The 458,204-nt window shown below is 62.8% G+C and carries 424 protein-coding genes, 8 tRNA genes, 1 pseudogene and 1 riboswitch (2 of these 434 running past the window's edge); of the genes and pseudogenes, 201 read left to right on the plus strand and 232 right to left on the minus strand.

Translation table 11 applies throughout. The features are described from left to right. Positions 1-99, minus strand: the beginning of a protein-coding gene (locus tag ISG32_RS04360; RefSeq protein WP_194769829.1) for a gamma carbonic anhydrase family protein. Its footprint begins 426 nt before the window's first position; only the first 99 of its 525 coding nucleotides appear in the window; it begins with the start codon at positions 97-99; its stop codon lies beyond the left edge, outside the window. A 46-nt stretch (positions 100-145) separates the two neighbouring features. On the opposite strand from ISG32_RS04360, the gene ISG32_RS04365 reads away from it, so the two are divergent. After that, positions 146-946, plus strand: a complete 801-nt coding sequence (locus ISG32_RS04365; protein WP_194769830.1) for a ferritin-like domain-containing protein — start codon at positions 146-148, stop codon at positions 944-946. A gap of 345 nt (positions 947-1,291) precedes the next feature. Beyond that, on the plus strand, positions 1,292-2,386 hold the full coding sequence (locus ISG32_RS04370; protein ID WP_228529602.1) for an EAL and HDOD domain-containing protein: 1,095 nt from the start codon (positions 1,292-1,294) through the stop codon (positions 2,384-2,386). Between the two features lie 49 nt (positions 2,387-2,435). Here ISG32_RS04370 and ISG32_RS04375 read toward each other — a convergent pair whose 3' ends face one another. The 3 genes from ISG32_RS04375 to ISG32_RS04385 form a co-directional block, all read right to left on the minus strand. After that, positions 2,436-3,407, minus strand: a complete 972-nt coding sequence (locus tag ISG32_RS04375; RefSeq protein ID WP_194769832.1) for a Bug family tripartite tricarboxylate transporter substrate binding protein — start codon at positions 3,405-3,407, stop codon at positions 2,436-2,438. Positions 3,408-3,439: 32 nt separating this feature from the next. Next, on the minus strand, positions 3,440-4,336 hold the full coding sequence (gene xerD / locus ISG32_RS04380; protein WP_194769833.1) for a site-specific tyrosine recombinase XerD: 897 nt from the start codon (positions 4,334-4,336) through the stop codon (positions 3,440-3,442). A gap of 85 nt (positions 4,337-4,421) precedes the next feature. Continuing rightward, positions 4,422-5,384: a tripartite tricarboxylate transporter substrate binding protein BugE gene (locus ISG32_RS04385; protein ID WP_194769834.1), complete on the minus strand. Its 963-nt coding sequence runs from the start codon at positions 5,382-5,384 to the stop codon at positions 4,422-4,424. A gap of 158 nt (positions 5,385-5,542) precedes the next feature. Here ISG32_RS04385 and ISG32_RS04390 point away from each other — a divergent pair, with 158 nt between their 5' ends. Continuing rightward, positions 5,543-6,460, plus strand: a complete 918-nt coding sequence (locus tag ISG32_RS04390) for an AEC family transporter (RefSeq protein WP_194769835.1) — start codon at positions 5,543-5,545, stop codon at positions 6,458-6,460. 82 nt (positions 6,461-6,542) lie between these two features. On the opposite strand, the gene queG is transcribed toward ISG32_RS04390, so the two are convergent. After that, positions 6,543-7,610, minus strand: coding sequence for a tRNA epoxyqueuosine(34) reductase QueG (gene queG, locus ISG32_RS04395; RefSeq protein ID WP_194769836.1), 1,068 nt, complete (start codon positions 7,608-7,610; stop codon positions 6,543-6,545). Here queG and tsaE point away from each other — a divergent pair. The 3 genes from tsaE (at position 7,593) to ISG32_RS04410 (ending at position 10,143) form a co-directional block, all read left to right on the plus strand. After that, the gene (tsaE, locus tag ISG32_RS04400) at positions 7,593-8,138 is read left to right on the plus strand and encodes a tRNA (adenosine(37)-N6)-threonylcarbamoyltransferase complex ATPase subunit type 1 TsaE (RefSeq protein ID WP_194769837.1); all 546 of its coding nucleotides are present in this window, start codon (positions 7,593-7,595) and stop codon (positions 8,136-8,138) included. The genes queG and tsaE overlap by 18 nt on opposite strands. A gap of 61 nt (positions 8,139-8,199) precedes the next feature. Beyond that, a complete protein-coding gene (locus tag ISG32_RS04405) occupies positions 8,200-9,729 on the plus strand; it encodes an N-acetylmuramoyl-L-alanine amidase (protein ID WP_323745890.1) in 1,530 nt (509 codons plus the stop codon). Between the two features lie 168 nt (positions 9,730-9,897). Continuing rightward, positions 9,898-10,143 carry a glycine zipper 2TM domain-containing protein gene (locus ISG32_RS04410; protein ID WP_194769839.1) on the plus strand — a complete coding sequence of 82 codons (246 nt, stop codon included), beginning with the start codon at positions 9,898-9,900 and terminating at the stop codon, positions 10,141-10,143. 94 nt (positions 10,144-10,237) lie between these two features. On the opposite strand, the gene ISG32_RS04415 is transcribed toward ISG32_RS04410, so the two are convergent. Continuing rightward, a complete protein-coding gene (locus ISG32_RS04415; RefSeq protein WP_194769840.1) occupies positions 10,238-10,903 on the minus strand; it encodes a DedA family protein in 666 nt (221 codons plus the stop codon). A gap of 131 nt (positions 10,904-11,034) precedes the next feature. Between ISG32_RS04415 and ISG32_RS04420 the strand changes: the two genes are divergently transcribed. From ISG32_RS04420 to mutL, 4 genes are read left to right on the plus strand one after another with little or no spacing between them, the layout of a single operon-like run. Then, on the plus strand, positions 11,035-11,904 hold the full coding sequence (locus ISG32_RS04420; RefSeq protein ID WP_194770416.1) for an ATP-binding cassette domain-containing protein: 870 nt from the start codon (positions 11,035-11,037) through the stop codon (positions 11,902-11,904). Then, positions 11,901-12,770 carry a hypothetical protein gene (locus tag ISG32_RS04425; protein WP_194769841.1) on the plus strand — a complete coding sequence of 290 codons (870 nt, stop codon included), beginning with the start codon at positions 11,901-11,903 and terminating at the stop codon, positions 12,768-12,770. Before ISG32_RS04420 ends, ISG32_RS04425 begins: the two co-directional genes overlap by 4 nt. Beyond that, positions 12,767-13,690, plus strand: coding sequence for a hypothetical protein (locus ISG32_RS04430; protein WP_194769842.1), 924 nt, complete (start codon positions 12,767-12,769; stop codon positions 13,688-13,690). The genes ISG32_RS04425 and ISG32_RS04430 overlap by 4 nt, the downstream gene beginning before the upstream one ends. Before the next feature lie 52 nt (positions 13,691-13,742). Next, complete coding sequence (gene mutL / locus ISG32_RS04435; protein ID WP_194769843.1) at positions 13,743-15,743, plus strand: DNA mismatch repair endonuclease MutL; 2,001 nt, start codon at positions 13,743-13,745, stop codon at positions 15,741-15,743. A gap of 24 nt (positions 15,744-15,767) precedes the next feature. On the opposite strand, the gene ISG32_RS04440 is transcribed toward mutL, so the two are convergent. Next, positions 15,768-16,040 carry a hypothetical protein gene (locus ISG32_RS04440; RefSeq protein ID WP_194769844.1) on the minus strand — a complete coding sequence of 91 codons (273 nt, stop codon included), beginning with the start codon at positions 16,038-16,040 and terminating at the stop codon, positions 15,768-15,770. Positions 16,041-16,432: 392 nt separating this feature from the next. Here ISG32_RS04440 and gdhA point away from each other — a divergent pair, with 392 nt between their 5' ends. After that, complete coding sequence (gdhA, locus tag ISG32_RS04445) at positions 16,433-17,776, plus strand: NADP-specific glutamate dehydrogenase (RefSeq protein WP_194769845.1); 1,344 nt, start codon at positions 16,433-16,435, stop codon at positions 17,774-17,776. A gap of 282 nt (positions 17,777-18,058) precedes the next feature. On the opposite strand, the gene ISG32_RS04450 is transcribed toward gdhA, so the two are convergent. After that, positions 18,059-18,700, minus strand: coding sequence for a LysE family translocator (locus tag ISG32_RS04450; RefSeq protein ID WP_194769846.1), 642 nt, complete (start codon positions 18,698-18,700; stop codon positions 18,059-18,061). 110 nt (positions 18,701-18,810) lie between these two features. Here ISG32_RS04450 and ISG32_RS04455 point away from each other — a divergent pair, with 110 nt between their 5' ends. From ISG32_RS04455 to ISG32_RS04495, 9 genes are all read left to right on the plus strand, one after another. After that, entirely contained in the window at positions 18,811-19,611 is an 801-nt protein-coding gene (locus ISG32_RS04455; RefSeq protein ID WP_194769847.1) for a transporter substrate-binding domain-containing protein, read from the plus strand. 145 nt (positions 19,612-19,756) lie between these two features. Continuing rightward, positions 19,757-20,596 carry an ABC transporter permease gene (locus ISG32_RS04460; RefSeq protein WP_194769848.1) on the plus strand — a complete coding sequence of 280 codons (840 nt, stop codon included), beginning with the start codon at positions 19,757-19,759 and terminating at the stop codon, positions 20,594-20,596. 14 nt (positions 20,597-20,610) lie between these two features. Further along, positions 20,611-21,363, plus strand: a complete 753-nt coding sequence (locus tag ISG32_RS04465; RefSeq protein WP_194769849.1) for an ABC transporter ATP-binding protein — start codon at positions 20,611-20,613, stop codon at positions 21,361-21,363. Positions 21,364-21,549: 186 nt separating this feature from the next. After that, positions 21,550-22,806, plus strand: coding sequence for a glycosyltransferase (locus tag ISG32_RS04470; protein ID WP_194769850.1), 1,257 nt, complete (start codon positions 21,550-21,552; stop codon positions 22,804-22,806). A 48-nt stretch (positions 22,807-22,854) separates the two neighbouring features. After that, positions 22,855-23,625, plus strand: coding sequence for a hypothetical protein (locus ISG32_RS04475; RefSeq protein WP_194769851.1), 771 nt, complete (start codon positions 22,855-22,857; stop codon positions 23,623-23,625). A 1-nt stretch (position 23,626) separates the two neighbouring features. Next, positions 23,627-24,490, plus strand: coding sequence for a Gfo/Idh/MocA family protein (locus tag ISG32_RS04480; protein WP_194769852.1), 864 nt, complete (start codon positions 23,627-23,629; stop codon positions 24,488-24,490). Between the two features lie 62 nt (positions 24,491-24,552). Further along, on the plus strand, positions 24,553-25,608 hold the full coding sequence (locus ISG32_RS04485; RefSeq protein ID WP_194769853.1) for a DegT/DnrJ/EryC1/StrS family aminotransferase: 1,056 nt from the start codon (positions 24,553-24,555) through the stop codon (positions 25,606-25,608). 41 nt (positions 25,609-25,649) lie between these two features. Then, positions 25,650-26,219, plus strand: a complete 570-nt coding sequence (locus ISG32_RS04490) for a cupin domain-containing protein (RefSeq protein WP_194769854.1) — start codon at positions 25,650-25,652, stop codon at positions 26,217-26,219. A 20-nt stretch (positions 26,220-26,239) separates the two neighbouring features. Continuing rightward, the gene (locus tag ISG32_RS04495) at positions 26,240-27,589 is read left to right on the plus strand and encodes a glycosyltransferase family 2 protein (protein ID WP_194769855.1); all 1,350 of its coding nucleotides are present in this window, start codon (positions 26,240-26,242) and stop codon (positions 27,587-27,589) included. A 39-nt stretch (positions 27,590-27,628) separates the two neighbouring features. Here the strand turns inward: ISG32_RS04495 and ISG32_RS04500 are convergent, their stop codons facing one another. The 22 genes from ISG32_RS04500 to rpsO form a co-directional block, all read right to left on the minus strand. Next, positions 27,629-28,138 carry a DUF1178 family protein gene (locus ISG32_RS04500; protein WP_194769856.1) on the minus strand — a complete coding sequence of 170 codons (510 nt, stop codon included), beginning with the start codon at positions 28,136-28,138 and terminating at the stop codon, positions 27,629-27,631. 115 nt (positions 28,139-28,253) lie between these two features. After that, positions 28,254-28,568, minus strand: a complete 315-nt coding sequence (locus tag ISG32_RS04505) for a DUF2818 family protein (RefSeq protein WP_194769857.1) — start codon at positions 28,566-28,568, stop codon at positions 28,254-28,256. A 35-nt stretch (positions 28,569-28,603) separates the two neighbouring features. Then, on the minus strand, positions 28,604-30,097 hold the full coding sequence (nuoN, locus tag ISG32_RS04510) for an NADH-quinone oxidoreductase subunit NuoN (protein ID WP_194769858.1): 1,494 nt from the start codon (positions 30,095-30,097) through the stop codon (positions 28,604-28,606). Positions 30,098-30,121: 24 nt separating this feature from the next. Further along, positions 30,122-31,597, minus strand: coding sequence for an NADH-quinone oxidoreductase subunit M (locus ISG32_RS04515; RefSeq protein WP_194769859.1), 1,476 nt, complete (start codon positions 31,595-31,597; stop codon positions 30,122-30,124). A 16-nt stretch (positions 31,598-31,613) separates the two neighbouring features. Continuing rightward, positions 31,614-33,653, minus strand: a complete 2,040-nt coding sequence (gene nuoL / locus ISG32_RS04520) for an NADH-quinone oxidoreductase subunit L (RefSeq protein WP_194769860.1) — start codon at positions 33,651-33,653, stop codon at positions 31,614-31,616. Between the two features lie 24 nt (positions 33,654-33,677). After that, positions 33,678-33,986 carry an NADH-quinone oxidoreductase subunit NuoK gene (gene nuoK, locus ISG32_RS04525; protein WP_166067093.1) on the minus strand — a complete coding sequence of 103 codons (309 nt, stop codon included), beginning with the start codon at positions 33,984-33,986 and terminating at the stop codon, positions 33,678-33,680. Next, positions 33,983-34,657: an NADH-quinone oxidoreductase subunit J gene (locus ISG32_RS04530; protein WP_194769861.1), complete on the minus strand. Its 675-nt coding sequence runs from the start codon at positions 34,655-34,657 to the stop codon at positions 33,983-33,985. The genes nuoK and ISG32_RS04530 overlap by 4 nt, the downstream gene beginning before the upstream one ends. 35 nt (positions 34,658-34,692) lie before the next feature. Beyond that, positions 34,693-35,208: an NADH-quinone oxidoreductase subunit NuoI gene (gene nuoI, locus ISG32_RS04535; protein ID WP_166067095.1), complete on the minus strand. Its 516-nt coding sequence runs from the start codon at positions 35,206-35,208 to the stop codon at positions 34,693-34,695. A gap of 12 nt (positions 35,209-35,220) precedes the next feature. Continuing rightward, positions 35,221-36,297, minus strand: a complete 1,077-nt coding sequence (nuoH, locus tag ISG32_RS04540) for an NADH-quinone oxidoreductase subunit NuoH (protein WP_194769862.1) — start codon at positions 36,295-36,297, stop codon at positions 35,221-35,223. Then, positions 36,294-38,429 (minus strand): NADH-quinone oxidoreductase subunit NuoG, encoded by a 2,136-nt coding sequence (nuoG, locus tag ISG32_RS04545; RefSeq protein ID WP_194769863.1) that lies wholly within the window; start codon positions 38,427-38,429, stop codon positions 36,294-36,296. Before nuoG ends, nuoH begins: the two co-directional genes overlap by 4 nt. Before the next feature lie 23 nt (positions 38,430-38,452). Further along, positions 38,453-39,802, minus strand: a complete 1,350-nt coding sequence (gene nuoF, locus ISG32_RS04550; protein WP_194770417.1) for an NADH-quinone oxidoreductase subunit NuoF — start codon at positions 39,800-39,802, stop codon at positions 38,453-38,455. After that, complete coding sequence (gene nuoE / locus ISG32_RS04555; RefSeq protein ID WP_194769864.1) at positions 39,802-40,293, minus strand: NADH-quinone oxidoreductase subunit NuoE; 492 nt, start codon at positions 40,291-40,293, stop codon at positions 39,802-39,804. The genes nuoF and nuoE overlap by 1 nt, the downstream gene beginning before the upstream one ends. Further along, on the minus strand, positions 40,290-41,543 hold the full coding sequence (locus ISG32_RS04560; RefSeq protein WP_194769865.1) for an NADH-quinone oxidoreductase subunit D: 1,254 nt from the start codon (positions 41,541-41,543) through the stop codon (positions 40,290-40,292). The genes nuoE and ISG32_RS04560 overlap by 4 nt, the downstream gene beginning before the upstream one ends. A 33-nt stretch (positions 41,544-41,576) precedes the next feature. Beyond that, on the minus strand, positions 41,577-42,185 hold the full coding sequence (locus ISG32_RS04565; RefSeq protein WP_194769866.1) for an NADH-quinone oxidoreductase subunit C: 609 nt from the start codon (positions 42,183-42,185) through the stop codon (positions 41,577-41,579). Positions 42,186-42,195: 10 nt separating this feature from the next. Beyond that, complete coding sequence (locus ISG32_RS04570) at positions 42,196-42,675, minus strand: NuoB/complex I 20 kDa subunit family protein (RefSeq protein ID WP_166067101.1); 480 nt, start codon at positions 42,673-42,675, stop codon at positions 42,196-42,198. A gap of 24 nt (positions 42,676-42,699) precedes the next feature. After that, the gene (locus tag ISG32_RS04575; protein WP_194769867.1) at positions 42,700-43,059 is read right to left on the minus strand and encodes an NADH-quinone oxidoreductase subunit A; all 360 of its coding nucleotides are present in this window, start codon (positions 43,057-43,059) and stop codon (positions 42,700-42,702) included. Positions 43,060-43,136: 77 nt separating this feature from the next. Beyond that, positions 43,137-43,221 (minus strand) — tRNA-Leu (locus ISG32_RS04580). 125 nt (positions 43,222-43,346) lie between these two features. Continuing rightward, entirely contained in the window at positions 43,347-43,733 is a 387-nt protein-coding gene (gene secG / locus ISG32_RS04585) for a preprotein translocase subunit SecG (protein WP_194769868.1), read from the minus strand. Between the two features lie 46 nt (positions 43,734-43,779). Next, positions 43,780-44,529, minus strand: a complete 750-nt coding sequence (gene tpiA / locus ISG32_RS04590) for a triose-phosphate isomerase (RefSeq protein ID WP_194769869.1) — start codon at positions 44,527-44,529, stop codon at positions 43,780-43,782. Next, positions 44,526-45,530: an NAD(P)H-quinone oxidoreductase gene (locus tag ISG32_RS04595; RefSeq protein ID WP_228529603.1), complete on the minus strand. Its 1,005-nt coding sequence runs from the start codon at positions 45,528-45,530 to the stop codon at positions 44,526-44,528. The genes tpiA and ISG32_RS04595 overlap by 4 nt, the downstream gene beginning before the upstream one ends. A gap of 119 nt (positions 45,531-45,649) precedes the next feature. Next, complete coding sequence (pnp, locus tag ISG32_RS04600) at positions 45,650-47,890, minus strand: polyribonucleotide nucleotidyltransferase (protein ID WP_194769870.1); 2,241 nt, start codon at positions 47,888-47,890, stop codon at positions 45,650-45,652. Positions 47,891-48,105: 215 nt separating this feature from the next. After that, positions 48,106-48,372, minus strand: coding sequence for a 30S ribosomal protein S15 (gene rpsO, locus ISG32_RS04605; protein WP_194769871.1), 267 nt, complete (start codon positions 48,370-48,372; stop codon positions 48,106-48,108). Positions 48,373-49,004: 632 nt separating this feature from the next. Between rpsO and ISG32_RS04610 the strand changes: the two genes are divergently transcribed. Together ISG32_RS04610 and greB are read left to right on the plus strand one after the other, a co-directional pair. After that, positions 49,005-49,081, plus strand: a tRNA-Arg gene (locus ISG32_RS04610). Between the two features lie 103 nt (positions 49,082-49,184). Next, on the plus strand, positions 49,185-49,751 hold the full coding sequence (gene greB / locus ISG32_RS04615; protein ID WP_194769872.1) for a transcription elongation factor GreB: 567 nt from the start codon (positions 49,185-49,187) through the stop codon (positions 49,749-49,751). A 114-nt stretch (positions 49,752-49,865) separates the two neighbouring features. On the opposite strand, the gene ISG32_RS04620 is transcribed toward greB, so the two are convergent. From ISG32_RS04620 to ISG32_RS04635, 4 genes are all read right to left on the minus strand, one after another. Then, complete coding sequence (locus ISG32_RS04620) at positions 49,866-52,145, minus strand: RelA/SpoT family protein (RefSeq protein WP_194769873.1); 2,280 nt, start codon at positions 52,143-52,145, stop codon at positions 49,866-49,868. A 438-nt stretch (positions 52,146-52,583) separates the two neighbouring features. Next, positions 52,584-52,787 carry a DNA-directed RNA polymerase subunit omega gene (gene rpoZ / locus ISG32_RS04625; RefSeq protein WP_166067109.1) on the minus strand — a complete coding sequence of 68 codons (204 nt, stop codon included), beginning with the start codon at positions 52,785-52,787 and terminating at the stop codon, positions 52,584-52,586. Positions 52,788-52,808: 21 nt separating this feature from the next. After that, entirely contained in the window at positions 52,809-53,429 is a 621-nt protein-coding gene (gmk, locus tag ISG32_RS04630) for a guanylate kinase (RefSeq protein ID WP_194770419.1), read from the minus strand. Between the two features lie 37 nt (positions 53,430-53,466). Then, positions 53,467-54,363, minus strand: a complete 897-nt coding sequence (locus ISG32_RS04635) for a YicC/YloC family endoribonuclease (RefSeq protein ID WP_323745891.1) — start codon at positions 54,361-54,363, stop codon at positions 53,467-53,469. 94 nt (positions 54,364-54,457) lie between these two features. On the opposite strand from ISG32_RS04635, the gene ISG32_RS04640 reads away from it, so the two are divergent. From ISG32_RS04640 to hemW, 5 genes are all read left to right on the plus strand, one after another. After that, positions 54,458-55,465 carry a serine/threonine protein kinase gene (locus tag ISG32_RS04640; protein WP_194769875.1) on the plus strand — a complete coding sequence of 336 codons (1,008 nt, stop codon included), beginning with the start codon at positions 54,458-54,460 and terminating at the stop codon, positions 55,463-55,465. Continuing rightward, positions 55,462-56,382: a PP2C family protein-serine/threonine phosphatase gene (locus ISG32_RS04645; RefSeq protein ID WP_194769876.1), complete on the plus strand. Its 921-nt coding sequence runs from the start codon at positions 55,462-55,464 to the stop codon at positions 56,380-56,382. The genes ISG32_RS04640 and ISG32_RS04645 overlap by 4 nt, the downstream gene beginning before the upstream one ends. Positions 56,383-56,401: 19 nt before the next feature. Further along, positions 56,402-57,145: a ribonuclease PH gene (rph, locus tag ISG32_RS04650; protein ID WP_194769877.1), complete on the plus strand. Its 744-nt coding sequence runs from the start codon at positions 56,402-56,404 to the stop codon at positions 57,143-57,145. Positions 57,146-57,334: 189 nt separating this feature from the next. After that, the gene (gene rdgB / locus ISG32_RS04655; RefSeq protein WP_194769878.1) at positions 57,335-57,934 is read left to right on the plus strand and encodes an RdgB/HAM1 family non-canonical purine NTP pyrophosphatase; all 600 of its coding nucleotides are present in this window, start codon (positions 57,335-57,337) and stop codon (positions 57,932-57,934) included. Between the two features lie 27 nt (positions 57,935-57,961). Next, a complete protein-coding gene (gene hemW / locus ISG32_RS04660) occupies positions 57,962-59,215 on the plus strand; it encodes a radical SAM family heme chaperone HemW (RefSeq protein ID WP_194769879.1) in 1,254 nt (417 codons plus the stop codon). A gap of 36 nt (positions 59,216-59,251) precedes the next feature. Here hemW and ISG32_RS04665 read toward each other — a convergent pair whose 3' ends face one another. The 3 genes from ISG32_RS04665 to ISG32_RS04675 all read right to left on the minus strand — a co-directional run bounded on the left by ISG32_RS04665 (position 59,252) and on the right by ISG32_RS04675 (position 61,526). After that, the gene (locus ISG32_RS04665; RefSeq protein ID WP_194769880.1) at positions 59,252-59,617 is read right to left on the minus strand and encodes an I78 family peptidase inhibitor; all 366 of its coding nucleotides are present in this window, start codon (positions 59,615-59,617) and stop codon (positions 59,252-59,254) included. 115 nt (positions 59,618-59,732) lie between these two features. After that, entirely contained in the window at positions 59,733-61,145 is a 1,413-nt protein-coding gene (locus ISG32_RS04670) for a ferredoxin reductase family protein (protein WP_194769881.1), read from the minus strand. Positions 61,146-61,178: 33 nt separating this feature from the next. After that, positions 61,179-61,526 (minus strand): PepSY domain-containing protein, encoded by a 348-nt coding sequence (locus ISG32_RS04675; RefSeq protein WP_194769882.1) that lies wholly within the window; start codon positions 61,524-61,526, stop codon positions 61,179-61,181. 181 nt (positions 61,527-61,707) lie between these two features. Here ISG32_RS04675 and ISG32_RS04680 point away from each other — a divergent pair, with 181 nt between their 5' ends. The 3 genes from ISG32_RS04680 to ISG32_RS04690 are packed head-to-tail and all read left to right on the plus strand — an operon-like array spanning position 61,708 to position 64,174. Beyond that, positions 61,708-62,073: a PepSY domain-containing protein gene (locus tag ISG32_RS04680; protein WP_194769883.1), complete on the plus strand. Its 366-nt coding sequence runs from the start codon at positions 61,708-61,710 to the stop codon at positions 62,071-62,073. Further along, positions 62,073-62,744, plus strand: a complete 672-nt coding sequence (locus ISG32_RS04685; RefSeq protein ID WP_194769884.1) for a response regulator transcription factor — start codon at positions 62,073-62,075, stop codon at positions 62,742-62,744. Before ISG32_RS04680 ends, ISG32_RS04685 begins: the two co-directional genes overlap by 1 nt. Then, positions 62,741-64,174: a sensor histidine kinase gene (locus ISG32_RS04690; protein WP_194769885.1), complete on the plus strand. Its 1,434-nt coding sequence runs from the start codon at positions 62,741-62,743 to the stop codon at positions 64,172-64,174. The genes ISG32_RS04685 and ISG32_RS04690 overlap by 4 nt, the downstream gene beginning before the upstream one ends. 53 nt (positions 64,175-64,227) lie before the next feature. On the opposite strand, the gene ISG32_RS04695 is transcribed toward ISG32_RS04690, so the two are convergent. The 3 genes from ISG32_RS04695 to hrcA form a co-directional block, all read right to left on the minus strand. After that, positions 64,228-64,743: an MgtC/SapB family protein gene (locus tag ISG32_RS04695; RefSeq protein ID WP_323745892.1), complete on the minus strand. Its 516-nt coding sequence runs from the start codon at positions 64,741-64,743 to the stop codon at positions 64,228-64,230. Positions 64,744-64,945: 202 nt separating this feature from the next. Then, positions 64,946-65,024: transfer RNA gene (locus tag ISG32_RS04700), tRNA-Ile, on the minus strand. 60 nt (positions 65,025-65,084) lie between these two features. Next, positions 65,085-66,089, minus strand: coding sequence for a heat-inducible transcriptional repressor HrcA (gene hrcA / locus ISG32_RS04705; RefSeq protein WP_194769886.1), 1,005 nt, complete (start codon positions 66,087-66,089; stop codon positions 65,085-65,087). 253 nt (positions 66,090-66,342) lie between these two features. Here hrcA and ISG32_RS04710 point away from each other — a divergent pair, with 253 nt between their 5' ends. Genes ISG32_RS04710 through rapZ form a run of 3 tightly spaced genes read left to right on the plus strand, consistent with a single transcriptional unit; the run spans position 66,343 to position 69,827 of the window. Continuing rightward, positions 66,343-67,242, plus strand: coding sequence for an NAD kinase (locus ISG32_RS04710; RefSeq protein ID WP_194769887.1), 900 nt, complete (start codon positions 66,343-66,345; stop codon positions 67,240-67,242). Between the two features lies 1 nt (position 67,243). Continuing rightward, entirely contained in the window at positions 67,244-68,908 is a 1,665-nt protein-coding gene (recN, locus tag ISG32_RS04715; protein WP_194769888.1) for a DNA repair protein RecN, read from the plus strand. A 43-nt stretch (positions 68,909-68,951) separates the two neighbouring features. Further along, a complete protein-coding gene (gene rapZ, locus ISG32_RS04720; protein WP_194769889.1) occupies positions 68,952-69,827 on the plus strand; it encodes an RNase adapter RapZ in 876 nt (291 codons plus the stop codon). Between the two features lie 18 nt (positions 69,828-69,845). Here rapZ and mutY read toward each other — a convergent pair whose 3' ends face one another. From mutY to mutM, 3 genes are all read right to left on the minus strand, one after another. Continuing rightward, on the minus strand, positions 69,846-70,892 hold the full coding sequence (mutY, locus tag ISG32_RS04725; protein ID WP_228529604.1) for an A/G-specific adenine glycosylase: 1,047 nt from the start codon (positions 70,890-70,892) through the stop codon (positions 69,846-69,848). Positions 70,893-71,025: 133 nt separating this feature from the next. Beyond that, positions 71,026-72,999 carry a dynamin family protein gene (locus ISG32_RS04730; RefSeq protein ID WP_194769890.1) on the minus strand — a complete coding sequence of 658 codons (1,974 nt, stop codon included), beginning with the start codon at positions 72,997-72,999 and terminating at the stop codon, positions 71,026-71,028. Positions 73,000-73,160: 161 nt separating this feature from the next. Further along, positions 73,161-73,976, minus strand: coding sequence for a bifunctional DNA-formamidopyrimidine glycosylase/DNA-(apurinic or apyrimidinic site) lyase (mutM, locus tag ISG32_RS04735; RefSeq protein ID WP_194769891.1), 816 nt, complete (start codon positions 73,974-73,976; stop codon positions 73,161-73,163). A gap of 160 nt (positions 73,977-74,136) precedes the next feature. On the opposite strand from mutM, the gene ISG32_RS04740 reads away from it, so the two are divergent. From ISG32_RS04740 to pth, 7 genes are all read left to right on the plus strand, one after another. Then, complete coding sequence (locus ISG32_RS04740; RefSeq protein ID WP_323745893.1) at positions 74,137-75,879, plus strand: tetratricopeptide repeat protein; 1,743 nt, start codon at positions 74,137-74,139, stop codon at positions 75,877-75,879. Continuing rightward, on the plus strand, positions 75,876-76,373 hold the full coding sequence (locus ISG32_RS04745; RefSeq protein WP_194769893.1) for a lipoprotein insertase outer membrane protein LolB: 498 nt from the start codon (positions 75,876-75,878) through the stop codon (positions 76,371-76,373). The genes ISG32_RS04740 and ISG32_RS04745 overlap by 4 nt, the downstream gene beginning before the upstream one ends. Positions 76,374-76,423: 50 nt before the next feature. After that, entirely contained in the window at positions 76,424-77,287 is an 864-nt protein-coding gene (ispE, locus tag ISG32_RS04750; protein WP_194769894.1) for a 4-(cytidine 5'-diphospho)-2-C-methyl-D-erythritol kinase, read from the plus strand. Positions 77,288-77,311: 24 nt separating this feature from the next. Beyond that, positions 77,312-77,388 (plus strand) — tRNA-Gln (locus tag ISG32_RS04755). Between the two features lie 48 nt (positions 77,389-77,436). After that, a complete protein-coding gene (locus ISG32_RS04760) occupies positions 77,437-78,411 on the plus strand; it encodes a ribose-phosphate pyrophosphokinase (protein WP_194769895.1) in 975 nt (324 codons plus the stop codon). 167 nt (positions 78,412-78,578) lie between these two features. Continuing rightward, complete coding sequence (locus ISG32_RS04765; RefSeq protein ID WP_194769896.1) at positions 78,579-79,208, plus strand: 50S ribosomal protein L25/general stress protein Ctc; 630 nt, start codon at positions 78,579-78,581, stop codon at positions 79,206-79,208. A 127-nt stretch (positions 79,209-79,335) separates the two neighbouring features. After that, on the plus strand, positions 79,336-79,974 hold the full coding sequence (pth, locus tag ISG32_RS04770) for an aminoacyl-tRNA hydrolase (protein WP_194769897.1): 639 nt from the start codon (positions 79,336-79,338) through the stop codon (positions 79,972-79,974). Between the two features lie 635 nt (positions 79,975-80,609). On the opposite strand, the gene ISG32_RS04775 is transcribed toward pth, so the two are convergent. Further along, the gene (locus ISG32_RS04775) at positions 80,610-80,873 is read right to left on the minus strand and encodes a YfhL family 4Fe-4S dicluster ferredoxin (protein ID WP_194769898.1); all 264 of its coding nucleotides are present in this window, start codon (positions 80,871-80,873) and stop codon (positions 80,610-80,612) included. 162 nt (positions 80,874-81,035) lie between these two features. On the opposite strand from ISG32_RS04775, the gene ISG32_RS04780 reads away from it, so the two are divergent. The 6 genes from ISG32_RS04780 (at position 81,036) to ISG32_RS04805 (ending at position 87,913) form a co-directional block, all read left to right on the plus strand. Further along, positions 81,036-81,998, plus strand: coding sequence for an ABC transporter permease (locus ISG32_RS04780; protein WP_194769899.1), 963 nt, complete (start codon positions 81,036-81,038; stop codon positions 81,996-81,998). After that, entirely contained in the window at positions 81,998-82,879 is an 882-nt protein-coding gene (locus ISG32_RS04785; protein WP_194769900.1) for an ABC transporter permease, read from the plus strand. The genes ISG32_RS04780 and ISG32_RS04785 overlap by 1 nt, the downstream gene beginning before the upstream one ends. A gap of 10 nt (positions 82,880-82,889) precedes the next feature. After that, positions 82,890-83,915 carry an ABC transporter ATP-binding protein gene (locus ISG32_RS04790; RefSeq protein ID WP_194769901.1) on the plus strand — a complete coding sequence of 342 codons (1,026 nt, stop codon included), beginning with the start codon at positions 82,890-82,892 and terminating at the stop codon, positions 83,913-83,915. Then, positions 83,912-84,754: an ATP-binding cassette domain-containing protein gene (locus ISG32_RS04795; RefSeq protein WP_194769902.1), complete on the plus strand. Its 843-nt coding sequence runs from the start codon at positions 83,912-83,914 to the stop codon at positions 84,752-84,754. Before ISG32_RS04790 ends, ISG32_RS04795 begins: the two co-directional genes overlap by 4 nt. A gap of 130 nt (positions 84,755-84,884) precedes the next feature. Then, a complete protein-coding gene (locus ISG32_RS04800; protein WP_194769903.1) occupies positions 84,885-86,375 on the plus strand; it encodes an ABC transporter substrate-binding protein in 1,491 nt (496 codons plus the stop codon). A 116-nt stretch (positions 86,376-86,491) separates the two neighbouring features. Then, a complete protein-coding gene (locus ISG32_RS04805; RefSeq protein WP_194769904.1) occupies positions 86,492-87,913 on the plus strand; it encodes an amidase in 1,422 nt (473 codons plus the stop codon). Here ISG32_RS04805 and ISG32_RS04810 read toward each other — a convergent pair. After that, positions 87,902-88,558, minus strand: coding sequence for a LysE family translocator (locus ISG32_RS04810; RefSeq protein ID WP_194769905.1), 657 nt, complete (start codon positions 88,556-88,558; stop codon positions 87,902-87,904). The genes ISG32_RS04805 and ISG32_RS04810 overlap by 12 nt on opposite strands. A 138-nt stretch (positions 88,559-88,696) precedes the next feature. Here ISG32_RS04810 and ISG32_RS04815 point away from each other — a divergent pair, with 138 nt between their 5' ends. Both ISG32_RS04815 and ISG32_RS04820 read left to right on the plus strand, forming a co-directional pair. Next, a complete protein-coding gene (locus tag ISG32_RS04815; RefSeq protein WP_194769906.1) occupies positions 88,697-89,299 on the plus strand; it encodes a hypothetical protein in 603 nt (200 codons plus the stop codon). A 123-nt stretch (positions 89,300-89,422) separates the two neighbouring features. Beyond that, complete coding sequence (locus tag ISG32_RS04820) at positions 89,423-90,109, plus strand: hypothetical protein (RefSeq protein WP_194769907.1); 687 nt, start codon at positions 89,423-89,425, stop codon at positions 90,107-90,109. On the opposite strand, the gene ISG32_RS04825 is transcribed toward ISG32_RS04820, so the two are convergent. The 24 genes from ISG32_RS04825 to ssuE all read right to left on the minus strand — a co-directional run bounded on the left by ISG32_RS04825 (position 90,097) and on the right by ssuE (position 116,450). Next, complete coding sequence (locus tag ISG32_RS04825) at positions 90,097-90,963, minus strand: DUF429 domain-containing protein (protein ID WP_194769908.1); 867 nt, start codon at positions 90,961-90,963, stop codon at positions 90,097-90,099. The two genes, ISG32_RS04820 and ISG32_RS04825, sit on opposite strands and share 13 nt — an antisense overlap. Before the next feature lie 4 nt (positions 90,964-90,967). Beyond that, positions 90,968-91,852 carry an EamA family transporter gene (locus ISG32_RS04830; RefSeq protein WP_194769909.1) on the minus strand — a complete coding sequence of 295 codons (885 nt, stop codon included), beginning with the start codon at positions 91,850-91,852 and terminating at the stop codon, positions 90,968-90,970. A 108-nt stretch (positions 91,853-91,960) separates the two neighbouring features. Continuing rightward, positions 91,961-92,383: a BLUF domain-containing protein gene (locus ISG32_RS04835; RefSeq protein WP_166307853.1), complete on the minus strand. Its 423-nt coding sequence runs from the start codon at positions 92,381-92,383 to the stop codon at positions 91,961-91,963. A gap of 2 nt (positions 92,384-92,385) precedes the next feature. Beyond that, entirely contained in the window at positions 92,386-93,126 is a 741-nt protein-coding gene (folE, locus tag ISG32_RS04840) for a GTP cyclohydrolase I (RefSeq protein WP_194769910.1), read from the minus strand. A gap of 112 nt (positions 93,127-93,238) precedes the next feature. Next, a complete protein-coding gene (clsB, locus tag ISG32_RS04845) occupies positions 93,239-94,474 on the minus strand; it encodes a cardiolipin synthase ClsB (protein ID WP_228529605.1) in 1,236 nt (411 codons plus the stop codon). After that, on the minus strand, positions 94,471-95,229 hold the full coding sequence (locus ISG32_RS04850) for an endonuclease/exonuclease/phosphatase family protein (protein ID WP_228529606.1): 759 nt from the start codon (positions 95,227-95,229) through the stop codon (positions 94,471-94,473). The genes clsB and ISG32_RS04850 overlap by 4 nt, the downstream gene beginning before the upstream one ends. 8 nt (positions 95,230-95,237) lie before the next feature. After that, a complete protein-coding gene (nudB, locus tag ISG32_RS04855) occupies positions 95,238-95,750 on the minus strand; it encodes a dihydroneopterin triphosphate diphosphatase (protein WP_228529607.1) in 513 nt (170 codons plus the stop codon). Between the two features lie 51 nt (positions 95,751-95,801). Beyond that, a complete protein-coding gene (locus tag ISG32_RS04860; protein WP_194770424.1) occupies positions 95,802-96,650 on the minus strand; it encodes a CsgG/HfaB family protein in 849 nt (282 codons plus the stop codon). A gap of 180 nt (positions 96,651-96,830) precedes the next feature. Next, positions 96,831-98,630, minus strand: a complete 1,800-nt coding sequence (aspS, locus tag ISG32_RS04865; RefSeq protein ID WP_194769912.1) for an aspartate--tRNA ligase — start codon at positions 98,628-98,630, stop codon at positions 96,831-96,833. A gap of 47 nt (positions 98,631-98,677) precedes the next feature. Continuing rightward, positions 98,678-99,301 (minus strand): DUF502 domain-containing protein, encoded by a 624-nt coding sequence (locus ISG32_RS04870; RefSeq protein WP_194770425.1) that lies wholly within the window; start codon positions 99,299-99,301, stop codon positions 98,678-98,680. Between the two features lie 19 nt (positions 99,302-99,320). Then, positions 99,321-99,650 (minus strand): FmdB family zinc ribbon protein, encoded by a 330-nt coding sequence (locus ISG32_RS04875; protein WP_194769913.1) that lies wholly within the window; start codon positions 99,648-99,650, stop codon positions 99,321-99,323. A 60-nt stretch (positions 99,651-99,710) separates the two neighbouring features. Beyond that, complete coding sequence (locus ISG32_RS04880; protein WP_194769914.1) at positions 99,711-101,174, minus strand: sodium:solute symporter family protein; 1,464 nt, start codon at positions 101,172-101,174, stop codon at positions 99,711-99,713. Between the two features lie 51 nt (positions 101,175-101,225). After that, the gene (gene ubiB / locus ISG32_RS04885; protein ID WP_194769915.1) at positions 101,226-102,794 is read right to left on the minus strand and encodes a ubiquinone biosynthesis regulatory protein kinase UbiB; all 1,569 of its coding nucleotides are present in this window, start codon (positions 102,792-102,794) and stop codon (positions 101,226-101,228) included. A gap of 5 nt (positions 102,795-102,799) precedes the next feature. Next, on the minus strand, positions 102,800-103,339 hold the full coding sequence (locus tag ISG32_RS04890) for a hypothetical protein (protein ID WP_194769916.1): 540 nt from the start codon (positions 103,337-103,339) through the stop codon (positions 102,800-102,802). A 752-nt stretch (positions 103,340-104,091) separates the two neighbouring features. After that, entirely contained in the window at positions 104,092-105,132 is a 1,041-nt protein-coding gene (locus ISG32_RS04895; RefSeq protein WP_194769917.1) for a Tim44 domain-containing protein, read from the minus strand. A gap of 73 nt (positions 105,133-105,205) precedes the next feature. Then, positions 105,206-105,937, minus strand: coding sequence for a bifunctional demethylmenaquinone methyltransferase/2-methoxy-6-polyprenyl-1,4-benzoquinol methylase UbiE (gene ubiE / locus ISG32_RS04900; RefSeq protein WP_194769918.1), 732 nt, complete (start codon positions 105,935-105,937; stop codon positions 105,206-105,208). A 127-nt stretch (positions 105,938-106,064) separates the two neighbouring features. After that, entirely contained in the window at positions 106,065-106,490 is a 426-nt protein-coding gene (locus ISG32_RS04905) for a gamma-butyrobetaine hydroxylase-like domain-containing protein (protein WP_194769919.1), read from the minus strand. 75 nt (positions 106,491-106,565) lie between these two features. Beyond that, positions 106,566-107,003 (minus strand): HIT family protein, encoded by a 438-nt coding sequence (locus ISG32_RS04910; protein ID WP_194769920.1) that lies wholly within the window; start codon positions 107,001-107,003, stop codon positions 106,566-106,568. Continuing rightward, positions 107,000-110,926: a DUF3683 domain-containing protein gene (locus ISG32_RS04915; RefSeq protein WP_194769921.1), complete on the minus strand. Its 3,927-nt coding sequence runs from the start codon at positions 110,924-110,926 to the stop codon at positions 107,000-107,002. Before ISG32_RS04915 ends, ISG32_RS04910 begins: the two co-directional genes overlap by 4 nt. Before the next feature lie 201 nt (positions 110,927-111,127). Further along, positions 111,128-112,279 carry an acyl-CoA dehydrogenase family protein gene (locus ISG32_RS04920; protein WP_194769922.1) on the minus strand — a complete coding sequence of 384 codons (1,152 nt, stop codon included), beginning with the start codon at positions 112,277-112,279 and terminating at the stop codon, positions 111,128-111,130. A 2-nt stretch (positions 112,280-112,281) separates the two neighbouring features. Beyond that, positions 112,282-113,397 carry an LLM class flavin-dependent oxidoreductase gene (locus tag ISG32_RS04925; RefSeq protein WP_194769923.1) on the minus strand — a complete coding sequence of 372 codons (1,116 nt, stop codon included), beginning with the start codon at positions 113,395-113,397 and terminating at the stop codon, positions 112,282-112,284. Between the two features lie 103 nt (positions 113,398-113,500). Then, a complete protein-coding gene (locus ISG32_RS04930) occupies positions 113,501-114,703 on the minus strand; it encodes a c-type cytochrome (protein ID WP_194769924.1) in 1,203 nt (400 codons plus the stop codon). A 20-nt stretch (positions 114,704-114,723) separates the two neighbouring features. Further along, entirely contained in the window at positions 114,724-115,752 is a 1,029-nt protein-coding gene (locus ISG32_RS04935; protein WP_194769925.1) for an ABC transporter substrate-binding protein, read from the minus strand. Positions 115,753-115,868: 116 nt separating this feature from the next. Continuing rightward, entirely contained in the window at positions 115,869-116,450 is a 582-nt protein-coding gene (ssuE, locus tag ISG32_RS04940) for an NADPH-dependent FMN reductase (protein WP_194769926.1), read from the minus strand. A gap of 192 nt (positions 116,451-116,642) precedes the next feature. Between ssuE and ISG32_RS04945 the strand changes: the two genes are divergently transcribed. Further along, positions 116,643-117,692 carry a Bug family tripartite tricarboxylate transporter substrate binding protein gene (locus tag ISG32_RS04945; RefSeq protein ID WP_228529608.1) on the plus strand — a complete coding sequence of 350 codons (1,050 nt, stop codon included), beginning with the start codon at positions 116,643-116,645 and terminating at the stop codon, positions 117,690-117,692. Between the two features lie 230 nt (positions 117,693-117,922). Here the strand turns inward: ISG32_RS04945 and serA are convergent, their stop codons facing one another. Next, positions 117,923-119,155 (minus strand): phosphoglycerate dehydrogenase, encoded by a 1,233-nt coding sequence (gene serA / locus ISG32_RS04950; protein WP_194769927.1) that lies wholly within the window; start codon positions 119,153-119,155, stop codon positions 117,923-117,925. 296 nt (positions 119,156-119,451) lie between these two features. Here serA and ugpB point away from each other — a divergent pair, with 296 nt between their 5' ends. From ugpB to ISG32_RS04985, 7 genes are all read left to right on the plus strand, one after another. Further along, positions 119,452-120,768 carry a sn-glycerol-3-phosphate ABC transporter substrate-binding protein UgpB gene (gene ugpB / locus ISG32_RS04955; protein ID WP_194769928.1) on the plus strand — a complete coding sequence of 439 codons (1,317 nt, stop codon included), beginning with the start codon at positions 119,452-119,454 and terminating at the stop codon, positions 120,766-120,768. Positions 120,769-120,892: 124 nt separating this feature from the next. After that, complete coding sequence (ugpA, locus tag ISG32_RS04960; protein ID WP_194769929.1) at positions 120,893-121,774, plus strand: sn-glycerol-3-phosphate ABC transporter permease UgpA; 882 nt, start codon at positions 120,893-120,895, stop codon at positions 121,772-121,774. 2 nt (positions 121,775-121,776) lie between these two features. Next, positions 121,777-122,628 (plus strand): sn-glycerol-3-phosphate ABC transporter permease UgpE, encoded by an 852-nt coding sequence (gene ugpE / locus ISG32_RS04965; RefSeq protein WP_194769930.1) that lies wholly within the window; start codon positions 121,777-121,779, stop codon positions 122,626-122,628. 55 nt (positions 122,629-122,683) lie between these two features. Next, positions 122,684-123,703, plus strand: a complete 1,020-nt coding sequence (gene ugpC, locus ISG32_RS04970) for a sn-glycerol-3-phosphate ABC transporter ATP-binding protein UgpC (RefSeq protein ID WP_194769931.1) — start codon at positions 122,684-122,686, stop codon at positions 123,701-123,703. Between the two features lie 29 nt (positions 123,704-123,732). Next, positions 123,733-124,083, plus strand: coding sequence for a bleomycin resistance protein (locus ISG32_RS04975; RefSeq protein ID WP_194769932.1), 351 nt, complete (start codon positions 123,733-123,735; stop codon positions 124,081-124,083). Beyond that, entirely contained in the window at positions 124,080-124,838 is a 759-nt protein-coding gene (ugpQ, locus tag ISG32_RS04980; protein ID WP_194769933.1) for a glycerophosphodiester phosphodiesterase, read from the plus strand. Before ISG32_RS04975 ends, ugpQ begins: the two co-directional genes overlap by 4 nt. A 328-nt stretch (positions 124,839-125,166) precedes the next feature. Then, positions 125,167-127,689 carry a DUF3772 domain-containing protein gene (locus ISG32_RS04985; protein WP_407645028.1) on the plus strand — a complete coding sequence of 841 codons (2,523 nt, stop codon included), beginning with the start codon at positions 125,167-125,169 and terminating at the stop codon, positions 127,687-127,689. Between the two features lie 14 nt (positions 127,690-127,703). On the opposite strand, the gene ISG32_RS04990 is transcribed toward ISG32_RS04985, so the two are convergent. Further along, positions 127,704-128,525, minus strand: a complete 822-nt coding sequence (locus ISG32_RS04990; protein WP_194769934.1) for a siderophore-interacting protein — start codon at positions 128,523-128,525, stop codon at positions 127,704-127,706. Between the two features lie 94 nt (positions 128,526-128,619). Between ISG32_RS04990 and ISG32_RS04995 the strand changes: the two genes are divergently transcribed. Further along, positions 128,620-129,108: a MarR family winged helix-turn-helix transcriptional regulator gene (locus ISG32_RS04995; protein WP_194769935.1), complete on the plus strand. Its 489-nt coding sequence runs from the start codon at positions 128,620-128,622 to the stop codon at positions 129,106-129,108. Between the two features lie 171 nt (positions 129,109-129,279). Here ISG32_RS04995 and ISG32_RS05000 read toward each other — a convergent pair whose 3' ends face one another. Then, entirely contained in the window at positions 129,280-129,558 is a 279-nt protein-coding gene (locus tag ISG32_RS05000; RefSeq protein ID WP_194769936.1) for a hypothetical protein, read from the minus strand. Between the two features lie 72 nt (positions 129,559-129,630). On the opposite strand from ISG32_RS05000, the gene hemA reads away from it, so the two are divergent. The 5 genes from hemA (at position 129,631) to ISG32_RS05025 (ending at position 134,908) form a co-directional block, all read left to right on the plus strand. Beyond that, positions 129,631-130,920 (plus strand): glutamyl-tRNA reductase, encoded by a 1,290-nt coding sequence (hemA, locus tag ISG32_RS05005; protein WP_194769937.1) that lies wholly within the window; start codon positions 129,631-129,633, stop codon positions 130,918-130,920. 117 nt (positions 130,921-131,037) lie between these two features. Then, complete coding sequence (gene prfA / locus ISG32_RS05010) at positions 131,038-132,120, plus strand: peptide chain release factor 1 (protein WP_194769938.1); 1,083 nt, start codon at positions 131,038-131,040, stop codon at positions 132,118-132,120. A gap of 11 nt (positions 132,121-132,131) precedes the next feature. Beyond that, positions 132,132-133,001 (plus strand): peptide chain release factor N(5)-glutamine methyltransferase, encoded by an 870-nt coding sequence (prmC, locus tag ISG32_RS05015; protein WP_194769939.1) that lies wholly within the window; start codon positions 132,132-132,134, stop codon positions 132,999-133,001. A 56-nt stretch (positions 133,002-133,057) separates the two neighbouring features. Continuing rightward, positions 133,058-133,387: a Grx4 family monothiol glutaredoxin gene (gene grxD, locus ISG32_RS05020; protein WP_166067180.1), complete on the plus strand. Its 330-nt coding sequence runs from the start codon at positions 133,058-133,060 to the stop codon at positions 133,385-133,387. 189 nt (positions 133,388-133,576) lie between these two features. After that, positions 133,577-134,908, plus strand: coding sequence for a hemolysin family protein (locus ISG32_RS05025; RefSeq protein WP_194769940.1), 1,332 nt, complete (start codon positions 133,577-133,579; stop codon positions 134,906-134,908). Positions 134,909-134,920: 12 nt separating this feature from the next. Here ISG32_RS05025 and ISG32_RS05030 read toward each other — a convergent pair whose 3' ends face one another. After that, complete coding sequence (locus ISG32_RS05030; RefSeq protein WP_228529609.1) at positions 134,921-135,535, minus strand: lytic transglycosylase domain-containing protein; 615 nt, start codon at positions 135,533-135,535, stop codon at positions 134,921-134,923. Positions 135,536-135,600: 65 nt separating this feature from the next. Beyond that, a complete protein-coding gene (locus ISG32_RS05035) occupies positions 135,601-137,346 on the minus strand; it encodes a proline--tRNA ligase (RefSeq protein WP_194769942.1) in 1,746 nt (581 codons plus the stop codon). Between the two features lie 90 nt (positions 137,347-137,436). On the opposite strand from ISG32_RS05035, the gene ISG32_RS05040 reads away from it, so the two are divergent. Further along, on the plus strand, positions 137,437-138,156 hold the full coding sequence (locus ISG32_RS05040) for an RNA pyrophosphohydrolase (RefSeq protein ID WP_194769943.1): 720 nt from the start codon (positions 137,437-137,439) through the stop codon (positions 138,154-138,156). An 85-nt stretch (positions 138,157-138,241) separates the two neighbouring features. Here the strand turns inward: ISG32_RS05040 and proB are convergent, their stop codons facing one another. The 4 genes from proB to rplU all read right to left on the minus strand — a co-directional run bounded on the left by proB (position 138,242) and on the right by rplU (position 141,580). Then, positions 138,242-139,381: a glutamate 5-kinase gene (proB, locus tag ISG32_RS05045; protein WP_194769944.1), complete on the minus strand. Its 1,140-nt coding sequence runs from the start codon at positions 139,379-139,381 to the stop codon at positions 138,242-138,244. A gap of 122 nt (positions 139,382-139,503) precedes the next feature. Beyond that, positions 139,504-140,646: an Obg family GTPase CgtA gene (gene cgtA / locus ISG32_RS05050; protein WP_194769945.1), complete on the minus strand. Its 1,143-nt coding sequence runs from the start codon at positions 140,644-140,646 to the stop codon at positions 139,504-139,506. Positions 140,647-140,996: 350 nt separating this feature from the next. Beyond that, entirely contained in the window at positions 140,997-141,254 is a 258-nt protein-coding gene (gene rpmA, locus ISG32_RS05055; protein WP_166307967.1) for a 50S ribosomal protein L27, read from the minus strand. 14 nt (positions 141,255-141,268) lie between these two features. Beyond that, the gene (gene rplU / locus ISG32_RS05060) at positions 141,269-141,580 is read right to left on the minus strand and encodes a 50S ribosomal protein L21 (protein ID WP_166067187.1); all 312 of its coding nucleotides are present in this window, start codon (positions 141,578-141,580) and stop codon (positions 141,269-141,271) included. A gap of 322 nt (positions 141,581-141,902) precedes the next feature. Between rplU and ISG32_RS05065 the strand changes: the two genes are divergently transcribed. The 8 genes from ISG32_RS05065 (at position 141,903) to ISG32_RS05100 (ending at position 148,994) form a co-directional block, all read left to right on the plus strand. Further along, positions 141,903-142,832: a polyprenyl synthetase family protein gene (locus ISG32_RS05065; RefSeq protein ID WP_194770428.1), complete on the plus strand. Its 930-nt coding sequence runs from the start codon at positions 141,903-141,905 to the stop codon at positions 142,830-142,832. Positions 142,833-142,856: 24 nt separating this feature from the next. Continuing rightward, positions 142,857-142,933 (plus strand) — tRNA-Pro (locus ISG32_RS05070). 411 nt (positions 142,934-143,344) lie between these two features. Next, a complete protein-coding gene (pilB, locus tag ISG32_RS05075; protein WP_194769946.1) occupies positions 143,345-145,081 on the plus strand; it encodes a type IV-A pilus assembly ATPase PilB in 1,737 nt (578 codons plus the stop codon). A gap of 27 nt (positions 145,082-145,108) precedes the next feature. Next, positions 145,109-146,326 carry a type II secretion system F family protein gene (locus ISG32_RS05080; RefSeq protein WP_194769947.1) on the plus strand — a complete coding sequence of 406 codons (1,218 nt, stop codon included), beginning with the start codon at positions 145,109-145,111 and terminating at the stop codon, positions 146,324-146,326. After that, complete coding sequence (locus tag ISG32_RS05085) at positions 146,326-147,294, plus strand: prepilin peptidase (protein ID WP_194769948.1); 969 nt, start codon at positions 146,326-146,328, stop codon at positions 147,292-147,294. Before ISG32_RS05080 ends, ISG32_RS05085 begins: the two co-directional genes overlap by 1 nt. A gap of 7 nt (positions 147,295-147,301) precedes the next feature. Then, positions 147,302-147,922, plus strand: coding sequence for a dephospho-CoA kinase (gene coaE, locus ISG32_RS05090; protein ID WP_194769949.1), 621 nt, complete (start codon positions 147,302-147,304; stop codon positions 147,920-147,922). 72 nt (positions 147,923-147,994) lie between these two features. Beyond that, the gene (gene zapD / locus ISG32_RS05095) at positions 147,995-148,750 is read left to right on the plus strand and encodes a cell division protein ZapD (protein WP_194769950.1); all 756 of its coding nucleotides are present in this window, start codon (positions 147,995-147,997) and stop codon (positions 148,748-148,750) included. A gap of 22 nt (positions 148,751-148,772) precedes the next feature. Then, a complete protein-coding gene (locus tag ISG32_RS05100) occupies positions 148,773-148,994 on the plus strand; it encodes a DNA gyrase inhibitor YacG (protein WP_194769951.1) in 222 nt (73 codons plus the stop codon). An 11-nt stretch (positions 148,995-149,005) separates the two neighbouring features. On the opposite strand, the gene ISG32_RS05105 is transcribed toward ISG32_RS05100, so the two are convergent. From ISG32_RS05105 to secA, 4 genes are all read right to left on the minus strand, one after another. Beyond that, the gene (locus tag ISG32_RS05105; RefSeq protein ID WP_194769952.1) at positions 149,006-149,452 is read right to left on the minus strand and encodes an NUDIX domain-containing protein; all 447 of its coding nucleotides are present in this window, start codon (positions 149,450-149,452) and stop codon (positions 149,006-149,008) included. Then, positions 149,445-150,320, minus strand: coding sequence for an ATP-binding protein (locus tag ISG32_RS05110; RefSeq protein WP_194769953.1), 876 nt, complete (start codon positions 150,318-150,320; stop codon positions 149,445-149,447). The genes ISG32_RS05105 and ISG32_RS05110 overlap by 8 nt, the downstream gene beginning before the upstream one ends. 29 nt (positions 150,321-150,349) lie before the next feature. Then, the gene (gene argJ / locus ISG32_RS05115) at positions 150,350-151,579 is read right to left on the minus strand and encodes a bifunctional glutamate N-acetyltransferase/amino-acid acetyltransferase ArgJ (protein ID WP_194769954.1); all 1,230 of its coding nucleotides are present in this window, start codon (positions 151,577-151,579) and stop codon (positions 150,350-150,352) included. A 126-nt stretch (positions 151,580-151,705) separates the two neighbouring features. Beyond that, positions 151,706-154,456 carry a preprotein translocase subunit SecA gene (secA, locus tag ISG32_RS05120; protein WP_194769955.1) on the minus strand — a complete coding sequence of 917 codons (2,751 nt, stop codon included), beginning with the start codon at positions 154,454-154,456 and terminating at the stop codon, positions 151,706-151,708. A gap of 330 nt (positions 154,457-154,786) precedes the next feature. Here secA and ISG32_RS05125 point away from each other — a divergent pair, with 330 nt between their 5' ends. Further along, positions 154,787-155,098: a hypothetical protein gene (locus tag ISG32_RS05125; RefSeq protein WP_194769956.1), complete on the plus strand. Its 312-nt coding sequence runs from the start codon at positions 154,787-154,789 to the stop codon at positions 155,096-155,098. Between the two features lie 48 nt (positions 155,099-155,146). Here ISG32_RS05125 and ISG32_RS05130 read toward each other — a convergent pair. The 6 genes from ISG32_RS05130 to petA form a co-directional block, all read right to left on the minus strand. After that, positions 155,147-155,222 (minus strand) — tRNA-Thr (locus ISG32_RS05130). 67 nt (positions 155,223-155,289) lie between these two features. Further along, the gene (locus ISG32_RS05135) at positions 155,290-155,835 is read right to left on the minus strand and encodes a ClpXP protease specificity-enhancing factor (protein ID WP_194769957.1); all 546 of its coding nucleotides are present in this window, start codon (positions 155,833-155,835) and stop codon (positions 155,290-155,292) included. Positions 155,836-155,888: 53 nt separating this feature from the next. Continuing rightward, positions 155,889-156,500, minus strand: coding sequence for a glutathione S-transferase N-terminal domain-containing protein (locus ISG32_RS05140; protein WP_166308054.1), 612 nt, complete (start codon positions 156,498-156,500; stop codon positions 155,889-155,891). A gap of 105 nt (positions 156,501-156,605) precedes the next feature. Further along, positions 156,606-157,361 (minus strand): cytochrome c1, encoded by a 756-nt coding sequence (locus ISG32_RS05145; RefSeq protein WP_194770429.1) that lies wholly within the window; start codon positions 157,359-157,361, stop codon positions 156,606-156,608. A 19-nt stretch (positions 157,362-157,380) separates the two neighbouring features. After that, positions 157,381-158,802 (minus strand): cytochrome b, encoded by a 1,422-nt coding sequence (locus tag ISG32_RS05150; RefSeq protein WP_194769958.1) that lies wholly within the window; start codon positions 158,800-158,802, stop codon positions 157,381-157,383. A gap of 14 nt (positions 158,803-158,816) precedes the next feature. Continuing rightward, positions 158,817-159,416 (minus strand): ubiquinol-cytochrome c reductase iron-sulfur subunit, encoded by a 600-nt coding sequence (gene petA / locus ISG32_RS05155; RefSeq protein ID WP_194769959.1) that lies wholly within the window; start codon positions 159,414-159,416, stop codon positions 158,817-158,819. Between the two features lie 135 nt (positions 159,417-159,551). Between petA and mscL the strand changes: the two genes are divergently transcribed. Beyond that, complete coding sequence (gene mscL, locus ISG32_RS05160) at positions 159,552-159,980, plus strand: large conductance mechanosensitive channel protein MscL (RefSeq protein ID WP_194769960.1); 429 nt, start codon at positions 159,552-159,554, stop codon at positions 159,978-159,980. Between the two features lie 94 nt (positions 159,981-160,074). Here the strand turns inward: mscL and pdxA are convergent, their stop codons facing one another. Genes pdxA through ISG32_RS05175 form a run of 3 tightly spaced genes read right to left on the minus strand, consistent with a single transcriptional unit; the run spans position 160,075 to position 163,290 of the window. After that, positions 160,075-161,139, minus strand: coding sequence for a 4-hydroxythreonine-4-phosphate dehydrogenase PdxA (gene pdxA / locus ISG32_RS05165; protein ID WP_194769961.1), 1,065 nt, complete (start codon positions 161,137-161,139; stop codon positions 160,075-160,077). A gap of 36 nt (positions 161,140-161,175) precedes the next feature. Next, entirely contained in the window at positions 161,176-161,928 is a 753-nt protein-coding gene (locus tag ISG32_RS05170) for a Nif3-like dinuclear metal center hexameric protein (protein ID WP_194769962.1), read from the minus strand. A 39-nt stretch (positions 161,929-161,967) separates the two neighbouring features. Next, on the minus strand, positions 161,968-163,290 hold the full coding sequence (locus ISG32_RS05175) for an MFS transporter (protein WP_194769963.1): 1,323 nt from the start codon (positions 163,288-163,290) through the stop codon (positions 161,968-161,970). A gap of 313 nt (positions 163,291-163,603) precedes the next feature. Here ISG32_RS05175 and ISG32_RS05180 point away from each other — a divergent pair, with 313 nt between their 5' ends. Continuing rightward, the gene (locus ISG32_RS05180) at positions 163,604-164,752 is read left to right on the plus strand and encodes a trypsin-like peptidase domain-containing protein (protein WP_194769964.1); all 1,149 of its coding nucleotides are present in this window, start codon (positions 163,604-163,606) and stop codon (positions 164,750-164,752) included. Between the two features lie 91 nt (positions 164,753-164,843). On the opposite strand, the gene tatC is transcribed toward ISG32_RS05180, so the two are convergent. The 31 genes from tatC to ISG32_RS05335 all read right to left on the minus strand — a co-directional run bounded on the left by tatC (position 164,844) and on the right by ISG32_RS05335 (position 195,769). Beyond that, positions 164,844-165,662 (minus strand): twin-arginine translocase subunit TatC, encoded by an 819-nt coding sequence (gene tatC / locus ISG32_RS05185; protein ID WP_194769965.1) that lies wholly within the window; start codon positions 165,660-165,662, stop codon positions 164,844-164,846. A 136-nt stretch (positions 165,663-165,798) separates the two neighbouring features. Then, complete coding sequence (tatB, locus tag ISG32_RS05190; RefSeq protein WP_194769966.1) at positions 165,799-166,299, minus strand: Sec-independent protein translocase protein TatB; 501 nt, start codon at positions 166,297-166,299, stop codon at positions 165,799-165,801. A gap of 39 nt (positions 166,300-166,338) precedes the next feature. Then, a complete protein-coding gene (tatA, locus tag ISG32_RS05195; protein WP_194769967.1) occupies positions 166,339-166,593 on the minus strand; it encodes a Sec-independent protein translocase subunit TatA in 255 nt (84 codons plus the stop codon). A gap of 102 nt (positions 166,594-166,695) precedes the next feature. Beyond that, positions 166,696-167,052 carry a histidine triad nucleotide-binding protein gene (locus ISG32_RS05200; protein WP_194769968.1) on the minus strand — a complete coding sequence of 119 codons (357 nt, stop codon included), beginning with the start codon at positions 167,050-167,052 and terminating at the stop codon, positions 166,696-166,698. A gap of 81 nt (positions 167,053-167,133) precedes the next feature. Beyond that, complete coding sequence (locus tag ISG32_RS05205; protein ID WP_194769969.1) at positions 167,134-168,159, minus strand: patatin-like phospholipase family protein; 1,026 nt, start codon at positions 168,157-168,159, stop codon at positions 167,134-167,136. Next, complete coding sequence (locus tag ISG32_RS05210; protein ID WP_194769970.1) at positions 168,152-168,544, minus strand: DUF4870 family protein; 393 nt, start codon at positions 168,542-168,544, stop codon at positions 168,152-168,154. Before ISG32_RS05210 ends, ISG32_RS05205 begins: the two co-directional genes overlap by 8 nt. Beyond that, on the minus strand, positions 168,541-168,942 hold the full coding sequence (locus ISG32_RS05215) for a phosphoribosyl-ATP diphosphatase (RefSeq protein ID WP_194769971.1): 402 nt from the start codon (positions 168,940-168,942) through the stop codon (positions 168,541-168,543). Before ISG32_RS05215 ends, ISG32_RS05210 begins: the two co-directional genes overlap by 4 nt. A gap of 23 nt (positions 168,943-168,965) precedes the next feature. Further along, positions 168,966-169,355 (minus strand): phosphoribosyl-AMP cyclohydrolase, encoded by a 390-nt coding sequence (gene hisI / locus ISG32_RS05220; RefSeq protein WP_194769972.1) that lies wholly within the window; start codon positions 169,353-169,355, stop codon positions 168,966-168,968. Positions 169,356-169,467: 112 nt separating this feature from the next. Beyond that, positions 169,468-177,141 carry a FlgD immunoglobulin-like domain containing protein gene (locus ISG32_RS05225; protein WP_194769973.1) on the minus strand — a complete coding sequence of 2,558 codons (7,674 nt, stop codon included), beginning with the start codon at positions 177,139-177,141 and terminating at the stop codon, positions 169,468-169,470. Positions 177,142-178,243: 1,102 nt separating this feature from the next. After that, positions 178,244-179,023 (minus strand): imidazole glycerol phosphate synthase subunit HisF, encoded by a 780-nt coding sequence (gene hisF, locus ISG32_RS05230; protein WP_194769974.1) that lies wholly within the window; start codon positions 179,021-179,023, stop codon positions 178,244-178,246. A gap of 98 nt (positions 179,024-179,121) precedes the next feature. Then, positions 179,122-179,997 (minus strand): D-hexose-6-phosphate mutarotase, encoded by an 876-nt coding sequence (locus tag ISG32_RS05235; protein WP_194769975.1) that lies wholly within the window; start codon positions 179,995-179,997, stop codon positions 179,122-179,124. Continuing rightward, on the minus strand, positions 179,997-181,004 hold the full coding sequence (gene galE / locus ISG32_RS05240; protein ID WP_194769976.1) for a UDP-glucose 4-epimerase GalE: 1,008 nt from the start codon (positions 181,002-181,004) through the stop codon (positions 179,997-179,999). Before galE ends, ISG32_RS05235 begins: the two co-directional genes overlap by 1 nt. After that, a complete protein-coding gene (hisA, locus tag ISG32_RS05245; RefSeq protein ID WP_194769977.1) occupies positions 181,004-181,744 on the minus strand; it encodes a 1-(5-phosphoribosyl)-5-[(5-phosphoribosylamino)methylideneamino]imidazole-4-carboxamide isomerase in 741 nt (246 codons plus the stop codon). Before hisA ends, galE begins: the two co-directional genes overlap by 1 nt. 62 nt (positions 181,745-181,806) lie before the next feature. Then, a complete protein-coding gene (gene hisH / locus ISG32_RS05250; RefSeq protein WP_194769978.1) occupies positions 181,807-182,475 on the minus strand; it encodes an imidazole glycerol phosphate synthase subunit HisH in 669 nt (222 codons plus the stop codon). A 44-nt stretch (positions 182,476-182,519) separates the two neighbouring features. Next, positions 182,520-183,155, minus strand: coding sequence for an imidazoleglycerol-phosphate dehydratase HisB (gene hisB, locus ISG32_RS05255; RefSeq protein ID WP_194769979.1), 636 nt, complete (start codon positions 183,153-183,155; stop codon positions 182,520-182,522). Then, complete coding sequence (gene hisC, locus ISG32_RS05260) at positions 183,152-184,273, minus strand: histidinol-phosphate transaminase (protein ID WP_194769980.1); 1,122 nt, start codon at positions 184,271-184,273, stop codon at positions 183,152-183,154. The genes hisB and hisC overlap by 4 nt, the downstream gene beginning before the upstream one ends. A 118-nt stretch (positions 184,274-184,391) precedes the next feature. Then, positions 184,392-184,832: a PIN domain-containing protein gene (locus ISG32_RS05265; protein WP_194769981.1), complete on the minus strand. Its 441-nt coding sequence runs from the start codon at positions 184,830-184,832 to the stop codon at positions 184,392-184,394. After that, complete coding sequence (locus ISG32_RS05270) at positions 184,829-185,086, minus strand: DUF6364 family protein (protein ID WP_194769982.1); 258 nt, start codon at positions 185,084-185,086, stop codon at positions 184,829-184,831. Before ISG32_RS05270 ends, ISG32_RS05265 begins: the two co-directional genes overlap by 4 nt. A 131-nt stretch (positions 185,087-185,217) precedes the next feature. Continuing rightward, positions 185,218-186,120 carry a hypothetical protein gene (locus tag ISG32_RS05275; protein WP_194769983.1) on the minus strand — a complete coding sequence of 301 codons (903 nt, stop codon included), beginning with the start codon at positions 186,118-186,120 and terminating at the stop codon, positions 185,218-185,220. Between the two features lie 163 nt (positions 186,121-186,283). After that, on the minus strand, positions 186,284-187,606 hold the full coding sequence (gene hisD, locus ISG32_RS05280) for a histidinol dehydrogenase (RefSeq protein WP_194769984.1): 1,323 nt from the start codon (positions 187,604-187,606) through the stop codon (positions 186,284-186,286). 50 nt (positions 187,607-187,656) lie between these two features. Beyond that, the gene (gene hisG, locus ISG32_RS05285) at positions 187,657-188,298 is read right to left on the minus strand and encodes an ATP phosphoribosyltransferase (protein ID WP_407645035.1); all 642 of its coding nucleotides are present in this window, start codon (positions 188,296-188,298) and stop codon (positions 187,657-187,659) included. Between the two features lie 2 nt (positions 188,299-188,300). Continuing rightward, positions 188,301-189,602, minus strand: coding sequence for a UDP-N-acetylglucosamine 1-carboxyvinyltransferase (murA, locus tag ISG32_RS05290; RefSeq protein ID WP_194769986.1), 1,302 nt, complete (start codon positions 189,600-189,602; stop codon positions 188,301-188,303). 60 nt (positions 189,603-189,662) lie between these two features. Beyond that, positions 189,663-189,911 carry a BolA family protein gene (locus ISG32_RS05295; RefSeq protein WP_194769987.1) on the minus strand — a complete coding sequence of 83 codons (249 nt, stop codon included), beginning with the start codon at positions 189,909-189,911 and terminating at the stop codon, positions 189,663-189,665. Positions 189,912-189,963: 52 nt separating this feature from the next. Next, on the minus strand, positions 189,964-190,719 hold the full coding sequence (locus ISG32_RS05300; RefSeq protein ID WP_194769988.1) for an ABC transporter permease: 756 nt from the start codon (positions 190,717-190,719) through the stop codon (positions 189,964-189,966). After that, positions 190,716-191,633, minus strand: a complete 918-nt coding sequence (locus ISG32_RS05305) for an ABC transporter ATP-binding protein (RefSeq protein ID WP_194769989.1) — start codon at positions 191,631-191,633, stop codon at positions 190,716-190,718. The genes ISG32_RS05300 and ISG32_RS05305 overlap by 4 nt, the downstream gene beginning before the upstream one ends. Positions 191,634-191,717: 84 nt before the next feature. Continuing rightward, on the minus strand, positions 191,718-191,987 hold the full coding sequence (locus ISG32_RS05310; RefSeq protein WP_194770430.1) for an STAS domain-containing protein: 270 nt from the start codon (positions 191,985-191,987) through the stop codon (positions 191,718-191,720). 48 nt (positions 191,988-192,035) lie between these two features. Further along, positions 192,036-192,674: an MlaC/ttg2D family ABC transporter substrate-binding protein gene (locus ISG32_RS05315; protein WP_194769990.1), complete on the minus strand. Its 639-nt coding sequence runs from the start codon at positions 192,672-192,674 to the stop codon at positions 192,036-192,038. A gap of 164 nt (positions 192,675-192,838) precedes the next feature. Then, complete coding sequence (locus ISG32_RS05320; RefSeq protein ID WP_194769991.1) at positions 192,839-193,603, minus strand: MlaA family lipoprotein; 765 nt, start codon at positions 193,601-193,603, stop codon at positions 192,839-192,841. Further along, entirely contained in the window at positions 193,600-194,088 is a 489-nt protein-coding gene (gene mlaD / locus ISG32_RS05325) for an outer membrane lipid asymmetry maintenance protein MlaD (protein ID WP_194769992.1), read from the minus strand. The genes ISG32_RS05320 and mlaD overlap by 4 nt, the downstream gene beginning before the upstream one ends. Positions 194,089-194,147: 59 nt before the next feature. Then, complete coding sequence (gene mlaE / locus ISG32_RS05330; protein ID WP_194769993.1) at positions 194,148-194,930, minus strand: lipid asymmetry maintenance ABC transporter permease subunit MlaE; 783 nt, start codon at positions 194,928-194,930, stop codon at positions 194,148-194,150. Continuing rightward, positions 194,927-195,769, minus strand: coding sequence for an ABC transporter ATP-binding protein (locus tag ISG32_RS05335; protein WP_194769994.1), 843 nt, complete (start codon positions 195,767-195,769; stop codon positions 194,927-194,929). Before ISG32_RS05335 ends, mlaE begins: the two co-directional genes overlap by 4 nt. 323 nt (positions 195,770-196,092) lie before the next feature. Between ISG32_RS05335 and speD the strand changes: the two genes are divergently transcribed. Together speD and speE are read left to right on the plus strand one after the other, a co-directional pair. Beyond that, the gene (gene speD, locus ISG32_RS05340; protein ID WP_228529610.1) at positions 196,093-196,506 is read left to right on the plus strand and encodes an adenosylmethionine decarboxylase; all 414 of its coding nucleotides are present in this window, start codon (positions 196,093-196,095) and stop codon (positions 196,504-196,506) included. A gap of 1 nt (position 196,507) precedes the next feature. After that, the gene (speE, locus tag ISG32_RS05345) at positions 196,508-197,491 is read left to right on the plus strand and encodes a polyamine aminopropyltransferase (RefSeq protein WP_194769995.1); all 984 of its coding nucleotides are present in this window, start codon (positions 196,508-196,510) and stop codon (positions 197,489-197,491) included. A gap of 63 nt (positions 197,492-197,554) precedes the next feature. Here speE and ISG32_RS05350 read toward each other — a convergent pair whose 3' ends face one another. From ISG32_RS05350 to ISG32_RS05360, 3 genes are all read right to left on the minus strand, one after another. Continuing rightward, positions 197,555-198,346 (minus strand): amino acid ABC transporter ATP-binding protein, encoded by a 792-nt coding sequence (locus ISG32_RS05350; RefSeq protein WP_323745894.1) that lies wholly within the window; start codon positions 198,344-198,346, stop codon positions 197,555-197,557. After that, entirely contained in the window at positions 198,327-198,980 is a 654-nt protein-coding gene (locus ISG32_RS05355) for an amino acid ABC transporter permease (protein WP_194769996.1), read from the minus strand. The genes ISG32_RS05350 and ISG32_RS05355 overlap by 20 nt, the downstream gene beginning before the upstream one ends. A gap of 137 nt (positions 198,981-199,117) precedes the next feature. Then, entirely contained in the window at positions 199,118-199,918 is an 801-nt protein-coding gene (locus ISG32_RS05360; RefSeq protein ID WP_194769997.1) for an amino acid ABC transporter substrate-binding protein, read from the minus strand. 366 nt (positions 199,919-200,284) lie between these two features. Between ISG32_RS05360 and ISG32_RS05365 the strand changes: the two genes are divergently transcribed. Next, positions 200,285-200,764, plus strand: a complete 480-nt coding sequence (locus tag ISG32_RS05365; RefSeq protein WP_194769998.1) for a copper chaperone PCu(A)C — start codon at positions 200,285-200,287, stop codon at positions 200,762-200,764. 173 nt (positions 200,765-200,937) lie between these two features. Continuing rightward, positions 200,938-202,170, plus strand: coding sequence for a multidrug effflux MFS transporter (locus ISG32_RS05370; protein ID WP_194769999.1), 1,233 nt, complete (start codon positions 200,938-200,940; stop codon positions 202,168-202,170). Between the two features lie 662 nt (positions 202,171-202,832). Here ISG32_RS05370 and ISG32_RS05375 read toward each other — a convergent pair. Together ISG32_RS05375 and orn are read right to left on the minus strand one after the other, a co-directional pair. After that, positions 202,833-204,893 carry a DEAD/DEAH box helicase gene (locus ISG32_RS05375; protein WP_194770000.1) on the minus strand — a complete coding sequence of 687 codons (2,061 nt, stop codon included), beginning with the start codon at positions 204,891-204,893 and terminating at the stop codon, positions 202,833-202,835. 331 nt (positions 204,894-205,224) lie between these two features. Continuing rightward, a complete protein-coding gene (gene orn, locus ISG32_RS05380; RefSeq protein ID WP_194770001.1) occupies positions 205,225-205,803 on the minus strand; it encodes an oligoribonuclease in 579 nt (192 codons plus the stop codon). A 66-nt stretch (positions 205,804-205,869) separates the two neighbouring features. On the opposite strand from orn, the gene ISG32_RS05385 reads away from it, so the two are divergent. Genes ISG32_RS05385 through rsgA form a run of 3 tightly spaced genes read left to right on the plus strand, consistent with a single transcriptional unit; the run spans position 205,870 to position 208,480 of the window. Next, on the plus strand, positions 205,870-207,174 hold the full coding sequence (locus tag ISG32_RS05385) for a M48 family metallopeptidase (RefSeq protein WP_323745895.1): 1,305 nt from the start codon (positions 205,870-205,872) through the stop codon (positions 207,172-207,174). Beyond that, positions 207,171-207,512, plus strand: a complete 342-nt coding sequence (locus ISG32_RS05390) for a 4a-hydroxytetrahydrobiopterin dehydratase (RefSeq protein WP_194770002.1) — start codon at positions 207,171-207,173, stop codon at positions 207,510-207,512. The genes ISG32_RS05385 and ISG32_RS05390 overlap by 4 nt, the downstream gene beginning before the upstream one ends. Beyond that, entirely contained in the window at positions 207,509-208,480 is a 972-nt protein-coding gene (rsgA, locus tag ISG32_RS05395) for a ribosome small subunit-dependent GTPase A (protein ID WP_194770003.1), read from the plus strand. The genes ISG32_RS05390 and rsgA overlap by 4 nt, the downstream gene beginning before the upstream one ends. Positions 208,481-208,530: 50 nt before the next feature. Here rsgA and ISG32_RS05400 read toward each other — a convergent pair whose 3' ends face one another. The 9 genes from ISG32_RS05400 to rpsP form a co-directional block, all read right to left on the minus strand. Beyond that, complete coding sequence (locus ISG32_RS05400) at positions 208,531-210,612, minus strand: sensor histidine kinase (protein WP_228529611.1); 2,082 nt, start codon at positions 210,610-210,612, stop codon at positions 208,531-208,533. A 106-nt stretch (positions 210,613-210,718) separates the two neighbouring features. Then, complete coding sequence (locus ISG32_RS05405; RefSeq protein ID WP_194770004.1) at positions 210,719-213,046, minus strand: IPTL-CTERM sorting domain-containing protein; 2,328 nt, start codon at positions 213,044-213,046, stop codon at positions 210,719-210,721. 403 nt (positions 213,047-213,449) lie between these two features. Continuing rightward, positions 213,450-214,181: a response regulator transcription factor gene (locus ISG32_RS05410; protein WP_194770005.1), complete on the minus strand. Its 732-nt coding sequence runs from the start codon at positions 214,179-214,181 to the stop codon at positions 213,450-213,452. 137 nt (positions 214,182-214,318) lie between these two features. Next, the gene (locus tag ISG32_RS05415) at positions 214,319-215,308 is read right to left on the minus strand and encodes a CobD/CbiB family protein (RefSeq protein ID WP_194770006.1); all 990 of its coding nucleotides are present in this window, start codon (positions 215,306-215,308) and stop codon (positions 214,319-214,321) included. Between the two features lie 84 nt (positions 215,309-215,392). Beyond that, positions 215,393-216,166: a CoA pyrophosphatase gene (locus ISG32_RS05420; protein ID WP_194770007.1), complete on the minus strand. Its 774-nt coding sequence runs from the start codon at positions 216,164-216,166 to the stop codon at positions 215,393-215,395. Between the two features lie 68 nt (positions 216,167-216,234). After that, positions 216,235-216,615: a 50S ribosomal protein L19 gene (gene rplS, locus ISG32_RS05425; RefSeq protein WP_194770008.1), complete on the minus strand. Its 381-nt coding sequence runs from the start codon at positions 216,613-216,615 to the stop codon at positions 216,235-216,237. Positions 216,616-216,761: 146 nt separating this feature from the next. Then, positions 216,762-217,529 (minus strand): tRNA (guanosine(37)-N1)-methyltransferase TrmD, encoded by a 768-nt coding sequence (trmD, locus tag ISG32_RS05430; protein ID WP_194770009.1) that lies wholly within the window; start codon positions 217,527-217,529, stop codon positions 216,762-216,764. A 17-nt stretch (positions 217,530-217,546) separates the two neighbouring features. After that, positions 217,547-218,125 (minus strand): ribosome maturation factor RimM, encoded by a 579-nt coding sequence (gene rimM, locus ISG32_RS05435; protein ID WP_194770010.1) that lies wholly within the window; start codon positions 218,123-218,125, stop codon positions 217,547-217,549. A gap of 375 nt (positions 218,126-218,500) precedes the next feature. After that, on the minus strand, positions 218,501-218,752 hold the full coding sequence (rpsP, locus tag ISG32_RS05440; RefSeq protein WP_194770011.1) for a 30S ribosomal protein S16: 252 nt from the start codon (positions 218,750-218,752) through the stop codon (positions 218,501-218,503). 148 nt (positions 218,753-218,900) lie between these two features. On the opposite strand from rpsP, the gene ISG32_RS05445 reads away from it, so the two are divergent. Both ISG32_RS05445 and ISG32_RS05450 read left to right on the plus strand, forming a co-directional pair. Next, on the plus strand, positions 218,901-219,428 hold the full coding sequence (locus ISG32_RS05445) for a GNAT family N-acetyltransferase (protein ID WP_194770012.1): 528 nt from the start codon (positions 218,901-218,903) through the stop codon (positions 219,426-219,428). Positions 219,429-219,494: 66 nt separating this feature from the next. Beyond that, a complete protein-coding gene (locus tag ISG32_RS05450; protein ID WP_194770013.1) occupies positions 219,495-220,025 on the plus strand; it encodes a TM2 domain-containing protein in 531 nt (176 codons plus the stop codon). 76 nt (positions 220,026-220,101) lie between these two features. Here ISG32_RS05450 and ISG32_RS05455 read toward each other — a convergent pair whose 3' ends face one another. The 10 genes from ISG32_RS05455 to ISG32_RS05500 form a co-directional block, all read right to left on the minus strand. After that, positions 220,102-221,115, minus strand: a complete 1,014-nt coding sequence (locus ISG32_RS05455; protein WP_194770014.1) for an inorganic phosphate transporter — start codon at positions 221,113-221,115, stop codon at positions 220,102-220,104. A 49-nt stretch (positions 221,116-221,164) separates the two neighbouring features. Beyond that, positions 221,165-221,812: a DUF47 domain-containing protein gene (locus tag ISG32_RS05460; protein ID WP_194770015.1), complete on the minus strand. Its 648-nt coding sequence runs from the start codon at positions 221,810-221,812 to the stop codon at positions 221,165-221,167. 189 nt (positions 221,813-222,001) lie between these two features. Beyond that, positions 222,002-222,364, minus strand: coding sequence for a DMT family protein (locus ISG32_RS05465; RefSeq protein ID WP_194770016.1), 363 nt, complete (start codon positions 222,362-222,364; stop codon positions 222,002-222,004). Between the two features lie 137 nt (positions 222,365-222,501). Beyond that, complete coding sequence (locus ISG32_RS05470) at positions 222,502-223,218, minus strand: ABC transporter ATP-binding protein (protein ID WP_194770017.1); 717 nt, start codon at positions 223,216-223,218, stop codon at positions 222,502-222,504. A gap of 2 nt (positions 223,219-223,220) precedes the next feature. After that, positions 223,221-224,012, minus strand: coding sequence for an ABC transporter ATP-binding protein (locus tag ISG32_RS05475; RefSeq protein ID WP_194770018.1), 792 nt, complete (start codon positions 224,010-224,012; stop codon positions 223,221-223,223). 51 nt (positions 224,013-224,063) lie between these two features. Beyond that, positions 224,064-225,146, minus strand: coding sequence for an ABC transporter permease subunit (locus ISG32_RS05480; protein ID WP_194770019.1), 1,083 nt, complete (start codon positions 225,144-225,146; stop codon positions 224,064-224,066). A gap of 13 nt (positions 225,147-225,159) precedes the next feature. Next, positions 225,160-226,089: a branched-chain amino acid ABC transporter permease gene (locus ISG32_RS05485; RefSeq protein ID WP_194770020.1), complete on the minus strand. Its 930-nt coding sequence runs from the start codon at positions 226,087-226,089 to the stop codon at positions 225,160-225,162. A gap of 309 nt (positions 226,090-226,398) precedes the next feature. Then, entirely contained in the window at positions 226,399-227,703 is a 1,305-nt protein-coding gene (locus ISG32_RS05490; protein WP_407645029.1) for a replication-associated recombination protein A, read from the minus strand. Positions 227,704-227,764: 61 nt separating this feature from the next. After that, positions 227,765-228,400, minus strand: a complete 636-nt coding sequence (gene lolA / locus ISG32_RS05495) for an outer membrane lipoprotein chaperone LolA (RefSeq protein WP_228529654.1) — start codon at positions 228,398-228,400, stop codon at positions 227,765-227,767. 99 nt (positions 228,401-228,499) lie between these two features. Next, positions 228,500-230,839: a DNA translocase FtsK gene (locus ISG32_RS05500; protein WP_194770021.1), complete on the minus strand. Its 2,340-nt coding sequence runs from the start codon at positions 230,837-230,839 to the stop codon at positions 228,500-228,502. A 526-nt stretch (positions 230,840-231,365) separates the two neighbouring features. Here ISG32_RS05500 and trxB point away from each other — a divergent pair. The 11 genes and pseudogenes from trxB to ISG32_RS05555 all read left to right on the plus strand — a co-directional run bounded on the left by trxB (position 231,366) and on the right by ISG32_RS05555 (position 239,275). Continuing rightward, positions 231,366-232,322, plus strand: a complete 957-nt coding sequence (gene trxB / locus ISG32_RS05505) for a thioredoxin-disulfide reductase (RefSeq protein ID WP_194770022.1) — start codon at positions 231,366-231,368, stop codon at positions 232,320-232,322. A 418-nt stretch (positions 232,323-232,740) separates the two neighbouring features. Further along, on the plus strand, positions 232,741-232,974 hold the full coding sequence (gene rpmB / locus ISG32_RS05510) for a 50S ribosomal protein L28 (protein WP_066539714.1): 234 nt from the start codon (positions 232,741-232,743) through the stop codon (positions 232,972-232,974). 20 nt (positions 232,975-232,994) lie between these two features. Next, the gene (gene rpmG, locus ISG32_RS05515; RefSeq protein WP_187598336.1) at positions 232,995-233,165 is read left to right on the plus strand and encodes a 50S ribosomal protein L33; all 171 of its coding nucleotides are present in this window, start codon (positions 232,995-232,997) and stop codon (positions 233,163-233,165) included. 237 nt (positions 233,166-233,402) lie between these two features. Further along, a pseudogene (locus tag ISG32_RS05520) lies at positions 233,403-234,607 on the plus strand (tyrosine-type recombinase/integrase). Positions 234,608-234,746: 139 nt separating this feature from the next. Beyond that, complete coding sequence (locus tag ISG32_RS05525) at positions 234,747-235,130, plus strand: type II toxin-antitoxin system RelE/ParE family toxin (RefSeq protein ID WP_103018402.1); 384 nt, start codon at positions 234,747-234,749, stop codon at positions 235,128-235,130. After that, entirely contained in the window at positions 235,111-235,416 is a 306-nt protein-coding gene (locus tag ISG32_RS05530; protein WP_041104075.1) for a helix-turn-helix domain-containing protein, read from the plus strand. The genes ISG32_RS05525 and ISG32_RS05530 overlap by 20 nt, the downstream gene beginning before the upstream one ends. Positions 235,417-235,441: 25 nt before the next feature. Continuing rightward, positions 235,442-236,725, plus strand: coding sequence for a hypothetical protein (locus tag ISG32_RS05535; protein ID WP_194770023.1), 1,284 nt, complete (start codon positions 235,442-235,444; stop codon positions 236,723-236,725). Between the two features lie 7 nt (positions 236,726-236,732). Beyond that, complete coding sequence (locus ISG32_RS05540; RefSeq protein WP_103018401.1) at positions 236,733-237,443, plus strand: hypothetical protein; 711 nt, start codon at positions 236,733-236,735, stop codon at positions 237,441-237,443. A gap of 346 nt (positions 237,444-237,789) precedes the next feature. After that, a complete protein-coding gene (gene radC / locus ISG32_RS05545) occupies positions 237,790-238,299 on the plus strand; it encodes a RadC family protein (protein WP_103018400.1) in 510 nt (169 codons plus the stop codon). A gap of 281 nt (positions 238,300-238,580) precedes the next feature. Next, positions 238,581-238,931, plus strand: a complete 351-nt coding sequence (locus ISG32_RS05550; RefSeq protein WP_194770024.1) for a DUF2958 domain-containing protein — start codon at positions 238,581-238,583, stop codon at positions 238,929-238,931. Between the two features lie 65 nt (positions 238,932-238,996). Then, positions 238,997-239,275, plus strand: a complete 279-nt coding sequence (locus ISG32_RS05555) for a hypothetical protein (RefSeq protein ID WP_103018398.1) — start codon at positions 238,997-238,999, stop codon at positions 239,273-239,275. Positions 239,276-239,314: 39 nt separating this feature from the next. On the opposite strand, the gene chrA is transcribed toward ISG32_RS05555, so the two are convergent. From chrA to nhaA, 7 genes are all read right to left on the minus strand, one after another. After that, positions 239,315-240,517 (minus strand): chromate efflux transporter, encoded by a 1,203-nt coding sequence (gene chrA / locus ISG32_RS05560; RefSeq protein ID WP_194770025.1) that lies wholly within the window; start codon positions 240,515-240,517, stop codon positions 239,315-239,317. Continuing rightward, positions 240,517-241,239 (minus strand): arsenical resistance protein ArsH, encoded by a 723-nt coding sequence (gene arsH / locus ISG32_RS05565; RefSeq protein WP_194770026.1) that lies wholly within the window; start codon positions 241,237-241,239, stop codon positions 240,517-240,519. The genes chrA and arsH overlap by 1 nt, the downstream gene beginning before the upstream one ends. Then, the gene (gene arsC, locus ISG32_RS05570) at positions 241,232-241,654 is read right to left on the minus strand and encodes an arsenate reductase (glutaredoxin) (protein WP_103018394.1); all 423 of its coding nucleotides are present in this window, start codon (positions 241,652-241,654) and stop codon (positions 241,232-241,234) included. Before arsC ends, arsH begins: the two co-directional genes overlap by 8 nt. Next, positions 241,651-242,745 carry an ACR3 family arsenite efflux transporter gene (arsB, locus tag ISG32_RS05575; protein WP_103018393.1) on the minus strand — a complete coding sequence of 365 codons (1,095 nt, stop codon included), beginning with the start codon at positions 242,743-242,745 and terminating at the stop codon, positions 241,651-241,653. The genes arsC and arsB overlap by 4 nt, the downstream gene beginning before the upstream one ends. Before the next feature lie 7 nt (positions 242,746-242,752). After that, entirely contained in the window at positions 242,753-243,250 is a 498-nt protein-coding gene (locus tag ISG32_RS05580; protein WP_103018392.1) for an arsenate reductase ArsC, read from the minus strand. A gap of 4 nt (positions 243,251-243,254) precedes the next feature. Beyond that, complete coding sequence (locus tag ISG32_RS05585) at positions 243,255-243,578, minus strand: ArsR/SmtB family transcription factor (RefSeq protein ID WP_103018391.1); 324 nt, start codon at positions 243,576-243,578, stop codon at positions 243,255-243,257. Between the two features lie 223 nt (positions 243,579-243,801). Further along, positions 243,802-245,148, minus strand: a complete 1,347-nt coding sequence (gene nhaA, locus ISG32_RS05590; protein WP_103018390.1) for a Na+/H+ antiporter NhaA — start codon at positions 245,146-245,148, stop codon at positions 243,802-243,804. Positions 245,149-245,788: 640 nt separating this feature from the next. On the opposite strand from nhaA, the gene ISG32_RS05595 reads away from it, so the two are divergent. The 4 genes from ISG32_RS05595 (at position 245,789) to ISG32_RS05610 (ending at position 250,173) form a co-directional block, all read left to right on the plus strand. After that, complete coding sequence (locus ISG32_RS05595; protein WP_103018389.1) at positions 245,789-246,616, plus strand: DUF932 domain-containing protein; 828 nt, start codon at positions 245,789-245,791, stop codon at positions 246,614-246,616. A 65-nt stretch (positions 246,617-246,681) separates the two neighbouring features. Next, positions 246,682-248,739 carry a ParB/RepB/Spo0J family partition protein gene (locus ISG32_RS05600; RefSeq protein WP_103018388.1) on the plus strand — a complete coding sequence of 686 codons (2,058 nt, stop codon included), beginning with the start codon at positions 246,682-246,684 and terminating at the stop codon, positions 248,737-248,739. Between the two features lie 63 nt (positions 248,740-248,802). Continuing rightward, positions 248,803-249,012: a hypothetical protein gene (locus ISG32_RS05605; RefSeq protein WP_103018387.1), complete on the plus strand. Its 210-nt coding sequence runs from the start codon at positions 248,803-248,805 to the stop codon at positions 249,010-249,012. Positions 249,013-249,858: 846 nt separating this feature from the next. After that, positions 249,859-250,173: a DUF736 domain-containing protein gene (locus tag ISG32_RS05610; protein ID WP_103018385.1), complete on the plus strand. Its 315-nt coding sequence runs from the start codon at positions 249,859-249,861 to the stop codon at positions 250,171-250,173. A gap of 357 nt (positions 250,174-250,530) precedes the next feature. Here ISG32_RS05610 and ISG32_RS05615 read toward each other — a convergent pair whose 3' ends face one another. After that, positions 250,531-250,824 (minus strand): helix-turn-helix domain-containing protein, encoded by a 294-nt coding sequence (locus tag ISG32_RS05615; protein WP_046196319.1) that lies wholly within the window; start codon positions 250,822-250,824, stop codon positions 250,531-250,533. A 213-nt stretch (positions 250,825-251,037) separates the two neighbouring features. Here ISG32_RS05615 and ISG32_RS05620 point away from each other — a divergent pair, with 213 nt between their 5' ends. The 9 genes from ISG32_RS05620 (at position 251,038) to ISG32_RS05660 (ending at position 258,426) form a co-directional block, all read left to right on the plus strand. Beyond that, positions 251,038-251,385, plus strand: a complete 348-nt coding sequence (locus ISG32_RS05620) for a DUF2958 domain-containing protein (protein WP_194770027.1) — start codon at positions 251,038-251,040, stop codon at positions 251,383-251,385. Positions 251,386-251,727: 342 nt separating this feature from the next. After that, on the plus strand, positions 251,728-252,501 hold the full coding sequence (locus ISG32_RS05625) for a DUF2285 domain-containing protein (RefSeq protein ID WP_103018383.1): 774 nt from the start codon (positions 251,728-251,730) through the stop codon (positions 252,499-252,501). Between the two features lie 83 nt (positions 252,502-252,584). Further along, positions 252,585-252,866 (plus strand): helix-turn-helix transcriptional regulator, encoded by a 282-nt coding sequence (locus ISG32_RS05630; RefSeq protein ID WP_103018420.1) that lies wholly within the window; start codon positions 252,585-252,587, stop codon positions 252,864-252,866. A gap of 26 nt (positions 252,867-252,892) precedes the next feature. Beyond that, positions 252,893-253,735 (plus strand): replication initiator protein A, encoded by an 843-nt coding sequence (locus ISG32_RS05635; RefSeq protein WP_103018422.1) that lies wholly within the window; start codon positions 252,893-252,895, stop codon positions 253,733-253,735. Positions 253,736-253,988: 253 nt separating this feature from the next. Then, positions 253,989-254,627, plus strand: a complete 639-nt coding sequence (parA, locus tag ISG32_RS05640; RefSeq protein WP_103018381.1) for a ParA family partition ATPase — start codon at positions 253,989-253,991, stop codon at positions 254,625-254,627. Beyond that, positions 254,624-254,896 carry a chromosome partitioning protein ParB gene (locus tag ISG32_RS05645; protein ID WP_103018421.1) on the plus strand — a complete coding sequence of 91 codons (273 nt, stop codon included), beginning with the start codon at positions 254,624-254,626 and terminating at the stop codon, positions 254,894-254,896. The genes parA and ISG32_RS05645 overlap by 4 nt, the downstream gene beginning before the upstream one ends. After that, positions 254,893-255,417 carry a DUF2840 domain-containing protein gene (locus ISG32_RS05650; protein WP_103018380.1) on the plus strand — a complete coding sequence of 175 codons (525 nt, stop codon included), beginning with the start codon at positions 254,893-254,895 and terminating at the stop codon, positions 255,415-255,417. The genes ISG32_RS05645 and ISG32_RS05650 overlap by 4 nt, the downstream gene beginning before the upstream one ends. After that, complete coding sequence (locus tag ISG32_RS05655; protein WP_194770028.1) at positions 255,414-256,013, plus strand: S26 family signal peptidase; 600 nt, start codon at positions 255,414-255,416, stop codon at positions 256,011-256,013. The genes ISG32_RS05650 and ISG32_RS05655 overlap by 4 nt, the downstream gene beginning before the upstream one ends. Positions 256,014-256,449: 436 nt before the next feature. Continuing rightward, positions 256,450-258,426: a relaxase/mobilization nuclease domain-containing protein gene (locus tag ISG32_RS05660; protein WP_194770029.1), complete on the plus strand. Its 1,977-nt coding sequence runs from the start codon at positions 256,450-256,452 to the stop codon at positions 258,424-258,426. Between the two features lie 5 nt (positions 258,427-258,431). On the opposite strand, the gene hemH is transcribed toward ISG32_RS05660, so the two are convergent. From hemH to ISG32_RS05680, 4 genes are all read right to left on the minus strand, one after another. Continuing rightward, a complete protein-coding gene (gene hemH, locus ISG32_RS05665) occupies positions 258,432-259,445 on the minus strand; it encodes a ferrochelatase (RefSeq protein ID WP_194770030.1) in 1,014 nt (337 codons plus the stop codon). A 46-nt stretch (positions 259,446-259,491) separates the two neighbouring features. Further along, positions 259,492-260,394: a TIGR01777 family oxidoreductase gene (locus ISG32_RS05670; protein WP_194770031.1), complete on the minus strand. Its 903-nt coding sequence runs from the start codon at positions 260,392-260,394 to the stop codon at positions 259,492-259,494. A 61-nt stretch (positions 260,395-260,455) separates the two neighbouring features. Beyond that, positions 260,456-261,091: a lipocalin family protein gene (locus ISG32_RS05675; protein ID WP_194770032.1), complete on the minus strand. Its 636-nt coding sequence runs from the start codon at positions 261,089-261,091 to the stop codon at positions 260,456-260,458. A 22-nt stretch (positions 261,092-261,113) separates the two neighbouring features. Then, positions 261,114-262,085, minus strand: coding sequence for a MerR family transcriptional regulator (locus ISG32_RS05680; RefSeq protein WP_194770033.1), 972 nt, complete (start codon positions 262,083-262,085; stop codon positions 261,114-261,116). A 118-nt stretch (positions 262,086-262,203) separates the two neighbouring features. Between ISG32_RS05680 and ISG32_RS05685 the strand changes: the two genes are divergently transcribed. The 26 genes from ISG32_RS05685 to ISG32_RS05810 all read left to right on the plus strand — a co-directional run bounded on the left by ISG32_RS05685 (position 262,204) and on the right by ISG32_RS05810 (position 286,642). Beyond that, entirely contained in the window at positions 262,204-263,508 is a 1,305-nt protein-coding gene (locus ISG32_RS05685) for an NAD(P)/FAD-dependent oxidoreductase (RefSeq protein ID WP_194770034.1), read from the plus strand. After that, entirely contained in the window at positions 263,505-264,329 is an 825-nt protein-coding gene (locus tag ISG32_RS05690; protein WP_194770035.1) for a DUF1365 domain-containing protein, read from the plus strand. The genes ISG32_RS05685 and ISG32_RS05690 overlap by 4 nt, the downstream gene beginning before the upstream one ends. A 2-nt stretch (positions 264,330-264,331) precedes the next feature. After that, entirely contained in the window at positions 264,332-265,549 is a 1,218-nt protein-coding gene (locus ISG32_RS05695; RefSeq protein ID WP_194770036.1) for an SAM-dependent methyltransferase, read from the plus strand. Positions 265,550-265,578: 29 nt separating this feature from the next. Beyond that, the gene (locus ISG32_RS05700) at positions 265,579-266,163 is read left to right on the plus strand and encodes a chalcone isomerase family protein (protein WP_194770037.1); all 585 of its coding nucleotides are present in this window, start codon (positions 265,579-265,581) and stop codon (positions 266,161-266,163) included. Further along, positions 266,160-267,470 carry an MFS transporter gene (locus tag ISG32_RS05705; RefSeq protein WP_194770038.1) on the plus strand — a complete coding sequence of 437 codons (1,311 nt, stop codon included), beginning with the start codon at positions 266,160-266,162 and terminating at the stop codon, positions 267,468-267,470. The genes ISG32_RS05700 and ISG32_RS05705 overlap by 4 nt, the downstream gene beginning before the upstream one ends. After that, positions 267,467-268,006 carry a DUF3833 domain-containing protein gene (locus tag ISG32_RS05710; protein WP_194770039.1) on the plus strand — a complete coding sequence of 180 codons (540 nt, stop codon included), beginning with the start codon at positions 267,467-267,469 and terminating at the stop codon, positions 268,004-268,006. The genes ISG32_RS05705 and ISG32_RS05710 overlap by 4 nt, the downstream gene beginning before the upstream one ends. Before the next feature lie 4 nt (positions 268,007-268,010). Then, positions 268,011-268,793 carry an SDR family NAD(P)-dependent oxidoreductase gene (locus tag ISG32_RS05715; RefSeq protein WP_194770040.1) on the plus strand — a complete coding sequence of 261 codons (783 nt, stop codon included), beginning with the start codon at positions 268,011-268,013 and terminating at the stop codon, positions 268,791-268,793. A gap of 2 nt (positions 268,794-268,795) precedes the next feature. Further along, positions 268,796-269,308 carry a nuclear transport factor 2 family protein gene (locus tag ISG32_RS05720; protein ID WP_194770041.1) on the plus strand — a complete coding sequence of 171 codons (513 nt, stop codon included), beginning with the start codon at positions 268,796-268,798 and terminating at the stop codon, positions 269,306-269,308. Then, the gene (locus tag ISG32_RS05725) at positions 269,286-269,975 is read left to right on the plus strand and encodes a glutathione S-transferase family protein (RefSeq protein ID WP_194770042.1); all 690 of its coding nucleotides are present in this window, start codon (positions 269,286-269,288) and stop codon (positions 269,973-269,975) included. Before ISG32_RS05720 ends, ISG32_RS05725 begins: the two co-directional genes overlap by 23 nt. A gap of 17 nt (positions 269,976-269,992) precedes the next feature. Next, positions 269,993-271,486, plus strand: a complete 1,494-nt coding sequence (locus ISG32_RS05730) for a cryptochrome/photolyase family protein (RefSeq protein ID WP_194770043.1) — start codon at positions 269,993-269,995, stop codon at positions 271,484-271,486. Positions 271,487-271,498: 12 nt separating this feature from the next. Further along, on the plus strand, positions 271,499-272,443 hold the full coding sequence (locus ISG32_RS05735; protein WP_194770044.1) for a LysR family transcriptional regulator: 945 nt from the start codon (positions 271,499-271,501) through the stop codon (positions 272,441-272,443). Then, positions 272,440-272,718 (plus strand): EexN family lipoprotein, encoded by a 279-nt coding sequence (locus ISG32_RS05740; RefSeq protein WP_194770045.1) that lies wholly within the window; start codon positions 272,440-272,442, stop codon positions 272,716-272,718. Before ISG32_RS05735 ends, ISG32_RS05740 begins: the two co-directional genes overlap by 4 nt. A 235-nt stretch (positions 272,719-272,953) precedes the next feature. Continuing rightward, the gene (locus ISG32_RS05745) at positions 272,954-274,960 is read left to right on the plus strand and encodes a conjugal transfer protein TraG (protein ID WP_194770046.1); all 2,007 of its coding nucleotides are present in this window, start codon (positions 272,954-272,956) and stop codon (positions 274,958-274,960) included. Then, positions 274,957-275,418, plus strand: coding sequence for a CopG family transcriptional regulator (locus tag ISG32_RS05750; RefSeq protein ID WP_194770047.1), 462 nt, complete (start codon positions 274,957-274,959; stop codon positions 275,416-275,418). Before ISG32_RS05745 ends, ISG32_RS05750 begins: the two co-directional genes overlap by 4 nt. Further along, positions 275,415-276,467 (plus strand): P-type conjugative transfer ATPase TrbB, encoded by a 1,053-nt coding sequence (gene trbB, locus ISG32_RS05755; protein ID WP_194770048.1) that lies wholly within the window; start codon positions 275,415-275,417, stop codon positions 276,465-276,467. Before ISG32_RS05750 ends, trbB begins: the two co-directional genes overlap by 4 nt. Next, positions 276,464-276,847 (plus strand): TrbC/VirB2 family protein, encoded by a 384-nt coding sequence (locus tag ISG32_RS05760; RefSeq protein ID WP_194770049.1) that lies wholly within the window; start codon positions 276,464-276,466, stop codon positions 276,845-276,847. The genes trbB and ISG32_RS05760 overlap by 4 nt, the downstream gene beginning before the upstream one ends. Continuing rightward, positions 276,844-277,116 (plus strand): VirB3 family type IV secretion system protein, encoded by a 273-nt coding sequence (locus tag ISG32_RS05765; RefSeq protein WP_008786754.1) that lies wholly within the window; start codon positions 276,844-276,846, stop codon positions 277,114-277,116. Before ISG32_RS05760 ends, ISG32_RS05765 begins: the two co-directional genes overlap by 4 nt. A 12-nt stretch (positions 277,117-277,128) precedes the next feature. Then, complete coding sequence (gene trbE / locus ISG32_RS05770) at positions 277,129-279,594, plus strand: conjugal transfer protein TrbE (protein WP_194770050.1); 2,466 nt, start codon at positions 277,129-277,131, stop codon at positions 279,592-279,594. Continuing rightward, positions 279,591-280,316: a P-type conjugative transfer protein TrbJ gene (gene trbJ / locus ISG32_RS05775; protein WP_194770051.1), complete on the plus strand. Its 726-nt coding sequence runs from the start codon at positions 279,591-279,593 to the stop codon at positions 280,314-280,316. Before trbE ends, trbJ begins: the two co-directional genes overlap by 4 nt. Positions 280,317-280,326: 10 nt before the next feature. Further along, a complete protein-coding gene (locus ISG32_RS05780) occupies positions 280,327-280,656 on the plus strand; it encodes a hypothetical protein (RefSeq protein ID WP_194770052.1) in 330 nt (109 codons plus the stop codon). Continuing rightward, a complete protein-coding gene (gene trbL / locus ISG32_RS05785; protein ID WP_194770053.1) occupies positions 280,653-282,026 on the plus strand; it encodes a P-type conjugative transfer protein TrbL in 1,374 nt (457 codons plus the stop codon). The genes ISG32_RS05780 and trbL overlap by 4 nt, the downstream gene beginning before the upstream one ends. 12 nt (positions 282,027-282,038) lie before the next feature. Further along, complete coding sequence (gene trbF, locus ISG32_RS05790) at positions 282,039-282,743, plus strand: conjugal transfer protein TrbF (protein ID WP_194770054.1); 705 nt, start codon at positions 282,039-282,041, stop codon at positions 282,741-282,743. Then, positions 282,740-283,723, plus strand: a complete 984-nt coding sequence (gene trbG / locus ISG32_RS05795) for a P-type conjugative transfer protein TrbG (protein ID WP_194770055.1) — start codon at positions 282,740-282,742, stop codon at positions 283,721-283,723. The genes trbF and trbG overlap by 4 nt, the downstream gene beginning before the upstream one ends. Positions 283,724-283,725: 2 nt before the next feature. Further along, positions 283,726-284,997: a TrbI/VirB10 family protein gene (locus ISG32_RS05800; protein WP_194770056.1), complete on the plus strand. Its 1,272-nt coding sequence runs from the start codon at positions 283,726-283,728 to the stop codon at positions 284,995-284,997. Beyond that, on the plus strand, positions 284,994-285,239 hold the full coding sequence (locus tag ISG32_RS05805) for a DUF2274 domain-containing protein (RefSeq protein ID WP_194770057.1): 246 nt from the start codon (positions 284,994-284,996) through the stop codon (positions 285,237-285,239). The genes ISG32_RS05800 and ISG32_RS05805 overlap by 4 nt, the downstream gene beginning before the upstream one ends. A gap of 603 nt (positions 285,240-285,842) precedes the next feature. Further along, positions 285,843-286,014, plus strand: a riboswitch (FMN riboswitch). Positions 286,015-286,117: 103 nt separating this feature from the next. Beyond that, complete coding sequence (locus ISG32_RS05810; protein WP_194770058.1) at positions 286,118-286,642, plus strand: 6,7-dimethyl-8-ribityllumazine synthase; 525 nt, start codon at positions 286,118-286,120, stop codon at positions 286,640-286,642. Between the two features lie 84 nt (positions 286,643-286,726). On the opposite strand, the gene ISG32_RS05815 is transcribed toward ISG32_RS05810, so the two are convergent. From ISG32_RS05815 to ISG32_RS05825, 3 genes are all read right to left on the minus strand, one after another. Then, positions 286,727-287,941 (minus strand): DesA family fatty acid desaturase, encoded by a 1,215-nt coding sequence (locus ISG32_RS05815; protein WP_194770059.1) that lies wholly within the window; start codon positions 287,939-287,941, stop codon positions 286,727-286,729. Between the two features lie 214 nt (positions 287,942-288,155). Beyond that, entirely contained in the window at positions 288,156-289,430 is a 1,275-nt protein-coding gene (locus ISG32_RS05820; RefSeq protein ID WP_194770060.1) for an RsmB/NOP family class I SAM-dependent RNA methyltransferase, read from the minus strand. Positions 289,431-289,534: 104 nt separating this feature from the next. Beyond that, complete coding sequence (locus tag ISG32_RS05825; protein ID WP_194770061.1) at positions 289,535-291,406, minus strand: M48 family metallopeptidase; 1,872 nt, start codon at positions 291,404-291,406, stop codon at positions 289,535-289,537. A gap of 48 nt (positions 291,407-291,454) precedes the next feature. Here ISG32_RS05825 and ISG32_RS05830 point away from each other — a divergent pair, with 48 nt between their 5' ends. After that, the gene (locus ISG32_RS05830; RefSeq protein WP_194770062.1) at positions 291,455-291,706 is read left to right on the plus strand and encodes a DUF1653 domain-containing protein; all 252 of its coding nucleotides are present in this window, start codon (positions 291,455-291,457) and stop codon (positions 291,704-291,706) included. Between the two features lie 13 nt (positions 291,707-291,719). Here ISG32_RS05830 and purN read toward each other — a convergent pair whose 3' ends face one another. Next, positions 291,720-292,298, minus strand: coding sequence for a phosphoribosylglycinamide formyltransferase (purN, locus tag ISG32_RS05835; RefSeq protein WP_194770063.1), 579 nt, complete (start codon positions 292,296-292,298; stop codon positions 291,720-291,722). Positions 292,299-292,390: 92 nt separating this feature from the next. Here purN and ISG32_RS05840 point away from each other — a divergent pair, with 92 nt between their 5' ends. The 4 genes from ISG32_RS05840 to ISG32_RS05855 all read left to right on the plus strand — a co-directional run bounded on the left by ISG32_RS05840 (position 292,391) and on the right by ISG32_RS05855 (position 297,064). Continuing rightward, a complete protein-coding gene (locus tag ISG32_RS05840; protein WP_194770064.1) occupies positions 292,391-293,095 on the plus strand; it encodes a YceH family protein in 705 nt (234 codons plus the stop codon). Between the two features lie 102 nt (positions 293,096-293,197). Next, complete coding sequence (locus ISG32_RS05845; protein ID WP_194770065.1) at positions 293,198-294,379, plus strand: acyl-CoA dehydrogenase family protein; 1,182 nt, start codon at positions 293,198-293,200, stop codon at positions 294,377-294,379. A 16-nt stretch (positions 294,380-294,395) separates the two neighbouring features. Next, complete coding sequence (locus tag ISG32_RS05850) at positions 294,396-295,511, plus strand: acyl-CoA dehydrogenase family protein (protein WP_194770066.1); 1,116 nt, start codon at positions 294,396-294,398, stop codon at positions 295,509-295,511. Positions 295,512-295,744: 233 nt separating this feature from the next. Further along, a complete protein-coding gene (locus ISG32_RS05855) occupies positions 295,745-297,064 on the plus strand; it encodes a tetratricopeptide repeat protein (RefSeq protein ID WP_194770067.1) in 1,320 nt (439 codons plus the stop codon). Between the two features lie 73 nt (positions 297,065-297,137). On the opposite strand, the gene ISG32_RS05860 is transcribed toward ISG32_RS05855, so the two are convergent. The 7 genes from ISG32_RS05860 to ISG32_RS05890 all read right to left on the minus strand — a co-directional run bounded on the left by ISG32_RS05860 (position 297,138) and on the right by ISG32_RS05890 (position 303,929). Then, positions 297,138-297,794 (minus strand): methionine ABC transporter permease, encoded by a 657-nt coding sequence (locus tag ISG32_RS05860; protein WP_194770068.1) that lies wholly within the window; start codon positions 297,792-297,794, stop codon positions 297,138-297,140. Then, a complete protein-coding gene (locus ISG32_RS05865; RefSeq protein ID WP_194770069.1) occupies positions 297,778-298,875 on the minus strand; it encodes a methionine ABC transporter ATP-binding protein in 1,098 nt (365 codons plus the stop codon). Before ISG32_RS05865 ends, ISG32_RS05860 begins: the two co-directional genes overlap by 17 nt. A 10-nt stretch (positions 298,876-298,885) precedes the next feature. After that, positions 298,886-299,713 (minus strand): MetQ/NlpA family ABC transporter substrate-binding protein, encoded by an 828-nt coding sequence (locus tag ISG32_RS05870; protein WP_194770437.1) that lies wholly within the window; start codon positions 299,711-299,713, stop codon positions 298,886-298,888. A gap of 142 nt (positions 299,714-299,855) precedes the next feature. After that, positions 299,856-301,031: a c-type cytochrome gene (locus ISG32_RS05875; RefSeq protein WP_323745896.1), complete on the minus strand. Its 1,176-nt coding sequence runs from the start codon at positions 301,029-301,031 to the stop codon at positions 299,856-299,858. A gap of 5 nt (positions 301,032-301,036) precedes the next feature. Further along, on the minus strand, positions 301,037-301,849 hold the full coding sequence (locus ISG32_RS05880) for an ABC transporter ATP-binding protein (RefSeq protein ID WP_194770070.1): 813 nt from the start codon (positions 301,847-301,849) through the stop codon (positions 301,037-301,039). Continuing rightward, a complete protein-coding gene (locus tag ISG32_RS05885; protein ID WP_194770071.1) occupies positions 301,843-302,907 on the minus strand; it encodes an ABC transporter permease in 1,065 nt (354 codons plus the stop codon). Before ISG32_RS05885 ends, ISG32_RS05880 begins: the two co-directional genes overlap by 7 nt. Further along, positions 302,904-303,929: an ABC transporter substrate-binding protein gene (locus ISG32_RS05890; protein ID WP_194770072.1), complete on the minus strand. Its 1,026-nt coding sequence runs from the start codon at positions 303,927-303,929 to the stop codon at positions 302,904-302,906. The genes ISG32_RS05885 and ISG32_RS05890 overlap by 4 nt, the downstream gene beginning before the upstream one ends. A gap of 221 nt (positions 303,930-304,150) precedes the next feature. On the opposite strand from ISG32_RS05890, the gene ISG32_RS05895 reads away from it, so the two are divergent. Genes ISG32_RS05895 through ISG32_RS05905 form a run of 3 tightly spaced genes read left to right on the plus strand, consistent with a single transcriptional unit; the run spans position 304,151 to position 307,178 of the window. Continuing rightward, entirely contained in the window at positions 304,151-304,714 is a 564-nt protein-coding gene (locus ISG32_RS05895; RefSeq protein WP_194770073.1) for an OsmC family protein, read from the plus strand. Then, positions 304,711-306,072, plus strand: coding sequence for an O-acetylhomoserine aminocarboxypropyltransferase/cysteine synthase family protein (locus ISG32_RS05900; protein ID WP_194770074.1), 1,362 nt, complete (start codon positions 304,711-304,713; stop codon positions 306,070-306,072). The genes ISG32_RS05895 and ISG32_RS05900 overlap by 4 nt, the downstream gene beginning before the upstream one ends. Then, a complete protein-coding gene (locus ISG32_RS05905; RefSeq protein WP_194770075.1) occupies positions 306,069-307,178 on the plus strand; it encodes an isopenicillin N synthase family dioxygenase in 1,110 nt (369 codons plus the stop codon). The genes ISG32_RS05900 and ISG32_RS05905 overlap by 4 nt, the downstream gene beginning before the upstream one ends. A 4-nt stretch (positions 307,179-307,182) precedes the next feature. On the opposite strand, the gene ISG32_RS05910 is transcribed toward ISG32_RS05905, so the two are convergent. The 6 genes from ISG32_RS05910 to ISG32_RS05935 all read right to left on the minus strand — a co-directional run bounded on the left by ISG32_RS05910 (position 307,183) and on the right by ISG32_RS05935 (position 313,570). Next, positions 307,183-307,884 carry an ABC transporter ATP-binding protein gene (locus ISG32_RS05910; RefSeq protein ID WP_194770439.1) on the minus strand — a complete coding sequence of 234 codons (702 nt, stop codon included), beginning with the start codon at positions 307,882-307,884 and terminating at the stop codon, positions 307,183-307,185. A gap of 19 nt (positions 307,885-307,903) precedes the next feature. Beyond that, positions 307,904-308,671: an ABC transporter ATP-binding protein gene (locus tag ISG32_RS05915; protein WP_194770076.1), complete on the minus strand. Its 768-nt coding sequence runs from the start codon at positions 308,669-308,671 to the stop codon at positions 307,904-307,906. Beyond that, positions 308,668-309,729: a branched-chain amino acid ABC transporter permease gene (locus tag ISG32_RS05920; protein WP_228529613.1), complete on the minus strand. Its 1,062-nt coding sequence runs from the start codon at positions 309,727-309,729 to the stop codon at positions 308,668-308,670. Before ISG32_RS05920 ends, ISG32_RS05915 begins: the two co-directional genes overlap by 4 nt. Before the next feature lie 3 nt (positions 309,730-309,732). Then, complete coding sequence (locus ISG32_RS05925; protein WP_194770077.1) at positions 309,733-310,605, minus strand: branched-chain amino acid ABC transporter permease; 873 nt, start codon at positions 310,603-310,605, stop codon at positions 309,733-309,735. A gap of 67 nt (positions 310,606-310,672) precedes the next feature. Beyond that, positions 310,673-311,851, minus strand: a complete 1,179-nt coding sequence (locus ISG32_RS05930; protein WP_194770078.1) for an ABC transporter substrate-binding protein — start codon at positions 311,849-311,851, stop codon at positions 310,673-310,675. A gap of 141 nt (positions 311,852-311,992) precedes the next feature. Next, positions 311,993-313,570 carry a benzoate-CoA ligase family protein gene (locus ISG32_RS05935; RefSeq protein WP_194770441.1) on the minus strand — a complete coding sequence of 526 codons (1,578 nt, stop codon included), beginning with the start codon at positions 313,568-313,570 and terminating at the stop codon, positions 311,993-311,995. A 272-nt stretch (positions 313,571-313,842) separates the two neighbouring features. On the opposite strand from ISG32_RS05935, the gene ISG32_RS05940 reads away from it, so the two are divergent. From ISG32_RS05940 to boxA, 4 genes are all read left to right on the plus strand, one after another. Continuing rightward, positions 313,843-314,760 (plus strand): helix-turn-helix transcriptional regulator, encoded by a 918-nt coding sequence (locus ISG32_RS05940; protein WP_194770079.1) that lies wholly within the window; start codon positions 313,843-313,845, stop codon positions 314,758-314,760. Between the two features lie 234 nt (positions 314,761-314,994). After that, positions 314,995-316,659 carry a 2,3-epoxybenzoyl-CoA dihydrolase gene (gene boxC / locus ISG32_RS05945; RefSeq protein ID WP_194770080.1) on the plus strand — a complete coding sequence of 555 codons (1,665 nt, stop codon included), beginning with the start codon at positions 314,995-314,997 and terminating at the stop codon, positions 316,657-316,659. Positions 316,660-316,704: 45 nt separating this feature from the next. Then, positions 316,705-318,132, plus strand: coding sequence for a benzoyl-CoA 2,3-epoxidase subunit BoxB (gene boxB / locus ISG32_RS05950; protein WP_194770081.1), 1,428 nt, complete (start codon positions 316,705-316,707; stop codon positions 318,130-318,132). A gap of 72 nt (positions 318,133-318,204) precedes the next feature. Further along, complete coding sequence (gene boxA / locus ISG32_RS05955; protein ID WP_194770082.1) at positions 318,205-319,542, plus strand: benzoyl-CoA 2,3-epoxidase subunit BoxA; 1,338 nt, start codon at positions 318,205-318,207, stop codon at positions 319,540-319,542. On the opposite strand, the gene ISG32_RS05960 is transcribed toward boxA, so the two are convergent. The 6 genes from ISG32_RS05960 to ISG32_RS05985 form a co-directional block, all read right to left on the minus strand. After that, positions 319,536-321,377 (minus strand): family 2A encapsulin nanocompartment cargo protein cysteine desulfurase, encoded by a 1,842-nt coding sequence (locus ISG32_RS05960; RefSeq protein ID WP_407645030.1) that lies wholly within the window; start codon positions 321,375-321,377, stop codon positions 319,536-319,538. The genes boxA and ISG32_RS05960 overlap by 7 nt on opposite strands. An 18-nt stretch (positions 321,378-321,395) precedes the next feature. Beyond that, positions 321,396-322,334 (minus strand): family 2A encapsulin nanocompartment shell protein, encoded by a 939-nt coding sequence (locus ISG32_RS05965; protein ID WP_194770083.1) that lies wholly within the window; start codon positions 322,332-322,334, stop codon positions 321,396-321,398. A gap of 92 nt (positions 322,335-322,426) precedes the next feature. Beyond that, positions 322,427-322,702, minus strand: a complete 276-nt coding sequence (locus tag ISG32_RS05970; RefSeq protein ID WP_194770084.1) for a helix-turn-helix domain-containing protein — start codon at positions 322,700-322,702, stop codon at positions 322,427-322,429. 9 nt (positions 322,703-322,711) lie between these two features. Then, positions 322,712-323,653, minus strand: a complete 942-nt coding sequence (epsC, locus tag ISG32_RS05975; RefSeq protein ID WP_194770085.1) for a serine O-acetyltransferase EpsC — start codon at positions 323,651-323,653, stop codon at positions 322,712-322,714. 20 nt (positions 323,654-323,673) lie between these two features. After that, on the minus strand, positions 323,674-324,180 hold the full coding sequence (locus ISG32_RS05980) for a rhodanese-like domain-containing protein (RefSeq protein WP_194770086.1): 507 nt from the start codon (positions 324,178-324,180) through the stop codon (positions 323,674-323,676). Positions 324,181-324,433: 253 nt separating this feature from the next. Further along, the gene (locus tag ISG32_RS05985) at positions 324,434-324,994 is read right to left on the minus strand and encodes an HNH endonuclease (RefSeq protein WP_194770087.1); all 561 of its coding nucleotides are present in this window, start codon (positions 324,992-324,994) and stop codon (positions 324,434-324,436) included. 166 nt (positions 324,995-325,160) lie between these two features. On the opposite strand from ISG32_RS05985, the gene ISG32_RS05990 reads away from it, so the two are divergent. The 4 genes from ISG32_RS05990 (at position 325,161) to ISG32_RS06005 (ending at position 330,250) form a co-directional block, all read left to right on the plus strand. Continuing rightward, a complete protein-coding gene (locus ISG32_RS05990; protein ID WP_194770088.1) occupies positions 325,161-326,207 on the plus strand; it encodes a bifunctional riboflavin kinase/FAD synthetase in 1,047 nt (348 codons plus the stop codon). A gap of 90 nt (positions 326,208-326,297) precedes the next feature. Further along, positions 326,298-329,159, plus strand: coding sequence for an isoleucine--tRNA ligase (ileS, locus tag ISG32_RS05995; protein WP_194770089.1), 2,862 nt, complete (start codon positions 326,298-326,300; stop codon positions 329,157-329,159). A gap of 2 nt (positions 329,160-329,161) precedes the next feature. Continuing rightward, a complete protein-coding gene (lspA, locus tag ISG32_RS06000) occupies positions 329,162-329,659 on the plus strand; it encodes a signal peptidase II (protein WP_194770090.1) in 498 nt (165 codons plus the stop codon). A 312-nt stretch (positions 329,660-329,971) separates the two neighbouring features. After that, a complete protein-coding gene (locus ISG32_RS06005) occupies positions 329,972-330,250 on the plus strand; it encodes a hypothetical protein (protein WP_194770091.1) in 279 nt (92 codons plus the stop codon). Positions 330,251-330,461: 211 nt separating this feature from the next. Here the strand turns inward: ISG32_RS06005 and ISG32_RS06010 are convergent, their stop codons facing one another. Further along, positions 330,462-334,400, minus strand: a complete 3,939-nt coding sequence (locus ISG32_RS06010; protein WP_194770092.1) for a WG repeat-containing protein — start codon at positions 334,398-334,400, stop codon at positions 330,462-330,464. Between the two features lie 261 nt (positions 334,401-334,661). Here ISG32_RS06010 and ISG32_RS06015 point away from each other — a divergent pair, with 261 nt between their 5' ends. The 4 genes from ISG32_RS06015 to ISG32_RS06030 all read left to right on the plus strand — a co-directional run bounded on the left by ISG32_RS06015 (position 334,662) and on the right by ISG32_RS06030 (position 337,722). Further along, the gene (locus tag ISG32_RS06015; protein ID WP_194770093.1) at positions 334,662-335,684 is read left to right on the plus strand and encodes an SDH family Clp fold serine proteinase; all 1,023 of its coding nucleotides are present in this window, start codon (positions 334,662-334,664) and stop codon (positions 335,682-335,684) included. A gap of 70 nt (positions 335,685-335,754) precedes the next feature. After that, positions 335,755-336,078: a hypothetical protein gene (locus tag ISG32_RS06020; protein WP_194770094.1), complete on the plus strand. Its 324-nt coding sequence runs from the start codon at positions 335,755-335,757 to the stop codon at positions 336,076-336,078. Positions 336,079-336,100: 22 nt separating this feature from the next. Continuing rightward, entirely contained in the window at positions 336,101-336,652 is a 552-nt protein-coding gene (locus tag ISG32_RS06025; RefSeq protein ID WP_194770095.1) for a GNAT family N-acetyltransferase, read from the plus strand. A gap of 65 nt (positions 336,653-336,717) precedes the next feature. Further along, entirely contained in the window at positions 336,718-337,722 is a 1,005-nt protein-coding gene (locus ISG32_RS06030; protein ID WP_194770096.1) for a Bug family tripartite tricarboxylate transporter substrate binding protein, read from the plus strand. A 13-nt stretch (positions 337,723-337,735) separates the two neighbouring features. Here ISG32_RS06030 and ISG32_RS06035 read toward each other — a convergent pair whose 3' ends face one another. Further along, positions 337,736-338,215: a VOC family protein gene (locus tag ISG32_RS06035; RefSeq protein ID WP_194770097.1), complete on the minus strand. Its 480-nt coding sequence runs from the start codon at positions 338,213-338,215 to the stop codon at positions 337,736-337,738. A 272-nt stretch (positions 338,216-338,487) separates the two neighbouring features. Between ISG32_RS06035 and ISG32_RS06040 the strand changes: the two genes are divergently transcribed. From ISG32_RS06040 to ISG32_RS06065, 6 genes are read left to right on the plus strand one after another with little or no spacing between them, the layout of a single operon-like run. Beyond that, positions 338,488-339,507, plus strand: coding sequence for a LacI family DNA-binding transcriptional regulator (locus ISG32_RS06040; RefSeq protein WP_194770098.1), 1,020 nt, complete (start codon positions 338,488-338,490; stop codon positions 339,505-339,507). A gap of 52 nt (positions 339,508-339,559) precedes the next feature. Further along, positions 339,560-340,570, plus strand: a complete 1,011-nt coding sequence (locus ISG32_RS06045; protein ID WP_194770099.1) for an ABC transporter substrate-binding protein — start codon at positions 339,560-339,562, stop codon at positions 340,568-340,570. An 18-nt stretch (positions 340,571-340,588) separates the two neighbouring features. Next, positions 340,589-341,404, plus strand: a complete 816-nt coding sequence (locus ISG32_RS06050) for an ABC transporter permease (protein ID WP_194770100.1) — start codon at positions 340,589-340,591, stop codon at positions 341,402-341,404. A gap of 16 nt (positions 341,405-341,420) precedes the next feature. Further along, complete coding sequence (locus tag ISG32_RS06055; RefSeq protein ID WP_194770101.1) at positions 341,421-342,218, plus strand: ABC transporter permease; 798 nt, start codon at positions 341,421-341,423, stop codon at positions 342,216-342,218. Next, complete coding sequence (locus tag ISG32_RS06060; RefSeq protein WP_194770102.1) at positions 342,208-343,269, plus strand: ABC transporter ATP-binding protein; 1,062 nt, start codon at positions 342,208-342,210, stop codon at positions 343,267-343,269. The genes ISG32_RS06055 and ISG32_RS06060 overlap by 11 nt, the downstream gene beginning before the upstream one ends. After that, positions 343,266-344,114, plus strand: a complete 849-nt coding sequence (locus ISG32_RS06065) for a phosphodiesterase (protein WP_194770103.1) — start codon at positions 343,266-343,268, stop codon at positions 344,112-344,114. Before ISG32_RS06060 ends, ISG32_RS06065 begins: the two co-directional genes overlap by 4 nt. Positions 344,115-344,116: 2 nt before the next feature. On the opposite strand, the gene ISG32_RS06070 is transcribed toward ISG32_RS06065, so the two are convergent. From ISG32_RS06070 to ISG32_RS06085, 4 genes are all read right to left on the minus strand, one after another. Continuing rightward, positions 344,117-345,175 carry an ABC transporter substrate-binding protein gene (locus ISG32_RS06070; RefSeq protein ID WP_194770104.1) on the minus strand — a complete coding sequence of 353 codons (1,059 nt, stop codon included), beginning with the start codon at positions 345,173-345,175 and terminating at the stop codon, positions 344,117-344,119. Positions 345,176-345,210: 35 nt separating this feature from the next. Further along, positions 345,211-346,077, minus strand: a complete 867-nt coding sequence (locus ISG32_RS06075; RefSeq protein ID WP_194770105.1) for an ABC transporter permease — start codon at positions 346,075-346,077, stop codon at positions 345,211-345,213. After that, entirely contained in the window at positions 346,074-347,009 is a 936-nt protein-coding gene (locus ISG32_RS06080) for an ABC transporter ATP-binding protein (protein ID WP_194770106.1), read from the minus strand. The genes ISG32_RS06075 and ISG32_RS06080 overlap by 4 nt, the downstream gene beginning before the upstream one ends. A 272-nt stretch (positions 347,010-347,281) precedes the next feature. Then, positions 347,282-348,691 (minus strand): amidohydrolase, encoded by a 1,410-nt coding sequence (locus tag ISG32_RS06085; RefSeq protein WP_194770107.1) that lies wholly within the window; start codon positions 348,689-348,691, stop codon positions 347,282-347,284. A 275-nt stretch (positions 348,692-348,966) separates the two neighbouring features. Here ISG32_RS06085 and ISG32_RS06090 point away from each other — a divergent pair, with 275 nt between their 5' ends. After that, a complete protein-coding gene (locus tag ISG32_RS06090) occupies positions 348,967-350,685 on the plus strand; it encodes a Na/Pi cotransporter family protein (RefSeq protein ID WP_194770108.1) in 1,719 nt (572 codons plus the stop codon). Between the two features lie 587 nt (positions 350,686-351,272). Here the strand turns inward: ISG32_RS06090 and ISG32_RS06095 are convergent. After that, a complete protein-coding gene (locus tag ISG32_RS06095) occupies positions 351,273-352,292 on the minus strand; it encodes a bile acid:sodium symporter family protein (protein ID WP_194770109.1) in 1,020 nt (339 codons plus the stop codon). Between the two features lie 116 nt (positions 352,293-352,408). Between ISG32_RS06095 and ISG32_RS06100 the strand changes: the two genes are divergently transcribed. Then, positions 352,409-353,395, plus strand: coding sequence for a LysR family transcriptional regulator (locus tag ISG32_RS06100; protein WP_194770110.1), 987 nt, complete (start codon positions 352,409-352,411; stop codon positions 353,393-353,395). On the opposite strand, the gene ISG32_RS06105 is transcribed toward ISG32_RS06100, so the two are convergent. After that, positions 353,380-354,216, minus strand: a complete 837-nt coding sequence (locus ISG32_RS06105) for an NUDIX hydrolase (protein WP_194770111.1) — start codon at positions 354,214-354,216, stop codon at positions 353,380-353,382. The two genes, ISG32_RS06100 and ISG32_RS06105, sit on opposite strands and share 16 nt — an antisense overlap. Positions 354,217-354,231: 15 nt before the next feature. Beyond that, complete coding sequence (locus tag ISG32_RS06110) at positions 354,232-355,218, minus strand: quinone oxidoreductase family protein (RefSeq protein ID WP_194770112.1); 987 nt, start codon at positions 355,216-355,218, stop codon at positions 354,232-354,234. Positions 355,219-355,363: 145 nt separating this feature from the next. Here ISG32_RS06110 and ISG32_RS06115 point away from each other — a divergent pair, with 145 nt between their 5' ends. The 6 genes from ISG32_RS06115 (at position 355,364) to ISG32_RS06140 (ending at position 363,616) form a co-directional block, all read left to right on the plus strand. Beyond that, on the plus strand, positions 355,364-356,263 hold the full coding sequence (locus ISG32_RS06115) for a DMT family transporter (protein WP_194770113.1): 900 nt from the start codon (positions 355,364-355,366) through the stop codon (positions 356,261-356,263). A gap of 276 nt (positions 356,264-356,539) precedes the next feature. Continuing rightward, a complete protein-coding gene (locus ISG32_RS06120) occupies positions 356,540-358,489 on the plus strand; it encodes a PhoX family protein (protein ID WP_194770114.1) in 1,950 nt (649 codons plus the stop codon). A gap of 246 nt (positions 358,490-358,735) precedes the next feature. Further along, positions 358,736-359,554, plus strand: coding sequence for an IclR family transcriptional regulator (locus ISG32_RS06125; protein ID WP_194770115.1), 819 nt, complete (start codon positions 358,736-358,738; stop codon positions 359,552-359,554). Next, on the plus strand, positions 359,551-360,540 hold the full coding sequence (locus ISG32_RS06130; protein WP_194770116.1) for a tripartite tricarboxylate transporter substrate binding protein: 990 nt from the start codon (positions 359,551-359,553) through the stop codon (positions 360,538-360,540). Before ISG32_RS06125 ends, ISG32_RS06130 begins: the two co-directional genes overlap by 4 nt. Positions 360,541-360,596: 56 nt before the next feature. Continuing rightward, positions 360,597-362,048, plus strand: a complete 1,452-nt coding sequence (sauS, locus tag ISG32_RS06135; RefSeq protein WP_194770117.1) for an acylating sulfoacetaldehyde dehydrogenase — start codon at positions 360,597-360,599, stop codon at positions 362,046-362,048. Positions 362,049-362,068: 20 nt separating this feature from the next. Continuing rightward, a complete protein-coding gene (locus tag ISG32_RS06140) occupies positions 362,069-363,616 on the plus strand; it encodes an AMP-binding protein (protein WP_194770118.1) in 1,548 nt (515 codons plus the stop codon). A 58-nt stretch (positions 363,617-363,674) separates the two neighbouring features. On the opposite strand, the gene ISG32_RS06145 is transcribed toward ISG32_RS06140, so the two are convergent. Then, a complete protein-coding gene (locus ISG32_RS06145) occupies positions 363,675-366,140 on the minus strand; it encodes a UvrD-helicase domain-containing protein (RefSeq protein WP_194770119.1) in 2,466 nt (821 codons plus the stop codon). 238 nt (positions 366,141-366,378) lie between these two features. Between ISG32_RS06145 and ISG32_RS06150 the strand changes: the two genes are divergently transcribed. The 5 genes from ISG32_RS06150 to ISG32_RS06170 all read left to right on the plus strand — a co-directional run bounded on the left by ISG32_RS06150 (position 366,379) and on the right by ISG32_RS06170 (position 369,854). Then, a complete protein-coding gene (locus tag ISG32_RS06150) occupies positions 366,379-367,356 on the plus strand; it encodes a GMP reductase (RefSeq protein WP_194770120.1) in 978 nt (325 codons plus the stop codon). Between the two features lie 134 nt (positions 367,357-367,490). Then, positions 367,491-367,566 (plus strand) — tRNA-Lys (locus tag ISG32_RS06155). Positions 367,567-367,753: 187 nt separating this feature from the next. Further along, positions 367,754-367,829 (plus strand) — tRNA-Lys (locus ISG32_RS06160). A 170-nt stretch (positions 367,830-367,999) separates the two neighbouring features. Continuing rightward, positions 368,000-368,968, plus strand: coding sequence for a Bug family tripartite tricarboxylate transporter substrate binding protein (locus tag ISG32_RS06165; RefSeq protein ID WP_194770121.1), 969 nt, complete (start codon positions 368,000-368,002; stop codon positions 368,966-368,968). A 4-nt stretch (positions 368,969-368,972) separates the two neighbouring features. Continuing rightward, positions 368,973-369,854 carry an isocitrate lyase/PEP mutase family protein gene (locus ISG32_RS06170; protein ID WP_228529615.1) on the plus strand — a complete coding sequence of 294 codons (882 nt, stop codon included), beginning with the start codon at positions 368,973-368,975 and terminating at the stop codon, positions 369,852-369,854. A gap of 251 nt (positions 369,855-370,105) precedes the next feature. Here the strand turns inward: ISG32_RS06170 and ISG32_RS06175 are convergent, their stop codons facing one another. The 13 genes from ISG32_RS06175 to ISG32_RS06235 all read right to left on the minus strand — a co-directional run bounded on the left by ISG32_RS06175 (position 370,106) and on the right by ISG32_RS06235 (position 388,491). Beyond that, the gene (locus ISG32_RS06175) at positions 370,106-371,584 is read right to left on the minus strand and encodes a glutamate synthase subunit beta (protein ID WP_194770122.1); all 1,479 of its coding nucleotides are present in this window, start codon (positions 371,582-371,584) and stop codon (positions 370,106-370,108) included. A gap of 56 nt (positions 371,585-371,640) precedes the next feature. Then, positions 371,641-376,374 carry a glutamate synthase-related protein gene (locus ISG32_RS06180; protein WP_194770123.1) on the minus strand — a complete coding sequence of 1,578 codons (4,734 nt, stop codon included), beginning with the start codon at positions 376,372-376,374 and terminating at the stop codon, positions 371,641-371,643. 183 nt (positions 376,375-376,557) lie between these two features. Then, positions 376,558-377,256, minus strand: a complete 699-nt coding sequence (locus ISG32_RS06185) for a transposase (RefSeq protein ID WP_194770124.1) — start codon at positions 377,254-377,256, stop codon at positions 376,558-376,560. Positions 377,257-377,498: 242 nt separating this feature from the next. Beyond that, a complete protein-coding gene (locus ISG32_RS06190) occupies positions 377,499-378,416 on the minus strand; it encodes a class I SAM-dependent methyltransferase (RefSeq protein ID WP_194770125.1) in 918 nt (305 codons plus the stop codon). A gap of 5 nt (positions 378,417-378,421) precedes the next feature. Then, the gene (locus ISG32_RS06195; protein WP_194770126.1) at positions 378,422-379,048 is read right to left on the minus strand and encodes a DUF1415 domain-containing protein; all 627 of its coding nucleotides are present in this window, start codon (positions 379,046-379,048) and stop codon (positions 378,422-378,424) included. A gap of 85 nt (positions 379,049-379,133) precedes the next feature. After that, positions 379,134-380,306, minus strand: a complete 1,173-nt coding sequence (locus ISG32_RS06200) for a deoxyguanosinetriphosphate triphosphohydrolase (protein ID WP_194770444.1) — start codon at positions 380,304-380,306, stop codon at positions 379,134-379,136. 73 nt (positions 380,307-380,379) lie between these two features. Continuing rightward, positions 380,380-381,477 (minus strand): 3-dehydroquinate synthase, encoded by a 1,098-nt coding sequence (gene aroB / locus ISG32_RS06205; protein WP_194770127.1) that lies wholly within the window; start codon positions 381,475-381,477, stop codon positions 380,380-380,382. 336 nt (positions 381,478-381,813) lie between these two features. Then, positions 381,814-383,394: an Ig domain-containing protein gene (locus ISG32_RS06210; RefSeq protein ID WP_194770128.1), complete on the minus strand. Its 1,581-nt coding sequence runs from the start codon at positions 383,392-383,394 to the stop codon at positions 381,814-381,816. 17 nt (positions 383,395-383,411) lie between these two features. Further along, on the minus strand, positions 383,412-385,505 hold the full coding sequence (gene pilQ, locus ISG32_RS06215) for a type IV pilus secretin PilQ (protein WP_407645036.1): 2,094 nt from the start codon (positions 385,503-385,505) through the stop codon (positions 383,412-383,414). A gap of 62 nt (positions 385,506-385,567) precedes the next feature. After that, positions 385,568-386,122, minus strand: a complete 555-nt coding sequence (locus ISG32_RS06220) for a pilus assembly protein PilP (RefSeq protein WP_194770130.1) — start codon at positions 386,120-386,122, stop codon at positions 385,568-385,570. Further along, on the minus strand, positions 386,119-386,808 hold the full coding sequence (locus tag ISG32_RS06225; protein WP_194770131.1) for a type IV pilus inner membrane component PilO: 690 nt from the start codon (positions 386,806-386,808) through the stop codon (positions 386,119-386,121). Before ISG32_RS06225 ends, ISG32_RS06220 begins: the two co-directional genes overlap by 4 nt. Further along, positions 386,798-387,424, minus strand: a complete 627-nt coding sequence (locus ISG32_RS06230; protein ID WP_194770132.1) for a PilN domain-containing protein — start codon at positions 387,422-387,424, stop codon at positions 386,798-386,800. Before ISG32_RS06230 ends, ISG32_RS06225 begins: the two co-directional genes overlap by 11 nt. Further along, positions 387,421-388,491 (minus strand): pilus assembly protein PilM, encoded by a 1,071-nt coding sequence (locus ISG32_RS06235; protein ID WP_194770133.1) that lies wholly within the window; start codon positions 388,489-388,491, stop codon positions 387,421-387,423. Before ISG32_RS06235 ends, ISG32_RS06230 begins: the two co-directional genes overlap by 4 nt. 315 nt (positions 388,492-388,806) lie before the next feature. Between ISG32_RS06235 and ISG32_RS06240 the strand changes: the two genes are divergently transcribed. Then, a complete protein-coding gene (locus tag ISG32_RS06240) occupies positions 388,807-391,134 on the plus strand; it encodes a penicillin-binding protein 1A (RefSeq protein ID WP_407645037.1) in 2,328 nt (775 codons plus the stop codon). Between the two features lie 273 nt (positions 391,135-391,407). On the opposite strand, the gene cyaY is transcribed toward ISG32_RS06240, so the two are convergent. Next, entirely contained in the window at positions 391,408-391,734 is a 327-nt protein-coding gene (gene cyaY / locus ISG32_RS06245; RefSeq protein WP_194770135.1) for an iron donor protein CyaY, read from the minus strand. Between the two features lie 12 nt (positions 391,735-391,746). Between cyaY and lptM the strand changes: the two genes are divergently transcribed. Both lptM and ISG32_RS06250 read left to right on the plus strand, forming a co-directional pair. Continuing rightward, positions 391,747-391,992, plus strand: coding sequence for an LPS translocon maturation chaperone LptM (lptM, locus tag ISG32_RS27520; protein ID WP_228529617.1), 246 nt, complete (start codon positions 391,747-391,749; stop codon positions 391,990-391,992). A 75-nt stretch (positions 391,993-392,067) separates the two neighbouring features. Beyond that, on the plus strand, positions 392,068-392,886 hold the full coding sequence (locus ISG32_RS06250; RefSeq protein ID WP_194770136.1) for an oxygen-binding di-iron domain-containing protein: 819 nt from the start codon (positions 392,068-392,070) through the stop codon (positions 392,884-392,886). Between the two features lie 29 nt (positions 392,887-392,915). Here ISG32_RS06250 and ISG32_RS06255 read toward each other — a convergent pair whose 3' ends face one another. The 5 genes from ISG32_RS06255 to ISG32_RS06275 all read right to left on the minus strand — a co-directional run bounded on the left by ISG32_RS06255 (position 392,916) and on the right by ISG32_RS06275 (position 398,869). Continuing rightward, positions 392,916-393,533, minus strand: a complete 618-nt coding sequence (locus tag ISG32_RS06255) for a protein-methionine-sulfoxide reductase heme-binding subunit MsrQ (protein WP_228529665.1) — start codon at positions 393,531-393,533, stop codon at positions 392,916-392,918. A 41-nt stretch (positions 393,534-393,574) separates the two neighbouring features. Continuing rightward, on the minus strand, positions 393,575-394,567 hold the full coding sequence (msrP, locus tag ISG32_RS06260) for a protein-methionine-sulfoxide reductase catalytic subunit MsrP (RefSeq protein ID WP_194770137.1): 993 nt from the start codon (positions 394,565-394,567) through the stop codon (positions 393,575-393,577). A 69-nt stretch (positions 394,568-394,636) separates the two neighbouring features. Then, positions 394,637-395,968: a c-type cytochrome biogenesis protein CcsB gene (ccsB, locus tag ISG32_RS06265; RefSeq protein WP_194770138.1), complete on the minus strand. Its 1,332-nt coding sequence runs from the start codon at positions 395,966-395,968 to the stop codon at positions 394,637-394,639. Further along, entirely contained in the window at positions 395,965-398,112 is a 2,148-nt protein-coding gene (locus ISG32_RS06270; protein ID WP_194770139.1) for a cytochrome c biogenesis protein ResB, read from the minus strand. The genes ccsB and ISG32_RS06270 overlap by 4 nt, the downstream gene beginning before the upstream one ends. 127 nt (positions 398,113-398,239) lie before the next feature. Further along, positions 398,240-398,869 carry a c-type cytochrome gene (locus ISG32_RS06275; RefSeq protein ID WP_194770140.1) on the minus strand — a complete coding sequence of 210 codons (630 nt, stop codon included), beginning with the start codon at positions 398,867-398,869 and terminating at the stop codon, positions 398,240-398,242. A 150-nt stretch (positions 398,870-399,019) separates the two neighbouring features. On the opposite strand from ISG32_RS06275, the gene yihA reads away from it, so the two are divergent. Then, positions 399,020-399,700, plus strand: coding sequence for a ribosome biogenesis GTP-binding protein YihA/YsxC (gene yihA / locus ISG32_RS06280; RefSeq protein ID WP_194770141.1), 681 nt, complete (start codon positions 399,020-399,022; stop codon positions 399,698-399,700). 66 nt (positions 399,701-399,766) lie between these two features. On the opposite strand, the gene ISG32_RS06285 is transcribed toward yihA, so the two are convergent. Both ISG32_RS06285 and ISG32_RS06290 read right to left on the minus strand, forming a co-directional pair. After that, positions 399,767-400,639 carry a lysophospholipid acyltransferase family protein gene (locus ISG32_RS06285; RefSeq protein ID WP_194770142.1) on the minus strand — a complete coding sequence of 291 codons (873 nt, stop codon included), beginning with the start codon at positions 400,637-400,639 and terminating at the stop codon, positions 399,767-399,769. Beyond that, on the minus strand, positions 400,636-401,502 hold the full coding sequence (locus tag ISG32_RS06290; RefSeq protein ID WP_194770143.1) for a lysophospholipid acyltransferase family protein: 867 nt from the start codon (positions 401,500-401,502) through the stop codon (positions 400,636-400,638). The genes ISG32_RS06285 and ISG32_RS06290 overlap by 4 nt, the downstream gene beginning before the upstream one ends. Positions 401,503-401,634: 132 nt before the next feature. On the opposite strand from ISG32_RS06290, the gene metK reads away from it, so the two are divergent. Together metK and ISG32_RS06300 are read left to right on the plus strand one after the other, a co-directional pair. After that, on the plus strand, positions 401,635-402,819 hold the full coding sequence (gene metK / locus ISG32_RS06295) for a methionine adenosyltransferase (RefSeq protein WP_194770144.1): 1,185 nt from the start codon (positions 401,635-401,637) through the stop codon (positions 402,817-402,819). A 179-nt stretch (positions 402,820-402,998) separates the two neighbouring features. Continuing rightward, entirely contained in the window at positions 402,999-403,172 is a 174-nt protein-coding gene (locus ISG32_RS06300; RefSeq protein WP_194770145.1) for a DUF1328 domain-containing protein, read from the plus strand. A 163-nt stretch (positions 403,173-403,335) separates the two neighbouring features. Here the strand turns inward: ISG32_RS06300 and ISG32_RS06305 are convergent, their stop codons facing one another. Then, positions 403,336-404,067: an NUDIX hydrolase gene (locus tag ISG32_RS06305; protein ID WP_194770146.1), complete on the minus strand. Its 732-nt coding sequence runs from the start codon at positions 404,065-404,067 to the stop codon at positions 403,336-403,338. 218 nt (positions 404,068-404,285) lie between these two features. Here ISG32_RS06305 and ISG32_RS06310 point away from each other — a divergent pair, with 218 nt between their 5' ends. From ISG32_RS06310 to ISG32_RS06360, 11 genes are all read left to right on the plus strand, one after another. Beyond that, a complete protein-coding gene (locus tag ISG32_RS06310) occupies positions 404,286-405,152 on the plus strand; it encodes a cysteine hydrolase family protein (protein ID WP_194770147.1) in 867 nt (288 codons plus the stop codon). Positions 405,153-405,188: 36 nt separating this feature from the next. Continuing rightward, a complete protein-coding gene (gene pncB, locus ISG32_RS06315) occupies positions 405,189-406,412 on the plus strand; it encodes a nicotinate phosphoribosyltransferase (protein WP_194770148.1) in 1,224 nt (407 codons plus the stop codon). 6 nt (positions 406,413-406,418) lie between these two features. After that, positions 406,419-408,119 (plus strand): NAD+ synthase, encoded by a 1,701-nt coding sequence (locus ISG32_RS06320; protein WP_194770149.1) that lies wholly within the window; start codon positions 406,419-406,421, stop codon positions 408,117-408,119. 47 nt (positions 408,120-408,166) lie between these two features. Beyond that, positions 408,167-409,210 carry a bifunctional nicotinamide-nucleotide adenylyltransferase/Nudix hydroxylase gene (locus ISG32_RS06325; protein ID WP_194770150.1) on the plus strand — a complete coding sequence of 348 codons (1,044 nt, stop codon included), beginning with the start codon at positions 408,167-408,169 and terminating at the stop codon, positions 409,208-409,210. Between the two features lie 60 nt (positions 409,211-409,270). Then, positions 409,271-410,575: a hypothetical protein gene (locus ISG32_RS06330; protein WP_194770151.1), complete on the plus strand. Its 1,305-nt coding sequence runs from the start codon at positions 409,271-409,273 to the stop codon at positions 410,573-410,575. Positions 410,576-410,733: 158 nt separating this feature from the next. After that, a complete protein-coding gene (locus ISG32_RS06335) occupies positions 410,734-412,701 on the plus strand; it encodes a tetratricopeptide repeat protein (RefSeq protein ID WP_323745897.1) in 1,968 nt (655 codons plus the stop codon). Between the two features lie 69 nt (positions 412,702-412,770). Then, positions 412,771-414,567 (plus strand): glycosyltransferase, encoded by a 1,797-nt coding sequence (locus ISG32_RS06340; RefSeq protein ID WP_194770446.1) that lies wholly within the window; start codon positions 412,771-412,773, stop codon positions 414,565-414,567. A gap of 546 nt (positions 414,568-415,113) precedes the next feature. Next, a complete protein-coding gene (locus ISG32_RS06345; protein WP_194770153.1) occupies positions 415,114-415,824 on the plus strand; it encodes a class I SAM-dependent methyltransferase in 711 nt (236 codons plus the stop codon). Between the two features lie 86 nt (positions 415,825-415,910). Next, positions 415,911-416,225, plus strand: a complete 315-nt coding sequence (locus ISG32_RS27885) for a GtrA family protein (protein ID WP_407645038.1) — start codon at positions 415,911-415,913, stop codon at positions 416,223-416,225. After that, positions 416,173-417,219, plus strand: coding sequence for a glycosyltransferase family 2 protein (locus ISG32_RS06355; RefSeq protein ID WP_228529619.1), 1,047 nt, complete (start codon positions 416,173-416,175; stop codon positions 417,217-417,219). Before ISG32_RS27885 ends, ISG32_RS06355 begins: the two co-directional genes overlap by 53 nt. Positions 417,220-417,293: 74 nt before the next feature. Continuing rightward, a complete protein-coding gene (locus ISG32_RS06360; protein WP_194770156.1) occupies positions 417,294-419,240 on the plus strand; it encodes a leucine-rich repeat domain-containing protein in 1,947 nt (648 codons plus the stop codon). A 98-nt stretch (positions 419,241-419,338) separates the two neighbouring features. On the opposite strand, the gene ISG32_RS06365 is transcribed toward ISG32_RS06360, so the two are convergent. The 13 genes from ISG32_RS06365 to ISG32_RS06425 form a co-directional block, all read right to left on the minus strand. After that, positions 419,339-420,493, minus strand: a complete 1,155-nt coding sequence (locus ISG32_RS06365; RefSeq protein WP_194770157.1) for a glycosyltransferase family 4 protein — start codon at positions 420,491-420,493, stop codon at positions 419,339-419,341. A 1-nt stretch (position 420,494) separates the two neighbouring features. Then, the gene (locus ISG32_RS06370) at positions 420,495-421,397 is read right to left on the minus strand and encodes a GDP-mannose 4,6-dehydratase (protein ID WP_194770158.1); all 903 of its coding nucleotides are present in this window, start codon (positions 421,395-421,397) and stop codon (positions 420,495-420,497) included. Positions 421,398-421,409: 12 nt separating this feature from the next. Further along, positions 421,410-422,444: a GDP-mannose 4,6-dehydratase gene (gmd, locus tag ISG32_RS06375; protein ID WP_194770159.1), complete on the minus strand. Its 1,035-nt coding sequence runs from the start codon at positions 422,442-422,444 to the stop codon at positions 421,410-421,412. 128 nt (positions 422,445-422,572) lie between these two features. Next, positions 422,573-423,496 (minus strand): methyltransferase domain-containing protein, encoded by a 924-nt coding sequence (locus ISG32_RS06380; protein WP_323745898.1) that lies wholly within the window; start codon positions 423,494-423,496, stop codon positions 422,573-422,575. A gap of 16 nt (positions 423,497-423,512) precedes the next feature. Further along, positions 423,513-427,184: a glycosyltransferase family 4 protein gene (locus ISG32_RS06385; protein WP_194770161.1), complete on the minus strand. Its 3,672-nt coding sequence runs from the start codon at positions 427,182-427,184 to the stop codon at positions 423,513-423,515. Then, entirely contained in the window at positions 427,184-428,635 is a 1,452-nt protein-coding gene (locus tag ISG32_RS06390) for a class I SAM-dependent methyltransferase (RefSeq protein WP_194770162.1), read from the minus strand. Before ISG32_RS06390 ends, ISG32_RS06385 begins: the two co-directional genes overlap by 1 nt. Further along, a complete protein-coding gene (locus ISG32_RS06395) occupies positions 428,632-429,846 on the minus strand; it encodes an ABC transporter ATP-binding protein (protein WP_194770163.1) in 1,215 nt (404 codons plus the stop codon). Before ISG32_RS06395 ends, ISG32_RS06390 begins: the two co-directional genes overlap by 4 nt. Then, positions 429,846-430,649: an ABC transporter permease gene (locus ISG32_RS06400; protein WP_323745900.1), complete on the minus strand. Its 804-nt coding sequence runs from the start codon at positions 430,647-430,649 to the stop codon at positions 429,846-429,848. The genes ISG32_RS06395 and ISG32_RS06400 overlap by 1 nt, the downstream gene beginning before the upstream one ends. Before the next feature lie 6 nt (positions 430,650-430,655). Beyond that, a complete protein-coding gene (locus ISG32_RS06405) occupies positions 430,656-432,125 on the minus strand; it encodes a mannose-1-phosphate guanylyltransferase/mannose-6-phosphate isomerase (RefSeq protein ID WP_194770165.1) in 1,470 nt (489 codons plus the stop codon). Then, positions 432,118-432,504, minus strand: coding sequence for a DUF2304 domain-containing protein (locus tag ISG32_RS06410; protein WP_194770447.1), 387 nt, complete (start codon positions 432,502-432,504; stop codon positions 432,118-432,120). Before ISG32_RS06410 ends, ISG32_RS06405 begins: the two co-directional genes overlap by 8 nt. Before the next feature lie 533 nt (positions 432,505-433,037). Continuing rightward, positions 433,038-436,481, minus strand: a complete 3,444-nt coding sequence (locus tag ISG32_RS06415; protein WP_194770166.1) for an AAA family ATPase — start codon at positions 436,479-436,481, stop codon at positions 433,038-433,040. Beyond that, a complete protein-coding gene (sbcD, locus tag ISG32_RS06420) occupies positions 436,478-437,746 on the minus strand; it encodes an exonuclease subunit SbcD (RefSeq protein ID WP_194770167.1) in 1,269 nt (422 codons plus the stop codon). The genes ISG32_RS06415 and sbcD overlap by 4 nt, the downstream gene beginning before the upstream one ends. 175 nt (positions 437,747-437,921) lie before the next feature. Continuing rightward, positions 437,922-438,899, minus strand: coding sequence for a Bug family tripartite tricarboxylate transporter substrate binding protein (locus ISG32_RS06425; RefSeq protein WP_194770168.1), 978 nt, complete (start codon positions 438,897-438,899; stop codon positions 437,922-437,924). Positions 438,900-439,192: 293 nt separating this feature from the next. Here ISG32_RS06425 and ISG32_RS06430 point away from each other — a divergent pair, with 293 nt between their 5' ends. Genes ISG32_RS06430 through ISG32_RS06450 form a run of 5 tightly spaced genes read left to right on the plus strand, consistent with a single transcriptional unit; the run spans position 439,193 to position 443,173 of the window. Beyond that, a complete protein-coding gene (locus ISG32_RS06430; RefSeq protein ID WP_194770169.1) occupies positions 439,193-440,233 on the plus strand; it encodes a porin in 1,041 nt (346 codons plus the stop codon). A 17-nt stretch (positions 440,234-440,250) separates the two neighbouring features. Continuing rightward, complete coding sequence (locus ISG32_RS06435; RefSeq protein WP_194770170.1) at positions 440,251-440,799, plus strand: GlcG/HbpS family heme-binding protein; 549 nt, start codon at positions 440,251-440,253, stop codon at positions 440,797-440,799. Between the two features lie 42 nt (positions 440,800-440,841). Continuing rightward, complete coding sequence (locus ISG32_RS06440; RefSeq protein WP_228529620.1) at positions 440,842-442,146, plus strand: acetamidase/formamidase family protein; 1,305 nt, start codon at positions 440,842-440,844, stop codon at positions 442,144-442,146. Further along, positions 442,143-442,487 (plus strand): NIPSNAP family protein, encoded by a 345-nt coding sequence (locus ISG32_RS06445; RefSeq protein ID WP_194770171.1) that lies wholly within the window; start codon positions 442,143-442,145, stop codon positions 442,485-442,487. The genes ISG32_RS06440 and ISG32_RS06445 overlap by 4 nt, the downstream gene beginning before the upstream one ends. A gap of 20 nt (positions 442,488-442,507) precedes the next feature. Beyond that, positions 442,508-443,173, plus strand: a complete 666-nt coding sequence (locus tag ISG32_RS06450) for a c-type cytochrome (protein WP_194770172.1) — start codon at positions 442,508-442,510, stop codon at positions 443,171-443,173. Positions 443,174-443,191: 18 nt separating this feature from the next. Here ISG32_RS06450 and ISG32_RS06455 read toward each other — a convergent pair whose 3' ends face one another. Further along, complete coding sequence (locus ISG32_RS06455; RefSeq protein ID WP_194770173.1) at positions 443,192-444,037, minus strand: helix-turn-helix domain-containing protein; 846 nt, start codon at positions 444,035-444,037, stop codon at positions 443,192-443,194. 203 nt (positions 444,038-444,240) lie between these two features. Between ISG32_RS06455 and ISG32_RS06460 the strand changes: the two genes are divergently transcribed. The 5 genes from ISG32_RS06460 (at position 444,241) to groL (ending at position 449,276) form a co-directional block, all read left to right on the plus strand. After that, entirely contained in the window at positions 444,241-444,996 is a 756-nt protein-coding gene (locus tag ISG32_RS06460) for an alpha/beta fold hydrolase (protein ID WP_194770174.1), read from the plus strand. Between the two features lie 46 nt (positions 444,997-445,042). Beyond that, positions 445,043-445,933, plus strand: a complete 891-nt coding sequence (locus ISG32_RS06465) for an alpha/beta hydrolase (RefSeq protein ID WP_194770175.1) — start codon at positions 445,043-445,045, stop codon at positions 445,931-445,933. Beyond that, entirely contained in the window at positions 445,930-446,988 is a 1,059-nt protein-coding gene (locus ISG32_RS06470; protein WP_194770176.1) for an Ldh family oxidoreductase, read from the plus strand. Before ISG32_RS06465 ends, ISG32_RS06470 begins: the two co-directional genes overlap by 4 nt. A gap of 267 nt (positions 446,989-447,255) precedes the next feature. Beyond that, entirely contained in the window at positions 447,256-447,546 is a 291-nt protein-coding gene (locus ISG32_RS06475) for a co-chaperone GroES (protein WP_194770177.1), read from the plus strand. Between the two features lie 83 nt (positions 447,547-447,629). Next, a complete protein-coding gene (groL, locus tag ISG32_RS06480) occupies positions 447,630-449,276 on the plus strand; it encodes a chaperonin GroEL (RefSeq protein ID WP_194770178.1) in 1,647 nt (548 codons plus the stop codon). Positions 449,277-449,610: 334 nt separating this feature from the next. On the opposite strand, the gene ISG32_RS06485 is transcribed toward groL, so the two are convergent. The 3 genes from ISG32_RS06485 to tal form a co-directional block, all read right to left on the minus strand. After that, positions 449,611-450,504 (minus strand): amino acid ABC transporter substrate-binding protein, encoded by an 894-nt coding sequence (locus ISG32_RS06485; protein ID WP_194770179.1) that lies wholly within the window; start codon positions 450,502-450,504, stop codon positions 449,611-449,613. Positions 450,505-450,636: 132 nt separating this feature from the next. Next, positions 450,637-452,226, minus strand: a complete 1,590-nt coding sequence (gene pgi, locus ISG32_RS06490) for a glucose-6-phosphate isomerase (RefSeq protein WP_228529621.1) — start codon at positions 452,224-452,226, stop codon at positions 450,637-450,639. Next, positions 452,223-453,173, minus strand: a complete 951-nt coding sequence (gene tal, locus ISG32_RS06495; protein WP_194770180.1) for a transaldolase — start codon at positions 453,171-453,173, stop codon at positions 452,223-452,225. Before tal ends, pgi begins: the two co-directional genes overlap by 4 nt. A 178-nt stretch (positions 453,174-453,351) precedes the next feature. Between tal and zwf the strand changes: the two genes are divergently transcribed. Continuing rightward, positions 453,352-454,815: a glucose-6-phosphate dehydrogenase gene (gene zwf / locus ISG32_RS06500; RefSeq protein WP_194770181.1), complete on the plus strand. Its 1,464-nt coding sequence runs from the start codon at positions 453,352-453,354 to the stop codon at positions 454,813-454,815. Continuing rightward, positions 454,809-455,654: a MurR/RpiR family transcriptional regulator gene (locus ISG32_RS06505; protein WP_194770182.1), complete on the plus strand. Its 846-nt coding sequence runs from the start codon at positions 454,809-454,811 to the stop codon at positions 455,652-455,654. The genes zwf and ISG32_RS06505 overlap by 7 nt, the downstream gene beginning before the upstream one ends. Positions 455,655-455,681: 27 nt before the next feature. Here ISG32_RS06505 and ISG32_RS06510 read toward each other — a convergent pair whose 3' ends face one another. Beyond that, a complete protein-coding gene (locus ISG32_RS06510; RefSeq protein ID WP_194770183.1) occupies positions 455,682-456,182 on the minus strand; it encodes a type III secretion system chaperone in 501 nt (166 codons plus the stop codon). Between the two features lie 48 nt (positions 456,183-456,230). Beyond that, positions 456,231-458,204, minus strand: partial view of a hypothetical protein gene (locus ISG32_RS06515; RefSeq protein ID WP_194770184.1) — the 3' portion only. The gene runs 513 nt beyond the window's last position; 1,974 of the gene's 2,487 nt are visible here — the last part of the coding sequence; its start codon lies off the right edge, out of view; it ends in the stop codon at positions 456,231-456,233.

A 458,204-nucleotide genomic window follows, 5' to 3' on the forward strand; every position in this document is an offset into this window, starting at 1 on the left:
CTCGCCCAGCACCACGTCACCCAGCACCTGCGCGCTGTCGGCAATCCATGCCGATTCCGGCACGCTCGGTGTCAATCCATCCAACTCATAAACTGCCATGGCGCGATGTCTCCTTGATTTGTCTTGCGAAACTAGAATTGTAGGGATGGAGTTACGCCAACGAGCATTGCAGGTCTTGTGCATCACGGACCCCGAAGAGAAATCCGCCATCGCGCTGGATATGTATGCGCGGGCCGCGCAGTTTTCAATAGATGCGCATGCCGCGCTCGCAGCGCCCGCCGATGTCGCGCTTCCCGGCCACCCCGAGAAGCCAACGCTGTTGCGCCACACCGAAGTCGCGCGCCGCTCGCCCGCCACGCCCGAGGGCCGCGCGGTGCTGATGCATGCGATCGCTCACATCGAGTTCAACGCCATCAATCTGGCGCTCGATGCGATCTGGCGCTTTCCCGGCATGCCCGAGTCCTTCTATCTGGACTGGCTGAAGGTGGCCGGCGAGGAGGCCAAACACTTTCGCCTGCTGCGCGACCACCTGCGCACCATGGGGCACGACTACGGCGATTTTCCCGCGCACCAAGGCCTCTGGACGATGTGCGAGAAGACGGCGGACGACATCGTGGCGCGCATGGCGCTCGTGCCCCGGACGCTCGAAGCCCGTGGTCTCGACGCCACACCGCTCATCCAGAAAAAGCTGCGCCAATTCGGTACGGCAGACGCGCTGGCCGCCGTGGACATCCTCGACATCATCCTCAGCGAAGAGATTGGGCACGTGGCAATAGGTAACCATTGGTATCGTTGGTTATGCAAGCGTGACGGTTTGGACCCTCATTCCCACTTCATTGCGCTGACGACCCAGTACGAAGCACCCCGTCCCAAACCGCCGCTGAACGAGGCTGCGCGCCTGCAGGCGGGTTTTACCGAAGAAGAATTGCTATGGCTGAATCCATAAGTGCGCATTGACACACATCAATCAGCAAAAAGTTGTTGATAAATATCGCCAAAACATTCGCCACGATATCAGCGACAATCAAATCAATCGTTCCTACAATTTGAGTTGATTTAGCAATAGATTGCTTCGCCCGGATGCCGGCCGTTCCTTCGCGTACAGTGGTCCGCATCCGCCTCTCCAAGCATGTACACAGCCCCGATTTCTCCGCCCAACGTCACCAAAAGCAGTCAATCCCTTGGCGCTTTGATCGCACGTCAGGCTATCGTGAATGCCGAGGGCCGGGTTATCGGGTACGAGCTTTTCAATCGCTCTCGCAATCATTCTGCGCACACCGCCGCCAGCGACATGATGCTGGCGCTCACTGCGCTCTCGCATGCCGGTGTGGATGAACTGCTGGGCGACACGCTCATCTTCGTGAACTGCACGCATGAGAGTCTGGTGGAAGGCCATCTCTCGCTGCTGGACCCGAACAAGGTGATTCTTGAGGTTCCGCCGCTGGGCCACACCGCCGCCGAGGAAGTCAAGACCCGCCTGCCCACGCTGCAGACCCTGCACGAGCGCGGTTTCCGCCTCGCCTTCAGCCAGACCGTTCTGGAGTCGGCCTATGCCGCCTGGTTGCCGCTGGCGGACTTCATCAAGCTCGATCTCTCGGTGCTGCCTGCCGATCAGGTCACCGTGCTGGCCAAGTACGCCGCGCGACAGACCAAGGCCCAACTGATCGCGGAAAAGGTCGAAACCGCCGTCCAGCTCGAACTGCTGAGCAATCTGGGCGTCAAGCTGTTCCAGGGCTACTGGCTGTCCCGACCGCAGTTGGTCGAGGCCAAACTGCTCTTCCCCACCGCGAGCTCGGTCGCGCGGCTGCTGCAGCTGCTGCGCAACCAGGCCAGCCATTCCGAGATCGAAGCGCTCGTCAAGCATGACGCGGTGCTGAGCTTCAACCTGCTGCGTCTGGCCGTGACCTCCGGCCTGAGCCCGCGTGACGGGCTGCAATCCATGGAGCATGTGATCAGCCTGCTGGGCCACCACCGGCTGACCTGCTGGGCGACGCTGCTTCAGAACTTCCGCGTCACCACCGACGAACCACTGGCGACGGCCCGCAACGCCGTCGAGCATGGCCGTTTCATGGAGCTGCTGGCCAAGGCGCAGCAACTGCCGCCGTCGGTGAGCGATCAGGCCTTCCTCGTGGGCGTGATCGCACAGCTCGACAACCTGCTCGACATCCCCTCGGCCGCCATTGTCGACCTGCTCCAGATGCCGCAAAGCGTGCGCGACGCCGTGCTGCACCAATCCGGCTACCTGGGCGGGCTGCTCACGCTCGCCCAAGCCTCCGAAATCGGCGCTGTGGACGAGCTGCTGCAATCAGCCTCGAAACTCGGCCTTGCGCAAAAGCAGGTGATCGAAGCGCGCACCGCATCACAGGACTGGGCCGAGGACCTCTGAGAGCGGTGCCTGGCTGATTGCCGTCGACACCGACTCACAGGGTGTCGGTTCAATCCAGTTCCAGCTTGCGCTCGCGGATCAGGGCCGACCACTTGGCGTTGTCCTGCTTCACGAATTCCGCGAATTCCTTGGCTCCCAGTGGATGGACCTGCGAACCGGAGCTCGCGAACTTGGCCTGCAGATCGGGCTGCGCCAGCACCTTGGCGAGCGCGTCGGCGATTTTCTGGGTGATCTCGGGAGACAGCCCCGCCGGAGCGACCAGCCCCTGAAAGCCCACCGACTCCATGTCCTTGAGCCCCAGCTCGCGCACCGTCGGCACGTTGGGCAACTGCGGATCGCGCTGCGGTCCGGTGACGGCCAGCGCCTTGAGCTTGCCGCCCTTGATCTGCGGAAGCAGCACCGAGCCCGCATCGATCAGCAACTGCGTCTGCCCGCCGATCAGTTCCTGAATCGCTGGCGCGCTGCCTTTGTAGGGCACATGCGTCACATTCAGGCCGGTGACCTGGTTCATCAGCTCGCCGTTCAGATGCGTGGACGTTCCCGCACCGCCCGAGGCGAAATTGGCCTGCCCCGCATGCGCCTTGGCCCAGCTGACCCATTCCTTCATGTCCCGCGCGGGATGGTCCGGCCGCGTCACCGCCACGTAGCTGCCCTGACTGATCTGCCCGATGTAGCTGAACTGCTTGATCGGGTCATACGGCATCTTCTTTTGCAGATACGGTGCGATCGCGAACGGCCCGGTGTTGGCGAGCAGCAGCGTGTAGCCATCGGGTGCGGCGCGGGTCAGCTCGGTCGCGGCAATCGTGCCGCCCGCGCCCGGCTTGTAGTCGAGCACGATCTGCTGGCCGATGGCCTCCTGCAGCGGAATCTGCACCGTGCGCGCGGTGAAGTCGATGCCGCCGCCCGGCGGATAGCCGACGATCAGGCGGATCGGCTTGGCCGCCGGCCAGGCCTGCGCAAACGCCGCGCCCACCGATGCGCCCAGCGCCAATGCGACGAGCCATTTTTTGTGATTCTTCATTGTTGTCTCCTGGTTGAAATGCTTTTGCGCCGCTATCCGCGCGGATGGTGCTGCGCGTGCAGGGCCTTGAGCCGCTCGCGCGCCACATGGGTGTAGATCGTGGTCGTCGAAATGTCCGCATGGCCGAGCAGCAGCTGCACCACACGCAGGTCGGCGCCATGGTTGAGCAGGTGCGTCGCGAACGCGTGACGCAGCGTGTGCGGCGACAGCGGCGAGGTGATGCCCGCGATCTGCGCGTGCTTCTTGACGATCACCCAGAACATCACCCGCGTCATGCCCGCTCCACGCTGGGTGACGAACAGGTCATCGGTCTGCTGGCCGCCCAGGATCGCGCCCCGGCTCTCTGCCAGATAGCGCTCGAGCCAGCGCATCGCCTCTTCGCCGAAGGGCACGAGCCGCTCCTTGCCTCCCTTGCCCATGATGCGCAGCACGCCCTCGCGCAGGCCGAGGTGAAAAGTCTTGAGCGTCACCAGCTCGCTCACCCGCAGCCCGCTCGCGTACATCAGCTCGAGCATGGTGCGGTCGCGCAGGCCGAGCATCGAATCCACATCGGGCGCCTTGAGCAGTGCCTCGACCTGCTGCTGCGACAGCGTCTTGGGCACGCGCAGCGCCTGCTTGGCGGCCTGCATGCGCACGGTGGGATCGACGGTGATGCGCTTTTCGCGCAGCGCCCAGTGAAAGTAGCGCCTGAGGACCGTGAGCCGCCGGTTGGCCGAGGTGGCGCGCGTCTCGGCATGGCGTGCCGCGAAGTAGCCCTGCAGATGCGTTTCTCCGGCCTGGTTCAGCTCGATGGGCGGCTCCTGCGTGATCAGCCAGTCGGCGAATTTCGTCAGGTCGCGGCGATAGGCGTCCAGCGTGTTGCGCGCAAGGCCGTCCTCCAGCCAGAGGGCATCCATGAACTCGTCTATTGCAATCTGGCTTTCAGACATGCAGCGAACATAGCACGTAAAAACGCCACCTGCGGCGAGGTGGCGTCGGGTCGATTCAGTCTCGAATTCAGCCCCGGACCGGCGCTCAGTCGAGCGTCAGCTTCTGCTTCTTCACCACGTCCTTGTAGACGTCGAATTCGGCCTTGATCTGCTGGGCGAACTGCTCGGGCGTGTTCGCCACGATGATCGAGCCCGTGTCCTCGATGCGCTTGCGCACGGCCGGATCGTCAAGCGACTTGCGCGTGGCATCGTTGAGCTTGTCCACGATGTCCTTGGGCAGACCCTTGGGGCCGAGCAGACCGTAGTAGGCCAGGCGGTTCACCGGCTCGAGACCGACTTCCTTGAAGGTCGGCACGTTCGGCAGCTCCTTCAGACGCTGCGGCGCGGAGACCACGATGGGCACCAGTTTGCCCGCCTTGATGAACGGCAGCGCCGAAGGCAGGTTGTCGAACATGATCGGCACCTGTCCCGCCACCACGTCGTTGAGCGCGGGGCCCGCGCCACGATAGGGGATGTGCGTCACGAAGGTGCCGGTCAGGCTCTTGTAGAGCTCCATCAGCATGTGGCCGATGCCGCCCGTGCCGGACGAGCCGTAGGAATACTTGCCGGGATTCTTCTTGATCTCGGCGACAAAGCCCGCGTAGTCCTTGGCGGGGAAATTCGGGTTGACCGCGATGATGTTGGGCGTCGCGGCGATGTTGATGATCGGCGTGAAATCCGTGATCGGGTTGTACGGCGTCTTGGTGTTGATCGCGGGATTGGCCGCGGTCGTCGACACCGTCGCCACCCCCAGCGAATAGCCATCGGGTGCCGAGCGCGCGGTTTCGGTGGCACCGATCACGCCGCCGCCGCCGCCCTTGTTCTCGACGATCACGGGCTGGCCCAATGCCTTGCCCAATGGGTCCGAGATCACGCGCCCGATGATGTCGGTCGTTCCTCCAGGTGCAAATGGAACCACCAGACGAACGGGTTTGCTGGGATATCCATCTGCGAATGATGTGCCTGCGGCCATTGTGAGAGCCAGAGCCATCCAGTGTCGGCGTTGCATATAAGAAACTCCTCACATTCGAAAACATCGATCTGAAAAGGCATCCTAATCGCAGCAACGCACAACGGGGTTCCCTTTTTCTGCCCGATTCCTCGGGGATTTCCCGAAAAACCGTCGGCCCAATTTCGGACCGATGAATGCCGCCGGAGCACCTCGCTATGCTGCACGCGGTGAACTACGCCCAACTCCTGCTGCCCGACTTCTCGCTGATCCTGCTCGGCTATCTGATCTGCCGCCACACACTTCTCAACCGCTCCGTCTGGCAGTCGGTCGAAGTGCTGGTGTACTACCTGCTGTTTCCCACGCTGCTGTTCCAGTCGATCCTCAAGAGCCCCATCCACATTCAGGAGGCCTCGAGCCTGATCGGCGCCACCCTCACGCTGGGCGCGCTGGCCGTGGCGCTGTCGTACTGCCTGCCCTGGGTGCCGGTGCTCGGCAAGCACATCGAGCGGCGCGAACATGCCGCCGCCGCGCAGATCGGCTTTCGCTTCAACTCCTACATCATGCTGGCGCTGTCCGATCGCATTCTCGGGCCGCAAGGTCTGCTGATGATGGCCATGGTGATCGGCATCTGCGTGCCGCTGTTCAACATCGCCGCTGTCTGGCCGATGTCGCGCGGATCGAATCGCGGCTTCGTCGGCGAGGTGGTGCGCAATCCGCTGATCGTCGCCACCATCGCCGGCCTCGTCTGCAACTTTCTCGGCCTCTCCATCCCCACATTCATCGAGCCGGTCTTCACCCGCATCGGCGCGGCCTCGCTGGCGCTGGGCCTGATGGCCGCAGGCGCGGGCCTGCAATTGGGCGAACTGCAGCGCAACCGGGCGCTGACGGTCTCCATCCTCTCGATCCGCCACCTGATCCAGCCCCTCATCGCATTCCTTCTCGCGCGCGCCTTCCGGCTCGACGCCGCGCAGACCATCGTGCTGATCCTGCTTTCGGCATCGCCCACAGCGCCCTCCTCCTTCGTTCTGGCGGCGCGCATGGGCTACAACGGACCGTATGTCGCGGGGCTGGTGACGCTGTCAACGATGCTCGGCGTGCTCAGCCTGCCGTTCGCGCTGGGGCTTTTGCAGTAAGAGCGTGTTCACGATCTCATCGCGAGGATTTGCACTGCGGCAGACCGCCCGAGGCCGCACCTGCATGACCGTGTGGAGATCGTCAACACGCTCCAAGCGCCCAGGCCACATGCTCGCGCACGATCTCGCTGGGATGATCGGCGCGTGACTGCAGCGCCGCGCGCAGTTCCGCGTCCTCGGCCTTGGCCAGCGCGTTGCCCATCGCTACCGCGATGTTGCGCAGCCAGCGTTCGTGGCCAATGCGGCGGATCGGGCTGCCTTCGGTGCGGCGCAGGAACTCCGCCTCGTCCCACGCGAACAGGCGAGCGAGGGTGTTGCCTTCGAGCCCCGGCCGCACGTCAAAGTCGGGCAGCACGCCGCGCTGCGCGAACTTGTTCCACGGGCATGCCAACTGACAGTCATCGCAGCCGTAGATGCGGTTGGCGAGCAGCGGCCGCAGTTCTTCGGGAATGGAGCCCGCGTGCTCGATGGTCAGGTAAGAGATGCATCGGCGCGCGTCGACCGTGCGCTCGCCGACGATGGCCTGCGTCGGGCAGGCCGTCATGCAGGCCGTGCAGCTGCCGCAGTGCGACGTGGTCGGCTCGGTCGGCTCCAGCGCCAGATCGACGTAGATCTCGCCCAGAAAAAACATCGAGCCCGCCTCGCGGTTGAGCACCAGCGTGTGCTTGCCGCGCCAACCCTGACCGCTGCGGCTGGCCAGCTCGCACTCGAGCACCGGAGCCGAGTCGGTGAACACCCGATGGCCGAGCGGCCCCACGGCTTCGGCGATCCGCTCGGAGAGCTTCTGCAGGCGCGCGCGCAGCACCTTGTGATAGTCCCGCCCCCGCGCGTACATCGACACGATGCCCTCCTGCGGACGTGACAGACGTTCAAACTCGATGGCCTGCCAGCCTTCGGGGACGCTCTGCGGCAGATAGTCCATGCGCGCGGTGATCACACTCACCGTGCCCGGCACCAGTTCGGCCGGACGTGCGCGCTTGAGTCCATGCGCCTGCATGTAGTGCATCTCGCCGTGGAAGCCGCTTTCCAGCCAGCGCAGCAAACCTGCTTCAGAAGACGACAAATCCACTCCGGCCACGCCAATTTGGGAAAATCCCAGTTCGCGAGCCCAGAGCTGAATTTGAGGAACGAGTTGACTGCTGCACCACATCACCCGCAAATTGTAGAAACAAGTGCCCCTGCATCGGCCGAAAAAGGCCCGCAGGATGCGACTGCACGCGTTCAAATGCAATGGAGCAGCGAGGACGACACCGCCGTTTTCGCTCGCCAACTGGCCTCCCTGCCCGAAACCAGAAACGCCTTCATCACTCTGCACGGGGATCTCGGCGCGGGCAAAACCACCTTTGTGCGCCACCTGTTGAAGGCCCTCGGAGTAACAGGTCGTATCAAGAGCCCTACCTACGCCGTCGTCGAACCCCATCAGGCAAGCGGCCTCGACATCTGGCATTTCGACTTCTATCGCTTCAACGACCCGCGTGAACTGGAGGACGCGGGCTTTCGCGACATCTTCGCCAGCCCCGGTCTCAAGCTCGCGGAGTGGCCCGAAAAGGCTGGCTCTCTTACCCCGACTGCTGATATAGCTATTTACATTGAAGCATTGGACGATGAGATGCGGCGCGTTACGCTCGAGGCTCGAACGTTGTCGGGCAGAAATCTGCTCAAAGGTTTGAACATATGAAGAAGTCGAGACTCACACTCGCATGACACCATCGCCCAGTGCCACCCATAAAGGACCTCTCGTGAACGACGAGTCGCCCACCGACAAGGCCTCCCCTCCCTCCCGCCGGGCTCTGCTCAAGGCGGGCACTCTGGTGCTGCTGCTCGGCACTCAGCAGATCGCGCGCGGCGCCGCCATCGTGGCCGTGCGCGTCTGGCCCGCGCAGGACTATTCGCGCGTCACCATCGAGTCGGACACCAAGCTGGTCACCAAACACACCTTCGTCGAAACGCCGCCGCGCCTTGCCGTCGACATCGAGGGCATTGACCTGAATCCGCAGCTCAGGGAGCTGGTCGCCAAGGTGCGCGCCGACGACCCGAACATCGCGGGCATCCGCGTCGGTCAGAACGCGCCAGGCGTGGTGCGCATGGTGGTCGACCTCAAGCACGCCGCGCGCCCGCAGGTCTTCACGCTCACGCCCGTGGCGGCCTACAAGCACCGGCTGGTGTTCGACCTGTATCCCGCCCAGGAGCGTGATCCGCTCGAAGCGCTGATCGCCGAACGCCTCAACGACCCCAAGGCCACCGTCGCCCAGGCGCCCGCGCCCATCGACAAACCGGCGAATGCGCCTCAGGACCCTCTTGGCGACCTGATCGCGCAGCGCAGCGAGAAACCACTGCAGGACCGCCCCATGGTGGCGGTCGCGCCACCTCCGGCTCCGCTGCCGCCCGTGACCGCCGCGCCGGTGCCTGCACCTGCGCCCGTGGTGATCGCCACGGCACCACCACCACCGCCGCCTCCCCCTCCGGCCCCCGTACCAGCACCGCCGCCGCCACGCCCTCCGGCTCCGGCACGCGCCCCCTCCGCACCGGCGGTTGCGCGAGCCACCGACCGGCTGATCATCGTGGCGCTGGACCCCGGCCATGGCGGCGAAGACCCCGGCGCCATCGGCCCCAACGGCACGCGCGAGAAGGACGTGGTGCTGCGCATCGCGCATCTGCTGCGCGACCGCATCAACGCCACCACCGTCGGCGGCAATCCGATGCGTGCGTTTCTCACGCGCGACGCGGACTTCTTCGTGCCGCTTGGCACCCGCGTGGAAAAGGCCCGCCGCGTTCAGGCCGACCTGTTCGTGAGCATCCATGCCGACGCCTTCACGACGCCTGCAGCCAAGGGCGCGAGCGTGTTTGCTCTCAGCGAACGCGGCGCTTCAAGCTCGGCCGCGCGCTGGCTCGCGAACAAGGAAAACGAGTCCGACCTGATCGGCGGCATGAATGTCACCTCGCAGGACCAGCACGTGCAGCGCGCCCTGCTCGACATGAGCACCACGGCGCAGATCAACGACAGCCTGAAGCTCGGCAACGTGCTGCTCGGCGAGATCGGCGGCTTCGCCAAGCTGCACAAGCCGCGCGTGGAACAGGCGGGATTTGCGGTGCTCAAGGCCCCCGACATCCCAAGCGTGCTGGTGGAGACCGCGTTCATCAGCAACCCGGACGAAGAAGCCAAGCTGCGCTCCTCGGTCTATCAGAACCAGCTGGCCGATGCGCTGATGCGCGGCATCACCCGCTACTTCGCCAAGAACCCGCCGCTGGCGCGCAGCCGCTCCGTGTAAAGAAACTCGGGGTGCAGGTCATATTTGGTATCTCTTTCCCCGGTTTGTCCTCCTGACCGGGATCACGAACGTTGTAGTGACATGGGCAGGGTCGATCCGACTCTGGCCTCGTGAGGCGACGCCGACATCCGCGGCCCGCCTCCTGCTACCGAAGAAAGGGGTACACACATGAAAAACATCCGCATCATCACCGCCGCCATCGTCTGCGCGACCACACTGGGTCTCGTGGGCTGTGCATCGCACCCCACCAACCGCCAGGTCGGCACCGGAGTAGGTGCCGTGGCTGGTGGATTGGTCGGCAACGCGGTGTTCGGCGGCCCAGTGGGCACCATCGGCGGCGCTGCCGCAGGCGCGTTGATCGGCAACGAAATCGGCGGACGCCACGACTACGACCGCCGCGGCTATCGTCACTGATCGCGCAGTGGCCCACCGAGGCCACTCTCTCCATGCAAAAAGCCCCTGACGCCTTGCGGCATCAGGGGCTTTTTGCATGTGGTTCGGAGCGCTCTCAGCCCTGCGACGCGGCCTCGCGCTGCTTCTCCGCACGGCCTGCCTTCCAGGCACCGAAAATCGCGATCAGGCCCGGCACCAGGATCAGGCCCCAGATGATCTTTTCCAGATTGGCCTTCACCCATTCCATGTTGCCGAAGAAATAACCGGCCGAGACGATGCCCAGCACCCAGATCAGCGCGCCGACGACGTTGAACATGGTGAACTTCGCCCGCGTCATGTGGGCCACGCCCGCCACGAAGGGCGCGAAGGTGCGGATGAACGGCATGAAGCGCGCAAGAATGATGGTCACGCCGCCATAGCGCTCATAGAAAGCATGGGCCTGGTCGAAAGCCCGCTTGTTGAACCAGCGCGAATCCTCCCACTGGAACACCTTGGGCCCGAGATAGCGGCCGATCGTGTAATTGCACTGGTCACCCAGAATCGCTGCCGCCAGAAGCACCGGCACGGCAATCGAAAAATGCATCAGCCCCGCGCCGCACATCGCGCCGACGATGAACAGGAGCGAATCCCCCGGCAGGAACGGCATCACCACCACGCCCGTTTCCACGAACACGATGATGAACAGCAGGGCATATACCCAAGGCCCATAAGCCACCACAAACGCTTCAAGATGCTTGTCGATGTGCAAGATGAAGTCGATCAAAAAACTGACGATTTCCAAACCCGTTCCCCGGTGTTCAACGAAGGAATGGACTGTAGCGCATCGGCCTCAGCCGCTCGCGAAAATGGAGATTGCAGAGGAATCACCATAGAATAAAGCGAACGCATCTGTAAAGCAGAGAGGGATTGACAATGAAGGCAGACCTGCAGGTTCGCGATCTGCGCTTTGGCTACAAGGGCCCGCTGTTCGAGCATTTCCATGCGGCCATCGACACGCCCGGCGTCTATGGTCTGTTCGGGCGCAACGGGACGGGAAAATCAACGCTGCTCAAGCTGCTCGCTGGACTGCTCACGCCCGAAGACGGCGAGATCCGCGTGCTCGGGTTCAGGCCGCGCCAGCGCCATGCCGAATTTCTTGCGCAGGTCTATCTGCTGCCCGAGGAATTCCACCTGCCCGACCTCAAGCCCGAAGCGCTGGTGCGCAACCACGGCGTGTTCTACCCGCAGTTCAACGCAGCGCTGTTCCGCGAATATCTCGCCGAGCTTCAGGTGCCGCCCGGGCATCGCTTCTCGCAGATGAGCCTTGGCCAGAAGAAGAAGGCGACGATCGCCTTCGCGCTGGCCACCTGCACGCCCATCCTGCTGATGGACGAGCCGACCAACGGCCTCGACATCGAAAGCCGCATGCAGTTCAAGCGCCTGATGCAGCGGCCCGAACACGCCTCGCGCATCGTGCTGATCAGCACCCATCAGGCCCATGATCTGGAGAGCATCATCCGGCACATCTGGTTCATCGACGGCGGCATTCTGCGCCTGTCATCCGACATGCCGCGCCTCGCCGAACATCTTGCGATGGGCGTGGCGGCCTCCGCAGCCGAACTGCCCGATGCGACGGCGCTGCTCTACTCCGAGCCGCTCGGCGCACAGGTCGCCTGGGTCGCGCGCCGCGATGCGCTGCCTCCGGGATCACCCGCCACACCCGTGCAGCTCGAGCTGATCTACAAGGCGCTGAGCCTCGATCCGCAGCGCGTGCTGGCCGCAGTGCAGGAGCAGGCACCATGACGTCGACAAGCACACTCTCCGCCGCGTCCGGTTCAACCTTCCGCCGCTCCCGCTTTTCGGCACTCGTGCGCGTCGATCTGGCGGAACGCTGGAGAAGCTACGGCAGCGTGCTGCTGGTGGCGCTGGTCGTGCAGGTGATCGTGCTCGGATGGATTCAGTTCACGATCAACGACCCCAAGCCCATGGACATGGACGCGCAGATGGGTTGGCACGCCAGCTTTCTGTACATCTTCGGCATCGCCTTCTGTTTTGTGTTTTTCGCCCCGATGCAAAGGCAGGAGTCCAGCCTTCTGATACTGATGCGTCCCGCATCCATCTTTGAGAAATGGTTGCACACGGCGCTGTTGCTGCTGGTGCTTTTTCCGCTGGCCTACACGCTTGTCTACTTGCTGGCCACCGTGCCGCTCAACGGCATCGCAGCGATCATGGAGTCGGCCCGCCACGCACGCGCGGCGGCCTCCCCCTCGCCACTGCCTGCCGCATCGCAGGTCGGATTCCACGTGTTCATTCCCTATCTCTCGATGGGTGACAACGCCTTGGCAGAACGCGGGAAGCTGTTGCTGCTGCAGTGGTGGTACACGGTCATCTGTGGCTCCGCCGCGTTCGCGCTCGTGCGCTTTCGCCGCGCGGCGGTGTTCAAGAGCCTGGCGCTCGCGTTCTTCGTGGGCCTCTTCAGCGTGATGCTGCTGAGCGGCGGCGCCCGCATGGGCGGCGATCCGCGCGTGCTCACCAGTTGGCTGGAAGGCGATGGAGCCTTCCCCTTCAGCGTGTCCGCCGTGCTCGCCAATCTGCTGCTGTGGGTCTGCGCTCCGCTGCTCGTCTGGGGCTCGGCTTACCTGGCCTTGGGTGAAAGGGACCTCGCATGAAGCCGCGCTATGCCTCGATCATCTTTGGCGCGGCCGTGCTCTCTGGCTGGGCCGGCATCTGGATTGCGCAGATGGGCACACCGACCGTCGAGTCGAGGGCGCTGATCAGCAAACCCGCCTCCGAATTGCACGGCGTGAAGCGCGTCGTCTATGACGTTCCATCCCACCACCGATGGAGATACCCACGCGAGACGGTGGTGCTGGCCGGATGGAATGGTGACCTGCGCCTGCAAACCGATTCCCGGGGGGCGAACGACCAGCCCCTGCAACTGGTGCGCGAAGGCGATACGGTGTTCGTGCGCCTCAAAGAAACGCCCGCCGGAACTCCGCAGCCCACCGCCAAGGACAATACCCCGCCCGCAACCCACCACCCGGTGAGCCTGACCCTGCCCGCTTCGGTCTCGGAGCTCTCCTGGCCCAGCGTGCGACTGCGAATGGCCAGCTCCGCCAACACCCCGTCGCTCACGGTACGCACCTATGCGCTGAAGGTGGGGTATGAGCCATCCCAGCGCGAGCATCTGGGCGATCAGGTCGATGCCCAGATCGTCGCCGACCTTCAAAAAGACATCGTGCCCGGCAGACTCGATCATATGACGGCGATCCTGCTGCCTCGTGACGCCTGTGAAAGCCGCAACCGATTCAGCAAACGCTACGAGTCAGACTTCGAATACAAGGGCGGCTTCTTCCCGCAGATCACGCTGCTGGCCGACATCGGCAAGATCGACATCCAGACGATGGAGCCCGACATGCAGATCACGCTGCGCACCTCGCAGGACTCGATGCTCAATGTCGAGAAGATCGCCTATCTCAAGCAGCTGCGCCTCGAAACGATGAGCCCCGCCGAAGCTGGGGAGATCGCCAAGACCGAGCTGAACGACCCGTTCAGCGCCTGTCCATCCGCCCAGATGAAAAGGCGATGAGCGGCAAAAGAGCCCTCGGGCAGGCTCTTTTTCGCGCCACTAGAATGACCCGGTGAACGAAGCCAACACCCCCTCCCCCGCCGCAACATCCGCACAAGCCTCCCACCGCCGCCCGATCCGCGATCTGCCCGATGAACTGATCAGCCAGATCGCGGCCGGAGAGGTGGTCGAGCGCCCCGCCTCCGCCGTGCGCGAGCTGGTGGACAACGCGCTCGATGCGGGCGCCTCGCAGATCACCGTGCGCCTGCTGGCGGGTGGTGTGCGCCTGATTTCGGTGGAGGACGACGGCATCGGCATTCCGCCCGAGGAGCTGCCGGTGGCGCTGCGTCGCCACGCGACCAGCAAGATCACCAATCTGCACGACCTCGAGGCCGTCAACACGATGGGCTTTCGCGGCGAGGCGCTGGCCGCGATCGCCTCGGTGTCCGAAACCGCCCTGCTGTCCCGCACGCAGGACCAGCAGAGCGGCTTTCTGCTCGACGCGCGCAGTGGTGAGCTGCGCCCGGCGGCACGCAGCCGGGGCACGACGGTGGAGGTCAAGGAGCTGTTCTTCTCAACGCCCGCACGCCGCAAGTTCCTGAAGACCGACGCGACCGAGCTCGCGCACTGCGTGGAAGCCGTGCGCCGCCACGCTCTCGCCCGGCCCGATGTGGGCTTCGCGATCTGGCACGAGGGCAAGCTGGTCGAGCAATGGCGCGCCACCATGGACGTGGCCGACGTCGGCGACGGCGACAAGCTGCAGCAGGGCCTCGCGCGCCGCCTGAGCGACGTGCTGGGCTCCGATTTCATCGAAGAATCCGTTGCCGTGCAGCTCCAGCACGGCAACGTCACCGTCACCGGCCGCGCGGGCGTGCCCGACGCGGCGCGTTCGCGGGCCGATCAGCAGTTCTGCTACGTCAACGGCCGCTTCGTGCGCGACAAGGTGCTCACCCACGCGGCCCGCAGCGCTTACGAGGACGTACTGCACGGCCAGAAGCAGCCGGTCTACGCGCTGTTCATCGAGATCGATCCGCTGCGCGTCGACGTGAACGTGCACCCCACCAAGATCGAAGTGCGCTTTCGCGACAGCCGCGAGGTGCACCAGGCCGTTCGCCACGCCGTGGAAAACGCCCTCGCCGTGCCGCGCGCCCAGGCCCTCGCCGCAGCTGCGGCGGCCAACGAAGCCGGGCAAGCCGCGCCCTCCGCCGACAGCGCCGCGCCGACATCCTTCACGACACCCGCAGCGCCCTCCCCCTGGGCTCCTACCCCGAACTGGAAGGCCCAGTCCACCATGCCGTTCGAAGAGCGCGTGGGCCACAAGGTCGAGGACCTGCAGGCGCTTTGGGGCGCGCCCAAAACGGCTGCGCCCGGTCTGGAAGGCAATGCCCAGCCTTCTTCCTTCGCCGCGTCCGCACCGCAGGCACCGGCCGTTCAATGGCAAGCCGCCACCGCCCAGGCACCCGCCACGGAATCCGAGGCCGCGCCCTGGCCGCTGGGACGTGCCGTGGCGCAGATCCACGGCGTGTACATCCTCGCCGAAAACGCGCAGGGCATGATCATCGTGGACATGCATGCGGCGCACGAGCGCATCGTCTACGAGCGCCTCAAAACTCAGGTGATCGACGAGAACGCGCGCATCGCCAGCCAGCCGCTGCTGATTCCGGCGACCTTCGCGGCCACGCCGCACGAGGTCGCGGCGGCCGAGTCGAACACGGACACGCTGGCGCTGCTCGGCATGGAAATTTCGCCGTTCTCTCCGCGCACGCTGGCCGTGCGCGCCGTGCCCACCGCCCTCGCCCAAGGTGATCCGGTGGAGCTCGCGCGCAGCGTGCTCGCCGAACTGGCACAGCACGACGCAAGCACCGTCGTGCAACGCGCACGCAATGAAATTCTGGCGACCATGGCCTGTCACGGCGCCGTGCGTGCCAATCGCAAGCTCACGCTCGACGAAATGAACGCGCTGCTCAGGCAGATGGAGGTGACCGACCGCTCGGACCAGTGCAACCACGGTCGCCCCACCTGGCGTCAGCTCACGATGAAGGAACTGGACGGTCTGTTCCTGCGCGGACGCTGATCGTCACACGCGCACCGACGGACATCAGTCGACTCCGTCGTCTCCCGATGCCTGCTCCGTCGCGCCGGAGCGCCAGCCCCATTGCGTGGCGCGCTGGTGGATGAAGTCAGTCCCCAACTGCGCGGGCTGATGCAGGCTCGCGGCCACATGCTCGATGGCGAGGGTCGACCGCTTTCGAGTCAGCACCGCATCGTCCGCCGCTGCCACATTGCCCACCAGCAACACCGTGGCCGCAGCCGCCGTTGCGCTCAATGCACAGGCTCTGCTCATGGTCTTCATCGGATGGCCCCTTTCCATCTTCTTTTCCATTCCTGATTGAATCTCCGCCCCCATTCCAGAACACGGGGCGCGGAGCGCCACTGTCGGCCCCTGCGATGACAGGCAGGTGTCACCCTGCTCGCCTCGGATTCCCCCTTGGATAGAACGCTGGCCACTTGGTTCACGCTCCAATAGATAAGGGTTAACACCTAGATTATCACGCTGAACGTGAGGTCATCCCCAAACGCCGGAACGGAGCCTCGAGCTCACCAAAAGTGTGCAAAAACAAGGACTTCCTTGATGTGCAGTGCACAAAACCCGACTTTTGCAGATGCAAACTTACCAATTTGGTGCATGACACCATGTCTTTTTGACATAATGTCGGATTCACTCCAGAAACACGTTGTCACCAAGATAGAAGGTTCCGCTTTATGAAGCACGCATCGCTCGGGCAATTCCTCGAACAAGTCGCCCAACGCAATCCCGGTCAACCGGAATTCCTGCAAGCCGTCACGGAAGTGATGGAGAGCCTGTGGCCCTTCATCGAAAAGAACCCGCGCTATGCAGAGCAAGGCCTGCTCGAGCGCCTGGTCGAGCCCGAGCGCGTGGTGATGTTCCGTGTGTCCTGGACCGACGATCAAGGCAACGTGCAGGTCAACCGCGGCTTCCGCATCCAGCACAGCATGTCGATCGGCCCCTACAAGGGCGGCCTGCGCTTCCACCCCTCGGTGAACCTGTCGGTGCTGAAGTTCCTGGCGTTCGAGCAAACCTTCAAGAACGCGCTCACCACACTGCCAATGGGCGGTGGCAAGGGTGGCTCCGATTTCGACCCCAAGGGCAAGAGCCCCGCTGAAGTCATGCGCTTCTGCCAGGCCTTCGTGATGGAACTGTTCCGCCACGTCGGTCCCGACACCGATGTGCCCGCAGGCGACATCGGCGTGGGTGGCCGCGAAGTCGGCTTCATGGCCGGCATGTACAAGAAGCTGGCGAACAACGCCGCATCGGTGTTCACCGGCAAGGGCCTGACCTTCGGCGGCTCGCTGATCCGTCCCGAAGCCACGGGCTACGGCACGGTGTATTTCGCTGACGAAATGCTCAAGACCAAGGGCAAGAGTTTTGACGGCCTGCGCGTTTCCGTGTCCGGCTCGGGCAACGTGGCGCAATACGCGGTCGAGAAGGCCATGGAACTGGGCGCCAAGGTCGTGACCGTGTCCGACTCCTCCGGCACCGTGATCGACGAAGACGGCTTCACCGCCGAAAAGCTGGCCATCCTCATGGACGTGAAGAACCACCACTACGGCCGCGTGAACGATTACGCCGCCAAGGTCGGTGCCAAGTTCGAAGCCGGTGTGCGCCCATGGCACGTGAAGGTCGACGTGGCTCTGCCATGCGCAACCCAGAACGAACTGGACGAAAACGATGCCAAGCTGCTGATCGAAAACGGTGTGATCTGCGTGGCCGAAGGCGCGAACATGCCCTCGACCATCGAGGCTGCCAAGGCATTCGAAGCCGCCGGCGTGCTGTACGCACCGGGCAAGGCCTCCAACGCCGGTGGCGTGGCCACTTCCGGTCTGGAAATGAGCCAGAACGCGATGCGCCTGTCCTGGCCACGTGAAGAAGTGGATGCACGTCTGCTGCAGATCATGCAGAACATCCACGCCGCCTGCCTGAAGCATGGCAAGCGTGCTGATGGCACCGTGAGCTACATCGATGGCGCGAACATCGCTGGCTTCGTGAAGGTGGCGGATGCCATGATGGCACAGGGCGTGATCTGATCTTTTTCCTCTGATCTTTTCTGTGCTGTGTGGGAACCGCCTTCTGGGCGGTTTCTTCGTTTGGGGTGCTGTTTTTTGCGCCTGCTCGGTCATTGAGGGCGGAGGCCGGGAGTTCCGCCCGGCGGCGGAGTAACTTTTTGCTTGCGCGCAAAAAGTAACCCAAAACGCGCTGTCAATACCTCCGGCGGAACTCGACTGCGCGCTTTGCGCTCCGCTCGGACAACCGCCGGAAGTCAGTTGGAGAGAGGTGCTTTCGGCACTTCGCTTCGCTCGTGCCTCGTGCTAGCGCTGCGCAGCGAGCAGCAGGCCGCCTGCGCCCATGAAGAAGCCGCCGGTGGCCTTGTTGAGACGCACGACACCCTTGGGTGTGCGGATCCAGCGCCTGATCTGACGACCACAGGAGGCGTAGACCAGGGTCGACACATATTCGGCCATCAGGTAGATCGATCCGAGCACCAGAAACTGCATGGCCGCTGGCTTGGAGGGGTCGATGAACTGCGGGAAGATCGCGGCGAAGAGGATGATGGCCTTGGGATTGGTGATGCCGAGCAGGAACTCCTGCATCGCGAGCGTCTTGACCGAATAGTGCCGAGGCTCGGCGACCACCGCAGTGCCGTCACCGCTCTCGATCATCGCCGCCCCACCAAAGTCGCGGCTGCGCCAGGCTTTCCATCCGATCCAGAACAGGTAGGCCGCACCGATCCATTTCACGGTCAGGAAGGCCGACTCAGACGCGAGCAGCATCGCGCCCAGTCCAATCGCCGAGACCGTCAGAAAAATCGCGAACGCAGCGACCCGCCCCGTGGTGGCCAACAGCGCCGGAACGACGCCCGCCCGAATGCCGTTGTTGAGCCCGCAGAAATTGTTGGGACCGGGGGTGAGGGAGATGGCGATGGAGACCGGTATGAACAGGAGAGCATCCATGGCGGTCCCTGCCTTTGCATATTGAAGGAAATGAAGCCACCCAGTGTAATACTCGGCATGGTTTTTCGCTGGCACCGGGCCGGCCCCACCCTTCAGGAGACAACGTCAACATGCGCACCACCACCATCATCAACCGCCGGTTTTTCCACACCTCCCTGATCGCCGTCGCGGCCACGGCTGCCATGGCCGCGCCGCTATGTCATGCCGGCCAACGCCTTGATCAAATCATGCAGACCAAGACGCTGCGCGTGGGCACGCCCGGCGACTACCGTCCCTTTGCCATCAAGGCCGATGGCGGCTACAGCGGCCATGACGTCGACGTGATCGAAGCCATGGCCAAGGAGATGGGCGTGAAGATTGAGTGGGTGCCGACCACCTGGCCCAATCTGATGCCCGACCTCAAGGCCAACAAATACGACGTGGCCGTGGGCGGAATCACCCGCAACGTGGCGCGCCTGTCGCAGGCCGACATGCTCCCCGGATACGCGCCCTTCGGCAAGGTGGCGCTGGTCCGCAAGGCGGACAAGGACAAGTTCCAGACGCCCGAAAGCCTCAATCAGTCCGGCGTCCGCGTGATCAAGAATCCGGGCGGCACGAACGAGGCCTATGTGCTGCAGAATCTCACGTCCGCTCAGGTCAGCACGCATGACAAGAACGCAGAGATTCCCGCGCTGATCGCCGAGGGCAAGGGCGACGTGATGATCACCGAAACCTACGAAGCGCTGCATTACGCGCGTGTTGAGCCCCGCCTGCACGCCGCATTTCTGGAAAACCCACTCACCCCGGTGAACACATTGGGCTTCATGTTTCCCGCCGACGATGCGGACTACGCCCGCGTGCTGCGCTTCACATGGGAGCAGATCGACAATCGGGGTGGATTGAAGTCGGCTGCGGGCAAGTGGTTGAAGTGAAGCAAAAAGTTCAATCACGACACGCTGGCTGAAAGAGAACTTGTATGCACGGATGGCGCAACTGGCCCGTAAAATCGCGCGCAATCGCGCCGCCATGCACCAAAGATTCTCTTTCTGTGATCGGCAACGTTTGGCAGATCACCGCATGAACCCCAATCCCCAGATCGAACGTGAACGCCCCTCTCTGGGTAAAGCCTCGCAATGGCAACTGCTGCTGCAGGACATCGCGCTTTCGCTGCGTCAGTGGCCGCTGTGGATGCATCTGGGCTGGCAGGATCTGCTGCGGCAGTATCGACGCTCGTTTCTCGGTCCGGCATGGATCGCCATCAACATGGCGATCTTCACGGCAGCCTTCGGCTGGATTGGGGCACAGTTGTTCAATCAGGACACGAAGACCTACATACCCTACTTCTGTCTTGGAAACATCTTCTTTGGATTTCTGACGTCGACATTCAACGACGGCTGCAGAACCTACATCGATGCTGCCCCGTTTCTGAAGCAGGCGTCCTACCCCAAGTTCACCTTCGTCTTCCGGGTGGTGTGGCGCAACCTGCTGCTGGCGCACCAAATTCCGCTGATTCTCGTGGTACTGTGGTTTGGTGATCTGCTCGGTGGCGCGCTGTGGCATGTCTGGCTCGCAGGACTGGCCGCAAGTACCGTCTGCGCCACCTTGGTGCTCGCCATTCTGGCCGCCATCGCCACGCGATTCCGCGACGTTCCCATGGTGGTGGGCAGCATCCTTCAGATCGCGTTCTTCATGACGCCGGTGATGTGGCAGTCAAGCCAATTGAGCGCTTCCCGCGCACACTTGGTCACCGTGCTCAATCCGCTTGCCGCGTGGCTTGAACTCATGCGCGCTCCCTTGCTTGGAAAGATGCCGTCCGATACCGCGTGGCTCACTACAGGTGTGGCTTTCGGTCTCTTGCTCGTGCTTTGCACGGTGATCTATCTTGCGGCGCGCCGTCGCATCAACTACTGGCTGTGAACGAAGTACCTGCCATGAAGCCCTTCATTCAGCTCAGCCATGTCGACATCAGCTTTCCGGTCTTCGACGCTCAAAGCATCGGACTCATCAACACCCTGGTGCGCTTCACCGGCATGCCACGCAGCAGGTCTTCCACGCCAGCGCCGATTCGAACCGTCCATGCGTTGCATGACATCAACCTTGAACTCCGATCGGGTGATCGCATTGGTCTGATCGGACACAACGGCGCAGGCAAATCCACCTTGCTGCGCGTGCTCTCAGGCGTCTACGAACCCGTGCGGGGACACATCCGGCAGCACGGCAGCGTATCCGCACTCACCGACATCATGTTGGGGATAGACGCTGAAGCATCAGGAATGGATTTCATCATTACGCGCGGCATCGTGATGGGCCTGTCCAAACGCGAGGCATGCAATCTGATTGACGAAATCGGTGCATTCACAGAACTGACAGATCGACTGCACATGCCCGTTCGCACCTACTCCGCCGGCATGCTGCTCAAGCTTGCATTTGCGGTGGCCACCACGGTCACACCGGACATTCTGCTGATGGACGAGGTCGTCGGCGCGGGAGACGCCAAGTTTCAGGAACGCGCGCAGAAGCGTCTGCACGATCTCATGTCGCGCGTGAGCATTCTGGTGGTCGCAAGTCACAACGAGCAACTACTCAAGTCGTTCTGCTCGCACGCGTTGGTGCTCAGCCACGGACAAATCGCTCATCGAGGCAAAGTGGATGAGTGTCTTGCCTACTATCACGCGAACGGCTGAAAAATGTTTTTTACAGTGATGCGAAACGGTCCACCATTGGGTCTCGTGGAGTGCTAATCTTGCAAGCAAATGTCAAGACGCTGTGAGTTCCGGAAACCCCGTCGCCCACAGACTTTCTACCACGCACCCTGGCCACCCGTGCATGGCCGTTGATCAACCATGAGAATACTCATAGCGATGTGTTGCATGCAGTACCGGACTGGCGCCGAACTGTTTGTGCGCGACATCGCGCTGGCACTGAACCAGCGTGGTCACAGCATCATTGTCTTCTCGCCCATCATGGGTGACATGGTTGACGAATTGCGCACCGTCTGCATTGCCTGCGTCTCCGATCTGACGCAGATTGCCGAGGTGCCGGACATCATCATCGGCAACACGCGCGATGAGACCGTGGCATGTCTCGCCCTGTTTCTCGGCGTGCCGGCCATGTTCGTCTGCCATGACCGCACCGCGTCTCACGGACGTCCGCCACTCTTCAGCCGGATCCGTCAACATGTCGCCGTGGACGAAAACTGCGCTGAGCGTCTCTATCTGGAACACGGCATCCCCCGATCATCGATAGAGCTCATATCAAACGGCGTGGATCTCACACGCTTCAAGCCACGCGCACCATTGCCCGACAAGCCGCTGCGCGCAGCCATCTTCAGCAACGATTCAACCGAGCATCAGGACACCCGCGCGATTCGTGCGGCCTGTCTGGCCAGCGACATTTCGCTGGACGTGATCGGAGCAGGAGTAGGCCAACAGGCCTGCGCGCCCGAAGACATTCTTTCTCAATACGACCTCGTGTTTGCCAAGGCCCGTTGCGCCATGGAAGCGATGGCCGTAGGTTGCGCCGTCATCCTGTTCAACCAGAACATGGGATTGGCCGGCATGGTGAAAAGCAGCCATGTAAAGGCATGGCAGGCCTGGAATTTCGGTCGCAGGCTTCTTCGATGCGAGGTGTCCGAAACCCATGTTTCAGCAGCCATAAGTGAATATGACGCCACCGATGCTCAAATGGTCAGCGAGCACGTTCGCACCCACCTGTCGCTCGATGCCACTGCCTCAAAGCTTGAACACGTCGCGTGGCGCATCCTGCAGCAAGAGTCATCTCTCGCTCCAGTTTCTCCTGAAATTGAAATCCGCGAATTCACCCGTCACTGCATGGACAACCTGCTGCCATTTGGCGCAGCGTATCTGGCTGCACAGACGGGAATGGCGAGGGAACGTATCGAATCTCGCGACACCATCATCCGGCAGAGGCAGGAACAGATGGTCCTGCTGGAGCGAGTCCATGAAGCGAGTATCCAGGCGCTGCGCGAAGCCGGTTCACGCGAGCTGACGAACGCAATCAATCAGTTGTATGAACGCGAGCGCCACATCCAGGCACTGCTTGCCAGCAAGAGCTGGCGGGTGACCGCCCCACTACGCTGGCTTGCAGCAAGGTTGGGCATTCAATGAGCCTCACATTTTTTTGAACACGCTCTCCGCTGCGTCCGGGTCATCAACATGAAACCTCTTCTGCTCATCGCGCATCCTGGGCACGAATTGCGCATTTTTCAATGGGTTTGCAAAACCCGCCCGCATGTGATCGTGCTGACCAACGGAGACGGCTCCATCGGACAACCACGCCTGGAACATTCCCGTCAACTGCTGGAATCCATCGGCGTGCGGATTCGCGAAGACTGGCTCGCATCCGTGCCGGACTCCACCATCTACAACGCCTTGCTTGGTACGGCAGCATCGCCGTTTCAGGCATGGCTCCAGACGTTGATCGGCATCGGCATGCAGGGACACTTCGACACTGTGGTCGCAGACCAAGCCGAGGGCTACAACCCCAGTCACGATCTTTGTCGAGTGATGGCCAACTGTCTTGCAGACGCCTTGCGGCAATCAGGCCACCCCATTCGCGGTCTGGAGTTTCCGCTCATCAGCCACTCCTGCGACCCTGCCAGACAACATGATGTGGAAGTGGAGGTCACGCTGACGGATGCCGAGCTGGCGCACAAGCTCGGCACCATGCGTCAATATGCCAGCGGCACCAGCAAAACACTGGAGTACGAACTGCAGACTATGATCGACGCATTCGGGGAGACATCGTTCGCGCGGGAGTGTCTCTACCCAGCCGCACGCACAGCGTATGAATCCAATGAATTGCCTCCCACCATGCCCGAATTCGAGCGCATTGCCGAGGAGCGATATCAGGCAGGCGTCTACCGAGACGTGATCCGCGCAGAACACCTTCGGCGGTTGGTGCAGAACATGATCAACAAGGCCTGAGATGACGCACGACATGCTGCACAAGATTCGCATCGCCATCATCGGCTACGGCCGCTTTGGCCGCGTGCACGCGATGAGGGCTCGCACGCATCCCGGATTCGAGGTGGTGTGCGTCGTCGATCCTCAACCCCATGCAAGGCAGGCCGCACAGATGGCTGGTTTCATGGCCGTCGCACGTCTGCAGGATTTACCGCACGGAGTGGAGGCTGCCGCCGTGGTGACTCCCTACGATACCCATGCGGAGAGCGCGATCACGCTGATGCGCATGGGTATCGACGTACTCGTGGAAAAGCCGTTGGCGAGCACCGAACGAGACATCGACGCGCTGCTGGATGTCGAATGCGCAACTCAACGCAAACTTTGCACGGGACATATCGAGCGCTTCAACCGCCTTCTCGGAGCCCCACCGTGGAGCGAGACTCCGCAGAGCATCGCCTTCACTCGTTGCTCGAGCCTTGGATTGAAAAGCGGCTCCATCGTGCTAGATCTGATGGTCCATGATCTCGATACCGCCTCCTTTCTATTCGCCCGGCCGGCCGAGGAAACCTTCGAAATCATCGATGTGGAGAAACGAAGCCACGCAGTGAATGCACGCGTGCTGTTCTGCGGCACCCAACTCCATCTGAGCGCAAGCCATGGCGCTCCGAGCTCGGATGCACGTCTGAATTGGCAGGATTTTGAAAACCACAATGAGCTCTGTTTGAGATCAGCTGGCATCACTCCACCAGGCCTTGACGCGCTGACACTCCAATACACGGCGTTCCATGAGCGGCTTCTCGGTACGCCCTCGCAGCGGCCCATCGCGACGGCGGCCGAAGGTGCCATCGCTGCGCGCCGGGCCATCGCCATCGAGTCGTGGTCATGAGCGTCCCATTCTTTCGCAGTCCTTGGCAGACCCCGGAACTGGCTGAGCTCATGGGAGGTCGAATGACCGAGCTTCTGCGGAGCGGTCACTACATTCTGGGGCCGCAGGTGCAACGGTTCGAGCTGGCACTTGCGAGCCATCTTTCCAACGGCATGCAGACCGTCGCCGTCAATTCGGGCACTGATGCCCTGGTGCTCGCGCTGCAACTTCTCGACTTGAAAGCAGGCGACGAAATCATCGTGCCCGCAAGCACGTTCATTGCGTGCTACGAAGCCATCGTCCGTGCCGGGGCAACGCCTGTACTGGTCGATTCGCTCGACGATGATTTTCTCTGCAATGCAGACCAGATCGCACAACGCATCACACCACGCACACGTGGCGTAATCGCCGTGCCGTTGTTCGGTGACACGAGCGCCACGCCCGCCATCATGCGGCTTTGCCAGTCACGCGGTCTGGCACTCGTCGAAGACATTGCGCAGGCGCTGGGTGCTCAAACGCGTGATGCAAACGGGCATTTGCTGCAGGCGGGCACAATGGGCGATGTCAGTACAGCAAGCTTCTACCCCACCAAAACCTTGGGTGCTGCGGGCGACGCGGGAGCGCTGATCAGCGCACGATCAGATCTCATGGAACGGGCACGCGCGCTGCGCAACCATGGCCGAGCGGGAGCGCGCCACACCGAGGTGGGATTCAACAGCCGCATGGACGAGATGCAGGCATTGATGCTGATTGAAGGAATGGCACGGCTTGAATCATGGTTGCAGGAGCGGCGCACCATCGCCACGCAATACCTGCAAGGCCTGTCTGGCTTGGTCGACATCAGCTTGCCACGCAAACGGGAAGGACACGCTTGGAATTACTTTGTCCTGCGCTGTCCGCAACGTGATGCACTAAAGGAAGCCCTTGCATGCCACGGCATAGACACCCGCGTCTACTACGATCCACCCATTCATCAACAACCGAGCTATCTGCAACGCTTTGGCTCAGTAGTATTACCCAACGTCGAACGCCATTCAAGGCAGGCACTGGCCTTGCCGTTGTTTCCCGGCATGACTTCGTCAGAAACAGAGCAGGTGATCGACGCAGTGTGTACAGTCGCGCATCAGCTTCGCGAATGACGCGCCTCGCTACACCATAGAACCAATCAGAGGGAACGCATATGAACGATCCAAGTCTTGCTCCGCGAGACACTGCAGATGTTGACGAGTGGCTGTTTTCCGGATGCAAGGACTCGCAGACAACATACGCCGACTGGAGTCTGGCGCGTGGCGTGCAGATCCACGGAGTGCAGTCCAAACAGATCACCAATGTACTGACCGATGACGGCTCGCTCACCGAAATCTATCGCAAGGACTGGCAGTTGGATGATCTGCCGGTGGAGCAGATTTTCCAGAAGATCATGTCTCCCGGCAGCGTTTCGGCATGGCATGCACATCGCCGTGCCACGGATCGGTTGTTCTGCGGCTATGGACGCGTGAAAGTCGTGCTGTATGACGCACGCAAGCACTCCCCGACGCAAGGACTGCTGACGGTGCATCGCCTTGCACTCGAGCGCCCCACCCTGCTCGTTGTTCCGCCGGGCATCTGGCATGGCGTGCAAACCGTTTCCGATTCGCCAGCCATCGTCATCAACGCAGTCGACATTGCGTATTCATACGAGGATCCCGATCACTGGCGACTGCCACCAGACTCGCCGGAAATCCCCTACCAATTCAAGCGCCGCGCTTGAGCTTGTCGGTCAAATCGAACATGCCCCGCGTCTCCATCATCATGGCAGCCTATGGGCGTCCGCACCTTCTGAAATGGGCCATCGAGTCCATTCAGAAGCAGACCATCACGGACTGGGAATTGCTTGTGGTGTCGGATGCCTGCCCGCACGGGACGGCAGAAACCGCCCAGATTTTTGCAGATGCCGATGAACGCATCCGCGTCATCCAACTGGCGCGCAATTGGGGGGAACAATCTGGCCCCAACAACGTGGGGCTTGCACGATCGAGCGCCCCGCTGGTTGCATTTCTCAATCAGGACGATCTCTGGTTCCCCGATCATCTGGAACTCCTGATTGATGGGATTGACGCCGCTGGCGCGGACATTGCCTTTGGTGCCAGCGCACACATGGGGTTGCCTCCCAATGGCGACATGCGGTGCTGCCCGAGCAGTCTGGCGGGCATGGGCGACAACGGCAGATACTGCCCCGTGAAGACCTTCGCGCCCATGTCCGCTTGGTTGGTCAAGAGGCGCTGTTTGGAGCGTATCGGTACACTTCCACGTGCGGCGGACTGCATCGCCGAATCATCACAGACGTGGCTGTTCAAGGCATGGAAACACAAGCTGAAAATCACTGCAGTGCCGGAACTCACCTGCCTGATTTTCTCTTCGGGCAATCGCGCAAACTCCTATTTGAATGAAGAGAGTTCGGAGCAGGCGTACTTCGGGGAACAGATTCGCTGCAACCCGTATCTGCGCGCGCGCATTCTTGTCCACGCCAGTCCAAGCTACCGCCCAGAATCCAATCCGCGCAAGGAACTCTTTCAGTTCCATTTTAAAAAGCTGCAAGCGAAATTTGGCTTGTTTCCGCGCGCTGTGGAGTTCTGGTTCAAGCACGGTCGACGTAGCGGCGACTACATCCGTTACCTGCGATCGGTACGTGGACTGCCCAGCCAAACGAGTACACCTGCAAACCACCCACAGATCCTGCGACGTCGCTGGATCGAGCGTCACTGCACCTACGAACTTGGAACACGCATCGACTGCAGCGAAAGCGGCCAGGGAGAGCGTCATCTGCGCGACGGCTGGTGTCTCGCAGACGCTGCGGGCAGCCTCATGTTTGCACCCACAGTCAGTTTGCACTTTCGACTTCAATCACTCAACGCACAAGCATCACGCCTTGTCATGCATTGGCAACTTCCAACGGGCGCAATTCTTTATGCGAGTCTGAATGGAGCAGGGATTCCATTGGCGAGCGCCATTGAATCCGACGAACCTCCGAACGCAGCCGAATGGGTCTGGAATATTCCTCGCACTGCGACGCGCAGTCTCGACTTTGAGATTCATACGCCAACGCCGGGATGTCGACTGGTGCGCATGCGTCTGGATTGACGAGCCCGGAACAGCCAATGGCCAAGCTGACGAGCGAAACTACTGCAGCGTTTCCTTCGCCGACTCCGGCAGCACGAAGGGCATCACGTCGATGCCCTCTTCCAGCAGTTCCGCCGTCTCTTCGGCCGAGGCCTGACCGCGGATGCCGCGTTCGGGGGCGTCGCCGTAGTGGATGCGTCGGGCCTCTTGCGCAAAGCGTTCGCCGACGTTTTCGGTATTGGCGATCACATGGCGGGCGGCGCGCAGCCAGGCGTCCTGAAGTTGGGACTGCAGCTCGGCGGGCAAGGTCTGGGGGCGGTTGCTCACGTCCTGACGAGGTGCCTGCGCGGCCTCCTCTTCGTTCGCTTTGCCTTGTCTTGCCGAAGTGGGCGCAGCGGACGACGCGCGCAGGTTCAGGCGTGGAGCGCTCAGGCCCTTGCGGATATCGCCGCTGCCGCACATAGGGCATTGGACGAGGGCGCGCTCCATCTGGGACTGAAAGTCTTCCTCGGAGGCGAACCAGCCTTCAAAGCGGTGGTCGGCATCGCAAAGCAGATCAAGCACCTTCATGGCGGACGTTCAATCCTTCTACGGCTGTCAAAAACGAGGAAAAGGCGTGAGCTGACGCGGCTTCGTCATGCGATCGAAAGACGGCATCAGGAGGCGCATGGTAGCGCCAAATGCGTCAGCCGCGGCGGCGCATCAAATAGCGGTACACGAAGCCCGGGAATGCGAGCGTGAGAAACAGGGTGCCGGTGATCGCGTAGAACTCCCAGCCTTGAGGGGAGTTCTGACCGACGCGGCGCTCGAGCAGCATGGCCACGACGCCGACGATGAAGTAAAGCACCACCAGTTCGAGCAGTCGAAGGGCGAAGGGCTTGTTGGCGCCCTTGGGCTTGGGAAGCGGCCCCACGAGCATGAGGCGCTGAGAAAGGAAAGGCCAGTTGGCGGCGGCGAACGCCGCCAGAATCACGAGCCAGATCGCGGCGGTCTGTGACATGCGGCCTCTTCCTTCTCTTGGTTGACGTCAGTCGATCAGGTTGCCAGCGCGCGCACGATGGCGTCAGCGCACAGGCTCATCAGGCCACCGGGCAGCAGGCCCAGCACCAGCAGCGCCGCAGCGTTGAGCGTGAGCACGGTGCGCACGTCCATTGGCGCGGACACGCTGGTGGCGGTGAGCGGCTTGTCGAAGTACATGACCTTGACGACGCGCAGGTAGTAGAACGCACCGATCAGCGACATGATCACGGCGAACACGGCCAGCGCGATGTGCGAGGTGGCGCCCGACGAAATCAGCGCCTGCAGCACCGAGAGCTTGGCGTAGAAGCCGACCAGCGGAGGAATGCCGGCCATGGAGAACAGGCAGATGGCCATCACGCCTGCGTACAGCGGGCTGCGTTGGTTCAGGCCTGCGAGGTCGGAGATCTCTTCGCTTTCGAAGCCGTCACGCGCCAACAGCAGGATCACGCCGAAGGCGGCCAGCGTGGTGAGCACGTAGGTCACCACGTAGAACATGGCGGCGCTGTAGGCGTTCTCGACGGCATTGGCGTCCACGTTGCCGTGGATGACGCCGGACATCAGGCCAAGGAGCACGAAGCCCATCTGCGAGATGGTCGAGTAGGCCAGCATGCGCTTGATGTTGGTCTGCAGCAGACCGGCCAAGTTGCCGATGAGCAGCGAGCAGACCGCCATCACCATCAGCATCTGTTGCCAGTCAAAGGCGAGCGGCAGCAGGCCATCGACCAGCAGACGCATGGTCATGCCGAAGGCCGCGAGCTTGGGCGCACTGCCGATCATCAGCGTGATCGACGTTGGCGCGCCTTGGTAGACGTCGGGCACCCACATGTGGAAAGGCACGACACCGAGCTTGAAGCCCAGACCCGCCACCACGAACACCGTACCGAACACCAGCACCTGGTGACGGATCTGACCGCCGTTGATGGCCTGGAACACCTGGCCGATGTCGAGCGAGCCGGTGGCGCCGTAGATCATCGACAGACCGTAGAGCAGGAAGCCCGAAGCCATCGCGCCGAGCACGAAATACTTCATCGCGGCCTCGACCGATTGCGAGTGATCGCGGCGCAGTGCCACCAGCGCGTAGCTGGCGAGAGTCAGCAGTTCGAGGCCGAGGTAGATGACCAGGAAATTGTTGGCGCCGATCATCACGAACATGCCCAGCAGGGCGAGCAGCGACAGCGTGAACATTTCGCCGCCGCGCAGCATGTCGCGGTCGGATGCGTAAGGACGTCCGTAGACCATCGTGACCATCATCGCCACGGCGGCGAAGCACTTGAGCCAGCTGCCCATGGCGTCGGAGACGACCATGTTGCCCCAACCGTAGAACGTGGAGCCGTTGCGGGCGTACATGGCTTCGAGCACGGCCACGACGAGCAGCGTGAGCAGCGTGAGGATGTAGGTCGGAGTGCGGCCCTTGCTCTTGACGCCCAGGTCGACCAGCGCGATCACGCAGGCCATGACCAGGAGGACGATCTCCGGATAAATTGCCAGCCAGCTGATGTTGTCAATCATTTCTTATCTCTCAATCCAGTCTGGTCAGTTCAGTTTCGACTGCGCCACATGCTTGATCAGCTCGGCAACCGAAACATCCATCACATCGGTGAATGGCTTCGGATACAGACCCATGTAGAGCACTGCGACAGCGAGGATCGCCAGCACGAGGAACTCGCGGCAGCCGATGTCCTTGAGTTCGGCGACATGGTCGTTGCCGATGGGGCCCAGATACACGCGCTTGTACATCCACAGCGTGTAGGCGGCACCGAAGATCAGCGCCGTGGCGGCGCCGAGGCCGATCCAGAAGTTGTACTGCACGGCACCCAGAATCACCATCCATTCGCCCACGAAACCGGCGGTCGCGGGCAGACCGCAGTTGGCCATGGCGAACAGCAGCGCGAAGGCGGCGAACTTGGGCATGGTGTTGACCACGCCGCCGTAGGCCGAGATTTCACGCGAGTGAACGCGGTCATACAGCACGCCGATGCACAGGAACATCGCGCCGGACACGAAGCCGTGGGCGATCATCTGCACGATGCCGCCGGAGATGCCGAGGCTGTTGAACATGAAGAAGCCCAACGTCACGAAGCCCATGTGAGCGACGGACGAGTAAGCCACCAGCTTCTTCATGTCGCGCTGGACCAGCGCCACCACGCCGACGTAGATCACGGCGACCAGCGACAGAGCGATCATGAGCCAGGCCCATTCACGCGCAGCATCGGGAGCGATCGGCAGCGAGAAGCGCAGGAAGCCATAGGCACCGAGCTTCAGCATGATCGCGGCCAGCACGGCGGAGCCACCGGTAGGCGCTTCCACGTGCACGTCCGGCAGCCAAGTGTGCACCGGGAACATCGGCACCTTCACCGCGAAGGCGGCGAAGAACGCAAAGAACAGCAGCGTCTGGGCCTTGCCCGACAGCGGCAGTTGATGCCATGTCGCGATGTCGAAGCTGCCGCCCGAGGCGTTGTACAGGTAGATCAGCGCGATCAGCATCAACAGCGAGCCGAACAGCGTGTACAGGAAGAACTTGAACGCGGCGTAGATGCGGTTCGGACCGCCCCAGATGCCGATGATCAGGTACATCGGGATCAGCGTGGCTTCGAAGAACACGTAGAACAGAATGCCGTCCAGCGCCGTGAACACGCCGATCATGATGCCCGAGAGGATCAGGAACGAAGCGAAGTACTGGTTCACGCGCTCGGTGATGTTCTCCCACGATGCGATCACCACGATGACGGTGATGAAGGCGGTCAGCGGAACGAACCAGAAGCTCAGGCCGTCCACGCCGAGGTGGTAGTGCACATTGAAGCGCTCGATCCACATGGCTTTTTCGACGAACTGCGCGGCAGCGGTCGTGTTGTCGAAACCGGAGAACATGGGCAGCGTGACCGCCAGCCCGACCAGTGCACCGATCAGCGCGATCCAGCGCACCATCGGTGCCTGGGAATCACGCCCGAAGAAGAGCAGCAGAACGCCAAAGGCGATCGGTGCCCAGATTGCAAGACTCAACAAACCCATTTTTATATTTCTCCTACTACTTGTTGAGCCACACGAAGTACGTCATGAGCGCGAACACACCCAGGATCATGACCAACGCGTAGTGATAGAGATAACCCGTCTGCCAGCGACGTGCCAGCTGACCGAGCTTGGCCATCAGCTTCCAGGAACCGTTGACGATGGCGCCATCGATGATCGCCTGATCGCCGACCTTCCAGAACAACGTGCCGAATGCGCGAGCGCCACGGGCGAAGATGTTTTCATAGACCCAGTCCACGCCGTACTTGCCTTCCAGAACCTGGTACAGACCGATGCTCTTGGAAATCGACATGATCTTCGCGGGGATTGCGGGCCAGACCATGTAGAACAGGTAGGCCGTCACCACACCGGCCAGCGCCAGCCAGAACGGCGCCGCGGTGAAGCCGTGCAGAGCCATGGAGAGCCAGTCGTGGATCTCGTGGCGCAAGGTGGCCATCGCGGGATGCTTGCTTTCATCGACGAAGATCACGCCCTTGAAGAAGTCACCCAGCACCATCGGGGCCAGCGCGATCGCGCCGATCACCACCGAAGGAATGGCCAGCAGCATCAGCGGACCGGTCACCACGAGTGGCGACTCATGCGGCTTGGCATCGTGGCCATGGCCGTGGTGGTCGTCATGCGCGTGATGGTCGTCATGGTGCGCATCGGGGTTCTGGTCGTAGCGTTCCTTGCCGTGGAAGACGATGAAGTACAGACGGAACGAGTAGAACGCCGTGATGAACACGCCGGCCAGCACCGCGAAGTTGGCGAAGCCGGTGGCAGGCAGGTTCGAAGCGTGCACCGCTTCGATGATCGCGTCCTTCGAGTAGAAGCCCGAGAAGAACGGCGTGCCGATCAGCGCGAGATTGCCCAGCAGGAACGTGAACCAGGTGATCGGCATGTACTTGCGCACGCCGCCCATCCAACGGATGTCCTGGTTGTGGTGCATGCCCATGATGACGGAACCGGCGCCAAGGAACAGCAGTGCCTTGAAGAACGCGTGCGTCATCAGGTGGAACACGGAAACCGAGTAGGCCGACACGCCCAGAGCGATGGTCATGTAGCCCAGCTGCGAGAGCGTGGAGTACGCGATCACGCGCTTGATGTCGTTCTGGATGATGCCCAGGATACCCATGAACAGCGCCGTGATGGAGCCGATCACGACGATCAGGTTGAGCGCCACGTCCGACATCTCGTAGAGAGGCGACATGCGCGAGACCATGAAGATGCCGGCCGTCACCATGGTGGCGGCGTGGATCAGCGCGGAGATGGGGGTGGGACCTTCCATCGAGTCGGGCAGCCATGCGTGCAGCGGGAACTGGGCCGACTTGCCCATCGCGCCCACGAACAGGCAGATGGCGGTCACGGTCACCAGCAGCCAGCCGGTGCCGGGCAGCACTGTGTTCTGCAGCTCGGGCAGCTTGGCGAAGATTTCCGAGTAGTTCAGCGTGCCGGTGTAGGCAGCGATCAGGCCGATGCCCAGGATGAAGCCGAAGTCACCCACACGGTTGACCAGAAAGGCCTTCATGTTGGCGAAGATCGCGGATTCCTTCTTGTAGTAGAAACCGATCAGCAGATACGACACCAGACCCACCGCTTCCCAGCCGAAGAACAGCTGCAGCAGGTTGTTGGCCATCACCAGCATCAGCATGGAGAAGGTGAACAGCGAGATGTACGAGAAGAAGCGGTCGTAGCCGTCGTCTTCCGCCATGTAGCCCATGGTGTAGATGTGGACCATCAGCGACACGAAGGTCACGACGCACATCATCATCGCGGTGATGCTGTCGATCAGGAAGCCGACTTCCATCTTCAGACCACCCACCTGCATCCAGGTGTAGATGGTCTGGTTGAACGTGGCGCCTTCGAAGACGACCTGCTTGAACACGAAAGCGGACAGCAGGAACGACAGCAGCACGCCGAGAATCGTCAGCGAACTGCTGCCGGTACGGCCGATCTTGTTGCCGCCAAAAGCGGTGCCCCAGATCCCCGCCAAGGCTGAGCCGACCAGCGGTGCCAGGGGCACTGCCAGCAGCATTGATGCATTAAGGGTTTGACTCATTCTTCAGAACCTTTGTTATGCGCCTCAACCCTTGAGGGTGTCGAGCTCTTCAGCGTTGATGTTGCGGTTGTTGCGGAACAGCAGCACCAGAATCGCCAGACCGATGGCCGACTCCGCGGCAGCCACTGTCAGGATGAAGAACACGAATACCTGGCCATGCATGTCGCCAAGGTAATGGGAGAACGCGACGAAATTCATATTGACGGCCAGCAGCATCAGCTCGATGGCCATCAGCAGAACGATGAGGTTCTTGCGATTGAGGAAAATGCCCACCACCGACATGGCGAACAGCATGGCGCCCAGTGCCAGAAAGTGACCCAAAGTCAAAGTCATTGTTTCTTCTCCTCAGCTGCGGTTTCAGCCTCTGGCGCAGCCGGTGCGACAGGCTTTTGCACAGCGTCCATCTTCACGACCTTCAGGCGGTCGGAAGCACGCACGCGGATCTGTTCGGATGCGCTGGTGGCCTTGCTGTCCTTGCGCTGACGCAGCGTCAGTGCAATCGCGGCGATCATCGCAACCAGCAGAATCACGGCGGCGATTTCAATCGGGTACAGATACTCGGTGTAGAGGAGCTTGCCCAGTTCCTTGGTGTTCGAATAAGGAATCACCTTGCCCGCAGCATCCAGCACCACGGCGGCGGCCTTGGGCTCTTCCATGCCGCGGAAACCGGTCATCAGCACGGCACCCATTTCGAAGGCGACCAGCGCGCCGATGAAGGCGGCCAGCGGGAAGTGCCGCCAGAAGCCCTGACGCACGGTGTCGATGTTGATGTCCAGCATCATCACCACGAACAGGAACAGCACCATCACGGCGCCGAGGTACACGAGCACCAGAGCGATGCCGAGGAATTCAGCCTTGAGCAGCAGCCAGATGGCTGCCGCCTGCGAGAAGGCCAGAATCAGATTGAGCACGGCGTGCACGGGATTGCGCGCGGTGATCACCCGGAAGGCTGCAAACAGCAGCACTGCCGAGAACAGGTAGAAAAAGGCGGTTTTGGCGTCCATGAATCGAATCTTCTTTTCTAGATCAAGGAGCCGCTTCAGCGGTACTTGGCATCCGCCGCCTTGTTGGCGGCGATTTCGGCTTCATAACGATCGCCCACCGCCAGGAGCATGTCCTTGGTGTAGTACAGATCGCCACGCTTTTCGCCGTGGTATTCGAAGATGTGCGTCTCGACGATGGAGTCCACCGGGCAGCTTTCTTCGCAGAAACCGCAGAAGATGCACTTGGTCAGATCGATGTCGTAGCGTGTGGTGCGGCGTGAGCCGTCATCGCGGACATCCGATTCGATGGTGATGGCCATCGCCGGGCAGACGGCTTCGCAGAGCTTGCAGGCAATGCAGCGCTCTTCGCCATTGTCGTAACGGCGCAGGGCGTGCAGGCCACGGAAACGCGGCGAGAGAGGCGTCTTTTCCTCGGGGAACTGCACCGTGATCTTGCGACGGAAGGTGTAGCGGCCGGTCAGGGCCATGCCCTTGGCGAGTTCCCAGAGCATGAAGCTCTTGAAGAAATCCTTGATGGAGAAATTAGACGCAGGAGCGGTCACGGTAGTCATTCTTGTCCCCGCTTATTTCCAGATGTTCCATGGCGACAGCAGCCAGGCGGCAATCACGAGCAGCCAGATCAGCGTCACAGGAATGAAGATCTTCCAGCCCAGGCGCATGATCTGGTCATAGCGGAAGCGCGGGAAGGTTGCGCGGATCCAGATGAACATGGACACCACGAGGAAGGTCTTGATCGCCAGCCAGATCCAGCCGGGGATGAAGCCGAGGAAGTCGAACGGCGGCAACCAGCCGCCGAGGAACATGATCACGGCGAGGATCGACACGAGCCACATGCTGGCGTATTCAGCCAGGAAGAACACCGCGAAGCCCATGCCCGAGTACTCGACCATGTGACCGGCCACGATTTCCGCTTCGCCTTCGACCACGTCAAACGGGTGGCGGTTGGTTTCAGCGACCGAGGAGATCAGATAGACGATGAAGATCGGGAACAGCGGCAGCCAGTTCCACGACAGGAAGCTTGCGCCCATGCTGGCGAACTGACCTTGCGATTGACCGGCGACGATCTCGGTCAGGTTCATCGAACCCGACACCATGATCACCACCAGGAAGCAGAAGCCCATGGCGATTTCGTAGGACACCATCTGCGCCGACGCGCGCAGCGCACCGAGGAAAGCGTACTTGGAGTTTGACGACCAGCCGGCGATGATCACACCGTAGACTTCGATCGAGGTGATCGCCATGATCAGCAGCAGACCTGCGTTCACGTTGGCCAGAGCGACATCGGGAGCGAAGGGAATCGCCACCCATGCGGCCAGCGCCGGCATGATCGCCATCAGCGGGCCCAGATAGAACAGGCCCTTGGCGGCAGCGGTCGGCTGGATCAGCTCCTTGGTCATCAACTTCAGGCCGTCGGCCAGAGGTTGCAGCAGACCCATGGGGCCCACGCGGTTGGGACCAAAGCGGATCTGCATGAAGCCCAGCAGCTTGCGCTCCCACAGCGTGAGGTAGGCCACGGCGCCCATGAGCGGCGCGACGATGCAGACGATCTTCAGGAGAATCCAGAGCACCGGCCACACCACGGCCGTCCACCAGCTGGCGCTGATGGCGTTCAGGCCGCCGTTGTAGATTGCGTCGATCATTGCGCGGCTCCCTTCAGTGCTGCGCGACCGTCAGCAGTCAGTTGCAGCGAAGGCGCACGGCGCACCAGGCTGTCCAGTTGGTAGATGCTGGCAACGCAAGGCTCGCCTGCAGCGGCGCTGGCCGCCTTCAGAGGTGCGGACGTCGCGTTGTTCAGCAGTTCGGCGGGCACCTGCGTCACTTCACCGGCTTGCTTGCCGGTGATGCGGGTGAGCACGTCCTGCGAGGTTTCGTAGTTCATGTCGGCCAGGCCCATCAGATTGCCCAGCACGCGCAGCACCTTCCATGCGGGACGCGCATCGCCTGCGGGCTTGACCACGGCGTGGAAGCTCTGCACGCGGCCTTCCGCGTTCACGAACGTGCCGGCGGTTTCGCTGAACGGCGTGATCGGCAGCAGCACGTCGCTGAAGTCCATGTTGGTCTTGAACGGGCTCATGGTCACGACCATCTGCGCGTTGTTCAGACCGGCCTTGGCGGCGGCGCCAGCGGCGGAGTCGAACTCGGGCTCGGTGTTCAGCAGCAGCGCGGCCTTGAGGGCGCCCTGCAGCATCTGGCCTGCATTCAGACCACCTTGCTGCGGCTGGGCCTTGACCCATTGCGCACCGACGGTGTTGGCCGCTTCGGTCAGGTAACCGACGGACGCGCCGGTGTTCTCGCCGATCCATTGGGCCAGAGCCAGCAGGTTCGAAGCGTAGCCATGGTGCGCGGCGGCGTTGCCCAGCAGGATCGCCTTGCGTTCACCGGACAGCAACGAGGCCGCCACGGCACGCGCGCCTTCGCTCACGCTGTCCACGGCGATCGGTGTCGGCATCGACTTCTCGGCGGCGACGGCGGCGACCACCTGCGCCAGCGCATCGGTCCACATCGCGGCTGGAGCCACGATCGCCTGCGATACGGGCATGGCCCAGTCGTAGACCTTGGCGTTGATCGCGTTGACCGCGCAGCCCTTGCGGGTGGCCTGACGGATGCGCTGCGCGAACAGCGGATGGTCCTTGCGCAGATTGGAGCCGACGACCAGCACCGACTGCAGCGTCGACAGCGATGCGATCGATGTGCCCAGCCATTGCACGCCTTCGCCCTTGGCGAATTCGGCGTTGCGCAGACGGTGGTCGATGTTGTCGCTGCCCACACCGCGCACGAGCGCGCCGGCCAGATACAGTTCTTCCAGCGTGCTGTGCGGGCTCACCAGAGCGCCGATGCTGTCTGCACCGTGGTCGTTCTTGATGCCGCGCAGACCATTGGCCACGTATTCGAGAGCGGTCTGCCAGTCGACTTCCTTCCACTCGCCGCCCTGCTTGAGCATGGGCTTGGTGAGGCGGTCGTCGCTGTTCAGCGCTTCATAGGAGAAGCGGTCGCGGTCGGCGATCCAGCATTCGTTGACGTCTTCGTTCTCGAGCGGAACGACGCGCATGACCTTGTGGTTCTTGACCTGAACGATCAGGTTCGAGCCTGTCGAATCGTGCGGCGACACCGACTTGCGGCGCGACAGCTCCCAGGTGCGGGCGCTGTAGCGGAAAGGCTTGCTGGTGAGCGCGCCGACCGGGCAGATGTCGATCATGTTGCCCGAGAGTTCGGAGTCGACCGTATCGCCCACGACCGTGGTGATTTCGGAATGCTCGCCACGATGGATCATGCCCAGCTCCATCACGCCGGCCACTTCCTGACCGAAACGCACGCAGCGGGTGCAGTGGATGCAGCGGCTCATTTCCTGCATGGAAATCAGCGGACCGACGTCCTTGACGGGAACGACGCGCTTTTCTTCTTCATAGCGCGAACCGCTGCCGCCGTAGCCGACGGCCAGATCCTGCAGCTGGCACTCGCCGCCCTGATCGCAGATCGGGCAATCCAGCGGGTGATTGATCAGCAGGAATTCCATCACCGATTGCTGGGCCTTGATGGCCTTGTCGCTCTTGGTGCGGACAATCATGCCCTGCGTCACCGGCGTGGCGCAGGCGGGCATCGGCTTGGGAGCCTTTTCGACATCCACAAGGCACATGCGGCAGTTGGCCGCGATGGACAGCTTCTTGTGGTAGCAGAAGTGTGGAATGTAGGTACCGGCCTTCTCGGCGGCATGCATGACCATGCTGCCTTCCGATATCTCTACCTTCTTACCGTCCAGTTCAATTTCAACCATATTGTTTCTCGCGATCCGGCGGCTTATGCAGCCTGCTTGGAAGCGTTCTGGATCTTCGCTTCAAACTCGTGACGGAAGTGCTTGATCATGGCGCGCACCGGCATCGCTGCCGCATCGCCGAGCGCACAGATCGTGCGGCCCATGATGTTCAGTGACACCGAATCCAGCAATTCGATATCTTCCGGACGGCCTTCGCCGTGCTGAATGCGGTTGACCACGCGCCACAGCCAGCCCGTGCCTTCGCGGCAGGGGGTGCACTGTCCGCACGATTCGTGGGAATAGAAGTACGACAGACGCAGCAGGCTCTCGACCATGTCGCGCGAGTCGTCCATCACGATCACGGCGCCCGAGCCCAGCATCGAGCCGGCCTTGGAGATGGAGTCGTAGTCCATCGTGCATTGCATCATGATGTCGGCGGGCAGCACCGGCGACGAGGATCCACCGGGGATCACGGCCTTGAGCTTGCGGCCGGTGCGCACACCGCCCGCGAGCTCCAGCAAGGTGCTGAATGGCGTACCCATCGGCACTTCGAAGTTGCCGGGGTTGTTCACGTCACCGCTCACCGAGAAGATCTTGGTGCCGCCGTTGTTGGGCTTGCCGCATTCGAGGTAGGCCTGGCCACCGTTGCGGATGATCCAGGGCACGGCCGCGAACGTTTCCGTGTTGTTGATGGTCGTCGGCTTGCCGTACAGACCGAAGCTGGCCGGGAACGGTGGCTTGAAGCGCGGTTGGCCCTTCTTGCCTTCAAGCGATTCCAGCAGCGCGGTTTCTTCGCCGCAGATGTAGGCGCCGAAACCGTGGGCGGCATGCAGCTGGAAGCTGAAGCTGCTGCCCATGATGTTGTCGCCGAGGAATCCGGCCGCACGGGCTTCTTCCAGAGCCGCTTCGAAGCGGTCATACACTTGGAAAATTTCGCCGTGGATGTAGTTGTAGCCCACCGTGATGCCCATCGCATACGCGGCAATGATCATGCCTTCGATGACGATGTGGGGGTTGAACATCAGGATGTCGCGGTCCTTGCAGGTACCGGGCTCGCCCTCGTCCGAGTTGCAGACGAGGTGCTTCTGGCCGGGGAACTGGCGGGGCATGAAGCTCCACTTCAGACCCGTGGGGAAGCCTGCGCCGCCACGGCCACGCAAACCGCTTTCCTTCATGGTGGCGATCACCTGGTCCTGCGTCAGACCTTCGCCGCCGTCCTTGCCGAGGAGCTTGCGCAGCGCGACGTAGCCGCCGCGTGCCTCGTAGTCCTTGATGGACCAGTTGCTGCCGTTCAGACCTGCGTAGATCTGCGGATTGATGTGACGGTCGTGGAAGCAGGTCTCGACACCCGTGGATGCGAACTTGTCCAGAACCGCATTGGCTGCTGCGTTCATCATGCCTTGCCCTCCGCGGCCTTCAGGTCAGCGATCAACTCGTCGAGTTTTTCGTTGCTCATGAAGCTGCACATGTGGCGGTCATTCACCAGCATCACGGGCGAATCGGCGCAGGCGCCGAGACATTCCGACTGCTGCAGCGTGAACATGCCATCGGCCGTGGTCTCGCCCATCTTCACGCCGAGCCTGTGCTCGAGGTGGTGCAGCGCCTTGTAGCCGTCGCGCAGCTGGCATGGCAGGTTGGTGCACACGTTGAGCTTGTACTTGCCGACGGGCTGCTGGTTGTACATGTTGTAGAACGTGGTGACTTCGTGCACCGCGATCTCTGGCATGCCCAGCACTTCGGCGATCACCGCCTCGCTCTCGGCACTCACCCAGCCCTGTTCCTGCTGGACGATGGACAGGCACGCCATGACGGCGGACTGCTTCTGGTCAGCCGGGTACTTGGCCACCTCACGCGCAAAGCGTTCTTTGGTCGCTTCGGTAATCATCGGTCAACGTCTCCAAACACGATGTCCAGGGTGCTCAGCACCATCACAGCATCGGCCAGCATGTGGCCGCGGCACAGTTCGTCCATGGCGGACAGATGTGCGAATCCTGGTGGACGGATCTTCAGGCGATAAGGCTTGTTCGCACCATCGCTGATCAGGTAAATGCCGAACTCGCCCTTGGGGTGTTCGACGGATGCGTAGGCTTCGCCTTCCGGCACGTGGAAGCCTTCGGTGAAGAGCTTGAAATGGTGGATCAGATCCTCCATGTTGCTCTTCATGCCTTCACGGTCCGGCGGTGCGATCTTGTTGTTGTCGGTGATGACCGGGCCGGGGTTGGCCTTGAGCCAGTCCACGCACTGCTTGATGATGCGGTTGGACTCGCGCATTTCGGCCACGCGCACGAGATAGCGGTCGTAGCAGTCGCCCTTGGTGCCCACCGGCACGTCGAAGTCCATGCGGTCATAGACTTCGTAGGGCTGCGTCTTTCGCATGTCCCAGGCCACGCCGGATGCACGCAGCATCGGGCCGGTCAGGCCGAGGTTCATCGCGCGCTCTGCGGTCACCACGCCGATGTCCACGTTGCGCTGCTTCCAGATGCGGTTGTCGGTGAGCAGTGTTTCGTACTCGTCGCAATTCTTGGGGAAGCGGGCCGTGAAATCGTCGATGAAGTCGAGCAGCGTGCCCTGACGGTTCTTGTTGATTTCCTCGATGGCGCGGGCGTTGCGGATCTTGCTCGCCTTGTACTGCGGCATCGATTCCGGCAGATCGCGGTAGACACCGCCCGGACGGAAGTAAGCGGCGTGCATGCGCGCGCCAGAGACGGCCTCGTACATGTCCATCAGGTCTTCACGTTCGCGGAACGAGTAGATCAGGATGGTGGAACTGCCCGCGTCGTTGCCCGAGGAACCCAGCCACATCAGGTGATTCATGATGCGGGTGATTTCGGAATACATCACGCGGATGTACTGCGCGCGGATCGGCACCTCGATGCCGAGCAGCTTCTCAATCGCGAGGCAGTAGGCATGCTCATTGCACATCATCGAGCAGTAATCCAGTCGGTCCATGTAGGGCAGCGACTGGATGTAGGTCTTGCTCTCGGCGAGCTTCTCGGTTGCGCGGTGCAGCAGGCCGATGTGGGGGTCGGCACGCTGGACGACTTCGCCGTCCAGCTCCAGCACCAGACGCAGCACACCGTGCGCTGCCGGGTGCTGCGGACCAAAGTTCAGGGAATAGTTCTTGATTTCAGCCATGTTCTTCCGTCAAAAAGGCGCCATAGGCGCCTCTCAGTGCAGGCCTCCGTATTTGTCTTCCCGGATGATGCGCGGCGTGATCTCGCGGGGCTCGATGGTGACCGGCTGGTACACGACACGGGCAGCCTCGGCGTCGTAACGCATTTCGACATGACCGGAGAGCGGGAAGTCCTTGCGGAACGGGTGACCGATGAAGCCGTAGTCCGTGAGAATGCGGCGCAGATCGTCGTGGCCATCGAACACGATGCCATACAGGTCGAACGCCTCGCGCTCGAACCAGTTGGCAGCGCTCCAGATCTCGGACAGCGTGGGCAGCACGGGAAAGTCGTCGTCGGCGCAGAACACACGCACGCGCACGCGCTGGTTCAGGCTGATCGAGAGCAGGTGCGACACTGCGGCGAAGCGCGGGCCATCCGTGCCAACACCGGCATAGTCGGAATAGTCGACGCCACACAGATCCAGCAGGACCTCGAACTTGCAGCCCGGCGCATCGTGCAGCAGACGCATCGCATCCACATAGTGGGCCGGGGACACTTCGATCGTCACTTCGTCGAGCGCCACCGTCACCGAGCGAGCTTTGTCGCCCAGCACTGCAGCCAGATTGCTTTTCAGGACTTCAGGGTGAATTGCATTGACAGTCATGTTCACCTCTTCAGACACGAGCAATGGTGTGGGTGCGGCGAATCTTCTGCTGCAACTGGATGATGCCGTAGATCAGCGCTTCGGCCGTCGGAGGGCAGCCGGGCACATAGACGTCCACCGGCACGATGCGGTCGCAGCCGCGCACCACGGAGTAACTGTAGTGGTAGTAGCCGCCGCCATTGGCGCACGACCCCATGGAGATCACCCAGCGGGGCTCGGACATCTGGTCGTACACCTTGCGCATGGCGGGAGCCATCTTGTTGCACAGCGTGCCGGCCACGATCATCAGATCGGAGTGGCGTGGGCTGGCGCGGAACACTTCGGCGCCGAAGCGGCCGATGTCGTAACGCGCGGCGGCCGCATGCATCATCTCCACCGCACAACAGGCCAGACCGAAGGTCATGGGCCAAATCGATCCGGTCTTGGCCCAGTTCACCACCGAGTCGTAGCTCGTGGTGACGAAGCCCTTGCTCATCACACCTTCAATCATCGCGTTTGTCCTTGTTGCGAGCGGTTATTCCCAGTCCAGGGCGCCCTTTTTCCACTCGTAGGCGAAGCCCACGACCAGAATGGCCAGGAAGACCAGCACTGCCACAAATCCTGTCATGCCGACGTCTTGCAGAGTCACCGCCCACGGGAAGAGGAAGGCGATTTCCAGATCGAACAGGATGAAGAGAATGGCAACGAGGTAGTAACGCACATCGAACTTCATTCGAGCGTCATCAAATGCCTCAAAGCCGCATTCGTAAGGGGAGTTTTTTGCCGCGTCCGGGCGATTGGGGCCCAGAATGTACCCCAAAAGCAGAGGTACGACGCCTACGCCGATCCCCACCAGGATGAACAGGAGGACGGGGAGGTATTGATCGAGGTTCATCGGAGGCGCTCACCGCAGAAGGCCAGAACCCAGGCTTGTTGCTTGCTCGAACAAGCCTGGGATTGGTCTTTGTGTATTGGTGCCGTCGGCGAGACTCGAACTCGCACAGCTTTCGCCACTACCCCCTCAAGATAGCGTGTCTACCAATTTCACCACGACGGCTTTTGACTGTGTCCGGATGGCATGAGGAACCTGCTTCGCAGATTTGTTTGGCTTTCCAGACAGAACGAAATTCTACCCCGGAAAAACCCTGTCACAACCAAAGAACGGAAATATTTCTCAGCTTTTTAGTTTTTAGGAATTTCCGCAGCGCCAGATGCAGGCACGGCAGCGGGAACCGCCACGTCGGAAGCGGCTGCGGATGCATCGCCAGCAGGGGCCGCGGCAGGAATCGATGCCGCAGGGCCTTCAAGCACGCTGCCGGTGCTCGCGGGACGCGCATTGCCAAAGTAGGCCAGCGCCAGCGTCGTCACGAAAAACACCGTCGCCAGAGCGGCCGTGGTGCGCGACAGGAAGTTGGCGCTGCCCGATGCCCCGAACAGACTGCCCGAGCTGCCGCTGCCGAATGCCGCGCCCATGTCTGCACCCTTGCCGTGCTGCACCAGGATCAGACCGATCATGCCGAGGGCGGACAGGATCTGCACCGCCAGAATAATGTTGACAACCATACCCATGTTCAAACTCCTAAATTGCTCGTACCGTTGCTGCCACCAGCGTTGATCACTGGGCCGCAGAAATGATTTGCAGGAAATCGGCCGCCTTGAGCGACGCGCCCCCCACCAGCCCGCCATCAATGTCGGGCTGCGCAAGCAGCTCCGCCGCGTTGGCCGCGTTCATGCTGCCGCCGTAAAGCAGCTTGATGCCAGCGGCCTTCTGCGATGCCGCGGCCAACTGGGCACGCAGCACGGCGTGCACCTGCTGCGCCTGCTCGGGCGATGCCGTCTTGCCCGTGCCGATGGCCCATACCGGTTCATACGCCACGATGATTTCGCTCACGCAATGGCTCACCGAATGGATCGCGGCAGCCAGCTGGCGCTTGACCACAGCCTCGGTCTTGCCCTCTTCGCGCTCCGCAAGCGTCTCGCCCACGCAGACGATCGGCGTGATGCCGGCCGACAGTGCGCGCTGCGCCTTGGCACCGACGATGGCGTCGGTTTCACCGTGGTACTGGCGACGCTCCGAATGCCCGACCAGCACGTAACGCGCACCGAACTCCTTGAGCATGCCCGCCGACATCTCGCCAGTGTAGGCACCCGATTCGTGCGCCGACAGATCCTGCGCCGCCAGCGCGATGGGCGAATTGGCGACCAGTTGCTGCACCTGCGCAAGATAGGGAGCAGGCACGGCGACGGCGATGTCGCAGCGCGCACGCGCACCGACACCTTCGCGCAGCGCGCTCAGCAGCGCGGCATTGGCAGCCAGACTGCCATTCATCTTCCAGTTTCCGGCGATGAGTTTCTTGTTGTTCATGTGCCCCAAGTCAGAATGATCTTGCCTGTATGTTGATTGGATTCCATCAGTTCGTGGGCCCGCGCCGCCTCCGCCGCCGGGAACACGCTGTGAATGATGGGTCGCACCTTGCCGGATTCAAGCAGTGGCCAGACTCGCTCGCAGAGCGCCTGCGCAATCGCCGCCTTGAACGCCACGGGACGAGGACGCAGCGTCGAACCGGTGATCGTGATGCGACGACGCAGCACAAGCCCCGCGTTGAATTCCGATTTCACGCCGCCCTGCACCGCGATGATGACGATACGGCCATCTTCGGCGACGCACTCGACCTCGCGCGCGACATAGTCGCCCGCCACCATGTCGAGCACCACATCGGCACCCTTGCCATCCGTGATGCGCTTGACCTCGGCGACGAAGTCCTGCGTCTTGTAGTTGATCGCGTGATCCGCACCGAGCGACAGGCAGTTCGCGCACTTGTCGTCGCTGCCGGCCGTCACGATGACCGTGGCGCCGAAGGCCTTGGCCAGTTGAATCGCCGTCACGCCGATACCGCTGCTGCCACCCTGAATGAGCAGGGTCTCGCCCGCCTTCAGCTGGCCACGGTCAAACACATTGCTCCAGACCGTGAAGAAGGTCTCGGGCAATGACGCCGCTTCAACGTCACTCAGTCCCGCAGGCGCGGGCAGGCACTGCTCGACCGGCGCCACGCACCACTCGGCATAGCCGCCGCCGGCCACCAGAGCGCACACGCGGTCACCCACGCGGATGCCCGCCTTCGCCATCGCGTCGGCGTCGCCCGATTCCACCACGCCAGCGACCTCAAGCCCCGGAATGTCGGAGGCTCCGGGCGGCGGAGCATAGTGCCCTTTGCGCTGAATCACGTCCGGGCGGTTGACACCGCTGGCCAGCACACGAATCAACAACTCGCCCTTGCCCGCATTCGGCATGGGGCGCTCACTCAACTTCAGGCCCTCGGGCGGACCAAATGCCGTGATTTCCACGGCGCGCATGTTCGTCGTCATCCTGAGTCATCCGAGTTGCTGAGCCCATCCATTCCACGCGGAATCAAGACAGGCCCATCAATTCAAAAACGAAACTGCCGCAAGCCATTTCTGGCTTGCGGCATCCAGCCCTTCAGCGTTTATTGCTGCTGTTGCTGTTGTTGGTCGTCGCGGTTCTCACGACGCTCGCCACGGTCATCGCGACGCTCGCGGCGTTCGCCGCCACGGTCACCGCGATCACCCCGGTCACCACGCTCTTGCGGAGCGGGACGGCCGCTGTCGCCGGCAGGACGATCCAGCAGCGCCTTCATGGACAGCTTGACGCGGCCCTTTTCGTCGGTTTCCAGAACCTTGACCTTGACGATCTGGCCTTCCTTCAGATAGTCGGATACCTTCTCCACGCGCTCGTGAGCGATCTGGGAGATGTGCAGCAGACCATCCTTGCCTGGCAGCAGATTGATCAACGCGCCGAAGTCCAGAATCTTGGTGATCGGACCTTCGTAGATCTTGCCGATTTCGACTTCGGCGGTGATCTCTTCGATGCGGCGCTTGGCTTCGTCAGCCTTTGCACCGTCGGTTGCGGCGATGGTGATGGTGCCATCTTCCTCGATGTTGATCTGCGTGCCGGTTTCTTCGGTCAGCGCACGGATCGTCGCGCCGCCCTTGCCGATCACGTCACGGATCTTCTCGGGGTTGATCTTCATCGTGTAGAGCTTGGGAGCGAAGCTCGAGACTTCGGTCTTTGCCTCGCCCATGGCGTCCTGCATCTTGCCCAGAATGTGCATGCGCGCTTCCTTGGCCTGAGCCAGAGCGACCTGCATGATTTCCTTGGTGATACCCTGGATCTTGATGTCCATCTGCAGCGCAGTGATGCCGTTGGTGGTACCGGCCACCTTGAAGTCCATGTCACCCAGGTGATCTTCGTCACCCAGAATGTCGGTCAGCACGGCGAAGCGGTTGTCTTCCTTGATCAGGCCCATGGCGATACCAGCCACGTGCGCCTTCATCGGAACACCAGCGTCCATCATCGACAGGCAGCCGCCGCAGACCGAAGCCATCGACGAAGAACCGTTCGATTCGGTGATTTCAGACACCACACGGATCGTGTAGGGGAACTCTTCCTTGGTCGGCAGCACGGCAACCAGCGCGCGCTTGGCCAGACGACCATGACCGATTTCGCGGCGCTTGGTCGAACCCATGCGGCCCACTTCGCCGGTGGCAAAGGGAGGCATGTTGTAGTGGAAAATGAAGCGGTCTTCGAACTCACCGGCCAGCGCATCGATGCGCTGCGCGTCGCGCTCGGTGCCCAGAGTGGAGATCACCAGAGCCTGGGTTTCACCGCGTGTGAACAGCGCGGAGCCGTGGGTGCGTGGCAGCACGGAGTTGCGGATTTCGATGGGGCGCACGGTGCGTGTGTCGCGACCGTCGATACGTGGCTCGCCGGCCAGAATCTGGCTGCGAACGATCTTGGCTTCGATGTCGAACAGCAGTCCTTCAACCTTCACCGAATCAAACTCAACGCCTTCAGCCTTGAGCGAAGCCAGCACCGAAGCCGATGCTTCACGCAGAGCTTGCGTACGGGCCTGCTTGCTGCGGATCTGGTAGGCGGCGCGCAGCTTTTCTTCAGCCAGTTGCGAAACCTTGGCGATGAAGGCTTCGTCCTTGGCGGGAGCTTGCCAATCCCACACGGGCTTGCCAGCGTCGCGCACCAGTTCGTGAATCGCGTTGATGGCGATCTTGCCCTGTTCGTGACCGAACACCACGGCGCCCAGCATCACTTCTTCGGGCAGTTGCTGCGCTTCGGACTCGACCATCAGCACGGCCGCTTCAGTGCCGGCGACGACGAGATCCATCTGCGAATTCTTGCGCTCGGTCTGACCGGGATTCAGAACGTATTCACCGTTGATGTAACCCACGCGGGCCGCACCGATCGGGCCGTTGAACGGAATGCCGGAGATCGACAGAGCTGCGGACACGGCGATCATCGCGGCGATGTCGGCATCAACTTCAGGGTTCAGCGAAATGGTGTGGATGACCACGTGCACTTCGTTGTAGAAACCTTCGGGGAACAGCGGACGGATCGGGCGGTCGATCAGGCGGCTGGTCAGGGTTTCAAGTTCGCTGGGCTTGGCTTCACGCTTGAAGAAGCTGCCGGGGATCTTTCCTGCGGCGTATGTCTTCTCGATGTAGTCCACGGTCAGCGGGAAGAAATCCTGGCCGGCCTTGGCATTCTTGGAACCGACGACGGTGGCGAGCACCACGGTGTCATCGATGTTGACGAGCACGGCGCCGGAAGCCTGACGCGCGATTTCACCGGTTTCCATGACGACGGTCTTGTCGCCCCACTGGAAGCTCTTGGTCACTTTGTTGAACATGGTCATGTAATGAACTCCATTCATTGTTGTTGGTGACGGAAACGGCTGTTTCCGTGATGGGTGGAGAGCAATTCGGAACACGATGCCATTCCAGTGAACCTGCCCCGCTCGCCCTTCGGCAGGGTCATTGGAATGACACAGCTTCGCTCTTTATTGCTTCTCCGAAGTAAAAAACGCCTGAGCTAGCGTGCTAACCCAGGCGTTTTCTCATGCCGGTACGATTACTTGCGCAGGCCCAGCTTGGCGATCAGCGCGGTGTAACGCTCCGCGTCCTTGGACTTGAGGTAGTCCAGGAGCTTGCGACGACGGCTCACCATGCGCAGCAGGCCGCGACGACCGTGGTGGTCCTTGGCGTGTTGCTTGAAGTGAGGAGTCAGCTCGTTGATGCGGGCGGTCAGCAGTGCCACTTGCACTTCTGGGCTGCCAGTATCGGAAGCGGAACGAGCGTTAGCCTTTACGACTTCTGCCTTGATGGAAGATGCGATCATGATTTTTTCCTTGAGACAGGATCCAGGGAGCTATCAAAACTGAAGCACCAAAATCCCTTGATTACTTGCGCCACTGGCTGGAAGGGTCAGAAGCGTGCGTTCTGCACCATGCAAAACCCGACGATTATAACCGAGAGCGGTTTTCACCCCTTTTACAACCTGCGCACAGACCAAAGCGCCGACCGCTGACCTGGCTCATCCACGCAAGCGGGCGATGACTCAAAGATGACAAGCCCGTCCATACACCGGGAACAAGGAGTCACTCATGTCCATACACCCGCTTCGCATCTCGCTGTGCCTCGCCATCACCATGGCGAGCGCTTTCGGAACCGCCACGCTCGCCCACGCCGCCAAAAAGAGCAAGGACGCACAGACCTCGAGCCAGAGCATCAAGGTCAGCAAGAACAAGGCCGGAAAGAACGACTCCGGCGAATCACAGAGCGAAAGAGATAAAAGACTTTTCAGAGAATGTCAGGGTTTGCCCAATGCAGGCGCCTGTTCGGGTTACACTCGCAGGTAACGCAAGAATGAGCATCGAAGTTCGCGCCACAAACGAGAGAACTTCTGGCTTTTTGAGAAATTTGGGATTTTTTCCAAAGCACTGAAAAAGCCATGCTATAATTCAAAGCTTGGCGGCTGTAGCTCAGCTGGATAGAGTACTTGGCTACGAACCAAGGGGTCGTGGGTTCGATTCCTGCCAGCCGCACCAAAACGACAAGCCTCAGAGTGGAAACGCTCTGAGGCTTTTTCGTTTTCCGAGGCTGAGAAATGGATTCCTCCGACATGGGGCCGATCTGAGGCAAGATCAGCACATGAACAAGGCCTTCACCAAAGAAACCGACGGAGACGAGGACGACGACCTGCCGCAACCGGCAGGCATCCCCGCCGGCAGCAAGAACTACATCACCCCCGCAGGCTACGCGCGTCTGCGGGCGGAACTGATGCATCTGATCGACGTGGAGCGCCCGCAGATCGTCGACATCGTGCACTGGGCCGCGAGCAATGGCGATCGCTCGGAAAATGGGGACTATCTCTACGGAAAGAAGCGCCTGCGCGAGATCGATCGCCGCATCCGCTTTCTGACCAAGCGCCTTGAAATCGCCGAAGTGGTCGACGCATCCCTGCATCAGGGAAGTGATCAGGTGTTCTTCGGCGCGACCGTGACCTACATAGACGATCTCGACGACACCGAGCGCACCGTCACGATCATGGGCATCGACGAGGCCGACAATGCGCAGCAGCAGATCAGTTGGGTATCGCCCGTGGCGCGCGCCATCGTCAAGGCTCGCGAAGGCGATGAGGTGACCCTGCAGACGCCAGCCGGGGTGCGCACTCTGGAGATCATCGCGGTGCGCTACCCTGCTCCACCCAAGCCATAGCCATAGCCACTAGCGCAACCACAACTGCACCCGCAACCGAAAGATCACGGACCGCATGTCGACGAAAAAAATGCCAGCTCGAACGCTGGCATTTTTGTTTGACTTCTCCTGGAATCAGGAAACCAGAGGAATCTCGCGCAGAACCCGCAGCACCGAATGCGTGCGTCGAAGGTTGCGCAGCACGGCCTCGAGGTGAGCAAGATCCCGCACCTGGATCAGGAAGCGCAGATCGATGGTTTCCTCCATCGCCTCACCCTCCATCTCCACCCGCACGATGTCGGCTTCCGAACCGGCCAGCTCCGCAGCCACCCGCGCGAGCACGCCCTTGCCGTTGGTGACGGTGACGACGATGCCTGTCTCGAACAGACGCGAAGGCTCTTCGGCCCAGTCCACGGCGATGAAACGGTCCCCGTCCTTCGCCTGCAGCTTCATGGCCGTTGCGCAGCGCACGTTGTGCACCACCAGACCTTCACCGCGCCCCAGATAACCCGTGATCGGATCGCCCGGCACCGGACGGCAGCACTGCGCATACTGCACCGAAGCGCCCTCGCTTCCGTCGAGCGTGATGCCGCCCTGCGATATGGTTTCGTGCGAGCTGTAACGCTCGCGGGTCAGCAGCAGCGCATCGGGTCGCTGCCCATCTTCGGACATCAGCAGCGCCATGCGCTTGGCGACGATGCTGGCCACGCGCTTGCCGAGGCCAATGTCGGTCATGAGCTCGGAACGCGTACGGCTGCCGGTGAAGCGCAAAAGCTTGTCCCAGATGGACGTCTGCGAATCCTCGTCCGGCAGGTTTTCCATGCCCTCGGCACGCACCGCCTGGGTGAGCAGCTTCTCGCCAAGACTCGCCGACTCGGTCAGCTCCATCGACTTGAGATAGTGACGGATCTTGGAGCGCGCACGTCCAGTGCGCACGAAGGCAAGCCAAGCGGGATTCGGGTGCGAATCGGCCATGGAGATGATTTCCACCACGTCGCCGTTCTTGAGTTCGGTGCGCAGCGGCACCTGCTCGCCATTGATCTTGCCCGCGACCGCGTGGTCACCCACGTCGGTATGCACCGCGTAGGCGAAGTCGACCACGGTCGCGCCACGCGGCAGCGCCATGATCTGGCTCTTGGGCGTGAACACGTAGACGGCGTCGGGGAACAGGTCCACGCGGACATGATCCCAGAACTCGGCCGCGTCCCGGGTCTCGTTCTGGATGTCGAGCAGCGACTGCAGCCACTTGGTGCCCATGCGCTCGACCGACGACGCACCCGCGCCGCCCACTTCCTTGTAGAGCCAATGCGCGGCCACGCCCGCCTCGGCCACGATGTTCATTTCTTCGGTGCGGATCTGAAACTCGATGTTCACCCCGGCAGGCCCGACCAGCGTCGTGTGCAGTGACTGGTAGCCGTTGGCCTTGGCGATCGCGATGTGGTCCTTGAACTTGCCCGGCACCGGCTTGTACATCTGGTGCAGAACGCCGAGCGCCGTGTAGCAGTCGGTCACGCTCGGCACGATGACGCGGAAGCCATAGATGTCGGTCACCTTGGCGAAGCTCAGGTGCTTCTCCGTCATCTTCTCGTAGATCGAGAACATGGTCTTTTCGCGCCCCGCGACACGCACGCCCATGCCCATGCGGCTGAACGCGACGTCGATCTCGGTCTGCACCTTGCTGACCATGTCGCGGCGACGACCACGCGCCTTGTTGACCGCCTTGGAGAGCGTCGCGTAGCGCCATGGATGAAGATGGCGGAACGCCAGATCCTGCAGCTCGCGATAGGTCTGGTTCAGCCCCAGACGGTGCGCGATGGGAACGTAGATCTCGATGGTTTCGGAGGAAATCCGTCGCCACTTGGAGCGCGGCATGTCCGAGAGCGTACGCATGTTGTGCGTGCGGTCGGCCAGCTTGATGAGGATGACGCGCACGTCGCGCGCCATCGCCAGCAGCATCTTGCGAAACGATTCGGCCTGATTTTCTTCGCGCGTGTCGAACTGCAGCTTGTCCAGCTTGGTGAGTCCGTCCACCATCTCGGCCACCGACGCGCCGAAGCGATCCACCAGATCGGACTTGGTCACGCCGCAATCTTCCATCGCGTCGTGCAGCAAGGCCGCGCTCAGCGCCTGCGCATCGAGCTTCCAGCTGGCGCAGAGCGCCGCCACGGCAATCGGATGGGTGATGTAGGGCTCGCCGCTGTTGCGCATCTGGCCGAGATGCGCCTGATCGGCAAACCGATACGCCTGACGCACCTGCTCGATGCTGGCGTCGTCCAGATAGTCCAGTTTCTCCAGCAGTGCGGCAAAGCTCGCCGCTGCCGCATTGGCTGCGGCAGCACCAGAGCCACCCGGCGCCCTGACCGGGGGACTGATGTTCGACGACGTTGCTGTTGCCTGGTTAGACACTGCGTTCATGCCCCAAATGTAGCGATTGCAAAAGAGTATGACTATAAAGCGCTACAGAACTTGCGTTGCCGCGTAGGGGCTCCCAGCTTTCAGGAGAGCCGCCCGTTCCCAGCCCGTTTGCTGCGCCAAGCCGCTCGAAAGCGACGTTATTGCAGTGCAGCAAGCCAAATATTAAACAGCCTTCGCGCGAACGAGAAGCTTTTGGACGTTGCACCAACGCATCAATGATTGATTTTGATGCGAAAAACAGGCTTGCCGAAAGAAAAAATCTTAATCACTGTCTTAGCCAGATACAGGCAGTCTCACGGCATACCGAGCAGATCATGCCTTGCGTGTCTCTGACCGAGCATATTTCAGGCAAAAAAATAGCGCCGTCGGACGGCGCTATTTTTCATGTGAGGCATCGGCCTACGCGGGTTGCCCCGCATGGCCGCAGGCGATCAGAGATCAGCCCGGAACCTTCTTGAGCATTTCCAGACCGACCTTGCCGGCGGCGATTTCACGCAGCGCGGTCACGGCGGGCTTGTTGCGGCTCTCGATCTTGGGCGAGTGGCCCTGGCTCAGCATGCGGGCGCGATAGGTCGCTGCCAGAACCAGTTGAAAACGGTTGGGGATCTGCTCGAGGCAGTCTTCCACAGTGATGCGGGCCATATGATTCTCCGGGGATCCAGTTCAGGGAATGTGGAGCGATTCGAAAGTATCGGCCCGGGCTCTGCGCTGGGCGGCGTACTTCAGACGCTGCGCGTGAACAATGGTTTTCAGATCGAAAAGCGCATGTTCAAAAACTTCATTGATTATAACGAAGTCGAAATTGCATGCTTGCGCCATCTCTTCCGCGGCGTTCACGAGACGGTGCTCGATCACGTCCGGCTCGTCCTCTCCACGGCGCTCGAGGCGCGAGCGCAGCTCTTCCCAGCTCGGCGGCAGGATGAAGACCAGCACGGCGTTGGCAAAGGTCTTCTTGACCTGCATCGCGCCCTGAAAGTCGATCTCGAGGATCACATCCCCGCCCTTGCCCACGCGGTCCTCGATGGCCTTGCGCGAGGTGCCGTAGCGGCGCCCGTGCACATTGGCCCATTCGACGAAGCCATTGGCCGCGACCATGGCGTCAAATTCCTGATCGGAGGTGAAGAAATACTCCCGCCCGTGCTTTTCCTGACCGCGAGGAGCGCGCGTCGTGTGGGAAACCGAAGGCTGCACGCGCGAGTCGAGCTCGCGCAGCGCCTTCACGAGGCTGGATTTACCGGCCCCGCTCGGGGCCGACACTACAAATAAATTACCTGGATAGTCCATAGATTCGAGCACTTTGCGCGCTTCCAAAACGGAATTATCACTCGATGTTCTGAACCTGTTCACGCATCTGCTCAATCAGCACCTTCATGTCGACGCTGATTTTGGTCAATTCCATCGCGGCGGATTTGGAGCCGAGCGTGTTCGCTTCGCGGTGCAGTTCCTGGATCAGGAAATCGAGGCGCTTGCCCACTTCGCCGCCCTTTTTCAGCAGATGCTCGATCTCGTCGAGGTGCGAATCCAGGCGTGTGATTTCCTCGGCCACGTCGATGCGGATGGCGAACGCCGTGGCTTCGGTCAACGCGCGGTCCTGCGCCATCTCGGGCGCCACGCTGCCCTCGGCCAGACCCATGGCCTCCTTCCAGCGCTCCATGAAACGCTGGCGCTGCTGCTCGACCAGCTGAGGCACCAGCGGCACGGCCTGCTTGGCAAGCACGCGCAGTTGGCTCACGCGATCGATCAGCGTCGCCGCCAGCCGCTCGCCCTCGCGTTCGCGCGCGGTCGACAGATCCTTGAGCGTGCTCTGGGCCAGTTTCTTGAGCGGTTCAGTCCAGTCCTGTGCGGAGCCCGAACCGGTCGCGCACAGGCGCAGCGCGTCCGCCACGCTCAACGGAGCGGCATTGGGCAACCAGGCCTGAACGGTGTCCTGCAGCGAGTTCAGACGCTGCAGAATCTGCGGTGTGGGGTCAGGCAGCGAGGCGCTTTCGCTGGCCTCGACGAAGAATGCCCGCACCTCCACCTTGCCGCGCTTGAGCTTGGCCGTGAGCAGGCTGCGCAGCATGGGCTCCTGTGCACGCAGATCTTCCGTCAGGCGGAAAGAAAGGTCCAGAAAGCGGCTATTGACCGATCTGATCTCCAGTCCCAGTTGGCGATGCGGCGCGTTTTGTCGCTCTTCGCTCACTGGAGCCTCCAGCTGTGCGCTGGCGTACCCTGTCATGCTGTAAACTGCCATTGGACTTTTCGGTGATTGGTTGCTTGCAATCCGGCGATTATCCGGGTTCTGACCGACCCGTGATTGCATCCACTGCCATATGTCGAAAATCAAGCCATCTCCACTGCCCCCGGATACCGTCATCGGCGGATACCGAATCGTACGCCGCGTCGCCGCTGGCGGCTTCGGTGTCGTCTATCAGGCCGTTGGCGCAGACGACCAGACCGTCGCCGTCAAGGAATACCTGCCGTCGTCCCTCGCCTCGCGCGGGCCGGGAGAGCTGGCTCCGGTCGTCGCTCCCGAAAAGCTGTCGCTTTATCGCCTCGGTCTCAAGAGTTTTTTCGAAGAAGGCCGCTCGCTGGCCCAGATTTCGCACCCCTCCGTGGTGAGCGTGCTGAATTTCTTCCGTGAAAACGAGACCGTCTACATGGTGATGAACTACCTGGAAGGCGCAACGCTGCAGGACTTCATCATCACCGCGCGCGATCAGAAGGCGCAGAAGATCTTCCGTGAATCGACCATCCGCTCGCTGTTCGACGAGGTGCTGCGCGGCCTGCGCATCGTGCACCAGCACAAGATGCTGCACCTGGACATCAAGCCCGCCAATATCTTCATCACCGATGATGACCGTGCCGTGATGATCGACTTCGGCGCCGCGCGCGAGGTGCTGTCCAAGGAAGGCAACTTCATCCGCCCGATGTACACGCCCGGCTTCGCCGCGCCCGAGATGTACCGCCGCGACGCGCAGATGGGCCCGTGGACCGACATCTACGCCATCGGCGCCTGCATCTACGCCTGCATGCACGGCTACCCGCCCACCGAGGCGACCCAGCGCTCGGACAAGGACCGCCTCACCGCCGCGCTCGCCAAGATGCGCGGCCTCTACTCGGACAACCTCATCGAGGTCGTCGAGTGGTGCATGGCGCTCGATCCGCTGTCGCGCCCTCAATCCGTGTTTGCGCTGCAAAAGGAATTGAGCCGCGAAGGCGAGCGCCGCTATACCAAACTCACGGTTGCAGAGAAAATGCGCCTGCAAATCGACACACTCGTGGCTGATACACGCAACAACGTCCTCAAAGTAGGCAGCGGCCCAGGGAAAATCCAATGAAATTCTCCGTCTTCCAGATCAGCCGCAAGGGTGGCCGTGAAAAGAATGAAGACCGCATGGGCTATTGCTACACGCGGGAATCCGGCCTGTTCGTATTGGCCGACGGCATGGGCGGTCACCCCGATGGCGAAGTGGCCGCGCAGATCGCCATCCAGACCGTCTCCGCCCTCTTCCAGCGCGAGGCCAAGCCCGCCTTGGCCGACGTACCCACGTTTCTGACCGCCGCGCTGCTCGCCGCGCACCACCAGATCCTGCGCTACACCAGCGACAAGTCACTCGGCGACTCCCCGCGCACCACGCTCGTGGCCGCCGTGGTGCAGGACGGCCGCGCCCAGTGGATCCATTGCGGCGACTCGCGCCTGTACATGGTGCGCGACGGCCAGAAGGTCACCCGCACGCGGGACCATTCCTATCTCGAACTGCGCAACGCCTCGTTCCAGGGCCTCGAGAACATCAACCGCAACGTGCTGTTCACCTGCCTCGGCTCGCCGTCCAAGCCCGTGTACGACATCAGTGACCCGGTGAATCTGGAGCAGGGCGACCGTCTGCTGCTGTGCTCGGACGGTCTTTGGGGGGCTCTGGACGACGACAAGATCGCCAAGGAACTGGGCCGCAGCTCCGTTTCGGAAGCGGTGCCCAACCTCGTCGAGGAAGCCTTGCGCGAGGCCGGCAGCTCGAGCGACAACGTCACAGTGGTGGCGATGGAATGGGAGACGCCGGACCGGTTCGCTTCCACCATGGGCATCTCCACCGACAGCATCAGCGACGACGTGTTCGCCTCCACGATCCAGGCCGGGCTGATGGACAGCTCCGGCTTCCCCGACGAGATCGACGATCTCGACGACGAGGCCATCGAACGCTCGATTGCCGAGATCAACGAGGCCATTCGCCGCACCTCTGCGGCACGCAAAGCCTGAAAAGCGGACAATCGGAGGCATGACGACCACTGCCTCCTCCTCCAGCGATTTCGCCCGCATCGGCCGCGCCAACGACGCGCTGCGCCCCGTGCGCATCACCCGCAACTACACCATGCATGCGGAAGGCTCGGTGCTCATCGAGTTCGGCAACACCAAGGTGCTGTGCACCGCGTCGGTCGAAGAACGCGTGCCGCCGCACAAGCGCGGCAGCGGCGAAGGCTGGCTGACGGCCGAATACGGCATGCTGCCGCGCGCCACGCATTCGCGCTCCGACCGCGAAGCCGCCAAGGGCAAGCAGACCGGCCGCACGCAGGAAATCCAGCGCCTCATCGGCCGCAGCCTGCGCGCCGCATTTGACCTCGCCAAGCTTGGCGAGCGCACCATCCAGCTCGACTGCGACGTGATCCAGGCCGACGGCGGCACCCGCACGGCCGCCATCACCGGCGCATGGGTGGCGGCGCATGACGCGGTCACCCACCTGCTTGCATCCGGCAAGCTCACCGAATCTCCGATCATCGCGGAGATCGCAGCGATCTCGGTCGGCATCGTGGGCACCCAGCCCATGCTCGATCTCGAGTACCGCGAAGATGTCGCCTGCGACACCGACATGAACGTCGTGATGACCGGCGCAGGCCACTTCATCGAAGTGCAGGGCACAGCGGAAGGCGCAGCCTTCTCCCGCAAGGAGATGGACCAGTTGCTCAACCTTGCGGAAAAAGGCATCGGCGAGCTCATCGTGATGCAAAAACAGTCCCTGAAATAAAGGCTTCCACAGCCCCCAAGGTCTCGGAACAAACACCACAACGCCAAGACGCCCTTCAGACGCGACGCAAAGCCGCAGACAGTATGCTCATGCGGCAAGGCTTCGCAACAAAGTATGAAGGGCTGTATTGGCACCTCAAAACGAATGCCCCATCGAAGCCGCAAGGCTTCGTACCGACCAAAAACAAAGATGAAAATCGTTCTCGCATCCAACAACAAGGGAAAGCTGGTGGAACTGCAAAGCATGCTCGAGCCGCTCGGCGTCGAGCTGATCGCGCAATCCGAGCTCTTCACCGGCGAAGCCGAAGAGCCCTACGACACGTTCGTTGAAAACGCCCTCACCAAGGCCCGCTTTGCCGCGGAAAGAACGGGGCTGCCCGCCATCGCCGACGATGCCGGCATGTGCGTGGAGGCCTTCGGCGGCCTGCCCGGCGTGCAGACCGCGTACTACTGCACGCAGTTCGGCTATGAAAAAAGCGACGCCAACAACGTGCGCGCCCTGCTTGAGCAGATGGAGAACATCGACAACCGCCGCGCCGCCATGGTGAGCACGCTGGTCGCCATCCGCAGCGCCAAGGACCCCGAACCCTTGATCGCCGTGGGCCGCGTGCGCGGCGAGATCCTGCGCGAGCCCAAGGGCACGAACGGCTTCGGTTTCGACCCGATCATGTTCATCCCCGAACTCGGCCACACCTTCGCCCAGCTTCCTCCAGTCGTGAAGAACTCCTACAGCCACCGTGGACGCTCCACGCAGCGTCTGCTCGACATGCTGCGCGAAAACTGGTTCTGATCGATCGGAAAAGAAGGTCGCAAGCCCATGAGCATCCCCATCGTTTCCGCGGACAAGGCCAACGCTCCCGTCACGGGCAAGCCGCTGCGTTCCATCATGGACTACATGCGCCCCGGCGTGCTGCAGCTCACCAGCCTGCCGCCGCTGTCGCTCTACATCCATCTGCCGTGGTGCCTGAAAAAGTGTCCCTACTGTGATTTCAACTCGCATGAAGCACAACGCGGCGGAGGTGGCGCCCACGACGAAAAGCGCTACCTCGCCGCGCTGATGGCCGATCTCGAGGCCGCGCTGCCGTTGATCTGGGGCCGCTCGGTCCACAGCATCTTCATCGGCGGCGGCACGCCGAGCCTGTTTTCTCCCGAATCCTTCGACCAGCTGCTCAGCGACGTGCGGGCGCGCCTGCGTCTCGAGGCCGACTGCGAGATCACGATGGAAGCCAACCCCGGCACCTTCGAGAAAGACCGCTTTCGGGCCTACCGCGCGGCGGGCGTCACCCGACTGTCCATCGGCGTGCAGAGCTTTGACGACCGCTTTCTCAAGGCGCTCGGCCGCGTGCATGACGGCGCGCAGGCGCTCGCCGCCGTCGAGGAGGCAGCGCACGCGTTCGAGACGTTCAATCTCGACATCATGTATGCCCTGCCCGGCCAGACCCCGCTCGACCTCGAGCGCGACCTGCAGACCGCGCTGTCGTTCGCGCCGCCGCACCTGTCGGTCTATCACCTGACCATCGAGCCGAACACCTACTTCGCCAAGTTTCCGCCCACAGTGCCCGACGAAGACACGGCCTATGACATGCTCGACCGCATCACCGAACTGACCGGTGAAAGAGGCATGCGCCGCTACGAAATATCGGCCTATGCACGCGCCAACCACGAGTGCTGGCACAACACCAACTACTGGGAATTCGGAGACTATCTGGGCATCGGCGCAGGCGCGCACAGCAAGCTCAGCTTCGCCCATCGCGTGGTGCGACAGGTGCGCCTGCGCGATCCCGAGCGCTACATGGAAGGCGCGCTAGCGGGCCTCGCCGTCGCGCAGGACGACGATGTGCGGCGCGCGGATCTGCCGTTTGAATACATGCTCAACGCACTGCGCCTGCGCGATGGTTTTTCGCTGCAGGACTACATGGACCGTACCGGCACGCCGCTGTCGACGATCGACGCGGGACTGAAGGAAGCTGAGGCCAAGGGCCTCATCACGCGCAGTGGCCTGAAGATCCAGCCCACCGAGCGCGGCTTCGATTTTCTGAGCGATCTTCAATCCCTCTTCCTGGCCGCCTGAGCCAGCGTTTCATCTGCCGCGCAAAGCTCAGTGCCGTCAGCCGCAACGTGCGGCGATGATCTTTCCGCCGGCATCGAGTTCGAGGTTCAGGCGCTGCCGGTCGAACTCCTTGGTCACCATCTGCCCCGGCCGCAGCACGCGCGCCATGCGGGCACCGGCACGCACGCGCGCACTCTCTGTCACGCTCGGCGTGGGCATCTTGCCCACCGCCCATTGCGCCGGCGGTGCGTTGCAGATGTCGCCGGGCGGCGCTGTCGTCTTGCCGATGGGCTCGGTCGGTGCGGGTGGAGGCGGTGGTGGTGCAGGTGTGCTGCTGCCCGGCCCCTGCGGCGACACTGTCTGGCACCCCGCCAAGAGCAACGCCACGCCCAGCGACAACAAACCCGATGAAAGCGCTCGCATCAACCACCGTCCTTCCAGTCAAAACACATGCCCTCACCTTACCCCAAACCGAGCGTGAGGTCGCAATCAACGGTAACGAGGCGCTATTCAGCGTCCGAACTGTCACGGCATGAAATCACCGCATGACGAACAGCTCGCGATGCAGTCGCCAGCGCCCCGCGCCGATGCGCCCGCAGGCGTCCTTGAGCACCGTACCCAACGCCGCCGGTCCACAGAACCAAATGTCGATTCCGCGCGCGCCCTGTTGCGCCAGCAACTCGGGCACAAAGAAATCTCCGGCGGCCGCATCATGCACGCTCAGATGCACCGCAGGCACCGCCTGCTCACACAGTTGCCGCAAGCGCATGAGCAATGCATCCCTCGCCGCATCGCGCGTGCAGTAGTGCATCTGCACATCGCCCGCGTCGGGGACGCGTGAAGTGCCATCCGGCATCGGCTGACGCGCTTCAAGAAATGCCAGAAACGGCGTGATGCCCACACCACCCGCTATCCATACTTGATCGCGCCCCACCTTGCCCTTGGCGTCAAACCGCCCATAAGGTCCTTCGATCTGCACGCACTGCCCCACACGCAGCAAGGCCGCAAGCGCCGATGTGCAGTCCCCCAGCGGTTTGATCACGAAGCGCAGCAACGGCTCGCCACGCGCGCTGAGTCCCAGTGCCATGGGCGCACTGGCGATGGTGAAAGGATGGGCGCCCTCTGCGCGGTCAAAGCTCAGAAACGCGAACTGCCCGGGACGAAATCCGCGCCAGTCCCGAGGCATGGCGCAGACCAATTCAAAAGGTTGCCTACCGTCATCCCCATCGGCCATTGTCACGCGCTCGATCCGCGCATCGACTATGCGCGAACGGCCGATGCGCCCCATCAGCGAAACGCAAGCCGCCACGCCACCCACGGTGAACATCAATGCGACCCATACACCAAGCGGCCCGAGCCAGAATCGCGCAGGCATCAGCACGACGGAGTGACACACCAGCGCGAGATAGATCAGCGGCATGGCGCGATGCGTCCAGCGCCAGCGCCGGTAATTGAGCAATTGCTGGCACAACGTCACCAGCAGCAGCCCGAGCAGAATGTAGAACGCGATCTCACCGATGTCCTTGGCAGGAGAACGCAGTGCGCCAGCCCATGCGAGCATCGCCTCACGAGCGGGACGGCCCGCGCTGCCCCAGACCTCCTTGATCCAGCCTCCAGACTCCTTGGCGAGCCAATGCGCAATGGCCGTGCCGCCCGCGCCGATGCCCGCCCATTTGTGCAGGCGGTAGACCTGATCCATGCCACCCACCACACGCTCCATCCACGGCTGGCGCAGCGCGAGCAGCATGCACAGCGACATGAGCCCCACCGACAGCAGACCGCTCAGATACAGCGCATGCTGCCTGAGCGCCCACGCCCCGGAAGCCGCGCCGTCGGCATCAACGAGGGGAAAGATGCGCCAGCCCGGCGGCGAGACAGCCACCCACAATGCCGTGATGACCGCGAGAAACGCTCCCAGCACCCAGTGCTTTTCGATGTGAAACCTGCGCATTGTTTCTTCCCCTTCGTCTTGGCTTGCAGAGGATCAGCGGTGCAGCTTGGCGTGTTCGATGGCGCCGGATGTCGCGTTCACATAGAGCTTCATCCGTTGGCCCTGCGCGTTGCTGGCCTTGGCCTCGTAGCGTCCGTCATCCCATTCGATCTCGCGGATGTCCCGGTATCCGGCAGCTTCGATGCGGTCATAAATCTGGCGCAGATTCAAAGCGGGCGCGGCCGAGGTCGCTCCCGTTGCGGCTGGCGCCGCGGCAGGTGCTGCGTTGCCCTGGGCCACCGCGAGCGAGGCGGCGCCGCCTATCGAGAGCGCCAGTGCCAGCGGAGCCGCAACGCGGGTGAAGGTCTTGTGTGCGGCAGCAAAACGAGATGTGTACGACATGAAAAGCTCCTTGATGAACGATGGTGGAAAATGTTCGACACGTCCTTGTTCCTGTCCAATTCCGTGTCTGACTGCATTGTTGAAAACCATGCGTGAAAGCAAACTGAACCGGCCGTTCATCCGTGGTTCATCTTCGATTCGATATAAACAACCATCCCTCTGAACGCTCGCACGAATCCCAATGCCCAACCCCACCCTCACAACCTCCTGGCGCAGCCGCCTGCTTTCCGCATTCGGACTTGCTGCGCTGGCGTTCGGCCTGTGGTCGTTCGTGGGTGATCCATCCGGCATGCCGCAGGCCAGTGAGAGCGATCACGAGATGGCGCGCCGCGCGCTGAGCGAGGGCAAGGTGCTGCCGCTGCGCACCGTGCTCGCGCAGGTGGAGCGCGACTTTCAGGGGCAGGTGCTTGAGGTCGAGCTAGATCGTGAAGACGGCTTGTTCGTCTACGAAATCAAGCTGCTGCGGCCAGACGGCCAACTCATGAAGCTCGAAGTCGACGCGGCAAGCGGCCGGGTCATCAAGGCCAAGCGGAAAGGCAAGCACTGATGCGCATTCTGGTCGTCGAAGACGAGCCCACGCTGCAGGCGCAACTGGTGCGCGCGCTCGAAGCCGCCAACCACACCGTCGAGACCGCGAGCGACGGCGCAGCGGCTCAATACCTCGGCGAGGTCGAAGATTTCGACGCTGCGATTCTCGATCTGGGCCTGCCCGTGGTCGATGGTCTCACCGTGCTGCGCGCCTGGCGCGCTGCGGGGCGCAGCATGCCGGTGATGATTCTCACGGCGCGCGGCGCTTGGCACGAGAAGGTCGCGGGCATGGATGCGGGTGCGGATGACTACCTTGCCAAGCCCTTTCACATGGAAGAACTGCTTGCGCGCCTGCGCGCCCTGCTGCGGCGGCTGGGCAGCCAGTCCAGCGCCGAATGGCAATGCGGCCCGATCCGGCTCGACACGCGGCAGGCCCGTGTGCTCGTCGATGGTCAGGCGCTCGTCGTCACCAGCCACGAATTCAAGATTCTTTCGCTGCTGATGCAGCGCGTGGGCGAGGTGTTCTCCCGCACCGAACTCTCCGAGCACATCTACCCGCAGGACAGCGACCGCGACTCCAACACCATCGAGGTCTTCATCGGCCGACTGCGCAAAAAGCTCCCGCCCGGCAGCATCGAAACCGTGCGCGGTCTCGGCTACCGCCTCGTCGATCCGCACACCAGGTCATGAGCGACGCGGTGACGCTCCCGACCTCATCCGGCTCGCTGCGCGCACGCCTGCTGATCGGTTCGCTCGCATGGATCATCGTCACGCTCGCGCTCGCCGGTTGGGGACTGCGCAATCTGTTCAAGGAGCACATCGAACAACAGCTCGAGACCCAGCTCGTGCTGCATCTCAACCAGCTCAGCGCGGCGGTGAACATGCAGTCCGGCGGCAAGATCGCCGTCACCCCGCTCGCGAGCGACACGCGGTTTGAACAACCGCTCTCGGGTCTGTACTGGCAAATCGACGAGCTCGGGCGCGATGCTCAGCAGCGCCCGCAGGTGACCCGCGAAGCCATGGCGCGCTCGCGTTCGCTCTGGGACCAGGTGCTGGCCATGCCGGCCGCCGTGCAGTTCGCCACCTCCAGCAAGAACTACAGCACGCTGACGCTGCACGACAGCGAGAACCACACGCTGCTCGCCGTCACGCGCAACCTGCAACTGCCCGATACCGACAGTCCCCCGCTGCGCCTTTCCGTTGCAGCCGACAGCGCGCTGATGACCGAGCCCCTTCAGCGCTTCACGTCCATGCTGTTGCTCACGCTCGGTGTGCTGGCCCTCGGACTCTCCATCGCCGTGCTGATCCAATTGCAGCTGGCGCTGCAGCCGCTCAAGCTGCTGCGCCAGCGCCTGAGCGCGGTGCGAAACGGTGACGCAAACACTCTGGAGGGCCGCTTTCCACAGGAGCTGCAGCCGCTGGTCAACGAGTTCAACAAAGTGCTGCACACCAATGCCGAAATCGTGCAGCGCGCGCGCACGCAGGCCGGCAATCTCGCCCATGCGGTAAACACGCCGCTGTCCGTCCTGCGCAACGCTGCCGAGCAGGAAACCGGCGCCCTCGCACGACTCGTGAGCGAGCAGGCCAGTACCGCGCAGCGCCAGATCGACCACCATCTTGCGCGCGCCAGAGCCGCCTCCGCCGCGCGCACTTCAGGCCTGCGCACGCCGGTGCTCGCGCCACTGCAGGCACTGGTCCGCACCATGGAAAAGCTGCATGCCGAACGCGGGCTGCATTTCGAGATGAATGACGTCCCGCCCGAACTCGCCTTCCGCGGCGAAGAGCAGGACTTCTTCGAGCTCATGGGCAACGTGATCGACAACGCAGGAAAATGGGCTACAAGCCGCGTGCTGATCCACGCAGCGCACGCGCAGGACCCGGCGATGCTTGAAATCACCGTCGACGATGACGGCCCGGGCCTTTCCGAAAACGAGCGGAAACTCGTCTTTCAGCGTGGCAGGCGCCTCGATGAACAGCGCCCCGGATCGGGCCTTGGCCTCGACATCGTGCGCGATCTCGCGCAGACCTACGGCGGCGAAGTGCAGGCGCTGGAATCGCCCCTGGGTGGACTGCGCATGCGCCTGCTTCTGCCCGCTGGCACGCAACCGTCCAACATCTGATGGAAGTTGATGTCAGCTGGGCCGCGCTGCAGAGCGACAATCCGCCCAGAGAATCAATCCTGCTTGCGCGACCGGTCTCTTGACAGCATCGGCACCACCGCCAGCACGATGAGCGCGAGCAAAGTGCAGAAGATGGCGGCGGACTCCTCTCCCACCCCCACGGCCACGCCGATGGCGGCCGTGAACCAGATCCCTGCGGCAGTGGTCAGCCCTTTGACGTCCTCCGTCCCCTGCTTGGAGGACTTGAGAATGGCCCCGGCCCCCAGAAAACCCACGCCCGCGATCACCCCCTGAATGACACGGCTCGTCTCCATCGCGCTCACGCCCACCAGTTGCGCGATGGTGAGAAACATCGCCGAGCCCATGGCGACCAGCATGTGCGTGCGCAGCCCCGCCGACTTGCCGCTGGCCTCGCGCTCAAACCCCAGCACCCCGCCCAGCAACGCCGCAAGAAACAGCCGGAAGACCACGCGCGTGGCCTGCTCCAGATCCTGAAAATCCGACATCTCGCTGCCGATGGTGTTCAGAATGATGTCCATGCTGGACTGGGAAGTACTGTTGTTGTTCATGGCGGGCCCGCATTCGAAGATGACGGCGACCATCGTATGGCGAGCGACGTGCGGGACACCAGTCTCAGCCGCCGTTTGCGGCATCGGCTGACAGGACATGCATCGAATCCGCATTCTGGGCAGTGCCGCCGGGCCGAGCGAGGCAGAAACGAAAAAGCCCCCAGACGCACAGTCTGGGGGCTTGATTTCATTGAGCAAGATTTGGTAGGGCCTCCCAGAGTCGAACTGGGCACCAATGGATTATGAGTCCACTGCTCTAACCAAGCATGAGCTAAGGCCCCGGGTATCGGGTGGTGCGTTCGCCACGCGCTGGTGGGCGGCGAACGATGCATTGTAGTGGCTTAATTCCGGTGGCTCAGCGCGTTGCTCACCAATTTCGACGTGATATCGACAATCTGGATCATCTTGTCGTAGGGCATGCGCGTGGGGCCGATCACGCCGAGGGTGCCGACGATCTGGCCATCGACCTCGTAGGGCGCGCTGACGACGGAGAGTTCCTCGAAGGGGACGACCTGGCTTTCGCCGCCGATGAAGATGCGCACGCCCTCGGCCTTGCTCGAGTTTTCGAGCAGGCGCAGGATCTGGGTTTTCTGCTCGAACAGGTCGAACGCGCGGCGCAGGTTGCCCATGTCGCTAGAGAAGTCGCTGACCGACAGCAGATTGCGTTCGCCCGAGATGACGACGCTGTCGGTGGACTCGGACATGGCCTCGGAGCCGACGTTGACCGCCGCCTGCATCAGCGCGCCGATCTCGCTTTGGAGCGCCTCGACCTCGGACTGCAGGCGCTCGCGCACCTGCTCCATCGCGAGGCCGGAGTAGTTGGCGTTGAGAAAATTCGCGGCCTCGATGAGCTGCGATTGGGAAAAGTCCGCCTGGGTGAAGATCACGCGGTTCTGCACGTCGCCGTCGGGCGAAACGATGATCACCAGCAGGCGCTTTTCAGACAGACGCAGAAACTCGATGTGCCGGAAGACGGACGGTCTGCGCGGCGACATGACGACGCCGACGAACTGCGAGAGATTCGACAGCAGGTGGGCCGCGTTGGCGATGACCTTCTGCGGCTGCTCGGGCATGAGCTGGACCGTCGGCAGTTCGTCGCGCTGCACGGTGAGCATGGTGTCCACGAACAGCCGGTAGCCGCGCGCCGTGGGAATGCGGCCAGCGGAGGTGTGTGGGCTGGCGATCAGCCCGAGCTCCTCGAGATCGGCCATGACGTTGCGGATGGTGGCGGGCGAGAGCTCCAGCCCCGAAGCGCGCGACAGCGTGCGGGAGCCCACGGGCTGCCCATCGGCGATATAGCGCTCGACGAGCGCTTTCAACAATAACTTCGCACGGTCATCAAGCATCTGGGCATTCTAAGGTGCAGACCCGCACTGCGTGCGCCGCCGCATGCCCCGGCCCTGACTGCAACGCAGGGGTTAACCCTTGAGCCGCATGCCGACTCTCCGTGCTTGTGCGCTGGCGGGGTCGGCGGACATGATATACAAGCGTCTGAAGCCCTCCCGGTGTGACGATGGTCCTGATTTTTTTGCGTGCAAGCCTTCACGGCAAGCGCCTTCGAGGCCAGAAAGTCACATCACTTCATGATGTAATTTCCGAATGAATCTCACCTTTCGCAAAGTAGCCCTCATAGGTAAATACCAGCGTCTGGCCTCCGATGCCGCCGCGCTGGAGAAGTCCCGGCTGGCGCTGGAGGACATCGGTCGCTTCCTGATCGAGCAAGGCTGCGAAGTGCTGCTGGAGGACGAGAGCTTCGCCAACACCGGGCTGACCGGCTACGAAGTGGCGACGACCGAGGAGATCGGCATGCACGCCGAGCTCGCGCTGGTCGTGGGCGGCGACGGCACCATGCTGGGCGTGGGGCGGGAACTGGCGCGCTACCAGACGCCGCTGGTCGGCATCAACGGCGGGCGATTGGGTTTCGTGACCGACATCGCGCTGGAAGATTACCGCAGCGCGCTCGCGCCGATCCTGCATGGCGACTTCGAGGAGGACGAGCGCCCGATGATGCGCGCGCGCGTCATCCGCGGCACGCAATGCCTGTTCGAGGCGCTGGCGCTCAACGATGTGGTGGTCAACCGTGGCTCCACGTCGGGCATGGTGGAGCTGCGCGTGGAGGTGGGCGGCGTGTTCGTCTCCAACCAGCGCGCCGACGGTCTGATCGTGGCCTCGCCCACGGGCTCGACGGCCTATGCGCTGTCCGCCGGTGGACCGATGCTGCATCCATCGCTGCGCGGTTGGGTGATGGTGCCGATTGCGCCGCACACGTTGTCGAACCGCCCCATCGTGCTCTCGGACTCGGAGGAAATCGCCATCGAGGTGGTGGGCGGGCGCGACATCTCGGCGAACTTCGACATGCAGTCGATTGCCAAGCTGCTGCACGGAGACCGCATTCTGGTCACCCGCGCCGAGCACTCCGTGCGCTTTCTGCATCCGCGCGGCTGGAGCTATTTCGCGACGCTGCGCAAGAAGCTGCGCTGGAACGAGGGAGGCTCCTGAAATGGCGTTGAAGCGCATTGCGCTGCGCGATTTCGTGATCGTGCAATCGCTGGACCTGGACCTGCAGACCGGCTTCACCGCCCTTACCGGCGAGACCGGCGCAGGCAAGTCGATTCTGATTGACGCGCTGCAGTTGCTGCTCGGCGCGCGCGCCGAAACCGGCGTGATCCGCGAAGGCACGGAGCGTGCGGATCTCTGCGCGGAATTCGATCCTCCCGCGCAGCTCTCCGACTGGTTTGACGAGGCCGGCATCGAGCAGGACGAGCTGCTGCTGGTCCGCCGCACCATCGACACGCAGGGCAAGAGCCGCGCGTGGATCAACGGCACGCCCGTCACCGCCACGCAGCTGCGCGTGCTCGGGGAACATCTGCTGGACATTCACGGCCAGCATGCCTGGCAGAGTCTCACCCGCCACGACAGCGTGCGCGCCCTGCTGGACGCTTATGCGGGCGTGCAGACCCAGGCGCTCAACGCGCTGTGGACCGACTGGCGCGACAAGCTCAGGACGCTGGAGCACGCACGCGCCGCGCAGGACACGCTGCAGCAGGAACGCGAACGCCTGCAGTGGCAGATCGGCGAACTCAAGAAGCTCTCGCCGCGCGCCGACGAATGGGACGAACTCAATGCCCAGCACGCCAAGCTGTCGAACGCGCAATCGCTGCTCGACAACGCGCAGGAGGCGCTGCGTGCGCTCGAAGACGAGGACGAAGACACGGGCGCGCTCGCGCGTCTGTCGCAGGCGCAGAATCTGCTGCAGAGCTACGAGCATGTGGACGATTCATTCCGCTCGATGAACGAAGTGCTCTCGGCCAGCCTCGCGCAGGCCGAGGACGTGGTGCGATCGCTGCAGGGCTTTCTGCGCCATACCGAACTGGAGCCCCAGCGCCTGGCGGAACTCGACGCGCGACTGTCGCAGTGGATATCGCTGGCGCGGCGCTACAAGCGCCAGCCGGAGGATCTGCCCGCGCTGTGGGAGGGTTGGAAGACGGAGCTCAAGGCGCTCGATACCGCAGCGGACCTCGACACGCTCGCCAAGGACGAGGCCGCGAGCCGTGCCGCCTATGACAAGGCGGCGCGCGCACTTTCGCAAAAGCGCAGCAAGGCTGCGCCGCAGCTTGCGGCAGCTGTCACACAAGCCATGCAGAATCTGGGCATGGCCGGTGGACGCTTCGTCGTGGAGATCGACACCGCCGCCGAACCCGGACCGCTGGGCACGGACCATGTGAGCTTTCTGGTCAGCAGCCATCCCGGCATGACGCCCAAGCCCATCGGCAAGGTCGCTTCGGGCGGCGAGCTGTCGCGCATTTCGCTCGCGATTTCGGTCACCACCAGCGAGCTGGGCGAAGCGCCGACCTTGATCTTCGACGAAGTCGATTCAGGCGTGGGCGGTGCGGTGGCCGAGACCGTCGGGCGGCTGATGCAGCAGCTTGGCAAGGCACGGCAGGTGCTGACCGTCACGCATTTGCCGCAGGTGGCAGCCTGTGCCGATCACCATCTTGTGGTCGCCAAGCACAAGAGCCAGCAGGGCACGAGCAGCTCGGTCAAACCGGCCGACGGCGACGCCCGCGTGCAGGAAATCGCGCGCATGCTGGGCGGCGAAAAGCTGTCCGCCACCACGCTGGCGCATGCGCGGGAAATGTTGGATTTGCCGCAGGCCGTTCTTTGACGGACTGCGACTGGAAATCGAGGCAGGAGGAAAGTAGTCAGATATGGCGCTCGAAGTTGTGCTGATCACCGGCATGTCCGGTTCAGGAAAATCGGTGGCCCTGCATGCTCTGGAGGATGCGGGCTTTTATTGCGTGGACAACCTGCCACCGGAATTGCTCTCGGCGTTCATCGCGCTCGAGCACGTGAACCATGGCAATCGCCTCGCCATCGCCATCGATGTGCGCAGCGCCACCGCCCTGCCCTTGGTTCCGCAGCAGCTCGAGCGCATCCGCAGCGATGGCGTTCGCGTGCAGTGTCTGTTTCTCGACGCCTCGACCGAGACGCTGGTGCGCCGCTTTTCAGAAACGCGCCGCCGCCACCCGCTCTCCAAGGACGAACTGCGAGACGGCCAGAGCGCGCTTTTGCAGACCATTGAACTCGAGCGCGAACTGCTCGCCGATCTGCGCGAGCAATCGCACGTGATCGACACCAGCGCGATCCGCGCGTCGCAGTTGCAGGGCTACGTGAAAAGCCTGATGGCCGTGCCGCCCAGCCGCATGATTCTGGTGTTCCAGTCCTTCGCGTTCAAGCGCGGCGTGCCGGTCGATGCGGACTACGTCTTCGACGTGCGCATGCTGCCCAATCCGCACTACGAACCCGCGCTGCGTGAGTTGACCGGCAAGGACGCGCCGGTCGCGGAGTTTCTGGAGCAGCAACCCGCCGTCAATCAGATGGAGCAGCAGATCTCGCAGTTTCTTGAAAGCTGGCTGAACGCGCTGGCCGAAAACCACCGCAGCTATGTGACCGTGGCCATCGGCTGCACGGGCGGGCAGCACCGTTCGGTCTATCTCGTCGAACGGCTGGCAAAGCACTTCAGCCCTGCGTGGAACACGCTGCGCCGCCACAGAGAAATGGATGCACGCGCCAGCGGGCACTGACCCGCAGGCAAGGATCGTTCAGAGAGTGGCGAGCAGCTTGCGCACCGGCGCGGGAAGGCCCAGCGCACTCCATTCCTCAGAATTGAAATAGCCCGCGCCATCGGTCTCGCCGACTCTGGGCCTGCGCGCCGATGCGTGCATCACGACCGGGTGCAGGTACAGATCGCGGTGCGTGAGCACATGGGTCACCACGGGCAGATCTTCGAGCGACGCGTGATGGCCCGTGGCGTTCTCCAGCAGCGCCCGCTCCTCGAACACCGGTGGGCAATACAGCCCCGCCCAGATGCCGGTCTGCGGTCGGCGCTCAAGCCACAGACGACCAGCCTCGTCGCGCTCGAGCAGCAGCCACCAAGCATGCGAGCTGCGCTTGAGCTTGCGCGTGCGCACCGGGTACTCTTCGGGATCGCCATCCTTGTGCGCGATGCACACCGACTCGAGCGGACACAGCATGCAGGCCGGGGATTTGGGCGTGCAGATGCCCGCCCCCAGATCCATCATGCCCTGCGTGTAGCGCGGCATGGTGTTGTGCAGATCATCGCCCGGCAAAAGCTGATCGGCCAGCGCCCAGAGCTTGCGCTCATTGGCGGCCACGGCCAGATCCTCATCAAAGCCCAGCACCCGCGTGAGCACGCGGCGCACGTTGGCATCGAGAATCGCCGAGCGCTCGCCAAAGCAGAACGATGCAATCGCACCGGCAGTCGAGCGGCCGATGCCCGGCAGCGACGACAGCTGCTCGACCGTATGCGGAAATTCGCCGCCGAATTCGCTCACGACCTGCTGCGCCGCCTTGTGCAGATTGCGTGCGCGGCTGTAGTAGCCAAGACCGCTCCAGAGCGCGAGCACCTCGTCCTGAGGCGCCGCCGCCAGCGCCCTCACATCGGGAAAGCGCGCAAGAAAGCGGGCGTAGTAGTCAAGGACCGTGGTGACCTGCGTCTGCTGCAGCATGATCTCGGAGAGCCACACGCGATAGGCGTCCCGCGTGTTCTGCCACGGCAGATGGTTGCGACCATGCTCTTTTTGCCAACGCACGACGCGCGTTGCAATCTCCGGAATCCCAATGCTCATCTTTTGGATTATTACTGAACTCGAAAGTCCACGGCGCTTCACACCACCCCGAAGCGCTGGCTGCGTCACCCCGTCCGGATCACGCCGCGTTTCGAGAGCGTGCAGAGATCGCAAACACGCTCTTGAGGAGAGATCATTCAAACAGCAGATCGACCTCGGCGTGCTGCAGCATGCGCTCCTGGGGCGCCAGCGGCGTGTGCACGAGGCGATCCGTCAGGCTGTTCAGGCGCTGCTCCAGTTCCTTGAGATGCGCTTCGGCGGATTCGATTTCCGCGATGCGTTCAGCCAGTCCGTTGGCCGCCGTCTGGATGCGGTCCACCGCCTCGATGCGGCGCGAGAAGCTGCGCTTGCGTTCGCGCAGTTGGGCGTCGAGCTGGGCCGTCGCCGACTTGCTCCACAGCTCCAGCTCGTTGGAAGCCGAATCAAGCACCGCGCGCAGCCGCAGCGTGAGGCCGCGCAGCAGTCGCTGCGAGAACTCCGGCTGCGCGAGGCGCAGGGCGTTGCCCATGCCGATGTACTGTTCGTGGCGGCGCTCGATCTCGGTGACGTCCGCGATGTAGGACTCGAACTGCGGCGCGGCCGGAGCATGCAGCGAGAAGCCGAATTCCGCGTTGAGCTGACGGAAGGTGCCGCCCAGCATGTCGCGGATCTCGAGGCCCGACTCCTGCGCGCTTTCAAGCAGCCCTCGCACGCGCGCCAGCGTTTCGGCGTAGACCTTGCGCAGACCCAGCTTGAGCATGCCGCCCTGCAGCGCCTCGGCGAGCGGCGCCATTTCGGCCTTGAGCGCGCGCGAGCCCATCTTGTGGAAAACCTCGCGCATCATCTTCAGATGCACGGCGCGCAGCGCCTGCACCTTGGCCGCGCTGGCGTCGAACTCCCGCTGCTCAAGCTCGATGCGGCCACGCATCGCCTGGATCACCGTCGCGTTCTTGCCGCGCAGGCTGTTGAGCTCGGACATCTGGTCATCGAGGTCACGGCGGCGGATGTTGAGCACGCGCGTGGTTTCTGCCTGCAGGCCATTCACGCCATTGGCGACGACGCCGCGCAGAATCCCTTGACGACGCCCGAGAATGCCCTCGCCAAGTGCTTCTTCGAGATGCGGCAGACCGCTGGCCTCGAGCAGCACGTCGTCGGCATTGATCTTCGCGACCAGCCCCTTCTGCGCCGACACCGGCACCACCTGGCTCAGCGACACGCCCAGGATGTCCGCTGAGTTGCGGCACTGCTGGTCCAGCTGGTCCTGCACCTGCGTGGGAGTGCTCAGCGAATCCCACAGCGTGTCGATCTTGTTGAGCACGACGATGCGCGTCTCGTTGTTCTCGACCGAAGCGCCCAGATGCTCGCGCCAGATCGACAGGTCCGAACGCGTCACGCCCGTGTCCGCCCCCAGAATGAAGACCACGGCATGCGCCTGCGGGATCAGGTTGATGGTCAGCTCGGGCTCGGCACCGACGGCGTTGAGGCCCGGCGTATCCAGAATCACCAGCCCTTGCTGGAGCAGCGGATGCGGCACGTTGATGAGCGCGTGGCGCCACATCGGCACCTCGACCATGCCCTTGGAATCGGTCAGCGGATTGTCGTCAGGCGAATCGTCGTGCCAGAAACCCAGCGCGCGGGCCTCGTCGACGGTCACGGTGCGCACTTCGGACACCTTGGCGAGCGAAGTCGCCATCTGGTCGGCATCGTCGATCTCAAGCGGAATCTCGGTCCACTGCTGCTGCTTGAGGCGCCACTCGGCCAGGCCCTGCGGCTGCAGTCGGGTCTCGATGGGAAGCAGGCGCAAGCTCGCGGCGGTGCCCGTCTCATAGGAGAGCTCCGTCGGGCACATGGTGGTGCGGCCGGCGCTGGCCGGCATGATGCGGCGGCCGTAGTCTGCAAAGAAGATCGCGTTGATCAGCTCGGACTTGCCGCGCGAGAATTCGGCCACGAAAGCGACCATCACCTTGTCGCTGCGCACCTGCTCTTCCAGACGCTGCAGCCGCTCCTCGATGGAAGCGTCCATCAGGTCATGCGCGCTCATCCATTCGGCCAACTGCTTGAGCTGCTGGGCGAATGCGCGCTTCCACACGCCGTGCTGGTCAAACTGTTCGTTGAATGAGGGTCCCACGGTAATCTGCTTTATTGTTATATCGTATCAATCGTTGAATGCCGATTGATACGAAAGTTGCTTATATAACGCAATATAGCATCGCATCATGCGGAAGGGCCAAAGCAATTGTGGTCTAACGGCCCGACTGGACGGATAGACAACAGAAAGTTGCCCGTCGTCTAGGCCTTTTGGCAGTGCGCGCAGAAAAAGGTGCTGCGCTGCCCTTGCCGCAGCATCCTGATCGGCGTGCAGCAGACCCGGCACGGCTGGCCTTCGCGCCCGTAGACATTGGCCTCAAGCTGGAAGTGCCCCGCATTCCCGTCGGCGGCAGAAAAGTCGCGCAGCGTGCTGCCGCCCGTGGCCACGGCACGGGCCAGCACCTCGCGGATGGCGGTGTGCAGTCTCAATGCCCGCACCGGCCCCACCTTGTTGGCGGGAGTCGTGGGCCGGATGCCGGAGAGAAACAGCACCTCCGACGCATAGATGTTGCCCACACCCACGACGACCTTGCCGCTCAGAAGCAACTGCTTGATAGGCAGACGGCTGGCCTTGAGCCCCTTTTTGAAATCATCCAGATCAAAATGCTCGTCGAGCGGCTCCGGCCCGAGCTTGGACAGCAGCTTGACCGCGAACGGGTCATGTTCGCCATCCAGCGCCAACACGGCACCGAAGCGGCGCGGATCGTGCAGCCGCAAAAGTCCCCGCGTGGTGCCGAGCTGAAAATGGTCGTGCGATCCGAGCGGCGGCAGATCATCGGCAAAGCGCAGACTGCCCGACATGCCGAGGTGCAGCATGAGCATGCCGCGATCCAGGTCCACCAGCAGATACTTGCCGCGCCGCCGCACCCCCAGCACCGTGCGCCCGACAAGCGCATCGGGCACGACGCCCAGCGGCCAGCGCAGCGGCTTGCCCACGAAGACAGAACTTATCTGCGCTCCGCTGATCTGTTCAGCAAAGCTGCGCCGCGTGACTTCCACTTCCGGCAACTCTGGCATATCAAGAATCTCTTTCCAGTTCAAATGTCGCAAAAGACGCAACGGACCAGCATGTCGCGAGGTATGGAATCGCGTGCACGAGCCAAGAACCACAGGAACCGACCCGAGCATGGATTATTATGATCTGATGGTGCAAATTCATCGTTTACGCGCAGTTGCCTTGGCCGCAGCCATGGCCATGTACGCCCATGTCTCATGGGCTCAGACTCCCGCCTCGCCAGAGTCCGCCACCGCCCTGCCCACGGAGGAAACACCTTCGAGCGACGACAAGGCCGCCGTGGATGCGGAACTGTTCTATGAACTGCTCGTGGGCGAGATGACCACGGGCCAGGGGGATACCGCCTCGGGCTACGCACTGATGCTGGACGCCGCACGGCGCAGTGGTCAGGAGCAGCTGTATCAGCGTGCCACGCAGATCGCGCTGCAGTCGCGCTCGGCCGAAAGCGCCCTGATCGCCGCACGCGCCTGGAAGGACGCCTTCCCCAATTCGCGCGACGCCAACCGCTATCTGCTGCAGATTCTGGTGATCCTCAACCGCACCGAAGAGACGACAGGACTGCTCAAGCAGGAACTTGCGCTGTCCAATCAGCGCGTCAAGCTGCTCACCCTCAGGGCGCTGCCGCAGGTCTATGGCCGCGTGAGCGACAAGGCGCTGGCCGCCAAGGTCGTGGAATCGGCCGTCGCCGGCGAACTGAGCAATCCCGGCACCGGCCCCGCCGCCTGGACCGCCATCGGCCGCATGCGCCTGGCCGCGGATGACACCGCAGGCGCGATGGACGCTGCCAAGAAGGCCCTGGACCTTGACCCGAATGACGAAGGCGCGGGCACGCTGGCGCTGCAGCTCGTCGACGTCGGCGCTCACGGTGCGCACGATCTGCTCAGGAAATACCTGGCAGGCCAACCCAGCCCCGAAGTGCGCATGAACTACGCGCGCTTTCTGCTGCAGGACCGCCGCAATGAAGAGGCCCGCGAGCAACTGACCCTGCTCACGAAGAGCAATCCCGAACTCGCCGACGCTTGGCTGGTGCGCGCCTCGCTCGACGTACAGGGCAAACGCCCCGACGATGCCAAGGTCGCTTTGCAGCACTACATCACGCTCTCCGAGCCCAAGGCGGACCACCCGGCCGTCGCCAAGGCACTCTCGCGCGCCTATCTGATGGCCGCGCAGATCGAGGCCGACAGCAACAATCTGCCCCAATCCCAGGAATGGCTGACCAAAGCCGCCAAGGTCGCTCCCGGCGATTTCTCGGTGAGCGTGCAGCAGGCTTCGCTGCTGGCAAAGCAAGGCGACCTGCCCAAGGCCCGTGCGCTGATCCAGTCCCTGCCCTCCAACAACAACGACGAGCTGCAGCGCAAGCTGCTCGCCGAAGCGCAGGTCCTCAAGGAAGCCAAGCAGTTCGCCGAAGCGGTCTCCGTCGTCGGCAAGGCCGCCACACTGACACCGAACGACAACGATCTGGTCTACGAACAGGCCATGCTGTCCGAGAAGGCCGGCGACCTGCCCGGGATGGAGCGGCTGCTGCGCAAGATCATCGATCGCCAGCCCGACTACTACCACGCGCGCAATGCGCTGGGCTATTCGCTGGCCGACCGGGGCGTGCAGCTTGACGAGGCCAGATCGCACATCGACGCGGCACTCAAGGCCGCACCCGAAGACCCCTTCATCCTCGACAGCAAGGGCTGGGTCGAGTTCCGCCTCGGCAACAAGCAGGAAGCGGTGCAGATCTTCGAGAAGGTGTTCACACGGCAGCAGGACGCTGAAATCGCCGCGCACTACGGCGAGGTGCTCTGGAGCCTGGGCCACCAGGACAAGGCGCGCGAAATCTGGCGCAAAGGCCAGGAGTCCGAGCCCGACAACGAGACGCTGGTCGAAACGCTCAAGCGCCTCGGAGTCCAGCTTTGAGCCAGTCCCTGCAACGCCGCGCTGTCGTGCTGGGAGCCGCCGCGCTGCTCGCGGGCTGCGCACAACCCAAGCGCGAGCCGGGTGTTGCCATCAATGGCGAGGATTTCTGGACCGGGCGTCTTGGTCTGCAGGTCGACGAAGGTGCAGAGAAGAATTTCAGCGCGGGCTTCGACCTCTCCGGCGACGCGGGTCGCGGCAAACTCACGCTCTACAACCCACTCGGCAACGTACTGGCCAAGCTGCAATGGTCACCGGGCCTTGCGATGCTGGACTCCCCCGATCAGAAGCTTGAATCCGACTCGCTCAGCGCCCTGCTGATCCAGCTCACCGGCAACGACCTGCCGATTCAGGCGCTCTTCGGATGGCTGCGCGGCGTGGACGTCAAGGTCACCGGCTGGAGCGCGGACCTGAGCCGCATGGACAGCGGCCGCCTCACCGCGACCCGCATCTCGCCACAGCCCGGTGCCGTGCTGCGCATCGTCCTCGAGCGCTGAAGCGCACCCCATTCACCTCCATCCGGAAACCAACCAAGCAGACGATCGCCATGCAGGCCATCTACGACGTGCCGGCCCCGGCAAAACTCAATCTCTTTCTGCACATCACCGGCCGCCGCGACGACGGCTACCACCTGCTCGAGTCGGTTTTCACGCTCATCGACTGGCATGACACACTGCACTTCGAGCTGCGCCATGACGGCCAGATCACCCGCGAGGACCTCTCGGTGCCGCTGCCGCCCGACGACCTCTGCACCCGCGCGGCCCGCGCGCTGCGGCAGGCAGGCGGAACGCCTCTGGGCGCTCACATCGGCATACACAAACGCGTGCCCGCGCAGGCCGGCATGGGCGGAGGCTCTTCAGATGCCGCCAGCACACTTCTGGCGCTCAACCGCTTGTGGGGATTGAATCTTCCGTTATCACAACTTTTGCGCATCGGCGTGAAACTCGGCGCGGACATTCCGTTTTTTTTATTTGGAAAGACGGCTTTCGTGAGCGGAATCGGTGACATAATTCAACCTCTCGATTCGCAGCAGATGCCACCGCAAGCAACACTTGCAGTAGTGAAGCCGGAAGCAGGATTGGATACGAAAGAAATTTTTTCAAGTCCTTTTCTCAAACGTGATTCCAAGCATGCTACAATCGAAGACTTCGCTGCAATGCACTATCACTTCGGTGAAAACGACTTGCAGCCAGTCGCTCAGGCAATATGCCCCGAGATAAAAAAAGTCCTCGACTTTTTTGAATCAAAGGAAATGCATGCTAGAATGACGGGCTCAGGAAGTGCAGTGTTTGCACAGATGCCGCATACAGCAGATTTGACGGACGCACCAAGCGCGTGGCAAATCAAAGTATGCAAAACTCTGGCAGTTCATCCTCTGGTGGGTTGGGCTACAGAAACGGATATAGGTTGATTGCTCTCGGCAGTTGACCTGTGTAGGGGAGTCGCCAAGCTGGTTAAGGCACCGGATTTTGATTCCGGCATGCGAAGGTTCGAATCCTTCTTCCCCTGCCAAAATTTTTCCCAACCACGGGACTTCAAGTTCAGATCACTGAGCCGCTCATGCAAGCCAATCACCCAGACTTCATGGTTTTCACGGGCAATGCCAATCCTGGCCTGGCCGCTGAAATCGTCAAGCACCTCGGCACCAATCTCGGTGCAATGGACGTGGGTCGTTTCTCCGATGGTGAAGTCACCGTCGAAATCAAGCAGAACGTCCGCACGCGCGACGTGTTCGTCGTTCAGTCGACCTGCGCGCCCACCAACGAAAACCTGATGGAACTGCTGATCATGGTGGATGCGCTCAAGCGCGCCTCCGCAGATCGCATCAGCGCCGTCATCCCCTACTTCGGCTATGCCCGTCAGGATCGCCGTCCGCGTTCCTCGCGCGTGCCGATTTCTGCCAAGGTGGTTGCCAATCTGCTGCAGACCGTGGGCGTGAGCCGCGTGCTGACCATGGACCTGCACGCTGACCAGATTCAGGGTTTCTTCGACATTCCCGTGGACAACATCTACGCGTCTCCCGTGCTGCTGGGTGATCTGAACCAGAAGAAGTACGAAAACCTGATCGTCGTGAGCCCCGATGTGGGCGGCGTGGTCCGCGCACGTGCGCTGGCCAAGCAGCTCGGAACCGACCTCGCCATCATCGACAAGCGTCGCCCCAAGGCGAACGTGTCGGAAGTGATGCACGTGATCGGTGACATCGATGGCCGCAACTGCGTGATCATGGACGACATGATCGACACCGCAGGCACCCTCGTGAAGGCTGCCGAAGTGCTCAAGGAGCGCGGTGCCAAGAACGTCTATGCCTATTGCACCCACCCGATCTTCTCGGGCCCTGCCATTGAGCGCATCGCCAAGGGCTCCGCACTCGACGAAGTCGTGGTGACCAACACCATCCCCCTGAGCGACGCCGCCAAGGGATGTGCCAAGATTCGCCAACTGTCCGTGGCGCCGTTGATCGCCGAGACGATCCACCGCATCAATACGGGCGAGTCGGTGATGAGCCTGTTCTCCGACCAGAACAACAACTTCTGATTCTTCAGAAGTCGTCGTGAACGCCAAGCCTCCCTCGGGAGGCTTGTGTGCTGTACGGGATACAGGAAAAGCCGGACCGGCATACGCATCCATCCAGTCAGGAAATGCGCGTCGGTTCTTTGAAACAGGGTCAGACTGGTCGCGGTCGGCCCATCCAGGAGTTAGATATGAAATTCGTCGCTTTTGAGCGCGCAAAGCAAGGTACGGGTGCGAGCCGCCGTCTGCGTATTACGGGCCGCACGCCTGGTATCGTCTACGGCGGTGCTGGCGATGCCCAACTGATCGAGCTGGACCACAACAACCTGTGGCACGCTCTGAAGAAGGAAGCTTTCCACGCTTCCGTGCTGGACATGGAAATCGACGGCAAGGAATCCAAGGTCCTGCTGCGTGACGTCCAGTTCCACCCCTTCAAGCAACTGGTTCTGCACATCGACTTCCAACGCGTCGATGCCAAGACCAAGCTGCACATGAAGGTTCCACTCCACTACAAGGGTGTGGAAGAGTCTCCTGCCGTCAAGGGCGACAAGTGCCTCGTGACCGTTCTGGTGACCGAACTGGAAGTCTCCTGCATGCCTTCCGACCTGCCTGAGTTCGTCGAAGTCGACCTGAGCGGCCTCGTGAAGAACGGTTCTCTGCGCGCCTCCGACGTGAAGCTGCCAAAGGGCGTTTCCGCAGTGGTCCGTGGCGGCAAGAACCCCGCTCTGGTGTCCATCGCTCTGCCAGCAGTTGAAGAAGTTGCTCCTACCGAAGGCGAAGCAGCTGCTGCAGCACCCGCAGCCAAGAAGGGCAAGAAGTAAGCAAGCAATACTTCTTCGCGCTTTTTGACCAGCGTCGCGACGGCCCACCTCGGTGGGCCGTTTTGCTTTGTGGCGCACCCTGCGCCCTCCACATGGACTTGCGACAAGCACGATAATCCGGAACATCATGATCAAACTGTTTGTCGGCTTGGGCAACCCCGGCCCCGAATACGAAGCCACCCGCCACAACGCCGGTTTCTGGTGGATTGACGAGCTCGCCCGCGACCTCAAGGTGAATCTGGTTCCCGAGCGCAGCTACTGGGGCCTCATGGCCCGTGCCACCGTCGGGGGCAACACCATCTGGCTGCTCGAACCCCAGACGTTCATGAACGCCTCCGGCAAATCCGTAGCCGCCCTCGCCCGCTTCTTCAAGATCAAGCCCGAGGAAATCCTCGTCGTCCACGACGAACTCGACATCCCTCCCGGACAGGTCAAACTCAAACGCGGCGGCAGCCACGCCGGCCACAACGGCCTGCGCGACATCCACGCCCAACTCGGATCGTCCGACTACTGGCGCCTGCGCGTAGGCATAGGCCATCCGGGCGTCAAGTCCGAAGTCGTGAACTGGGTGCTCAAGAAACCGGCCCCCGACCAGCGCAAGCTGATCGATGACAGCATCATCCACTCGCTCAAGTCCTGGCCGGTTCTGGTCGAAGGCGACATGGAAAAAGCCACTCTCCAGATCCACACCAACAAGCCTCCAAGGCCCAAACCACCCAAGCCGCCCAAGCCATCCCAATCTGTGGAAGCAGCTTCAAAAGACTGAGCGAGGGGGTGAGCTCGGCTCGTGTCGGCCTTGATGCTCGCTTTTGTTTTGGTTTCAGTTTTGGCTCTAGCTCTTGCTCTTGGTTTGAGGGCGGAGGCCGGGACTGCCCCCGGCGGGGCAATCACTTTTTGCTTGCGCGCAAAAAGTAATCAAAAACGCGCTTTCAATACCTCCGGCGGAACTCGACTGCGCGCTTCGCGCTCCGCTCGGACAACCGCCGGAAATCAGTTTTGAAGAGGTAGTTGCGGCACGACGCTGCGCTTGTGCCGGGGTGCTTGCAGAGTTGGGTTGGGCGCATCATGCCCGCTGTTCTTTTGAACGACGTTGATCCCAGGAGCAAATCAAAATCGCGCAGCGCTGGCACCCCAGCATCTCGCGAAGTCGCGAGATGCCCGGCACGAGCGAAGCGACGTGCCGAACGCACCTCTTATGAGAATTCTGACTCGCGGCGGTTGTTCGAGCGGCGCGCGCAGCGCAAAGCGAGTTCTGCCGCGGGTATTCAAAAGCGCATTTTTGGTGACTTTTTGGGCAAGACCAAAAAGTTACTCCGCCGCCGGGCGGAACTCCCGGCCTCCGCCCTCAACCACGCGGCAGGAGACAAAAGAGCCCCAAGCAAGCACTGCAACCCCACAGCTTCAAACAGAAGAAGAAGCATCCCCCTGCAACCGCAGATACTTCTCCATCAAGGTCTCCTTGCTCTCCTGATGCTCAGGATTCACCGGAATGCAAGCCACCGGACAGATCGCCACGCATTGCGCCTCTTCAAAATGCCCCACGCATTCAGTGCACTTGTCTGGATGAATGTCGTAATGCTCCTCACCCATGTAGATTGCATGGTTGGGACACTCCGGCTCGCACACGTCGCAGTTGATGCACTCGTCCGTAATCATCAAAGCCATGACAACGCCCTCCACGCACTTTGGCGAAGACCGAAAACAAAAGACGACAAGGTTGAGCTGCGCGTGTCCATGCCCTGATTATCCGATGCCCGGCCCCGCAGCACCCGCGGCGGGTGCATGGCCCAAGACAGGCTGCGGTTTTTGCCGCTATGCTCGCAACCCATGGCTTTCTTTCTCCTCAAGCGCCTGTTGACTCTGGTGGTGACGCTTCTGGCGGCCTCTGCGGTCGTCTTCGTCGTGCTGGAAATCCTGCCGGGCAACGCCGCGCAGGTGGCGCTTGGACCCGACGCCTCACCCGAAGCCGTGGCCGAGCTGGCCCAGCAGATGGGTTTGAACCAGCCCGCCCTCACCCGCTACATGCAATGGGTGGGCGGCCTGCTGCAGGGCGACATGGGCACGAGCTACACCTACGGCTCACCGGTGCGCGAGCTGATCTTCGAGCGCCTCGCGCTCAGCGTGCCGCTGGCCATCATGGCGATGCTCCTCACCACGCTGATGGCACTGGCGGCCGGCATTTATGCGGCATCGCGGCACAACAAGCTCGGTGACGTGGGCATCATGGGACTCGCGCAGATCGGCATCGCGATTCCCAATTTCTGGTTCGCGATCCTGCTGATCCTCGTGTTCTCTGTGAAGCTGCAATGGTTCGCCGCGGGTGGCTTTCCAGGCTGGAGCGAGACCGATGGCGGCGGCTTCTTCGCCGCGCTGCAGGCGCTGCTGCTGCCCGCCATCGCGCTGGCCGTCGTGCAGGCCGCGATTCTTGCGCGCATCACGCGCTCGGCAGTACTCGACGTGTCGCGCGAAGACTTCGTGCGCACCGCGCGCGCCAAGGGTCTCACGCAGCGCTCCGCACTCTGGAGGCATGTGCTGCGCAACGCGATGATTCCCGTTGTCACCGTCATGGGCCTGCAGTTCGCCAACCTGCTCGCGGGCACCATCGTCGTCGAGAATGTGTTTTATCTGCCCGGTCTGGGACGACTGATCTTCCAGTCGATCGCCAACCGCGACCTCATCGTCGTGCGCAACTGCGTGCTGCTGCTGGCCGCGATGGTGGTGGTCGTGAACTTCGTCGTCGATGTGCTCTACGCCGTCATCGACCCGCGCGTGAAGGCGGGGGAGCTGTGATGACCTCGACCACATCGACCGCCATGCCATCACCCACCGAGAGCGCTCCGGGCTTCTGGCGGCGCGCGCTGCGCAACCACAGCTTCGCCATCGGTGCCGCGCTCACGCTGATGCTGCTGGCCATGGCCGCGCTGTCCTTCGTCTGGACGCCGCATTCCGCCTACGCCGTGAACATGGACGCGGCCCTGCAGCCCCCCAACGCCACCTACTGGCTGGGCACGGACGCCTACGGCCGCGACATCGTGTCGTCGCTGCTCGTGGGCGCACGCAGCTCCATCATGGTCGGCGTGATCGCCGTCGGCATCGGCCTCATCATTGGCACGGCGCTGGGCCTGCTGGCCGCCGCACGTCGCGGCTGGGTGGAAGAAGTCGTCATGCGGATCGCGGACTTCACCTTCGCGTTTCCTGCCCTGCTGCTGGCCATCATGCTCACCGCCGTCTACGGCGCGAGCATCCGGAACGCCATCATCGCCATCGGCATCTTCTACATCCCCACCTTCGCACGCGTGACGCGCGCATCGGCCAAGCAGATCTGGGCGCGCGACTACATCCTCGCCGCACGCGCCTGCGGCAAGGGGCCGTGGCGCATCACCATCGACCATGTGCTGCCCAACATCCTCCCCGCGCTGATCGTGCAGGCCACGATTCAATTCGCGCTCGCCATCCTCGCTGAAGCGGCGCTCTCCTATCTGGGCCTTGGCACGCAGGCGCCCGAGCCCTCCTGGGGCCGCATGCTGGCCGAGGCGCAGACGCTGATGTTCCAGAGCCCGCTGCTTTCGGTCTGGCCCGGTGTGGCCATCGCGCTCACGGTGCTCGGATTGAACCTGCTCGGCGACGGCTTGCGCGATCTGCTCGATCCGCGTCTTGCGCGCCAACGTTGAGGGACATGTGATGAACCACAACGAAGCCACCCACAGCAGCACGCCACTGCTTGAAGTCAGCGGCCTCGGCATCACGCTGAACACGCATCGCGGCCCCGCGCAGGCCGTGCGCGACGTGGGCTTCACGCTTGCGCGCGGCGAAACGCTGGGGCTGATCGGCGAATCGGGCAGCGGCAAATCCATCACCGCCATGGCGCTGATGGGCCTGCTGCCCGAATCCGCGACGACGCAGGGCAGCGTGCGCTTCGATGGACAGGAACTGCTCGGACTTTCCGACAAGGCGATGTGTGCCCTGCGCGGCCATCGCATGGCCATGGTGTTCCAGGAGCCGATGACGGCATTGAACCCGGTACACACCATTGGAAATCAGGTGGCCGAGCCGCTGCGCCTGCACCAGAAGCTCTCGGCGCGCGAAGCCCGCGAAGCTGCGCTCGCGCTGCTCGACCGCGTCGGCATTCCGCAGCCCGCGCAGCGCTTTGACGCCTACCCGCACCAGTTCTCGGGCGGGCAGCGCCAACGCATCACCATCGCCATGGCGCTCGCCTGCAACCCCGACCTGCTGATCGCCGACGAACCCACGACCGCGCTCGACGTGACCGTGCAGCAGCAGATCCTCGACCTCATCGCCGATCTGGTGGACGAGCGACGCATGTCGCTGATTCTCATCTCGCACGACCTCGGCGTGATTTCGCAAAACGTGGACCGCATGCTCGTGATGTACGGCGGAACCGTCGTCGAAAGCGGCTCGACTGCGCAGGTCTTCGATCACATGGCCCATCCCTACACGCGCGGCCTGCTCGCGGCGCGCCCGCGCATGGCGGCGCTCGGTCAGAACAGGGCGCGACTGCAGACGATCCGCGGCACGGTGCCGGAGCTCGTCGATCTGCCCCGTGGCTGCCCGTTCGCGGGCCGCTGCGAATTCACCACCGACGCCTGCTCGCGCGAGCGACCTGCCGAACAAACGCTCGCGCCCGGCCACGAAGTGCGCTGCCTGCGGCCCGAGGCGATCGCTGCCGAGCACGGAGCACACGCATGAACGCCAACGCGAGCCCCCTGCTCGAAGTGCATGAGCTCACGCGCAGCTACGACCTGCCACGAGCCTCGCTGTTCGGTCCTCGCGAACAGGTGCATGCGCTGCGCGGCGTGAGCCTCGCGCTGGAGGCGGGAAAGAGCCTCGGCGTGGTCGGTGAATCGGGCTCGGGCAAGTCCACGCTCGCGCGCCTCGTCATGGCGCTGGACACGCCGACCTCGGGGAGCGTCCGGCTGCTCGGGCACGACCTGCACCAGCTCGATCCGGCTGCGCTGCGTGCGGCACGGCGCGATTTTCAGATGGTGTTTCAGGACCCCTACGGCTCGCTCGATCCGCGCCAGACCGTGGCGCGCATCATCACCGAGCCCATGGCCGCGCTGCAGCGCGCCAACCAGGCCGAGATGCGCGAGCGTGCGCTGGAAGTGCTCGCCCAGGTCGGGCTTCGCGCCACCGACATCGACAAGTTTCCGCATGAGTTCTCCGGCGGCCAGCGCCAGCGCATCGCGATTGCGCGCGCGCTGATGACCCGACCCCGCCTCATCGTCGCCGACGAACCGGTCAGCGCGCTCGACGTGTCGGTGCAGGCCCAGGTGCTCAATCTCATGCAGGACCTGCAGCAGCAATCGGGTCTGTCGTATCTGCTGATCAGCCACGACCTCGCGGTGGTGAGCCATCTGTGCGACGAAGTCGTCGTCATGCATCAGGGGCAGATCGTCGAGCGCGGCACGCCCGCCGAACTGTTCACGCAGGCGCAGCATCCCTACACGCAGACGCTGGTGAACGCGGTGCCGCAGATCGCGCCGGGCCTCGCGCGCGCGCGCCGCGCGGCACGCAGGGCAGCCTGAGCATCATTCCTATCTGTGCGGACGTTCGCATCTGTAGTAAAACACGGTTGATACGCAGACCACCCGCAACGCATCCTCGGTGATGCCGATGCGGTTCGGCCTGCCTGCAACCTTCTGGAGACCCCCACCTATGTTGAATCGTCGCACCGTCCTGGCGACCGGCGCACTGTCTGCCGTGCCTTTGATGACCCCGCTTTCCTCGCTCGCGCAGACGAAGAAGGACTCGGTCTCGCTGGCGCTCACGCTGGAACCACCGGGGCTCGATCCCACGGCCGGTGCGGCTTCGTCGATCGCCGAGATCACGCTCTACAACATCTACGAGACGCTCACCAAGATCAACGCCGACGGCAGCGTCTCGCCGCTGCTCGCCGAAAGCTGGGAGGTCTCGCCCGACCTCAAGACCTACACCTTCAAGCTGCGCAAGAACGTGAAGTTCCAGAACGGCGAGCCGTTCAACGCGAATGCCGTGAAGTTCTCGTTTGACCGCGCGGGCGGCGACAAGAGCACCAACAAGGACAAGCGCACCTTCGCCGGGCTCAACGCCAAAGTCGTCGATGACAGCACCCTCGTGCTGATCAACAGCGAGATCGACCCCGATCTGCTGTTCGTGCTCGGCCAGGCCACCGCCATCATCGTCGAGCCCAAGAGCGTGGCCACCAACGCCACCAAGCCCGTAGGCACCGGCCCCTACAAGCTGGACGCCTGGGCGCGCGGCTCGTCGATCACGCTCGGCGCATCGCAGAGCTTCCGCCAGCCCTCCGCCATCAGGATCAAGCGCGCCACCTTCCGCTTCATCCCCGACCCGGCCGCGCAGGTCGCCGCCATGCTCGCCGGGGACGTCGATGCATTCCCGCGCATCACGCCGCGCAGCGTCGCGCAGTTCAAGGCGAATCCGCGCTTCCAGGTGGTGATCAGCGGCTCGCGCGCCAAGACGATTCTCGCGATGAACAACGCGCGCAAGCCGTTGGGCGACGTGCGCGTGCGCCGCGCCATCGCCGCAGCCATCGACCGCAAGGCCGTGATTCAGGGCGCGGCCGATGGCCTCGGCGCCCCCATCGGCAGCTACTACGTGCCCGGCGCCTTCGGCTACATCGACACCACGGGCGTCAATCCGTATGACGTGGAAAAGGCCAAGAAGCTGATGGCCGAAGCGGGCGTGAAGACGCCGCTCGAACTCACCATGACGCTGCCTCCCGCGCCGTACGCACGTCAGGGCGGCGAGGTGATCACGGCCGAACTTGCCAAGATCGGCATCGTCGTGAAGACGCAGAACGTCGAATGGGCGCAGTGGCTCTCGGGCACCTACACCAACAAGAACTACGATCTGTCCATCGTCTCGCACGTCGAGCCGTTTGATCTCAACAACTACGCCAAACCCGACTACTACTGGGGCTACCAGTCCGACAAGTTCAAGGCGCTCTACGAAAAGATCCAGACCGCCGAGCGCCCCGCCGACCGCGCGCGGCTGCTCGGTGACGCGCAGCGCATGCTGGCCGAGGAAGTGCCCAGCGTCTACCTCTACCAGCCGCAGTGGGTCACAGTCGCCAACAAGAATCTGCGTGGCCTCTGGAAGGACATGCCGGTCTTCGTGAACGACCTGTCCGCGCTGTCGTGGGCATGATGCTTGCGGGTCGCTGCCGCTGAGTGCGCCGCTGAACCATTGCACCCCAAGGGGGTGCACGGTGCGCTTCGTTCCGTGTCGTTGTTTCGTCGTCCTTGTTTGAAAAGATCTGGTTGATGTCTGCTGCCCTCCACGAACTCAGCGCCAGCGAACTGCTGGCCGCCTACCGCTCCCGCCAACTCTCGCCCGTCGAGGTCACGCAGTCCGTGCTGGACCGCGCGGCCCGGTGGGAGCCCGAACTGCACGCCACCTACCTGCTGAACCCGCAGGGCGCGCTTGTTCAGGCGCGTGCCAGCGAGGCACGCTGGCAGCGCGGCGCGCCCGTCGGCCTGCTCGACGGCGTGCCGGTCACCATCAAGGAAAACATCGCCACCAAGGGCGAGCCCACGCCGCTCGGCACCGCGGCGACGGAGCTGTTCCCGTCAATGGCCGACTCGCCCGCGGCGGCGCGGCTGCGCGAATCGGGCGCGGTGTTCTTCGCCAAGACCACGATGCCCGACTACGGCATGCTGTCCTCGGGGCTCTCAAGCTTTCACGCGCTCACGCGCAATCCGTGGGATTTGAGCAAGGGGCCGGGTGGCTCGAGTGCAGGGGCCGGCGCGGCGTCGGCCGCCGGTTACGGGCCGCTGCACATCGGCACCGACATCGGCGGATCGATCCGCCTGCCCGCGAGCTGGTGCGGCATCTTCGGTCTCAAGCCCAGCCTTGGCCGCGTGCCCATCGACCCGCCCTACACCGGCCGTGCGGCGGGTCCGATGACGCGCACCGTCACCGATGCCGCGCTGATGATGCAGGTGCTGTCGCAGCCCGATGCGCGCGACAGCATGAGCCTGCCCGCACAGAGCATCGCCTGGCAGGAAGCGTGCAACGCAACGCCCGCGTTCTTTGACGGCAAGCGCATCGGGCTGCTGCTGGATGCGGGCTGCGGCCTGCCGCTCGATGTGGAAGTGCGCAGCGCCATCGAGGCCGCAGCGCAATGGCTGACGGCGGCGGGCGCGCAGGTCGTGCCGATGAAGCCGTTCATGACGCCCGAGATGCTCGAAGGCATGGACCATTTCTGGCGCATCCGCTCGTTCGCCGACATGCAACTGCTGCCCGCCGAGCGCCTCGCCAAGGTCCTGCCCTACATCCGCACCTGGGCCGAAAGCGCCGCAGATTTTTCGGGCAGGCAGGTGTTCGACGCGAGCCAGCAATTCCATCTCACGCGCGTCGCCACGGTGCGCGCCTGCAACGCGTTCGACTACGTGATCTCTCCGGTCGCGCCGCATGTGGCGTTTCAGGCCGAATGGGCGTCACCCACCAACGATCCATTCAAGCCGCTCGAGCACATCGGTTTCACCGTGCCGTTCAACATGTCGGAGCAGCCCGCGTCATCGGTCAACTGCGGCTACACCGCGAGCGGCCTGCCCATCGGCCTGCAGATCGCCGGTGCACGCTTTGACGATCTCGGCGTGCTCAAGGCGTCGCGCGCGTTCGAGCAGATGCGCGGCGCGCAGCGCGCATGGCCCGAACCTGCCCCCGGCGCATCAACGCTGTGACGTCGCGAGCTTCACCGCGAGGCCCACGAAGACCAGCGCGGTGATCTTGTTGAGCCAGAACTGACCTCGCGCCGACTTCAGCAGCAGACGCCCGAACACGCCCGAGAAGATAGCGATCGCGCCAAAGACCAGAAACGTCGCGACGATGAACACCGCGCCGAACGCGAAGATCTGCGGGGCGACGGGCCCCAGCGCGGGATTGGCGAACTGCGGCAGAAACGCCAGGAAAAAGATCAGCACCTTGGGGTTGGTGAGGTTCATCACCACTCCGCGCATCACCATGCGCAGAAGGTCTCCGCTCGACGTGGCCTGCACGGCCGCAGCCGCTTGCGCGTCGTCGCCCTCCTCCTTCACGCTGATCGGCGCGCGCCACGCACCCCATGCCAGGTAGACGAGATAGGCCGCCCCGCACCACTTGAGCACCGTGAACGCCATCTCCGACGCGGCGAACACGGCGGCCAGCCCCAGCGCCACCGCCGTGGTGTGCACGATGATGCCCATGCACAGCCCCACCACCACGGCAAGCCCCATGCGCCAGCCGCGCTGCGCCGACTGCAGCAGCACGAAGAGATTGTCCGGCCCCGGGCTCAGGCCCAGAAGAACGGCTACGCCAAAGAAGGTGATGAGGGTCTGGAGGGTCGGCATGGTGGGCAAGCAAGCGAAAACCCCTGCATTCTGCACCGAACCGATGCCCGAGCACGCCACCGGTCGTCGCACAATAGAGGGTTCGCGCGAATGAGGCAACATGCCGCTTCGCGCCCTTTTTCCTACTTCCACACATCCATGGATCCGATTCTTCTGGTGCTGCTCGCGGCAACGGCCTCCTATTTCATCAATGCCAAGCAGCAGCGCCAGCGCATCGCCGTGCTCGCCGAACACCTGCAGCCATTCCAGATCGAGAAGCACATCGAGGCGCTCACGCAGGGCTATCTGCGTGCCATGGGCGAGAAGGAAGACGAGCGCCGCCTGCAGGTGCTGGCACTGCTCGGGGACAACGAGCAATCGCTGGTCAGCCAGTTCAACCGCTTCAGCGCCTCGTTCCAGAAGGTCGGCGAGCCGATGGCGCGCGTGAGCAAGCTGCCCGTGAGCCTGCCGTTCGCCACCCAGTTCATGGCCGGTGGCACCTTCGACATGCGCAAGCTGGTGCAGGTCCACGCACAGGGTTTCGAGCGCGTGGTGCGCAACGAAGCGGGCCGCGCGCCGCGCGACCGGGCCTTCATGATGACCGCTGAGATCCTGCTGATGCAGCACAGCTGCCACTGGTTCTGCAAGTCCAAATCCATCGCCTCCGCGCGCATGCTGGCGCGCAACAAGACGCCGCACGAACAGCTCCTCCAATCGGTGTCGCCCGAGACGCGCGCGGCGTATCAGGCATTGGTCGGCTGATCGCGCCACAGCGCCGCTGTAGGACAAGCCCGGGGCTTGTGCACAAGCCCTTGCGGGCCGCGCCGCGCTTCCCGCAGAATGGTGCCAGCGTTACATGCAGCAACACCGCATGCCCCAGCCCACATGAACAAGACCGTCGCCTCCTCCGTCAACCATTGGATCGCAGCCGGTGTCCAGCACGCCGTCCTCTCGCGCACCATGCCAGCGCTGCGCCACGATCTGGCGGGGTCCGTGTCGGTGCTGCGCATGGGCATGGCCGTCATCTCGCGCAAGCTAGAGACCAGCGCCGAGCCACTGTCACGCGAAGAGATCGCGCCGCGGCTTCTGTCCATCGAATCGGGCATCAACGATCTCAACCAAGGGCTGCGGCGGCTGCGGCACTGGGACAAGCAAAGCCATGAGCTGCTGAACGCGCGAGACCTGCTCGGTGAAATCTGGGAACTCTCGCGCCCTTTTCTCGCGCTGCGCTGCATCGAGCAATCGCCCCTCGCGGATGCCGACGCGGCCGCCTGGCCACGGCACCCCATCCCGCCGCAACCGCTGATGTATCTGCTGCTCGCCAGCATCTACCACCTCGCGGAAGGCACCGACAGCGTGCCGCAGCGCATCGCCGTCACGCCCGACGATGAGTGCCTTCACCTCGTGGCCGAAGGCCTTGCGCCATCAAGCGGCGTGCCGGACGTGCTGCGCAGCGATGGCCCGCTCAACACCCCGCCCATTGACCGCACCGGGCTCCTGTGCCTCGCGGAGCACCTGCAGCGCCGCATCGAATTCACGTCCGCTCAGTCCGTGCTCATTCACCTCGGTTGAACGCCGACGATCCAGCCTTCGAGCGCATCCATGTCCGCCGGCAGCCCGTAGTTCGCATGCCCGGCAAGATGCTGGCGATGCGCCCAGCCGGCTTCGAGCATGCAGAGCACCGCATCGACACTGTCTCCGCTGGCGTCGCCTTCAAGCTGCTCGCGTTGCGCGCCGCTCAGCTGCACTCGGATGCCATCGAGCATGGGCAGCGGCTTCGGCAGCTGCGCCACGATCTGTCGCCTGGTTGCAGCACGTTCCGCCGTCCACTTCGCACGGTCATCGCTCTTGTAGCTCGCGCAGCCCACCCACTGGCGCGCCAGCCAGCCCGGATAGGCCTCCAGGGCCACGCGGCTGCGGTCGCCCTGCAGCAGACCCGGCAGATGCACGCCCGCCGCGCGCAGCAACGGCACGCCCGCGTGCATCATGTAGGCGACGGGCGGATTCACCCATTTCATCGACGGACTGGAGCCCGCGGGGCCATCCGTGGCGCGGTGCGCGAACTTGCCGCCGACCGGCCGCGCGGCGCAGAAAGCGGCAAACATGTCGCGGATCTCCGCACGGGACAACGACGCAAAATGCGCCATGCAGTCGCCCCAGTCGCTCGGCCAGTTCAGCGCATTGACCAGTTCACGCGGAAGCCCGAAGGGAAGATCGAAGCCGCCCACCCAGACCTCGGGCTGGGCAAGCCAGGCAGCGAAGGCGTCGAGGCTTTCGATACGTTCAAGCGCGAGCAGTCGGATGCACGGATCGCCGTGATGCCCGCCAGGCTCCAGCCATTCGCCCCGCGCCAGCACGATGGCTTTGCGGCGCGTGGGACTGCTCGAGAAATCGCAGCCGATCAGTTGCGGCGGCCGCGCGTTCATCACATCAACCGAGGCCCAGCGCCGTCACGCCCACCGCGATCAGCACGGCGCCGCAGATGCGTGCCTTGCGATCGCCCTCCTTGAGCAGATGGCCGCCGATCAGCGCGGCAAACAGCATCGAGACCTCGCGCGCGGGGGCGACGTGCGACATCGGCGCATGCTGCATCGCGTAGAGCACCAGCACATAGGCGATCGGACTGACCACGGCCACGGCCAGCGCGTATTTCCATTGCACCTTCCACAGAGCCTTGAGCTCCGCAGGCTTGCGCAGCGCGACCGGCGCCAGCAGCATGATGCGCAGGATGTTGCCCATGTAGTCGACCAGAATCGGCGACATCAGCATGATTTTCACCGCATAGCCATCGACCACGGTGTACGACGCGATGAACACGCCGGTGAGCACGCCATAGAACATGCCCTTGTGGATGCGGGCGCGGGCACTCTGCTCCTTGGCCGCCGTGCGCAGCAGGTTCACGCCACCAGCGATCAGAAACACGCCGCCGACCACCGCCGCGATGCCCAGCGCGCCGAGCGCGGACAACGATTCGCCGAGGAAGGTGATCGCGATCATCGACGACAGCAGCGGCCCTGTGCCACGCGCCAGCGGGTAGACCACGGTGAGATCGGCCTTGCGGTAGCCGCGCAGCAGCACGACGAAATACAGCACGTGCAGCACGCCGCTCAGTGCGACGATGCCCCACTCCTTGGGCCCCCACAGCGGCACCACGTCACGGCCCAGCCACCAGCCGAGCGGTGCCCAGACCACCATGTTGAGCACCGAGGTGAAGAAGGCAAAGCGCGAGTCGCCACCGGCGCGCTTGGCCACGATGTTCCAACCCGCGTGAATCAGCCCCGCGAGAATGATCAGACCGAAAGCCGTGAGAGACATGCGTTGTTCGTTATGGGATGGTTTGTCTGCATGTTCAAGGCGAAGCGCGCCCTGCCGGTGCGCTTCTCATCCCCTCGAGCGCACTTTGCGCCGAGGAGGCAACCGCGATCAGGCGCGGCCGATGACCGAGGCCGTCGCCATCAGCTCTTCGAGCAGCGCGAACGACACCTTGCCCGATGTCGAATACGGATCGAATTCGGGACGCTCGGAGTACTTGAGCACGATGGAATGATTGAGCTTGGCGAGGTTCACATGGCCCATGGTCCAGCCGCCGAAGCGCCGTTCGGAGATTTCCTCGAACGACAGCAGCTCCACGTCCTTGTGGCGCACGTCCGCCTGGATGCTCCCGAACAGCTCGCTCACGGTGGAGCGGCCACCCTCGATGGCCTGCAGGAAAATGCCGCCGCCATAGCACAGCACGCCCGTGATGCCGCTCGCCGGATTGTGCGAACGCGATTGTGTGAGGATGGCTTCGATGGCCGCTGGCGACGTGTCGACCGCGCGGCTCACATACAGCAAACGCACCAGCATGCTCATTTCCTTCCGGGAATCAGTGACAGGAATTCGCGGCGCAACGTGGGGTTCGTGAGGAACACGCCACGCATCACCGAGTTGATCATCTTGCTGTCCATCTCGCGCACGCCGCGCCAGGACATGCAGAAGTGCGACGCCTCCATCACCACGGCCAGGCCATCGGGCTGGGTCTTTTCCATGATGAGGTCAGCCAGTTGCACCACGGCCTCTTCCTGGATCTGCGGACGGCCCATGACCCAGTCCACCAGACGCGCGTACTTCGAGAGACCGATCACGTTGGTGTGTTCATTGGGCAGCACGCCGATCCAGATCTTGCCGATGACCGGGCAGAAGTGGTGGCTGCAGGCGCTGCGCACGGTGATCGGGCCGACGATCATCAGCTCGTTCAGATGCTCGGCGTTCGGGAATTCGGTGATCGGCGGCGGCGCGACGTAGCGGCCACGGAACACCTCGTTGATGTACATCTTCGCGACGCGGCGCGCGGTGTTGTTCGTGTTGTGGTCGCCCTTGGTGTCGATGACCATGCTGTCGAGCACGCCCTGCATCTTCACTTCCACTTCGTCCAGCAGCTTCTCCAGCTCGCCGGGTTCGATGAATTCGGAGATGTTGTCGTTGGCGTTGAAACGCTTGCGCGCAGCGGCCAGACGCTCGCGGATCTTCACGGAGACAGGCGTGCCCTCGTCGGCCAGTGGCTTGGCGTTCAACGGCTCTGCGTTGGGGGCGTCAGGGATTTGTGACATATCGGCATGGTAACAGCGATTGGAGTCCACAGTGCGGGATGGTACATCTCGCCTCGCGGCTTGTCGGGCAATCGCCAGCAGCTATTAAATAGAGAGCAACAAAGCTCCATTTTCAGTACCTGTTGCCGGTGACCCAGATGAGCGAGCGCATGATGGCTGCGGCGATGTGATCGAGCATGCGCTGGCGCAGCGGACGGCTCGTGAAGGCTTCGAGGGCCATGGGCTGACCGGCCTTCTCCATGGCGTGCACCAGACGCTCGTGCAAGTCTTTCGCGAAGTCAGCGTCCTCGACGACCACGTTCGCTTCGCGCGCGAGCAGCAGCGACAGCGGCTCCAGATTGGATGAACCGACCGTCGCCCAGGGCCGCTCGCCGTTGGCGTCGATCACCGCGACTTTGGCGTGCAGAAAGCTCGGCGCGTATTCAAAAATCTCGACCCCGGCTTCCAGCAGCGCGCCGTAGACCGGCCGCGACGCGTGGTACTGCATGAAATATTCATAGCGCCCCTGCAGCAGCAGCTTCACGCTCACGCCGCGCCTGGCCGCGACGATCAGCGCGCGGCGCAGCTTGCGGCCCGGCAGGAAATAGGCGTTGGCGATGATGATTTCCTGACGCGCGCTGCCGATGGCGCGCAAATAGGCCTTCTCGATGCGCGCGCGATTGCGCAGGTTGTCACGAAACAGCAGCGCGGCTCGCATGCCCTTGACCTTGGCGGCCGAGCGCTTGGCCGCGCCCTGCGCGGCGCCCGCAGCCTTGAGGTCGGCGACGGCACGCGAGATCTGGCGCTTGCGCACGTCGTGCACCGCACGCATGCGCCACCAGAGCTTGTCCATGTTGTCCGAGGCCAGCTCGACCACCGCCCCCTTGGCGCGCACCGCAAAGTCGAAGCGAGGAAACTCGAGCTGACCATGGTTGGGGTCATAAAAGTCGTCGAGCACGTTGATGCCGCCGCAATACATGGTCTCGTCGTCCACCACGCAGAGCTTGCGATGCAGTCTGCGCCAGGCCTTGGGCAGCAGCAGCGAGAGCTGTCCCACGGCGGAATACACCTGCAGCTGCACGCCGGCGGTCTGGAATCGATCCCGCAACGCCTTGGGCACCGGCCCGGTGCCGAAGCCATCCACGGCCACGCGCACGTCCACGCCGCGCTCCGCCGCACGGATCAGCGCATCGGCCACGCTCTGGCCGGTGGCGGTGCAGTCGAAGATGTAGGTTTCGAACTGGATGCTGTGCGCCGCCGCATCCATGTCCGCGATCAGGGCGGGGAAGAACTCCTGTGTGCCCTGCAGCAGCTGAACGTCATGTCCAGGCAGGTAGTCGATGCGTTTGCGCGGCGCCGCCGGGCTCAAAGACGGAACTCCGCGATCAGTGGCAGGTGGTCCGACATGCGCCACCAGATGCGCCCGCTCGGCACGTAGAGGCTGGTCGGGTGCAGACCGCGCACATAGACGTGGTCCAGCTGCGCCATCGGCAGGCGCGCAGGATAGGTGTTGGAGCGCGGGCCCTCGTCGTACTCGAACAGCCCGAAGCCCGCGAGCATGCGCTTGATCTGGAAGCCCCAGTCGTTGAAGTCGCCGGCCACGATGAGCGGCGCATCCTTGGGCACCTCGCGCTCGATGAAGCGGTGGATCTGCGCGATCTGGCGGATGCGGCTCTCGTGGATCAGCCCCAGATGCACGACGATGGCATGCACCCGCTGGCCCTGGAAATCGATCTCCACGTGCAGCAGCCCGCGCTGCTCGAATCGGTGGTCCGAGATGTCCTCGTGGCTGGAACCGATCACCGGCCAGCGCGAGAGCAGCGCATTGCCGTGTTCGCCGTCGCGGGTGTAGGCGTTGGTGCGGTAGACCGCTTCATAGCCTTCGGGAGAGAGATATTCCGCCTGCGGAACCTCGGGCCAGCGGTCGAAGTACTTCTCTTCGCGCCGGTTCATCTTGCGCACTTCCTGCAGACAGACGATGTCGGCATCCAGCTGCTCGACCGCGTGGCCCAGATTGTGGATCTCCAGTCGACGGCTGGGGCCCAGACCTTGAACGCCCTTGTGGATGTTGTAGGTGGCAACGCGAAGAATGCCGGAGTGCTCGTCTTGCGTGCTGGTCGTCATGTGTGTAGTCATCTTCTGACAAATCTTGGCAGCCACAGTATGGCTTCGGAGTTCGACGACGAGTAGCAACGGTCCGCAGCTTCTCGCCAGTCCCACCATTCATATGCAGTGTGTTCCCGGGGATTCAAGAGCACGGGCGTGCCCGAAGGCACCTCGAGGCCGAAAACCCGCTCCACATTCTCGCGCACGCCGGGCTCGTAGCGGTGCAGCCACTGGGGATAGATGCTGTAGACGTTCTCGAGGTTCCAGTCGGTCAGCCTGCAGCCCTGGGCATTGCTGTCAATGCCCGTTTCTTCGAGCACCTCGCGATGCGCAGTGTGCGCGAACGCCTCATCCACCGCGTCCTTGCTGCCCGTGACGGACTGCCAGAACTCGGTGCGCGCACCCTCGCCCGTCTCGCCGGTTCCTCCGGTGCGCCGAAGCAGCAGCACCTGCAGATCCGCCGTGTGGATCACGACCAGCACCGACTGCGGAATCTTCCAGCCGGCCGCAACGGCCGGAGCGCTCGTTTCACTCATCATGTCTGCGGAGTATCTCCCACCATTGTGCGCGCTTGCCACGGCATCCGCATGTCAGCGTTTGGCTTGACTGGCCTGTGCAGATGCGCCCGTTGCAGGCTTGGTCGCCACGGGCGGCGGCAGCTCCTTTTCCTGCAGCAGCCGAAGCTGGTGCACCAGCTGGTTGTGCGAATGCAGGAAGGCGGCCGCGATCACCTTGCCCTCGTTGGTGTTGCTCCAGCCCATGCCCGCACCGCCGCCGACCTTGCCGAGCACAAAGCCGCCGACGCCCAGATCGGTCGCACGGGCCGACCCGGTCGATGCGGCGACCTGCTCGGTGGTCTCGTTGTCGGTGAGGAACAGCGCGGTCTGCGCCTCCTTGAACTTCACCTGCTCGGCCACGCCGGCCAGCCCCGCGATGTCGCGCAGCACCGGAATCATCGCGATGATGCCCGCAAGGCCACGCCCCGCGTCCTGCTCGCTGAAGGTGAGGCTCGGCGTCATCGTGTACTGCGCCTCGTAGCCCTTGCCCTTGCTCACCGTGCCGTTCGGACGCAGCACGCCCGAGTCGCGCAGCTCTCCCTCGCGGATCGTGCCCTGCAGGCCCCCCGCGCGGTCCACCACGCGAAAGCAGCCGCTTTGCTGCATCAGCAGCTTCACCAGCGGCACGGGGGTGGGCGGCAGGTTCACGCTCGAAGGCATGATGTAGCCGCGTGGATTCTCCAGCAGCGCCACGGTGGCGATGGGTTGCTCGCAGCGCTCAAGCGTCGGATTGGCATCGCGCGCGCCCGCAGGGCCTGCCGAGCCCGTGACCTCCGAACTGCCCTGCCCCAATTCCGTCTTTTTCTCGCCGCAGCCCGCGAGCGACAGCGCCACCAGAACGCCAACGCCGACGACAGCGCCAGCACGGGCCGGTGTGCGCATCCGAGTTGCAGACTTCATGCATTCCCTCACAAAAACAATGGCCGCCTGGAGCCTGTTTGCGATCTCAGCGCAAGACCGTGTGGAGATCGCGAGCATGCTCTTGAGGCCCTGAAAAACAAAAACGCCAAAGCCCGAAGGCCTTGGCGTTATACCGTTTTCCGCTGAAAGCCGTCTGAAAACTTATTGCGCGGCGGGTGTCACGTTGCGCAGCTTGATGTGCAGTTCGCGCAGTTGCTTCTCGTCGACCGGCGAAGGCGCCTGCGTGAGCAGATCCTGTGCGCGCTGGGTCTTGGGGAAGGCGATCACGTCGCGGATCGATTCGGCGCCGGTCATCAGCGTGATCAGACGGTCCAGGCCAAAGGCCAGACCGCCGTGTGGAGGCGCGCCGTACTGCAGCGCGTCCAGCAGGTAGCCGAACTTGGCGCGGGCATCCGCCTCCGAGATCTTGAGCGCGGTGAACACCTTGCTCTGCACGTCGGCGCGGTGGATACGCACCGAGCCACCGCCCAGTTCCCAGCCGTTCAGGACCATGTCGTAGGCCTTGGCGATGCACTTGCCCGGATCGGTGTCCATGAGGTCTTCATGGCCGTCCTTGGGCGACGTGAACGGATGGTGCACGGCGGCCCAGCGGTCGTTCTCTTCGTCGTACTCGAACATCGGGAAGTCCACCACCCACAGCGGTGCCCACTTGTTCTCGAACAGGCCGGACTTCTTGCCGAACTCGCTGTGACCGACCTTCAGACGCAGTGCGCCGATGGAGTCGTTGACGATCTTTTCCTTGTCGGCGCCGAAGAACAGCAGGTCGCCGTCCTGAGCGCCGGTGCGCTTCAGAATTTCAGCGATGGCCGCATCGTGCAGGTTCTTCACGATGGGCGACTGCAGACCGTCGCGGCCCTTGGCCACTTCGTTGACCTTGATCCATGCGAGGCCCTTGGCACCGTAGATCTTGACGAATTCCGTGTACGAATCGATCTCGCCGCGCGAGATTTCCGCGCCGCCAGGAACGCGCAGCGCCACGACGCGGCCACCCTTGGTGGTGGCGGGCGTGGAGAACACCTTGAAGTCCACGTCCTTCATCACTTCGGTGAGTTCGGTGAACTCGAGCTTCACGCGCAGATCGGGCTTGTCGGAGCCGAAGCGGAAGGCCGCGTCCTGGTACGTCATGATCGGGAACTCGCCCAGATCCACGTTCAGTTGCTGCTGGAACACTTCCTTGATCATCTGCTGGAAAATCGCGCGGATTTCCTCTTCGTTCAGGAACGACGTTTCGCAGTCGATCTGCGTGAACTCCGGCTGGCGGTCAGCGCGCAGGTCTTCGTCGCGGAAGCACTTGGTGATCTGGTAGTAGCGGTCGTAGCCGGCCACCATCAGCATCTGCTTGTAGAGCTGGGGCGACTGGGGCAGCGCGAAGAACTCGCCGTCATGCACGCGGCTTGGCACCAGATAGTCGCGCGCGCCTTCGGGCGTGCTCTTGCCGAGCATCGGGGTTTCGATGTCGATGAAGCCGAGCTTGTCGAGGTAGTTGCGCACCTGGATGGCGGTCTTGTAGCGCAGCATCATGTTGCGTTGCATGTACGGACGGCGCAGGTCCAGCACGCGATGCGTGAGGCGCGTCGTTTCCGACAGGTTCTCGTCGTCGAGCTGGAACGGAGGCGTCACCGACGCATTCAGCACGTGCAGCTCATGGCACAGCACTTCGATCTGGCCGCTCTTGAGCTTGTCGTTGGTCGTGCCTGCGGGACGCGCGCGCACCAGACCCTTGACCTGCACGCAGAACTCGTTGCGCAGGTCTTCGGCGACCTTGAACATCTCGGGGCGATCCGGATCGCACACCACCTGCACATAGCCTTCGCGGTCGCGCAGGTCGATGAAGATCACGCCACCATGGTCGCGGCGACGGTTCACCCAGCCGCACAGGGTCACGGTTTGGCCCAGCAGGGCCTCGGTCACAAGACCGCAGTATTCGGTACGCATTGCCATGGTCTAACTTCCTGCGCCCTCTTGGGACGCGTCTATTGCATGTTTGTTTATTGTTTGGATTCGTGAGCGATCGGGTCGGGAGGCGTCACCACGCCCATCGACACGATGTATTTCAGTGCCGCATCGATGCTCATGTCCAGCTCGATGCAGTCGCTCTTGCGCATCATCACGAAATAACCACCCGTGGGATTCGGCGTGGTCGGCACGTAGACGCTCACGAACTCGTCGCGCAGGTACGCGGCCACCTCGCCCGTAGGCGCGCCGGTCACGAACGCCACGGTCCACACGCCCTCGCGCGGCCACTGCACCAGCACCGCAGTGCGAAACGCGTTGCCGCTCTCGGAAAACAGCGTGTCCGACACCTGCTTGACGCTCGAATAGATCGAGCGCACCACCGGAATGCGGCTCACCAGACTGTCGCCCCACTGCACCAGCTTGCGACCGGCGAAGTTGCTGGCCAGACCGCCGACGAGCAGCAGGATCAGGAGCGTGAGCACCACGCCGAAGCCGGGGATGTGGATGCCCAGCAGCTTGTCGGGCTGCCAGTCACCGGGCAGGATCTGCAGGGTCTGGTCGAGCGTCGAGACGATCCAGTTGAGCACCCACGCGGTGATCACGCCGGGCACGATGACCAGCAAACCTGTCAGCAGCCACCTTCTGAAAGCAGACATCATGTTCGGCTTTCTCGCATCACGCCTTGGCCTCGGCGGCCACGGGTGCGGGAGCAGATGCGGGAGTGGCGGCAGGCGCAGGCGCTGCGGCCGCGCTGTCGCCAGCGGGGGCGGAAGCGGCGTCGCCGCCCGCGCCCTTGGACTCGGCAGGCTTGGGGGCGCTGCCGCTGTTCTTGAAATCGGTGGCGTACCAGCCCGTTCCCTTGAGCTGGAAGCCGGGAGCCGTCAATTGCTTGGAAAACGCCTCGGCGGCGCACTCAGGACACTGAGTGAGCGGCGCATCGGATATTTTTTGCAGCACATCCTTGGCAAAGCCGCAGGAACTGCATTTGTAGGCGTAGATAGGCATGAAAACCGAAAGGAGCTGGTTTGCAAAACCCTAAATTATAGGCGTTGCCACCTATTCCCCTCATTGCGCTGATTCTTCGACACCCGCCAGACGGTGGTGGCCCGCATGGGCGTTGCCGATCACCTGCGGCGCGAGCGAGCCCACGATCATGCCGAACATGGCCGCCAGCACGCCGGCAAGCTGTTGCGGAAAGGCCGTGTGGAGCGCGGGCGTCGCCATGAAGACGATCCACACGCCGATGCCCAGCACCACGGCGGCAACGGCGCCCTGCGTGCTCGCGCGCTTCCAGTACAGGCCGAAGACCAGCGGAACGAACGCGCCCACCAGAGGCACCTGATAGGCGCTCGAGACCAGTTCGTAGATCGGCGTGCCTTCCATCTTGATCGAATAGGCGAGCACGCACACCGCGAACACCAGCACGCTGATGCGCATGGTCAGCAGCACCTCGCGGTCGCTGACCTTCTCGGGGCGGAACTGGCGCCAGATGTTCTCGGTGAAGGTCACGCTCGGCGCCAGCAGCGTGGCGGAGGCGCAGGACTTGATGGCAGAGAGCAACGCACCGAAGAACAGCACCTGCATCACCAGCGGCATCTTGTCCATCACCAGCGTGGGCAGCACCTTCTGCGGATCGTCCTTGAGCAGCGCGGCCGTCTCGGCCGGCATGATGAGCAGCGCGCTCGCCACGAGGAACATCGGCACGAACGCGAAGAAGATGTAGGCCGTGCCGCCGATCACCGTGCCGCGCACGGCGGCCTTCTCGGAGTTGGCCGACATCACGCGCTGGAACACGTCCTGCTGCGGAATCGAGCCCAGCATCATGGTGATGGCCGCGCCGAAGAAGAAGATGATTTCATGCCAGCTCGGCTCGGGCCAGAACTTGAACAGGTCTCGGCTCGTCGCCAGATCGATCACCTTGCCCGCGCCGCCCGCCATGTCGCTCGCGAACCAGGCCAGAATCACGAGGCCGGCGACCAGAATGATCATCTGGATGAAGTCGGTGACCGCCACCGACCACATGCCGCCCCAGAGCGTGTAGACCAGAATCGACAGCACGCCGATGGTCATGCCCCATGGCACGCTGATCGCGCCGCCCGACAGCAGGTTGAACACCAGCCCCAGCGCCGTGACCTGCGCCGAGACCCAGCCCAGATAGCTCAGCATGATGATCAGCGAGCAGACCACCTCGATGAAGCGGCCATAGCGCTCGCGGTAGTAGTCGCTGATGGTCAGCAGCGTCATGCGGTAGAGCTTGCCCGCGAAGAACAGGCCCACGAGGATCAGGCACATGCCCGCGCCGAAGGGGTCTTCCACGACCGCGTTCAGACCGCCCTCGATGAACTTGGCCGGCACGCCCAGCACGATCTCCGACCCGAACCAGGTCGCGAAGGTCGTGGTGATGATCATGTACATCGGCAGATGGCGACCGGCGATCGCGAAATCGGCGGTGTTTTTCACGCGCCTGGCGGCCCACAGGCCGATGCCGATGGTCACGAACAGGTAGGCAATCACCATGAAGAGCAACACGCTGGCACTCCTGAGGAAGGTGTAGGGGTTTGAAAAGGAAAGCGGGGATTATCAGTAGAAATGACGCCAGCGCATCAAAATCTGCATCACCAGCAGCCCCAGCACGAAGCCGACGCCGCCATAGACGATGCGCTGCAGCAGCCGGTTGGTGCGCTTCTGCTCGGCCAGCAGATCCTGCAGTTCGCCCCCGTAATCCTTGGGTTTCTGCTGGAGATAGTCGTGCATCAGACGCGGCAGCTGGGGCAGCAGCTTGGCGTAGAGCGGCGCCTGCGCCACCAGCTCGCGCCACACGCGCTTGGGGCCCATCTGGTCGAGCATCCACTTCTCGAGAAAGGGCTTGGCGGTGCTCCAGAGATCGAGCTCAGGGTCAAGCTGGCGCCCGAGGCCCTCGATGTTGAGCAGCGTCTTCTGCAGCAGCACGAGCTGCGGCTGGATCTCCACCTGGAAGCGGCGCGAGGTCTGGAACAGGCGCAAAAGCACCATGCCGAGCGAGATTTCCTTGAGCGGCCGGTCGAAATAGGGCTCGCAGACCGAGCGGATCGCCGACTCGAGCTCATTCACCCGCGTGGTCGCCGGCACCCAGCCGCTTTCGATGTGCAGCTCGGCCACGCGCTTGTAGTCGCGGCGGAAGAAGGCCGTGAAGTTCTGCGCGAGGTACTCCTTGTCGAACTCGGTGAGCGAGCCGACGATGCCGAAGTCGAGCGAGATGTAGCGCCCGAAGGTCTCGGGCTCAAGGCTCACCTGGATGTTGCCCGGATGCATGTCCGCATGGAAAAAGCCGTCGCGGAACACCTGGGTGAAGAAGATTGTCACGCCGTCGCGCGCGAGCTTGGGGATGTCCACGCCCGCGTCGCGCAGCTTCTCGACCTGATTGATCGGCACGCCGGTCATGCGCTGCATCACCAGCACCTGCGGATGGCAGAAATCCCAGAAGATCTCGGGAATCTCGACCAGATCCAGCCCGTCCATGTTGCGGCGCAGTTGCGCGGCGTTGGCGGCTTCCTTGATCAGGTCGAGCTCGTCATGCAGATAGTTGTCGAACTCGGCCACCACCTGCATGGGCTTGAGGCGCTTGCCGTCGCTCGAGAGCTTTTCAACCCAGCCGGCCATCATGCGCATCAGCGCGATGTCCTTGTCGATCACATTGAGCATGCCGGGACGCAGCACCTTCACGGCCACATCACGCGTGACGCCATCACGGTCGCGGATCACCGCGAAGTGCACCTGCGCGATCGACGCGCTCGCCACCGGAACGCGATCAAACGACTCGAACACCTGATCGACCGGCTTGCGGAAGGCCCGCTCGATGGTCTCCACCGCCACGTTCGGATCGAACGGCGGCACGCGGTCCTGCAGCAGCGCAAGCTCGTCCGCAATGTCGGGCGGCATCAGGTCGCGGCGCGTGGACAGCACCTGCCCGAACTTCACGAAGATCGGCCCAAGGCTCTCCAGAGCCTCACGCAGCCGCTGCCCGCGCGGCGCATCCAGCTTGCGACCGAAATTGGTGAACCGCGCGATGCGGCTCAGCACCGGGTTCTGAAAACTGTTGAGGACCAGCTCATCCAGCCCGTAGCGCAGGCATGTCCAGACGATCGTGAAGCCGCGAAAGAAACGACTCATGGCGCTCAAACGTCTCCGCGCGAAAACGGCATGGAAGCCACAAAGCCGCGCAACGCCTGCGCCACGCGCCTGGCCACCGAACCAACGGCATGCGCCGGCGCGTCACCGATGACGCGGGCGAGATCTTCCTCCACATCCCAGCGCACGTTGTCCACCAGCCAGTTGATCTCGGCCGCGAACTTCACGTCGCCATCGATCAGGATGGTCGGCTTGTCACCGCGCATCGCGCCCTGGGCAATCGACAGCGGCGAGGTGTCCGCCACTTCAATGCGCAGATCGGGCGTGGCCGACGCCGGAGCCAGATCCAGCAGGCCAGCCGGCGTGATCTGCAGCGCCATGGAGTACGCACGCCACTGCACGCGCGCAATGCGCCCGCTCTGGTCGCCCAGACGCTCCATGGCTTCTGGTTCCTGCATCAGGACATGATTCAGGAACAGCATGGCGCGGTGCTGCACTTCGTGCACCAGCCACTGCGGAGGTTGGGGGCCGCTCGCGATTCGTTCGAACAGGCCATCCAGGAAGGTAAAGGGGGACTTTGGGGTCATAACCCCTCGATTATTCCCTGAACTGGGAGGGAGGGCTTTTGTTTGGGGGCGGAAGTGCTGTTTTTGTGTTGCTTGAGTTGGTTGTGTTGGTTGTGTTGGGTGGTGTGGGCTTGCTGCGGGCCTTGTTGCAGGGCTTGTTGCGGGCTAGTTGCGAGGTTGTTGTGGGGTTGCTTTTCGAGGCCGGGACTGCCCCCGGCGGGGCAGTAACTTTTTGGTCTTGCCCAAAAAGTTACCAAAAATGCGCTCTTCAATACCCGCGGCAGAACTCACTGCGCGACTGCGTCGCTTCGTTCGGGCAACCGCCGCGAGTCAGTGTTTCACTAAGAGGAGTTTGCGGCACTTTGCTTCGCTCGTGCCGGGGTGTTTGTGGAGTTGGGTTGGGACACAAATGCCCACTGCGCTTTTGAGCGAGTTTGATCCAGCGAGCAAATAAAAAATCGCGCAGCGCTGGCACCCCAGCATCTCGCGAAGTCGCGAGATGTTCGACACGAGCGAAGCAAAGTGCCGAACACACCTCTTATGAAATATCTAGCTCGCGGCGGTTGCCCGAGCGGCGCGCGCAGCGCAAAGCGAGTTCCGCCGCGGGTATTGAAGAGCGCGTTTTGGGTTACTTTTTGCGCGCAAGCAAAAAGTGACTCCGCCGCCGGGCGGAACTCCCGGCCTCCACCCTCAAAAAAACAACACCAAAACAAAAAACGCCCTCCCCAGCCAAGCCAGAAAGAGCGTTTCGATCAGCAATCGAAAAGAAAAGATTACTGCAGAGCCTGCACTCCAGCGACCAACCAGCCACTGCCACCCGTCTTCGGCTTGGTCATGTTCCAGACCTCGCGGAACGGCGACGGACCTGCGGAAGGCTCCTCGCGGATCATGCCGGAGAACTCGACGCTGGCCATGTAGGCATCGCCCAGATCCTCGATGCCCAGCAGCTGGGCTTCGATCATCACCACGTCCGTCTGGTTCGGTTGACCATCGGTGCGGTTGGTTTCGCGCTCGGTCAGCTGCGAACGGATTTCCGAGACCATGTCATCGGTCATCATCGAGCGCAGCGAGCTGATGTCGGCGCGGTCCCATGCCGCTTGCAAGGTGATGAAGTTGCGCTTGGCCGCTGTCAGGAAGCCTTCGGTGTCGAAGCCGTCCGGCACGCCCCAGTTCTGCGAACCACCCAATGCCGATCCGATCATCGAACCACCGGCTGCGGCGGCTGCGCCGACGCCCGTGGCGGCACCGGCAGCGGCTGGCGTGAAGGCCATGTTGCCGTGGTCGAACGGACGGGCCGATGCATCGTTGCCCACCTTGTCAGGGTTGTACTGACGTGGTGTCTCGGCATGCGCGGGGTTGGCGTTGCCCGCACCCTGGAAGGCGAAGGGCGAAGCGTTGTTGGCGCCTGCATTGCCACCGCTGCGCGCACGCATGATCAGGCGGATGACGAAGAACGCAGCCATCGCGAGCAAGGCGATCATGAGGATGTTGGCGAAGCCCTCACCCAGACCCAGCGAGCTGGCGAGCCATGCGAGGCCCAGACCGGCAGCGAGACCGCCCAGCATGGCGCCCCAGGGCTTCTTGGGTGCGGCAGCGGGAGCTGCAGGCGCGCCCGGCTGGCGAGCCGGTGCGGCGTTGTTGGCGCTCTGTGCGGGAGCGCCCGGCGCGGCGGCGGGGCCGCCGGCTTCGCGTTGCGTCACATTCGACGATTGCTTGCCCATCGATTTGCCACCGCCCATGCGCTTGGCATCGGCATCGCCCATCGTGACCACGAGCATCATCGCGACCAAGACTACAGACCACAGTTTCATCATCCGTTCTCCATTTAGTTGTGCAAGGCCCCTTCGCGCTTTGTTTTCAATGTTGAATTTGAGCTTATGGGATCGTTCAGCACTTGATTCCAACATGCAAAGCCACTATCCCGCCAGTCATATTGTGATAGTCCACATGTCCGAAGCCACTTTGCTTCATAAGGGTTTTGAGCTCTTCCTGGCCAGGATGCATGCGGATCGACTCGGCCAGATAGCGGTAGCTCTCGGCGTCGCCTGCCACCATGCTGCCGATGCGCGGCAACACGCTGAACGAGTACCAGTCGTAGGCCTTCTCGAGCGGCTTGGCGATCTTCGAAAACTCGAGCACCAGCAGGCGGCCGCGCGGCTTGAGGACGCGATTCATCTCCTTCAGAGCCTCGTCCTTGTGCGTCATGTTGCGTAGTCCAAACGCGACACTCACCATGTCGAAGTGGTTGTCGGGAAACGGCAGCTTCTCGGCATCGCAGACCAGCGTGGGCAAAACGATGCCCTTGTTGATGAGGCGATCGCGGCCGACGCGCAGCATGGCTTCGTTGATGTCGGTGTGGATGACGGTGCCGCTCGGGCCCACCTTCTTGGAGAACGCGATGCCCAGATCGCCGGTGCCGCCCGCGATGTCGAGCACGCGGTTGCCTTCCTTGAGATTGGCGACCATCACGGTGTAGGCCTTCCACGCGCGGTGCAGGCCACCCGACATGAGGTCGTTCATCACGTCATATTTGGAGGCGACGGAATCGAACACGCCACGCACGTGGCGCGCCTTTTCCTTCTCGTCAACGGTCTGGAATCCGAAATGTGTGTTGCTCATGGTGTGATGATGCTAGGCGCGGCTTGGCGCAAGGTACAGCGACAACCACGCGGCCGTGCGGGACTTGGAGCCCGCAGACAAGCGGCGTGGTGAATACCCGAATTGTGACTCAACGGGAGCGGGGGTCTCAGTGGCCGCCGCAGCTCGGGCCATGGGTATGGCCTTTTTTCTGGGGCATGGGGGTGTCGCGGTCCACGCCTTCGGCCTTGAGACGAAACTCGTACTCGGCCCATAGCGCGGCCTCGTTCTGGCCCAGTTCGTAGAGAAAGCTCCACGAGAAGATGCCGCTGTCGTGGCCGTCGGAGAACGTCGGCTTCACAGCGTAGTTGCCCACGGGATCAAGGCCGACCAGCGTCACATCGCGCTTGCCGGTCTGCAGCACTTCCTGGCCCGGGCCATGACCCTGCACTTCGGCGGATGGCGAGTACACGCGCATCAGCTCGAACGGAATGCGAAACGTCTTGCCATCGGAGAACGTCACCTCCAGCTGGCGCGACTGCTCGTGGACGGTGATGGATTGAGGCGTGGGCGAACCCGGTGTGATGCCTGCCATGGTTGTGTCAGCCTTGAAAAAAGAAAAGGCGGGCGGCGCCAAACCGCTCCGCCCGGGGCTCAACGCCAGTGCGATTCAGGGAAACAGCGTGGAGAGTCGCTGCGCCAAATGGGCGTCGAGCAGTTCCAATTGTGCAGCGACGGCGGATTCCTTGTCCGCATCGCGCGCACGCTGGGCAGAAGCCCAGACCGCCGCGGGAAAATGGCTGTCCCAGTCGTAGCGCGCGATCACATGCCAATGCAGGTGCGCCACCATATTGCCCAGCGCCGCCAGATTGATCTTGGTGGGCGCAAGCACTTGGCGCATCACGCGCTCCACCTCCGCCACCGCCTGCATGCACAGGTTGCGATCGGCATCGCTGAGGTCGGACAGCTCCGCCACATGCTCGTTCCAGACCACGCGGTAGAAAGCGGGAAAGCCCTCTTCCGCCGCGCGGATCAGACGCAGCTTGTCGCCACGCCAGATCAACGCGCCACCGTCCTGCATGCACAGAACGCAGGCTTGCGCGGTCATACCAGCACCCGCTCGATGCCGCCTTCGTTGGCGCGCTTGACGTACTCGGGCATCCAGTTCTCGCCGAGAATCTCGCGCGCCATCTCGACGACGATGTAGTCGGCCTCGAGCAGGCCGTTCTGCAGGTCGTCCTGATAGCGGCTCAGACCTTGCAGACAGCTCGGGCAGCTCGTGAGGATCTTCACGTTGTCCTTGGCGCCCACGTCGCCGGAAGCGCGCAACACGGCCTCGCCCTTGCGGATTTCCTCGGTCTTGCGGAAGCGGATCTGCGTGGAGATGTCAGGGCGCGTCACACCCAGCGTGCCGGATTCGCCGCAGCAGCGCTCGCTCTTGAGCACGTTGTCGCCCACCAGCGCCTTCACGGTCTTCATCGGTTCCTGCAGCTTCATCGGCGTGTGGCAGGGGTCGTGGTACAGGTACGAACCCTTGCCCGCGAGCGTGATGCCCTTCTCCAGCAGGTACTCGTGGATGTCGATGATGCGGCAGCCTGGGAAGATCTTGTCGAACTGGTAGCCCTGCAGCTGGTCGTAGCACGTGCCGCAGCTCACCACCACCGTCTTGATGTCGAGGTAGTTCAGGGTGTTGGCCACGCGGTGGAACAGCACGCGGTTGTCGGTGATCATCTTCTCGGCCACGTCGAACTGGCCCGAGCCGCGCTGCGGATAGCCGCAGCACAGATAGCCCGGCGGCAGCACGGTCTGCACGCCCGCGTGCCAGAGCATGGCCTGCGTGGCCAGGCCCACCTGGCTGAACAGGCGCTCCGAGCCGCAGCCGGGGAAATAGAACACGGCCTCGGTCTCCGAATTGGTGGTCTTCGGATCGCGGATGATCGGCACGTAATCCTTGTTCTCGATGTCCAGCAGCGCCCGCGCCGTGCGCTTGGGCAGACCGCCCGGCAGCTTCTTGTTCACGAAGTGGATGATCTCTTCCTTGAGCGGCGCAGCGCCCACGGAAGCCGGCGGACGCGCCGTCTGCTTCTTGGCGACGGCGCTGAACAGATCGACCGCCGCGCGCTGCGCCTTGAAGCCGACGTTCACCATCGCACCACGCATGAACTTGATGGTGTCGGGATTGGTAGCATTGAGCATCGCCATGGCCATCTTGTTGCCGGGACGGAAGCTCTTCTTGCCCATCTTGCGCAGCAGATTGCGCATGTTCATCGTCACGTCCCCGAAGTCGATCTTGACCGGGCATGGCGTGTAGCACTTGTGGCAGACCGTGCAGTGGTCCGACACGTCCTCGAACTCCTGCCAGTGCTTGATCGACACGCCACGGCGCGTCTGCTCTTCGTACAGGAAGGCCTCGACCAGGAGCGACGTCGCGAGAATCTTGTTGCGCGGACTGTAGAGCAGGTTGGCGCGCGGCACGTGCGTGGCGCACACCGGCTTGCACTTGCCGCAGCGCAGGCAGTCCTTGACCGAATCTGCGATCGCGCCGATGTCGCTCTGCTGCATGATCAGCGACTCGTGCCCCATCAGGCCGAAGGACGGTGTGTAGGCGTTGGTCAGATCGGCGAACATCAGCGAGGTGCGCGAGTGCGCATGCTGTGGCTCGGACTGCAGCTTGTTCTGGTCGGCACGGAGCTGTTCCGGGTTGCGGATCAGCTTGCCGCGGTTGAAGTAGCCGTGCGGGTCGACCTTGCGCTTGTACTCGGCGAACGGCGCGAGTTCTTCATCGGTCAGGAATTCGAGCTTGGTGATGCCGATGCCATGCTCGCCCGAGATCACGCCGTCGAGGCTGCGCGCCAGCACCATGATGCGGGCCACGGCTTCGTGCGCGGTCTGCAGCATGTCGTAGTCATCGCTGTTGACCGGGATATTGGTGTGCACGTTGCCGTCGCCCGCGTGCATGTGCAGCGCCACCCAAACGCGGCCCTTGAGCACGCGCTTGTGCGTGGCGTTCACCTCGGCGAGGATCGGCTGGAACGGCGCGCCGTTGAAGATCTGAGCCAGCGGCGTCTTGAGCTGGGTCTTCCAGCTCGCGCGCAGCGTGTGGTCCTGCAGTTGCGGGAACAGCGTCTCGACATTGTCGAGCCAGCTCTGCCACAGCGCACGCACCTCGGCAACCAGCGACAGCGCCTGGCTCACGCGGTCTTCCAGCAGCTCGGCCGATGGGATTTCGCCCGCGTCGTCCTGCTTGCCCAGCGGCAGATTGCCGCGCGCGAAGAACTCCTCCAGCGCATCGCAGAGCTTGAGCTTGTTGCGCAGCGAGAGTTCGATGTTGATGCGCTCGATGCCGTCGGTGTACTCCCACATGCGCGGCAGCGGGATCACCACGTCTTCGTTGATCTTGAAGGCGTTGGTGTGGCGGCTGATCGCGGCGGTGCGCTTGCGGTCGAGCCAGAACTTCTTGCGCGCCTCTGCGCTCACGGCGATGAAGCCCTCGCCATTGCGCGAGTTGGCGATGCGCACCACTTCGGCCGTGGCCTGTGCCACGTCGTCGGCGTTGTCGCCGGAGATGTCGCCGATCAGCACCATCTTGGGCAGGTGGCCGTTGCCCTTCTTGCTCTTGGTGGCGTAACCCACGGCCTTGAGATATCGGTCGTCCAGATGCTCCAGACCGGCCAGCAGCACGCCCGAGCGCTTCTGCTCGGCGAACATGAAGTCCTTGATTTCCACGATGCTGGGCACCGCGTCCTTGGCGTTGCCGAAGAACTCGAGGCACACCGTGCGCGTGTGATCGGGCATGCGGTGCACGATCCAGCGTGCGCTGGTGATCAGGCCGTCCGTGCCTTCCTTTTGCACACCTGGCAGGCCCGAGAGGAACTTGTCGGTCACGTCCTTGCCGAGGCCTTCCTTGCGGAAGGTGCGGCCGGGAATGTCGAGGCGTTCGGTGCGCAGCGGCGTCTTGCCGTCGGCGGCGAAATACTGCAGCTCGAAGCTGGCCATTTCGGCGTCGTGGATCTTGCCGAGGTTGTGATCAAGACGCGTGACTTCGAGCCACTCGGCCTGCGGAGTCACCATGCGCCAGCTCGCCAGATTGTCGAGCGCCGTACCCCACAGCACGGCCTTCTTGCCGCCCGCGTTCATGGCGATGTTGCCGCCGATGCACGAGGCTTCGGCCGATGTCGGATCCACCGCGAACACAAAGCCCGCACGTTCCGCCGCATCGGCCACGCGCTGGGTGACCACGCCGGCCTCGGTCCAGATCGTGCCGACTTCGCGGTCCACGCCCGGCAGGCTGCGCATCTCGACCTCGGTCATGGCCTCGAGCTTTTCGGTGTTGATCACCGCACTGCGCCAAGTGAGCGGAATCGCGCCGCCGGTGTAGCCAGTGCCGCCTCCACGCGGAATGATGGTCAGCTCGAGCTCGATGCAGGCACGCACCAGCTCGGCCATTTCGGCCTCGGTGTCGGGCGTGAGCACGACGAAGGGGTATTCGACGCGCCAGTCGGTCGCGTCGGTCACGTGCGACACGCGCGAGAGACCGTCGAACTTGATGTTGTCCTTGGCCGTGTGCTTGCCGAGGCGCTTTTGCACCTTCTTGCGCAGCTCGCCTGCTTCGACCAGTGTCGAATCGAACTCGTCGATGGCACGACGCGCGGCCGCCACCAGAATGCCGACCAGCCGGTCGCGCTCGGCGTCCTCCTGGGGCTGGCGGCGCTTCTCGATTTCGGACAGGCGGTGCGAGAGCGCCTCGACCAGCATCTTGCGGCGGTCCGGGTTGTGCAGCAGGTCGTCCTGCAGATAGGGATTGCGCTGCACCACCCAGATGTCGCCCAGCACTTCGTACAGCATGCGGGCGGATCGGCCGGTGCGGCGCTCGCGACGCAGCTGATCGAGAACGCCCCAGGCAGAGGCGCCCAGCAGACGGATCACGATTTCCCGGTCGGAAAACGAGGTGTAGTTGTAGGGAATTTCGCGGAGACGGGTGGGCTCTTCGCCCTGCGCCTGCAGGGCAGCCAGCGCAATCGGAACATTCATGGGGTTTTCGCCTGGATGGGCAGGCCGCCTGAAACCGGCAGCCCGCGTGCCTCGGGGGTGCGATTTTATGACAGCCCGTTACTTCCCGCTGCACTGCAGCAAGAGCCATGGCAATCTATACATGATTAAGGCGAGAAATTGATGGCCTGTTCTCGGCAAAAAACCACAGAAAGGCCGGTTCAGAGCCCGGAAGCGGCGCGTTCATCGCCCGCTCTGCAGTGCCGCACGCCCCGCAGCCACCCAGACGCTGTCCTCCTGAGGCGTATGCACCCGGCCACAGAGCACGTCGCGCAGATGCCGCTCAAGCGGGTTGCGCCGCGAAAGTCCGTGGTTGCTGGTGAGCGAGAGCGCCTCCTGCACCACGGCAATGGACTGCGCCATGACCAGGTTCTTCACCAGTCCCGCGTCCGTTGCCGAAGTGCTCACTTCGCCATCGAGGTCGGCCGCGAGCCGCGCCAGCAGCACGCGGTTGGACAGCAACTGTCCCTCGATCCGCCCCACCGCCTCCTGAAACCGAGGCAGGCTCGCGAGCGGCGCGCCCAGATTGGCAGGGGTGCGCTCATTCAAGAACGCCACCAGCCAGTCCCGCGCCGCACGGGCCACGCCGTCGTAGATCGCCCCCAGCAGCAGGGTCATTTCCGCCTGAAAAGCCCCGTCCTTGGCTGGAGTCGCGCCCGGCGGCGCCAGACCGATGGCGTGATCGGCGGGGGTGAGCACGCCGTCGAGCACCACATCGTGACTGCCGCTCGCGCGCAGGCCGAGGTGGTCCCAGGTTTCCTCGATGAGCACGCCGGGGTCGTCCGCACGCACCAGAAATGTCCCCACGCGCGCAGCGGCTTCATCGGTGCGCGCCCAGACCGCCAGCCAGCGCAATGCGGGCGAGCCGGTCGAATAGATCTTGCGGCCGGAAATCCGCCAGCCATCGGGCGTCCTCGTGGCCACGGTGGCGGGCAATCCGCCACGCGCAGGCGAGCCGAGCTCGGGCTCGACGCGCAGCGCGTTGATCAGCGCGCCGCGCTCCACCGCGTCCTTCACCAGCTTGCGCGCCAGTGCTTCAGGCCACGACGAGCCGGCCCGGCCCGCCTGACGCTGCTGGATGTACTGCATGCTCAGCACCAGCGCGGTGGCCGGGCAGCCGTAGCCGATGGCGCCCAGCACCTCGGCCAACTGGGTGCTGCTGGCGCCCTGCCCGCCCAGCGCAACGGGTGCGGCCAGCGCCAGCAGCCCGGCTGCGTGCAGATCCGCAAAGTTCTCATGCGGAAACGTGCCGTCGCGGTCATGCTGCACGGCGCGCCCGGCGAAATCCACCGCGAGCACGCGCGCGGTGTCGGCCCAACTGAGCGATGCGTTCATGCTCAGGCCGCCTTGCGTTCGGACTGGCTGGCGTTGAGCGCGTTAAGCGCGTCGCGCTGCGCCACCTTCTCGCGGATCAGCGGAATCAGCTCGCGACCGTAGTCGATGGCGTCAACCAGCGGATCGAAGCCGCGCAGCAAAAAGGTGGTGATGCCGAGGTCGTAGTACTTGAGGAGTGCCTGCGCCACCTGCTCAGGCGTGCCGAGCAGCGACGTGGAATTGCTGCGCCCACCGGTCTCACGCGCAATCGCGGTCCACAGGCGTTCGTCGACGATGTCGCCCTTGGCAGCATCGGAGAGCAGGCGGCGCGCACCCTCGCTCTGCTGCGGCCCCGCGCCGCGCGAATGCGAGATCTGCACCTGCTGCTTTTTCGTGGCGTCAAGAATCCGAGCGGCCTTCTCCCAGGCCAGCTCCTCGGTCTCGGCGATGATGGGACGAAACGAGATGCTGAACTCCACCTCGCGGCCATGGGCAGCCGCCTGTGCGCGCACGCGGCGCACCAGATCTTCCGACTGCGCGAGCGACTCGCCCCACAGCGCGTAGACGTCGGCATGCTTGCCCGCCACCTGCAGCGCGGGCTCGGACGCGCCGCCAAAGAAGATCGGCACGATGGGCTGCTGCAGCGGCTTCACCTCGGAGGCCGCGCCCTTGAGCTTGTAGTACGTGCCTTCGTGGTCGAACGGCTTGGTCTCGGTCCACACGCGGCGCAGGATGCTGAGGTATTCGTCGGTGCGCGCATAGCGCTCGTCGTGGCTCAGAAAATCGCCGTCGCGCTGCTGATCCACATCCGAGCCGCCGCTGATGTAGTGCACCGCGAGACGCCCGTTGGTGTAATGATCGAGCGTGGCCAGCTGGCGCGCCGCGAGCGTGGGCGCGACAAAGCCCGGCCGGTGCGCCAGCAGGAACTTCACCTTCTGCGTCGCCGCAGCCGCATAGGCCACGGTGAGCAGCGTGTCGGGACTGGTCGAGCTCGCGGGCACCAGCACCCGGTCGAAGCCCGCGTATTCATGTGCCTGCGCGAAGGCGCGCACATAGGCCGGATCGACCGCAGGCCCCTTGCGCGCAATGGTTTCGGACACTTCGTGAGGCTGGATCATGCCAATGATTTGAACGGGCATCTTGTTGCTCCTGTGGATGGATGAATGAGTAGGCAAGTGCCCTCATGATCGCCACCGAGCACAGGGATTCCAACGAAGAAAAACGCGTTAGGTTCTGCGATTTTCAATGCGGAAAACCGGCACGCACGGGCCTCACCGGATCCTCGTCCATGCGCCGCAGCAGCACGTCCAATCCCTGCGCACCGGCACCCGCCACCGGCTTGTCCGCGCGCTGCACTCCTGTAGCCGTCGCGGTTGCGGTGCGGCAGACCAGGTCGTCTTCGGACCATGCGGATCGCCCCGGCGCCGAGCGCGCGCGCAGCCAGCCATCGCGATCCGCCAGCAGCTGAAAGCCGCGCGCATCCTGCTCACGCTCGCCCAGCAACAGGGCCAAAGCGGGCAGCAGTTGCGCATCTTCGGCAAGGCACTCGGGATCATCCACATCCGCACGCGAACCCACCATGACCGAGACCATGCGGGGGTCTTCCTGCGGCGCGGGCGATGATGCTGCGGAGGGCAGGACAAGCAGCACGCGCTGCCCCTTCAAACCGTCGCTGCGTCGCTCCCCGCCATAGCGGCAGCGCAGCGCAAACGCGGGCATGCGCACGGGGCGCTCCCACGTTCCCAGATCACGCAGCGACTGGCCCGAAGCGCGCGCCTGCAGGTAGTCGAGCACCTGCCAGATGTCGGCGTCGGAGAGTCGCGACGGCGATGCGCCCGGCATGGTCTCGCGCGCGAGGCGTTCATCGCGCATGCCGTGACGCACCCGCCAGAACAGCTCGCCTTCGAGCCGCTTCCACAGCAGCCCTCCGGTCAGATCGGGCGGCCAGCGCCCCAGCGTGGCCGCGAGCGGCCCCTGCCCTCGCGCATCCGCACCATGGCATTGCGCGCAGTTCTGTTGAAAAAGCGCCTGTCCACGCAGGATGTCGGCGGGCCGGAATCCGCTGTCAGAGCGATGCAGGCTGGTCGGCACCGCCGGTGCAAAGAGCAGATGCGCGGCGGGCCACGGCGCCGCCAACAAAGCGAAAACCGCAACGCCCATCAGGCCCGCAACCAGCGCGCTGCGCACTCGCCTGCGCAATGCCGCAAGCGCGATGGCCACGCTGAAAAGCAGCACCGCAGCCACCGCGCACATGCCGGTGATCGCTACACGCCGCGCATGTCCCGGATCGATCCACATCATCTCCGCGGACAGCCGCAGCGCGAACGGCCACGCGGGCTGACCGGCGACCAGCGGCGCGAGGCCAAGCGCATGCAGACCGTCTCGCAGCGCGAACTGCGCGGCCAGCAGCCACTCCAGAATCCATGCAACCCAGACCTCGGACATAACTCGAACGCAGGTCGGCCTCAGGTCAGCACATCGGCGAACACATGCGATGCGAAGCGCGCAGGATCGGTCGTTGGCTTGAGCACTTTCACGAGCTTGAAGTCGCGCGCATAGAACTCGATTTCGTCCTTGAGGTTCTTGCCCACCGGATGACTGCGGTGCGTGAGCGTCGCGAGCACCGCGCGCAATTCGCTCTCCGCCACCTTGGTGTAGGGGCTGTAGATGCGCGCGGTCTCGGCCGGGTTGTCGGCGACGAAATCGGAGGCCTCGACGATGGCGCGGGTGAGCGCCGCCGCCGTGCCCTTGTCGTTGCGCACCATCGCGCCGCTCACGCCAAGCACGCAGCAGGTCTTGGCCGCATACTCGCCCGAGAGATTCGTCGCCAGATCGACCAGCCCCTTGGTGCGCCGCTGGATCAGCAGCAGGTTCGGATCACCATCGGCGATCGCATGCGCCTCTCCCTTCTCCACGGCGAGGCCCAGCATGTCCCCTGGAAACTGACGCCACTGCACATCGCGCTCGGGATCCAGCCCCGCCTTGGCGAGCAGCACCGAGAAGAAATTCTTGCCGGGCGCATTCAGATCCGAGACCGCAATCGTCTTGCCTTTCAGCTTGGCAAGGCTGGTCACGCCGGCCGCCTCATAGCCCACCAAACGCGAGCAGCCGCCGTGCGAACTGCCAACCAGCTTCACGTCAAATCCCGACTCCAGCGGCTTGATCCAGCGATGGATCATGCCCACGCCCGCGTCGGCCTTGGACGTCGCAATCGCCTCGAGCAACTGGTCGGTCGATCCCGCAAAATTCACGAGCTCGACCTTGAGTCCGTGCTTCTCGAAAATGCCGCGCTCCAGCGCCACCGGCGCGGCGGAAAGGCAGATCGCATTCGCGTTCCATGCCAGCTTCACCGGCTTGAGCGCAGGCGCCGCCCACACCCGCCCCGCCACCGCGGCGGCCGCGCCCGTCGCCGCAGCGGCACCCGCTGCGCGCAGCCAGCGGCGACGCGCCAACGAATCGATCACTACCCCCGCCTTGTATCTCACGTCATTCATCTTTTCGTCCTTCGTTTGAGAAATGAAATCAGCCCTGATTGGAGCGAATCAACGCGCATGGGCGAAGGAAGAAAAACAGAAATCGATATGCGAAACGGGGTGCAAAGCAACGGACATCAAACGCTCAAGCGCACCTGCTCAAACCGCACCGGCGCAAAGCCCGCATCGCGCACGTGCAGCGCCTCGGAGAGCAAGGTCTGCACGGCCACATCCACGCGATTCGACACGTCGGGATGCAGAACGCCACCGCCCTCCGGCAGATGCGTGACCTGCGCATCCGTTGCGTAGATGCCGGAGAGAATCTGCTTGGCGCCCAGCGCCTGCAGCACCGGGCGCAGCGCGTAATCGAGCGCCAGCATATGATGCGGGCTGCCGCCCGTGGCCAGCGGCAAAACGGTCTTTCCCTGCAGCGCGGTCTGCGGCAGCAGATCGAGAAACACCTTGAGCACGCCGCTGTACGCGGCCTTGTAGACGGGCGTGGCCACCACGATCACCGTGGCGTTCGCCACCTGCTGCGCGGCCTTCACCACGTCAGGGTGATCGAACTGCGCCTGCAGCAGCGCGAGCGCATTCAGATTGCGGACATTCAGAGTCTCCACATGGACGCGATGCGCTGCCAGACGTTGACCCACGTGAGCCAGCAATGTGGCCGACCGCGAGCGCTCGGACGGGCTCCCGGCTATCAATAAAACGGACATGAATTTCCTGTTGCTTCACTTCAGAACTGCAGCGATCAGACCATGCAACCACTGCTGATGCCCACGAAGTTTTCAAACTAAGAAACCGCGTTTTCCGAATATGCAGGAACACCGTCCTGCAGATCACGCAGCGCATAAGCAAGCATGCTTTTCTTTGTTCACGCCCGCGGCCTCGCTGCCTATCGTGGCGACATGACCAAAGCACTGCACCACACCATGAAGCCTCCACGTTTTCAATTACGTTTTCCATTGCGCTTTCAATTGCGCTTTCGCTTCGCCGCCATCGCGCTCGCCGCCGCAGTTCCCATGCTGACGAGCCTGCCCGTCTCCGCCGAAAGCTGGCCGTCGCGCCCCGTCAAGCTGGTGGTTCCGTTCCCGCCCGGCGGCGCGGCGGATGCCATTGGCCGCTACTACGCCGACAAGCTGACCCGCGCGCTGGGCCAGCCGGTGATCGTCGACAACAAGGCCGGCGCAGGCACGGCGATCGCCGCCGAATACGTGGCACGCGCTGCACCCGACGGTTACACGATCTCGCTCGCCACCAGCGGCCAGCTCACCGTGCTGCCGCATCTGCAAAGCAATCTGCGCTTTGATCCGGTGAAGGATTTCACCCCGGTCTCGCTCGTCGCCTCGGTGCACAACGTTGTCGCGATCAACCCCAAGCTGCAGATCCACTCTCTGCCCGAACTGCTCGCGCGCGCCAAGGCCAATCCAGGCAAGGTGACCTACTCCTCCTGCGGCAGCGGCACGCTCTGCCACCTGACCGGCGAGCTGCTGCAGAACCTCTCGGGCAGCGAGCTGCTGCATGTCCCCTACAAGGGCAGCGCACCCGCAGTCACCGCAGCGCTCGGCGGCGAGGTCGACCTCGCCATCGACACGCTCACCGTGCTGGCTCCGCAGATCAGGGCCGGCAAGCTGCAAGGTCTGGTGCAGACCGCCGCTACTCGCTCGCCCCAGTTGCCCGACGTGCCAAGCGCCCCCGAAGCCGGCCTGCCCAGCTTCATCAGCTCCGGCTGGTTCGGCGTGGTCGTCCCAGCCAACACGCCAGCTCCCATCGTCGCACGCCTGCAAAAAGAACTCCACACCATCGCCCGCGCCCCACAGACCGACCACGACCTGCAGGAGCGCGGCATCAGCGTGGAATACAACACGCCCACCGAGTTCGCGTCGCTGATCAGAACCGATTACTCACGATGGGGAAAGGTGGTCCAAGCAGGCAAGATCCAGCTCGCAGCGCAGTAACGGTGGGAGCGGCTGCATCGATCCCGCATTCAAAACAGCGCGCCTCCGAAGCACACCAGCCCCAAGATCCCCCACCACAACGCAGAGATGGGGCTTGAGACGAGGCGTCGCCGACGCTGACAGTACTCTCGTACGGCAAGGAGGCGCAACGAAGGATCAAGCCCCATCTCTGCGCCTCCGCACGACTCACCATCGAAGCCGCAAGGCTTCGTCAGTCACAGCAACAAAAATCAGAACAAAACGCGAGAGCGAATCGTCCCCGGCACCTTGGCCAACTTCTCCAGGGCCAGATCGGAGGACTTGGCGTCGAGATCGATGACAACATATCCAAGCGTCTCATTCGTCTGCAAAAACTGCGCGGAAATGTTGATGTGGTTCTCCGAAAGAATCTGATTGATCTGCGAAAGCACGCCCGGCACGTTCTTGTGGATGTGCAGCAAACGATGCTTGCCCGGATGCGCAGGCAGCGCCACTTCGGGGAAATTCACCGACGAGGTGGTGGTCCCGTTGTCACTGAACTTGACCAGCTTTTCCGCCACCTCGAGCCCGATGTTGGCCTGCGCCTCCATCGTCGATCCGCCGATGTGGGGCGTGAGAATGACGTTGTCCAGCCCACGCAGCGGCGACTCGAAAATGTCGGCATTCGAGCGCGGCTCGACCGGGAACACGTCCACCGCCGCGCCCGCGAGGTGACCGGACTTCAGCGCCGCAGCGAGCGGGTCGATCTCGACCACGGTTCCGCGTGACGCGTTGAGCAAAATCGCCCCGGGCTTCATCTTGGCGATCTGCTCCGCGCCGATCATCCACTGCGTCGACGGCAACTCGGGCACATGCAGAGTCACCACATCGCTTTGCGCCAGCAACTCGTTGAGCGACACTTGGTGCGCGTTGCCCAGCGGCAGCTTGCTGACCACGTCGTGAAAGATCACCTTCATGCCCAGCGACTCGGCCAGCACCGAGAGCTGCGTGCCGATGGAGCCATAGCCGACGATGCCCAGCGTCTTGCCGCGCGCCTCGTAGGACTGCTCCGCACTCTTGCTCCAGCCGCCACGGTGCACCGCCGCATTCTTGGCGGGAATGCCACGCAGCAGCAGAATCGCCTCGGCCAGCACCAGCTCGGCCACCGACCGGGTATTGGAATAAGGGGCATTGAAGGCGACCACGCCATGTTCGCGCGCCGCCTGCAGGTCGATCTGGTTGGTGCCGATGCAGAAGGCGCCCACGGCCACGAGCTTGTGCGCGTGGGCCAGCACCTCGGCCGTGAGCTGGGTGCGCGAACGGATGCCAAGAAAGTGCACGTCGGTGATGCGCTCCTTGAGCTCCTCATCGGACAGAGCGCCCTTCACCGTCTCGACATGGGTGTAACCGGACGCGTGCAGCACCTCCAGTGCGCTGGGATGAATCCCTTCCAGCAACAGGAATTTGATCTTGCTTTTGTCCAGTGAAGTCGTCTTGGCGTTCATGCATTCCCCTTCGATTGCCTGCGATGCGCAGGAGTTTGAATACGCGTTTCCCACAGCATTGTGCATTGCACAAAACCTTGCTTTATCGATGACAATTGCAGCGCTCAAAATGGAGCACAATTCATGACAGAACTTTGTGACTGTCATTGTCAATAGTCATTGCAAGCCACGGCCCTCACCGTATTTCCCCTGTTGTGAGCACTTTCTTGCTGTGCGACAACGACATCTTCTTGTCACATTGGGCGAGTTACCATCTCGCCGCAAATAATCCACTCTCTACATCCATAGGAGCCTACATGCGGATCAAGCAACTGGCGCTGGCCACACTCGTCGCAACCACCGGCATTGCTGCACAAGCGCAAACCGAAATCCAGTGGTGGCACGCGATGACCGCCGTGAACAACGAATGGGTCAACGATCTGGCCAAACAGTTCAACGAGAGCCAGAAGGAATTCAAGGTCATCCCCACTTACAAGGGAACCTACGACGAGACCATGACGGCTGCCGTGGCGGCCTTCCGCTCGGGCGGCGCTCCGCACATCCTGCAAGTGTTCGAAGTGGGCACGGCCACGATGATGGCCTCCAAGGGAGCCACCGTTCCCGTCGCCAAGGTGCTGTCGGACAACGGCGTGACTTTCGACCCCAAGGCCTACATCCCCGCCGTCGCGTCGTACTACACGGCCCCCAACGGCCAGATGCTGAGCTTCCCGTTCAACAGCTCGACCACCGTTTTCTACTACAACAAGGACGCCTTCAAGAAGGCCGGCCTGAACGCCGACAAGGCGCCGGCCACCTGGCCCGAAGTCTTCGAAGCCGCCAAGAAGCTCAAGGCCAGCGGTCACAGCTGCCCGATGACGCTGGCGTGGATGGGCTGGACCCAGCTCGAGTCGTTCTCCACCTGGCACAACGTCGAGTTCGCCACGCACCAGAACGGTCTGAGCAAGGACGGCTACAAGGCCCGCATGAAGGTCAATTCGCCACTGCACGTGCGCCACATCGAAGACCTCGAAAAGGCTGCCAAGGCGGGCGAATTCGTCTACAAGGGCCGCGGCTCGCTGCCCCAGGCTTCGTTCGTGTCCGGTGAGTGCGCGATGATCCAGACCTCGTCCGGCTTCTACGGCGACGTGGCCAAGAACGCCAAGTTCGGCTACGGCATCGCCCAGCTGCCCTACTACCCCGACGTGAAGGGCGCACCGCAGAACACCGTGATCGGCGGCGCTTCGCTGTGGGTGATGGCCGGCAAGAAGCCTGCGGAGTACAAGGGCGTTGCCAAGTTCTTCGAATTCATCTCGCAGACCAAGGTGCAGGCCGCGAGCCACCAGCGCACCGGCTACCTGCCCGTGACGATGGCCTCGTTCGATCTGACCGAAAAGTCGGGCTTCTATCAGAAGAACCCCGGCACCGACACCGCCGTGAACCAGATGATTCGCAAGGTGACCGACAACTCGCGCGGCATCCGCCTCGGCAACTACGTGCAGATCCGCACCATCGAGGACGAAGAACTCGAGCAGGTCTGGGCCGGCAAGAAGTCGGCCAAGGATGCTCTGAACTCCATCGTCAAGCGCGGCGATGAACTGCTGGCTCGCTTCGAAGCGGCCAACAAGGGCAAGTAAGCAGACAGTCCGGTATCGGCGCATGCGCCTCGTGTCCCAGTGGGCGTGAGGCGCAAGCCGCATTTTTTCACATACCTCCGCAGCCTCAAAAAGGCTTCGGCGGTTTTTTGGTTTTTGAAGGCATATGGAAAAACGAGTCCTTTTCCGCTCCGCCTGGCTGCCCTGGCTGTTGCTGCTGCCGCAGATGGCCATCATCGGCATCTTCTTCTTCTGGCCTGCCGCGCAGGCCATCCTGCAGTCCTTCCAGATGGAGGACGCATTCGGTCTGAGCAAGGAATGGGTTGGCTTTGACAACTTCATTCAGCTCTTCAACGACGCTTCCTATCTCGAATCCTTCTACCGCACGGCCATCTTCTCGGTGCTGGTGGCGGGCGTGGGCATCGCCGTGTCTTTGGCGCTGGCCATCTTTGCGGACCGCATCGTGCGCTTCGCCATGGTCTACAAGACGCTGCTGATCGTGCCCTACGCCGTCGCGCCCGTGATCGCCGGTGTGCTGTGGGTGTTCATGTTCTCGCCTTCCCTCGGCGTGGTGTCGTACGCGCTGGAGCGCATTGGCTACAACTGGAACTTTCTCATGAACGAGAACCAGGCCATGGCGCTGATCGTGATGGCGGCCGTCTGGAAGCAGATCTCCTACAACTTCCTGTTCTTCCTCGCGGGTCTGCAATCGATTCCGAAGTCGCTCATCGAAGCCGCGTCGATCGACGGTGCCGGGCCATGGCGCCGCTTCCTGAACGTGCAGCTGCCGCTGCTCTCGCCCACCACGTTCTTCCTTCTGGTGATCAACATCGTCTACGCGTTCTTCGACACCTTCGGCATCATCGACGCGACCACGCACGGCGGCCCCGGACAGTCCACGACCATCCTGGTCTACAAGGTGTACCTCGACGGCTTCAAGGCGCTCGATCTCGGTGGCTCGGCCGCGCAGTCGGTGATCCTGATGTTCATCGTCATCGCGCTGACCGTGATCCAGTTCCGTTATGTTGAAAAGAAAGTGCAGTACTGAGCATGATTGACCGACGTCCCTGGCTCGATGTGCTGTCTCACGCCGTGATGATTCTCGGCGTGGCCATCGTGGCCTTTCCCATCTATCTGGCGCTCATCGCCTCCACCCACACCGCGCAGGAAATCGTGCAGGCGCCCATGCCGCTGTGGCCCGGCACCAACATGCTGGAAAGCTACAAGGCCGCGCTGTTCGGATCGGGCAAGCTCGGCTCCAACACCGATCTGGTGCGCATGATGTGGGTGAGCTTCGTGACCGCCATGGTCATCACCGTGGGCAAGATCGCGATCTCGCTGCTCTCGGCCTTCGCCATCGTCTACTTCCGCTTTCCGTTCAAGCAGCTGTGCTTCTGGCTGATCTTCGTGACGCTGATGCTGCCGGTGGAAGTGCGCATTCTGCCCACCTACAAGGTGGTGGCCGATCTGGGCCTGCTCAACAGCTACGCCGGTCTCACGCTGCCACTGATCGCGTCGGCGACGGCCACGTTCCTGTTCCGCCAGTTCTTCCTGACCGTTCCCGATGAACTCGTGGAAGCCGCGCGCATCGACGGCGCGGGCCCCATGCGCTTCTTCAAGGACGTGCTGGTGCCGCTGTCGAAGACCTCGATTGCCGCGCTGTTCGTGATCCAGTTCATCTACGGCTGGAACCAGTATCTCTGGCCGCTGCTCATGACCACCTCGGAAGACATGTACCCCGTGGTCATCGGCATCAAGCGCATGGTGGCCGGTGGCGGCGAAGCGGCCATCGATTGGAACGTCGCGATGGCCACGACCATCATCGCCATGCTGCCGCCCGCGCTGGTGGTGATCCTGATGCAGAAGTGGTTCGTCAAGGGCCTGGTGGATACCGAAAAGTAACCCCCAGGCACCCCACACAACCAGCTTCAACCAGAACGAATTCAAAGTTTTTCATATGGCATCCATCACACTCAAAGACGTCGTCAAGCAATACGGAGTCGGCAAGCAGGCCGTGCCCGTCATCCACGGCGTGAATGCAGACATCAAGGATGGCGAGTTCATCGTCATCGTCGGCCCCTCGGGCTGCGGCAAATCGACGCTGCTGCGCATGGTCGCGGGCCTTGAGGAAATCTCGGGCGGCACGATCTCCATCGGAGACCGCGTGGTGAACAATCTCGAGCCCGCACAGCGCGACATCGCCATGGTGTTCCAGAACTACGCGCTGTACCCGCACATGAGCGTATTCGACAACATGGCCTACGGCCTGAAGATCAAGAACGTGCCGATGGACGAGATCAAGCAGCGCGTCGACGGTGCGGCCAAGATCCTTGAGCTCTCGCACCTGCTCGATCGCAAGCCGCGTCAACTCTCCGGCGGCCAGCGCCAGCGTGTGGCCATGGGCCGCGCCATCGTGCGCAAGCCGCAGGTCTTCCTGTTCGATGAACCGCTCTCCAACCTCGACGCCAAGCTGCGCGCGCAGACCCGCATCGAGATCCAGAAGCGCCACCAGACACTGGGCATCACCAGCCTGTTCGTCACGCACGATCAGGTCGAAGCGATGACGCTCGCCCAGCGCATGCTGGTGATGAACGGCGGCCTGGTCGAGCAGTTCGGCACACCCGAGGAGGTCTACCACCGACCCGCGTCGACCTTCGTCGCGAGCTTCATCGGATCGCCTCCGATGAACCTGCTCAAGTCGGCGCCGGGCACCCGGGCGGGCACGATCTTCGGCATCCGCCCCGAGCACCTGGACATCACGCCGAACAGCGGCTGGTCCGTCGTCGTCGACACCGTCGAGCTGCTGGGCGCCGAGCGCCTGATCTACGGCCGCGTGCAAGGCGGCAGCGACGATGAGCAGCTCGTCGTGCGCGTCGAGGAAGGCACGTTCACGCCGAACAGCGGCGACGTCATCCATGTCACGCCACGCGCGGACCGCGTCCATACCTTCGACGTCAACACGGGCAAGCGCATCTAGCACAATCGTTTCCTTTCGGGAAATCGAACATGGCCTCGCTGATTCACTCCACGGTCCCGGTGCTTCCATCGCCGGACCTCGCGGTCAGCGAGGCTTTTTACGTTCAAATACTCGGCTTTCAAGTTTTGCTGTCCATGCCCGGCACCTACCTGATCGTTGCGCGCGAGGGCTGCGAAATCCATTTCTGGCCCTGCGGCGACAACACCGAGCTGCCGCGCAATTCATCCTGCTACGTGCGCGCAGACACCGACGCGCTGCATGCCGACTTCGCCGCACGCGGACTCACGCTCGCCCTACCACAAGACCGCGAATGGGGCATGCGCGAGCTGTATGTGATCGACCCGCACGGCAACCTGCTCAAATTTGGAGAACCTGTATGACTGCACTGGCCGCATGGCCCTATCCGCGCTGGGTGGCGCATCGTGGCGCGGGCAAGCTCGCGCCCGAGAACACCATGGTCGCGTTCCGCATGGGCGCATCGTATGGCTACCGCATGTTCGAATGCGACGCCAAGCTCAGCCAGGATGGCGTGCTGTTCCTCATGCATGACACCGATCTCAAGCGCACCACCAATGGCGTGGGCACCGGCAGCGACCGCCCCATGGGCGAGCTCGCGCAGCTCGACGCGGGCGCGTGGCACTCGCGTTCGTTCGCAGGCGAACACCTGCCCACGCTCGAGTCGCTCGCGCGCTGGTGCATCGCCAACCATCTGCATCTGAACGTGGAGATCAAACCCACGCCCGGTCAGGAAGAAGCCACGGGCCGCGCCACCGGCGAGCTGATGAACCGACTCTGGCCCAAGGACCAGGTGCCGCCGCTGTTCACCTCGTTCAAGCCCGATTCGCTGCGCGGCGCGAAAGCTGCGGCACCGGATGTTCCGCGCGGACTGCTGGTCGACAAGTTTGCCGACGGGACCGGCGAGGCGGACATTGCGATCGCGCTGGAACTGGGATGTGTGGCGATGGTGCTGAACCATGCGCTGTGGAATCCGGCGCTGGTGGCGCGGGTGCATGGAGCGGGGATGCGGTGCAGCAGCTACACCGTGAATGATGAGTGGGAGGCCAAGCGCTTGCTTGACATCGGCACGGATTGCATCATTACCGATCGGGTGGATTTGTTCAGTCCTGCGGGCTGAGCCTGCTCTTTCACCTGTTTTGCAGGCGCGTTCCGGCTGCGCTCCAGCATCTTCTTTGAGGACGCAGGCCGGGAGTTCCGCCCGGCGGCGGAGTCACCTTTTGCTTGCGCGCAAAAGGTGACCCAAAACGCGCTTTGAAGTCCTCCGGCGGAACTCGACTTCGCGCTGCGCGCTCCGCTCGGACAACCGCCGGAAGTCAGACTGGAAGAGGCGTGTTCGGCACTTCGCTTTGCTCGTGCCGCTGGCTTGTGCGCGCGTTCCTACGAGAGGATGCCTGTGCTGGCGCTACAGTGGTGGTTTGCTTTCTGCAATTCGCACTCTAGTCCGTATGGATCTCACACACTGCACGCTGGATACTTCGCCCCGTCGTTCGTGGGCCACCGTGGTCGGGGTCTGTTTGATTTCGCTGCTTGTCACGTGCATGTGCGTACTGTCGCCCGCCATGGAAGCGCATGCCGCGAACACGATGCAAACGAATGCGGATGCGGACCCGGGGCCGCCGCTACCGCAGCCGGACGATCTGCGCAAGCAACTGGATGCCATCCCGGCCAAGCTCACCGAGGACACGGATGCGCGCAAGCTGCTGGGTCAGCTCAACGGAATCGGCGCGGCAGCGGAGCGGCTTGCCAAGCAGCGGACGAGTGAGCTGGCCGATGTCGATGGACGCCTCGCGGGGCTTGGGCCAACACCGGAGAAAGGGTCGCCCGCCGACGCACCGGATGTGGCGGAGCAGCGGGCCACGCTCAACAAGCAGCGCTCGGCCATTGATTCGGATCTCAAGCTGGCTCGGCTCATCGGCGTGGATGCGGAGCAGCGCAGTGCGGACATCCTCAAGCAGCGGCGCGCGCAGTTCCAGGCCACGCTGACCGCACGGGTGGAGTCGCCGCTCACGCCCTCGTTCTGGAAGGTGTGGAAGCTGGCAGCGCGCGACGATCTGGAGCGGCTGCAGATGCTTGGTGACGACCTCCGCGCGACGGCGGCCGAGGCCACCTCCACGCCGCGCAAGCGCAACAACTTCGCACTGCACATGCTGGGCGCGCTGCTGCTGATCATCGGCGGCACCTGGGCCGCCGAGCGGATTCTGGTGCGGGTGCTGCCATCACGCTTGCCGTCCGGGCGCCTGCGCCGCACGCTGATGGCCAGCATTGCCGTGGTGCTCAATGTGCTGATCGTCACGCTGGCCGTGAAGATCGCCTGGAACGGGCTGCGGCTGAACGCGGAATTCGACGAGCCGCTGCAGGCACTGGAGTCCATCTGCCTGCAGATGGCCGCCTATGGCAGCTACGTGATCGCGCTCGGGCATTCGCTGCTGTCGAGCAAGCGTTCGACATGGCGACTGCTGCTGATCTCGGACGACCTTGCGCGCCGTCTGAGTCCGTTTCCGTGGTGGTTTGCGCTCTCGTCGGCGCTCGGCGGCGTGGCGACCGAAGTCAGCGCCATCGCGGGGCTCAGCATTTCTTCGGAAGTGCTGGTGCACATCGTTTCCGCGCTGCTCGCGGCGTTCATCACGCTGTCCGCGCTGCGCCATCTGCGCACGCCCGATTCGCAGATGGCGTCGGCCGACGAACCGAAGGAGGCCGCCGCAGAAAGCGCCGCGCAGCTCAGCGAGCGCCCGTGGTGGTTCGGCATGCTGGCCGCTGCAGCCGGGGTTGCGCTGATCGCCGTCGTCGTGCTGGCCGCGCTCGGCTTCGTGGCGCTGGCGGCCACGATAGCGCGGCAGATGGTGTGGACCATGGTGGTGCTGTCCACGATGTATCTCCTGTTCAAGCTCACCGATGATCTGTGCGAGTCGCTGCTGTCGTCCCACGGAGGCTTCGGATCGCGCGTGCAAGCGTCGCTCGGCATCGACGCCAAGCTGCTCGATCAGGTGGCGGTGCTGGCCTCGGGCGTGCTGCGCGTGGCGCTGTTCTTCTACATGGTGATCGCGTTGATGGCGCCGCTCGGAACCGCACCCGACGAGGTGTTCCGCCGCGGCTCCTCGGTCGATCACAGCCTCAAGTTCGGCGACTTCACCATCGCGCCCCAGGCCCTGCTCACAGCGGCGGCGGTGATCTGTCTCGGCTTCTTCGCCATCCATCTGTTCAAGCGCTGGCTCACCAACCAGTTCTTCCCCAACACCTCGCTCGAACCCGGCATGCGCAGTTCGATCACCACGCTGATGGGGTATGTGAGCGGCGTGGTCGTGATCGCGGCAGCGCTGGCGGGGCTTGGCATCAGCGTGGAGCGCATCGCCTGGGTGGCGAGCGCGCTGTCGGTGGGCATCGGCTTCGGGCTGCAGGCCATCGTGCAGAACTTCATCTCGGGCCTGATTCTGCTGGCCGAGCGGCCCGTGCGCGTGGGCGACTGGGTGAAGCTCGGCGACACCGAAGGCGACGTGCGCCGAGTGAACGTGCGGGCCACGGAGATCCAGCTCTCGGATCGTTCGACGATGATCGTGCCGAACTCGGAATTCATCACCAAGTCCGTGCGCAACATGACGCTCGCGGGCGCGCCGGGACGCGTGATGCTGAACCTGCCCGCGCCGTTGGACACCGACGCGCCGCGCATGCGCCAGATCATTCTCGAGGCCTACACCTCGCACCCGAGCATCCAGGACAGCCCCGCGCCCGTGGTGCAGCTCGAGGGCATACAGAACGGCACGCTGATGTTCCTCGCCATCGGCTACATCGGCAATCCGCGCAACACGGGCAGCGTGCGCAGCGATCTGCTGTTCGAGATACTCAAATCATTGCGCGAAGCCGGCCTGCACCTGTCTCCACCCGCGACCACCTCGATCACGTCCGGTACCGGCCCCACCCCGCCGGGATCGAGCGGCGACCCGGTGATCGATCAGCTCACCAACCCGCGCTGATGGTTTCGCGCTGATCAGTCCTCACTCAGCTCGGCGTGGTGCGCGATTTCGCCACGCTTCCAGTACGCGGCGATGCGCATGCGCTTGGCATCCACGCCCGGCTTGGCGAGCAGCGTGCGGCGCAGCTGCGCCATGTCGTTGTGCTCGCCCGCAGCCCAGACGAAGCCGTCGCCTTCTGGAATCGACAGCTCTTGAGCGGCAGCGTCGAGCGAGTCCACCCATTGCAGATCGACCTGCGCGGCACTCGCGAGCGGACGTTGGTCGGCCGTGTGATCAAGCTGCACGCGGACCGTGGCGCGCGCGCCGGCGGGCAGTTCGGCAAGGCGGCGCTCGATGGCGGGCAAGGCGCTGGCGTCCCCAAGCAGCCAATGCCATTCAAAGGCCGTGGGCACGACCATGCTGCCGCGCGGGCCTGCAATGCCCACCCATTGGCCGATCTGGGCCGTGGCCGCCCACTGTGCGGCAGGGCCCGCTTCGTGCATGGCGAACTCGAGCACCATCGTGCCCTTGGCAGAGTCCCAGCGCACGGGCGTGAAGTCACGGGCTGTCGGGCGCTGGCCGCCCTCGAAATGCGGGCGGCCATCGATCAGGGTGGGCAACGTCGGCTTTTCCTGGCCCGCAGCGGGCAGCAGCAGCTTGACGTGGTCATCGAAGCCCACGCTGGCGAAGTTCGACAGATCGGCACCGCCCAGCGTCACGCGCACGAAGCCGGGACTGACGATTTCCCGCGACATGAGCTGCATGTGGCGCGAACTGAGGCCGTGGCGCACGCGCTCGACGCGCAACGGGGCGGTGGTGGGGGTGATAACGGTATCGACGGAGGAAGCATGGGTCATGGACAACGGCTTTCTTGATTGGCTAGAATGTTGATTTAGTCAACAAGATACCCGCATTATGTTGACTTTGTCAACCATAAAACAAGACCACGCCATGAACGATGTTTCCGCCTCCACGAAGGTTCTGGACGCCTTGCACGACCTTGTCCATGCCTACCGCAGCCACATGCGGGCCGAGATGCATCGCCACGACGACCGGCTCAACCGGAGCTCCGTGCGCTGCTTGCTGTTCGTGGGGCACGAGCCGCTGTGCACCCACAAGGCGCTGATGGAATTCCTGCATGCCGACAAGGCGCAGATCGCCCGCACGCTGAGCGAAATGGAAGACAACGGCTGGATCGAGCGCGTACCCCACCCTGACGACCGCCGCAGCCGCCGGCTGAAGCTGAGCGAGCGCGGTCAGACGCTGTTCACCACGATGCAGGCCGCGCGGGCCCAGGTCGGCGAACGCATGCTGCAGGGCGTACCCGAGGCGCAGCGGACTGCGCTGGCCACTCAGATGCAGCAAATGCTGACCAGCCTGAATGAATCCGGCACGCCAGCCGCGCCTGCGGCTTCTGCCTGCGCCTCAAGTGAGCGATAAGACCCGGTCAGAGCGTGTTGACGATCTCATCGCGAGGCTTGCAGCGTGCGGATCGGGAAGGACTGCAAGGCGCAAACCGCAGCAATAGCTCGGGCTATTGCGAGGATTTGCAACGCAGCAGACCGCCCGAGGCCGCGCCTGCAGGGCCGTGTGGAGATCGTCAGCACACTCTCAGGCCCTCCAGCCCCGCATGAGCACCCACTGTGTAGTGGCAATCGCAACACTCAGGGCCACGTAAGAAAGCCATTTCCCATCGTTGCCGAAGACCCACAGTCCAGTGATGAGAGCGGCGCATCCAACTACGAAATTTATAGCAACAGGTCGAATCCAGCCCAGTGGCTTCACCCGTTGGCGAAAAAAAATCTGCGCCAGAATCACCATCAGCAAAGCCACCGCAAGAGCGGGTAGCACAAAATTCAGAAAGTGGTTCAGCGCGAGTAGAGGATTCATAAATATGACTCAGATCAAGTCAGCCATTCACCGCATTCGACCTTGATCGCGTACAAATTTTATAATCGACCCATGGCAGTTTGGGCTTTAGGCATCAATCACACGACCGCGCCGCTTGACATGCGCGGTCGTTTTGCGTTCGCGATCGATCAGATCGCGCCGACGCTGATCGGCCTGCGCCAGGCCCTGACCAGCAATACCGTGCGCCACCCTGGGGTGGAGACGGCCATTCTGTCGACCTGCAACCGCACCGAAATCTACTGCGCAGCAGACGCGCCAGCGCTCGACCACACGCTCGACTGGCTGGCCCACTCCGGCGGCGTGAGCCCCACCCTGCTGCGCTCGCATTCCTACACGCTCGAGAATGATCTCGTCGCGCGCCACGCGTTCCGCGTCGCGAGCGGCCTTGATTCGATGGTGCTGGGCGAGGCGCAGATCCTCGGCCAGATGAAGAACGCCGTGCGCGCGGCCGAAACGGCGGGCGTGCTCGGCACGACGCTCAACCAGCTGTTCCAGCGCAGCTTCGCCGTCGCCAAGGAAGTGCGCAGCTCCACCGAGATCGGCGCGCACAGCATCAGCATGGCGGCCGCCGCCGTGCGCCTCGCCGGTCAGCTTTTTGAAGACCTCTCGCAGATCAAGGTGCTGTTCGTCGGCGCGGGCGAGATGATCGAGCTGGTCTCCACGCACTTCGCGGCAAGGCACCCCAAGCAGATCACGATCGCCAACCGCACGCTCGAGCGCGGCGAAAAGCTGGCCTCGCAGTTCGGCGCGAACACCATGCGCCTGTCCGACCTGCCCGAGCACCTGCACGAATATGACGCGGTGATCTCCTGCACGGCTTCGAGCCTGCCGATCATCGGCCTCGGAGCCGTCGAGAGCGCGCTCAAGAAGCGCAAGCGCCGTCCGATCTTCATGGTCGATCTGGCCGTGCCGCGCGACATCGAAGCCGAGGTCAAGGACCTGCGCGACGTCTATCTCTACACCGTGGACGATCTCGCCAACGTGGTGCGCACCGGCCAGGCCCAGCGCCAGGCCGCCGTGCAGCAGGCCGAAGTCATCATCGACCACGGCGTGCAGAGCTTCATGCACTGGCTCGACCAGCGCAAGCCGCAAGGCGGTGCCGTGCCGCTGATCCAGCAGATCAACGCGCAGACCGACGAATGGCGTGCCCACGAAATCGCGCGCGCCAAACGGCTCATCGCCAAGGGCGAGGACATCGACACCGTGCTCGAGGCCCTCTCGCGCGGCATCACGCAGAAGATGCTCCACGGCACCATGGCCGAGCTGCACAAGGGCGACGCCGAGCAGCGCGCCCAGACGGCCGACACCGTCCAGCGCCTGTTCCTGCGCAAAGAGCGTTAGCGTCCCCTCCTTTTCAGGCCAGCCCCATGCGCTGGCCTTTTCTCGCTGCGCGCGCCGCAGCCCGGCCACTCGACCATACCGTCGATGGTCATCCCCGAATTCCATTGCATCCCCACGATGAAATCCTTTCTCAGAATCCAGCTCGAGAAGTATGCGCAGCGCCTCGAAGAGCTCGACTTCCTGCTCTCGCGCGAGGACATCATGTCCGACATGAAGCAGTACCGCGCGATCTCCAAGGAGCACGCCGAGGTCACGCAGATCGCCGGTCGATACAGGCGCTACAACCAGATCGAATCCGATCTCGTCGGTGCGCGCGAGATGCTCGAAGACCCCGACATGGCCGAGATGGCGCAGGACGAGATCGCGAGCGGCGAGGCGGAGCTCGTGCAGCTGGAGGATGAACTGCAGCGCCTGCTGCTGCCCAAGGACCAGGACGACGCACGCAACGCCTTCATGGAAATCCGCGCGGGTACCGGCGGCGACGAATCCGCGCTGTTCGCGGGCGACCTGACCCGCATGTACACGCGCTATGCAGCCACCAAGGGCTGGAAGGTGGAAGTCATGTCCGCCAACGAAAGCGAGATCGGCGGCTACAAGGAAGTGGTGCTGCGCATCGAGGGCGACGATATCTACGGGCGCCTGCGCTTCGAGTCCGGCGGCCACCGCGTGCAGCGCGTGCCCGCCACCGAAACGCAGGGCCGCATTCACACCAGCGCCTGCACCGTTGCGGTGATGCCCGAGCCCGACGAGCATCAGGCCATCACGCTGAACCCGGCTGACCTGCGCATCGACACCTTCCGCGCATCCGGCGCGGGTGGCCAGCACATCAACAAGACCGACTCCGCCGTGCGCGTGGTCCACCTGCCCACCGGCATCGTCGCCGAATGCCAGGACGGCCGCAGCCAGCACAGCAACAAGGCCAAGGCGCTGCAGGTGCTGCAGGCGCGCATCCAGGAAAAGGAACGCAGCGAACGCGCCGCCAAGGAGGCCGCGCTGCGCAAGGGCCTGATCGGCTCGGGCGACCGCTCGGACCGCATCCGCACCTACAACTTCCCGCAGGGCCGCCTGACCGATCACCGCATCAACCTGACGCTCTACAAGCTGCTGGCCATCATGGAAGGCGACATGGACGAGGTGCTCGACGCGCTTGCCCACGCGCGCGAAGCCGAGCTGCTCGCCGAGCTGGAAGTCAACGCGTAAGCCCTTCAGCCATGCCTTTCACGCCAACCACCACCATCGCCCAACTGCTCGCGCAGGCCGCGCAGCAGGGAATGGCACGTGTCGACGCGCAGATGCTGATGCTGCACGCCGCCGGCCAGCCCACGCATGCGCGCGCCTGGCTGATCACGCACGACAGCGACGAATTGACCGATGCGCAACGGGCGCAATGGGATGAGCTTCGCCAACGCAGACTGCAGGGCGAGCCCGTCGCCTACCTCATTGGTCAGAAAGAATTCTTCGGCCTGACGCTGCACGTCGACGCGCGCGTGCTCGACCCGCGCCCGGACACTGAAACGCTGGTCGACTGGGCGCTCGAGCTGCTGCCCGGCGACGGCACGAATCTGCGCCTCGTCGATCTCGGCACCGGCAGCGGCGCCATCGCGCTCGCGCTGCAGCGCGAACGCCCCAAGGCCGAGATCTGGGCCGTGGATGCCAGCGCTGACGCGCTCGCGGTCGCCAGCGGCAACGCGGCACGGCTGAAGCTCCCGGTGAACTTTGCGCATGGCAGTTGGCTGTCCCCGTTGCAAGGCCCGTTCGACGCCATCGTCAGCAACCCGCCCTACATTCCATCGGCCGATCCGCATCTGGCCGATCTCACCCACGAGCCGCTCTCGGCACTGGCCAGCGGCGGCGATGGACTTGACGACATACGGCTGATCATCGAGCAGGCGCCCACGCATCTCAAGCCAGGCGGCTGGCTGTTGCTTGAGCACGGCTGGGATCAGTCCGAAGCCGTCCAGGCACTTTTAGCAGCCGGGGGTTTTGACGCCGTGCAAAGCCGCGCCGATCTGGCTGGCATTGCCCGCTGCACCGGGGGGAAAATCCCGCAAAGCCACCGTTCTGACCAGACAGTGGAATAATCGACGCAATCCGCCCTGAGACTTGATCAAGGGCATCCAGTTTTCAGGAGAATTTCATGAGCGACGTACAACAACGCATCGACCAACTCGTCAAGGGCAGCGATGTCCTGCTCTTCATGAAGGGCAACGCCAGCTTCCCCATGTGCGGTTTTTCGGGCCGCGCGATCCAGATCCTCAAGGCCTGCGGCGTGGACCCCAAGAACGTCACCACGGTGAACGTGCTTGAAGATCAGGAAATCCGCCAGGGCATCAAGGACTACAGCCAGTGGCCCACCATCCCCCAGCTGTACGTGAAGGGCGAATTCATCGGCGGCTCGGACATCATGATGGAAATGTACGAATCGGGCGAACTCCAGCAGGTGCTGGGCGGTGGCGCTGCCGCCTGAGTCGCGCTCAAGCCGATTCATTGCTGAAAAGCCGACTGATCCGTCAGTCGGCTTTTTTATTGGAGAGACGACAACCCGCGTGATTTCCGGATGATTTCCTGACATGGCGCCACCAAATCACGCGCGCCCGCTACACTGTTTGCATCGCCATTCGCGGCATGGACGCTCTCTGGTCCCGCCACCTCGTGCATGCAGCTTCCCGAAAGCATCTTCGTCATTCTCCTGCTGATCGCGCTCAGTGCTTTCTTTTCACTGGCCGAGCTCTCGCTTGCCGCGTCGCGGCGACTGCGTTTGCGGCAGCTGGCGGTCGATGGGGACATGCGCGCGGACCGGATTCTGAAGCTGCAGGAGGCGCCGGGAGACTACTTCACCGTTGTCCAGGTGGGCCAGAACGCCGTCGCCATTCTGGGCGGCATCGTCGGCGAAGGTGCGCTCACCCCGACCCTGAGCCGTCTGTTCGCACTCTGGACGTCGAGCTCGAATGCGCAGACGCTGGGCTTTGTCTGCTCGTTCCTCGTCATCACCTCGCTGTTCATTCTGTTTGCCGACCTGTTTCCCAAGCGCCTGGGCATGGCGGAGCCCGAACGCTGGGCCGTGCGGGTGCTGGTGCCGATGCTCTGGTGCATGCGTCTGTTCAAGCCGGTGGTGTGGCTGTATGCGAAAACCGCCGACCTCATTTTCAAGCTGCTCGGAATCGACACGGTCCGCGATGAGCGCATCACCTCCGACGACATCCTCGCGATGACCGAGGCCGGCGCACGTGCCGGTCTGCTCGCGGCCAGCGAACAGCAGGTGATCGCCAACGTGTTCGAGCTCGACTCGCGCACGGTGGCCTCCGCGATGACGCAGCGTGACCGCATCGCCTTCTTCCTGCAGGACGACCCGGACACCGTGGTCCGCGCGCGCATCGCGGAAGAGCCGTTTTCGACCTATCCCGTCTGCGATGGCGACATCGACCATGTCATCGGCTATGTCGATGCCAAGGACCTGTTCCAGCGCGTGCTCAACAACCAGACGCTGTCGCTCAAGGACGATCAGCTGGTGCACAAGGTGCTGATCGTTCCCGACCGGCTGACGCTGGCCGAGGTGCTGGACCAGTTCAGACAGGTGCACGAAGACTTCGCGGTGATCGTCAACGAATACAGCCTCGTGGTCGGCGTGGTGACGCTCAACGACGTGATGAGCACGGTGATGGGCGATCTCGTGGGGCCGGACGACGAAGAGCAGATCGTGCGACGCGACGAGAACTCGTGGCTGATCGACGGCGTGACGCCCATCGAGGATGTGCTGCGCGCGCTCGATCTGGACGAACTGCCGCACGACGAGGAATACGAAACGCTGGCCGGCTTCCTGATGGTCATGCTGCGCCGCGTGCCGCGCCGCACGGACAGCGTGAACTTCGGCGGCTACAAGTTCGAGGTGCTCGACGTGGACAGTTACCGCATCGATCAGGTGATGGTGTCGCGGCTCAAGGATGCGGGCGGAGGAACGCCCTCACCCGCCGCTCCGTCGGAAACGTGAACTGCCCAGCGGTCAGGCTGACGTGACCTTCTCGTTGAAAAGCCAGTTCCGCTGCGCGCTGTAGACGGCGTTCGGATAGGGATTGCGGCCACGGCTGCCGTTGTAGCGGCCGAGCGCCATGAAGGTGTCACCCTTTTCGCGGTCCAGATAGTGGCGCAGGATCACGCAGCCAAAGCGCAGATTGGTCTGCATCTGGAACAGCTTGCCCGCATCGCCGTCGCCGATCACGCGCGTCCAGAACGGCATGACCTGCATGTAGCCGCGCGCGCCCACCGACGAGACGGCGAACTTGCGGAAGGCGCTCTCGACCTGGATCAGGCCCATGACGAGCGAGGTGTCGAGCCCCGCGCGCTTGGATTCATACCAGACGGTCTGCAGAAAATCGCGGCGCACTTCCCACTCGGGCTTGCGCTTGCGCAGCTTGTCGCTCATCGTTCCAAGCCAGCGCAGATACATGATGCGCGCCTCGGTCGTCGCGAACAGGGGCTCGGGCGGCCCCTGGTTGGCGACGGCGGAGCTGAGGGCGGTGCGCACCGAGTCCATCAGCGGCTCTTCGAGCTGGCCACCCGCGTGCGCCATTTGCGGCGCACCCAGCATTCCCAGCGGAGCCGTAGACAGGGACAGCATGAGCGAACGGCGCGAAACGCCCTCCTCCCGCTGCTTTCCTCCCTCAGTGAGACTTTCCTTCAAGCTCATACCTTCAATCGTTCCTTCACATGCGCGAACACGTCGCCCACAGCCACCTTGGTGGCGGCGGCATCACGTCGGCCCTGGTACTCCAGCTGGCCTTCCTTCAAACCGCGGTCCGAGATCACCACACGGTGCGGCACACCGATCAGTTCCCAGTCCGCAAACATCGCACCGGGGCGCTCGCCTCGGTCGTCCAGCAGAACGTCAACGCCCGCCGCCTGGAATTCGGCATACAGTCTCTCGGCCGCGGCCTTCACTTCTTCGCTGCGGTCCATGCCGATCGGGCAGATCACCACGGTGAACGGCGCAATCGCGTCGGGCCAGATGATGCCGCGCTCGTCATGGTTCTGCTCGATGGCGGCGGCCGGCAGACGCGTCACGCCGATGCCGTAGCAGCCCATCTCGAAGAAGGCGGGCTTTCCGTCCTCAGCAAGGAAGGTCGCGTTCATGGCCTTGCTGTACTTGGTGCCGAGGTAGAACACATGGCCCACTTCGATACCGCGCTCGATGGCAAGTTCACCCTTTCCGTCGGGAGACTTGTCGCCCGCAACCACGTTGCGGATGTCCGCCACCAGATCCGGCTCCGGCAGGTCACGCCCCCAGTTCACGCCGGTGATGTGGTGGTCGATCTGGTTCGCACCGCAAATCCAGTCAGCCATCAAAGCCACGTCACGGTCTGCAACGACCTTCACGGGCTTCTTCATGTTCAGCGGGCCCAGATAGCCGGGCTTGCAGCCGAAGTGGTCCTCGATCTCGGACAGCGTGGCGAAGCGGAAGTTCGCTTCCAGACCAGGCACCTTGCTGACCTTGATCTCGTTCATGTCATGGTCGCCGCGCAGAAGCAGCAGCCAAACCTGACTTTTCACAACTTCGCCTTGATCATTGACTTCATCTGTCGCCAAAACCAAAGACTTGACAGTTGTTGACAAATCAACGCCCAGCAATTCGGCAACTTCACCACAGGTCGCTTTGCCCGGCGTGGGCGTCAGCGTCTGAGGCTTGCTGGCTGCGGGACGCGGACCCGTGGGCGCGAGGGCCTCGGCCTTTTCCATGTTGGCCGCGTATTCGCTGTTCGGGCAGTAGACGATGGCGTCTTCGCCGGTCGAGGCGATCACCTGGAACTCTTCGCTCAGATCACCGCCAATGGCGCCCGAATCTGCAGCAACGGCACGGTAACGGAGGCCAAAACGGTCAAAAATGCGGCGATATGCTGTCGCCATGACCTGATAGCTCGCCTTGGCTGCCGTCTGGTCACGGTCAAAGCTGTAGGCGTCCTTCATGATGAACTCGCGACCACGCATCAGGCCGAAGCGCGGACGGCGCTCGTCGCGGAACTTGGTCTGGATCTGGTAGAGGTTCTTGGGCAGCTGCTTGTAGCTGCGGAACTCCTGACGCGCGATGTCGGTGACGACTTCTTCGCTGGTCGGCTGGATCACGAAATCACGCTCATGGCGATCCTTGATGCGCAGCAGTTCGGGCCCCATCTTCTCGAAGCGGCCGGTTTCCTGCCAGAGCTCGGCCGGCTGAACCACCGGCATGGTGCATTCGACGGCACCGGCGCGGTTCATTTCTTCGCGCACGATGGCCTCGACCTTGCGCACCACGCGCAGGCCCATGGGCATGTAGTTGTAGATGCCCGCGCCCAGCTTTTTGATCATGCCCGCACGTGTCATGAGCTTATGGCTCACGACTTCAGCGTCTGCTGGGGCTTCTTTCAGAGTGGAAATAAGGAATTGGGAAGCTTTCATCTATCGATCTCAGGCCACTGAGGTTAGCCCGCTTGCCGCATGCGGGGTACCGTGCATAATGGTCACAGTTTTTGAATTTGGGGTTAGATTATGCTCGACCGGGACGGATTTCGCCCGAACGTCGGCATCATCCTGCTCAACCAGAGGAACCAGGTATTCTGGGGAAAAAGGATCCGGACACACAGTTGGCAGTTCCCTCAAGGTGGCATTGATCGCGGGGAATCCCCCGAGCAAGCCATGTTCCGGGAACTTCACGAGGAAGTCGGGCTTCTGCCCGATCATGTCAGGATCATTGCCCGTACGCGGGACTGGTTGCGCTACGAGGTGCCTGACCGGTATATCCGCCGCGATGCGCGCGGACATTACAAGGGCCAGAAGCAGATCTGGTATCTCCTGCAATTGATGGGGCACGACTGGGATTTGAACCTGCGCGCCACCAATCATCCAGAGTTCGACGCCTGGCGTTGGAACGATTATTGGGTTCCGCTCGATGTGGTGGTGGAGTTCAAGCGGGGCGTCTATGAAATGGCGCTCACCGAACTGGCCCGCTTTCTGCCGCGCCACGAGCAGCGCAATCGCTATCTGCGAAGCGGCATGCGTTCGCGGGACGGCCAACCGGTTCCCGACGTGGTTCAGCCAACGGCTACGCGCTTCAACTCGATGATGCTCAAGCCCGGCATGGAACTGCCACCGGGCGCCAGCTTTGATCCGAACCCGCAAAGCCGGGTTCTGACGCCGAACGACGGCGAACTGCTCGCCCAACCGGCGCAGTTGATGAGCCCCGCCAAGCCGCTGCAGCACGACGAATAGTCGCTTGCCGAAGCAAGGCGAAGCACGCATCGGCGAAACAGCCCCGGAAACCCCGAGTTTCCGGGCGCCTCCCAGAGCCATCATGTCAGTGATGCGCGAGCACCAGATTGTCGCGGTGCACCATTTCAGGCTCGGCGGTGTAGCCAAGCAAATGTTCAAATTCCGATGACGGCTTGCGGCACAGCAGACGCGCCTCGGCACTGGCGTAGTTGGCAAGGCCGCGCGCGATTTCCTCGCCGCTTTCGTTCTTGATGCCGATGACGTCACCACGCACGAAGTCGCCTTCCACCGCAATCATGCCGATCGGCAGCAGGCTCTTGCCGCTGCCGATGAGCTTGGCGGCCGCACCCGCATCCACGGTCACCGCGCCACGCATCTGCAGGTGGTCCGCCATCCATTGCTTGCGCGCCTGGGTCTTCTGCGTCTGCGCGACCAGCAGCGTGCCGATGGACTCGCCTTTTGCCAAGCGGATCAGCACATCCTTTTCGCGCCCCCAGGCGATCACGGTGGACGCACCCGAACCGGCAGCGCGCTTGGCCGCCAGAATCTTGGTGATCATGCCGCCCTTGCCGATGCTGGAGCCAGCCCCACCCGCCATGATTTCCAGAGCCGGGTCGCCCGCGTCCGCCACATCCACAAACTTCGCGCTCGGGTCACGGCGCGGGTCGGCGGTGTAGAGGCCCTTCTGGTCGGTGAGAATCACCAGCGCGTCGGCCTCCACGAGGTTGGCGACCAGCGCTCCCAGCGTATCGTTGTCGCCGAACTTGATTTCATCGGTCACGACGGTGTCGTTCTCGTTGATGACCGGCACCACCCCCAGACGCAGCAGCGTCAGCAGCGTGATGCGCGCATTCAGATAGCGCTCGCGATCGGCCAGATCGGCATGGGTGAGCAGCACCTGCGCATTGCGCATGCCCTGCTCGCGCAGCTTGGTCTCGTACATCTGCGCCAGACCCATCTGCCCCACGGCAGCCGCCGCCTGCAGTTCGTGGATCTCGCTGGGCCTGGTGGTCCATCCCAGGCGCTTCATGCCTTCGGCAATCGCACCGCTCGAGACCATGATGACCTCGCGGCGCACGCCGCCATCGCCATGAACCAGCGCCGCCAGTTGGCGACTCCATTCGCCGATGGCGACTTCATCCAGCCCCTTGCCCTCGTTGGTCACGAGACTGGAGCCGACCTTCACCACGATGCGACGCGCATCGCTCAAAACATTGGAGACCATTTTTTGTGTGTAGTTGGCATGGGAGCCCGGACCACGGCACGACGCACTGGCCACGGGCGAAAGCCATTATGAAACGTCAGACGGCTTTCATGGAGATGACGGCTGTGCTTTTGAACGCTCGATCAGGAACGCTCGTCATCTCCGGAGGCGAAACGGGGATCAAAGCGAGGGTCGAAGCGTGGATCATCATGCGCATCCACCTCGTCCTTCGAGAGGAAGCGCGGATCCACCTCCTCCGGCGTGTTCTGTGCCAACTGCTCGGCGTGCACATGCTGGAAGATCGTCTTGATCAGCGGCTCGCAACCTTCACGCGTGAGCGCGGAAATCTCGAACACCGGCCCCTTCCATTTGAAGCGCTTGATGAAGTCCTTGACCAGCTTGGCACGGTCCGCTTCGGGCACCATGTCCAGCTTGTTGAGAACCAGCCAGCGCGGCTTGTCATAGAGTTCCGCGCCGTACTTGCGCAGCTCCTCGACGATGGCCTTGGCCTGCTCGACCGGATCGACGTTGTCGTCAAACGGCGCCACATCCACGATATGCAGCAGCAGACGCGTGCGCTGCAGATGGCGCAGAAACTGGTGACCAAGACCCGCACCTTCCGAGGCACCCTCGATGAGACCCGGAATGTCGGCGATCACGAAGCTCTGCTCGGGACCCACGCGCACCACGCCCAGATTCGGGTGCAGTGTCGTGAACGGATAGTCCGCGATCTTGGGGCGCGCATTCGACACCGCCGCAATGAATGTCGACTTGCCCGCATTCGGCATACCCAGCAGACCGACGTCAGCCAGCACCTTGAGTTCCAGCTTCAGATTGCGACGATCCCCGGGGAAGCCCGGTGTCTTCTGGCGCGGCGCACGGTTGATCGCGCTCTTGAAGCGCAGATTGCCAAACCCGCCATCGCCGCCCTTGGCGATGGTGATGGTTTCACCCGGATTGAGCAACTCGAAAAGCACCTCACCCGTCTCGGCGTCAGTGATGATCGTGCCCACCGGCATGCGCAGCGTGACATCCTTGCCCGCCGAGCCAAACATGTCGGACCCCTTGCCATGCTCCCCGCGCTGCGCCTCATGGCGACGCGAAAAACGATAGTCCACCAAGGTATTGAGATTCGGATCGGCCACGGCGAACACATGGCCACCACGACCACCGTCCCCCCCATCCGGCCCACCGAATTCCTTGTACTTCTCGTGGCGGAACGACACGCAGCCATTGCCCCCGTCCCCAGCGGCAATGTCAATATAGGCTTCGTCGACGAACTTCATGATGCAGGAGTTTACAAAATCGCCCGTTCCGCACTCGAAGGAAAGGACTTGAGCCCTGAAATCAACTTCAGGGCAAACGCGGCAAAAACACCGCACGACGGCGCCGGAAGCGCAACGCACCTTCGATCACCCAGCCACAATGCCAAGATGGCCCGTCCGGCTGGGCGTCGAAGCCGCAGACAGTACTCTCGTACGACAAGGCTTCGCAACAACGCATGAAGGGCAATATTGACACCCCCAAACGATCCACCAATCGAAGCCGGAAGGCTTCGTACAAAACGAGAAAAACAAAAGCCAAAAACAACAAAGCCCCGATGGATCGGGGCTTGGCTGTGTGTTCAGCGAACAGCTTAGACCGGAGTGATGCTCACGGTGTGCTTGTTCATCGCACCCTTGTGGCCGAAGGTCACGTGACCATCCACCAGTGCGAACAAGGTGTGATCCTTGCCCTGACCCACGTTCACGCCAGCGTGAATGCGTGTGCCGCGTTGACGAACGATGATCGAGCCAGCGCTGATCAGTTCACCACCGTAAGCCTTGACACCCAGCATTTTTGGCTTGGAGTCACGACCGTTTCGCGTAGAGCCGCCGCCTTTTTTCTGTGCCATGAGATATTACCCCCTTAAGCAGCAATCGCGCCGATCAGCAGTTCGGTGAACTGTTGACGGTGACCTTGAGACTTTGCGTAGTGCTTGCGACGACGCAGCTTGAAGATGCGCACTTTGTCGTGCTTGCCGTGAGCAACGACCGTTGCCTTCACAGATGCGCCGGACACCAGGGGTGCACCAACCTTGAGTTCAGCGCCGTTGCCGACTGCCAGAACCTGGTCGATCACAATCTCCTGGCCTACGTCCGCAGCAATCTGTTCTACTTTGATTTTTTCGCCAGCAGCAACGCGATATTGCTTGCCACCGGTTTTTATGACCGCGTACATGTAAACCTCTTTTGAAATGAGCTCCGCGAACGAACTTTCACGGAACCCAAGAGTATACCCCAGTCAGAAAACCATTGGCAAGCCCCGCCCCCGATGCCCCGAAAGGCAGCACGCAAGCCTATGGCAAAGTGAGCCACTCAATCGCCTCAAAGCCCGCCACAGCGCACAATCCACCGGCTTTCATATCCAACTTAACCCATGCCTCAACAGGAAGGCGATCCGTCCTTCCTATAATTTGAGGCTTTGACAACACTCTGACTGCATCACCTTGGCCGCCAACAACAACAGCACCAGCGCCACACTCGCATTGATCGCCGACGACATGCGCGAAGTGGACAAAGTCATCGCCGCACGCCTCAGCTCCTCGGTGCCGCTGGTGAGCCAGGTCGCACAGTACATCATCTCGGCCGGCGGCAAGCGCCTGCGCCCCGCCCTTCTGCTGCTGATGTCCGGCGCGCTCGGCTACAAGGACGCACAGCGCTTCAATCTGGCGGCCGTGGTGGAGTTCATCCACACCGCGACCCTGCTGCACGACGACGTGGTCGACGAATCCACCCTGCGCCGCGGACGCCCCACCGCCAACGAGAACTTCGGCAACCCCGCAAGCGTGCTCGTGGGCGACTTCCTGTATTCACGCGCCTTCCAGATGATGGTGGATACAAACAACATGCGCGTCATGCACATTCTTGCCGAAGCGACGAACATCATCGCCGAGGGTGAAGTGCAGCAGCTCATGAACACGCATGACGCATCGCTCTCGGAAGCCGCTTACCTGAACGTGATCCGCTCCAAGACCGCCAAGCTGTTCGAAGCCAGCGCACGCCTTGCCCCCGTACTCGCAGGCAGTTCCGCCGACATCGAGAAAGCCTGCGCCGACTACGGCCAGGCGCTCGGAACAGCGTTTCAGGTGATCGACGACGTTCTGGACTATGACGGCGACGCCGCCGAGATGGGCAAGAATCTCGGAGACGATCTGCGCGAAGGCAAGGTCACCCTTCCCCTCATCATCGCCATGCAACGCGGCAACGAAGAGCAATGCGCACTGATCAGAAATGCCATTGAAGTGGGCGAAACCGACAACCTGCCCGCCGTGATTTCCATCGTCAAATCCACCGGCGCGCTTGACGCCACACGCGACGCGGCAGCAACCCAAGCCCGACTCGCCATTGATGCCATTGCAGGCTTCCCGACCAATGCCTACACGGATGGACTGCTACAATTGGCGGCTTCGCTGCTTGATCGGCGCATCTGAAATCAAGCAGCCACACAACACCATCGGGGTGTAGCTTAGCCTGGTAGAGCGCTACGTTCGGGACGTAGAGGCCGGAGGTTCGAATCCTCTCACCCCGACCAGAATTCAAGACAAGAGCCGGATCCGCAAACTGCTGATCCGGCTCTTTTCATTGGCGAGCAGCCGCTTCCATTGCATTGCCCCAGCGGCACCGTCAGCCGCACCTGTTAACAATTACCAACTGATTCGCACCCCATCAGGCCGTCTCATCATCGACTTCACTGAGGGAGATCAACCTCTGCCAGGTCCTAAACAACGCGCAACCCATGACGCGCAAAAGCCACAGCCTCTTGATTAATTGTTTGAAATCAACAAACTACAACCACTACGCCCATCAAACCGAACGGGCGTCCTTTTCAGGCTCCGAGCAGTTCCCGAGAGCTCACAATCGACCCAGGCTCGCTGTACAGCTTGTTGCGAATCAGCGATGATAGGATCGTTCCCCCTTTCCTCGACACAAATCAATTGCATTCATGGCCGCTGTTGATACCGCCCCCAAAAGCGTGACTCCGATCGTTCTGCCGGGACTGGCAAGAACGTTGATGTCCGCCGGCAAGCTCGACCAGAAGGCTGCAGAAGAGATCGCCAAGAAGGCGCAGGGCTCGAAATCCGCCTTCATCTCCGAACTGATCAACTCGGGAAGCATTACCGCAGCAGAGTTGGCGCACACCGTCTCCAGTGTCTTCGGCGCCCCCTTGGTGGATGTGGACGCGCTCGACACCATGCGCCTGCCGCAAGATGCCCTCGATGCCAAGATCTGCCTAAACTATCGCGTCGCGGTTCTGAACAAGCGCGGCAATCGTCTCGTCATAGCGACAGCCGACCCCACCGACCACGAGGCGGCCGAACAGATCAAGTTCACGACCCAGATGGGGGTGGACTGGATCATTGCCGAGTACGACAAGCTCGGCAAGTTCGTCGAAAAGATCACCAAGGGTGCAGCGGAAGCCCTGGACAGCATCGTGTCCGGCGGTGATTTCGAGTTCGGGGATGTCCCGGTCGAAGCGGCGGAAGACGCTCAGGATGTCGGGCAGAACGACGTTGAAGACGCGCCCATCGTCAAATTCCTGCAGAAGATGCTGATCGACGCATTCAACATGCGCGCGTCGGACCTGCACTTCGAACCCTATGAACACACCTACCGCGTGCGCTTTCGCATCGACGGTGAATTGCGGGAGATCTCGAGCCCGCCGCCAGCCATCAAGGAAAAGCTGGCATCGCGCATCAAAGTGATCTCGCGTCTCGACATTTCCGAAAAACGCGTGCCACAGGATGGCCGCATGAAGCTCAAGATCGGCGCCGACCGCGTGATCGACTTCCGCGTGAGCACCTTGCCCACGCTGTTTGGCGAGAAGATCGTGATCCGTATTCTGGATCCCAGCAGCGCCAAACTCGGTATCGATGCCCTCGGCTACGAGCCGGAGGAAAAAGAGCGTCTGCTCACCGCCATTGGCCGTCCCTACGGCATGATTCTGGTCACGGGACCTACCGGCTCCGGCAAGACCGTGTCGCTCTACACCTGCCTGAACCTGCTGAACAAGCCAGGTGTGAACATTTCGACCGCGGAAGACCCGTCGGAAATCAACTTGCCGGGCGTCAATCAGGTCAACGTCAACGAAAAGGCGGGGATGAACTTCGCCGTGGCGCTCAAGGCCTTTCTGCGTCAGGATCCGGACATCATCATGGTCGGCGAAATCCGTGACCTGGAAACGGCGGACATCGCGATCAAGGCGGCCCAGACCGGTCACTTGGTGCTCTCCACGCTGCACACGAACGACGCACCCACCACGCTGACGCGCATGCGCAACATGGGGATTGCCCCGTTCAACATCGCATCAAGCGTGATCCTGATCACCGCCCAGCGACTGGCTCGACGTCTTTGCCCCAATTGCAAGGAACCAGCCGACATTCCGCACGAAGCGCTGGTCGATGCCGGGTATCAAGAAGAAGAGATCGACGGCTCCTGGGTCACCTACAAGCCGGTGGGCTGCAGCGCCTGCAACAACGGCTACAAGGGCCGGGTCGGCATCTACGAAGTGATGCCGATCTCGGAGGAAATGCAGCGCATCATTCTTCGCGACGGGAGCGCGTTGGAGATCGCCAAGCAGGCGCGTCTGGAGGGTGTGCGCTCGCTGCGCACTTCCGGCCTCTACAAGGCACGAACCGGCATGACTTCGCTGGAAGAAGTGCTGGCCTGCACCAACGAATAATAAAACAGAGGAAAGCATCGACACGATATGGCAACTGCAGCATCGAGGAGCGTCAAGGACTTCGTCTACGAGTGGGAGGGCAAGGACCGTGGTGGCAAGGTCGTGCGCGGTGAAATTCGTGCGGCCGGTGAAAACCAGGTCAAGGCGACGCTGCGTCGTCAGGGCGTGCTCGCGACCAAGATCAAAAAGCGGCGCATGCGCTCGGGCAAGAAGATCAAGCCCAAGGACATCGCCCTGTTCACCCGCCAGATGGCGACGATGATGAAGGCTGGTGTGCCCCTGCTGCAGGCCTTCGACATCGTCGGGCGCGGCAACACCAATCCCAGCGTCACCAAGCTGCTCAACGACATCCGCGGCGACGTGGAAACCGGCACCTCGCTGAATTCCGCGTTCCGCAAGTTCCCGATGTACTTCGACAGTCTCTACTGCAATCTGGTGGAGGCTGGCGAGCAGGCCGGTATTCTGGAAGCGCTGCTGGATCGTCTGGCCACCTACATGGAGAAGACCGAGGCGATCAAGGCCAAGATCCGCTCGGCTCTGATGTATCCCTGCGCAGTGGTCGTGGTGGCCTTCGTCGTGGTGACCGTGATCATGATTTTCGTGATCCCGGCCTTCAAGGAAGTCTTCACTTCGTTCGGTGCCGACCTGCCCGCCCCCACGCTGTTCGTGATGGCCGTCAGCGAGTTCTTCGTCGCCTATTGGTGGCTGATCTTTGGCATCATCGGTGGCGGTGGATATTTCTTCATGCAGGCATGGAAACGAAGCGAAAAAATGCAACGCTTCATGGACCGCGCGTTGCTCAAGATGCCGATTTTCGGTGATCTGATCAACAAGTCCTGTATCGCACGCTGGACACGCACACTCTCCACCATGTTCGCTGCCGGTGTTCCGCTGGTGGAAGCGCTGGACTCGGTGGGCGGCGCTTCGGGCAATTCGGTCTACAGCGAAGCCACCTCCAAGATCCAGAACGAGGTTTCGACCGGCACCAGCCTGACCAACGCCATGACGAACGCCAATGTGTTTCCGTCGATGGTGATCCAGATGGTCGCCATCGGCGAAGAATCGGGTTCGATCGACCACATGCTCGGCAAATCCGCAGACTTCTATGAGGCGGAAGTGGATGAAATGGTGGCTGGTCTCTCCAGCCTGATGGAGCCCATCATCATCGTGTTCCTCGGCGGCTTGATCGGCGGCATCGTGGTGTCCATGTACCTGCCTATCTTCAAGCTCGGTCAGGTGGTCTGATGTTCGGTGTGGATTGGATGGATGCCGTTGCCATCGGCATCCTTGGCTTGCTCATCGGCAGTTTTCTGAACGTGGTGATCCACCGCGTGCCCGTGATGATGGAACGGGACTGGGTTCAGGAAGTTCTGTTGTTCGCTGCCGACAAGGGCCTCAAAGTCACCAACGACAAGGGCGATGTTCTCCAGGCGAAGGAAGAAAAAGAGTTCAGCCTCATCGGCTGGCTCTCCGGACTGTTTCAGAAACAGCCGGAAGCACCCACCGAAGACACATTCAACCTCATGACCCCCGCCTCGCGCTGCCCGCATTGCGGCCACGCGATCCGCTGGTACGAGAACATTCCCGTCGTGAGCTATCTCGCGCTGGGCGGCAAGTGCTCCGGCTGCAAGGCACGCATCAGCCCACGCTACCCCTTGGTGGAGCTGGTCACAGGCGCCTTCTTCTACCTGTGCGCCACGAAGTGGGGATGGTCGGTCACTACGCTGATGTGGTGCGGATTCTCGGCCACCATCATTGCTTTGGCCATGATCGACTGGGACACGACATTCCTGCCTGACAGCATCACGCTGCCGCTCGTGTGGGCCGGGCTGATCGGCTCCGCCATGCACTGGTTGCCCGTCCCGCTGATGGACTCCGTGATGGGCGCTGCCGCCGGTTATCTGTCGCTGTGGCTGGTCTACTGGGCCTTCAAGCTCATCACGGGCAAGGAGGGCATGGGCTATGGTGACTTCAAGCTGTTTGCCGCGTTGGGCGCTTGGTTCGGCTGGCCGGCTCTTGTCCCGATCATTCTCATCGCGTCGGTCATCGGCGCCATCGTCGGTCTCGGCATGAAAATGCTGAGCTCGCTGCGTGAGGGCAAGTACGTACCGTTCGGCCCCTTCCTGGCGCTGGGTGGATTGACGGCGATGAGCATCGGCCCGCAGCGCATTCTGCAGTTCGTGTTCTTGGCCATCGGACTTCCACAGGGCTGAATTCCGCATGACGCACCAACCGCGCAACAGCTTGCATATCGGACTCACCGGCGGCATCGGAAGCGGCAAGAGCACCGTGGGCGGCATGCTGCGCGATCTCGGCGCTGCGCTCATTGATGCGGACCAGAACGCGCGGGCGGTGACCGCCACCGGTGGTGCAGCGATTGCGCAGATCCGTGAGGTGTTCGGCGATGACTACGTGGATGCCAGCGGCGCTCTGGACCGTACCCGCATGCGTGAACTGGTGTTCAAGGATGCCAGCGCCAAGGGGCGACTCGAGGCGATCGTCCACCCCCTCGTCGGTCAGGCCACCTGGGCGGCGGCCGCAGCCGCAAAGCAGGCCGGGACCCGTGTCATCGTGTTCGACATTCCCTTGCTGGTGGAGTCCCGCCACTGGCCATCGCAGCTCGATCAGGTGATCGTGGTCGATTGCACGCGCGAGACGCAAATTGCACGGGTAGAGCAACGCAACGGACTCGCGCGGGAGGCCATCGAAGCCATCATCGCGGCTCAGGCCACTCGACATCAGCGCCGGGCCGCAGCGGACTGGGTGATTTTTAACGATGGGTTGTCTTTGTTAGATCTGCAAACAAAAGCTCGCGAGATCGCTGACCAGTTCGGGCTATGATGTGCCCAAAGTGCTGACACAAATCAATCACCAAGCACCTCCTGAGCAGAAGAAACCCGAGAAGCCCGCAGCGTGATTCTCTACGAATATCCTTTCAACGAACGCCTGAGAACCTACTTACGGTTGGAGCAGCTGTTTCGCCGCTTGGGCGAGCTGATCCCGCGCGCGCATCCCCTCGACCACCATTTCGCACTCGTCACCATTTTTGAGATCATGGACGTGGCGGCGCGTGCCGATCTCAAAACCGATGTGCTCAAGGACCTGGACAAGCAGAAGCTGGTGCTTGACTCGTACCGCGGCAATCCTTCCATTTCCGAACGCGTGCTGGATGGCTTTGTGGCGCAGCTCGATGGCTGTTTCAGCGACCTCAATGCACAGAACGGCAAGACCGGTCAGGTGCTCACTGACAACGAATGGCTGATGAGCATCCGCAGCCGCGTGGGCATTCCCGGCGGCACCTGCAGCTTTGATCTGCCCGCCTATCACGCATGGCGCAATCTCGCGCCCGAGAAGCGCCAGCGCAACCTGGAAGACTGGTCACATTCACTGGCACCACTGGCCGAGTCGGTGTTTCTGCTGCTGCGACTGATGCGCGACTCAGGCATGCCGCAGAAGGTCGTGACCACGCGCGGACAGTTCCAGCAGACGCTGCCGCATGGCCGCACCTTCAATCTGCTGCGCCTGCGCATCGATCCCGCCTTCAAGCTGATTCCCGAGATCAGCGGCAACCGCCTCCTCGTGTCCGTGCGCCTGATGCAACAGGACGAAAACGGCAAGCTGCAGCCCGCCACGGAAGACGCCAACTTCGAGCTGACGCTGTGCTCCTAAGGGGAGCGGACGCCAGAACACCATGAACCAGAATGCATCCGAACCGGGCAGCGCCCCGAGGCAAGTGAAGTGCCCCACCTGCGGCGGCCCGAGCCTGTACAGCCCGGCCAACCGCTTTCGCCCGTTCTGCAGCGAGCGCTGCAAGATGATCGATCTCGGTGCCTGGGGCAACGAGGACTTCCGCGTTCCCGCCGAAGCACCTCCCGAAGACAATATCTACGGCGATCCCAAGCTCGAGCCCTGATTGGCCCCCGATCAGCCGATCACCGATGAATCGAAGGACTGACCGCGCTCCTCGGCAAACCACTCAAGCACCGGAACCGCGCCGGGCAGAATCGGCTTGACCGTCGGTGGCCAGTCCTGCCAGGCCATGCTCTGGCCTTCGCGCATCTCGAACTCACCCTGCCAGTCGTAGACCTTGCACCAATGCAGCCGCACGAGGGCGTGCGGATAATCGTGCTCGGTCACTTTCCAGATGCTGGCCGCACCGATCGTGATGCCAAGCTCTTCCTGCAGCTCGCGACGCAGCGCCTGCTCCACCGTCTCGCCCGCCTCGAGCTTGCCGCCCGGGAACTCCCAGTAGCCCGCATAGGGCTTGCCTTCGGGGCGCGAGGTCAGCAGCATTGCGCCATCGCGCTTGAGCAGAATGCCGACCGCGACCTCGGTGTGCTTGCGCGCTTCGCCCGCCACAGGATCAGCCATTGACGTACTGCCCCGCAAAGTCACGCGCGAACTGCGAGGCCACGCGGCCGCTGCGGGAACCACGCTCGAGCGCCCAGACCAGCGCCTGAGGACGCGCCTCGACGATCGCCGCCTCGGGCACGCCGAGCGAGCGCAGCCACTGCGACACGATGGTGAGGTATTCCTCCTGGCTGAACGGATAGAAGCTCACCCAGAGACCGAAGCGCTCGGACAGCGAGATCTTCTCTTCCACCGCCTCACCCGGATGCACCTCGCCATCGGCGGTGTGCTTGTAGCTCAGGTTCTCCTGCATGTACTCGGGCAGCAGGTGACGGCGGTTGCTGGTCGCGTAGATCAGCACGTTGGGCGTCGAGGCCGCCACCGAACCATCGAGGATCGACTTGAGTGCCTTGTAGCTCGCCTCGCCATCTTCGAAGCTCAGGTCGTCGCAGAAAACGACGAATTTCTCTGGGCGGTTCGACACCACTTCCACGATGTCCGGCAGATCGACGAGATCGGCCTTGTCCACCTCGATCAGTCGCAGCCCCTTGTCCGCGTACGCGTTCAGGCAGGCCTTGATCAGAGACGACTTGCCGGTGCCGCGCGCGCCGGTCAGCAGCACGTTGTTGGCGGTTTTGCCGTCAACGAACTGCTGCGTGTTCCGCTGGATCTTCTCCTTCTGGCCGTCGATTTCCTTCAAGTCATCAAGACTCTGCGTCGACAGGTGGCGCACCGGCTCCAGAACGCCGTGGCCGTTGCTGCGCTTGCGGTAGCGAAAGGCCAGCGAAGCCCCCCAGTCGGGCTCCGACATCGGCTTGGGCAGCACCGACTCGATGCGTTCAATCAGTTGTTCCGCTCGCTGCAGCAAGCGCTCAAAGGCTTCGTTCATGTCTCTTCCGTCAATCTGTCTCGAATGCTTCAGGAGCGGTAATCGGCGTTGATGGTCACGTATTCGTGGCTCAGGTCGCAGGTCCACACGGTGTCCGCCGCAGTGCCGCGGCCGAGCTTCACGCGCACCGTGATTTCGGTCTGCTTCATCACGCGTTGGCCGTCTTCCTCGCGGTAGTCGGGGTTGCGGCCACCTTGCTTGGCGACGTGCACGTCGTCCAGATACAGATCGATGCCGCTCTGATCCAGATCGTCGATGCCCGCGTAGCCCACAGCCGCCAGAATGCGGCCGAGGTTCGGGTCGCTGGCGAAAAAGGCTGTCTTGACCAGCGGCGAATGCGCGATCGCATAGGCCACGAGGCGACATTCATCGCCCGTATTGCCGCCTTCGACCTGAATGGTGATGAACTTGGTCGCGCCTTCACCATCGCGCACGATGGCCTGCGAGAGCTTCTGCGCCACGTCGAGCAGCGCCGCTTTGAGCGTTTTGCCGTCGGCGCTGTCCATCGACGTGACCTCGGCATTGCCCGCCTTCTGCGTGGCGATCAGCACAAAGGAGTCGTTGGTCGAGGTGTCGCCATCGATGGTCACGCGGTTGAAGGACTGGTCCGCCAGATCGCGCACCAGATCCTTGAGCAGCGCGGGAGCGATGTTCGCATCGGTCGCGACGAAGCTCAGCATGGTCGCCATGTTGGGGCGGATCATGCCGGCGCCCTTGGAGATGCCGGTCACCGAAACGGTCTTGCCCGAGAGCTGCACCTGAGTGCTGAAGGCCTTGGGCACGGTGTCCGTGGTCATGATGCCGGATGCGGCATTGCCCCAGTTGTTCGGCGCAGCGGCGGCGATGGCCGCCGGCAGACCGGCGACGATGCGCTCGACCGGCAGCGGCTCCATGATCACGCCGGTCGAAAACGGCAGGATCTGCGCGGCCGTGATGCCCAGTTCCTTGGCCAGCGCGTCGCAGGTCGCATTGGCGCGCGCGAGACCATCCGCGCCGGTTCCGGCGTTGGCGTTGCCGGTGTTGATCACCATGGCGCGGATGTCCGAGCCCTTGGCCAGGTGCTCGCGACAGATCTGCACCGGAGCCGCACAGAAGCGGTTCTTGGTGAACACGCCCGCGACCGCCGCGCCTTCGTCCAGCAGGAACACGGTCAGATCCTTGCGGTTGGCCTTGCGCACGCCCGCTTCGGTCACGCCGATGCGCACGCCGGCGATGGGGTGCAGAGACGCGGGATCAGGGGCGGAAAGGTTCACTGGCATACAACGGTGTCCTTGAAAAAAGAAATTCAGTCGATCGGGTCAACTCCCGCGAGGGCGCGGAGCGAAACCATGATGCTACAAGCAAAAACACGGGCATGAAGCCCGTGTCGTTCTTTGTAGAGCAGATCAGGCCAGTTTGCCGTGACACTGCTTGTACTTCTTGCCGCTGCCACAGGGGCAGGGGTCGTTGCGGCTGATCCGCAGGCCCTCGTATTCGGGGGGCAGCGGCTGCGATTCGGGGCCCTCGCCGGGATCACCCAGATCGGAGCTGCCGTGGTAGGTCGCGCCCTGCAGACGATCACCCTGATTCTCCAGCGCCTGCGACGCCTCTTCGAGCTGCTCGTTGGAGCGGATCTGCACCGTCATCAACGTGCGCGTCACGGAGTTCTTCACCGAGTCGATCAGCTGACGGAACAGCTCGAAGGCTTCGCGCTTGTATTCCTGCTTGGGTTGCTTCTGCGCATAGCCGCGCAGGTGAATGCCCTTGCGCAGATAGTCGAGCGCGGAGAGGTGGTCACGCCAGTTCGAGTCGAAGCTCTGCAGCAGCACCGCACGTTCGAAATTGGTGAACTGTTCCTTGCCGACCAGCTCGACGCGGGAGTCGAACAGCTCGCGCGCGGCAGCCAGCACCTTCTCGAGGACTTCGTCATCGGTCATGCTGTCGGAGCCCTGCACCGCCTCCTGCAGCGACAGCTCGATCTGCCAGTCGCCGGCCAGCGCCTTTTCAAGGCCCGGCAGGTCCCACTGCTCTTCCACCGATTCTGCAGGCACGTACTGGTGCACCACGTCGGTGAAGACGTCGTCGCGCATCGCGGTGATCAGGCCCGTGAGGTCTTCCGCGTCGATGATGTCGTTGCGCTGCTGGTAGATGACCTTGCGCTGATCGTTGGAAACATCGTCGTACTCGAGCAGCTGCTTGCGGACGTCGAAGTTGCGCGCCTCGACCTTGCGCTGCGCGGATTCGATGCTGCGCGTGACGATGCCGGCTTCAATGGCTTCTCCTTCGGGCATCTTCAGGCGATCCATGATGGACTTGACCCGGTCGCCCGCGAAAATGCGCATGAGCTGGTCGTCCAGACTCAGATAGAAACGCGATGATCCTGGATCACCCTGACGGCCTGAACGGCCGCGCAGCTGGTTGTCGATGCGGCGCGATTCATGACGCTCGGTCGCGATGATGCGCAGGCCGCCGAGAGCCGCAACCTTGTCGTGATCGGCCTTCCACTCGTCACGCAGCTGCTGGATGCGCGTGGAGCGAGCCGCTTCGTCGAGCGACTCGTCGGCTTCGACCGCAGAAATCGTTTTTTCGATATTGCCGCCGAGCACGATGTCGGTGCCGCGACCGGCCATGTTGGTGGCGATCGTGATCATGCCCGAGCGTCCGGCCTGCGCGACGATGTCGGCCTCGCGGGCGTGCTGCTTGGCGTTCAGCACCTGGTGCGGCAGCTTTTCGCGGTTGAGCAGCTCGTCGATGATCTCCGAGTTCTCGATCGAAGTCGTGCCCACCAGCACAGGCTGGCCACGTTCATGGCAGGCACGGATGTCGGCGATCGCGGCGTCGTACTTCTCGCGCGTCGTCTTGTAGACGCGGTCAAGCTGGTCTTCACGCTTGCTCTGGCGGTTCGGCGGGATCACTACGGTCTCGAGACCGTAGATTTCCTGGAATTCGTAGGCTTCGGTGTCCGCCGTGCCGGTCATGCCCGAGAGCTTGTTGTACAGGCGGAAGTAGTTCTGGAACGTGATCGAGGCGAGCGTCTGGTTTTCGGCCTGGATTTCCACGCCTTCCTTGGCTTCCACGGCCTGGTGCAGGCCATCGCTCCAGCGGCGACCGGCCATCAGACGACCCGTGAACTCGTCGACGATCACGATTTCGCCGTTCTGGACGACGTAGTGCTGATCGCGGTGATACAGGTGATTGGCGCGCAGCGCGGAGTACAGATGGTGAACCAGCGTGATGTTCGATGGGTCGTACAGCGATGCGCCTTCGGCGATCAGACCGGCCTGCGACAGCAGTTGCTCCGCGCGCTCGTGGCCTTCTTCCGTGAGGAACACCTGCTGCGACTTTTCGTCCAGCGTGAAGTCGCCCGGCTTGGTCACGCCCTCGCCCGTGCGCGGGTCGGCTTCGCCTTCCTGACGCGTGAGCGTGGGAACGATCTTGTTCATCTCCACGTACATGGCGGTGTGGTCTTCGGCCTGACCGCTGATGATCAGCGGCGTGCGCGCTTCGTCGATCAGGATCGAGTCCACTTCGTCGACGATGGCGAAATTCAGGCCGCGCTGCACACGCTCACGGCCTTCGTAGACCATGTTGTCGCGCAGGTAGTCGAAACCGTACTCATTGTTCGTACCGTAGGTGATGTCGGAGCCGTAGGCAGCCTGCTTTTCTTCGCGAGGCATCTGCGGCAGATTGATGCCGACCGAGAGGCCAAGGAAGTTGTACAGCCGCCCCATCCAGGTCGCGTCACGATTGGCAAGGTAATCATTGACCGTCACCACGTGCACGCCCTTGCCGGACAGCGCGTTCAGATAGACAGGCAGCGTCGCCGTGAGCGTCTTGCCTTCGCCGGTGCGCATTTCGGCGATCTTGCCGTAATGCAGCGCCATGCCGCCGAGCAGCTGCACGTCGAAATGGCGCATCTTCATGATGCGCTTGGAACCCTCACGCACCACGGCAAAGGCTTCGGGCAACAGGTCATCCAGCGACTCGCCCTTGGCGACGCGTTCCTTGAATTCCTGTGTCTTGCCACGCAGTTCGTCATCACTCAGCTTCTCGAACTGAGGCTCAAGTGCATTGATGCGAACAACCGTTTTGCGATACGTTTTGAGCAGCCGGTCATTGCGGCTGCCAAATAATTTGGTGAGAAAGTTGGTGGCCATGCAAACAGGACCGCCGGGCACGCACCACGCGCGCCAGACGACCGTAATCCCTAAGACTAATTGGTATCAGATGGGGCCGGTTCCGGAAATTGCAACAGATGCATTGCACTGTTATTTGCCTCCGGACACGGGGGCTCGTGCCGCAGATTCTACCCGTGCGCCGTCGATCGCCCTTCACAAAGTCCAGCTACCGGCACGAGGAAGTGGATTTGAGCCCCATCAGCGACGCGCGAGAGCCACGCCGACGCACGCGAAGTCCGGGCAGAGCGATCCGCTCACCCTCGGCCGATAATGTCGGCACACTCAGATTTTTGCCCCATCCTCATCCAGATGTACCGACGCCACGAAGCCATCCCTCTCCTTCAGGCCGCACAGGAGTCTTCCACGCTCGCGCAGTTGACGAGGCTGACCCGCGACTCCAGCGCGCGCCTGAAGGCCATCGAACCGCTGATACCGCCGGGCATGCGCGCGTCGATCCAGGCCGGCCCCATCGAAGGCTCCACATGGTGTCTGCTCGTGAAAGGAAATGCCGCAGCGTCGAAGCTCAGGCAGCTGCTGCCATCGTTCGAGGCGCATCTGCGGACCAAGGGCTGGGATGTGCAGCACATCCGCGTCAAGATCCAGACACGAATGGAGAGCTGAATACTCGCTGCAGAAATGAAAAAACCCGCCGAAGCGGGTTTTTTGTTTTGGTGCCGGTTGTCGGATTCGAACTGACGACCTACCGCTTACAAGGCGGGTGCTCTACCAACTGAGCTAAACCGGCGAAGCTCTTATTCTAGCTTCAAGTTTTGAGTGTTTTGGACAAAACCCAAAAAACTTTTCTATTTGGTTCACTTCACGAGTTTAAGAGACGGGCGAGCACCGCCTCCCGCAGGAGGCTTGGGCGGAGGCGCATCACCTTCCGTCTCGTCGCTCTGAGCGCCTCCCACGGGCACGAGCTGTGGCGCGGACCGCTCCGCGGCCGTTTCCGCCCGGGATGCCGATGCATCAGCCGCTCCATCATCCATCTGCGGCGGCAGAGCGTCTTGCGACACGGCACCTTCGAGATTGTCGACCGGAGGAGGAAACGCCATGCCCTGCCCGTTCTCGCGAGCGTAGACGGCGATCACACGGCCCACGGGGACCATGATCTCGCGCGCCACACCGCCAAAGCGGGCCTTGAACTCGATGTAGTCATTGCCGAGCTGCAGGCTGCTGGTCGCATCGTAGCTGGCGTTCAGCACGATCTCGCCGTCCTTCACGAACTCATGCGGCACTCGAACGGACTCGTTCACGCTGACCACGATGTAGGGCGTGAATCCGTTGTCGATGCACCATTCGTGGATCGCGCGGACCAGATAGGGCCGGGTGGAAGTGATTTCCGGGGCGTTGATCATGTTTTGAATGCGTCAGTCGTCAGTGCGTTGAGCCAGTGGAAGCAGCACGCAGCTTACTTGCGCATCACCTTCTCGGAAGGCGTCAGCGCTTCGATGTAGGCCGGGCGCGAGAAGATGCGCTCTGCATACTTCAGCAACGGAGCGGCGTTCTTGCTCAGTTCGATGCCGTAGTAGTCAAGACGCCAGAGCAGCGGCGCGATCGCCACGTCAAGCATCGAGAAGTTCTCGCCGAGCATGTACTTGTTCTTGAGGAACACGGGGGCCAGCTGGGTCAGGCGGTCGCGGATGTGCGAACGGGCCTTTTCCAGCGCCTTGTCGTTGCCCTTGGAGGCGCGCGACTCGAGCGTGTTCACGTGAACGAACAGTTCCTTCTCGAAATTCAGGAGGAACAGACGCACTCGGGCACGATCCACCGGGTCGCCGGGCATCAGCTGGGGGTGCGGAAAGCGCTCGTCGATGTACTCGTTGATGATGTTCGATTCGTACAGAATCAGATCGCGCTCGACCAGAATCGGCACCTGACCGTACGGGTTCATCACGTTGATGTCTTCGGGCTTGTTGTAGAGATCCACATCACGGATTTCGAAGTCCATGCCCTTCTCGAACAGAACGAAGCGGCAGCGGTGTGAAAAAGGACAGGTCGTACCCGAATAAAGCACCATCATGGTGAGCGGCTCCTAAAAAGTCAAAAGAGTGGACGCTTTCGCGGCCACTCTGCACCGGTCGAACCGAGGCTCGACCGGAAGAACAAGGCATTGAATATATGGCGGTTACTTGACGTCTTTCCAGAAGGCTGCGTTGAGCCTCCACGCAATGAGCGTCATGATTCCCAGGAAGAACAGAACCCATACGCCCACGCGGATGCGCGTATTTTGCGCCGGTTCGCCCATCCACTGCAGGTAGTTCACGAGATCACCTACAGCCTCGTCGTATTTCTGGGGCGACATGGTACCAGCGGTCACCTGCTCCCAGCCCTTGAATACCTGAGTTTTGTGTCCGTGGCTTTCCACTTCTTCGTAGACGGGGCGGCGATCACCCTGCAGCTCCCACATCGGATGCGGCATGCCGACGCTTGGGAAAGCCAGGTTGTTCCAGCCCGTTGCCTTGGTGTCGTCACGGTGGAAGGTGCGCAGGAAGGTGTAGAGATAGTCAGCACCCGTGCCGTTGTGACCGGCGCGCGATCGTGCGATCACAGTCAGGTCGGGCGGGTTGGCGCCAAACCATTCCTTGGCCAGCTTGGGATCAATGGACGCCTTCATGGTCTCGCCGATCTTCTCGGTGGTGAACATGAGGTTGTCCTTGATCTGCTGCTCCGTGAGACCGATGTCCTTCAGACGGTTGATGCGCATGAATGCCGCCGAGTGGCAGTTCAGGCAATAGTTCACGAAGATCTTCGCACCATTCTGCAGGGACGCGGTGTCGCTGGTGTTGACCGGCGCCTTGTCCCAGGCGATTCCACCTTCGGCAGCCTGTGCACCCGCAGCGATTCCAAGCGCCGCGACCAAGGTCAAGATAACTTTTTTCATCATGGTTGTGGGCTCCTGCTCAATGCGCGGCAAAGGTGACACGATCCGGCACCGGCTTGGGCTCACCCAAACGGCTCCACCAGGGCATCAACAGGAAGAAACCGAAATAGAACAGCGTACCGACCTGGGAGACTCGCTCGCCGATGGGCGATGGCGGCTGCACGCCCAGATAGGCCAGCACGACGAACCAGACCACGAAGATGGCGTACATCCACTTGTGCCAGCTTGGACGATAGCGGATCGAACGCGCCGGGCTCTGATCCAGCCATGGCAGGAAGAACAGGATGATCACGGCACCGCCCATCACCACCACGCCCCAGAACTTGGCATCGATGGCGAGCATCAGCGCGATGGCGACGACGGCGGCCACGGCCACGGCCCCCTTGGCGATGGCTGGCAGCTTGGACTTGAAGATGCCGAAGCCGGCACCCAGCACCACGCAGGCGATCAGCGCGTACATCATCTCGCTGGTGATGGCACGCAGCATCGAATAGAACGGCGTGAAGTACCAGACCGGCGCGATGTGGTTCGGCGTCTTCAGCGGATCGGCGGGGATGAAGTTGTTGTACTCAAGGAAGTAGCCACCGAACTCGGGGGCGAAGAACACCACGGCCGAGAAGATCAGCAGGAAGATGCAGACACCGAAGATGTCGTGCACGGTGTAGTACGGATGGAAGGGGATGCCGTCCAGCGGATGGCCCTTGGCGTCCACGGGCTTGCCAGGGCCCTTGATCTCGATGCCGTCGGGGTTGTTGGAGCCCACGTCGTGCAGCGCCAGCAAGTGCGCGACGACCAGACCCAGCAACACCAGCGGCACAGCGATCACGTGGAAGCTGAAGAAGCGGTTCAGCGTGGCGTCGCCCACCACGTAGTCACCACGGATCAGCAGCGCCAGATCGGGACCGACGAACGGAATCGCGGCGAACAGGTTCACGATCACCTGGGCGCCCCAGTACGACATCTGGCCCCATGGCAGCAGATAGCCCATGAAGGCTTCGGCCATCAGGCACAGGAAGATCGCGCAACCGAAGATCCACACCAGCTCGCGCGGCTTGCGGTACGAGCCGTACAGCAGGCCACGGAACATGTGCAGATACACGACGATGAAGAACGCCGATGCGCCGGTCGAGTGCATGTAGCGGATCAGCCATCCCCACGGGACGTCGCGCATGATGTATTCGACCGAGGCGAACGCGAGATTCGCGTCCGGCTTGTAGTGCATCACGAGGAAGATGCCCGTGACGATCTGGATCACCAGCACCAGCAGCGCGAGCGAGCCGAAGATGTACCAGAAGTTGAAGTTCTTCGGAGCGTAGTACTCCGACATGTGAACCTTGTAGGCCTCGAAGGCCGTGGGGAAGCGGTTCTCCAGCCAGGTCGACGTCTTCTCGAGCGCCGACGCATTGGGGGAGACTTCCTTGAATTCGCGGTAAGCAGCCATGTGTGTGTTCTCCCTCAAGCCTTCTTGTCGTCGCCGATGAGCAATCGGGTGTCGGACAGGTACATGTGAGGCGGAACCTCAAGGTTGTCGGGAGCGGGCTTGTTCTTGAACACGCGGCCTGCGAAGTCGAAGGTCGAGCCGTGGCAGGGGCAAAGGAAACCGCCCTTCCAGTCATCCGGCAGCGAGGGCTGGGGGCCGGCATGGAACTTGTCCACCGGCGAGCAGCCCAGATGGGTGCAGATACCGACGACGACCAGGACGTCCGGCTTGATCGAGCGCCCCTCGTTGCGCGCGTAGGGCGGAGTGAATTCGTCGGGCTTGCGCAGCGATTTCGGATCGGCCAGCTGGGAATCGAGCGCGGGCAGCTCGTCGATCTGCTGCTTGGTCCGCTTGACGATCCAGACTGGCTTGCCGCGCCACTCCACCGTCATTTTTTCCCCTTCCTGCAGAGATGAGATGTCCACCTCCACCGGCGCACCGGCGGCCTTTGCCTTCTCCGATGGTTGAAACGTGCTCACAAAGGGGACGGCAACTCCAACGCCGCCCACCGCACCAGCGCAGCCAGACGCAATCAGCCACGTCCGTTTGCTGGAATCGATCCGGGATTCACTCATGGGGGTCCTCGATTTGCTTCGCTAATATGGTTAACAATAAATTGTAGCGGAGTGAAAATGGTTAATGCACCATAGCAATACCCCTTAAGCTAGGCAATACTTCAGTGTTTTCATCTATATCAAAGGATTTCATTTATGAGCTTCATGTCTGAGTTTCGCGAATTCGCTGTCAAAGGCAATGTGATTGATTTGGCTGTCGGCGTGATCATCGGCGGAGCGTTCGGCAAGATCGTCGACTCCATCGTCAACGACCTCATCATGCCGGTCGTCGGCTTGATCTTCGGCAAGCTGGACTTCTCGAATCTATTCGTTGCACTGGGGAATGTTCCAGAGGGAACACCCCATACCCTGGAAGCCATCCGCAAGGCAGGCATCCCGGTTTTCGCCTACGGCAACTTCATCACGGTCGCCGTCAACTTCATCATCCTCGCCTTCATCATTTTCCTGATGGTCAAGCAGATCAATCGACTCAAGCGCGAAGCTCCGGCCGAGGCTCCAGCTCCGGAAGCCACGCCCGAGGACATCGTTCTGTTGCGCGAAATCCGCGACAACCTCAAGCGTTGATTTGATTTTTTTACAACACTCCAAGCAAAACGCCGCTCAATCGAGCGGCGTTTTGCTTTTCATCACAATTTCACATATTAAGTATTGCGCTTGTTCATTCCCGCCATCCCGCGAGTCTTTTAGCAACCTGAATGGATTCAATCAAACTCGCCGCGTCCGCGATTCCACGCCCTGCAATATCGAATGCCGTGCCATGGTCGGGGCTGGTGCGCACCAGCGGGAGGCCGAGCGTCACGTTCACGCCGGAGTCCACGCCGAGGTACTTGATCGGGATGAGGCCCTGGTCGTGGTACATCGCGATCACCACGTCGAACTCCCCCACCTTGTCCACGCTGCCGCGCGCCCGCATGAAGACGGTATCTGGCGCGAACGGACCTGTGGCGAAAATGCCCTCTGTCTGGGCCTTGGCGACCGCCGGAGCGATGATTTCCAGCTCTTCGCGTCCGAACAGCCCTCCCTCCCCGGCATGCGGGTTGAGACCCGCCACGCCGATGCGAGGTGCTCGACCCAGCGTTCTGGACAGCGCGTTGTGGGTTATGCGCAATGTCTGCAGCACATTTTCGAAAGTAACTGCATCAATTGCATCACGCAGTGATACGTGAATGCTCACCAGCACGGTGCGCAGTGAGTCGTTGGCCAACATCATGCGCACCGGCATCGCGCCGATGTCCACCCCCTTGAAAGCGGCGGATTCCGCCTGCAGCAGTTCGGTGTGTCCAGGAAAGCTGACCCCGGCCAGCGACAGCGCCTCCTTGTGCAGCGGCGCGGTCACGAGCGCGGCCACCTCCTCGCGCAGGGCGGCGCGCGCGGCCCAGACCACGCATTGCGCGGCGGCCTCCCCGCCTTCGCGGGAAAGCTGACCGACAGGAACGAGCGCAGCAGGCATGCCTGGCAACTGAAGCACGGGGATGCAGCGCGGAGGCATGGAGAGCGCCTCGCACGCATCGTCGATGCGCGCCACAGGCAACGGCAGATCGCCCTCCTCACTCACGCATTGAACGGCACGCCGCAGGGTCGCCACGTCACCGACGACAAAGCAGCCGCGGGTGACCTCGGGCGCATCCCGGAACGCCTTGGCGATGATTTCCGGGCCGATGCCCGCCGGGTCGCCCTGCGTGATGACGAGTGGTTTGGTCGAAGTCCGTGATTCAGCTGACATGGGGATGCGGGGTTCTGGATGCTTGGCCCTTGGGACTCAGGCGGGATTCTCGATTTCGATGAACACATGCTCAAGGCCCAGTTGCTGCGCCACATGCGCGGCGGCGGCTGGCGCGCCGTAGCGCTCCGTCGCATGGTGGCCTGCGGCGAGAAATGCCACTCCGGTCTCGCGCGCGAGGTGCGCCTGGGGCTCGGAGATCTCGCCGGTGATGAAGGCATCGGCTCCGGCGGCGATGGCCGACTCGAAGAAGCTCTGTGCTCCGCCGGTGCACCAGGCCACACGGCGGATCTCACGGCCATTGCCCGGATCTGCGAGTGTCACCTGTCGACCCAAGGCGTGCTGCACATGGCGCGCGAGATCGGCCGCACTCTTGAAATCCGCTGGACCGGCAAAGCCCAGATCCTGCTCACCGAAGCGCTGGTCGGCCTGCAGGCCGAGCACGCGGCCGAGCTGGGCGTTGTTGCCGAACTCGGGGTGCGCGTCGAGCGGCAGGTGATAGGCGAAGAGATTGATGTCGTGCGCGAGCAGCAACTGGATCCGCTGCTTCATCCAGCCGGTGATCCGGCCGTCCATGCCGCGCCAGAACAGGCCGTGGTGCACGAAGATCGCGTCCGCCTTCTGCTCGATGGCCGCTTCGATGAGCGCACGGCTGGCGGTGACGCCGCTCACGATGCGCGAGATGGTTTCCTTGCCTTCAACCTGCAGGCCGTTCGGCCCGTAATCCTTGAAGCGCTCGGGCTGCAGGAGTTCGTTGAAGGAGTTCAGCAGGATTTGCCTTGAGGTGCTCATGCCCCGGATTGTCCCAGATGCATGAGCCGCCGCGTCACCTCAACGTGTCTTGGGCTGCCAGCCACGCGAGGCCAGCGGCCAGAAACCGAGCACGAAGCCCAGAATGCCCATCGCCGCCACGTAGTGAGCAGGGGCCATGAGGTCATATTTCTGCCAGACGCTGATGATGATCGGCGTCAGTCCACCGAACACCGCATAGGCCATGTTGTAGGCGAACGAGAGACCCGAAAAACGAACGGCTGGCGGAAAAGCGCGCACGCCGGTGATCGGCAGCAGCGAAATCGAGCCACAGAAGAAACCCACGAGCGCGTAGAGCCAGATGAGCGACTCGGGCGTGCCCGGCAGGCTCATGTAAAACAGGTAGGAGGTCACGGCAAGGCCACCCCAGCCGATCAGCATCACGGCCTTGGTGCCGATGCGGTCGGTCGCCCAGCCGCAGACGGCGCAGCCGATGGTGAGGGTGAGCGTCGCCGCCACGTTGGCCTCCAGCGAGAGCGTGGGCGCGATGTGAAAGACCTTCTGCAGATAGGTCGGCGTCATCAGGATCACCACCACCACGGTGGTCGACAGCACCCAGGTCATCAGCGCCACGAGCAACATGGCCGGGCGGTGTTCGCGCAGCACGGTCTTCACCGGCAACTCGCTCGCCACCTTCTTGCGTGCGGCGAGCTCCTTGAAGATCGGCGTTTCTTCGAGGAAGCGACGCAGGTACACCGAGATCAGGCCGAACACCCCGCCCAGGATGAACGGAATGCGCCAAGCGTACTCGTTGATCTCGGCGGCGCTGTAGTGCGTGTTGATGCCCACGGCGATCAGCGAGCCCAGCAAAATGCCGCCGGTGATGCCCGCCGTCAGCGTGCCGACGGCGAGGCCGTAGTGGCGCTCGGGAACGTGCTCGGCCACGAACACCCAGGCGCCCGGCATTTCGCCGCCGATGGCGGCGCCCTGCAGCACGCGCATGGCCAGCAGCAGCAGCGGTGCCGCCACACCGAGGGAGGCATAGGTCGGCAGCAGACCGATCACCAGCGTGGGCACGGCCATCAGGAAAATCGACAGAGTGAACATCTTCTTGCGCCCCAGCTTGTCGCCGAAGTGCGCAATGATGATGCCGCCGATGGGGCGCGCCAGATAGCCGGCCGCGAAGATGCCCAGCGTCTGCAGTTGGCGCAGCCATTCGGGCATGTCCGCCGGAAAGAACAGCGCGCCCAGAATGTTGGCGAAAAAAACGTAGACGACGAAGTCGTAGAACTCCAGCGTACCGCCAAGTGCGGACAGACTGAGCGTCTGGTAATCGTGTTTGTTGAGTGTTCGCTGCGGCTCACCGGCTGACGGGAGCGTGGCCGCAGAAGTCATGTTGGTCATTGCGTGATTCAGTAGTTCGTATGAACAACTGCACGACGAATGGCGAACGGATCGCGCCACTGGGTCCAACCTTCACAGATCAGCCGATTGGGCATTCTGGTGGTAGGCAAGCCGCGAGGATGCTGCGGGGTGCGGAGACGGAGGCCGTGGCAGTTGATTACATACTAAGGGTTTACCCACATTTGCAACGGAATGAATCAAAACAACCATTCCTTTTGAATGGTTGAGCCCCGGCCTCCCCTGTGCGCGCTCTTCGCCGGAAGTGGACAGACGGGCGACAATGCTTCTTTTTGCACGTAGAGAACCATTCAACATGAAGCGCTTCTGGCTGCTTTTTTCTCAGGCCGTCACCGTCCTGCTCGCTGCGTACTTTGTCGTGGCCACCCTGCAGCCGAGCTGGCTGCAACGCGGCGCGTCGCGCAGCGGCGCGGGCATCAGCCTCATCGAGGCCCCCTCCACCCCACGTGCCGAGCCGCCCGCAGGCAGTCTCGCCAGCTCGGCGCGCAAGGCCTCGCCCGCCGTCGTCAGCATCAACACCAGCAAGGCCGCACGCGCCTCGCGCAGCAACGACCCGTGGTTTGAATTTTTCTTCGGCGATCAGGGCAACCAGGCCCAGGTGGGCCTTGGCAGCGGTGTGATCGTGAGCCCCGACGGTTTCATCCTCACCAACAACCACGTGGTCGAAGGCGCGGACGAGATCGAGGTGACGCTGACCGATGCCCGCCACGCCAGCGCCAAGGTGATCGGCACCGACCCGGACACCGACCTCGCGATCCTCAAGATCGACCTCGACAAGCTGCCCGTCATCGTGCTCGGCGATTCCGACCAGCTGCTCGTCGGCGACCGCGTGCTCGCCATCGGCAATCCGTTCGGCGTGGGCCAGACCGTGACCAGCGGCATCGTCTCGGCGCTCGGCCGCAGCCAGCTCGGCATCAACACCTTCGAGAACTTCATCCAGACCGATGCGGCCATCAACCCCGGCAACTCCGGCGGTGCACTGGTCGACGTGGACGGCAACCTCATGGGCATCAACACGGCGATCTACTCGCGCTCGGGCGGCAGCATGGGCATCGGCTTCGCGATTCCCGTCTCCACCGCGCGGCTGGTGCTCGACGGCATCGTCAAGGATGGGCAGGTCACACGCGGCTGGATCGGCGCGGAGCCAAACGAACTCTCGCCCGAACTCGCCGAAACCTTCGGCGTGAAGGCCTCCGAGGGCGTGATCATCACCGGCGTACTGCAGGACGGCCCAGCGGCACAGGCGGGTCTGCGTCCCGGCGACGTGATCACCAAGGTCGGCGACAAGCACATCCGCAACGTCTCCGAACTGCTCTCCACCGTGGCGGCGCTCAAGCCCGGCGTGGAAACCAAGTTCGCCGTGCTGCGCCGTGACAGCGAAACCGAGATCAGCATCACCCCCGGCACACGCCCCGCGCCTGCCAAGCGGGCCCAGCAGCGCTGATTCAAACACACCGCCCAGCTTGGCGGCGTTCAAACAAAAAGGGCAGTCCGTTTCCGGTCTGCCCTTTTGTTTTGGTGACTTGCTGGGATGATCAGGACGTCTTTTCGGAATCGCCTTCCGGCTTTTCTGCCTTGTCCAGTTCTTCGGGTGCCTTGGTGTTGCGCTGGAACCAGCCCGCCGCGATGATGCCGATCTCGTAGAGCAGCACCATCGGCACGGCCAGCGAGACCTGCGAGAGCACATCGGGCGGCGTCACCACGGCGGCGACCACGAAGGCCAGCACGATGAAGTAACCACGGAAGGACTTGAGCTTGTCGATGTCCACGATGCCAAGGCGCACCAGCAAAATGACCACGATCGGCACCTGGAAGGCGCAGCCGAACGCGATGTAGAGCGACAGAATCGCCTCGACATACGACGAAATGTCGGGCGTGGCCGCCACGCTCGAGGGCGTGAAATGCTGAATGAAACCGAACATGCGCTCGAGGACGAAGAGCTGCACGAAGGCGATGCCGATGTAGGCGAGCGCGCTGCCGAAGAAGATCAGCGGCAGCGCGAACTTCTTCTCGTGCGAGTACAGGCCCGGCGCGACGAAGGCCCAGATCTGGTACATGATCCACGGCAGCGCAAGCAGCACGGCCGCCATCGCCAGCACCTTGAGCGGCACGATGAACGGCGAGAACACGCCCACCGCGATCAGCTTGGCGCCCTCGGGCATATGGTGCCGGATGGGCGTTGCCACGAAGTCGATCAGGCCGTCCGGGCCGGGCCAGAAGGCCAGCAGCGCGATGGCGACGAGAATGCCGTAGATGCTGTAGAGCAGGCGGTCGCGCAGCTCCATGAGATGCTGCACGAAGGGCTGCTCGGTGCCGGCCAGTTCGTCGTCTTTGGGAGATGGTGTGTCAGCCATGTTCAAACAAAAGCGCGAGCCCTCAAGACTCGCACGCAGGTATCGGAGCATGCCTTGACGCGCGGACTGCGCCTGGGGCATGGCGGCAAAGCGGGTTGCCGCGCGTAATGTGACTCAAGGGAGACTCAAACGGAACTCAAAGCGGCTTTTTCGGGCGGAACCGCGCCACGCGCGCCGCGCCCGATTGAGCCTTGGTACGCACGCCGGAGCGCGACTTGTACCACTGCGGCGTCGCCCCGCGCTTGACGCGCCAGTTCTTGCGCGGATGGCTGTAGGCGGGCGTCACCGAACTGTTCGAGCTCCAGTCGTACTCGGAAGAAGTGGACCCTGAGCTGTCGGAAGACGAGTCATTCAGGGACGACGTGGCGTCACTCCAGTCCTTCTCGAAATCCTTGGCGCTGGTGTGGACCGACTGCTCGACATCGCGCGCCGCCGACTCCACGTTCTCCTTCATCTTGCGCAGCTCGTCGAGCTCCATCGAACGGTTGACCTCGGACTTCACGTCGTTCACGTAGCGCTGCGCCTTGCCGAGCAGCGTACCCACGGTACGCGCCACCTTCGGCAGCTTTTCGGGCCCGATGACGACCAACGCCACCACGCCGATCAACGCCATTTTCGAGAGGCCAATATCAATCATTCAATGAACCCGGTCGTGCACTCGAACATCAGCGTTCCATCAGCTCTTGTGCTTGGCTTCCACGTCGATGGTCGACTTGTCGGCCGCGGCGTTGTTGGTCACCTGACCCGCAGCGGCGTTGTTGCCGGCTGCCGCGTCGGCGTTCTCAGCCTGACCGCCGTCCTTGATGCCGTCCTTGAAACCCTTGACCGCTCCACCCAGATCGGAGCCGATGTTCTTGAGCTTCTTGGTGCCAAAAACCATCACCACGATCAGCAGCACGATCAGCCAGTGCCAAATAGAAAACGAACCCATGTGATTCTCCTAACGAATACAGACCATTCTAGACGCCACTCATGTCAGGACGGTCATTAACCAGTAACTTTCCCGGGCACGGGCCGGGAATTCCCATTGCGCTCAACCCTTTTTCCAGGGGCGCGGACCGCCGATGACGTGCACGTGCAGGTGGTGCACCTCCTGCCCGCCCTCGTCGCCGGTATTCACCACGATGCGGAATCCACCCTCCGGATAGGGGTTGCAGCCATTTTCCTGCGCCAGCCGGGGGGCCAGTGTCATCATCTTTCCCAGAAGCGGTGCATCTTCCGCCGTGACCTGCGCCATCGACGGAATGTGCTTCTTGGGCACCATCAGAAAGTGCACCGGCGCCCAGGGGTTGATGTCGTGGAAGGCGAAAACGTCCTCGTCCTCGTAGACCTTCTTCGAAGGGATCTTGCCCTCGATGATCTTGCAGAAAATACAGTTCGGATCGTGCATGGGGAAACTCGTCTGGAAAAGAGCGGATGACTGAAGAAAAACGGGATCAGCCCGCCGGATGCAGCGGCAACGGTCGGCACATCACAGCTGCTCCGACAGCTTGAGCGAGGGACGCACGCCCACGTCGGCAAAATGCTGCTTGAGCCAGAGCGCACCGGACTCTCGGCCAAGTTCGAACAACTGGCGCACGAAAGGCATGTCGGAGCGCATCTTGCTCGCGGAGCCGAAGGGCTCGAGCGCCGTGCCGCCGTCGATGCGATGCATCAGCACATTCTTGTAGCGCCGGCTGTCGAGCTTGCCTTCGGCGAGCAGTCGGCGCACGAACTCGATGGCTCGCAGTTCGGCCAGCAGACCCGCGTTGAAGGTGACCTCGTTGACGCGCTCCATGATTTCCTGCGCGTCGTCGGGCAGACGGTCGTGGTCGATGGGATTGATCTGCACCAGCAGAATGTCGGCCGACTCCGTACGGTAGATCAGCGGGTAGATCGCCGGATTGCCGGAATAGCCACCATCCCAGTAATGCTCGCCGTCGATCTCCACCGCCTTGAAGAGCATGGGGAGGCAGGCCGAGGCCATCACTGCGTCGGCACTCAGCCGCATGCCGGAGAAGATCTCGCCGCGCCCCGTGCGCACGTTGGTCGCGCAGACAAACACCTGCTTGGCGTTGTTGGCGCCGATGAGTTCGAAATCGACTTCCTTCTCAAGCAGCTTGCGCAGCGGATTGATGCCGAGCGGGTTCATTTGATAGGGCGAGAGCCATTGCGTGAGCATGTTCATGAACGCGCCCGCCGCGGGCATGGGCACGCCCCAGAGCATGGTCGAGCCCATGGTGCCCACGCCCTCCCAGAGCCGCGCGAGCGTCTCGCGCGCCTTCTGGGCACCGGCCAACTGGCGCTCCTGCGGGTCCTTGTACTCGCTCGCGGCCACGGCAAAGCCATGGGCCAGCGCGACGGCATTCATCGCGCCCGCGCTCGTGCCGCTCACGCCCTCGATGCGGATGCGCCCGTCCTCCAGCAAGGCATCGAGCACGCCCCACGTGAAGGCTCCGTGCGATCCCCCGCCCTGCAGCGCGAGGTTCAGCGTCTTCTGACCGTTCTCGTCAAGCATCGATGGCCTGTCCCTTGCTCATGGCGAGCATGCCGCGCACGATGCGATAGAGGAACCACAGCGAAATGATGCCCCAGGCGATCCAGCCCGGAACGAAGAACAGCAGCCACAGCGGCGAAGTCACCACGTACAGGATCCCCGCCCAGATGACCGAGCGGATGCGCCACGAAAAATGGCTCGCCTGCCAGGTGCCTTCGGCGTCGCCGCGCTTGACGAGGTCGATCACCAGCGCCACCAGCAGAAGCACTACGCTCACCTGCGCCGTCGGCAGCACGGCGGCCACCGCCACGATCAGGTGCAGGATGTAGCTGACCCAGCCCACCGCCTTGAGGTTTTCTGCACGCTGATTGGGTTCGATGTCGATGATGTCGTTGCGATTGTTCAAGCTGAACCTCCTTCATCAATGGCACGTTGATCCGCCTTGCGGGCGGCCTTTTCCTCGAGCCCGCTCAAGCCCACGCGGCGCTCCAGTTCGGTGATCACGTCGGCCGGCGTGAGCCCATAGTAGGACAGCGCCACCATGGAGTGGAACCACAGGTCCGCGACCTCATAGACCAGCTTGGACTTGTCCGCGCCGTGGTCCACGTCCTTGGCCGCCATGACGACTTCGGTCGCCTCTTCGCCCACCTTCTTCAGGAACGCGTCCGGGCCCTTGGCGAACAGGCGCGCCACATAGCTTTTGTCCGGATCGCCGGACTTGCGGCTCTCCAGCACCTCGGCCAGTCGGGCCAGGGAGTCGTTGGAATTCAGGTCTGTCTGCACTTGGGAAGCATTGCTCGTCATGGTGTCGCTCATTCAATCGCTTTTTATTTATAGATGGACTCGGGATCTTTCAAGACCGGATCGACCGGCGTCCAGCCTCCATCCAGCAGGCGACTGTAAAAGCAGCTGTGGCGTCCCGTGTGACAGGCGATGCCCGGCTCGTGCCCCGTCTGGGTCACCTTGAGCAGAACCACGTCGTTGTCGCAATCGATGCGGATATCGTGCACCGTCTGCACATGGCCGGACTCCTCGCCCTTGAACCACAGCTTGCCGCGCGAGCGGCTGAAATACACCGCGCGGCCCAGCTCTGCGGTCTTCTCGAGCGCCTCGCGGTTCATCCACGCGAACATCAGCACGTCGCCCGACGACGCCTCCTGCGCGATCACGGGCACGAGGCCCTGCGCATCCCATTTCACTTGATCTAGCCAGTTCATTCCCGAATTGTGAGGCATTGGAGCCATCGGCATGCGACGGTATGGATTTTTTCGGATCCCCAAACACATCGACCCGCTCGAAGAGCGGGTCGATGAGGGGTCGACTCAGGCGTCAGCGCCTTGCGAAGCGGCGGCCAGCCGGGCCGCTCGCCAGCAGGATCACCAGCCCCAGCATCAGCTGCGCCCAGGGGGAATCCACCGGAATCGGGAACGCAGGCGGCGTACCGCCACCGGTGTTGCCGCCATTGCCGCCGCCCGTGGTCGGGCTTCGCACTTCGAGCTTCGCCTCGTCACGGTCGTTGAGCGGGTTCGAATCGAAACGATCATTGGTCACGCTCGAGACGATGTACAGCGGGTTGCCGTCCACCGGACCCGTGAAGGTCGATGTGCAGGTGATCGTCTCGCCGGGCTTCAGCACCGCCACCGACTGCGCCGGAACGCACTGTGTCGTCGCATCGCTCGGCACGCCGTTGAGGTGGCAGGACACATTGATGCCGTCTTGCGGACCATTGTTCTTGCACACCCCGACCACCTGCGTGAACTCGCCCGACGTGACGCTGGAGGGCGTCGTGAGCGTCACCTGCAGGTCCACGCCGCCGATCGGCGTGGTCACCGAGCACTGCAGGCAGGCCCCCTTGTCGGCCAGCACCGTGTTGACGACATCCGCTGGGCGCAGCACCGACAGCACCTTCACTGTGAAGTGCACCACCTTTTCGGCGGCGACACCTCCAGCGGCACCAGGCATGGTCACGCTCTGGGTGCACGAGCTGCCAGCAGCCGCGCAGGCAGGCGTGCTGCTCCACGACTCGCCAGCGCCCGCGTAGACCGTGTTCTGCGGAACCGTTTCCGTCAGCTTCACGACATCGCCCGTCGCGCCCAGATTGCGCACCGTGATCGCATAGGTGAGCACGTCATCGGTCTTGAGCACCGGCACGCTGCCCGCCGTCACGCTCACGCCGTTGACGGCGACCAGCTTCTTCGTCGTCGTCAGGTCCGCTGCGGTGATGACAGGGTCGCTGTCGGTTGCCGAGCATTGCGCCGCAGGCGTGCTTGGCGTGCCGGCCACGCAGTTCGCACCGGCCAGGTTGGCCGTGTTCACCGCGTTCTGGCCCGCAGCCGCGATGACCTCTGCACGCACCGTGTAGCGCACCTCGCCGCCATTGGCGGCCACCGTGATGCCCGAGCACCCGGACGCATTGCAAGTGCCCGCCACATTGGGCGCAGTGCTCGCCTGTGGCGTGATGGACAGATCCGTCATGCCGTTGGCATCATCCGTCCACGACAGGCCGGTCGCATCGAGGCCGCCCGTGTTGACGATGGTGACGGTGTATTCCGTCTCGCTGCCTGCAGTCAGTTGCGTGCTGCCGTTGTCCTTGGTGATCGTCACCGCGGGCGGGGTGTTCACGCCGCTGGTCGCGGATGCGCAATGCAGATCCGTCACCGCCGTGCAGCTGCCGGGAAGCGGAGGCACGCCGCCGTTGTACGGATCACCGCCGCCACCGACCGCCGCCAGATTGGTCAGTCTGTCGCCGTCGTTGACGATGGCGCCGTCGAGCGTGACCGGGAAGGCGATGCTGCTCGATGCGCTTGGCGCCAGACCCACGAAGCTTGCCGTGCTTTCGCAGGTCAGCATCGGGTTGGCGAATGTGCAGGTCCAGTCCGCGCTCACGGCGGAGAGGTTCGGCGTCACGCCCGCAGGCATGGCATCCGCCACGGTGATCGTGCCCACGGTGCTGGCGCTCGCGCTGGCGTCGTTGGTCACCACGAGCTCGTAGCCGGGGTTGCCGGTGCCGATGATCCAGTTGCCCGTGGCGCGCTTGGTCAATGCCAGCGATGGTGCGCTCACAGACGTCTTCACTTCGGATTGGCACAACGCGTTCTTCGCGTCAGGGCAGCTCAGATCACCGCCACCGGACACGGAAGCCGTGTTCGTCACCAGCGGCCAGGCGTCAATGCCGGGCGTCACTGGGATCTCGATGATGACAGGCTGTGCATTGGCTGCCATCGACGAAGTGATCGTGCAGGTGACCTGATTGCTCGTCGCTGCAGCGCGCACGCAGTTCACGGGCGCCGCGGTGGGCAGGGTTCCAATCACGAGGCTGCTTGGAATCACGTCGGTCACGATGATGTTGCCCGATGTAGCCACCGTGCCCACATTGCTCACCGTGAAGACGTACTTCGCCTGAACACCCACATCGAACACCGCTGGGTCGGCTGTCTTGACGATGCTGAGCTGCGGGGCATTCACCCCCGTCGTCACAGAATCCTTGCAGCGCGCCTGAAGGTCCTTGTCAGCGGTGCTGGCCGTGCACAGCGGGTCACCGCCGCCGCGCACATACGCATCGTTGACGATGGCTTGCGGATTGAGTGCATTGCCGGCCTTCGGCGTCACCAGAATCTCGAAGCTCTTCTCGCCCACCGTGGCAGCGAGCGGCGCAGCGACCGTGCAGGTCACCAATTGGCCGCTGACGCTGCAATCGGGTGTGGGAACAGCGTCAATCGTCAGCAGCGCAGGCACCGAATCGGTCACGACCACGTCGGCAGACGTGGCTGCATCGCCAAGGTTCTTCACGGTCAGCACATATTTGGACTGCTGACCCACTGCGAACACCTGCGGGCTGGCCCGCTTGGTCAGCTCCAGCTTGGGCGCGCTGAACGGGTCATCGGTCGTGCCGACGCACTTGTCGTCGTCGACACAGGTCAGGTCGCCAAAGCCTCCATTGGCCTTGGCGGTGTTGACCACCGAAGTATTCAGCAGCGTCGCGTCAGGCGTGACGGGAATCGTGAAATTGACCGATGCGCCCGTTGCCAACTTGGCCGGCACGGAGCAGGTCACCACCTGCCCTGCATTGGTACACGCACCGTTGTTCAGCGTGGAAAGATCACCGATGGTGAGCCCCGCAGGAATTGTGTCGGTGATGGTGCCAACGCCCAGCGTGGCCGTCTGACCATTGTTCAGCACGGTGATCAGATAGTTGCTGGGTTTGCCCAGTTCGAACTTGGAGCCGAGCACCTTCGATACCGTCAGCACAGGCCGATCGATGTTCGTGGGTACCGTGGACGTGCATGCGTTCGCGGCGCTGCAATCCATGCCGCCACCGCTCACGGTTGCGGTGTTCGAGACCTTGCCGGTGAGCCCTGAGGCAACCACCACGTTGGCAACGATCGGCGAAGCCGCGCTGCCCGGCAGCAGTACGACGCCGGGGGCACTGGTGCAACTGATCTTCGTCGATGTGCTGGCGCTGCAGTTCCAGTCCGGACCCGTTGCGACCGGCCCGATCGTGATGCCGCTCGGCATGCTGTCTTCCACAGTGAATGTGCCCGTGGTGCTGCTGGTACCGACCGCGCTGCTGTTGTGCACCTTGATGATGTACTGCCCCGTGCCGCCCGCCGCAAAACTGGTGGGAGCTGCGGCTTTCTCGATCAACAGATTCGGTGCACCGGAGTTCTCGCTCGTCACCGTGTCCGATGGGGCACAGGGCTGCGTCGTGCAGCTCACGCCGGATGGCGGTGTCGCCGTGGCGGTGTTGGTGATGGTGTTGATTGCGCCGAGATCCACATCACCTTCAATGGTGATGACGATGCTTGCGCCGTTCTTGAGCGACACATGGCTCAGGCTGATCGGGCTCGTCGTGCCCGTCGCCCCAGTGCCGCCGCCCGCTTGCGTACTGTCGCAATTGGCGTTGGCAGAGGCCGTGCAGGTCCACGTGGAGACCGTCACGTCTTGAGGAACGGTGTCACTCACCACGACATCATCCACATCGCTCGGGCCCGCATTGCTCACCGTGATGGTGTAGGTCAGTGGCTGACCGGGCAAGTATTTTCCATTGCCGGAGACCGTCTTTTCGATGCTCAGATCCGCGACTGGAGTCACCGTAGTGGTGGCGCCGCTGCAGCTCGTCGCGGGCGCGCATCCAGTGCCTGGAGCGGGAGGCGTACTGCCTCCAGTGGGATCCACCGATGCTGCGTTCGTGATCGCGCCCGAGGTAGTCGGTACCGTCACGCTGATCGTGAAACTGGCGGCTCCATTCGCTGCACCTGCGGCCAATGGCGCGCTCAGGGTCGCAGAGCATGTTGCCGGGGAACTGCCGAACGCACAATTGATGCTGCTTAGACCATTGCCCGCAAGCGCGACAGGATTGCTCACGCCGACGGGCAGAAGCTCGCTCACATGCACGGTCTGGCCTGCGGCGATGGCGGTGCCTCCGCTGTTGCCCAGCCCAAGCGTGTACGTGAGTGTCTGACCGGCGAGCACGGTAGCCGCCGCGCTTTTGTGCAGCGTCACGTTGGCAGGCGTGTTCACTTGCGTTTCAAAACTTGCGCAACTGACGTTGGTCCCCTCAGTGCATTGTTCGCCGGGGTCCGCACCGGGATTTCCAGCGCCAGTGGGGCTGGTGCTGGCGTAGTTGATCACACGGCCACCGGTAGACGGCATAGTGGTGGTGAGCGTGAAGCTGACCGTGCCGTTGTCGGCACTCACCGGCCCGGGAACCTCGCAGGTCAACTCCGCCCCCGCGGTACTGGGCAATGGCGTGCCGCAGTTCACGCCGGCCGACACCGCGTTGACCGTCACGCCTGCAGGGAGTTTTTCCTTCACGATCAACACCGGACCAGTATCCACTTCGCCACTGTTGGTGAGCGTCAACGTGTACTGGTAGCTCGAGCCCGCGAGTGCCGTGGCGCCGCCCGTCTTGGTCAACGTCACCTGCGCCGGTTTTTTCACCGGTGTGGTCACGGTCGACGTGCAGTTGCCTGTGCCATTGCAACGGGCATCTCCACCACCGCTGGCGGTTGCCGTATTGGTAGCTGGTCCGATCAAATCCTTGGTCGGCGTGACGGGGATTCTGTACGACTTGGTCGGCGATGCCGTGGTCAAGGTGCCTGTCGTGACCGTGCAGGTCACCGTCTGCAAAGCCTTGGTACAACCTGTCGGCACCGAGCCCAACGTCATATGGGTGGGCACCACGTCGGTCACGACAACATCCGATGAGTTGCGCGAACCCGAAGTGAGCGTCACGGTCAACTCGTAGAAGTTTTCAATGTCGATCAGCAATGGGGACGAGACCACCGTCTTATTCAGCGTGATGGCAATCGGGTCCTGGACCGTCACTGGCGGTGTCGCAGGATCGCACGCCTCGGTCGCGCTCGCCGATGTACAGGCCGGATCGCCACCACCGCCAAGATTGGCCTGGTTGGCGGCGCCGTTGGCCACCGCAGCATTGCTCACCGCCACCGGAATGGTGATGACGTAGGTACCGTTGGATAGACCGGCGGGCAACTGACATGAAGCACCCAGATCGCTGCCGGTGCTTGGGCAACCGGACAGTGTGGCGTTCGTGGCCGTGGGTTCATTGCTCAGGGTGATGCCCGTGGGCAGCACGTCCGCTATCGTGATGGGTGCCGTCGTCGGGCCATTAACCACCGCGATGCTGATTGCATAGCTCTGTCCCGTTGCCCCGACGATCAGCGGATTCGCTGAAACCGTCTTGGTTGCAGTCACCTTGGGCAGCACGGCTGTGTTGGTGAACGTGCAGACAATGTCGTCACCTGCCTGCGGCGTGATGTTCACACTGGTTCCCGTTGTTCCCGGTGCTGGCATCGGCGTGCCGCCTGCAAAAGTGTTGCTGCAGGTATAGCTGCTTTGGTAGCGAGCGATATTGGCGACCGGATTGCCCGCAGGCACTTCGTTCAGCGTGTAGCTCATTCCGGCAGCCGCAGTGAACGCCGTCGTGGCAACGCTGTTTTCTCCCGTCGATGTGCTGCGGCTGGGACCGCCACTGATGGCTACCGTGAACTGATCACTTTCAAGCACACGGCTCACGAGATTCTTCGCCACGGTCAACCGTGGCTTGAGGGAATGCGTGACGCTGCACGACGTACAGGAAGGCGGCAGATCACCTCCACCGCCCGTTGCCACGACGCTGTTGTTCACACCCACCTTGGCAGCAGCATTCACTGTGGCCGTGTAGGTGACCGAGTACGCGCCCTCCGCCGTGCCTGCCGGCAACGTGCAATTGAGCGCACCCGAGCAATTCAGCGCTGGACTGTTGCTGACGATCTGCCCGAACGTCAGCCCGGCTCCAAGCGTGTCGCTCAAATTCAGCGCTGCCGTCAGCGGCGCACCGCTCACGTTCGCCGTGATGACGTAGGTGATGGTGTCACCGATCGCCACCTGCACTCCGGCACTGCCCGTGCCCGTCTTGCTCACAGCAACGATCGGCTTGGCAACCACTGTCTGCGCGGTGGCCACATTCGGCATGGGCATGCCTGCAGATTCGTTGGTGGCAACGATCTTCGCCGTAAGCGGAATGGCGCCCGGGTTGGTTGGAAGAACAACATAGTTGAACGCGAAAGACAGCGTCTGTGCGGCGGTCAGCGTCGTCGGCATCCCAGTGAAGGTGATGGCACAAGCGCCCTGCGAATAGGTCGCCGTCACGCCCGCAGGACGCACCGTGAAATTCACCGCGCTCGGGCACGTGGCGGGCACCGAAGAGTTGCCCAAGGTCACAGCGTAGGTCACGCCTGTGGCTGTGACCGTGCTCGCGTTGCTGAACACAAAGCTGCCATACGCGGTGCCGCCGGATTGAACCACGCCGGTCATGGTGGCCTGCGCGCCCACGTCCACTGTGGTGGAAGCAGGAACCACCACTACTTCAGGCTTGTAGACTTGAGACTTTTCCAGCGCCCAAAGGTCAAGCGCCTTGCCGTCACCAAAATATTGAGTGTTGCCGCTGCAATCGTTATTCGAGTTGGACGATCCCGACCAGTTTCTATAGTACTTGGCACTTGTGCCGCTGCCGGTAGCGGCTGCTGAGTCCACCCCCACCAGCGAGTAGGTCGCAGGTGCTGGGACGGGTGCGGAGCTTCCGCTGCCGCAGAGTTTTCCGTTGAGTTCACCGATGAGCACACCGCTGGCCGTGCGGTAGCCACGGTCGTCGAAGTACACAGTGGTGTCACCTGCATTCGCTCCATTGAGTTTGGTCAACGTCGGTCCGCCATTCACGTTGCCTTCGATGTCCACCATCGGAAAGTGGATCTCGCCGTTGCGGCCCACAATTTCGTATTTGTAGGTACCGGCGGGAAAGGCGTTTCCATTGTTGTCCTTGCCATCCCACAGCACGGTGTGCGTCCCCGTGCTGGCCAACCCGGTCAGCACCCGGTTCAACACGTTGGCCGGATCGAAGTCGGTGCCATTTCGGCTGATGACGATCTGATAGGTCTGGGTATTCACCACATCAAAGGTGAACAGCCCCCCAACGGATACCGTGGATTGATTGCCTCCGACGTTTCCCAGAAATTGGGGGCTGCTCAGTTCCGGAGACGAAGGTGTCAGCGGCAGCGAGAGCGCAGTCAGCACACGGTTCACCTCAGCGGCATTGGCTCCGCCGGGAGAGATGTCGCTGAAGAAAATAGGATACTCTGGCGCCTGTGCCTTGATGCCTGCATTGCCGGAGGCACCGTTTTGCACCGAAGTTCCATTTCCACGGAAGTCACGATACAACGGCGATCCATTGGTATCCAGAAAACCTTTGCTGTTGGCATAGAACGCCGCGCGGTACGGATCGACTCCCCTGAGTTCCTGTTTGTAGCGATATCCATCCGAAGACACGTAGTACACGCTCGTTGCAATGCGTCGTGCGCGATTGCTCATGTCCGAATTGGAGTTGTTGCCACCGGTATCCACAGTCCATGCATACGTGAACACTCGACCATCAATGTCGACCAGTGACTTGGGGTCACTGTTGCGCACCGTGATATCCCAAGCTGACACCACGTTCTGTGCCACGGGCGGAGTATCCAGACTACCCGTATTGTCGCCGTTGCCAGTCCCACCGCTGAACAGCACACCATAGATGCCGGTGGCTGGCGCCTGATATGCACAGGGCAGGTAGCGATTTGCGTTGCCGCCATTCTGTGATTTGTCGGCACTCAACGGGCCTGCCAGCTCTGCAGCCCTGGACACAATCAGCCCATCAATGTTGGGGCTGGTGCCGGCGCCATTGCATATGTACGCAGCGGAGCCAGTCGCTGGCGCAGTCTCACTGCCCTTAGCACCAAAACTCTGCGGACTGAAAAGATAAATCTGCCCGGCGTTGTTGGCGGTACGGTTTCTCGATCCCAAAAGGATGTATTCATTCTTTTGCGCGTACACGTAGAGAAACTGCCGCTGGCTGACCACGGAATCCGGCAAATATGAGCTGTTGGCGAGACTCATCACGGCACGCCCCGTAGTCGTATCGCTCGCACCCGCAGGATGCAACGACCGCGTACCCTCCGCCCACGAAGCGCCTGCCACCAACAGCGCAAGCGCCATAGTCAAAGCGCGATGCCCGCCTGCGCGCAACCATCGCCCGGTGTTGCCACCCATCATTTGCCTGTACTCCAGTAATCTCACCGTCCTCACGGACGCGGCCATGCATGGGGCACGCCCGTCGGATGTATCGGTGCTGTTGCGCAAAAAGCCGGATTGGCTTCACGCAGGTTTTATGGATGCGATTGCTCTTTCAATCGAGCCCGGGGCCTGCGATCAGACCGCCCACAGGACGCGCAAAAGCCGCAATGACGAGAAACGAGTTCGCTCCTCATGGATCTGCTCGAACCGGCTTGTCATCACAAGGGATCTGAAAATCATCAGTTTTGACTCGATAGATCAGATATTATTAACCCTATTTACACCTTGTATCACTTGATGTTAATTATTGTTAACATACGTGACAATAGAAACCGTACGCAAACAGTTCAGTGTGTGGTTGCGCCGAGACGTTTGGACTTGCGCCCATTCGAGCAGGCAAAGAAAAAGCCCACCGATGCCCCAATGAGCATCGGTGGGCTTTTCTGAAATGTTTCAGCCGGACCGAGGATGCCGCGCGAAGCGACCGAATTGCCGGTTACAACCTCACCGGAATCCCCCGCTCCCGCATGCGTTCCTTGGCCTGCTGGACGGTGTATTCGCCGAAGTGGAAGATGCTCGCGGCGAGCACGGCGTCCGCGCCGCCCTGCTGCACGCCGTCGGCCAGATGGTCGATGTTGCCCACGCCGCCGGATGCGATCACCGGCACGCTCACCGTGTCGGACACGGCTCGGGTGAGGGCCAGGTCGAAGCCGGACTTGGTGCCGTCACGGTCCATGCTGGTGAGCAGAATCTCGCCCGCGCCGCGCTGGGCCATTTCGGCGGCCCATTGGACGGCGTCGAGGCCGGTGTTCTTGCGGCCGCCGTGGCTGTAGACGTCCCAGCCCTCGCCGCGCTCGATCGCATCCTGGCCCTGGCGGCGCTTGGCGTCGATGGCGACGACGATGCATTGCGCGCCGTACTTGTCGCTGGCGGCGTTGATCACGCTCGGGTCGGCGATGGCGGCGGAGTTGAAGCTGGTCTTGTCCGCGCCCGCGTTGAGCAGGCGGCGCACGTCGGCCACGGTGCGCACGCCGCCGCCCACGGTGAGGGGAATGAAGACCTGGCTGGCGACGGCTTCGATGATCGGCAGAATCAGGTCGCGGCCATCGCTGGTGGCGGTGATGTCGAGGAAAGTGAGTTCATCGGCGCCTTGCGCGTTGTAGCGAGCGGCGATTTCCACCGGGTCGCCTGCGTCGCGCAGTTCCACAAAGTTCACGCCTTTGACGACGCGGCCGCCGGTGACGTCGAGGCAGGGAATGATGCGTTTTGCAAGCACGGTGAGTTCTCCGAATCAGACTGACAAATTTTCAAAAACCAGACGCTATACCAGACGGTATTCCAACAGATTCCCGCCCTCGGGGGCATGGCGCGGATTCAACGCTCCGAGAGCCGCTGCCGACCGCTCCAGCGCGCTCCCGGCGGCAGTGTCACGGGCTCGTCGACGCAGGCGGCCTCCACGCAGAGCATGGTGCGATAGCCGTCTTCGGGCATGTCCTTGAGCTGCGCGCAGAGCTTGGCGCCGGGGTTCCAGACGACGACGTTGCCCCAGCTCGCGCTGTTCTCGATGATGAGCGATGCGCCACCCGAAAGGTCCCGCAGAACCATGGGGCGATCGGTCGATGCGAACACGCTGTCGTACTCACCATCGAAGCGGATCGCGCCCTGCTGCACGTTGCGCAGGTCACGCACCGCGTCCCAGCGCGCCAGACCATCGAGGCCTTCCAGGCTGAGCTGCGCGACGTCGTTCACCCGCAAATAGCTGTGCAGTGCGCCGGTGAAGCTCAAGGCATCGCTGCCGGTGTTGTGCAGATCGAGCGTCATGCGCAGGCTGCCCTTGGCCAGTTGCACGATGAGGCGTGCCTCGAAGCCATGCGGCCACCAGGCGCGCGTGCGCTCGTCATCCTTCAGCAGAAAGATGGCCTGCGCATGGTCGCCGCTCTCATTTCGATGGGCGGATTCGAGAGCCCACGGCAGATTGCGCGCAAAGCCGTGCTTGACGAGCGGACCGCGCTGGTTGAATTGCGGAAAACAGATCGGCACGCCCCCGCGCACGGCGGCCTGGCCGTCCCAGACCGCGCGCGGGCTGAGAAAGAAGTGCTCGCCCTGCGCTGCGGTGCTCCACGAGATGACCTGCGCGCCATGCAGCGCGACCACGGAGGTGTCGCCATTGGCAAGCGACAGGCGCACGACGGGCTGGCCGTTGAAGGTCTCGTGCCGGATGGCTTCCGAGGCGGCTGCGGACTCGCTCATCACAGGCGGCGCGCTTCGCCGTTCTGCCAGCGCCAGACGTCGGCGCACATCTGATCGACGTTGCGGCTGGTCTTCCAGCCAAGCAGGCGCGCGGCGGTGTCGGGATCGGCCCAGTAGGCGGCCACGTCGCCGGGACGACGATCGACGATGCGATACGGCACCGGCACGCCACTGGCGCGCTCGAAGGCCTTGACCATCTGCAGCACCGACACGGGCTCGCCCGTGCCGAGGTTCACCGTCAGCAGGCCCGCATGGTCCTGCAGATAGCGCAGCGCCGCGACGTGGCCCTCGGCCAGATCGCTCACATGGATGTAGTCGCGCACGCCGGTGCCGTCAGCCGTGGCGTAGTCGCCGCCGAAGACGCTGAGCTCCTTGCGCGTGCCCGCCGCCACCTGCGCGACGTAGGGCATGAGGTTGTTCGGCACGTCCTGGGGGTCTTCGCCGATGAGGCCGCTTGCGTGCGCGCCCACCGGGTTGAAATAGCGCAGGCGCGCCAGTCGCCATTGACCGGGCTCCGAGCGGTCGAGATCGGCCATGAGCTGCTCGGCCATGAGCTTGCTGTGGCCGTAGGGATTGGTCGGTTGCAGCGCCGCGTCCTCGCGGATCGGTGAGCCGACGGGATCGCCGTAGACCGTGGCCGAGGACGAGAACACCATGGTGCGCACGCCCGCCGCGCGCATCGCGGAGAGCAGCGTGACGGTGCCCGCCACGTTGGTGTCGTAGTACTTGAGCGGATCGGCCACCGACTCACCCACGGCCTTGAGGCCCGCGAAGTGGATCACGGCAGTGATGCCATGCTCGCGCAGCACGCGCGAGACCAGAGCGCCATCACGCACGTCGCCTTCGATGAGGGTGAGCCGCTGGCCGGTGATGCGCGCAAGTCGCTCGAGCACCGAGGGCTTGCTGTTGCAGAAGTTGTCGAGCACGACATAGGGCAGTCCCTGCTCGGACAGCGCGGCGCAGGTGTGCGAGCCGATGAATCCGGCTCCGCCGGTCACGAGGATCATCAGGCGGACAGCTCGTCGGCGCGGTCCTGGGCGGCCGCAAAATCGAGATCGCCGCTGTAGATGGCGCGACCGCAGATCACGGCTTCGACGCCTTCGTGCTCAACTGCGCAGAGCTGCTCGATGTCGGCCATGCCGGCCAGACCGCCCGAGGCGATCACCGGGATGGACAGCGCCTGCGCGAGCTTCACGGTGGCGTCGATGTTGATGCCCGAGAGCATGCCGTCGCGGCCGATGTCGGTGTAGATGATGGACTCGACGCCCCAGTCTTGGTACTTCCTGGCGAGATCGACGACCTCGTGGCCGGTGAGCTTGCTCCAGCCGTCGGTCGCGACCTTGCCGTCCTTGGCGTCGAGGCCGACGATGATGTGACCGCCGAAGGCGCTGCAGGCGTCCTTGAGGAAACCTGGGTTCTTCACTGCGGCCGTGCCGATGATGATGTAGCGCATGCCGGCGTCGATGAAGGTCTCGATGGTGTCCAGATCGCGGATGCCGCCGCCGAGCTGCACCGGGATCTCCTTGCCGACTTCCTTGAGGATGGCCTTGATGGCGCCCATGTTCTTGGGCTGGCCGGCGAAGGCTCCGTTCAGGTCCACCAGATGCAGACGGCGTGCACCGGCGTCTGCCCAGCGGCGCGCGATGGCGGCGGGGTCTTCACCAAAAATCGTGGATTGGTCCATGTCGCCTTGCTTGAGGCGCACGCAGTGACCGTCCTTGAGGTCGATGGCGGGAATGAGCAGCATGATCGTAAACGGGAGAGGGGCGAATCAAAAAATGGAAGGTCGGCCCAACCAAGGTGGATGAATCAGGGCTTCCAGTGAAGGAAGTTGCGGAACAACGCCAGTCCATGTTCGGAGCTTTTCTCCGGATGGAATTGCGTAGCAAAAATATTATCGCGTGCGATGGCCGATGCAAAGTACCCACCGTAGTCCGCCTCGCCGGCGACATGGTCGGCGCTGTCGGGCCTGGCGTAGAAGCTGTGCACGAAATAGTAGAAGCTGTCGTCCGGAATGCCGCGCCACAGCGGGTGAACGGCACCGCCATGCGGCACCTGGCGCACGCGGTTCCAGCCCATCTGCGGGACCTTGAAACGGCTGCCGTCGGCCTGCGTGCGGCCTTCGAGATCAAACTTGACCACTTTTCCGGGGATTATGCCGAGGCCCGGCGTGTCGCCCTCGGTGCTGTGGTCCAGCAGCATCTGCATGCCGACGCACACGCCGAAGAGCGGCTTGTTCGCTGCGGCTTCCAGCACGCTTTCCTGCATGCCCGATTCGCGCAGCTCGCGCATGCAGTCGCGCATGGCGCCCTGCCCCGGCAGCACCACGCGCTCGGCGGCGCGTACCTGCTCGGGGTCGGAGGTGACGACGACGGTCCAGCCGCTGCCGTCCGCCGCAGCCAGCACGGCCTGAGAGACGGAGCGCAGGTTGCCCATGCCGTAGTCCACGACCGCAACGGTTTTAGATTCACTGCTCATAGTTGCTTGGCACCCATGGATTCGGCGGAATGCATCCGGCGGGATTACAAGGAGCCCTTGGTGGACGGAATCATGCCAGCGGAGCGCGGATCACGCTCCAGCGCGTCGCGCAGCGCGCGGGCGAAGGCCTTGAACACGGTTTCGCACTGGTGGTGGGCGTTGATGCCCTTGATGTTGTCGATGTGCAGCGTCACGCCGGCGTGGTTCACGAAGCCCTGGAAGAATTCGTAGGTGAGCTGCGTGTCGAAGCCGCCGATGCTGCCCGCCGTGAACGGAATGTGCAGATGCAGGCCGGGACGTCCCGAGAAGTCCACCACCACGCGCGACAGCGCCTCGTCGAGCGGCACGTAGGCATGGCCGTAGCGGCGGATGCCCTTCTTGTCGCCCACCGCGCGCGCGAACGCCTGGCCGATGGTGATGCCCACGTCTTCCACCGTGTGGTGGCCGTCGATGTGCAGGTCGCCGTCGCAGTCGATCTGCAGGTCGATCAGCCCGTGGCGCGCGATCTGCTCGAGCATGTGGTCAAAAAAACCGATGCCCGTGGCGATGCGCGACGCGCCCGTGCCATCGAGGTTCACGCGCACCTTGATGCGTGTTTCCGCCGTGTTGCGGGCGACTTCGGCGACGCGGTCGGCATTGGCATCGACCGCAGGTGTGGAGGGTACAAGTGATGATGTCATAGGGAAGCCTGGAGCGCCGCGAGCATCTGGGCGTTGTCGGAGGCATTTCCGACCGTCAGACGCAGGCAGTTGGCCAGCAATGGGTGCATTGTAGAAACGTTTTTGATCAGCACTTTTCGTGCCTTCATGCCATCGTAGGTCTTTGCGGCATCCGGAACGCGGATCAGCACCATGTTGGCCTCGCTGTCCCACACTTTGTCGATGCCGGAAATCGCCCTCAGATCGGCAATCAGCTTGGCCCGTTCCGTGCGGATTTCAAGGGCCTGCGCGGCGAACACGTCGGCATGTTCGAGCGCGAAGATCGCCGCCTCGCAGTTGAGCACGCTCACGTTGTAGGGCGGGCGCACCTTGTCGATCTCGCTGACGACGGCCTCGGGGCCGATGAGATAACCCAGACGCACGCCGGCGAGGCCGAACTTGCTGAGCGTGCGCATCAGCAGCACGTGGCCGTTGCGCTCGGGCTCGGCCTTCATGCGCGAGAGCCAGCTGCGGCTGGCGAACGGCTGGTAGGCCTCGTCCATCACCACGAAGCCGCCCTGCTCGCCCACGGCGTCGATGACGGCCTGCACCGACGCCTCGCTCCACAGCGTCGCGGTCGGGTTGTTGGGATAGGCCAGATAGGTGATCGCGGGCTTGTGCTCGGCAATCGCGGCCAGCATCGCGGGCACGTCGAGCTCGAAGTCGGCGTTCAGCGACACGTTCACGAAATCAAGCCCCTGCAACTGCGCGCTCATCGGGTACATCACGAAGCCCGGCATCGGCGCGAGCAGCTTGGCGCGCCCCCCGGCGTGCGGCTGTGCGCAGGCCAGCGCCATCAGGTTGATGATCTCGTCCGAGCCATTGCCGAGCAGAACCGCGCTGCCCTCGGGCACATCGGCATATTTCGCGAGCGCGTACTTGAGGTCGTCCTGACGGGCGCCAGGATAGCGGTTGATCTCCAGCGCACCCAGGCGCTTGCCGAGCTCGGCCTGCAGATGCGCGGGCAGGCTGAACGGGTTCTCCATCGCGTCCATCTTGAGGTAGCCCACCGAACCCTGCACCTTGTACGCGTGCATGGCGCGCACGTCGGGACGGATGCGATCAAGTGCTTTGGATTGGGATGCGGACAAGGTGGTCATGATGAGAGTCTTCGTCTGGTTCGTCGTCGTGATGGCGAATGGAGGGGTTGAGAAAGTAAAAAAGGAAGAAAGAAAAAGGGAAACTGCGGCGGAAGGAAAAGGAAAGAGCGGGGTTCGTTCAGGCTGCTGCGTCGAGAGGAACCGCCGCCTGCTGCGGATGCACCATGGTCACGCCGCCGAACTGCGTGCCGTGCGGCAGATGCAGCGTGAGCATCTGGTCGCAGCCGCTGTGCTGCGCACAGGCGACCGCGAGGCAGTCGCCGAACGCCAATTGATGCCGCGCCTGCACGGCCCACGCGGTCTCGAGCGTGGCGGCGTCGGTCTTCCAGGGATTCCAGGTCTGGTAACGGCGGATCGCGGCGCGCGCGTCACCCTGGGACAGCGGCTCGGCCGCCGTCGTGACCTGGTCGTAGAACTCGCACAGCGCCTGGCTGCCGGTGCGGCCGCTGCGCGTCTTCCAGAGCGCATCGAGCCAAGACAAGGTGGCGGCGTACAGATCGGCACGGCCCACGTCTTCGGCGGCGATCAGCACGGAGGTATCGACGAACACCGGATTCATGCTTCCGGGCCCTTCGCTGCGTTCGTGCGCTCCAGAACCGCCTTGCGGCTCGCGTCCGACGCGTCGGTGGAGGCATGCCAGCTGCGCTCGTCGGTGCGCCACGCGAGGTAGGCGCGCTCGTAAGCGTCCTCACGGCGCTGCATCTCGGCCATGAAGTCCCCCACCATGCGCGACACGCTCGTGCCGCGGCGGGCAGCCTCGATGCGGGCCCATTCGAGCACGTCGTCATCCACGGTGATGGTGAGATTTTTCACAGGGCCCAGTTTACACGAAATTCGTGTTGCACGAAATTCGTGTGATTTGATCCGGATACAAAAAAGCCGAATCGGCCCTGCGGCGGATTCGGCGAATTCGGCTTTTCCCGTGCTCTGCGCGGTCAGCGCATTCAGCGGTACTGGGGTGGCTGCGCGTAGCGGCCCTGATCTGCCGGGAAGGCATCCGGACCACCCCGTGGTGCGGGGCGGGCCACCGGCTGTGCGGGCCTGGCCTCGGCGATCCGCACCTCGAACAGCGCCGTGCCGATCACGCCGATGTTGCGGGGGGAGCCTGCGGGCGTGTTGCTCGCGTAAGCGTTGTCCTTGGTCGAAAAGCGGAAGGTCGCGACCTCCTCCCGACTCTTGCGGAAGCCCTCGATGCGCAGCCGCTCCCCGGCGCGCAGCAGATAGCCGCCCGCGCCCACGCTGCCCGGCTGACCCGAGAGCACATCGAGCCCGTCGACCGTCGCCACCAGTTCGTAGTTGCGCTGGCTGCGGTTCACGTAGACCAGCTCATAGCGCTCGCCTTGGCGACCGGCCACCCGGTAGTCGTCACCGCCGCGCGTGGAGTAGATCGGCAGCGCGCGCCCATTCCCGTCGAGCACCGACCATTCGATCTTGCCGTCGTCGAGCAGCACGCTGCGCTGGCTGTCCGCGTTCGCCCCCAGCGCACCGAGGATGCTGGCCTCGTCGGTGTAGCGCATGGAGCGCATGGCCTGCGGACGATCGGGCGTGATGCGCGTGGCATCCACATGGACCACGCGCGAGGTGCGGCCCTCGCCCCACTGGGTGCCGAGCGTGGAGTTGGCCTGCGGCGACGCAGCCACGGATGCGGAGGCAGAAGCAGGGACGGTCGAGGTCGAGGGCGCGCGCGCCTCGTCGGCCACGGCGCCTGTGTACGTCGGCGGCATGGAGCACCCCGCGAGCAGCACGCTGGCACCCAGCCCGAGGCCCAGCAGCCAGCGCCTGAGCGCATCGCGCCTCCGCCATGAAGCGAGGAGGCTCGCGATGGCTGTCCGTGTGTGGAGATTCATGTGCCGTATTCCCATGTATTGGTGTTGTGCGGTGAAGCTTCAGCGCTTCGCGACGCAGTGTCCATGGGAAAAACGGGCTGCGCTCATTGGCGCAACATATGGAAAAACTTATTGCAATTGTCAGACCATAACTGCAAGCATCTGCTGCAGTCAGGTCCGAGAATCACTCCGCCTTCAGGCGCATCTCCGCAGCGCGGGCATGGCCCTGCAGGCCTTCGCCGTAGGCGAGTTCGGCCGCGATCTTGCCGAGCACCTGCGCACCTGCCTCGCTCACCTCGATCAGGCTGGAACGCTTCTGGAAATCGTAGACACCCAGCGGCGACGAGAAGCGGGCCGTGCCGCTGGTGGGCAGCACATGGTTCGGGCCCGCGCAGTAGTCGCCCAGGCTCTCGCTGGTGTAGGCGCCGAGGAAGATCGCGCCCGCGTGCTTGAGCAGCGGCTCCCATTGGTGCGGGTCGCGGCTGGAGACCTCCAGATGCTCCGGCGCGATGCGATTGCTGATCGCGCAGGCCTCTTCCATGTCCTTGGTGAGGATCAGCGCGCCGCGACCATTGAGGCTCTTGGCGATGATTTCCTTGCGCGGCATCTCGGGCAGCAGGCGGTCGATCTCGCGCTGCACCGCGTCGATGTAAGCCGCGTCGGGGCACAGCAGGATGGATTGCGCGAGTTCGTCGTGCTCTGCCTGGCTGAACAGGTCCATCGCCACCCATTCGGGCGGCGTCGTGCCGTCGGCAAGCACGAGAATTTCGGAAGGCCCGGCGATCATGTCGATGCCCACCATGCCGAACACGCGCTTCTTGGCGCTCGCCACATAGGCGTTGCCGGGGCCGGTGATCTTGTCGACCTTGGGGATGGTCGCCGTGCCGTAGGCCAGCGCCGCCACGGCCTGCGCACCGCCGACGGTGAAGGCGCGGTGCACGCCGGCCACATAGGCGGCGGCCAGCACCAGCGCATTCTTTTCGCCGCGCGGCGTGGGCACGACCATGATGATGTCCTGCACGCCCGCGACCTGCGCAGGAATCGCGTTCATCAGCACGCTCGACGGATAGGCCGCCTTGCCGCCCGGCACGTAGATGCCCACGCGGTCCAGCGGCGTGACCTTCTGGCCGAGCAGCGTGCCGTCTTCGTCACGGTAGCTCCAGCTCTCGCCGTTGGCCTTCTTCTGCGCCTCGTGATAGGTGCGCACGCGCTTGGCCGCCGCCGTGAGCGCGTGCTTCTGCGCGTCGTTCAGGCCGTCGAAGGCGGCCTTGAGTTCGTCCTGCTTGAGCTCCAGCGCCGACATGCTCTGAACGCTCAATCCGTCAAAGCGTGCGGTGTATTCCAGCACCGCCGCGTCACCGCGCTGTTGCACGTCGGCAAGGATGTCGGCGACGCGCTGCTCGATCTCGGCATCGGTGTCCGCCGACCAATGCAGGCGCGCCGCGAAGTCGGCTTCGAACGTGGTCGAAGCGGTGGACAGACGCAGAGGGACGGCTTGCGAGGACATGGCGAACAGCTTTCTATGGAAGATCGAACGAACGAAGCGGTATTGTGGATTCAATCCTTGCGGATGGCGGATGCGAACGCGTCGATGATGTGGCGCAGCGGCTCCTGCTTGAGCTTGAGCGCGGCCTGGTTCACCACCAGATGCGAGCTGATGTCCATGATGCGCTCGACTTCCACCAGATTGTTCGCCTTGAGCGTGTTGCCGGTGGAGACCAGATCGACGATGGCATCGGCCATGCCGGTCAGCGGCGCGAGTTCCATGCTGCCGTAGAGCTTGATCAGGTCCACGTGCACGCCCTTGGTCGCGAAGAATTCGCGCGCGATGTGGGTGTACTTGGTCGCGACCTTCAGGCGCGAGCCCTGCGTGACCGCATGCTCGTAGTCGAAATCATTGCGCACGGCCACGCTCACGCGGCACTTGGCGATGTTCAGATCGAGCGGACGGAACAGGCCCTGGCCACCATGCTCGATCAGCGTGTCCTTGCCGGTCACGCCGATGTCGGCGCCGCCGTACTGCACGTAGGTCGGCACGTCGGTGGCGCGCACCATCACCACGCGCACATCGGGCTGGTTGGTCGGGAGAATCAGCTTGCGCGAGGTCTCCGGATCTTCCAGCACCTTGATGCCGGCAGCGGCCAGCAGAGGCATGGTTTCGTCAAAAATGCGGCCCTTGGAGAGAGCCAGAGTAATCATCGTCATTGGATTCTTTCCACGTCGGCACCGAGGCCGCGCAGTTTGCCTTCCATGCAATCGTAGCCGCGATCAAGGTGATAAATGCGATCGACCAGCGTCTCGCCGCTCGCCACCAGACCCGCGATCACGAGACTGGCCGAAGCGCGCAGGTCCGTCGCCATCACGGTCGCGCCAGAGAGGTGCTCGGTGGTAGCGCCGTTCGTGCCCAGACCTTCGATCACGGCCTCGCGCGCATCCGTGGTGCGGATTTTCGCACCGAGGCGCAGCAGCTCGCTCACATGCATGAAGCGGTTTTCAAAAATGGTCTCCGCCACCGTGGATGGCCCCTGGGCCACGACGTTCAGCGCCATGAACTGCGCCTGCATGTCGGTCGGGAAACCGGGATATTCGGTCGTGCGAAAGCTCTGGGCGGTCAGATTGGCGGCGCCCGGGCTGGTCACCTGAATGCCGTCGCGGCGCGCCTCGATTTCCACGCCCGCATCGCGCAGCTTGTCGATGACCGCGCCGAGATGCTCCTCGCGCGCATGGCGCACGAACGCGTCGCCGCCCGTGGCCGCGACGGCGCAGAGAAACGTGCCCGCCTCGATGCGATCGGCCACCACGGCATGTTCGCAGCCGTGCAGCCGCTCCACGCCCCGGATGCGGATGCACGCCGTGCCGTGGCCTTCGATCTTCGCGCCCATCTTGATGAGCATTTCAGCGAGATCGACGATCTCCGGTTCCTGCGCGGCGTTCTCCAGAATGGTCTCGCCCTCGGCCAGCGTGGCGGCCATCAGCAGATTCTCGGTGCCGGTCACGGTGACCATGTCGGTGGTGATGCGCCCGCCCTTGAGGCGCGTGCGCCCTTCGGGCAGCGAGGCGATCATGTAGCCGTGCTCGACCACGATCTCGGCGCCCATGGCCTTGAGGCCCTTGATGTGCTGGTCCACCGGACGCGAGCCGATCGCGCAGCCGCCAGGCAAAGACACCTTCGCGCGACCAAAGCGCGCAAGCAAGGGACCGAGCGCGAGCACCGAGGCGCGCATGGTCTTGACCAGTTCGTACGGAGCCTCGGGCAGATGCAGTGCGCCCGCGGCGATCCGCACGGTGCAGTCGTCGGCCGCGTCGCGCGCGATCGACACGCCCATGTGGCGAATCAGCACGAGCATGGTCGCCACATCCTGCAGATGCGGCACGTTGTGCAGCACCACCGGCTCGTCGGTGAGCAGCGCGGCGCACAGCTCGGGCAGCGCGGCGTTCTTGGCGCCGGACACCGGCACCTCGCCACGCAGTTGGCGGCCGCCGCGGATCAGCAGCTTGTCCATTGAAACGGCTTGGGGGGAATATTGAACTTCAGGCAATCACAAATCTCTGTCGCGACTCGATCAGGCTTGTCCGCCCTGTGCGGACCATTCGGCCGGCGTGAAGGTCTTCATCGACAGCGCGTGCACCTCATCGGTCTTCATGCGGTCGCCAAGCGTCGCGTAGACGCGCTGGTGGCGCTGGATGAGGCGCTTGCCCTCGAACTCCCCGGACACGATGGTGGCGTACCAATGACGGCCATCGCCTTCGAGGGTGATGTGCTCGCAGGGCAGGCCGGCACTGATGAGATCCTTGAGTTGGTCTGCGGTCATGGTGGATACGAATGAATGGAATGGGAGGAACGTTGCGGCTGGGCGGCCGGACTCAGTTGCGGATCTTGTAGCCGATGCGCAGCAGATGCACGGCCAGCGCGCTGATGAGCAGCCACGCGCCGCCGACGATGGCAAGGCTGGTCCAGGGCGACACGTCGCTCTGCCCGAAGAAGCCGTAGCGGAAGCCGTCGATCATGTAGAAGAACGGATTCAGGTGGCTGACCTTCTGCCAGAACTCCGGCAGCGAATGGATGGAATAGAACACGCCCGAGAGGAAGGTCAGCGGCATGATCAGAAAGTTCTGGAACGCCGCCATCTGGTCGAACTTGTCGGCCCACAGCCCCGCGATCACGCCCAGCGTGCCCATGATGGCCGCGCCAAGCAGCGCGAACACGATGATCCACAGCGGCGCCGAAAAGTCCGGCACGGCGAAGAACAGCGTGATGATGAACACGCCCACCCCCACCAGCAGCCCGCGCAGCACGGCAGCGCCGACATAGGCGCTGAACCAGGCCCAGTGCGACAGCGGGGTGAGCAGCACGAACACCATCGAGCCCATGATCTTGCTCTGCACCAGGCTTGACGAGCTGTTGGCGAACGCGTTCTGCAGAATGCTCATCATCACCAGACCGGGGATGATGAAAGCGGTGTAGGTGATGCGGTCATAGACCAGCACGCGGCCTTCGAGCACATGGCCGAAGACCAGCAGATACAGCACGGCCGTGAGCACCGGCGCGGCCACGGTCTGGAAAGCCACCTTCCAGAAGCGCAGCACTTCCTTCTTGAGCAGGGTCTGCCATCCGGTCATGCGGCACCGCCTTGCTGTTCGTTCATCACGTGGATGAAGACGTCCTCGAGATCGGCGCGGCGGATCTCCACATCCTCCAGCACCACGCCGCCTTCGCGCAGGCCGACCAGCAGCTGCTCGACGTCACCCGCATCCTGCGCGGGAATCTGCACGATGCGGCCGGTGACGCGCGCACGCGCCGCGATGGACGCCGGCAAGACGCTGTCGGTCTTGAACTGCAGCACGTTGGCCGATGCGGACTTGAGCAGATCGGACATGCTCGAGAGCTTGACGATGTTGCCGTGCTTGAGCATCGCCACGCGGCTGCACAGCGCCTCGGCTTCTTCGAGATAGTGGGTGGTCAGAAGAACGGTGTGGCCCTCGCGGTTCAGACGCGCGATGAAGTGCCAGAGCGTCTGGCGCAGCTCCACGTCCACGCCTGCGGTCGGCTCGTCGAGCACGATGATCGGCGGCTTGTGCACCAGCGCCTGGGCGACCAGCACGCGACGCTTCATGCCGCCCGAGAGCTGGCGCATGTTGCTGTGCGCCTTGTCGGTGAGGCCAAGGCTCTCCAGCAGTTCGTCGATCCAGGCATCGTTGTTCTTGACGCCGAAATAGCCCGACTGGATGCGCAGCGTCTCGCGCACGGTGAAGAAAGGATCGAAGACCAGCTCCTGCGGCACCACGCCGAGGCTGCGGCGCGCGGCGGCGTAGTCGCTCTGCACGTCATGCCCCATGACCTTGACGCTGCCGCCCGAAGCGCGCGCCAGACCGGCGAGGATGCTGATCAGCGTGGTCTTGCCCGCGCCATTGGGGCCGAGCAGGCCGAAGAACTCGCCCTCGCCAATGTCGAGGCTGACGTTGTTCAGCGCCTGAAAAGGCCCCTTGGGGGTGTTGAAGGTCTTGGAGACAGACTGAAATGATACGGCTGGCATGAAGCCTTCCATTCTAGAACGGGAAGGCCCGCAGCGACAGGAGAGGGTTTTGAGGGGCGCGTTCGCCCTCCCCTCAATCTCGGGTCATTCCGCCGAGAGCAGTTCCTGCACGCCGTACAGACCGGCCAGACTGCCCAACGACGCGGGCAAGGCCTTGATGGCGAAGGTCTTGCCGAACTCCAGCGCCGTGCGGCGACATTCGAGCAGGACGGCGAGCGCCGACGAATCGAACACCTTGAGCGCTCCGGCATCAACGACCAGGTGCTGTTCCTTGTGCGCCTTCATGGCCTGCATCAGCATGCGCAGGCTGGCAGTGGCCTGCGCGTGCGTGAGCTCGGGCGGAAGCACCAGCATGCTGGGAGCGGCGGCGGATGCGTTCATGGCGTGTACCTTCGGGCTGGATTACTTGCCGTTGCCGGCGGCATTGGCCTTGTTGCGGGCCACGAGCGACTCGATCAGACCGTCGATGCCCTTGGCATTGACCTCCTGGCCGAACTGCGTGCGGTAAGTGTCGACGATCCAGACGCCCAGGACGTTCAGGTTGTAGATCTTCCAGCTCGCACCGTCCTTTTCCAGTCGGTAGTCGACCTGCACCGGATCACCCTTGCCGCGCACCTCGGTCTTCACCAGCACATCCTTGTCGCCGGCGGCTGCACGCAGCGGCTTGACCTCCACGGTCTGGTTGGTCACCTGGCTCAGCGCGCCGGAGTAAGTGCGCACCAGCAGCACCTTGAACTCGTCCTGCAGGCGCTTTTGCTGCTCGGGCGTCGCCTTGCGCCAGCCCGGGCCGACGGCGGCGGCCGTCATGCGGCGGAAATTCACGTGCGGCATCAGCAGGCGATCCACCAGCACCATGATCTTGTCCACGTCACCCGACTTGATGGACGAATCGCTGCGGATGGTCTCCAGCACCTCGTTGGACAGGCGCTTGATCATGGCATCCGGTGTTTCCTCGCTGGCCAGAGCGGCCACGGGAACGGACAGCAGCATCAGGGATGCCACGGCAGCAGCGGATTGCGAAAAAAGGCGTCGATTCAACATCTTGGAAATCCTTGTTAGTTCACATACAGACTTGAATGTATGTGCTTGACGGCATGCGTGCCCATTTTCAACACGGTGCCCGGGTTTGTTGCGTCCCGGAGGTACCGGGTTGAAAGCAATTGCAACCTGTGGCGCAATCGCCAAAGATCACCGCAGGCGGAAACTCAGTAGTCCTCGGGCAGCTTGCCTGCGTCTTCGTCTTCCACCTGTCCCTTGCGAGGAACGATGCGCTGGCTGCGCACCTGCAGATAGACGTCACGCGTGAACGAATACGGATCGAGCGCGGCGGCATCGAGCACGTCGCCCGCATTCAGAAGCGAGGCACGTTTGTCGACGAGGCCAATGCCGGTGAGCGAATTGCGCACGGGAATGTCGTCGATCTGACCGATCAGGTTGCCCTTCCAGTCCACGGGCAGGGCCACGGTGTCCCGGATGGTCGAGGGGCCAAGGAACGGCAGAACCAGATACGGTCCGGTCTTCACGCCCCAGCTTCCAAGCGTCAGGCCAAAGTCCTGCTTGTGACGCTGGATGCGCATCTCGCTCGCGATGTCGAGCAGGCCGCCCAGACCGAACACGGTGTTCACGTTGAAGCGCACCATGCTGTCGAGCGCGTCCGAGCCCCGTCCCTGAAGCAGATTGTTCACAAATGACCAGGCATCCCCCAGATTGGCGAAAAAGTTCGTCACGCCGGTGCGCACCGGCTTGGGAGTCACTTCCTGATAGGCGGTCGCGACGGGCTTCAGGACCGCGCGATCGACTCCGTCGTTGAACGAATAGATGCTGCGGTTGAACGATTCGTAGGGATCGTCAGGATGCGCCTGCTGAGAGACACGGGAAGAACTCGCGCATCCGGCCAGCAAAGCAAGTCCCAGCGCCGCAGAACTGCCGCGCAGGATGAGTTTGGAGTATGTGGTTTTTTGCTTTGTCATTTTTTACTGCCAGATCCGCTCGAACTGCCGCCGTCTTCGGCTTTGCTGTAGAGAAATTGGCCAATGAGATTTTCGAGGACGACCGCGGACTGCGTAGCGGTGATTGTGTCACCCTCCGCCAGATTGTCGCTGTCGGCGCCCGCCTCGATTCCGATGTACTGATCGCCGAGCAGGCCGCTCGTGAGGATCTTGAGCGAGCTGTCCTTGGGAAATTTGTACTGCTTTTCGAGCTCCAGATGCACGTTGGCCTGGAAAGTCTCGTCGTTGAACGCGATCGTCTTGACGCGACCGACCACGACCCCGGCGCTGCGCACCGCCGCCTGGGGCTTCAAGCCGCCGATGTTGTCAAAGCGTGCCGTCACCGCATAGCCCGACTTCCAGTTCAGGCTCAGCAGATTGGCCGACTGCAGTGCAAGAAACACGAGTGCGGCCGCGCCCAGAAGCACGAACAGGCCGACCCAGACGTCATTTTTGGATTGCTGCATGGTTTGCTACTTTCTCCAGATCCCGAGATACCGGTCTCTTCGCTTCCAAATTCGATTGATCAAATGCTGAACATCAGCGCCGTGAGCAGGAAGTCCAGCCCCAACACTGACAGCGACGCGATCACCACGGTGCGCGTCGTCGCACGCGAAACGCCTTCGGGCGTAGGCTTGGCCACATAACCCTGCAGCACCGCCACAAAGGTCACGGCCACGCCGAAGACAAAACTCTTGACCACGCCGTTGCCCACGTCCTTCCAGACATCGACGCTGCTCTGCATGGCCCCCCAGAAGGCACCGGAATCGACGCCGAGCATGAGCACACCGACCATCCAGCCGCCGATCACCCCAACGGCATTGAACACCGCCGCCAGCAGCGGCATCGCGATCACTCCGCCCCAAAAGCGCGGCACCAGAATGCGGCGCACCGGATCGACGGCCATCATCTCCATCGCCGAGAGCTGCTCGCCCGCACGCATCAGACCGATTTCGGCCGTGAGCGAGGTGCCCGCGCGGCCCGCGAACAGCAGCGCCGTCACAACGGGGCCAAGCTCTCGCACCAGACCCAATGTGACGACCAGACCCAGCGCATTGGTCGAGCCATAGAGCTGCAGGATGTTGTAGCCCTGCAGCGCCAGCACGAAGCCGACGAACAGCCCCGACATCGCGATGATCGACAGCGAATAGTTGCCGAGGAAGTGCACCTGGTCGCGCACCAGGCCGGGGCGCTTGAACGCCTCGCCGCCGAGCTGGAGCATGCGCCAGAACAGCTTGGCGCCCTGACCGATGTCGGCCAGTTTGCCGCGCACCGCGAAACCCACGTCGGATGGTCGCCACCAGCTCATGATTTGTCTCCCGACGCCATGCCCACCGGACCGAAATCCTGCGCCACGCTCGGGCCGGGATAGTGAAACGGCACAGGCCCCGTGGGCAGTGCATGGACGAACTGGTGCACCAGCGGATCGGTGCTCTTGCGCACCTCTTCGGGCGAGCCCTGAGCGGCAATCGTGCCGGGGCCGAGAATGATCACGTGGTCGGCCAGACGGAACGTCTCTTCCAGATCGTGCGACACGATGATCGTGGTCAGTCCCATGGAGTCGTTGAGCTGACGGATCAGCTGTGCCGACGTGCCCAGAGAGATCGGATCGAGCCCCGCGAAAGGCTCGTCATACATGATGAGTTCGGGATCCAGCGCGATCGCCCGCGCCAGCGCCACGCGCCGCGCCATGCCGCCGGAGATCTGGCTCGGCATGAGGTCACGCGCGCCGCGCAGGCCGACGGCGTTGAGCTTCATGAGCACGATGTCGCGGATCAGCTCTTCGGACAGGTCGGTGTGCTCGCGCAGCGGAAACGCCACGTTCTCGTAGACGCTCATGTCGGTGAACAGCGCACCGAACTGGAACAGCATCCCCATGCGGCGACGCGCGGCGTACAGCGCCTTCATGTCCATGGCGCCGACATTCTTGCCGTCAAACAGCACCTCGCCGCCCTGAGCGACATGCTGCCCGCCGATCAGGCGCAGAACGGTCGTCTTGCCGCCGCCGGACGCGCCCATCAGCGCGGTCACCTTGCCGCGCGGCACGCTCAGGCTGACGTCGCGCAGGATCGCGCGCTCGCCGTATCCGAAGTGGACATTGCGCAACTCGACGAGCGGATCAGAGACAGTGGGGGCGGTTTCAAGCATGGATAAAAACAATCGGCTGCAGCCTTCCAACAAGAAGGAGCAACCCTACATCATAGGGGGAAACCCGTTTCCCATATCCATCGTATGTTGAACCCACTGTTGCGAAAACAGTGCTTGACTATACTTGGGTATTGTTGGCAAAGACAGGCGACGCTTGCGGCCTGTCAATGACATGGAGCTCGCGCACCGCGCGGCGCAGCCCTCCAGCGCCCATACACGCTCACGGGCAAGGTTTGCGCAACCCCATACCCGCCCTCGGCTCCATCAGGGAGTCGAGAACGCCTTTTTTCATCATCACTTCTCAACGAAAGGGCTCCAGCTCAATGAAGAACCACGTCCAGAACGCCATCCCCATCAAGACCTCCTCCGTTGCACGCTCGGCCACCGGCCTGCATCTGATTGGCGATCTCTACGGCTGTCTGTGTGACAGCCGTCTGATGCTGGACGCCGGATATCTGGAGTCTTTCTGCAAGGAGAAAGTGGCCAGCGCCGGACTGACCGCCGTCGGCAGCCTGTTCCACAGCTTTGGCGAAGGCGGCGGAGTCACCGGCGTCGTCGTTCTGGCCGAATCGCATCTGTCCATCCACACCTGGCCCGAATCGGGTTACGTCACGCTCGACGTCTATGTGTGCAACTACACCAGCAACAACCGCCCCAAGGCGCAGAAACTGTTCGACGACCTGATGGCCGCGTTCAATCCGAACGACCCGCATCTGCACACCGTCGAGCGGGCCTGACATGGGCGTGATGATCACCCCGCAGGCCGCGGCACCTTCGTACGCGGCCGAGCGGCTCACTCCCGATTTCGGCTTCTACCTGAAGAACAGTCGCCTGCTGGTGAGCGTGCAGTCCGAGTGGCAGCAGATCGAGGTGTTCGAAAACGCGCAGTTCGGACGCGTCATGCGCATCGACGACTGCTTCATGACCTCGGAGCGCGATGAATTTTTCTACCACGAGCCGATGGTCCACCTGCCGGCCATCGCGCACCCCGGGGTGCGGCGCGCGCTGGTGGTGGGCGGCGGAGATGGCGGCGCGGTCGAAGAACTGCTCAAGCTGCCCCAGATCGAACGCGTGGTGCTCGCGGAGCTCGACGCGCGGGTCATCGACGTGGCGCGTGAATGGCTCCCCAGCATCCATCGCGGCGCCCTCGACGATCCGCGCCTTGAAATCCGCATTGGCGATGCACGCCGCTTTCTTGGTCAGACCGATGAACGCTTTGACCAGATCGTGCTGGACCTCACGGACCCCTTTGGCCCGGCCACCGATCTGTACACGGTGGAGTTCTACGAGAGCTGCCGCCGCGCGCTCGCTCCGCACGGAGTGGTCTCGCTGCATCTGGGCTCCCCGATCCACCTTCCCCAAAGCCTGATGCGCATCGCCGCATCGGTCAAGCAAGTCTTCCCGGTATTCCGGCCCTACCTTCAGTATGTGCCGCTCTACGGCACGCTGTGGTGCATGGCCATGGCGTCGATGCAGACCGATCCCGCGCTGCTTGGCAGTGAAGAAGTGGATCGCCGCATCGCCGAGCGCGGCATTCCGTCGCTGCAGCTCTACAACGGCGCAATGCACCTGGCGCTGCTTGCGCAGCCCAACTTCGTGCGCGAGCTGCTGAGCCAGCCCGCCGAGCCGCTTCGGCGCGGGGACATGCTCGAGGAGGTGCGGGACCCGTCGGAGCATCCTCCCGTCATCATTCAGTCGGGACGGGTGCCAGGGCCGCTTTGAGCTCGGAAACAAAAAACGCAGCCCAAGGGCTGCGTTTTTTGTTTCATGTTCCGCCTTGCGGCATCAGAGCATGTGATTGAGAAAGGCCTTGGCGCGTTCGTGGCGCGGATCGGCGAAGAACTCCTGCGCCGGGCGCGCCTCGATGAGTTCGCCCTGATCCATGAACACCACGGTGTTGGCCACCTCGCGCGCAAAGCCCATTTCGTGTGTGACCACCAGCATGGTCATGCGCTCGTCGGCCAGCTCGCGCATGGTCTTGAGCACCTCGCCGGTCAGCTCGGGGTCGAGCGCCGAAGTCGGCTCGTCGAACAGCATGATGTCCGGCTCCATCGCAAGCGCACGGGCGATCGCCACGCGCTGCTTCTGACCGCCCGACAGGCGCGACGGATAGTTGTCGCGCTTGGCCGAGAGGCCCACCTTGGCGAGCAGCTTTTCCGCGCGCGTGATCGCCTCGTCGCGCGAGAGTTTCTGCACGATCATCGGCGCTTCGATGATGTTCTCGAGCACCGTCAGATGCGGGAACAGATTGAAGTGCTGGAACACCATGCCCATCTTGCTGCAGATGCGGCGCACCTCGGCCTCGGGCGCGTAGGTGCATTTGCCCGCCGCATCGGTGGACGCCAGCGTCGCGCCTTCGACCGCCACGCTGCCGCTGTCGATGGTCTCGAGGTGATTCAGGCAGCGCAAGAACGTGCTCTTGCCCGAGCCCGAGGGGCCGATCACCGCCACCACCTCGCCGCGCGAGATGGTCAACGACACGCCGCGCAGCACCTGCGTGGCGCCGAATGCCTTCTTGATGTCGCGCGCATCGATCATCGTCGGCTGCAGGTTCGCGTCACTCATCGAATTTGGCATAGCGTTTTTCCAGGCGCTGGAAAGCCCAGGTGAGCACCAGCGTCATGATCAGATAGAAGGCGGCGGCCACGATGAACGGCGTGGTCGTGAAGTCGCGCTGCACGAAGCCGCGCGCGGCGCGCAGCAGGTCATTGAGCGCGAGCACGTAGATCAGCGAGGTGTCCTTGACCAGCGTGATCGTCTCGTTGCTCATGGGCGGCAGGATGCTGCGCACCATCTGCGGCAGCACGATGCGGCGCATGGTCTGCGGATAGCTCATGCCCAGCACCTTGGCGGCCTCGTACTGGCCGCGATCGACAGAAAGAATGCCGGCGCGGAAGATTTCCGCGAAATAGGCTGCGTAGTTCAGCGCGAAGGCGACGACGGCAGCGGGAAAGTCAGGCAGGCGCACGCCGATCACCGGAACAAACGGCAGCGCGAAATAGATGAACAACATCTGCAGCATGAGCGGCGTTCCGCGCATGAGCCAGATGTAGCCGTTGACCATGGTCGACAACGGCTTGAAATGCGACACGCGGGCCAGTGCCAGCACCAGTCCCAATGGAACTGCGAGCAGCAGCGTGATCGCGAACAATTTCAGAGTGACGGTGGCACCCTGTGCAAGCGGCCCGAGAAGGGAGAGAACGTAGTCCATACCAGAAGCTTCAGAGCCTTGTGCGCGACGGGCCTGCGCCCGCAGCACATGCAGTGCGCCAACCGCACCGCTTTACGCAAGAACACCGCAGCGCAGAACGCACTGCGGTGTCACGAAGAAAGCTCAGACGAAGCTGATTACTTGATGATGTCCTTGCCGAACCACTTGGTGGCGATCTGCGCGGAAGTGCCGTCGGCCTTCATGTCGCCCATGGCCTTGTTCAGCTTTTCCAGCAGCTCGGTGTCGTCCTTGCGCACGCCCACGCCGTAGTCTTCGGTGCCGAAGTTTTCTTCGAGCACGCGGTACTCTTCAGGCTTCTTGGCCACGTAGTAGCGGCCCACCACTTCGTCCACCACCACGGCTTCGAGGCGGCCAGCCGACAGGTCCATCAGCGCGGTCACGTTGTCGCCAAAGGTCTTGAATTCCTTGAACGACTTGAACACCGCGTCTTCCTTCTTCACCGCGTCCACGGCGGAAGAGCCTTCCTGCGCACCCACCACCTTGCCGGACATGTCGGCCTTGTTGTTGATCGCGGACTTGGCGGCCACGACGATGATCTGGTGGTTCTCCATGTACGGCGAGGTGAAGCCGATCTTCTCCTTGCGTTCGTCCGTGATGGTCAGGCCATTCCACAGCGCATCCACGCGCTTGCCGGACAGCTCCGCCTCCTTGGCGCTCCAGTCAATCGGCTTGAACTCTGCCTCGACGCCCATGCGCTTGGCGGCTTCGCGGGCCATGTCGATGTCAAAACCCACCAGCTCGTTCTTCTCGTCACGGAAACCCATGGGCGGGAAGTTGTCGTCCAGACCCACGACGATCTTGGTGATCGCAGCCGGAGCCGGAGCGGGCGCAGCCGACGGCGCAGGAGTTTCGTTTTTGCTGCATCCAACCAGAGCGGCACCCAAAGCGAGGAGTGCAACAGCGGCAATCTTTTTCATGGTCTTGCTGAGAAGTTAAAAAGGAAAAGAACAAAAGGACCCGGCAGCCACAGCCAATGCCCGTGCCTGCACGCGATCCGTACGAAAAGGGAGAAAACCCTCTATTTTCGCCCAGCTTGGGCGTCAGGTGGCGGAGTCGCACAAATTACGCGGGCAATTTGCTGCGGCGCTCGTACGCATGCTCTCGGAGCCCTCAAGAAACCGTCGCAAGGCGCTTCCAAAACATGAGCAACGTTCCTGGCCTGCCCGCCCGAGTCACAGCGCACGCTCAACATCCTTGCGCATCGCGAGACAATCGACGCAAACCACGGGCCACCCCGGACAATGGAGCCTTCTCACTCACCGTCAACACCCGATCTCATCACCATGCGCCCCCTGCTTTCCACCCTCGCCTTCGCCACGCTCGCTCTCGCAAGCACCCTCAGCCATGCCGACGTCAAGGTCGACGACGCCTGGGTACGCGCCACCGTGCCGCAGCAGAAATCCACCGGCGCCTTCATGCGCATCTCCAGCACCGAGCCCATCACGCTCGTCGGCGTGCGCACCAGCGCCGCGCCCGTCGCCGAGGTGCATGAGATGAAGATGGAAGACAACGTGATGAAAATGCGCAAGGTCGAACCGGGCGTCGCCATCCAGCCCGGCAAGCCGTTGGAACTCAAGCCCGGCGGCTTTCACGTCATGCTCATGGACCTGCCCGCCGCAATGACCGCCGGAGCCCATGTGCCGCTCACGCTGGTGTTCAAGGACGCTGCGGGCAAGGAGTCGACCGTCGACGTGCACGCCATGGTCCGCGCATTGAATGCCAATGCACCCGCCGCCATGGACCACGGCAAGCACAAGCACTGAAGCAGTCCTCGCAGCCGCCCAGCAAAATCGGGCAGCTTGCTCGATAATCCGCCGTCAGCCTTCACTACATCCTGTTGACCGATGGAGTGGCTGGCGGCGGTTTCGTTTGTCGGGGCGTGCGCCCTCCTCCTCCCCACCATTCCGTCCGACAACAACAACTACAACAACAGCCCATGCCGTCTCAAGCCGAAAAACAATGGAACTCTCCGCGCTGGGCACTTGCCGTCCTGCTGGCGCTGCTCGGCATGCTCGGGCCGTTTTCCATCGACACCTATCTGCCCGCGTTCCCCGCCATCGCCGGTTCGCTCAATGCGACGCCGGTGGAACTGCAGCAGACGCTTTCGGCCTACCTCTTCGCCTTCGCGTTCATGACGCTGTTCCACGGCTCGCTCTCCGACAGCTTCGGGCGCAGGCCCGTGGTGCTCTGGGGCATCGTGGTCTACACCATCGCGTCGGCTGGCTGCGCGCTCTCGCAGACCATCGGCCAGCTCATCGCCTTCCGCGCCCTGCAAGGCCTGTCCGCCGGAGCCGGCATCGTCGTCTCGCGCGCCGTCATCCGAGACCTGTTCCCGCCCGCCGAAGCGCAGCGCGTGATGAGCCAGGTCACCATCTTCTTCGGCGTCGCCCCCGCCATCGCACCCATCGTCGGCGGATTCTTCTCGGTCTACCTCGGCTGGCACAGCGTGTTCTGGTTCCTCACCGGCGTCGGCATTTTCCTGTGGATCGCCAACTACCGCCTGCTCCCCGAGTCCCTGCCGAAAAAAGACCGCCAACCCTTCGACATCGTGAACCTCATGCGCGGCTACTGGGAACTGGGCACCAGCCCCCGCTTCCTGCTGCTGTCGCTGGCCAGCGGCGTGCCCTTCAACGGCATGTTCCTCTACGTGCTCTCCGCCCCCGCCTTCCTCGGCGACCTGCTGCACCTCGGCCCCACGGAATACTTCTGGTTCTTCATGCTGACCATCTCCGGCATCATGGGCGGAGCCTGGATGAGCGGCCGCCTCGCAGGCCGCATCCCACCCAAGCGCCAGATCCGCCACGGCTTCGTGATCATGTTCGCCGTCGCCATCGTGAACCTGGTGCTCAACCTGCTCCTGCCACCCCACGCCTCCTGGGCCATGTTCCCGCTGGCGATCTTCTCGTTCGGCTGGGCATTGATGGTGCCGGTGGTCACGTTGCTCGTGCTTGACCTCTACCCTCAGCGCCGGGGCATGGCTTCTTCGATGCAGGCTTTTGTGGGGTCCACCGCCAACGGTCTGGTTGCCGGTGTGCTGGCTCCTCTGGTCATGCACTCCGCCATTGGGCTGGCGGCTACCTCTCTTGTGCTCATGTGCGTGGGGTTGGTCGCTTGGGTCTACTTTCACCATCGTTGGCCTGAGGTGGGGCGGACTTCGCACGTGCAGTGACCTTGCATGGGCCCTCTCGTCTGTGCCCATGCTCGATGGGGCTGGTATTCGTTTTAGCTTTTGTTGTGTTGTTGGGGGCGGAGGCCGGGAGTTCCGCCCGGCGGCGGAGTCACCTTTTGCTTGCGCGCAAAAGGTAACCCAAAACGCGCTTTTCAATACCCGCGGCAGAACTCGCTTCGCGCTGCGCGCTCCGCTCGGGCAACCGCCGCGAGCTAGATGTTCACTCGGAGGTGTGTTCGGCACGTCACTTCGCTCGTGCCGCTCATCTCGCGACTTCGCGAGATGTGGGTGTGCCAGTGCTGCGCGATTTTTGATTTGCTCGCTGGATCAACGTCACTCAAAAGAACAGTGGGCGTCTGCCCCCACCCAACTCCGCAAACACCCCGGCACGAGCGAAGCAACGTGCCGCAACCACCTCTTCCAAACTGATTTCCGGCGGTTGTCCGAGCGGCGCGCGCAGCGCAAAGCGAGTTCCGCCGGAGGACTTCCAAGCGCGCTTTTGGTGACTTTTCGCGCGCAAGCGAAAAGTTACTCGCCCGCCGGGGCGAGACCCGGCCTCCGCCCTCAACCCCGCAGCAAAAAACAAAAAAGCCCAGAGCAGTCAACCCACTCCAGGCTTCAAGCAACCCACCGCCAAAGCGGCAGATCAACAGATCAGCAGATCAACGCGGCGTACGTGCCCGAGGCGCGTAAGGCTTGGCGCCCGCGCCAGCCTTCACGTGCGAAGGCTTGCGATCTCCGCCGAAGGAAGGCTTGCGGCCACCGAAGCCCTCGCCATCGCGACGACCACCGCCGAAGCCACCTTCACGGCGGTCGCCACCACCAAAGCCGCCTTCGCGACGCTCACCGCCGCCGAACGAACGTTGCTGGTCGCCACGCGGCGCACCAAAGCCACCGCGCGAACCGTTGTTGTCACGGCCACCGAAGCCACCTTCGCGGCGCTCGCCGCCGAAGCCGCCTTCACGACGTTCGCCACCGAACGAGCGTTGCTCGCGGTCACCGCCGAAGGAACGCTGGTCGCGATCACCGAACGAACGCTCGCCACCACGGTTGCCACCGAAGGAGCGCTCACCGCCACCGAACGAGCGCTGCTCGCCGCGGTCGCCACCAAAGGAGCGACGTTCACCACGGTCATCACCGCCGAAGCTGCCGAAGCCTTGCTTGCGGCCGAAACCGCCCGCATCGCGGCCACCGCCGAAACCACCGCCCGAACGGCCACCGCCGCCATGGCGCTTGTTGCCGCCGCCACCGTTGCGACCGCCACGACCGAAGTCGGACTGGGGTGCACGCTGGGTAGGCTCGAGTCCCGAAATCACTTCAGGGTTGAAGCGCTGCTTTGTGTAGGCTTCGATGTCGAAGATGCGGCGACGGTCGCGGAACTCGGCGAGCGTCACGGCCAGGCCCTGACGACCCGCGCGGCCGGTACGACCGATGCGGTGCGTGTAGTCTTCCGCCTTCATGGGCAGGCCAAAATTGAACACGTGCGTGATCGTGGGCACGTCGATGCCGCGCGCAGCCACGTCGGTGGCCACCAGAATTTGCACCTGGCCGTTGCGCAGCGCCATCAGGCGGCGATTGCGCAGGCCCTGGCTCAGCGCGCCGTGCAGAGCCACAGCCGAGAAGCCGTCCTGCTGCAGGTCGTTGGCCAGACCATCGCATTCAATTTGCGTGCTGGCGAAAACCACGGCCTGGTTGATCGTGGTGTCGCGCAGCCAGTGATCCAGCAGCTTGCGCTTGTGCTGTGCGTTGTCGGCCCAGAACAGCATCTGCTTGATGTTGGCGTGTTGCTCCTGTGGCGAATCGATCTGGATCTTCTTCACCGAAGAGCCGTTGTCGTGCATCACACGCATGGCCAGTTGCTGGATGCGCGGCGCGAACGTGGCGCTGAACATCATGGTCTGACGACGCTGGCTGGTGAGCTGATTCAGCTCGGCGAGGTCGTCCGAGAAGCCCAGATCGAGCATGCGGTCGGCTTCGTCGACGACCAGGAACTGCACCTTGTCGAGCTTGATCTGCATCGAGCGCTGCAGGTCGAGCAGACGACCGGGCGTCGCCACCACCAGATCCGCGTTCTGCAGCTTGGCGATCTGCAGTTGGTAGGGCATGCCGCCAACGACGTTGGCAACGCGCAGGCCCTTGCAGTGACGCACCAGATCAATGGCGTCATGCGCCACTTGCTGGGCCAGCTCGCGGGTCGGGCACAGGATCAGGGCGCCTGGAACGGCTGCCTTGAAGTTGCGCGGGTTGGTCGGGTCCTTGCGGCGAGCGCGCTTGGGAGCGGGCTCGCCCTTGGCTGCGGCTTCGGCGCACAGCGCTTCGTATTCGGCGCGTTCACGTGCGAAATGCTCGTCCTGTTGCTTGAGCAGCGTGTGCAGCACGGGCAGCAGGAAGGCGGCGGTCTTGCCGCTGCCGGTCTGGCTGGAGACCATCAGGTCGATGAAGCGGTCGCTTTCGCCGTCAGCTTCCATCGCCAGAGGAATGGCGCGTTGCTGCACTTGGGTAGGCTGTGTGTAGCCCAGATCCTTGACGGCCTGGACAAGCTCGCGGGCCAGTCCCAGTTCGACGAAGCCGTTGGGCGCTTCTTCCACTTCGGCTGCGGCCTCGGCAGCAGCTTCGGCTTCGATCGATGTCTCTACGAGATCGTTGGTTGTAGTGAGGTTTTCTTCGGCAAAGGAAGAGTCAGCAGGCGCGAAATCGCCCTGCGAATGCAAAGAGTCAGTCATGTGTATATGCAACCGCGGGCGCAACCTGCGGAGGCTTCAATCAAACGGTTAAAAAAACATCAACCATTCAACGAAGCCAGCGCCAGCGTGAATCGCTGGGCGGGTGGGTGTTTTTCAGTGGCAAGCTCGTTGAAAGTCCCAGTGGACCAACATTCCGAACGCCGCGAACCCGATGTGAAAGGGAGATGTGCAAAGTGCAGGAAAAGAGCCGTGGCACCACTCGAATCGTTCGGGCCACCAAGCGCATGTTTCTTGCAAGACCGCAATTATGGCACGATCCGGGTTTTCCCGCAATCTCCTGCTCACCCACCGCCCCTGCGTTGGCAAATCGTCACAGCGACAGAAAAGTGCTCCGGTAGTGAGCGAGTTCGTCGATGGATTCGATCACGTCGGCCAGCGCCGTGTGCTTCTGCGCCTTCTTGAACGAGTTGTAGGCCGAAGGCTTCCAGCGCTTGGCGAGCTCCTTCAGGGTGCTCACGTCGAGATTGCGGTAGTGAAAGTACGCCTCGAGCTTGGGCATGTACTTGACCAGAAAGCGGCGATCCTGACCGATGGTGTTGCCGCACATCGGCGTCGCGCTCTTGGGCACGTAGCGCTTGATGAACTCGAGCAGTTGCGCCTCGGCTTCGGCCTCCGTCACGGTGGACGCCTTGACCTTGTCGATCAGGCCGCTGCGGCCATGCGTGCCTTTGTTCCAGGCATCCATGCCGTTGAGCAGCTCATCCGACTGGTGCAACACCAGCACCGGACCTTCAATGCGCGGCTCCAGATTCGGGCCGGTGATGACGATGGCGATTTCCAGAAGGCGGTCGGTTTCGGGGTTCAGGCCCGTCATTTCGCAGTCCAGCCAGACGAGGTTCTGGTCGGATTTGGCGAGGTCGGGAATGGTCGGTGTAGCGGTGTCAGACATGGCGGAGATTGTCGCCGATCACCTACACTTGCGCTCTTCGCCCCTGAAATTTCCGCTCTGCAAAACGTGTCTCCTTCCCTGCTCTGGACCTCGCTGTTCGCCGTCTTTTTGCTCGCCGGTCTGGCCCTCAGACTGTGGCTTGCCACGCGCCAGATGCGCCATGTCGCGCAGCACCGCAATCAGGTGCCTGCGGATTTCGCGGATCGCATTCCCCTCCCGGCCCACCAGCGCGCGGCGGACTACACCATCGCCAAGGGGCGGCTCGGATTCATCGAGATGACGCTCGGCGCGGCCGTGGTGCTGGGCTGGACGCTGCTCGGCGGACTGGAAGCGCTCAATCAGGGGCTCATCGATCTGATGGGCGGCGGCATGTGGCAGCAGCTTGCCCTGCTCGCCTGTTTCGCGCTGATCAGCGGCGCCATCGATCTGCCGCTGTCGTACTGGCAGACTTTCGTGGTCGAGCAGCGCTTCGGCTTCAACCAGATGACGCCGGGCCTCTGGTTGGCGGACATCGCCAAGTCAACGCTCGTCGGCGCGCTCATCGGCCTGCCGCTGGCCGCACTGATTCTCTGGCTCATGGGCGCCACCGGGCCGCTTTGGTGGCTGTGGGCATGGTGCGTGTGGATGGGCTTCAACCTGCTGCTGATGGTGGTCTATCCGCTGTTCATCGCGCCGCTGTTCAACAAGTTCCAGCCGCTCGCCGACGAGTCGCTCGCCACGCGCGTGACCGCGCTCATGCAGCGCTGCGGTTTTGCGGCCAAGGGCCTGTTCGTGATGGACGGCAGCCGTCGCAGCGCGCACGCCAACGCATATTTCACCGGCTTCGGCGCGGGCAAGCGCGTCGTGTTCTACGACACGCTGCTCAAGCAGCTCACGCCCGAAGAGGTCGAGGCCGTGCTCGCGCATGAGCTCGGTCACTTCAAGCACAAGCACATCACGCGCCGCATCATCGGCATGTTCGCGATGAGCCTCTTCGGCTTCGCGTTGCTCGGCTGGCTGTCCACCAAGGGCTGGTTCTACACCGGCCTCGGCGTGATGCCGAACTTCAGCATGCCCGGCGTCGCCGGCTCCGCACCCAACGACGCGCTGGCGCTGCTGCTGTTCATGCTGGCCGTGCCGATCTTCAGCGTGTTTCTCTCACCTGTTTTCGCGCAGATGTCGCGCCGCCACGAGTTCGAAGCCGACGCCTTCGCCGTCGCGCAGACGCAAGGCCAGGATCTCGCATCGGCCCTGCTCAAGCTGCACGAAGACAACGCATCCACTCTCACGCCCGATCCGGTCTACGTGAAGTTCTACTATTCACATCCGCCCGCCGTCGAACGGCTGGCGCGCATTCCCCATACTCCCCACACCGCTGGAGCCGCGGCATGACATCTGCATTGAAAATCAAGGACTGGTCGCAGGAAAAGCGCCGCGCGCTCAGCGCCGTCGAGCTAGTCACCCAACTCGTCGACCTGCAGGGCTGGAGCCTCAATGGCGACGGCGCGGACGTCGCCATCGAGAAGACCTTTCGCTTCAACAACTACTTCGAGACCATCGCCTTCGTGAACGCGGTGGCGCTCATCGCGCACCAGCAGGACCATCACCCGGATCTTTCGGTGCACTACAACCGCTGCACAGTGCGCTTCAACACCCACGACGTGGGCGGTGTCTCGACCACCGATCTTGATTGCGCGGCCCGCGTGGACGCCCTGCTCGCAGCACCATGAGCGCCCGTCCCGAACTGCAGAAGGGCCTCGTCGTCGGAAGCCATGGCCGCCACTGCGTGGTGGAGACGCCCGATGGCGAACGCCGCATCTGCCACCCGCGCGGCAAGAAGAGCCAGTCCGTCGTCGGCGACCATGTGCTGTGGCTTCCCGCCGCGCCTGGCCAGGGCGATGAGGGCACGATCGAGAAGGTCGAGAAGCGCCGCAATCTGTTCTACCGACAGGACGAGATCCGCACCAAGTCGTTCGCGGCCAATCTCGACCAGATCCTGATCCTGCTGGCCGCCGAGCCTGTGTTCTCCGAAAGCCAGCTGGTGCGCGCGCTGATCGCCGCCGAGGCCGAGCACATCACGCCGATCATCGCGCTCAACAAGAGCGATCTGGTCGAACCCTTCGCGCGCGCCTGGGAGCGGCTGTGGCCCTACCGGCACATGGGCGGCGCGGGCGACACCAGCCACCACTACCGCGTGCTGCCGATGTCGCTGACCGAATCAGGCACTGTTGATCATCATGCGCTGCTGCCCGTTCTCGAAGGCAAGACCACGCTGGTGCTCGGCCCTTCGGGCGTCGGCAAGAGCACGCTGGTGAATCTGCTCGTGCCCGGAGCCTACGCGCAGACCGGCGAAATTTCGCAGGCGCTCAACTCCGGCAAGCACACGACGACGACGACGACGCTGTACTGGATCGATGAAGCGCGCAAGACCGCGCTGATCGACTCTCCGGGCTTTCAAGAATTCGGACTGCGTCACCTCGCCCCGACCGATCTCGCGCGCTGCATGCCCGACATCGCCGCGCATGCCGGTGACTGCAAGTTCTACAACTGCACCCACCTGCACGAGCCCGGCTGCGACGTGCGCGCCCGCGTGCTCGACGCTGCGGACGACCAGAAGCAGATCGACACGATCAGCGCCAACCGCTACCGCATCTACGGCGAGCTGTTCGATGAATTGAGCGCTCCGCCGAAGTACTGACGACGAAGCCTCCGCCAGCACAGCGCTCAGCGCGCGATCTCAACACGCTCTCAGGCCTTACCCGCGCGGTGCATGCCGCGCGCAAGGGTCAGCGTGAAACGCGTGCCGCCCATCGTGGAAGCGGACACCTTCACATCCCCGCCATGCTGGCGCGCGATGCGCCTGGCCACCCAGAGCCCCAATCCAAAGCCGCGCGCCTGATCCGCATGATTGCCGCGCTCGTAGCGCTCGAAGATGCGCTCCACCGATTGAAGCGACATGCCCGGCCCTTCGTCACTGACCGACAGCTCAAGCCGCCCGCGCTCGTCGATGCGCGCCTGGATCAGGATGCGCCCTGCCTGCGCATACTTGATCGCGTTGTCGGCCAGATTGGACAGCGCGATGGAGACCAGCATCTGGTCGCAATGCCAGTCGCTCAGTTCCTCCGCGATGTCAAAGCCCAACTGGTGGCGCTGTGACCACTGCACGAGCTGCGCGGCGTCGGCGACGAGATCCTCGATCGGCACGCTCATCAGCTGCGGCGCGAACGCCGTGGTGTCGAGCCGGTCATTGAGCAGGCTGTTGGCCACCAGCGTGTCGAGCCGCTTGCAGGCCCGGCGGATCTGCACGGCGCGCGCGACCTGCGTCTGCAGATCGTCACTCGGGAACGTCTGCTGCTCGGCGGCCGCGCTGTCCACCACCGCCAGCGGCGTGCGGAACTCATGGTTGATCATGTTGAAGAACTGCCGCTGCTCATTGCGCATTTCGCGCTCGTTGTGCAGGGCATGCTGCAACGCATTGCGGGTGTGCAGCAGCTCGTCGGTGCGAAGGCGCACGCGTTCTTCGAGCGTCTGCTCGGACTTTTCCAGCGACTCCACAAGCTGGCTCTGGCGCTCCATGGATTCCCCGAAGCGGTGAAACAGGCGCGCGCCCACCGCCACGGCCACCAGCAGATTGGTCAAAAGCGATTTCAACTGCCACAGGATGCTGGTCTCGATTTCCGGCGGGGACACGTAGCCCATGTAGACCCCCACCACATACATGCCGGTCATGCCGTACAGGGTGGTCGGCAGGATCATGAGCAGCGTCTCCATCGACGGCCCATCCTTGATCAGATTGCCCCAGGCCACATAAGCGAACAGCGTGCTGATCACCCAGGGCGCGATGATGCCGACCCAAGCCACATCCTGATAGAAGTCCAGCGGGATGCTCGGCAGACACAGCAGCGGCGCGATCCCTGCCAACAGCAGCAGCTTGTCGACCCGCTTCCAGCGCGAGTGGATCGTGAGCAGCTCTCGAAACTGCCACGCGATCGCGATGGGCAGCACCAGCGTGCCGATCTTCACGGCCGCGTCGCCCCAGTACGCGAGATCGGCCGGAAGCCACAGCTGCAGATAGCCTCGATCCGCCGCGCCATGGATCAGCGTTGTGGTGGCACCGACGGCCAGCGCCGCCAGGCTGCGCTTGCGCAGCACCAACGCGGCGCCGATGATGAGCAGCACAAGCACCAGGTTGATGCCCTGATGGACACCCGATGCCCACTCGACGGTCGAGAATTGCGTGAGCAGCAGGCTGGCCCGCCACACGCGCGCATCCAGACTTACCGGACTGGTGGTCTGCACGCGCAGGTAGAACGGCCGGTCCGGCAGCAGCGGAAACAGCAGTTGCCGCACCTGAATGCGCGACGCCATGGGCACCGTGTCACCGCTTCGGCGCTGCAGCCAATGCTGGCCGTCGAACTGGTAGAGCTGCACCTCGTCCAGATAGCTCGGCAGAATGCTGAGCCACAGCCCGTCATCCGTGCCGGTATGCGGATCGAGCGGAATCTTTGGCGCCGCCACCTTGAGCCAATGAACGCTGCTGCTGTAGCCCTTGTTGAGCGGCCCGCTCAATGTCGTGAAGGACGTGTTCGGCAACGCCGCGACATCATCGATGTCGAAGCGGCCCTCCTCGTCGATGAACAGTTGCGCCTGCGTTTGGCCGCCGATCTGCACACCCCTGTCAGGCTGCGACAGCAAGGCGGGACTCAGGATCACCAACGCGATCGTGGTGATCGACAGCAGCAGCCATGCGGGCAGCATCGCACGGCGCAGCCAGTCTGTGGCGGGGACGAGGGAGCGCCTCACCGATGCCGAAGTGGATGAAGCTGTCATTGCAGGCATTCCAAAGAAGAGATGGACAGGGCTGGAGCCGCCGAAGGTGACACGGCGCGCATCACCATCGATCCAGCCCTGGGCGACTCAGCGCGACGCTGTCCGCTCAACGCTGGCGGCGACGCATCGTCACCACCGCAGCCAGAGCCAGCAGTCCTGCCATCAGCATCTGCCCCCACTGCGACAGCGTGGGCACTGGCGTGGGAACGGGGGCGTCGCTGACCGTCACATCCTGTGTCGCCGTCGCACCGGCGGTCGTACCGGTCGCCGTGGTCGTACCGGTTTTCGCCAGCGTTCCACTGGCCTCGCAGGTCACCACGGCCCCCTCCGCAATGGTGTCACCCTGCGCCCACGCGGCCCCGTTCGGGCTGATCGTGCACGCACCCTGGGTCACGCCCTGGGGCAGCCCCGTCGCCACGCAACTCGTGCCTGTCGTCGCATCCGCCGTGCCGATGTTGCTGCACGTGAAGCTGCCCTTGTAGGGACGGCCGACCACGCCGCTCGCGGGAAGACCCGACACATTGACCACCAGATTTGGCGCTGCGGGCACGAGCGCCAGCAGCAGCGTGGCGGTGTCGTTCGACGCATTGGTGTCGCCGGTGGCGCTGGTGTGTCCAACGACAGTGGCTCGCGACATCGCGTTGACGTTGCCACCCACCTCGCAGGTCACCACTTCGCCGCCAGGCACCGCACTGCCCGCCGACCATGCCGCGGCATTCGGGCTGATCGCGCAGGCTCCCTGGCTTACGCCCGGGGGCAGTCCAGCCACCGTGCACGTGGTGCCGCTTGTGGCGGCCACGCTGCCGACGTTGGTGCATGTGAAGCTGCCTGCATAAGGCTTGCCGATCACGCCGCTCACGGGAAGGCCCTTGAGCTCCACCGCCATGTCCGGTTCGGCGACGCTCACCGACTTGCTGGCGCGGTTGTTGGTTGCATCGCCATCATTGCTCCCGCCCGTGTTCACCTCCACCGGACCGGTACCTGCCCCCGTGACCGTGCCGCTCACCGGGCAGGTCACGGTCGCTGCCGGCGGCACGCTGCTGCCCGCCGCCCAGTTGGCGGCGGGTGTGGACGGCGTGATCGTGCACTGCCCTGCGGTGACGCCCCGTGGCAGACCGGTCACGGCGCAGTTGGCCGCGAGGGCCGTGGTCGCGCCCTGATTGGTGCACGAATAGCTTCCGCTGTAGCTCGCGCCCACCACTGCGGTGGTCGGCAATTGGCTCAGATCCGGCACCATGTCGGCCAACAGCGCTGTCTTGACCAGCGGCCCGAGCAGGGCCGGCACGCTGTCGCCCGCAATCGGATAAGTGCCATTGTTGAGCTGGTCCGCAGACGTGTCACCGGGCACCAGAACCGTCATCTGGAACGTGCCGGACTCGCCCGGCGCCAACGTGCCGATACTGCAGGAAGCCGCCGCGCCTGCAGTGGCCGGCGCCGTGCAGGCGCCTCCGCCCACGCTCGGTGAACCGATGGATACGAAGCTGGTCGTCTTGGGCGCCTTGTCGGTCGTCTGCGGCATCGACGGCTGGACGATGACGTTGTTGACCGGAACGTCGCCGTTGTTGGTGTAGGTGTATTCGTAGGTCACCTGAGTCGAGCCGTCCGCACCCGTGTGCCGCATGACGGCGGTCGGCCCCGAAGCCGTCACCCAAAGACTGGCGCCGCTGACGCCGGACTGCATGCGCACATTGTTCAAGTACACCGCCCCGGTGTGCCCCGTCTTGCCGCAACCCGCAGCAATCACGCGCAGCGTGATCTGGTCGCCCGGCTTCACCTGTTGGGCGTCGAGTGGAATGTCGAACGCCTGCCAGTCGGTGTAGGTGACTTCGCTGTTCTTGGACAGCTTCCACGGAATGCCGGGCTGATTGGCGAAGTTGAAGGTGCTGAACAGCGTCGTGCCGTCGGCCTTCGTGATCTCGATGAAGAAATAGGGCTGCTCGTTTTCTTCGTGATCGTCGGGAGCCTCGAGCACCGGAGCTGCGGTGAAGCGGACATGCACCTTCCCATCGGCATCCACGTCCGATGCGGCGATCGTGATCTGCTGCTCGATGGAACTGGCCTTGCGGTTCTTGCCGCTGCTATTGTCCGAAGTGTGGACAAGGGCGACCCGGTCCGACCAGGTCAGGAGGTTGTCGGTGGTTTTGTCGGCACCCGCGTTGCGCACCGTGGAGAGGTCGCCTGCCGACGATCTCGTCAGGCCCAGATCGGCCGACTTGGTCGGAGGGAATGTGGTGATGGTCTTTGGAATTTCCCAACCGAAGCGCGTCCAACCCTCAAAGGCCGTGACCGATTCGAAGTTGCCATTGCTGAATTCCGCATGCGCCGCAGGTGCCAGCATCAGGCCGCAGGAGCACAGGGCCAACGTCATGCGGCTCCAGCGTCGCCATGGAAGGGACCGAGCGCTGTCCTGGGAATCAAAGGGGATGGTGTTCATCAGATATCTCCTCAAGTTGCTTTGAAAAATCGACCGGCAAAGCGCTGCCCTGCTCGGCAGAGGCCATGCATGAAAAAAGTCACGTGGGAGAAAGCGATGCGACCGCGCAAAGCGCGTGCAGGTGGCGAATCGGGCCGTGATGGAGCCCGCTCAACCTTGTTGTTGCTTTATAGGATTTGCCTTCTCATGTAATAAATTATTGCAACCGCTCAGTTCTGACGCCATATACCAAACACCACCAAAACTCACCGTCCGAAAAAAATTTCCAGATAGGTATACATCTTTGGTATGCAAAAACTATCGATGCGACCGCACGCATCCCGCACGACGAAATCGCGCTGGATGAAGCTCAGTGAGGAGGATGTGGGAAAGAGGTGGGGAAGCGAAAAAGGACGGCGCGGGCTCAGTTCAGAAACACCAGTCCCTTGCCGAAGATGGCGCGCACCGGCAAGGCCGAGCCGGTTTCCAGCAGCGTCTTGCGACGCACGCGCGCCAGATGGGATTCGACGCCATGCACGCCGTCTTCGTCGTCCGTATAACCAAGTTGCCGGACCAGATCAGACTTGCTCACGATGGCGCCACCGGCCGCCATGAGGCAGTGCATCAGCTCGAACTCGCTGCCCGTCAGCCGTACGGCCGACATGTCCGGAGCGACCAGCTTCGACGCGCGGCGGTCAAGCCGCCACGACATCGCGGCCGCAGCCGCTGCCTGACGCAGATCGGACTCCCGCGTGGGAATGGCCGACACGTGCTGCTGCCTGTAACGCAACTGCGAACGGATGCCCGCGAAGAGTTCATTCATGTCGGCAGGCTTGACGAAATACTGCAGCGCGCCCGCATTCAATCCTTGAATGCGGCTCTCCGAATCGCCACGCCCCGTCAGCGCGATCACCGGCACGTTCTGCTCGGAAAGAATGCGGATCAGGTTCAGCCCGTTCTGACCGGGCAGCCCCAGATCGACGACCACCAGATCGGTTTTCTCCTGCAGCAGACGCACGTAGAAATGCTCTACCGACTCCACGCCCCAGACACGCAGCCCTGCCTTCTTCAGAAAGCTGCAGACATTGGCACGGGTGTCCTCGTCGTCTTCAACGACGGTGATCGTGGGTACGGAAGTGGATGGGATCGAAGTCATTTCAATTGGAAGCATATAACATATTCAGTTACCAATCGATAGCAATCCCGCCCTATTCCCTACTCCAAAGTCACGAAGCACATTTGTTTACAAATCCGAATGATGCGTATCAAGACGGCCCGTGCCGAGCCAGCGCATCAGCCCAGCAGGCGCGCAAACGACAGCAGCGCGAGCAGCAGCATCCACACGACCACCGAGCGCCAGACCAGGCCGACGACACTGCGCAGATGCGAGACCTCAGGCTCTCGGCCCGGGGTGCTGGCGCTGTCGCCGAGGTCAGGATCGGCCTCCCAGCCCTGAGTCGAACCGACCTCCGACTTGAGGCGCAGCGCCTCGCCGCCCAGACGCACATTGATTGCGCCTGAAGTGGCCGCGAGAATCACGCCGTCGTTGTCGTTCGGGAAACGCTGCGCATGAAAGCGCCAGCCGTCGATGGCCTCCTCGAAGCTGCCGACGACCGCGAAGCTCAGGGCCGTCAAGCGCGCGGGCAGCCAGTCGATGACCATCCAGGCCTTGGCGGCGGCCTGCTGCAGCGGCGCGCTGGCGGGGTGGGTCGCGAGCGCCCGGCTGCGCGGTGACCAGTAGCGGGCGACGAACTCGGCCATCCGATAGAGCACCGCGCCGGTGGGCCCTAGGCCCAAAGCCGCCAGCACCGAAAACCATGCCAGCACGCCGAACACATGGCGGTGAGCGGCGATCACGCAGAACTCGATCACATGGCGCACGACCTCGCTGCGCGGCAGTTCACCGACTTCCACCTGCTTCCATTCGGCCAGACGCGCGCGGGCGCGATCGGCATCGCCCTCCTCCAGCGCATCGCGGATGCCGGTGAAGTGGTAGCTGAACTGGCGAAAGCCGAGCGTGAAATACAGCACGGCCACATTCCACAGCAGCGCCACGGGCCAGCCGATCCAGTGCGCCAGCGCCCAATACACGCCCAGCGCGACGGCCGAAGGCACCAGCACCGCGATGCACCAGGCCACCCAGCCGTGCACCGTGGTTCCAGTATCGAAATTGCGACTGACCGACAGAGCCCATGCGCGCGGTCCTGCATGGATGGGATCACTGCGCGACAGGGGTCGGGCCTGCTCTATGAGCAAGGCGAACAGGATGGCAAAAAAACTCATGGGCGCCATCATACTGGCGCAGATTCCGAGACAACGTTTTTCAGACGGGCGCGGACAAAAATTCTGCGATCCGAAAATCCGTCATCAGGCCATCATGAAACGGTAGAAATTGCGCAGCATGCCGGCCGTCGCGCCCCAGATGTAGCGCTCGTTCGCACCATCCTGATAGGGCATCGCGTACCACTCGCGGCGCAGGCCCTGCCACTCCATGTAGTGGCGCTCGTGGTGGCGCGGGTCGAGCAGAAAGGCAAGCGGCACCTCGAACACGTCGGCCACCTCGTCGGGATTGGGCGTGAGCGTGAAGCCCGGGTGCACCAGCGCGACCACCGGCGTCACGTTGAACGCGGTCACCGTCACATAGGTGTTGAGATGGCCCAGCACCTCGACAAAACGGTGTTCGATGCCGACCTCTTCCGTGGTCTCGCGCAGGGCCGTGCCATTGGGGCCACCATCGCCCGGATCGGCCTTGCCGCCGGGAAACGCGATCTGCCCCGAATGCTTGTTCAGCCGGGTGGTGCGCTGGGTAAGCAGCACCGTCGGCTGCTCGCGCATGATGATGGGGATCAGCACCGAGGCGTCGGCCGGTTCGCGGTCGACGACGCCGCGATCACGCAGCACGTCGGGCGTCCAGACTGGCGGCGAGGCAAAGCGTGCACGCAGCGCATCGGGAGTCATTGCACCGGAAACCACGGCCGGCAAGTGCGCATCCACCCCGGCGATGGGAGCCATGCGCGGATCGAAGTTGGGAATGCTGGAAAGCTGCAGCTCTTCTGGCCGGATGGCGGCGGAGACAGCGGGAGCAGGAACAGGAGCAGAAAAGGAGGTCACAACCGTCGTTCGTCTTTGTTGCCTGGCCATGAAAAAAGCCGCTACAGGCTTCACGCACTGTAGCGGCTTTTCGCGAGACTCGCAGAAGCGGCGTTGAATTACGCTGCTTCGACAGCCTTGACGCGCGAAGGCAGCTTTTCCTTGATACGCGCCGACTTGCCGCTGCGCTCACGCAGGTAGTACAGCTTGGCACGACGCACGTCACCACGGCGCTTCACTTCGATGCTGGCGATCAGAGGGGAGTAAGTCTGGAACGTACGCTCCACACCTTCGCCGCTCGAGATCTTGCGCACGGTGAAACCGCTGTTCAGGCCACGGTTGCGCTTGGCAATCACCACGCCTTCGTAAGCCTGCACACGCTTGCGGGTACCTTCCACCACGTTCACGCTCACGATGACGGTGTCACCAGGGGCGAAAGCGGGGATGGTCTTGTTCAAGCGAGCGATTTCTTCCTGCTCGAGAGTCTGAATCAGATTCATGATTTCTTCCAAACGATCGTGTCCGCGCCAAGATTGGCTTGATGCCCGGATTGGCATCTTTGTGGCTCAAAGCGGGTGTGCAAATCCAGGTTTGCGCACCTGTCGGGCTTGAAGAGCGGCCGGCCAGAGGATCGAAAAGCCTTTGATTATAACAACTTGGGCAATTTCGCCAAGTACGCCTCGTCCGCCTTGTTCAGAGCCCCCTTTTCGCGGGCCGCGTCGATCAGTTCCGGGCGGTGTCTGGCCGAGAGCGTCAGCCGCTGATCCCGGCGCCAGCGCTCGATCTGCGCATGGTGGCCCGACAGCAGCGCGGCCGGCACACTCTCACCCTGCCACTCTTCGGGGCGGGTGTAGTGCGGATTGTCCAGAAGCCCGTCCAGTGCGGGATTGAAGCTATCAAATTGATGGCTTCCGTCGTCGTGCAGCACGCCGGGTTGCAGCCGCGCAACAGCATCGATCAGCGCCATCGCCGGAATCTCGCCGCCCGAGAGCACAAAATCCCCGAGACTGATCTGCCGGTTCACGAACCGGTCGATGAAGCGCTGATCGACGCCCTCATACCTGCCGCAGAGCAGCACCGCCCCCGAACTTGCGGACCATGCCTCGACAGAAGAGTGAGTGAGCGCTCGCCCAATCGGCGAAAAAAGCACCAGCGGCGCTTGCGTTTCAACGCTTTCGGCCCGATCCGAACGGATCGCCTCGAGACAGCGCGCGAGCGGCTCGGCCATCATCACCATGCCAGGGCCACCACCGAACGGCCGGTCATCGACACGCCGGTAATTGCCTTCGGCATGGTCGCGTGGATTCCAGAGGCGCACGTCGACCTGCTTGCTCTGGTAGGCGCGCCGCGTCACGCCGCTTTCTAGAAACGGGGCGAACAGTTCGGGAAACAGCGTGATGATGTCAAAGCGCATGACGACCTGCCCGCTCCTCAATAGTCCGGCTGCCAGTCGACGGTGATCCGGCGCCCTTGAATGTCCACCTTGTCCACGAAGGCCGAGACAAACGGAATCATGCGCTCCAGCGGCTTGCCGCCCTCGACCTCCTGAGACAACACCAGCGTGGTCTGTGGCCCGGTCGCCATCAGATCCTTGACGACGCCAAGGTTCACGCCCTCGCGGTTCTGCACGTCGAGACCGATCAGATCGACCCAGTAGTACTCATCCTCGGCCGCCTTCGGAAAATCCGCCCGGGCAATGAAGATCCGCGCTCCGCGCAACGCTTCAGCGCCATTGCGGTCCGGAATCTCCTCGGCCGTGGCCACGATCGAGTCCGAATGCTCCCGCGCCTGCTTCACCGTCAGCAGCACCGTACCGGAAAAAAAGCTCTTCGCCCCCTTCTCGGACGGCTGCAGATACCAGGTGCCGCCGCTCAACAACGCCTCGGGATGGGTGCTGTAGGGCACGATCTTGAACCAGCCCTTGATGCCCCAGGCCTCACCGATGCGCCCTACTTCGACGGCATCGGAAGGCAGAGCAGCGGATTGCAAAACGGGAAGTTCAGCGGGCATAGGAAAAGAAAGGGAAAAGAAAAAGAAAAAACTACCGGACAAGAAAGCCAACAACAGCCCCCTCACCCCAGCCCTCTCCCGCAAGCGGGCGAGGGAGCAAGACCAACATGCAGCCAGAGCGGGCCAATAGCGCCCGACGGGCACAAAAGCCACAGCCCCAACGGCAAGACAGCCCCTCAGGCTAGGCGTCTCACGCGCAGACAGTACTCATGTACGGCAAGCGTGAGCAACGACGCATGAGGGGCTGTATTGCCGCCTCAAAACGACCCGCCATCGAAGCCAAAGGCTTCGTAGAACCAGCAAACCAAACAACAATAAAAAAAGCGGACTCCGTCGGCAAAACCAACGAAACCCGCTTTTTGGAAGCGCTAGTGCTTAGGCAGCGGCCTTGGCACCTTGCTTGATCAGACGATCAACGGTAGGCGAAGCCTGTGCGCCAACGCTCTTCCAGTAGGTCAGACGGTCTTGAGCAATGCGCAGACCCTCTTCACCTTCCTTGGCGGAAGGATTGTAGAAGCCCAGACGCTCGATGAAGCGACCATCGCGACGAATGCGCTTGTCAGCCACAACGATGTTGAAGAACGGACGGCCCTTGGAGCCGCCGCGGGAGAGTCGAATAACGACCATAATGAATCCTTCGGGTGGAAAAGCAGTTACCACCGATATGTTTTGGCAACTGCCAAGGTTTTTCCTGCTGCGATTGAGACACGCGACATGGCCACCCGGCCAGCGACACGCAGCAAAGTCCGCAATTATAGCCAGTTCCTGGAAAAAGATGCTCAACATTCGTGCAAGTCGGGAAAATGACATCCCGACCATCACCTCCATCTACCGCCATCATGTCCTGCACGGCACCGGAACCTTCGAGATCGATCCCCCCACGGAAGCCGACATGACCCAGCGCCGCGCCGACGTGCTGGGCAAAGGCCTGCCATGGCTGGTGGCGGAAAACAGCGACACCCAGGAGATCGTCGGCTACGCCTACTGCAACTGGTTCAAGCCGCGCCCGGCCTACCGCTTTTCGGCGGAAGACTCCATCTACGTGGCCGACTCCGCACGCGGCCAGGGCGTGGGCCGCCAGCTCCTCGACGCCCTGAGCGTCGCCGCCGAACAGGCCGGCGTGCGCCGTTTGCTCGCGGTGATCGGTGACTCGGCGAATGCCGGATCGATCGGCGTACATGCCGCCGCGGGCTTCAGCCATGCGGGAGTACTGCGCTCCACTGGATGGAAGTTCGGACAATGGCTAGATATCGTGCTCATGGATAAACCCCTGGGAGACGGGGATACCACAGCCCCGGAGTGAGCGCGCCTCGCCGACAATCCGGCCATTCGCCCCTCCCCAAAGAAAAGAAAAGAAAACACCCGAGACATGAAAGCAACACAAGCCGCAGAGGCCTCAGAAGCAACAGCTGGCACAGCCGCTCCAGCAGCCGCCACCAAGATCAAGATCAAGAGCAAGAGCAAGACTGTCGCCGCCTGGCTGGCGTTTCTCGGCGGACCGCTGGGCCTGCACCGCTTCTACCTCTATGGACTGTTCGACACGCTGGGCTGGATGCTGCCGATTCCCACGGCGCTCGGCGTGTACGGCATCCAGCGGGTGATGGAGTACGGTCAGGACGACCAGTTCAGCTGGCTGCTCATCCCGTTGCTGGGCTTCACCTTCGCGGGCTGCGCGCTGCGAGGCATTCTGTACGGGCTGATGACGCCCGAAAAGTGGAACGCGCGCTTCAATCCTCAGGCTGCACCGGACGCACCCGACGGACAGACGCGCTGGGCCACCATCTTCGCCATTGCGCTGGCGCTGCTTGTCGGCACCACCGTTCTCATGGCCAGCATCGCTTTCAGCTTTCAGCGCTACTTTGAATACCAGATCGAAGAGGCGCGCAAGATTTCTCAATGAGCCGTCAATAGCAAGCCTCAAAGCAAAAGCGCCAGACCCTTGCGGTTCTGGCGCTTTTTTATTCCAGCCATCAACTTCAGACGAACAGCTGCAGACTGATCCAGTAGGCGATGGCCGCGACGAAGGCACTGGCCGGGATCGTCAGAATCCACGCCCAGACGATGTTGCCCGCCACACCCCAGCGCACGGCGCTTGCGCGTTGCGTAGAACCAACGCCCACAATGGCGCCCGTGATGGTGTGGGTCGTGGAGACCGGAACGCCCATCGCGGTGGCGATGAACAGCGTCAGCGCGCCACCGGTTTCGGCGCAGAAGCCGCCGACGGGCTTGAGCTTGGTGATTTTCTGGCCCATGGTCTTGACGATGCGCCAGCCGCCGAACATCGTGCCCATGCCGATAGCCATGTAGCAGCTGATGATGGTCCACAGCGGTGGCGATGCATCGCCCGCCGAGGTGTAGCCGGTGGCGATCAGCATCATCCAGATGATGCCGATGGTCTTCTGCGCGTCGTTGCCGCCGTGGCCGAGGCTGTAGGCGCCGGCGGAGACCAGCTGCAGACGACGGAACCACTTGTCGACCTTGCTCGGACGGCTGCGGCGGAAGGCCCAGGCGACGATCACCATCATGATGGAGCCGAGCAGAAAGCCGAGCAGCGGCGAGATGAAGATGAACGCGACGGTCTTGAGAATGCCGCCCGCCACGAGCGCGCCGGCGCCGGACTTGGCGATCACCGAGCCGACGATGCCGCCGATCAGCGCGTGCGACGAGCTGCTGGGGATGCCGTAGTACCAGGTGATCACGTTCCATGTGATGGCGCCGACCAAGGCGCCGAACACCACATGGGTGTCGACGATCCCCGGCTGGACGATGCCCTTGCCGACGGTCGCCGCCACGCTCAGGTGGAAAATGAAGATCGCGATGAAGTTGAAGAACGCCGCGAACACGACGGCCTGGGTTGGCTTGAGCACGCCCGTGGAGACCACGGTCGCAATGGAGTTGGCCGCGTCATGAAAGCCATTCATGAAGTCGAACAACAGGGCCAGCGCGACCAAGACGATCACGACCCATAGGGCTGCTTGTACTGTTTCCATGCTGATGAGGAGTTGATGCCGGAATTCGGGCGGGTTCGCCGAATCGGCTTCAGGAGTTCTCGAGGATCACACCCTCGATGAGATTGGCGACGTCTTCACACTTGTCGGTGATCGTTTCGAGCAGCTCGTAGATCGCCTTGAGCTTGATGACTTCGCGCACATCGGGCTCTTCGCGGAACAGCTTGCTCATGGCGCTGCGCATCACGCGATCGGCATCGCCTTCGAGGCGGTCGATTTCTTCGCAAGTCTTGAGCGCTGCCTCGGCGACGGCCGGGTCGGCAATGCGCGACAGCAGCTTGACGGCGTCCTGCACGCGCTCGCAGCACTTGAGGCTCAGATCGGTGAGACGGGTGATTTCATCCGTCATGTGATGGACGTCGTACAGCGCCATGGTTTCGGCCGAATCCTGAATCAGGTCGGCGACATCGTCCATCGTGTTGATCAGCGAGTGGATCTGTTCGCGGTCGATGGGGGTGATGAAGGTCTTGTGCAGGGTGCGGTTGACTTCATGGGTCACGCGGTCAGCGGCGCGCTCGGCGTTGTCCACGTCCTGGTTGTACTTGTCGCGCAGATGCGGGTCGTTGTAATTGGCCACCAACTGCGAGAACGCACGCGCTGCCTCGACGATGCGATCCGCATGCTGATTGAACATCTCGAAAAAATTGCCCTCCTGGGGCAACAGCTTTCCAAACAACATGCGAACTCCTGAGGCAGCCTTTGGTCACCAATTGTAACAATTTGACAGTCCGGTGACATCTTCGTGAAAGATGGAAGTTTAACCGGGCAGGCCCCCGGCCTCTGACCCAAAAGACCAATATCCCTGCGTATCTATCTTGACATTGGGCAGCGCTCAACAGGTTTGGTGTTAGAAGAGCCCGTCATTTCCTTATGCACTGCGGAATATGAAGAACACGGCGCCGACCATGCAGAGCCCTGCCCAGAGATAGTCGAGCTTGAGCGGTTGCCCCATGTAGAACACCGCGAACGGCACGAAGACGGTGAGCGTGATGACTTCCTGCAGTATTTTGAGCTGACCGAGCGACATGGTGGTCGCTCCGATGCGGTTGGCGGGTACCTGCAGCAGATATTCGAACAGCGCGATCCCCCAGCTGATCAACGCCGCGATGTACCACGGCGAGGTGCTCAGGTTCTTCAGGTGCCCGTACCAGGCGAAGGTCATGAACACGTTGCTGGCCAGCAGCAACAGAATGGTTTGCAGGGGAATCGGGAGGGACTGGAGAAATTGCATGATGCCGATGCTTCGCGCGTGGGAGGCTGCAATGTAGCGCAGGCCGCAGGTGCCCCGCGTCAGCCGACCCCCTGCCCTGCGGAAGGAGAGGGTGCGGCCAGCACGGCGCCGCCCGAATCACTGCCCTATTCGCTGCTTTATTCGCCGAGGTAGGCGGCGCGCACGCGCGGGTCGTGCAGCAGGGTCTCGCCCTCGCCCGTCATGGTGATGATGCCGGACTCCATCACATAGCCGCGATTGGCCATCTGCAGAGCGCGGCTGGCGTTCTGCTCCACCAACAGGATGGTGACGCCGAGCTTGTAGACGTCGCCGATCACCTCGAAGATCTTGTCCACCATGATGGGCGACAGTCCCATGGACGGCTCGTCGAGCAGCAGCACCTTGGGCCGGCTCATCAGCGCGCGGCCCATCGCGAGCATCTGCTGCTCGCCGCCGGACATGGTGCCGGCTAGCTGGTCCTTGCGTTCGCGCAGTCGCGGGAAGATGTTGAACATGCGCTCGATGTCGTCCTTGATGCCGGCCGCATCGTCGCGCGTGTAGGCACCCATCTGCAGGTTCTCGGTGATGGTCATGCGCGCGAACACGCCGCGGCCTTCGGGCACCATGACGAGGCCCTCACGCACCAGATCCCATGCGCCCTTGCCCTTGATGCTCTTGCCGAGATACTGGATGTCGCCCTCGTTCATCGGCAGCAGGCCGGTGATGGCCTTCATCGTCGTCGTCTTGCCCGCGCCGTTGGAGCCGATGAGCGAGACCAGCTCGCCCTCGCGCACCTCCATGTCCACGCCCTTCACCGCCTGAATGCCACCATAGGCTACGCGCAGGCCGCTCACTTTCAACAGAATTTCGGCCATGCTCAATGTCCTCCGGTGCCCAGATAGGCCTCAATCACTTTTTCGTTCTTCTGCACTTCGGCAGGCGTGCCTTCGGCAATCTGCTTTCCGTAGTCGAGCACGGTCACGCGGTCGCACAGGCCCATCACCAGCTTCACGTCATGTTCGATCAGCAGGATGGTGCGGTTGTCGTTGCGGATGCGGTCGATGAGCTCGCGCAGCTGCACCTTCTCGGTCGCGTTCATGCCGGCGGCCGGTTCGTCGAGTGCAATGAGCTGCGGATCGGTGGCGAGCGCCCGCGCGATCTCGAGGCGTCGCTGGTCGCCGTAGGACAGCGTGCGCGCCTTGAATTCGGCATATTTGCCGATGCCCACATAGTCGAGCAGTTCCTGGGCGCGCGCGCGGATTTCCGCCTCCTCGCGCTTGAAGCCGGGCGTGCGGAACACCGCGCCGAACAGCCCCGAATGCGTGCGGATGTGCCGCCCGACCATCACGTTCTCGAGCGCCGTCATCTCGGCGAACAGCCGGATGTTCTGGAAGGTGCGCGCGATGCCGGTCTTGGCGACCAGATGCACGGCCGTGGGCTCGTAAGTCTGGCCCGCGAGCGAGAAGCTGCCCGCGTCGGGCGTGTAGAGGCCGGTGATGACGTTGAAGAACGTGGTCTTGCCCGCGCCGTTGGGGCCGATCAGACCGTAGATCTGTCCGCGCCGGATGGTGATGCCCACTTCGGAGAGGGCCTGCAGTCCGCCAAATCGCTTGGACACACCGGCCACCTTGAGCACCACATCGGATGATGTTTCTGCCGTTTCTGCCATATCGTTGCTCTGTTGATTCTGTGAAGTTTCGTAGCTGTTCCGAGGGCTGGCTCAGGTCTTCTGGGGAAGACTCTTGCCATGCTCCGGAGAAGGCCACAGACCGCGCGGACGCAGCAGCATGATGACGATCATCGCCAAGGCGATCAGCAGTTGGCGCAGGATGGAGGCGTCCAGACGTCCGCCGGTCAGGTCCTGCAGCGGACCTGCCACATAGCGCAGCACTTCGGGCAGCGCGGACAGCAGCACCGCGCCCAGAATCACGCCGGGAATATGGCCGATGCCGCCCAGCACCACCATCGCGACGATCATCACCGACTCCATCAGGCTGAAGGATTCTGGCGACACGAAGCCCTGGAAGGCCGCGAACATCGCGCCCGACACGCCGCCGAACGAGGCGCCCATGCCGAAGGCCAGCAGCTTCATGTTGCGGGTGTTGATGCCCATGGCCTTGGCGGCGATTTCGTCCTCGCGGATCGCCATCCAGGCGCGGCCGATGCGCGAGTCCTGCAGGCGGTAGCAGACGATGATGGTCACGATGACCAGCGCAAGGAACAGGTAGTAGTAGAGCGTCACCGAGCTGATGTCGAATCCGAAGATTTCCTGCCGCTTGCCGAGGTTGAGTCCGAAGACCTTGACCGAGTCGATCTCGCCGAGGCCCTTGGGTCCGTTGGTCACGTTGACCGGGTGATCGAGGTTGTTCAGGAAAATGCGGATGATCTCGCCGAAGCCCAGCGTCACGATGGCCAGATAGTCACCGCGCAGCTTGAGCACCGGTATGCCGAGCAGCACCCCCGTACAGGCCGCGAGCAGCAGCGCGAGCGGAATCACCATCCATAGCGACAGGTGCACGCCGTTCGGGAACTGCGCGGCGAACCACGCGAAGTTCTCGCTCAGGTGCGGCGAGGCCAGCAGGCCGAACATGTAGGCACCGACCGCGTAGAAGGCCACGTAGCCGAGGTCCAGCAGACCGGCATAGCCCACCACGATGTTGAGGCCCAGCGCCAGCATCACGTAGAGCAGCGCCAGATCGGCGATGCGCACCCAGGCGTTGCCGAAGTATTGAAGAATCAGCGGCAGCACCAGCAGCGCAATGCCGCCCAGCACCCAGTTGATGGTCTTGTTGTTCTTGCTCATGGTCGTGCTTCCTTCAGGCGCGGTCCGCCACGCGTTCACCCAGCAGCCCCGAAGGACGCAGCGTGAGCACGATGATCAGCACGATGAACGCGAAGATGTCGGCGTAGTTGCTGCCCAGCAGACCGCCGGTCAGCTTGCCGAGGTAGCCCGACCCGATGGCTTCGATCAGCCCCAGCAGCAGGCCGCCGACCACCGCACCGGCCAGATTGCCGATGCCGCCGAACACGGCTGCGGTGAAGGCCTTGAGGCCCGGCAGAAAGCCCATCGCGTGCTGGGCCGTGCCGTAGTTCGATGCGTACATGATGCCGGCGATGGCCGCCAGAATCGCGCCGATGATGAAGGTCGCCGAGATCACCATGTCGGGCTTCACGCCCATCAGCGCGGCCACCTTGGGGTTCTCCGCCGTGGCGCGCATCGCTCGGCCGAGCTTGGTGTAGTTCACCAGGTAGACCATGGCCGCGAGCGCGACGACGGTGGTCACCAGGATCAGGATCTGCGTGGGCGTGATCACCGCGCCACCGATGTGGTACGGGTCGGAGGACAGCAGGGTCGGATAGGGTTTGTAGTTGGGCTTCCAGAGGATCATCGCGATCGTCTGCAGCAGGATGGACATGCCGATGGCCGTGATCAGCGGAGCCAGTCGGGGGCTGCCGCGCAGCCGCTTGTAGGCCACTTTTTCGATGGTGAAATTCAGAGCCGCCGCGACGATGCAGGCGATGATCGTGGCGATCAGCAGAATGACCCAGCCCGGTGCGCCGGGCATCGACTCCTGCATCATGCCGATGATGCTCCAACTGGTGAGCGCTCCTATCATGAGCACTTCGCCGTGCGCGAAATTGATCAACTGAATAATGCCGTACACCATCGTGTAGCCAAGGGCTATGAGGGCGTACATGCTGCCGAGAACCAGACCGTTGATGATCTGCTGCAGCAAAATGTCCATAAAGAAAATCCTTCGCGTTTGATGGGCGCGGACCACACCTGCCGACAGTCGAACCAGCCTCAGCCGCAGCCCCGAAGCGCTACTAGCAAAAAACCCGCCAGCCTTTTTGCCTGTGCGGGTTCATGTGAATGAATCGATACCAGCGAAATGCAACCGGCCCCTGACGTTTCTGCCGGGATCTTGTCCCGACGCCTGCGCCACGTTAGCCAATGGATTTCATTATTAAGACAAGCTCAAATCTCTCCACATAGGGAACACGCGAATTGCGCAACATTCGGCACCGAAATGGAACGCATCTGAACTGCCGTTCTATTTTTCTTGCTGCGCCGCAGCATTGCGTGCCTGCAGCTCGTCGAGCTTCTGTCCGATCTTGATTTCGAGCCCGCGCGGCACCGGGCGGTAAAAGCCCGGCGGCTCCATGCCGTCCGGCAGGTAGTTCTCACCCGCCGCGAACCCGCCCTCCTCGTCGTGCGCATAGCGGTAATTCTTGCCGTAGTCGAGCTCCTTCATGAGCTTGGTCGGCGCATTGCGCAGATGCATGGGCACGGGTCTGGTGCCGTCCTGCTTCACGAACGCGCGCGCCTCGTTGTAGGCCTTGTAGACGGCGTTCGACTTGGGCGCGATCGCCAGATAGACGACACACTCGGCCAATGCCAGCTCGCCTTCGGGCGAGCCGAGTCGCTCATACACTTCGGTGGCGTCCAGCGCCAGACGCAGCGCGCGCGGATCTGCAAGGCCGATGTCCTCGCTCGCCATGCGCACCAGACGGCGCGCCATGTAGCGCGGGTCCGCACCACCATCGAGCATGCGGACCAGCCAATACAGTGCGGCATCGGGGTCGGAGCCGCGCACCGATTTGTGCAGCGCGCTGATGGTGTCGTAGAACTGCTCGCCGCCCTTGTCGTAGCGGCGCATGCGTTCGCCGAGCACCTTGAGCAGCCATTCGTCGGTGATGGCCGCCACACCCGCCTGCTTGGCCGTGACGGACAGCGTCTCCAGCGTGTTGAGCAGGCGGCGCGCATCGCCATCGGCGTAGGAAATCAGCCGGTCGAGCGCGGTCGCCTCGATCTCCGGAATCGCGCCTAGCGCCTGCGCCTTGGCGACGATCTGCTTGAGATCGTCCTCGGACAGCGACTGCAGCACATAGACCGCCGCCCGCGACAGCAGCGCGGAGTTCACCTCGAACGAAGGGTTCTCGGTGGTCGCACCGACGAACGTGAACAGGCCGCTTTCCACGTGCGGCAAAAAAGCGTCCTGCTGGCTCTTGTTGAAACGGTGCACCTCGTCGACGAACACGATGGTGCGCTGCTGCATCAGTCCGTCGCGCGCGGACTGCGCCTGCTCGACGGCCTCGCGGATGTCCTTGACGCCGCCCAGCACCGCGCTGATCGAGATGAACTGCGCGTCAAAGGCCTGCGCCATCAGCCTCGCAATCGTGGTCTTGCCGACGCCCGGCGGACCCCAGAGGATGCAGCTGTGCGGCTGACCCGACTCGAACGCGAGCCGAAGCGGCATGCCCTCCCCAAGCACATGCTGCTGGCCGATCACCTCACCCAGCGTGTGCGGGCGAAGGCGTTCGGCGAGGGGTTGATGAGCGGAAGAATTCGGATTCACGGGCAGGCACGGCGACGATGGATGAGAGCCTGATCGTAACCGCGCCAGCCGCCGGCGCGGTTTACTGCTTCACCACATCCGCATTGGCGGGTGGCTTGAATTGAAAGGTCGCGGGCGAGACCTGTGCATTGACCTGCATGTTGGTGAAGGTCAGCACCGAACGCTGACCGAAGCTGTCGACGATGTCGAGCGTGGCCAGCGTGTCTCCGGCAAAACCGACGCGCACGGACTTGATCTGCCCGTCCTTGGCCTTGGGCTCGGCCAGCACCCATTGCTGCCCCCCCTGCTCGGGCGCGGACGTCAGATTGAAATCGGCCTTGAGCGCCGACAGATCGGGCGCGCTCGCGAGCAGTGCGGCCGGTGTGCTGCCCAGCGCCTGCGACTGCGCGCGCTGGGTGACCTGGTTGAGGTCCACGTCGTAGAGCCACAGCGTCTTGCCATCGGCGACGATGGTCTGCTCGAAGGGGCGCTTGTAGTCAAAGCGGAAATTGCCGGGGCGCTGAAACTCGAAGCTGCCGCTCGACGTCTTCACCTTCGGCGCCTGCCCGTCCTTGCCCGGCGAGGTGACGGTCTGCGAGAAGTCCGCGCGACCGGTCTTCGCGCCCTTCATGAAGCCCTCAAGGCTCTGCAGGCCGTCGGCGCTGGCGACCTGCGCGCAGGCTGCCAGCAAAAATGTCGTGATCAAACGCTTGGTCATCATCATTGATTGAAACTCCTAGAGGCGCGCGGCGCATGAGTCGCGTGATTGCCGTTGGAGTCTTCCGACCTTCAGAGGTTCAATCACCCACTCGCGCGTTCATTCGCCGCCGCGCGCGGGCACCAGCACTTCGCGCTGGCCGCTCGCGGTGAGCGCGCTGACCAGACCGGCCTTTTCCATGTCTTCGAGCAAGCGCGCCGAGCGGTTGTAGCCGATGCGAAGCTTACGCTGAACATAAGAAATACTCGCCTTGCGGTCTTTCAGCACGATCTCGACCGCCTGGTCATACATCGGGTCCTTCTCGCCGCCGCCTTCACCGGCCTCGCCGCCGAAGCCGCTGTCCTCGCCATCGCCCGTGCCACCTTCAAGCACGCCCTCGATGTAGTCCGCCTCGCCCTGTGCCTTGAGGTAGCTGACCACACGGTGCACCTCGTCATCCGACACGAATGCGCCGTGCACGCGGATCGGCAGGCCCGTGCCGCTGGCCATGTAGAGCATGTCACCCATGCCGAGCAGCGCCTCCGCGCCCATCTGGTCAAGGATGGTGCGGCTGTCGATCTTGGAGCCCACCGAGAAAGCGATCCGGGTGGGGATGTTGGCCTTGATGAGGCCGGTGATCACGTCGACGCTCGGGCGCTGCGTGGCCAGAATCAGGTGGATGCCGGCGGCGCGCGCCTTCTGCGCCAGTCGCGCGATCAGCTCTTCGATCTTCTTGCCGACCACCATCATCAGGTCGGCCAGCTCGTCGATGATCACCACGATGTGCGGCAGGCGCTGCAACGGTTCGGGCTCCTCGGGCGTGAGGCTGAACGGATTCGGGATCGACTCCTCGCGCGCCTTGGCATCATCGATCTTGGCGTTGTAGCCCGCCAGATTGCGCACGCCCATCTTGCTCATGAGCTTGTAGCGGCGCTCCATTTCGGCCACGCACCAGTTCAGGCCGTTGGCCGCCTGGCGCATGTCCGTCACCACCGGGCACAGCAGGTGCGGAATGCCTTCGTAGACCGACATTTCCAGCATCTTGGGGTCGATCATCATCAGGCGCACATCGCGCGCCTCGGCCTTGTAGAGCAGCGACAGAATCATCGCGTTGATACCCACCGACTTGCCGGAGCCGGTGGTACCCGCGACGAGCACGTGCGGCATCTTCGCGAGATCGGCCACCACCGGGTTGCCGATGATGTCCTTGCCAAGACCCATGGTCAGCATGCTCTTGGCGTCGTGATAGACCTGCGAGCCCAGAATTTCCGAGAGCTTGATCGACTGGCGCTTGGCGTTGGGCAGCTCGAGCGCCATGTAGTTCTTGCCGGGAATCGTCTCGATCACGCGGATCGACACCAGCGACAGCGAACGTGCCAGATCCTTGGCCAGATTCACCACCTGCGAGCCCTTCACGCCGGTGGCGGGCTCGATCTCGTACCGCGTGATCACCGGACCGGGGGCCGCAGCCACCACGGACACCTCGACGCCGAAATCCTTGAGCTTCTTCTCGATCAGGCGGCTCGTCATCTCCAGCGTTTCGGGCGAAACCGTTTCCTGGCGCGCCTGAGCGGCATCCAGCAGGTCAACCTGCGGCAGCTTGCTGTCGGGCAGCTCGGAGAACAGCGGCTTCTGACGCTCCTTGACCACGCGCGTGCTCTGCTGAGGCTCGGTGAACACCGGCTCGATGATCTGCACCGGCTGCGGGTGGAGCTCTTCGCTTTCGATGCGCTCTTCCATCACCACCTCGGCGCGCTCGCGCGCGGCGCGTTTGCCGGCGGCCTCGTCCTTGGCCTTCTCGCGCTTGGCGCGTCCACCCTGCACGAAGCCATCGATGCGACCACCGATGCGCTCGGCCAGTTGCCCCCATGAGAAACCGAACACCATCGCGGCGCCCAGCACCACCAGGATCACGCAGATCAGGCCCGAGCCCGCATCGCCAAGCCAGTTCAGTGCGAACTGGCCCATCGCGTAGCCCAGCATGCCGCCCGCCTGTCCCGGCAGAAAAGTGTCGTAGCGATACAGGCGGGTCCATTCCAGCGCCGTGCTTGAAAGCAACAGAATCAACAGGCCCATCCAGAACATCGAGCGACGCGCCCAAGGGCCGACCGCCGAAGGCACCTGCTCGCCACCGCGCATCCAGTACGCAAGCGACGACAGCCAGGCCTTCACCGCAGCCGCGATGCACCACCAGACCGAGAAGCCAAGCGCGTAGTAGCTGCCGTCGGCAATCCAGGCACCGAGGCGCCCGAGCCAGTTGTGCACCTGCAGACCATCTCCCGCGCCCGATGTGGACCACGCCGCGTCCTGCGCGTTGTAGCTCAGCAGCGCCAGCAGCCAGAAAACCAGGGCCAGCAAGCCCACGAGCAGACCGATTTCATGGCTGAAGCGCGCGGCCCACGAGCGCGGGGCGGACTTGCCGCCAGCAGATGCATTCAAGGTATTGAGGGAATAGGTCATAACAAACTGAGGGACTAGCTTACAGCATGGTCAGCACCTGCGCCCACCTCGAGGAGCGGCAGCGACAGCGCAAAACACCTGAATTCATTCTGGAGCGACGATGCAGGATAGTACTGTTTTTTCATCCAGTTGATTCACAGGAATCAACCGATAGCCCGGCAACTTCACATTGTCGCAATTTACCAGCCATATCAAGCAGTTGCGAGCTCTTCTTAAATGTGACCGGATGTGCCAGAAGCTGCCGCTCCTGCAGACATGAAACGCATTGAAAATGCTCTCGGAATTGATCTTGTCTATCTGGAAGATCAAAAACCTTGGCTCACTGCGCCTATGCGGCGTCCCTACAATGGGAAGTGCGGAAGCTGTCGTCCGCTCACAGGAGGTCGGAGGACCTCGCCAAGAGCACCCAACGCAGCCCTTCATGCCGTCCGACGGGGAGAAAACATCGCCCCGCTTCACTTTTCACCGTGCCGACATCGCTCCGGAAGAAGCCGTGCGATGGCGTCATGCAACCTGAGTGGCATCCATGTCGACAACAACACACGCAAAAGTCCTGATCCTCGGCTCCGGCCCCGCCGGCTACACGGCAGCCATCTACGCCGCCCGCGCCAACCTCAAGCCCCTGCTGGTGACCGGCATGGCTCAGGGCGGTCAGCTCATGACCACCACCGAAGTGGACAACTGGCCCGCCGACGTCATGGGCGTGCAGGGTCCTGAGCTGATGCAGCGCTTCCTGGAGCACGCGGAACGCTTCCAGACCAGCATCGTATTCGACCACATCAACAAGGTCGACTTCAGCCAGCGCCCCTTCACCCTCACCGGTGACAGCGGCACCTACACCTGCGACTCGCTGATCATCGCCACCGGCGCCTCGGCCAAGTACCTCGGCCTGCCCTCCGAAGAAGCCTTCATGGGCAAGGGCGTCTCGGCCTGCGCCACCTGCGACGGTTTTTTCTACCGCGAGCAACCCGTCTGCGTGATCGGCGGCGGCAACACGGCCGTCGAAGAAGCGTTGTACCTGAGCAACATCGCCAACAAGGTCACGCTCGTCCACCGCCGCGACAAGTTCAAGGCCGAGCCCATCCTCGTCGACAAGCTCATGGACAAGGTCAAGGAAGGCAAGATCGAACTCAAGACCCACTTCACCCTTGACGAAGTGCTCGGCGACAAGTCGGGCGTGACCGGCATCCGCATCAAGAGCACCCAGACCGGCCAGACCGAAGACGTGGCGCTGCAAGGCTGCTTCATCGCCATCGGCCACTCGCCCAACACGGAAATCTTCAAGGGCCACGTGGACATGGACGAAACCGGCTACCTGATCACTCAGGGCGGCCTGAAAGGCTTCGCCACCCAGACCAGCGTCCCCGGCGTGTTCGCCGCCGGCGACGTGCAGGACCACGTCTACCGCCAGGCCATCACCAGCGCCGGCACCGGCTGCATGGCCGCGCTGGACGCGCAACGCTTCCTCGAACAAGAAGAGTGACCCCAAGCATCTCGCAACGCGAGATGCCGGCACGAGCGCGGCGACGTGCCGAATGCCCCTCTTCCAAACTGATTTCCGGCGGTTGTCCGAGCGGAGTGACGAAGGAACGCAGCGAGTTCCGCCGGAGGTATTGAAGGCGCGTTTTAGGTTACCTTTTGCGCGCAAGCAAAAGGTAACTCCGCCGCCGGGCGGAACTCCCGGCCTCTGCCCCCAAACAAACCACCAAAGCCAAAAACAAAGAACCAAGCTATAATCTCAGGCTTTGCTGAATATTGGACCGCTCATCGCAGCGCCCGAGGACGGCAAAACAAGGGCTACCGCCACCCATCAACTGGCGAGGTGAGGTTGTCAGCACACCCTGCCAATTCAGGCAGTTCTCAGGTGCAGACGACCGTAAAAACTTATAGGTGTTGTCCTCATGGCACGCGTATGTGAAGTAACGGGCAAGAAGCCCATGGTGGGAAACAACGTTTCCCACGCCAACAACAAGACCAAGCGTCGTTTCCTCCCCAACCTGCAATACCGCCGTTTCTGGGTTGAGACCGAGAACCGTTGGGTGCGCCTGCGCGTCTCCAGCGCTGCTCTGCGCCTGATCGACAAGAACGGTATTGACTCCGTGCTCGCAGACATGCGCGCTCGTGGCCAGGCTTAATTTCCTCAAGGAGAACAAAAATGGCTTCTAAAGGCGGACGCGAAAAAATCAAGCTGGAATCCACTGCGGGTACCGGCCACTTCTACACCACTACCAAGAACAAGAAGACAATGCCTGAAAAGATGTTGATCACGAAGTTCGATCCCAAGGCTCGCAAGCACGTCGAGTACAAGGAAATCAAGCTGAAGTAATCACCATTGCTTCTGTTTGCTTTAAAAAAAACCGCCTTTGCGAAAGCTCTGGCGGTTTTTTGTTTCACGATGACTCCATCCCGACATTTCGCTGGACTGCGCTGTAGCCCGATACAGCAGGTTTATCAATAACTTACGCGCGTCCATCATATGCCGGTGCTTTCCGAAACCTGACCCGGCTTCCGCTCTCATGGCTCCCATGTGGCTCTTGGAAATCGGGTCTTCCAAGGAGTCATCATGGCAAAGATCAAGCTCACCAAGACCGCCGTCGAGACGGCGCAACCCCAGGCGCAGGCCGTCGAGCTGCGGGACACCGTGGTGCCCGGCTTCCTGTGCAAGATTACACCGGCGGGCCGCCGCGTGTTCATGCTCCAGTACCGCACGAACGCGGGCGAGCGCCGCAAGCCCGCTCTGGGTCTGTTTGGGGAATTGACCGTCGAACAGGCCCGCGTCATGGCGCAGGACTGGCTGGCCGAGGTTCGCCGGGGTGGCGATCCTGGCGGTGCCAAGGCCGAGGCGCGCAAGGCGCCCACGATGGCCGAGTTGTGCAAGAAGTTCATGGAGGACTACTCCAAGAAGCGCAACAAGCCCAGCACCTGGCGCGGCTATCAGGCGGTCATCGACCGCTGCATTGTCCCGATGCTAGGCCGCAAGAAGGTGGCTGACGTGAAGCGCCCCGACATTGCCGGGTACATGGAAAAGCTCTCCTACAAGCCCACCGAGGCGAACAAGGGCTTCGCCATCCTGCGCAAGATGTTCAACCTGGCCGAGGTGTGGGGCTTCCGCCCGGACGGCACCAACCCGTGCCGCCATGTTCCGATGTACCCGCCCGGCAAGAAGACCCGCCTCATCGTGGACGATGAAATGGTGCTGATCTTTCGCCAGTTGGAGACGCTGGAGGCGGAGGGCTGGAGAACTACGTTATTCCGCTGGCGATCCGCCTGCAATTCGAGTTCGCAGGCCGTCGCTCCGAAATCTGCACGCTCGAATGGGACTGGATCGACCTCGCAAACCGGCGTGTGATGTGGCCCGACAGCAAGACCGGCGGCATGTCCAAGCCCATGAGCGCGGAAGCCTATCGGCTGCTTTCGGCTGTGCCGCGCCGGGAGGGCTGCCCCTACGTCCTGCCGTCGCCCAACGACCCGACCCGGCACCTGACCTTCGGCGAACACTATGGCGGCTGGTGCCGGGTGCTCAAGGCCGCCGGCGTTCCGCACGTCGGCACGCATGGCATCCGCCACCGCTCGGCGACGGACATTGCCAATTCGGGTGTGCCCATCAAGGTCGGCATGGAGCTGACCCAGCACAAGACCGTTGCGCAGTTCATGCACTACGTCCACACCGAGGACAAGCCCGTGCGCGATGCGGCCGAACTGGTGGCCAGCCGCCGCCAAGCCATCACGGGCGGACGGCAGCGCCAGCCCCAGGAGGCCGTGGCATGAACACCTGCACGCTTCCTACAACGGTCGTCAAGGCAATTTCCCAGACACTGTCTGGCGAATCTTCCCCAGCGCGGGGCGGGCGGATCGCTGAACTGGAAAACTATGCCCGTTTCGGGTATAGTTTTCGGGAGCGCCAGCTATGACCGTCTTCAAACGCAAGGACTTTGCACGGTGGCAGGCTGGCGAGAAGTTGCCTGATGCCGCGTTGTGCAAAGCAGTCCAGGAGATGGAGGCCGGTCTGGTGGATGTTGACCTGGGCGGCTTTCTCTACAAGAAGCGGGTCGCGCGCCCTGGTGGCGGCAAAAGCGGCGGTTACCGGACGCTGCTGTCGGCACGGATCGGCAGCCGCTATGTGCTCCTGCATGGGTTCCCCAAGAGCGACAAGGCGAACATCACGCAGGACGAAAGGAAGGCGTTGCAGTTCGCCGGCAAGGTGTTTCTGGAATTGTCGGCAGAGAACTTGGCGAAGGCGCTGGAATCCGGCGTTCTACTGGAGGTGTGTTGTGACGAGCAAGCTCATTGAATCCCTGCGCGGCGATCTGGCCGCGCTGCACGATGCTGGCGCGATCGGCAAGGTCACGATGCGCGAGTTCGATGCCATCTGCCCGCCGCCAGTGCGGGAGTTCAGTGCCGCAGACATCAAACACCTGCGCGAAGAGCTGAAATTCAGCCAGCCGGTGTTCGCGCTGCATCTGCACACGACTGCTTCGACGGTACGCAAATGGGAGCAAGGCGATACCCACCCGGCCGGGCCGGCGCTGAAGCTGCTGAACATCATCGCCAACAAGGGTTTGCAGGCCATCATCTGATGCCCCGCACTGGTGACCGCCACGCATGGATGAAGCCGTAGTCGTTTTCTCCCGCAAGGGCCTGTTTCAGACCCGGATTGTGGCGCGCGATGTTCGCAGCCGGGAACATGCGCGCAAGTTATGGCCGTTGGTGTCTCCCGATGCTTTGCGGCAAATGGTGACGTGGGTCAGCCCTATCTTTGAAGATGGAAAGCTGCGTCGGCGCTCCCATTTTCGGCAGTTGCCTGTCGAGCGCACCTACGACCTCAAGACACACTTTGATGACGAAGAAGCCACACGGCAACGGGCTGTACAGGAAAGCCAAGAGCATCGGCGCGCAAAAGAGTTGATCGCGGCAGAGCTTGCTCGGCGCCTGGATGCCCGGCTTGCCATGCCGTGGTGGTTCAAGGATGTGGATGCGTCGGACTACCCGTTGGAAGGCAATCTATTGCTCGGCGCTGATCGTGTGGCGACCGAGCATCCGTTGGATACGCCCTTCGGCAGCCGATTCCGGCTTGATGTTGCGGTGCTGGGGCCGCCCGTTCAAGCGGAGCCGATGGTTTTGGGTGGCGTGGAAATCGAACTTGGACATGCCTTCGACGGGCGCAAAGCACTGATCGGCAAGTCGCTGGGGTTCCCGCTCATCTCCATCGACATCACGGAAATGTCGATCGACGAGTTGACGCCGGAATGGGCGCAGCAGGCATTGACCGCCACCACGCGCAGCCACGAACAAGGGCGCAGGCAAACGTACATCTATCTCCATGACCTGCTGTACCCCCTCTACGCCCAACTGCCAGCATTCCTCGATGACGAGCAGCGTCACCAGTTCCTGGTGTTTGTAGATGATGCAACCTTGCAAAAGCTGGCGCACTGGATGAACTTGCTGGCGGAAAGGCTGGAATACCCGAAGGGGGCTGTTGCGGTCGCGTTGGTCAACGGAAAAAGCGAACAGTCACGCAAGATGCTGGAGCGTGCAGGGGAAGTCGCCGGGCCTGATTGGAAGGACTTCAATAGCCAGCGGTGCCTGCGTTTGACTCTTCCTCGCCCTCGAAACACTGCGGATCTTCAAGCTCATCGTTTTCATATGACGATGGCGCGACTGCTGCTTTCCCATGCCGATGCACTTGTCGGCTACAAGTATTGCAACGGCGTGAACAACAACGATCCAGAGGAGGATGTCTGGATCGCACATCGCTGGATTGCCGAGCAGGGTATCCATACCCAGCACCGTGTGCTGCCCAAGCGATTGGCCGAGCCGATCAACCGGCTGATCGCAGTGGTGTCCGATTTACGCCGCGATCATGAAACGTCCACCGCAGAGGCGTAGCCACGCGATGCCAAAAATCATCTTGCAGTCGAATACCCCGGTTGAGCTGAAGGCCCGGCTTGCCGAACTGGATATTGCCGTCCCTCCTCGCTCAGAGGGCCGCAGGAATCACCATGCAGAGCGCTATTGCATCGCGCATCTGCTGGCGACGCTGCCGATCAATCGGCTTTCTTTTCCGCTGACCTTGACCCATGCCGATAGGCCGGACTTCGTGCTGGACATGCCCGGTGGCAACGTCGGCATTGAGCATACGGAAGCGGTGCCGGAGAACGTAGCTCACGCCGATTGTTTGCGTGAAAGGGAAGGCTTGGGGCCAGATGTTTATTTCACACCGCATGTCATGCCTGGAGAGCCGCCCAAGACGGCAGTGCAACTCCGAAGCGAAATCATGGCTGATGCGCCTGGGTGCGGCTGGGAGGTGGATTCTCCAGAGCGCGAGTGGGCTTCGGCAATCGCCCACTACGTCGGAGAAAAAATTCCAAAGGCAACGGCTGACGGCTTCGTTCGATACCCGCTCAACTGGCTGATCGTTTACGACAACTGGCCATTGCCCGCCGTGGACTACACCAAGGCAGCGGCCTATTTGATGCCATTGCTGGGTGAAATGGGCGCGTTCTCTGTGTTCGATTCGGTTTTCGTTCACGACGATTCCCGTCTGTGTGAGTTCAGCGCTGTCCCCATCATTCATGCCTTGGTGAGGCCGGGCTCGATGCGATAGGCCCAATGCGCCGGCAGTATTTGCGTCCCGGCGTGCCGCCGTCGGGCTCGCGGGCTGCGCCCCGCGTTTCGTGCCGAATCGCGGCCATTCGGCTTTGATCCCTGACGCCTCCGGCCCTTGTGGGCCTGCGCGCTCTGCTCGCCCCAAAAAGCCGAGGGTGTGCAGTGGGCGGGGTGTAGGCGGTCTTGCTGTTCCCTTCACCGTATCACGGCGTTCTCGCCGTCAAGGGCGGCGCGCGCTGGTGCGCGCTTGCGTCCTGGCGGCCGTCTGCGACCCCTGACTGCTTGCGCTGCGCCGTGCTGGCGACGGTTCCGGGCAATTCCGCCCGAGCAACCGGAGCACGATCATGTCGCAACTGTCCTTTTCCTCGTTCGATGCCGCGCTGATGGTGCGCGATTCCCAAGGTCACTACCTGCCGGCTACGGCTGACCAGATTCTGGACGCCGCGCGCCAGGCCATCGAGCAGAAGATGCAGCGTGGTGCATCGTTCACTTCGCCGGTGGCGGTCAAGGAGTACCTGCGCGCCAAGCTGGCCGGCTTCGAGCATGAGGTGTTCGCCGTGCTGTTCCTCGATACGCAGCATCGCTTGATCGAGTACGTCGAGATGTTCCACGGCACCATCGACAGTGCATCGGTGTATCCGCGCGAGCTGGTCAAGGAGGCACTGCGGCTCAACGCGGCGGCGGTCATCATTTCGCACAACCATCCGAGCGGCAGCCCCGAGCCGAGCGCCGCTGATCGGGCGCTGACGCAGCGGCTCAAGGAGGCGCTGGCACTGGTGGACATGCGCGTGCTCGATCACGTCGTCGTCGCGGGTAGCAGCACCGCGTCCTTCGCCGAACGCGGCTTGATCTGACCCCAGGGGGCTTCGGCCCCCTTTTTGCTGCGCCTGGTGGCGCAACTCCGGCCCTCACGGGCCTGCGCGTGCTGCGCACTTGCCGAAAGCCGGGGTGCGTGGAGGTGTGAGGGAGGCGGTCTTGCTGTTCCCTTCATCGTGCCACGGCGTTCTCGCCGTCAAGGGCTGCGCGCCGATGGCGCTTGCGTCCTGGCGGCCGTCGTTGACCCCTGACTGCTTGCGCTGCGCCGTGCCCCGGAAGAGTCGGGCAATTCCGCCCGGCAACCTTTCAGGAGTTCACCATGAACAACGCACTCATCACTGACGATCAGCGCATCGTGCTGCTGGCCAACGGCCGCGAATCCTTGGAGAACGCGGACTTCGATCCGGCGCCCGTGGTTAAGCTGTTCACGCCGGGCGGCGGCGCGACCTGGCTCCTGACCGAGATTGATCCCGACGACCACGATCACGCCTTTGGTCTTTGCGACCTGGGCCTGGGGATACCGGAAATCGGCTGGGTCAGCCTGGGCGAGCTGGCGACGGTGCGCGGCGGGCTGGGCCTGCCGATCGAGCGCGACCTGTCTTTCCGTGGCGAGAAGCGGTTGAGCGCCTATGCGCGCGATGCGCGGCTGGCCGGGCGGATCGTCGTCTGACCTCGCCCTTGGAGCGCCGCAAGGCGCTCCTTGCGCTTTCTCGATCCTCACAGGAGATCCATGCCATGAGCAGCCATCACGACTACATCATCGAAATCACCGCGCAGCACGATGCGCTCAAGCCCTTCGCGCCGGAGAACGGCCAGCCGCTGCGCTTCAAGATCGGTGACGCGGTGATCTACACCAACGAATACGGCGTGCAGTTCCGTCGTCGCGTCACCGGGTTCTACCGGCCCAGCGGGCTTTGTGGTCAGTATGCGCGTGGAGCGCGCTATCTGCTGAACTCGACTTCGCCGTGGGTGCCGGTCGCGCAATCCTGCCTGAGCCCTGACGACTCGGCCTGATGCCTTCGTGCTCCAGACGGTGCTCTGTGCGCGTTCTTTTCAAGGTGTCAGGAGCCAGCCAGCTCCCGACGCCAGTGCCACGACCAGAACGGGTGGCACCTTGCCGATGACCAGCAAGCCGAATGCGGCGAGCGCGAGCCCAAAATCCGTCCGATTCTGGATCGCGCTGGTCCACACCGGGTCGTACAGCGCCGACAGCAGGATGCCCACCACCCCCGCGTTGATGCCCGCCATCGTGGTCTGAATGCCCTGGCGGTGGCGAAGGCTCTCCCAGAACGGCAGTGCGCCCACGAGCACCAGCAAGGCCGGCAGAAAAATCACTCCCAACATCACCAGCCCACCCCACCAGCCGTGCAGCGGCCCCTGGGCCACCGCGCCCAGATACGCCGCGAAGGTGAACAGCGGCCCCGGCACCGCCTGGGCGGCACCGTAGCCTGCCAGAAAGTCGGCGTTGCTGACGGCACCGCTGGGCACCACAGTGGCTTGCAACAGCGGCAGCACGACGTGGCCACCACCAAAGACGAGCGCGCCGGCGCGGTACACACCTTCGAGCAAAGCCAGGACGGATGATCCGCTGACCGCCGCCCACAGCGGCAGGCCGACCAGGGGCAAGGCGAACAGCAGCAAGGCCACGATGCCGAGCTTGCGTGAGACGGGATAGGCATGGACCTGGCCACCGGCCGGCTGTGACAGCTTCAGTCCCCAATGGCCCAGTAGGCCCGCGACAACGATCGCGATGACCTGGCCCGTGGCCGATGGCAGGAACAGGGTCAGCAGCGCGGCAAGTATCGCCAGGGCGGCACGCGGGCGATCCGGGCAGAGCGACTTGGCCATGCCCCACACTGCCTGCGCCACGACGGCCACGGCGACGACCTTCAGCCCATGCACCCAGCCCGATTCGGCCAGCCCCTGGTATTGGGCGATGCCGAAGGCGAACAGGATCAGCGCGATCGCCGACGGCAAGGTGAATCCCGCCCAGGCCGCCAGCAAGCCTGGCCAGCCCGCGCGGCCCAGGCCCAGCGCCATGCCGACCTGGCTGCTGGCCGGGCCTGGCAGGAACTGGCACAGCGCGACCAGATCGGAGTAGCCGCGGTCATCCAGCCACCGGCGGCGTTCGACAAATTCCGTGCGGAAATAGCCCAGATGCGCGATCGGCCCGCCGAAGGAGGTCAGCCCCAGCCGCAGGAACACCAGAAAAACGCGCCAGGCACTGTCGTGCTGTATGGAGGTCGGCTCTGCCATCAAATGGCCTCCTGCCGCATGCGTTTGGACAGCGCCTCGGCGCTCTCCTTGCGCTCGCTATAGCGGTCCACCAGATAGGGGGCCGCATCGCGCGTGAGCAGCGTGAACTTCATCAGCTCCTCCATCACGTCCACGATGCGGTCGTAGTAAGCCGAAGGCTTCATGCGCCCGGCCTCGTCGAACTCCTGATACGCCTTGGCGACGGAAGACTGGTTGGGGATGGTGAGCATGCGCATCCAGCGGCCCAGTACGCGCATCTGGTTGACGGCGTTGAAGGACTGCGAGCCGCCCGAGACCTGCATCACCGCGAGCGTCTTGCCCTGGGTCGGGCGCACCGCGCCGACCGACAGCGGAATCCAGTCGATCTGGGTTTTCATGAGGCCGGTCATGGCGCCGTGGCGCTCGGGTGAGCACCACACCATGCCTTCGGCCCACTGCGTGAGCGCATGCAGTTCCTGCACTTTGGGGTGATCGCCCGGGGCATCGTCCACCAGCGGCAGGCCCGAGGGGTTGAACATGCGCGTCTCGCCGCCCAGCGCGCGCAGGATGAGGGCCGCTTCCTCGGCCGCGAGCCGGCTGTACGAGCGTTCCCGCAATGAACCATAGAGCAGCAGAAAGCGCGGCGCATGGCTGGCGCGATCGGGTGCCAGCAATTGCGCCGCGTCTGGTGGCTGAAACAGCGTCGTGTCGATATTGGGGAGGTCAAGGCGCAATTCAGACACGGCGGCCTTCCGTGTCGATCACTGGCTCGCCGTCTTCCTTGTTGAACGCGCCGCGCTGCGGCTGCGGCAGGATCTCCAGCACCGCTTCCGACGGCCGGCAGAGGCGCGTGCCCAGCGGCGTGACCACGATGGGCCGGTTGATGAGGATGGGGTGTTGCTCGATGAAATCGAGCATCTGCTCATCTGTCCACTTGGGATCGCCCAGGCCGAGTTCCGCGTAGGGCGTGCCTTTTTCGCGCAGCACGTCACGCACGCTAAGGTCGGCATCGGCCAGCAGCTTGACCAGCGTGGCGCGTGAGGGCGGCGTCTTCAGGTATTCGATGACCCTGGGCTCTTCGCCGCTGTTGCGGATCAGGCCGAGCGTGTTGCGCGACGTGCCGCAGGCGGGGTTGTGATAGATCGTGATGGTATTCATGCCGTATTCCTTTGTGTGTTGCGCGGCGCCTGTTCGTACCAGCCGCGCGAGCGGTTGACCACGCGCACGACCAGCAGCATCACCGGCACCTCGATCAACACGCCGACCACGGTGGCCAGCGCGGCGCCGGACTGGAAGCCGAACAGGCTGATGGCGGCGGCCACGGCCAGTTCAAAGAAGTTGCTCGCGCCGATCAACGCCGAGGGACAGGCGATGCTGTGCTTCTCGCCCACCCGGCGATTGAGCCAGTAGGCCAGGCCGGAGTTGAAGAACACCTGGATCAGGATCGGCACGGCCAGCATGGCGATCACCAGTGGCTGCTGCAGGATGGCCTGGCCCTGGAAAGCGAACAGCAGCACGAGCGTAAGCAGCAGTGCGGCGATGGACAGCGGGCCGATGCGCGCGAGCGCGGCATCGAATGCGGCCTGGCCGCGCCGCAGCAATGCGCGGCGCCACATTTGCGCGAGGATGACCGGGATCACGATGTAGAGCCCCACCGAAGTCAACAGCGTGTCCCAGGGCACCGTGATGGCCGACAGGCCCAGCAGCAGGCCGACGATGGGCGCGAAGGCGAACACCATGATGGTGTCGTTCAAGGCCACCTGCGACAGCGTGAACACCGGATCGCCGCCGGTCAGCCGGCTCCAGACGAACACCATCGCCGTGCAGGGCGCGGCTGCCAGCAGGATCAGTCCGGCGACATAGCTGTCGAGCTGCTCGGCGGGCAACCAGTCAGCGAAGACCTGGCGGATGAAGATCCACGCCAGCAGCGCCATCGAGAATGGCTTGACCGCCCAGTTGATGAAAAGTGTCACGCCGATGCCGCGCCAGTGCTGCCCAACTTGGCCCAGCGCGCCGAAGTCCACCTTGAGCAGCATGGGGATGACCATCACCCAGATCAGCAGGCCGACCGGCAGGTTGACCTGCGCCACTTCCATGCGGCCGATGGCCTGGAACGCGCCGGGCGCGAGCTGGCCCAGGGCAATACCGCAGGCGATGCACAGCAGCACCCACACCGTCAGATAGCGCTCGAAGACGCTCATGGTCGAGGCGGCCGGCATGGAGGATGCCGATTCAGTCACAGCGGTCATGGGCGCCTCATTGCTTGCCGATGTCGCGCAGTTCGCGCTGCAAGGACATAGCGTCCAGACGCGCCAGCGGCAGCGACAGGAACAGTTCGATGCGGCGGCGCAGGGTCAATGCCGCGTCTTTGAAAGCCTTGATTTGTTGCTCTTCGGAGCCTTCGACCGCTGCCGGATCGGGTACGCCCCAATGTGCGGAAACCGGCGTACCAGGCCAAAGGGGGCAAACCTCGCCGGCGGCGTTGTCGCAGACGGTGAAGATGAAGTCGAACACCGGGGCGCCCGGTGCCGTGAATTCATCCCAGCTCTTGCTGCGGTAGCCGGTGGCCGGCATGTGCAGCCGCTCCAGCGTGGCAAGCGCCAGCGGATGCACCTCGCCCTTGGGGTGGCTGCCGGCCGACCAGGCTCGAAAGCGGCCCTGCCCCAGGTCGTTGAGGATGCCTTCGGCGAGGATCGAACGGGCCGAATTGCCCGTGCAGATGAACAGTGCGTTGTAGGTGGCGTCGGTGGTCATGGCATCAGCAATCGCAGTGGGAGGGTTCGGAGACTTCGCACACACCGCCCTGGCAGCAGTGCTCGGTCAGGTAGCCGAGCAACCCGTTCATGTGGGCGAAGTCGGCGCGATAGATGAGGTTTCGGCCCTGCTGCTCGATGGTGACGAGGCCGGCATGCGCCAGTTCTTTCAGATGAAAGGACAACGTATTGCGGGCCACGTCGAGTTGTTCAGCCAGCACACTGGGCGTCCGCCCTTCAGGGCCGGCGATGACCAGGGCGCGGAACACGCGCAGGCGCTGGGCATGGGCCAGCGCGCTCAGGGCGGAAACAGCTTGGGTCTCGTTCATTATTCAATAATACAACATTCATTGAATCATTGTGCGACTTCCCGCGCAACTGAACTCAGAAGGGTCGGAAGGCTGTTGAACGTCTCTGCATCGTGACGCAGGTTCGGGTGTTCGGACTGCTCCTGACGAGATGTCCTGGCGCGCCACCGAGACGCTGCGTACAGCATGGGGCATCGATGCGGCCGAGCCAACGGCATCGGCCGCATCCGCATCATCACGATGCTCAGAGGGCTTTGGTTGTGCGCCGGTACATCGTGCCCCAAGCCAACCCCAGCACAGCGGCCACCAGCGATCCCGCCAGCACGCCGAGCTTGGCTGCGCCCAGCAGAGTCTCATTGTCGAACGCGAGCATGGCGATGAAGATGGACATCGTGAAGCCCACGCCCGCCAGCAGACCGATCAGGACAATTCCGCTCCACGACACGCCGGGCGGCAGTCGGCACCAGCCCAAGCGGACCATCAGCCAGCTCACGCCCACCACGCCCAACGGTTTGCCCAGCACCAGCGCCAGGCCGACGCCAGCCATCACCCACTGCGGGCCGGCGGCGGACAGGTCGATGCCAGCCATGCTCACACCTGCATTGGCCAGCGCGAACAGGGGCATGATCCCGAACGCCACCCAGGGGTGCAGCGCCGTCTGCACGCGCACCACGGGCGGCAACAGCTCGCGCTGGGCCAGCCGCAATTGCTTGAGCGGCATGGCGAGGTGGTGGGCGTTCTTGGCGTCGTCGTGATCGCGCAGCTTCTGCGCTGCGTGCGCCACCATGTCCAGCGGGCGCTCGCGCGTGGGCAGCGGCAGCACGGGCGTGAGCATGCCGAGCACCACTCCGGCCAGCGTCGGATGCGCGCCGGTCATCAGCAGGCCGATCCAGACGATGGCGCCAGGCAGCACGTAGGCGAATGCCGAGCCGACGCCCATGCGCTGGAAGCCCAGCACCACGAGGATGCCCATCGCAGCAACGAGAAAGCCCGACAGGTCCAGGCCGCCCGAATAGAACAGCGCGATGATGAGCACCGCGATGATGTCGTCGATGATCGCCAGCGCCAGTAAAAAGACGCGGACGTTGCCCGGAATGCTCCGGCCCAGCAGGGCGAGCACGCCCACGGCGAAGGCGATGTCGGTGGCTGTGGGCACGGCCCAGCCCTGCAGGCGCGATGGGTCGGTGTTCAGCGCCACGTAAATCAGCGCGGGCACGGCGACGCCGCCCAGCGCCGCCATGATCGGCAGGCTGGCCTGGCGCAGATTGCTCAAGGCGCCTTCATGGATTTCACGGCGGATTTCCATGCCCACGACCAGGAAGAAGATCGTCATCAGGCCATCGTTGATGACGAAGTGCAGCGACTGGGCGACGGTGAAGCTGCCGATGCCAAGCGACATCGGCAAATGCCAGAGCGCGTGGTAGCTGTGGGCAAACGGCGAATTGGCCCAGATCAGGGCCACGGCGGCCGCTATCAATAGCACGATGCCGCTTGCAGCTTCGATGTGCAGGAAACGTTCGAGGGTGGCGAAGGCGCGTTCGGCCAAAAGTTGGGCGCGCGGCAGATCCTGCCGCGTGGTGTGGCGATTCATGGTCGTCAGAACTCCGCGTGGCGGCCCGACCGACGCATGAACCTGTCCCGCTGCGACATGCAGCTAACACCCAACCAACATTTTACAGGGTGGTATCGAGCAGATCGACTGCCTTGGTGTGAGGTGCCCTTGAACCTGGGCGTCCCCGGCCACCTGGGAGATGGCCGGTCGCGCTGTCGTGCTGCGCATCGAGCCGCCTGCGGCGTCTCGCCCCTGTCGGGCTTCCATCGTTCCCTCGCTCCGCTCGGCTGACGCCTCCGGCCCGGCTTCCAGCTTCGGGCCTGCGCGCTTCGCTTGCCGTGCGGTCGGCGTGTCGAGGGGCCGTTGCCTTGTCCAGCCGTCTTCCCTGACTTCATCACCTTGTCCGCGACTGTAGCCCGCTTCCGTGTGCCATCAAGGCGCGCAGGGCCGTGTCCTCGGCTGCGCCTGCGGGCCGCACCACCCCTGCGCTTGTTTCCTTGACGGCCCCCGTCCGCGCGCTCCTGACCGTCGCGGGCGATGAACTCAGGAAAGACGGTGGCAACAGGGCCAACCGGGTTCTTCGTGCCGACCGCACCGAACAGCCGGAAGGCTGGGCTCCGAATCTTGGAATCCGGTGTGCGGTGTGAACAGCAAACCCTTCTTTGTCAGGAGAAAGACCATGCAACTCGCATCCCGTTTCGCTTCCCATTCCCCGGCACTGCGCAGCGACTCCCCGCTGTCCGATGACCAGATTCGCAGGGTGGCCCCGTCCATCTTCGCGGACGCTCCGCATGAGAGCCGTTCCGAGCGGTACAGCTACATCCCCACCGCCGCCGTGCTGACCGAGCTTCGGAAAGAAGGGTTCCAGCCCTTCATGGTGTGCCAGACCCGCGTGCGCAACGAAGGCAAGCGCGAGCACACGAAACACATGTTGCGCCTGCGCCATGCCAGCCAGATCAACGGCGCGGAGGCCAACGAAATCGTGCTGCTGAACTCGCATGACGGCACCAGCAGCTACCAAATGCTGGCCGGCATGTTCCGCTTCGTGTGCAGCAATGGGCTTGTCTGCGGCGACACCGTGGCGGACGTGCGCGTACCTCACAAAGGCGACGTGGCGGGCCAAGTCATCGAAGGCGCTTTCGAGGTGTTGAGCGGCTTTGAGCGCGTGAAGGAATCCCGCGACCTGATGCGCGGCATTACCTTGGACGATGGCGAATCGGAAGTGTTCGCCCGCGCCGCGCTGGCCCTCAAGTACGACGACCCGGACAAGCCCGCGCCCGTTACCGAGTCGCAAATCCTGATGCCACGCCGGTTCGACGACCGCCGCCCCGACCTGTGGAGCGTGTTCAACCGCACGCAGGAGAACCTGACCAAGGGCGGACTGTCCGGGCGCAGCGTCAACGGACGCCGCCAGCACACCCGCCCCGTGCAGGGCATTGATTCCGATGTGCGCCTGAACCGCGCTCTGTGGCTTCTGGCCGATGGCCTGCGCCAGCTCAAAGCCTGACCCGTCCCCCCGCAGGAGGGGCGGCTTCCCCTCCATTCCTTGTTTCACTCGATTGGAGAATCACCATGAACGCCATCACCCAAACCGAAGCCCGCGCCGTCAACACCGCCGCCGCTGTCCCGCTGGAAGCCGCCGACCCGACCAAGAACCTGATTCTGGTTCCGCTGTCGCGGCTGGTACTGCGCCCCACGGGCCGCAACGTGCGCAAGACCGTCCCGCGCATGTCCATCCCCGAACTGGCCGCGAGCATTCAGCGCGTGGGCCTGTTGCAAAACCTGATCGTGATCGCATCCGCCGATGGAGAGCATTACGAGGTGGTCGCCGGTGGCCGTCGCCTCGCAGCCCTCAAGCTGCTGGCGAAGAAGCACCGCATCGCCAAGGATTGGGACGTGCCTTGCCTGCTGGTGGCCGATGGCACGGCCCGCACCGCCAGCCTCACCGAGAACGTGCAGCGCGAAGCCATGCACCCGGCAGACCAGTTTGAAGCCTTCGCCGCGTTGGTGGCCGAAGGCCGACCCATCGAGGACATTGCAGCGGATTTCTCCGTCACGCCGCTGGTAGTGCAACGCCGCTTGAAGCTAGCAAACGTCTCCGCGCGCCTGATGGACGACTACCGCGCCGACGCCGTGAGCCTTGACCAGTTGATGGCTCTCGCCATCACCGACGACCACGCCGCGCAGGAAGCCGCGTTCTACGATGCCCCGCAGTGGCAGCGCCAGCCGCACAATCTGCGCGAACGCCTGACCGAGCGCGAAATCGACGCCTACCGGCATCCGCTGGTGCGCTTTGTCGGGCTGGACACCTACGAGGCCGCAGGCGGCGGCGTGAGCCGTGACCTGTTCGCGGAAGGCGATGCGGGCGTATACCTCAACGACGCCGCGCTGTTGGAACGGCTGGCGCAGGACAAGCTAGCGGGCATCGCCGCCACCATCCGCGCCGAGGGCTGGGCCTGGGTGGACGCCACGCCGAGCGTGACCCATGCCGATCTGCACGCTTTCCAACGTGCCCCGAGGGAGCGGCGCACGCCGAACAAGCGCGAGGCGCAGCGCATCGAGCGGCTGCAAGCCAAGATGCAGGCCATCGGCGAGGCCGTGGATGCCGCGATGGAGGCCGACGACGAGACCAAGGCCGAAGCCCTGCAGGCGGAAGGCGAGCAGTTGGGCGAACAGTTGCAGGCGCTGGAAGATGGCTTGCAGGACTACAGCCCGAACACGAAGGCCGCAGCCGGTGCCATCGTCACCATCGACCGCAACGGCGAGGCCGTCATTCATCGCGGCCTGATGCGCGAGGCCGAGGCCAAGGCGCTGCGCACGCTGGAACGGCTGCGCCAAGGGTTCAGCGGCGAGGATGCCGAGAACGACGACGAAGGCGACACGGCGGACGCAACGCAGGCCCCCGCCATATCCGACCGGCTGGCCCAGCGTTTGAGCGCACACCGTACCGCCGCGCTGCAAATCGAAGTCGCCCGGCATCCGCAAGCTGCGCTGGCCGCGTTGGTGCATGGCATGGTGCAGACCGTGCTGCAAGACCGCTACCACGGCCACGACCTGCCGCTGGGCGTGCGCCTCACGGTGCAAGACCGGCTGGAAGGCATGGCCCCGGACTGGCCGGAATCGCCTGCCGCTGTGGCGCTGCGCGAACTGCAACGGGTGGCAGGTGAAGCCTTGCCGCAGGACAGCGCCGAACTGTTCGCCGCGTTGCTGGCGATGGAGCAAAGCGAACTGGTCAAGCTGCTGGCCGTGTGCGTGGCCTCCACGGTGGATGTAGTGACGCCTCGCGCCGTGCCGCATCAACCGGGTGAGGAACTGGCGCAGGCCGTGGGCCTCGACATGGCCGCATGGTGGCAACCGACCGCAGAAGGCTACTTCAAGCATGTTCCCAAGGCGGCAGTCCTGCAAGCCGTTGGCGAGTACGCGCCCGAGCAGGTTTCCCGGCTGGCGAAGTTGAAGAAGGCCGACATTGCCAGCGAAGCCGAACGGCTGGCGAACGGTGCCGGGTGGATGCCCGCCATCTTCAAGGCCGAAACGCCGCAAGCCACGCAGGCGGAACCGCAGGAGCAGGATGACGCCCCGGAAGATGCCGAGGCAATGGCGGATGAACTCGCCGTGGCGCTGGCCGCTTGACTTGCGCCGACAGCAAGCGCCCCGGCATCGACCGGGGCGCTTCGCTTGAAGGAGGAACGCTCCATGACCCGCACCACCACCAGCCGCCCACGCATGGCGGCGATCTACGCCCCCGGCACGGTACGCGCCCGCCGCTGGCACGGCGATGGCGACGTGCGCGGCTACCGCCCGCCCTCGGGTTGGTCAGCCCGCGCCGACCTCACCGACATTCACCCCATCACGGGCCGCGCCTTGCCGTGTGCCGTGTGGTGGCTCATCGAGACGAAGGAATAACCCGATCGGCACCGCGCCCAGGCCGTTCCGTCCTGGGCGCGGTGAAAAAGCAAAATCCGGGCGCGGCGGTGGCCGCGCCCGGTGTTCAAGGCCAACAGCCGAATCAGAACGCCGCTGTCTTCGCGGTGGCTCAGGCGGCGGCGTTAGAGCAGCCGAGCATCCGCCCGGCCCACACCTGCGCGCTGCGCTTGTCTCCAGGGGAAAGCCCTGCGGGCTATCCCCGCCGCGCGATGCTTGGCGCCCCTTGATGCCGCCGAACCGGCTGCGCCAGATCGGCCCGGCCAGCGCCCCGCCGTGATGGACGAGGCGTTGGCGAACACGCCGGGGCTTACTGCGGCAGGTTGTGCAAATGCGTGCCGTCCTCAACGCTGGCGGTTCCTGCCTGTCACGTCACGAAGGACGGTTCACGGACAACCCGCCCGGCATCGCTATGGAGCTTCCACGCCACGCCTCAAGACCGGCACCGCAAGGTGCGGCAGGGGCGTTCTCGCTTGTTGTCGTCGGGTGGTTGACCTGGCCCGCGTCAGCGGGCGAGCCGGAGCAGCCTTCATGCGGAGATGCCGAGCCGGCCCTGTCTCCTTGCGGTGCGGTTCGGCCCAAGGCGTCCTTGTGTTGTTGTGAATCCTGGCGGTGGCGCGGCTGCGCCTCGGGCTTCATGGCTGCAACCGTCCGGCGAAAACAATTTCCCCGCCGCTGCGCGGCTTCCTCGCGGGACAAATTCTTTTCGCCTCCCGGCTCTCCACTGCGTTTCGACCGCAAGCGGTGCAGCCCGCCCGTCCCCCGCCGGCCGGATCACAACAAGGACGCGATGGGCGCGAACCTTGTTCCACCAAAAGGAGTTTCATCATGGCCAACATCGGCACCTTCACCGCAGACAAAGACGGCTTCACCGGCACGCTTCGCACCCTGACGCTCAACGTCAAGGTCAAGCTGGTGCCCAACGACAAGGGCGACAACGAGAAGGCCCCCGACTTCCGCCTGCAGGCCGCCAGCCACGACATCGGCGCGGCGTGGAAGAAGACCAGCGAGGCCGGGCGGGAGTACATCTCCGTGACCCTTGACGATCCTTCGTTCCCGGCCACGGTCTACGCCCGCCTGATCGAAGGCGAGTATGGCACGCACGACCTGATCTGGTCGCGCAGCAAGCCCCAGGCGGCGTGACCGCCGCCCGCAGCGCCCCGCCACACCGGCGGGGCGCTGCGCTGTTTCTTCGCGCCAAACCTGGCAGCGGCAGGCAGTAACCCATAGCAGGTTGCGTTTCCATACGCGGAAGCTGCGTCCGTGCCATCGGTCAGGACATGGCGTGTCGGCACGATGCGCCGCCGGGCTTTCGGGCTACGCCCCGTGCCGTCTTCGTCGTCACGGCCATTCGGCTTCAATCCCTCACGCCTTCGCGCCTACGGCGCTGCGCGCTTCGCTTGCCTCTAGGGGAAAGCCCTGCGGGCTATCCCTGCCGCGCGATGCTTGGCACCCCTCGATACCGCCGAACCGGCGCCGCCGGATCGGCGCGGCCAGCGTCTACGGCTGGGCCGCTGCTGCGAGCTGGCTTTCAGCCTCGCTCATCAGCACCGCCGTGCTGCATTCGAGCGCGCCGGCAATCTTGAAGATGATCGCCAGCGTGGGCATGTGCTCGCCACGCTCGACCTTGCCCATGTGCGAGCGCTCGATGCCGGCCAGGTGCGCCAGCGATTCCTGCGCGATGCCGCGTTCCGTCCGCAACGCGCGCACCGCAGCGCCGAAGGCTTGCGCCAACTCGGCATCGTAGGTGGTGGCGCCGGCCGGTCGGCCGCGCTGGATGGATCGCTTCTGCATAGACAGAAGCGTCAAGTCGCAGCACAATTAAAACCACGTTATCTTTAACTCTTGACTGGAATTTCACGGTTTTGTGTTTTTACGGAAATCCGCATCTACGCCTCTGCGGATTTACGCATCAGCGCAAAACCACGGAATCACAATCGTGCTTTTTACAGAATCCGCCGATGCGTTTTCACGCTTTGGCGGATTCGTACAAATCAGAGGATCGCCATGACCCCGCTCATCACCGAGGACGAACGCCAGCAACTGCTGGCGCACGGTGAGACCCGCGCAGCGGGCCGGGCCATTGACCCGCTGCCCGTGGTGCGGCTGTTCACGCCGGACGCGCACGCCACCTGGCTGCTGGCCGCGCTCGATCCTGCGGATGGCGATACGGCTTGGGGCGTTTGCAACGTGGGCATCGGTATGCCCGCGCTGGGCACCATCAAGCTGTCCGACTTGGCTTCCATCGTCGGCCCGCGCCAACAGTCGGTCATGCGCGACCGTTATTTCCAGGCAGTGCGGCCCTTGTCGGAATACCTGCGGCTGATGCAGGAAAACGGCGGCATCGTTGATTAGAGGCCGTTCGCGGCCCAGCGCAGCAGATCGTATTGAGACTATTTCTGTCTTGCCTCAGACCTGTGAGGTCTTAATTTCCACTCTTGCACCAAGACAGTGCCACTGTGTTGAAAACAGTCACGATCTCTGGCGCGGGCTGCGGCACGGTATTCCATGCCGCGTGATGTTTTGGGACTGCGCGGCCGTCGTATTCGGACGCATTGCGCAATACCTCGGAGCCCATCGGTCTTGACACTTGATGTTACAGCTCAAACAGATTCGGATGATGTGTTGATGCGAATGCGGTAGCTCCGTTCTGAACGCCCGTGACGACGTTTCCGTGGTTCAAAGGGAGCTTGCGTCATGGTCAATCCTCACCACATCGCGCAGTGGTATCCGACCGCTGCCTATTTCTACATCCTGTGCCTGGATGCGCTCGCATTGGCTTGGGAATACTTGCGCCGCCATCCCGAATACCGGCTCGACTGGCTGCGCCACCAGCGCCGGCCGCGCGCAGCACAGCAGGCCGCGCTTCGCTGGGGCCTGCGCCTGCTGGAAGACCCGGCCCTGGATGCGCGCGACGCGCATCCGGCCTGGCTACCCGGCCACGATGCCGTGGTGCAGCTCTACGCGGATGCCGATCCGCCTGCCGGTGCTCCAGTCTTCTCGCTGTGGAGCATCCTCGGCCACAAACAACTGATCCACGATGGCAAGCAACTCGTGCTGATCGCACACGGCCCCGGCGGGTGCCAACGCTTCGCGCTGGCGCCGGGCCTGGAAGACGGCATGGCGGTCGCTTATGCACATCGCGGAAGTGGCGGCGGCGCTGCCGCGCCTGCGCGCAGCGCGACGCCGGGGGCGGCCAAGCCCCGGCCGACACCTGCCGTGATGCTGGAGCTGCACACGCTGCAAGCACTCGACGCGACCCTTGCGGGTGCGTCTTTGCGCGACGTGGCCGAAGGACTGTTCGGGGCTGATGCCGTGGCGGCCGACTGGCACGCCGACGGCGACCTGCGCGCCCGTGTGCGCCGCCTGGTGCGCCGGGGCAATGCGTTGATGCGCGGCGGCTATCGCCGCTTAGCACAACTGCCGCCGCTTGAGAAGGGACGTTTTGATGGGGACGCAAAACGTCCCTGAGCAGGAGGGCCGCGTTTTCTGAGACTGCCGCCATCCGGTTGCGCTGTGTGGCCGGAGCTTTGAAAGCTATGGAGGTTCACACCATGCGTCCTGCACCTTTGCGGCCTGCCGCCGCTCCTGTTCCCGCTGCCGCGCAGCCGCAGCGCTACCTCACCAACGACGAAGCCGCCGAGTACCTGCGCCTGTCGCCGCGCACGCTGGAAAAGCAGCGCGTGCTGGGCGGCGGCCCGCGCTTTCGGAAATTCGGCCGGCGCGTCATGTACGCCGTGGCCGACCTCGATGCCTGGGCCGCCGACCGCAGCTTCGAGACGACCTCCGATCCCGAGTACGCCGAGCACCATGCGGCGGACAGCCGTGCGCGCTGATCGGCGGTGCGCGGGTGGCCTTCGCCATGTCCAAGCCCACGCAGGAACGCGAACAGCTCGATCTGTTCCGCGCCTTGCCGGGCGACATGGCGCCGCGCGACAGCCAGGACTTGATGGCTTTTCCGTTTTTCTCGCTGGCGAAGTCACGGCGCACCGCGCCGATCGACTTCCGCGCAAGCAACGTCACGATCCGCGTGGAAGGCACAGCCGAGCACGGCATCGCCACGATCTGGGACGCGGACGTGCTGATATGGGCGGCCTCGCAGATCGTGGAGGCACGCGACGCGGGCCTGCGGCCGTCGCGGCTGATGCAGGCCACGCCCTACGAGATCCTGCGCTTCATCGGGCGCGGTACGGGTCTGCGCGACTACCAGCGCCTCAAGGCGGCGCTGGATCGCCTGCAATCGACCACGGTGGCCACGTCGATCCGGGAGACCACGGGAAGGCGGTTGCACCGCTTCTCGTGGATCAACGAGTGGAAGGAACTGGCCGATGCCAAGGGAACGCCCCTGGGGCTGGAGCTGATCTTGCCCGACTGGTTCTATGCGGGCGTGGTGGATGCCGCCCTGGTGCTGACCATCGACCAAGCGTATTTCCGGCTGACGGGCGGCATCGAGCGGTGGCTGTACCGCCTGGTGCGCAAGCATGGCGGGCGGCAGGAAGGTGGCTGGCAGTTCGACTTCCGACACCTGTGGCGCAAATCGGGCAGCGCCACGCGCTTCTCGGACTTCGCTTACGACCTGCGCGTGCTTGTCGCGCGGCAGTCGCTGCCCGGCTACGTCCTGGGCATCGAGCGGATGCCGGGCGATGGGGCCGAGCTGCTGATATTCCGCCCAGCGCGTCCCGTGCCGCCTACGGCACGGGGATAAGCGGTGCGCAGCCTGTGGACGGGCTCGTGCTATCAGGAGTACGGGGACTAGTGCTATCGGGAGTATGGCTATCGTGCTATCAGGAGTACGAATCGCCCGCAAAGCCAATGCTGGCGCGGGTTTCGGCCTCCCTTAACTTACCTAACCTAAATTCTCTAACTGGTAGTAGAAGCGCCGCGCCACGGTGGACAACCGCCACGCGGCCACAAACACGGCAGGCAAAGCCCGGTTTTCCAACACGGAGGGCCAGGCCATGATCGTCGCGCTGCTCAATCAGAAAGGTGGCGTGGGCAAGACCACGCTCGCCACCCACATCGCCGGCGAGCTGGCGATGCGCGGGCAGCACGTCGTGCTGCTGGATGCCGACCCGCAGGGTTCATCGCTGGACTGGACGCAACGCAGAAGTCAGCAAGGCTTGCCACGGCTGTTCAGCGCTGTGGGCCTCGCACGCGAAACGCTGCATCAGGAAGCGCCAGAGCTTGCCAGGCGGGCAGATCACATCGTCATCGACGGCCCGCCGCGCATCGCTGCGCTGGCGCGCTCCGCGCTGCTGGCGGCCGAGCGCGTGCTGATCCCGGTGCAGCCCAGCCCCTACGACTTGTGGGCCAGCGCCGAGATGGTCGCGCTGATCCGCGAGGCACAAGTCTTTCGGCCTGCGCTGCGCGCGGCCTTCGTCATCAATCGGCGCGTCAGCACCACCGTGATCGGGCGCGAAGCGCGCCAGGCGCTCGCCGACCAGCCGCTTCCTGCGCTGCGCGCGGAAGTGCATCAGCGCATCGTGTTCGCCGACAGCGTGACCGCTGGCCGGCTTGCACGCGAGACGGAACCGGACAGCGCCGCCGCGCGGGAAATCACCGCGCTCGTGGACGAACTGCTGCGGTGGACGACATGACCGCGAAGTCACCACCTCGCGCAAAGCGCGTCGGCATCGGCGCGCGTCCGCCCGCGAATCCGCACGCCGAGGCGTGGATTCGGCAGGGCGATGCCGATGCGCTCGGCAAGGGCGACCTCTACACGGCCCGCCTCACCCTCGACATCACGCCCGCGCTGCGGGCGCGCATCAAGATCGCCGCCTTCGGCCAAGGCGTGACCGTGGCCGATCTGCTGCGCGGCCTGCTCGAACGGGAGTTTCCCGAACAACGCAGGGAGAACACACCATGACCGCATCCGCTTCGCCTGCCGCTGGCGCGGCCACGGCTGCGCCTATCGGCCAGCCAGCCAGTGCGCCGCTGACGCGCGTGGCGCTGGCCTACATCGAGGCCCGTTTCAAGCTCTACCTGCGCTTCGGCGAACCCGCGCGCACGCACCAGCTCGACCGCTGGCGGCGCAGCGCGGTGTTCCTGCCGGGCGCGGTGTTCTGCCGCGTGCGCTGGCAGGCCAATGATTACGGCACCGTGCGCTGGCAGCTCATGGTGATGCAAGCCTGCACACCGCTGGACGATGCGCAGCGCATTCCCGGCGTGCAGCCGGGCGCACGCCTGCTGCTGCACGCCGAGGGCGACGGGCAAGTACGCGCCGTGCTGGAGCGCATCGACGCCATCGAGGCGCTGGGCATCGCGCCTGTCGCCGCCTCGCCTGCGTACTGGCGCACGCTCGCCAACCGGCTCGCTGCGTGCCTGCCGCTGCCCAAATACACCGCCGAGCGGCACGCCGCGTGGCTGACCGGGAGGGCGCTGCCATGACCGCCGTTTCAACCGCTGGCACCGCGCCGCTTCCTCGCTCACGCCTGCGCGCTCGCATCGTGCTCGCGGGCCTCGCCGCCTGCGGCCTCGCTGCGCTGGCCTGGGCGTCCTTCGTACATCCGCTGCCGCGCCTAATCTACAACCCGTCCGACAGCGTGGCCGTCGGCTGGTATCGCGTCGATCCGCTGCGCCATCGGCCCAGCTCGCTGTCACGTCCGCTACCACCATCATTGCGCGTGGACAGCATCGTCCTGATCACGCTGCCGCCAGACGCCGCCGCGCTGGCTGCGCAGCGCGGCTACCTGCCGGCGCGCGTGCCGCTGCTCAAACGTGTCGGTGCCATCGCGCCGCAGCATGTGTGCATCTTCGATGCGCTGGTGTGGATTGATGGCGTGCCGGTGGCCGCCGTCTTGCCCACCGACCGGCTGGGCCGCCCGCTGCCATCCTGGCTGCAGTGTCGGCAGCTTCGGCCTGGCGAACTGTTCCTGCTCAGTTCGACCAATCCGGCGTCGTTCGACAGCCGGTATTTCGGGACGGTGCGTGTATCCGCCGTGATCGGCGTCGCGCACCCGGTCTGGCTGGAGAAGCGCCCATGATCGCCGCCGATTCGCTGCGCATCATCGTGCTATCAGGCGTGTCGATCCGGTGGCGTTCCGCGTGTCGTCGCGCGTGCAGTGCGGGCGCATCCGCGCTGCACTTCGCGCTGCCTTCGGCGCAGCCATCCAACGCGCAGGCGTCTTGCCTCGAACGCTGCCGGCCTGCGGCCGTGTCCGCGTTCGCCGGCGCGCTGGCTGCTCGCGCAGCAGCGCGGCCGGGCCGCCGCTGCCCGGAGCGCCAGCGAGGGGCAAAGGCGGAAGGCAAGACAAAAGGACGCGGCACCGGGCCGCGTCGAAAGCCAGTCTGCACGTGGGGGTGGCGCGGCACGGTGCGGCTTCGCCGCCGTGCCGCGTGTGGCCGGAGGCCCGCGCCAAGACAGGGCTACCCGCGTGCTTCGCACGCCGGGGTACGCCCCAGCTTTCAGGGAGCGCAGCCATGAGCGACCGCCGCGATGACGATTTCCGCGTGCGCCCCAGCGCCCCGAAGAACCGGGGCAAGGGCCTGGGGCAGAGCTTCGTTTCCAAGGTGCTCAAGCAGGCGGGCAAGGCCAGCGGCGGCAAGTCCACGGTGCGCCGTCCGGCGTCGGCGCGTGGCACCGGCCAGCGGCCCGGCTCACGCCTGGGGCGCGGCCATACGGCGGCGCGCTTCGCGGGCGCGAAGCTGACACCCATGTCGCGGCGTGTGACCATCAAGACGCTGCTGGTGAACCAACGCCAGGCCAGCCCGCAATCGCTCGCCAAACATCTGCGCTACATCGAGCGCGATGGCGTGGGCCGCGACGGCGAGCCGGGCCAAGCCTATGGGCCGCAGACCGACACCGCCGACCTCGACGCTTTCAAGGAACGCTGCGCCGACGACCGGCACCATTTCCGCTTCATCCTCTCGCCCGAGGATGGCGCGGAGCTGGAAGACCTGCGCACCTACACGCGGCACCTCATGGGCCGCATGGAGGCCGACCTTGGGACGGGCCTCGATTGGGTGGCCGTGAACCACTGGAACACCGACAACCCGCACACGCACATCGTCGTGCGCGGGCGCGACGACACCGGCAAAGACCTCATCATCGCGGGCGACTACATCGCCGATGGCTTCCGCCATCGCGCCGCCGAACTGGCGACGGAATGGCTGGGGCCGCGCACCGAGCTGGAGATCCAGCAGACCTTGCGGCGCGAGGTAGAGCAAGAGCGGTGGACGAGCCTGGATCGCACCTTGAAGCACGAGGCCGGCGACGATGGCGTGGTGCATGTCGAACGGCTCAACGAATCCCGCTTGCAGCGCCAACGCCTGCTGCTGATCAGTCGCCTGCAACGCTTGCAGCGTCTCGGCCTGGCCGACGAGACGCAGCCGGGCACCTGGGCCGTCCATGCCGATGCAGAAAAGACCCTGCGCGCCCTGGGCGAGCGCGGGGACATCATCCGCACGATGCAGCGGGCCATGCGCGGCGAGCCGCGCGAGCTGGCGGTGTTCGAGCCGGAAGACGATGGCCGAACCATCCTCGGGCGCGTAGCCGCGAAGGGGCTGGCCGACGAGCTGCGCGACCGGGGCTATCTGGTCATCGACGGCGTGGACGGCAAGGCCCATTACGTCGCGCTCAACGCCCGCGACGAGTTGGCGAACTATCCAACCGGGGCCGTGGTGGAGGTGAAGGGATCGGCCGACGTGCGCGCGGCCGACAGGAACATCGCCGCGCTGGCGAGTGATGGCCTGTACCGCACCGATCATCACTTTGCCGTGGCGCAGGGCCAGGCCGTACCGGGCCGCGACCCGCAGGAGGTTGTGGCGGCCCACGTCCGCAGGCTGGAAGCCCTGCGCCGGGCGGGCATCGTGGAGCGAGTGGCCGAAGGGCTATGGAAGGTGCCGGGCGACCTGCCCGAGCAGGGCCGCCGCTACGACGCACTGCGCCTGGGCGGCGTGGCGGTGGAGCTGAAATCGCACCTGTCCATCGAGCGGCAGGCGCGTGTGATTGGAGCCACCTGGCTCGACCAGCAGTTGATCGGCGGCGGCTCGGGCCTGGGCGACCTGGGCTTTGGTGCGGAGGCCAGGGAGGCGCTACAGAAGCGCGCCGACTTCCTGACCGAACAGGGGCTGGCCGAGCGGCGCGGGCAGCGCGTGATCCTGGCGCGCAACCTGCTGGGCACGTTGCGCAACCGGGAGCTGGTGCAGGCCGCGAAGGACATTGCCGCTGAAACCGGCCTGGAGCATCGCCCGGTGGCCGACGGGCAGCGCGTGGCCGGCATCTACCGGCGCTCCGTCATGCTCGTCAGTGGGCGCTACGCGATGCTCGACGATGGAAAGGGTTTCAGCTTGGCGCCGTGGAAGCCGGTGATCGAGCAGCGGCTGGGACAGCAGATCACAGCCACAGTGGGCGGCAGTAGCGCTTCTTGGCAGATTGAACGAAAACTTGGAATTTGATGGCATCAAATGTCTTGGGTGAGTACGGCAGTCCAGCCCGCGAGATGTTGCTCTGTGATGCGCCTCAGTGCCGCGATCCAGGCTGGGCTGTCGTTCAGACAAGGAATGTAGTCAAACGCTTGTCCTCCAGCCTGTAAAAACGCCTGCCGCGCTTCCATGTTGATCTCTTCGAGCGTCTCCAGGCAATCGCTGACAAAACCCGGGCACATCACTTCCACGCTGCGGATTCCGGCTTTGGCCAGTGCTTGTAGCGTTGGCTCGGTATAGGGCTGCAGCCACTGGGCCGGGCCAAAGCGAGATTGGAAGGTCGCCGTGTATTGCTCGGGTTGAAGTTGCAGCGCCTGCGCCAAAAGACGGGCCGTGGTGCGGCATTGGTTTACGTACGGGTCGCCCAGCCGCACATTGCGCTCGGGTATGCCGTGGAAACTCATCACTAAGTGCTGGGCGCGTTGCCCTTTGTTCTCCCATTGCGCGTGCACACTACTGGCCAAGGCCGCGATGTAGTCTGGGTGGTCGTGGTAATCGTTGACAAATCGAAGCTCTGGATACGTGCGCGAGCGCCTCACCCAATTCGCAACATCGTCAAACAGGCTGGCGGTGGTGGCGGCCGAGTATTGTGGGTACAGTGGCAGCACCAACACCCGTTGCACACCTGAATCCAGAAGCGCCTGCAGTTGAGTGCCCACAGCAGGACGGCCATAGCGCATGGCGGGCAGTACGGGTGTCGGCGGATGGAATTCACTCAAACGATCGCCCAGCAACTCGACCTGGCGCTGTGTCCACACAGCCAGAGGTGAGCCGGCTTCTGTCCACACCGATTCATATTTGGCAGCCGATCGGCGTGGGCGAACACGCAGGATGACGCCATGTAGCAGCGGCAGCCAGAGAACGCGCGGAATCTCCACCACGCGTGGGTCTGATAGAAACTGCCCCAAGTAGCGGCGCAGGGCCGCAGCCGTTGGGGCGTCGGGGGTGCCCAAATTGCATAAAAGTACGGCAGTGGATTTTCCCGTGGTCATCGCGTAATTTTTTTCGTAGATGAAGAATTGCCGTACCAAAGCAGCACTAAGAGCTGCGCAGCAGTTGTTTCAAGGCCCCAGCTAATGTGGGGTGGCGCCAAGTAACCCCCGCTTCTTGTGTGCGACGCGGTACCAGGCGCTGACCGCCCAGCAGCAGCACCGACATCTCGCCCAGTGCCAGGCGCAGCGCCCAGGCGGGCGCAGGCAGCAGCGCGGGGCGATGCAGGGTGTGCGCCAGGGTGCGGGTGAAGTCGGCATTGCGCACCGCCTCGGGCGCGCAGGCATTGAAGGCACCACTGGCGTCGTGGTGTTGCAGCAAGTGGTCGATCAGCGCCACCTGGTCGTCCAGGTGAATCCAGGGCATCCATTGCTGGCCACTACCCAGCCGGCCGCCCAGGCCCAGGCGAAACGGCGGCAGCAGCCGGGCCAGCATGCCGCCCTGCGGGGCCAGCACCGGCGCGGTTCGCAACAACGCGACGCGCACGTTCCACTGGCGCGCACGCTCGGCCTCTTGCTCCCAGGCCACGCACAGGCGGCTGCCAAAGTCGGCGTTTCCGGGAGCGCTGTCTTCGGACAACCATTGCTCGCCGCCGTCGCCATACCAACCCACGGCCGAGCCCGAGAGCAGCACGCGCGGTGGCGTGGCTTGCTTGCCCATCCAATCGACTAGGCTTCGCGTCAGATCTACACGGCTGCGCCAAAGCAGGTCGCGCCGCGCTGCGGTCCAAGGGCGGTCGGCAATGGGGGCACCCGCCAAGTTGACCACGGCGTCCAGCGGCGCACTGCCGTCGAGCGCTTGCAACTGCGCAATGCCTTGGGCGCCGCTGCACAGCGTTGGTACTTGCTGGGGGTTGCGGCTCCAGACCCACAGGTCGTGACCCTGGCGTTGCCAGTGTCGGCACAATGCTTGGCCAATCAGGCCGGTTCCGCCGGTCAGCAAAATACGCATGGATTTCCTTTCAGGCGGTTGGAACTGTGGGAAATAACAGCACGCAGCAAGGTTGGCGTATTCAAGGCTCCTTCAGGGCACCCACAGCTTCTGCATGTGCCGGATCCCGGCGTTCGTGCGTCACCCAGATCAGTGCCGAAGTATCGACACCCAGCTCTCTCGCTCGTGCCACGATGGCATCGAGCTGCGCGATAGGTAACTGCTTTTCGCGCGCCAATATCCATGCGTAGCTGCTTGCACTGGGGCCGAGCACCAGCGCCCAGCGGTAGCCTGGGTCTAGCGCGGCGACGTGGTAGCCGCCGTAGAACGGCCCGAAGAAAGACACTTTGAGCGAGCCGGTGGTGGGCGCGCCGGTGAACAGGGCTTTGCCCACGGCTTCCCGCCATTCGCCGGTGGCGGGTGCGTAGCCACGGTTGACCACGCGCACGCTGGCATCGGCCTGCACGGTGTAGCTGGCCGAGATGTCGGTCAGGCCGCGCTCAAAGGGATGATCCAGCCGTGCGATCTCGTACCAGCGGCCCTGATAGCGCTGCACGTCGAAGGGGCTGACGGCCGTTACGCCCGGCGGTGGGCGCGTGCTGGTGCAACTCGCAAGCAGCAAAGCGCAGACGACCAATAGCAGTCGCTGACAGTGCGCAAAGAAGATGCCAGTAGCAGATACGCGCACAGTTTGGAATGGGTAAGCCAGTGTGAGCATGGGAAGGAAAGTCCTTATTTTTTCAATGGGCGTGGCGCCATTGCATGACTAGGGGCTGCAAGCCCGACAAATGCTGAACCGTGCTGACACCTTCCAGCGGCCATTGGTACAGCGCCGCGCAGGAGCCGCCTGCCCATAGGGCCGTGGCCGCAGGCAACTGGGCGCGCAGCTCGCGCAGGCTGGTCTGCACGAAGCTCGATTTGTGCAGATTGCTGAAACTCAGCGCCACCACATCGGCCTGATGTGCCCGCGCTGCCTGGGCGATGTCGATCAGCGGGGTCTGCGTGCCCAGCGACACGCAGGTGGAGCCCTCCAGTACCAGCAACGCTTCGACCATCAGTAGCCCCAGACTGTGGTGCTCTTGCGGCACGGTGGTGAGCAACACCTTGGGGCCTTGTTGCATGGGTTGCGGAGGCAGCGAGGCAATTGCATGGCGCAACACGCCGGTGATGACCTCGGTGTACAGATGTTCTTCGAAGATTTCAAAGCGCCCCTGCGCCCAGGCTTCGCCCACTGCTGTCGTCAACGGCGCCACCAGATCAGTGACAAAGGGCGCGAGCCCCATGCGCAATTGAGCATGGCTGAGGCCGTGCCGCAGGGCGCCGGGGTCGTGTGAGGCAATGGCGTGGAGCATCCCTTCGATCACCGGATCAGCGATGACTCCTATTTTTGTCTTGGACAAAATAGCGGGTTGCGCTGGGGAGCGCTGCGTCAATAGCGCCTGCAACGCCGCCTGATCCAGCCCCACCACCTTGCCAGGCCGCATGCCCGCATCGAGCAGCCGACTGATCAACTTGAGCCGGTGCACCTGATCTGCGCCATACAGCCTGTCGCCTGAGGAATCGCGGGATGGAGTGGGGAATCCGTAGCGCCGTTCCCACACGCGCAAGGTGTCCTTGCCTAGGCCGGTTTCACGCTCGACTGCGGCAATCGACAGGCCAGCGTCGCTGGATGCCGACGGTTCCAGGGCAACTGAAGGCGTCAGAGAGTTCATGATTAATTGAGATCGTTCATTAAATTGTCTATGACAAATATTGTTTTGTCTAGTACATTACGCCATATCCGCAGCGCAACCGTGCTGCACGCTCAGCCACCGAAGAATTGGAAAAACCATGAAAGTCGCAGTCATCGGATCCGGCATCTCGGGCTTGGCAGCCGCGCACCGGCTGCGCGGGCAGGCGCGGGTGACGCTGTTCGAGGCGGGCGACTATTTCGGCGGCCACACCCACACTGTGGACGTGACCCTGCCCAATGCCCAGGGCCAAGCCGTGACGCACGGGGTGGACACCGGCTTTCTGGTGTTCAACGAGCGCACCTATCCCGGCCTGATTGCGCTGCTGGCCGAATTGAATGTGCCCAGCGCTGTGTCCGACATGTCGTTTTCCGTCCAGGTGCCAGGTGCGGGCGCGCTGGGTGCCCAGGCACTCGAATGGAGTGGCTCCAGCCTGGCGACGGTATTTGCGCAGCGGCGTAATCTGCTGCGCCCACGCTTTTTGCGCATGCTCGGCGAGCTGCTGCGCTTCAACCGCCTGTGTACCGCGCTGGCAGACAGCGGCCAGGAGCAGGCACTGGCCCAGCCGCTGGGCGATTTTCTCGATCAGCATGGCTTTGGCACGGCGTTCCGCCACTGGTATTTTCTGCCTATGCTGGGCTGCATCTGGAGCTGCCCGACGAACCAGATGCTGCGCTTTCCCGTGGCCACCATGGTGCGTTTTTGCCACAACCATGGGCTGATCCAGGTGAGCAACCGGCCGCAGTGGCACACCGTGGCGGGCGGCGCGCGCCAGTATGTGAACGCCATCGTGCAAGGGCTGGACGCGCGCCTGGCCACCCCGGTCACGCACATCGAGCGCAACGCCGCTGGCGTGCTCATCCGCACCGGCAGCGGTGTTGAGCACTTCGATGCCGTGGTGCTGGCCGTGCACAGCGACCAGGCCCTGCGCCTGCTGGCGCAGCCCAGCGCCGCCGAGCAGCGGGTGCTGGGCGCCATCCGTTACCAGCCCAACCGCGCCGTGCTGCACACCGACACCCGTGTGATGCCCAGGCGCCGCGCCGCCTGGGCGGCGTGGAACTACGAGCGCGCCGTCGATGGCGCACAGGAGTCGGCCCGCGTGTGCCTGCATTACTGGCTCAACCGCTTGCAACCACTGCCGTTTGCACAGCCGGTGCTGGTGTCGCTGAACCCGGTGAGCGCCATCGACCCGGCGCAGGTGCTGGGCGAGTTTGACTACGAACACCCGGTGTTCGACATGGGGGCGCTGGCCGCGCAAAAGCAGGTGCCGCAGTTGCAAGGCACGCAGCACACCTGGTTTGCAGGTGCCTGGACCGGCTATGGCTTTCATGAGGACGGCTTGCAGTCGGGCCACCGTGCTGCCGATGCGCTGCTGACGCACATGCGCCATCGGGAGGCTGCATGAACATTCCTGCCCCAAGTGTGGGCTCGCCGCACCCTGTGCCGCACATCGGCTTTGGGCATGTGTGGCACACCCGGCTGCGCCCGCACCGCCACCGCTTCAGCGTGCCCACCTTCTTCCTGCTGCTTCCCATGCGCACGCTGCATGCGCGGCCCGAGGCAGCGGGTGTTCTGGCGCTCAACCGCGCCGGCGCGCTGTCGTTTCGTGACGCCGACCACGGCGACGGCAAGACCGGACGCACGGGCGGCGCGTTGGCCTGGCTGGATGCGCTACTTCACGCCGAGGGCATTACCGACGCCCAAGGCGAAATCTGGTTGCAGTGCTATCCGCGCGTATTGGGATACAGCTTCAAGCCGGTGAGCTTCTGGTACTGCCACCGCGCAGACGGCAGCCTGCGCGCCATCGTGGCCGAGGTGAACAACACCTTTGGCGAACGCCATGCCTACCTGCTCGACCACCCGCGCTATGGCCAGGAGCTACGCGCAAGCAAGGCGTTTCACGTCTCGCCGTTTTGCGCCGTGGTCGGCGGCTACCGCTTCGAGTTTCACCGGGGCGGTGCCGATGGCCTGCAATCGGCGCGGGTGCGCGTCGACTACCACGACACCGAGGGGCCGGTGCTGCTCACCGGCATCGCCGGGCGGCTGGAGCCGCTGACCGCAGCCAGCCGCCGCCGCGCCCTGTGGCGCTACCCCCTGCTCACCCTGGGCGTGATGGCCCGAATCCTCTGGAATGCCTTGTTGCTCTGGCTCAAGCGCGTGCCCTTGCACAGCAAGCCGCAAATGCCGGCAGCGCCCGTTTCCCGTTCATCCTCATCCAGCCACTGACCATGAACACCACCACTGCTTTGCCATTTCATTTGCCTGCGGGCCTGCCCGCGAATGCGCGCCACGCCCTGCGCCTGTTGCAGCGCCTTGAGCACGGCACGCTGCATCTGGAGCTGCCCGACGGCAGCGCCCTTCAACTGGGCCAGGGCGGCCAGCCGCATGCCAGCCTGCGCCTGCACGATTGGCGGGTGTTCAGCGCGGTCATGCGCTCGGGCGACATCGGCCTGGCCGAGGGCTATATCGAGCAGCACTGGAGCACGCCGCATTTGGCCGATCTGCTGCGCCTGCTGATGGCCAACCGCAACGCGCTGGAGTCGCTGGTGTACGGTGCCTGGTGGGGGCGGCTGGCCTACCGCTTGCGTCATCTGCTCAACCGCAACACGCGCACCGGCAGCCGGCGCAACATCCACGCCCACTATGACCTAGGCAACGCGTTCTATGCGCTGTGGCTGGATCAAAGCATGAATTACTCGTCGGCCTGGTTCCAGGGCGATCTGGCGGGTGATCTGACCGCCGCACAGCATGCCAAGGTGCGCCGGGCGCTGCACAGCGCCGGGGTTCAACCGGGCAGCCGCGTGCTGGAGATCGGTTGCGGCTGGGGCGCACTGGCCGAGATGGCGGCAGGCGAGTTTCAGGCCCAGGTGACGGGCGTGACCCTATCTACCGAGCAACTGGCGTTTGGCCAGCAGCGCCTGCACCAGGCCGGACTGGCAACCCAGGCTGAGCTGCGTCTGCAGGATTACCGCGACATCCAGGATGCGCCCTTTGACGCCATTTGCTCCATCGAAATGGTCGAGGCCGTGGGCCAAGCTTACTGGCCCGGTTACTTTGGCACCGTGGCGCGTTTGCTCAAACCCGGCGGGCGCGCCTGCGTGCAAAGCATCGTCATCGACGATGCGCTGTTTGAGCGCTATGTGCAGGGCACGGACTTCATACAGCAATACGTCTTCCCTGGCGGCTGCCTGCCCAGCCCGGCGCGCTTTAGCGCGGCGGCGCAGCAGGCGGGGCTGCGCGTGGTGGAGGAGCTGGCCTTCGGCACCGACTACGCCGAAACCCTGCGCCGCTGGCACTGCGCGTTCATGCAGCAGCATGCCCAGGTGCTGGCGCAGGGCTTTGATGCGAAGTTCCTGCGCACATGGGAGTTCTACCTTGCGTACTGCGAAGCCGCCTTCGACAGCCGCAGCATCGACGTGGTGCAGTTCACTCTGGTCAAAGACTGAAAAAGGGGTGCGTCTTGCGCTTGATATCCATGTCTTTGCACCTTTTTTCACCATTGAAGCGCCTTGCACTGTTTGCTGCGTTGGCCGTGGGCATGGCCGTTGCCAGCGCGGCGGCAGAGAGCGCAGAACCGCCGCCCGCCTTCATCCAGCAGGCGCTGCCCGAGGCCAGCCTGTGGGGCCACGGGCAGATGCGCTTTCTCGGGCTGCGGATCTACGACGCCCGCCTGTGGGCAGACCTGCAGTTCGAGGCGGCCGACTTCGGCGCCTACCCGCTGGCGCTGGAACTGACCTATCACCGTGCCTTCAAGGGGGCGGACATCGCCAGGCGTTCCATCGAGGAGATCAAGCGCCAGGGCGAACTGCCCCCCGCGCAGGCCGAGCTCTGGCTGAAGGCGTTGGCCGCGGTTCTGCCCGACGTGCAGGCCGGTGAGCGCCTCACGGGCCTGCACCAGCCGGGGCAGGGCATGCGCCTGTGGCGCGGCCCGCAGGCGCTGGGCTTGATCGACGATGCCGAACTGGCGCGCCGCTTCTTCGGCATTTGGCTGTCACCGCGCACGTCCGAACCTGGCCTGCGCAGCGCTCTGCTGGCGCGCAAACCAAAGGCCGGGCCATGAGCCGTACCCTGTCACTGGACGCCTCGCAGGCGCTGCCCTGGCGTGCCGGATTGGCCTACGGGCTGCTGGGCCTGCCCCTGGCCTTCGCCGCGTTGCCGCTGTATGTGGTGCTGCCGCATTACTACACCAACGATCTCGGCCTGCCGCTGGCCACTGTCGGGCCGCTGCTGTTGCTGGTGCGGCTGATGGACGCAGTGACTGATCCGCTGCTGGGGCTTTTGAGTGATCGCCTGTACCGCCGCAGCGTGCATGCGGTGCTGTGGATGGCTGGCGTCTGCGCGCTGCTGTTGGGCGGCGGCATGGCGGGGCTGTTCTTTCCTCTGGTGCAGGGGCCGACGGCGCTGGCCGCCTGGATGGTGGCGGGGCTTTTATTCACCTGCCTGGCGCACAGCCTGCTGGTCATTGGCCACCAGTCCTGGGGGGTGCGCCTGGGCGGCGACGCCGTGCAGCGCAGCCGCATCGTGGCCTGGCGCGAGGGGCCGGGGCTGCTCGGTGTGATCGCGGCCAGCGCCCTGTCGGTAGCCTGGGGAGCAGGCGCCATGCTGGCGGTGTTTGCGCTGGCACTGCTGGCGGGCTGGCTGCTGCTCTGGCAGGCACCACGTCCGTCACCGTCAAGCCAGCCGCTTGAGCCGCGCGGGCCGCGCCATCTCCCGCTTTGGCAGCCGCTGACCCAGCGGCCTTTGCAGCGGCTGCTGGCGGTGTTTTTGTGCAGCGGCATCGCCAGCGCCATCCCGGCTGCGCTGATGCTGTTTTTCGCCCAGGACCGGCTGCAGGCCACGCCGCCGCAGATTGCGCTGTTTCTGGTGCTGTATTTCGTCAGCGCCGCGCTGTCCATGCCTGTCTGGCTGCGGGTGGTGCGCCGCCTCGGATTGGAACGGTCGTGGCTGGTCGGCATGCTGCTGGCAGTGGCCTGCTTTGGCTGGGCCGCCGGGTTGCAGGGCGGGCAGGTGGTGGCCTTCGCCGTGATCTGCGTGCTGTCTGGCACGGCTCTGGGGGCCGACTTGGCGGTGCCCGGTGCGCTGCTGGCCTTGCTAATCGCGCGCCAAGGTGGGCAGGGCGTGCAAGACGGCGCCTACCTGGGCTGGTGGAACCTGGCTAGCAAGCTCAACCTGGCGCTGGCCGCCGGGGCCACGCTGCCGCTGCTGCAATGGCTGGGCTACGTGCCAGGCAGCCAGGATCCGCTGGCGCTGCAACACCTGGCATGGATGTATGCGCTGCTGCCCTGTGTGCTCAAGATCATGGCGGCCTGGCTGTTGTATCGGCTGCTGATCGCTCCTGCTAACCCAACCCAAGGAATCGCACCATGAACACCCGCCGCCATGCGTTTTTTGCCCTGCTCGCAGGTTCGGCCGTGCTCGTCGCGGGTTGCGCCAATCCGCAGGTGAGCGACTACGCCCGGCAGCAACCCACGTTGGAACTGGATCGCTATTTCAACGGCCGCATCCGCGCACACGGCATGTTTCAAAAACGCGGCGGCGAGGTGGTGCGCCGCTTCACCGTGGTGATGGACTGCCATTGGCAGGGCAACCAGGGCGTTCTGGACGAGGCGTTCACCTATTCCGACGGCACGACCGAGCGCCGGGTCTGGCGCCTGACCAAGCACGCCGATGGCCGCTACACCGGCCGCGCTGACGACGTGGTGGGCGAGGCCCAGGGGCAGACTTCGGGCAACGCCTTTCGCTGGAACTACACGCTGCGCCTGCCGGTGGACGGCACGACGTACGAGGTGCAGTTCGACGACTGGATGTTCCTGATCGACGAGCGCGTGATGCTCAACCGCGCCACCATGAGCAAGTTCGGCGTCTCGCTGGGCGAGGTGCTGCTGTCCTTCAGGAAGGAGTGACGCCGTGCCCCTCAATCCTCCCATCACCGACTGGCGTGGCCGGCGCGTCTGGCTGATCGGCGCGTCCAGCGGCATCGGGCGCGCCGTGGCCGCACTTCTGCATGCGCGTGGCGCGCAGGTGTGCGTATCGGCACGTCAGCAGGCCCGGCTCGCTGACTTCGTGCGAGAGCACCCCGGCAGCCAAGCGCTCGCGTTCGATGTGACCAACGCGCAGGCCGTCGCCAGCGCGGCGCAGCAACGGCTGGCAGACGGCCCGCTGGATCTGGTGTGCTATTGCGCCGGTCACTATCGCCCCATGTCGGCCGACGCGCTGGATTTGCCTGAGCTGTTGCAGCACCAGCGCGTCAACGTCAGCGGTGCGCTGCATGTGCTGGCTGCAGTGCTGCCCGCGCTGCTGGATGCGGCCCGCGCCGGGCGCACGCCGCACCTGAGCCTGGTTGCGAGCGTGGCTGGCTGGCGCGGCCTGCCGCAAAGCCTGGCCTACGGCCCCACCAAGGCGGCGCTGATCAATCTGGCGGAAAACCTGTTCCTTGACCTGCGCCCCAAAGGTGTGGGCGTCAGCTTGGTCAACCCCGGCTTCGTCGATACCCCGCTGACGACAAAAAACACGTTCACCATGCCGGCACTGCTCACGCCCGAGCAGGCAGCGCAGGCCATCGTGCGCGGCTGGGAGCGCGGCCGATTCGAGCTGCACTTTCCCCAGCGCTTCACCAGTGTGCTCAAGCTCATGCGCTGCCTGCCCTACCGCTGGTATTTCGCTCTCGTTCACCGCATCACCGGGCTTTGACCATGAACGCCACGCTACCCGTCCATCCTGATATCGACCCAGACACCCAGGCCGCCACGCAGCGGCTGATTGCGCTGTACGAGCAGCTCTCGCCCGCGCATCTGTCTGAGCTGGACAAGCATTATGCGCCCGACGCGCACTTCAAGGATCCCTTCAACGACGTGCGCGGCGTGCCCGCCATCAGGCAGATCTTTGCCCACATGTTCGCCACGCTGGATCAGCCGCGCTTTACCGTCACCCACCACATCGCGCAGGGCGAGCAGGCTTTCCTGGCTTGGGAATTCCGCTTTCGCATGCGCCGCTGGCGGGCAGGGGTGGAGCAATGCATCCGCGGCGCTACTCTGGTGCGCTTCGATCACCAGGGTCGGGTGGCGCTGCACCGCGACTACTGGGACGCCGCCCAGGAGCTGTACGAAAAACTGCCCGTGCTGGGCGGTCTGATGCGCTGGCTGCGCCGCGCCGCCTCGGCCACCGCCACATCCAAGGAGTCCCATGCTCACCGTCCATCACCTTGAAACCTCGCGCTCCCAGCGCATCCTCTGGCTGCTCGAAGAGTTGGCCGTGCCGTATGACCTGTGCCTCTACCGGCGCGACCCGGTAAGCCGTCTGGCACCTGCCGCGCTGAAAGAAATTCACCCGCTGGGCAAGTCGCCCGTGCTTGTCGATGGCGATACCGTGGTGGCCGAATCGGGCGCCATCATCGAATACTTGGCGGAGCGCTTTGGCGCGCATGCGCCGGCCCATCTCGCCCATCTGGAGCCGGCTCGCGGCACGCCCGAGCACCGCCTCTGCCGCTTCTGGATGCACTACGCCGAGGGTTCATTGATGAACTGGCTGCTGATGCACATGGTCTTCGACACCATCACGCGCCAGCCCATGCCGTTTTTCGTGCGCCCGATCGCCCACATTCTGTGCGGCAAGGTGCAGCAGAAACTCATTCGCCCCAATGTGAAAGCCGCCCTGACCTTCATGGATGCTCACCTGGCGCAACAGCAGTGGTTTGCGGGCGAGCACCTGAGCATGGCCGATTTCCAGATGAGCTTTGCGGTCGAAGCCGCCCTGGCGCGCAGCGGCAACGAAAGCGCATGGCCGCACCTGCTGGCCTACCGCCAGCGCATGCAAGAGCGGACAGCCTATCAGCGTGCGCTGGAAAAGGGCGGGCCGGTGCTGATGCCAGCCTGAAGCCCAAGCAAGACAAGATGACAGCCACAGCCCGTATCGCATCCCCAGCTCCCTCCAGCGCCCTGGTCTGGCTGCGCCGCGATCTTCGCTGCGACGACCACGCAGCGCTATACCACGCGCTGCGCCGCCATGCGCGGGTGTACTGCGCCTTCGTGTTCGACACCGACATCCTCGATGCGCTGCCCAGCCGCGAAGACCGGCGCGTGGCCTTCATCCACGCCAGCGTGTTGGAGCTGCACGAACGCCTTGGGCAACTGGCCGTGCGCAGCGGCGCGCCCGGCGGCGGGGTCATCGTGCGCCATGGCCCGGCGGCGCAGTGCATCGTGCAGCTTGCCCGGCAACTGGGCGTGCAGGAGGTGCTGGCCAACCGCGACTACGAACCCGAAGCCATCGCGCGCGACCGCCGCGTGGCCGACGCCCTGCGCGCGCAAGGCATCGCCTTCAGCGATTACAAGGATCAAGTGCTGCTGGAACATGACGAGGTGCTGACCCAGCAGGGCCGGCCCTACAGCGTCTTCACGCCCTACAAGCGCGCCTGGCTGCAACGGCTGGACGCCTTCCAGCTCAAGCCCTACCCGGTCGATCGCCACGCCCGCCGCCTGGCGCCGCCGCCTGCGGGCGAACGCCTGCCTGCGCTGGCCGAGCTGGGCTTTGCCCCCGGCAACCTGCACGATCTGCCCCTGCCCACGGGCATGAGCGGCGCGCAGCACCTGCTGCAAGATTTCGCGCCGCGCATGGCGGCTTACCACGAGGCACGCGATTACCCCGGCCGCAAGGGCGTGTCCTACCTGTCGGTTCACCTGCGCTTTGGCACCGTGTCCATCCGCCAGATGGCGGCGCTGGCGGCGCGGCAAGCGGCCAGCGGCTGCGAAGGGGCGCAGACCTGGCTGTCGGAGCTGGCCTGGCGCGACTTCTACTTCATGATCCTGTGGCACCACCAGCAGGTGCTCACGCAGTGCTTCAAGCCCGAATACGAGCGTGTGCAATGGGACGATGCGCCCGAGTTGTGGCAGGCCTGGTGCGAGGCGCGCACCGGCTACCCGCTGGTCGATGCCGCCATGCGCCAATTGCTGCAAACGGGCTACATGCACAACCGCCTGCGCATGGTGGTGGCGAGCTTTCTGACCAAGGATCTGGGCATCGACTGGCGCCGGGGCGAACGCTTTTTTGCCCAGCATCTGAACGACTACGACCTGGCCGCCAACAACGGCGGCTGGCAATGGGCGGCCTCCACGGGCTGTGACGCGCAGCCGTACTTCCGCATCTTCAATCCCGTCACCCAGTCGCAGCGCTTTGATCCCGGCGGCCAGTTCATCCGCCGCTACCTGCCCGAACTGGCGCGCGTGCCTGATGCGCACATCCACTTTCCCGCCGCCATGAAGCCCGCCGCGCTGGCCGCCTGCGGCCTGCGCCTGGGCGTGGACTACCCGCAGCCCGTCGTTGACCATGCGCGGGCCAGGGAGCGCACGTTGATGCGGTTTTCTCTCCTGTCAGAGAGTGACACTTCGTGAGGCCAAAGAACTATGGAATTACGACACCTCCGTTGCTTTCTAGCGGTCGCTGAAGAGCTCCACTTTGCCCGCGCGGCCGAGCGGCTGCACATCGAGCAGTCTCCGTTGTCGCGCGCCATCAAGGAACTGGAAGAAGATTTGGGTGTGGTGCTTTTCGCCCGCACCACGCGGAGCACGCGACTTACTCATGCCGGAGCATTATTTCTTGAGCATGTGCGCCGCGTGCTTAAGGCCCTGGAGCAAGCACGGGACAGCGTGAAAGCCGCCGCCAATGGCTTTCACGGGCAGTTGCGCGTGGCGCTATCCGATGGCGTCACTCCGTCACGCCTCTCTGCTTTGCTTGCACTTTGCCGGCAGGAAGAACCCGAGGTCGAAATCCGCTTCTTCGAGGTGCCGCTGTCGCAACTGCTCAAAGGGCTACAGGACGATCTGTACGACGTGGGTTTTGCCCAATCCAACGAGGTTGGCGATGGCATCGTCGCCGTGCCTGCCTGGAGCGATGCGCTGATGGTCGCGGTGCCGGCACGGCATCCGCTGCTGGCCCACAAGCGCATTCCGCTGGACGAACTGCTGCGCTATCCGCTGGTCTTGTGCGATCCACAAGTGTGCGAAGGCCATGCCAAGCACGTCGAACGGGTGCTGCGCCGTGCCGACATGGAGCCGCTGATCGCGGAGCGGGTCGCGTCCTGCGATTTGATGATGGCGCTGGTATCAGGGGGCATCGCTCTCGGCTTGACCGGCGCGGCCCATATCGCGACGAGCCGTGAACCTGGCGTGGTGGCGCGGCCGCTGGCGACACGCGTGCCGCCGCTGACCACATTTCTGCTGCGTCCAGAAGGAGGGCCGTCCGACGTGCTGGCGCGGTTCATCGAGCGCGTGCTGGCCATCGACTCGCAAGAGTCTGCCCGGCTCGTCTCGGACCTTCATCCCGATCTACCGGAGGAACCTGTGCCATGAAGAAAATCATTCCGTTCTTGCTCGCGTCCCTCTTGACTGCCTGCGGCCAGTCCGAAGCTCCACAGAAGCCCGCTGATTCCGCAACCACCATCCCGACGGTGGAGGAACTGGCTGCCAACCCCGAACGGCTCAAGGAGCTGCGGCAGCAGTGCAAGACGGATCGCCCCACGCTGGGCGACGTGCTGTGCAACCGGGTCGCCGAAGCCACGCGCAAGCGGTTCTATGGCGACGGCGAAACCCCATACACGCCGCCGAAAGAGTCGCCCAAGTTCTGATTGTTGGCGGCTCGCCGCATTACCTTCATTTTTTTGCCCGACACGCCGCAATGCGCCCGCGCTTGCGGCGTTTTTCTTTGGTGCGCTACTGCGCTAATTCTTTCTTTTTGCTCGATCTTTCTGCTCCAAACGGTCTTTGACCGGCACTGACTCGGCACCCATCCTGACGCGTGCGGCACGTTCTTGTGCCGCTTTTCCACAAGGAATCAGCGCAGGAGAAATCGGAGGCCAGGTCATGCAAGGGACGAACGTGCTGTTCGGTCAGATCGCCGTGGTATTCGGCATCGTGATCGCCGGGGTGTGGGGCGCCACACAATGGACAGCAGCAGCCCTTGGCTACCAACTACGCCTTGGCTCGCCCTGGTTCGATTTCTTCGGCACGCCGGTCTATTACCCGTGGCGACTGTTCGAGTGGTGGTTCTTCTTCGATGCCTATGCGCCCCGCATTTTTGACACCGGCGGGGCCATCGCTGGCGGCAGCGGCTTGCTGGCGGTGGTGGTCGCCATCGGCATGTCGATATGGCGCTCGCGGCAGGCACGCCTTGTCACGACCTACGGATCGGCCCGCTGGGCGAACGCGGATGACATCCGCAAGGCGGGCCTGACGCAGTCGGCCGGCGTGTTCCTCGGCCAGCACGACCGCCAGTACCTGCGCCATGAAGGGCCAGAGCATGTCCTGACGTTCGCACCCACGCGCTCGGGCAAGGGCGTCGGCCTGGTAGTGCCCACCTTGTTGAGCTGGCCGGCCTCGGCGGTCATCCACGACATCAAGGGCGAGAACTGGCAGATCACCGCCGGCTGGCGCAGCCGTTTCAGCCACTGCCTGCTGTTCAACCCGACCGATGCGAAGTCGGCGGCCTACAACCCGCTGCTGGAGGTTCGGCGCGGCGCGCATGAGGTGCGCGACGTGCAGAACATCGCGGACATTCTGGTCGATCCCGAAGGCGCGCTGGAGAAGCGCAACCATTGGGAGAAGACCAGCCACGCGCTGCTGGTCGGCGCGATCCTGCATGTCCTCTATGCGGGCGAAGACAAGACGCTGCGCGGCGTCGCCAACTTCCTCAGCGACCCGGCCAGCCCCTTCGAGCTGACCTTGCACCGGATGATGACCACGCCGCACTTGGGCGAGGGGCCGCATCCGGTCGTTGCTTCGGCGGCGCGCGAAGTGCTCAACAAGTCGGACAATGAGCGTTCCGGCGTGTTGAGCACCGCCATGTCGTTCCTTGGCCTGTACCGCGATCCCACGGTGGCCGAAGTCACATCGCGCTGCGACTGGCGCATCGCCGACCTCATTTCCGCCGAGCACCCCGTATCGCTGTACCTGGTGGTGCCACCTTCGGACATCAGTCGCACGAAGCCGCTCATCCGCTTGATCCTCAACCAGATCGGGCGACGGCTGACCGAATCGCTCGACGGCTCCGACGGCATCGAGCGCCGCCACAAGCTGCTACTGATGCTCGACGAGTTTCCGGCCCTGGGCCGGCTCGACTTCTTCGAGACGGCCTTGGCCTTCATGGCGGGCTACGGCATCCGCAGCTTTCTCATCGCGCAGTCGCTCAACCAGATCGACAAGGCGTATGGGCAGAACCACTCCATCCTCGACAACTGCCATGTGCGCGTGACGTTCGCCACCAACGACGAGCGCACCGCCAAGCGCATTTCCGAAACCTTAGGCACCGCGACCGAGTTGCGCGCACAGCGCAACTACGCGGGCCATCGGCTCGCGCCGTGGCTGGGCCACCTCATGGTGTCGCGCCAGGAGACGGCCCGCCCGCTGCTGACGCCGGGTGAAGTCATGCAGCTTCCGCCCGACGAGGCCGTGGTGATGGTGTCCAGCGTGGCCCCCATCAAGGCCACGAAGCTGCGCTACTACGCCGACGCCAATTTCAAGCGGCGCGTGCTGCCGCCGCCTGCGCTCGCCGCTGGCAACTATGCGGATGCACCGCCATCGCGCCCGGACGACTGGAGCGGGCTGGCAATCCCACCAACGCCCAATGCACCGGCCACGGCATCCGCTGATGGCCTCGAACACCTGGGCACAGCCGACGACGGCGGCCCACGGTGTCAGCCCGAACTCTCCGAAACCGTCGCCTACGACCCCGAGATGGCCCAGCCCGCAGCCGACCTCGCGCTGCTCGATGACGACGACCTGCCGCTTCCCCTTCCTCGCCAGCTTGATCCAGCCATGCAGCGCACGGCCCGGCTGGCGTCCCTCGACCCCAACGACGGAATCGAGCTATGAGCTACCGCCTGAACCTCTTTATCCAACCCGAGCACGCCCAGCGGCTCGATGAACTGGCCGCCAAGAAAGGCGTGTCCAAGTCCAGCATCGTCGCGGCGGCGCTCGTATCGTGGCTGTCGCCCGATGCCGCCGACCAGCGCGAGGCGGCCATTGCCAAGCGGCTGGACCGCTTGTCGCGCCAGGCCGAGCGCATGGAGCGCGACCAGAACATCGCCATCGAAACGCTGGCGCTGTTCATCCGCTACTACCTCACCGTCAGCACGCCAGTTCCCGAAGCGCACCAAGACGCGGCCCGTGCGCAGGGGAAAGCACGCTTCGAGCAGTTCACCGAACAGCTTGGCCGCCACCTGCTGCGCGGGCGCAGCCTGGTGCGCGACGTGGTGGAGGAACTGCACCCCGACCCGGTGCGGATGGAGGACGCAGCGGCAGCCGCCCAGGCACGGGAGCGTGCGTCATGAGCGCCGCTCCCCAATCCATGAGCGCCACATCGCTCGACCGGCGTATCCAGATGCTGCGCACGGCAATGGGGCCGCTGATCGCCACTGCGCTCGAAGACCCCGACGTGGTGGAAATCATGCTCAACCCGGATCGCACCCTTTGGGTGGATCGCCTGTCGTCGGGCCGCGCGTCGATGGGCGTGGAGATGCCGGAGGCCGATGGCGAGCGAATCATCCGCCTGGTCGCCGCCCACGTCGGCGCGGAAGTGCATCGCGGTCAGCCGCTGCTATCGGCCGAACTGCCCGAAACCGGCGAACGCTTCGAGGGCATCTTGCCGCCCGCCGCGCCGGGGCCGGCCTTCGCGCTGCGCAAGCGCGCCATCGGCGTGATCCTGCTGGAGCGGTACGTCGTGGACGGAATGATGACCGCCGCCCAGGCGGGCTTTTTGGTGCGCGCCGTGCGCGAGCGCCAGAACGTCCTGATCGCCGGGGCCACCAGCAGCGGCAAGACCACGCTCGCCAATGCCTTGCTGGCCGAAATCGCCGCCACGGGCGACCGCGTACTGGTGCTCGAAGACACGGTGGAGCTGCAATGCGCGGCCCGCGACCACGTGCCGCTGCGCACGCGCGCAGGCGTGGTGTCGATGACAGAGCTGGTGCGCTCGTCCATGCGCCTGCGGCCTGATCGCGTCGTCGTCGGTGAGGTGCGCGGCGCCGAGGCGCTGGATCTCATCAAGGTGTGGGGCACGGGCCACCCCGGCGGCATCGCCACCGTCCACGCTGGCTCCGCGCTGGGCGCGCTGCTGCGCATGGAGCAACTGATTCTCGAAGTGGCGGTGAACCCGCCGCGTGCGCTGATCGCCGAGGCGGTCAACGTGGTGATCCACATCGCCGGTCGCGGGCGCAAGCGCCGCATCGAGAGCATCGCCCGCGTCGTCGGCTTCGACGGTGTGGGCTACCGACTGGCGGACGCGCTGGAGACGCCGTTTCCCGAGCTGCCGCTATTTCCCGAGGCCGCACCCGCTGCGGCGACTTCCCCGTCCCTTGACCTCTCTGGAGAACTGCCATGACGCAGATGATCGTTCCTGCTTTCCGTTTTTCTGTAAATCCGGCTTCGCGTACTTCGCGCCTGCGCAGCCTGATCGGCCCGGCTTACCGTGGCCTGCTGCTGGCCGCGCTGCTGCTGTTCCTGGCCGGAACCGCGCAGGCCGCCGGTTCCTCGATGCCGTGGGAAGGCCCGCTGCAATCCATCCTCGAATCCATCCAGGGGCCGGTGGCGCGCATCGTGGCCGTCATCATCATCATCGCCACGGGCCTGGCGCTGGCCTTCGGCGACACGTCGGGGGGCTTCCGCAAGCTGATTCAGATCGTGTTCGGCCTGAGCATCGCCTTCGCCGCGTCCTCGTTCTTCCTGTCGTTCTTCTCGTTCTCTGGCGGAGCTGTCGTATGAGCGGCCCGGACAGCTTCGCGGCCGGGTTCGAGGTGCCTTTGCACCGCTCGCTCACCGAGCCGATCTTGCTGGGCGGCGCACCGCGCACCGTGGCGATCGCCAACGGCACGCTAGCCGCCGCCGTCGGGCTGGGCCTGCAACTGTGGATTCCGGGCGTGGTGCTCTGGATCGTCGGCCATTCGCTGGCCGTGTGGGGTGCGCGTGTCGATCCGCAGTTCATGGCCGTGTTCGCCCGGCACATCAAGCACCGCCCGCTACTGGACGTGTGAGGGGATGCCGCCATGCTGAACCTCGCCGAATACCGCCAGCGCCCGGCTTTGCTCGCCGACTGGCTGCCCTGGGCCGGACTGGTCGCGCTGGGTGTCGTCTTGAACAAGGACGGCAGTTTCCAGCGCACGGCCCGGTTTCGCGGGCCTGACCTCGACAGCGCCACGCAAGGCGAGCTGATCGCCACGTCGGCGCGCTTGAACAACGCGCTGCGCCGACTGGGTTCGGGCTGGGCGCTGTTCATCGAGGCCGAGCGCCGCGCTGCCGCTGATTACCCGCACTCCGAGTTTCCCGAGCCGCTGTCTTGGCTGGTGGATGAAGAACGCCGGGCCACCTTCGAGGAATCGGGCAACCACTTCGAGAGCGGCTATCACCTCACGCTGGTGTACCTGCCGCCCGAGGAATCCCGTGCCCGCGCCGCCAAGATGCTCTACGAGAACACGCCGACGAATGGCGTGGACTGGCGCGAGCGGCTGCAAGCCTTCGTCGCGGAAACGGATCGGGTCTTCGACCTGCTCGATGGCGTCATGCCGGAAATCGCCTGGCTCAACGACAGCCAGACGCTGACCTACCTGCACGCGACCATCTCGACGCGGCGCTACCGCGTCGGCGTGCCCGAGGTGCCGTTCCACATCGACGCGCTGCTGACCGATTCGGCGCTGGTCGGTGGCCTCGCGCCCATGCTGGGCGACAAGCACCTGCGCGTGGTGTCGGTGCGCGGATTCCCGACCTCGACCTGGCCGGGGATTCTGGACGACCTCAACCGCCTGGGATTTGGGTATCGCTGGAGTACGCGATTCTTGTGCCTCGACAAATCCGAGGCGGAACGGGAGTTGGGGCGCTTGCGCCGGCAGTGGTTTGCGAAACGGAAGAACGTCATCGCGCTGCTGCGCGAAACGATCTTCCAGCAGGAAAGCCCGCTGGTCGATACCGACGCGAACAACAAGGCCGCCGATGCCGATGCCGCCTTGCAGGAGCTGGGCAGCGATCAAGTCGCCTTCGGCTACCTGACGGCGACCGTCACCGTCATGGACGAGGACCCCGGCGCAGCCGACGAGAAGCTGCGCATGGTGGAGCGCGTCATTCAGGGGCGCGGCTTCGTGACCATCCCCGAAACGCTCAATGCCGTGGATGCGTGGCTTTCATCGCTCCCCGGCAACGCCTACGCCAATGTGCGCCAGCCCATCGTCTCGACGCTGAACCTGGCGCACATGATGCCGGTTTCGGCGGTATGGGCCGGGCCGGAGAAGAACGACCACCTGGGCGGCCCGCCGCTGATCGTCACCCGCACCGATGGCGCGACGCCGTTCCGGCTGGTGACGCACATAGGCGACGTGGGCCACACGCTGGTCGCCGGGCCGACCGGCATGGGCAAGTCGGTCTTGCTCGCCACGCTGGCGATGCAGTTCCGCCGCTATCGCGGCTCACGCATCTTCGCGTTCGACATGGGACGCTCCATGCGCGCCACCATCCTAGGGCTGGGCGGCGAGCACTACAACCTGGGCACGGACGGAGAAATCGCCTTCCAGCCGCTCGCCCGCATCGACCGAGAGGGCTACCGCACCTGGGCCGCCGAATGGATCGAAGGCCGCTTGCTGCACGAAGGCGTGGCAGTCGGCCCGGACGAGAAGGCGGCCATCTGGTCGGCGCTGCAAAGCCTTGCCGGTGCGCCGGTGGAGCAGCGCACGATGACCGGGCTTTCCGTCCTCTTGCAGTCCAATGCGCTGCGCCAGGCGCTCGCGCCGTATGTGCTCGGCGGCGCGCACGGCAAGCTGCTGGACGCCGACCACGACCGGCTCGGCATGGCCGACGTGCAGTGCTTCGAGATGGATGAGCTGATGCACAGCAAGGCCGCCGTCATGGCCGTGCTGCATTACCTCTTTGCGCGCTTCGATGAACGCTTTGACGGTGCGCCCACGCTGCTGATCCTCGATGAAGCGTGGCTGTTCCTTGATGACCCGGTGTTCGCGGCACGCATCCGCCAGTGGCTCAAGACGCTTCGCAAGAAAAACGTGTCGGTGATCTTCGCCACGCAGTCGCTCGCGGACATTAAGGATTCGAGCATCGCGCCCGCAATCATCGAGAGCTGCGCAAGCCGCATCTTCCTGCCGAACCCGCAGGCGACCGAGCCGCAGATTCGCACGATCTACGAGGGCTTCGGCCTCAACAGGCGGCAGATCGAAATCGTCGCCACCGCGCAGCCCAAGCGCGACTACTACTACCAATCCCGCCTCGGCAACCGCCTGTTCGACCTCGACCTGGGGCCGGCGACGCTGGCCTTCGCGGGCGCTTCCACGCCGCAAGACCAGCGCGCCATTGACGAGGTTCTTGGCCGCGTGTCGCCGGATGCCGGCCCTCCCGGTTTCGCGGGCGCCTGGCTGCGCCATCGCGGCCTTGATTGGGCGGCTGACCTGCTGCCCTCGTTCCCCGGCCTCACGTCGGGTTCCTTCGCTGACCACCCACAGGAGATCCTGCCATGAAGAAGCGCCTTGTCGCCGCTGCTATCGCGGCCATGCTTTGCACCGCCACTGCCCATGCGCAATGGGTCGTGATCGACCCGACGAACCTCGTGCAGAACACGATGACCGCGATCCGCACGCTGGAGCAGATCAACAACCAGATTCGCCAGCTCCAGAACGAAGCGCAAATGCTGATGAACCAGGCGCGCAACCTCGCCAGCCTGCCGTCCAGCGTGGTCGGCCAATTGCGCGCCAACCTGGCGACGACCGAGCGGCTGATCGCCCAGGCCCGAGGCTTGGCTTACGACGTGACCCATCTGGATCGGGAGTTTGCACGCCTGTATCCCGAGCAGTACGCCGCCACCGTCAGCGGCGACCAGATGTATCGCGACGCCCAGGAGCGGTGGAAGAACACGCTCAACGGCTTGCAGACCACCATGCAGATGCAGGCGCAGGTGTCGCAGAACCTGGGCGAAGACGAAAGCGTGCTGACCGATCTGGTCGGCAAGAGCCAGTCGGCCGAAGGCGCATTGCAGGCGATGCAGGCCATGAACCAGTTGCTTGCCTTGCAGGCCAAGCAGTCGATCCAGTCGCAGCGGCTCCAGATCACGCAAGACCGGGCCGCCTCGCTGGAACTGGCGCGGCAGGCGGCGGCCACCGAGCGCGCCCGCGAAGTGCGGCGGCGCTTCCTCGGGGAAGGCACGCCGTACACGCCGCAGTCCGTCAACTTCTACCGCGACTGACGGGGGCGACATGCGATGCGTCCTCGTCCTTGGTACCGTGCTGCTGGCCGCCTGCGGCGAGCAGCCAGCCGACAACCTCGCCGATGCCCTGGCCGCCGATCCCGTGCGGCTCAAGGCATTGCGCGCGCAATGCGCGGCCCATCCGCCACAGGTCATGCAGGCCACGGGCGAGGACGCTTGCCGCGCCGCCGCCGAAGCCTTCCGGCGGCGCTTCTTTTCCGGCGAGGCCGGGCCGGATGAATACCGGACGCTGGCCGACCTGCCGCCGATCCCGCCCAGCTTCGAGGAACCGGCCGATGGCCCCGCGCCGGACTTGCCCGCCCCGGAGGACGCGCCATGAATGACGTGACCATCATCGATCAGTTCCTCAACACCTTCGCCACCTACATCGACTCGGGTTTCGGGCTGCTGCGCGGCGAAGTGGCGTTCCTCACGGCCACGCTGATCGTCATCGACATGACGATCGCCGGGCTGTATTGGGCCATGAGCCACGCCACCGGCCAGGGCGATGACGTGATCGCCAAGCTGCTGCGCAAGGTGCTCTACGTCGGTGCCTTCGCCTACATCCTCAACAACTTCAACTGGCTGGCCAGCATCGTGTTCCGCTCGTTCGCGGGGCTGGGCATCACCGCCACCGGCTCGGCCATCACGATGGAGAACTTCTTGCAGCCGGGCCGGCTTGCCAAGACCGGCATCGACGCCGGGGCGCCGATTCTGGAGCAGATCGGCGAGATGGCGGGCTTTCCCGAGGTGTTCGCCAATCTCGATCCCATCGTGGTGATGTTCCTCGCGTGGCTGGTCGTGGTGCTGTGCTTCTTCGTGCTGGCGATCCAGCTTTTCATCACGCTGATTGAGTTCAAGCTGACCACGCTCGCAGGGTTCGTGCTGGTGCCGTTCGCGCTGTGGAACAAGACCAGCTTTCTCGCCGAGAAGGTGCTGGGCAATGTCGTGGCCGCCGGCATCAAGGTGCTGGTGCTGGCCGTGATCGTCGGCATCGGCTCGGGCCTGTTCTCGCAGTTCCAAGTCCATCCTGCCGAGCCGAACATCGACCACGCGCTGGTCATCATGCTGGCCTCGCTCACCTTGCTGGCGCTCGGGATCTTCGGCCCTGGCATCGCCACGGGCCTCGTGTCCGGTGCGCCCCAGCTCGGCGCGGGCGCGATGGCCGGCGCCGCCGTCGGCGCTGCCGGGACTGCGGTTGCCGTCGGCGCAGCGGCTACGGGCGTGGGCGGCGCGGTGGCCGCTGGTGCGCGCATGGCCCCGGCTGCCGCCAAGCTGGCCGGCAGCGGCGCGCGTGCCGCCACGTCGGCGGCCGGCAGCGCGAAGTCGGCGTTCCAGGCGGGTTCCGCCGCAGCAGGCGGCGGTGCCAAGGGTGCGATGGCGGGCTTGGGTAATGTCGCCAAGACCGGCGCGCAGTCTGCCGGACGCGCTGCCGCATCCCGCGCTTCCGCTGCCGGGCAGCGCATGGCCGCGCCGTTCCGCGCGGGCTGGAACGGTGACGCTGGTGCGTCAGGCGGGCAAGCCGCCGCCGCCAGCGAAGCGTCCGCAAGCACTGCCGCTGCACAGCCCGCCGAGCAGCCCGCTTGGGCCAAGCGGCTGCAACGCCGCCAGCAACTCACCCATGCCGCGACCACCACCGCCCACACGCTGCGCGGTGGCGATGGCGGCGGCTCCGGCCAAGGGCCGAGCCTGCGCGATTCCGACTCATAAGGAGAACAGACCATGCGATTCAAGAAACCGCAGGTGCGCTACGCCGACACGCCGCAGCCTGCCACGCCGTACCAAGCTGCCGGCCAAGTGTGGGACGACCGTATCGGCTCGCCGCGCGTGCAGGCGAAGAACTGGCGCTTGATGGCGTTCGGCTGCCTGACGCTCGCGCTGCTGATGGCCGGCGGCCTGGTGTGGCGCTCGGCGCAGTCCATCGTCACGCCCTACGTCGTGGAGGTGGACAACGCGGGCCAGGTGCGCGCCGTGGGCGAAGCCGCCACGCCGTACCGGCCCAACGATGCGCAGACGGCGCACCACATCGCGCGCTTCGTGACGCTGGTGCGCTCGCTGTCCATCGACCCCATCGTCGTCCGCCAAAACTGGCTGGACGCCTACGACTACACGACCGACAAGGGCGCGGCCGTGCTCAACGACTACGCACGGGTCAACGATCCGTTCGCGCGCATCGGCAAGGAATCCGTCACGGTGCAGATCACCAGCGTGACCCGCGCCAGCGACACGTCTTTCAACGTGCGCTGGACGGAGCGGCGCTTCGTCAACGGCGCTGCGGCAGGCACTGAACGCTGGAACGCCGTGATTTCCATCGTCCAGCAGACCCCGCGTACCGAGCAGCGCCTGCGCAAGAACCCCCTGGGCATCTACGTCAACGGCCTGTCCTGGGCGCGTGAACTGGATTCTTCCGAAGGAGCAAAACCATGAACCTGTCTTTCCGCTTTTACGCTTTGCCGTTGATGCTTGTTGCCCTGGCAGGCTGCGCCACGCAGGGCAAGCCACCGCCGACCATCTCGCTCGATGAGCCGGTGCAGGCCCAGCCGCTGCCGGAGCCGCCCGCGCCGGTCGAAGTCGTCACGGTGCCCGAGCCGCTGGCGCTGCCGGCGCAGTTGAAGCCATTGCCCGAGGCCGCCAAGCCTGTGCCGGAACCGGCCGACGAAACCGTGCGCGTCTCGCGCGCCAATGCCGAGGCGCGCATCGCGCCCACGCGCGAGGGCTACGTCAATGCGATTCAGGTGTGGCCCTTCACCGATGGCGCGCTGTATCAGGTCTATGCGGCCGTGGGCCGCGTGACCGTGATCGCGCTCCAGCCCGGCGAGGAACTGGTGACGGTCGCCGCCGGCGATACGGTGCGCTGGATCGTGGGCGACACGTCCAGCGGCAGCGGCGAAGCGTTGCGCGTCAACGTGATGGTCAAGCCCATCCGCTCGGGCCTCAAGACGAATCTCGTCATCACCACCAGCCGGCGCACCTACCTGCTGGAGCTGACCTCGACCGAAAAGACGTGGATGGCGTCAGTGTCCTGGGAGTACCCGAAGGACAAGATGCTGGCCTTGCAGCGCCAGGCGCAGGCGGCCAATGCCGCTGCGCCGGTCGATACCGGCTTGTCACTGGAGAAGATCCGCTTCCGCTACGCGATCAGCGGCAGCAATCCGCCGTGGAAGCCGCTGCGCGCCTTCGATGACGGCGAGAAGGTCTATATCCAGTTCCCCGCCGGCATCGCGCAAGGCGAGCTGCCGCCGCTGTTCGTGATCGGTGCGCAGGGCGACGGGCAACTGGTGAACTACCGCTTCCGTGCGCCGTACTACATCGTGGATCGCCTCTTTGGCGCGGCGGAGCTGCGCTTGGGCGGCGACAAGGGCGATGTGGTGCGGATCGAGCGCACGGATGGCACGCGGAGGAACTGACCATGAGCCAGGACGACACCCCCGACCGTGCCGCGCCGCAGGCGGGCAAGGTCGCGCCCGAGGCGGTGGCGCTGCGCGCGCAGCCGCGCCCGGTCACGCGCCTGAACCGGCGCACGCTGGCGATGCTCATGGGCGGCCTGTCGGTGGCCGTGCTCGGAGCCACCATCTGGTCACTCCAGCCGCACCGGCGCGGCGCGGGCGAGCAGACCGAGCTTTACAACGTCGATCGCGTCTCCAAGTCCGAAGGGCTGGACGGCCTGCCTTCGGACTACTCGAAGCTGCCGCCGAAGGTGCCCGAGCTGGGGCCGCCACTGCCGGGCGATCTTGGCCCGGCCATCGTAGCTTCGCAGCAGCCGGTCACGCCCACCTATGCGCCGCCTGGCCATGACCCGGCGGATGCCTTGCGCAAGGAGGCCGAAGCGGCGGCGGCTTCGACGGTGTTCTTCCGCTCGGGCCAGCAGGGCAAAGCCACCGCGCCTGCGACAGCCCAAGCCGCTGCGGCTGCGCCGGGCAGCGCCTTGGCGGGCTTCGACCCGCTGGCGGCCGGGCCGGCCTCGACGGCGGCCCAGCCTGCCGACCCGACTGCCACGCAGAACCGGCAAGACCAGAAGGAGGCGTTCCTGAAAGGCGGTTCTACGGAAACCCGCAATTCCGGCAACCTGCAAATGCCGGCCTCGCCGTATCAGGTCATGGCCGGGACGGTGATCGCGGGTGCGCTCGTGACGGGCATCAAGTCGGACGTGCCGGGCGACGTGATCGGCACGGTGACGGAGCCGGTTTATGACTCGGCCACAGGCAAGTTCCTGCTGATTCCGCAAGGCTCGCGCATCATGGGTAAATACAACAGCCAGGTCAGCTACGGGCAGAGTCGCGTGCAGGTGGTGTGGAACCGGATCATCCTGCCCGACACGTCATCGCTGACGCTGGACAACCTGGTGGGCACCGACCCGGCCGGTTATTCCGGCCTGGAAGATGGCGTGGACTACCACTGGGGCCGCATCTTTGCCGGCGCGGCGTTGACCACGCTGCTGGGCGTAGGCGCGGAACTGGCCGCGCCCGAGAACCGCCAGGACGGCAACCGCATCGTGATCGCGGGGCGAGATAGCGCCCAGGACAGCATCAATCAGGTGGGCCAGGAGATGACCCGGCGCAACATGAACATCCAGCCGACCTTGACCGAGCGACCGGGCCTGCCGGTGCGGATCATCGTCAACCGCGATTTGGTGCTGCGGCCGTACCAGCCGATGTTCTTCCAGAGGGGGACTATGCGATGAGTACGAGCAAAAAGCTGCGGCTGGGGCCTCTACCCAAGACCGAGAACTTCAAGTTGACCTTTGCCTGCCCGGCCAGCCTGAAAGCCGACCTCGACCGCTACGCCGCGCTGCACGCGCAGACCTACGGTGAGGCGGTTGATGCGGCGACGCTCATCCCGCACATGCTCGAAGCCTTCATGGCAGGAGATCGGGGATTCAGGAAGGGCACCACGACGCGGAGCATGCCGTCCAAGCCGACATGATGGCCGCGACCACTGCCCAGCAGCATCCATCGAACGCGCGGCCCAAGGCCGCGCGTTCTTCATTCTGGATGCCGCCAAGAGCCGCCTGGGCTATGATGACAAGACAAGCCCGCCGTCCCTCGGCAATCCGGCACGACACAGTGCGATGCGGCTTTCTCTCCCAACGCTCCTATGTGGCTCCTAGCTCCCGAGGCCACACCTCGCCAAAGTGGCTGAGAAAAGAGCTAACCTACTGTCCCATATGCGGTTTCAAGCCCTGCGTGATTTTCACGAAGGACTTGACACCGGAACTTTTTTGTTGCCCTGATTGTTTGTTTGGTTACGCCGCCTTCGGCGTCGATGTTTATCCGTTTGGAGGCGCCAAGAAACGCCTTCATGCGTTGTTGCGAAGCCTTGCCGTACAGGCGTACTGTCTGCGGCTTCGGCGCCTAGCCTGAAGGCGTTTCTTGGCGTTGTGGGGGTTGATCAGGAGGCAGTGGTGGCCGCTTGGGCCCGCTACTCCCGTGATTCAATTCCGCTCAATGGAACAATTGTTTGCTGTCACCTGTTTGCCAATGATGTCATTGGCTTGCTCCTAAAATCGGCGCTGACTCCTCACGGAGTCCACGTTCTCAGGGCGGGGCGAAATTCCCCACCGGCGGTATCTGATGCGTTTTTTCAAGAAGCGACATCAGCAGCCCGCGAGCGCCGCGCTTCATTCAAATGGGATGCGGGTCAGCAGATCTGGTGAGATGCCAGAGCCGACGGTCACAGTCCGGATGAAAGAGAAACGTGAAGCAAGATGCTCTGTTGCGGCTCCTGTGGGGTGCCGCGCACGGCATTGCGCTTCGCGCGCCCTGATTCATTTCAACGCTTCATCGTTTCAAGAAACAAAGCAAATGAATCAGACCGACATGCAACATCTGTCTCCCAACGCGGCCGCACCCGCCGTGCCTTCCAACACCCGCATCGCCATCATCAGCGCCAACTGGCACGATGACATCGTGCACCAGGCACGCGACTCGGCGATCCGCCGTCTCGTCGAACTCGGCGCCAACGCGGCCAACATCCAGACCGTGGAACTGCCCGGCGCTTTCGAGATTCCGCTGATGGCCAAGAGGCTCGCGGAATCGGGTCAGTTCGATGCGGTGATCGCCTGCGCGCTGATCGTCAACGGCGGCATCTACCGCCACGAGTTCGTGACCACCGCGGTGATCGACGGCCTCATGCGCGTGCAGCTGGATACCGGCGTGCCCGTGTTCTCGGTGGCGCTCACGCCGCTGAACTTCCATGATCACGACGATCACCACGACTACTTCTTCCACCACTTCCTGAAAAAGGGCGAAGAAGCCGCCAACGCCTGCGCGCACACGCTCGCGCAGCATGCGCAGGTCGCCAAGCTGCTGGCCCCGCAGGCTGCCTGAAAACGATCTGCAGAATCAAATGAAAAAAACCTGCGAGCCTTGCTGTTCGCAGGTTTTTTTGTGGGCAACCGATGCCGGAAAAGCTCAGCCGTGCGCCGCGCGCAGACGCATGGAGAAATCCTGCAGCGCCTTGATGCCACTGGTCTCCGCACGCTGACACCACGCCTGCAGGTCGGCCGTCAGCTGTTCGCGCGATTGCGAGGTGTTGAGCCACAACTGGCGCAGTTCCTCGCGCATGGTGATCATCTTGTCGAGCACCGGGTGCGCCGCACGGGCCTCCACCAATTGCGCCTGCCAACGGGCTGGCACCTTCTCGGCGTCGCGATGCAGCCAGCGCTTGGCGGCACGCATCGCGGTGACGTCGGCCTTCTTCGCCTTGAGCGCTTCAAGCTCGTCACGGCAGGCCTTGCGCACGCCACGCGCATAACGCGCCATGACCTCGTAGCGATTGGCGATCACGGCCTCAAGCGTCTTCTCGTCGGCCACGGGCTTGACCTCGCCGAGCAGCATCTTGGGCGGCAGCTTCTTGACCTTGGCCCAGCCCACCTTCTGCATCGCGCTGATGTAGAACCAGCCGATGTCGAATTCATACCGCTTCACGGAGAATTTGGCCGATGTGGGATAGGTGTGGTGGTTGTTGTGCAGTTCCTCGCCGCCGATCACGATGCCCCAGGGCACGAGATTGGTCGACGCATCCACAGCCTCGAAATTGCGGTAGCCCCAATAGTGGCCCACGCCGTTGACCACACCGGCCGCCCAGAAGGGAATCCAGAGCATCTGCACCGCCCAGACCGTGAGACCTACGCCGCCGAACAGGATCACATCGAGAATCAACATCAGGCCCACACCCTGCCAGCCAAAGCGCGTGTACACGTTGCGCTCCATCCAGTCGCTGGGCGTGCCGTGGCCGAACTTCTTGAGCGTTTCCTCATTCTTCGCTTCGGAGCGATACAGCTCCGCGCCGCGCCACATCACTGTGTTCAGGCCGCGCGTCTGCGGGCTGTGCGGATCGTCCTCGGTCTCGCACTTCGCGTGGTGCTTGCGGTGGATCGCCACCCACTCCTTGGTCTGCATGCCTGTGCCGACCCACAGCCAGAAGCGGAAAAAGTGCGACGGAACCGCACCCAGATCAAGCGAGCGATGCGCCTGCGAGCGATGCAGAAAAATCGTCACCGCCGCAATCGTGATGTGCGTGGTCAGCAGCGTGTACAGCACGATCTGCCACCAAGCCAGATCCCACACGCCATGGGCCAGCCATGCAATGACGGCGTTCAGCGGAGCCCAATCAGGTAACAGCATAGACAAGCAGCCTTCACAACACAGGGTTTCGCCGAACTCCGGCGGGACATGACGACATTAGGAACCGGTCATGAGGCAAGAATGCCCATACCCGCAAAAAGTTCCGAGGTATGCAGGACAGCGCCGCAACATCCGCGAGAGGGACGTGCCTGCAAAACCGCTTGAGAGCGTCAACACGCCCTCAGGCCGACAACGGATGGCGGCCAGCTATCGTTTACTTGCGCGTCCAGACCGCGGCGAAGAAACCATCAGTCTGGTGCGTGTGCGGCCACAGACGCAGGTAGCGCGTGCCGGTCTCGCCGCCGCTGCACAGATCATTCGCAGAGGCGACCTTCAATTGCGTGAGCAGCTCGCCCGCATCCAGCGCCTCGAAGCCTTCATGCGCGGCTGAAAACGCCTCGGCAATCGCCTCGTTTTCCTGCGGCAGCACGCTGCAGGTCGCGTAGATCAGGCGGCCGCCCGGCTTCACGAGGCGCGCGGCGCTCGCGAGGATGGCGGTCTGCTTCTGCGCGAGTTCGGCCAGCGCCTCGGGCGACTGGCGCCATTTCAGATCGGGATTGCGGCGCAGCGTGCCGAGGCCCGAACAGGGCGCGTCGACCAGCACGCGGTCGATCTTGCCCGCCAGGCGCTTGATGCGCTCATCGCGCTCGTGCGCGATCGCCGCAGGATGCACGTTGGACAGCCCCGAGCGCGCCAGACGCGGCTTGAGCGCTTCCAGACGGTGGGCCGACACGTCGAACGCATAGAGTCGGCCGGTGCTGCGCATGGACGCGCCGATGGCCAACGTCTTGCCGCCGGCGCCCGCGCAGAAATCCACCACCATCTCGCCGCGCTTGGCGTCGAGCAGCAGGGCCAGCAATTGCGAGCCCTCGTCCTGCACCTCGATGGCGCCGCGCACGAAGGCGTCGAGCTTGGTGAGCGGCGGCTTGCCGTCGATGCGCAGGCCGAGCGGCGAGTAAGGCGTCGCCACCGACTTGATGCCGACCTTGGCCAGCTCTTTCTGCACCACGTCGCGCTTGTCCTTGAGCGCATTCACGCGCAAGTCGAGCGGCGCGGGCTGCGCCATGCTGTCCGCCAGCGCCCAGAAACCCGCCTCGTCCAGCTGGGCCTTGAGCGGCTCGACCAGCCAGTCCGGCAGGTTGTGGCGGTGGTGGGCCATCAGTTCGTCGAGGTTGACGCTGTCGCAGGCATCCAGCCACTTGATTTCATGGTCGGACAGCGCCGCCTTCACGAAATCACGCGGGCCGTGGAAGCCCAGAATGGCCAGGCGCCGCTCGCGCGGGCCGCTGCCGGAGCGGGCGAGCTGCTCGAACAGCAGCTTCTTGCGCAGTACGGCGTAAGTCGTTTCGGCCAGAGTGGCGCGCTCGCGCGGACCGAGATTGCGGTGGTCGCGGAAAAAACGGGAGACCACGGCGTCGGCCGGGTGCTCGAAGGTAAGAACCTGCCTGATCAGCTCAGCGCAGGCATCCAGAAGGGCTTTGGGGTGCATCCTCCAATTGTCCCATCTTTGGGAACACCCCCGGAGTCGCTGCGCGCCTTCCCCCCGCTCCATGCATTGCTTACGTCCAGGCTTTGCTTGCGCAATGCGGACCGCTACTCCCGAACGAAGACCGGCTGCCCCGCCACGCTCAGCAGCTGCTCCTTGCTGCCGGCCTGATCCCATGGAACGACCCATGCCATGCCGCCCAGATCGATGCGCTCGCCGATCTCGGAGCACAGTTGCTGTTTGGCCGCGTCCTCGGTACGGGCGAGCGCGACGAGCAGCACGTGGGCGCGCCGGTCGGGCATGCAGGCGATCTTCTTGCGCAGGAGCCAGGCCTGTCGCACCGGGTGGATGCGCGCCAACTCGGCCTGAAGCTCCGCGAGCTCGAAGGCGCTCAGTTCATGCGCCTGCACGGATTCAAGAATTCCGCTGCGGTTGAGCTCCTGCATCACCTCCGCCTCGGCGTTTTCGGCTTCGCGGCGACGCTCGCGCCATTGCTTGAGCGCCTGCTCCGGGAATTCGCGCCCTTCGCGCTTGGTTTCCAGCTCCTGCACCGCCATGCGCGCGGACCAGAGCCGGTGCGCGGGGTGATGATTCCACAAGCGCTCCAGATACTGCAGGCAACGCTCCGGATCGGTCTCGACCATGTGCAGCGCCTTGCCGATCAGCGCCTGCGGCTGCACCGGATCGCGATCCAGCGCCTTGCGGTACAGCTCGACCGACATGCTGGACGCGGGATTGAGCCGCTTGATCAGCTGTGCCATCTCCACCAGATCGGCCACGCTGTTGTTGGCGGCATTCGCCTGCAGTTCCATCACCCGGGTGCGGGCGCGCTGCAGCCAGGCGTGGTGGCGCTTCCACCCGTCGGCATTGTCCTTGCACCATTCGCGGTCGAACTGGTCGATCCAGCGTGCTGCGCTCGCGCCCAGCAATTCAAGCGAACCGCGCTCGGACCACTGCTCGGGCAGGCGCGGGCGCTCCTTGTCCTTGCTCAGAGCGGCCAGTCGCTCGCGCAGCACCGGGTGCGTATCGTCCACGCTCGAGAGATGCCCCAGCCCGCTGCGCAAGGCATCCTGCGCGAAGTTCTGGTCAGGAATCTGCACCAGCAGGCGCTGCATCGCCTTGTAGGGCCCGACGGGCAACGGCTCGCGCACGGCCTGCGCCCAGTGCAGGTTCCAGAAGCGGGTGTGCAGCCACTGCCCCTTGACCCGGCTCTCCACCAGCTCCGCCACGGCCTCTTCGCGCCCGATCAGCTTGGCGGCAAGGCGGTCGGCCTCGTACTCGTTCTGCCGCGCCATCGCGAAGGTACGGGCGACGAAGCGCGGCGAGTACCAGCGCAGAAACGCCTGTGTCGCCACGGCGAACGGGCTCGCCGAGTCTTCCATGCTCTCGTAGAGGCGCATCCAGCTCTTGCGGGTACGGTAGATCCACGAGCCGAGCTTTCCATGATCGCCGCGCAGATGGCCGTATTCATGCGCCAGCACCACCAGCATGCGGCGCTTGTCGAGCGCCATGAGCATGGGCAGGCCGATCATCAGCTGATTGACGGAGCCGCCCAGCACCCCGAAGCGCGGCACCTGGCGCACGCCGGCGTTGAATTCGTCGTCGAGATAGACCTCGTGGATCGGCGGGCCCTTGATGCGCTTCTGGATGCGCGCAAGCGATTGGAAGAGCTCGGGCGCATCCTCAGGGGTCACGCGCACGCCGACGGGCGGCTCGGTCGGCACGCGCAGCGCCTTGAGCCCCACCCAGAGCAGCCCGCAGGCGGCGAAGATCAGAGAGATCCAGACAAAGCCGAATCGCACGTTCATCAACTGATGCACACTGAAGGCCAGCAAGGCGAGCGCGACGACCACGCAGCCGATCACCCACAGATAGCCCAGCGCCGCGAAACGGATCACGCTGCGCCGGTAAGCCCGGCTGTCGTGGGCGCAGTCCTGCTCGCTGGTGCGCGCCAGATGAACGAAATCGGCGTAATCCATCTCCTGTCAACTCCCTTTGTCAACCCTTACTTCCTCCCAATAGTAACCATGTCTGCAGAAAAACTCCCCACTTTGGTCGTGACTCCGCCTGGCCTTTACCGCCATTACAAGGGCAACCTCTATGAAGTGCTGGACACGGTGCGCCACAGCGAGACGCTGGAGCCGATGACGCTGTACCGCGCGCTCTACGGCGAGCGCGGGCTCTGGGTGCGGCCGGCCGCCATGTTCGGCGAAACGGTGGTCATCGACGGAGTGACGCAGCCCCGCTTTGCGAAGCAGCCGCAAGACCCGCAGGAATGAAGAAGCTGTGCGCTCAGCCGCGCATCAGCTCGGCGACGGCGCGCGGATAGATCACGTGCTCCTGCGTGAGCACCCGGGCGGCCAGCGTGTCGGCCGTGTCGTCCGGCAGCACGGGCACGACGGCCTGCTCGAGAATCGGGCCAACGTCGAGCTCTGCCGTCACCCGGTGCACCGTGCAGCCGGCGAACTTGCAGCCCTCGTCGATCGCTCGCTGGTGCGTATGCAAGCCGGGAAAGGCCGGCAGCAGGGAGGGATGGATGTTGACCATGCGCCCCTCGAAGTGCTGCACGAATCCGGGCGTGAGAATGCGCATGAAGCCCGCGAGCACCACGAGCGCCGGGTCGTGGCGGTCGATGATCGCGGCCAGCTCGGCGTCGAACGCCTCGCGCGTGGGAAACTGCTTGTGATCGAGCACCTCGGTGGCGATGCCGTTGTCCTTGGCGAATACCAGACCACCCGCGCTGGCTTTGTTGCTCACGACGGCGGCAACGCGGGCACCATAGCGGCCAGCCCAGTCCTGCTGCTGGGATGCACGCACAATGGCAGCCATGTTGGAGCCACCGCCCGAGATGAGGATCACGATGTTTTTCATGGGCGGCGATTGTCGCACCGAAGCCAAGGGGCGTCGGGGCGATCAGGTTATTTGATGGAACGTTGAACCGAGCACCGGAAAGAGAGAAACGCATGCCCTTCGATCCCCACACCACCCCGCTGACCGCCGAAGAAGCCCGCGTGCTGGCCACTCTGGTCGAAAAGTCGCGCACCGTGCCCGACAGCTACCCGCTCACGCTCAACTCGCTCGCCTCGGGCTGCAACCAGAAAAGCAGCCGCGATCCGGTGATGCAGCTCTCGGACGGCCAGATCCAGGAGGCGCTCGACAATCTGCGCCGCCGCTCGCTGGTCACCGAAATCGGCGGCGCGCGCACTTCGCGCTGGGAACACAACTTCCCGCGCGGCGTGGGCGTGCCCGACCAATCGGCCGCCCTGCTCTGCCTGCTGATGCTGCGCGGGCCGCAGACCGCCGGCGAACTGCGCATCAACTCCGAACGCTGGCACCGCTTTGCCGACATCTCCTCGGTCGAGGCCTTTCTCGATGAACTGCAATCACGCAGCGAGGAAAAAGGCGGCCCGCTGGTCGTGCTGCTGCCGCGCGCGCCTGGCGCCCGCGAGCAGCGCTGGACGCATCTGCTGTGCGGCCCGGTGGACGTTGCGGCGCTGGCGGCAGCCTCCGGCAGCAGCGCGGCGCCCGCCCCGGCCTCAGCCCGCGACAACGCCATGGCGGAGCGCATCACCGCCCTCGAATCCGAAGTGGCGAGTCTGCGCCATGCGCTCGCCCAGGTCTGCGAGCAACTCGGTATCGAAATCGAATCGAACACCGCTGAAAATTGAATCAAAACTGTCCCGGCGAGGACAGTTTTGAAAAGCACACGCGTGCTACAACAGCGCCTGAACCGGGGAACCTCTCCCTGCCGATTTCATAGGAGACACGCAATGGATTTGGCCTTCACGCCCGAAGAACTGGCGTTCCGCGACGAGATTCGCGAATGGGTGCGCGCGCACCTGCCCAAGGAGATTTCCGACAAGGTCCACGACGCCCAGCGCCTCACCCGCGAGGACCTGCAGGGATGGGCCAAGATTCTGGGCAAGAAGGGCTGGCTCGGCTACGGCTGGCCCGAGCAGTTCGGAGGCCCCGGCTGGAACGCGATCCAGAAGCACCTGTTCGAAGAAGAATGCGCCATGGCGGGCGCGCCGCGCATCGTGCCCTTCGGCCCGGTGATGGTGGCGCCAGTGATCATGGCCTTCGGCTCGCCAGAGCAGCAAAAGCGCTTTCTGCCCGGCATCGCCAGCGGTGAAGTCTGGTGGAGCCAGGGCTACAGCGAACCGGGCTCGGGGTCGGATCTCGCGAGCCTCAAGACCCGCGCCGAACTCGTGGGCGACAAATACATCGTCAACGGCCAGAAGACCTGGACGACGCTCGGCCAGTACGGTGACTGGATGTTCAACCTCGTGCGCACCAGCACCGAGGGCAAGCAGCAGGCGGGCATCAGCTTTCTGCTGCTCGACATGAAATCCCCCGGCGTGACCGTGCGCCCGATCAAGCTGCTTGACGGTGAATGCGAGGTCAACGAGGTGTTCTTCGACAACGTCGAGGTGCCTGCGGACCAGCTCATCGGCGAAGAGAACAAGGGCTGGACCTACGCCAAGTACCTGCTCGCCCACGAGCGCACCAACATCGCCGACGTCAACCGTGCCAAGCGCGAACTCGAGCGCGTCAAGCGCCTGGCCCAGCGCAACGGCGTGTGGGACGACGCGCGCTTCCGCGACCAGATCGCGCTGCTGGAGGTCGACGTCATCGCGCTCGAGATGATGGTGCTGCGCGTCCTGTCCGCGGAGAAGGCGGGCAAGAAGTCGCTCGACGTCGCGGGCCTGCTCAAGATCCGCGGCAGCGAGATCCAGCAGCGCTACACCGAGCTGATGATGCTGGCCGCCGGCCCCTTCAGCCTGCCCTTCATCCAGGAGGCCATGGACGCCGGATGGAACGGCAGTTTCCCCGGCGGCGACGTGCTCAATGCGCCGCTGGCCGCCAACTACTTCAACATGCGCAAGACCACGATCTACGGTGGATCGAACGAGGTCCAGCGCAACATCGTGGCCCAGACAGTGCTCGGTTGAAAGGGAGACAAGCAACATGGATTTCGATTTCACAGAAGACCAGCAGTCCCTGCGCGACGCGGTCGCGCGCTGGGTGGACAAGGGTTACGCCTTCGAGCGCCGCAACGCGATCGTCGCGGCAGGCGGTTTTGATCGCTCCGCCTACGGCGAGCTCGCCGAACTCGGCCTCACGGCGCTCACCGTGCCAGAGGCCAACGGCGGCATGGGCCTCGGCGCCGTCGACGCGATGATCGTCATGGAAGAACTCGGCAGAGGCATCGTGCTCGAGCCGCTCACGCAGACGCTGATCGCGACCAACGTGCTGAGCCAGTTTGCCGACACGGCCACCAAGGACCGCTGGCTGCCGCGCATCGCGGGCGGCGAGGCGCTGGTCGTGCTCGCCCAGCAGGAACTCAAGTCCCGCTACCGCCTCGACGTCTGCGAGGCCAAGGCCAGCAGATCGGGCAGCGACTACACCGTCTCCGCAAGCAAGAGCATTGTCCCGGCGGGCGACCAAGCGGACGCATGGCTGGTTCCCGCGCAGCTCGATGGCCAGATCGCGCTCTTCCTCGTCGAGCGGAGCGCCAGCGGCGCAAGCAGCCAAGGCTACGTCACCCAGGACGGCAGCCGTGCGGCGGAAGTCCGGCTGACGGACGCTCCCGCCGAACTGGTCACCACGGATGGACTCGCTGCCCTCGAATCGGGCGTAGACACCGGCATCGCAGCGCTCTGCGCCTATGCGATCGGCGCGATGGAGAAGACCCTGTCCGTCACCACCGAATACATGAACCAGCGCAAGCAGTTCGGCGTGGCGATCGCGAGCTTCCAGGCGCTGCAGCATCGCGTGGCCGACATGAAGATGCAGCTCGAGCTGGCCCGCTCGATGAGCTATTTCGCCAGCCTCAAGCTCGGCGACGACCCTGCCGCCCGCCGCCGTGCGCTCTCGCAGGCCAAGGTGCAGATCGGCAACTCCATGCGCTTCGTCGGCCAGCAGGCGGTGCAGCTGCACGGCGGCATCGGCGTGACCGACGAGTACATCGTGAGCCACTACTTCAAGGCGCTGACGCAACTGGAGATGACTTTTGGCGACACGCTGTATCACCTCGGCCAGGTCTCCGACCGCATGAAGGAGACGGCCGGCGTGTTCGGCTGATCCGCGCAATCGCGCACCCATCAACGCCCCACCGGCCCCGCGCCGTGGGGCGTTTTGCGTTGACGCGTTCAGACGCCCCTCACATGCGGTAACCACAGCAAACCGCCTTTCAACATGGTCGTTGACCAAGTGCAATGACGAATCCACGATAATGGAGAGTTCAGCGCCGGTGATCCGGCCCCGTCACTCCGAAAGTGACCTTTTGCCAGACTGATCTGGCCGTATGAAGTTTTATGAGCGCTACTGCCACATCCTACGATCCGATTCGCAAACTGCTGGAAACGGCAACCCAGCAGATTGAAAAGAACGAACTGCACGAAGCCGCGCAGACGCTCAACGAATGCCAGAAGCTGTGGCCCAACGACGCCCGCGTGTTCATGCTCGCGGGCCTGATGGCCGAGAAATCCGGCAACATTCCCGCCGCCTTCGATGCGCTGCGCCGCAGCGTGGCCGCCGACCCCAACTGGACACCGGGTGAACTTCAACTCGCGCTGCTGTACTCGCGCCGCGGCATGTATGACAAGGCCATCAAGCACGCCGAGCGCCTCGCCAGACGTGAGCCGAACAATGCGCTGGTGCTCGCCCACCTGGTGGACTTTGCCCACGCCGCCGGCAACATGGAGCTGGCCATTCGCGAAATCCGACGCGGCCTGACCTACCTGCCCAAGGACGTGCAGCTGCGCCGGGTACTGGCCAACGACCTGCAGGTCACCGGCCAACGCGCCGAAGCGCTCGAGGTCTGGAGCAGCCTCATTGAAGACAACCCAAAGGACGAGATGGCCCTGCTCGGTCGGGTCACGACGCTGATCGAAGGCGGAAAGCCCTCCGCCGCCACCAGCGACACCACCACGCTGCTCGAGCTTTCGCCGGGCAACACGATCTACGCCTACTACAGCGCGATCGCCCACGGCGTGACGCCGGACCATCAGCCGCCGGAACTCAACCGCATGCTGTTCGACAGCATGGCCGAAGGCTACGATCAGGCCGTGGTGCGCGGCCTGCACTACCAGCTGCCCAAGATCGTCGCAGAGAAGATCATCCAGCGCTTCCCGACCAAGTCACTGAGCGTGCTGGATCTGGGCTGCGGCACCGGCCTGCTGGGCGTGTGCCTCGGCCGTCTCGACGGTTTCCTGATCGGTGTGGACATCTCCACCAAGATGATCGAGCAAGCGGCGCGCCACGAAGTCTACGATCGCTTCCATACGGTCAACATGCTGGACGCCCTGCGCGAGACTCCCGGCGACATCTATGAAGTCATCACCGCGCTCGACGTGTTCATCTACACCGGCGACCTGACGGCCACCGTGCCCAACGCCCATCGCATCCTGATGCCCGCAGGCGACCTGTACTTCTCGTGCGAGATCGCCCCCGAAGACGGCCCCGATCTGGTCCTGCAACCCTCGGGCCGCTATGCGCACAAGCGCAGCCACGTTCTGGCGCTGTGCAAACAGGCCGGTTTTGCCGACGTGCAGATCGAGGACCTCGTCCTGCGTGACGAAGCGGGTGGCCCGGTCAATGGCTTCCTCGTCACCGCGCGCAAGGCAGCCGCCTGATCACCGCACCAGTGCGATGAACCCAAAACGGCGCGTTTCCCACGCGCCGTTTTTCTTTGGATGGAGCCCCCGCTCAGCCGTGCCGGTGATTCACCCGCCGGGCGATCCACTCCCCTCCCAGCTGCAGCGCCGACACCAGCGCCACCAGCACGACGATCACCTCGAACATCACGCGCGTCTCGTATCGCTCGTAGCCGTAGCGGATGGCCAGATCGCCGAGTCCGCCCGCACCCACCGCACCCGCCATGGCCGATGCGTTGATCATCGCGATCACGGTGACCGTCATGCCTCCGATGATGCCCGGCAGCGCCTCGGGCAGCAGCACGTGGCGCACGATGTGCCAGCGCTTGCAGCCCATGGCGCGCGCGGCCTCCACCAGACCGCTGTCCACGTCATTGAGGCTGACCTGCGCGATGCGCGCAAAGAACGGAATCAGGTTGATCGACAGCGGAACGATGGCCGCCCAGGTCCCGAGCGTCGTGCCCATCAGCAGGCGGGTGAACGGCAGCAGCGCAACGAGCAGGATGATGAACGGCACCGCGCGAAACAGATTCACCGCGAGTGACAGTCCCTTGTGGACACGCGGCCGCGCATACAGGCCGCGCGGGCCGGTGAGCGTCAGCACCACGGCCAGCGCCAGCCCCACGCCGATGGCGATGACCGACGAGACGCCCACCATGACCAGCGTCTCACCCAGAGCCTGCAGATATTTCTCAATGGGAGCCGACATAGCCCAGCACCTCCAGATGATCGGCGCCCGTCGCCACGCGCAGCGGCTCGAGCGAAGACGACGAAGACGAAGACGACGACAACAACGTCGCCGCAGGAACGGACACCAGCACCTGTCCCAGAGAATGCCCGCTCAGCCTGTCGATTCCGCCATGCAGCAGCGTCACATCGGAGCCCAGCGCGGAAAGCGCCTGCAAGGAGACCCCCTGCCGCTGATGCGCCCCTTCATATCGCAGGCTCAATACGGCACGCGACATGCCGGCCGAAGGCGCAGGCTGCAGACGTTGCGCGAGGTCCTGCGGAATGTCCTGCCGGAGCGGCGAGAGCAGCGCGCGGCTGGCGTGGGACCCGGGCGCGCCGAACACCTTCCACACGTCGCCGACCTCCTGCACGCTGCCTTGGTCCAGCACCATCACCCGATCGCAGATCGCGCGGATCACGGCCATGTCGTGCGTGATGAGCACGATGGTCAGGCCCAGTTGCCGGTTGATGTCCCGCAGCAGCGCCAGAATCGATTGCGTGGTCTCGGGGTCGAGCGCCGACGTGGCCTCGTCACAGAGCAGCACTTCGGGCGAATGCACCAGCGCACGCGCGATGCCGACGCGCTGCTTCTGCCCGCCCGAGAGCTGGGCCGGATACGCATCCGCCTTGTCCACCAGCCCCACCAGATCGAGCAGCTGCAGCACCCGTTGATGGATCTGCGCGGGCCGCGCTCCGGCCACGAGCAGCGGCAGGCCGATGTTCTCTCGCACGGTCTTGGCGGACAACAGGTTGAAGTGCTGGAAGATCATTCCGATCTTGCGACGCAGCGCGACCAGCCCGTTCTCGTCAAGCTGCGCCGGATTCACGCCATGAATGCGCACGCTGCCGCGCGTCGGCCACTCCAGCGCGTTGATGGTGCGCAGCAGCGTCGACTTGCCCGCGCCGCTGCGACCGATGATGCCGAAGACCTCGCCCCAGCGCACATCGAAGCTCACTGCAGACAGCGCGTGCACATCGCCCGCCTCGCCGCCAAAGGACTTGCCGACGTCTTCAAAGACGATGTGCGGCTCGAGCTGCACCTGCGGGGGAAGTCGGGTCATCGCCTGCTCCTCAGAACGCGGGAATCACCGAGCCCTGGTACTTGGTCTCGATGAACTTGCGCACCGGCTCGGACTGGTAGGCACCCACCAGCGCCCTGGTCCACGGCGCATCCCGGTTTTCGGCGCGCACGGCGATGAGGTTCACATAGGGATTGCGCTCGCGCTTTTCCACCGCGATGCCGTCGCGCGTCGCGACCAGACCCGCCTGATATGCAAAGCTGTTGACGATGGCGGCGGTCGCCAGATCGTCAAGCGAGCGCGCAAGCACCACGGATGCGACCTCCACCAGCTCGACCTTCTGGTGCAGCTTCTTCACGTCGGCCAGCGTAGCTGTGCCGGTGAACGGATCAAAGCCATCGCGCAGATCGAGCACTCCCTGATCGCGCAGCACGACAAGCGCGCGCGTCTGGTTGCTCGGGTCATTGGGAATGCCCACGCGCGCGCCTGCCGGAAGGTCGGCGAGCTTCTTGTACTTCTTCGAATAGAACGCAATCGGCGAAATGTAGGTATCGCCAGCCGACACCAGCTTGTAGCCGCGCTGCTGATTCTGGTCGCGCAGGAACGGCACATGCTGGAACGAGTTGGCCTCGAGATCGCCGTTGTTCACGCCCTCGTTGGGACTGACCGAACCGCTGAGCACCACCGCCTTCACGGCCAGACCGCGCTCCTTGGCCACCTGCGTGACGACCTCCCAGATTTCTTCGTCCACCCCGCCGCGCACTCCCACGCGGATCACCGAAGGTGTCGCTGCCTGCGCAGCAGTGGCGCCCCACATGCCGACCGTTGCCGATGCCATCCATGCTGCACCGGATGTGCGGAGAAATTCGCGTTTGTTCATCATGATGTGTGCTGCCTTTGCGTGCTGAAAATCCGTTGAGATGAACCCAGTATCCATAGCAGGGCACCGGTAGAACAACGAAGCTTTTCAGCTAAGCACATGACTTTTGTTGGCGCGTTCGACCCCGATTTCCGCATGCTTTTCAATGCACACGACCGCCCTTCACGAAGCGCACGGGCTCCGCATCCAGGCTCCGGATGATGCGGGTGAGCTGGTCATCTCCCGCCACTGCTCCCGCTGCTGCTCCCGCAGTTGTCGTCTGATCCGCGAGCGGTGACTTGCACAGCAGATCGTCGTCGCTCCATGCCGCCGCTCCGCGCGCATTGCGTGCGCGCAGCCAGCCGCTGCGGTCGGTCAGCCACTGGGTTTCGTCCAGCGTCGCATGGCCGTTGATGAGCGCCACCGCCTCGCGCGCATCCATCACCGAAGTGACCACGCAGTCGACGGAATCCGGCGGTGCGGAAGCGGAAGATCGCGCAGGCAGCCACACGGTCAGCGCACGTGGATCAGGCAGCAGCTTCTGTGGATCGGTGGTCGTCAGCAGAACGCGCTGCGCTTGAAAGTCACCAAGCCGCCGCTTGCCCGCGTCATGGCAGCGCAGTGCCATGTCAGGCAGCCGCACGGGCTGCGACCAGTTGCCGGTCGCGCGCAACAGCTCGCCCGCAGCCAGCGCGCGCAGATAGTGCAGCAGCTCCCAGGTCTCGCGCAGGCTCAAAGATTCGCCGAAGCCGGTCATCGTCTGCCGACCATCACGACCCTGAACGCCGTGACGCACGGCCCAGAGCAGATCGCCGTCGGCGCGTCGCCACAGCAGCGGGCTCGCGAAGTTCGGCGGCCAGACAGGCTGCACCGCCGCCAAAGTCCCCTGCCCCTTGCCATCCGCGCCATGGCATTGCACGCACTGCGCCGCATAGAGCCGCGCGCCGCTTGCAATCGCGTGATCCGTGAGGGGCTCGGAGGCCGCATGAAAACTCGTGGGATGCGCATGCGTGAACAACACGGCTGCAGAGGGCCAGGGCGCAAGCACGAGCGCCAATGCACTCGCACCCCACAACCAAGGCCGCCCCCTGCGCCACCAGATCGCTGCGAACAACAGCAGCATCACGCCAGCAAGCACCAGCAGACTGATCGCGAACCGCCGCGCCTCGGCCTGGTCGATCAGCAGATTCTCGCCTGCCAATCTCCAGCCCCAAGGCCACGCGGCCTGTCCGTCCACATCGCCGACAAGGCCCAGCCCATGCATCGCGCGCAGCAGCGCCCACTGGACGCGATGCATTCCCTCCAGCAGCCATTCGAGCCAGATGGCGCTGTTCGTCACATCATTCAAAGCGTGTCCGGCAAACCCAGATGAGAGAGCGCCTGCTGCCGCAGCTCGACAAAACGCGACTGCGCGCGGTGACGCGGATACGGAAGATCGACATGCAGCTCGGCCACCGCACGCGCAGGACGTGGCGAGAAGACGATCACGCGGTTCGCCAGAAACAGCGCCTCCTCCACGTCATGCGTGACCAGCAGTACCGAGAAGCCCGCACGTTGCCAGAGCTTGAGCAGCTCGCTTTGCATCGACAATCGCGTGAGCGAATCGAGCTTGCCAAGCGGCTCATCGAGGATCAGCAATTGCGGGTCGTTCACCAGCGCACGCGCCAGAGCCGCGCGCTGCGCCATGCCGCCCGAGAGTTGATGCGGGTAGCTGTTCGCGAACTCCGTCAGCCCCACCAGCTCGAGCGCCTCGTCGATGCGCGCATGCTGGTCCTTGATGACCTTGCGCGCCTGCAGCCCGAGCGCCACGTTGTCGCGCACCGTGCGCCACGGGAACAGCGTGGGGTCCTGAAACACCACGATGCGCGAAGGATCGGGCTGGTCGATCTCCTTGCCGTCCTGCGTGATGCGGCCCTGCGTAGGCTCCTCCAGGCCCGCGACCAGACGCAGCAGCGTGGACTTGCCACAGCCGCTCGGCCCGAGCAGCGCAACGAACTCGCCGGGCTTCACCGCAAGGCTCACATCGTCGAGCACCGCCAGCGCGCCCTGCTTCTGCGCAAAGCTGTGACTCACATGCTCAATGTCGATCCCGGCACCGCGCTCCGTCACCGGCGCATCAATGACCGCATCACTCACTGCTTGTGCTGAATTCACCATTTCACGGTTCCTTTCTGCCAGACCAGCACACGGTCACGCAGGGCGAACAGCAGCGTGATCAGCCCGGAGCACAGCACCGCCATCACCAGCAGCGCGCCGTACATGTTGGCGTAGGCCGCCCAGCCCTGGGCCCACTGCAGATACCAGCCAAGGCCCGCCTTCACGCCCATCATCTCCGCGGTGATCAGCACCGAGAACGCCGCACCAAGGCCCATGAAAAGGCCGACGAAGACCTGTGGCAGCGCGGCCGGAATGGCGACGCGCAGCACCAGAAACCAACTCGACGCTCCAAGCGTGCGCGCCACGTCGTAGTAGCTCTTGTTCACGTTGGCGACACCCGACCAGGTCAGCACCGCGACCGGGAAGAACGTGGCCAGCGCGATCAGAAACACCGCGGCGCTGTAGCTCGACGGCGCGAAGAAGAACGCCAGCGGCAGCAGCGCCGACGCGGGAACCGGTCCCAAAAAACGCAGCAGCGGATGCACCCAGTAGCCCGCGATGCGCGACCAGCCCACCCACACGCCCGTCACGAAGCCAACCACCGCACCAATGGCGATTCCGTTGACCAGCAGACGCAGCGAATGCGCAATCGACAAGCCCAGCCGGCTCGCGTCGTCGATGAACACCTCAAACAGGCTTTGGGGCGGCGCGAAGAACGGCGGCGGCAGCGTGCCGGTCTTGGCGGTCAGCACCTGCCAGAGCGCAAGCAGCCCTGCACCGGCGATGAGCCACGGACCGGCGGGCCTGAGCTTCTGAAAGAAGCCACCAAGCCGCTCGCCCGCCAGCGAGATCGCCAGCAACAGCACCGCGACGGCCGCCGCCGCAATGGCGAACTCCTGCGTGTAGGCCCAGTCGCTGAAACCGATCTCCTTGTTGGGCCAGAACGCGGTCAGCGCCGCGAGCCCGAACCACGCGAGCGCGGCCCATGCCCCCTGCTTCCAGAAAGCGAATCGCGCAGCGGTGCGCACGTCCTTGGTTCTGGTCTGTGCGGATGATGACGGCTTGTGCACCGGCGTCGCTGCGCCCGGTGCGGTGAGAGAAATGGGCAGGCTGCTCATGACAGTACATCCAGAGAAACATGGTTGGCAAAGCGCACGGGATCGGTGCTCTTCTTGAGAATCCCGGCAGTACGGAAATCGGCCGCGAAGTCACGCACCTCGTCGCGCAGATTGCCGCCTGCGGGATGGTGCTTGTAGGTCAGCTCGGCCAGCAGCTTCTGCAGATCGTCGACCTCGAACTTGGGCGTGTACTTGGCGAAGATGCGCGCCGATTCGTTGGGGTTTTCGGCCACGTATCGCGAGGCCTGAGCCAGTGCGCGCACCACGCCTGCGACGTGCTTTTTGTCCCCGCGCGCAAACTTGCCTCCCGCGCCCAGCACGCAGCAGATCTTCTCGGCGTACTCGCCCTTGGCGCTGTTCCCAAGCTCGGTGAAAACGCCGGGGTTGCGCTTCTCGATGAGATAGAGATTCGGGTCACCATCCGCAATCGCGTGCACCTCGCCCTTCTTCACCGCCACATCCAGCAGGTCGGCCGGATAGACGCGCCACTCGACATCCTTCTCCACATCGAGCCCCTTCTTCGCCAGATGAATGCTGTAGAACTGCTTGGCCGGAGCGTTCAGGTCGGCCACGCCGATCACCTTGCCCTTGAGCGTCTTCACGTCCTGCGTGACGCCCGCCGCATTCACGCCGACCAGCCGCAGGCAGCCACCGTGCACGCTGCCCACCAGCTTCACGTCGAGCCCGGCTTCTAGCGGCTTGACCCAGCGGTGGATCAGGCCCACTCCGACCTCGGCCTTGCCGGTCGCGAGCGCCTCCAGCAACTGGTCGGCCGCGCCGCCCCAGTTCAGCACCTCGACCTGCAGGCCGTTCTGTTCAAAGAAGCCGCGTTCCAGAGCGATCGGCACCGGCACCTGGCAGAAGCTCGCCTGGCTCCAGGCAAACGTGATCTTGCGCGGCTGCGACAGCACCGGAAGCGGAGCAAACGCCGCTGTGGCGGCGGTGCCGGCGACCGCGGCACTGGCGAGAAACTGACGGCGGCTCAGACCATCGAGCACACCCACTGGACCCAATTCGTTCATGAGAAAACTCCCTGTTCGTTCGTTGATCGATGGGCTGAACGATAGGCAGGCGAGACGGCTTTTCCAACAAAGAATTCCGCGTATCGATATGCGCAATCCACGCCGCACGGGAGTCGCCACGCAGTGCATATGCATCTGCAAAAAGCTTCGTAGGCAGCGCTTTCGGGCACGTTCACGATGCGCTCATCAGCAACTCCAACACACCAACAACGGAGCACCTCATGAGCCTCAACGACTACCTCACACACAAACGCAGCGCCGTGCTGGCGCGCGACGAACGCATCGCGAAGGGAGCGGAGCAGGCGCACACGCTGCAGGCCCATGTCACCGCCGAGGGACGCAGCGGAGTGCGCCGTCTGCGCATCCGCGAGCACCAGATCATCAGCGACAGTCCGTACGATTTCGCGGGCTTCAACCTCGGCCCCTCCTCTCCCGAGCTGCAGCTCGGCGTGCTCGGCACCTGCGTCACCCACATCTTCGAGATCCAGGCGGCCAAGCTGCAAGTGCCCCTCGAACACCTTGAAGTGAAGGTGCAGGGCCGCATCGATCCGCGCGCCGGTCATCCTGGCCACGAAGCCACACCGATCTGGCCGCACGACATCGCCTACGAAGTGCAGGTGGAAACGACGGCCAGCGACGAGCGCCTCGCCGAGCTGTTCGAGGCCGTCGAGCGCAACTGCCCGATTCTCAACCTGCTGCGCAATCCGCAGCGGATCGCAGGCCGCGTCGTGCGCACCGCAAGCACCTCGCAGAAGAAATCCGAACCGCAAGCGGTGGCGGCATGAGCGAGCCCACAGTCCCTCCGTGGCACGCGGACACCATCGTGCTGCACTCCGGCTACAACGGGCACGAGCACCAGCGCAGCGCAGCCGTTCCGATCTACCAGAGCACTTCGTATCTGTTCGAGAACGCGCAGCAGGGGGCCGACCTCTTCGACCTCGTCGAGGAAGGCCACATCTACGCGCGCACCGGCAACCCCACGCAGACCGTGCTGGAGGAGCGCATCGCGCAGCTCGAGGGCGGTACGGCCGCGCTGGCCGTGGCGTCCGGCATGGCGTCCATCGACATGGCGATCGCGACGCTGGCACAGGCGGGCGACCATGTGGTCGTCGCATCGCAGCTCTATGGCGGCACGCAGAACCTCATTGCCCATGTGCTCAAGGCGCGCGGCATCACGAGCACGCTGGTGCATCGCGGCGAACTCGCGCGGCTCGAGCAGGCGTTCACGGCGCAGACCAAGGCCGTGTTCGTCGAGTCGGTCGCCAACCCTTCCGGCAACATCGCCGATCTCGCGACCATCGCCGCCAAGGCACATGCGCACGGCATCGCGATCATCGTGGACAACACCAGCGCCACACCGCTGCTGATCCGCCCGTTCGATCACGGCGCCGACATCGTCGTGCATTCGGCCACCAAGTACATCGGCGGACATGGCAACGTGATCGGCGGCGTGATCGTCGACGGTGGCCGCTTTGACTGGGCCGCGCATCCCGAGCGCTATCCGCAGTTCACGACACCCGAGCCCGCGTTCCACCACTTCGTGATCACCGAGAAATTCCCCGAGTTTCCGTTCGTCGCGCGCACGCGCACCGTGGTGCTGCGCAACAGCGGCGCATCGCTTGCAGCGCTCTCGTCGTTCCTGCTGCTGCAGGGGCTTGAGACGCTCGCGCTGCGCCTTGATCGCATCAGCCGCAACACGCGCGAACTGCTCGACTTTCTGGTGCAGCACCCGCTGGTCTCGCGCGTGAGCCATGTGTCGCAGCCCCACCATCCGGACCACATCCACGCACGGCGCTATCTGCGCGGCGGGCATGTGCCGGGGCTGATCTCGTTCGAACTCCATGGCGGGCGCGACGCAGCGCGCCGCTTCTACGACGCGCTCTCGCTGTTCCAGCGCCTCGTCAACATCGGCGACAGCAAATCACTGGCCGCGATTCCCGCCGAAACCACGCACCACCTACTCACCGACGACGAGCTGCAGCAAGCTGGCATCGCGCCCGGACTGGTGCGACTTTCAGTGGGCATCGAGCATCCCGAGGACCTGATCGCCGATCTGCGCCAAGCGCTGCTGCATGCCGACGCCCCGCGCACCGAACCATCGCACTTCACTACCCCAACATTTGCACTGGAGGAACACCCATGAGCGCAGCCGCATTGGCCCTTGCCCAAGCCCCCGTTGAAGACCACGACGCCGCGACCGCGCTGCCGGTCATCGACCTCTCCGAACTCGACGCGCCAGGCGAGCACGCGGCGTTTCACGAACGACTGGCACGCATAGCCCGCGACACCGGCTTCTTCTATCTTGAAGGTCACGGCATCGACGTGCAGCGGATCCGCACGCTCGAGCGCCTCACGCGCGAGACCTTCCAACTGACTGCCGACGCCAAGGACCGCATCGCCATCCGCAACACGCCGCACTTTCGCGGCTACACCGGCGTGGGCGGCGAGATCACGCGGCTCAAGCCCGATCTGCGCGAGCAGCTCGACTTCGGCGAGGAACTGCCCGCGGTCACCTCGAGCGACCCGGAACATCCCGTCTGGTGGGGGCTGCAGGGGCCGAACCAGTGGCCCGATGAACTGCCCGAGTTGAAGCCCGCCGTGCTCGACTGGCTTGACGAAACGCGTGTCGTGGCCGAGCGCCTGCTGCGCGCGTTTCTCGTCGCGCTTGGCCAGGCGCCCGATGCGCTCGACGCGCTGATCGGCGCGCCGCGCAACCATCGGCTCAAGATCATCCACTACCCCGGGCAGCCTCAGGGGCAGTCCGACCAGGGCGTGGGCGCGCACAAGGACGGCGGCCTGCTCACGCTGCTGCTGCAGGACGATGTGGGCGGTCTGCAGGTGCTGGGATCGAATGGCTGGATCGACGTGCCGCCGCGAGAGAATGCCTTCGTCGTCAACATCGGCGAGATGCTGGAGCTCGCGACCAACGGCTATCTGCGCGCCAACGTACACCGTGTGGTCTCGCCTGGCAACGGCGCGGATCGCTACTCCATCGCCTACTTCTTCTCGCCGAGCCTGCACGCGCAGGACGTGCCGCTGCTCACGCTGCCCGTGGCCCTCGCCGAGCAGGCCACCGGTCCCGAGAGCGATCCCGACAATCCGCTGTTCCGCCACATCGGCACCAACGCGCTCAAGGGCCGCATCCGTTCGCACCTCGACGTGGCCGAGCGCTTCTATCCCGCGCAGTTCGCGCTGCTCAAGGCCCAGGCGGTGGCACATGGCAGGCCGCTGCAGGCATCAGCATACTGACTGGTCAGACTCCGAGCAATTGAGCCAGTCGTTCCGGCTGCTCGTGCAGTTGCGCGGAGTCCTCTGCAACCACCAGTCGCCCCTTCTCCATGACCACCGCGCGGTCCGTGTGGGCCAGCACCTTGCGGTAGTCGCGGTCCACGATCAGCGTGGAAATGCCGGTGCCGCGGATCTCGGCGATCACGCGCCAGATGTCGGCAACGACCAGCGGCGCAAGGCCCTCGGTGGCCTCGTCCAGAATCATCAGGCGCGGGTTGGTCATCAGCGCGCGGCCGATCGAGACCATCTGCTGTTCGCCGCCCGAGAGCTGATTGCCGCCGTTGTTCCAGCGTTCCTTCAAACGCGGAAAGGTCTCGAGCACGCGCTCGTAGGTCCAGTGCCGCTCGCCGTTCAGACCCGCGCGCGCGCTCATCAGCAGGTTTTCCTTCACCGTGAGATTCGGGAACACGCCGCGCCCCTCGGGCACATAGCCGATGCCCAGCCGCGCCATCTTCTCGGGCGGCGCGCCGGTCACCGGTTTTCCGTCGCAATGCACGCTGCCGCTGCGCGCGCGCACATAGCCCATGAGCGTGCGGATCAGCGTCGTCTTGCCCATGCCGTTGCGCCCGAGCAGACCCACAGCCTTGCCACGCGGAATGTCGAGGCTCACGCCATGCAGGATGTGGCTGTCGCCGTAGTAGGTATGCAGGTCCTCGATGCGGAACATGCCGCTGTCCGCGCTTGCCTCAGCCATGTTGCTCTTCCCCTAGATAGGCGGTGCGCACGACGGGATCGACGCGGATCGCATCGGGCGTGCCGCTCGCGACCACGCTGCCGTTGACCATCACCGTGATGCGGTCAGCGATGCGGAACACGGCATCCATGTCGTGCTCGACCAGCAGCACGGCGTGGTGTGCCTTGAGCTCGCCCAGCAGCGCCAGCATGCGCTCGGTTTCTTCCGCGCCCATGCCCGCAAGCGGCTCGTCGAGCAGCAGCACCTCGGGCTCGGTGGACAGGCACATCGCCACTTCGAGCTGCCGCTTGGCGCCGTGGCTCAGGCGGCCCGCCTGCACATGACGCCAATGCAGGAGTCCGGCGCGCGCCAGCGCGGCCTCTGCACGCTCGTTGCTCAGCGCGCAGCCGCTTGCGGACTGCCAGATGTGCCACGGCCTCGGGTGGGCCTGCGCCTGCGCGGTGAGGCGGCAGTTCTCCAGCACGCTGAACTCCGGGAAGATCGTGGTGCGCTGGTAGCTGCGGCCGATGCCGGCGCGTGCGCGCTGCGGCTGGGACATCTGGGTGATGTCACGGCCGTCAAGCGTGATCGTGCCCCCGCTCGCGGCAATCTCGCCCGACAGCATGTTGATCAGCGTGGACTTGCCCGCGCCGTTGGTGCCGATGACCGCATGCACCTCACCGGGATGCAGGTCGAGATTCACTTCGTTGACGGCGATGAGTCCGCCGAACCTGCGCGTGAGGTGGCGCACCGCGAGCTTGGGCATGGATGCGTCGCTCATGCGCGGCTCCTTCGCTTGAACAGCTCGCCCACCCCCATCACGCCCTTGGGCAGCAGCGCCACGAGCACGATGATCGCGATGCCGAGCGTGAGCTGCCAGTGGTCGGCAGCGCCGCCGACCAGCGCGTGGGTGCCGAGCAGCTCCTTGAGCAGCACGAAGGTGACGGTGCCGACCACCGCACCGCGCAGCGATCCGATGCCGCCCAGAATCACCATCAGCAGCACCTCGCCCGAGTGGTGCCAGGCCAGCAGTTCGGGATTGACCACCCCATCGCGCGCGGCCAGCAGAAATCCCGCCACGCCCGCGAACACACCGGCGATCACGAACGCCGCGAGCTTGTACCAATAAGTCGCGAATCCCGCCGCTCGCATGCGCTGCTCGTTCACGCGGATGCCCGCGAGCGCCGCGCCAAAGCGCGAGCGCGCGATCAGCGCGAGCAGCAGATAGACCAGCACCAGCGCGCACAGCACCACGTAGTACTGCGTGCGGCTGCTCTCCATGTCGAGCGCGCCGATGGCGGGGCGCACCATGAGGTAGATGCCGTCGCTGCCGCCGCCCACCGAAGTGTCGTGAAAGACGAAGTACGCCAGCTGCGCGAACGCGAGCGTCACCATGATGAAGTAGACGCCCTTGGTGCGCAGGCTGAATGCACCGATGAACAGCGCAGAGAGCCCGCTGGCCGCCATCGCGGCGAGCAGCAGCACGAGAAAATTGCCGCCCTCGGGCGACGAAGCGAGCACCGTCGCATACGCGCCGATGCCGAAGAACGCCGCGTGGCCGAGGCTCACCAGCCCCGTGCCGCCCACAAGCAGCTGCAGGCTCAGCGCGAAGATCGCGAGGATCATGATCTTCACGACCAGATCGGAAAGGTAGGAAGACCACACCGGAGCCAGCGCCGCGAGAATCACCGCGACGACCATCGGCCAGATCAGGCCGCGCAGCCCGCGCTCGGCATTGCGCGCGGCGGCGGGCATGCTTTGCTCGGTCACCATCGGCGCATCGGCGTAGCTTTGTTCTGCCGACTGCAGCTCGGTCAGGGGCGTGTTGCTGGTCGCCATGGCTCAGCTCCTCTTGCCCATGAGGCCTTCAGGCCGCCACACGAGGATGATGGCCATGAGCAGATAGATGCTCATGCCGCTGAGCTCCTGGAAAAACACCTTGCCGAAGGTGTCGACGAAGCCGACCAGCAGCGAGGCGACGAGCGCCCCGGTGATCGAGCCGATGCCGCCGATGACCACCACCACGAAGCAGATGATCAGCACGCTCGAGCCCATGTTCGGGTAGACCGACGCCATCGGCGCGGCGATCATCCCCGCGAGCGCGGCCATCGCCACGCCCAGCGCGAAGACGATGCGGTACAGCCGCTTGATGTCGATGCCGAGCCCGCGCACCATGTCGCGATTGCTTGCTCCCGCGCGCACCATCATGCCGAGGCGCGTGCGGTTGACCATCCAGTACATGGCGGCCGCGACGAGCAGACAGACCAGCGTCGCGAACACGCGATACCACGGGTAGCTCATCATGCCGAGCAGCGAGAAGCTGCCGCTGAGCCACTCGGGCGGCTGCACGCCGTGCACGTCGTTGCCGACGAGGATGGCGCGCAATTCCTCGAACACCAGAATCAGGCCGAAGGTCATCAGCACCTGCTGCAGATGGTCTCGCTCATACAGAAAGCTGAAGAACGCCCATTCGAGCAGATAGCCCAGCACCACGGCGAGCACCACGCCGACCAGCAGCATGGTGATGAAGTGCTGCCCCAGATACGGCGCGAGCGCGAACGCCATGTAGGCGCCGATCATGTAGAAGCTGCCGTGGGCCAGATTGATCACGCCCATGATGCCGAAGATCAGCGTCAGCCCCGATGACAGGAGAAACAGCAGCATCCCGTACTGAACCGAGTTCAGGCACTGCACCAGAAAAGTCGCAAGATCCACGGCAGCCCCGAATCAGTCGTCGTGTCGATGAGAAAGCGGCGCCAGGGCGCCGATGTTCAAACAGTGCTCAGAGTTTGCAGCCGCGCGCCGGATCGGCCAGTCCCTTCACGGCCACGCCGAGCTTCTTGTTTTCCTTGCCATCGACCTTGCGCAGATAGATGTCCTGCACCGGGTTGTGGGCCTTGCTCAGCGTGAAGTCGCCGCGCGGGCTCGCGATGGTGGCTTTTTCAACGGCCGCGCGGAACACGTCCTTCTTGTTCACGTCGCCACCCGCCGCCTTCAGGCCCACGGCCAGCATCTGCGCGGCGTCATAGCCCTGCACGGCATAGACGTCGGGCATGAGCTTGTAGGCCTTGGCGTAGTTGGTGCGGAAGACCTTGTCACGCTCCGTGCCCAGTTCGTCGGCGTAGTGCAGCGTGGTCAGCATGCCCTGAGCGGCCTCGCCCTGCGCGTCGAGCGTTCCGTCGGTGAGAAAGCCCGGGCCGTAGAGCGGGATGGTCTTGGACAGGCCCGCCGCGTGGTAGTCCTTGACGAACTTCACCGCGCCCGCGCCCGCGAAGAACGCGAACACCGCATCGGGCTTGGCCGCCGCTATCTCGGTGAGCAGCGCCTGGAATTCCACGTTCGGGAACGGCAGCGTGAGCTGCTTGTTGACCTTGCCGCCGTTCTTCTCGAAGCCTTCCTTGAAGCCCGCGACCGCCTCTTCACCGGCCGCGTATTTCCAGGTGATGGTCATGGCGTTCTTCTTGTTCTCCTGCTTGGCGGCGACCACGCCCATCGGGTAGGCGGTCTGCCAGTTGCTGAAGGACGAACGGAAGATCGTCGGCCCGCACATCGGCCCGGTCACCGCGTCGGCTCCGGCGTTCGGCACGATGAGGATGGTGTTGCTTTCCTTGGCCGCGCGCGCCATCGCCATGGCCACGCCCGAGTGCACCGTGCCGACGATCACGTCGACCTTGTCACGCTTGATCAGGCGGTTGACGTTGTCGGTCGCCTTGGAAGGATCGGATTCGTCATCGACCTTGAAATACTCGATCTCGCGCCCGCCGAGCTTGCCGCCCTGCTCGCCCACATACATGCGAAAGCCGTTCTCGATGGCCACGCCCAGCGCAGCGAAGGTGCCGCTGGCGGGCAGCATGAAGCCGACCTTGATCTTCTCCTGCGCGAATGCGGTGCCCCCCATTCCCGCCAGCGCGGCAAGCGATGCCAGCGTCATCGCGCCCCTGAAATTCCATGCGTTTTTCATTTGGGTTGTCTCCATTTTCTGGCGTCAATATCTGTATGCCGATGATCGCGTGTGTTGGCCGATCACGATGTGGGGAATGCCCGTAGCGTGCACCGGCAGCAACGCAATTGTTGGCTCGGCCGGGCTGCGCTTTGCGCGCCTTCAGGTGGCGGGCTCGCGCAGGCGAAAGCGCTGGATCTTTCCCGTCGCCGTCTTGGGCAGCTCGGCCACGAACTCGATGAAGCGCGGATATTTGTAGGGCGCAAGCCGCTCCTTCACGAAGGCCTTGAGTTCCTCCTCGCTCGCCAACTTGCCGGGTTTGCAGACCACGAACGACTTGGGCTTGACGAGTCCGTCCTGGTCGATCTTTCCGACCACCGCCGCCTCGAGCACCGCCGGGTGCTGCATCAACGTGGCCTCCACCTCGAACGGCGAGACGTAGATGCCGCTCACCTTGAGCATGTCGTCGCTGCGGCCCGCGTAGGTGTAGTAGCCATCGGCGTCGCGGCTGTACTTGTCCCCGCTCTTGAGCCACTCGCCGCGGAAGGTGTCGCGCGTCTTGCTGCGGTTGTTCCAGTACATCAGCGCGGTGCTCGGGCCCTTGATGAAGAGCTCTCCGATCTCGCCATCCGCCACCGGCTTTCCGTCCTCGCCACGCAACTCCACCTCGTAGCCCGGCACGGGCTTGCCGGTGCTGCCGTAGCGAATGTCATCGGGCCGGTTGGACAGAAAGATGTGCAGCATCTCGGTCGATCCCAGACCATCGACGATGTCCGCGCCGAAATGCGCCTTGAAACGCTGGGCGATCTCGGCGGGCAGCGCCTCCCCCGCCGACGAGCACATGCGCAGGCTGACCTGATCGCGCCCGGGCAGCGCCGGATGCGCCATCATTCCCGCGAACCCCGTGGGCGCACCGAAGAACACGGTCGGCTGGTGCTGCACCCAGCGCGAGAAGACGGCCACCGGCGTCGGCCGCTCGGCCATGAGCACCACCGTCGCACCCACGCTCAGCGGAAAGGTCACGGCGTTGCCGAGCCCGTAAGCGAAAAACAGTTTGGCCGCGGAAAAGCAGATGTCGTCTTCGGTGAGCCCGAGAATCGCCTTGCCGTAGAGCTCCGCCGTCCAGTACGGATTGGCCTGGGTGTGCACCGTGCCCTTGGGCTTGCCGGTGGAGCCCGACGAATACAGCCAGAAACCCGGATCGTCGCCCATGGTGCGGGCGGGCAGCGCGAGCGGCGTCTGCACCTCCACCCAGTTGTCAAAATCCTGATAGCCGTGCGGCATGCCGTGTGCCTCGCACGAGCGCGCCACCCAGATGTGCTGCACCTCATGTTCGCCGCGCTTCAGCGCCTCCTGCACCATGGGCACCAGCGCACCGTTGGTCAAAATCGCCTGCGCGCGGCAGTTCTGCAGCAGGTAGGCGTAGTCGTCGGCGGTGAGCAGCGTGTTCACCGCCACCGGCACCACGCCCGCATACATGGCGCCAAGAAAGCTCACCACCCATTCGCGCATGTCCTGCATCAGCAGCAGCACCCGCTCCTCGCGGTGCACGCCGCTGCTCACGAGCGCATGGGCCATGCGCCGCGCCTGATCCTCAAGCTGGCCGTAGGTCAGCGTGCCGTGGTCGTCAACATAGGCCACCTTGTCGGCACGGGCGCGGTTGGCATCGAACAGGTGGCGCGCAAAGTTGAAAGGCCGGTCGAAATCCACCGCCGTGGTCCCCGCCTGCCGCTCGGGCATGAGGTTGACGACTTGCAGCATGGCTCGGTTCTCCTGTCATCTGTGATGGTGCGCGATTGCGTGCATTTGACTGCTTCCACGCCCACTGAATATGCACTATGTTGCGCATAGATCAAAGATAGTTAGGATAGAATTCACTGTCAAGCACTATATTGCATGATTCGTATTTACCCTTGGGATGACGTCGTGCAGCAGCACACCGGCGCGAAAGCACCGAGCCAAAACACGATCAACCCAGTGTTTATCATTCATGCCTTCTTTCAGGAAGTCTTATGGAGCAGATGCACGCCGACAGCGCAGCGGGTGACGCGGGGCACGACGGCCCCACCGACGCGGACCCAAGGAATCAGGTGTTGCAGGCCCTGGGCGAGCGGGTTCGCCAGTTGCGCGCGCGGCGCGGCCTCACCAGGCGCGGCCTGGCCGTCAGCGCCGAGGTTTCCGAACGCCACCTCGCCAACCTCGAGTACGGCACCGGCAACGTCTCCATCCTCGTGCTGCACCAGATCGCCCAGGCGCTGCAGTGCTCCATGGCCGAGCTGCTCGGCGACGTCACCACCTCCAGCGCCGAATGGCTGCTGATCCGCGAACTGCTCGAGGGCCGCAGCGAGGACGACCTGCGCCGCGTGCGCGTCGCCGCCGGTGAACTGCTGGGCACCGCGCCAAGCGGCGATCAGCACCGCCACTCGCGCATCGCGCTCATCGGCCTGCGCGGCGCGGGCAAATCGACGCTCGCCAAGATGCTGGCCGACGACCTCGGCGTGCCCTTCATCGAGCTCAACCGCGAAATCGAAACCCTGGCCGGCTGCAGCGTGCGCGAGATCTACGACCTCTATGGCGTGAGCGGCTACCGCCGCTACGAACGCCGCGCGCTCGAAGAAACGGTGCAGATCTACGCCGACGTGGTCATCGCCACGCCCGGCGGCATCGTCTCCGACCCCGCCACCTTCAACGAGCTGCTGTCGCACTGCACGACCGTCTGGGTGCGGGCCCAGCCCGAGGAACACATGAGCCGCGTGATCGCCCAGGGCGACACCCGCCCCATGGCCGCCAACCCCGAAGCCATGGAAGACCTGCGCCGCATCCTCGCCGGCCGCGAGGAGTTCTACGCCAAGTCCGACCATGTGCTCGATACCAGCGGCCAGACGCTGGAGCAGAGCTTCGCGCGGTTGAAATCGCTGGTCGCGACGTAAGAGCGTGTTGACGCTCCAGGAGCGTGCCTGCGATCTCCGGCGCTGCAGCGGGATCGCGCCCTGAACACCTTTTCGCCTCATGCACCCCGCCATGAGGCGGTCCGTGCTTTCCCTAGGAATCCGCAAAAACTGCATCATATTGCATGTTTTGGCGTGCACAAAAAATCACAGGCTGCATAATTGTGCCAATCGCGACCGATTTGATGCATTATTATTCATCTCACGAGGCAGCCCATGTCCCTGCAGCAGCACCCCATCGTCGACTACCGCACCGCGCCCTCGCAGTACCGCCACTGGTCGTTTGAAGTGGACGGTCAGATCGCGCGCCTCAAGCTCGACATCGCCGAGGACGGTGGCATCCGCCCCGGCTACAAGCTCAAGCTCAACAGCTACGATCTGGGCGTGGACGTGGAGCTGCACGACGCGCTCAACCGCATCCGCTTCGAGCAACCCCAGGTACGCACCGTGGTGGTGACCAGCGGCAAGGACCGCATCTTCTGCTCGGGCGCGAACATCTTCATGCTCGGTGTCTCGTCACATTCATGGAAGGTGAATTTCTGCAAGTTCACCAACGAGACGCGCAACGGCATGGAAGACAGCTCCAAGCACGACGGCCTCAAGTTCATCGCCGCCGTCAACGGCGCCTGCGCCGGCGGTGGGTACGAGCTGGCTCTCGCCTGCGACGACATCGTGCTGATCGACGACCGCTCGTCCGCCGTCTCGCTGCCCGAGGTGCCGCTGCTCGGTGTGCTGCCCGGCACCGGCGGCTTGACGCGCGTGACCGACAAGCGCCATGTGCGCCACGATCTGGCCGACATCTTCTGCACCAGCGTGGAAGGCGTGCGCGGCCAGCGTGCGGTGGACTGGCGTCTGGTGGACGCGATTGCCAAGCCCGCGCAGTTTGCCGACACGGTGAAACAGCGTGCGGAAAAGCTGGCTGCGGGCAGCTCGCGCCCCGCCAACGTGCAAGGCATCCAACTCACCCACGTGGAGCGCGAGCTGACGGACAGCAGCCTGCGTTACGCACATGTGCACGTGGAAATTGACCGGACCAAGCGCACCGCGACCATCACGGTGAACGCACCGACGGCGACGCCGCCAACGTCCGCCGACGCCATCGAAAAACAGGCGGCTGCCTGGTGGCCGCTCGCCATGGGCCGCGAACTGGATGACGCGATCCTGCATCTGCGCACCAATGAGCTTGACATCGGCACCTGGATTCTCAAAACGCAAGGCGATGCGGCCAACGTGCTCGCGCATGGCGCATCGATGCTGCTGCACAAGAAGCACTGGCTGGTGAGCGAGACCATCGGTCTGCTGCGCCGCACCTTTGCGCGGCTCGATGTGTCTTCGCGTTCACTGTTTGCGCTGGTTGAGCCGGGTTCGTGCTTTGCCGGCATGCTGGCTGAACTGGCCTTCGCGGCCGACCGTACCTACATGGCCGTTCTGCCCGATGAGCCTGACCGCGAGCCGAAGATCAGCCTGGACGAATTCAATTTCGGGCTGCTTCCTTTGGTGAATGACCAAAGCCGTCTGCAGCGCCGCTTCTATGAAGAAGAGGCACCGCTCCAGGCCGTTCATGCGAGCATCGGCGACGCACTCAATGGCGACGATGCGTTCAGGCTCGGCCTCGTCACCGCCGCGCTCGACGACATCGATTGGGAGGACGAGATCCGCATCGCGATTGAAGAGCGCGCGGCGATGTCCTCCGATGCACTCACGGGGCTCGAGGCCAACCTGCGCTTCAACGGCAAGGAGAACATGCTCACGCGCGTGTTCGGTCGCCTCTCCGCATGGCAGAACTGGATCTTCATCCGCCCCAATGCCGTGGGCGAAAAGGGCGCGCTCAAGCTCTACGGGTCGGGCCAGAAGGCGGGCTTCGATCCCAACCGAGTCTGAGTCTGAGTCTGAGCACGAAGCACCGGATCACAAAGGAGAAGAGAGATGAGCAGCATTGATTACAGCGTCAAGATTCCCAACAACGTCGACCTCGCGGGCGACCGCACTTTGCAGCGCGCGCTGGAGAGCTGGCAGCCCAACTTCATCAAGTGGTGGGACGATGTCGGCCCCGAAGGTTCGACCAACCACGAGGTCTATCTGCGCACCGCGGTGAGCGTGGACCCGCAGGGCTGGGCACAGTTCGGCCACGTGAAGATGCGCGACTACCGCTGGGGCATCTTTCTCAATCCGGCCGATCAGGAACGCAGCATCCACTTCGGCGATCACAAGGGCGAGAAGGCCTGGCAGGAAGTGCCCGGCGAGCATCGCGCCAACCTGCGCCGCATCATCGTCACCCAGGGCGACACCGAGCCCGCATCGGTCGAGCAGCAGCGCCATCTGGGCCTGACCGCGCCGTCGCTCTACGACCTGCGCAACCTCTTTCAGGTGAACGTCGAGGAAGGCCGCCATCTCTGGGCCATGGTCTACCTGCTGCACAAGTACTTCGGCCGCGATGGCCGCGAGGAAGCGGAGGCGCTGCTCGAGCGCCAGTCGGGCGACGAGAACAACCCGCGCATTCTCGGCGCGTTCAACGAGAAGACGCCGGACTGGCTCGCGTTCTTCATGTTCACCTACTTCACCGACCGCGACGGCAAGTTCCAGCTCGCCGCGCTCGCCGAGAGCGCCTTCGACCCGCTCGCGCGCACCACCAAGTTCATGCTGACCGAAGAAGCGCACCACATGTTCGTCGGTGAATCGGGCGTCTCGCGCGTGCTTCAGCGCACCTGCCAGGTGATGAACGAGCTCAAGACAGACGACGTGGCCCAACTGCGCGCGGCCGGCGTGATCGATCTGCCGACCATCCAGCGCTACCTGAACTTCCACTACAGCGTGACCATCGACCTGTTCGGCGCCGACCAGTCCAGCAACGCCGCGACCTTCTACAGCTCGGGACTCAAGGGGCGTTATGAGGAAGGCAAGCGCGCGGACGACCACGCGCTGCACGATCAGCACTACAAGGTGCTCGAAGTGGTGGACGGCAAGCTCCAGGAAAAGGAAGTGCCGATGCTCAACGCACTGAACGAAGTGCTGCGCGACGACTACATCAAGGACTCCAACGCGGGCGTCGGACGCTGGAACAAGGTGATGGAAAAGGCGGGCATCGACTTCCGCCTCATCGTTCCGCACAAGGCCTTCAACCGCCAGATCGGCGCGCTCGCGGGCGTGCGCATGAGCCCCGATGGCCGCCCGGTGACCGAGCAGGAATGGCAGACGCGCAAGGACGAATGGCTGGCGAGCGACGCGGACCGCGCCTTTGTCGCGTCGCTGATGCAGCAGTGCCTCGCGCCCGGCAGGTTCGCAGGCTGGATCGCGCCACCGGTCATGGGCATCAACCGCCAGCCGGTGGACTTCGATTACGTGCGCTTCAACTGAGGCGGACCGAAACGCATCGCCGAAGCCCGCGATACAGACGGCACTCCAACGGTCGCAAGGAGACAGCAGATCATGAGCACCACCACGCTGATCGAGAACGGCATCCTCAACCAGCATCTCATCGACCCGGAAATCTGCATCCGCTGCAACACCTGCGAGGCGACCTGCCCCGTGGGCGCCATCACGCATGACGACACCAACTACGTCGTCATGGCCGACCAATGCAATGGCTGCATGGACTGCGTCTCGCCCTGCCCCACGGGCAGCATCGACAACTGGCGCAAGGTGCCCGTGGAAGAAGCGTATTCGGTGGCAGATCAGTTCGGCTGGGAAGCCTTGCCGCCGGAATTGCCACCCGAACGCCTCGCAGCAGCCGCGCAGAGTTCAGGCTCGGCGGGTGGCACCGACTTGGAAGACCTGTCGCAGGCGCAGGCAGCCATCGCCGCGGTCGCCGCTGCTGCCGCCGTTGCGGGGCTGGCATCGAATGCCGGAGAGATGCGCGAAGCCGAATTCCGTTCGGCAATGTATGGCGCAACGGTTCCGCCATGGTCCGCCGCCCACGCCTACACCAATCTGCATGGCCCGAAGAACCCGGTGAGCGCCACCGTGGTTGGCAACATCAACTGCACCGAAGCCGGCTTCGACAACGAGACGCACCACATCGTGCTCGACTTCGGCGCGATGCCGTTTCCAGTGCTCGAAGGCCAGTCCATCGCCGTCATCCCGCTCGGCGTGGACGCCAACGGCAGAGCGCATGTCGCCCGCCAATACTCCGTCGCGAGCGCGCGCAATGGCGAGCGGCCCGGCTACAACAACGTCGCGCTCACCGTCAAACGCGTCACGCAGGACCACGAAGGCAAGCCGGTGCGCGGCGTAGCGAGCAACTATCTCTGCGACCTCAAGGTGGGCGATGCAGTGCAGGTGATCGGCCCGTTCGGGCACTCGTTTCTCATGCCCAATCATCCGCGCTCGCACATCGTGATGATCTGCACCGGCACCGGCAGCGCCCCCATGCGCGCGATGACCGAATGGAGACGCCGCCTGCGCAAGAGCGGCAAGTTCGACGGCGGCAAGCTCATGCTGTTCTTCGGCGCGCGCACTCCACAGGAGCTGCCGTACTTCGGTCCTCTGCAGAACCTACCCAAGGATTTCATCGACACCAACTTCGCGTTCTCGCGCGTGGCGGGAAGCCCCAAACGCTACGTGCAGGACATCATCCGCGAGCGCGCCGTAGACCTCGCCGAGCTGCTGCGCGATGACAGCACGCACATCTATGTCTGCGGCCTGAAGAGCATGGAAGAAGGCGTGGTGCTCGCGCTGCGCGACGTGATCGTGCAGGCCGGCCTCGACTGGGACAGCGTGGCGGCCAGGCTCAAACAGCAAGGCCGCCTCCACCTCGAGACTTACTGAGCGCGCCGCTGCCCGGCGAGCCTGCGCACCACCGTCACCAGCGCGTCGATTTCCTCGAACGTGTTGTAGAACGCGAGCGAAGGACGCACGGTGGTCTCCACGCCGAAGCGCCGCAGAATCGGCTGCGCGCAATGGTGGCCGGTGCGCACCGCGATGCCTTCGGCGTTGAGCGCCTTCCCCACCTCATCGGTCGTGTAGCCCGCCAAGGTGAACGACAGCACGCTCGCCTTGCCCGGCACCGTGCCGATCAGGCGCAGACCGGGAATGCTGCCGAGCTGCTGCATGCCGTAGTCGACCAGCGCGTGCTCGTAGCGGCTGATGTTCTCGATGCCGAGCCGCTCCACATATTCCAGCGCAGCACCCAGCCCCACGGCGTCGGCGATGTTGCCGGTGCCCGCCTCGAAGGTGTTGGGCAGTGGCTGGAACACCGTTTTCTCGAAGGTCACATCGGCGATCATGTTGCCGCCGCCCTGCCAGGGCGGCATGTCTTCGAGCACCTTTCGGCGACCCCAGAGCGCGCCGATGCCGGTCGGTGCAAAAATCTTGTGGCCGGAGAACACGAAGAAGTCCGCGCCGATGTCCTGCACGTCGACCGGCGTGTGCGCAATCGACTGCGCGCCATCGACCAGCGTGACAATGCCGCGCCGCCTGGCGATCTCCACCACCTGCTTGACGGGCACCACCGTGCCCAGCGTGTTCGACACATGGCCAATGGCGACGAGCTTGGTGCGGTCATTGATGAGCTTCTGGTATTCGTCGAGACGGATCTGCCCCTCGTCGTCCACCGGAATCACGCGCAGCTTCGCACCCTTGGCCTCGGCCAGTTGCTGCCACGGCACGATGTTGGCGTGGTGCTCGAGATGCGAGACGATGATCTCGTCGCCTTCGCCCACGTGCTTGCCGCCCCAGCTTTTGGCGACGAGGTTGATCGCCTCGGTCGTGCCGCGCACGAAGATCACCTCGTTCACATCGGGAGCGTTGATGAAGCGGCGCACCACCTCGCGCGCATGCTCGTAGGCATCCGTCGCGCGCGCGGCCAGCGCATGCGCGGCGCGGTGGATGTTGGAGTTCTCATGCTCGTAGAAATGTGCGATGCGCTCGATCACCTGACGCGGCTTGTGCGTGGTGGCCGCGTTGTCGAGCCAGATGAGCGGCTTGCCGTTGATGCGCTCCGAGAGAATCGGAAAGTCGCGCCGCACGGCCTGCACGTCAAAGCCCGGATGGCGCTCATGATGCGACGCGGGCGTTGCGGCCTGCGCGCCATGCGGATGCGGCTTGGCGGGCGTGACGAAGCCGCTTGGCAACTGCACCGCATCCACAAAGTAGAACTGCGGCGCGCTGCTCACATGGCTCGTCGGGTTGGCCCACGGCACACCCGCTGCCGGAGTGCCGACGGGCGCCGCCGCAGTCAGGCCCGAGAGGCGCGGCTCGTATCCCGGAAGCGCCGCAAAGGCCACGTCCGGCACACCATTGCCCGCCTGCGCCTTCGGCAGATCAATCTGCGGGCGATGCCCGAGCGCGAGCGCCTGCGCAGGATTGCTCGGCAGCAGGTTGGTGCCGGGAATCTGGCCTTGGGGAATGGGCGTTCCCGGCAGGTTGGGCGAGAAGCCCGCCGGGCTCGCGAAGGGCGATCCAGGCGGCGCGATGTTGTGCGGCGGTTGCACGCCGAAGCCACTGAACGCACTGGACACACCGGGTGCACCGGGCGCGTCCGGCGCATTGCGGAAGATCGCCGACGCGAGCTGCGCAAGCAGCTGCGTATCAAGCGGGCTCTGCAGCTCGTGCCCGATGGCTGCCGGTGCGGCCGAAGGCTGGGTGGGAATGGACGACGTCAAGGCGCTCTCCTCCACCGTTTACTTGTAGGTGTCCAGCACGGAATAGTCGTGATAGCGCGTGATCTCCACATCGTCGAGCACGGCAATCGCGTCGGGCGTGAGCACCGCGAGCGAGCAGTACAGCGAGATCAGATACGACGCGATCGCGTGGTTGTTGATGCCCATGAAACGCACCGACAGCCCCGGCGCCTGTTCGCCCGGCAGCCCCGGCTGGAACAGCCCCACCACGCCCTGGCGGCGGTCGCCCACGCGCAGCAGCAGGATCTTGGATTTTCCATCGGCCACCGGCACCTTGTCCGAAGGAATCAGCGGCACGCCGCGCCACGTGATGAACTGCGATCCGAACAGGCTGACCGTCGGCGGAGGCGTGCCACGGCGCGTCGCTTCGCGGCCGAACGCTGCGATGGTGAGCGGATGCGCGAGAAAGAACGCCGGATCCTTCCACACCTTGGTGAGCAGTTCGTCGAGGTCGTCCGGCGTGGGGGCGCCGCTCAGCGGGAAGATGCGCTGCTCGTCGCTCACCTGCGCGAGCAGGCCGTATTCCGGGTTGTTGATGAGCTCGCTCTCCTGGTTCTCCTTGATGGTCTCGATGGTCAGGCGCAGCTGTTCCTTGATCTGGTCATGCGGGCTGCTGTAGAGATCGGAGATGCGCGTGTGCACGTCGAGCACGGTGGACACGGCATTCAGAAAGAACTCGCGCGGCTTCTCGTCGTAGTCCACGTAAGTGCGCGGCAGCTGGTTCTCATGCTCCTTGGCGGTGCATGTGACCTTGATGGCCTCGGGGTTCTTGACCTGATTGACGCGGTAGATGCCCGCCTCCACCGGCACCCACTGCAGCAGGTGCGTGAGCCAGCGCGGGGTGATGGTCGAGAGCTGTGGCGCGGTCTTGGTCGCGTTGGCCAACTGGCGTGCTGCGTTGTCGCCCAGTGCGGTGGTGCCGCCTACGGTTGCTGTCATGGAACAAGGCTCCTGAAGAGATCGGAAGAAGAAAACAAGAAAAGGAAATAGCGAAAGAAGTAGCCGAAGTGTTGGCGACGCGGACCACCGCCTCAACAGGCTATAGCCGTCAAGCGCAGGTATTGCGTGGCGCGCAGCGCGGCGATCTGATCGGTGCGCGAGAGCAGCTCCGACGCCTTGATGCCGAGTGCCGACGCGAGCTTGTGCAGCGTGATCAGCGACGGCGTGACCAGCCCGCGCTCCACCTCGCCCACATAGGTGCGATGCAGATCGGAGTGCGCCGCCAGCATTTCCTGCGACCAGCCGCGCGCCTCGCGCAACTGGCGCACTGCCAGCCCGAAGTCATGGACGAAAGTCTGTGAAGTCATCTGCATGCTTCACGCGGCGACGCGCGCCTCGCTGACCGTGGCAGTCCCCGCCGAATCCACATCTTTCTGCAGCCGCGCCTGCGACACGTTGGTGCCGGGCGGCACGTCGTCGGTGATCCACACGTTGCCGCCGATCACCGCGCCCCTCCCGATCGTCACCCGTCCCAGAATCGTCGCGCCCGCGTAGATCACCACGTCGTCCTGCACGATGGGATGCCGCGCCCAACCTTTCTGCAGATGGCCTTGCGCATCTTTCGGAAAACGCTTTGCGCCAAGCGTCACCGCCTGGTAGATGCGCACGTTCGCACCGATCTGCGCGGTCTCTCCGATCACCACACCCGTGCCGTGATCGATGAAGCAGCCCGAGGCGATCTGCGCGCCTGGATGGATGTCGATGCCGGTCTGGCTGTGCGCGAGTTCGGAGACGATGCGCGCGAGCAGCGGCAGCTCCAGCCGATAGAGCGTGTGCGCGATGCGGTGGTGGATCAGCGCCAGCACGCCCGGGTAGCTCAGCACCACCTCGTCCACGCTGCGCGCCGCCGGGTCGCCCTGGAACGCGGCCAGCACATCGGTATCGAGCCATTGCCGCAACTGCGGAAGACTGTGGGCAAACTGATGCAGCGCGTTCGTCGCCTGCGCATCGATTTCCTGATCGCTGACCGCACTGCCACGCTGACGGTAGTGCAGCTCGATGCGCGCCTGCGCGAGCAGCGCCTGCAGCGCGCTGTCGAGCGTGTGGCCGACGTAGAAATCCTCGGTCGCATGCCGCAGCTCGGGCGGCCCGAGCCGCAGCGGAAACAGCACGCCCTTGAGCGACTCCACCGCACGCGCAATCGCGTCGCGCGAAGGGAATTCGCGGTGCTCGGTATCGGTGCGGTTCTGCTTCTCGCGCCACTGGTCGCGCACCTGCCGCAGCTGCCTGACGATCTCGGGAATATCGAAGGTACTCATGGTGCCGTCCTCCGTCTCGATCAGTCCTGCACCCACGGCAGCCCGTGGAAGCGCCAACCGTTGAAGTGCCCGCGCTGCTGCGCATCGTCGATGTCGCCTTCGAAGCCCTCGCTCACGTTGAACACCCGCGCCACGCCCGCCTTCGCTACCTCCTGCGCCGCGAGCGCCGAACGCTTGCCGCTGCGGCACAGCAGCAGCACCGGAGGTGCGTGCTCATCGTTCTTGGGCAGCTTGGACACCAGCGCCGCCAGCTCACGCGCAAAGCGCGGATTGCGGTTCAATGACGTCCCCGTCGCCCAGGCCACATGCAGACTGTCCGGCACATGCCCCACGAACTTGCGCTCCTCGGCCGTGCGCACATCGACCAGCACCGCCTGCCCCCGCCGCACCAGCTCCCAAGCCTGCACAGGCGGCACGCTGCCCGCGTAAGGAAGCCCCTCCTCCTGCGCGCTGGCCATGGCCTGCTGCAGCACAGGCGCCAAATCTGCCACGTCGATATCCGCGATATCCAGTTCCACCGTACTCATGATCGCTCACCTCATTGGTTGCCACATTCCGCCATTCGCCATCGGCTGATGGCTATGGACTTCAATGTAGGTGGGCGTTCAAATCACAACAAAGAATAAAAAACGATGTGATTGGGTGGAAAGTGCATAAGGCTGCGCCGCCCAGGCACCCAAGTGCCTCAGCGAGGAATGTGCGCGACTGAACCCGATGCTCTGCAATGCACGAGCGGGGAAGACGCGAAGCGCCTCAAGGCGTGCTGACGATCTCGGGCGATCAGCTGTTCAACAACCGCGAAGACTTCGGCACATGCGCCATCAGGAACTCCATCTGGTCGGCCAGGATCCGCCGGTTGCGCAGGATGAAGTCTTCCCAGAGGCTGGGCACGTAGGGCGCGTAGAGCAGCGGCATGTGTGCCTGCTCGGGCGTGCGGGGGCCCTTGCGGTGGTTGCAGGGGCGGCAGGCGGTGACCACGTTCATCCAGTGGTCCTGGCCGTTTCTTGCGAAAGGCACGATGTGCTCGCGGGTGAGGTCTTCCTCGTGGAAGTGACCGCCGCAGTAGGCGCAGACGTTGCGGTCGCGGATGAAGAGCTTGCTGTTGCTGAGCGTGGGCTTGAGGTGAAACGGGTCGATGGCTGGAACGCCCTTGGTGCCGATGATGCTGCTGACCGCGATCTGGGACTGTTCGCCCGTGACGGCGTTGTGCCCGCCGCGGAACAGCGCCACCTGCGCGCCGAGTTCCCAGCGCACTTCGCCGGCCGCGTAATGGGTGACCGCCTGTTCCAGCGATACCCACGATTGCGGCAAGCCCTGAGCGGACAGCTTCAACACCTTCACCACACGCCTCCAGTTCATCCGTTGAAAAACAAGACTCGGAACGCAGATAACAGTGCCGGATCGGTTGGAAAACGACCAGCTGACTCACAATATACTCTTTTCGTGACGAAATGGCGTCTTTTGCCCTATTGGCGGCATGTGACGCTATCAAAAGAAAAGTACAGCGATGAAGATCTTTAGAGGCTTGCACCACCCGGGTGTCGCAGAGGCATGTGCTCTGACCATCGGCAATTTCGATGGCGTGCACCGCGGACATCAGGCCATGCTGGCCCTGCTCAACAACGAGGCCCGCCAGCGCGGCGTGGCCAGCTGCGTGCTCACGTTCGAGCCGCATCCGCGCGACTATTTCGCGGGCAAGCTGGGCAAGCCCGAACTCGCACCCGCCCGCGTCGGCACGCTGCGCGACAAACTGGGTGAACTGGCGGCCTGCGGCGTGCAGCAGACCATCGTGCTGCCGTTCAACGAAAAGCTGGCCAGCCAGCCGCCCGAGGCCTTCATCAACGACGTGATTCTGGAAGGCCTGAACGCCAAATACGTGCTCGTGGGCGACGATTTCCGCTTCGGAGCCAAGCGCGCGGGCGACTACGCGATGCTGGACGCCGCCGGGCGCGCCCATGGCTTTGACGTGGCGCGCATGAACAGCTACGAGGTCCACGGCCTGCGGGTGTCCAGCTCGGCCGTGCGGGAATCGCTCGGCAAGGGCGATCTGGTCGAAACGGCGCGCCTGCTCGGGCGGCCCTATGCGATTTCCGGCCATGTGGTGCATGGGCGCAAGCTCGGCCGCCAACTGGGCCGCTCGGCCGCGACGGGTGCGGAGCAGGACGGCTTTCGCACGCTCAACCTGCGCTTCAAGCACTGGAAACCGGCGGCCAGCGGGATCTTCGCGGTCGCCGTGCACGGCCTTGCGGAGCATGCCCTGCCGGGCGTCGCCAATCTGGGCGTGCGCCCCTCGATCGACCCGAACGACGTGAACGGCGGCCGGGTGCTGCTGGAAACCCATTGCCTCGAATGGCCCACCCATCTGGGGGCCGAAGGGGCTTACGGTAAAATCATCCGCGTGGAACTCCTGCACAAACTGCACGACGAGCTGAAATACGACAGCCTCGACGCTCTGACCGCTGGCATCGCCAAGGATTGCGATGATGCCCGCGCGTTCTTTGCCGCCTCCACGCATGCCGAAACCCGGCGTCAGACGACACGCGACCGAATTTGACGCTCGCTCGTCACATTGCACCCCGCATCTCTCGTATTCAGAGCTCCGCGTCATTGACGGAGCTTGTTCGCTTTCAAGAATCTTCAGCTCATGTCCGATAAACAGCAAGCCACGACCACGTCCGACAAAACGGATTACCGCAAGACCCTGAACCTGCCCGACACCCCCTTTCCGATGCGTGGCGACCTGCCCAAGCGCGAGCCGGGCTGGGTCAAGGAATGGCAGGACGAAGGCATCTACAAGAAGCTGACCGACGCCCGCTGCGGTGCGCCCAAGTTCATCCTGCACGACGGCCCTCCATATGCCAACGGCCAACTGCACATCGGCCACGCGGTCAACAAGATCCTGAAGGACATGATCGTCAAGAGCCGCCAGCTCGAGGGCTTCAACGCGCTCTACGCACCGGGCTGGGACTGCCACGGTCTGCCGATCGAGAACGCCATCGAAAAGCTGCATGGCCGCAACCTGCCACGCGACGAGATGCAGGCCAAGAGCCGCGCCTTCGCGACCGAGCAGATCGCCCAGCAGATGACGGACTTCAAGCGCCTCGGTGTGCTCGGCGACTGGGAGCATCCCTACAAGACGATGAACTTCGAGAACGAAGCCGGTGAGCTGCGCGCCTTGAAGCGCGTGATGGAGCGCGGCTTCGTCTACCGCGGCCTCAAGCCCGTGTACTGGTGCTTTGACTGCGCATCGTCGCTGGCCGAATTCGAGATCGAATACCAGGACAAGAAGAGCAACACGCTCGACGTGATGTTCAAGGCGCACGAGCCCGCCAAGCTGGCTGCCGCGTTTGGCCTGCCCCAGCTCGACAAGGACGCGTTTGTCGTGATCTGGACCACCACCGCGTGGACCATCCCCGCCAACCAGGCGCTGAACCTGAACCCCGAGCTGCCCTACGCGCTGGTGGACACCTCGCGCGGCCTGCTGATCGTGGCCGAGACGCTGGTGGAAGACACCATGAAGCGCTGGAACCTCGAAGGCAAGGTGCTGGCCGTGACCAAGGGCGAGAAGCTCGCGGGTCTGGAATTCGAACATCCGCTGTACGACGTGGACGCGGGCTACAAGCGCCTGTCGCCCGTCTATCTGGCCGACTACGCCACCGCCACCGACGGTACCGGTATCGTCCACTCGGCGCCTGCCTACGGTCTGGACGACTTCCAGTCCTGCATGGCGCACGGCATGAAGCTCGACGAGATCCTGAATCCCGTGCAGGGCAACGGTGCCTACGCGCCCGACTTTCCGCTGTTCGGCGGCCAGCACATCTGGAAGGCCGTGCCGGTCATCCTCGAAGCGCTGGACAAGGCCGGTCGCCTGCTCGGCACCACCGTCATCACCCACAGCTACCCGCACTGCTGGCGCCACAAGACGCCGGTGATCTACCGCGCCGCCGCACAGTGGTTCATCCGCATGGACGAAGGCGAAGGCGTGTTCACCAAGGCCGGTGACAAGCCCGAAAAGACACTGCGCCAGATCGCACTCGAAGCCATCGAGCACACCAGCTTCTATCCCGAAAACGGCAAATCGCGCCTGCGCGACATGATCGCCGGTCGTCCCGACTGGTGCATCTCGCGCCAGCGCAGCTGGGGCGTGCCGATCCCGTTCTTCCTGCACAAGGATTCGGGCGAGCTGCATCCGCGCACCATGGAAATCCTCGACCAAGCTGTGGAAATCGTCGGCAAGGGCGGCATCGAGGCCTGGAGCCGCGTGACCACCGAAGAAATCCTCGGCGCTGAAGAAGCCCAAAGCTACACCAAGAGCACCGACATCCTTGAAGTGTGGTTCGACTCCGGCTCCACCTTCTGGCATGTGCTGCGCGGCACGCACAACGAGATGCACCACGACTCGGGCCCCGAGGCGGACCTGTACCTCGAAGGCCACGACCAACATCGCGGCTGGTTCCACTCGTCGCTGCTGCTCGCCTCCGCGATCTATGGCCGCGCACCGTACAAGGGCCTGCTCACGCACGGCTTCACGGTGGACGGCCAGGGCAAGAAGATGAGCAAGTCGCTTGGCAACACCGTCTCGCCGCAAGAAGTGAGCGGCAAGCTGGGCGCGGAAATCATCCGCCTGTGGTGCGCATCGACCGACTACTCGGGCGACCTCGCCATCGACGACAAGATCCTCGCCCGCGTGGTGGACGGCTACCGCCGCATCCGCAACACGCTGCGCTTCCTGCTCGCCAACGTGAGCGACTTCGACGCCGCCAAGGACAGCGTGCCGTTCGATCAGATGCTCGAGATCGACCAGTACGCCCTCTCCCGCGCTGCCGCGCTGCAGCAGGACATCCTCGCGCACTACAAGGTGTACGAATTCCACCCCGTGGTCACCAAACTGCAGCTGTACTGCTCGGAAGACCTCGGCGGTTTCTACCTCGACGTGCTCAAGGACCGCCTCTACACCACGGGCGAGAAGAGCCACGCGCGCCGCAGCGCGCAGACCGCGCTGCACCAGATCACGCACGCCATGCTGCGCTGGATGGCTCCGTTCCTCAGCTTCACGGCGGAAGAAGCGTGGAAGGTGTTCGGCTCGTCCGAATCCATCTTCCTTGAAACCTACGGCACCATCGCCTCAGGCGACGACGCGATGAGCGCCAAGTGGGAGCGCATCCGCGCGATCCGCGACGTGGTCAACAAGGAAATCGAAGCCGTGCGCGCCAGCGGCGCCGTGGGCTCCTCGCTGCAGGCCGAGATCGTCCTCACCGCCGCGCCGGAAGACCATGCACTGCTCGCGTCGCTGGGCGCCGATCTCAAGTTCGCGCTGATCGTCTCGAAGGTCGAGCTCAAGGCGGGTGATGCACTCGCCGTCGAAGTCAAGCCATCGCAAGACACCAAGTGCGACCGCTGCTGGCACTACCAGAGCGACGTGGGCGCGAACGCCGAGCACCCCACGCTCTGCGGCCGCTGCGTGAGCAATCTCTACGGCACCGGCGAAACCCGGTCGTTCGTCTGAGCATGGCGCGCGGCAGCAGCTCCGGCGGCGCAAGCATCTGGCCCTGGCTCGCCTGGGCCGTGGTGGTCTTCCTCGCGGACCAGTTCACCAAGGTGCTCATCCTCGGCTACTACAAGCTCGGCGACGCCACGTACATCACGAGCTTCTTCAATGTCGTGCGCGCCCACAACACCGGCGCGGCGTTCAGCTTTCTCGCCAACGCGGGCGGCTGGCAACGCTGGGTGTTCACCGGCATCGGCGTCGCGGCGGCCGTCTTCATCGTCTGGCAACTGCGTGCCCACCCGGGTCAGAAGCTGTTCGCGTTCTCGCTCTCCAGCATCCTCGGCGGCGCCATCGGCAACGTCGTGGACCGCCTGCAGCACGGCTATGTGGTCGATTTTCTCGACTTCCATCTGAACGGTCGCCACTTCCCCGCGTTCAATATTGCGGACAGTGCGATCACCGTGGGAGCGATCTGTCTGATCCTCGATGAGCTGCTCAGGGTGAAGCGAAGCAAGTAGTTGCCAATCGACATTCAATCACGTATGAAGAGCTGAGTTCTATGCAAATGGATCTCAGCTTTTTTCATTCCGTTCAAACAGGTGATTTCCCTGAAAATCCTGCACGCGGAGCAGTGGAGAATCTCCACCATGAAGCAATCACGTTGTACCGGCAGCCAGATCATCGACGCGCTCAAGCATGTAGAGGTCAACCTGACAGACTCAGCGCTGCGCAGATACATTGGCGTTCGCCACACAGCGGTCCTATCCGTACACCAATGAGCGCCTAATAATGGCCTTATGCGCTGTCTCACGGCTGCAGGACATGGCCGCATGGTTCCACTTCTCGGATCGACGGATTTCGGAGAGATTGCCCATCCCGCAAGAGGCATGTACATGACTGACAAATACCCTGATTTTTCGCTCTCTGCAGCCGAGCTGCAGATTCTTCAAAACCATGCCTCCGAGCAAATGCAGGCTTTCGTCAATGAGGACAGCGCAATGTCATACACGTTGAACGTCACCTTCTCATATTGCGTGTTTGGCCGCACGGTCACCTGCAATGTTTCAGGTGGACCACCAGTCGTGATATCGGACGACGTGGGTTTGTGAAACGCCGTCCGACTTGCTCAGTTCGCGTCAAACAATGAAAGCTGCTCTCTGGTCCACTCCGGCAACGCGCTGCGCCAGTTGAACAGCCCGATTTAGATGGCGTGTCCCAACCGTGCCGTGCGGTTCCAAGCAACGGTCATGGGCAGCCTCCATGCAAACCGTAGCCGCGTCGCCATGGCAGAAAGTCCATGCTTTCCAGACAAGCCCGCCCTCACTTCGCAAACGTCTTCAAGATCCGTTTGAAATAGAAGCGCCACGCGAAGGTATAGAAAATCACCACGATGCAGCAGATGCCCAGCCCCACGCTGATCGGGGCGTTGAACAGGAATTTCCAGGCCCAGTAGACCTCGGAATACCCCATGAGGATGGCGGTGCCCAGTCCCCACCAGACGCCCTCCGCACGCCACACCGCTACCGTAACGACGGCATGCAGGACCAGCGCGAGGACGCCCAGCACGGCGTTCAGCATCAGCAGCATGCCGGGACGCTGCTCCAGCTCTCCAGCGAACCCGTTCATGGTTTTGGGCTTGTCGTTAGCCTTGCCAAAAATGAGGGCGTCGAGAACGAACGCCCAGAACGACGCCTTGCCACGCAGCCCCTCGGGCTTGCCGCTGCTGGAGTTGGCGATGGAGTTGATGAAGTTCTCCGCCAGCGCGTTCCGGGTCCGCTCGGAAAACGAGTCGCCGGAATCACCGTCGTTCTCATCACCACCTTCCGCTGCCTTCAACCGATCCACCTCCTCCTGAACCTGCGCGCGCAGCGCCTCCGGCACGTCCTCGATCGCCGAGCTGCGGTCATGCACCGCCGCCACGCAGACCCGCAACGTGCGCAGCTGCGGCTCCAGCTCCTTGAGTCGCCAGCCTCGATCAGTCACATATTCAACGTAGATGTCTTCGCTCATCATGTCGGCAGGAATCTGCTCCAGCGACTTGGCTCCCTCCTTGTACGCGAGTGCGTAGCGCTCCGGCGTCATCAGCCTGCGCGGCACGTAGCGAATGGCATCCGCGTCTGCATCCAGCGCGGCCTCCACGATGACGTTGGTGATGCGCTCGCGCGGCATGTCGGCAAGGCTCAAAGGGCGGCTGCGAGCCTGTGCGATGAGCGTCGCTTCATCCGCATTCGCACCCACGGTGCGTGCAGCCTTGCGCAGCCAGCGCGTGTCCTCGTCGCCGTTCCATTCGGGGGTATACGACGATTGCAACGACAGCACGCTCGACGCCTCGACGCCTGCTTCCATGTCGCGCCCGATCGCCCGGTATGCGCAGGCCAGCACATAGTGCATGTTCTGGGCATAGGAGACATGCGGCAATGCCCGATAAGCATCGGCGATGGCGCCCTCGAATTCTTTCGCCCACAGCCTCGACCAGGCGCGCAGCTCATGCCAGCGGCTGTGCTCGCGTGGCTCGCCTTCGCTGCTGGCCTCGGCCAGATCCTCGTCGACCAGTTGCGTGGTCACCTCGAGCTTCAGCGCATCGGGCACGTAGAAAAATGCATTGCGATCGCCCTTCAGCGCCAGCTTGCAGAGCTCCACCGAACGCTGATCCAAAGGGACATGCGCGAGCTCATTGCCCTCGCGCTCGATCGCCTCGGCGAACAGTTCGGGCGTGACATGCGCCTTCGGAACATGCTCAAGCGAAAGACCGCTGCGCACCGCCTTGCTTGCCAACTGGGGCGTCACCAATTGCGGCGATGCGTATTGGATGTTTTGCGCATTGGCCTTGATCGCCGTTTTCTGCACCGCATCCGTGCGCAGCCAAAGCGGCACATCACCCAGCGGAGCATGGTTTCTCAATGCCTGCTTCACGCGCTCCTCTTCGAGCAATCCGCCCCACACGCTGCGCAGACTTTCGTAGTTCCATTTGGTCGGCAGCTTGCCATGCTCCTTGTCAGCACGGTCCCAGCTCCAGTCATCGGCATACAGCGAGCGGGCCAGCTGCAGGCCCTCGGCAGTCATGCAGATGACGGGGATCTGCGCGGCATCCTCCGCGCTGCGGCGTATCAGGCGCTCAAGGCGTTCCGGTGTCTGAAAACGCGCCGGAGCCCACTCCAACTCGCTGACATGCGCGTTCACCGCGTGATCGACGATCTCGTCATCCAGCCATTGCTCAGGCACCGCGCCGAGATAACCACCGCCCGTGGCGACGGCCGCATACCAGCCCTCCCGCGTAGTGGGCAGGTTGTCGGGCGAGAGCTCGGACGGCTCGTCAGCGGCCGCATCGTCAATGCCCTCCGCCGACTCATCCACATCAACTTCATCTGCGACGTGATCTCCATCCCCGCGCGCCGCCTGCGCCACGCGCAGCGCATCCATGCTGGGCGCGGTCTGCAGCCACAGTTCATGCCACATGTCACCATCGCCGGAATCAGAATGCACGTAGAGGCTCAGCCAGACCTGACGCGACTCGGCCAGCGCACCGCTGTCGCCGGGCAATGCCGCACCCATCGGCACCGGCCAGCCCGGCCTCAGCTCACTTCCGTACAGCTGCGGCGCTGCGTCCTCGGGATCATTGTCGGGCGCGCCGAATCGGGCACCAAGCAACTGCAGCACCTGATCGCGCGTCGCGTCGAGCAGCGCGCCCTGATTGACGCTCAGAAAGTCATACGTTCCGTTGTGCTCTTCGTCCACATAGCAGCGCATGATGCGGCGGCGAACGGTGGTGGCGCGGCGGTCCTCGGCTTCGGAATCTGCGGCATCGTCATCATCGTCGTCTTCCTCCCCTTCTTCATCCTCCGCATCCCGAGCGGCACCGCTGGCAGCCAGCGCACGCAGCTTTTCCTCCGTCTCCTGCAACATGGATTGCGCGAGCGGCACCACCTCCTGCAGGCTGTCGATGCGCTGGAAATACTCTTCGGCTGGTTTCTCGAAAAAGCGCGCCGGGGCTGTGCATTCGCCATCCTCCGGCGTGCTCTGCCACAGGGGGTGATCACTGCCTTCGGCGCGCAGCGTGACGCGTCCGTCGCCATAGTCCGCGCGATAGACGACCGTGGCGTCGCGGTCGATCCAGGCGAGCTGCGCTCCATCGCGCGCGATGAAGGGCACAAGCGGCGTCTTCGGCTGCGCGGGCACGATCCAGTCCTCTTCATTGGTGAGCGGTTCCACCAGATCCTCCGGCGGCGCAACGAAACTTCCGTCCGTGTGCAGCAGGCCCCAACGGCCAGACGGATCGACTCGTTCCGAAGTGCGCGCCACGGCGAATTCGCCGGTGGTCCGGAAATCCTCGCCATAGGCAAGAGACGGTGTGGGAAGCTCGGTACCATCGATTCGGATGTAGCGGTCACCGTTGTAGTTGTTGACCGCGATGCCGCAGGCCAAGCGCTTACCAAGATGCTTCGATCCCTGGAACAGCTCGCGCCCCGAGGTGTCCATGTATCCTGACGAAGACGACGACGAGTAGGAATAACTGTCGCGCTCCTTCATGAACCAGACATAGCCGTTGTCGTCGAAGTCATCCAGACGGTAATAAGTCGGCTCCACCACCCATTCGCCGCGCGAGTTGATGACGCCGTAGGTCTTGTCGTCACCTCCTGCCCCGACAACGGCGACATCGTGCACACCGAAATGCCCTTGGTATTCAAACTGCGGCTCGATCGCCCATTGCCCACTGCGGTTCACAAAGCCAAAGCGGCGCTTGCGGTTCTTGTCGTGCCCCACGGCACACGCCAGCCCGTTGTCACCGAAGTAAGCGACATGCATGAACGCGGTGTCGCTCACAAAATGCCCGCTGGCGTCGATCACGCGCCATTGCATCTTGTCGACCTTGACCGCCGCCACGCCGCCATTCATGGCATGCGCCTCCGCGAACTGCGGTGCAATCACCACCTCGCCCGCCAGATTCATGTAGCCCCAAAGATCATCACGCTTGAATCGCGACAGCCCCTCTGCCGAAAACGCACGCGCGTCCTGCAGCTGCGGCTCAACCACCCAGTGGCCCTTGCCATCGACATAGCCCCACAGACCATTGCGCGCCTTGGCCGCACCGATCCAGCCGCCCCGCCCATCCGCCGTGAAACCCTGGGTCTTCTGCACCCCGTGCAGTGGAAGGTGAATGCGATCGCCATCGACGATCAGAATCTGCTGGACTGACTTGTCCGCACGCAGCGGAATACACAGCAGACGCGGCGGCTGCGCGGGTTTCGACGAATCGTTCATCGTGAAAGGTCCCTCCATGAAGACGGGGTGCGAACAACGCACCTATTGATCCAAATTTGCTATCAAGCAATAGATTACCATTGATGTAATTATTCAACGAACGACATCCGGCACAGAAGAGCAAACGGATGCCGTTTATCGCCAAAAATCAAAAGCGTGACCGTATCCGTTGCAATGGCGGTGCATTTCGGGAGAATTCGGAGCGTGTTTACGCGCTCAAGGGCATCACGCAGAATCGACAAAACCAAGAAAGGGACGCTCATGGACGGCGATCAGGAAAGCAAGAAGCAGGACATCAAGATCAAGCAGCCGCCCGTGCTGTTCAAGCAGACGCAGGCGGTGATCAACCAGGTCTCCGCATTGCTGGGGGCCCCGGTGGTCGCCTACTGGAACAATCCGCGCGGCTCGGTCTGCCACTCCGACGTGGTCGCGCTCTACGAAGTGCTCAAGAAGGTCGGCCATCACGACACGCTGTACCTGTTTCTCAAGTCGGATGGCGGCAGCGGCCAGGTGTCGACCCGGCTCGTGAACCTGCTGCGCCAGCACTGCAAGAATCTCGTCGCGCTGGTGCCGCTCGAATGCGCCTCGGCCGCCACCATGATCGCTCTGGGCGCGGACCGCATCCTGATGGGTCCCACGGCCTACCTGACGGCAGTGGACACCTCGCTCAACCATTCGCTCTCGCCGCTGGACCGCGACAACGACCGCGTGAGCGTGAGCCTCGACGAGCTGCAGCGCGTCATCCGCCTGTGGCGCGAGCAGCAGGGCGACACCATCGACAACGCCTACAAGGCGCTGTTCCAGTATGTCCACCCGCTGGTGATCGGCGCACTGGACCGCGCGGAATCACTGTCCATCATGCTGTGCAAGGAACTGCTGAGCTACCACATCAAAGATGCGGCGGTGGCCGAGCGCATCGCCACCACGCTCAACTCCAAGTACCCATCACACAGCTACCCCATCCTCATGGACGAGGCCGCCAGAATCGGGCTCAAGGCCGAACGTCTTGCCGACGACGTGAACCATCTGCTGCTCAAGCTCAGCGGCCTCTACAGCGAGATGGGGCAGAAGGCCACGACGGACTACGACGAAAGCCGCGCTCACGGCAACGAGATCGTCAACATCTGGGAAAGCTCGGACATGCAGGTCTATTTCCAGCAGGATCGCGACTGGTTCTACCGCGCCGAGGAGCGCCGCTGGATCACCCTCAACGACCACAGCAGTTGGCGTTACATCGACAAGCAAGGCGCACGCATCAAAAAGGGTCTGCTGCACGTGGCCTGAACGAACAGACCGGGAAAGGCGTGACGCAAAGGCATACCATTGGAGGCTTACGTACAGTCAGTTCCACACCATGAGCATCGTCGTCTTCTACATGCGCAACCACGGCCAGAGCGAGGCCACGCCTGATTGGCGGCCCGAGTGCCTGCATTTCAGTGACAGGGAAATGAGCGAGGCGCTCAAGCAATGCCAGGTGCTGCGCTCCGACGCGCACAACGCGCATGTGGTGATGTCCTCGGAACTGCGCGACATGGTGGGCCCCGTGGGCGTGAGCGCCGTGGAAGACGGCAAGACGCCCGACGGCCATGACTACGAATGGAGCAAGGCGGGGCGCGCAGGCAAGAGCCGCAGAAACGCCAGCGAACCACCGAAGACGCGCCAGGACATGGACCGCTGACGCCACACTCCCTCTTCCCAAAATGACAGACTCCACCACTTCACTGAAATTCGTTTCCTGCAGTTTCGAGCGGCACGCCGAAGCCATCCTGGCCATCTTCAACGACGCCATCGAAAACTCCACCGCGCTCTACGACTACAAGGCGCGCACCATGGACAACATGGTCGCGTGGTTCGACGCCAAGCAAAAGAACGCGCAGCCCGTCATCGGCATCGAAGATCCGCAGACCGGCGAGCTGCTGGGCTTTGCGAGCTGGGGGGCGTTTCGCGCCTATCCCGCCTACAAGTACACGGTGGAGCATTCCGTCTACGTGCACTCGGACCATCGCGGCAAGGGTCTCGGCATGCGGCTGATGAACGCGCTGATCGAGACGGCCCGCCAAAGCGACAAGGTGCATGCGCTCATCGGTGCCATCGACGCGGCAAACGGCGGCAGCATCGCGCTGCATGAACGCCTTGGCTTCCGCCATGTGGGCACCCTGCCGCAAGTCGGCTTCAAGTTCGGCCGCTGGCTCGATCTGGCCTTCTATCAGCTCATGCTGGAAGCCACGCCCGCTCAACCCGTGGACGGCTGAAAGGCACGGGCGGTCTCGGCTATTCTTCTCCCTTTGAATTGGAGAAGAGCCTCCAGGAGCGCAGCATGAAGAACACCATTTACCCCATCAACTCACCACGCCGCCAGATCGCCATCGCCGCGCTCGCGCTGCTTGCAGGCGCCACCGCCATGCCGCAGGCATTCGCGCAGACAGCAACCGGCAACTGGCCCGCCAAGCCCATCACCTTCGTCGTTCCGCAGGCCCCCGGCGGTGCCAACGACGTGATCGCGCGTGCGGTGGCACAGGGTCTTGAGAGCACGCTGGGCCAGCCCGTCATCGTCGACAACCGCCCCGGTGCCAACGGCAACCTCGGCACCAGCCAGGTCGCCCGCAGCACGCCCGACGGCCACACCTGGCTGGTCACCGCGCAGAGCGCCTACACCATCAACCCGGCGCTCTACAGCAGCATTCCGTTCGATCCGATCAAGGACTTCACGCCGGTCATGCAGCTCGCGGTCGCGCCCTATCTGCTGGTGGTGAACCCCAAGTTCCCCGCCAAGAATCTCGACGAACTCGTCGCCTACGCCAAGGCCCATCCAGGCAAGGTCGAATTCGCGTCGGCGGGCAACGGCACGCTGAACCACCTGCTCGGCGAAATGCTCAAGACGCAAAAGCGCGTCGACCTGCTGCACGTGCCCTACAAGGGCGCATCCGCCGCCGCGACCGACGTGGTGGCAGGCCAGTTGCCAATGACCTTCGGCAGCTTCCCCGGCGTGATGCCCTTCGTCGCGAGCGGCAAGCTGCGCGTGCTCGGCGTGGCCGCAGACAAGCCCACCTCGCTCGCGCCCGAGATTCCGCCACTGGGCAAGGACCTCGCCGTGACCTCGTGGTACGGCCTCTTTGCACCCGCGGGCACGCCAGCGCCCATCGTCAACAAGGTCCACGACGCGGTCGCCAAGGTGCTCGCGACACCCGCGATGCAGGAGCGCCTCAAGGCACTGGGCGCGGAACCCGTAGCGTCCGATCCGGCAAGCTTCAAGGCCTCACTGCCCGCCGAGCTGGCCTACTGGAAAAAGGTCGTCAAGGATTCCGGCGCGCATATCGACTGACGCGCGCAACGCCTCAACCGCGCCGCGCCTTCTCCAGCACCGCGATATCGAGTTTCTTCATCGTCATCATCGCGTCGAACATCCGCTTGGCGGCGGCGCGGTCGGGGTCGGTGAAGGCTTCGAGCAGGATGCGCGGGGTGATCTGCCACGAGATGCCCCAGCGGTCGCGGCACCAGCCGCATTCGCTTTCCTCTCCCCCATTGCCGACGATGGCGTTCCACAGCCGGTCCGTCTCTTCCTGATTCTCGGTCGCGATCTGGAACGAGAACGACTCGTTGTGTTTGAAGTGCGGCCCGCCGTTCAGGCCCACGCAGGGAATGCCCGCGACGGTGAATTCAACGAGCAGCTCCTCGCCCTGCTCGCCGTCCGGATAGTCGCCGGGCGCCTGATGCACTCGGCCCACACTGCTGTCCGGGAAAGTCTGCGCATAGAACTTCGCGGCGTCGAGCGCGCTCTTCTCGTACCAGAGGCAGACCGTGTTCTTGCTGATCATGTCCGAGTCTCCTGAACGTGTGAGGAAGCGGTCCATTCTCCCGAGATGAGCGAATCCTTCAAGCCGTAGACCGCGCATGCCCCATGGGCTCTTGCCGTGCGCCGGGGCCACATCGGCTTCATCTTGTCCAACCCATTGCATGCCGACACATCTTTGGCCGACATTCAACGGGTAATCCCTTGATCGCGAATGTCACGCCCTCGTCATACTGCGCGGGTCCAATGTAATCGTTTACATGATTTCAATGATGGATCGGAAGGCGAAGAAGCTCCATGCGCATTCAGGACGTTGCTCAGGCTGCAGGCGTATCCGTCGCCACCGTGTCGCGCGCGCTCAACGAGCCCGGCAAGGTCGCGGCCGAAACGCGCACCCGCGTGGAGCAGGCTGCTTCCCGGCTCGGCTACACGCCCAACGCGAGCGCCCGCACGCTGCGCACCCAGCGCAGCAAGGTGATCGGCGTGGTGCTGCCCACGCTGCTCAATCCCGTGTTCGCCGAATGCTTCGAGGGCATCGCATCGACCGCCGCCGCTGCGGGCTATGCGGTGCAGCCATTCACCACCGAATACCAGATCGGGCGTGAAAGCCGCGCAGTGAACTCACTGCTCGCGGGCAATGCGGACGGGGTGATTCTGGTGGTCTCCAACCCTGCACGTTCAAGCGCGCTGCAGCGGCTGGTCGAGGCTCGCCTGCCCTACGTGCTGGCCTACAACCGGCACGCCAAACATCCCTGCGTCTCGGTCCACAACGAGGCTGCCGTGGCCGAGTTGATCGCGCATCTCGGCACGCTCGGCCATCAGCGCATCGCGATGGTCAGTGGCCAGCTGCAGGCCTCCGACCGTGCACGCCAGCGCCATCGCGGCTACCGACAAGGCATGCAACGCGCGGGGCTGCAGGAGATGCCGCTGATCGAGGTGCCGTTCGTCGAAACCGCCGTGCAGGAGCTCGCATCGCTGCTGCGCCGGCAAAGCGCAGCCGAGCGCCCCACGGCGCTGGTCAGCTCCAACGACCTGCTCGCGATCCGCTGCATCCGTGCGGCGCATCTCGCCGGTCTGCGCGTGCCCCAGGAGCTCAGCGTGACCGGTTTTGACGGCATCGCGCTTGGCGAAGACCTGACGCCGATGCTCAGCACCATCGTGCAGCCGAACGCCGAAATCGGCCAGCGCAGCGTGGAGCTTCTAGTGCGCTCCATGGCGGCCGATGCGCCGTTGTCGGCCGCATCCAGCATCACGCTCGCGCACCGCTTTCGAGCGGGTGAATCGTGTGCGGCGGCGCGCCGGACACCATCCGTTTGATCCGTTCTTTCATCCACACACTTTCCCAAACCACACCAGAGGGCACCACTCCATGAAACACCGCATCCAGCAACTCACGCGCGTCACCGCGCTGGCACTCGGTCTCGTCGCTAGCAGCGCGTTCGCGCAGACCGCCATCTGCTACAACTGCCCGACTGAATGGGCCGACTGGGGCACGCAGATCAAGGCCATCAAAGCCAAGACCGGCGTGACCGTTCCGCCCGACAACAAGAATTCCGGTCAGTCGCTGGCCCAGCTCGTCGCCGAAAAGGCCAGCCCCGTGGCGGACATGACCTACGTGGGCGTGACCTTCGCCTACCAGGCGATGAAGGACGGCGTGGTCCAGCCTTACAAGCCCGCGCAGTTCGCCGACATTCCCGATGGCCTCAAGGACCCGGCGGGCCACTGGTTCGCGATCCACTCCGGCACGATGGGGTTCATGGTCAACGTCGATGCGCTCGGCGGCAAGCCCGTGCCCAAGTCGTGGGCCGATCTGCTCAAGCCCGACTACAAGGGCCTCATCGGTTACCTCGATCCGGCATCGGCCTTCGTCGGCTACGTGGGAGCGGTCGCCGTCAACCAGGCGCGCGGCGGCACGCTCGAGAACTTCGGTCCCGGCATCGACTACTTCAAGCAGCTCAAGAAGAACGACCCGATCGTTCCGAAACAGACCGCCTACGCGCGCGTGCTCTCGGGCGAAATCGCCATCCTGCTCGACTACGACTTCAACGCCTACCGTGCCAAGTACAAGGACAAGGCCAACGTCGAATTCGTGATCCCCGCGGAAGGCTCGGTGGTCGTCCCCTACGTGATGAGTCTGGTGAACAAGGCGCCGCACGCGGCGGACGCGAAAAAGGTGCTGGACTTCGTGCTCTCCGACGAAGGCCAGACCATCTGGGCGAACGCCTATCTGCGCCCGGTGCGCAACATCGCGATGCCCAAGGACATTCAGGCCCGCTTCCTGCCCGCGAGCGAATACGCGCGCGCCAAGACCGTGGACTACGGCAAGATGGCCACCGCTCAGAAAGCGTTTTCCGATCGCTATCTGAAAGACGTCCAGTAAGGACGGCACTGCAGTTTCATGCCATCCGGATTCCGTCCCTCACGCACGCTGCTGGCCGCCTGCGCGGCCCCGGCTGCGGCGTTCTTCGCGGCGTTCTGGCTGCTGCCGGTGGTGCGACTGCTCGCACTGCCTGCAGAAAAAGGCCTCGCCAGTTATTTCGTCGTTCTCACCAACGGCCGTTACCTGCAGAGTCTGCTGCAGACGCTCGGCCTGTCGCTCGCCGTCACCCTCGCCACGCTGGTGATCGGCGCGCTCGTGGGCATCACGCTCGCGCGCCAGCGCTTTCGCGGCAGGCAGCTGCTGCTGTCGCTGCTCACGCTGCCACTGTCGTTTCCCGGCGTGATCATCGGCTTCTTCATGATATTGCTGGGCGGCAGGCAAGGCGTGCTCGCCGACATCACCCACTCGCTGGGCTGGGGCCGCGTCACCTTCGCTTATGGACTGCTCGGGCTGTTCCTCGCGTATTTGTACTTTTCGCTTCCGCGCGCCATCGCCACCTATACCGCAGCGGCCGAGGCCATGGACGCCCAGCTTGAAGAGGCCGCGCGCTCCATGGGCGCATCGCGCTGGAACGTGGCGCGCGACGTGTGGATTCCCGAACTCGCGCCCACCACGCTCGCCTGCGGCGCCATCGTGTTCGCCACCGCCATGGGCGCGTTCGGCACGGCGTTCACGCTGTCCGCCAAGTTCGAGGTGCTGCCGATCACCATCTACAACGAGTTCACCAACTACGCCAACTTCGCGCTCGCGGCCAGCCTGTCGATCGCGCTCGGCGTGATCACCTGGGCCGTGCTGTGGATCTCGCGTCGCGTCTCCGGCAGCGCCGCCATCTGAAGGGGCCACGTCCATCATGAGAAATGCAAGACAAGCCCCGCTTTCACTGATGCTGCTGACCGCGCTGGTCGCAGTGTTCATGCTCGCCCCCATCGCCCTGTCGGTGATGGCCGGCCTCGTCAACAACTACAGCGCCGGTCTCAAGAGCGGTCTCACCATGCGCTGGCTGTTCGAGGTCTGGGACACCTACGGCAACACCGTCGCCTGGTCGCTCGCGATTGCGGCGATGTGCGTCGTCGGCAACCTGCTGATCGGCGTGCCCTGCGCCTACATGCTGGCGCGCACCCAGTCGCGCTGGGCGCGGCTGTTCGAGGAGCTGCTCACGCTGCCGGTGGCCGTACCGGGTCTGGCGAGCGCGCTCGCGCTGATTCTCGCCTACGGCACGCTGCAGGGCTTTCGCCAGAGCTTCGCGTTCATCCTCGTCGGGCACATGGTGTTCACGCTGCCTTTCATGGTGCGCACCGTGTCGTCGGCGCTGCAAAAGCACGAACTGCTCGCGCTCGAAGAAGCTGCACGTTCGCTCGGCGCGAGTTTTTCCCAGCGCTTTCTCGGCGTGCTCGTGCCCGCAGTGCTTCCCGCCATCATCGCCGGCAGCCTGATGGTGTTCACGCTCTCCGTCGGCGAATTCAACCTCACATGGATGCTTCACACGCCGCTCACGCGCACCCTGCCCGTGGGTCTGGCGGACAGCTACGCATCCATGCGCATCGAGATCGGATCGGCCTACACGCTGGTCTTTCTGGTGGTGATCCTGCCGGTGCTCTGGGCACTGCAGACCATCGGCACCCTGATCGGAAAACATCATGGAAATTGAACGCACGCGCATCGACATCATCGACTGCGCCAAAACCTACGCCGACGGAACACGCGGCCTGCAACCCACCACGCTGACCGTGGAGCCCGGCGAAGTGCTCGCGCTGCTTGGCCCCTCGGGCTGCGGCAAGACCACGCTCCTGCGTCTGATCGCCGGACTCGAATCGCCCGATGCGGGGAGCGTCATCCGCTTCGGCGCGACCGACGTGACGCACACGCCGATCGAGCACCGCAACGTCGGCATGGTGTTCCAGCACTACGCGCTGTTCCCGCAGATGACGGTGCAGGCCAACATCGGCTACGGCCTCAAGATCCGGGGAACGCCGGAAGCAGAACGCCAGCGCATCGTCGGTGAACTCGTCGACCTCGTGCGCCTGAACGGCCTTGAAAAGAAGCGCCCCGCCGAGCTCTCGGGCGGCCAGCGCCAGCGCGTGGCTCTCGCGCGCGCCGTGGCCGCCAAGCCGCGCGTGCTGCTGCTGGACGAGCCACTCACCGCGCTGGACGCCAAGCTCAAGGAATCGCTGCGCGACGAGCTCGCCGAGCTGCTGCGCCGCCTGCACATCACGGCCGTGCATGTCACCCACGATCAACAGGAAGCGCTCGCGATCGCCGACCGACTCGCTGTGATGCGCGCGGGCCGCATCGTGCAGATCGGCGATGGCGAATCGCTGTACCGCACGCCGACGCACCCCTTCGTCGCCTCTTTCCTCGGCCGGGTCAACAAGCTCGCCAGCAACGACGGCGGCCTGCTGGAGCTCGGCGGCATCACGCTCGCCGGCCCTGCAGCCCACACGACACATGCGGCACGGGCATCGGTTCTCGTGCGCCCCGAGGACATCCAGATCGGCCAGGCCGAATCCGGCTGGGGTCGCGCCGAGGTGCTGCGCAGAAATTTTCTCGGCGACCGCATACAGCTCACGCTGAACGTCGCCGGACAGGGCACACTGCTGGCTGACGTGAGTCGCGATCACGCGGCGCGCGAAGGCGAGATGGTCGGCATCCGCATCGCGCCCCAACACCTGATGCACATGATGGAGGACGAAGCGCCATGAACACCAGAAGCAATGACGGGATGACCCTGCTGCTGCAGCTCTCCGACCCGCACATCCGCGAGCCGGGCAAGCTCGCCTACGGCCGCATCAACACCGCGCCCTACCTCGCGCAGGCCGTGCAGACCATCCTGCACCAGCCCCAGCGCCCCGATGCCATCGTCATCACCGGCGACCTCACGGACTTCGGCCGCGCCGCCGAATACGAGCACCTGCAATCACTGCTCGCGCCGCTCGGCGATGTGCCGCTCTATCTGCTGCCCGGCAACCACGACGACCGCCAGCAACTGCGCGCGAGCTTTCCGACGCATGCGTACCTCGGCACCGACGGATTCGTGCAATACAGCGTGCCCGTCGGGGCGCTGCAGCTCATCACGCTCGACACCGTCACCCCCGGCGAGAGCCACGGCACGCTGTGCAGCCAACGCCTCGCATGGCTCGAAGCGGAACTGGAAAAGCAACGCCACAGGCCCGTGGTGATCGCCATGCACCACCCGCCCTTCCAGACCCTGATCGGCCACATGGACAAGATCGGCCTGCTCACCGGAGCCGCCGAACTCGAGGCCATCGTCGCCCGTTTCCCTAACGTGGAGCGCGTGATCTGCGGGCATCTGCACCGCAGCATCCAGGTGCGCTTCGGCGGCACCATCGCATCCACTGTGCCGTCACCGGCGCATCAGGTGTGCCTCGATCTGGCCCCCAACGCCGCCTCGGCCTGGACGCTGGAACCACCGTCCTACGCCCTGCATGCACTGCCCCAAGGCGGCCGTCTGGTATCGCATCTCGCGGCCAGCGGCGCGTTCGAGGGGCCGTTTCCGTTTCATGAAGGGGGCAAGCTGATCGACTGAGGTCAGCTTGTCAGCATCGCCAACGCCCGCTGCCTGAAACTGTCGTCCTTGAGTGCCGCCAGATCCGGCTGGGCCCGGATGTTGCCCATGCGCAGATGCCAGTCGATCAGCTCATCGAGGCCGACATAGGAAGGCGCGGCATCGGCGGGAAAGTCCAGCATGGGGGTCTCGGACACCACCTCCATGTTGTACTTCTTGAGGATCGTGAGAAGCTCGGCCTTGCCGCTGCCGCCGTCGATGAACGCGTTGCGATAGTCGCGCAGCGCGCGCAGGTAAGCCACCATGTAACGGGTGCCCGCTTCGGGATTGCGGCGCGTGAGGCTGGCCGCATAGACCAGATAGCCGTTTGGAAAATTGGGTTTGAACTGATCCATCGACATCACGCGCACGCCGTTGATGCGCTTGAGCACCTGCGTGGCGTGCGGCTCGTTGATGCAGCCACCGTCGATGGATTTGTTGCCCATGCCCGCAACGACATTGGGCAAACCCAATTGCACGATCTCGAAAGATTTCTCGCTCACTCCATGCTTGCGCGCCAGCTCCGACACGAACCAGCTGCTGGGTGCGGCAAGGCCGGAGGCGATCTTCATGCCTTTGATGTCAGCGGGCGTCTTGTAGCGCCCCGACTCCACCAGATCCCGGCGCAGCACCAGGCTGATCGAGCCATGGCCCGGCGAGTGCTGCCCCGCGCTGGCGACGATCGTGAGGTCGATGTTGCGCTGGCGCGAGTTGAAGATCATGGGGTTCGGCCCGCTGGCCAACACGTCGAGCGCTCCGATGGCAAGCGCCTGCGCGGCGTCTCCCGAACCCGGGAAGGCCCGCACTTCGACGTCCAGCCCCTCGGCACGGAAGTAGCCTTTCTCGACGGCGATCAGCGAGACGGCATCAAACATCGCGGCAATGATGCCCACGCGCAGTTTGACGGGTGGATTCATCGGCGTGCGCGCCGGTGCCTTCTGTGCAAAGACCGATTGTGGAATGCCCGATGCGATGGGAACGAGCACGGCGCCAGCCGAGGCCGCAAGAAGGCTTCGGCGAGAGAGGTGAATCTGTTGAGACATGGTGAATGGCTTTCTGAAGTGCAATGCGGATCCGCTCAGCTGCGGGACTTCCATGGCAACAGACGACGCTCGATGGCATCCAGCAGCGCGAAGGAGCACATCCCCACGATCGATATGACGATGAGGCCGACATACATGTCCTCCACCGTCAGCAGCTGCCATGCACGCCAGATCACGAAGCCGATGCCCGATTGGCTCGACACCATCTCGGCCGTCACCAGCAGCAGAAGCGCCGAACCCCATCCCAGCCGCAGACCGGCGAAGATCACCGGCAGCGCACCCGGCAATGCGATGGTCAGATAGCGGTTCAGACGACCGGCGCGAAAGTTCTGGCCCACATCCAGATAGATCTTGTCGATGTTGGCCACGCCGGCCGACGTGGCGATCAGGACCTGGAAGAACACGCCGACGGCGATGATGGCCCACTTCGATTCCTCACCGATGCCGAAGATCAGCATCAGCAGCGGCAGGATCGCCACTTTGGGAATGGGAAACAGCGCGCCCACCACGGGCTGCAAGGCAGCACGCACGATGGGAACCAGCCCCATGACCGCGCCGAGCATCACCGCAGGAATGGCCCCGAACAGAAATCCGATCAGCGCACGCGAGAGACTGACCAGCAGGTGATGACCGAGCGACTGATCCCATTGCGCGGAAAACGTCATCGCGTAGAAGGTCTGAACGATCTGCGAAGGCGCCGGGAAGAAGCGCACGTCAAGTGCGCCGCTGCGTACGGCCAGCTCCCACAGCGCCAACAGCGCAAGCGGCGCGACGATGGCGGCGATGCGCTCCTTGGCACGCGGAGAAACAAGGCCCACATCGCGCAGCGGGGTCGGCGCACGGTATTCAATGGACGGAGCCGAACCCTGTTGTTCGACATTCGAAATGGCGGTAGCAGTCATGCAATTGTCTCCTTGGTCTGGCGGCTGCCGAGCACCTCCTCGCGCAGCTCGGCCCACAGGCGGGCGCTGAGCGCGCCGTAGCCTTCGCTGGCACGCACTTCGTAGGCTCCACGCGGGCGAGCCAATGTCACCTCGATGTCTGCCTTGAGCGTGCCGGGGCGTGATGTCATCACGAGCGCGCGATCGCTGAGGACCAATGCCTCATCAATCGAATGCGTGATGAACAGCACGGTCTTTCTGGACTCCTCCCAGATGCGCAGGAGTTCCTCCTGCAGGATGGCCTTGTTCTGCTCGTCCAACGCGGCAAAGGGCTCATCCATCAACAGAATTTCGGGGTCGTTGGCAAACGCTCTCGCGATGGACACGCGCTGCTTCATGCCGCCCGAGAGCTGGTGCGGATAGGCCTGTCTGAACGCCGTGAGGCCCACCTTGTCGATGTAGTGCGAGACCACCTCGTTGCGCTCGGCACGCGGCACGCCGCGCATGCGCAGCCCGTACTCGACGTTCTTTTCCACCGTCATCCAGGGAAAGACGGACTGCTCCTGGAACACCATGGAGTGCAGCGGCTTGCTGCGGTCAAAGTGCGCCAGTTCGAGCTCGCCGCTGGTGTGGGTTTCGAGCCCCGCGATGATGCGCAACAGTGTGGATTTGCCGCAGCCCGATGGTCCGACAATGCAGCAGAACTGGCCTTGGTAGATGTCGAGCGTCACGTCGGACAGCGCTGTGACGCGGCTGCCCCGGCTGATGAACTCCTTGCCGAGTTGGCGCGCACTGATCTGCGGAACCACGGCTGAAGGATCACGAGGTATCGGCTTGATCGCATCGATCCGCGCCGTGTTCGGCGGCGACCTCTCGGCGATGTGGGGCTGCTGTGGCGCGAACGTCGGCGTGACTCGACCAGGCAACGGGCGATCGACTTGCAATACGGACATGGTGGTGTGTCTCCGTTGAGTTGAGGTAGGTTTCTCCGCGCTTGAGACACGAAAAATCCATGCAATGAAGACTAAGACGCGATGCCGAAAAGCGCGTAACCTCACTTTCCTGACACTTACCCATTCGTCCGAAATTGCGGGTCAACGCTTGCGTTCGAGACGATCCGACAAGTGCTGAGGAACAGTCGCGCGGCGCAGTCCTACAAAAAAGGCCCTCTGCTTGCGCAAAGGGCCTTGTCGATTCCGCTTCAACGATCGCCGAAGCGGCCGGATCAGTTCTTCTGCGCCGCCAGCATGTAGTCCACCGCCATGTTCGACAGCGCACGCACGCCGTAGATCATCGACGACTCGTCCGCGAAGAACAGCGGGGAGTGGTTGTTGGGCGCGGTGTTGGGGTCCTTGTCCTTGGGCGTGACGCCGAGGTAGAAGAACATGCCCGGCGCTTCCTGCTGGTAGAACGAGAAGTCTTCCGAGGCCGCGGACTTGGGCTGCACGCCGTAGTTGCCCTTGCCGGCGACGCGCTCCAGCGTGGGGCCCATCTGCGCGACGAGGTCGGCGGGGTTGACCACCGCGTTGTAGAGTTCGACGACCCGCACCTTGGCCTTGGCGCCCGAGCTTTCAGCGATGTGCTCGGCCGTGGTGGCCAGGCGCTTGTGGATGTCCTTCTTCATGCCCTCGTCATACGTGCGGATGGTGCCGATCATCGACACCTTGTCGGGAATGATGTTCATGCGGTTGCCGCCGTTGATCGCACCCACGGTGACCACGGCGGGCTCCATGCCGATGTTGGCCTGGCGGCTGATGATGGTCTGGATGCCGGTGATGATCTGCGCGCTCGCGACGATCGGATCGACGCCTGACCACGGACGTGCGCCGTGCGTCTGCTTGCCGGTCACGTCGATCCAGAACTGGTCCGCCGACGACATGGCCGGGCCCGGACGCCACGCGATGTAGCCGGCGGGATAGGCGCTCGAGACATGCAGGCCGAAAACCGCGTCGACCTTGGGGTTCTGCATCACGCCTTCCTTGACCATCTGCTTGGCGCCCCAGATCTTCTCGCCGTCGGGCTCGAAGGTCGCGGGAGATTCCTCGGCGGGCTGGAAGATGAACTTCACGCTGCCGGGCAACTGCGCCTTCATGCCGGCCAGCACTTCGGCGGTCGCCATCAGCATGGCGACGTGGGTGTCGTGGCCGCAGGCGTGCATCACGTCCACTTCCTTGCCGAGGTACTGGCTCTTGGCCTTCGATGCGAACGGCAGTTCGTTCTGCTCCTTCACCGGCAGCGCATCCATGTCGGCACGCAGCGCCACCACCGGGCCGGGCTTGCCGCCCTTGAGCAGGCCGACCACGCCGGTCACGGCCACGCCGGTCTTCACCTCCATGCCGAGCTTGCGCAGGTGCTCCGCGACCAGCGCCGCCGTGCGCGTTTCAAGATTGCCGAGTTCGGGGTGCTGATGAATGTCGCGGCGCCATGCGATGAGCTGCTGCTCGATGGCCTTGGCACGCTGGTCGATCTGCGCGTGCAGCGTCTGTGCCTGCGCGCTCTGGATGGCGGCCAACGCGGCCTGCGGCGCTTGCTGCGCCTGTGCGCCAGCCGCCAGAGCCAGGGTGGTGAACGCCGCCAGCGCCGCGCGCTGGATGGCCTTGTGCTTGCGAGAGGACTTGCGGTCGCTCTGGGTCATGAAGTGTCTCCAAAAATGCTGAATTTGCGCTGCCACAGCCCCGGTGTCCACCGCTGGTCGCGGCAGCGTCAACGGGCTCCGTGACGACGTTTGATTGTAGGTGTGCTCTCACTTCCCAAAAGCATCCTTGCGTGCTTTGAACGAGGATTCCACGGAGGCCTGAGCAAGCTCCCACTTCGGCCTCCATACGCTTAACCACGCAAAAATCAACTGCGGACAGCCCTAAATCCACGCAGCGACACACAACTGTCACATACATGTAGACTTGAGCGACAGTGAAGCATTTGTTGAATCTCTTAGCCGCCATCGCGTTACTCGTGTGGGGAAGCCACCTGGTACGAACCGGCGTGCTGCGCGTCTTCGGGGCCAATCTCCGATCCCTTCTTGCCCGCAGCATGGGCAACCGGTTCACGGCTGCGCTCTCCGGCATGGGCGTCACCGCGCTGGTGCAGTCGAGCACCGCCACGTCGCTGATGACCTCGTCCTTCGTCGGACAGGGCCTCATCGCCCTGCCGGCCGCGCTCGCCGTGATGCGGGGCGCGGATGTCGGCACCGCGCTCATGTCGGTGCTGTTTTCCGTCGATCTGTCCTGGCTCTCGCCCGTGTTCATTCTGGTCGGCGTGATCCTGTTCGTCACCCGCCAGGCCAGCACCGCCGGCCGCGTCGGCCGGGTGCTCATCGGCCTCGGCCTGATGCTGCTCGCGCTCGAGATGGTGGTGCAGGCCAGCGAGCCGATGCTCGCGTCTCCCATCATCAAGGCCATGCTGAACTCCATCAGCAGCGACATCTTCATGGAACTGGTGATGGGCTGCGTGCTGGCCGTGGTGGCCTATTCCAGCCTGGCCATCGTGCTGCTGATCTCGGCCATGGCGGCATCGAACGTGGTGCCGCTCGACGTGGCCCTCGGACTCGTGCTCGGCGCCAACCTCGGCAGTGGCCTGCTGGCCGTGATGACCACCGCCAAATCCGCCGTCGAAGTGCGCCAGGTCACCGTCGGCAACATGGTCTTCAAGGTGCTCGGCGTGATCATCATGACGCCCTTCATCGGCGCATGGATGAAGTACGTGCAGCCGCTGCTCCCCAATGCCGCGCAGAGCGTCGTGCTGTTCCATCTGGCCTACAACATCATCATCAGCGTCGGCTTCATCGGCTTCACCCAGTGGGTCGCCGAGCTCATGACCAAGTTGATGCCCAAGCCCGTGGAAGACAAGCCGCGCCGCCCGCATCACCTCGACCCGTCCGCGCTCTCCACCCCATCTCTGGCCATCTCCTGCGCCGCCCGCGAGGCCCTCTATCAGGCCGACGTGGTGGAGACCATGCTCACCGGCATGCTCGACGTGATCCAAAAGAACGACGAACAGCAGGCCGAGCGCATCCGCAAGATGGACGATGAAGTTGACCAGCTCTACTCCGCCATCAAGTACTACCTCACCAAGATCTCGCGCGAGGCCCTCGGCGAAGAGGAAAGCAAGCGCTGGGCCGACATCATCAGCTTCACCATCAACATGGAGCAGATCGGCGACATCATCGAGCGCGTGATCATCGACATCGAAGACAAGAAGATCAAGAAGGGCCGCAAGTTCTCCGAAGCCGGCATGGCCGAAATCACCGAACTGCACGGCCGCCTGGTCAGCAACCTGCGGCTCGGCATGAGCGTGTTCCTGAACGGCAACGTGCGCGACGCCAAGCGGCTGCTCGAAGAGAAGGTGCGCTTCCGGGATCTGGAGCGCACGTACTCCACGACCCATCTGGCCAGGTTGTCCGAAAACACCATGCAGAGCATCGAGACGAGCTCGCTGCACATCGATCTGATCAGCGATCTCAAGCGGATCAATTCGCTGATCTGCTCGATTGCCTATCCGATTCTGGAGTCGGCCGGGGAATTGGTTCCCAGCCGGGTGAAGGCGATCAACGAGGCGGCTGCCAATGCTGCACCGAGTGGCGCGTCGCATGCGGCGGGTGGGGGGGCTGGCGTTGAGCACAGCAATGCTTGAGGGGGCTGTTCCTCTATTGCTTGTGTTTGTGTTTGTGTTTGTGCTTCTGCTGTGGCGTTGAGGGCGAAGGCCGGGTCTCGCCCCGGCGGGCGAGTAACTTGTCGCTTGCGCGCGAAAAGTCACCAAAAGCGCGCTTTGAAGTCCTCCGGCGGAACTCGCTTTGCGCTGCGCGCGCCGCTCGGACAACCGCCGGAAATCAGTCTAGAAGAGGTGTTTGCGGCACGTTGCTTCGCTCGTGCCGGGGTGCTTGCAAAGTTGGGTTGAGGGGCAGACGCCCACTGCTCTTTTGAGTGACGCTGATCCCGCAAGCAAATCAACAATCCCGCAGCGCTGATGCCCCAGCATCTCGCGAAGTCGCGAGATGTTCGGCACGAGCGCAGCGATGTGCCGAACACACCTCTTGGTTAAGCACTAGCTCGCGGCGGTTGCCCGAGCGGCGCGCGCAGCGCAAAGCGAGTTCTGCCGCGGGTATTGAAAAGCGCGTTTTGGGTTACTTTTTGCGCGCAAGCAAAAAGTGACTCCGCCGCCGGGCGGAACTCCCGGCCTCCGCCCTCAAAAAAACAAACAAACGAACGAACAAACCAAAGTCACCCCTTGGCAACAGGCGCCACTCCAGCAGCCTGCGCAGAGGACTCAGCCTCCTCAGGCCGCCGCGCATACCGCTGCGCCAACACCGCACACACCATCAACTGGAGTTGATGAAAGATCATCAACGGCAACACGATCAGGCCCGCATCCGCAGAAGGAAAGATCACCTTCGCCATCGGAACGCCGCTGATCAGGCTCTTCTTGGAGCCGCAGAAGACGATCGTGATTTCGTCTTCCTTGTCAAAACCGAGCTTGCGCGAGATGAACGTGGTGAACAGCAGCACGATGGCCAGAATGATCGCGCTCACCAGGAGCAGTCCGAGCAGTGCGGTCAAGGGGAGCTGGCGCCAGATGCCCGCGACCACGGCCGCGCTGAATGCGGTGAAGACCACGAGCAGGATGGAGCCTTGGTCGACGACCTTCAGCACCTTGGCGTGCTTCTTCACGAAGTCTCCGATCCAGGGGCGCAGCAGGTGGCCGGCGATGAAGGGCAGCAACAGTTGCAGCATGATCTTGCCGATGCTGTCGAGCGCATCGTGGTGCGCCTCGCCGGCCTGCGGCAGGACGATCTTCACGAGCAGCGGGGTGACGACGATGCCGAGCAGCGTCGAGGCCGACGCGCTGCAGATCGCGGCGGGCATGTTGCCGCGGGCCATGGCGGTGAAGGCGATCGCCGATTGCACGGTGGCGGGCAGCACGCAGAGGTACAGCACGCCAGTGTAGAGCTGTGGCGTGACCAGCGGTTCGAGGACCGGGCGCAGCCCCACGCCGACGATGGGAAACAGGATGAAGGTGGTGGCGAACACCAGCAGGTGCAGCCGCCAGTGGCCGATGCCCGCAAGAATCGCCTCGCGCGAGAGTTTGGCTCCGTGCAGGAAGAACAGCAGCGCGACGGCTGCCGTGGTGACGCCCTCAAAGAAATGGGCCACCTGTCCGGAGACGGGCGCGAAGCTCGCCAATGCCACCGTGGTGATGAGCATCAGCGTGAAGTTGTCGGGAAGGAAGCGGGAGCGAGCCATGACGGGAACCTGACCACGAGGGGTCTGTGTGGGTTGGATGAGTACTGCTGCGGATTGGACCGCAGTGCGGGCACAAAGTAAAATCGATTTATCTGATAATTTCATGAGTTGAAATCATGAATGTGACCTTGCGACAGCTGCAGGTGTTTCTCTCGGTGGCCGAGACGCGCAATTTCAGCCGCACCGGCGATCTCATCGGGCTCACTCAACCGGCCGTAAGCCGCAGCATCACCGAGCTGGAGGCGCAGCTGGGTCTGCAGCTGGTGAACCGCACGACGCGCGAGGTCGAGCTGACCGATGCGGGCCACAGCCTGGCCACGCGGCTGCCGCGCGTGCTCGACGATCTGGACTCCACTCTGCTCGACGTCGCCGGCATGGCGACCGGACGCCGGGGCCGGGTGCGCGTGGCGAGCAGCCCGACGCTTTCGGCCAATCTCATGCCCGAATGCATCGCGCTGTGCCACGAACTGCATCCGGGCATGGAGCTGATGCTGCTCGACCGGGTGCAGAACGCGACGCTGGCGAGCGTGCTGTCGGGCGAGGTGGATTTCGGCGTGGTGATCGATCCCGAGGAGCGCGAGGCGCTGACCTGCGAGACGATCCTCAGCGAGCCGTTTCTGCTGGCATGCCCCAGGGATCATCGGCTCGCGGACCGACAGCAGGTGCGCTGGACGGACCTGAATGGTGAATCACTGGTGCTGCTGGATCACGCGTCGGGCAGCCGCCGCCTGATCGACGAGGTGCTTGCCAGACTCGGCGTGCATTGCACGATCGCGCAAGAGGTGGGCCACAGCACGACGATCTTTCGCATGCTTGAAGCGGGTCTCGGCGTCGCGGTGATTCCCAGAATGGCGCTGCCGCCACAGGGTTTTGCAGACGATTCCGCCCTCTGCATGCGCCCGCTCACCCCGCGCATGGACCGTCAGGTGATGCTGGTGCAGCGCCGCAATCGCGCGCTCTCGCCACTCGCGCAGACGGCCTGGCAACTGGTGCGCGAGCAGGCCTCCAAGCTGGCGGCGTCCAGCCCCTCGCCATCCGCCAAGCCGGTGCACGGCGGCACCGTCAAGAAGCACAAAAGGCAGCCCGGTCACCAGCCGAAATAGTCGGCCAGCAGCAGCGCCGCCTCGGGCGTGAATGCGCCGCGCGCGAGATGCTCGTGCACCACGTCCGTGGTCCACAGCTCGAAGCGCTCGACCTCGCCGTCCTGGTTCGCGGGCTCGATCCCGGTGGGCACGGTGGCGGCAAACCAGTCGATGCGCTCGCGCATGTAGCCCGCGTTGTTTTCCTCTTCCGCCGGCTGCGCGAAATCGACATGGCCGCCATGCCGCAGATCGCGCAGATCGGCCATGCGCAGGCCCGCCTCCTCCCAGGTCTCGCGCTCGAGCGCTTGCCTGAGCGAGTCGGCGGCCGAAACCATGCCGCCCATCAGCGTGTCCCACATGCCGGGGTTGTTGGCCTTGTTGAACGCGCGCTGCTGCACCCACATGCGGCCATCGGGCGCTGTGCCGATCAGGTGCACGGCGCAGGTCGCGATGCCCAACGGACGCACCGCGCCGCGCTCCACCGTGCCGACACGCTCGCCGCTCGGATCGAGCACGAGCAGCTGCTCGTTGCGCCACGGGCCGCACATGCCGGTTCGCCGCAGCGCTGCGGCCAGCAGGTTCATGGCCTCGGTGGGGTCGCCCTGAATCGAGCGCAGATGCCAGCCGTCATCGGCCCGCTGCAGCGCCCCGAACACCGGATCGATGAGGCCGCGCTGCACGATCTGCTCGAGCACGACGGACTCCACCGAGCCCACCACATGACCTTGCACCATCAGCGCATCGCGCGCTGCCAGCGGTGCGCGCTGCGCATGGGCGCGCGCCGTCGCCAGCCACGCGGGCGCGGGCGCGGGCGTTCCGATGCTTGCCTCGCTTGCCAGCATGACCGCCACCCGCCCTCAATCCAGCGTGAGAATGGTCGACCCGGTCGTCTTGCGCGCTTCCAGATCGCGATGCGCCTGCTGCACGTCCTTGAGCGGGTAGCGCTGCTCGATGTGGATCTTCACCTCGCCGCTCGCCACCACGGCGAACAGATCATCAGCCATGGCCTGGGTGGCAGCGCGGTTGCTGATGTGGGTGAACAGCGTCTGACGGGTCACGTAGATCGATCCGTACTTGCCCAGAATCGCCGGAGCGAACGGCGGCACCGGACCGGAGGCGTTGCCAAAGCTCGCCATCAGGCCGAACGGACGCAGACATTCAAGCGACTTGTCCCAGGTGTCCTTGCCCACCGAGTCGTACACCACCTTCACGCCCTTGCCGCCGGTGATCTCCTTCACGCGCGCAGCGAAATCCTCGGTGTTGTAGTTGATGGCATGCGCCGCGCCATTGGCGAGCGCGAGCTGGGTTTTGGCGTCCGAGCCCGCCGTGCCGATGAGCTGCAGGCCAAGCGCCTTCGCCCACTGGCAGGCGATCAGGCCCACGCCCCCGGCAGCCGCGTGGAACAGCACGAAGTCGCCCTTGTCGAGACCTTCTACCGGACGCGCCTTCTTGAGCAGATACTGCGCGGTCAGGCCCTTGAGCATCATCGCCGCGCCGGTCTCGAAGCTGATCGCGTCGGGCAGCTTGCAGACGTTCATGGCGGGCATCACGCGTGCCTCGCAGTAACTGCCGGGCGGCTGACCCGCGTAGGCCGCGCGGTCGCCCACCTGCAGGTGCGTGACGCCCTCGCCCACCGCCTCGATCACGCCGGAGGCTTCCATGCCGATGCCCGCCGGCATCTTGAGCGGATACAGCCCCGTGCGGTGGTACACGTCGATGAAGTTCAGGCCAATGGCCTTGTGGCGGATGCGGATCTCTCCGGGTCCCGGATCGCCCACTTGCACGTCAACGAGTTGCAGCTCTTCGGGGCCGCCATGCTGGCGGATCTGTACGGCGAGGCTCATGGCTTTGGATCTCCTGTGTCGTTGTGTGGTCGGATGAAAAAATCCCGAGTCAGCATCCTGCCACGATTCAAACACCCGCGCGCGCGTCGGCCCTCCCACGGTCCGGAATGCACGCCTCCCGGCCGCTACCTACAATCGCCCTCTCATGTCTCAAAAAATAGCACCCGGCACCATCGCCATGCTGACGATCGCGCCGCTCCTGTGGGCTGGCAACGCGGTCACAGGCAAACTGGTCCATGACCTCATTCCACCCGCCACACTGAACTTCCTGCGCTGGGCGCTGGCCTTCGTGATCCTGCTGCCCTTCGCGTGGCAGGCGCTGCGCCCCTCGAGTACGATGTGGCCGCACTGGAAGCGCTACTGCCTGCTCGGCCTCCTGGGCGTGGGCTGCTACAACGCGTTGCAGTATCTGGCGCTCGGCACGTCGACGCCGCTCAACGTCACGCTCGTCGGAGCGAGCACGCCGGTGTTCATGCTGTTCATCGGCGCGGTGTTCTTCGGTGTGCCCGCGCGGCGCGCGCAGATCGTGGGCGCGGTGCTGTCCATCGTCGGCGTGGTGCTCGTGCTCTGCCGAGGCGACATCCACCAGCTGCTCTCGCTGAAGCTGGTGATCGGCGACGTCTACATGCTGCTCGCCGTGATCTCGTGGTCGCTCTACAGCTGGCTGCTGGTGCGCACCAGCGAGCCCGCGAGCATCCGCAGCGACTGGGCCATGTTCCTCATCGCGCAGATGCTGTTCGGCCTCGGCTGGTCGGGCGCCTTTGCGGGCGTTGAATGGTCCCTGGGCACGCACGAGATTCTCTGGAGCTGGAAGCTCGCCGCTGCCATGGCCTTCATCTGCATCGGCCCGGCCATCATGGCGTATCGCTGCTGGGGCCTCGGCGTACAGCGCGCGGGACCGGTGGTCGCGGGCTTCTTCATCAATCTCACGCCCCTGTTCGCTGCCGTGCTGTCGCTCGCGCTGCTCGGCGAGGCTCCGCATCTCTATCACGCCATCGCCTTCGCACTGATCGTCGCGGGCATCGTGATCTCGTCGCGACGCTGAAAGCGATCCCCCCCGAGCCACTTCGCGCCTTCCCCCTCTCTTGCTTCGCGGGAGGGGGACCCGCCCATTTCATGCCCTGCGCCACAGGCTGTTGACACGAAAACGTCACACAAGCGTCAAACCGCTGTCACTCTCGCTTTCTAGGATCCGTGCCAGAGAGAGCGAGGGAGTCGTCGCGCTGCCCAGCCATCCACCCCTTGCTTCTCGTTTGCGTTTGCGCGGCGTTCAACTCCTTGAACGCGGCACAGCGGTTTCACCCATCCAACGAAAAGCACGATGTCTCAATCCCCACTGCTCTCCCGTCGCAAAACCCTGAAAATGCTCGCTGGCATCCCCATGCTGCCGCTGGGCGCAGGCGCGTCCGCAGCCCTTCTCACCGCATGCGGCGGTGGCGGTGGCGGCAATGCGAGCTTCAAATCGGTGAGCTTCACCGGCATGGCCGCGCCCACGCTGGCCACGCCCGCAGCCATGGCCACGACGACCGTCGGCTCGGCCATGAAGGTGCTGTTCGACGACGACAGCAGCCAGAGCTACAACCTCGCCTACCAGCCGTTCTTCATCACCGGCGACATGGTCAGCGACGGCAAGGGCGGCAAGATCCTCGCCGGCGGCTATGTGGACATCAACAACAAGCCAATCACCGACGCCACCGTCGCCGGCAGCGAACGTCAATACTTCTCCGACTCGCCGGACGGCACGTCGCTGCTGACCGTGGCCGACGCCAAGGTCGACGGCGTGAAGGGCAAGCCCGTGTTCGCCGTGGTGCAGTTCGAATACACCACCTGGGCGCAGGACGGCAAGACCGACATGTACGGCAAGCTGCCATCGCCCATCGCCGTGCTGACGCTCGACCAGGACCAGAACACCGGCAAGCTGAGCCTCGTGAAGTACCACAACGTCGACACATCGAAGGTGCACGGTCTGTGGATCACCTGCGGCGCCAGCCTCTCGCCCTGGGGCACCCACCTGTCGAGCGAAGAGTACGAGCCCGACGCGTTCAGCGTCGCGTCGAACTCGATGTTCAAGGCCTACTCCAAGAACCTGTACGGCAGCGAGACAGCGGCCAACCCCTACAACTACGGCCACATGCCCGAAGTCATCGTCCAGAAGGATGGCACGGCCACGATCAAGAAGCACTTCTGCATGGGCCGCATCTCGCACGAACTGGTGCAAGTGATGCCCGATTCGCGCACCGCGCTGATGGGTGACGACGCGACCAACAGTGGCTACTTCGTGTTCGTGGCCGACAAGGAAAAGGACCTGTCCTCGGGTTCGCTGTACGTCGCCAAGGTCGGTGCGGGCTTCTCCATCGACCCATCTGCAGCCGGTGCCGCCGCGCTCACATGGATCAAGCTCGGCTCGGCCACCAGCGCCGAAATCGAGCAGCTGGCCAACACGCTCAAGCCGACCGACATCATGACGGTGGTGAGCAAGGACCCGGAAGACACGAGCTTCACCAAGATCGTCGCCAACGGCAAGACCGAGTGGGTGAAGGTCAACACGGGCATGGACAAGGCCGCCGCCTTCCTCGAAACCCATCGCTATGCTGCGCTCAAGGGCGCCAGCCTGGGCTTCACCAAGATGGAAGGCACGACGGTCAACGCCAAGGACAAGATCGCCTACTCCGCGCTGCAGAACTGCCAGTCGTCGATGGTGGCCGGCAATGCCGCCAACGTGCCTGACAACGGCGTGTCCATCCCCAAGGCGCTGAATGCCGGCGTCGTGATGGCGCTGAACCTGCGCGGCGGCCAGAAGGACACTTCCGGTGCGGCCATCAACAGCGAGTGGATGCCCGTGGACACCAAGGCGCTGCTGGCCGGTGAGGACATCACCGCCGACGCGCTCGGCAACACCGGCAACCCGAACAAGATCTGCAACCCCGACAACCTCAAGTTCTCGGAGAAGATGCGCACGCTGTTCATCGGCGAAGACTCCAGCCAGCACGTGAACAACTTCCTGTGGGCCTACAACGTCGACACCAAGCAGCTCACGCGCCTGATGTCGATCCCCGCAGGCGGCGAATCCACCGGCCTGCACGCCGTGGACGAGATCAACGGCTGGACCTACATCATGAGCAACTTCCAGCACGCAGGTGACTGGGGCAGCATCCACAGCGTGGTGAAGGAAACCCTGGATCCGCTGGTGCGCGCCAACTACAAGAACAAGTCGGGTGCGGCTGTTGGCTATCTGACGGGCACGCCGAACCAGCCTTCGCTGAAGGCCTGATGCCCCGTTGACCGGCACCTTCGCCGGTCAACGCCTCCAACCCAAAAGCGATGCCTTGTGCATCGCTTTTTTTGTTTCCTCTTCACCGTCCGTGCTGACGACGATGCAGTCAGCAGGCTCGACTTATCCATCGTTTGCCAACGTACCTTGCGCGATCAACCCCATTGACAGGCATTTAGAGCCTCCCTACTATTGTCCTAAATGTTTGAACCATGTTCTATTATTTAGAATTCAAGGTAAAAGCCAATGGACTCAACGCTTGCAAAAGGTCTTGCCACCATCGAATGGATGGTGCGTCAGCAGCGTGACTGCCGCGTCATCGATGTGGCGGAAGCCTTTGGAATTGGACGCAGCAACGCCCACCGCACCTTGCAGACGCTCGTGGCCTGCGGTTGGGCCGTGCAGGACCCCGTCAGCAGTGCGTATCGCCCCACGCTGCGTCTTTTCGAACTGGGGTCCCTGGTCGCAGACGCCTCGGACATGACGACGCTGCTGCGGCCGCATCTGTCTCAACTTGCCGAAGCGACCGGAGAAACCATCCACCTGGCCGCGCTCGACGGAGCGGAAATCATCTATCTGGACAAGTTCGACAGTCCGTTGCCGGTAGCCGCCTATTCGCGCATCGGCGGTCGCGCGCCAGCGTATTGCGTCGCGTCCGGCAAAGCGCTGCTCGCGGCGATGCGGCCGGATGAAGCGGCACTGCGCGAGCGTCTCGGCACATTGTTGGCCCACACGCCCAACAGCATTCTGGACTTCGACGTTTTGTGCTCCGAACTCGCGCGCACACATGCCCGCGGGTATGCAATGAACCGCGAGGAATGGCGCTTGGGCGTATGCGGCCTGGGCGTTCCCGTCTTCAACGCGCGAGGGGAAGCGGTGGCCGCTCTGGGAATGAGCGTGCCCTCGATCCGCTTTACGCGCACTCAGGCACGCGAGCTCGCCGAACAGGTCATGGCCTGCGCGCGTGACGCGAGCAGCACGCTTGGCTATCGGCATGCGCCAGCGTCTGCAATGCGACTTCAATCGGTGACGCCTACTCTTTCCAAAAGGAGACAAGACCCATGAGCAAGTCCATCCCCCTGTTGCCAGCGGCCCTGATCGCCGCAGCGTTGACGACCATTGCACCCGCGCAGGCTCAAAGCGGAGATGCCGCGACGTATCCCAACAAGCCCATCCGCATGATCGTTCCTTATCCACCGGGGGGTGGAACCGATGTCATTGCGCGCATCGTGCAGGAGCGCTTTTCCTCTCTGCTCGGCCAACAGGTGCTGATCGACAACCGGGGCGGCGCTGCTGGATCGATCGGCACCGATGTCGCCGCCAAAGCGCAGCCCGATGGCTACACACTGCTGTTCACGCTGTCCTCGCACACCATCAATCCGAGCATCTACTCCAAGCTGCCGTTTGACACCGCCAAGGATTTTGTTCCCGTCGGCATGGTCGCTTCACTGCCGCAGATTCTGGTGGCCAATCCGCAGTTCACGGCCAACAGCGTGTCCGAGCTGGTGGCGCAGGCGAAAGCCAAGCCCGGCAGCATCTCCTTTGCCAGCGTGGGCAATGGTTCACCGGGCCACCTGGCAGGAGAATTGCTGAAACTGCGCACAGGCACCGAGATGACGCACGTCCCCTATCGCGGCGGCGGCCCTGCCGTGACCGACGTGATGGGCGGTCAGGTGCCTCTGCTGTGGGTCTCCATTCCCGCAGCCGCGCAGTTCGTCAAATCCGGCAAGCTCAAGGCACTTGCCGTCTCGACACAGAAACGCAGTGCGTCCTTTCCAAACGTACCGACGATGCAGGAGGCAGGCATTGCCGACTTCGAAGTGGACTCGTGGTACGCGATCTTCGCGCCTGCAAAAACACCCAAACCCATCATCGAAAAAATCAACAAGGTGATCAACACCGTGGTGCATGAACCCGAGATTCGCGACAAGCTGCTCGCACAAGGCAGCGAAGGCGTCGGCGGTACACCGGCAGCACTGGGTCAGGTGGTTGATGGTGAACTGGTGCGCTGGGCCAAGCTGGCCAAAGAGGCACACATTCGCGCGGATTGACATCCTTCGCCACGAACTTTTCCTTCCTTCATTTCTCACGCACAGCACGCACAGCCATGGCAAACAATTCCTCTACCCTTCCGCACGACAACAACGTGGTGGCCGAACTCGTGGCGCGTGCGCGCGCTGCGCAGCGCCGATTCGAGACCAGCTCGCAGGAACAGGTCGACATGACGGTGGCCGCCGCCGGTTGGGCCATCATGGAGCCAAAGCGCAACCGCGAACTGGCTGAACTCGCCGTGGCCGACACGGGTGTCGGCAATGTCGAGGACAAGGTGCGCAAAAATCACCGCAAGACACAGGGACTGCTGCGCGATCTGCAAGGTGTTCGCTCGGTCGGCCAGATATCGGAAGATCCCGAAAAAGGAATCATCGAGATCGCACGCCCCGTGGGCGTCGTGTGTGCCGTGACGCCATCCACCAACCCCGGCGCGACGCCCGCCAACAAGATCATCAATGCGTTGAAGGGCCGCAACGCGGTGATCGTTGCGCCATCGCCCAAAGGCTGGGGCACCGCAGCGCGTCTGATCGAATTCATCCACCAGCAATTCGACAAGGTAGGCGCGCCGCATGACCTGGTCCAACTGCTGCCGGCACCGGTCAACAAGCAATCCACAGGCGATCTGATGCGCATGTGCGATCTGGTGGTCGCAACAGGATCGCAGGCCAACGTCCGCGCGGCCTATGCCAGTGGCACGCCAGCTTTTGGCGTAGGTGCAGGCAATGTGGCGAGCATCGTCGATGAGACGGCTGATGCTGAAGCGGCATCGGACCGCATCCTGCGCTCCAAGACCTTTGACAACGCCACCAGTTGCTCTGCGGAGAACAGCATGGTGGTTGTCAATGCGGCCGCCGACGCCATGATCGCCGCACTGCAGGCACGCGGCGCGGTGCTGCTCTCCCCCACGCAGAAGGCGACGTTGCAGCGACTGATGTGGAACGAAGGCCGGCTGTCATCCGCAGTGATCGGCAAGTCAGCGACTGAAATCGCCCTGCGCGCCGCCGAGCTGGATGCATCGGATCGCGACGCCTGGCTCGCCATTGCCGAGCAGAAGCCGCGCATTCTGATGGTGTACGAAGACGGCGTGGGCGAAGCGCATCCGTTCTCCGGTGAAAAGCTCAGCCCGGTACTGACGGTGTACCGCGTGCCGGATTTTGCAGCCGCAGCGGCCATGGTCGAGCGCATCTACCGCTTCGAAGGCGCCGGTCATTCCGTCAGCCTGCACAGCAGCGATGCCGCGCGCGCGATGCAACTGGGTCTGAACTTGCCCGTGTCTCGCGTGATCGTCAATCAGCCGCATGCGCTGGCGACCGGTGGGAATTTCGACAACGGCCTGCCGTTCTCCTTGTCCATGGGCTGCGGCACCTGGGGAAAGAACAACTTCTCCGACAACATGAATTGGCGCCACTACGTCAACATCACCCGCATCGCCAGCCCCATCGCGGAGCGCGTACCGACAGAGAACGACATCTTCGGCGCCTTCTTCGCCGCGCATGGCGCCCACTGACACTCAATGACCTGCACTCCATGAACATCAACGCCCCCACACACACCGTGCATGCGCTGATCGAAGCGCAGGCTGCCCTCCAGCCCCAGGCCACCTACGCAGTGAGCACAGAGGAGCCGACGCGAAGCATCACCTACGGTGCACTCGCGCACGGTTGCCGACAAGTCGCCGCACTGCTGCAGGAACTGGGTGCCGCGCCCGGCGACACCGTGTCCTTGGTCATGCCGAATGGCCTGCAAACATTGCGTCTGCTGCTTGGATCCATGCATGCGGGCCTGGCGGTGAACCCCGTCAACCTGGTCGCTCAGCCAGAGCAAATGCGCTACGTGCTGGACCACTCGGACTGTCGGATCGTCTTTGTCGCGCCCGAATGGGAGCACAAAGTACGCAGCATGCTGGGCGATATCCAGCGGGAAATCGCCATGGTGGTGATCGACCCCGACGCCAGCGAGCTGCCCGGTGAATCGCAACGACACCCTGTGTCCTGGCCTGCCCCACAACCCAATGCGATGGCGCTGCTCATGTACACATCCGGTACAACAGGGCAGCCCAAGGGAGTGATACTCAGCCAGTCGAATCTGGCTGCGAACGCATTGTCGATCAGCCGCGAACATGCGTTGACCGCCCAAGACCGCGTGCTGGCGGTTCTGCCGCTGTACCACATCAATGCCTTCGTGGTGACCATGCTGACTCCTCTCGTTGAAGGCGGAAGTCTGGCCCTGCCTCCGCGATTCTCGGCCGGAAGCTTTTGGGCCCAGGCCCATCGCACGCAATGCACGTGGATCAACGTGGTGCCAACGATGGTCTCCTACCTGATCGAAGGTGGCGAACCGGCCCCCGAACATCGACCGCAGGGAATCCGCTTTGCACGCTCGGCGTCCGCCGCACTGGCACCGGATCACCACCGCGCATTCGAATCGATTTTTGGCATAGGCATCATCGAAACCATGGGCCTGACCGAAACTGCCGCACCGGCGTTTTCCAATCCGCTCAATGCACAGATGCGAAAGCTGGGTTCAGTGGGCCGCGCTTCGGGCGGCGAAGCATGTGTGCTCAATGCCGATCTGCAACCGGCGCCTGACGGTCAAACCGGCGAAATCGCGATTCGCGGCCCGCATGTCATGCAGGGCTACTACAAGAACGAGGACGCCACGCGCGCCAGCTTTGCCGCCGACGGCTGGCTTCGCACCGGCGACCTGGGGCAGCGCGATGCGGACGGCTTCTTTTTCGTCACGGGACGCATCAAGGAGTTGATCATCAAAGGCGGTGAGAACATCGCCCCCCGAGAGATCGACGAGGCATTGCTGCAGCACCCCGCCGTGCACGAAGCCGCCGCCGTCGGCATCCCTGATCGCCATTACGGTCAGGACATCGGCGTCGCCATCCTGCTTCGAGAGGGCGAGCAATGCAGCGAAGAAGAGCTGCGAGCTTTCAGCGCCGAGGTGCTGGGGCGTTTCAAGACACCCGCGCACATTCTCTTCGTCGACGAACTGCCGCGCGGTCCTTCAGGAAAGGTGCAGCGCTTGAAACTGCTGCCTTTGTTCGAGCAGCGCGCCGCAAGCCGTTGACGCACGCGGATGCCACCCATGCCATGCTGACGGCTGCCAGCGTGGCATGTGGTTCCTCTTACTCCACGATCGTCAGTTTCGCCACCGACAGCGCCAGCCATTTCGTGCCATGGCGCGGGAAGTTCACCTGCGCGCGCGCATCGTCGCCCGTGCCTTCGATGGCGAGCACCTTGCCTTCGCCGAACTTGTTGTGAAACACCGCCGTTCCTGCGCTCAGGCCGTGTGATGGCTTGGCCTTCTGCACGGGTACGGGCGGGCTGGCAAAGGTTTCTGATTTGCCTGCGCCGTAGCCACCACCATAGCCTCCGCGACCCGCGACCCGGTTGCCGTAGGCGGCATCAGGGTTGTAGGTTCCAAAGCCCTGCTGCTTGGGCGTGAGCCACTTGAGCGCGCCCTCGGGCAATTCGTCGAAGAAGCGGCTCTTGATGTGATAGCGCGTCTGTCCATGCAGCATCCGCGTCTGCGAATGGCTCAGGTAGAGGCGCTTGCGGGCGCGCGTGATGGCCACGTACATGAGGCGGCGTTCTTCCTCGAGACCATCGCGGTCGCTCATCGAATTCTCGTGGGGGAACAGGCCTTCCTCCATGCCGCCGATGAACACGCAGTCGAACTCCAGCCCCTTGCTGGCGTGCACGGTCATGAGCTGCACGGCGTCCTGGCCGGCCTGCGCCTGGTTGTCGCCCGCCTCGAGCGCCGCGTGGGTGAGGAAAGCGGCCAACGGAGACAGCGTTTCGCCGGTATCCGCATCCACCACACCCGGCGTGCTGCCAGCAAGCGGCTCGTCGATGCGCGGCAGATCGGGATCGATGCCCTGGCTTGCCGGACTTTGCGTGAGCGGCTGCCCCAACTCGTCGAGCGGCAGCGCGACCGCATCGCGGCCAAAGCCCTCCTGCGTGACGAAGCTCTCCGCCGCGTTGATCAGTTCCTCCAGATTCTCGATGCGATCCGCGCCTTCCTTTTCGTTGCGGTAGTGCTCGACCAGGCCGCTGGACTCGAGCATCTGCGTGATGATGCCGCGCAGATTCATGCCGTGCGTCTGCTCGCGCAGCACATCCAGCATCGCCACGAAAGCGCCGAGATTCGCGCCCGCCTTGCCAGACACGGCGCTCACCGCATCATGCAGCGAACAGCCAGTCGCGCGTGCGGCATCCTGCAGCGATTCGATCGAGCGCGCGCCGATGCCGCGCGGCGGGAAATTCACCACGCGCAGAAAGCTGTTGTCGTCGTTCGGGTTTTCGAGCAGGCGCAAATAGGCCAGCGCATGCTTGATTTCCGCGCGCTCGAAAAAGCGCAGGCCGCCATACACGCGGTACGGCACCGAGGCGTTGAAGAGCGCCGATTCGATCACCCGGCTCTGCGCGTTGCTGCGGTAGAGAATCGCGATCTCGCGGCGCTCGTGGCCATCGTTCTTCACGAGCTGCTTGATCTCGTCGACCATCCATTGCGCTTCGGCCAGATCGCTGTTGGCCTCGAACACCCGCACGGGTTCGCCCGGTCCCTGCGTGGTGCGCAGGTTCTTGCCCAGACGTCGGCTGTTGTGCGAAATGAGCTCGTTGGCCGAGTCGAGAATGTTGCTGTAGGAGCGGTAGTTCTGCTCCAGCTTGATCTGGTGCTTGACGTCGAACTCGCGCACGAAATCGGCCATGTTGCCGACGCGCGCGCCGCGAAACGCGTAGATGCTCTGGTCGTCGTCCCCCACGGCGATCACGCTGCCGCTGGCGCGCATCGCGCCGCCCACCATGTCGCCGGCGATCTGCTTGAGCCAGGCGTACTGCAGACGGTTCGTGTCCTGGAACTCATCCACCAGAATGTGCTGGAAGCGGCGCTGGTAATGCTCGCGCACGGGATCGTTGTCGCGCAGCAGCTCGAACGAGCGCAGCATCAGCTCGCCGAAATCCACCACGCCCTCGCGCTGGCACTGGTCTTCGTAGAGCTGGTAGAGCTCGACCTTCTTGCGGCTGTCCGCGTCATGCGTGGGCACGTCGCCGGGGCGCATGCCCTCTTCCTTGCAGTTGGCGATGTAGTAGGCCAGCTGCTTGGGCGGAAAACGCTCCTCGTCCACATTGAACTGCTTGCACAGCCGCTTGATGGCCGAGAGCTGGTCCTGCGTGTCAAGAATCTGGAAGCTCTGCGGCAGACCCGCGAGCTTGTGGTGCGCGCGCAGCAGCCGGTTGCACAGGCCGTGGAAGGTGCCGATCCACATGCCGCGCACTTTCACCGGAAGCATCGCGGTGAGGCGCGCGATCATTTCCTTGGCGGCCTTGTTGGTGAAAGTCACGGCCAGAATGCCGCCCGGCGTCGCGTAGCCGTTCTGCAGCAGCCAGGCGATGCGCGTGGTGAGCACGCGCGTCTTGCCGGAGCCCGCACCCGCCAGAATCAGTGCGTGGCCCGCAGGCAAGGTGACGGCGGCGAGCTGCTCGTCGTTGAGCCCCTGCAACAGCGGAGATGTTGCACTCGCTGCAGGGCTTTGCGCATCGCCGAAAAGACCCGCCGGACGCGCGGAAAACATGTCTTGTGAAACCATCCCTCCATTGTAGAAAGCCCGATGGGAGTCACGTCTTTGGCGGGCTTTATCGGCAGGCAATAGCCACACGAGCTTGTGCGACATTTCAAAGTCGCGGGAATCCATCTAGAATCAATCACCGGGCCCAAGATTTCTTGGCCCGGTTTTTTGTGCCCGAAACATTGTTTTCGCGCGGCATGAAAACCGGTTGCCGGACCAAGCGCCCTTTCTGCAATGAACTGTTAGGAGCTTGGAACTCATGGAAATCTTCGACTACGACAACATCCTGCTGTTGCCCCGCAAGTGCCGCGTGGAAAGCCGCTCGGAGTGCGACACCAGCGTGCAGCTCGGCGAGCGCACCTTCCGCCTGCCCGCCGTCCCCGCCAACATGAAAACCGTGGTGGATGAAAACATCTGCACATGGCTGGCACAGAACGGTTATTTCTACGTGATGCACCGCTTCGATCTGGACAACGTCCAGTTCGTGAAGGACATGCACGCCAAGGGCACGTTCGCGTCGATCTCGCTCGGTGTGAAAAAGCCTGACTACGACACGGTCGACGAATTCGTCGCCCAGGGTCTCTGCCCCGAATACATCACCATCGACATCGCGCACGGCCACGCCGACAGCGTGAAGAACATGATCAGCTACCTCAAGGCCAAGCTGCCCAAGGCCTTCGTGATCGCCGGCAACGTCGGCACGCCCGAAGCCGTGATCGATCTGGAGAACTGGGGCGCTGACGCCACCAAGGTCGGCATCGGCCCCGGCAAGGTCTGCATCACCAAGCTCAAGACCGGCTTCGGCACGGGCGGCTGGCAGCTGTCGGCGCTCAAGTGGTGCGCGCGCGTGGCCACCAAGCCCATCATCGCCGACGGCGGCATCCGCAGCCACGGCGACATCGCCAAGAGCATCCGCTTCGGCGCGAGCATGGTGATGATCGGTTCGCTGTTCGCGGGCCACGAAGAGTCGCCCGGCAACACGGTGGAAGTGGACGGCCAGCTGTTCAAGGAATACTACGGCTCGGCCAGCGACTTCAACAAGGGCGAATACAAGCACGTCGAAGGCAAGCGCATTCTGGAGCCCGTCAAGGGCAAGCTCGCCAACACGCTCATCGAAATGGAGCAGGACGTGCAGTCGTCCATCAGCTACTCCGGCGGCAAGAAGCTCATGGACATCCGCAAGGTGAACTACGTGATCCTCGGCGGCGACAACGCCGGTGAACATCTGCTGATGTAATGAACGTGAGCGACGCATCGGCGGACAGGAAACCTGTGATGCCGATGCGAAATTTCCCGGAAAATTTTCATTTTTTCCAAGACCGCTCACAATTTGGTGCATAATAGCGGCTTCGGCAAATTGCTGAACGCTAAGGGCTCTTAGCTCAGTTGGTAGAGCAGCGGACTCTTAATCCGTTGGTCGAGTGTTCGAATCACTCAGGGCCCACCAAGATAAGCAAACCCGCTGCAACTTCACGGTTGCAGCGGGTTTTGTCTTCAGGACACGCGTTCCCGCATCACCGAAAAACCCTTGATGGTCGGTTGAATTTCTGCTTTTTCTGCAGACCTTCAGTTTCGATGTATAATTCAAGGCTTCGGTTTTCAGACATTGTCCTTGCGACAGACTGATCACCCAAGGGCTCTTAGCTCAGTTGGTAGAGCAGCGGACTCTTAATCCGTTGGTCGAGTGTTCGAATCACTCAGGGCCCACCAAAACAGCGACGCGCTGCAATCTCACGGTTGCAGCGCGTTTTCGTTTGCGTGCTCATTACACGATCCAGACCACGGTATTGTTCAACAATCCCTATGGATTTCCCCATTGGCACGGGGCGCGCGTCATGCGTCAATCGAGGCTTTGTCTTTTTGTTCAAAGCTCCTGCGACATGCGCACTCACCACTCGATCTTCTCCTCCCTCACCGTTGCAGCCACGCTGGCACTTTGCTCCCTGTCCGCACAGGCGGCCGACTACCCGACCAAGCCCGTCGAACTGATCGCATCCGCAGCTGCAGGCGGTGGCACCGACAACATGGCACGCGCGTTCACCGAAGCCGCGCGCAAGCATTTCCCGCAACCCATCGTCGTGGTGAACCGCCCCGGCGCGGCCAGCTCGATCGGCTTCACCGAAGTCGCCAACGCCAAACCTGATGGCTACAAGCTCGGCATCATCACCGTGAATCTGGCGATTCTTCCCGCGCTCAACCTGACCAAGGTGACCGTCGAGGACTACATCTACATCGCGCGCCTGAACAATGATCCGTCCGCCATCACCGTGCGTGCGGACTCGCCCTGGAAAACCATCGAGGACTTCCTCGCCGAAGCCCGCAAGAACCCCGGCAAGCTGCAGGTGGGCAACGCCGGCATCGGCGATGCATGGCACGTGGCCGCACTCGCGCTGGAAGAAAAGACCAAGACCAGCTTCAACCACGTGCCCTACCAGGGCGGCAACCCCGCAGTGCTGAGCCTGCTCGGTGGACACGTGGATGCCGTCACCGTGAGCCCCGGTGAAGTTGCGCAGCACGTGGCGGCAGGCAAGCTGCGCATGCTGGCGGTGATGGCCGATCAGCGCATGCCCGGCGTGTTCGCGCAGACCCCGACCTTCAAGGAACGCGGCATCGATCTGACGGTGGGCGCGTGGCGAGGTCTGGTCGCCCCCAAGGGCACGCCGGACGCCGTCGTGAAGACGCTCAAGGACATGGCGCGCAAGGCGGGCAACGAAGCGAGCTTCCGTGAAACGCTGGAGAAGACCAACCTCGGTTACTCGTATGGCGAAGGCGACGTGTTCCTCAAGCAGATCCTCGGCGACCGCGAAATGTTCAAGGGCATTCTCGCCAAGCTCGACGTGAACAAGTGAAGGCATGACCGTGGACATGACATCCCAGGCGCAGCGCATGCAGGACATGCTGACGCGCGGCGAGATGCTGCAGGCGCCCGGCGCGCCTGACGTGCTGACCGCCCGCCTCGTCGAGCACGCGGGCTTCAACGCCATCTACATGACCGGCTTCGGCGCGACGGCCAGCACACTGGGCGTGCCCGACATCGGCCTGATGACGCAGACCGAAATGCTCACGCAGGCCCGCAACATGGTGCGCGTGACGGGCATCCCGATCATTGCCGACGCCGATGCGGGCTACGGAGGCATCAGCAACATCGAGCGCACGGTGGTGGAATACGCCCACTCGGGCGTCGCCGCGATCCACCTCGAAGACCAGGTCGCTCCCAAGCGCTGCGGTCAGATGGCGGGCATCCGTCTGCTGAGCGTCGGTGAAAGCGTCAAGCGCCTGAAATGCGCGGTTCAGGTGCGCGGCAAGCACCCGCTGCAGATCATCGGCCGCACCGACGCGCTTGGCGTGGACGGCATCGATGCCGCCATCGACCGCGCCAAGGCGTATCAGGATGCGGGCGTGGACCTCGCGTTCGTTGATGGCGTGAAGACCATCGCGCAGGTCGAGCAGATCGCCAGGCGCCTCGACGGTCGCAAGGTGATCTCCATCGTTGAAGGCAATGAGACCACGGCGCTGTCCGCCCCGCAATTGCGTGAGATGGGCTTTTCCGTGGTGCTGTATGCGGTGACCACGCTGTTTGCAGCCGCGAAGACCTCGCTGGATGTGCTGCAGCAGCTCAAGCAGTCGGGCTCCACCCAGGCCGATGCATCGAAGATGATGAACTACACGGACTTCGTGAAGATCGTCGGCATCGACAAGCATCAGAAGCTCGACGAAATGTTTGGCGGCGAATAACGCCTCCCGGACGGCCGCAAGCAAAAAAGGATGGAGCGCCCTCTCGGCACTCCATCCTTTTTGCTTTTCAGCCGAATCGGATTAGAGCGTGTTGACGATCTCATCGCGAGGTTTGCAGGATGCGGATCGGGATGGGCTGCAAGGCGCAAACCGCAGCAATAGCTCAGGCTATTGCGAGGATTTGCAACGCAGCAGACCGCCCGAGGCCGCGCCTGCAAGACCGCGTGGAGATCGTCAACACGCTTTTAGGCTCAGCGCGGCAGCTCGCTCGTCCCCATCAGAAACTCGTCCACGGCACGCGCAGCCTGGCGGCCTTCGCGGATGGCCCAGACCACCAGCGACTGGCCACGGCGCATGTCACCGGCAGCGAACACCTTGTCCACGCTGGTCGCGTAGCCGCCCATGAAATCGGTGCTGGCGCGAGCGTTGCCGCGCGCGTCTTTTTCCACACCAAAGGCTTCCAGCACCGCAGCGACCGGGCTCACAAAACCCATGGCGAGCAGCACCAGATCGGCCTTGAGCACTTGCTCCGTGCCGGGCACTTCGGTGATCCTGCCGTCCTTCATTTCGATGCGCACGGTCTTGAGCGCGGTGATCTTGCCCTTCTCACCGATGAACTCTTTCGTGGCGATGGCGAACTCGCGCTCGCAACCTTCCTCGTGGCTCGATGACGTGCGCAGCTTGGTCGGCCAGTAAGGCCACACGAGCGGCTTGTTCTCCTGCTCGGGGGGCACGGGCATCAGCTCGAACTGCGTGATGCTGACGGCGCCATGGCGGTTCGACGTGCCCACGCAGTCGGAGCCGGTATCGCCGCCGCCGATCACGATGACGTGCTTGCCGTCGGCACGGATCTGGCCCTTGAGCTTGTCGCCCGCGTTGATCTTGTTTTGCTGCGGCAGGAATTCCATCGCGAAATGGATGCCGTCTAGGTCACGCCCCGGCACCGGCAGATCACGCGACTGCTCCGCGCCGCCGGTCAGCAGCACGGCGTCGAATTCCTTCTGCAGTTCTTCGGGCGTGACGGTTTCCTTGGCCCAGTTGGTGACCTTGGAGCCCTTGCCCAGACCGTCCTTGGCGGCGCCGACAAACACGCTGGTGCGGATCTTCACGCCTTCGGCTTCAAGCTGCTCGGCGCGGCGATCGATGTGCGACTTCTCCATCTTGAAGTCGGGGATGCCGTAGCGCAGCAGGCCGCCGATGCGGTCGTTCTTTTCGAACAGCGTCACATCATGACCAGCGCGAGCCAGTTGCTGCGCGGCAGCCATGCCCGCGGGGCCGGCGCCGATCACGGCGACCTTCTTGCCGGTCTTGACCTTCGCGAGCACGGGCTTGACCCAGCCCTCTTCCCAGGCGCGGTCGATGATCGCGTGCTCGATCGACTTGATGCCGATGGGGTCGTCGTTGATGTTCAGCGTGCAGGCTGCTTCGCAAGGCGCGGGGCAGATGCGGCCGGTGAATTCCGGAAAGTTGTTGGTGCTGTGCAGCACCGTGATCGCGCTCTTCCAATCTTGGTGATAAACGAGATCGTTGAAATCCGGAATGATGTTGTTGACCGGGCAGCCGTTGTTGCAGAACGGCGTGCCGCAGTCCATGCAGCGCGCGCCCTGGATCTTGGCCTGTTCGTCATTGAGGGCAATGACGAATTCCTTGTAGTTCTTCAGGCGCTTGTCGACGGGCTCGTAGCCCTCTTCGATGCGCTCGTATTCCATGAAGCCTGTGGTCTTTCCCATGATCGTGGTGTCCTTGAATTTATGAATTTCAAATGCCTGAAGTGACTGCCCGTGCCTTACTTGGCGGGCGCGGTCTCCTTCTTGGCCTTGGGCGCAACGGGGGGCGTTGCAGGCTCTTCAAGCACCTTGCGTTCATAAATTTCCGACAGCGCGCGCTTGTATTCGGTCGGGAACACCTTCACGAACTTGCTGCGCGAGGCGGCCCAGTTGTCCAGCAGTTCGCGGGCACGGCGGCTGCCGGTCCAGCGGGCATGGTCTTCGAGCAGCTTCTTGAGCTGGGCTTCATCGGTCTGGTCACGGTGCCAGATGCCGCGCGCAACGGTCGCCGTCTGCTCTTCGGCAGGCAGGATGCGTTCGAGCGAGACCATCGACATGTTGCAGCGCGAGTCAAACTGGCCGTCTTCGTCGAACACGTAGGCGACGCCGCCGCTCATGCCCGCCGCGAAGTTGCGGCCCGTCTTGCCGAGCACCGCCACGGTGCCGCCGGTCATGTATTCGCAGCCGTGGTCACCCACGCCTTCAACCACGGCCGTCGCACCCGACAGGCGCACCGCGAAACGCTCGCCAGCCACGCCAGCGAAGAACGCCTCGCCGCGCGTCGCGCCGAACATCACGGTGTTGCCGACGATGGTGTTGGCCGTCGTGGCACCGCGGAATTCATGGCTTGGGCGCACGACGATGCGGCCGCCCGACAAGCCCTTGCCAGTGTAGTCGTTGGCTTCGCCGGAGACGTTCAGCGTGATGCCCTTACACAGGAACGCGCCGAACGACTGACCGCCCGTGCCTTCAAAGTGGATGCGGATGGTGTCATCCGGCAGACCTTCGGGGTGCACCTTGGTGACCGCGCCGGACAGCATCGCGCCGACCGAGCGGTTCACGTTGCGCGCCACTTCCATGATGCGCACGCTCTCGCCGTTCTGGATGGCGGGCTGGCAGCGCTCGATCAGCTTCACGTCGAGTGCGGATTCCAGCTTGTGGTCCTGCTTCTCGACATGAAAACGGGCCACGTCTTCCGGCACGATGGGCTGGGCGAACAGGCGCGCGAAGTCGAGGCCCTGGGCTTTCCAGTGCTCGACACCCTTGCGTGTGTCGAGCAGATCGGCGCGGCCGATCAGGTCGTCGAACTTGCGGATGCCGAGCTGCGCCATGATCTGACGGACTTCTTCTGCGATGAAGAAGAAGTAGTTCACCACATGCTCGGGCTTGCCGCTGAACTTCTTGCGCAGCGTCGGGTCTTGCGTGGCCACGCCGACCGGGCAGGTGTTCAGGTGGCACTTGCGCATCATGATGCAGCCCTCGACGACCAGCGGAGCGGTCGCGAAGCCGAACTCATCAGCACCCAGCAGCGCGCCGATGACGACATCGCGGCCAGTCTTCATCTGACCATCGGCCTGCACGCGGATGCGGCCACGCAGACGGTTGAGCACCAGCGTCTGCTGGGTTTCGGCCAGACCGATTTCCCATGGCGAGCCTGCATGCTTGATGGACGACCAGGGCGATGCGCCCGTGCCGCCGTCATGGCCTGCGATCACCACGTGGTCGCTCTTGCACTTGGCAACGCCCGCGGCAATCGTGCCCACACCTACTTCGGAGACCAGCTTCACCGAGATGTCCGCGTGCGGAGCCACGTTCTTCAGATCGTGGATCAGCTGCGCCAAGTCTTCAATGGAGTAGATGTCGTGGTGCGGCGGTGGCGAGATCAGGCCCACGCCCGGCACCGAGTAGCGCTGCATGCCGATGTATTCGGACACCTTGCCGCCAGGCAGCTGGCCGCCTTCACCGGGCTTGGCACCCTGCGCCATTTTGATTTGAATTTGATCGGACGAAACGAGGTATTCCGCCGTCACGCCGAATCGGCCCGACGCCACTTGCTTGATCTTGGAGCGCAGCGAATCGCCATCGAGCAGCTCGATGTTGGCTTCGACCTGTGCCTCGCCAATCACCGAAGCGAGGGTCTCGCCCTTCTTGATCGGGATGCCCTTCAATTCGTTGCGATAGCGCTTCGGATCTTCGCCGCCCTCGCCGGTGTTGCTCTTGCCGCCGATGCGGTTCATCGCGACAGCCAGCGTGGCATGCGCTTCGGTGGAGATCGAACCCAGCGACATCGCGCCGGTGGCGAAGCGCTTGACGATCTCGGCAGCGGGCTCGACTTCCTCGACAGCGATCGCCTTGGCGGGATCGACCTTGAACTCGAACAGGCCACGCAGCGTCATGTGGCGCTTGCTCTGGTCGTTGATGAGCTGCGCGTATTCCTTGTACGTGCTCCAGTTGTTGGAACGCGTGGAATGCTGCAGCTTGGCGATGGCGTCAGGGCTCCACATGTGCTCTTCACCACGCGCGCGCCAGGCGTATTCGCCACCGGTCTCGAGCATGGTTTCAAGCACCGGGTCATCGCTGAACGCGGCCACGTGGTTACGGATGGCTTCCTCGGCCACTTCGAACACGCCGATGCCTTCCACGCGGCTGGCGGTGCCGGTGAAGTACTTGTCGACGGTCGCGCTGTTCAGGCCCACCACTTCAAACAACTGCGCACCGCAGTAGCTCATGTAGGTGCTCACGCCCATCTTGGACATGATCTTGGAGAGGCCCTTGCCCACCGCCTTCACGTAGTTGTAGATGGCCTTGTCGGCGGACAGCTCACCCGACATGTCCTTGTGCAGATCGGCCAGTGTCTCGAGCGCGAGGTAGGGATGAACGGCTTCCGCGCCGTAGCCCGCCAGCACGCCGAAGTGGTGCACTTCACGCGCACTGCCAGTTTCAACCACCAGTCCCGCCGTCGTGCGCAGGCCTTCGCTCACCAGATGCTGGTGGATTGCCGAGAGCGCCAGCAGCGCGGGAATCGCCACTTGTGTGGCCGAGATGTTGCGATCGCTGATGATCAGGATGTTCGCGCCACCCTTGATCTCGTCGACGGCCTGCGCGCACAGCGATGCGAGCTTGGCTTCGACGCCTTCCTTGCCCCAGGACAGCGGGTAGGTGATGTCGATGGTCGCGCTCTTGAACTTGCCGTGCGTGTACTTCTCGATCTCGCGCAGCTTGGCCATGCCCTTGAAGTCCAGGATCGGCTGATGCAGCTCGAGGCGCATCGGCGGGTTCACCTGGTTGATGTCCAAAAGGTTGGGCTTGGGGCCCACGAAGGACACCAGCGACATCACGATGGCTTCGCGAATCGGGTCGATCGGCGGGTTGGTCACCTGCGCGAACATCTGGCGGAAGTAGTTGTAGAGCGGCTTGTTCTTGTCCGAGAGCACGGCCAGCGGGCTGTCGTTGCCCATTGAGCCGATGCCTTCCTCGCCGTTCTTGGCCATCGGCGCGAGCAGGAACTTGATGTCTTCCTGCGTGAAACCGAAGGCTTGCTGGCGCTCCAGCAAAGGCAGCGCCGAAACGGGTTGCTGCGCGTCGGCTGGCACGTTCACTTCGTCGAGCTTGATGCGCAGGTTCTCGATCCACTGCTTGTAGGGCTTGGTGTTGACGACGTTGGCCTTGAGCTCGTCATCTTCAATCAGGCGCCCCTGCTCCAGATCGATCAGCAACATCTTGCCTGGCTGCAGGCGCCACTTACGCACGATCTTGCTGTCGGGCACGGGCAGCACGCCCGCTTCGGAAGCGAGGATCACGAGGTCGTCATCGGTCACGACGTAGCGCGATGGACGCAGGCCGTTGCGGTCGAGCGTGGCGCCGATCTGGCGGCCATCGGTGAACACGATGGAGGCCGGACCGTCCCATGGCTCGATCATCGCGGCGTGGTATTCGTAGAACGCGCGGCGACGCTCGTCCATCGATTCGTGCTGCTCCCATGGCTCGGGAATCATCATCATCACGGCCTGGCTGATGGGGTAGCCGGCCATCGTCAGCAGCTCAAGGCAGTTGTCGAACGTGGCGGTGTCGGACTGGTTGGCGAAGCTGATGGGATAGAGCTTCTTGAGGTCGTCCGCCAGCACGGGCGATGCCATCACGCCTTCGCGCGCCAGCATCCAGTTGTAGTTGCCGCGCACGGTGTTGATTTCGCCGTTGTGCGCCACATAGCGATACGGGTGAGCCAGCGGCCACTCGGGGAAGGTGTTGGTCGAAAAACGCTGGTGCACCAGACCGATGGCCGACACGCAACGCTCGTCCGCCAGATCCTTGTAGTACACGCCCACCTGGTCCGCCAGCAGCAGGCCCTTGTAGACCACGGTGCGGCTGCTCATGCTCGGCACGTAGTATTCCTTGCTGTGCTTGAGCTTGAGGTTTTGAATGGCGGCCGATGCGGTCTTGCGGATCACGTACAGCTTGCGCTCCAGCGCGTCCTGCACGATCACATCGGCGCCGCGACCGATGAACACCTGACGCAGGATGGGCTCTTTTTCCTGCACGGTGGGCGACATCGGCATGTCACGGTTCACCGGCACATCGCGCCAGCCGAGCAGCACCTGACCTTCGGCCTTGATCGCGCGCTCCATCTCCTGCTGGCAGGCCAGACGCGATGCGTGCTCCTTGGGCAGGAAGATCATGCCGACGCCGTATTCGCCGGGCGGTGGCAACTCCACGCCCTGCTTGGCCATCTCTTCACGATAGAGCTGGTCGGGAATCTGGATCAGGATACCTGCGCCATCGCCCATCAGCTTGTCGGCACCGACGGCGCCGCGATGGTCGAGGTTCTCCAGAATCTTGAGCGCGCCGGTCACGATGTCGTGACGCTTCTGACCCTTGATGTGGGCCACGAAGCCCAGGCCGCACGCATCGTGCTCGTTGGACTTCGAATACAAACCGTGCTCTTGCAAGTGCTGGATTTCTGCTGCCGTAGTCATGGCGCTCTTCCTCAATTTATCGCGGGGAAGGCAAGATTAGTGCATTGCAACAAACTCACGCAAGCACTTTAATTGGGGTCAGAACACTAATTGAAAAAGCACTTTTTTGGTGCGTATTAATTAGGGACATATCAAATTCAAGAGCAACAATCCATTCAGGACAAAAGCATGAATTGGATTTTTTCAGTCCGCTTCTTTGGTGATCACCGGTCTTCCGGCGCGCGCCTTCACCACGCGGCGTGGAGTGGACTGTTGCAAAGAAGCCAGAAAATCTGCATCGCCCAGCGCCCAACCATTGAGCGCACTGTCGGTAATCGCCATCTGCTCGGCCCGGCCAATGCCCTCGCGCACCAGTTCCGCATAGGCCTCATCACGCGCAAACGGCGTGTTGCCGAGCGCCCAGTAAAGCGGGTGCGGCGTGATCAGCCGATCCGAGCGCAGGCCGATGTAGTGCCCGTGGCTGGACCAGCGAAAGTCGGCCGGATCGTTGCACAGACCATCGCGCACCGGGTTCAGATCGAGATACACCATGCACGGCAGCAGATGCCGCTCGGCCTGCACCAGCGTGTTGCGGTAGCGCCCTTCCCAGAGCGTGCCCGAGCGCCCATGCCGCTGGTTGAAATAGCGCACGTAGCGCCGCCCCACCGCCTGCATCAGCAGCGTGAGCCCGCGCTCGGTCTGCGGCGTGGCGAGCAGGTGGAAATGGTTGTCCATGAGCACGTAGGCGTGCACCGCAACCTGATGCTCCTTCGCGTATTCGCACAGCAGCCCCCACATCATCTCGCGGTCCGCCGCATCGAAGAAGATCGGCTGACGGTTGTTCCCCCGCTGGATCACATGGTGCGGATAACCGGGAAGCGTGAGACGGGGAAGACGGGCCATGAAGAAGCGCGAAACGCAGAAACAAAAAGAACGACGCCGACCATGATAGTCCTACGCCACGCCTGCCACTGCCACGTCGGCCCCATCGAAAATGGCTGATTCGGTCCGATGTTCGTGAGCGTCACTAGAGGCTGGAGCAGACCGTCACCGCACGCTGGTACGAAGAAGGCAGTCGCGCGGAAGGCGTGAACACCACCATCACGATGAAGTGACGACGGCGGACTGCCACCTTCTTCGCATCGTCAATCGGCGGCCGCTTCGCTTGCGAGTCCGAAGCGGTGCGCGAGCGACTGTTCAAGGCCAAACTCCTTGAGGATGGCCTGCAGCCGCTCCTGCGCGCTGCGCTTCTTCTGGCCGGTGTAGCGCGCCAGAATCAGCTCGTTCTTCATGCTGTGCTCCCAGCCGACCAGCTCGGTCACGGTGACCTGATAGCCGCTCGCCTCGAGGTAGAGACAGCGTAGCACATTGGTGATCTGGCTGCCCAGCTCGCGCGTGTGAATGGGATGGCGCCACAGCTCGGCGAGCGGCGTGCGCGAAAGCTGCAAGGCCTTGCCTTGGCGAAGACAAGAAGCCACCTCGGCCTGGCAGCAGGGCACGAGCACCATCGCGCGCGCCTTCTTTTCGAGACCGAATGCGATCGCGTCGTCAGTCGCCGTGTCGCAGGCATGCAGCGCGGTGATCACGTCGATCTGCTCGGGAAGCTCCTGGGACTGCGTGGACTCCGCAACCGACAGGTTGAAGAACTTCATCCGCTCGAAGCCCAGCTGCTTGGCCAGTGCGCGCGAGCGCTCCACTAGCTCCGCGCGCCATTCGATGCCGTGAATTTCTCCCCGCCCCAGCTGCTTGAAAAACAGGTCGTAGAGGATGAAGCCAAGGTACGACTTGCCCGCGCCATGGTCAGCCAGGGTCGGTGCGTGCTCGTTCGCGGCGAGCTCGGTCAGCACCGGCTCGATGAACTGATAGAGGTGATAGACCTGCTTGAGCTTGCGGCGCGAGTCCTGATTGAGCTGGCCTTCGCGCGTGAGGATGTGCAGCTCCTTGAGCAGCTCGATCGACTGGCCGGGACGCAGCTCCGCCAGCACCGCCGCCTTCGCTGCTTCGGCCTTGGATGCGTGCTTTTGAACGTCTTGCTGGCGTTGTGGCTTCTGCTTGGTCGACATGCCGGTCACGCCTTCGTTTGCTGCTGCATGTGCGGGCAGGCGTGGGCACCGACGTCGAGCGCATCCCATCCCTGCTTGCCCAGTTTCTCAAGCACCTCGATGTTGCGCTCGAAGATTTCCTCGGCTTCTGGGAATGCTTCCACCGCCTTGTCGATGCTGTCCTCGCGCAGCAGATGCAGCGTGGGGTATGGTGCGCGATTCGTGCAGTTGCTCACGTCATCCGCGTCCGTGCCCTCGAACTGGAACTGCGGATGGAACGAGGCCACCTGCAGGATGCCGCCGAGGTCGAGCGCCTCGACCATGTCGTCGGCCAGCTCCAGAAAATCGTTGAAATCCAGAAAATCCTCGAGGCAGTCCGGTGCCATCAGCAGCGTGGTGTCGCGCCTTTCCGCAGAGATTTCAGCAAGCGCCTCAAGCTCGCGGTGCAGATCGTCCGCCAGCTCGCGAGCATCGGTTGCGTGGCTCACCACGTAGTGAATCTGTCCCTTCACGTGCACACCCTTCGCGAACGGGCACAGATTCAAACCGATGACGGCCTTCTCGAGCCATTGGACAGTGTCTGCCACGACCTGGCCATCGCGCGCTGCAAGCGTGGAATCTGTGGGGGACGCGGACGTGTTCTCTTCGGACATGGATGCATTTCGTGGGATCTGAGGGGCGTTATTCTAGGCCCCCGCTCTTTTTGCATCCGCTGACGGGTCTTGCGGCTCGGCCAGCTCAGGCATTGAGCAGCCGCGATCCCGTCAGCCGTTCATGCTCGCGTCCGGCATAGCGGTCCGTCATGCCGGCGATGAAGTCCGCCACCACGCGCGCACGCTTGAAGGCGTCACCCGCCAGCGCCTGCGCGGCCTGAGCGGGCGGCATCTCGGATGGGTTCTGCAGATAGATGGCGAACAGTTCACGGATCACCCGCTGCGCAAGCGCCATGGTCTCCATCACCTGCGCATGGCGATACAGCTCGCGGAACAGGAACTGCTTGAGCGCCAGCGACTCGGCACGCATCTCCGCCGAAAACTGCACCAGCGCGGGCGCGTGGCGCACGTCGTCCACGTTTCCCGGCGCAAGTCTGGATATCGCGCGCGAGGTCGCGTTGATCACGTCATAGACCTGATCGCTGAGCATGCGGCGAATGGTTTCGTTGAGCAATCGGCGCTGGCCGAACTCCTCCTGCAGCTGGGGATGGGCTGCGAGCGCCTGCAGCCTGTAGCGCTCGAACAAAGGCACGGAGCACAGCTGCTCCATGCTGATGAGCCCCGAGCGCACGCCGTCATCCACATCGTGCGCGTTGTAGGCGATTTCGTCGGCGAGATTGCAAAGCTGCGCCTCCAGACTGGGCTGCCAGCCACGCAGAAAACGTTCGCCGACGCCGTGCGGCTCGCGCTGCTCGATGAGTTCGGCATTGCGCCGCGAGCAGTGCTTGAGGATGCCCTCGCGCGTCTCGAAGGTAAGGTTGATGCCGTCGTATTCAGGATAGCGCTCCTCGAGCGTGTCCACCACCCGCAGGCTCTGCAGGTTGTGCTCGAAGCCGCCGCAGTCCTTCATGCATTCATTGAGCGCATCCTGGCCGGCGTGGCCGAATGGCGTATGCCCCAGATCGTGGGCGAGACAGATGGCCTCCACCAGATCTTCGTTGAGCGCGAGCGAACGGGCGATCGAGCGCCCGAGCTGCGCAACTTCCAGCGAATGCGTGAGCCGCGTGCGAAAAAGATCGCCCTCGTGATTGAGGAACACCTGCGTCTTGTAGACCAGCCGACGGAACGCGGTGGAATGCACGATGCGGTCGCGGTCACGCTGGAACTCGGAGCGCGTGGGCGCGGGCGGCTGCGGAAAGCGCCGTCCACGGTTTTGATCGGAATGGCAGGCGTAGGAAGCGAGAGGCCGGTGGTTCATCATCACGTGCTGCAAGTCTTCGCTCCTTCGCATCTCGTCGCGTCTCGTCTCGCCGGTTCACCCGTTCATCGGATCAGTCGCAACAGGCGTCAATCACATCACGTACCAGCGCATCCGGCGCGGGCCGCATCACGGCCTTGCCCGGCCCGTCGATCAGCACGAAGCGGATTTCGCCCGCTTCCGATTTCTTGTCGATGCGCATGAGCTGGAGATAGCGACCAGCGTTGTCATCGGCATCGATGCGCGGACCACGCACCGGTAATCCCGCGCGCTCGATCACGGTGCGCAGACGCAGCACAAACGCTTCGTCCACCATGCCGAGCCGCTTGGACAACTCGGCCGCCATCACCATGCCGGCCGCAACGCCCTCCCCGTGCAGCCAAGCCCCGTAACCCATGCCCGCCTCAATCGCGTGACCGAAGGTGTGGCCGAAATTCAGAATCGCACGCAGACCGGACTCGCGCTCATCCTGCCCCACCACCCATGCCTTGATCTCGCAGCTGCGCTTGACGGCATGCGCGAGCGCGGCGCGATCACGCTGAAGCAGCGCATCCATGTTCGCTTCGAGCCAGGAGAAAAACTCCATGTCGTAGATAGGCCCGTACTTGATGATCTCCCCGATCCCCGCAGCCAGCTCACGCCCAGGCAACGTATCCAGCGTGTCGAGATCGCACACCACCAGCTGCGGCTGGTAGAACGCACCGATCATGTTCTTGCCCAGCGGATGGTTGATGGCCGTCTTGCCGCCCACCGATGAATCCACCTGCGCCAGCAACGTGGTCGGCACCTGCACGAACGGCACGCCACGCATGTAGCTCGCGGCCGCAAAGCCGGTCATGTCACCAATGACACCGCCACCCAGCGCGAACAGCACGGCCTTGCGGTCAGCTCCGTTCTCGAGGAGCGCATCGAAGATCTTCTGCAGCGTCTGCCAGGTCTTGTATTCCTCTCCGTCGGGGAGGATGACGGTGTGGACGGCGCGATATTGCCCCTTCAACGCGTCCTGCAGCTTGCCGACATAGAGCGGCGCCACGGTTTCATTGGTGACGATCAGAGCCGACGTGCCCTTGGGCAAGGCACGGTTTGCATTCAGATCATTCAGCAGCCCTTCGCCGATATCGATGAAGTAACTGCGCTCATCCAGAGGAATTTCGACGGAAACAAGGGACATATGCGAAATGAGGTGTGTGAAAAAGGAAAAGTCAGGGCAGCCTTCAACCTTCAAGTGTAGGCCACCTCACGCTCGCTCCTATGCATCAAGGTTCCTATGAGCGTGTTGACGATCTCCACACGGTCTTGCAGGCGTATCCTCGGGCGCTCGTAAATCCTCGCAATAGCCTGAGCTATTGCTGCGGTTTGCGCCTCGCAGTCCATCCCGATCCGCATCCTGCATACCTCGCGGTGAGATCGTAAACACGCCCTAAAAGAAAAGCCCCGAAGATGACTTCGGGGCTTTGGGTCAGAGAGTCAAGGCAGCCGCTCATTCAGAGCGGTGCCTTCAAGGCCGTCAAGGGCATGCCTGACTTGTACTGCCGTTCAGGCGGAATGTCACACGCTTGGTGGCCGTTGCGCTGCCACGGGTTGCCGTCACAAGGAAACCTTGCACACCGCATGCAGGACCCGTGGTCGTCACCACGCCCGTCGTCGCGTCCGTTGTAGTGACAGAGATTGGCGTACCGCTCACGAAACCAAATCCACCAGAAGTCGATCCCTCCAGCCAATCTGGCAGGCCATTGAAATTCCACTTCACTTCGGTAGACGGATCACCGCCGGTTGCAGAGAACGCATACTGGTAGACCGAGCCCATGGTGGCATTAGGGATCGTGCATGCATTGTTGATATCACCCGTGCAGCCGCCCAGATTGATCGCCAGTGCATCGGCTGTAGCCATGCCAGTCACGTTCAGTGTCATGTTCTTCTGAACGGTCTTGCCTGCAAAGTCAGTCACCTTGACCACGAGTGGGTAGCTGCCCACTGTCTTCACGGTAGGTGTGCCCGAGATCAATCCGACACTGTTCATTGTCAGGCCTGTGGGCATTCCGCTGGCGACGGACCATGTGTACGGTGCATCGCCGCCAGTTGCTTCCAGCGCAAAACTGTAGGGCATACCATTGACGGCATCAGGCAAGGCCTCGGTCACGAAGGCAAGGGCTTCGCTGGACGCCAGTCGGTCATACGCAGTCACGACCAGATAGGAAGTAATCGCGTCTTGAATGCCGTTCGCCACATTGTTGTCAGCACGATCCGTCACGAACTGCAGCAGGATCGGGCCTGGATTGACACCGCTTTGCAGCGAGAACAGCGCGGTACCGCCCACGCTCTGCACGCGGATGGACGAGCTCTTCTGCGACCCCGATGTCAACAGGGCTCCAATGCTGGCGTCCGTGGTGGCCGTCGTCAAAGGCAGAACGCTGACTTGCAGGTTGGCCGCCGTTGGATTGGGAATGGCCTGATTGGCATCGTCATACAGCGATGCCTGAACCGCGACGCTGTTGGCGAGGTTGGACAGGTTGGTGCTGGTGCCCAGAGGACTTGTAGCCTGAGCCTGACCAATCACCCAAGCTGCCTTGCCCGTGGAGGCGCCAACCGTGATGTCCACGCTGGTAGCGATCTGCTTTCCATCACGCGGGTCCGTGACGGAACAGGTGATACGCGCCGTTCCGGCTTTTGTTCCAGAGTGGAAATGGAAGGAGTTCCCGCCCGAGTTGGATCCCAGCGTAATCGAGCGATAGGCATTGGGCACCTTGACGCCATCCACATCCGTCTCGTGCGAAGTGTCACCATCTAGATAATACAACGCGCCGGAATCCAGACCGGCTGCGGTGTTGCAGCTGAAAATATCGGTCCCACCAGGGATTGGCTTTCCATCCGTCTCCGCACTCACATACAACGTGGTAGTGAACTGCGCATAGGCACCGATCGTGGCCGTATTTCTCGCGGGGTCAATATTCAATGGAAGCTGAGTTTTGTCAGCCCGCAGTGAAATCTTGTAGGGCTGATCCGATGTTCCCCCGCTACCACCACCGCCACCACATGCAGCAAGCGACGCCGCCATCACGAGCGACGACAGTCTCAAAATATTCTTCATCTCATTCACCTTACAAATTAACGGACCGGTCCACGATCGGAAATCACCTTGGGCGTAATAAAAACCAAGACTTCATTCTTGGTTGATTCGCGAGTGCGATTCTTGAAGAGGTTGCCCAGTACAGGAACATCACCAAGGAAGGGCACTTTGTTTTCCTGATTGGTTTCTTCCATGGTGAAAATACCGCCAATCACAACCGTGCCTCCATTTTCAACCAACACTTGCGTCTTGACGTGCTTGGTGTCGATGGCGACACCTTGAGTCGTTGTCTCGCCACGGCTGTCCTTGTTGACATCCAAATCGAGAATGATATTGCCCTCCGGGGTGATCTGGGGTGTCACTTCGAGCTTGAGAACCGCCTTCTTGAACGAAATGGTGGTCGCACCGTTGGGCGCAGTGACGGAGTACGGATACTCCGTACCCTGCTCGATCAACGCTTTGGTCTGGTCAGCTGTAATCAGCCGCGGGCTTGACACGATCTTGCCTTGTCCATCTGCCTCCATGGCCGAGAGTTCGAGCGTGAGGAATCGATTTGCAGCAGAGTTGAAAATGGACAGGGCAAAACTGCCAGCGCCGCCTGCCATCGTAGACAAAGAAGCCGGTAAATTCACGAAATTCCCGCCAACGCCAGAATTGCTATATGAATAACCATTCACGCCAGCTGCAGCATTGGCATTCGTGGTGTTGGATCCCAAAGCGACTCGATTGCCACCTCCGATACCGTAGCCGCCGTCACCTCCATTCGAAGCACGCAAATCGCCACCACCAAGCTTCACCCCCAAGGAGCGACCAAAGGTATCACGAGCCTCAACAATACGCGCCTCAATGAGAACCTGACGAACAGGCACATCCAGGTTCATCAAGAGTTGTCGCACTTCTTCCAGCTTGCTTGGCGTATCCGTCACAAACAGCTGATTGGTGCGCGGTTCAGCGATGGCGTGACCGCGATTTGTCAAAAAGCGAGTGGTTGTACCTGCACCGCCGCCGCTGCCTCCGCCACTGGTTGTCAGCTGCGTGAGCATTTCCGTGGCCTTGGCATAGTTCAACTGATAAGACTGTGTTCTCAACGGCTCCAAGCGCTCGATCGCTTGGGCTGCCTCAAAATCCTTTTTGGTCCGCTCGTCAATTTCATCCTTGGGCGCAATCCACAGCACCGTGCCGGATTTGCGCATGCCCAGTCCCTTGGCGTCCATGATGATCTGCAATGCCTGATCCCACGGAACGTCCTTCAGACGCAGCGTCAGCGAACCCGTGACCGTGTCCGATGTGACGATATTGAAATTCGTGAAGTCCGCAATCACCTGAAGCAGGGAGCGCACTTCGATGTTCTGGAAATTCAACGACAGCTTCTCACCGGTGTATCCCGGGCCTTGGGACAGCTTGTTCAGATCCACCTTCTTCTGGCGGACTTCCACCACGAACTGGTTGTCGCTCTGATACGCACTGTGGGTCCAGTCGCCGACGGAGTCGATCACCATCCGCACCCGCTCGCCATCCTGTGAGCTGCTGATCATCTGCACTGGCGTGCCAAAATCCGACACATCTAGACGACGACGCAGACCTTCCGGCAACGATGAGCGCATGAATTCCACGATCAGCGACTTGTTCTGCTGCTTGATGTCCACACCCACCTGACTGTTGGTCAGGCTGACGACCACGCGGCCTGCTCCATCCGCGCCACGGCGAAAGTCGACGTCCTTGAGTGGCAGCGAATCACGGTTATGGTCTTCCGCGAATTTGGTGGCCACCGGCATCGGCACGGACGCGTTTCCACCAACGGCACCCAGAATCACCAGCAGGCTGTTGCCCTGGATTTCCGTGGAATACGTGGTGGCCTGCTTCAGGTTGATGACCAGACGGGAGCGCGATGCGCCCTGAGCGATGTTGGCCGACTTGAGATTGCCCTGATTGATATCAAAGGTGCTCCTGCCGGTGCCATTGGAGACGTCGGGAAAGTCCAAAGCGATGCGCGCTGGTGACTGCACGACGAACCCGGCCGGCACTTCGGTCAGAGGTTCGGAGAGGTCAATCCGCACCACTTCGGCACCGCTTTGCGTGAAGCCAGAGACCGACTGAATGACGCCGCCAGCGTGTGCGAATGTCGTCCCCATCACTGCGAACAACGCCATTCCCGCCGTCCACAGCTTCTCTCGAAGGTTGATTTTCTTGATGATCATTTCTTTCCCTCTGGACCTTCCTGCAGGTCAAGCGTTGCCGGACGTTCGATCCAATCGCCTGTCGGATCCTGGACAATTTCTCTCAACTGGACACTGGTTTCGGAGACCTTGGTCACCAAACCATAGTTCTGTCCTAGGTGATTGCCCACCCGTACCTGATACAGCAATTTGTCGACTCTGATCAGGGCAATGGGCACACCGCTCTTGTTCATGCTGCCCACCATGCGAATGGCATCCAGCGGATAGCTCTCAAGCGGTTCCTTGCGGCGCGCCAATTCCGGCGTGATCAAAGCAGAGTTGACAGCCGAATTGTTCGAGTCGCGCTTGAGCGCCTGGGTCAAGCGCATGGACTCAAACGGATTCAGCGTGGTGTCCAATCCATATTCCGCTGGAATGAACTGCTTGGGCTCCTCGATCGGGGTGATCTTGGGCTTGATGGTGCCACGCAACTCCGACATCCAGGTGCGCAACTCGGTTTCGTCATCCGAAGCGCAGCCCGACAGAAGCACCAAGCCGCACGCCATCACAATGGGGTAAAAATGCTGCTTCATTTTTTCTTCTTCCTTGCAGCGTCCGCGACCTTCTTCTGCTCCGCGATTTCTTCTGGATCGAGATAACGGAACGTCTTGGCGGTCGCATCCATCGCCAGCACGCCATTGCCATCCTTCGCGTTCACTGTCGTGATCGAAAGATTGTTCAGCGTCACGATGCGCGAGAGGTTGGCCACATCAGAAGCAAACGACCCGAAGTCCGGGAATTTTCCTGTCACGCGAACGGTGATGGGGAGTTCTGCATAGTAGTCACGCGCCACCACCTGTCCGGGGCGGAAGGTCTCGAACTGCAGACTGCGCCCCAGTCCGGCCTGGTTGATGTCGGACAAAAGCGCAGACATCTCTGACTTGCTTGGAAGCTGCTTTTCCAGCTGCGTCACGTACTGCTGCACCTGTTCCCGCTGCTTTTTCAGCGCTTCAAGGCTCACGGCCTTCGTCAGCTTCTTCGTGTATTCGTCACGCAGAGTCAATTCCTTGGCTGTTTCCGCCTTCAATTGATCTTCGTAATCCTGAAGCCAGAAATACCATGCCAACCCCATCACGACCACAGCGATCAGCGCGCAAAGCAGGATCTTGGGCAGGATAGGCCACAGAGACGGGTCCTTGGGATCCAGATTGGAGAACTGCCGCTGCAGCTTGTCCTGGACCTTCGCCATCTCAAATTTTGGAGCACGCTTACTTGCCATTCGCCGCTCCCTTCTTTTCGTTCTTCGGCGCCGCTTCGGCACCCTTCTTGAGATCGGAGCTGCGCACCAGCTGGAACCTCATCTTGAACGACGCGACGCGGCGCACGTCCTTGGGAGAGACGGTTGCGTTGGCCGCGACGATTTCCAGCAGTTCAGGCTTGGCGAACCATGGTGTGTTGCCCGAGAGATTGCGCAGCAGTTCGGACACACGCTCATTCGACTGGGCCATGCCTTGCATTTCAACCACTTGGTTGGTCTGCTTGACGGTCGTGATGTAGATGCCGTCCGGCAACTGCTGTGCCAGCTCCTTCAGCAGATACACGGGCAGATTGCGGTCGGCCTGCAGGTCTTCCACGGCCTTCTGGCGTGCGCGCAGAGCGGCAATCTCGTCTTCGATCGACGCGATTTCCTTGATCTGCTCGTCCAGTTTCTTGATCTCGGTCTGCAGGAAAGCATTGCGCGCCTGCTGGTTCTCGATCTTGTTCTGATACCACATGTACACCGCGCCCGCGATGACCACGCCCAGCACGGCGGCCAGGAACATGGTGATCTGAAACGCCTCTTTCCGGCGCTTTCTGGCCGCCTCTCTATGAGGAAGCAGGTTGATTAATATCACTGCAGAAACCTCCGCATCGCCAACCCACAGGACGTGAGATATGTCGGCGCCTCTCGTACCATTTTCTTGAGTCGGACCGAGCCCGCGATCTCCATTCCGTCAAACGGATTGAGCGTCGAACAGACAAAGCCCGTGTTCTTGGTCACCGCTTCCGTCAGTCCGGCCAGCGGCGCCGATCCGCCCGCCAGCATGATGTGGTCGACGCGGTTGTAGGGCGTGCTGGTGAAGAAGAACTGCAGTGCGCGCGCGACTTCCTGCGCGAGGCTGTCCACGAACGGGCGCTGCACGGCCGAGTTGTAGTCTTCCGGCAGATCGCCGCTGCGCTTCTTGGTCTCGGCCTCTTCCTGCGAAAAGCCATACTGGCGCACGATCAACTGCGTCAGTTGCGAGCCACCGAACGCCTGATCACGGTCATAGAGCACTTCGTCGTTGCGCAGGACCTGCATGCTGGTGGTCATGGCGCCGATCTCAAACAGCGCGACCACGGCGTCCTGCCCCTTGTTCGGCAGCGACTCCACAAGACGATTCGCGGCCATGCGGGCCGCGTTGGATTCGATGTCGACCACCACGGCCTTCAGGCCAGCGGCTTCGGCCAGACCCTGTCGGTCCTGGACTTTTTCCTTGCGTGATGCGGCGATCAGCACGTCCACATCATCGGGCGCAGACTTGTTCGGGCCGATCACGCAAAAATCGAGACTCACCTCATCCAGAGAAAACGGGATGTACTGGTTGGCTTCGGACTCCACCTGCACTTCCATCTCCTGCTCGCTCAGGCCGCCGGGCAAGGTGATGCGTTTGGTGATGACCGCGGAAGACGGCAAAGCCAAGGCCACATGCTTGGTCTTGGTGCCGCTTTTCTTGACGAGACGCTTGATGGCCTCGGCCACTTCGTCGAACTTTTCGACGTTGCCGTCGATGATCCAGCCGCGCTCCAATTGTTCCATTGCGCAACGCTCGAGCACGTACGCGCCGGCCTTGTCGCGCCCCAACTCCACGAGCTTGACACTGGACGAGCTGATGTCTATCCCGAGCAACGGGGCAGACTGCCTACCAAAAAGTGACCCCATTGTTATCAAGATCGCCTCCCAAAAATTCCCACTGATAGAGCGCAACAAAACTTAACACTTCACATGAATGCTATCAGTAAGGTTGTTATCCAGCAAAGAGATTTAGCCATTTCAGGCCCAAACGCCGTTGTCAAAAGCAGACGCTCTCTCCGATCCGGATTCCCTGTGCCACCCGATAAATTCGATCAACACATGATGAAACGCCAAGCGGCAAGACAGTTTTTATAATGTGCCGCTAGCATCTGGATCCCTATGCCTCGAACAGAAACATCTCCGCACTCCCCGCCTACGCCTCCCAAGTCCCATCGATCTCCACTGCGCTGGCTAGCCAAGGCCATCGCCTGGCTTCTGGGCATTGCAGCGGCTTGCGTGGTGGCCGGGGTCATCGTCGTGGCCATCGGTCTGGCCATGGCCTACCCCAATCTGCCTGACATCTCGCAACTGGCTGACTATCGACCCAAGCTGCCTCTGAGAGTCTACTCACAGGAAGGCGCGTTGCTGGGCGAATTTGGGGAAGAACGCCGAAATTTGACACCAATCAACGAAATCCCGGACGTCATGAAAAACGCCGTGCTCGCCATTGAGGACTCACGCTTTTTCGAGCACGGTGGTGTCGACTACAAAGGCATGGTCCGCGCCATGCTCGCCAACCTCGGCAAGGTCAAGAGCCAGGGGGCATCGACGATTACCATGCAGGTGGCGCGAAATGTTTATCTCTCCTCCGAGAAGACATTTACCCGGAAGATTTACGAGATATTGCTGACATTCAAGCTCGAGCATTTGCTGAGCAAGAATCAGATTCTCGAAATCTACATGAACCAGATTTATCTGGGCAATCGCGCATATGGATTTTCAGCCGCGAGCGAGGCCTATTTCGGCAAGCCGCTCAAATCCATCACCATCGCCGAAGCGGCCATGCTGGCAGGCCTGCCCAAGGCCCCTTCCGCCTACAACCCCATCGCCAATCCCAAGCGCGCCCGGATGCGCCAGCTCTACATCATCGAGCGCATGCAGGAGAACGGCTACATCACCGCCGAGCAAGCGGCCGAGGCGAAGAAGGAAGACCTGAAACTGCGCTCCGGCACGGACGACACCCGGGTCCACGCCGAATATGTCGCGGAAATGGTCCGCCAGATGATCTTTGCCCAATATGGCAACGAGGCGTATACGCGCGGCCTGAACGTCTACACCACGCTGAATGCGGGGGACCAGGAAACGGCATACGCCGCGCTGCGCAAGGGCATCATGGATTACGAGCGCCGCCAGCATTACCGCGGGCCGGAGCGTTTTGTCGATCTGCCCAAGGATCCCGGCGAAACCGAAGACATGCTCGACGACGTGCTCGCCAATCACCCCGACAACGGCAATGTGCTGGCCGCCGTCGTGCTCGAAGCTTCGGCGAAGAAGGTCGTCGTGGCCCGCGCCAACGGAGAAGCGATCACGATCACCGGCGATGGCCTCAAGCCCGTCCAGTCGGGCTTGAGCGACAAGTCGCCGCCCAACATCAAGCTGCGCCGCGGCGCCATCGTGCGCATCGTGCAGATGCCCAAGCAGGGCTGGGAAATCACGCAACTGCCGGAAGTCGAAGGCGCTTTCGTTTCCGCCGATCCGCGTACCGGTGCCATCAAGGCGCTGGTAGGCGGCTTTGACTTCGACAAGAACAAATTCAATCACGTGACTCAGGCGTGGCGTCAGCCAGGTTCGAGCTTCAAGCCGTTCATCTACTCCGCGTCGCTGGAAAAGGGCTTCTCGCCATCCACCGTCGTCAATGATGCCCCGCTGTTCTTCAGCGCCGGCGTCACCGGTGGCCAGCCCTGGGAGCCCAAGAACTACGACGGCCGATACGATGGCCCGATGACCATGCGCACTGGTCTCGCGCGCTCCAAGAACGTGGTCTCCATCCGCATCCTGCAGGCCACCGGCACCAAGTTCACCCAGAACTGGGTGACCCGCTTCGGTTTCGATGCCGACAAGCACCCGGCGTATCTGACGATGGCGCTCGGGGCAGGCTCCGTGACGCCGATGCAGATGGCGACCGCTTACTCCGTCTTTGCCAACGGCGGCTACCGCGTGAATCCCTACCTGATCACCCGCGTCACCGACCACCGTGGCCACGTGCTCTCCGAAGTGCCGCCTCCATCGCTCGCCGACATGGACCGCGTCATCGACGCGCGCAATGCCTTCATCACCAACAGCCTGCTGCAGGAAGTCGCCCGCTCAGGCACAGCGGCCAAGGCCCAGGCGACGCTCAAGCGCCCCGACATCTACGGCAAGACCGGCACGACCAACGACGCCTTCGACGCCTGGTTCACAGGGTTCCAGCCTACGGTCGTCGCCATCACCTGGATCGGCTACGACACCCCCCGCAACCTCGGCAGCCGCGAAACCGGCGGCGGCCTGAGCCTGCCGATCTGGATCAGCTACATGGAGCGTGCTCTCAAGGGCGTCCCCGTTTCCGAGCCCACCGTTCCACCGGGCGTGGTGAACGTCGGCGGCGAATGGATGTATGAGGAATATGCCCGCAGCGGCGGCGTCTCCAATCTGGGCATGGATGCATCATCCGGCTCGTCATCCAGCGTGGCTCCCACTGCCCCACCGCCAAGCGAGGAGCGCAACAAGATTCTCGACCTGTTCAGAAACTGAGAATCGCGAAAGCACAAACAAAAAGCAGCGCCCAAAGGCGCTGCTTTTTTATGCAAATCGATCCTCTCAGATTGGGAATCCCCAAACCTCGATCCCCAGAAGCGATCAGGGCTTGCGAGCAATCACCCCAACGGCAAGACAGGCCCTCAGGCGCGACGCGAAGCCGCAGACAGTATGTTCATACGTCAAGGCTTCGCAACAAAGCATGAGGGGCTGTATTGCCGCCCCCAAACGACCAGCGATCGAAGCCAAAGGCTTTGTAGAAACAAAAAATCAAGCAAAAACCAAGGACAGACCGGATTGGGCGCTGGCGTCGCGGCTGAGTTCGGCAAAGAACTCGGCGCCGCCTTTGGTGTCCTGCCAGGCCGCGCCATCAAATCGGTAGTGATACCCCCCGCTCTGCGCCGCCATCCACACCTCATGCAGCGGCTTTTGCAGGTTGATCACGATCTGGCTGCTGTTCGCGAACGTGATGGTCACCATGCCGCCGGAGCGTTGGCTGTCCAGATCCGCGTCGGTGGTTTCGTTGATTTGGTCGCAGCGTTGCTCGATGGCCAGCAGCAGTTTCTCGGCGCGATCCATGAATTCGATGTCAGTCATTACAATTCGATGATGTTGAAGTCTTCCCAAATTCTATTCAGGTCGATTGCCCTCGCAGGGATTGCGGTAGTCCTGCTGGGCTGCGGGCAGCGCGGTCCGCTGTTTTTGCCGACCGAACCGGCGGCCGCCAACCGCGCCACGCTGCCCCAGACGCTGGATCCGACCCGCAAGTCCACGACGACCGCAACCGGTGAGGCCTCCGCCACGCCGACACCAGCCGCGCCCCCTTCAGGCACCGCCTCAGACGCTCAGCGCTGAATTCGCTCTTGATTTCAATCAATACCGGGATTTGATTTTGGACATAAATTGTTGCTTTCGATACGAAATTGCAATATGTCATTGGAACCCGTCGAACTTTACCGAGACAAGCGCCATATCTGCCTGATGTTCGCAGACCTCATCGAGGAGGATGGTGCCGCAGTGCAGGCGAATCAATTCCTGATTGTCGATGGGGACACCGGAGCGATCATCGATCCGGGCGGCAACCTCGCCTTCAACGAGCTGTTCATGGGCATGACCAAGTACTTCCCGCCGAACAAGCTGTCGTACCTCGTCGCCTCGCATGCCGATCCGGACATCATCGCGTCGCTTGACCGCTGGATGACCAGCACCAAGGCGCAACTGGTGATCTCCCGCATCTGGGAGCGGTTCGCGCCGCACTTCACCAAGGTGGGCAAGACGGAAAACCGCGTCATTGGCGTGCCGGACCAGGGCGCGCACCTGCCGCTAGGCCAGACCGAGTTGGTGATGCTGCCCGCGCACTTCATGCACGCGGAAGGCAATTTCCACTTCTACGACCCGATCAGCAAGATCCTGTTCAGCGGCGACCTCGGCGTCTCGATGATGTCCGGCACGGATGCCCGCAAGCCGATCACGGACCTGATTGCCCACATCCCCCTCATGGAAGGGTTCCACCGCCGCTACATGGTCTCCAACAAGATCCTGCGCCTGTGGACCCGCATGGCCCGCCAGCTCGACGTGGCCATGATCGTGCCCCAGCACGGTGCTCCGATCATGGGCAAGAAGGCAATTCAGGACTTCTACAACTGGCTCGAGGGACTGAACTGCGGCATCGACCTCTTTGACGACCGGAACTACCAGTTCCCGACCGGCAGGATCGACCCGGTGGCACGCCGGTTCGTCCCGGCCTGAGTCGTCCCGGAGCCGCTTGATTGGGTCCATCAAGCGGCTTGTTTGCCGACACGCCCCCTCAGCTTCTTCCAGATGCGCGCGCCCAGCAGCACGCCGATGATCGCCGCGTAGACCATCACCTCGTCGAAGTTGTTCTTGCCTGCACGCATCCAGAAAAAATGCAGCAGCGCGAGACCCGCGATCAGATAGATCGCGCGGTGCAGCATCTGCCAGCGCCGCGCGCCCATGGCTTTCAGAATGCGCTTGGGCGAAGTCACCGCCAGCGCGGCAAGCAGCACAAACGCGAGAAATCCCACGAGGATGAACGGCCGCTTGGCGATGTCGCGCAGCAGCTCATCGAACTCAAAGCCCATGTCCAGCCACGCGTAGCACAGCAGATGCAGCGCGGCGTAGAAGAACACAAACAGCCCCAGCATGCGGCGAAACCGCGCGAGCGATGGCGCTTGGAGCCACTGCCGCAGCGGCGTGACGGCCAGCACCACGCAGAGCATGCGCAGCGTCCAGTCGCCGGTCGAGCGAATCAGCGCCTCCGCAGGATTCGCTCCGAGCAGATCATTGAAGGCTGCGTAGATCAGCCACGCGAACGGCAACAGGCACAGCGTGAACACCACCGGCTTGGCCGCAGACAGTCGCAGCGTGCTTTCCAACCCGTTGCTGCGCGAACGTTGCGCGAAAGTGCTCGCCACAATCAGTAGAACTTCTTGAGATCCATGCCTGCGTAGAGCTGGCCGACCTGCGCCTCGTAGCCGTTGAAGATCAACGTCTTGCGCTTCTTGGCGAACAGTCCGTCCTCGCCGATGCGCCGCTCGCTCGCCTGACTCCAGCGGGGATGATCGACCTCGGGGTTCACGTTGGAGTAGAAACCGTACTCGTTCTTCGCCGCCTTGTTCCACGCCGTGCCGGGCTCCTTGTCGGTCAGCACGATCTTGACGATGCTCTTGGCGCTCTTGAAGCCATATTTCCACGGAACCACCAGCCGCACCGGCGCGCCGTTCTGGTTCGGCAGCACTTCACCGTACATGCCAAAGGACAGCAGGGTCAGCGGGTGCATGGCCTCATCAAGCCTCAGGCCTTCGGTGTAGGGCCAGTCCAGCACGCGCGAGCCGATGAAGGGCATGGTCGCCTTGTCCGCCAGCGTGACGAATTCCACGTACTTGGCGGCAGGTGTCGGCTCCACGCGCTTGATCAATTCCGAGAGCGAGTAGCCGATCCATGGAATCACCATCGACCAGCCTTCCACACAGCGCAGGCGGTACACCCGCTCCTCCTGCGCGCTGAGCTTGAGAAGCTCCTCGATGTCGAAGGTTCTGGGCTTGCCGACCAGTCCCGCCACCTCCACCTTCCAGGGCCGCGTTCGCAGCGTGCTCGCGTTGCGCGCGGGGTCGGCCTTGTCGGTGCCGAACTCATAGAAGTTGTTGTAGCTTGTCGCGTCCTTGTACGCGGTGATCTTTTCCATCGTGACCGCGCCCGCCGCCTTGGATCGGGTGAACGGCAGGGACGTCAGCTTGCCGGCGGGTGCGTATCCGGCCGATTGTGCAAAAGCACCACCGGCAGCCGCTCCCAGAGCGCCCGCCGCGAGGCCTTGCAACAAAAAACGCCGCCGCTGTTCATACACAGCGCGCGGCGTGATCTCGAAGGAATCAGGATGAATGAAGCCGTGGTCTTGGGTGCGAATCAACATGATGGATGCCTCTGCGTGGGAAGTTGCAGACTACGACAAAAGCATTCATGGTGGAGTCGGCAAACGCCCTCAAAGTTCACCGTAGCTGTGCAGGCCGCTCAGGAACATGTTCACGCCAAGGAACGCGAAGGTGGTGACAGCCAGGCCGACCAGCGCCCACCAGGCCGACATCGTGCCGCGCAGCCCCTTCATGAGGCGCATGTGCAGCCACGCCGCATAGTTCAGCCAGACGATCAGCGCCCAGGTTTCCTTCGGATCCCAGCTCCAGTAGCCGCCCCATGCCTCGGCCGCCCAGAGCGCGCCGAGCACGGTGGCGATGGTGAAAAAGGCGAAGCCGACGGCGATCGCCTTGTACATCACGTCGTCCAGCACTTCGAGCGCTGGCAGGCGCGCTGCGATCTTGCGGCGTGCAAGCAGAATGCCCGCGACGATCAGCGCCGAAATGCCGAAATAGACCATCCAGTACGAGCTGCCGGTCTGCTGCGTCTGGCGGAAGGCGAGCGGCTCAAAGCACAGCGCCACGCCCAGCAGCCACAGCGGCGCGAGCTTGTACCACTTGGTCTCGCTCGCCTGCTGCTTGATGAGGTAGGCAAAAGCCACCATCGCCGACAGCGCGAACGTGCCGTAGCCGACGAAGTTGGCAGGCACGTGCAGCTTCATCCACCAGCTCTTGAGAGCCGGCACCAGCGGCTGGATCTGCTGCGCGTCACGCGCCACGGTGTACCAGAGCAGAAAGCCCACGGCCGCGCTCACCACCAGCATGACGAACCCGCCAAGCGCGCGCGTCTTGTACTGTGACTCAAAGTACAGATAGAACAGCGCCGTCATCCAGCAGAACATCACGAACACTTCGTAGAGATTGCTGACCGGAATGTGGCCGATGTCGGGGCCGATCTGGTAGCTCTCGTACCAGCGCACCATCGTGCCGATCAGCGCCATCGTGACTGCGGCCCACGCGATGCGTGAGCCGAGCTTCATCATCGCGTCGCCCTCGCCCTTGACGAACATGCCCACCCAGTAGAACACCGTGCTGATGAAACACAGCATGCTCATCCACAGAATCGCCGATTGGCTGGAGATGAAGTACTTGAGCAGAAAGACCTGGTCGGCGCGGGCCAGATCCCCGGAGCCATCCACTTGGTAGAGGCCGATCGCGCCGAGCGACACACCGGCCACCACGAGCATCAGCGTGGCCAAGGGCCGCCAGAACCAGCCCAGCCAGATCGTGCAGGGAATCGCGCCGATCAGGATGCCTTTTTCGTAGACGTCCATCGCGTGGCCGTAGCGCTGGAGCGCGAACAGACCTCCCCCGATCACGAGCGCGGCGAACAGCCAGTCAAGCCAGTTGCGCCGGGAGAAATACCCTTCGTTCAGGGTCATCGTAGTGGTTGCGGTGTTCATGCTGCGTTGCCTCCGGGATCGCGCGCGATACCCAATAATTTTCCGCTCAATTGCTCAAACTCCTTGTCGCCGTCCATCGTCTTGCGGTTCGTGGACAGAGCCATGGTGGCCTTCGCCCCATGCTGGGCAGGCGTGAGCCAGATCCAGATTCTGCGCTCTCGCACATAAAGCATGGCGAACACCCCCAGAATCAACAATGCGCAACCAAGATATACGATGTTCTTGCCGGGAGCGCGCGCCACCTGGAACACGCTGGCCTGCACCTGATCGAAGTTCTTCAGTTCAAAGAACACAGGCACCGGATAGAGCTGCACGTCGCTGAGCGTCAGCACCGCCTGGGTCATGAAGTTCTGCGTCTTTTCGTCGGGAACCATGGCCTTGAGGCCGGCCTTCTCGCGCGAGACCTGCGCAAGCTCGTAGAGCACGCCATTCAGAATGCGCACCAGCACCTCGCCCGCGCGGGCGCGCTCGGCCTCGGGGACGTTCGCCTCGATGAAATCGGAGATTGCCTGCAGGCCGACCTGCTTCTGACCGTTCTTGCTGTCGCCCTCGGCAAACAGCGTGAGCGCGCGCAGCGCCGACTGCTGCAGCTGGCTGGACAGCTCGGGACGCTTGTCGTCAAGCGCGAGCCGGGTATAGCGCTGCACCGCCTGTTCGCGCAGCGCGGAATCGGCCAGCGCCTCGCGCAGATGCAGGAAGCCATCAATGCCGCCTTCGGGGTCCACCGGCACGCGCAGGTAGCGGAACGGCTCGGCAGGCGTCTCGCGCACACCGAGCAGATAGACCGGCTGGCCATCGCCCGTGTCCACCGGCAGCATGTAGTTCACGAATTCACGGGCCTGACCCGACGCGTCGCGCAGCTTGTAGGTGATGCTGGGGCCGACATTGCGCAGATCGCGCTTGGTCGCACTCTTGTTGCCTGCGCCGAGACGCGATTCGATCGTGTGCTTGAGGTCGACCTTGCGCACGTCGACCTCGGAGCCCGCGCCGCTCAGATTCTCGACGTTGAGCACGCGCAGCGCGGTGAACTCCAGCGTCGCGGGTTGACCGCCGATGTCGCTCGCAGGCAGCTTGAGCGATCCGCCGATCTCGCCCGAGACCATGAAGGGCTTGACGCCCTGCTGGAACGAGCGCGCCTGCAGCTGCACCTTGGAGCCGCCATCGTCAAAGCTCGACTGGTAGATCTCGATGCCCTTGTAGCTCGCGGGATGGTTCACCTCGACGCGCGCTTCCTTCTTCTCGCCGGTTTCCTTGTCGTGAATGACGATGTCGCTCGCGAACAGCTTGGGCATGCCGGTGGAGTAATACTCGACGATGAACTTCTTGAGCTCGATCGCGAACGGCAACTCCTGCAGCAGTACGCCGTCGGACTGGTTCAGGATCGCCGTGCTCGACTGCGTGCCCTCGGCCACCAGCAGGTTGGCGCGGAAGGTGGGATTGCGATCCGAGAGGCGGTGCTCGGGCGCCACCTCGGAGATCAGACCGCCGCCCGTATAGGGCGACTTGCCGCCCAGCAGCATCTGCGCGCGCACGATCAGATCGCCGTCAAACAGACCACCCAGACAGATCAGCACGATGGAGGTATGGGCCGCAATGTAGCCAATCTTGTTGGCCGCGCCCGCCTTGGCCGCCAGCATCCAGCCGGTGCCCGGACCGGCTTCGGTGTCACGCTGCTGGAGCTTGACCTTCCAGCCACCAGATACCAGCATCTTCCCAAGGCGCTGCGCCTCGTCAGCCGGAGCGCCTGCAAGGTCCGCCTTGGCCTTGTGATGAAAGGCGTTCAGGCTTTTTTCGCGAATGTTTTCCTTGTAGTTGCGAATGTCCGCCAGATATTTGGGTGCATGCCGCGCCACGCACAGCGATGTGCTCACCACCAGAAACGCCAGAATCAACAGAAACCACCAGGCGCTGTAGACCGCGTTGAGCTTGAGCGACAGAAACAGGTCCGCCCAGAAGGGACCGAACTGGTTCACATAGTTCACCGCCGGCTCGTGCTGCTTGAGCACGGTGCCGATCACCGAGGCGATGCAGATCACCGTGAGCAGTGAAATGGCGAATCGCATCGACGCCAGCAGTTCGGTCAGGGATCGCCAGTTCGGAGAGCTGGGCGACGCGTTGGAGGCGTCTAGAGTGGCGTCGGACATGAAAACTAAAGCGAAAAAAGAAAAAGGGCGGCCCATCCATCAAGATGCGCCCGCCCTTTTGGGTGTGATTATCGGCGGATGGTTCCGTCAATATGCCTTGCGGAACCGGAGTTGGCCTTGAAATACTTTAACGCAGACCGGCAATGTAATCAGCAACCGCCTTGATTTCACGGTCATTCATCTTGGCGACTTCCTGCGTCATGATCGCGTTGTTTCCACGCTTTCCATCACGGAAATCGGTGAGCTGCTTGGCGGTGTAATCCGCATGCTGCCCGCCCAGACGGGGATATTGCGAGGGAATGCCGGCCCCATTGGGGCTGTGGCAACCGGCGCAGGCCGCGATATTGCGATCCTGAATGCCGCCGCGGTAGATCTTCTCGCCGAGAGAGACCAGTTCCTTGTCCTTGGAGAAGCCCGTCTTGGCCTTCTTGGAGGCCAGCCACCACGAGACATTGCGCATGTCGTCGTCGGACAGCATGGCGGCCATGCCCTTCATCACGGGATCATTGCGCTTGCCGGACTTGAACTCCTGCAGCTGCTTGACCAGATATTCCGGATGCTGCTGCGCCAGCACGGGATTGGCCACAATGCTGGAATTGCCATCGGCCGCGTGACAGGCCACGCAGACGGCATAACTGGCCTCGCCCTTGGCGAGGTCCGGCTTGGGTGCTTTGGCTGCGGATTCGCCCGCAGCCCATGAAGGAACAGCGGTCGCTGCGACCGCAAAAGCCATCAACAAAGAGGCAAGCAACTTCATATCGAGGGTTCTTTTCTTATGAGTGCAAAACCGAGCCATTCTACAATGAGGGGCTTTTTGCGCCATCCCTTGGAAACCCGATATATGTCAATAAATCAGCAAGTGTCTATGACTGACGCTTCAAGTTCAGTACCCGACGCAAAGACGGCAATGGGGTGGATGCACACAGCGCGCTTTTTCACCACCGCCGCCCAACTGGACCAACTGCCTCAGGTGGACGTGCCAGAAATCGCGTTCGTGGGCCGCTCCAACGCGGGCAAATCCACCTGCATCAATACCCTCACGCAACAGAAGCAACTGGCCTTCGCCTCGAAGAAGCCCGGACGCACGCAGCACATCAACTTGTTCTCTCTGGGCAGACAAGGCGTGACCGACGCGGTGCTCGCCGACCTTCCCGGTTATGGCTACGCCGCCGTCTCGCGCACCGACAAGCAGCGCTGGCAGCGCGTGATGCTCAACTACCTGGTGAGCCGCCCCAGCCTGACCGGCATCGTGCTGCTGTGCGACCCGCGCCTCGGCCTGACCGAGCTCGACGAAGCCCTGCTCGAAGCCGTGCGCCCACGCGTGGAAGCGGGCCTGAAGTTCCTCGTGATCCTGACCAAGGCCGACAAGCTCACCCGCAGCGAACAGGCCAAGGTGCTGTCCATCACCAAGCTGAACGCGGGCGGCGGCGAAGTGCGCCTGTTCTCGGCCCTCAAGAAGCAGGGCGTGGACGACGTCGCCAAGCTCCTCTGGCAGTGGGCCCATCCGCCCGTGAGCGAGCAGGCGGCAAGCGACGCGGAACAGGACAGTGCCGACGCAGAGCCGCCATCGGAAGACTCGGACGACTGAGCCCCACACCCTGGCAAGCAAAAGAGCAGCGGATGAAAAGTCCGCTGCTCTTCTTTTTTCGTATGGTCAGTACAGCGAGGGCTCGCCAGCCGGGCGCGTCTTGAACCGCTTGTGCACCCAGTAGTACTGGGACGGCATCTTCATGATCGCTGCCTCGAGCTCCCGGTTCATGCGCGCCGTGTCGGCCACATGGTCGTCGGTCGGAAAATGCTCCCACGCGGGCGTGAGGTGGGCGACATAGCCCGTCGGCGTCATCTCGTTGTAGAGCGCCACGACCTTGGCCTTGCCCAGACGCGCGAACCGCGAGAGCGAGGGAATCGTCGCCGTGTTCTGCACCGCAAAGAACGGTACGAACACCGAGTCGTTCTTGCCGTAATCCATGTCGGGCAGCAGATACAGCAAGCCGCCTTTGCGCAGACACTGGATGATCGGCTTCACGCCGTCCGCCCGATTGAGCATGCGCACATGGCCAAAACGCTGACGCCCGGTCATGAACCAGTCATCGAGCACCGGGTCCGGATTCGTGGCGAAGATCGAAGTGAACTCGCGCGTGGTGTTCAGCGGCAACGCGAGGCCGCCCGCATCCATGCTGTAGAAATGCGGCGCGAACACGATGGTCGGCGTGTCGCCCTCCAGCTCATGAACGGCCCCCTCGAGCTTCACGCGGCTGCGCACCAACGCTTCCGAGCCGAACCAGAGCCAGCTGCGATCCAGAAACGTCTGGCAGAACGCCTCGAAGGTCTTTTTGGCCAACGCCCGGCGCTCGGCCTCAGGCATGTCAGGAAAGCACAGCTGCAGATTGCGCAGCGCGATCTTGCGGCGCTTGCCGGCGAGCACGAACAGCACCCGTCCCACAAAGGCGCCCAACCCGCGCAGCATCGGCAGCGGCAGCTTCGCGAGCAGATGCATCATGCCCACACCCAGCTTGCTCCAGTTCATGCCGACTCCTTGGTGTCGGCAGGCGACATCTGCGGATCCACGCGCGGCTGCTTGTAGCGGCCATAGCCCCAGAGGTATTGCTTTGGACACTGCCGGATGGTGTTTTCCATGGCCACGTTGATGTCGCGCACCGCGTCCTCCAAGGTGGGTGACAGCGGCGTCGCCAGTTCCTCCAAGTACAGGATGAAGCCACGCCCCCACGACTTGCGCTCGCAACGCGCGGTGATGATGGTCGCTCCGGTCTGCAGCGCCAGACGCGCCGCCAGCGTCATCGTGTAAGCGTCGCGTCCAAAGAACGGCGACCACATTCCGAGCCCCTGCGGCGGCACCTGATCGGGCAGCAGCCCCACGGCCGCGCCCTTGCGCAGCGTCTTGATCATCTGGCGCACACCGGCCAGCGTCGTCGGCACCGCCTGCACGCCCGGGCGGTTGCGCGCCGTCTCGAGAATCTTGGCCAGCCATGCCTGACGCGCCGGCCGATACAGCACCGTGATGTCGCCATGTTGCGCCGCCCAGCGCTGCGCCGCCGCATGCACCGAGAGCTCGAAACAACCGATGTGCGGCGTGAGAAACACCAGTCCCTTGCCCTGCGCAAACACCCGCTCCACGCACTCGCCATTGACGATCGTGCAGTGCGGCAGCGAGCGCCCCAGCCAGATGCGCGGCATTTCGAACACCATGCGCCCCGCATGCCCGACGGCGGCACGCACCTGAGCGAACGAATAGCCCGCCTGTTTCGCGTTGTCGACAAAGCGCCGGCGATAGGTCGGCGAGAGCGCAAAGGTCACCCAGCCCATGATCGCCCCCAGGCTGTGCAACAGGCCTATCGGCAACACGGATAAAAGACGAAAGAATGAATGCATTAGAATGTGAGCTGTCGCTGAGTTAAATGAGCAACTTGCAGAGCGACATAAAACAAATCTGCTAAAGCGTTCGCCAAGGCTTCTATTGCAGCTTGGGCAGCGCCCCAAAAGCTGAACACAGGAGTTTATTCAATGGCGAGCGACTTTCTCTTCACATCGGAATCCGTATCCGAAGGTCACCCGGACAAGGTGGCCGATCAGATCTCCGATGCAATTCTGGACGCTATTTTCGCGCAAGACCCGCACAGCCGCGTAGCGGCCGAAACACTGACCAACACCGGTCTGGTGGTATTGGCCGGTGAAATCACCACCGGCGCGAACGTGGACTACATCCAGGTGGCCCGCGACACCATCAAGCGCATCGGCTACGACAACACCGAATACGGCATCGACTACAAGGGCTGTGCAGTCCTCGTGGCCTATGACAAGCAAAGCCAGGACATCGCCCAGGGCGTGGACGCGGCCAGCGACGACCAGCTCAACATCGGCGCCGGCGACCAGGGCCTGATGTTCGGCTACGCCTGCGACGAAACGCCCGAGCTGATGCCCGCGCCGATCTACTACGCGCACCGCCTCGTCGAGCGCCAGGCGCAGCTGCGCAAGGACGGCCGTCTGCCGTTCCTGCGCCCCGACGCCAAGAGCCAGGTGACGATGCGTTATGTGGACGGCAAGCCCCACAGCATCGACACCGTCGTGCTGTCCACGCAGCACAGCCCCGACCAGTCGGAATCGGCCACCAAGATGAAGGCCAGCTTCACCGAAGCCATCATCGAGGAAATCATCAAGCCCGTGCTGCCCAAGGAATGGCTGCTGGACACCAAATTCCTGATCAACCCGACCGGCCGCTTCGTCGTCGGCGGCCCTCAGGGCGACTGCGGCCTGACCGGTCGCAAGATCATCGTTGACACCTACGGCGGCGCATGCCCTCACGGCGGCGGCGCGTTCTCCGGCAAGGACCCAACGAAGGTGGACCGCTCCGCCGCCTACGCCGCACGCTATGTGGCGAAGAACGTGGTGGCTGCTGGTCTGGCACGCCAATGCCAGGTGCAGGTGGCCTACGCCATCGGCGTGGCCCGTCCGATGAACATCACCGTCTACACCGAAGGCACTGGCGTGATCCCTGATGCGGAAATCGCCAAGATCGTCGCCGCGAACTTCGATCTGCGCCCACGCGGCATCATCGAGATGCTCGATCTGCGCCGTCCGATCTACCAGAAGACCGCCGCCTACGGCCACTTCGGTCGTGAAGAGCCCGAGTTCACATGGGAGCGCACCGACAGGATCGCCGCCCTGCGCGCCGCGGCCGGCCTGAAGTAATCAGCGCCTCACGCCCCAACAGAAAGCCAGATCTCCGGATCTGGCTTTTTGCTTTGCGCGGCTGACTTGGCGATTGTCATATTTTGCCTACGCGCACTGTCCGCGTGCACCCACCGCCGCTCACCTGCCCCTCACCTAAGCTCAAGGCATTCCAATCGATTCAGCTCAAGGATTCAGCCATGCTCAAGTGGGCCATCATTTTCGCCATCATCTCGCTGGTTGCCGGCGTCTTCGGCTTCACGGGCGTCGCCGCAGGCGCTGCCAGCATCGCCAAGGTGCTGTTCTTCATCTTCCTCGTGATCGCGGTGATCTTCATCGTGCTGGCCGTTCTGGGCATAGGCGCGGTTACTTGATCACCTCCTGAGGCGCTTCGCGCCTTCCCCGCTCTCGAAACGCGCTGCGTTTCGGGCAGGGGACGCAGCCAGCGCGGCGGGGCGGCCCTTGCGCGGCTGCCCTCGCTTAGGCCGTGCCAGTTTCATGCGCTGCTGGAGGTGCAACGCAGCATGGGCGACTTGATTACAGCCCGCGCGCGAGCAAGGACAGGCTGCGGCGATATTCCGGGCGCAGCCGGTACAGCTGCGCGGGCCGGTGCGCCGCACCGCCGCGCACCGCGCCGGGCACCGCCTCGAGCATGTCGAGCTCGTCCATCTTGCGGCGAAAGCTCACCTTGTTCACCGCCTCGCCCAGCACCGCCTCGTAGGTCTGCTGCAACTGCGGCAAGGTGAACTCAGGCCCGCACAGAAACACCGGCAGCGACGAATACAGGCTCTTGCCGCGCACCCGCGCGACAGCGGCCTCCACGATGCGAGCGTGATCGAAGGGCAATTGCGGCAAGGCCGCCACATCGAACAGCTGCAAATGCGACCGCGCCCGTGACGGTGACTGCGACTGGACCGATCCCTCTATGTTCGCTGCCAGCGCCGCCTGCAAAGCATCGTGCGACACCAGTGCGCAATACGTCACCGCAATCGACCAGCCACGCGGATCGCGCGCCAGCCCCGAGAACGTCGCGAGCTGCTCGAGATAGGGGCTCGCGATGCCCACCTTGCTCTGCAACACCCGCGCCGCGCTCGCCTCGGTATCCGCATCTTCATCGGCATGCACAAAGCCACCGGGCAGCGCCCACGCGCCCTCGAACGGCGCCTGCTCGCGCCTGAGCAGCAGCACCTGCAGCACGGACTCCCGCAGCGTCAGCAGCACCACATCCACCGTGCAGACAATGGGCGTTGGGGAACTGCGATCTTTCATGGCGGGATATCCTGTGGTGCGACGTGTCGCTTGGTTCATTGTTTGTTCATTGCAATCTAAAACAAACTCTAACCCATTCCAGTTGAGCCACCAACAGTACTTGCAACAAAGCCACTCTCCCCCATATCACTCCGCATTCATTTCCGAAATGTTAGTTGCAAAATTAAATTAACAAGATTAGACTGAGCCCATCATGCAATCTCTGGAGGCTTTGGAACATGTCCCGGAACACCCTCAACACGCAGCTGCTTCTCATCGATCCGCAGAACGATTTCTGCGATCTGCCCGGCGACTGGTGTCCCACAGATCCTCTTGGTGGCCAACGGATGGCGCCCGCCCTGCCAGTCCAGGGTGCTCATGCCGACATGCAGCGCCTTGCGCGCTTCATCCGCACCAACGAGTCGCGCATCGACCGCATCACGGTCACGCTCGATTCGCACCAGCGCTACGACGTGGCTCACCCCGGTTTCTGGCGCAAGGGCGACGGCACGGATATGCCACCGTTCACCCCGATTCTCGCGAAGGAGGTGCGCGCCGGAGCCTATGCGCCGCGAGACCCACATGCCTTGGATCGCGTTCTGCATTACATGGACACGCTGGAATCCCAGGGCCGCTACGTGCTGATGGTCTGGCCCGTGCACTGCGAGATCGGCAGCTGGGGCCATGGCGTGCATGGCGATGTGCTGGCCGCCTGCGATGAATGGCAGATCAGCCAGCGCCGCGCCGTGCGCAACGTCTTCAAGGGCATGAATCCATGGACGGAACACTACAGCGCCATCCGCGCCGAAGTGCCCGATGACGACGATCCCGAGACCCTCGTGAACGAGCGCCTGCTGCGCGAACTCGCCACGGCCGAGCGCCTGATCGTCGCGGGCGAAGCCGGCAGCCACTGCGTGCGCTCCACGGTCGAAGACATCGTGAACCATCTGCCCGCCCTGGTGCCCGGCTGGACGCCTTCGCGGATCGTGCTGCTCGTCGACTGCATGAGCCCCGTGGGCGGCTTCGAACGCGAGCAGACGGCGTTTCTCGAATCCATGCACACTCGGGGCGTGCGGTTGGCACAATCAACCGAACTGGCACTCTGACCACTTCGTCGGCGTTCAAGGAAGCGATCACACACCATGCGAACACAGGACAAGCCCGTCATCACCAGCCTGCTGGACACCGACCTCTACAAATTCACCATGTGGCAGGCGCTGCTGCACCGGCATCCGCAGACGCAGGTCGAATACCGCTTCGTCTGCCGCAACCGGCCCGAGTATCCGCTCACCGAGCTGCTCGACGAGGTGAACGCCGAGCTCGACGCGCTGTGCCGGCTGCGCTTCGCGCCGGACGAGCTCGACTACATCGGTTCACTGCGCTTCATGCGCAGCGACTTCATCGACTTTCTGCGCATCTTCCAGTTCCAGCGCAGCTTCATCCGCGCATGGGCCGATGGCGAGACGCTCAACATCGTCGCGACCGGCCCGCAGGTGCACGTCATGGCGTTCGAGATCTTCGTGCTGGCCATCGTCAATGAGCTGTATTTCCGCCGTTTCGACCAGGTCGCCGCTATGGACGAAGGCCGCAAGCGGCTGGCCGCCAAGATCACCGAAGTGCAGGCGCTGGCAAGCGAAGCCAAGCCGATGCGCAACCCGTTCGAGCTCTTCGACTTCGGCGTGCGCCGACGTTTCAGCGCGCCGTGGCAGCGCGAGGTGGTCACCGCGTTCGCCGAACAGACATCGCAATGGTTCAAGGGCACAAGCAACGTGCTGCTCGCGCGCGACCTGAACCTCGTGCCCATCGGCACCATGGCGCACGAATATCTGCAGACCTATCAGGCGCTCGGCGTGCGGCTGCGCGACTTCCAGAAGCAGGCGCTGGAAGACTGGGTGCAGGAATACCGCGGCGACCTCGGGATCGCGCTCACGGACACGGTCGGCATGGATGCCTTCCTCGCCGATTTCGATCTCTACTTCGCCAAGCTGTTCGATGGCCTGCGTCACGATTCCGGCGATCCCTACGTCTGGGGCGAAAAGGCGCTCGCGCACTACCGCAAGCTGCGCATCGACGCGAACACCAAGCGTTTCGTGTTCTCCGACGGTCTGAACGTCGACAGCGCGCTCGCGCTCTATCACCACTTCGGCGACCACGTGCAGCTCGGCTTCGGCATCGGCACGCAGCTCACCAACGACATGGGCCTCAAGCAGCTCAACATCGTCATGAAGATCGTGCACGCCAACGGCCAGCCCGTGGCCAAGCTCTCCGACAGCCCCGGCAAGACCATGTGCGACGACGAAACCTTTCTCGCCTATCTGCGCCAGGTCTTCAACGTGCCCGATCCGGTCCTCACGCCAAAGGAATGACACGCCATGTTCCGCATCACGCTCGCGCAACTGAACTTCACCGTCGGTGACATCGAAGGCAACGTCAAGGCCATGATCGCCGCCGCGCACAAGGCGGCGCAGGACGACTCGGAGATGATCGTCTTCTCCGAGCTCGCGCTGTGCGCCTACTACCCCGGCGACATGCTCGACGACAAGCACTTTCTCGACCGCATCGAAGAAGGCATCGCCGCACTCAAGCGCGCCTCCACCACCCTGCCCGAGCTGCACTGGGTGATCGGCACCCCCACGCTGCGAAGCGGTCCGGGCAAGCATCTGCACAACAGCCTGCTGGTGCTCAAGAACGGTCAGATCCGCCTCAAGTACGACAAACAACTGCTGCCCACCTACAACATCTTCGACGAGCGCCGCCACTTCGAGCCCGGCCCCGACGTCGCCAAGGTGCTGCGCATCGGTGAGACCCAGGTCGGTTTTCTGATCTGCGAGGACGGCTGGAACGATGACGGCGACGACTACAGCGCCAACCCCTTCATGCGCATGGCCGACGCCGCACCCGAAGTGGTCGTGAGCATCAACGCCAGCCCCAGCAACGTGGGCAAGCGCGAACAGCGCCACCAGGTGTTCGCCGACGCGGCCAAGCGCCACGACCTCACCATCCTCTACGTCAACCAGATCGGCGGCCACGACCAGATCGTCTACGACGGCGCTTCGTTCGCGGTCGAGCCCGAGCGCGGCGTGGTGTTCGAAGCCAGCCGCTTCGTCGAGGACGTGCGCACGCTGCAGCTGAGCAACGGCCGCTTCAGCCTGCCGGGTGGAGAGCCCCTGTCGTCGGTGCCCAGAGAAGGCCTTCCGACCATGAGCTTCTACCGCGAGCAGATCGTGCTCGGCCTGCGCGACTATGCGCGGCGCTGCGGCTTCAGCAAGGTGGTGGTCGGCAGCTCCGGCGGCATCGACAGCGCGCTCACCCTGGCGCTGGCGACCGAGGCCATGGGAGCGGACAACGTGATCGCCGTGACCATGCCATCGCACTTCTCCAGCAGCGGCTCGGTCGACGATTCAAAGACGCTCTGCCAGAACCTCGGCATCCAGCTCTTCACGCATCCGATCGCCGAACTCGTGCACCAGTACGCCCAGCAGTTTCTCGGCGCGTTCTCTCAGCCGCTCGTCGGCCTGCCGCTCGAGAACCTGCAGGCACGCGTGCGCGGCACCATCCTGATGGAATACTCGAACGCCTTCGGCAACCTGCTGCTCACCACGGGCAACAAGTCGGAGATCTCCGTCGGCTACTGCACGCTCTACGGCGACACCAACGGCGGCCTCGGCCTGATCGGCGATCTCTACAAGACCGAGGTCTTCGCGCTCTCGCAGCACATCAACGAGCACGCGGGCCGCGAGCTGATTCCCCAGACCATCATCAGCAAGGAACCCTCCGCCGAACTCGCGCCCGACCAGCGTGACGCCGACAGCCTGCCGCCCTATCCCGTGCTCGACGAAATCCTCAAGCTGCTGATCGAGGGCGAAGGCCTGTCCACCGGCGAGTACGAACATGCTCGCCAGTTCATGCAGCGCCAGCGCGCCAGCAAAAAGGGCCGCGAGCTCATCCAGCGCGTGCGCATGATGGTGGCGAAAAGCGAATACAAGCGCCGTCAGGCCCCGCCCATCATCCGCGTGCGCGCCAAGGCCTTCGGCTCCGGCCGCCAGATGCCGATTGCCGCGCGCTACATTTGAACGTTCCACGACCGCCCCAAGTCTGCTTCACCCAGCCTCCCCGCCCCATGTACGACACCGCCATCCTCATCGGCCGCTTCGAGCCGGTTCACACCGGTCACCTCGCCCTGCTCAACCGCGCGCTGCAGGAGGCCCGCAAGGTCATCGTCATCGTCGGATCGGCCTTTCAGGCACGCTCGCCCAAGAACCCGTTCACCTGGAAGGAGCGCGCGGAGATGCTGCTCGGCAGCCTGAGCGATGCCGACCGCGGGCGTGTCGACGTCGTGCCGGTCCGCGACTACTACGACGAGGCGCGCTGGGTGAAAGCCGTGCAGAAAGCGGTCAGCGAGCGCACGCAGTCCGGTGCGCGCATCGGCCTCGTCGGGCATTTCAAGGACGCGAGCAGCAGCTACCTCGCCTCGTTCCCCGGCTGGGAACTCATCCCGCTCGCACGCCAGGGCGAGATCGACGCCACGATGATCCGCAACGCCTATTTCGGCGCCACGGCGGACACCATTCCGATTGCGCTCTCGCCATTTCACGACGTGCTGCCCAAATCGACACGCACGCTGCTCGAGCAGTTCGCGACCCGACCCGAATTCGGCGAACTGCAAAACGAATGGCGCATGCTGCGCGGCTACCGCGAGGCCTGGGCAAGTGCGCCCTATCCTCCGGTCTTCGTCACCGTAGACACCGTGCTGCGCTGCCAGAACCAGATCCTGCTGATCCGCCGCGCCCACGCCCCCGGCAAAGGCCTGCTCGCCCTGCCCGGCGGCTTCATCGAGCCCCGCGAAAGCATCTGGCAGTCCTGCCTGCGCGAGCTGGTTGAGGAAACCCATTGCGACGTGACGCCCGAGCGTCTGCAGCAGGCCCTGCAGTCGGTCCATGTCTTTGACCACCCCGACCGCAGCCAGCGCGGCCGCACGATCACGCACGCGCACTACTTCGATCTCGGCGATTCACCGCTGCCGTCAGTGCAAGCGGACGACGATGCCGCGCAGGTTCTGTGGATGCCGATTCCGGAAATCGCGAACAACGAAGAAATGCTGTTCGAGGATCACTTTCAGATACTCAATCATTTCCTGAGAAACCAGATTCTCGGCGATCGCTGATTTGCCCGCCGTTATGATGTGCCGCAATTCACTGAATGCAGCACATCAAATCTCGCGGCAATGAAGCTGTTATTTCCCCGGTCCGTCTGGATCAAAGCCTTTTGGACCGCGCTGATCTTCACGATTTGCGCGATCGTCGTTCGCCTGTTCTGGGAATATCCGCGCTGCCAGAACGATGAGCTCAACTGGGTGGCGATCGCCCGCAATATCGATGCGGGACATGACTGGCCGGTCTCAGGCCCATTCTTCATGTATGTGCTGCGCGAGTTGAAATCACTCACCGCAATGGGTTATGTGCACCTGATTTCCGGACTGGGTGTTTTCAGCGTTTTCGTGGGAACGCTGCTCATCATTCTGGGATATTCACGCCTGCGCATCACGCGGCCCGGAATCACACTGGCGACGCTGGCTCTTTCCAGCTATTTCTGGGTGCCGCTGCTGGAAGCCCGGCCGCAGCAATGGGGGCAGATTCTCGTATTCATCGGCACCATCTCCGCATGGCTCTGGCTGCACCGCCGCGGTGGCTGGCTGATTTTCCCAGTGCTGGCGCTTGTCTCGATTTCGCACATCCTGAGCCATGCGATTCTGGTTTTCATCTGCACCGCGCTCACTCTCGCGGATTATTTTGAGAATCGTCCACTGACCAAACGCCACGCGATTCTGCCGGCCTGCACGCTGCTGAGCCTCGTGGTCTATGTCCTGCCCAACGGCCCCTACCAGACCATGTTGCGCGACATCGCACAGAACCATTTGCACCGCTTGCTCGTGGTCGCGCCCTATCTGGCGGCGGGGACGATTGCGGCAATCCTCGCCATCATGGCGCTCAAGCCCAAACTCCATTGGCGCGCGCACTGGTCAAGGCACGCGATGGAGTACGCACTGACTCACCAGACCGTCATCTGCGCGGGCTTGCTCGCCGTCTTCTTCATCGCCATGGCCGCTCAGGCCAGCGTTCTGCCGAGCGCCTCCTGGCATCCGTATGGAGGGTCGATCTGGACATTCTTCATCTTTCAAACCGGCAATCTGGTGTTCGCATCCCTGTTCGTGATCGGACTGTTCGCGTTTTTCAAAGCCACATCAGATCAGGAAATCGAAACCTCCCACGCGCGCCTTGTGACCTGGACACTGCTGTCCTTTGGCGTTCTGGGACTTCTCACGCTGATCGGTTCTTTCTGGATGCGGGATACCAACTGGCTGCTGCGACTGATCAACTACGCCATTCTGTTCGCCGCCCCCATCGCGGCGATGGGCCTGGGCAGCATCCGCGTTCTCAGGCAGTACCCGGCCCTCTACCTCCTGCTGGTGCCGCTGTTTGTTGTAAGCATCTGTCAGGCCGTTCGACCGGACGGCTATCTGGGCTGTTGAAACCTGTTGTTTTGCGATTCGGGCCATTTCACATCCGGATACACGCCTGCGATTTGTCTCCCGTGGTTTGATAGACTCATCGGCTGCAGCCGTTCCGCCCATCACATCCACCTCCAATGGCAAAACTCTCCAAGACTTCCGTCATTTTTGCGATCCTTTTGATCGCTGCCATTTTGTGCGTCTATGTCCCTGGGCTGAACAACCAGTTGATCTTCGATGACCTTCGACTGGCGGAGGGCGACTTCTTCGGCAGTTACGGTAGCCTGCTGCAGTTCAAACAGCGCATGCTGTCCTACGGAAGCTTCGTCTGGGTACAGAACCTGTTTGGTGAAGGCTGGTGGAAGCAGCATCTGTTCAACGTCTTCCTGCACGTTCTGACTGTGGGCGCGCTGTACGCGCTGTTCAAATCGCTGCTCGAGCGCACCCAATTCCCGCACGACATCGAGCAGCAGGAACACTTCAAGTCCTCGCGCATGGCGGCGCTGCGTGTCGGCCTGATCGTCTTTGCCCTCAATCCGGTGGCCGTCTACGTCGTGGGCTATCTGATCCAGCGCTCCATCCTCATGGCCACGCTGTTCGCCGTGCTCGCCTGCTTCGCCTACGTGCGCGGACTGGTCAAAGGCGGCATCGGCTGGTTCATCGCAGCCACCGTCTTCTACGTCGCGGCAGCCCTGTCCAAGGAGCAATCCGCGCTGACCGTGGCGATGGCCGTGCCGCTGTACATCTACGTGCGCCGCCCCTCGTGGAAAAAGATCGTCATGGTGTCGGCCGCCACCGCCGTCGTGCTGGTGCTCGCGGTGGGTGCAGTGCTCAGCATCTACGGCAACCTCATCGGCAACCTCATCGACAACCAGTCCGTCGCCTACCTCAAGCAACTGCAGGCCATCGACCCCAACGTCGGCGGCAAGGTCTACGCGCTCAGCATCCTGAATCAAGCGGCGCTGTTCTTCGTCTACGGCTTTCTGTGGATGATTCCCTACGTGGGAGCCATGTCCATCGACATGCGCCCCGCCTTCCCCATGTCCTTCGGCTCCGGTCTGCATCTGTTGGGCGCCGTGGCCTTCGTCGCCCTGCTCGCGGCGTCGATCTGGGCCGTGCTGCGCAAGGACGGCGTGCTGCGCTTCGCTGCGCTGTGCCTGCTGTTTCCGATGCTGTGGTTCTTCAGCGAATTCGCCGTCGTCTGGCTGCAGGACCCACTGGTGCTGTATCGCAGCTACCTCTGGGCGGTCGGCATTCCCGGTCTGGTCGCCATCGCGCTGACGGGCTTCAAGCCGCGCACCATCTACATCATCGGCGTGCTGCTGGCCCTGCTGTTCGGCGGCCTCGCGGCCGAGCGCGTGATGTCCATGCGCGACGCCGAAACCGTCTGGGAAGACGCGGCCAGCAAGATCGATCTCAAGGCCCCCGCCAACGCCGTGGGCCGCTATCGCCCGTATCTGAACCTCGGCACCGAGCGCATGGAGCGCGGTCGCTATGCACAGGCCGAACGCGACTTCATGACCGCCGATGCGCTCAATGACCTGAACGGCAATGCCCGCTTCAGCATCGGTGTCGCACTGCTCCAGCAGAAAAAATACCCCGATGCCATCCGCGCCTTCAAGGCTGCGGAAGAAAAAGGCTACACCGGCCAGACACTGTGGTTCCAGCGCGCGGAGGCCTATGCGGCGCTCGGACACCCCAAGGAAGCCTTCGACGCCTTCAGCACGGCGCTGCAGACCGGTGGTTCCGACGTGAACGACAGCGCCGGAGCCAAGCAGCTCACCGAGCAGACCCACCTGCGCCGCGCCGAAATGGGCATGACCATCCAAAAGTACGACGAAGCTGTGAAGGACTACGAGGCCGTGTTGCAAACATCGCCCAACAGCTCCCGCGCGGCCGTCGGCCTCGCCATGGCGCTCACCGGCAAGGGCGAATCCGCCAAGGCCAAGGAACAGATGGACGCACTCATCACCCGCACCCCCAGTGGCCCCGCGTTCTACGCCCGCGCCATGGCGCACTACGGCATGAAGAACACGGCCGAGGCGCTCAAGGACCTCGACCAGGCCACTCAGGCCGATCCCGCCAACGCCCAGCGCTACGCCATGGCCAAGGCCCAGATCAGCGCCCCTCCAGCCCCCAAGCAGTAACCCGACAAGCCAGCCGTGACCCTGCGCGTACTTCACATCGGCAAGTTCTATCCCCCCTACCGAGGCGGCATGGAGGTGTTTCTTGCCGACCTGCTGAACGAACAGCGCAAGCAAGGCATCGACGCACATGCGCTGGTCCACGGCGATCCCGAACCCGACGATCCAGCGTGGATTCAACGGGTGCCGGTGCAGTTCAGTCTGGTCTACGCGCCCATGGCCGCAGGCTTTCGCAGTGCCATGGCCAGGGCCATAGAACGTATCCGGCCCGACGTCCTCCATCTGCACCTGCCCAACAATTCTGCGCTCTGGGCGCTCACCCTGCCCAGCGCCCGCAAGGTGCCGTGGGTGATCCATTGGCAGTCCGACATCGTCTTCTCGGACATCAAATGGTCCGTGGCTTTGGCCTACATGATCTACAAGCCCTTCGAGCAGGCACTGCTTGAGCGCACGGCACAGATCATCGCCACTTCACCGCCCTATCTTGAAGCCAGCAAGGCGCTGCGCAATTGGCACGACAAGACTGCCATCATCCCACTGGGCATCAACGTGGAGGCCACACCGGCACCCGTGGACATCCCGGCCGAAATGCAATGGCGCGGAGACGCCCAGCTCAAACTCCTGTCGATCGGACGCCTCACCTACTACAAGGGCTTCGAGACCCTGATCGAGGCCGTGAGCACCATGCCCGGCGTGGAACTGCTCATCGTGGGAGAAGGTGAACAGCGCCCCGAACTGGAAGCCAAGATCAAAGCAACGACACGCCCCGGACAAGCACCCAACGTCCGTCTCGTGGGTGCCGTCGACGATGCCCAGAAGCACGCCCTGCTCGCCCGATGCGACATCTTCTGCCTTGCATCCTGTGAGCGCACCGAGGCCTTCGGCATCGTCGTACTCGAAGCCATGATGCACGGCCGCCCCTGCGTGGTCACCGACCTTCCCGGCTCCGGCATGCCGTGGATCGTCGCCCAAGCCAAGAGCGGCCTGCGCGTGCCCTATGAGGACGTGCACGCATGGCGCAGCCACATCGCGCGCATGCAGCATGATCTCGAACTGCGCAAACGCACTGGCGAGGCTGGTGTGCAAGCCATCAAGCGCATGTTCAGTATCGGCCCCTGCGAACGCGAGATCAATCGCTACTACAGAGGCATGGTGCCCGAGTCGGTGGCCGTTCCGCGGCAAAACGGCCTCATGATCGTGATTAGTGCGCGCAATCAGGAAGCGCATATCGCTCACATCATCCAACGCGTCAAAGAATTGGCACCAGGAGCCGCTGTAGTGGTCGTCGACAATCGCAGCACCGATGCCACCAGCCACCTCGCCGAAGTGAGCGGAGCCATCGTTCTGCGTCCCCTGCTTGCAATGACGACCTGGGGCACGCTTCAAACCGGTCTGCGCTATGCGCAGGCACACGGATATGAAACGGTGGTCACCATCGATGCCGACAGCTACTATGAGGTGGAAGAATTGCCAACGCTGCTGCAAGCCGCGCGGCAGAACCCCACTGCTGACCTCTCCGTGGCTTTCTTTCGTGCCCAGCACAGTTTGGTTCGCCGTCTAGCATGGAAGTGGTATCGCCTGCTCACCGGATTCGATCTGCAGGATTTCGTCTCAGGTTTTCGCGTCTACCGCCGCCAAGCAATCGATGTGGCGATCTCCTCGGAGGCTACTTTGCTGGACTATCAAGACGTGGGTACCTACCTGTTGATGCGCCAGCACCGAGTAAAAATTCTGGAAGTGCCATTGATGATGGTGACAGCGAAAGTGGACAATTCAAGCATTTTCCGATCTTGGGGCAAAGCCTTGCGCTACTTCGCCACCTCGACATTGCTGGCACTTGCTCACGGCCGCAAGCAATCCAAGGCATAGCCAAGCGACTCATCCTCTTTGCAAGTGTCCACCACGTCTGTATACGGATCCACGCCGAGTCAACGCAGCACTTCCAACAGGTCTATCGCTAGCATTCGATACGGGGGAACTCGGCGATCTCAAGCTTAGGTGAACTTAGTGAACGGGGTATGGCGCTCAACCTTCATACAGTCTGACTCAAGTGCGCCTAGCAATGATCCGATCACGGAGGCATGATTGGCACCGCCAGTCACACAACCCTGCAAAACTCCACTTCGGTTGTAGCACTTCAAACGCCGAAGAGCCCGTGCATAGCGAGATGACTGACTGAGTGTGCGTGTACTCAAGGCAAAGCGGTAGCGATGCCTCAATTGTAGTGACGTTTGCTATCCAATAAATTAAAATACACCGGACATCAAAGTCAAATTGACTGAAATGACTCGGTATAGGCATCAGTTTATCTACTGCACCCACTTTCACCGCCACATCCAACAACAGCGTTACGCCTTTACCGCAGGATTTTTCGAAAGACACATCAAACATCATCAAAGAAGGTAAATTCAATTCATGCCATCTGATTTGCACAACAAGAAATTGAAAGCAGAGTTTGATTTACTCGCCGACAATTACTACCAAGAGCATAAAGCCAATATTTCCATTACTGGCGAAAACCCCGAATATTTCTCCGAATACAAGATTTCTGATTTTAGTGAATATTTCAAAAATCACACACTTCCCATCGATATATTAGACTTTGGATCTGGAATTGGAAATTCCATACCCCACTTTAGAAAATACTTCTCCAACTCCAAACTATGCTGCGCCGATGTTTCATCAAGAAGCATGGAAATTTCCCAGGAAAGATTCCCTGGAAATGAGAAATATCTACAAATTGATGATTCAATACCTGCCGAAGACAATAGGTTTGATGCCATTTTCACAGCATGCGTATTTCATCACATACCACATATTGACCACAAAAAATGGCTTGCCGAATTAAATAGAGTTACAAAACCAAACGGCGTACTTGCCATATTTGAACACAATCCATTAAACCCACTCACTGTTCATGCAGTCAACACCTGCCCTATTGACGCAAACGCCAAATTGATTCGCGCTAAATCAATGAAGGAACTACTAATTTCCACCGGATGGAGAAATGTAGAAATAGAGTACAAACTATTTTTTCCAAAGGCTCTTAAAAAACTTCGCTTTCTAGAAGCACACATGAAAACAATATTTCTAGGAGCTCAATGGAGAATTACGGCAGTTAAATGAAATCACCCAAAAACATTGCAATATATAAATTTCTGACCGTCGGAACACTAAACACCGCATTTGGTCTCAGTATTATTTATTTTTCAATGTATTACTTAAAATGGAGCCCGGTACTATCAAACTTGACTGGCTACATTTTCGGACTAGTGCTAGGATATATCTTAAACAAAAATTGGACGTTCAAATCAAAAGAATCCAGTTATAGCGAGATGCTCCGCTATGCAGTCGTAATTGTAACATCCTATATAGCAAACGTTGGTTTAGTATACCTAAGCACGACACATCTTCAATTGAGTCCCTACCTCGCTCAACCACTCGGCATGGTTACATATACTGGACTTACATTTATTGGATGCAAAATATTTGTATTCAAAAGCTCAAAAAATATTATTTATGAATAGATCAAACGACACAGCAACAGTCCCCATCCGCATCGGCATTGTTGTTCCATGCTTCAATGAAGAAGACGTAATACGAGAAACAAATGATCGCCTCATTATGCTGATCAATCAGCTGCAAAGTAATGGACTAATCTCACATGAAAGCTCCATTATTTATATCGATGATGGCAGTCGAGATGCAACATGGAGCATCATTGAGGCACTCTCCCAATCCCACCCCACAGTCAGTGGAATCAAGCTTTCACGTAATCAAGGCCATCAAAATGCTTTGCTTTGTGGCCTTATGACATCTCCTGGGGATGCGCTAATCAGTGTGGATGCCGATCTGCAGGATGACCTCAATGTGATACCTCAAATGATTCATCACTTTCTCAAAGGTAACGAGATAGTTTATGGCGTAAGAAAGAGTCGAGAAACTGATACATATTTTAAACGATTTACAGCCGAGGGATACTACAAGTTGATGTCGATAATGAAAGTCGACATTATATTCAATCATGCCGATTATCGCTTGCTAAGCAGGCGTGCCATAAATGCACTTTCGGAGTATCGAGAGATCAATCTATTTCTACGCGGCCTAGTTCGTCTTCTCGGATTTAAAAGTGAAGTGGTTGAATATGATCGCGCAGAACGATTTGCCGGAGAATCCAAATACCCTTTACGCAAAATGCTCTCCTTTGCCTGGCAAGGTATTACCTCTTTCTCAACAGCCCCATTGAGATTAATTACCTTTTTAGGCATAACCGTTTCAATTGTAAGCATTGCGCTTGCCGCCTGGGGATTCCTTTCCACGCTTTTCACTGATAGTACATTACCAGGTTGGGCCTCCACGGTAATCCCCATGTACTTCCTTGGGGGGGTTCAGTTGTTTAGCCTAGGCATAATTGGCGAATATATTTCAAAAATCTATATGGAAAACAAAAGCAGACCTCGATTTCATGTGGATCAAAAAATTGGAACCTCATTCTCCAAAAATAAAAAAAACCACGAATGAAGTATTCGACACTAACCCAGATAGTGGTAACAGCCAGTTTTCTTTGGCGTACGCCAGACACGCCTTAAAAGTATATGGAAACCCCATTCAGACCTGGAAAAGAGTTTCTTTTCAAAGTTGCAATTATATTGTTCGCCGCATTACATGCGATCCCCTTTTTGGCGGGCTACAGACTTTCAGCGGATGATGTCGCATACCACTGGTTTGCGATGAACGGCATTGATGAATCTATAAGATTTATAAAAGAGGCCGCCATCGGCCAAGGGAGAATAGTTCACTTCCCTGATTTAATAACCTCTTTAATAGGTGCATACTACGCTGACATACTAGGATTTAGAATATTTTATGTACTTCTATTTTTTTCAACATTCTTTTTATTCTCCACCTATATCAATAAGGCTTTTGGATTAAATCTAACTTGGTATGTTTTTTTTATATTACTCGCCCTTCATCCACTGGATTACTTCCATACATCACCCGGCGCATACCCATTCAAAATCTCTTTTCCAATATTTTTTATATTAATCTCGCGAATAAAAATATTATCAATTAGATCCGACCCCCAAGGCTCATTACTTTCAAGAGAGTTTCCTTGGCTATGCCTATGTCTCGCAGGCATGCTTTTTAGCGAATATGCATTTGCATTCGCAACCTCCTTAATATTAATAGAATTAATAAGCCGGATCACAATTTCGATCGCCAAAGAATCAAATACAAGCCCAGTAAAACGACTCTCACAACAAATCCTCTCCAACAAGACTTTTCGCGATTGCTTTCTAATTGCTCTATTTTTATTGCTATACATTGGTTTTCGCTTAGTTTTCCCTTCGACATACGATGGCAACAAACTACCACAGAGTTTTGATTTACGATTATTCTCCAAAACGCTAGTAGCTCATATTGTTGGAGGATCCACCATATCCTCATATATGAGAACCCCCTCCTGGGATATACTCACCAATAACTCAATAAGACCACATCAGTTTATAGAGTTAGCAACTACCTGCGCACTATCATTTTACATCTCACTAAAGTCAATTGAGCATGTTATTCAATCTCAGAAAAACAGTCGAACCGCGTTGACCGTCGTAACTTCCGGGTGTTGCGCATTAGCCCTCTCCGTCATCATTACACTCCCTGTCGCCATCACAACAAAATATCAATCTTGGTGCACATCGTTTTCAAACTGCATATTCCTCGACAGCAGCCTATCATATATTGGCTTTGGTACGTTTATTGCTTTTTCTTCAATACTAATAATAAACACCAAAAGCAAAGTCACGACGATTTACCCGTATGTTTTCGCATCCATCATCTCATTGATTGCCACCACCTCAAGTCTCAATAATCTACATATAGAGACTTCAATGCGAAACTATGTCACCGGTTGGGATCGGGTAAATTTGATAGCGTGCAACCCTAGCATTGCTTCCAAGACAACTTCCCTATCCAATTTCATAGATCCATCACACCAAATCAGCATGCATCCAAATTTTGATCATGATAGATATTGGTCCTTACTCGTAGAGCAACAGAAAAAGAAGATATCTCAAGTTGAGTGCGATATCAAAAACAGCACGGCATTCATTGGAGTGACAAAACACGAGAGAGTCACATTCTCACAAAATGACAAAGGAAGGCAGCTTTTAATCAACGGATGGGCGAATCCGGAAAGCTGGGGAGTATGGTCCAACTCCAATCAGGCAAGTCTCTTGATTCCAGTAACTCAGTCGCATGCAGCGATAGAAATCGAAGCAAATGCACTAATCACACCTTCGCATTCTTCTCAAACAGTTGACATCTTCATTAATGATGAGTTTTTTGAATCATTCAAACTATATAAATCCACTGCCAATTTTATAAACATTGACACGGACAAAATTCGCCAAAGATTCTCACCAAAAGGAGGCAGCCTCATATTATCATTTTATTTTCATGACGCAAAAAGCCCATCAGCATTAGGAATTAATGCTGACGAGCGAAATTTGGCAATCGGACTGGTAGCAATTACTATAAATTAAATATCAATCAGCCGACCCTAAAAAATCCTCAAGCTCAGCAACAGGTTAGAGGATTTTTTGGGTGATTTTTTCATCTATACATTGTTCAAAACTGCCACCTACAAATGGGAGTAAATCGCACTTGTACTGCTGGCACATTGCGCCCATGTGAAGGCCAGAGATCGATTCACACCATTGGCAGAGACCTGAGCACGCCACACCTCATCCTGCAACGCATGCCCAAGCGCATAGGCAATCGAGGCCTCATCCTCTGGCTGCACCTTCAACCCCACATCACCCACCACTTCCGGCAGCGACGAGGTACTTGACGTCAGCACAGGTATCCCCGACGCCATCGCCTCCAGTGGAGGCAAGCCGAACCCTTCATACAAAGAAGGAAAGCAGAACAGTCGCGCGCCTGCATACAGAAAGGGCAAGTCCTCCTGTGGCACGAAATCCAGATACCTGAGCCACCCCGCGTTAGCTCCGAGCATCATTAGATCGTGAATCTCCTCTGCCTGCCAGCCACGAGATCCCGCCAACACCAAAGGCACGTTCATACGCAGCGATTCGGGCAACCGCGCATATGCCCGAATCAATCGTGCAAGATTCTTGCGCGGTTCAATGGTCCCTACATACAGCGAATAGCCGCCATGCACCAGTCCATAGCGATGCATTACGGCAGAGGTTTCTTCGGATGTACGCGGATGAAACGACGTGTCCACACCCAAGGGAACTGCGCAGATCCGATCCTCAGGCCAGTCAAAATGTTCTATCACCTCACGGCGTACGGATTCCGCATCGGTGATAAGGAAATCAGCCCGCTCCATTGTTTTCGGCAAGTCTCTCTTCAGCAATTCCACTCGCGCTGCTGGATGAAACTGGGGGCAGACGATGTGCGACAAGTCGTGGATCGTCGCCACCGACTTGCCCGGAAACGGAGGCAGAAAATAGTTGGGCGAGTGAAACAACGCATGCCGCTCCTTCTGCATGCGCCAGCGCGACCAGATGGGCATGAGAGTTGAATAGGCTCGCACCGCCAGCTTGTTGCCGGCAAGCACTCGTCTAAGCGTGGGTCTGTTCAGCTCTTCTGTGGATACCGTCTTGGCGCGAGCCTGCACCGCCTCACTGCTGATCCATTGCCCGAGGGAGTAGAACCGCAGTGATTCCACGCCTTCGCACTGAGGCAGTCGCGTCGCCAGTTCATAGGCATAGCGACCAATGCCCGTCAATGGCGCATGAATGGCATCAGCGCCCAGAATGACATGTGCCACGTCACTGGACTCCTGGCTGGTCCGACAACATCCAGGTCAGCGTCTCATTCAACGGACGAGGCTCCCATGCGCCTATCAGCTGGCTCAATCGTGACGCGTCACCACACAAGGTCTTCACTTCATTCGCACGCACGAATGCGGGGTTGGTGACCGCCTTGATCGACTGCCCGGAAATACTTTCGGCCATCTGCAGCACTTCACGCAATGACACCAGCCGACCCGAGCACACATTCACGGTTTCATCCACGGCCGCATCAGAATCCAGCAAACGGCGATAGGCAGCTGCAACATCGCGGACGTCCGAAAAGTCGCGCCAAACCTCCATGTTGCCCAGCTCGATCACATCCGCCCGGCGTAAAAAATGACTCACTATCTTCGGCAACAAAAAGCTCTCAGATTGCCCGACGCCCGTGTAATTGAAAGGGCGCGTAATCGTGATCGGGAGCTTGTCCATCCACAGTCGCGCCATGTACTCCATCGCCAACTTGCTGACCGCATAGTCATTGGCCGGATTGGCGGGAGTGTGCTCGTTCAGCGCACCCTCGGTCGTGTTGCCATAGATGTTGGCGCTGCTGGCGAGCAACACATGTTCTGGCGATTGAGCAAGCGCAGCCAAAGCGGAAAGCAGATTGCGTGTACCCACCACATTCACGTCGTAGAAGGCACGTGCGTTGCTGTGCCCCACGAAAGCGATTGCAGCCAGATGAATCACCGCTTGGGGCTGCACCTGCTGCACCCAATCATCCAAAGCATTCGCGTCCAGCAAGTCCACGTGCCGGTAACGAACCCGCTCCGGTTCAGGATGCGAGCCAAGTCCCCAGACTTCCCAGCCATGTTGCTCCAACTCACGAGTCAAAAAATGACCCGTGAACCCATTGACACCTGTGATCAGAGCTCGCCGCACTTGTGAAGCACCTCAGAACGAGAAACCGGCCTGATTGCGGCGCAGATCCGCCTCCACCATCATCTGGCACAGTTGCTCCAGCGTGGTCGTGGGCTTCCAGCCCAGCTCGCGCTGAGCCTTCTCGGGATTGCCAATGAGCAATTCCACTTCCGCTGGACGATAGAACTTGGGATTCACACGTACCAGTGTTTTTCCGGATGCGACATCGATCCCTACTTCTGACTCTGCGGCTCCCTGCCATTTGAGCTCGAAACCAGCAGCCTTGGCAGCCATGGAGACAAAATCGCGCACTGTCTCGGTACGATTCGTTGCCAGCACAAAAGTATCGGGCTTTTCAGCCTGCAGAATGCGCCACATGCCTTCCACATAGTCCTTGGCATAGCCCCAATCGCGTTTGGCATCCATATTGCCCAACTCCAACACGTCCAGCTTGCCAAGCTTGATCTTGGCGAGACTATCAGTGATCTTGCGGGTCACGAATTCACGGCCGCGCAGTGGGCTCTCGTGATTGAACAAAATGCCGCTGGATCCAAAGATGTCGTAGCTCTCACGGTAGTTCACCGTCATCCAATGCGCATACAGCTTGGCTACGCCATAAGGGCTGCGCGGGTAGAAGGGCGTGGATTCGCGCTGAGGGATCTCCTGCACCTTGCCGAACATTTCAGACGTACTGGCTTGGTAGAAGCGAATCTTTGGGTTGACGATGCGGATAGCTTCTAATAAGTTCACTGGGCCGATACCGGTGATTTCTGCAGTTGTCACCGGTTGCTCAAACGATACCCCCACGAAGCTCTGCGCCGCGAGATTGTAGACCTCGGTCGCCTCTGTGGTCTGCAGCAGACGAATGCTGGCCGACAAGTCCGTCAGGTCATATTCTACAAGATGCAGATTCGGATGATTCTGAATACCCAATTCTTCGATGCGCCAGAAATTGACGGAACTGTTCCGTCGATAGGTGCCATAAACCTTGTAGCCTTTCGCTAGCAAGAGTTCCACCAAATATGCGCCATCTTGACCAGTAATACCTGTTACAACAGCTTTTTTCACTGAATTCCCTTTATACACAAACTGGCTTTAATACCATTCCAGACAGATGGGTGGTCTAACACCAGCTAATCTCAAAAACCATCACCTAGAATCAACCCAAGAGCCTCAACTTCAATAAACCCGATTCATCAAACCAATTGATCCGAAGGATAGCTTCTATACAGCCACGCAGGCCTTCGCCCCTCATTAATCACATTTTTTTTGATTGATTTGGAGAAAATATACTGCCCCAAATCAAATTTTCTAAAATCCAGCAACCCTCCAAACTTAGACAAATCGAAGTAATTCCCCGAGCCATTCGCATGGACATCAGCAGTAAAATTCCAAACAGGCTCAAACCCTTCGAAGCGCAAAAGTTTATCAAGCTCATGGAGATTATATTCGCGATTATGACGCCCATAAGGCCCATAGCCGCTATAAGGATCATAAATATTAACCCCAGCCAACATTCGAGCAACATTCTCCAAACGAGAAACATTTGGAGTGGTAAGAACCAAAACCCCTTCCGGCTTCAATACCCTAAAAATCTCCCGAAGCACTCCGCAAGGGTCATTTTGCATATGTTCGAGAATTTCAGCAAATATCACCACTTCAAACTGCTCATCTTCGAATGGAAACCTATCATTCTCAACATTGAAGTGATGATATGAATAGGGCTCCGAAGACCTCACACCGTCTAAATCAGTAAAGTCCACTTGCTGCTCATAGACTCCATTTTTCTCCAAGGAAAAATAATTGGCAAAGGTAACCTCGAGATTCGTAAATTTCCTTAGCAATGCCGAAGTAAAATAAGGATTTGCCCCCAATTCAAGGCAACGCCCATTCAGGTCCTGCACCATACCCCATGTGTATGCGAATCGCCTAAAGTCGGTTTCTGCATATGCACGCATTTCAGCCTCAGGAGCCCCCCTCACCCGAACAGATGTTATGAATTCGTACAACATCTTTTCAGAAACCCCATCTGGCAACGGTAATTTTGGCGACAAAGGAAATCTATCAACTGAACTGACAATCGGTATTCTCTTTGCGGCGCGGAGTATTTTTTCAAGCACTGGGTTACCCAATCATTTAGTTAATTACCTTCTTCAGAAGGATTTCCGAACTTTTCGCCCAACTCAGCCATGGCATTTCTTCTACGGAAACATGTTCATTTTTTTTATACCTCTCCATCCATTCACGAAAAAAAATCGCCAATGAATCGACACCCGAATCACTGAAGTATTCAGCATTTATTCCCGCCACCTCACGAAACACTGGAATATCCCGTGCGACTATCGGCAGGTTGTGCTGAGCTGCCTCGATGAGAGGCAAACCAAAACCCTCCCCATAAGAGGCCGCAATCAAGCAATTGCAGGCTGCATAAATTTTCTCCAAATACTCATCACTAATCGACTGAAGCCAAAATAGCCTCTCACCCAGTCGATCATGCCCTTTGATCCTGGCGATCAATTGATCGGTCAACCATCCAGACTTACCAACAATCACCAGATTTGCATCAGTTCCAACAGCCCAGAGTTGATCAAACACATCAAGCATTTGAAGATGCCCCTTCCGAGGCTCCAGCGTACCAACCATGAGAAAGCTGAGACTATTATTCAACTTGGACAAAATCTGTCCCGCCCCCTCAGGCAGCCCGATGCTTGGTATAGAATTATCAATATCAGCCCCGATGTGCGCCCAATTTATTATTGGCATATACTCATCAGAATCTATCACCCTCTCTTCAACCCATTTAGACAACTCATCAGCAACTGTCTTACTTATACAAATCATCTCATTCGATCGAACAACCACATTCAACCAAGCAAGAAATGCGTCAGAAGCTCCCGGAGGGAAAAATTGAGGCATCGTGATGCTGAGCAAATCGTAAATCAGAAACTTGACCGCGACCCCATCATCTCTCATACGCTGATAAATGGCAGCGTTAGAGACAACTATTTGAGGATGGAAATCTAAACCGAAGAATATATCCCCTGCAGAATACTCCACGATTTCATCGACTTGATTCGTTGAAGAGCATCCCAAAAAGCTTGCTGTAAATGTACGTGCGTACCTGTATCCCTCCTCTAACGACGCCTTTACTGGCAAAACGTTAAAACCGGGTGGCGGATTCGAAAGCCATTGTTGCAAAACGCTTCTGACTACACGCTGGATTCCGCTGCGAGCATCCACACGTACGAGCTCTGATACATCAACCAGCAACTGCCGCGGGTTATAGTTTTCATGCGTCAATGCTTTTTTCAGACGCTCTGCACTTTGAGCCCAAGTCAACCATCGCATGCCATCGGAGGCAATGTACTGCCCTTGTTCACTCCCAGTTAGCCAATCATGCATGGTATTGGCCAGGGCCTGCGCAGTCTGTCCATGGAAATAACTGGCGTTCTCACCTGCAATCTCGTGAAAGACTGGGATATCACGAGCGATCACAGGAATTCCAGCTCGTGCCGCTTCGATCAACGGGAGCCCGAAGCCCTCATTCAGACTGCTGATGATCAAGCAACTTGAACGCTGATATATCTGTGCGAGATATTCATCACTAATGCCCTTAAGCCAAAAAAGCCTGTGCTGGCTTTCTACATGTCGACCCAAGCGGTCCACCAACTGTTCAACCTTCCAGCCTTGCTTACCAACCAATACCAAGTTGCAATCGACACCTTGCTGCCAAAGCAGTTCTACAGCGGAAAGAACTTGATCCTGCGCCTTGCGCGGCTCAATCGTCGATACCACAAGAAAAGTAGGTCTGGATGCCAATGCCGAGTACACAGCATTCGCGCTCGACGGTATTCCACTGGAAGGCTGCGAACCTTCCAGATCAGCACCAATATGCACCCAACTGGTTCTGAATTTCGTGGATGTCTCTATTTCTTTTGCTTCAATCCATTCATTCAGCGAATCCGCAGTCGCCTTGGATATACAGATAGCCTCATCTTGGCGAGCTATCAAACGAAGCAAATTCTCATGCAACTGACTTGCGTGAGGATCTGCAAAGCAATGAGGCAACTGAATCGCCAGCAAGTCGTATACAAGAAACTTGACTGTCACACTCTGCTGACGCAATCTATCAAAGAACGACGCATGTTTCAGTTGAACATGATGCTGCATGTCCAATCCGAAGAATAGATCACCACGTTTAAACTGGATGGGTGCATCGTCCAACCTTGCAGCCAATGCCTGACCAATAAAGCGTGCTGCGAAGTTTCTCGCGTAGCAATATCCATGCTCAAGAGTTGCAAACACGGGCTCAACCCGAAATCCCTTTGGGGGATTATTCAACAGTTGATTCAAATAGGCACGTACAACACGCTGAACTCCTGTTGCAGCATCATTGTGATATAACTCTGAGACATCCACGAACAGTTGGCGCTCCATCCCATTGAGCGAGCTCTGAGCAATATCGTGCGACAGGCCTATTAACTCATCGCACGAGAAATCCAAGGGAGAACTCCTCAGTGTAGCAACCAATGGTTTCCACATATCTTGCCAAGGTGCCGTCAATTGCTGGAGCGGAACTCCGCGACTTGTACCTAGCGCATTTTCCCAAGCTTTAATCGCCTTGGCCGCAGTCACATTCCAATCGAATTTTTTCACCTGCACGTGAGAATGTTCACGCAAACGTCCCAGATACTTCTCATCGGTCAGGGCTTGTTGCAAACGGGAACGCATCGATCCCACATCGAAGGGGTTGAACAGTGCCTCTGCCAGTCCAATCACTTCAGGCAAACTGGTCGTGTTAGATCCAATCACCGGAGATCCACAGGCCATTGCCTCCGCTACTGGTAACCCAAACCCTTCGTGCCACGACGGAAACACAAACAGCTTACACAGATTATAGAGCAGCACCAATTCATCATGGCTGACATAGCCGGATATCAATAATTGCTTTTCCGGCAACTTCAACTCCGTTGCCAAATCATGTAAACCTCGAGCAATGGCTTCGGGCATTCTCCCAGCCAATACCAATTGGTGCTGTTCACGTACGGCCGTTGGTAACTCAGCCCACGCTCTCAGCAAGGCAGGCAGATTCTTGCGCTCATCACCACCGCCTGTATAGAGTACAAATGGATGCTGCAACCCAAGGCGCTGACGCAGCAATTGGGCTTCAGGTGTTTGCGTATCCACCAAGTGGAAGCTGTCATCGACACCCAACAAGGTATTGGTTATAAGCTCCGGCGCTATCTGCAGCGTCTCTCGCGCTTCATTCTTAGAGAACTCCGAAATTGCAAGAAAGACTTGCGCCTGTTTCAAGAAGCCTATTTGACGGCGGTAATAGGTTGCATAAAGTGGATTGATATCCAGATACTTTTCAGGAGACACCAATGGAATCAAGTCAAACAACGTGACGCTGGAAATTCCACGAGTGTTCAAACGCCCCAAACTGATCACTGCATCGTCACCGAAACCTTCGAATAGACTTGTTACATGAACCACATCTGGCTCAAGGCTATCCAGAAATGCCTCACGAATCAACTCCGCCGCGTGCGCACGATGAGTGTTCCGCGAGTTGCTGGCGTGCACGCTAGTTGGTGCGTGCCATACACGGATATTTGCTTGCGGTAACAGGTCATCGAATGCACGCCTAATACTCGCAATGGTCTCTGGCAAAAAGCTGCTCAATGCCAAATAGACCTCATGTTCTCCCCGATTGCGCACTACGGCTTTTGCAAATTCCATCGCATAGCGGCCAATCCCCCGGAATCGGCTTTCGGTTTGGGCACCCTGCATATCAATGACAATTCGCATCACTTTTCTTTCGAGGCGTTCTGCTTATCCAGCTCAGTATTAAGCACAATATATATCTGCTGCCCAAAGTTGCCCAAGCTTTCCACCGACTTGGGTAAATTAATCGCACCCATTCGATTCTCTAGCGACGCCCCAAGCGCAGGATTCCAACGCTGAGATATCTGCATAAGATGTTGATGCAATGCGGGAAATCGTGCAAGCTTCTGATTGATGCGAGCACTCCACAGGGGATTCCGTAAAACGGGACGCATCACTACAGCCAACGGCCGCTGAAACAGATTGATCGAATGCGTCAGCGTGGAATTGGCGACGCCGCGAACGGTTGCACCAGGATGCATCACACATCCAACAACGAAGCGCACTGGAGCCATTACTCTCCATGAAAAGCTACGACGCAATGCATCACGCTCTTGCTCAAGTAATTTCAAGCGTTCCGTCATTTGCGCCTCAAACTCCTGAGCAGTTTGAACGCGCAACAACGCTTCATCACGCTCGCGTTGAACGATGTGCAGTCGTTCTATCAATCCGTCCTGCTCTTGCTGTCGAGAACGGATTTGAGCAATATTAAGTAGATCCCTGCTCATCTGCTCCTGCATACGAGCAATATCTTGCTGCATCAGGGATACACGATCAAGCAATCCCGCGTGACGTGCTTCATAGTCACTTTGGAGCGCCGTGATTTCCGTACTACTCCGACCCACATGCTGAGTCTCAAACAGGTTTGCCAGTTGTCGTAGATCGAGACCATAATCTCTCTGAAAAGCCACATCAAAATCTCTGGCCAGTGACGCATCACTGACCTTTTGAGCGATGATCCCGTAGTCGGGACTTACCCCTTCCAGTACATCGGACAGACTAATTTTGGCGCCCTCTTCATGAAGTGCTGCTGATTCCTGCATGCGCAGGATCTTGACGCGAGCGAACTCGTGGAACTGTGCTAAAAAACTCAACAGAAGCGGAGGGATCGGACGCTGATGTGTAGGGTCGAGATAAAAATTGCAACTTCCCACAACCAAGTTTTCTGGGTTGGGAGTTTCCAATATCAGAAGACCACCTGGCTTCAGGACCCTTCGTGCCTGCGTCATCAATTCATCCAGCGCTTCAAATGGTATGTGCTCGATGAAATGAAAGCCTGAGACGATATTTAGCGTATTGTCTGGCAGTGCCCGCAGAAACGCCAACGCATCTCCTTGCTCGACCGTTAGCCCACGCTCTAGGCATGCTGCCAACATCCCAGTATCCTTGTCGATGCCGCGCACGCGAAAGCCCTGATCCCTTAGAAGTTCAAGCCATTCACCACGTCCACACCCCAAGTCCAAAATTTCCGCCTCAGGATACATAGTCAGCAACGGCCTTACGAATGGCAAATAAGCCTCCAGTCGTTCGCGGATCAATTCACGCGAGCCTCGGTAACGATCTTCAAAGGCTCTATAAAAACTTTCCGTGCTCATCTCTGCATTTCCACTTGAGGCGGTAGCCAACTAACACCGACAAAAGATCCTTTGTTCACATTGATCACATTGAACATCAATGCCAAATCGCGCCATTCATAGTTGGCAGCAACGTGAGTCGCGCCTTGATGCAGCCCTGTCGTAACAGAGTAGGAACCAACCCCCATATTGGCCGCAAAATCAAAAATCAAAACGAGCTTCTCGCCTTTTCGCAGTTCATTGATCTCCAGCCCCATATGGTGCGTGTTGGTTCCAAAAATCGGCTGCCCCAACCGATCTTTGAACATATATCCAAATGCCAAGGAAGACAGGTCTGTCTTTATATCAATCGTGACTCTAAGGCGTACTCTGTCACCCACATTCACATAGTCGACCAAATCACCCCGTTCATTGAACAACTCAACTGAATGCACGCGCGCTTCACCCGTACCGGATGTGGTTTGTGCTCGTCCGTCCTCCAAGCGAGTAACTTGAACGGTAGAATTTTCGCGCTCAGCAATCAATGCATTATAAAAATCCATCACCTCTTCGGGAGGTCCATCCTTTATTACATGCCCATTTTCCAACAGGATTGCACGGCTGCACAGACTTTGAATGGCTGCGCGATCATGCGAGACAATCAACAGTGTCGTGCCTTGTGATCGGAAATCCCTGATCTTATTGAAACTCTTGTGCTGAAAATATGCATCGCCGACCGACAGCGCTTCATCAACAATCAGCACATCAGGCCGAACAGCTGTTGCCACACTGAATGCCAGACGCATCTGCATGCCACTGGAGTAGGTACGCACAGGACGATCAATGTAATCGCCAATTTCAGCAAACTCTTCAATTGTCGGCATACACCGTCCGATCTCATCCGAGCGTAGCCCCAGCAATTGACCGGCCATGAAGACGTTCTGGCGCCCCGTGAAATCCGGATGGAAGCCCATGCCCAGTTCCAACAGTGCTGCCACCCGTCCATGCGACTGTACTCGACCATCTGTCGGCTGCGTTGTGCCAGTAATGATCTTTAGCAAGGTGCTTTTCCCCGCACCATTCACACCGACAAGCCCTACAGCCTCACCAGGAGCAATCGTAAAATTGACGTCCCGAAGAATCCATTTTTTCTCGTGACCCGACTTACCCGTCAGCCACTCGACAACACGACTCCATTTGCTGCGATAGCGTTTATAGGCCTTACTGACATTGGAGACAACAAGCGTGCCCATCAGAGTTCATCCACCAGTTCGCCAACTCGCGAAAGAAAAAACCAAGCACCGATCAACAAAAAGCATACCGTCACAACACACACAGGCAGAAGGCTGCGCCAATCTGGAAGAAGCCCATCCAAGAAAAGCCGTTGATAGGAAGAGATCAATGCATGCATGGGATTGAATTTCAGCAGTCGCTGAGCGGTTTCTGGTAGAGCCGAAAACGTATAGACAATCGGTGTCAACCAAAACCAGAATTGCAACACCACCCCCGTCAGTTGGCCCACATCACGAAAAAAAACATTAAGCGTTCCAAGAAAAACCCCCAGCCCCAGTGCAAACAGAATCTGCAGTGCCAGCAAAGGGATAAATGCCAGCAATGTGAGCCCACCCCAATGTCCTACGGCCAGCAAAAAAACCAAGTAGATGACCATTAAAATACCGAAATTAATCAGTGCAGACAAAGTCACAATCACCGGGAGACAGATCCGCGGGAAATTTGATTTTTTAATCAAATTTCCATTTTCAACAAATACATTATTGAGTCGACTCAACATCTCCGAAAACAGATTCCAGGTAATGACGCCGGAGCAAAGATAGATGCTAAATGCATAGGGTGTTTGCTCATGACCAGCAAGAGTGTTGCCCATCAACTGCCCGAAAATCACCGTATAAATCACAATCATGGTCAGTGGATTCGCCACCGACCAGAACGCACCCAACAGCGACTCTCGGTACTTGCCATGGAACTCGCGCATGACGCTGCTCCATACAAATCCGCGATACGCCCACAGCGCACGAAACATGGCTAACCCAGGCATCTGAAATCAGGCTCCTGCAGACTCGTTAGCGACACGTCCATACGTATCTTCGAAACGAACAATATCGTCTTCGCCCAAATAGCTCCCAGACTGCACTTCCACGATCTCCAGCGGCAACTTGCCTGGATTGCGCAGCCTGTGCACATGGCCAAGAGGAATGAACGTCGATTCGTTTTCCCCCAGCAGCAGCACCTGATCACCGTTCGTGACCTCGGCGGTCCCTTTGACCACCACCCAGTGTTCCGCGCGATGGTGGTGCATTTGCAGGCTCAGACTGGCACCTGGATTCACCACAATGCGCTTGACCTGGAAGCGCTCTCCGTAGTCGATGCTGTCGTACCAGCCCCAGGGGCGATGGACCTTGCGGTGCGAATGGGCCAGATCCTTGCCGTGCTTTTGAAGGTGGGCGACGATCTGTTTGACTTCCTGAGTACGGCGCAAGTCGGCGACGAGGATGGCGTCAGGGGTTTCGACTACGGCGATGTGCTCGAGGCCCACACCGGCGACGAGGCGGCTGCTCGACAGGAACAGGGAGTTCTTGCAGCCATGTTGCACGGCGTTGCCGATGATGGCATTGCCGTTTTCGTCATGTTCTCGCACGCTCCAGAGGGCGTCCCATGCACCGACGTCGGACCATCCCGCCTGGAGCGGGATGACGCGTGCGGCGATGCCTAGTTCCGGCAATTTGGGCAGGCGCTCCATCACTGCGTAGTCAATGGAGTCGGAAGGACTGGCCTTGAAGGCTGCGGCTTCAGGACGCACGAAGTCGGCGTCTCGCTGGGCATCGTTCATCGATTGTTCGCACGCGGCAAGAATGTCCGGGCGACATTGCTGCATGGCCTTGAGCCAGACGCTGGCACGGACGACGAACAGGCCGCTGTTCCACAGATAGTTGCCTGCTGCAAGATAGCTTTGAGCACGCTCGCGATCAGGCTTTTCGACGAAACTCTGGACTTCAAACGTGCCGCCCTGCTCGGTCGTGCCGTGCTGGATGTAACCATAGCCGGTTTCGGGACGATCCGCGACGATGCCGAAGGTGACCATGTCGCCTTTGCTTGCAGCGCAGAAGGCGCTTTGGACGGCTGCGTGGAAAGCAGCCTTGTCGGCGATCACGTGGTCTGCGGGCATTGCCAGCATCACGGGGTCGGCACCATCAACTCGCGCCTGAAGCGCAGCGATGGTGAGTGCAGGAGCGGTATTGCGACCCGTCGGCTCCAGCAGAATGCGGGCGTTGTCGATGTTTGACTGCTGCAGTTGGCTGGCAACAAGAAAGCGGTGCTCGACATTGCAGACCAGCAGCGGAGCCGAAAGCTCCACGTTCGGCGCAATGCCCTGCAATCTGGTTGCAGTGTCCTGCAGCATGCTGGCAGTGCCTGCCAAGGCATGGAACTGCTTGGGATAGGTTTCGCGCGAAAGCGGCCACAGACGTGTGCCCGAGCCACCGCAGAGAATGACGGGAAGAAGCTGATCAGTCATGGTAGGAGGAGATGACAGACGATGCGGAGGCGGTATTGCGCGGAAGGCTTTCCATATCCGCCTCAAGCATCGCAAGACGTTGATTCAATCGGCGCACATCGCGCTCGATGCGCGTGTTCACCATGTCCGCGTGCAGTGCCTTGACGAACAGCACAATGCAGGCAAAAAGCAAAAGCAAGGCAGGCGGGTAGGAGATACCCACGGAATAGGCGATGCGGTCGACCAGTCCTGGCCAGGCGCCAAGCAGCGCGGCGGCGGCGGCGACGGCGACCCAGAACAGGCCGTGCATCAAGTAAAGATGATCGCGGCGAATCAGATACAAAATCAGAATCGCCAGCCCCACGCCCAAGAGCATGGTGGTGGTTTGCAAAGACGCCATATCAGCCTGTGATTTCAGCAGGAGCAGTGCACGACGAACCTGAGACACCGCTCGAATCACGCTGTGAATGGCTTGCTTATATAAGCAAGACCCACCGCAATATCGTCAGTGCAATACTCCCCCAAATACCCAATTGAAACCCACTAATGGGTCGACAAAGCTGCCAATTGTAGGCGGAACGCCCCTTCTTCAGAATCGCCATGATGATGGATAGTCGTCTGCTATTGAATATGCAGCGCCGGGAAGCTTTCCGGAAGCAACAATGGCAACGAGTTCAGATTGCATTTCAAGTCAATCAACCCTAAATCAACGAACAAAACGGCAGTCTGCGCAAGCAGATTGCCAATCCGACGGTTGACAATTGCAATCTATTACGTGAGTAACGCGGACATACTACATGGCGCTTGAAGGGTACTGGGGCGTTTCTGTTTCCCTCATATTGCTGCGGCGCGCGCCATCTGCGATCTGTGGAAAACCGTCCAGGTGTTCAGCGCGCCCTGTCTTGCGTCTTCAGCGCAGATCCTCCCGCGGACTCATGGATGAATGCTCAATCGCGAGTGCCCCACGCCGCCACCCTTCTCCACACGGATCTGGGTGGCGATGCGGTCTTTCAGGCCTTCGACGTGGCTGATGATGCCGACCATCTTGCCGCTGGCGTTCAGCGTGTCGAGCGCATTGAGCGCGACGTCCAGCGTTTCCGCGTCGAGCGTGCCGAAGCCTTCGTCGAGGAACAGCGAGTCGATGGATGTCCTGTGGCTGACCAAGTCGGACAGCGCGAGCGCGAGTGCCAGGCTGACGAGAAAGCTTTCGCCGCCCGACAGCGTGCGCGTGTCGCGCGCCGCGTCGGCCTGCCACTGATCGACGATTTCGAGTTCCAGTTCGCCTGAGGATTTGCGGCGCAGCAGGTAGCGGCCGTGCAGGCGCTCGAGTTGCCGGTTGGCGAGCGTGAGCAAATGATCCAGCGTCAGTCCTTGTGCGAACTTGCGGAACTTGTCGCCCTTGGCCGAGCCGACCAGTGCGTCAAGGCGCTGCCAGGTGTCGGATTCGCCAGCCTGCGAGCTGATCAGCGCGAGCAGTTCCTGCTGGCTGCCGCGCAAGGCGTTGTCGCGCTCCAGCGTGGCGAGCCTGCCGCCCAGTTGCTGGCTCAATCCGGTGGATTCGGTCTCCATCCGCGCGATATCCTGCTCCAGCGCTTCGCGGCTCGCTTCAGTGGCGTTGCGCGCTTGCAGGGCTGTCAGTTGTGTCTGCTGCGTGTGCAGCAGTTCTGCGGCGACCTGTCGCTCCTGCTCGCGCCGCTGTTTGGCGGTCTGCAGCTGGTTGCGCTCTTCGGGTGCGAGGCGCGCGTCGAAAAACGCGGCTTCGTCTGCGAACGGACTGCGCTGCATCGCATCGTGCCAGTGTTGCTCGGCCGTCTGTTGATCCTCACGCAGTCGGGCCAGCGCATTCTCCAGTTCGCTCACGCTGCCGGCCAGTTGCTCGGTGCGGGCGGTGATGGCGTCGATGCGCGCGGCGCAGTCGGAGAGCGCCTGCGCCGCGTTCAGATCGCTGGTGATGTCGGCGATTTCGTCCGTCACATCCGCAGCCCGCGTGCTCCAGTGATCGCACTGTGCACGCACCTGCTCGCAGGTGGCGCGCTGGCGTTCGATGTCGATGCCGAGACCCTGAAGGCGCTCCTGCGTCTGCTGCCATGCGCGACGCTCCTCGTCGCGCTCGCGCAGCCAGGCGTTCGCGTCGGAGGGCAACCCGGCAAGGTCGGCAAAACCCGCGCTGCACAGAGCCGCCAGCATCTGCTCCTGCCGGGACTGCAGGCTCGTGCGCTGCTGCGAAAGCAGCGCCGTGGCTTCCGCCGACTTCTGCAGCAGGCTTTCCACCTGCTGCTGCAGGCGCAGGGCTTCTTCGCGCGCGGCATGCACCGTTTGGGTCAGTTCAGTCTGACGCTTGCCCGCTTCATGCAGATGCTGATCGATGGCTTCGACGGATTGCAGTTGATCTCGCAGCGCCGTGGCCTGCGACTGCGCGGATGACAGCGCCTGGGCCAGCCGCTCGGCCAGTTCCCAGTCCTTGGCCTGCAGCGGTTCGTCGTGCCGGATCTGCTCTCGCAGTTCGTCCCATGCGATTTGATTGGCGCGGCCTTCCTCGATCAGTTGCTGTTCGCGCGTGAGCAGATTGTGGGCCTGTGCCTGCAGTGTGGCGAGCTGCGCGTCGCCATCACGCCGTTGCTTCTCACCTTGCTGCTGCGCATGCTTCAAGCGGTCCAGCTCGGCGCGCGTGGCCGTGCTGTCCAGTTGAGCGTAGTGCTCGATGGCCGGATGCTCGTGCGCGCCGCACAAGGGGCAGGCCTCGCCGGGTTGCAGGTTGGTACGGTGCTCCGCGAGGCTGCGGATGATCTGCTCCTGCTCCAGCATGCGCTGCTTGTCGGCCACGCGCTCGTTCAGGATGCTCTGCGCTGCTTGCGCTTCGAGCTGCAGGGACTGTTGCGCGTCGGCCTTCTGACCGGCATCGACGCGCTGCTCGCGCACGTCAAAGAACTTCGCCTTCATCTCGCGTTGGCGACGGGCGCTTTCATCGAGCCGCTCGGTGATGGAGAGATTCTTCTCGGCTCGCTGCGACTGCTCGCGCAAGGCGGCCAGCGTGTGCGTACCCAGCAGCAGGGCTTGCTTATCCTGCAGCGACTGCAGTTGCGCCTGGCCCTCGGCATGGGCCTTGGCTGTCGCTTCGCTGCGCTGGGAGTGCTGCGCCGAACGCGTGCGCGCTTCGTCAAGTTTTGCCGTCGTGTCGTTGGCGATCCGCTCGTTCGCGCGGATGTCGGCCTCCGCCCTCGCCTGCTGCGCGAACTGTTCGCGCCACGCGCCCAGATGCTCGGCCAGATGCGCATGGTGAGCGTGCGCACTCGACCAATCGATCAGAGTCGCCCGTTCGTCTTCAAGTCGCTTCAGTTGCGTTGCGGCCTGTTCGTCCAGCAGCCTCGCGAAGGCGAACGCCAGCGCATGTTCGCGCCGTTGCGCCGCGCCTTGCGCAGCGAGTTCGCTCTGCCGTTCACCCAGTTGCAGGACTGCATTCCGGACGGCGGTATGCGCCGCCTGCCACACGGTGTGAACAGGCTCCAGCGCCTGCGCCGGTTCGCTCGCCGCGAGCCTTTGCATGTCCGGCGCGGCGTGCTCGATGGCGGTGTCGGCCAGCTGCAGACGCTGCTGTGCGGCCTCCACGGCCGCCTCGCCCTCCGCGACGTCCACGCGCCACTGCAGCTGGTCGCGCAGCACATGCGTTCTGGACGACAGCTCCGCGTGTTGAACGCCAATCGCCGCGACCTCCTCCTGGATCGCCGCGCGTTGCTCGTCGCTGAGCAGCTCCATGCCATCGGCGCGCGATTGCATGAGCGCGAGCTTGTCGCGCTCGTCGCGTGCCCGTTCATAGACGCGCTGCGAAATCTCGCCGTAGATCTCGGTGCCGGTCAGCTCTTCCAGCAGCTCGGCGCGGTCGTTGGCGTTGGCGTTGAGAAAGGCCGCAAAGCCGCCCTGCGCAAGCAGCATGGAGCGGGTGAAGCGCGGGAAATCCAGACGCGTGATGTCGGTGATCTGCTTGAGCTTCTCGCTCACATGGCGGGTGATGACGGTGCCGTCGCCCTTGGCCAGTTCGACCTGTGGCGACTGCAGCGCGCCGTCCACCTTGTCGCGCGCGCGGCGCTGGCTCCAGGACGCGCGGTAGACCTCGCCGCGCACCTCGAATTCCAGCTCGGCGCTGCAGTCCGCCGTGTGGCGCGTCATGATGTCGTTGACCGACTTGGACTGCGTGCCCAGACGCGGCGTCTCGTGATAGAGCGCGAGACAGATGGCGTCGAGCAGCGTGGACTTGCCCGCGCCCGTCGGCCCGGTGATCGCGAACAGGCTGCTTTCCGAGAGCGGCGGCGCGGTGAAATCGATGGTCCACTCGCCCTTGAGCGAGTTGAGGTTCTTGAGCTTCAGGCGTCGGATCTTCATTGCGCGCCCTCGCCTTCTTCGTGAGACGCGCCCACCACCACCTTGTCCACGATCTGCCGGTAGCGCTGCGACAGGGCGCCGCGCAGTGCGGCATCCATGCCCTCCTCCAGACTCAGGCGGCGCTCGAACACGTCGTGCGGATCGAGCTCGTCGAGCGTCACGCCACTGTTGTCGAACAGCTGCGCCATGGTCTGCCCGCGTTCGCGGCGAATGCGCAGCACCTCCAGCGGCTGGCCTTCGACCAGCTTTTGAATGCGCGCCGGAAGATCGGCCAGATAGTCATCGGTGCTCACCGTGATCTCGAGCCAGACCGTCTTGCCCGCCTCGGCCTGCGCGGCCAGGCGCGGCAGCGTCTCGGAGATGTAGCCCAGATCGCCGCGCACGCTCATCATCGGCTGGAAGACCGGCACGGACAGCTCCGTCACGGCCTGCAGCCCGGACGCGTTCAGATCGACCAGCAGCATCTGCTTGTGCTGGCCCAGCTCGTCAAAGCTCAGCGCGATCGGCGAGCCACAATAGCGGATGTGCTCGTGGCCGCCGACCTTCTGCGGCTTGTGGATATGTCCGAGCGCGAGGTAGTCGACCGGAGGGAACGCCGTGGTCGGGAACGCTTCCAGCGTGCCCACATAGATCTCGCGCACCGACTCGCTGCTGCTCGCGCCGACGGTGGTCAGATGCCCCGTGGCGATGATGGGCAGACGCCTGCCGGTCTGTTGCTCCAGCTCGTCGCGTCTGGCGCAGGCCGCGTCATACACGCTCTGGTAATACTGCTGGATGGCTGCGAGCAGCTGCTGCTGGCGGTCCTGCGCGCTCTGGCCGAACTCGGACGTGACGACATCTCGCGGACGGATGAACGGAATCGCGCAGACGATGCAGCCCGGCTGGGCCGGCTCACCCGCCACATGCGTTGACAGCACGCGGACATGGGAGGCCGGATCGGTGGCGGCCGGGTAGACATGGGTGTCGAGCACGGACAGCAGCTCGCGGCTTTCGCGCAGCGTGGCGACGGAATCATGATTGCCCGCAAGCAGCAGCAGGCCCACGCCCGCGGTATGCAGACGCACGACCAGATCGCTGTACATCTCGCGCGCGTAGCTCGGCGGCGCGCCGGTATCGAAAATGTCCCCCGCGATCAGCACCGCGTCCACCGCGTGCTGCTGCACTTGGGTGAGCAGCCAGTCGATCAGAGCCTGATGCTCCGCCTGACGGGACTTGCCCATGAAGTTCTGGCCCAGATGCCAGTCAGAAGTATGAAGAATTCGCATTGCTTGGAAAGAGGGGTTGCGCGGCCTGCCATGCGGCGGCGGGGCAACCGGAATTCGGGTTCAGCATGAATTCTGCCCCGACACTGCGTCCTCTTTGGGCTTTGCGAATATTTTTCTCGCCCGTTCTCCGCGAGTGGAGAGCGCCATGCGCCGATGTCGGCGCATGTGCTTGCGTTCAGTTCGCGTAGTTTCCGGTTTTGGCCGCCAGCGCCTTCCAGCGCACGATCTCGTCGCGCATGCGCTTTTGCAATTGTTCCGTGGTGGCGTCGGAGAACGTCAGGTCAATGCCCTGGCGCTGCAGCTTCTCGCGCAACTCGGGTTGCTTGAGCACCTGCGCCAACTCCGTATTCAAGCGGGTGACCACCTCCGCCGGAGTGCCCTTGGGCGCGAACACGCCGAACCACATGCCCACGTCATACCCGGGCACGGTCTGGATGAACGGCGCCACATCCGGCAAATCCGGAATGCGCCGCGAGCTGCCAAGACCAAGGGCCCGCACCTTGCCCTCCTTGACCAGCGGAACGAGTTGCAGGCTCGGTCCCACCACAACGTCCAGGCGCTCGCCGATCAGATCCTGCAGCGCCTCCCCCACCCCCTTGTACGGAATGAACTGAATGTCTCCACCCATCTGCATCTTCAGCAGATCGGTGGAGAAACTCGTGGTGCTGCCCATCTGCACCTTGCCGGGATGGGTCTTGACGTATTGGACGAACTCCGGGGCGTTGGCATAGGGCGTCTTCAGGCCGGTGACGATGAGCACTGCGGATTCACCGACGGCCTTCACCGGCACGAAATCGGTTTCCAGATTGAACGGGATCTTGCGATAAAAGCCCATGTTGGCCGTATGCACGCCGCTGAGCAACCCCAGCGTGTAGCCATCCGGTGCGGCCTTGGCGACGACATCCGCCCCCAGGTTGCCGGCCGCGCCGCCCCGGTTCTCAATCACGATCGCCTGCTTGAGCCTTGCTCCCAACGGCTCCGCGATCAGCCGCATGAGCACGTCCTGCGTGCCGCCCGCAGGAAACGGCACCACCACCCGGATCGGCTTGGCCGGGTAGCTCTGCGCGAAGGCGGTCGCGGTGGCCAGGCACATCGCCCCCGCCAGCGTCGCACCGAACACCACTGAACGTTTGAACCACGAATTTGTCTGCATGCATGTCTCCTTGAGCAGGTTGCAGGGTTGCGATCGCCACGTTCGGCCGCACCCGTCTGCAGCCAGTTTATGAAGGATGCGTCCACCGGGCAAACGCGCCAATCCCGCCGTTTACCCAATCGTCCGGAATTGCAGCAACGACGCAAATTCCGGACGAAATGGTAAGAGGCCGGAGCCTGCGGTTCTGTGATTTCAAAGCCTCGCCACTAATCTTTCCAGCACTCGACGCCCCGATCTGCCGGTGCACATCGAGCCCAACGATCTCAACAAAAACCGCACTGGAGACAATTCGAATGACACTCAAAATCATCGCAACCGCGTTGACCGCGGGACTGCTCGCTCCCACGGCTTTCGCTCAAAGCCAGGTATCCATCTACGGCGTGGTGGACGAATACGTCGGCACCGTCCGCACCGCCAATGACAAAGGCCCGGCCACCTCGACGCAGGTCGTCAACTCGGGCGGCATGACCACCTCGTTCATCGGCTTCAAGGGTTCGGAAAACCTTGGAGGCGGACTGAAGACGGTGTTCGGCATCGAGAGCTTCATCCGCCTCGATACCGGCGTGTACGGTCGCAATGACGCCGACTCGTTCTGGGGACGGCTCGCCATCGTGGGCCTGTCCTCCGATCAATGGGGCACTCTCACCGTGGGACGCCACGTCACTCCCTACGCCCTCGCGACCGGCAACTTCTCGCCGCTCACCGGCTCGACCACCTTCAGCCCCTCGTTCGCCACCGTGTTCAAGGGCAATGTGCAGGGCGACACGCGCCACAACAACAGCCTTCGCTACGTCACGCCCAAGATGGGTGGCCTGGTGGTCGATGCGCTCTACTCCTTTGGTGCAGAAATCAATGACGGCCCCAACGCCAAACAGGCGCGCTCCGTCGACGCCGTCATCCGCTACGAAGGTGACCGCTGGGCGGCGGCGGTGGGCACGCGGCAGATCAACCTGAACGCCAACGACAACGGCCGCAAGCAAAAGTCCTACATGGCGGGACTGTCCTACGACTTCACTGTGGCGCAGATCTATGCACAGGTCCACGATGGCCGCGAGACCTTCCGCAGCAATCCGAATCTGGAAGTCAAACGCCGCGTCTACGAACTGAGCGGTGCCGTCCCCCTTGGCGCCGGGCGCATCACCGCCGCCTACGCCTATTCAAGCATCGACGACCGCAACCCCGCAACGCCCGACCAGCGCCGCGTCTGGTCAGTGGGATACATGTACGCGCTCTCCAAGCGCACCGACCTCTACGCCGTCACCTACCGCGATCTGCAACGCAACGTGCTGATCGAGCAGCGCATTCTCGCGGCCGGCGTGCGCCACCGCTTCTGAACCGAAAGGACCCAACCATGACTTCCCTGCTTTCCACTCGTGCCGTAGCAACTGCGCGTCGGGCGACGCTTGCCGGTTTCCTCAGCCTCGTCGGTGCCAACGCCGCCTTCGCCGCCCCGCCCGAAGGCACGCTCGCCGTGGCCAACATCTCGCTCGCACAGGCTACGAAGGTGGTTGAAGGAGCCATTGCCCATGCGCGCACCCACAAGGTCGGAATCTCGGTCGTCGTGGTCGACACGTCGGGCTACGTCGTCGCCGCTGCGCGCATGGATGGCGTGCCGTTCGGAAGTTTCGATGTAGCGCGCGGCAAGGCGATCGCGAGCGTCGCCACCGGCGGGGTCTCGGGCAAGGACCTGATGGACCGGTACAAGGCCAACCCCATCGTGTTCGGGCAGATCAGCTCGCTCTCCTACGGCGGGCCGATGTTCCCCTCGCAAGGCTCCCTGCCCATCTTCAAGGACGGCGTACTCATCGGGGCGGTAGGTGCAAGCGCCGCCTCATCGCAGATGGATGAAGACGCGGGCCGCTCCGGCATTCAGGCCATCGGCGCCACCGAAAAGCGCTGACCCCGTTCATCTCCACATTCGCATCCATTCGAGGACATTCACATGACGACCTTCAACGACAACTCCAGCCAACCCCTGCAATACAGCTGCTGCGTGGGCCTGACGCAATGCATTCACCAACTGCCCTGCGACAACCGCATGCCGCAGGGCGATGGCGTCAGTGCCGACCGCGTGCGGGAAATCGCCGACTCGCGCGGCACCACGCTGCGCTCGCCATCGCGCCGCTCGGCGCTCAACTGGGGCGCGCTGCTGGGTCTGAGCTCGCTCGTGCCGCTGGCAGGCTGCGCGAGCACGGAAAAGGCAGCGGCCACCGCTTCGGCAGGAGGCGCGTCCGACAACGCTCCGCCGCTCGGCAAGCGACACGAGCTGCCATCCACCAAGGAAACCGTGCGGGTGGGCGCCATGGACCCGTCCGCGCCCGCGGCCGTCACCGTGGATTCCGGCGACTGGGTGCACTATCCCAACACCTGGGTCAACTGGGCCAACGAAGCCAAGTACGGCATGGGTTTCGACGAGCGTGAGCCCATCCGCAAGCGCTACCCGGCAGGCCCCTACTCGCTGGTCGGCCCGGTGGCCGTGCGCGGCGCCGAACCGGGCGACTGGATCGAATGCCGCATGCTCCGACTCAAGCCCATTGAATGGGGATGGAACAGCGCACCGATGGGCGTCGGCGCATTGCCCACCGAGTTCAAGCAGCCCTTTCTGCACTACTTCAAATTCGACGACAGCCGCAAGCGCGCCGTCTTCAAGAACGGCATCTCCTACGATCTGGCGCCCACGCAAGGCGTCATTGCGGCCATGCCAGCCACCGATGAGCCGGTCAGCGGCATCCTGAGCGGTGACTACGGCGGCAACATCTCGCTGCGCGAACTCTCCGAGGGCACCTCCATCTTTCTGCCCGTGCAACGTGCGGGCGGCATGATCTGGACAGGCGATTCGCACGCCGCCCAAGGGGACGGCGTGGTCAATCAGACGGCCATCGAAACCGCGATGGAAGACATGCGGATCCAATACATCCTGCACAAGCGTTCGCCGCTCAAATCGATCATCGCCGAGACGCCCACGCACTGGATCAGCCTCGGCCATGGCGACACGCTGGAGAAGGCGCTCACCACGTCGGTCCTCCATACGCTGGACTGGCTGACTCCGGCCGCGCAGATGGAGCGCATCGATGCGTACTCCATGCTCAGCGTCGCGGGCAGCGTGCGCGTCACGCACTACGCGCACCAGCTGCGCACCGTCTACAAGAACACCCCCGCCAAGGGCGTGCACGTGATGGTTCCGAAGAGCGTCTTTTCGCCGGACCAGGTGGCCTCCATCTCACGCCGCACAAGGACCGGCTCATGATCATCGAACAGCGCACCTACACGCTGCAGCCCGGGGCGCTGCCCCGGTTTCTCGCCGCCTACGAAAGCCATGGTCTGCCCGCGCATCGCGACATCTACGAGCGGCTGATCGGCTACTTCACCAGCGACAGCGGAACGCTCAACCAGATCGTTCAGATCTGGGCGTTCGACAGCTTCGAGTCCCGCGCCGAGCGTCGACAGCGGCTGCAGAGCGACCCGCGCTGGCAGCAGTACATGAAGCTGGTCAAGGGCCTCGTGGCGACGCAGGAAAACCGCTTTCTCACGGCGCTCCCCTGGACGCCCGAGGTGCGGCGCATGAACGATGCGGCACCCGCGCACTGACGTTGAAAGCGATCACGGCCATGTCATCACTGCCATCCCGAACTTCCCTCACGCTGCACAGCGCCGCACTCGCCGCAGCCTTCGCGCTCACAGCGCAAGGTGCGCTCGCGCAAGCGCCAGCCTCACCGCTTCAGGGCCACGCCGACGCCGGTGCCGTCCTCGCCCGTCAGACTTGCGCGGCCTGCCATGGCGCCGACGGCAACCCCACGGCGCCGAGCTATCCGCGACTGGCGGGGCAGTTCCCTGAATACATCGCCAAGCAGCTGCGCTCGTTCAAAGCCCCGGCGGGACAGCGCGCGCATCGCGCAAGCGCGATCATGCAGCCGTTGGCCGCGACGCTGAGCGAGCAGCAGATCGTTGATCTTGCGGCCTACTACGTCAAGCAGAAACCGGGGACGTTCGCGTCCGTCAACACGGAGCTGGTGGAGGCGGGCCGCAAGATCTACTTCCAGGGCAATCCATCCAACGACCTGCCTGCCTGCGTCTCCTGCCACCGCCCGGATGGCTCGGGCATTGCGCCCGACTTCCCGCGCCTGACGGCCCAGGACCCGACCTACGTCGCCGAGCAGCTGCGCAACTGGGAAGCGCAGCGCGGCGGGCGCGGAAAGCTCATGACGATGATCGTGCCCCACATGCGGCCGGCGGACATCGACGCGGTCGCGCAGTTCATCGCGCAGATGAAGTGAGGGAACGCATGGCGGGCGCTACTCGTCCTCGACGATCACGCCCCGCCGGTAGTCGCTGGGCGGCACGCCCATGTGCTGCACGAAAAAGCGCGCGAAGTGCGACGGTGCGGCAAAGCCCAGCTCGTCGGACACTTCGGCGAGGCTCTTGTCGCTTTGCGCCAGCAGCTCGGTGGCAACCGCCATGCGCGCCCAGTCAAGGTACTGCTGCGGCGGCACGCCCACGCAGAGCTTGAACTGTTCAAAAAAGCGCGATCGCGACAGCCCCACCTGACTCGCGATCCACTCCAGCCCCGGGTTCTCGCGCGCCTTCGCGCGAATCAGCGCGAGTGACTTCTGCACGCGCGCGTCCATGGGCCGCTCGGCCTTGTGGAAGTTCGCGCGCATGGACTGGTCCACATGCGTATCCACCACTTCGCGAACCAGATTCAAGACCAGCGGCTCGAAGTGCTGCTCGACCTGCGCGGCGCCGGCCTGCAGCGTGGCGGCCAGCCGCTGAAGGCACAGGCGCAGCGGCTCGGTCAACACCATCTGCGGATGCTGGAAAAGGCGCAGCAGCGGCAGGTCCATCATCCCCAGCGCGTTCCCCAGCCACTGCGTGTTGGGCAGCACGGTCAGCACTTGCGTTTCGCGCTCGCCGTCGCTTGCGAGCTTGCGGTGCGGCAGCCATGGATTCACCAGCACCGCATGCGTCTCGTCGAGCCGGTATTCCTCATGCGCGACCTGAAAGCCACAGGGCGCACCGCCGATGTAGAAGATGAAGTTGAACTCCAGATGCGAGTGCTCGACCAGCGCGCGCGCAGTGGAATGCACGGCTATCCGGCCAAACGAACCTTGAATCGCGACGGACGATGTTTCAATGCTCAAGAGAGTTCTCCTTCTCCTTGCTGTCGACTGTGGTGGGCCTTGCTGAGCCCCAGTGCTTCGCACGCCACAGCATACCCAACTATGGGTCCAGGAAATATTCGGACGATCCGGTAAGCCTTCGGATGGAGTGGCTGCGGGCAAGCGAGCCTGCAGGCCTACATTGAACGTCATATCGACACACCCCAACGAAAGGCAGGACATCCATGGGCAATCATCCCCTTGTGGCTGGGCATGGACCGCGCCATGTGCTGGTCGTGCATGGCTGGTTTGGAAGCGCTCAAAGCTGGCGTTCCTTCATCCCGGAAATCGACCCCGAGCAGTTCACCTACGCATTCATCGACTGCAGGGGATACGGAGCACGCCAGCACGAAGACGGCCCCTACGACATGCAGACCGTGGCGGGCGACGTGCTCGCCGTGGCGGACCAGCTCGGCTGGAAGGAGTTCGACCTGATCGGCCACTCGATGGGCGGCAAGGCCATCCAGCACGCTCTGCGGCTGGCGCCCGGGCGCGTGCGCCGACTGGTGGCGATCACGCCGGTGCCTGCGGTCGGCGTGCCGTTCGACGACGAGACCTGGACGCTTTTCAGCAACGCGGCGGGCGATGCCGACGCGCGCACCGCCATCGTGAGCCACAGCACCGGGGGACGCATGTCCGCATCGCTGGTGCAGCACATCGTCGCGCATTCGCTGGAGCAATCGCGCACGGATGCGTTCGCTGCCTATCTTCCCTCCTGGGCCCGCACGGATCTCTCTGACGGTCTTCAGGGACTTCCGCATCCCATGCTCGTGGTCGTCGGGGCACATGACCCCGGCCTGACCGTGCAGGCGATGCAGGCCACGTTTTCAACCCTCTACCCACAGGCGCGCATCGAAGTGCTCGCCGACGCCGGCCACTATCCGATGGACGAAACGCCCCGGGAACTGGTCACGCTCGTCGAGCGCTTTCTCAGCGCGTGAACCGCGCCCTCTTTCTCTCTTTCTTTCACACACCCACGAGACCCGTATGGACACCCCCATCACCTTTCCATCCGACGGCCTGAAGCTGTCGGCCATCCTCAACGTTCCGTCGGAACTGTCGGCTTCTGAAAAGCGCCCGGCCATCGTCGTGCTGCATGGCTTCGGCAGCAACAAGGAAGACGGCATGGTGCAACTGGCCTGCCGGCTGTTCGAGCGCCTGGGCTATGTCACGCTGCGCTTTGACATGCGCGGCTGCGGCCAGAGCGAAGGGGAGCGCGCTCGCGTCATCTGTCTTGAGCAGGTAAGCGACACGCGCAACGCCGTGAGCTTTCTGAGCGAGCATCCACAAGTGAACGCCGACGCCATCGCCGTGATGGGACACAGCTTCGGTGCCGCCGTGGCGGTGTACGCGGCCGGCGTGGACCAGCGCATCGCCGCCTGCATTTCATCCGGAGGCTGGGGCGATGGCGAGGCCAAGTTCCGCACTCAGCACGCCTCCCCCGAGGCCTGGGATCGATTCCAGAGCATGCGCGCGCACGGCAAGTCGCAGCAGGCCATCGGCGAGAGCGTGCGCGTTTCGCGCTTTGACATCGTGCCGATCCCCGTGGCCATGCGCAGCAACCTGCCAGCGGGTTCGTTCATGGACTTCCCGTTCGACGTAGTGGAAAGCATGTACGCCTTTCGCCCCATCGACGTCGTCGGCCAGATCGCGCCGCGCCCGCTGATGCTGCTGCATCCCGCCGTAGACTCCGTCACGCCGACGCAGCAGTCCATCGACATGTTCACCCGGGCCGGAATGCCCACCGACCTTCATCTCGTTGCGGGCATCGACCATTTCATCTTCTCCGATGACAGCACACTGGTGCTCCAGCTCGTCACGGACTGGCTGCGAAAATTCTTTCCCATTGACGGTCCCACCGACGGAGCCAGAACATGAATGAACGCCCCCCACATCCCATGGTGACATCAGCGGCGCTCGAGCGTTTCGCCCATGCTCTTCTGCAGGCGGGGGGCATGAGCGATGCCAACGCGCATCAGGTGGCGCAGGCTCTGGTCTGGGCAGACATGCGCGGCACCGGCTCGCACGGGGTTTCACGCATTCCTCTGTACCTGCAGTGGCTGGCCAGCGGGCAGATGAAAGGCGATGCATCGCCCCGCGTGGTGTCGCAGTTGCCCGCACTCGTGATGGTGGACGGTCAGCACGGCCCCGGCGCACCCGGCATGAACGTGACGCTGGACGCGGTCACCGACGGCGCCAGCCGCGCCGGCGCGTGTATCGGCCTGCTGCGCTCCACGACGCACACGGGAGCGCTCGGCTATTTCACCTCCCGCATCGCGGATCGGAACATGCTCGGCATCGCGATGGCGGCTTCCGGCCCGCACATGGCCTATCACGGAGCCGCCGTGGCCGGCGTCTCCACGGCCCCGCTGTCCATCGCCTGTCCTGGCGCCAGCGCGCAGATGCCCATCGTGTTCGACATGGCCTCCAGCGCCATGGCCCTCGGCAAACTGATGCAGGCCAAGGCGACAGGAGCAACGTTGCCGCCGGACGCCGCCATGGACGCCACCGGCCAGATGACCACCGACCCATCCGCCGCCACCACGCTGTTGCCGCTCGGTGGCCCCAAGGGGTCGGGACTCGCATTGATGGCGGAGGTCGTCAGCAGTCTGCTCGTCGACAATCCCCTTCTGTCCGTCGCGCTGCAAACCCCGCCCGAGCAGCGGATTCACGAGCAGAACGCCGTGCTCATCGCGATCGACATCGTGCAGATCGTCCCGCTCAGCCGTTTTCGGGAAGAAGCGCAGGCCCTGGCGCAGGCCATGAAAACCCTGCCGGCAGCCCGGAAAGATGCCCCCATCCTGCTGCCCGGTGAGCGCGGTCACGCTCACGCCAACCGTGCAGCCAGTGGGGGTATCCGCCTCTCGCCGCCAACCATGCAGGCGCTCGAGAAACTGGCCGAACGATTCAAGCTGACGGCCCCGTGGGCCTGATGTTCAGAAGCGTCTCCCTCTCCATTCGCCCCTTCATTCGTCTTTCCGCTCGCCTCGCCGTCCGGCAAATGTCCAGTCTCGCGCCAATCCAATCGGCGATTCGCAGGACAGCCCTCTTGAAAAGCTGAAGAATTGCCTTATTATTAGCACTCGATGCTCGTGAGTGCTAACAGCCCTCGAAGGCATAAAGTTGCAATGTCGGCCTGGATCCATCCGGGCCAGCTTCTTCATCGTTCCATCAATCCAGTTGAAATTTCAGGAGTAGGTATGAATCTGCGTCCCCTGCACGATCGCGTGATCGTCAAGCGCCTCGAGAACGAAACCAAGACCGCTTCGGGCATCGTGATCCCCGACAGCGCCACCGAGAAGCCTGATCAAGGCGAAGTCGTGGCCGTCGGCCCCGGCAAGCGTGACGACAAGGGCGCTCTGATCGCTCTGAACGTGAAGGTCGGTGACCGCGTTCTGTTCGGCAAGTACTCCGGCCAGACCGTCAAGGTCGCTGGCGACGAACTGCTGGTGATGAAGGAAGACGACCTCTTTGCAGTCGTCGAAAAGTAAGCATCTTCATGCTTGCCGGCCCGACTGATTCGGGCCGAAATCGCTTCATCTAATCAAGTACCTCATTCTTCAGGAGCCAAAAAATGGCAGCAAAAGACGTAGTTTTCGGCGGCGAAGCACGCGCCCGCATGGTTGAAGGCGTGAACATTCTCGCCAACGCAGTCAAGGTCACTCTGGGCCCCAAGGGTCGCAACGTGGTGCTGGAGCGCTCGTTCGGCGCCCCTACCGTGACCAAGGACGGTGTGTCCGTGGCCAAGGAAATCGAACTCAAGGACAAGCTGCAGAACATGGGCGCTCAGCTCGTGAAGGAAGTGGCCTCCAAGACCAACGACATCGCCGGTGACGGCACCACGACCGCTACCGTGCTGGCACAAGCCATCGTGCGCGAAGGCTCCAAGTACGTGGCCGCTGGTCTGAACCCAATGGATCTGAAGCGCGGCATCGACAAGGCAGTTGCAGCCCTGGTCGAACAGCTGAAGAAGCAATCCAAGGCCACCACCACTTCCAAGGAAATCGCTCAAGTCGGCTCCATCTCGGCCAACTCCGACGAATCCGTGGGCAAGATCATTGCTGACGCAATGGACAAGGTCGGCAAGGAAGGCGTGATCACCGTGGAAGACGGCAAGAGCCTGGACAACGAACTCGACGTCGTTGAAGGCATGCAGTTCGACCGCGGCTACCTGTCGCCCTACTTCATCAACAATCCTGAAAAGCAAGCCGCGATTCTGGACAACCCCTTCGTGCTGCTGTTCGACAAGAAGATCAGCAACATCCGCGACCTGCTGCCTACGCTGGAGCAAGTGGCCAAGGCTGGCCGTCCGCTGCTGATCATCGCTGAAGAAGTCGACGGCGAAGCGCTGGCGACTCTGGTGGTCAACACCATCCGCGGCATCCTGAAGGTCGTGGCCGTGAAGGCTCCTGGCTTCGGCGACCGTCGCAAGGCCATGCTGGAAGACATCGCCATCCTGACGGGCGGCAAGGTCATCGCTGAAGAAGTCGGCATGTCCCTCGAGAAGGTCACTCTGGCCGATCTGGGCCAGGCCAAGACCATCGAAGTGGGCAAGGAAAACACCATCATCATCGACGGCGCTGGCGCTGGCGCTGACATCGAAGCCCGCGTGAAGCAAATCCGCGTGCAGATCGAAGAAGCGACTTCCGACTACGACCGCGAAAAGCTGCAAGAGCGCGTGGCCAAGCTGGCCGGCGGTGTTGCCGTGATCAAGGTGGGCGCTGCCACCGAAGTCGAAATGAAGGAAAAGAAGGCCCGCGTTGAAGACGCCCTGCACGCTACCCGCGCTGCTGTGGAAGAAGGCATCGTGGCCGGTGGTGGCGTGGCTCTGCTGCGCGCCAAGCAAGCCGTGGGCAACCTGTCCACAGGCCACGCCGAGCAAGACGCCGGCGTGAAGCTGGTGCTGAAGGCTGTTGAAGCTCCGCTGCGCGAAATCGTGGCGAACGCCGGTGGCGAGCCATCCGTGGTCGTGAACGCCGTGCTGAACGGCCAAGGCAACTACGGCTTCAACGCTGCCAACGACACCTACGGCGACATGCTGGAAATGGGTATTCTGGACCCCACCAAGGTGACGCGCACTGCCCTGCAGAACGCTGCTTCCGTGGCATCCCTGCTGCTGACCACCGAATGCATGGTGGCCGAGGCTCCAAAGGATGACGCTGCTGGCGGCGGCATGCCCGACATGGGCGGCATGGGTGGCATGGGCGGCATGGGCATGTAATTGCCCTGCGGGGTGGCTGGTGGGTAGAGGCTCCAGCCGGCTCGCGTCCGGAAGTCATTCCAAAACAAAAAACCCTGCAGGTCTTTGGATCTGCGGGGTTTTTTGTTTTTGCTTTTCGTTTTTTTGCTTCTGCCGTGTCGTGCAGGACAGAGGCCGGGACTGCCCCCGGCGGGGCAATCACTTTTTGCTTGCGCGCAAAAAGTAATCAAAAACGCGCTTTGAAGTCCTCCGGCGGAACTCGCTGCGTTCCTTCGTCACTCCGCTCGGACAACCGCCGGAAGTCAGTTGGGGGGAGGTGTGGTCGGCACTTCGCTTCGCTCGTGCCGCTGTTCGCTCAATTCGCGTAGGACTCCAGTGGCTTGTCGTTGGGGTCCTGCAGCAGTTGCTTGAGCGTGTCGCTCATCGGCAGGTTCAGGGGCTTGTTCGTGGGCGGGATGGGCTGCATGAACCACTTGTCGTAGATCTTCGCGACCTCGCCCGACTTCATCATGTCGGTCAGGGCTCCGTCGACCGCTTTCTTGAAGACCGGGTCGTCCTTGCGGAACAGCAGCGCGATCGGCTCTGAGCCCAGCACTTCGCCGACGATCTTGAAGCCGTCGGGGTTCTTGCTGTTGGCGATGACGCCGGCGAGCAGGTTGTCGTCCAGCACAAAGGCGTCGGCGCGGCCGGATTCGAGCATGAGGAAGCTCTCGAAGTGGTCCTTGCCAAGCGAGGTGGGCAGGTTGACGTTGTTGTCCTTGCCGTACTTGCGCAGCAGCTGCACGGCCGTGGTGCCTGCGGATGCGGCGACGTTCCTGTTGTCGAGCTGCTTGAACGAGGTGATGCCGGAGTCCGCGCGCACCGCCATGCGGACCTGGCTCACGTAGGTCGTTACCGCGAAGGAGACCTGCTTCTGGCGGGTGAGGTTGTTGGTGGTCGGGCCGCAGCCCATGTCTACCGTGCCGTTTTCGACCAGCGGCATGGTGTTCTGCGCGGTGAGGGCCATGTATTCGAGCTTCACCTTGGGCGCGATGCGTGCCATCACCTTCTCGCAGAGCTCGACGTGGTAGCCCGCGTATTTGCGTTCCGCACCGATGGCGTAGGCCATGGGGGCCGAACTTTCGCGCACGCCGAGCACGATCTTGCCTGCGCTCTGGATTTTTTCCATCGTGCCTGCCGCGGGTGTCTGGGCATGTGCGGAGGCGGCCAACAAGCCGGCCAGTGCGAGGCCGGTCCAAACGAACTTCATGGGATCTCCTTCTGTCGTTGCAGTGATGCTTGCGGCCGCAAGCCATGCGCGGATGGGCACAATGGCTTGGCCTGCCTCACTATCGTTCAGAAGGGGCGCCGCGCCCAATAGAGGTTTGCACCAAGCAGTAAGTTATTTTTCGTGCGACTGCAGGTAGTGCAGCAAGCCGGCCGTGGACGGGTCGAGTTGTTCACTGTCTCCCGCCGCCAACAGCGGCTCCAGTTCCTTGGCGAGCACCTTGCCGAGTTCGACACCCCACTGGTCAAAGCTGTCGATGCCCCAGATCGCGCCACTGGTGAACACGCGGTGTTCGTACAGGGCGATCAGCGCACCGAACGAGGCGGGGTCGAGCCGCTCGAGCACGAGAAAAGTGCTCGGGCGGTTGCCGGTGAAATAACTGTGCCCGCTGCTGCCGGGGCGCCCCACCATGAGGGCCTGCGCCTGCGCAAGCGCGTTGGCCAAGAGGCGCGGATGGTGATCGGGCAGGTCATGCCCACCTTCGCGCAACGCAATGAACTCGACGGGCACGATGTCCGGACCCTGATGGATCATCTGGAAAAAAGCGTGCTGGCCGTTGGTGCCCGGCTCGCCCCAGATCACGGGCGATGTGGCGTATGGCAGGACCTCGCCCTGAGCATCGACGCCCTTGCCGTTGCTCTCCATTTCGAGTTGCTGCAAATAGGCGGGCAGACGGCGCAGGCCGTGGCTGTACGGCGCGATGCTGCGGCTGGTGAAACCGTGGAAATTGCGGTACCAGACATCGAGCAGGCCAAGACGCACCGGCAGATTCGACTCCAGCGGCGCGGTGCGGAAATGCTCGTCCATGAGATGCGCGCCGCGCAGCATCTCGCGAAAGTGCTGTTCGCCAATGGCGATCGCGATGGGCAGGCCAATGGCCGACCACATGGAATAGCGGCCGCCGACCCAGTCCCAGAAGCCGAGCGTGGTGTCGATGCCGAACTCCGAGGCCGCCGTCAGATTGGTCGTGAGCGCGATGAAGTGCTTGCTGAGCGAGCGCTTCGCGTCGCGCTCCACCGAGCCGCCGTTCGCCAGAAACCAGCGGCGCGCGGCGTGCGCGTTGAGCATGGTCTCGGCCGTCGTGAAGGTCTTGGAGGCGATCAGGAACAGCGTGCTCTCGGGCCGGATCTTGCGCAGCACGCTGCCAAGCTCCATGCCGTCCACGTTCGAGATGAAGTGCAGCGTCTTGCCCGGATGCGCGAAGCCTTCGAGCGCCTTCACCGCCATCGCGGGGCCGAGGTCGGATCCGCCGATGCCGATGTTGACGATGTCGGTGATCGCGTCGTCGGCGCGCACGCGCTCGGCGATCTCAAGCATCGCATCCAGTGTGTCATGCACCTCTGCAAGGCTCGCGGCGATGCCCTCATTGGCGACCTGCGCGTTTGCCGGACTGCGCAGCAGCCAGTGCATGACCGCGCGGTTTTCCGTGTTGTTGATCGGCTCGCCCGCGAACATCGCGTCGCGGTAGGCCTCGAGGCCCGCTTCGCGAGCGAGCTGGGTGAGCAGCTCGCGCGTTTTCAGGTCGATCAGGTTCTTCGACAGATCGGCAAACACCAGCGGTGCCTGCTGGCTGAAGCGCGCAAACCGTTCGCCGTCATCCGCAAAGGCGCCGCGCACGTTGAAGCCGTGCCCGGTCTTTTCAAAATGCGCCCCGAGCAGCTGCCAGGCGGCAGTGCGGTCGCAGCGCGTCCTCGGATCCATCATGCAGCGGCCAACATCATCTGTTCAAGCTTGGCCGCATCGGCTGCGAAAGCGCGAATGCCTTCCGCGAGCTTTTCGGTCGCCATGGCGTCGGCGTTGAGCGCGTAGCGGAAGCCCGCCTCGTCGTAGCTCACGGCAGGCAGGTCAAGCTGGCGCGCGGCCTGTGGATCGAGCGCACGGGTGATCGGCTCGTTGCTCTCGGCCAGCTTGGCGAGCAGATCGGGCGCGATCGTCAGCAGGTCCGAGCCCGCCAGCGCGATGATCTGGCCCACGTTGCGGAAGCTCGCGCCCATCACCTCGGTCCGAATGCCGAAGTGCTTGTAGTGGTTGTAGATGGCGCGCACGGATTGCACGCCGGGATCGTTGGCGCCGGCCATCTCGGCCTCGTTCCAAGTGGCGCCGGCCTGCTTCTTGTACCAGTCGTAGATGCGGCCCACGAACGGCGAGATCAGCTGCACCTTGGCCTGACCGCAGGCCACGGCCTGGGCGAACGAGAACAGCAGCGTGAGATTGGTGTGGATGCCGCGCTCCTCGAGCTGCTTGGCCGCCTGAATGCCTTCCCAAGTGGAGGCGATCTTGATCAGCACGCGGTCGATGTGCACGCCCTCGGCCTGATACAGCTCGACGATGCGCTCGGCGCGGGCCACGGTGGCCTCGGTGTCGAACGACAGACGGGCATCCACCTCGGTGGAGACGCGGCCTGGAATGATCGACAGGATCTCGCAGCCGAAGCGCACGATCAGGCGATCCATCAGCTCGTCGATGCTGCGGCCCTTGAAGCGGGTGACGCATTCCTGCATCAGCGGCGCGTACTCGGGCTTCTGCACGGCCTTGAGGATCAGCGACGGATTGGTCGTCGCGTCCTGCGGCTGGAAGGCGCTGAGCTGGTGAAAATCCCCGGTGTCCGCGACAACGGTGGTGAATTGCTTGAGTGCTTCGAGTTGGTTCATGGAAATTCTCCTCATCCAATGGCCTCGGATCATCCTCTGTCGGTCCGCCGATGAGGTTTGGCAACCCATGAGTGTATTCGCAGTGATGGAATGGGTTGAACGGGTATTGTCCTGCCTTGAAACTCGGTAACATCGGAACCAGCTCTTCAAGTTACAACTTCTCAACTATTTTTGCGCCATGAGTTTTGATCTGGTTTTGTTTGGCGGCACCGGCGATCTGGCTTGGCGCAAGCTGCTGCCCGCGCTGTTTCAGGCCTGGCGCCATGGTTCGCTGCCGCCGGGCGGGCGCATTCTGGGCGTCGCGCGCGACGATCTCAGTGACGACGCCTACCGCGCGCTGATCGCAAGCCGCCTCGATGCGGTCGAGTCCGACAAGCGCCCCAAAAGCGAAGAATTCGAAAAATTCGCGCAACTGCTGCAGTACCTGCGCATGGATCTGTCCCAGTCCGCCGACTATGAACGCCTCGCGCAGACCCTGCGCACGCGCGGTGCCGAGACGGTGGTGCTGTACCTGGCCACCGCACCCAACCTGTTCACCACCACCTGCGAGCAACTGGGCGCGGCAGGCCTGAACACGCCGAACACCCGCGTCGTGCTCGAAAAGCCGCTGGGTCACGACCTCGCTTCCAACCGCTCGATCAACGCGGCCGTGCGCAAGGTGTTCTACGAAAAGCAGATCTTCCGCATCGACCACTACCTCGGCAAGCCATCGGTGCAAAACCTGCTGGCCATGCGATTCGGCAATGCGCTCTTCGAGCCCCTGTGGCGCCGCGAGACTGTGGCCAGCGTCGAGATCACCATGGCCGAGAAGATCGGCGTGGAAAAGCGCGGATCGTTCTACGAAGGCACAGGCGCGCTGCGCGACATGGTGCAGAACCACGCGCTGCAACTGCTGTGCGCGATCGCCATGGAGCCGCCGATCAACGCGCACGCCGATGCGATCCGCGACGAAAAGCTCAAGGTGCTGCGCTCGCTCGCGCCCTGGAGCCCCGCGACACTCGCGCGCGACGTGGTGCGCGGCCAATACACCGCAGGCAGCCTGAGCGGCGACCGCGTGCCCGGCTATCTGAACGAGCCCGGCGTTGCCCCGGACAGCCGCACCGAGACCTTCGTCGCGCTGCGCACCGAGATCGCCAACTGGCGCTGGGCGGGCGTGCCGTTCTACATCCGCACCGGCAAGCGGCTGGCGGCCCACGAGGCGCACATCGTCCTCAACTTCCGCCCCGCGCCGCACCCGATCTACCGCACGCCGCTCGGCATGGCGAACCGTCTGGTGATTCACCTGCAGCCGCGCGACGGCCTCGCGCTGCACCTGTTCTCGGCGGGCAACGACAAGCGCGGCGCGCGTGCCGATGCCCAGTCGCTTGCGCCCGTGCAACTCGATCTCGACTTCGACAAGCGCTTTGGCAGCGAGCGCGTGGGTGCCTACGAACGCCTGCTGCTCGACGTGATCGCCGGGCGGCTGAACCTCTTCGTGCGCGCGGATGAACAAGAGGCCGCATGGCGCTGGGTCGAGCCCATCATGCAGGCTTGGAAAGACTCCGACGAAAGCCCCCGGCCCTATGCCGCAGGCACCTGGGGACCGAGCGCCGCCAGCGCTCTGGTCGCCCGCGATGGCAACACCTGGATGGAAGAATGCTAGACCGAATCACCGCATCCCTTCCCTCGCTTGCGCCCGCCGAACAGCGCGTGGCGAAGCTCGTGCTGGACGACCCGCGCGCGTTCTCCCACCTGCCGGTGCGCGAACTCGCGGCCCGCGCCAACGTGAGCAAGCCGACCGTCGTGCGCTTCTGCCGCAGCATGGGCTATGACGGCCTCGCCGATTTCAAGCTCAAGCTCGCGGGCAGCGTGAGCGAGGGCGTGCCCTTCATCCACCGCAGCGTGGACGCCGACGACAAGACCGGCGACGTGCTCGTCAAGGTCGTGGACAACGCGGTCGCCGCCTTCCTGCAGTACCGCAACGCCGCGAGCACTGCGGCGCTCGAACGTGCCGCAAAAGCCATCGCGTCGACCTGGCAGACCGGCAAGCGCATCGAGTTCTACGGTGCGGGCAACTCGGGCATCGTCGCGCAGGACGGACAGCACAAGTTCTTTCGCCTCGGCATCACCAGCATCAGCACCAGCGACGGCCACATGCAGGTGATGAGCGCCACCATGCTCGGCAAGGGCGACTGCGTGGTCATCATCAGCAACTCGGGCCGCACGCGAGATCTGATGGACGCGGCCGACATCGCGCGCAAGAACGGCGCGACGACGATCGCGATCACCGCCAGCGGCTCACCGCTCGCGCACACCTGCGAAATCCACCTCGCCGCCGATCACCCCGAGGGTTACGACCGCTACAGCCCCATGGTCTCGCGCCTGCTGCACCTGCTCATCATCGACGTGCTCGCCACCGCCGTGGCACTGCAGATCGGCGAACCGCTGCAGCCGGTACTGCAGCAGATGAAGAACAATCTGCGGGCGAAACGCTATACCTGATCGGGGCGGGACTGCCGTGATGCGCGTTCAGACGCGCATCATCAGATGATCGGGCACAGACTGCACGCTGGATGTACCCACGCTCGTCGCTGCGGCATCGACGCGAGCGTCGGCTTTTTCGGAGGGGCCGATGCTCTCCAGCCGACGCACCCAATGTTCCGACGTGTTGATGAATCGCTCGAAAACCTGCAGCATGGTCGGCGACGTCATGTGCTCGAGCGCCAGAGCTCGGCTCAGCACGATCTGGCGCTGTCCACCGTCCAGCCCCAGCGTCGCACCCTGCGTGCCGTCACCGAAGAGGTTCGCCTCCAGCAACTCGCGGTACAGCGACTCCAGCCCTCCTGCAGGAATGCCGCCAAGCACGCAGTACATTTGGACGATCTGCTCGTCCGGCAGGTGCTCGAAATCGATGCCCACCCGTTCACCAACCATCAATCGCGCGCAGTGCTGCGCGTTGAAGGCCAGTGGATGCGCCAGTCCAATGTTCTGACCTAGATCCCGCAGCAACTGCTCAGCGGAAATGCTCATTCGATGTTCTCCTTGGTTTGATTTCAACGCAACGTGCTGCAAGCCGCATCACGTCAGTTCGAAATGGCTGGCAAACGATACCGGCCCGTCGTAGCCGAATGTTCCATTGGCGTCGCAATGGATACGCCCGGATATCGAAATGAAGCTCGCATCCGGGTTGACCTTGGCCGTCTCCCCCGTCAGGGTTGGAATCGGATCTCCCGGTATGAATGACAAGATGGTGAGGTCTTTAAAATGTCCCAAGGTGTAGGTCACATTGAGAAAGTGCCCACCATGGCCATCGGATTCCACATGGAAGCTTTTGGAATGTTCGTGACTGCCACCGAGCATGAAGTTTCTGCCATCGGGAAGCGTGATCGGCGCTCCCGGCTTGTTCATCAGCCCATCGAAATCAGAGAGAAGCCCTTGATGCAGGATGCGCGAGATGGTCAGTGCCCTGTTGACATCGCCACCCGTCATTTTCAGTAGATTGACCTCTGCTTCATTCACCATGAGGTCATTGGCGGCCAGAGTGGACAATTGTCCCGTCTGCTGAACAGGATTGGCCAACGGCTGCTTGTTGCCGCTCGCATCCGTGAAGGCATAGGGCGTAGCCCGCGTGAGATCCTTTCGCAAATCCTTGCTGATGGCGCCTTGTGGAGATGCCGACGCATAGCGTTGACTTTGCTGGACGAAGGTTTGAAGCTCCGCATCCAGCCTTGCCTGCTGCTGCGTGTTCAGTATCTGAACCCCGCAAGCGTGCACCAGTCCCCGGTCGTCACCGATCACGCCATAGACCGAACCCACAATGGCCGCAGCCGAGCTGAAAGGCGATTTCGGCGGCGTCGCAGCGCCCATGTCCCGCGCCTCAAGATCCAGCGCCACGCAATGCCTGAGCATCCGCAGATCGACCGCGCGGCTCATCATCTCCTTGCCCAAGGCTGGCGAGAAATTCCCGTCATCCATCAGCACATTGCTGGCGGTTTTGCTCAACGTGTCGCACAGCTCGTTCATCACCGGCAAACGCATGGTGGCCGCCAGCTCCGTCACCTGCCCCGATTCGAGCGTCATCAGGGCCTTGAGCATCAAGCTCTCGCGCAGTTCCATGAGCTGATCCTCGCCATCGATCTTGCTGCCCAGCGCCATGAACAGCTTCAAGGCATCATCTCCCACCTTGCTCAACGCCTCCAGATGCACCAGAGCCTCCTCTGGGCGAGCACAGCGGAATGCCGCCGATACTGGCGCAAACGCCGCCGCATAGTTCTGCTCCATCTGACTTTTCATCAGACTGGCTCTTGCCTTCAGTTCATCGCTGCATCCCTGGATGCCGAACTCCTTGAGAGACTGAAGCAGCGTGATCACCTGGTCGTCGGACAGGCTCGCCACCTCCGCATGTGTGAGCGTCGCCAGCGACGCGGCCAGTGTCTGGACCTGCTGCTCAATCTTCGTTGCGCCCAATCGGTGCAAATGATTCAGTTCCGCATGGGCGTCGGACTGCTTCAACGTCTGGTGTGCAGCCGACAGGTCCGAAGCCAGTGTCGGAAGATTCCGCGGCAGCGTCGAGAGACTCGTCAATTGGGACAGCACGGAGTTTTCAAGCTGATCTGCGCGCGTCGTGACCGCCCCCATGATGAGATTGCGGCTCGCACCCACGTCTTCGCCGGCCAAGCGCGTCTGCGTGTGCAGCAGCGTGTACATGTCGGCGCTGGGCATGCTGTTCAGAATGAACGACGTCAGTGACGCGGCCGTCTGCTGCTGGGTGATCGTTGGCGCCTCTGGATCGACATGCAGGTCGATTGCCTGCAGCAGCACGGCATTCGACAACTCCTTGAATTGGTCCGGAGGCAAGCGGCCGTAGCCACATTGCATCAGCGCGTCGCTCGCCAACTGATGCAGCATGTCGTAGGTTCCACGCCCGCTGGCATTCTGAAGCACCTGCTGACTGACCTGCGCCATCGCAAGGTCCAACGAGGTGGACAGCTCCGAGTACACATGGTCCATCACCACTTGCTCCTGCTGAATGATGCCTTTGTCCAGGGCTCC

Source organism: Diaphorobacter caeni (genome assembly GCF_015354245.1).
In the GTDB taxonomy this organism is placed as follows: Bacteria; Pseudomonadota; Gammaproteobacteria; order Burkholderiales; family Burkholderiaceae_C; genus Diaphorobacter_A; species Diaphorobacter_A caeni.

Excerpts from the sequence above, each read along its gene's own strand:
- ISG32_RS04365 (WP_194769830.1), top strand. The coding sequence starts at position 146 with ATGGAGTTACGCCAACGAGCATTGCAGGTCTTGTGCATCACGGACCCC.
- ISG32_RS04370 (WP_228529602.1), top strand. The coding sequence starts at position 1,292 with ATGATGCTGGCGCTCACTGCGCTCTCGCATGCCGGTGTGGATGAACTG.
- ISG32_RS04375 (WP_194769832.1), bottom strand. The coding sequence starts at position 3,407 with ATGAAGAATCACAAAAAATGGCTCGTCGCATTGGCGCTGGGCGCATCG.
- xerD (WP_194769833.1), bottom strand. The coding sequence starts at position 4,336 with ATGTCTGAAAGCCAGATTGCAATAGACGAGTTCATGGATGCCCTCTGG.
- ISG32_RS04385 (WP_194769834.1), bottom strand. The coding sequence starts at position 5,384 with ATGCAACGCCGACACTGGATGGCTCTGGCTCTCACAATGGCCGCAGGC.
- ISG32_RS04390 (WP_194769835.1), top strand. The coding sequence starts at position 5,543 with ATGCTGCACGCGGTGAACTACGCCCAACTCCTGCTGCCCGACTTCTCG.
- queG (WP_194769836.1), bottom strand. The coding sequence starts at position 7,610 with ATGTGGTGCAGCAGTCAACTCGTTCCTCAAATTCAGCTCTGGGCTCGC.
- ISG32_RS04410 (WP_194769839.1), top strand. The coding sequence starts at position 9,898 with ATGAAAAACATCCGCATCATCACCGCCGCCATCGTCTGCGCGACCACA.
- ISG32_RS04420 (WP_194770416.1), top strand. The coding sequence starts at position 11,035 with ATGAAGGCAGACCTGCAGGTTCGCGATCTGCGCTTTGGCTACAAGGGC.
- ISG32_RS04425 (WP_194769841.1), top strand. The coding sequence starts at position 11,901 with ATGACGTCGACAAGCACACTCTCCGCCGCGTCCGGTTCAACCTTCCGC.
- ISG32_RS04430 (WP_194769842.1), top strand. The coding sequence starts at position 12,767 with ATGAAGCCGCGCTATGCCTCGATCATCTTTGGCGCGGCCGTGCTCTCT.
- ISG32_RS04440 (WP_194769844.1), bottom strand. The coding sequence starts at position 16,040 with ATGGAAAGGGGCCATCCGATGAAGACCATGAGCAGAGCCTGTGCATTG.
- gdhA (WP_194769845.1), top strand. The coding sequence starts at position 16,433 with ATGAAGCACGCATCGCTCGGGCAATTCCTCGAACAAGTCGCCCAACGC.
- ISG32_RS04450 (WP_194769846.1), bottom strand. The coding sequence starts at position 18,700 with ATGGATGCTCTCCTGTTCATACCGGTCTCCATCGCCATCTCCCTCACC.
- ISG32_RS04455 (WP_194769847.1), top strand. The coding sequence starts at position 18,811 with ATGCGCACCACCACCATCATCAACCGCCGGTTTTTCCACACCTCCCTG.
- ISG32_RS04460 (WP_194769848.1), top strand. The coding sequence starts at position 19,757 with ATGAACCCCAATCCCCAGATCGAACGTGAACGCCCCTCTCTGGGTAAA.
- ISG32_RS04465 (WP_194769849.1), top strand. The coding sequence starts at position 20,611 with ATGAAGCCCTTCATTCAGCTCAGCCATGTCGACATCAGCTTTCCGGTC.
- ISG32_RS04470 (WP_194769850.1), top strand. The coding sequence starts at position 21,550 with ATGCAGTACCGGACTGGCGCCGAACTGTTTGTGCGCGACATCGCGCTG.
- ISG32_RS04475 (WP_194769851.1), top strand. The coding sequence starts at position 22,855 with ATGAAACCTCTTCTGCTCATCGCGCATCCTGGGCACGAATTGCGCATT.
- ISG32_RS04480 (WP_194769852.1), top strand. The coding sequence starts at position 23,627 with ATGACGCACGACATGCTGCACAAGATTCGCATCGCCATCATCGGCTAC.
- ISG32_RS04485 (WP_194769853.1), top strand. The coding sequence starts at position 24,553 with ATGACCGAGCTTCTGCGGAGCGGTCACTACATTCTGGGGCCGCAGGTG.
- ISG32_RS04490 (WP_194769854.1), top strand. The coding sequence starts at position 25,650 with ATGAACGATCCAAGTCTTGCTCCGCGAGACACTGCAGATGTTGACGAG.
- ISG32_RS04495 (WP_194769855.1), top strand. The coding sequence starts at position 26,240 with ATGCCCCGCGTCTCCATCATCATGGCAGCCTATGGGCGTCCGCACCTT.
- ISG32_RS04500 (WP_194769856.1), bottom strand. The coding sequence starts at position 28,138 with ATGAAGGTGCTTGATCTGCTTTGCGATGCCGACCACCGCTTTGAAGGC.
- ISG32_RS04505 (WP_194769857.1), bottom strand. The coding sequence starts at position 28,568 with ATGTCACAGACCGCCGCGATCTGGCTCGTGATTCTGGCGGCGTTCGCC.
- nuoN (WP_194769858.1), bottom strand. The coding sequence starts at position 30,097 with ATGATTGACAACATCAGCTGGCTGGCAATTTATCCGGAGATCGTCCTC.
- ISG32_RS04515 (WP_194769859.1), bottom strand. The coding sequence starts at position 31,597 with ATGGGTTTGTTGAGTCTTGCAATCTGGGCACCGATCGCCTTTGGCGTT.
- nuoL (WP_194769860.1), bottom strand. The coding sequence starts at position 33,653 with ATGAGTCAAACCCTTAATGCATCAATGCTGCTGGCAGTGCCCCTGGCA.
- nuoK (WP_166067093.1), bottom strand. The coding sequence starts at position 33,986 with ATGACTTTGACTTTGGGTCACTTTCTGGCACTGGGCGCCATGCTGTTC.
- ISG32_RS04530 (WP_194769861.1), bottom strand. The coding sequence starts at position 34,657 with ATGGACGCCAAAACCGCCTTTTTCTACCTGTTCTCGGCAGTGCTGCTG.
- nuoI (WP_166067095.1), bottom strand. The coding sequence starts at position 35,208 with ATGACTACCGTGACCGCTCCTGCGTCTAATTTCTCCATCAAGGATTTC.
- nuoH (WP_194769862.1), bottom strand. The coding sequence starts at position 36,297 with ATGATCGACGCAATCTACAACGGCGGCCTGAACGCCATCAGCGCCAGC.
- nuoG (WP_194769863.1), bottom strand. The coding sequence starts at position 38,429 with ATGGTTGAAATTGAACTGGACGGTAAGAAGGTAGAGATATCGGAAGGC.
- nuoF (WP_194770417.1), bottom strand. The coding sequence starts at position 39,802 with ATGAACGCAGCAGCCAATGCGGTTCTGGACAAGTTCGCATCCACGGGT.
- nuoE (WP_194769864.1), bottom strand. The coding sequence starts at position 40,293 with ATGATTACCGAAGCGACCAAAGAACGCTTTGCGCGTGAGGTGGCCAAG.
- ISG32_RS04560 (WP_194769865.1), bottom strand. The coding sequence starts at position 41,543 with ATGGCTGAAATCAAGAACTATTCCCTGAACTTTGGTCCGCAGCACCCG.
- ISG32_RS04565 (WP_194769866.1), bottom strand. The coding sequence starts at position 42,185 with ATGACTGTCAATGCAATTCACCCTGAAGTCCTGAAAAGCAATCTGGCT.
- ISG32_RS04570 (WP_166067101.1), bottom strand. The coding sequence starts at position 42,675 with ATGATTGAAGGTGTGATGAGCAAGGGCTTCGTCACCACGAGCTACGAC.
- ISG32_RS04575 (WP_194769867.1), bottom strand. The coding sequence starts at position 43,059 with ATGAACCTCGATCAATACCTCCCCGTCCTCCTGTTCATCCTGGTGGGG.
- secG (WP_194769868.1), bottom strand. The coding sequence starts at position 43,733 with ATGGGTATGGTTGTCAACATTATTCTGGCGGTGCAGATCCTGTCCGCC.
- tpiA (WP_194769869.1), bottom strand. The coding sequence starts at position 44,529 with ATGAACAACAAGAAACTCATCGCCGGAAACTGGAAGATGAATGGCAGT.
- ISG32_RS04595 (WP_228529603.1), bottom strand. The coding sequence starts at position 45,530 with ATGACGACGAACATGCGCGCCGTGGAAATCACGGCATTTGGTCCGCCC.
- pnp (WP_194769870.1), bottom strand. The coding sequence starts at position 47,890 with ATGACCATGTTCAACAAAGTGACCAAGAGCTTCCAGTGGGGCGACAAG.
- rpsO (WP_194769871.1), bottom strand. The coding sequence starts at position 48,372 with ATGATCGCATCTTCCATCAAGGCAGAAGTCGTAAAGGCTAACGCTCGT.
- greB (WP_194769872.1), top strand. The coding sequence starts at position 49,185 with ATGAACAAGGCCTTCACCAAAGAAACCGACGGAGACGAGGACGACGAC.
- ISG32_RS04620 (WP_194769873.1), bottom strand. The coding sequence starts at position 52,145 with ATGAACGCAGTGTCTAACCAGGCAACAGCAACGTCGTCGAACATCAGT.
- rpoZ (WP_166067109.1), bottom strand. The coding sequence starts at position 52,787 with ATGGCCCGCATCACTGTGGAAGACTGCCTCGAGCAGATCCCCAACCGT.
- gmk (WP_194770419.1), bottom strand. The coding sequence starts at position 53,429 with ATGGACTATCCAGGTAATTTATTTGTAGTGTCGGCCCCGAGCGGGGCC.
- ISG32_RS04635 (WP_323745891.1), bottom strand. The coding sequence starts at position 54,363 with ATGACAGGGTACGCCAGCGCACAGCTGGAGGCTCCAGTGAGCGAAGAG.
- ISG32_RS04640 (WP_194769875.1), top strand. The coding sequence starts at position 54,458 with ATGTCGAAAATCAAGCCATCTCCACTGCCCCCGGATACCGTCATCGGC.
- ISG32_RS04645 (WP_194769876.1), top strand. The coding sequence starts at position 55,462 with ATGAAATTCTCCGTCTTCCAGATCAGCCGCAAGGGTGGCCGTGAAAAG.
- rph (WP_194769877.1), top strand. The coding sequence starts at position 56,402 with ATGACGACCACTGCCTCCTCCTCCAGCGATTTCGCCCGCATCGGCCGC.
- rdgB (WP_194769878.1), top strand. The coding sequence starts at position 57,335 with ATGAAAATCGTTCTCGCATCCAACAACAAGGGAAAGCTGGTGGAACTG.
- hemW (WP_194769879.1), top strand. The coding sequence starts at position 57,962 with ATGAGCATCCCCATCGTTTCCGCGGACAAGGCCAACGCTCCCGTCACG.
- ISG32_RS04665 (WP_194769880.1), bottom strand. The coding sequence starts at position 59,617 with ATGCGAGCGCTTTCATCGGGTTTGTTGTCGCTGGGCGTGGCGTTGCTC.
- ISG32_RS04670 (WP_194769881.1), bottom strand. The coding sequence starts at position 61,145 with ATGCGCAGGTTTCACATCGAAAAGCACTGGGTGCTGGGAGCGTTTCTC.
- ISG32_RS04675 (WP_194769882.1), bottom strand. The coding sequence starts at position 61,526 with ATGTCGTACACATCTCGTTTTGCTGCCGCACACAAGACCTTCACCCGC.
- ISG32_RS04680 (WP_194769883.1), top strand. The coding sequence starts at position 61,708 with ATGCCCAACCCCACCCTCACAACCTCCTGGCGCAGCCGCCTGCTTTCC.
- ISG32_RS04685 (WP_194769884.1), top strand. The coding sequence starts at position 62,073 with ATGCGCATTCTGGTCGTCGAAGACGAGCCCACGCTGCAGGCGCAACTG.
- ISG32_RS04690 (WP_194769885.1), top strand. The coding sequence starts at position 62,741 with ATGAGCGACGCGGTGACGCTCCCGACCTCATCCGGCTCGCTGCGCGCA.
- ISG32_RS04695 (WP_323745892.1), bottom strand. The coding sequence starts at position 64,743 with ATGAACAACAACAGTACTTCCCAGTCCAGCATGGACATCATTCTGAAC.
- hrcA (WP_194769886.1), bottom strand. The coding sequence starts at position 66,089 with ATGCTTGATGACCGTGCGAAGTTATTGTTGAAAGCGCTCGTCGAGCGC.
- ISG32_RS04710 (WP_194769887.1), top strand. The coding sequence starts at position 66,343 with ATGAATCTCACCTTTCGCAAAGTAGCCCTCATAGGTAAATACCAGCGT.
- recN (WP_194769888.1), top strand. The coding sequence starts at position 67,244 with ATGGCGTTGAAGCGCATTGCGCTGCGCGATTTCGTGATCGTGCAATCG.
- rapZ (WP_194769889.1), top strand. The coding sequence starts at position 68,952 with ATGGCGCTCGAAGTTGTGCTGATCACCGGCATGTCCGGTTCAGGAAAA.
- mutY (WP_228529604.1), bottom strand. The coding sequence starts at position 70,892 with ATGAGCATTGGGATTCCGGAGATTGCAACGCGCGTCGTGCGTTGGCAA.
- mutM (WP_194769891.1), bottom strand. The coding sequence starts at position 73,976 with ATGCCAGAGTTGCCGGAAGTGGAAGTCACGCGGCGCAGCTTTGCTGAA.
- ispE (WP_194769894.1), top strand. The coding sequence starts at position 76,424 with ATGCAGGCCATCTACGACGTGCCGGCCCCGGCAAAACTCAATCTCTTT.
- ISG32_RS04760 (WP_194769895.1), top strand. The coding sequence starts at position 77,437 with ATGCAAGCCAATCACCCAGACTTCATGGTTTTCACGGGCAATGCCAAT.
- ISG32_RS04765 (WP_194769896.1), top strand. The coding sequence starts at position 78,579 with ATGAAATTCGTCGCTTTTGAGCGCGCAAAGCAAGGTACGGGTGCGAGC.
- pth (WP_194769897.1), top strand. The coding sequence starts at position 79,336 with ATGATCAAACTGTTTGTCGGCTTGGGCAACCCCGGCCCCGAATACGAA.
- ISG32_RS04775 (WP_194769898.1), bottom strand. The coding sequence starts at position 80,873 with ATGGCTTTGATGATTACGGACGAGTGCATCAACTGCGACGTGTGCGAG.
- ISG32_RS04780 (WP_194769899.1), top strand. The coding sequence starts at position 81,036 with ATGGCTTTCTTTCTCCTCAAGCGCCTGTTGACTCTGGTGGTGACGCTT.
- ISG32_RS04785 (WP_194769900.1), top strand. The coding sequence starts at position 81,998 with ATGACCTCGACCACATCGACCGCCATGCCATCACCCACCGAGAGCGCT.
- ISG32_RS04790 (WP_194769901.1), top strand. The coding sequence starts at position 82,890 with ATGAACCACAACGAAGCCACCCACAGCAGCACGCCACTGCTTGAAGTC.
- ISG32_RS04795 (WP_194769902.1), top strand. The coding sequence starts at position 83,912 with ATGAACGCCAACGCGAGCCCCCTGCTCGAAGTGCATGAGCTCACGCGC.
- ISG32_RS04800 (WP_194769903.1), top strand. The coding sequence starts at position 84,885 with ATGTTGAATCGTCGCACCGTCCTGGCGACCGGCGCACTGTCTGCCGTG.
- ISG32_RS04805 (WP_194769904.1), top strand. The coding sequence starts at position 86,492 with ATGTCTGCTGCCCTCCACGAACTCAGCGCCAGCGAACTGCTGGCCGCC.
- ISG32_RS04810 (WP_194769905.1), bottom strand. The coding sequence starts at position 88,558 with ATGCCGACCCTCCAGACCCTCATCACCTTCTTTGGCGTAGCCGTTCTT.
- ISG32_RS04815 (WP_194769906.1), top strand. The coding sequence starts at position 88,697 with ATGGATCCGATTCTTCTGGTGCTGCTCGCGGCAACGGCCTCCTATTTC.
- ISG32_RS04820 (WP_194769907.1), top strand. The coding sequence starts at position 89,423 with ATGAACAAGACCGTCGCCTCCTCCGTCAACCATTGGATCGCAGCCGGT.
- ISG32_RS04825 (WP_194769908.1), bottom strand. The coding sequence starts at position 90,963 with ATGAACGCGCGGCCGCCGCAACTGATCGGCTGCGATTTCTCGAGCAGT.
- ISG32_RS04830 (WP_194769909.1), bottom strand. The coding sequence starts at position 91,852 with ATGTCTCTCACGGCTTTCGGTCTGATCATTCTCGCGGGGCTGATTCAC.
- ISG32_RS04835 (WP_166307853.1), bottom strand. The coding sequence starts at position 92,383 with ATGCTGGTGCGTTTGCTGTATGTGAGCCGCGCGGTCGACACGTCGCCA.
- folE (WP_194769910.1), bottom strand. The coding sequence starts at position 93,126 with ATGTCACAAATCCCTGACGCCCCCAACGCAGAGCCGTTGAACGCCAAG.
- ISG32_RS04850 (WP_228529606.1), bottom strand. The coding sequence starts at position 95,229 with ATGACGACCAGCACGCAAGACGAGCACTCCGGCATTCTTCGCGTTGCC.
- nudB (WP_228529607.1), bottom strand. The coding sequence starts at position 95,750 with ATGATGAGTGAAACGAGCGCTCCGGCCGTTGCGGCCGGCTGGAAGATT.
- ISG32_RS04860 (WP_194770424.1), bottom strand. The coding sequence starts at position 96,650 with ATGCGCACACCGGCCCGTGCTGGCGCTGTCGTCGGCGTTGGCGTTCTG.
- aspS (WP_194769912.1), bottom strand. The coding sequence starts at position 98,630 with ATGGCAATGCGTACCGAATACTGCGGTCTTGTGACCGAGGCCCTGCTG.
- ISG32_RS04870 (WP_194770425.1), bottom strand. The coding sequence starts at position 99,301 with ATGTCTGCTTTCAGAAGGTGGCTGCTGACAGGTTTGCTGGTCATCGTG.
- ISG32_RS04875 (WP_194769913.1), bottom strand. The coding sequence starts at position 99,650 with ATGCCTATCTACGCCTACAAATGCAGTTCCTGCGGCTTTGCCAAGGAT.
- ubiB (WP_194769915.1), bottom strand. The coding sequence starts at position 102,794 with ATGAGTCGTTTCTTTCGCGGCTTCACGATCGTCTGGACATGCCTGCGC.
- ISG32_RS04890 (WP_194769916.1), bottom strand. The coding sequence starts at position 103,339 with ATGACCCCAAAGTCCCCCTTTACCTTCCTGGATGGCCTGTTCGAACGA.
- ISG32_RS04895 (WP_194769917.1), bottom strand. The coding sequence starts at position 105,132 with ATGATGAAACTGTGGTCTGTAGTCTTGGTCGCGATGATGCTCGTGGTC.
- ubiE (WP_194769918.1), bottom strand. The coding sequence starts at position 105,937 with ATGAGCAACACACATTTCGGATTCCAGACCGTTGACGAGAAGGAAAAG.
- ISG32_RS04905 (WP_194769919.1), bottom strand. The coding sequence starts at position 106,490 with ATGGCAGGCATCACACCGGGTTCGCCCACGCCTCAATCCATCACCGTC.
- ISG32_RS04910 (WP_194769920.1), bottom strand. The coding sequence starts at position 107,003 with ATGACCGCGCAAGCCTGCGTTCTGTGCATGCAGGACGGTGGCGCGTTG.
- ISG32_RS04915 (WP_194769921.1), bottom strand. The coding sequence starts at position 110,926 with ATGAATGTTCCGATTGCGCTGGCTGCCCTGCAGGCGCAGGGCGAAGAG.
- ISG32_RS04920 (WP_194769922.1), bottom strand. The coding sequence starts at position 112,279 with ATGAACGCATCGCTCAGTTGGGCCGACACCGCGCGCGTGCTCGCGGTG.
- ISG32_RS04925 (WP_194769923.1), bottom strand. The coding sequence starts at position 113,397 with ATGCCCGTTCAAATCATTGGCATGATCCAGCCTCACGAAGTGTCCGAA.
- ISG32_RS04930 (WP_194769924.1), bottom strand. The coding sequence starts at position 114,703 with ATGTCCGAGGTCTGGGTTGCATGGATTCTGGAGTGGCTGCTGGCCGCG.
- ISG32_RS04935 (WP_194769925.1), bottom strand. The coding sequence starts at position 115,752 with ATGAATGACGTGAGATACAAGGCGGGGGTAGTGATCGATTCGTTGGCG.
- ssuE (WP_194769926.1), bottom strand. The coding sequence starts at position 116,450 with ATGTCCGTTTTATTGATAGCCGGGAGCCCGTCCGAGCGCTCGCGGTCG.
- ISG32_RS04945 (WP_228529608.1), top strand. The coding sequence starts at position 116,643 with ATGACCAAAGCACTGCACCACACCATGAAGCCTCCACGTTTTCAATTA.
- serA (WP_194769927.1), bottom strand. The coding sequence starts at position 119,155 with ATGAACGCCAAGACGACTTCACTGGACAAAAGCAAGATCAAATTCCTG.
- ugpB (WP_194769928.1), top strand. The coding sequence starts at position 119,452 with ATGCGGATCAAGCAACTGGCGCTGGCCACACTCGTCGCAACCACCGGC.
- ugpA (WP_194769929.1), top strand. The coding sequence starts at position 120,893 with ATGGAAAAACGAGTCCTTTTCCGCTCCGCCTGGCTGCCCTGGCTGTTG.
- ugpE (WP_194769930.1), top strand. The coding sequence starts at position 121,777 with ATGATTGACCGACGTCCCTGGCTCGATGTGCTGTCTCACGCCGTGATG.
- ugpC (WP_194769931.1), top strand. The coding sequence starts at position 122,684 with ATGGCATCCATCACACTCAAAGACGTCGTCAAGCAATACGGAGTCGGC.
- ISG32_RS04975 (WP_194769932.1), top strand. The coding sequence starts at position 123,733 with ATGGCCTCGCTGATTCACTCCACGGTCCCGGTGCTTCCATCGCCGGAC.
- ugpQ (WP_194769933.1), top strand. The coding sequence starts at position 124,080 with ATGACTGCACTGGCCGCATGGCCCTATCCGCGCTGGGTGGCGCATCGT.
- ISG32_RS04985 (WP_407645028.1), top strand. The coding sequence starts at position 125,167 with ATGGATCTCACACACTGCACGCTGGATACTTCGCCCCGTCGTTCGTGG.
- ISG32_RS04990 (WP_194769934.1), bottom strand. The coding sequence starts at position 128,525 with ATGACCCATGCTTCCTCCGTCGATACCGTTATCACCCCCACCACCGCC.
- ISG32_RS04995 (WP_194769935.1), top strand. The coding sequence starts at position 128,620 with ATGAACGATGTTTCCGCCTCCACGAAGGTTCTGGACGCCTTGCACGAC.
- ISG32_RS05000 (WP_194769936.1), bottom strand. The coding sequence starts at position 129,558 with ATGAATCCTCTACTCGCGCTGAACCACTTTCTGAATTTTGTGCTACCC.
- hemA (WP_194769937.1), top strand. The coding sequence starts at position 129,631 with ATGGCAGTTTGGGCTTTAGGCATCAATCACACGACCGCGCCGCTTGAC.
- prfA (WP_194769938.1), top strand. The coding sequence starts at position 131,038 with ATGAAATCCTTTCTCAGAATCCAGCTCGAGAAGTATGCGCAGCGCCTC.
- prmC (WP_194769939.1), top strand. The coding sequence starts at position 132,132 with ATGCCTTTCACGCCAACCACCACCATCGCCCAACTGCTCGCGCAGGCC.
- grxD (WP_166067180.1), top strand. The coding sequence starts at position 133,058 with ATGAGCGACGTACAACAACGCATCGACCAACTCGTCAAGGGCAGCGAT.
- ISG32_RS05025 (WP_194769940.1), top strand. The coding sequence starts at position 133,577 with ATGCAGCTTCCCGAAAGCATCTTCGTCATTCTCCTGCTGATCGCGCTC.
- ISG32_RS05030 (WP_228529609.1), bottom strand. The coding sequence starts at position 135,535 with ATGCTGTCCCTGTCTACGGCTCCGCTGGGAATGCTGGGTGCGCCGCAA.
- ISG32_RS05035 (WP_194769942.1), bottom strand. The coding sequence starts at position 137,346 with ATGAAAGCTTCCCAATTCCTTATTTCCACTCTGAAAGAAGCCCCAGCA.
- ISG32_RS05040 (WP_194769943.1), top strand. The coding sequence starts at position 137,437 with ATGCTCGACCGGGACGGATTTCGCCCGAACGTCGGCATCATCCTGCTC.
- proB (WP_194769944.1), bottom strand. The coding sequence starts at position 139,381 with ATGGTCTCCAATGTTTTGAGCGATGCGCGTCGCATCGTGGTGAAGGTC.
- cgtA (WP_194769945.1), bottom strand. The coding sequence starts at position 140,646 with ATGAAGTTCGTCGACGAAGCCTATATTGACATTGCCGCTGGGGACGGG.
- rpmA (WP_166307967.1), bottom strand. The coding sequence starts at position 141,254 with ATGGCACAGAAAAAAGGCGGCGGCTCTACGCGAAACGGTCGTGACTCC.
- rplU (WP_166067187.1), bottom strand. The coding sequence starts at position 141,580 with ATGTACGCGGTCATAAAAACCGGTGGCAAGCAATATCGCGTTGCTGCT.
- ISG32_RS05065 (WP_194770428.1), top strand. The coding sequence starts at position 141,903 with ATGCGCGAAGTGGACAAAGTCATCGCCGCACGCCTCAGCTCCTCGGTG.
- pilB (WP_194769946.1), top strand. The coding sequence starts at position 143,345 with ATGGCCGCTGTTGATACCGCCCCCAAAAGCGTGACTCCGATCGTTCTG.
- ISG32_RS05080 (WP_194769947.1), top strand. The coding sequence starts at position 145,109 with ATGGCAACTGCAGCATCGAGGAGCGTCAAGGACTTCGTCTACGAGTGG.
- ISG32_RS05085 (WP_194769948.1), top strand. The coding sequence starts at position 146,326 with ATGTTCGGTGTGGATTGGATGGATGCCGTTGCCATCGGCATCCTTGGC.
- coaE (WP_194769949.1), top strand. The coding sequence starts at position 147,302 with ATGACGCACCAACCGCGCAACAGCTTGCATATCGGACTCACCGGCGGC.
- ISG32_RS05100 (WP_194769951.1), top strand. The coding sequence starts at position 148,773 with ATGAACCAGAATGCATCCGAACCGGGCAGCGCCCCGAGGCAAGTGAAG.
- ISG32_RS05105 (WP_194769952.1), bottom strand. The coding sequence starts at position 149,452 with ATGGCTGATCCTGTGGCGGGCGAAGCGCGCAAGCACACCGAGGTCGCG.
- ISG32_RS05110 (WP_194769953.1), bottom strand. The coding sequence starts at position 150,320 with ATGAACGAAGCCTTTGAGCGCTTGCTGCAGCGAGCGGAACAACTGATT.
- argJ (WP_194769954.1), bottom strand. The coding sequence starts at position 151,579 with ATGCCAGTGAACCTTTCCGCCCCTGATCCCGCGTCTCTGCACCCCATC.
- secA (WP_194769955.1), bottom strand. The coding sequence starts at position 154,456 with ATGGCCACCAACTTTCTCACCAAATTATTTGGCAGCCGCAATGACCGG.
- ISG32_RS05125 (WP_194769956.1), top strand. The coding sequence starts at position 154,787 with ATGTACCGACGCCACGAAGCCATCCCTCTCCTTCAGGCCGCACAGGAG.
- ISG32_RS05135 (WP_194769957.1), bottom strand. The coding sequence starts at position 155,835 with ATGATCAACGCCCCGGAAATCACTTCCACCCGGCCCTATCTGGTCCGC.
- ISG32_RS05140 (WP_166308054.1), bottom strand. The coding sequence starts at position 156,500 with ATGATGGTGCTTTATTCGGGTACGACCTGTCCTTTTTCACACCGCTGC.
- ISG32_RS05145 (WP_194770429.1), bottom strand. The coding sequence starts at position 157,361 with ATGAAAAAAGTTATCTTGACCTTGGTCGCGGCGCTTGGAATCGCTGCG.
- ISG32_RS05150 (WP_194769958.1), bottom strand. The coding sequence starts at position 158,802 with ATGGCTGCTTACCGCGAATTCAAGGAAGTCTCCCCCAATGCGTCGGCG.
- petA (WP_194769959.1), bottom strand. The coding sequence starts at position 159,416 with ATGAGTGAATCCCGGATCGATTCCAGCAAACGGACGTGGCTGATTGCG.
- mscL (WP_194769960.1), top strand. The coding sequence starts at position 159,552 with ATGAGCTTCATGTCTGAGTTTCGCGAATTCGCTGTCAAAGGCAATGTG.
- pdxA (WP_194769961.1), bottom strand. The coding sequence starts at position 161,139 with ATGTCAGCTGAATCACGGACTTCGACCAAACCACTCGTCATCACGCAG.
- ISG32_RS05170 (WP_194769962.1), bottom strand. The coding sequence starts at position 161,928 with ATGAGCACCTCAAGGCAAATCCTGCTGAACTCCTTCAACGAACTCCTG.
- ISG32_RS05175 (WP_194769963.1), bottom strand. The coding sequence starts at position 163,290 with ATGACCAACATGACTTCTGCGGCCACGCTCCCGTCAGCCGGTGAGCCG.
- ISG32_RS05180 (WP_194769964.1), top strand. The coding sequence starts at position 163,604 with ATGAAGCGCTTCTGGCTGCTTTTTTCTCAGGCCGTCACCGTCCTGCTC.
- tatC (WP_194769965.1), bottom strand. The coding sequence starts at position 165,662 with ATGGCTGACACACCATCTCCCAAAGACGACGAACTGGCCGGCACCGAG.
- tatB (WP_194769966.1), bottom strand. The coding sequence starts at position 166,299 with ATGATTGATATTGGCCTCTCGAAAATGGCGTTGATCGGCGTGGTGGCG.
- tatA (WP_194769967.1), bottom strand. The coding sequence starts at position 166,593 with ATGGGTTCGTTTTCTATTTGGCACTGGCTGATCGTGCTGCTGATCGTG.
- ISG32_RS05200 (WP_194769968.1), bottom strand. The coding sequence starts at position 167,052 with ATGCACGATCCGAACTGTATTTTCTGCAAGATCATCGAGGGCAAGATC.
- ISG32_RS05205 (WP_194769969.1), bottom strand. The coding sequence starts at position 168,159 with ATGCTTGACGAGAACGGTCAGAAGACGCTGAACCTCGCGCTGCAGGGC.
- ISG32_RS05215 (WP_194769971.1), bottom strand. The coding sequence starts at position 168,942 with ATGACGAGCAATGCTTCCCAAGTGCAGACAGACCTGAATTCCAACGAC.
- hisI (WP_194769972.1), bottom strand. The coding sequence starts at position 169,355 with ATGAACTGGCTAGATCAAGTGAAATGGGATGCGCAGGGCCTCGTGCCC.
- ISG32_RS05235 (WP_194769975.1), bottom strand. The coding sequence starts at position 179,997 with ATGAGCGAGTCCGCAGCCGCCTCGGAAGCCATCCGGCACGAGACCTTC.
- galE (WP_194769976.1), bottom strand. The coding sequence starts at position 181,004 with ATGATCCTCGTGACCGGCGGAGCCGGATTCATCGGCTCGCACACCTGC.
- hisA (WP_194769977.1), bottom strand. The coding sequence starts at position 181,744 with ATGCTGCTCATTCCCGCCATCGACCTCAAGGACGGTCACTGCGTGCGC.
- hisH (WP_194769978.1), bottom strand. The coding sequence starts at position 182,475 with ATGAGCAGTGAATCTAAAACCGTTGCGGTCGTGGACTACGGCATGGGC.
- hisB (WP_194769979.1), bottom strand. The coding sequence starts at position 183,155 with ATGACATCATCACTTGTACCCTCCACACCTGCGGTCGATGCCAATGCC.
- hisC (WP_194769980.1), bottom strand. The coding sequence starts at position 184,273 with ATGACCACCTTGTCCGCATCCCAATCCAAAGCACTTGATCGCATCCGT.
- ISG32_RS05265 (WP_194769981.1), bottom strand. The coding sequence starts at position 184,832 with ATGAATCCGGTGTTCGTCGATACCTCCGTGCTGATCGCCGCCGAAGAC.
- ISG32_RS05275 (WP_194769983.1), bottom strand. The coding sequence starts at position 186,120 with ATGAATCTCCACACACGGACAGCCATCGCGAGCCTCCTCGCTTCATGG.
- hisD (WP_194769984.1), bottom strand. The coding sequence starts at position 187,606 with ATGTCCTCGCAAGCCGTCCCTCTGCGTCTGTCCACCGCTTCGACCACG.
- hisG (WP_407645035.1), bottom strand. The coding sequence starts at position 188,298 with ATGATTACTCTGGCTCTCTCCAAGGGCCGCATTTTTGACGAAACCATG.
- murA (WP_194769986.1), bottom strand. The coding sequence starts at position 189,602 with ATGGACAAGCTGCTGATCCGCGGCGGCCGCCAACTGCGTGGCGAGGTG.
- ISG32_RS05295 (WP_194769987.1), bottom strand. The coding sequence starts at position 189,911 with ATGACCGCAGACCAACTCAAGGATCTCATCAGTGCCGGCCTGCCCTGC.
- ISG32_RS05300 (WP_194769988.1), bottom strand. The coding sequence starts at position 190,719 with ATGACCGGATGGCAGACCCTGCTCAAGAAGGAAGTGCTGCGCTTCTGG.
- ISG32_RS05305 (WP_194769989.1), bottom strand. The coding sequence starts at position 191,633 with ATGCCAGCCGTATCATTTCAGTCTGTCTCCAAGACCTTCAACACCCCC.
- ISG32_RS05310 (WP_194770430.1), bottom strand. The coding sequence starts at position 191,987 with ATGCTGGTGCTTCCGCCCGAGCTCACGCACGCGCAGGCCACTGCCAGC.
- ISG32_RS05315 (WP_194769990.1), bottom strand. The coding sequence starts at position 192,674 with ATGTTGAATCGACGCCTTTTTTCGCAATCCGCTGCTGCCGTGGCATCC.
- ISG32_RS05320 (WP_194769991.1), bottom strand. The coding sequence starts at position 193,603 with ATGACAAAGCAAAAAACCACATACTCCAAACTCATCCTGCGCGGCAGT.
- mlaD (WP_194769992.1), bottom strand. The coding sequence starts at position 194,088 with ATGCAGCAATCCAAAAATGACGTCTGGGTCGGCCTGTTCGTGCTTCTG.
- mlaE (WP_194769993.1), bottom strand. The coding sequence starts at position 194,930 with ATGAGCTGGTGGCGACCATCCGACGTGGGTTTCGCGGTGCGCGGCAAA.
- ISG32_RS05335 (WP_194769994.1), bottom strand. The coding sequence starts at position 195,769 with ATGCTTGAAACCGCCCCCACTGTCTCTGATCCGCTCGTCGAGTTGCGC.
- speD (WP_228529610.1), top strand. The coding sequence starts at position 196,093 with ATGAAGAACCACGTCCAGAACGCCATCCCCATCAAGACCTCCTCCGTT.
- speE (WP_194769995.1), top strand. The coding sequence starts at position 196,508 with ATGGGCGTGATGATCACCCCGCAGGCCGCGGCACCTTCGTACGCGGCC.
- ISG32_RS05350 (WP_323745894.1), bottom strand. The coding sequence starts at position 198,346 with ATGCCAAATTCGATGAGTGACGCGAACCTGCAGCCGACGATGATCGAT.
- ISG32_RS05355 (WP_194769996.1), bottom strand. The coding sequence starts at position 198,980 with ATGGACTACGTTCTCTCCCTTCTCGGGCCGCTTGCACAGGGTGCCACC.
- ISG32_RS05360 (WP_194769997.1), bottom strand. The coding sequence starts at position 199,918 with ATGAAAAAGATTGCCGCTGTTGCACTCCTCGCTTTGGGTGCCGCTCTG.
- ISG32_RS05365 (WP_194769998.1), top strand. The coding sequence starts at position 200,285 with ATGCGCCCCCTGCTTTCCACCCTCGCCTTCGCCACGCTCGCTCTCGCA.
- ISG32_RS05370 (WP_194769999.1), top strand. The coding sequence starts at position 200,938 with ATGCCGTCTCAAGCCGAAAAACAATGGAACTCTCCGCGCTGGGCACTT.
- ISG32_RS05375 (WP_194770000.1), bottom strand. The coding sequence starts at position 204,893 with ATGACTGACTCTTTGCATTCGCAGGGCGATTTCGCGCCTGCTGACTCT.
- orn (WP_194770001.1), bottom strand. The coding sequence starts at position 205,803 with ATGTCTGACACCGCTACACCGACCATTCCCGACCTCGCCAAATCCGAC.
- ISG32_RS05390 (WP_194770002.1), top strand. The coding sequence starts at position 207,171 with ATGACATCTGCATTGAAAATCAAGGACTGGTCGCAGGAAAAGCGCCGC.
- rsgA (WP_194770003.1), top strand. The coding sequence starts at position 207,509 with ATGAGCGCCCGTCCCGAACTGCAGAAGGGCCTCGTCGTCGGAAGCCAT.
- ISG32_RS05400 (WP_228529611.1), bottom strand. The coding sequence starts at position 210,612 with ATGACAGCTTCATCCACTTCGGCATCGGTGAGGCGCTCCCTCGTCCCC.
- ISG32_RS05405 (WP_194770004.1), bottom strand. The coding sequence starts at position 213,046 with ATGAACACCATCCCCTTTGATTCCCAGGACAGCGCTCGGTCCCTTCCA.
- ISG32_RS05410 (WP_194770005.1), bottom strand. The coding sequence starts at position 214,181 with ATGACTTCGATCCCATCCACTTCCGTACCCACGATCACCGTCGTTGAA.
- ISG32_RS05415 (WP_194770006.1), bottom strand. The coding sequence starts at position 215,308 with ATGAGTTTTTTTGCCATCCTGTTCGCCTTGCTCATAGAGCAGGCCCGA.
- ISG32_RS05420 (WP_194770007.1), bottom strand. The coding sequence starts at position 216,166 with ATGGCCAGGCAACAAAGACGAACGACGGTTGTGACCTCCTTTTCTGCT.
- rplS (WP_194770008.1), bottom strand. The coding sequence starts at position 216,615 with ATGAATCTGATTCAGACTCTCGAGCAGGAAGAAATCGCTCGCTTGAAC.
- trmD (WP_194770009.1), bottom strand. The coding sequence starts at position 217,529 with ATGCGCTTTGACATCATCACGCTGTTTCCCGAACTGTTCGCCCCGTTT.
- rimM (WP_194770010.1), bottom strand. The coding sequence starts at position 218,125 with ATGCCCGCTGAACTTCCCGTTTTGCAATCCGCTGCTCTGCCTTCCGAT.
- rpsP (WP_194770011.1), bottom strand. The coding sequence starts at position 218,752 with ATGGTCGTTATTCGACTCTCCCGCGGCGGCTCCAAGGGCCGTCCGTTC.
- ISG32_RS05445 (WP_194770012.1), top strand. The coding sequence starts at position 218,901 with ATGCTCAACATTCGTGCAAGTCGGGAAAATGACATCCCGACCATCACC.
- ISG32_RS05450 (WP_194770013.1), top strand. The coding sequence starts at position 219,495 with ATGAAAGCAACACAAGCCGCAGAGGCCTCAGAAGCAACAGCTGGCACA.
- ISG32_RS05455 (WP_194770014.1), bottom strand. The coding sequence starts at position 221,115 with ATGGAAACAGTACAAGCAGCCCTATGGGTCGTGATCGTCTTGGTCGCG.
- ISG32_RS05460 (WP_194770015.1), bottom strand. The coding sequence starts at position 221,812 with ATGTTGTTTGGAAAGCTGTTGCCCCAGGAGGGCAATTTTTTCGAGATG.
- ISG32_RS05465 (WP_194770016.1), bottom strand. The coding sequence starts at position 222,364 with ATGCAATTTCTCCAGTCCCTCCCGATTCCCCTGCAAACCATTCTGTTG.
- ISG32_RS05470 (WP_194770017.1), bottom strand. The coding sequence starts at position 223,218 with ATGGCCGAAATTCTGTTGAAAGTGAGCGGCCTGCGCGTAGCCTATGGT.
- ISG32_RS05475 (WP_194770018.1), bottom strand. The coding sequence starts at position 224,012 with ATGGCAGAAACGGCAGAAACATCATCCGATGTGGTGCTCAAGGTGGCC.
- ISG32_RS05480 (WP_194770019.1), bottom strand. The coding sequence starts at position 225,146 with ATGAGCAAGAACAACAAGACCATCAACTGGGTGCTGGGCGGCATTGCG.
- ISG32_RS05485 (WP_194770020.1), bottom strand. The coding sequence starts at position 226,089 with ATGGACATTTTGCTGCAGCAGATCATCAACGGTCTGGTTCTCGGCAGC.
- lolA (WP_228529654.1), bottom strand. The coding sequence starts at position 228,400 with ATGACCAAGCGTTTGATCACGACATTTTTGCTGGCAGCCTGCGCGCAG.
- ISG32_RS05500 (WP_194770021.1), bottom strand. The coding sequence starts at position 230,839 with ATGACCTATTCCCTCAATACCTTGAATGCATCTGCTGGCGGCAAGTCC.
- trxB (WP_194770022.1), top strand. The coding sequence starts at position 231,366 with ATGTCGACAACAACACACGCAAAAGTCCTGATCCTCGGCTCCGGCCCC.
- rpmB (WP_066539714.1), top strand. The coding sequence starts at position 232,741 with ATGGCACGCGTATGTGAAGTAACGGGCAAGAAGCCCATGGTGGGAAAC.
- rpmG (WP_187598336.1), top strand. The coding sequence starts at position 232,995 with ATGGCTTCTAAAGGCGGACGCGAAAAAATCAAGCTGGAATCCACTGCG.
- ISG32_RS05525 (WP_103018402.1), top strand. The coding sequence starts at position 234,747 with ATGACCGTCTTCAAACGCAAGGACTTTGCACGGTGGCAGGCTGGCGAG.
- ISG32_RS05535 (WP_194770023.1), top strand. The coding sequence starts at position 235,442 with ATGGATGAAGCCGTAGTCGTTTTCTCCCGCAAGGGCCTGTTTCAGACC.
- ISG32_RS05540 (WP_103018401.1), top strand. The coding sequence starts at position 236,733 with ATGCCAAAAATCATCTTGCAGTCGAATACCCCGGTTGAGCTGAAGGCC.
- radC (WP_103018400.1), top strand. The coding sequence starts at position 237,790 with ATGTCGCAACTGTCCTTTTCCTCGTTCGATGCCGCGCTGATGGTGCGC.
- ISG32_RS05550 (WP_194770024.1), top strand. The coding sequence starts at position 238,581 with ATGAACAACGCACTCATCACTGACGATCAGCGCATCGTGCTGCTGGCC.
- ISG32_RS05555 (WP_103018398.1), top strand. The coding sequence starts at position 238,997 with ATGAGCAGCCATCACGACTACATCATCGAAATCACCGCGCAGCACGAT.
- chrA (WP_194770025.1), bottom strand. The coding sequence starts at position 240,517 with ATGGCAGAGCCGACCTCCATACAGCACGACAGTGCCTGGCGCGTTTTT.
- arsC (WP_103018394.1), bottom strand. The coding sequence starts at position 241,654 with ATGAATACCATCACGATCTATCACAACCCCGCCTGCGGCACGTCGCGC.
- arsB (WP_103018393.1), bottom strand. The coding sequence starts at position 242,745 with ATGACCGCTGTGACTGAATCGGCATCCTCCATGCCGGCCGCCTCGACC.
- ISG32_RS05580 (WP_103018392.1), bottom strand. The coding sequence starts at position 243,250 with ATGACCACCGACGCCACCTACAACGCACTGTTCATCTGCACGGGCAAT.
- ISG32_RS05585 (WP_103018391.1), bottom strand. The coding sequence starts at position 243,578 with ATGAACGAGACCCAAGCTGTTTCCGCCCTGAGCGCGCTGGCCCATGCC.
- nhaA (WP_103018390.1), bottom strand. The coding sequence starts at position 245,148 with ATGAATCGCCACACCACGCGGCAGGATCTGCCGCGCGCCCAACTTTTG.
- ISG32_RS05595 (WP_103018389.1), top strand. The coding sequence starts at position 245,789 with ATGCAACTCGCATCCCGTTTCGCTTCCCATTCCCCGGCACTGCGCAGC.
- ISG32_RS05600 (WP_103018388.1), top strand. The coding sequence starts at position 246,682 with ATGAACGCCATCACCCAAACCGAAGCCCGCGCCGTCAACACCGCCGCC.
- ISG32_RS05605 (WP_103018387.1), top strand. The coding sequence starts at position 248,803 with ATGACCCGCACCACCACCAGCCGCCCACGCATGGCGGCGATCTACGCC.
- ISG32_RS05610 (WP_103018385.1), top strand. The coding sequence starts at position 249,859 with ATGGCCAACATCGGCACCTTCACCGCAGACAAAGACGGCTTCACCGGC.
- ISG32_RS05615 (WP_046196319.1), bottom strand. The coding sequence starts at position 250,824 with ATGCAGAAGCGATCCATCCAGCGCGGCCGACCGGCCGGCGCCACCACC.
- ISG32_RS05620 (WP_194770027.1), top strand. The coding sequence starts at position 251,038 with ATGACCCCGCTCATCACCGAGGACGAACGCCAGCAACTGCTGGCGCAC.
- ISG32_RS05625 (WP_103018383.1), top strand. The coding sequence starts at position 251,728 with ATGGTCAATCCTCACCACATCGCGCAGTGGTATCCGACCGCTGCCTAT.
- ISG32_RS05630 (WP_103018420.1), top strand. The coding sequence starts at position 252,585 with ATGCGTCCTGCACCTTTGCGGCCTGCCGCCGCTCCTGTTCCCGCTGCC.
- ISG32_RS05635 (WP_103018422.1), top strand. The coding sequence starts at position 252,893 with ATGTCCAAGCCCACGCAGGAACGCGAACAGCTCGATCTGTTCCGCGCC.
- parA (WP_103018381.1), top strand. The coding sequence starts at position 253,989 with ATGATCGTCGCGCTGCTCAATCAGAAAGGTGGCGTGGGCAAGACCACG.
- ISG32_RS05645 (WP_103018421.1), top strand. The coding sequence starts at position 254,624 with ATGACCGCGAAGTCACCACCTCGCGCAAAGCGCGTCGGCATCGGCGCG.
- ISG32_RS05650 (WP_103018380.1), top strand. The coding sequence starts at position 254,893 with ATGACCGCATCCGCTTCGCCTGCCGCTGGCGCGGCCACGGCTGCGCCT.
- ISG32_RS05655 (WP_194770028.1), top strand. The coding sequence starts at position 255,414 with ATGACCGCCGTTTCAACCGCTGGCACCGCGCCGCTTCCTCGCTCACGC.
- ISG32_RS05660 (WP_194770029.1), top strand. The coding sequence starts at position 256,450 with ATGAGCGACCGCCGCGATGACGATTTCCGCGTGCGCCCCAGCGCCCCG.
- hemH (WP_194770030.1), bottom strand. The coding sequence starts at position 259,445 with ATGACCACGGGAAAATCCACTGCCGTACTTTTATGCAATTTGGGCACC.
- ISG32_RS05670 (WP_194770031.1), bottom strand. The coding sequence starts at position 260,394 with ATGCGTATTTTGCTGACCGGCGGAACCGGCCTGATTGGCCAAGCATTG.
- ISG32_RS05675 (WP_194770032.1), bottom strand. The coding sequence starts at position 261,091 with ATGCTCACACTGGCTTACCCATTCCAAACTGTGCGCGTATCTGCTACT.
- ISG32_RS05680 (WP_194770033.1), bottom strand. The coding sequence starts at position 262,085 with ATGAACTCTCTGACGCCTTCAGTTGCCCTGGAACCGTCGGCATCCAGC.
- ISG32_RS05685 (WP_194770034.1), top strand. The coding sequence starts at position 262,204 with ATGAAAGTCGCAGTCATCGGATCCGGCATCTCGGGCTTGGCAGCCGCG.
- ISG32_RS05690 (WP_194770035.1), top strand. The coding sequence starts at position 263,505 with ATGAACATTCCTGCCCCAAGTGTGGGCTCGCCGCACCCTGTGCCGCAC.
- ISG32_RS05695 (WP_194770036.1), top strand. The coding sequence starts at position 264,332 with ATGAACACCACCACTGCTTTGCCATTTCATTTGCCTGCGGGCCTGCCC.
- ISG32_RS05700 (WP_194770037.1), top strand. The coding sequence starts at position 265,579 with ATGTCTTTGCACCTTTTTTCACCATTGAAGCGCCTTGCACTGTTTGCT.
- ISG32_RS05705 (WP_194770038.1), top strand. The coding sequence starts at position 266,160 with ATGAGCCGTACCCTGTCACTGGACGCCTCGCAGGCGCTGCCCTGGCGT.
- ISG32_RS05710 (WP_194770039.1), top strand. The coding sequence starts at position 267,467 with ATGAACACCCGCCGCCATGCGTTTTTTGCCCTGCTCGCAGGTTCGGCC.
- ISG32_RS05720 (WP_194770041.1), top strand. The coding sequence starts at position 268,796 with ATGAACGCCACGCTACCCGTCCATCCTGATATCGACCCAGACACCCAG.
- ISG32_RS05725 (WP_194770042.1), top strand. The coding sequence starts at position 269,286 with ATGCTCACCGTCCATCACCTTGAAACCTCGCGCTCCCAGCGCATCCTC.
- ISG32_RS05730 (WP_194770043.1), top strand. The coding sequence starts at position 269,993 with ATGACAGCCACAGCCCGTATCGCATCCCCAGCTCCCTCCAGCGCCCTG.
- ISG32_RS05735 (WP_194770044.1), top strand. The coding sequence starts at position 271,499 with ATGGAATTACGACACCTCCGTTGCTTTCTAGCGGTCGCTGAAGAGCTC.
- ISG32_RS05740 (WP_194770045.1), top strand. The coding sequence starts at position 272,440 with ATGAAGAAAATCATTCCGTTCTTGCTCGCGTCCCTCTTGACTGCCTGC.
- ISG32_RS05745 (WP_194770046.1), top strand. The coding sequence starts at position 272,954 with ATGCAAGGGACGAACGTGCTGTTCGGTCAGATCGCCGTGGTATTCGGC.
- ISG32_RS05750 (WP_194770047.1), top strand. The coding sequence starts at position 274,957 with ATGAGCTACCGCCTGAACCTCTTTATCCAACCCGAGCACGCCCAGCGG.
- trbB (WP_194770048.1), top strand. The coding sequence starts at position 275,415 with ATGAGCGCCGCTCCCCAATCCATGAGCGCCACATCGCTCGACCGGCGT.
- ISG32_RS05760 (WP_194770049.1), top strand. The coding sequence starts at position 276,464 with ATGACGCAGATGATCGTTCCTGCTTTCCGTTTTTCTGTAAATCCGGCT.
- ISG32_RS05765 (WP_008786754.1), top strand. The coding sequence starts at position 276,844 with ATGAGCGGCCCGGACAGCTTCGCGGCCGGGTTCGAGGTGCCTTTGCAC.
- trbE (WP_194770050.1), top strand. The coding sequence starts at position 277,129 with ATGCTGAACCTCGCCGAATACCGCCAGCGCCCGGCTTTGCTCGCCGAC.
- trbJ (WP_194770051.1), top strand. The coding sequence starts at position 279,591 with ATGAAGAAGCGCCTTGTCGCCGCTGCTATCGCGGCCATGCTTTGCACC.
- ISG32_RS05780 (WP_194770052.1), top strand. The coding sequence starts at position 280,327 with ATGCGATGCGTCCTCGTCCTTGGTACCGTGCTGCTGGCCGCCTGCGGC.
- trbL (WP_194770053.1), top strand. The coding sequence starts at position 280,653 with ATGAATGACGTGACCATCATCGATCAGTTCCTCAACACCTTCGCCACC.
- trbF (WP_194770054.1), top strand. The coding sequence starts at position 282,039 with ATGCGATTCAAGAAACCGCAGGTGCGCTACGCCGACACGCCGCAGCCT.
- trbG (WP_194770055.1), top strand. The coding sequence starts at position 282,740 with ATGAACCTGTCTTTCCGCTTTTACGCTTTGCCGTTGATGCTTGTTGCC.
- ISG32_RS05800 (WP_194770056.1), top strand. The coding sequence starts at position 283,726 with ATGAGCCAGGACGACACCCCCGACCGTGCCGCGCCGCAGGCGGGCAAG.
- ISG32_RS05805 (WP_194770057.1), top strand. The coding sequence starts at position 284,994 with ATGAGTACGAGCAAAAAGCTGCGGCTGGGGCCTCTACCCAAGACCGAG.
- ISG32_RS05810 (WP_194770058.1), top strand. The coding sequence starts at position 286,118 with ATGAATCAGACCGACATGCAACATCTGTCTCCCAACGCGGCCGCACCC.
- ISG32_RS05815 (WP_194770059.1), bottom strand. The coding sequence starts at position 287,941 with ATGCTGTTACCTGATTGGGCTCCGCTGAACGCCGTCATTGCATGGCTG.
- ISG32_RS05820 (WP_194770060.1), bottom strand. The coding sequence starts at position 289,430 with ATGCACCCCAAAGCCCTTCTGGATGCCTGCGCTGAGCTGATCAGGCAG.
- ISG32_RS05825 (WP_194770061.1), bottom strand. The coding sequence starts at position 291,406 with ATGGATTACGCCGATTTCGTTCATCTGGCGCGCACCAGCGAGCAGGAC.
- ISG32_RS05830 (WP_194770062.1), top strand. The coding sequence starts at position 291,455 with ATGTCTGCAGAAAAACTCCCCACTTTGGTCGTGACTCCGCCTGGCCTT.
- purN (WP_194770063.1), bottom strand. The coding sequence starts at position 292,298 with ATGAAAAACATCGTGATCCTCATCTCGGGCGGTGGCTCCAACATGGCT.
- ISG32_RS05840 (WP_194770064.1), top strand. The coding sequence starts at position 292,391 with ATGCCCTTCGATCCCCACACCACCCCGCTGACCGCCGAAGAAGCCCGC.
- ISG32_RS05845 (WP_194770065.1), top strand. The coding sequence starts at position 293,198 with ATGGATTTGGCCTTCACGCCCGAAGAACTGGCGTTCCGCGACGAGATT.
- ISG32_RS05850 (WP_194770066.1), top strand. The coding sequence starts at position 294,396 with ATGGATTTCGATTTCACAGAAGACCAGCAGTCCCTGCGCGACGCGGTC.
- ISG32_RS05855 (WP_194770067.1), top strand. The coding sequence starts at position 295,745 with ATGAGCGCTACTGCCACATCCTACGATCCGATTCGCAAACTGCTGGAA.
- ISG32_RS05860 (WP_194770068.1), bottom strand. The coding sequence starts at position 297,794 with ATGTCGGCTCCCATTGAGAAATATCTGCAGGCTCTGGGTGAGACGCTG.
- ISG32_RS05865 (WP_194770069.1), bottom strand. The coding sequence starts at position 298,875 with ATGACCCGACTTCCCCCGCAGGTGCAGCTCGAGCCGCACATCGTCTTT.
- ISG32_RS05870 (WP_194770437.1), bottom strand. The coding sequence starts at position 299,713 with ATGAACAAACGCGAATTTCTCCGCACATCCGGTGCAGCATGGATGGCA.
- ISG32_RS05880 (WP_194770070.1), bottom strand. The coding sequence starts at position 301,849 with ATGGTGAATTCAGCACAAGCAGTGAGTGATGCGGTCATTGATGCGCCG.
- ISG32_RS05885 (WP_194770071.1), bottom strand. The coding sequence starts at position 302,907 with ATGAGCAGCCTGCCCATTTCTCTCACCGCACCGGGCGCAGCGACGCCG.
- ISG32_RS05890 (WP_194770072.1), bottom strand. The coding sequence starts at position 303,929 with ATGAACGAATTGGGTCCAGTGGGTGTGCTCGATGGTCTGAGCCGCCGT.
- ISG32_RS05895 (WP_194770073.1), top strand. The coding sequence starts at position 304,151 with ATGAGCCTCAACGACTACCTCACACACAAACGCAGCGCCGTGCTGGCG.
- ISG32_RS05900 (WP_194770074.1), top strand. The coding sequence starts at position 304,711 with ATGAGCGAGCCCACAGTCCCTCCGTGGCACGCGGACACCATCGTGCTG.
- ISG32_RS05905 (WP_194770075.1), top strand. The coding sequence starts at position 306,069 with ATGAGCGCAGCCGCATTGGCCCTTGCCCAAGCCCCCGTTGAAGACCAC.
- ISG32_RS05910 (WP_194770439.1), bottom strand. The coding sequence starts at position 307,884 with ATGTTCCGCATCGAGGACCTGCATACCTACTACGGCGACAGCCACATC.
- ISG32_RS05915 (WP_194770076.1), bottom strand. The coding sequence starts at position 308,671 with ATGAGCGACGCATCCATGCCCAAGCTCGCGGTGCGCCACCTCACGCGC.
- ISG32_RS05920 (WP_228529613.1), bottom strand. The coding sequence starts at position 309,729 with ATGGCGACCAGCAACACGCCCCTGACCGAGCTGCAGTCGGCAGAACAA.
- ISG32_RS05930 (WP_194770078.1), bottom strand. The coding sequence starts at position 311,851 with ATGAAAAACGCATGGAATTTCAGGGGCGCGATGACGCTGGCATCGCTT.
- ISG32_RS05935 (WP_194770441.1), bottom strand. The coding sequence starts at position 313,570 with ATGCCCGAGCGGCAGGCGGGGACCACGGCGGTGGATTTCGACCGGCCT.
- ISG32_RS05940 (WP_194770079.1), top strand. The coding sequence starts at position 313,843 with ATGGAGCAGATGCACGCCGACAGCGCAGCGGGTGACGCGGGGCACGAC.
- boxC (WP_194770080.1), top strand. The coding sequence starts at position 314,995 with ATGTCCCTGCAGCAGCACCCCATCGTCGACTACCGCACCGCGCCCTCG.
- boxB (WP_194770081.1), top strand. The coding sequence starts at position 316,705 with ATGAGCAGCATTGATTACAGCGTCAAGATTCCCAACAACGTCGACCTC.
- boxA (WP_194770082.1), top strand. The coding sequence starts at position 318,205 with ATGAGCACCACCACGCTGATCGAGAACGGCATCCTCAACCAGCATCTC.
- ISG32_RS05965 (WP_194770083.1), bottom strand. The coding sequence starts at position 322,334 with ATGACAGCAACCGTAGGCGGCACCACCGCACTGGGCGACAACGCAGCA.
- ISG32_RS05970 (WP_194770084.1), bottom strand. The coding sequence starts at position 322,702 with ATGACTTCACAGACTTTCGTCCATGACTTCGGGCTGGCAGTGCGCCAG.
- epsC (WP_194770085.1), bottom strand. The coding sequence starts at position 323,653 with ATGAGTACCTTCGATATTCCCGAGATCGTCAGGCAGCTGCGGCAGGTG.
- ISG32_RS05980 (WP_194770086.1), bottom strand. The coding sequence starts at position 324,180 with ATGAGTACGGTGGAACTGGATATCGCGGATATCGACGTGGCAGATTTG.
- ISG32_RS05990 (WP_194770088.1), top strand. The coding sequence starts at position 325,161 with ATGAAGATCTTTAGAGGCTTGCACCACCCGGGTGTCGCAGAGGCATGT.
- ileS (WP_194770089.1), top strand. The coding sequence starts at position 326,298 with ATGTCCGATAAACAGCAAGCCACGACCACGTCCGACAAAACGGATTAC.
- lspA (WP_194770090.1), top strand. The coding sequence starts at position 329,162 with ATGGCGCGCGGCAGCAGCTCCGGCGGCGCAAGCATCTGGCCCTGGCTC.
- ISG32_RS06005 (WP_194770091.1), top strand. The coding sequence starts at position 329,972 with ATGGTTCCACTTCTCGGATCGACGGATTTCGGAGAGATTGCCCATCCC.
- ISG32_RS06010 (WP_194770092.1), bottom strand. The coding sequence starts at position 334,400 with ATGAACGATTCGTCGAAACCCGCGCAGCCGCCGCGTCTGCTGTGTATT.
- ISG32_RS06015 (WP_194770093.1), top strand. The coding sequence starts at position 334,662 with ATGGACGGCGATCAGGAAAGCAAGAAGCAGGACATCAAGATCAAGCAG.
- ISG32_RS06020 (WP_194770094.1), top strand. The coding sequence starts at position 335,755 with ATGAGCATCGTCGTCTTCTACATGCGCAACCACGGCCAGAGCGAGGCC.
- ISG32_RS06025 (WP_194770095.1), top strand. The coding sequence starts at position 336,101 with ATGACAGACTCCACCACTTCACTGAAATTCGTTTCCTGCAGTTTCGAG.
- ISG32_RS06030 (WP_194770096.1), top strand. The coding sequence starts at position 336,718 with ATGAAGAACACCATTTACCCCATCAACTCACCACGCCGCCAGATCGCC.
- ISG32_RS06035 (WP_194770097.1), bottom strand. The coding sequence starts at position 338,215 with ATGATCAGCAAGAACACGGTCTGCCTCTGGTACGAGAAGAGCGCGCTC.
- ISG32_RS06040 (WP_194770098.1), top strand. The coding sequence starts at position 338,488 with ATGCGCATTCAGGACGTTGCTCAGGCTGCAGGCGTATCCGTCGCCACC.
- ISG32_RS06045 (WP_194770099.1), top strand. The coding sequence starts at position 339,560 with ATGAAACACCGCATCCAGCAACTCACGCGCGTCACCGCGCTGGCACTC.
- ISG32_RS06050 (WP_194770100.1), top strand. The coding sequence starts at position 340,589 with ATGCCATCCGGATTCCGTCCCTCACGCACGCTGCTGGCCGCCTGCGCG.
- ISG32_RS06055 (WP_194770101.1), top strand. The coding sequence starts at position 341,421 with ATGAGAAATGCAAGACAAGCCCCGCTTTCACTGATGCTGCTGACCGCG.
- ISG32_RS06060 (WP_194770102.1), top strand. The coding sequence starts at position 342,208 with ATGGAAATTGAACGCACGCGCATCGACATCATCGACTGCGCCAAAACC.
- ISG32_RS06065 (WP_194770103.1), top strand. The coding sequence starts at position 343,266 with ATGAACACCAGAAGCAATGACGGGATGACCCTGCTGCTGCAGCTCTCC.
- ISG32_RS06070 (WP_194770104.1), bottom strand. The coding sequence starts at position 345,175 with ATGTCTCAACAGATTCACCTCTCTCGCCGAAGCCTTCTTGCGGCCTCG.
- ISG32_RS06075 (WP_194770105.1), bottom strand. The coding sequence starts at position 346,077 with ATGACTGCTACCGCCATTTCGAATGTCGAACAACAGGGTTCGGCTCCG.
- ISG32_RS06080 (WP_194770106.1), bottom strand. The coding sequence starts at position 347,009 with ATGTCCGTATTGCAAGTCGATCGCCCGTTGCCTGGTCGAGTCACGCCG.
- ISG32_RS06085 (WP_194770107.1), bottom strand. The coding sequence starts at position 348,691 with ATGACCCAGAGCGACCGCAAGTCCTCTCGCAAGCACAAGGCCATCCAG.
- ISG32_RS06095 (WP_194770109.1), bottom strand. The coding sequence starts at position 352,292 with ATGGCTCGCTCCCGCTTCCTTCCCGACAACTTCACGCTGATGCTCATC.
- ISG32_RS06100 (WP_194770110.1), top strand. The coding sequence starts at position 352,409 with ATGAATGTGACCTTGCGACAGCTGCAGGTGTTTCTCTCGGTGGCCGAG.
- ISG32_RS06105 (WP_194770111.1), bottom strand. The coding sequence starts at position 354,216 with ATGCTGGCAAGCGAGGCAAGCATCGGAACGCCCGCGCCCGCGCCCGCG.
- ISG32_RS06110 (WP_194770112.1), bottom strand. The coding sequence starts at position 355,218 with ATGAGCCTCGCCGTACAGATCCGCCAGCATGGCGGCCCCGAAGAGCTG.
- ISG32_RS06115 (WP_194770113.1), top strand. The coding sequence starts at position 355,364 with ATGTCTCAAAAAATAGCACCCGGCACCATCGCCATGCTGACGATCGCG.
- ISG32_RS06120 (WP_194770114.1), top strand. The coding sequence starts at position 356,540 with ATGTCTCAATCCCCACTGCTCTCCCGTCGCAAAACCCTGAAAATGCTC.
- ISG32_RS06125 (WP_194770115.1), top strand. The coding sequence starts at position 358,736 with ATGGACTCAACGCTTGCAAAAGGTCTTGCCACCATCGAATGGATGGTG.
- ISG32_RS06130 (WP_194770116.1), top strand. The coding sequence starts at position 359,551 with ATGAGCAAGTCCATCCCCCTGTTGCCAGCGGCCCTGATCGCCGCAGCG.
- sauS (WP_194770117.1), top strand. The coding sequence starts at position 360,597 with ATGGCAAACAATTCCTCTACCCTTCCGCACGACAACAACGTGGTGGCC.
- ISG32_RS06140 (WP_194770118.1), top strand. The coding sequence starts at position 362,069 with ATGAACATCAACGCCCCCACACACACCGTGCATGCGCTGATCGAAGCG.
- ISG32_RS06145 (WP_194770119.1), bottom strand. The coding sequence starts at position 366,140 with ATGGTTTCACAAGACATGTTTTCCGCGCGTCCGGCGGGTCTTTTCGGC.
- ISG32_RS06150 (WP_194770120.1), top strand. The coding sequence starts at position 366,379 with ATGGAAATCTTCGACTACGACAACATCCTGCTGTTGCCCCGCAAGTGC.
- ISG32_RS06165 (WP_194770121.1), top strand. The coding sequence starts at position 368,000 with ATGCGCACTCACCACTCGATCTTCTCCTCCCTCACCGTTGCAGCCACG.
- ISG32_RS06170 (WP_228529615.1), top strand. The coding sequence starts at position 368,973 with ATGACCGTGGACATGACATCCCAGGCGCAGCGCATGCAGGACATGCTG.
- ISG32_RS06175 (WP_194770122.1), bottom strand. The coding sequence starts at position 371,584 with ATGGGAAAGACCACAGGCTTCATGGAATACGAGCGCATCGAAGAGGGC.
- ISG32_RS06180 (WP_194770123.1), bottom strand. The coding sequence starts at position 376,374 with ATGACTACGGCAGCAGAAATCCAGCACTTGCAAGAGCACGGTTTGTAT.
- ISG32_RS06185 (WP_194770124.1), bottom strand. The coding sequence starts at position 377,256 with ATGGCCCGTCTTCCCCGTCTCACGCTTCCCGGTTATCCGCACCATGTG.
- ISG32_RS06190 (WP_194770125.1), bottom strand. The coding sequence starts at position 378,416 with ATGTCGACCAAGCAGAAGCCACAACGCCAGCAAGACGTTCAAAAGCAC.
- ISG32_RS06195 (WP_194770126.1), bottom strand. The coding sequence starts at position 379,048 with ATGTCCGAAGAGAACACGTCCGCGTCCCCCACAGATTCCACGCTTGCA.
- ISG32_RS06200 (WP_194770444.1), bottom strand. The coding sequence starts at position 380,306 with ATGAACCACCGGCCTCTCGCTTCCTACGCCTGCCATTCCGATCAAAAC.
- aroB (WP_194770127.1), bottom strand. The coding sequence starts at position 381,477 with ATGTCCCTTGTTTCCGTCGAAATTCCTCTGGATGAGCGCAGTTACTTC.
- ISG32_RS06210 (WP_194770128.1), bottom strand. The coding sequence starts at position 383,394 with ATGAAGAATATTTTGAGACTGTCGTCGCTCGTGATGGCGGCGTCGCTT.
- pilQ (WP_407645036.1), bottom strand. The coding sequence starts at position 385,505 with ATGGGGACGACATTCGCACACGCTGGCGGCGTCATTCAGTCGGTCTCT.
- ISG32_RS06220 (WP_194770130.1), bottom strand. The coding sequence starts at position 386,122 with ATGAAGCAGCATTTTTACCCCATTGTGATGGCGTGCGGCTTGGTGCTT.
- ISG32_RS06225 (WP_194770131.1), bottom strand. The coding sequence starts at position 386,808 with ATGGCAAGTAAGCGTGCTCCAAAATTTGAGATGGCGAAGGTCCAGGAC.
- ISG32_RS06235 (WP_194770133.1), bottom strand. The coding sequence starts at position 388,491 with ATGGGGTCACTTTTTGGTAGGCAGTCTGCCCCGTTGCTCGGGATAGAC.
- cyaY (WP_194770135.1), bottom strand. The coding sequence starts at position 391,734 with ATGACTGACATCGAATTCATGGATCGCGCCGAGAAACTGCTGCTGGCC.
- lptM (WP_228529617.1), top strand. The coding sequence starts at position 391,747 with ATGTTGAAGTCTTCCCAAATTCTATTCAGGTCGATTGCCCTCGCAGGG.
- ISG32_RS06250 (WP_194770136.1), top strand. The coding sequence starts at position 392,068 with ATGTCATTGGAACCCGTCGAACTTTACCGAGACAAGCGCCATATCTGC.
- msrP (WP_194770137.1), bottom strand. The coding sequence starts at position 394,567 with ATGTTGATTCGCACCCAAGACCACGGCTTCATTCATCCTGATTCCTTC.
- ccsB (WP_194770138.1), bottom strand. The coding sequence starts at position 395,968 with ATGAACACCGCAACCACTACGATGACCCTGAACGAAGGGTATTTCTCC.
- ISG32_RS06270 (WP_194770139.1), bottom strand. The coding sequence starts at position 398,112 with ATGTCCGACGCCACTCTAGACGCCTCCAACGCGTCGCCCAGCTCTCCG.
- ISG32_RS06275 (WP_194770140.1), bottom strand. The coding sequence starts at position 398,869 with ATGAAGTTGCTTGCCTCTTTGTTGATGGCTTTTGCGGTCGCAGCGACC.
- yihA (WP_194770141.1), top strand. The coding sequence starts at position 399,020 with ATGGGGTGGATGCACACAGCGCGCTTTTTCACCACCGCCGCCCAACTG.
- ISG32_RS06285 (WP_194770142.1), bottom strand. The coding sequence starts at position 400,639 with ATGAACTGGAGCAAGCTGGGTGTGGGCATGATGCATCTGCTCGCGAAG.
- ISG32_RS06290 (WP_194770143.1), bottom strand. The coding sequence starts at position 401,502 with ATGCATTCATTCTTTCGTCTTTTATCCGTGTTGCCGATAGGCCTGTTG.
- metK (WP_194770144.1), top strand. The coding sequence starts at position 401,635 with ATGGCGAGCGACTTTCTCTTCACATCGGAATCCGTATCCGAAGGTCAC.
- ISG32_RS06300 (WP_194770145.1), top strand. The coding sequence starts at position 402,999 with ATGCTCAAGTGGGCCATCATTTTCGCCATCATCTCGCTGGTTGCCGGC.
- ISG32_RS06305 (WP_194770146.1), bottom strand. The coding sequence starts at position 404,067 with ATGAAAGATCGCAGTTCCCCAACGCCCATTGTCTGCACGGTGGATGTG.
- ISG32_RS06310 (WP_194770147.1), top strand. The coding sequence starts at position 404,286 with ATGTCCCGGAACACCCTCAACACGCAGCTGCTTCTCATCGATCCGCAG.
- pncB (WP_194770148.1), top strand. The coding sequence starts at position 405,189 with ATGCGAACACAGGACAAGCCCGTCATCACCAGCCTGCTGGACACCGAC.
- ISG32_RS06320 (WP_194770149.1), top strand. The coding sequence starts at position 406,419 with ATGTTCCGCATCACGCTCGCGCAACTGAACTTCACCGTCGGTGACATC.
- ISG32_RS06325 (WP_194770150.1), top strand. The coding sequence starts at position 408,167 with ATGTACGACACCGCCATCCTCATCGGCCGCTTCGAGCCGGTTCACACC.
- ISG32_RS06330 (WP_194770151.1), top strand. The coding sequence starts at position 409,271 with ATGAAGCTGTTATTTCCCCGGTCCGTCTGGATCAAAGCCTTTTGGACC.
- ISG32_RS06340 (WP_194770446.1), top strand. The coding sequence starts at position 412,771 with ATGGAGGTGTTTCTTGCCGACCTGCTGAACGAACAGCGCAAGCAAGGC.
- ISG32_RS06345 (WP_194770153.1), top strand. The coding sequence starts at position 415,114 with ATGCCATCTGATTTGCACAACAAGAAATTGAAAGCAGAGTTTGATTTA.
- ISG32_RS27885 (WP_407645038.1), top strand. The coding sequence starts at position 415,911 with ATGTATTACTTAAAATGGAGCCCGGTACTATCAAACTTGACTGGCTAC.
- ISG32_RS06360 (WP_194770156.1), top strand. The coding sequence starts at position 417,294 with ATGGAAACCCCATTCAGACCTGGAAAAGAGTTTCTTTTCAAAGTTGCA.
- ISG32_RS06385 (WP_194770161.1), bottom strand. The coding sequence starts at position 427,184 with ATGCGAATTGTCATTGATATGCAGGGTGCCCAAACCGAAAGCCGATTC.
- ISG32_RS06390 (WP_194770162.1), bottom strand. The coding sequence starts at position 428,635 with ATGAGCACGGAAAGTTTTTATAGAGCCTTTGAAGATCGTTACCGAGGC.
- ISG32_RS06395 (WP_194770163.1), bottom strand. The coding sequence starts at position 429,846 with ATGGGCACGCTTGTTGTCTCCAATGTCAGTAAGGCCTATAAACGCTAT.
- ISG32_RS06400 (WP_323745900.1), bottom strand. The coding sequence starts at position 430,649 with ATGCCTGGGTTAGCCATGTTTCGTGCGCTGTGGGCGTATCGCGGATTT.
- ISG32_RS06405 (WP_194770165.1), bottom strand. The coding sequence starts at position 432,125 with ATGACTGATCAGCTTCTTCCCGTCATTCTCTGCGGTGGCTCGGGCACA.
- ISG32_RS06410 (WP_194770447.1), bottom strand. The coding sequence starts at position 432,504 with ATGGCGTCTTTGCAAACCACCACCATGCTCTTGGGCGTGGGGCTGGCG.
- ISG32_RS06415 (WP_194770166.1), bottom strand. The coding sequence starts at position 436,481 with ATGAAGATCCGACGCCTGAAGCTCAAGAACCTCAACTCGCTCAAGGGC.
- sbcD (WP_194770167.1), bottom strand. The coding sequence starts at position 437,746 with ATGCGAATTCTTCATACTTCTGACTGGCATCTGGGCCAGAACTTCATG.
- ISG32_RS06425 (WP_194770168.1), bottom strand. The coding sequence starts at position 438,899 with ATGCAGACAAATTCGTGGTTCAAACGTTCAGTGGTGTTCGGTGCGACG.
- ISG32_RS06430 (WP_194770169.1), top strand. The coding sequence starts at position 439,193 with ATGACACTCAAAATCATCGCAACCGCGTTGACCGCGGGACTGCTCGCT.
- ISG32_RS06435 (WP_194770170.1), top strand. The coding sequence starts at position 440,251 with ATGACTTCCCTGCTTTCCACTCGTGCCGTAGCAACTGCGCGTCGGGCG.
- ISG32_RS06440 (WP_228529620.1), top strand. The coding sequence starts at position 440,842 with ATGACGACCTTCAACGACAACTCCAGCCAACCCCTGCAATACAGCTGC.
- ISG32_RS06445 (WP_194770171.1), top strand. The coding sequence starts at position 442,143 with ATGATCATCGAACAGCGCACCTACACGCTGCAGCCCGGGGCGCTGCCC.
- ISG32_RS06450 (WP_194770172.1), top strand. The coding sequence starts at position 442,508 with ATGTCATCACTGCCATCCCGAACTTCCCTCACGCTGCACAGCGCCGCA.
- ISG32_RS06460 (WP_194770174.1), top strand. The coding sequence starts at position 444,241 with ATGGGCAATCATCCCCTTGTGGCTGGGCATGGACCGCGCCATGTGCTG.
- ISG32_RS06465 (WP_194770175.1), top strand. The coding sequence starts at position 445,043 with ATGGACACCCCCATCACCTTTCCATCCGACGGCCTGAAGCTGTCGGCC.
- ISG32_RS06470 (WP_194770176.1), top strand. The coding sequence starts at position 445,930 with ATGAATGAACGCCCCCCACATCCCATGGTGACATCAGCGGCGCTCGAG.
- ISG32_RS06475 (WP_194770177.1), top strand. The coding sequence starts at position 447,256 with ATGAATCTGCGTCCCCTGCACGATCGCGTGATCGTCAAGCGCCTCGAG.
- groL (WP_194770178.1), top strand. The coding sequence starts at position 447,630 with ATGGCAGCAAAAGACGTAGTTTTCGGCGGCGAAGCACGCGCCCGCATG.
- ISG32_RS06485 (WP_194770179.1), bottom strand. The coding sequence starts at position 450,504 with ATGAAGTTCGTTTGGACCGGCCTCGCACTGGCCGGCTTGTTGGCCGCC.
- pgi (WP_228529621.1), bottom strand. The coding sequence starts at position 452,226 with ATGATGGATCCGAGGACGCGCTGCGACCGCACTGCCGCCTGGCAGCTG.
- tal (WP_194770180.1), bottom strand. The coding sequence starts at position 453,173 with ATGAACCAACTCGAAGCACTCAAGCAATTCACCACCGTTGTCGCGGAC.
- zwf (WP_194770181.1), top strand. The coding sequence starts at position 453,352 with ATGAGTTTTGATCTGGTTTTGTTTGGCGGCACCGGCGATCTGGCTTGG.
- ISG32_RS06505 (WP_194770182.1), top strand. The coding sequence starts at position 454,809 with ATGCTAGACCGAATCACCGCATCCCTTCCCTCGCTTGCGCCCGCCGAA.
- ISG32_RS06510 (WP_194770183.1), bottom strand. The coding sequence starts at position 456,182 with ATGAGCATTTCCGCTGAGCAGTTGCTGCGGGATCTAGGTCAGAACATT.